The organism is Phaeobacter sp. LSS9 (genome assembly GCF_003443595.1).
Lineage (GTDB): Bacteria > Pseudomonadota > Alphaproteobacteria > Rhodobacterales > Rhodobacteraceae > Phaeobacter > Phaeobacter piscinae.
Map to the genome: position 1 here is coordinate 3,070,322 of NZ_CP031956.1, position 459,307 is coordinate 3,529,628.

Genomic DNA, 459,307 nt, shown 5'->3' on the forward strand with positions numbered 1-459,307 from the left:
GTGGAACGCCTGATAGCCAGTCGCCGGATCAACGGAGAAGGACAGGATTTTCTCGGGGGTGGCTTCGGCAACTTCCTCGATGTCCATGCCGCCCTCGGTGGAGCAGACGAAGGAGATGCGCGAGGTTTGGCGATCCACCAGCAGCGCGAGGTAGAGTTCAGTCTGAATGCCGGAGCCTGCCTCGATGTAGATGCGGTTCACCTGCTTACCGGCGGGGCCGGTCTGATGGGTCACGAGGGTGCGGCCCAGCATTTTCTTGGCTTCGTCAGCGGCTTCTTCAACCGATTTGGTCAGGCGCACGCCGCCTTTTTCGCCCGCGTCAGCCTCCTTGAAGGAGCCTTTGCCGCGACCACCAGCGTGGATTTGAGCTTTGACCACCCAGAGCGGGCCGTCCAGCTCACCTGCTGCGGTTTTGGCATCTTCTGCCTTGAGCACCACACGCCCGTCCGAAACCGGCGCGCCGTAGCTGCGGAGGAGGGCCTTGGCCTGATATTCGTGGATGTTCATCTGAAACTGTCCCGTCTGGCTGCAATTATCTTGATCTAATACGCCGTCATAGCGCCAATGTTTAAAGGGTTTTCTTACAGCTGGTAAAGAAATCCCGAAGATTTATTGATTTTGTGATCACGGCTTTCCGACGTGTGATCACAAATTTACAAGAGGTGAACGAAGTTGATTCGATAAGAGCGGTTTTGATCAACTCCGACCCTACGTTACACTGATGCGGCATCTATCTGGTTAAGGCGTAACTGATTGGGGTGCGGCGGTGCCGCGTGGTCCGGAGCCACATGATGGGCTGGAAAATAGTGGGATGCCGATTGCAAAGGAGGTCTGGAGCACCGATATGACTGCCGACATCAAGACACGGCATGTGATCCTGTCCGGGTGTTCCGGCGGGGGGAAGTCAACGCTGCTGGCAGAGCTGTCGGGGCGGGGATTTGAGACCGTGCCGGAGCCGGGTCTTCGGATCGTCGCGCAAGAGATGCGTGGTGCGGGGGGCGCTCTTCCTTGGGTGAATATGGAGGCCTTCGCCCGGCGCGCCATGGAACTGGCGCGCGCAGATCGGCAACGGATGACAACTGCAATGGGCTGGGTGTTCTTTGATCGTGGATTGATGGATGCCGTCCTGGCACTTGACCATGCCTACGGGCTCTCGGTTGCGGCCACTCTGGATCCTGCTGAGCGCTATTATGATGTGGTCTTTCTGACGCCGCCCTGGCCGGAAATCTATCGGCAGACTGCGGAGCGGCGACACAGCTACGCACAGGCGCGTGAGGAATACACCCGGCTGCGGGCGGGGTATCAGATGCTCGGCTATGATATCGTTATTTTGCCGAAAACTGACGTCGTGGCGCGGGCGGATCTCATTTTGGCACGCCTGGGCTGCACGTGAGCGGGTGCGACGCCGCGCTGAGGAGAGCCAATTGTAGAAGAGGCAAAGGAAAAGGCCCGCCAATCGGGCGGGCCTTCGCAAAGTTCGTGCTATTCTGGTTGGATCTTAGGCCAGCGAGCCGTCGATACCTTTGCAGGCCTCAACCAGGCCTTTGACCGCGTTGACGGAGTTGTCGAACATGGTCTGCTCATCCGAGGTCATTTTGATGTCGATCACACGTTCGATGCCGCCAGCACCGATCACTGTCGGCACGCCTACATACATGCCTTTGAGGCCGAGGGCGCCATCAACGTAGGCGGCGCAGGGCAGGACGCGTTTCTGATCCTTGAGGTAGGCTTCGGCCATCTCAATCGCGGAGGTCGCAGGTGCGTAGAAGGCGGAGCCGGTTTTCAGCAGGCCGACGATCTCAGCGCCACCATCGCGGGTGCGCTGGACAATCGCGTCCAGTTTCTCCTGGCTGGTCCAGCCCATCTTGACTAGATCAGGCAACGGGATACCGGCAACGGTCGAGTAGCGAGTCAGCGGCACCATGGTGTCGCCGTGGCCGCCCAGAACAAACGCGGTGACGTCTTTCATGGAAACGTTGAATTCTTCTGCCAGGAAGTGGCGGAAGCGGGCGCTGTCCAGCACACCAGCCATGCCGCAGACTTTCTCGTGGGGCAGGCCGGAGAACTCGCGCAGAGCCCAGACCATTGCATCCAGAGGGTTGGTGATGCAGATCACAAATGCGTCCGGTGCGTGGTCACGGATGCCCTCACCGACGGATTTCATGACCTTGAGGTTGATTCCCAGAAGATCGTCGCGGCTCATGCCGGGCTTGCGCGGCACACCGGCCGTCACGATGCAGACGTCTGCACCAGCGATATCCTCGTAGGATTGGGTGCCCTTCAGCTTGGCGTCAAAGCCTTCGGAAGGACCGGATTCAGCGATGTCGAGCGCCTTGCCTTCGGGGGTGCCTTCGGCAATGTCGAACAGGACGACGTCGCCGAGTTCTTTCAGTGCTGCGAGGTGGGCAAGTGTGCCACCGATCTGACCTGCGCCAATCAGGGCGATTTTGGGTCGAGCCATTGGAATTTATCTCCGGTCCGGTTGTGATTGCCGGGAGGACTAAGCCGTTCCGTGGCGTGGCGCAAGATCCCTGCGCGGCGAAGGCCGATGTGCCGCAGACTGTTCAAATCGGACAGATGCGTTTAAAAAACCGACATATGAGGCACTTAGAGGGATTTCTCAGATGCCTGAGATTACAGTGATGTTTTTTCTGGTAGCGGTATTGGCAATTACGTTTGCTGGTGTTTCCAAGGCCGGTTTTGGATCGGGCGCGGCCTTTGCGTCGTCTTCGATTCTCGCTCTGATTGTAGAACCTGGCGTGGCGCTTGCTTTCATGTTGCCTCTGTTGATGTTGATCGATGTCGCCTCGCTGCGGCCTTATTGGGGGCGCTGGCGGCTGCGGGAGTCGCTCTTGTTGATCCTCGGCGGTTTGCCTGGCGTCGCATTGGGGGCGGTGTTCTACAAATCCGTCGACGCCGATGCGATGCGGATATTGATTGGTGTCATCTCGGTCGCGTTTGTGGCCTGGCAGCTGTCCGGGCGGTTGAGGGCACGATTGGCCAAGCCGCGCGAAAAGGCGGATGTGACCGGGATTGTGGCCGGCGTGGTTGCCGGGTTTACAAGTTTCGTAAGCCACGCTGGTGGGCCGCCGGCGGCTGTCTATCTGCTTGGACGCAATATGAGCAAAACAGAATACCAAGCCTCGACCGTATTGGTGTTCGGTATCCTGAATGCGGCAAAGTTCGTCCCCTATGCGATGCTGGGGATGGTGACGCCCGCGTCATTGACGCTGGATCTGATGTTGACGCCCTTTGCCCTGCTTGGGGCTTGGATCGGGGTCCGCTTACATCACAGGGTATCTGAGCCGGTCTTTTTTGGTCTGACCTATGTGCTGTTGGTTACCACCGGGACGAAGCTGATTTGGGACGGGCTGACCTGAGCGGGGGCGGATCTTGGGCTGCTGGCAGAGGGCCGTTGTCACGCGGCCCCTCCGCCGGCTGGTCAGATCGGATGTCTCACCTCTAAGGCTCACCTTGCGAGGAAGCCCGCTCAGGCGTCACTGTCGACGACTGGTAAGGCCTCCGCCAGAAACTCATAAGACTGGCCCGAGGCCACAAGACAGGTCACGCCGCCGGGGGTGGTGATTGTGATGGTCCAGCTGCCGGTATCCGCCGAGGCGAAGGTTTCCATCACCACGCCGCGTTGGCCGATGCCGATGCTCTGCCGACTTTCGCCGTAGCGTTCGGCAAGGCGCTTCACCACCTGATCGCGGGGCGCGCAGTTGTTGCTGGTCTGTGCGACAGCGGGCAGTGCCATCAGGGCGAGTGCTGCCAAAGCGGCGCTTTTGAGGACTGCAAGTTCAAACGTCTTCTTCAACATGGGTTTTACCCTTTCCGGAAGATCCGGCGGTGGGCTTGCCCTTCGGGTCATTTGATCAGACCCGGACAGGGTGTGCGCCGTGCCGGTATCGCGTCATCGTCTGCACGGGCTGCTGCGCCCGCTCCCGGATGTATGATGCCGTTTTGGTTCGATCCTCATCCGGTGCAATCAGAGTGACGAAAAGAAGCTGACATCCTCTTAACGGCCCGTTCTTGGGGGTTGGAGACAGTAATAATAACTATTTATCAGATCTTTAGTGTGATTACAGCGCTTCTCGCTTGCTGTGCTGAGGCGACTTATTCTGCGGTGCGGCATCATTTCACTTGAAAGATTACTTTCAATTATGTAGCCGTTTGCGCAACAAAATGACTCAGGAGATTAATCATGGATCCGCGCACACGCCCCTATCGGTCGGTTCTGTATATCCCGGGGTCCAAGCCTCGCGCGCTGGACAAGGCCCGCAATCTGCCGGTGGATGCGATCATCTTTGATCTTGAGGACGCGGTCTCGGCGGATGAGAAAGAAAACGCCCGCCAGACGTTGGAAGAGGCGCTGCGCGAAGGTGGCTATGGGGCGCGGATGAAGATTGTTCGGATCAACGGATTGGATACCGAATGGGGACGCGCTGATGCTGCGGCGGCGGCTAAAATGGACTGTGATGCGATCCTGTTGCCCAAAGTCTCCTCTCCAGCAGATCTGGACACTCTGGCAACCATCACAGGGAATAAACCGCTGTGGGCGATGATGGAAACTCCGCGCGGCATGTTGAACGCCGCGGCCATCGCCGCGCATCCGCTGTTGCAAGGCATGGTGATGGGGACCAATGATCTGGCGAAGGAGCTGCAGGTGCGCTTTCGTCCGGATCGCTTGCCGCTGATGGCGGGGCTGGGGCAGTGTCTGTTGGCGGCCAAGGCGGAAGGTGTGGTCATTGTCGACGGGGTCTATAACGCCTTTAAGGATGCCGAAGGGTTGGAAGCTGAGTGTAGTCAGGGCCGCGACATGGGGTTTGATGGCAAGACATTGATCCACCCGGCGCAGGTGGATGTGGCAAATGTCGCCTTCGCCCCTTCCGAGGACGAGATTGACCTCGCGCGACGTCAAATCGCGGCGTTTGACGCCGCAGAGGCAGAGGGGCAGGGTGTGGCTGTTGTGGATGGCAAGATTGTCGAGAACCTGCACGTGGTCACTGCCCGCGAAATTCTTGCAAAAGCGGATGCAATCGCAGCAGTTTCAGCCTAGGCGTTGGGTCGGTCATAATTCTTTGGGAGACTGACATGGCATTGTTGCTTCTAGGCATCCTGATTTGGTGGGGCGCCCATTTTTTCAAACGTTTGGCGCCGGATGCGCGCGCGGCTCTTGGTGATCGTGGCAAGGGGCTGATGGCGCTTATCCTGCTGGCGAGCGTGGTCCTGATGGTGATTGGCTACCGCAGTGCGGAGTCGTTTGATCTGGCCCTGCCGCCGCCGTTTTTCACACATATCAACAACACGTTGCTGCTGCTGGCGCTTTACTTCACCAGCCCTGGTCCCAGCAAAGGCGCGCTGTTCTACAAACTCCGCCATCCCATGTTGCTGGGCTTTGCGATGTGGGCGGTCGCACATCTGCTGGTAAACTGGGATCCGGCCTCCTTCGTGCTCTTTGGGAGCATGCTGGTCTGGGCGCTGGCGGAAATGGTTGTGATCAACCGCGCTGAACCAGTCTGGACAGCAAACCCAAAGGGCAGCCTTGCCAAGGATGCCATGTTCTTTGTCGTGTCGATCGTCCTATTGGGTGTGATCGGTTATGTTCACGGGCTGATCGGCCCCTCGCCGTTTCCGGGGTAATCACTGATGAAACTCTATCGATTTCTGTCTGAGGACGACACCTCGGCGTTCTGTCACAAGGTGACCGATGCGCTGAACAAAGGGTGGGAGCTCTACGGAAGTCCGACCCAGACTTTCGACCCCGTGAAGGGGATCATGCGCTGCGGTCAATCTGTGGTGAAAGAGGTGCCCGGCACCTATACCCCCGAGACCAAACTGGGAGAGCACTAATGGCCAAGACCAATCCGGGCCGCTTCTTTGAGGACTATGCCGTCGGCGATGTGTTGCATCATGCGGTGCCGCGCACCGTCTCGGGGGGGGAGCGCGCATTGTATCACGCGCTCTACCCGGCGCGGCATGCGCTCTACTCCTCGGATGAATTTGCGCGCGGATGTGGTCTGGCGGGCGCGCCGCTAGAGGATCTGGCGGCGTTCCACATGGTCTTTGGGAAGACCGTTCCGGATGTTTCGTTGAATGCGGTGGCAAACCTTGGCTATGCCGAAGGGCGCTGGCATCTGCCGGTCTATGCCGGAGATACCCTGCGCGCCGAAAGCGAAGTGATTGGGGTCAAACAGAATTCCAACGGCAAATCCGGTGTCGTCTATGTTCGCACACGTGGCCTCAACCAGCGGGGTGACTGCGTGCTGGACTATGTGCGCTGGGTCATGGTGCGCAAAGGCAATCTGGAGGCGCCCGCGCCTGAGACCTGTATCCCCGAACTCACCCGGGTGATCCCGGCTGAGGATCTGGTCATTCCCGAAGGGCTGGATTTCTCCAGCTATGATTTCACGCTCGCGGGGGAGCCGCACCGCTGGGGCGACTATGCGGTGGGGGAACAGATTGACCACATCGACGGTGTCACGGTGGAAGAGGCCGAGCATATGCTCGCAACCCGGCTGTGGCAGAACACGGCCAAGGTTCACTTTGACACCACGGCTCGACCGGATGGATCGCGGCTGATCTACGGCGGGCATGTGATCTCCATGGCGCGGGCGCTGTCCTTCAACGGCTTGGCCAATGCCCAGATGATTGTTGGATTGAACGGAGGCGCGCATGCAAACCCCTGCACATCCGGCATGACAATCCGTGCTTGGTCGGAGGTGCTGGACAAGGTTGAAACCCGCGCGCCCGGCGTCGGGGCGATCCGCTTGCGACTGGTCGCGACCAGCGGCGGTGCTCCCTTCCGGCTGAAAGGGGACGATGGCAAATATCACCCGGAGGTTCTCCTGGATCTCGACTATTGGGCATTAATGCCTTTGTGATAACAGCTGGTTGAGGCGGTTTCTGTTTTGAAATCGGCCTTGGCTGGAACCTTCTCACAGGCGAAGCGATGTGCAAAAGCCATGAACATAGGTGATCCGGGAACAGTTCTTTACATCTCGCATCCGCAGGTGACGGTTGACGCAACAGTTGCGGTGCCGGATTGGGGTTTGTCAGACGTCGGGGCCTTGCGTGTGACGGAACTGGCGCAGCGCTTCGCTCGGCTGCAGCTGGCAGGAAAGGCGGCGGTGATCTCCAGCGCTGAGCGCAAAGCCGTCGAGACCGCCGCGCCACTGGCGGCAGCGCTTGGGGCTGCGGTCGACCAGCGCAGGGGGCTGCACGAAAACGACCGAACCAGCACGGGCTATCTGCCAGCGGCCGCATTTGAAGCGCAGGCAGATGCGTTTTTTGCGAGTCCCTTGCAATCAGTGCGCGGTTGGGAGCGGGCGGTGGATGCGCAAGACCGCATCTTGCGGGAGATATGCGCCCTCGAGGCGGACTACCCGGACAGCGCGTTGATTGTCTGTGGTCATGGTGCAGTGGGTACTTTGCTTTTCTGTGCCTTGGCGGGGGTGGAGATTGATCGGCGCTGGGATCAACCGGCAGGTGGGGGCAATTGGTTTGCCTTCGATCGATACAGCCGGAAACCATTTGACCATTGGGCGCCGATCGAGACCCTGTTTGCGGATGGCGCAACGGGGTGCGGAAAACAATAGGGATGCGGGTCGGTTTTCGCTAAGCTCAAGATATGCGGATCCTTCGACTGATGGTTTTCATGCTTTTTGCTCAGGTGCCGATACCGGCGCGCGCCTGTGATCTGGCATTGGTGCTGGCAGTGGATGTCTCCGGCAGCGTCGACGTCGAAGAATACCGCATACAGATGGAAGGCCTGGCTGCAGCATTGCAGGATGGCGTCGTGGCGGAGGCCCTGGTGCGGGCGCAGGCGCGGGTGGCATTGATGCAGTGGTCAGGCAGCGGTCGTCAGGAGATCACGCTCAGCTGGCGGCATGCTTCGGACTTTCGAGCCTTGGACCAGCTGGCGGCTGATATCGCGGCGGCGCCGCGGCCCTGGCGCAACTATGCAACGGGCATAGGAGAGGCGCTGCAGCTGGCCATTGAGCAGTTTCAAACCGTACCCGGATGCCGCCGCCGAGTGATTGATGTTTCTGGCGACGGACCGTCCAACGAGGGGGTGGAGCCAACCGCCATCCGGGGCGCGCTCAGCGCCGCTGGCGTCACGGTGAATGCTTTGGCCATTGAGGAGAGCGAGCCGGATCTGACGGCCTATTTCTTTGAGCAGGTCATTCATGGAGCGGGCGCCTTTGTGCAGACGGCAGCAGGGTTTGAGGACTATCCGGAAGCGATCCGTAAAAAGCTGTTACGTGAAGTGGCGCAGCAGAACGCGGGATTGAGCAGCTTTCTCCCGACGATCCCATAAAATCGCGAACACCATGTGATTCTGTAAGGATTCCCGTGTATCCTATTTTGTGATCACTTACCGGAAGCGTGTGATCACATATTGCTGTTTTCGCGGCATTCTTAAAAATAACTGCGCATTTTTACCGCTCGTTTGCGTGACAGGACGTAAAAAACCTCTAAAACGTCGTCAGCTAACCGGAAAGGAGCCAACATGGCCGATGTAAATCGGGGCAACCGCCCGCTTTCGCCACATTTGCAGGTCTATCGCCCGCAGATCACTTCGATCACCTCGATCCTGACGCGGATTACGGGCAATGCCCTTATCGTGAGCGCGTTGTTGATTGCATGGTGGTTTCTGGCGGCGGCAACCTCTGAAGACTACTTCCGCACTGCCAATGCTGTAATGACCAGCTGGTTCGGCGACATCGTGATGAGCCTGTCGGTGCTTGGCCTTTGGTATCACACGCTGGCCGGTGTGCGTCACCTGATCTGGGACAACGGCAAGATGCTGGATCTGGAACCTGCGCAGAAACTGGGCTGGTTCGTCATTGTCGGGTCGGTTGTGCTGACTGTCCTCACCCTTGTTATCGTTTGATCTGAAGGAGCAATCGCAATGCGTTATTTGACAGATCGCAAGCGTGCCGTTGGCATGGGTGCTGCGAAATCCGGCACGGCACATCACTGGTCGATGCAGGTCAGCTCCATCGGGCTGCTGATTTTGGTGCCGTTGTTTGTGTTTACTTTTGGCTCCGCACTGGGCGGGTCTTATGAAGAGATCACTGCTTACTACGCTCGCCCGTTTCCCGCACTTGTTGCTCTGCTGACCATCTGGGTCGGCATGATGCACTTCAAATCGGGTGCGCAGATCATGATCGAGGACTATGTGCATGGCTTTGCCGGTCGTCTGACGATCATTCTGGTCACCTGCCTGTCTTATGCCGTGGCCGCGGTCAGCGCCTATGCGCTGATCCGCCTGGCGCTGTAAATCCCGAGGTTTTCAATGGCTGCTTACGAATACGAAACACATGATTATGACGTGGTCGTGGTTGGCGCCGGTGGTGCCGGCCTGCGCGCCACCCTCGGCATGGCGGAGCAGGGGCTGCGCACGGCCTGCGTGACGAAGGTCTTCCCGACCCGCTCGCACACCGTGGCGGCCCAGGGCGGCATTGCGGCGTCCCTGTCCAACATGGGGCCTGACCACTGGCAGTGGCATATGTATGACACGGTCAAAGGGTCTGACTGGCTCGGCGATACCGATGCGATGGAGTATCTCGCACGTGAAGCGCCCAAGGCGGTTTACGAGCTGGAGCATTACGGCGTGCCGTTCTCGCGCACCGAAGAGGGCAAGATCTACCAGCGCCCCTTCGGTGGGCATACCACCGAGTTTGGTGAAGGCCCCGCAGTGCAGCGGACCTGTGCCGCTGCGGACCGGACCGGCCACGCCATCCTGCATACGCTCTATGGTCAGTCGCTGAAGAACAATGCTGAGTTCTATGTCGAGTATTTCGCCATCGACCTGATCATGTCCGACGACGGGCAATGTCAGGGCGTGGTGTGCTGGAAGCTCGATGACGGCACCATGCATGTCTTCAACGCGAAGATGGTGGTGCTGGCAACTGGCGGTTACGGCCGTGCCTATTTCTCGGCAACCTCTGCGCATACCTGTACCGGTGATGGCGGTGGCATGGTGGCGCGGGCAGGCCTTGCGCTGCAGGATATGGAATTCGTGCAATTCCACCCCACAGGGATCTATGGCTCCGGCTGTCTGATCACCGAGGGCGCGCGGGGCGAAGGCGGATATTTGACCAACTCCGAAGGCGAACGCTTCATGGAGCGCTATGCGCCCCAGTACAAGGATCTGGCGCCGCGTGACTATGTTTCGCGTTCAATGACGATGGAGATCCGCGAGGGTCGCGGTGTGGGTGAACATGGTGATCACATTCACCTGAACCTCAGCCATCTGCCAGCCGAAGCGTTGGCGGAACGCCTGCCGGGGATCTCCGAAAGCGCGAAGATCTTTGCCGGCGTGGATGTGACCAAGGAACCGATCCCGGTTCTGCCAACGGTTCACTACAACATGGGCGGTATCCCGACCAACTACTGGGGTGAGGTGCTGAACCCGACAGCCGAGGATCCGACCGCTGTGGTGCCGGGTCTGATGGCTGTGGGCGAGGCGGGCTGTGCCTCAGTTCACGGGGCCAACCGGTTGGGGTCCAACTCGCTCATCGATCTTGTGGTCTTTGGCCGCGCTGCGGCAATCCGTGCGGGCAAGGTGGTGGATGCTGATGCGCCCAACCCTGTTCTTAATCAGGCGCAGGTGGACAAAGCCTTCGACCGATTTGACGGCCTGCGCTATGCCAAGGGCGGCATTCCAACCTCGGATCTGCGTTTGGAGATGCAGCGGACCATGCAAAGCGATGCCGCGGTGTTCCGCACATCGGAGACCATGGCGGAAGGTGTGACCAAGATGACCGCCATCGCAGCAAAGATCGACGATCTGGCTGTGACGGACCGGTCGCTGGTCTGGAACTCTGACCTGATGGAAACGCTTGAGCTGACCAACTTGATGCCAAACGCCCTGGCGACAATTGTCGGGGCAGAGGCGCGTCAGGAAAGCCGTGGTGCCCATGCCCATGAGGATTTCACCAGCCGGGACGATGAGAAATGGCGTGTCCATACCGTGAGCCGTGTTGACGGCAACAAGGTGGATCTGTCCTATCGCCCGGTTATTGTGGATCCTCTCACCACTGAGGCCGAAGGCGGCATCAGCGAGGCGAAGATCGCCCCCAAGGCCCGGACGTTCTAAGACCGTGATGCGCGCAGTTCCTGCATATCACATGACACTCAGCGCCCCCTCGCGGGAGCTGAGTGCACATGGTTGGGGGCTGCTATGATGGCACTCGAGCAAGACGTTTCGACACCACCTCCGGCATCTGCTGCAGAACAACCCGGCGGTTGGCCTTCTCTTGGCTGGCAGCCTAACGTCGCACTCCGCCTGTTCGGGATGCGGCGGTCTGGCAATCATGCGGTCGCTAATTGGTTGCAGCGCAACGCGCCGGGTCAGCAGGCTCTGTTCTTCAACAACTGCAAATCGGCCCGCATGCCGCTTTCGCACCATCAGGGAATAGAGCGAAATACCGTGGGCCTGTCGCGGTCAGAGGCGCGTGATCTGCCAGAGCTTGGCGCGTCAATGGCCTCGGGTGGTCTGCTGTTGATTTCTTACGAGGACACTGTTCCGTCGGATTACAGTCTGGATCGTCCCGTCTCGGGTGATCTGGATGAACGCCTGCTGAGTGGCGATATCCTGCTGTTGCGTGGGTTTTTGAACTGGTCCGCGTCGTTGTTGAAGAAGCTTCAGGGCAACCCCGCCTTTTCTCTGGTTCAGCGTAACGCTGTGCTGCTGCGGGCAATTGACAGCTATCGGCGCATGCTGGAGCTGGCCTCACATGCGGATGAACTTGCGCTGGTGGTGGTTGACTACGACCGTTGGATGCGCAGTGCCCACTATCGGACGGATCTGCTGGGTCGCCTGGATTTGCCCTGCGCAGACAACACCCTCGGCAAGATACAAACCTATGGCGGTGGCTCGTCCTTTGACAAGGATCGGGGCAACGCCGATTTTGATCTGAAGACGGATCAACGCTGCCAACAGATGGCGGAGGACGCAGAATATCAGGCGATCCTGCACCTCGCGGCCCGTGATGCGGCACTGCTGGCGGCTTTGACGCGGCACTACCCCGATGATGCGGCCCGGCTGTCACAGCTGGCAGGGCATCCCCCTTTTGCGGCGGGACGGCTGTTCTGATGCTGTCCCGCGCCTATGAAATTGCGGCTGGCATGGCCGCGACACCCAAAGATCTGCGATCCGGCCTGCCCGGGCCGCAGACACCGATCTCCTGCCTCCGCAGCGCCTCGCGCCTGCGGATGGTGGGCAGCTAAGCAAGGAGAACGATCTATGGTCGAATTCGCACTTCCGAAAAATTCCAAGATCACCACGGGTAAAACCTGGCCCAAGCCCGAAGGCGCAACCAATGTGCGCAAGTTCAGCATTTATCGCTGGAACCCGGACGACGGCAAGAACCCGCAGGTGGATACCTATTTTGTCGATATGGACAAATGCGGTCCGATGGTTCTGGACGCGCTCATCAAGATCAAGAATGAGATTGATCCAACCCTGACATTCCGTCGGTCGTGCCGCGAAGGGATCTGCGGCTCTTGCGCGATGAACATCGACGGCATCAATACGCTGGCGTGCATCTACGGGCTGGATGAAATCAAAGGTGACGTGAAAGTCTATCCGCTGCCGCATATGCCGGTGGTGAAGGATCTGATCCCTGATTTGACGCATTTCTATGCGCAGCACGCCTCAATCATGCCGTGGCTGGAAACCAAGACCAACCGCCCTGCAAAAGAGTGGAAACAGTCTATCGAGGATCGCAAGAAACTCGACGGTCTTTATGAATGTGTGATGTGTGCCTCCTGTTCGACGTCCTGCCCCAGCTATTGGTGGAACGGTGATCGTTATCTTGGGCCGGCCGCACTGCTGCATGCGTACCGCTGGATCATCGACAGCCGGGATGAGGCGACACCGGAGCGTCTGGATGAGCTGGAAGACCCCTTTAAGCTCTACCGCTGCCACACGATTATGAATTGCGCAAAAACCTGTCCCAAGGGCCTGAACCCGGCCAAGGCGATTTCGCACATCAAACAGATGATGGTGGAGCGCGCGGTCTGATCTGACGCAGCATACGCAATATCAAACGCCGCTCAGGATCTTTGAGCGGCGTTTTTCTTTTTATCGTCAGACTCTGTTTTGTCAGAGATCGCTTGCGTATGGGGTTGCGCTGCGCGCATGGCGATCTTGTTGAAACGGAGGGTGTGTTAGCACGCTCACAGGCATAAATTCCTGAGCAGGGGAGAGGCATTCTCTTGAGCAGGAGCGATCACATGACCGATCAAGCCGCGACGCAACTTCACCAGACGGCTGCCAATTCGTCGATATCACCGAAGGTAGGGCGAGCTGCCGAAGCACTGGCACATCTGGAACAGGCCTGGGCTTACTATGTGCCGGAACCACGCGTGGCCTCCCGCGCTATCACAGAGCCTGCGACCACTGAGGGCGTTGTCGATTACTACGCTGCGGCCTGATTGGTCGGAGCAGGGCGGCGTTGGCAGCAGTTGCGGCTGAATAGAACGGTAGATAGACAGGCCACATGCCCGTGTTGATCCTCTTCCTGTTGTTTGGCGTTTTCGGATATTTCCTTTGGCGGAAAAAAACGTCCAGTCTGAGCCGACATTGTCGTTGGCGGCAGGAACGCGCTGCTGACCAATGGAGATGTGCGGCTTGCGGGGCAGTACACCCCGGCTCTGCGGCGCCGAAACTATGTCTGCGGCAGGCCGGGTAGGCAGGGGCGTTCCCTGAAATCACGATGTTCTATGGCCGATGAGATCGCTGAAACACGGCACGTGCGACTATCCCGTATAAGTTGAGGGATAGGGCTAAAAAAATGCTTGATCGACTCATTGCTTTGGTGGATATGGCGCACAGACGCCAACGCACGCGCCTCTGTCCCAAGGGTTATCCCCCATGGTTACGTAGCGACGGTAACGTCTCTGATTGAAGTGAGCGGTCATAGATGGCCGGGTCTTTTGGAGATGACCATGAACGCAAACGTAACCGGGCAACTTGCCCGTCAAGATGCTATTGTCCCCGTTTCTCGCCACCTGTCTTACATTGCACAGAACGCGTTTGACCGACCGACACTGGTGATCGACAGTCAGGCTGTTGCCCGGCAATACGCCGCCCTCGCGCAGGGTCTGGGCCGCGCCCGTATTCACTACGCTGTTAAAGCCAATCCGGAGCCGCAGATCCTGAGGCGCCTGACCAGCATGGGATCGAATTTCGATGCGGCCAGCCGGGCTGAGATCGAGATGTGTCTGGCCGCTGGCGCAAAACCGAAACAGATCACCTTTGGCAACACCATCAAGCGTCCGGCGGATATCGCTTTCGCGCATGAGATCGGTATCACGCATTTCGCCGTTGATGCCTTGGCGGAGATGGAAAAACTGGCTGAGCACGCGCCGGGTGCGCGGGTTTGTATCCGTCTGCTGGTTGAGGCGACCGGCGCTGATTGGCCGTTGAGCCGTAAGTTCGGCTGTACCCCTGCGATGGCGCTGACCCTGATGGACCGTGCCCGCGACCTTGGTCTATGCGTATCTGGCCTTTCCTTCCATGTCGGATCGCAGACCCGTGATCCGCAGATGTGGGCCGACACGCTTGATCAGGTGGCGCAGGTCTGGCGCGCGGCCAAGAGCGCCGGACATGAACTGACCCTGCTGAACATTGGCGGCGGTTTTCCCGCCAGCTATGGCACTGAGGTGATGGCGCCGAACCGCTACGCGCAGGAAGTAATGGCGCTGGTGAACGCCCGTTTTCCGGACGCCTGCGAAATCATGGCGGAACCGGGCCGCGGGCTGGTGGCAGAGGCAGGCGCAATCGCGGCAGAAGTTCTACTGGTGTCGCGCAAGGATGCGGGTGATCTGCACCGCTGGGTCTATCTGGACATCGGAAAATTCTCCGGTCTGGCCGAAACCATGGACGAGGCGATCCGCTATCGCATCACCACGGATCATGGTGATGGGCAGACCGGTCCCTGCATTCTGGCTGGCCCATCGTGTGATAGCGCCGATGTGCTCTATGAAAAGCAGCTGTATCAAATGCCGCTGGAGCTAAAAGCCGGAGACCGCGTCGTGATCCATGCCTGTGGCGCCTATACGACCACCTATGCATCGGTCGGGTTCAATGGCTTCCCGCCGCTGGATGTGGTGGTGATCTGAGGTTAGGCGGCTAGGGAACGCGGTCGCAATCACCGCTTGTCTCGGGGCGTCGCTTTGGCTTTCATGGCGCAAACAATAAAGAGGTTTGCGCCATGTCCAATACTGAGCTCCCAAACGCCGAGACAGGGTGGCCGTCTGATGCAGAGGAGCGGCGCGCGATCCCGCCAGTGATCTGCTATCCCAACGAAACGCTGCCAAAGCCGGATTTGCCACGATACCTTGAAGCGCGTGAGACAGCGCGGAAGACCGATGAGGTGATTGTCGCCCCGCGCCAGGCGGCTTGTTTTCGTGTCGCAGCCGGCAGTTTTTTCCGAATTACATCGGTCGAAGGGGCGCAGGTGGGGGACCTGAACCTCTGGAACGACGCCGATCTGAGCGAGCGGTTTTTCTCCGGCAAGACGCGGGCTTTGCACGGAACCCATGTGACAGCCGGGGAGAGGCTGTGGAGTACACTGCCGCATCTGCGCCCCATGGCGACCATTGTTGCCGATAGTCTTGGTTGGTACGGGATCGACAGCTACGGTGGATCAGTACATGACGTGATCGGCACACGCTGCGATCCCTATACCGGCAACCTTCTCGGCGGCGGCCATTATCATCATTGCTGCCACTCCAATCTGACCCGTGCACTGGCTGATGAACTGAACCTATCGCTGGCAGACGCGGAGCGGCAAGTACACGACGTTCTGAACGTTTTCATGTGCACCGGGTTTACCCGCGATACCGGGCAGTATTTCATGAAGGCCAGTCCGGTGCGCCCCGGTGACTATCTTGAGTTTTTCGCCGAAATTGACCTGTTGGGCGCATTAAGTGCGTGTCCTGGGGGCGATTGTGGATCGGAACACACCAGCGACAGTGCTGCATGCTACCCGCTGTTGGTAGAGGTCTTTACGCCCGAGGGCACTGCGTTGGACGGCTGGCAATCACCTGCGCGCAATGGCTACGATGGCAGTCATGGGCGCAGCTGATCTGCGATCCTGCCAATCGGAAAAAGGCAACGCCTGAGGCGCTGCCTTTTTCTTTGGACTACAGGGTTTGATCAGTTCAGGCGAATGCCGCCGCAAGTGCGATCTCCACCATATCTCCGAAGCTGCGTTCGCGCTGATCGGAGGGCAGCGCCTCGCCTGTGCCGAGGTGATCGGACACGGTCAACACTGCCAGGGCGCGACATCCGTAGCGCGCTGCAAGCGTGTAAAGCTCAGCGGCTTCCATCTCAACGCCCAGAATGCCGTGGCGCACCATTTGCTCGTTCAGATCTGGGCGTTCATCGTAGAACACATCCGACGAATAGATGCCGCCAACATGCGGGGTCAGCTTATGGGTTTCAGCGGCTTTTACGGCCGCCTGAAGCAGGGACCAATCGGCGCAGGGGGCGAAATTGACCTCCTTGAAAATCCCGCGTGAGGGGGAGCCGGTGGTTGTCGCTGTCATGGCGAGGATCACATCGCGGATCTTCACCTTATCTTGCATGCCACCACAGGAACCGATGCGGATCAGGGTCTTGGCATCATAGTCGCGGATCAGTTCATTCACGTAGATAGACAGGGATGGCATGCCCATCCCGCTGCCCTGAATTGTCACCGGATGACCATTCCATGTGCCGGTGAACCCCAGCATCCCGCGTACCTCATTTACGAGGCGCACATCTTTCAGAAATGTCTCGGCTGCCCATTTCGCGCGGTAGGGGTCTCCCGGCAGCAAAACGGTTTCGGCAATCTCGCCCTTGGCGGCCCCGATATGAACAGTCATTTTTTACCCTCAGTTCGGAAAATCAGATTTCCAGGTCGGAAATATCAACGCCGGATGTCAGCGCTGCATGAACCCAATGTGGTTTGCGGCCACGACCGGTCCAGGTTTCTTCCGGGTTTTGAGGGTTGCGGTATTTCGGAGCTGCCTTGGTTTTCTTGGCAGTGCTACGGCCATTTCCGGCAATCTCATCCAGGGAGAAACCGAATTTGGCGGCGGCTTCCTCCGCGGCTTTCAATGCTTCGATGCGCTCACGCTGCTCAGCGTCTTTCAACGCCTTTTCGACGTTTGACTGCAATTCCAAAAGTTCTTTTCGCGACATCGATGTGAGGTCAACGGCCATTTTTATCTCCATGAATGAATGCACGACGTTATACGTCGAGGTGCATTCATTTATGGCCCCATATTCATGGCGATTTCATCAAGAAAGTTGTTTCGATTATTTTTATTTGCGAAAATCCGCTAATGCGCAGCCGTTTCTGGTTGTTTCGCAAGTTCGACAATGTCTCCCATGATTGCGTTGAGCTCAAAATCCTTGGGTGTATAAACACGAGCCACCCCCATCTTTTTCAAACGGTCCGCGTCATCGTCTGGAATGATTCCTCCGACAATAACCGGAACATGCGCAAGACCGGCCTCTGTCATTCGGCCCATCAGCTCTTCGATCAGGGGGAGGTGACTGCCGGAAAGGATCGACATGCCAACAACATGGGCGTCATCCGCGATGGCCGATGCCACCAGTTCCTCCGGGGTCATGCGAATACCGTCATAGGTGATGTCCATGCCGCAGTCGCGGGCCCGAAAGGCGATCTGCTCGGCACCATTTGAATGGCCGTCGAGGCCAGGTTTCCCGACCAGAAATTTCAGGCGGCGGCCAAGTTGATCGCTCACCGCGTTGACCTTGTCGCGCAATTCATCCAGGCCTTCAGTCTTGTTGGATACCGATCCTGAAACACCGGTCGGACCACGATAGGTGCCATAGACTTTGCGCATTTCCTCGGCCCATTCGCCGGTGGTGACACCCGCCTTGGCTGCGGCGATGGAGGGTGGCATGATATTGTCACCGTTTTGCGCTGCGGTCCGCAGGGCCATGAGCGCTGTTTGAACTGCGTCATCGTCGCGCCCACTGCGCCAGTCATCCAGACGGCTGATCTGCTCTTGCTCGACCGCCGGGTCGACCACCATGATGCCGCCGTCCTCGGTCTGTAGCGGAGACGGCTCACCCTCGGTCCATTTGTTGACGCCAACAACAACGGTCTCGTTTTTCTCAATCCGGTTCAGGCGTTCGGCGTTGGAATCGACCAACCGGCCCTTCATGTATTCAATGGAGGCCACTGCGCCGCCCATGGATTCCAGATTCGCCAATTCAGCACGTGCGCCTGTCTTCAGGTCCTCAACCTTTGCATCCACAGCCGGGTTGCCATCAAACAGATCGCCATATTCCAGAAGATCGGTCTCATAGGCGAGGATCTGTTGCATCCGCATGGACCACTGTTGATCCCAGGGGCGGGGCAGGCCAAGCGCCTCATTCCAGGCGGGCAACTGCACCGCGCGGGCTCGCGCTTTTTTCGACAATGTCACAGCCAGCATCTCGATCAAAATACGGTAAACATTGTTCTCCGGTTGCTGTTCGGTCAGGCCAAGCGAGTTCACCTGCACACCATAGCGGAAGCGGCGGAATTTGGGATCCTCGACGCCGTAGCGGTCGCGACAGATTTCATCCCAAAGGTCGACAAAGGCGCGCATCTTGCACATCTCGGTCACGAACCGGATGCCGGCGTTCACGAAGAAGGAAATGCGACCGACCATAGCCGGGAAATCCTCAGGCGCGATGCGCGGTTTCAGCTCGTCCAGCACCGCCTGCGCGGTTGCGAGCGCAAAGGCCAGCTCCTGCTCGGGCGTCGCGCCCGCTTCCTGCAAATGATAGGAGCAGACGTTCATCGGGTTCCATTTGGGCACATTGGTGTAGCAGTACTCAGCCACATCAGCGATCATCTTGAGGCTGGGCTTGGGGGGACAAACATAGGTGCCCCGGCTCAAGTATTCCTTGATCAGGTCGTTCTGCACGGTGCCTTGCAGTTTCGACACATCTGCGCCCTGCTCCTCCGCCACCGCGATATAAAGAGACAGCAGCCAAGGGGCAGTGGCGTTGATCGTCATGGAGGTGTTCATCTGTTCCAGCGGAATCTGGTCGAACAGGGACCGCATGTCGCCCAGATGGCAGACCGGCACACCAACCTTGCCCACTTCGCCGCGAGCCAGGACGTGGTCGCTGTCATAGCCGGTCTGCGTTGGCAAATCGAAGGCCACGGAAAGGCCGGTTTGCCCCTTCGCCAAGTTGGCACGGTAGAGCGCGTTGGATGCGCTGGCAGTGGAGTGGCCCGCATACGTGCGGATCAGCCAAGGGCGGTCTTTTTGCATCTGCGGCATCATCAGCCTCCCAGCAGGATTGTGGTAATTATATTTCTCTGAGTGGATCTAAATAGCAATTATAGACCTGTGTCAATTCGCTGCGTTGCGGCATTTGTAAGTCTGACAGCGGCTCTCGCGCTTTCAGGTCGCTTGCAGGCTGTTGAGGTGGTTTTGTGTTTGATCTAAGACCTTATAAGTTGATTTTTGTATTAGAAGAGCACTGATTTGAAGAACACTATCACTGGGCGGCGCCTCGCCGAGGTCGACGGCTTGCGCGCTGTTGCTGTGCTGGCCGTCGTGCTGTACCACTATTTTCAGGCCTATCCCCAGTACTCCCCCTACGGTGCGGCATTGTTGCCCCTGGCGAAATACGGTGACATGGGTGTCGAGCTGTTCTTCGTCATCTCTGGATTTGTCATTACGCTGTCGCTTTCCGAACGGCCCTGGCCACTGCGGTTTGCGCTAAAACGCCTGGCGCGGCTTTGGCCGACACTGGTGGTTTGTTCCCTCATCACGTTTGTTTTTGTGCACAGCGTTGGCAGCAATTTCACGCAAGACATACGAGGAGATCTGAGTGGCTTTGCGGCCTCCTGGACCTTCACATCGCAGCGCTTCTGGCACAGCGTCTTTGGGTTTGATGGCTACGTCGACGTTGTATATTGGACACTGGCCATTGAGGTTCGGTTCTACCTGTTGGCGGCTGTGATTTGCTGGTTGGTGCCCAAGGGACGTTTTGGAAGTGTGGCGCCATTGGTCTTGCTGATCATGCAGGCGATATTCGCAGTGGTAGAGTTTGCGGTCGCTGGGCTGGTGCCGCAGGTGGTGATTGAGACGCTTTTTTTAGCCTATGCGCATCTGTTCGCCGCAGGCATCACCTTTGCCGCAATCTATTCCGGAGCGCACGACAAGCGGCAGGCTGCGCTGGTCTTCTGGGCCTTCTCGGTGGCATTTTACCGCGCTGAAGATAACTGGGAAGTGGCATTTCTGGTCCTGATCTTTCTCGCAGTTGCGGCCTGTGCATTGCGATTGAGGGTGGCCCAGGTTCTGGCTTGGCGGCCGTTGGCTGGGTTGGGGTTGATCAGTTATCCGGTTTATCTGCTGCACAATTACATTGGCGTGACCCTGCTTACACTGCTCCCGGCCGGGCTGCCGGCCGGGATCTACGTGCTGGCTGCAACCGTTGTCTTGGGGGGCATAATAATCCTGTCGATGACCATCTTTCGACTAGTTGAGGTGCCTTCTCAAACTGCTGTTCGCATGCTGCTGGCCCGCCGTGATGAGCAGGGCCACAATGGTCGATCGGTGGCTGGGGGGTGAGGTTGCAAAGGCTTGTAAACCGGGCAGGTTTGGGCAAGGCTTGGCGGGATGACGCAGACCGTGGAACTCCCGCTTTGGCTATTTGTGCTGATCCTGCTGTTTGCTGCGATCACTTTTGCGTCGCATTTTTTGTTCCCTTCGGTGCGGTGGTTCTTTCGTCGTCGGCTTGAGCGTGCGGTGGCGCGTCTCAATCGGCGGCTTGAGCGTCCTATTCAGCCGTTCAAACTGGCGCGGCGCTACGACATGATTCAGCGTCTGATTTACGACCCGCAGGTGGCACAAGAGATCGCGGATCATGCGCGTAATATGAGTATTCCGGAGAACGTCGCCTTTGAGGAGGCCCGCCGCTACGCGCGTGAGATTGTGCCCTCGTTCTCTGCCGTTGCTTATTTCAGCATTGCGATCCGCCTGGCTCGGTTTCTGTCCAACGCCGTCTACCGGGTGCGCCTTGGTCACGTCGACGAGGCTGCGCTCAAGGCCATTGATCCGGAGGCGACCGTGGTGTTTGTGATGAACCACCGGTCAAATATGGACTATGTGCTGATCACTTACCTCGCTGCAGATCGGTCCGCGCTCTCCTATGCGGTGGGGGAGTGGGCGCGGGTTTGGCCCTTATCACGGTTGATCCGGGCAATGGGCGCATATTTTATTCGTCGGAAATCACGAAATGACCTCTATCGCCGTGTTCTTGCAACCTACGTACGCTTGGCGACGCAAGGCGGTGTGACACAGGCGATGTTTCCCGAGGGCGGACTCAGCCTGGACGGCGCCCTGGCCGAGCCGAAGGTGGGGCTGCTCAAGTATATTGTCGATGGGCAGTTGGCCCAGGGTGAAGGGGGGCGGGATGTGGTGTTTGTGCCGGTCGCTCTGAATTACGACCGTGTTCTTGAGGACAAGATTCTGACGTCGGCGGCCCAAGCCGGAGAGCGGCGATTTCGTCCGCGCATCCATGTGGTCGCCATCCGAATGCTGCGTCAACTGATGCTCTGGCTCACAGGACGTTACCAACGATTTGGATATGCGGCGGTCAGCTTCGGGCGTCCACTCAGCCTGCGGGCGTTTATGTTGCGCGACGGGGAGGAAGATGCGCCGACGGTCTTGGCTGAGGAGTTGATGGGGCGGATTGGTGAATGTGTTCCGGTTCTGCCGGTGGCTCTGGTAGCCGCAACGCTGGTGCGCTTGCCGTCTGGTTCCGACCCGTTGAGCCGGTCTGAGATCGAACAGGCGATGGAGAGGCTACTGGCACAGATGCCCTTTGCCCATATTCACACGCCGGGCGGGGGGCAGGGTTACGCAGCGGAGGCCGGGCTGCGTCAGCTGACAGCCCGGGGGATCCTGGAAGAGCACCAGAACCGCTATCAGGTGGTCGCTGAGCGCCGGGATCTGCTTGTCTACTATGCGAATTCCATTCGACATCTCATCCCTGATCTGCCCGAAACGCAGGCTGAATAGGGGGGGGTTGCTGCGAGTGCGAAGGAATATTCCGCGTTTGCTGAGTTATAAAATTACCCAAATTGAATAAATGATGTTGCATTGTTGCTTGGTGAATCTTATTCCCTAGGTAGCAGCTGCGATTCTGCATTGCGGCGAACAGCGGAAAAAAGGAGGCCAGCATGGCTTTGGATACGCAGAACGGCGCCCTCTCCTACGAGGCCCCTGAAAAAGAGCTCTACGAGATCGGTGAACTGCCTCCGATGGGATATGTGCCGCAGAAAATGTATGCGTGGACAATCCGCAAGGAACGCCACGGCAACCCCGACACCGCTATGGTGCAGGAGGTTGTCGATGTGCCTAAGCTGGACAGCCACGATGTGCTCGTTCTCGTGATGGCGGCCGGGGTGAACTACAACGGTGTTTGGGCCGCACTTGGCACCCCCATCAGCCCCTTTGATGGGCATGGCGCTCCGTTTCATATCGCAGGTTCCGACGCTTCTGGCATTGTTTGGGCGGTTGGCGACAAGGTGAAGCGCTGGAAGGTCGGCGATGAGGTGGTGATCCACTGCAATCAGGACGACGGTGATGATGAGGAATGCAACGGCGGCGATCCAATGTACTCCCCCAGCCAGCGGATCTGGGGCTATGAGACCCCTGATGGATCTTTTGCCCAGTTCACCAATGTTCAGTCACAGCAGCTGATGCCGCGCCCCAAACATCTGACATGGGAAGAAAGCGCCTGTTATACGCTGACACTGGCCACCGCTTACCGGATGCTGTTCGGCCATGAACCACATGATCTGAAGCCTGGCCAGAACGTACTGGTCTGGGGTGCCTCGGGCGGCCTTGGCTCTTATGCGATCCAGCTGATCAACACTGCTGGCGCCAATGCCATCGGCGTGATCTCTGACGAGAGCAAACGCGACTTCGTCATGGGGTTGGGGGCCAAAGGTGTCATCAATCGCAAAGACTTCAATTGCTGGGGCCAGCTGCCGACAGTGAACACCCCTGAATATGCCAATTGGTTCAAGGAAGCGCGCAAGTTTGGCAAGGCGATCTGGGACATCACGGGCAAGGGCAATAATGTTGACATGGTGTTTGAACATCCGGGCGAAAGCACATTCCCGGTCTCGACCTTTGTTTGCAAAAAGGGTGGTATGGTTGTGATCTGCGCCGGTACCACCGGCTATAACCTGACCTTTGACGTGCGCTATATGTGGATGCATCAGAAGCGCCTGCAGGGTTCACATTTTGCGCATCTGAAACAGGCGGCCGCAGCGAACAAGCTGATGGTAGAGCGTCGTCTGGATCCCTGCATGTCTGAGGTCTTCTCTTGGTCGGACCTGCCGGAGGCCCATATGAAGATGCTGCGCAATGAACATAAACCCGGCAATATGTCCGTTCTGGTCCAGGCGCCGCGTACCGGGCTGCGGACCCTGGAAGATGTCTTGGCAGGGTAGAACCTCCAGCTGATTTCTGTCAGTTTCGCCCCGCCAGTCACCGATAGGACTGGCGGGGTTTTTCGTGTGTTTGGTACGTTTTCGCCCAGCGGATCGTGACGTTGGAAGGGCAGGCGACTTGGTGCTGATGGGGCAGACATTGTGTGGCGGCGCACTAGATAATCCCCTATGAAATAAAAATTCGATCAATATGCTGGCATGTCGTTGACGCTTCCGCGACGATCGCGGCACAAAGACTAAGAACGCGGTTTGTAGAGCATACCAGCAGCCGCAACGGTGCAGGGGACCTGTGCCAAGACTAAGTGAGATTCAGGCAATTTATGGCAACCAAAGTTAATCTTGATCTGATCCTTGAGGTATTGGACGCGACGACCTCGGTCGATGGTCTGCAGGAGATCATCCAACGGGTTTGCGATACCTTCGAGGTTGATCATGCCATGTACCATTGGGTGGATAGTGCGGGCGATCACTATCATTTTGGCACCTATTCGCAGGGCTGGGTCGAGCGCTACCAGGAAAAGGCCTATGTGCGCGTCGATCCTGTCATTATCGGATGCTATCAGCGTTTCCACCCGGTCGACTGGCGCCGCCTTGACTGGTCCTCCAAACCCGCGCGTGAATTTCTGCAAGACGCCTTGGCGCATGACGTCGGCAACCAGGGATATTCGATCCCGATCCGGGGGCCGAACGGGCAGTTTGCGCTGTTTACGGTCAGTCACAATTGCGATGATGACACGTGGACCCGGTTCACCGACAAACACAGCCGAGATTTGATCCTGATCGGGCACTACTTCAATCGCAAGGCGCTGGAGTTTGAACCCGATCGTAGCCCGGAACATGTGCAACCGCTGTCCCCGCGCGAGATTGACGCGCTGACCCTGCTAGCGATGGGCTATAGCCGTGCACAGGTGGCGAAGACGCTGACGATCTCGGAGCATACTTTACGTGTCTATATCGAGAGCGCGCGATTCAAATTGGGGGCCATCAACACCACCCATGCCATCGCGCGTGCACTGAGTCTCGGGCTGATCATCATTTAACGCGTTGAAGCTACAGGCATTCATTAACCTTATAGTTGAGAATCTCTTCTGGTCGTAATCTGGTCCCACTTTTCTATCTAAAGGGGACTAAATTATGCTTCGCTATGTATATGCACACGACCTGCACCAGCACCGTGAATTGGCCCATTCGATGTTTGTGGACCGCGCCGATCAATTCAAGACGCGGCTCGGGTGGGATGTCTCGGTAGATGCTCAAGGAGAAGAGCGCGACGAATATGATGCGCTTGATCCGCTTTATGTGATTTGGGAGCAGGCTGATGGCCGCCACGGTGGCTCGATGCGGTTCCTGCCTTCCACCGGTCCGATCATGGTAAACGATGTCTTTCCTGAACTAACTGGAGGCGACGCGATCTGTAGCCCGCTGATCTGGGAATGTACGCGGTTCTGCCTTTCGCGTGATGTCAGTGGTAACGTCGCCGGGGCGCTGACCTTGGCCGGGCTGGAGATCATGCGCAACTTCAACATCGCCCATTTTGCAGGGGTGTTTGACCGCCGTATGGTCCGGATCTACCGGTCGCTTGGTTTTAGTCCGGACGTCATTGGCACCATGGGCGAGGGGCGGGACCGGATCTGCCTCGGCCTTTGGGATTATTCGTCGGAGGCCTATCACCGCGTTGCACAGAAGGCGGGTATCCAGCCGGAGCTGTCGACTTTGTGGTTTGATCGTTCGTTTGGCGGGGCAGGGGAGCCTGGACCCGTCGCCCTGACCGGCTGACAACTGCGCTGAAGAGGACGTGAGAGGCAGACCTGACCTCTGCCAAAACCGGGACATGCCGGGCCGTCTGCTCTGGTGCAGCCGGCCCTGCCCCTGTAGGGTCGCGACATGAGCGCAGCACCCATAAAATTCTCCGATGATCAGGCGGTTGCCTTTGATCGCGTCAGCAGTCTTCTTCATGACGCGGGGGTCGATCTGGAAGATGATCTGCTACACCCGCCGCGCGGGGACGGCGGTGCAATGGCTGTGATCGGCAAGGCCGGTTCCGGCAAAACGCTGTTGCTGGCGGAGCTGTACAAGGCACTGGAGAAAGCCGGGGTTGAAGTCGTATCGGGCGACTATGAAAGCCGGAAGAAAAACGAGGACCGCCGCACGCTTGCAATCCTGGCGCCGACAAACAAAGCGGCCAGTGTTCTGCGCCTGCGGGGCGTGCCTGCAACCACGATCCACCGAATTCTCTACACGCCGGTCTATGATCCTGAATACGAGCGAATTGCCGAATGGCTGGCCGGTAGTGGTGACGAGCCGGAAATTGAAGGGTTGACCGAGGAGGCGCTGGCCCGTGCCAAAGCCTTCTATGAGCGCAATAAGTCTATCCCGGGCGCCTTGGCGGCTGCCGGGCTGCGGGGGTCCGACTTCATCACCGGGTGGAAACGCCGAGAGGAGCCGCTGGACATCGGCTTTATCGATGAGGCCTCCATGCTGGATGACCGCCAGTTTCAGGATCTGAAGGAGATTTTTCCGACATTGTTGCTGTTCGGAGATCCCGCACAGCTCGCGCCAGTGAACCAATCTGGTGCGATGGTCTTTGAAACACTGCCGGAAGAGCGCAAGCTGATCCTCAACCGCATACACCGCCAGGAGGCCGGCAACCCTATTCTGGATCTTGCCCATGCGCTTGCAGATCCCGACGTCGGCTTTGAGGATTTTGAGCGTATGGTCGAAGATCTCTCCCGCAAGGATGAGCGCGTGGTCTGGGGTCAGCGGGTGGAGGTCGATTTGATGGCGCGCTCCCCGGTCTTGGTCTGGCGCAACAACACCCGAATTCGGCTGATCAACGCCTTCAGAAATGTGCATGGTGCCCCGGAAGACAGCCTGCTGGCGGGCGAACCGCTGATCTGTGATGGCATTGAACTGCCGATGAAACACCGCAAGAAACGGTTGGATCTGGAAGCCCGCGGTCTGATCAAGGGCGCTCAGGTGATCTATCTCGGGCCGGGCCGGAAACCGGGGTTTTCGCGTCTTCATGTGATGGGGGCAGAAGATCCGCAGGTGTCCGCCGCATCAATCGTGAAGATTGAAAAACCCGAAGAAGAAGAGCCCTTCATTCCGTTTGCCGCGCGTATGGGGGCCGCGTTTCTGCATGGGGCAGCGGTCACCATTCACAAGGCCCAAGGGTCGCAGTGGCCAACGGCACAGGTTTTTGCCCCGGACATCTACGCGGCTGCGCGGATGGGACGGGTGGAGGCTGGTCAGCCCCTGTGGAAGCGGCTGACCTATGTCGCCATTACACGGGCACAGGAACGGCTTATCTGGGTGGTGCGCAACCGTCTGGCAAAGCCAACCGGCCCGCTGCAGGTGGACGACCTACGCGCAGCACCAGCCAGCGCTCTGACATTGGAAATGCAGGAGGACAGCCCGGTATGAGCGCAATGGACGAAACCTCCAAGCGTACGATCCTGATCACCGGTGCAAGTTCCGGTATCGGTCGTGCCGTGGCTGAGGTGTTTCTTGAGAAGGGCTGGCAGGTTGGCCTTTTGGCGCGTCGTGCAGAGCAGTTGGAAGAAGTCGCGCAGGGGCGTGACACAGCATATGTTCTACCCGCTGATGTGACAGACCCAGACGCAGTGGACCACGCCTTTGATTGCTTCGCAAAGCGGGTAGGGCGGTTGGATGTGCTGTTCAACAATGCCGGTATATTCACCCCTTCGGGCACCATTGACGAGATTGAGCTGGAAGATTGGTTTGCGGCTGTCAATGTGAACTTAAACGGTATGTTTTTGGCAGCGCGCGCGGCCTTTCGCCAGATGCGCCGGCAATCACCACAGGGGGGCCGGATCATCAACAATGGGTCCATCGCGGCCCATGTCCCGCGCCCCGGATCAACGCCCTATGCGGCGACAAAATCCGCGATTACCGGGCTGACCCGTAGCCTGTCGTTGGACGGGCGCCCCTTTCAGATTGCCTGCGGGCAAATTGATATTGGAAACGCGCGCACCCCCATGGTGGAAGATTTGAGCGCGCGCCAGATCGCAGCAGATCCGACAGCCGCACCAATGGAGACCTTTGCTGTGGCAGATGCCGCACAGTCAGTGCTGCATATGGCAGATCTGCCGCTTGAGGCGAATGTGCAATTCATGACGGTCATGGCGACGACCATGCCCTATATCGGACGCGGCTAGGCAAGACACGGGCGACTCCCGCCCGGTAAACGATACCAGCAAGCAGGCAACGCACCCGTTTGGGGTGGCGCCGCGCTTTGCGCGGCGGGGGCTGTCCTTAACTCCTGCGCAGAAGGCGGAAGGCGGCGGAGGCACCCCAACCTGCGGCGATCGCAATAGCCAATGACATCAAACCGTAGAGAAACGGCTGTTCGCGCGACATCGCGTAGAGAAAACGCTCCAGCCCCACCTTGCGCACGTCGATGCTGGTTTCGTACTGCGCCACCACTGATCCCCCGCGGGTCAGCAGGATGCGCGTGCTATAAGCCCCTTCGGTCAGGTCGGCAGGCATGTCAATCGCCGTGCGAAACAAGGTCTGCTGATCCACCGCGACGGTATTTTCCCGTAGCGAGTAGAGATCATTGTCTGAGCGGATGCGGATCACGGCTTCGGCGAATTGCTGGGCGCCGCGGATGTGCATCCCCGCCCCAACCGAGCGGATCGCACGACCCACCGACACCCGATACCGCAGATCTTCGGTATCGCTCAGCACCTGCGAGAGGGGCGCGCTGGTGGCGACCGCATAAAAACTGGGGGCCGAATCCACCAGAACGCTGTCAGTATTGACCCAAATGCCGAGCTTTTTCTCCTTGCGCCGAACCATCACCGGAGACGCCGGGCCGGACACTGCGACAATCACCTCAAGCGGGTCATCCTGCGGGATCGGTGCCTCGCGCTTCACGGCGCCAAAGATCAGGATCTCCGAGCCGTCAAAGTTTGCAGTGATGGCCACACGGTCCTGGCTGAGTCCCAGGACAACCTCTTCGCGCGGTCCGGCTGCGGGTTCACTGTCGGCTAGGCTGGCGGCGGTTTGCGCTGCCGTTGGGGCTGAGGCCAGTGGCGTGAACGGCATCGCCAAGAAGACTGCTGCACAAAGCCGTCGACTGGCGCGGCGCCAGCCTGAGCGCACCTCGACGTGGTGATTACGATGGATAGAGCGACGGAGCATCTTAATGCCCCCCGTCGCTGCCGAGCGAATAGAGCTCGGACGGCATGAGCAAGAGGTCCAGACCGAGCTTGACGCAGACCACGATCACCATGAGGGCGAGCAGGATACGCAACTGCTCTGCCTTCAGATAAACCCCAATCCGAGTGCCGATCTGAGCACCGATGACGCCGCCGACCAGCAACAGAACCGCAAGGACGATATCCACGGTATAGTTCGTGGTGGCGTGGAGCATGGTGGTGAAGGCCGTCACCAGAATGATCTGAAACAGCGATGTGCCCACAACAACTTTGGTTGGCATGCCCAGAATATAGATCATCGCTGGCACCATGATGAAACCACCACCAACCCCCATGATCGCTGCCAGAATACCAACAACGACACCGACCAGCAGTGGTGGAATGACCGAAATGTAGAGACCAGACGTGCGAAATCGCATCTTAAATGGCAGAGCATGGACCCAACCACGCTGTCTGCGGGGTGCTGGCGCCGCGCCTGCGGAGGCCTTGGATTTTCGGATTGCGTTCAGGCTTTCGACGAACATCAGCCCGCCAACCACGCCAAGGAAGACGACATAGCAAAGTTTGACCAGTAGATCGACCTGACCAAGCGCCTTGAGATAGTTGAAGACCACAACCCCGAGCGCAGCGCCCAGCAGACCTCCGGCTTGCAGGACCAGACCCATCTTGATGTCGACGGTTCGCCGCCTGAAATGCGCAAGCACGCCGGAAAAAGAGGAGGCGACGATCTGATTGGCTTCGGTAGCTACGGCAACTGCCGGGGGGATCCCGATGAAAAACAAGAGCGGCGTCATCAGAAAGCCGCCGCCAACCCCGAACATGCCGGACAGGATGCCGACCATACCGCCGAGCCCCAGAAGCAGGAATGCGTTGACCGACACCTCGGCGATGGGAAGATAAATCTGCATATCAGTGTTAGACCGCAGCACCTGCGTAAAATCAACTGTCGATGCCGCTGTGCAGAAAACAGGACTGATGCTGTGGGGAAAACTGGACCTATGATTTTCGGCAGGGGGACCCGGTGCTGTTGATTGCTGTCTGACGTGCGCAAGTAGAGTGAAACGCAAAACGCCCGGCCATGGCCGGGCGCTTGACGATGTTTCCGCACAGTCCCAAGGGACTATGCGGAATGGAGCTGGATATCAGCGTTCCTTGACGTAGGGCTCACCGCCGGCCTTGGGCGGTACGGCCTTGCCAACAAACCCAGCCAATATCACGACTGTCAGAATGTAGGGCAACGCGTCCATCATCTGAACCGGGATCACAAACGTCCCGATTTCGATGTTCTGGAACCGGAGGGCAACCGCTTGCAGGAGGCCGAACAGAAGGCAGGCTCCAAGCGCATGCCACGGACGCCACTTCGCAAAAATCAGCGCTGCCAAGGCAATGAAGCCCCGGCCTGCGGTCATGTCCTTCACAAACCCGGCCTGAAGCGCGGTCGCGAGATACGCACCCGCGATCCCGCAAAGGAGGCCGCAGATCATTACGGCAGCGTAACGCAGCCCGACCACGGACACACCAGCGGTATCAACGGCTGCTGGGTTCTCCCCAACGGCGCGCAGGCGCAGGCCAAAGCGAGTGCCAAACAGGATCCATGCGGTCGCGGGCACCGCGAGAAAGGCCAGATAGACCAGCACGGAGTGGCCAGACAGCAGCTCGCTATAGATCGGGCCCAGTACCGGCACATCCGCCAGTGCATCCGCAAACGGCAGATTGAGTGGTTCAAAGCGACCACCTGAGAACAGGGACGGGGTACGACCGCCCTGCTGGAACCAGTCCTGCGCAATCAGCACCGTCATACCGGCAGCGAGGAAGTTGATCGCCACACCGGAGATCAGCTGGTTGCCACGGAAGGTGATCGAGGCAAGTCCGTGCAGCCCGCTGAGGACCAGTGAAGAGGCGATACCGGCCAAAAGGCCCAACCAGACATTCCCCGTGGTCGCGGCAACCGCAGCAGAGAAGAAGGCAGCCATCAGCATCTTGCCTTCAAGGCCAATGTCAAAAATGCCCGCACGTTCAGAGAACAGGCCTGCCAGACAGGCCAGGAGCAGCGGCGTGGCAAGGCGAACGGTGCTGTCAAGCACCTGGATCAGAGTCAGAAAATCCATCACGCTTTCCCCCGGCGCAGAGCAAGGAAGATCCGCTCCAGCGGGCCTCTCACCATATTGTCCAATGCGCCCGTGAACAGGATCACCAGGGCCTGAATGACCACGATCAATTCGCGCGGGATGCTGGTCCAGAGCGCCAGTTCAGCGCCACCCTGATAGAGGAAGCCGAACAGGATCGCGGCAAGGAACACACCAAAGGGATGGCTGCGCCCCATAAGAGCCACGGCGATGCCGATGAAACCGGCGCCTTCGGTGGAGTTCAGAACCAGACGCTCTGCCTCCCCCATCACATTGTTGGTGGCCATCATACCGGCCAGACCGCCTGAGATCAGCATGGCAATCATGGTGATCTTTACCGGAGAAATCCCGGCATAGAGCGCGCCATATTCAGAGTTGCCATAGGCCCGAATTTCATAGCCAAGCTTGGTGCGCCAGATTAGCAGCCAGACGGCGATACAGGCACCAACAGCCACGAGGAAACTGACATTCGCTGGCGCCGCCTTGGAAAACTCAATGCCGATCGGCGCCAGAAGCTCATGCAGCGACGGCAGGTGAACGGCTTCAGGAAAGCGGGCTGTGGCCGGGTCCATTGATCCTTCGGGGCGCAGCAGGTTCACCAGCACATAGTTCAGCACCGCAGCAGCGATGAAGTTGAACATGATGGTGGTGATCACGATGTGGCTGCCGCGCTTTGCCTGAAGATAGGCTGGAATGGCCGCCCAGGCTGCCCCGAACAGCGCAGCACCAAGGCTGGCAAAGATCAATGCAAGCGACCAATGTGGCCACGGGATATACAGGCAGACCAGGGCGACCCCAAGGCCGCCGAGCATGGCTTGACCTTCACCGCCGATGTTGAACAGCCGTGCGTGGAAGGCCACGGAGACTGCCAGGCCCGTGAACAGGAAATTGGTGGCGTAGTAGAGCGTATAGCCCCAGCCATAGGTCGATCCCAGCGCGCCGGATACCATCAGGTTCACCGCGGCAATCGGATCTTCACCAATGCCAAGAATAACCAAGGCAGACAGAATAGCGGCCAATATGAGACTGATCAGCGGGATCAGCACGACATCGGCCCATTTAGGCATCTTATCCATTTACGCGGCCTCCCCCGCGACGCCGGCCATCAACAGGCCCAGCTCTTTCTCATCTGTCTGATCTGCAGGGCGTTCGCCCATGATCATCCCGTCAAACATCACAGCAACACGGTCGGCGAGCGACAGGATCTCTTCCAACTCGACCGAGACCAAGAGGATGGCTTTTCCCTGATCGCGCAGTTCGACGATCTGCTTGTGAATAAACTCGATTGCACCGATATCGACGCCCCGTGTGGGCTGGCCGATCAGCAACAGCTCCGGGTTGCGCTCGATTTCGCGGGCCACAACGATTTTCTGCTGATTGCCTCCGGAGAAATTCTTGGCAGCGAGCCATGGATCCGGCGGACGCACGTCAAACTTGGCCATCTTGGCTTCTGTATCGGCGCGCAGGGCGGCGTTGTTCATCAACAGACCGCGCTGGTACTCAGGGGCGTGGTGATAGCCGAATGCGACGTTTTCCCAGGCGTGGAAGTCCATGATCAGACCTTCGCGTTGGCGGTCTTCGGGAACATGGGCCACATGGGCTGCGCGACGGGCACGGGCGTCAGATCCGGCACCAGACAATGGCAAGGGCGCGCCATTGAGACGAATGCTTCCCTGACCTTCACGCATGCCACCCAAGACTTCCATCAGCTCGGACTGGCCATTGCCCGCAACACCGGCGATCCCCAGGATTTCTCCGGCTCGGACGGTCAGATCAATGTTCTTAACACGCGCGACACCGGCCTCATCAACAACGCTGAGATTCTCAATCTCGAGGATCGGTTTGCCAGGGGTCGCGGGGACCTTGTCGACGCGCAGCAGCACCTTGCGACCGACCATCAGCTCGGCCAGATGCTCGGGGCTGGTCTCGGCGGTCTTTACGGTGGCGGTCATCTCGCCACGGCGCATCACTGACACCGTGTCAGTATATTCCATGATCTCGCGCAGCTTGTGGGTGATCAGGATGATCGTTTTCCCCTCAGCGCGCAGCCGGTCCAGAATGCGGAACAGCTGATCCGCTTCTGCCGGGGTCAGCACGCCGGTCGGTTCATCCAGAATCAAGATGTCGGCCTGACGATAGAGTGCCTTCAGGATCTCGACGCGCTGTTGCATACCCACACCGATTTCGTCGATACGCGCATCAGGGTCAACGTTCAGCTCATACTCGGCTGCCAGATCTTTCAGCGATTTGCGTGCCTTGCTGAGCGAGGGCTTTAGCAGCCCGCCGTCCTCGGCACCCAGAATGATATTCTCCAGCACGGTGAAGTTTTCAACGAGCTTGAAGTGTTGGAACACCATGCCGATCCCGGCGGAGATCGCCGCCTGGCTGTCCGGAATTTCGGTCCGTTTCCCGTGAATCCAAACTTCGCCTTTATCGGCCTTGTAGAACCCGTAGAGGATGCTCATCAGCGTTGATTTGCCCGCCCCGTTTTCGCCGATGATCCCGTGGATCGTGCCGGGGGCAACACGGATTGAGATATCCTTATTGGCCTGAACCGGGCCAAAGGCTTTGGAGATGCCTTTTAGTTCAATTGCTGGTGCCGTCATTCGGGCTCCCCTTATTCATCCTCGATCAGTTGGCACAGATCCGCGTCACAGCGACGGGCGGTTAACATGTGCATTTTAGCCAACCTAGGAAAAACCAAACCCGGAGGCGGCAAAGGCGCAGCCTCCGGGCAATATGAGAAACCCCCGGTCACCACCATGATCGCAAAAGGATCACGGTGGGCCGGGGGGCAGTTCAGCACTTAGAAGGACAGAGCCGGGCAGCTGTCATCCGACATATAGTCATGCACGGTGATCTCACCGGTTGCGATCTTGGCAGCCGCGTCATCGGTGGCAGCGGTCATCTCTTCGGTGATCAGGGACGCATTGTTGTCGTCAACTGCGAAGCCAACACCGCCGTTCGACAGGCCCATGACGGAGAAACCTGTTTCCAGCTCAGTACCGTCGGAGAAGGCTTCGAACACAGCGTTGTCGACGCGCTTCATCATGGAGGTCAGGACCTTACCCGGGTGCAGGTGGTTCTGATTGCTGTCCACGCCGATCGACAGGATGCCCTCGTCAGCTGCGGTCTGCAGTACGCCAACACCGGTGCCGCCTGCTGCCGCATAAACAACGTCAGCACCCTGGCTGATCTGCGCTTTGGTTAGCTCGGAGCCTTTGACCGGGTCATTCCAGGCCGCCGGGGTGGTGCCGGTCATGTTGGCGATCACGGTTGCGTCCGGGTTGGCCGCTTTTACGCCCTCGGCGTAGCCACAGGCGAATTTGCGGATCAGCGGGATATCCATGCCGCCGATGAAACCAACGGTGCCCGATTTGGATGCCTTGGCTGCCAGCATACCCACGAGATAGGAGCCTTCGTGCTCATTGAAGACCACGGAGCGGACGTTGGGTGCATCGACAACCATGTCGATAATCACGAACTTGGTGTCCGGATAGTCTGCAGCGACCTGACCCAGTGCATCGGCGAAGGCAAAGCCTGCCATCACGATCGGGTTGGCGCCCGCTTCGGCAAAGCGGCGCAGCGCCTGCTCACGCTGAGCTTCGGACTGCAGTTCGATTTCGCGGAAGCTTTCGCCGGTCTCTTCAGCCCAACGCTGCGCGCCGGTGAAGGCTGCTTCGTTGAAGGACTTGTCGAACTTGCCGCCCAGATCGAAGATCAGCGCCGGTTCTGCCATCGCAGCACCCGCTGTCAGCGCCACGGCTGCCGCGGCGCTCATCAGGGATTTCATCAGGGTCATAGGGGTACTCCCAATTTGTTGTTCTTGATGCGGCCAGTTTGACCGCCCCAACCCATGTGTTTTTAAAAAGGTGCGACAATTTAGGCCGTAGGCTGCGGAAAGGGTCAACCGTTTTTTGACCTTTTGGTGTTATTCTGCGCTTTCGGCCTTGCGTAAACTGACGCTCATGAGCACTGCGTCCACTGCTGCTGTGCCTTGGCGGGGGTAGTATCCGACCCGTCGGCCGCTCTCTGCGAATCCATAAGCCTTGTACAGGCTGCGGGCCGGTTGGTTGTCTTCTGCGACCTCCAGAAACCCATCGGTTGCACCATGCGCCAAGGCGACCTCCCACCATCTCTCCAGAATCGCCTGCGCCAGACCTTGCCGTTGATGATTGGGGTGGGTGGCAATCGTCAGCAATTCCGCTTCTCCCGCAACAACGCGGCCAAGGGCAAAACTGCGCGCATCCCCGACGGCATAGCTGAAGGGGCTGTCCAGCAGGGCCGCAAATTCGCGTGCTGACCAGGCGCGCTCCTGCAGAAAGGCAGCCTGATGGGTGCGGGCCATGTCCTCCGGCGTCGGAGGGCTCGGTTGATTGTGCAAGGGTTTTGTCATGGTCAGCAGGCAGATGCTAGCCGTCAATCAGTGTTGGCGGTGCGTCTTTGGCGGGGGCGGCATCAGCAGCTCGCAGATACAGCGGGGCCGGGGCGGATATAGTGTCTTTGTAGCGCACTGCAGCCCTGCGCGCGATTGTTTCGGCAATGCGCGGTGGCGTCGCCTCGGCAACCAATTCCAGCCTCAGCGCGGTTGCGATGGCTTGCGCTTCGGCAAGCGGCATCAGCCGAGGGTCTTCTCCGGGGGGGTGCGCATAGACCTGATCACGTGGCGCAAGTACCGCGGCGAATGTGCCGGGGTGCTCACGCGCCTCAAATCCGCTGACGCCGACGGCGGGGATTTCCAATCCCAGTGCCAGACCTCTCGCAGCTGAGACGGCAATGCGAATGCCGGTGAAGTTGCCCGGACCCACGCCAACTCCCAGCGCATCAAGATCCGCCCAAGTTACTCCGCCCTGATCCAGCACCTCTTCCAGCAGCGGTATTAGGCGCTCGGCCTGTCCGCGCGCCATCTCTTCGCACGCTTGGGCAAGGAGGACGTCACCCTGCAACAAAGCGGCCGCGCAATGCGCGGCCGATGTATCAAATCCAAGGACGAGGGCGTCAGACAGCAACGGGGCGTACCTCGGTCACTTCCGGGATGTAGTGACGCAGCAGGTTTTCAATGCCCATTTTCAGGGTCAGCGTTGAAGACGGACAACCGGCACAGGCACCCTGCATGTGCAGATAGACAACGCCGCGATCAAAGCCATGGAACGTGATGTCGCCGCCATCCTGTGCCACCGCAGGGCGGACACGGCTGTCGAGCAGTTCCTTGATCTGGTTGACGATTTCGCCATCTTCACCGGTGTGTTCGGCATGGCCCGAGGTTTGCTCACCGCCCTCTGAGATGACGGGCTGGCCGGATTGGAAATGCTCCATCACGGCACCCAGGATCGCGGGCTTGATGTGGTCCCATTCGACGGTGTCAGCCTTGGTCACCGTGACAAAGTCATTGCCAAAGAACACGCCGGTGACCCCGGAAACGGCAAAGATTCGCTGCGCCAGAGGCGAGCTGCCTGCGGCATCTGCGGTTGGAAAATCAGCGGTGCCCATCTCCAGAACAGTCTGGCCCGGCAGGAATTTCAGCGTCGCCGGGTTGGGCGTGGATTCGGTCTGAATGAACATGTCGGGCCTCCTTAAAGCGTGGCAGAGATATGCGCCTCCGACCCGCTTAAGTCAAGATTTGGAACAATTCTAAATTCGAAAGCCCTATCGGGCCGTGCTGGCGCGTCCGGGTCCAATCTCCTCAGGAGGAGAAGGGCAACCGTGCTGGCAGGTCAGAAGCGATCAGGTGATCGCTTCCAGTTTTTCCTTGGACAGATCGCCGGGCACGATTGTGATCGGCACCGGCAGGCTGCCGGATGAGCGGCTCAGTTGAGTAACAAGCGGTCCGGGACCTTTGCGATCGTCCCCCGCGCCCAGCACCAGAACACCGATTTCGGTGTCGGACTCGATCTGGGCGATGATCTCGGGCACGGCTTCGCCTTCACGGATCACAAGCTTCGGTTCAATCCCCTGACGGTCCCGCATCCATTTCGCAAAAACTTCAAAATGCGCATGTATGCGTTCACGGGCTTCCTCCCGCATCACTTCGCCGACGCCGATCCAGTGGTTGAACTCATCCGGGGGAATCACCGAAAGGATCTCCACCCCGCCGCCGGTTTTGGCAGCGCGCATGGCAGCGAACCGCATCGCGTTCAGGCATTCCCGGCTGTCATCCAATACGACAAGAAATTTGCGCATATTGATCCTCTGGTTGTTCCGATTGGATCATGGCGCAAGCGATCCGATGGTGCAATAGACGAGCACGCGGCGTCCCGCGGCCGGGATCAACGGCCGTTGCTTGTGGCCCAGTCCCAGTAAAGGTCGCGGGTTCGTTTTGCGATGGGGCCGATCTGATACTGGCGATCATCAAAGGCGGTGACCGGGGTGACTTTGCTCATATTGCCCGACATGAAAATCTCATCGGCCTGTTCAAAATCCGTGTAGCCCAGGACGCTCTCGTGAACCGTGACACCATCGGCGCGCAGGTTTGCGATATGTCGGGCACGTGTGATCCCGGCAAGAAAGGTGCCGTTTGCGATTGGTGTGAAGACCTCTCCGTCACGCACCATGAAGATATTTGCCGTCGCGGTTTCAGCGACATTGCCCATCGCATCCAACGCCAAGGCGTTGCTGAAGCCTTTGGCGTGGGCCTCACGCAGCATACGGGCGTTGTTGGGATAGAGGCAGCCGGCCTTCGCATTCACCACGGCGCTCTCAAGGATGGGTCGCCGAAAGGAGGTGCGGGTCAGTGTGGCGGAGGCGGTCGGGGGCGCCATCGGGATCTCTTCCAGGCAGAGTGCGAATTGGGTGCTTTCGGGCCCCGGAGCGATCATCGTGGAATCGCCGCCTGTCGCCCAATACATAGGCCGGATGTAGACGGCCGCGCCGGGTGCAAAGAGAGATAGGCCTTCTTTGGCGATGGCGACCATATCAGCGACACTGACGGTCGGTGCCATCATAAGCGCCTCAGCGGAGGCATTGGCGCGGGCGCAGTGAAGATCAAGATCGGGGGTGACCCCATCAAACAGACGCGCCCCATCAAACACCGAGGACCCGAGCCAGGCGGCATGGTCTGCAGCCTTCATGATCGCGACATCGCCATCGTGCCAGCTGCCGTTGAAATAGGTGCGAATGGTCTTGCTGATCGCCATGCCGGGCCTCGTCCTGTGGGTGCTGGAGTGGGGTGACCCTAGGGCGCAATGGGTCAGTCGTCCAGACCTTTTCCTGCCATCTGCGCCTAGGCGTATTGCCAGATCTGGGCGACGACTACGTCTTGATCAGGCGGGCTCTGGCGCCTCCAGCCCCAGCTCTCGCAAAACGCCGCGCATCTCGCTTTGCCACCTGGTGCGCAGGTCCGCATTGCTGCGGTGGCGCAGGCCGAGCGCACAGAGGGTCTCGAACTTGTCAGAGGCATCAGTGCCAAAGCTGATGGCCACCCGGGGCCACCAATAGTGGATGGATTCCTGCAACATGTTGATGTCGCCTTCCTGCACCAATCGCGACAGCCCTTCGTGGGCAAGACGCGCATGATGGGCTTCGACGGGTTGAATCGCGCGGAAGGCCTCAGCCAACGGTTGGTAGGAAATCATCGACAACTCTGCCAGCTGCACAGCGACCGCGCGGCCCATCAGAAGGTTCATAACCACAGCATCGGCCCACCCTTCCAGAGGGTAGTTGAATACCGCAAGGCGCCGGTCGTGTTTGGATCGGCTCTGATCCAGCCCGGCCTCGCGATCCAGGCGCGCAGTCCAGGGGTGATGATCCACATAGCGTTCGGTGTCGGCACCGAAATCGCCCATGACCTGCAGAACACGATCAGCGTTGGCGGTTTTTTCCAGCACTATCCGTGCCGCAGCCATGCGGGATTTAATGCCCGGACCTTCGTTGATGATATCGACGAAGCCCGCCGCCCCTGCAAGCGCGCTGTCGACGAAGCTGGCCATGATTGTCATCAACTCAGCGCGATAGCGCGGCGGCACATTGGATGGATTGCTAAGGACGCCACCGGCCGCCAGATAGCTCTCGATGCTCATCTCATCATTCATGCCATGGTCTCCTCGGATCTGCTGCTGGGGGGCGTCGCTGCCTGCGCTCTAACCTAATGGGCTATTGATCGTAGTCTACCACCACTTTGTCGCTGAGCGGATAAGCCTGACAGGACAGGACATAGCCCTTCTCGACTTCGTAATCCTCCAGCGCATGGTTGGCGACCATCTCGACCTCGCCCTCCAGCACTTTGCAGCGGCAGGTGGAGCAGACGCCGGCTTTGCAGGCATAGGGGGCGTCCATCGCATTTTCCAGCGCCGCATCTAGAAGGGTCATGTCCTTACCCATCTCGATGGTCTGGGTTGCGCCATCCAATGTGATCGCAGCCTTGGTCTGATTGGCACCGGAGGCGGCATCGCCTGCGGTGGCCGTGCGTTTGGCACGGCCCGGCTGGGCAGAGGCGAACAGCTCGAATTTGATTTGGCTGTCATTCAGGCCGGCAGTGCGCAGCGCTGCAGCAATGCCCAGCATCATCGGCTCAGGCCCGCAGATAAACGCGGTGTCGACTGACTGGGTGTCTATCCAATGCTCGAACAACTGGGCGCATTTTTCTTCCGTCACCAGACCGGTAAACAGGTCGATTTCCTGGGCGTCGCTTTCCAGTACATGGATCACGTTGAGACGGCCCATGTACAGGTTCTTGAGGTCCTCCAGTTCTTCGCGGAACATGATCGTGTTCACGCCCTTGTTGGCATAGACCAGCGTAAAGGAGGCGTTGGGTTCGGCCGCCAGCGTGGTCTTAAGGATCGACAGAACCGGCGTGATGCCGGAACCGCCCGCAAAGCCCAGATAGTGCCTTTCGGCCACCCCGTCGAGCGGGGTGAAAAAGGTCCCCATTGGTGGCATCGCCTGCAGCGTGTCGCCTGCTTTCAGCTCGGTATTGGCCCAGGTGGAGAAGGCGCCTCCGTCAACACGCTTGATGCCGACCTGGAGGATGCCCTCATCCTTGCCTGCGCAGATCGAGTAGCTGCGGCGCAGCTCCTCGCCGTCAAAGTCGCGGCGGAAGGTCAGATACTGGCCTTGGGTGAAATCGAATTCTTCTGCCGCGCCGCCCACAGGCTTCAGGGTGACAACCACCGCATCGCGGATGGTTTTGCGGACGTCGGTGACTTCAAGGTCGTGAAAGCGCGCCATCAGGGTCTCCTCAGATGCACTTGAAATAATCAAAGGGTTCGAGGCAGTCCTGGCAGCGCCAGTGAGCCTTGCAGGGGGTCGAGCCGAACTGGCTGACCTTGGTGACTTCTGTACTGCCGCAGTGCGGGCATTTTTCGGGCCCGCCTGCGGCTTGGGGCGGGGCGATGCCGTAGGCCTCCAGCTTAGCGCGGCCTTTCTCGGACAGCCAATCGGTGGTCCAAGCGGGGGAGATCTGGGTCTTCAGTCTCAGATCCGTAACACCGTGGCCGCGCAGGGCCGTTTCGATATCCAGGGCAATCACTGCAGTTGCCGGGCAGCCAGAGTAGGTAGGGGTGACTGACACAACCAGAGTTTCCCCTTCCCAGGCCACACCACGGATGACGCCCAGATCCACCAGCGAGATCACCGGGATTTCCGGGTCGGGCACAGCGTCGAGCCACTCCCAGATCTGGTCAATGCTTGGCTGAGTTGTCACCTGGCTCATGCGGTCTATCCTCACTGGCTGTTTCGCCGCCCCTAGTACTTTGGCCGTGGCCTTACCACTTGGCGCCGGGATAGGCGCGCTGCAGCCATTGCATTTGGGTCAACAGGTGACCCAGATGTTCCGTGTGCATGGCACCGGTGCGCCCACCTTTGTGGGCAAAGCGGCTGTCCGGCAGGGTCAAGGTGGCCTCATTCAGCACGCGGGAGACCAGCGTGTCGTATTCCTCACGCAGGGATGCAGGATCGGGGGCAATGCCCGCCTTGACCATCTCAGCATCCACATTGTCGGACTGGAACATCTCGCCCACATAGGGCCACAGATAGTCCAGCGCCTCCTGCATCCGACGGTGGCTTTCTTCGGTGCCGTCACCCAAGCCCACCACAGTGTCGGCGGAGCGTTCCAGGTGATAGGCAACCTCTTTCGAAGCCTTCTCGGCGATGGCTGCAACCCGCTCGTCCGAGGACTTCATCAGCCGACCCAGCTGGATCGAATGCCAGGCGTCGAACAGGAACTGGCGCATCAGGGTGCGGCCGAAGTCGCCGTTCGGCACCTCCACCAGCAGCACGTTGCGAAAATCCCAGGCGTCACGCAGGAAGGCCAGGTCGTCGGCTGATTTGCCGTCACCTTGTACCTCAGCCGCGAGGCCGAGCCACATCTGGGTCTGGCCGATCATGTCCAGCGCGGTGTTGGCCAGCGCGATGTCCTCTTCCAGCACCGGCGCGTGGCCGCACCATTCGCTGACCCGGTGGCCCAGGATCAGGGTATTGTCCCCCATCCGCAGCAGGAACTGGGTGAATGCCTCGTCCTTGTTAATAGCGGCGGTCATTACATCGCCCCCACTTCTTCGGGGATGTCGAAGAAGGTCGGATGGCGGTAGACCTTGGACTCCGACGGCTCATAAAGCGGGCCCTTGTCGCTGGGCGAGGAGGCGGCGATATGGTTGGCCTCAACCACCCAGATCGACACGCCTTCGTTGCGGCGGGTGTAGACGTCGCGGGCGTTCTTGATCGCCATTTCGGCGTCCGGCGCGTGCAGGGAGCCGACGTGGCGGTGGCTCATCCCGTGCTGGCCGCGGATGAAGACTTCCCAGAGGGGCCATTCGTTTTTCATGTCTTAAATCCTCCTGGCTGAGGGGGCGCCGCCGCAGTATTCAAGAACGGGCAGAGCGCCGGAATGCTTGGGGTTATTCGGCAGCGTGCTTTTGCGCGGCCTTCTTTTTGGCATGCGCCAACAGCCCGTCGCGGACCCAGGCGCCGTCGTCCCAGGCCTTGTTGCGGGCGGCAAGGCGGTCCACGTTGCAGGGGCCGTTGCCCTTGATCACGTCAAAAAACTCGCTCCAGTCCGGGTCGGTGTAGTCATAATGGCCGCGTTCCTCGTTCCATTTCAGGTCCGGGTCGGGAACCGTCAGGCCAAGGTATTCGGCCTGCGGCACGGTCTGGTCGACGAATTTCTGGCGCAGCTCGTCGTTGGTGTTCATCTTGATCTTCCAGGCCATCGACTGGGCGGAATGGACCGAGTCCTTGTCGGACGGTCCGAACATCATCAGCGACGGATACCAGAGGCGGTTCAGAGCATCCTGGGCCATTTTCTTTTGCGCCTGCGTGCCCTCGGCCATCTGGCGGATGGCGTCATAGCCCTGGCGCTGGTGGAAGCTTTCTTCCTTGCAGACGCGGATCATCGCGCGGGAATAGGGGCCGAAGGAGGTCCGCTGCAGCGGCACCTGGTTCATGATTGCGGCCCCATCGACCAGCCAGCCCACCGCGCCGATGTCGGCCCAGTTCAGTGTCGGATAGTTGAAGATCGAGGAATACTTCATGCGGCCGTCCAGCAGCATTTCGGTCATCTCGTCGCGGGACACGCCCAGCGTTTCCGCCGCGCAGTAGAGGTACAGCCCGTGGCCCGCCTCATCCTGCACCTTGGCCAGCAGGATCGCCTTGCGCTCCAGAGTCGGGGCGCGGGTGATCCAGTTGCCCTCGGGCAGCTGGCCGACGATTTCGGAATGCGCGTGCTGGCCGATCTGGCGGATCAGCGTCTTGCGGTAGCCTTCGGGCATCCAGTCCTTGGGCTCGATCTTCTCGCCCGCGTCGATGCGCGCCTGAAAGGCCGCCAGCTGTTCCGGATCGTCCTGGGTCGCTTCGGATTTGACCATCTGAGCATACATGTCTGGGACCTCCCTTGGGTTTGTTACACGCGTTCCAGGATCAGGGCGGTGCCCTGTCCGACGCCGACGCACATGGTGCAAAGCGCATAGCGCCCGCCGGTGCGTTGCAATTGATAGGCAGCGGTTAGCACCAGCCGCGCGCCGGACATACCCAGCGGGTGGCCAAGCGCGATTGCACCGCCGTTGGGGTTAACATGGGGTGCCGTGTCCGGAAGGCCAAGCTCACGCAGTGTCGCAAGGCCCTGCGAGGCAAACGCCTCGTTCAGTTCGATCACGTCCATCTGTTCGATGGTGAGGCCGGTACGCTCCAGCACCTTGCGGGTGGCAGGCACCGGGCCGATGCCCATGATGCGCGGCTCGACCCCGGCAGCGGCCATGCCGACGATGCGGGCCATAGGCTTCAGGCCGTTCTTCGCGGCCGCGGCCTCATTCGCCATCAGGATCGCCGCAGCACCGTCGTTGACGCCGGAGGCGTTGCCGGCTGTCACGGTCTTGTCCGGGCCGTTGACGCCCTTGAGGCCCGCCAGCTTCTCCGCGGAGGTGCCGGGGCGCGGGTGTTCGTCGGTGTCCACCACCAGATCATCGCCCTTGCGCTGGGGGATGGTGACCGGAGTGATCTCGTCGTTGAAGATACCGGCCTCATGTGCTGCGGCCCAGCGGGCCTGGCTGCGGGCGGCGAATGCGTCCTGATCCTCGCGGGAGATGCCGTAATCTTCGGCCACATTATCGGCGGTCTGCGGCATGGAATCGGTGCCGTACATTTCGTGCATTTTCTTGTTCACGAAGCGCCAGCCGATGGTGGTATCATAGACTGCGTTGGCACGGGTGAAGGCGGAAGTCGCCTTGGGCATCACGAACGGCGCGCGGCTCATACTTTCGACGCCGCCGGCGATGGCCATGTCGTAGTCGCCAGCCTTGATCCCGCGTGAGGCCATGCCGACCGCATCCATGCCGGAGGCGCAGAGGCGGTTGATAGTGGTGCCGGGCACAGTGGTCGGTAAGCCCGCCAGCAAAGCTGCCATGCGGGCCACGTTGCGGTTGCTTTCGCCGGCCTGATTGGCATCACCCAAGATCACATCGTCCAAGCTGCTCCAGTCTACATCCGGGTTGCGGGCGGCAAGCGCGGCAATCGGCAGAGCAGCAAGGTCATCGGTCCGCAGCTGGCTGAGCGCGCCGCCGTAGCGGCCGATTGGGGTGCGGGTGGCATCGCAGATGAAAGCATCCATGGGTGTTCGCGTCTCCAGATCGCGGCATGTCATAAGCCGACCATATAGTCGGTAATATGCGTAGAAGTGATTCTCGGCAAGAGAGATGTAACCATAATACGCATTTTCTGAAAAATCTGTAACATGTCAATAATCTGCCACCAGCCGGTTGGCCAGTGCGGTGCAGTGTTGATGCGTCCGGCCCGGAAGCCTGTTTCGCTAAGCGATGAGATGTGGGATGGTTTACATGTTGACTAATTTTGCGCCTGCGCTCTGACTGGCAAGGGCCTTGGCCTGCACCTTTGACCAGCGTGTCAGTAGCAGGCAGAGACAGTCAAAGGTGGGGACTGCCAAAGGCGGAGGAGGGCTTGATGAATATTCTCTACATCATGTTTGACCAACTGAGGTTCGATTATCTCCGCTGTGCGGGGCACCCGCACTTGCAGACACCGCACATTGACGGCCTGGCACAGCGCGGCGTGCGGTTTACGCGCGCCTATGTGCAATCGCCGACCTGTGGATCTTCGCGTATGTCCAGTTACACAGGTCGCTACCCATCAAGCCATGGCGTGCAATTTAATGGCTACCCTCTGCGTGTCGGTGAGTGGACGATGGGTGACCATCTGCGCAAGGCCGGGATGAGCTGCCATTTGATTGGTAAAACCCATATGGTTGCAGATGCCGAAGGGATGCAGCGTCTTGGTCTTGCTCCTGACAGCATTATTGGCGTGCGTCAGACGGAATGTGGTTTTGATCCGTTCGTTCGTGACGACGGGCTTTGGGCCGAAGGACCAGATGGTTTCTACGACAGCAAGCGCAGCCCCTATAATGAATATCTCAAATCGAAGGGCTATCCGGGTGAGAACCCGTGGGGTGATTTTGCCAATGCCGGGACGGAGGGGCAGGATGTCGCCTCGGGCTGGTTCATGGTCAATGCGGACAAGCCAGCCAATATTGCTGAGGAAGACAGCGAAACCCCATGGCTTACTCGTGAGGCCATGCGGTTTGTTGAGACGGCGGAACAAGACGGTGATCAGCCTTGGTGTGCGCATCTGAGCTATATCAAACCGCATTGGCCCTACATCGTGCCAGCCCCCTATCACGATATGTATGGTGCCGAGCATGTGCTTCCGGCTGTGCGTAGTGCCGCCGAGCGGGAGGAGGCTCATCCCGTGTTCGAGGGGATGATGAACAATCAGATTGGTCAGGCCTTTTCCCGTGATGAGGTGCGCGAGAAGGTGATTCCGGCCTATATGGGATTGATCAAACAGGCCGACGATCAGATGGGCCATCTGTTTGCTTGGCTAGAGGCGACGGGACGTATGCAGGACACTATGATCGTGCTGACGTCAGACCATGGAGATTACCTCGGCGATCATTGGCTGGGAGAAAAGAACCTGTTCCACGAACCATCGATCAAGGTGCCATTGATTATCTATGACCCGCGAAGTGAAGCGGATGCCACACGCGGAACCACTTGTGATGAGTTGGTTGAGGCGATTGATCTGTTGCCGACTTTTCTGGAGGCTGCGGGAGGCACGCCTGCCCCACATATCCTTGAGGGGCGCTCTCTGATGCCATGGCTGCGTGGCGAGATGCCCGAATGGCGCGACTATGCCGTCGCAGAGTTTGACTATGCGACGCTGCCGTTGTGCGAAAAGCTTGGATTGGCCCCCAAAGATGCCCGCCTGTTTATGGTGGTCGATAAGCGGTGGAAGTTCATGCACGCGGAAGGCGGTCTGCGCCCCATGCTGTTTGATCTTCAGGACGATCCTAATGAACTGATAGATCTGGCCAAGACAGGCGCGCATCAGGAGGTGATTGATCTGATGTATGACCGTTTATTGGAGTGGGGACTGCGGATGTCGCAGCGCATCACGCTATCGGACGAACAGATTGCCACGCGGCGGGGAAAGTCAGCCCGGAAGGGGATCCTCTTGGGAGTCTACGAGGCGTTCGAGGTAGATGACACATTGACTGAGGCCTACCGTCGACCAATCCCGAAACCCACGAGCTGATCGCAATATTCGCGTCCGAAGAGACGTACCGTCATATGCAGCAGATGCTGGGCGACGCTTGGCAAGCTGCGTTGACGCGCGGCATGATGGGTCTTGTCAGCTTGTGGAGCCGGATCTAGGGTTAAATGCAAATCTGCGGAATAATATTCCGCATTGCGAAATTGATAGGGCTGACGCCTGTGTTTCGATCAAGGATAGTCACGTGGCAGATCGGCTTCCGTGCCCTGAGCCTCGTCGCAATCCTGATCGATATCGCCCGCAAGAAGAGGAAAGATCCATGACCGAAGCCATTGTTTATGAGCGGATTGGCGACATCGCAGTTCTTGCCGCGCAGAACCCGCCGGTGAATGCACTTGGTATAGATGTGCGCCGCGGTCTGTTGGCAGGAATTGAGCGGGCCGAGACGGAAGGCGTGCGTGCCGTCCTGATCTATGGCGAGGGGCGGACTTATTTCGCGGGCGCTGATATCCGTGAATTTGGCAAACCCATGGAAGAACCGGGCCTGCCGGATCTCTGCAACCGTATCGAAGCCGCCAAGCTGATCGTCGTATCGGCCCTGCACGGCACAGCGCTGGGCGGTGGGTTGGAGGTTGCACTTTCCTCGCACTACAGGATCGCCGTGCCAGGCGCCAAGATGGGGCTGCCGGAGGTCCATTTGGGGATCATTCCAGGCGCCGGTGGGACCCAGAGGCTACCTCGCGTCGCAGGGACAGAGGCCGCATTGGAGATGATCACGACCGGCCGCCACGTGGCCGCTGCCGAGGCTTCTGACAAGGGTGTTATTGATCGTATTGCTGAGGGCAGCCCGCGCGAGGTTGGACTGGCATACACCCGTGAGCTCCTCGAACAGAATGCGCCGCGTCGCCCGATCTGTGACATGCCCGCGCCGGAGCCCGTCGATTTTGATGCCACATATGAGCGTGTTCTGGCCCGTGGGCGCGGCCAGCTCTCCCCGGCGATTGCGGTGCGGGCGGTGCAGGCCGCCTGCGAGGCCCCAAGTTTTCTTGATGGTGTGCGGCAAGAACGAGAATTGTTTATGAAGCTGATGGAAAGTGATCAGCGGCAGGGATTGATCCACGCCTTCTTCTCGGAACGGGCGGTCAGCAAACTGCCCGAGCTTGCTGATGTAACTCCTCGCGATATTGCCGCAATGGGGGTCATCGGTGGCGGTACCATGGGGGCTGGCATCGCAACAGCTGCGCTGCTGGCAGGACTGTCGGTGGTGCTGATTGAACGGGACGAGGCGGCATCGGTTGCGGCACGGGAGCGGATTGAAGGCAATCTCAAGGGCGCGCTGAAGCGGGGCAAGATCAACCAGTCGCAATTCGACGCTATCCTCAATGAGGCGCTTGAACTGGCAACGGATTATGCTGCTCTGTCGCAGGCCGATCTAGTGGTCGAAGCGGTTTTTGAAGACATGGATGTGAAACGCGACGTTTTTGCAGCGTTGGATAAGCATTGCAAACCGGGCGCTATTCTCGCCAGCAATACGTCATATCTGGATATCAACGACATTGCGGCCGCCACCGGTCGGCCATCTGATGTGATCGGACTGCATTTTTTCTCGCCCGCGCATGTGATGAAGCTGTTGGAGGTGGTGGTCGCGGATCAGACAGCGCCTGATGTCGTGGCTACCGGTTTCGCCCTTGGCAAAAAGCTGAAGAAAACCGCCGTACGCTCCGGCGTTTGTGATGGCTTTATCGGCAATCGGATCATGAACAGCTATCGCAAGGCGGCTGACTATATGGTTCTGGACGGCGCATCGCCCTATCAAATCGACAAGGTGATGACCGGGTTTGGCTTCGCCATGGGGCCGTTTGCGGTCGCCGACCTCGCGGGGTTGGACATTGGCTGGGCGGCGCGCAAGCGTCGCGCGCCGACACTCGACCCACGTGAACGGGTGGTGCATTTCTCTGATATGCTATGTGAAGGCGGCGATTTCGGGCAGAAAACCGGTCGCGGTTTTTACGTCTACGAAGAGGGCAAGCGTGGCGGGACGCCGAATCCGCAGGTAGCCGAATACATCGAACGCGATCAGAGCGATCAGGGCGTGACGCCGCAGGTTTTTGCCAATGACGAGGTTCTGCGCCGCTACATGTGCGCGATGGTCAATGAGGCGGCAAAGGTTGTCGGTGAGGGCATCGCTCGCCGTCCTCTGGATGTCGATATGGTGCTGCTGTTTGGCTACGGTTTCCCCCGGTTCTGGGGCGGCCCGCTGAAATGGGCGGACCTGCAGGGGCTGGACAGCATTCTCAAGGATATTCGCCGCTATGCCAAGGAAGATGCCTTCTTCTGGCAACCGGCCCCGCTGTTGGAGCAATTGGTCGCCGAAGGGCGCAGCTTTGATGACCTCAACAAGGAGGCCCACTGATATGAAACAGGCTGTTATCGTTTCTGCCGCTCGCACGGGGCTGGCCAAATCCTTTCGTGGGTCTTTCAATCAGACGCATGGTGCCACCTTGGGGGGGCATGCTGTCGCTGCCGCTGTTGAGCGGGCGGGTCTGGAAGGGGGCGCAGTTGAGGATTGCATCATCGGTTGCGGCTTTCCCGAAGGGGCGACGGGGCACAATATCGGGCGCCAGATCGCTTTGCGCTCCGGCTTGCCGCAGTCAGCGGCTGGCATGACGGTGAACCGGTTCTGCGCGTCGGGCCTGCAGACCATTGCGCTGGCGGCGCAGCAAATCATTGCCGAAGGGGCCGGACCGATGGTTGCGGGCGGGGTGGAGAGTATCTCCATGGTGCAGCCCAATGTGACGCAGGTGCAGGATCCCTGGCTAAAAGAGCATAATCCTGACGTCTACATGGCGATGATTGACACGGCGGATGTCGTGGCTGAGCGCTACGGTATCAGCCGGGAGGCGCAGGACGCCTATGGCCTGCGCAGTCAGCAGAAGATCGCAGCAGCGCAGGATGCGGGCATCTTCAACGATGAAATCGTGCCCATGCAAACGGTAATGGCGGTAACGGACAGGGACACCGGAGGGATCAGTCATCGCGAGGTCACAGTAAATCGGGATGAATGCAACCGCCCGCAGACGACATTGGACGGGCTGGCGGCGTTGGAACCGGTGCGCGGTGCAGGCAAATTCATCACCGCAGGGAATGCCAGTCAACTCTCGGATGGTGCGGCTGCGGTTGTGATGATGGAGGCCGATGAGGCCAGTCGCCGCAGTCTTGATCCTATGGGGGCGTTTCGGGGGTTTTGCGTGGCGGGCTGCGCGCCCGATGAAATGGGCATTGGTCCCGTGCATGCCGTACCGCGCCTGCTGGAGCGGCACGGCGTGACGGTGGCAGATATTGACTTGTGGGAACTGAACGAAGCCTTCGCAAGTCAGGCGCTTTACTGCCGCGACCAACTCGGCATTCCGGATGAGATCTGCAACGTCAATGGCGGTTCAATTGCGATCGGCCACCCGTTCGGCATGACTGGCGCGCGGATGGTGGGGCACCTCCTGCGTGAAGGTCACCGACGCGGTGCCAAACTTGGGGTGGTCACCATGTGCATAGGCGGCGGCATGGGCGCTGCGGGCCTGTTCGAGATTTATTAATCACAACCGCGCGCGGCTCGCCGTGTTGAGGAGAGCGGGACGGGCAAGTCAAACATAGCAGCCAATCAGCACGGGGAGGTGCGCGGCACATGGATCTGAATTATTCGACCGAGGACCTTGCCTTTCGCGCGGAGGTCCGCGCCTTTTTGGACGCCAAGCTGCCTCAGGAGCTCTCAGATGCCGTGCGTCTTGGCCGTGGCCTGGGCAAGGAGGGGCACGATCGCTGGCACAGTATTCTGAATGAGCAGGGCTGGCTGGCGCCAACCTGGCCAGAGGAATACGGAGGCTGCGGTTGGAACGCAGTTCAGCGTCATATCTTTGAGGAGGAATGTTGCCGCGCCCATGCGCCACGCATCGTCCCCTTTGGACTGACTATGTTGGCGCCTGTTTTGCAGAAATTTGGCTCCGACGAACAGCGTGCCCATTTTCTGCCAAAGATCCTTTCGGGGGAACATTGGTGGTGTCAGGGGTATTCCGAACCGGGTGCGGGTTCTGATCTTGCCAGTCTGCGCACCCGGGCTGTTCGTAACGGCGATCATTACGTGGTCAACGGGCAGAAAACCTGGACCACGCTCGGCCAATACGCCAATTGGATTTTCTGCCTCGTGCGGACCGACCCGGACGCGAAACAGCAGGAGGGCATTTCCTTTCTGCTGATCGATATGGATACGCCCGGTATCGAGGTGCGACCGATCATCCTGCTTGATGGCACCCACGAGGTGAACGAAGTCTGGTTCACCGATGTGCGGGTGCCGGTTGAAAACCTGGTTGGCGAGGAAAACAAAGGCTGGACCTATGCAAAGTATCTGCTGACCCACGAGCGTACGAATATCGCAGGTGTGGGGTTCAGCCAGGCGGGGTTGGAAGCGGTGAAGCGGCTCGCACGTCAGCAGATCCATCGTGGCCGCCCGCTGATTGAGAGCCCGCATTTCGCGGCGCGGCTGGCCCGCGCAGAAATCGACCTGATGGCTATGGCGACCACCAATCTGCGCATCATCTCTGCTGCCGCCCAAGGTCAGGCTCCGGGCGTGGATAGTTCGATGCTCAAGGTGAAAGGCACCGAAATCCGTCAGGAGATCAACGATCTGGCGCGCCGTGCTGCTGGCGTTTACGCGCTCCCCTTCGCGTCCGAGGCTTTGGCTGGCGACAACAGCGCCCTTGCTCCGCCGGAGGGCAGCGACACCGTTGCGGCGCAGTATTTCAACAATCGTAAGCTGTCGATCTTTGGCGGCTCGAACGAAATCCAGAAAAACATCATCGCCAAGGTATCGCTGGGAGGCCGGACATGAACTTTCAGCTGACGGACGAGCGGCAGATGTTGCAGGATAGCCTGCGTCGGTTTCTTGCGGACCGCTATACGGTGGCTGCGCGAAATGAGGCGATTGCGGATCCTTCGGGGTATTCCCCTGCGATTTGGACACAACTGGCTGACTTGGGCGTGCTTGGCGCCTTGCTGCCCGAAGCGGTCGGCGGATACGGCGGCGCTGGCTTTGACATTGCGACGGTCTTTGAAGAGTTGGGTCGTGCGGGTGTGGTTGAACCGGTCCTTGATTCAGCAGTGCTCTGCGGTGCCTTGCTGTGCGGGCCACGTGAAGCGCAGCCGTCGCCCCGTGATCGGGAATATCTTGAGCGGCTGGTTGCGGGAGACCTGCAATTGGCCTTCGCCCATGGGGAGCCGACCAGCCGCTACGAGCGCAGTTGGGTCGAGACCACCGCGACTGGTGATGGACAGGATATTGTCCTGACGGGCCGCAAAACCGTGGTGGTCAATGCTGAGGCGGCGGAGCTGTTGATTGTCTCTGCGCGCGAAGGAGGAGCCTCTGGTGACCGCGACGGCCTGTCACTGTTTCTCGTTGATCCGCAAGCGGCTGGGGTGCGCATGCAGGGCAGCGCGCTGCTGGCCGGCGGCAGAGCCGCAGAGATCGAGCTGGAGGGTGTCCACCTGCCGCACTCAGCGCGTCTTGGTACAGCAGGCGGGGCCGCTACCCGGGTTGAGACAGCATTGGCTGCAGCAGAGGTTGCGCTGGCGGCAGAGACCCTTGGTGCGATGGAAACGGCCACGCGGCTGACCATGGATTACCTCACGACGCGACAGCAATTCGGGCGGCCAATCGGGACGTTCCAGGCGCTGCAACATCGTGTTGCTGAGATGCTGATTGAGGTCGAACAGGCGCGCTCTGCGGTGATCAATGCCGCGGGGCACCTTGAGGATACCCCGCAGACACGCGACCGCCACATTGCAGCTGCACGCAATCTCATCGGTCGAACCGGGCGTCACATCGCCGAAGAGGCAATCCAGCTGCACGGCGGCATTGCAATGACCGCAGAATATGAGCTGGCCCATATCGCCAAACGCATCGTGATGGCCGAACATCGCTTCGGCGACGCGGACACTCAGCTGGAGCGGTTCATTGACCTCTCGGCAGCCTGACCCGATATCGTCAGCCAACTCGCCGGAGGGCGGAGGGGCGCCGGTGCCGGTTAAACGGATCATTGAGGACCCGGGCTGCCAGCAGCTGGTCGGCTATCGCACTGAAATTGACACGCGCACTGGAGTCTGCCGTGTCTCACTGGAACTCGCACCGCAACATCTCAACCGCAACGGTCTGTTGCATGGTGGCATCGTCGCGACATTGATGGACGTGGTTTGCGGCAATACAGCCTCGCAGCATTTCGATGCGGTGACGCACCCGCCGGTGGTCACCGTATCGTTGAACCTCTCTTATGTGGCTGCTGCGCGCACGGGCCGGGTTGAGGCCACGGCCAAGGCAACCGGTGGCGGCGCATCGTTGGCCTATGTCGCAGGCGAACTGGTGGACAGCGGTGGCCACGTGCTCGCCACGGCAAGTGGCGTATTCAAAAGGATACGCGGCTGACGCGCGCCCATTCTTTCTGCGCCGCGTGATCCGATACGGCCCGTAAAATCACAGGGGATGATCCATGACGCTATGGCACGAATACCTTGAAGCGCACGCGCGCCAACGCCCCAAGGCCCCGGCTTTGGGCGACAGTGGTGGCGCGCGCTGGACCTATGGTGATCTCGCGCGGGCCTGCGACGCATTACGGACACATCTCGCCGACCTAGGTGTCGGGCCGGGTGATCGGGTGATGCTGCTCTGCGAGAATTGCTGCGCCGCAGTCGCCGCGTTGTTTGCCACATCACAGCTGGGGGCCGTGGCGGTTCCGGTCAACGCCCGGATGCGCGCGCCTGAGGTGGATCGGATCCTCGCTCATGCCAAGCCTGTGGTGGTTCTGCTGACCGCTGCGGCCTCGCCTGACGCGGCCGCCCATGCCAGCCGTCTCGGCGCGCAGGCTATTGAAGGCGACTTTGGCCGCCTGCATGTTGTTTCTCAGGATGCAGATGGCAGATCCCACGTGCAGATACCCGAGGGGTTGGCGGTACTCCTTTATACGACAGGCACCACCGGCGCTCCGAAAGGGGTGATGCTAAGCCACGACAATCTGAATTTCGGCGGCGGCGCCTCGGCACGGTTGCGCGATATGACCAGCGAGGATGTGGTCTACGGTGTGTTGCCCCTTAGCCATGTGTTTGGCCTTGCGTCGGTTTTAACTGCTTCCGTGATGATCGGAGCCGAGGTGCGGCTTGAGACACGGTTCACGGCGGAGCGTTTTTATCAGGCGCTAAGATCCGGGGTCACGCTGGTGTCTGCGGTGCCACAGATGCATGCGCTGGTGATGCAATATGCCAAGGAGCAGGGGCTGGACCACCTCGGCAGTCCGGATTTGCGCTATGTGTCGTCCGGTGCTGCGCCGCTGGATCCCGATTGGAAACGTCGGGCCGAGGCGTTTTATGGCGTTGCCTTGCAAAACGGATACGGCATGACCGAGGCAACCGCAGGCATCTGTGCCACACGCAATGGTTTGGGTGACCCTGATACGTCGGTTGGTCCACCGCTGCCCGGTGTTGATCTGCGTCTGGATCAGAGCGTTCCGGGTGGTGGCGATGGGTTGGGAGAGATCTGCCTGCGGGGCGGCAATGTCATGCTGGGATATTTCGCCAACCAAGAAGCCACGCAAACCGTCCTTGATCCTGCGGGCTGGTTGCGCAGCGGCGACATCGGGCGTTTGGACGAAAGTGGCAACCTGCATATTGACGGGCGTGCCAAGGAACTGATCATCCACGGCGGCTTCAATGTCTTTCCGCCAGAAGTCGAAGCGGCGCTGAACGCCCACCCGCAGGTGGTTCAATCCGCTGTAGTCGGTCGCCCGCAGGGCGGAGATGAGCAGGTGGTTGCCTTTGTCGAGGTGGCGGTTGGGGATGAGCCAACGGTGAGTGAATTGCGTGCCTTCGTGGCGGAGCAGCTTGCAGGCTATAAACGGCCCGGTCTCTTCATCCTGACGGAGCAGCTGCCAGCCGCACCGACAGGGAAGATACTGAAGCACGTGTTGCTGTCACATTTTGCGGATCAACTGCCCGCCGTATGATCCCACAAAGAAAAAGAGGCGCCCGACAGGACGCCTCTTACTCAAGGGGATCTGCCCGCTTGGCCTTATGCCCAGACACCGCTTGCAGCGGCGCGGATGTTGCGAATGTTCTCGCCGTAGACCTCAGGGGTATCGACAGAGCCGCCTTTGAAGACGGCGGAGCCCGCTACAAGAACGTCGGCACCGGCTTCGGCAACCAGTGGTGCGGTTTTCGGATCAACGCCACCGTCAATCTCGATATGGACCGGACGATCCCCAATCATCGAGCGCAGGCTGCGGATCTTGCTGGTCATATCAATGAACTTTTGCCCGCCAAAACCGGGGTTGACGGTCATCACGCAAATCAGGTCGGTCAGGTCAAGGAGATGCGCCACTGCCTCAGCAGGGGTGCCGGGGTTGAGTGCGACACCGGCTTTCATCCCGGCAGCACGGATCGCCTGCAGGGTACGATGGATATGGGGGCCTGCCTCAACATGGGCGGTCAGAACATCGGCGCCCGCATCTGCATAAGCGTCGATATAGGGATCAACGGGTGCGATCATCAGGTGGACGTCCATCACAGTTTTCACATGGGGGCGAAAGGCCTTCACCGCCATCGGACCAAAGGTGAGGTTGGGCACAAAATGCCCGTCCATCACGTCAATATGGACCCAATCGGCCCCCTGGGCTTCGATGGCCTGAATCTCCTGGCCAAAATTGGCAAAATCGGCGGACAGGATAGACGGTGCAATCTTGATGGAGCGGTCGAAAGACATGGCAGCGGTTCCTTGGGTTCATGGACAGCGTTTCGCCGCCATATAGCGGCTTGGAAGCTGCGCGCCTAGGGGGCAGTGGTAGGCACGAGGGATGGCGTTACAAAAGCTTCACCGCGATGACACACAAGTTTTGATCTCGGCCCTTAGCTAGTCCCAGACAGAGACGGGAGCCTCAGGTGCTGCGAATTGACAAACTGACCAAGAGATTCGGCGACAAAATCGCGGTGGATACCGCCACGCTGGATATCGATAAGCCTTGCATGATTGGCATCATCGGCCGGTCCGGGGCTGGTAAATCCACGCTGTTGCGCATGATAAACCGGCTCGGTGATGCCAGCGAGGGGCGGATCCTTTTCGAAGGGCGAGACGTGACCCAATTGCGCGGCAAGGAAAAGCGCGCCTGGCAATCGGATTGCGCGATGATCTTTCAGCAGTTCAATCTGGTGCCGCGCATGGATGTCGTATCCAACGTGCTGCACGGTACGCTCAACCGACGCTCAACCTTGGCGACGCTGTTCAATCTCTATCCGATGGATGACATCCACCGTGCGATCGACATTCTTGATCGGCTGGGCATTGCGGAACATGCCGCCAAACGGGCAGAGGCACTCTCCGGCGGTCAGCAGCAACGCGTCGCTATTGCCCGCGCCCTGATGCAGGATCCGGCGATCATTCTCGCCGATGAACCGATTGCCTCACTGGATCCGATGAACGCACAGACCGTGATGGAGGCCCTGCGCCGTATCCATGAAGAGGATGGCCGGACTGTGATCGCGAATCTGCACACGTTGGACACGGCGCGCCGCTACTGTGACCGCGTTGTTGGCATGCGCGATGGGCGTATCGTCTTTGACGGGCTGCCAGAGCAACTGACCACGGGTGTTGCCCGCGAAATCTATGGTGCCGGTGATGATTTCTCCGAAGCCGCCACCTCCACCGAGATTGAGACCCTGAACCGTACCAAGCCGCGCCGTCAGCCAGCTGTGGCTGTTTGATCGCATTTCCAAACCCGGCCGTGTCTGTGCCGGGATGACCAACCAGAGAGATTGAATATGAAAAACCTGTTTGCTGCCATTCTGGCGACCACAGCCCTGACCGCACCCGTTCTGGCAGATACCTCGGAGATACAAGAATTCCGCATCGGTATTCTCGGTGGCGAGAATGCTCAGGATCGTTTGAACAACAACGAGTGTCTGCGCCAGAAAACCGAAGATCTGCTGGGTGTTGAAACCAAGCTCTTTGCCCCGGCGGATTACAACGGTGTCATTCAGGGCCTGTTGGGCGGCACCATCGATATGGCATGGTTGGGCGCATCGGGTTACGCCAAGACCTACCTGAGCGATCCGGCGGCTGTTGAGCCTATCCTCGTGAAGGTCAATAACGATGGTGGCTACGGCTACTACTCCGTTGGTTTTGCCCGCAAGGACAGCGGCATCACATCGCTGGACGACATGCAGGGCAAGACCTTTGGTTTTGGTGACCCGAACTCCACCTCCGGGTTCCTGATCCCCTCAATCGAGATCCCCGAAGCAACCGGGGCGACGATGACGTCGGGCGACTATTTCGGTGAAGTGAAATTCACCGGCGGCCATGAACAGACCATCGTTGCGGTCGCGAATGGCGATGTGGATGCGGGCGTCAGCTGGGCCGACGGCCTGGGGGAGTGGGAAGATGGCTTCAACTCAGGCGCGCTGCGTCGGGCTGTTGATGCGGGCCTCGTTGACATGAATGATCTGGTGCAGATCTGGCAGTCGAAGCCGATCCCCGAAGGTCCGGTGGTTCTGCGTACAGAATTGCCCGAGGACGTGAAACTGAAGATGACCGGCCTGATGGCATCCCTGAAATCAATGGATGCGGAGTGTTTTTACGGTGTCGCAGCAGGCGAGGCCAAAGGTTTCATGCCGATCACCCACGATGCCTATGAGGTGATCATCGAAGCGCGGAAATTGAAGTCCAACTAATTTCAGTACCAAAGCGTGCGGGGGCGGAGCGTGAGCATCGCCTCCGCCATTTTGACGGCCAATTGCCAACGGTCTGAGCAGGCCAACAGAGATGCTCTGTCCCATAGGCTGTTGACGCAATTGCTGCCATACAGGATCCCAGTCATGACACATGCAACAGTCTCGGCCCGGCCAGTGGCTGATATACAGGCCGAGTATCAGGCACTAATCCAGCGAAAACGCTTGTATGGCGGGGTCATTCTGGCGGTGTTTGTCGCCATGATGGCAGCCGGTTTCCGGATTGCAGATGATCGCAATGCCGGCTCATTCTGGAATGGCATTACCCATGTTTTCGACTATCCCTCCGAGGTGCTGTCAGAAGCGGTCGAGAAGCTCTCCCTGCTGCCGGCACATGTTGTGCAGTTCTTCCCCGCGCTGATTGAAACATTGAATATTGCGGCTGCGGCCACGCTGATTGGTGCGATTTTCGGCACTGTTCTGTCGCTGTTGGCGACGCGGGGGCTGGCCCGCTGGCCTGCCCTGATCCCGGTCTTTCGCCGGTTGTTGGATATCTTCCGCGCGATCCCGGAAATCGTGATCGCGCTGGTTCTGATCTTTCTACTGGGTGGCGGCCCTGTGCCAGCGATGATCGCGATTGCAATCCACACGGCAGGGGCGCTGGGTAAACTGTTCTCGGAAGTGAATGAAAATGCATCCTTGAAACCGGTCGAAGGGCTGGCCTCTGTCGGTGCTGGCTGGGCGCAGCGCATGGTGTTGGGCGTTTTCCCTCAGGTTGGCCCAAACTATGTCAGCTACGCGCTCTTGCGGTTTGAAATCAATATTCGGGCTTCGGCGATCCTCGGCTTCGTCGGGGCCGGCGGCATCGGGTATGAGCTGCGCAACGCGATGTCCTGGGGGCAGGGACGCTACGACGAAGCTGCTGCAATCTTTCTTCTGCTGTTTTTCACCATCGTCCTGGTGGATCAACTGTCGGGCCTGCTGCGTGACCGGTTGACCCATGGAGCCAAACAATGACGACTTTTGACACGACCGTCCCGCCGACCCTGCGCAAATTGGATATGGAACGCCTGTTCATGCGCAAGCGCGCCTTGAGCTTGGCGTTGCCGCTGTTGGTGCTTGCCTATCTTGCCTATGTGTTTGTAGCCTTTGATGTGGCGGGGCTGGCTGAGCGGATGAACCCGAAGAATGCGCGCACATTGGTGGCGGACAGCTACAGCTACAAAACCCACGTTACGCGTGATAATCGCAGCGGCGCCGTCAGCGTGGCCGTTGAGGGAGAGCGCAAGGGCGCCTATCCGGACGGGCAGTCTCCGGAGTGGGTGACGCTCCCCGATGCCTCTTCGCAGGTGACGATCATCGACCTCGAAGATGGCTATGAGGTCCGGTTCGGTCCTGAGAGTATCACCTTTGACATACCCGGCTATGGCACAATTCGCGCAACGCCAAGCCGCAGCGCCGGTGTGCAGGCGGAATTCCCGGCGGGCGATTTGCCGGATTGGATCAATGCCTCCAAGAACCGGCTGGCCGTCACCACGGACGCCGGGCGCCTGACAGTGACCCGCAACCGGGCGGAGGTGTTTCGCTATTTTGCCGGTTGGGAGCTGTTTTTCTTTACCTTGGACAGCCCGTACCATGGCATGGGCATCGGTGAGTTGATGACGCGGGCCGCAACCGGCGAAGCGGGTGCGATTTTTCATGATGTCTGGACCAACAAGATGTGGCGTCATCAGGATGTCGCCTGGGCGATTTTTGAAACACTTCTGATGGCATTTCTGGGAACAATGGGGGCAGGTTTGATTGCGCTTCCGCTGGCCTTTGCAGCCACCCGGAATTTCATGCCGCTGCGCGCGGTTCGCTTTGCCACCCGTCGCGTGTTTGACTTTGTGCGCGGGGTGGATTCGCTGATCTGGACCGTTGTTCTGGCACGGGCCTTCGGTCCTGGCCCGCTGACTGGGACGCTGGCAATTTTGGTGACGGATACCGGAACCTTCGGCAAAATCTTCTCCGAAGCACTGGAAAACGTCGATCAGAAACAAATCGAAGGCGTCGCCTCAACCGGCGGCAAGCCGGCGCAGCGCTACCGGTTTGGCGTGATCCCGCAAATTACACCGGTCTTGCTCAGTCAGCTGCTCTATTTTCTTGAGTCGAACACCCGCAGCGCGACAATTATTGGCGCCATCACCGGTGGTGGCATCGGGTTGCTACTGACACAGGCAATCATCACCCAAAAAGACTGGGAAGAAGTCGCCTACTACATCGTATTGATCATCCTGATGGTGATGTTGATGGACTGGCTCTCTGGCTGGCTTCGTCGCCGCCTGATCAAGGGAGAGCCGGGTCGTAAGGCGCGCCGCCAAGGGGCCGCAATGTTGCTGCCCTGACTGTCGCGGCTTCGTCTCACTGATGTATCCCATTGAAAGCTATCAGATGCCTCGTCTCTCCGCCGATCACCCGTATCTGCACCCCAATTGTGCTATCACCAACAGCCAGTTCGGCGCATTTGTCGAAATCGGCGCAGACAGTCGCGTGCTGAACAGCCGGTTTGGCGACTACAGCTATTGCGACAGAAACTGTGATATCGCCAATGCGGAAATTGGGAAATTCTCTAATATCGCCAGTGCAACCCGGATCGGGGCCACCGACCATCCCCTGCAAAGGGCTTCCCTGCACCATTTCCTTTATCGGTCGTCGAGCTATTGGGACGATGTGGAGGATGACGCGGCTTGGTTTGATCATCGGGCCAGTCGTATGGCTCATATTGGACACGATACCTGGATCGGTCACGGCGCGCTGATCAAGCCCGAGGTAACAGTCGGCCATGGTGCAGTTGTGGCGTCGGGTGCGGTAGTGACCAAGGACGTAGCCCCCTATACGATTGTCGGGGGTAATACGGCCCGGCTGATCCGCCGCCGATACACTGAGACCGTCGCTGAACGAATGATGGCGTTGGCGTGGTGGGACTGGGAGGACACCCGATTGAAGGCCGCGGTTCCCGATTTTCGCCTGCTGAGCGCTGAGGCGTTTCTGGAGAAATATGCGTAGCCTCCGTCGGGGCCGATCTTAGGTCCGTGTGTGTCGTTGCCGATTAACCGCGATCCGCTTTGCCGCTATTAGGGTCGCTGACCGTCAGGGTGACGCGGTCTCCCGCAAACCAGGTACGCCCGAATTCAACCGGGTCGCCGTTTGGTCCGGCGTTGATACCGGTGGTTCGCAAGATTGGGCTGCCTTCGGAAATCTTCAGATGCAGGGCCTGTGTCGCAGTTGCAAGCTTGGCAGTGATACGGGTCTCGACCCTGGTGAAATCAGCAACGCCGCAGTGTTTCAGCGCTTCCGTTACTGACTGGGTCTCTTTCAGCGCGGCCAGCAAATCCGGAAAACCGTCTGCCGGAAACATGCTTTGAAACAGCGCGATGGGTTCACCATCCGCCAGGGACAACCCATCGTAGACGTGGACGGCGGCACCGGGATCAAGGCCCAACGCCTCTGCTTCGCGCGGGCCGGCGGCGCGGGTCTCTAGCGTCAGGATCCTCTTGGCGGGAATGCGCCCCAGACGGGCAACGTTCTGGTGAAACCGCACCCGTTTGCCAATCGGATACTCCGTCGGCTGCGCGGCGACGAAGACGCCGGCCCCCCGTCGGGCATGGACCAACCCCTGATCTGCCATCTCAGACAAAGCGCGCCGCACAGTGTGCCGGTTGACGCCGAAACGACCCGCAAGCTGGACTTCGGGCGGGAGCTTGTCACCGGTCTGATATCGTCTTTGCGCGATGTCGTCGGTGAGGCTGATGGCTATGGATTTCCAGACTGGAGTGCGGGCCATGTCATGAAACTTTCACAAGGTTGCCGTTGCGCGGTGACGGGCAATTCGGCTAATATTTGTATAGTTGTATAGATTAACTAGACAAACAAGCCAAGAGGCTTAGACAAGATGAACAGTGAAAAGAGCATGACAGCGGGTGAGAATGGCAATCACGCCAACCGCAAGGCGTGGATGAGCCTGCTGGCCACGGCAGACGCAAAAGCGCTGCAAGATCTGTGGCAGGACTACGGATGCAATCCCGATCACACATGGCTTCGTCCGCCGGAGGTTGGTGGCGTCATGGTCCAGGGACGTATGGGGGCCAGCGGCGCGCCCTTCAATCTGGGTGAGATGACTGTCACGCGCTGCGCGCTGACACTGCCGGATGGCACTGTCGGGCACGGATATGTGCAGGGGCGCAGCAAGGGTCAGGCAGAGACTGCGGCCAAGGTCGATGCGCTGATGCAGACAGGCGCAGCCGAGGATGTTCGTCGCCAGATTCTGTCACCGCTTGAGGCTGCAAGGCAGGCGCGAAAAATGAGCCGAGCTGCAAAAGCCGCTGCGACAAAAGTTGATTTTTTCACCATGGTGCGAGGGGAAGACTGATGTCGTCACAAACCCAGGCGTCGCATTTCTCCGGAGGTTTCACCGCTCCGCCGATCCAGTCAGCGAAAGCGTTTCGCGCTGCGATGACCGCCCTGGCGCGGCCCGGTGAGATCAAAGCCATCACTGGCGCCACTCCTCCCGAAGGGCTCTCGGTTGCCGCAGGATGCCTGTTGTTGACGCTCTGCGATCCAGATACGGGCCTCTATCTTGCGTCCGACGTGGACCGCCCGGCTGTGCGGGACTGGATTACCTTTCACACAGGCGCGCCTTTTGTCAGGCCGGAACAGGCTGACTTCGCCATCGGCGGATGGTCAGCACTTGCGCCGCTGGATCGTTATCGCATCGGGACGTCGGAGTATCCGGATCGCTCGGCGACCCTGATTGTGGAGTTGCCGTGCTTTGACACGCCCAACGCCGAGTTGCGTGGCCCCGGTATCAAGTCCAGCACTGAGATTTGGCTGCCAGACGCCGGTCCGTTTCAGGCCAATTCCATGCTCTTCCCACTTGGCTTTGATACCTATTTTACCGCCGGTAGCCAGGTTTCTGCGTTGCCCCGATCCAGCCGGATCATGCCGCTTTCCAATAAAGGAGGCTAAGACATGTATGTAGCCGTAAAAGGGGGCGAACGGGCGATTGACAACGCCCATGCCTGGCTCGCCGAGGAGCGCCGTGGAGACACTTCTGTGGCGGAGTTGAGCCTCGCCCAGATCCGCGAACAGCTCAGTCTTGCCGTCAATCGCGTGATGGCGGAGGGTTCGCTCTATGATCCTGATCTGGCGGCACTCGCGATCAAGCAGGCGCGCGGGGATCTGATCGAAGCGATCTTTCTGATCCGCGCCTATCGCACCACCTTGCCACGGTTTGGCACGACACGGCCGGTTGAAACCAGCCGCATGGCCTGCGACCGCCGGATCTCTGCAACATTCAAGGACGCGCCGGGTGGACAGGTGCTGGGGCCGACGTTCGACTATACCCATCGGCTTTTGGATTTCAAACTGGCCGCTGAGGCCGATGGCGCTGAGGTGCCAGAAGCGCCAAGAGCCGAGCCAAGAAGCGAAGACACCCCGCATATTTTGTCCTTCCTTGACGGTGAGAACATCATTGAGCAGGAGGCACAAACCGATGAAACACCGGGCGATTTGACGCGCGAGCCGATGTCATTTCCGGCGAGCCGGGCGGTGCGTCTGCAGTCGCTGACCCGAGGCGATGAGGGCTTTATTCTTGGCATGGCCTATTCGACTCAGCGTGGCTATGCGCGCAACCATGCCTTTGTGGGTGAGTTACGTATCGGCGCCGTGCCGGTGGAGATGGAGATCCCCGAACTTGGCTTCGCCATCGAGATTGGCGAGGTTGAGTTAACGGAATGCGAGACTGTGAACCAGTTCAAGGGATCGAAAACCGTGCCACCGCAGTTCACCCGTGGCTACGGGCTGGTTTTCGGTCAGTCAGAACGCAAATCTATCGCCATGGCGCTGGTCGATCGCGCCTTACGCTGGGACGAACTCGGCGAAGACAACCTGGGCGCCCCGGCGCAGGATGAGGAATTTGTCCTCAGTCACGCCGACAATATTCAGGCCACCGGTTTCCTGGAGCACATCAAGCTACCGCACTACGTGGATTTCCAATCCGAACTGGAATTGGTCCGCAAACTGCGCCGCGAGGCGGCGGAGTTGGGAGAAACGCTGGCAGCACGGGAGGCTGCGCAATGAGTTTATTTGTCCTTCCTCGTGGCACTAGGGTCGCCGTCCTCGCCGAGCTTTTTGAAGTCAATTCCAAAGCCGTCGAACGCTGCAAAAGCGACAAAGGCTACAGCTGCTGCAACAGCAATGCTTACTGCGATCAAAGCGTCCAAAATAACCTCCTGATGGGGTTCAAACCCGGGGCTGTGAGGGAAAAGTCATGAACGACTATAATTTTGCATATCTTGACGAACAGACCAAGCGGATGATCCGCAGGGCGATCCTGAAGGGGCTGGCGGTGCCGGGCTATCAGGTGCCCTTTGCGAGCCGAGAAATGCCCATGCCCTACGGCTGGGGCACAGGTGGCGTGCAGGTCTCGGCCGCGACGCTGACACCGGATGATACGCTGAAGGTGATCGACCAGGGCGCGGACGACACCACGAATGCAGTGTCGATCCGCAAGTTCTTTGAAAACACCGCAGGCGTGGCAACCACCGAAGAAACCGCAAAGGCGAGTGTCATCCAGACCCGCCACAGGATCCCGGAGGCGGAGCTGAGTGAGGATCAAATCCTTGTCTATCAGGTGCCGATCCCGGAGCCCTTGCGCTTCCTTGAGCCGCGCGAAACCGAAACCCGCAAGATGCACAGTTTGCAGGAATACGGATTGATGCACGTGAAACTTTATGAGGATATCAGCCAACACGGCGCCATCGCGACCTCCTATGCGTATCCGGTGAAGGTCGCGGATCGCTATGTGATGGATCCGTCTCCCATTCCAAAGTTCGATAATCCAAAGATGAACATGGCGGCGATCCAGCTGTTTGGCGCGGGGCGTGAACAGCGCATCTATGCCGTCCCGCCTTATACCGAAGTGGTCTCACTCGACTTCGAGGATTACCCGTTTGAGGCCAGCAAGGCAGACCATCCCTGCGATCTCTGCGCGGCAGAGGACAGCTATCTGGATGAGGTGATCCTGGATGATGCCGGCAACCGGATGTTTGTCTGCTCCGACACGGACTATTGCCGATCCCGGCGTGACGCGGGCCATCTCGGCCGCTTGAGCGAGGAGGCCGCGTGATGACGCCGCTGTTGCAAGTAAAAAACCTAGCCAAGATGTATGGCGCGCGGATTGGCTGCACGGATGTGAGCTTTGATCTCTATCCGGGCGAAGTCATGGGCATCGTCGGGGAAAGTGGGTCGGGAAAATCGACCCTGTTGAACAGTATGGCGGGGCATCTGACGCCGGACCGGGGTGAGGTGATTTTTGACACCCGTGCGGACGGGCCTGTGGACACGGTCACCATGTCGGAACCGGCGCGTCGCATGCTGGGGCGCACGGATTGGGCCTTTGTCCATCAGCACGCCCGCGACGGTTTGCGCATGTCTGTGTCAGCTGGTGGCAATATCGGTGAGCGGTTGATGGCGGTGGGGGGTCGCAACTATGGCAACATCCGTGCCCGCGCCGCCGATTGGCTGGGCCGTGTCGAGATTGCCGAAAGCCGGATTGATGATCGCCCTTCTGCTTTCTCGGGTGGTATGCAGCAACGGTTGCAGATTGCCCGCAATTTGGTGACCGGACCGAGGCTGGTCTTCATGGATGAACCCACGGGGGGCTTGGATGTTTCGGTACAGGCGCGACTGCTGGATTTGCTGCGCAGCCTGGTGCGCGAGATGGGGCTGAGCGCGATCATCGTGACCCACGATCTCGCGGTGGTGCGGCTTTTGGCGGATCGGCTGATGGTCATGAAAGACGGCCATGTCGTCGAGACAGGTCTGACCGATCAGGTGTTGGACGATCCGCAGCATGCCTACACCCAATTGCTGGTTTCCAGCGTTCTTCAGGTTTGAGGATCCGAGATGATTGAACTTCAAAACGTGAGCAAGAGTTTCACCCTGCACAATCAGGGCGGCGCAGTCATCCCGGTGATGGAAGGCGCGAGCCTGCAGGTTGCGGCAGGGGAGTGTATTGGTCTTACGGGCGCGTCCGGAGCCGGTAAATCGACCCTGATGCGGGTGATTTACGGCAACTACCTGGCCGCCTCCGGGACGGTCATGATCGGTGGAGTGGATGTCGCCAGGGCCGCACCCCGCGAAATTCTGGCGCTGCGACGCGAGACGCTGGGCTATGTGAGCCAGTTTCTGCGGGTGGTGCCGAGGGTGCCGACATTGGATGTCGTGGCGGAGCCTCTTCTGGCTGTTGGGGTTGACCCGGCGGCGGCGCGCGACCGCGCTGCAACACTGCTCGCGGAGCTGAACATTCCCGAACGCCTTTGGCAGCTTAGCCCGACAACATTTTCCGGTGGGGAACAGCAGCGGGTGAACATCGCGCGGGGTTTTGCCCATACCTATCCTGCGATGTTGCTGGATGAGCCGACCGCGAGCCTTGATGCGCAAAACCGCGCCACGGTTTTAAGTCTGATCGAGGAGGCGAAGGCGCGCGGCGCGGCCATCATTGGAATTTTCCATGATGAGGCTGCGCGCGAACAGGTCTGTGATCGCTTTGTCGATGTGTCCGCCTTCACACCGAAGGCGGACACATGAGTCCGGGATCAGTCAAAGCACCGGTGATTGCTGTGGTCGGCCCGTCCGGCGTCGGCAAAGACAGCCTGATGGAGGCGCTACTTGAGCGCATTCCGGGCTTGGTAACGCAGCGCAGGATCATTACCCGCGCACCGGAACTCGGCGGGGAAGACTACGACGCTGTGAGTGAGGAACAGTTTGCAGCGCTTTGTGTCGCGCCGGGTTTTACCCTGCACTGGGAAGCGCATGGACTACGCTATGCGATTCCGCGGGATATTGACGAGCTGCGCAATCGGGCCTCGGGTGTTCTGGTAAACCTCTCACGCAAGGTGCTTCTTGAGGCGGAGGCGATCTTCGGCACGTTGGTTATTCTTTCTGTCACGACAACACCCGAGGTGCTCGCCGAACGGCTCATGGCGCGCGGGCGTGAGGATCGCGCGGAGATTGAGCGCAGGCTTGCCCGCGCGGCAACACCTATGCCTGCCGGATTGTCGCAGGTGATCGAGATCGACAACAGTGGTCAGTTGGAAGGGGCGGTCCAAGCGGCGGAAACCGCCCTGATGCCCTGGCTTCAGCCGGAAAGGGCGTGACGATGCATCATGTGAAACCGTCCGTCGCTGTCCTCACCAACCAAAGCCAGATCGCCAATGACAAAGGGCGTTGGCAGCTGGGGAACCAAACGATCCTGCAGCACAGCTTCGATCGCGGGCAATTCTGCCTTCGGGCGTTTGCCGCTCAAGGTGATGTGGAACCGGAAACTGTCACCCACATAAGGGTAACCCCATGTCACCAGCGCTTGTTCCTGTGCGGGAGACAACCCACTGGCGCGTCGTTTCTCCAGCTCATCCAGTGTGGCGGGGGCGCGAAATTCATCCAGATCGTGAACGCAGTCAAATGCAAGACGGTTCAACCCCAATTGATCCCCGCGCGGGCACAGGGCGAGGAAACGGCCAAGTCGGGTCAGGGACAGCCCGTCCAGTATCACCGGTTTTGCAGCAGAGGCGAACTGCGCAAATCGCTCGGCCAGCGCGTCAAATGTCGTTCCCTCCGCAAGCCGGAACGGCGGTTTTATGGTCGCGTGCAGCCCGTATTTGCGCGGCACATCGGTGATAGCCGCCACGTCGAGGCCGGTGCCGGTGGGATGGTCCAACGAAGACCCCTCATGCATGTCCCAACCCAGCCAACTGGATGCAAACCGGCTCCATTCCGCCTGTACAGGCGGGACATAATAGATCGCGTATCGCGTGACTGTCACAATGGCCTCCTAAGTGTGGCCCGTTCTATAGCTCAAATTGTGTGAAATTCAGATGACAGAACCTTTGATCCTTGCCAATGCCACTCTTGTCCTTCCCGGTGAAACTCGCGTCGGCTCCATTATCCTGACAGAGGGGGTAATCACTGACATTGCGGATGGCGCATCCGTTCCCAAGGGCGCTGTTGATCTTGACGGTGATTATCTTTGCCCTGGTCTTGTGGAACTGCACACGGATAATCTGGAACGCCATATCCAACCCCGCCCCAAGGTAGACTGGCCCCACGCGGCAGCGATTATCGCACATGACGCTGAACTGGCAGGCACCGGTATCACCACTGTTTTCGATGCGATGCGGGTGGGCTCTATCAAGGCAGCAGAGTCCCGATATGGTGCATATGCGCGCAGCCTTGCAAGCGAGCTGCTTGAGTTGCGCGAGCAGGATGCGCTGAAAATCAGCCATTTCCTGCATCTGCGCGCCGAAGTCTGTTCTGAGACGCTTGTTGATGAACTGAACGAATTTGGTGAGGCCGACCGTGTCGGCCTGGTCTCCTTGATGGATCATACCCCAGGGCAGAGACAGTTCCGGGACATGTCGAAGCTGGAAGCCTACGTCAAAGGCAAGCACGGCTTTGACGACGATGGTTTCAAGGCGCATGTCGCCGGGTTGAAGCGCATGCGCGACATCTACGGTGATCTGCACGAGGTGGAGGCCGTGAAGGCCGCGCGCCGCTTTGGTGCGGTCCTGGCAAGTCATGATGATACAACTGCGGAGCAGGTGACGGTGTCCGCCGGTCACGGTATCCATTTGGCGGAATTCCCCACCACGGTAGAGGCCGCGCGGGCCTGTCACGACCACGGTATCAAGGTGATGATGGGGGCACCTAACCTGATCCGGGGGGGATCGCATTCCGGCAATGTCGCGGCCAAGGATCTGGCACAGCTGGAGCTTCTTGATGTGTTGTCCTCGGACTATGTGCCTGCGGCCCTGTTGCTGGCGGCAGCGCAGCTTGGCGAACTCTGGGGCGATATTGCGCGTGGTCTGGCAACGGTCACCTCGGCCCCGGCGGATGCGGTCAATCTTACGGATCGCGGGCGTATCGACATTGGCAAGCGGGCGGATCTTATCCGCTTTCGAATGCGGGCTGGCGTTCCAGCGCTGGGTGCGGTCTGGTCGGTTGGCAATCGTGTCGCCTGATCCTAGGGTGCAAGATGCAACAAAAAACGCCCCGGACTGTTCCGGGGCGTTTTTTCAAGCATCGCGGGGCTCTCATCTCACCTGGTAGAAAAGATAGCGCCCAGGAGGTATCCCTTGCGGGCCGTCCAGCTCATCAAATCCGACGAGGGGCTGACCAGAAACGATGATCCCTCCCTCAGCCATCACAGCCGCAATCGCCGGGGACAGAGCGGCGGCTTCGGCAATGTCTTTTTCTTTCACACCAAAACCAAGGTCGTAGTGGGCCAATATGATCGGGTTGCGTTCCTGTGCCAGCTTGTCCAGCATCGGGCGAGCCTCGCCTTGCAGGAAATCAGCCTCTGGCGGCACACAGGAGGGGTGGCATTGCAGCACCCGGTCAATAACGCGAACCCGCCGGTCCGGCAGTGTTTCGCGCAGATGATCATAGGTGCGCCCGTTGCCCAAACCGATGTCGAGCACATCCCCGGCAAGGTTGCGAACCTGCTCCGCGGCCCAATTCAGCCCATCCCGCTGCGCGGTCAGACGGCGCAGCATGGAATCCAAGCGGCTCATTCAGATAATCCTTTCATCAAATACCCAGGCGCGCCCCGGACCATCCAGCAGGCGCCGCATCACATCCTCGCAAAATCCCCAGGTCGCTTCATCCTGCACCAGATGATGGGTCAGGATGCCGTAGGGTTCGGCGACATCGGCGTGCCCCTTACGACGCGCGGCAAGCTGTGTCACCAGCTGTGACAGCAGCAGCGTTGGCGCTACAAGCCCGCGCGAGCCCTTCCAGTCAATCGGGTCGAGGTGGGTGTTGATCTGCCAAAGCCCCGGTGCCGCTTTTGCTCGGCGGCGCGGGGTGAAGGTCGACAGGGCGCTGTAGCCCAACCCGGCGAGCCAGGGTTCGACGTCGGGATCTATCCGGTTCCAGGGCGGGACAAACATGGGTCGCAGCCGGTCACCCAACAGGTCGCGCAACCGGTTCAGAGCATTTTCAGCGTCCTCCAACACGTCGTCGATTGAACGGTGGGTGCCAAATTCCGCTTTCTTGTCACCGGTGCCTGCGTGGTTTTCATGCGCCCAGCCATGCACGACGGGCACCAATGTATCCACGTGCGCCAACCGGGCGGCAAGGGCGGGCGTGGCATCACGCGCAACAATCGCAAGATGGGCGGGCAGGGCCAGGCGTTCTGACAGCTCAATCAGTCGGTCCAACTGGGGCGTGGGGGCAATAGCGTCGTCGTCGCGCCACCAGATTGGCAGGATCAACCCATCGTCCTGCCATCGAGAAAGCTCGCGGTCCAAACTGGTCCAATCCGGTGTCATGCACGCTCCTTTGCCAAGTTGCACGCAATCTCTACCGTTCGGGCAGCGCCGTCAAACCGGAAGCCATCTGTCGGTCGGGCAGGGGCGGAGATGACGTCATCCAATGCCGCGCAAAGCATCTCCGGCGTCAAATCGGCAGCAGCCAGAGAGGTTATGCCATCGAGTGGGGTGAGGCTGGCGGCACGCAGAGATTGCTCTACTTCGTTGCCCGCATCAAAGGGAACAATCACTGCAGGCACACCGGTCTGCAGCAAGTCTAGTGCTGTGTTGTAGCCGCACATGCTGACTGAGGCGGCAGCGCCCTGCAGCATCTGGCGAAAGTCTGGCCGGGCTGGCTCCAGAATAGCAGCCGTCTCGCCGTGCTGTTCTTTCAGACGCGCGATTTCCTCCGCTGCATTATTTCCGCCTATCAGAATGCGCCATCGCAGGGCCGGTCGCAATTTGGCGGCTTTTGCAGCAACCCGATAAAGCGCAGACCCAACGCTGCCGCCACCGGCGCTGACAAGGATCTCGCCTTTGCCAACACCCCCAGGATGCGGCACCGGCGCAGCTGGAGCAACGTATCCCGTGTAGTGAAGTTTCTCCGAGATCTCGGGTGTCACCGGCCATGAGGCCTCCAACCGGGTGGCCTGCGGGTCGGAATGCACCAGCACGCCGTCGTAATGTGCCGTCAGGATAGTAGCGGCATCCTCCGCCTTCTTGGGTTTTGAAGGTGGTGCGAGAATGTCGCGTATTGATGCCAGAATGACCGGGGGGCTGGGCAGAGTGTTGGCCGTATCCAAAAGTGCCAGAAACTCCCGCTTCAGGCTGCGCCGACCGAAGGGGAACAACTCGGTGATCAGGATATCGGGTTCGACATCTCGAAGTGTATCGCAGAGCTGCTCAACACGATTGTTGAGATAGGTATCGTCCGCCAGATCGCCGGTTGGAGCCAGCAATCTGTTAAACGCCACGCCATCAGAGCGCAGCGGCGGCAGCTGGATCAGATCAACGCCGCTGTGATCAAGGTGGTGTGCGGATCCGCCGCCTGATACCACATAGGTCCGATGCCCGGCTGCGGCGAAGGCCCGGCCCAGCGTCAGAGCACGGGACAGATGTCCTGTGCCCAACAGATGCGTTACGGCAATCAGAATTTTCATTCCGCAGCCCGTTTGCTGAGGCGCACTGGTTCGGCAATGGGCGTGAGCGTGCCGTTGCCATCAATCTCCACTACGAACAATCGATTGCGCTTGATCTGAAACGGGGCGGAGCCGTCAAAATTCCAGCCATGAGCTCGGGCGAGGATCATTCGCATGATGCCAATATGACAGACTGCAACCGTGTCTTCCGTCAGATCTGCAAGCCAAGGGGCGATCCGCTCCCAGACCTCCTGCGGGGTTTCTCCACCGGGCGGGCGGTAGTGCCACCCCCAATCTTCAATGTCGCGAAACCCGCTGGCTGGATCGGATTTAAGCTCCTTGCCGTGTTGCCCTTCCCAGTCGCCCCAGTTCATTTCAATCAGGGCTGGGCTGGTTTTTGGCGGGCGCCCGGCGACCAGCTCCGCGGTTTCAGCCGCGCGTTTAAGGGGGCTGGACCAGAGGGACGTCCGATCCCAAGGCGCGGGGAGGGACTGCGCGGAAAGTTCAGCGCGGGCAGCATCGTCCAGCGAGATGTCGCTGCGCCCCTGTATGCGGCCGGCGCGGTTCCAATCGGTGTGGCCGTGGCGCAAGAGAGCAAGCCTGATCATGATGGGATCTCCAGTAAGGGTGAAAGTGTTGACCACAAACGTTGTGCGGCCGCCGGTGCAAGGTGCCGGTCTGCGATCCGGCTGCGAACACGGCTCGCCTGTCGGTCACACAGGGCGGGATTATCAAGTACCTGTGTCAGTGCTTGTGCATACCCCTCGGATCCGCTGTTTGGTTGCGGTGTGAGTGCAGGGAACTCCCACCTGGTGACAACGTCACGCAGACCCGGGCGATCTTGTGCCAGGACCGGAACCCCGTGGGACTGGGCCTCCAGATAAACCATCCCGAATGCCTCGTTGACGCCAGGCCAGACAAAGACAGAGGCCTGCCTGTAGAGCACGCCCAAGGCGTCCCGGTCCAACTCCCCCAGAAAACGCACTTTGTTGCCAAAGCGCGACATCATCTGCTCTACCTCGGATCGGGCCGGGCCGTCTCCGACGATATCCAGCCGCCATGGTCGCGAAACCTGAGACAGCGCGTCGGCAAGAAGGCGATAAGACGTGAGTTTGTCACCCTCCCTCATCATACCGACACACAGCATGGCGCCGGACCGGTCACTGGGCTCCGGCAATCGGTGATATGGCAGAAACGGCGGCAGGTGAACCAGATGCTGATCGCGATATCTGTCCCGCAACAGTGTCTGGTGGTCCTGCTGTGTCAGATAGAAAATGACAGAGGCTGCGTCCGCTGCGTCATGGGCGGCTTGTGCAAATTCGGACCAAGGGCCCGACAGGCGCTTCTTGGCTCGTGTCGATTCCACTTGCACATAGGGGATCGCAAGTCGGCGGGCGACGGCTGGTCCGATCAGGTCGGGCGCTTTGTAATAGTTGTGGTAGGTCAGCCAGAGATCCGGTCGCTCCGCTTTTGGCGCCGGTGCTATCTCGGTACAAATGCGGTCGACTTCCTGCGCCGCCTTGGCGCGCAGAATTGCCTGACGCTCTGCATCGCCTGATTTGTCGAAGATCCGCAGTTCGCTGGCCAATGTGACCACCGCGCCAGAGACAGAAAGCAAACCCATCAGGTTTCGCGCCATTTCGCGGTCGCCGGAGGGGACCGGATGGCGCGGCGATTTCATTGGCGCGTAAAAGGCTATAGTTCGGCCCTGGCCAAGCGTCATGCGTTTTGCATCATGAGGGTCAGCCGTTCCGACAGGCGTGCTATGCCGGGATCCATCCCGAAATCGCTGCGCAACCGACCCAAGGCAGCCTCTGCCATGCGGGCCGCCTGCTCCGGGTTTCGACTGAGGGTCAGGATGGCTTCAGCCAAGGCTTCAGGTGTGTCCTCGCTGAGCAGGCCATGGGTGCCGCTTTCGATGAACTCCGGGATAGCTGATACTGCCGTGGACAGGATCGGCAGACGCTGGGAGGCGGCTTCCATCAGCACATTGGGCAAGCCGTCCCGATCACCATCACGAGCAATACGACTGGGCAAGACGAACAGATCGCAGGCGCGCATGGCGGCGATCACCTCGGGCTGATCGCATGCGCCGCGCCAAGTGATGCGGTCCGCGACCCCGACGTCCTCGGCGATACCCTGCAACAAATCCCGCATGTCACCACCACCGATATGGGTCCAATGCCAATCCAGACTTTTCGGCAGAAGCGCCAGCGCACCGATCAACCGATCAAAGCCTTTCTTTTCGACCAGCCGCCCCACTGACATCAGGTGCAGCGGATCGCCCGGTGCGCGCCATTTACGCTGCGGGGGCGAGGGGAACCGTGACAGGTCAAGCCCGTGGTAAATCAGATCAACGCGGTCACTGCGGTCTGCCATGTCCTGCAGGTGCTTCGCGCCAAATCCGGTGCAGGTCGCACCAAAGGTGGCCCCATGGCTCTTGGCCGCCAGTTTCTCCTGCAGTTCCCAATCAGGGGAGGTCCAGATGTCCTTGGCGTGGGCCGAAAAACTCCACGGCAGGCCGCGCATAATTGCCGCGTAGCGCGCGACAGAAGACGGCGTGTGCAGGAAATGGGCGTAGAGACCCAGCACCGCACCGGGCATTTCAGCAGCCAGAACACAGGCCTGACCAAAGCGGCGAATTCGGTTGCGGGTTGGATCGCGACGCAGGTCTTCGCGCCAAATCCGATAGGCCGTCTGGTAGCCAGGCATTGTTTTGGCCTGATCCCGCGCGGCCCAAACGCGATCTGGCTCCTGATAGAGGTACTCCGGCAGGTAATGGACCGCAGCAGTCAGTTTTTCGTGCAGGGGGTGGCGTTTCACGTCTGTGGGATGGCGCAGAGACCAGATCTCGAACTGATGACCTGCCGCTTCCAACGCGACCAGCTCCTGCGCAATGAAGGTTTCAGAAAGGCGTGGCCAGCCTTTTACAACAACGGCAAGGGGCGGGCGGGATGGCCCTGTTGATCCGGTAGTCATTCGGCAGCCTTTCCGTTGGTGCCATGCAGCAGCGCATCGACACGGTCGGTCACGTAGTCCAGCCCGTCCAGCAAACCGTCCGGGATCGCAGCAGAGGGGGGCGGCTGATCGGCAAGCGCGCGAATGGCCCGGATCATTGCCTCAGGCGTCCAACCGTCGCGGCGTTCGTCGAGCATCGCTGTCAGCCCCAGTTCTTCGGCGCGGCTTGCCCGGATCCATTGCTCAAGTCGCGGTGTGGTGCGCGGAACGATAACGGCGGGTTTGTCAAAGGAGAGCACTTCGCAAAACGTGTTGTAACCGCCCATGCAGACAACCCCTTGTGCGCCGGCAAAGAGGGTTTCGATCTCGGATTCGAAACCTACGGCGGTGACCCGACCGTCAAGCGCGGCAACGCGGGTCTCGAATTCGGTGCGGGTGTCGCCGGACAGAAACGGGCCGTAGACCAGCATCGCACGCGGCGCCAGGTCCGGATCCCGCTCATAGGCAGTCAGCACGAGATCAACCATCATCGCGCCGTCACCACCACCACCGGGAGTAATCAGCACATAAGGTTGCTCGGGTGGTGTGCCCAGATCACCCAGATCGCGGCGTAGATATCCGGTCCAGTGCATGCGTGCCTGCGCCTCAGAGCTGAGCGGAAGCCCGGCTGTCGGGTCGTAAACGGAGCGGATGCCGTAGACCCAGATCTCATCATAGAACTGTTCGGTGGCCGCAACTGCGTCCTTGCGCGCCCATTCAGCCGCCAAGACCTCCGGTTCATCCAGCACGTCGCGCAACCCAAGGATCAGCTGTGTATTTCCATTGGACTTCAACTCGTCGAGGGTTGGCAGCAATTCCCCGCGAAACCCGGTCGGTTCCTTGTCAACGATCAGCACATCGGGGGCGTATTGCAGCGCGGTTGAACGGATCAGCCCGGCGCGCAGAGATGTGGTCTCTTCAATCGACATGCCCATCGTGCGCGACGCATAGGAACCGTCCGAGCGTTTGATCACGCCGGGCAGTCGCACATGGTCAACCCGGGAGGGAAAGGCGAAACGCCCCGCCACAGGGGAACCGGTCAAGATCAGAGCTGAGGCCGTCGGATCAGCATGGGTGATCGCGCCTGCCAGTGCCCGCGACCGCCTCAGATGGCCCAGCCCGAAGGTATCGTGGCTGTAGAGCATGACACGCGCCCCGCGAAGGGCGCTGGAGGGGGCGTTGGCTGTCATAGCTGGGCCTGCGTCTGGAGAGAGGGAAGGGAGGTGGCGGCATCGGCATGATCTAGCAGGTTGCCGTCGCAGCGGATGATTGGACACATCTGTCCACCTCCCGCATCAGCGGCTGTGCGTGTTGGCTTGGCCAGGGTCCGCCTCAGCATAGTGTCGCCTCAGGTTGCTCAGCCTGACACGCTACGGGCCAAGGCACAGATCGTTTCTGCGTCCGGCCAAAACGTGGAAGGCGGCCTGTGGCGCCCGTCGGCCCCGTCCCGTCCTTGCGTCTCACGCGGTACGCTGAATTTTCTATAACGCGCAGAGGCATAAGTTGCAATCAAGCGCTGAAGGGCAGAAATAATCCCGGCCTCCTCATCCATGTAACCGTGCAAAGACTTGATATTTTCACCATTTTGCGGCCTTGGTGAAGAAATGGTTACAAATTCAAAGGTGGTGCGTATGCGGCGACTGGTATCGCAATTTCTTATTTGCTTGATCGTGGCGCTCGCCTTTGCGGTCAGTGGCACCTCTGAAGCACTGGCGCAGGCCACGAATTCCTCCAGCGGCGATGGTCTGGCCAAAGCGATCGAACAGGCGGCTGATAGCGGGGTTGGCGTGATCATCGTGGATGGGCGCGGGAAACTCGTCTCCCCCTCGGATACACCGACCGACGCCACCCCGGTTCCTGCGACAGATCAGATGGACGGCGCCTCGGCGCTGATGAAGGCACAATCCGAGGTCGAGCAATTCGGCGCTGCCTTGGAAAGTCGCCTTGAAGCGATGCCCTATTCGATATTCGAAGTGCAGTACATTCTGCGGCAGACCAGCCCGGACGGCCGCATTATCACCTATGTGAAGGTGCTTGGCTGGAGCCTGTTGCTCTTGTTTATCGGCCGTTGGGTCTCGGTGGAGATCTACGGCAAACGGATTGCCAAGAAACATGTGGTGGCACGGATCAAGGAGAACCCCGAGGGCTATCAGGACAAAATGCCGTTTCTGGTATTTCGTTTTCTCATGGGCGTGGTCGGGACCATTGTGGCCATGGCCTTTGCGCTGTTGACGTCCTACCTGATCTTCGGATCATCCGGAAATTCATCGGTGAAGTTCACCGTTACCGCGATCTACACCGCGTTTTTCCTGTCCAGATCGGTCTCGGATTTGTGGCGGATGGTGCTGTCCCCCTACCTGAGCCAATACCGCATCCCCGTTTTTTCGGACCGGGATGCACGTCGCCTCTACATCTGGGCCTCGGTGCTGGCGACCTACGACATCAGTTCGGTGTTGTTTGCAACCTGGGTCGGGGATTTTGGTCTGAACTACAACGTCTATGCGCTTGTCTATGGCGTTCTGGCGCTGGTGGGCACTCTGGGCAACCTCTTGATGGTGGTGATCAACGCCCGCGCGATTTCCAATGCAATCCGCGCAGGCCGCCCGCCCGAGGCCTGCTCATGGCTGGTCCGGCTGCTGTCTGTGGTCTGGGCGCCGGTTCTGGTGATCTACATCATCTTCGGCTGGCTCGAATTGGCCTTCGATCTGGTGCTTGAGCGGGATATGTCGCTGCCTCTCACGGTCGGGAGCTACTCGGTTCTGACCTCAATCCTCGTGGTCTACGGTATCATCAACTATGTGATTGAGCGTTTCTTCAACCGGTCGCAACGGCGGGTTTTGGTCGACAGCGGTCCCACCGACGACGAGGATGACGCCGACTACGAGGGCGATGAGGTTGAAATCGCGCCAAAGCCGCGGCATCCGGTCGCCACCTTCGAAGATCTCGCGCGCCGAATTGCGGGTATTCTGGCGTTCACTGTCGGGTTCTTTGCTATGGTTGCCATCTGGAATCCCGAGGCCGCGTGGATGGAGAACTCCCGACTGTCCCGGGTGAGCGATATCATCGTAATCTTGTTTATCGGCTACATCGTCTATCACATCGCCCGGATCTGGATCGACAGCAAGATCGACGAAGAGGTCGGAGATGTGCCCGTTGGTGAGTTGGGCGATGAAGGTGGTGCCGGTGGGGCCAGCCGGCTTGCCACCTTGTTACCCCTGTTTCGGGGCGCCATTCTCGCGGTTGTTGTAGTGTCCATCATCCTGATCGTCCTGTTGGAACTGGGGATCAACGTCAGCCCGCTCTTTGCCGGTGCCGGTGTTGTTGGTCTTGCCGTTGGCTTCGGTTCACAAACGCTGGTGCGGGATATCTTCTCAGGTGCGTTTTTCCTGGTCGATGACGCCTTCCGCAAAGGCGAATACATCGATATCGGCGATGTCAAAGGCACGGTTGAACGTATTTCTGTTCGCTCGTTTCAATTGCGGCATCACCTGGGGGCTCTGCACACCATCCCCTTTGGTGAAATCCGCGTGCTGACCAATTATTCTCGTGACTGGGTCATGATGAAGCTACCGCTGCGGGTGACCTATGACACCGACGTCGAAAAGGTTCGCAAGCTGATCAAGAAACTGGGACAGGAATTACTGGATGATCCGGTGATCGGTGACACATTCATCCAGCCCCTGAAGTCGCAGGGCGTGATCGAGATGCAGGATTCCGCGATGATCATCCGGGTCAAATTCATGACCAAACCCGGTGATCAATGGCTCGTGCGCAAGAAAGTGTTTCAGGAAATCCGTGACCTCTTTGCCCGTGAAGGGGTCAAATTTGCGCACCGCGAGGTCACCGTGCGTTTGGCGGAAGATCAGGCAGATCAGGCGCCGAAGGATAAGCGTGATCTCGCAGTCGGCGCGGTTCAGGCCGCTATCGATGAGGATCTGATGGATGTGAACGACGGCGGAGGGGACGACCGCTAACGTCTTATGCGGGCCAGACTGGTGCGGCGGTGCCTGCGGCTGTTGCAGGCTGGTCCCAGCGCATCTGGGTTTCACCAACCTTCAATGGCGACAGCAACCGGCGCCCCGGCCCCCAGCTCGTTAGCTCAATCTGGTTGGCGTAATCGGCATCAACCGCGCCCATGAGCGGGCCAATCGGGGAGCTGTCGTCACCGTGATGCTCTGTCAGGGTCGCAAGCGCATGAGCGGTGCGGGCCAGGGACAGGCGGGCATCCCCGACGGGATCGCCCTGGCTGGCCTTGGTCAGTGCATTCAACACAGCGGCAACCATCAGATAACCGGTGGCGTGGTCCAACGCCTGAACGGGCAGTGGTACTGGCTTGGCGGATGTATCAGGCGAGATTTTCCCACCCGCCATCCAATGCTGTCCGCGCTCCGCGATGCCAGTGCTCATCTGTACGAGGCTGTCAAAGCCTCTGCGTTTGGCCCACGGGCCGCTCCAGCCATAGGCATTGAGGCGCACATCAATCAGGTTCGGAGTAAGCTTTCGCAGTTTTGCATTGTCGTATCCCAGTCCCTCAAGCGCGCCGGGGCGAAAGCCATGCACCAGCACGTCAGCCTTTGCCAATAAGGTTTCGAACTGGTCACGCCCCTGTTCAGAGCGCAGGTTCAGGGCTGACATCTGTTTACCCAGTGAAATATCCTGAAGAACACCAGGCTCATCCCAACCCGGCGGGTCGATCCGCAGCACCGTCGCACCAAATGCGGCCAGGGTTCGCGTCGCCACTGGACCTGCCAGAACACGGGTGAGGTCCAGTACCCGAAGCCCTGCCAAAGGTCGCTCCGGTGTGGCTTCGGGCCGCTCCCGCATGTGAATAGGGCGGGCATTGCTCCATGCGATCAGTGGCTCCGATGCGACAGCCTGCCCTTGCGGATGGGTTTGCCACTCTGCGGCGCTGCGCATGGCGGCGGCAACGCCGCCTGCGGTGACAATAGCCTGTTCCAACGTATCGCCCGGCTGCTGTGCAACTGCGTCGCGAACGGCTTCCGGCTCGGGGGTGCAGCCCAGAACATTCAGCGCAGCAGCGCGATGATGGGGCAGGTTGGTGTGAAGGCGGATCCATCCATCAGCGGTGCGATAGTCACCTGCCAAAGGATCCCATAGATTGGGCATCTCCCAGCCCTCAGGACGAAAACTGTAGCGAAACCACAGCGCGGCACGGCGTTGATCTAGGGTGATTGGTAGTGCACCTGTGGTGAGATTTGTGGCCTTCATCAATTCTGCGAGGGCGACCCCGACCGCCGCCAGCGAGCGGTTGGCCAACTCCGAAACAGCATAGCAGCTTGGCCAGTGATCGCCGGGGATCACCCGAAACATGTTATGGTCGGGAAGATCGCGCATTGCCGCCTCCTAGTGGTGGTTGTAAGACTGGCGTGGCTTATTGCTGATAAGGGTCCAGACTGTCACGCAGCCCATCGCCTAGGAAGTTGAACGCCAGCACAACAACGATGATTGGGAGCATCGGAATAGCGGTCCAGGGGTAGATTTCTATCGAGGCAAGGTTCTGTGCATCGTTAAGCATAACCCCCCAGCTTACCGCGGGTGCGCGCAGACCAAGGCCGAGGAACGACAGGGCCGTCTCCCCCAGGATCATCGCCGGGATCGACAGCGCGGCTGATGCAATCAGATGCGACATGAAATTCGGCAGCAAATGCTTGCGAATGACCCGCCCTGACGACGCGCCCATCATTTCGGCTGCGCGCACATATTCTTCTTCTCGCAAAGACAAGAATTTTGCCCTGACCGAGCGCGCAAGACCTGGCCAGTCGAGAATGCCCAGAATGATAGAGATCACAAAAAACACCGCAACAGGTGACCAGTTGGAGGGCACAGCAGCCGAGAGCGCCAGCCACAATGGCAGCTCTGGCAGGGACCGCAGGATTTCGATCATACGGTTGATCGTCCAGTCCAGTTTGCCACCGAAATATCCGGCCAGAGAGCCAAAGAAGATGCCCAGAATGAAGGAGACGGTGATACCGATCAGACCTACGGTGAGGGAAAGCTGTGCGCCATAGAGAATGCGGCTGAAGACATCGCGGCCCAAACGGTCGGATCCCCAGATGAAGAGCGTGGCCCCTTCGGGCGCGCAGAAAAGATGCGTGTTGGAGGGGATCAGCCCAGCAATCTTGTAAGTCGCGCCCTCACAGAAATACCGAAGCGACTGTGGGTTCTCCAGATCGGGTTTGAAGATCCATTGGAAGGTTTCGAGATCCGCCTCCGAGGTCATCGGATAGATGAACGGCGCGCGAAGACTGCCTTCGTGAAACAGATTGATGGACTGCGGAGGCGAATAGATATGCTCACTGTCGCGATCGTTTGGCCCATATGGCGCAATGAAACCAATGACCGGAAGCAGCAGATAGCAGACCAGCAGGAAGATACCTGAGGTGAGGCCCAGTTTGTGTGTTTTGAATTTGCGCCAGATCAGCACCCAATTGGGGGCATCCAGATCCTTGCGCTCCAGCTCTTGCAGGGCTGCATCCGGATCATAGGGGGTGGTGTCGACATAGCGATTGTCGGGCTGTGTGCTCATCGCTTGCGCTCCTCATAACGGATGCGGGGATCCAGCATGACGAGCAACACATCGGAAATCATGGTGCCGATCAGCGTCAGCAGCGCAACGAACATCAGGACAAACCCGCTGAGGAACATATCCTGTGTCTTAAGAGCAGTCAGCAGGGTTGGGCCGATGGTCTGCAGGCCCAGAACGACAGAGACCAGAACCGAACCGGAGATCATTGCGGGCAGCAGATTGCCAATATCCGCAACAAAGGGATTGAACGCCACGCGCAGGGGATATTTGGTGAGCATTCGTGCCGGAGCCATCCCTTTTGCGATGGCGGTTTCCACATAGGGTTTGCCCAGTTCGTCCAGCATATTGGCACGCAATCGCTGCATCATGGCGGATGCACCAGAGGTACCGATGACGAAGGTTGGCACGATCAGGTGGATCAGGATGGACTTCACCTTGTCCCAGCTCATGGGTTCGCCTTCATAGGAGGGATCCATTAGCCCGCCTATGGGCAGGTCGAAATATTTATGCCCGTAATAAAAGAGGATCAGTGCCAATAGGAAGTTTGGTGTGGCAAGCCCAAGGTAGCCCACGAAGGCAGAGGTGTAGTCAACCCAGGTGCGTGATCGGGCCGCTGCCAGAACGCCCAAAGGAAGCGCGACAAGATAGACAAACAGCACTGCCGCAACATTGACCAGAACCGTCAGCCAGAGGCTCTCACCAACGATTTCGGCAACCGGCCGGTCAAATTCAAAAGACCAGCCAAAGTTGCCCTGTATCATACCGGAAAACCCGTGTGGGCCGGGCATGAATCCCATCCAGATCATATATTGCTGCCAAAGGGGGCGATCGAGCGCATACTCTTTTCGCAGAAATTCGGCTTTTTCGACGCCAGAAGACTGACCAGAGGCGCGCAACTCAGCGATTTGGTTGGATAGGTAGTCACCCGGAGGCAGGTTGATGATGATGAAAATCAGCACAGACACCACCAGCAGCGTCAGCAACATGGTTCCGAACCGGTAGATGGCGTAGCGCAGGATCTCCATTAATGCGGTTCCTCAGCCCTTGCCATCTTCGAAGAAGAACTCATCCGGGCGGTAGATGCCAAAATGGGCGCCGGGATCCCATGCCCAGATCCCTTTTTGCGGTACATTGCGCAGTCGGTTGCTGACCACAACCGGTTGCGGTGCCGCAGCGACGAGGCCGATAGCGTAGACCTCATCAGCGTGGATCTTCAGCATTTCCTGCCAGACGCGTGTTCGCTCTTCATCGGTCTTTGCCGCTTCCCAGTCATGCCAGAGGGCCATGAGCCTCTGCGCCGGTTCAAGGTCGGGAGCCTCGCCAACATCGCCACTGGTCTGGTGGTACTGGCCCCATTTTGGCCAGGACAGAAACACCTGATCTGTTGGTGCCAGATACGCAGGCGAGGTGTAGGTCTGTGGCAGGCCATTGTCCCAACCATACCAGACGGACGCCATGGTGGTGCCGGAAAACACCCGGTTGCGCAGGATGTCACGATCCAGCGGACGCATCACCAGTTTGACACCGACATCGCGCCAATCGTCCGAGATGATCTGCAAAGCGTTCTCGACCTCCTGCCGCTCCCCGGCCGTTTCCACAACCAGTTCCATCGGTCTGCCATCGGGGAGTTTGCGAATGCCATAGCCGTCGCGCTCAGTCAGACCAGCCTCATCCAGCAGTTGATTGGCCAGCTCAGGATCATATTGTGCCCAAGCCTCGCGGAGGGCGGGGTCAAAGAAAGGGCTGGCCTCCAGAACCGTCATGGCACCAGGTTTTGCCAGCTTGAAATACAGCGCCTTGTTGATGCCTGCGCGGTTGATCGCCACGGACAATGCGCGGCGAACACGGGTGTCGCGCAGCACCTGGCGCCACTGGGCGTCGTCTACGTTGAGATTGGGATAGATGGCGATTTGCGACGCGGTGCCATTGCCCCAGAGGTAGGTCTTGTAGTCGGCGCCATCGCTTTCGCCCTTGCGCAGGATCGGAATGTCGCGAAAGCCAAGGCCGCGGGCCTGAAGATCTGCCTCACCGGCATTGGTTTTTGCCGCGACCAGCCCACCTGCCACGATTTCCATCTCGACCGTGTCGATGTAGGGCAGCTGAATGCCATTGCTGTCGAGGCGATGGTAATAAGGATTGCGGACAAAGAGGTGTCGGATTTTCTTGCCCGAGGTGGCGTTGATCCAGGGCTGAAGAGTCGGCAATTCGTGATTGTCGAACTTGTACATATTGTCGAGCTTGTTGTGCAGCGCGGCCCAGCTTTTGACCCGGGCATAGTCGACCTCCTCGGCAAGTTTTGCGGGGTCCGCATAGTCTGCGTGAAATTGTTTTAGATAGGCGGACGGGCGATAGATAAACGGCGGGCTGGCCTGTGCGAGGCTGTGCAGGAAGCTTGGATTGGGGGCCGCCCATTCGTAAATTACGGTTGTTTCATCGGGGAAGCTAACGGTTGGTAGGGCGCCATCCACCTTCAGGTAGTCTGGTGCGCCTGTGGGATTGAGCAGCAGGTTATTTGCCACGTCTTTCCACCAATACTCAAAATCGGCTGAGGTAAACGGGTCTCCGTTCGACCAGCGATGACCGGGGCGCAGTTTCAGCGTGAACCGTCGATTGTCCTCGACCTCGAAGTCCAACAGTATATCGGGCTGTAGCTGGTAGTTTTCGTCGTAGCCCGCCAGCCGGGCGTAACCATAGACAACCATCTGCCGGATGTCCTTGGACCGAGTGACCATCGTGTTGAGGGTACCGCCCTGAATACCGGGCTGACGCCCCTTGGCTTCCAGATCGACCACCAATGGCACCTCGGGCAGGCGCTCGGCAATCGGTGGCAGGTCGCCGGATTTGACCTCCTGCTCCCAAAATCCGCTTTCGACTAACGCTGCCGGATTGGCGATAGCAGAAGAGGCTATGGCAAGGGGCAGAACATGGGCCAAAAACGCGCCAGTTGCGAGGGTCTTCAGGGATTGGCGCAGATTAAACATGACATCGTACCTTATGTCCGGGTTCCACATGCACCAATGGCGGGGCCGTGATGCCAGAGAATTTGAAGCGATCGGGCCAGCTGTCGGGTGATCCGGCACCCTGTGCGACCAATTTGAGGTTGATCGGGCGCGTAATGCTTGGCTCTGGTTGGGCGGCAATCAGTGCCTTCGTGTAGGGATGCTGCGGGTTATAAAACAGCGTTTCAGGCGGTGCCTGTTCCACCACCATACCACGACGCATCACCGCAACCTCGTCGGCAATGCGGGCCACAACAGCGAGGTCGTGACTGATAAAGAGGTAGGAGAGCTGCTGTTGGTCACGAATATCCTCCAAGAGGCGTAGGATCTGTTCCTGAACCGAGACATCCAGCGCCGAAGTCGGCTCATCGCAGACAATCAGTGACGGGTCCAGCATCAGCGCACGTGCAATGGACAGTCGCTGCCGCTGACCACCGGAGAACGCATGCGGATATCGCAGCAACATCTCAGGCTGCAGCCCCACCAATCGCAACATCTCAGCAGCGCGATCCCGGCGACTGCTGCGGTTGCCCAGACCATGGATCTCCATCGGCTCGACCATAGCATCCTGAACCCGCATGCGCGGCGATAGGGACGAATAGGGGTCCTGAAACACCATCTGAGCCGCTTTTTGAAAGGCGGTCCGGCTGCTGCGGTTCATATCGTGAACGGCAATCGGTGTCGCGTCGGATGCAGACCGGAACAATACCTCGCCGCCGGGATCAGGCATTTCGGCACCCAGTGCGATGCGCGCAGCAGTGGTTTTTCCGGAACCGCTTTCGCCAACAATCGCCAGTGTTTTGCCGCGTGGCAACGCCAGGTTCAGTTCCTTGCAGGCGTGAATAAGGGTCGGGGCAGACCAGCCTTTGCCCGCGCGCAATGCATAGGTTTTGGAGACGTTTCGCAACTCAAGGATCAGGTCGTCGCTCGGCACCGGGGTGACAGGTTCAGGCGTCTCGGGGATTTGCGGTGCTGCCTTGAACAGAGCTTGGGTATAGGGATGCGCTGGCGCGCCAAGAACGGTTTCCGCACTGCCGGCCTCCATTACGCGGCCCTTGTGCATGACAACGACCTGTTCGGCCATATTGGCGACCACACCCAGATCATGGGTTACCAGGATCATGGCCATGCCCGTGTCGCGCTGCAGATCTTTCATCAGTCCTAGGACTTGGGCCTGTGTTGTCACATCCAGCGCGGTGGTCGGCTCGTCCGCGATCAGCAAATCAGGTTTGGCCACCATAGCCATCGCAATCATCGCCCGCTGGCGCATCCCGCCGGACAGCTCAAACGGGTAGGATTTGTAGGTGCGTTCGGGATCGGGGAAGCCCACTCGTTCAAAACAGGTCAGAACCTCCCGCTTGGCCGCGCTTTCGCTTTTTCCGCCATGCAGCCAAAGGACTTCGGCAACCTGGTTACCAATCCGGTGCAGCGGCGAGAGCGAACGCATGGGTTCCTGAAAGATCATCGCGATCTCATTGCCGCGAATATCGCGCATTTGCCGCTCGCCAAGGAGCCGCAGATCCCGCTCTGCACCGCCATTGACACCGCGCCACAGCATCCGGCCATGCCGGATCTGCGCGGCCTTTGGCAGAATGCGCAGAACGGCGCGGCAGGTCACAGTTTTGCCGGACCCACTTTCGCCGACAAGGGCAACGGTTTCTCCGGCAGCGACGGAAAAATTCACGTCCTGTACAACCAGGTCGCCCTGGCCAAATCCGATACTGAGGTTTTCGACAGACAGCAGAGGCGTCATTTAGCCTAAGCCACCAAGCCGTTGAGGCGCTTGCATCGCGGTTCCATATCCCCTGTTTTTTCGCCCACTGTCGCGCGCCACTGGGGCAATAGTCAAATCCCATTTCCATCCGCTAAAGATCGATGTCGAAAATTTGAGCGTATGAGAGCGGCCAAACCTCGTGCTGTAACGCCCGGACACCTATCGATAGGATGCTACACATTCACGACAAACTCTGGCACAGCTGTCGCGGCAGGCCGCCTTCTGGCGCCAATCTTTACCCAAGGGGAGAATGCCATGAGCGAGCAGAACACCACCACCCGTCTGGATCTCTTTATCGACCGGATGGTCTCCCAACGGGCCTGCTTGGATGCGGCGATCACGCAGACAGCGGGCAGGAGCGAACCGGTTTTCGAACTGGGCCTGGGCAACGGGCGCACCTATCACCACATGCGGGAGCGTATCCGAGATCGTGATGTCTATGTGTTTGAACGGGCGGTGGCATCGCACCCGGACAGCACCCCTGCGGAACATTTGACCATTCTCGGTGATGTCCGCGAGACTCTGCCTGCGGCGCGTACCCGGTTTCCTGCGGGCGCCAGCCTGATCCATGCGGATCTGGGCGGGCACAACCGGGAAAAGAACGACGCCTTTGCTAGGATGATTTCACCTTTGATCGAACCGCTGCTGGCGATTGATGGTTTGATGGTGTCCTCTGACCGGATGTATTTCGACGCGCTGGCGGAACAGCCGTTGCCGGAGGGAGCTGTACCGGGGCGCTGTTTCATCTACCGTCGAACTGCCTGACACGTCTTCGCCTTGCCGCACTGCTCTTAACGACGTTGGGTTTCTCTGGCCTCATCAGCAAAAACCAACCTAGGCTGATCCGGGATGATGGGCACTGGCAAGAGGTGACACGATGATATTCTACGACTGCAGCACTGCACCCAACCCGCGGCGGGCGCGGATGTTCATCGCGGAAAAAGGTTTGGACATCGAAACGCGGGACATCTCCATCGCCAAGGGGGAGCAGATGTCCGAGGAATTCCGCGCCATCAACCCGCAGGCGACACTGCCGGTGCTGGTGACCGACGGTGAGCTGATCTTGACCGAGAATCTAGGGATCGCAGCCTATCTGGAAGCGCTGCACCCTGAGCCCCCCTTGATGGGGCGCACCCCCGAGGAAAAGGGGCAAGTCCTGATGTGGCATGCGATTGTCGAGGCGCAGGGTGGTCTGCCTATTGCCGAGGCATTGCGCAACAGCCACCCGGCCTTTGCCCATCGGGCCATTCCCGGCCCGGACAACCATGCTCAGATCCCTGAGTTGGCAGAACGGGGTCGTAGTCGAACGCAGAAGTTCTTTGATCTGTTGGAGGCACGATTGCAGCAAAGCACCTTTGTGGCGCTGGATCATCTGACTCTTGCCGATATCGCTGCGTTTGTGTTTGTCGATTTCGCGCGCGTTGTCAAAATGCGTATCCCTGAGGGGAATACTGCCACCCGTGGATGGTACGACCGGGTCGCCGCGCGACCCAGCGCTCAACTGTAGGCGTTCTCTCGAAGAGGCGTCTGGCGCATGGATGGACAGTGGCCGAAAACAGCGGCAGATTGAGGGCGCTTTCTGTGGCTGCTCTGCCGCGTTCTCGATCCAATAATTCAGGGGCCTGATATGGCAGATAAACCCGTTCTGCATCGTGACGATCCAGATGCCGCTCCGCTGGTTGGCAACATCAAGGTCACCCGCGCGGATTGGCTGAATGTTGCCATGGATGTTCTTATCACCGATGGGGTAGAACAGGTGAAGGTGCTGGCCCTCGCCGAGCGGATGGGCGTGTCGCGCTCCTCGTTCTACTGGTACTTCAAATCACGCCAGGATCTGCTCGACGCGCTGCTGACCAGCTGGGAACAGACCAATACGATCGGCATGATCGGTCAGGCTGAGGCGCCGGCTGAAACCATTGCGGCGGCAGTGCTGAATGTGTTTCGCTGCACCGCCAATCCTCAGCTGTTCAACACGGCATTGGATTTCGCGGTGCGTGACTGGGCGCGTAGATCCGGTCATGTACGTAATATTCTGGATATGTCTGATGCCCGGCGGATCGACGCGCTGACGGCGATGTTCCGGCGCTATGACTACGCGGAACGCGACGCGGAGACGCGGGCGAAGGTGCTCTACTATATGCAGCTGGGATACGACATGGCAGGCCTGAATGAGCCCTATGACCAGCGGCTCAGTATGACCGGTGCCTATTTGGAAGTGTTCACAGGGCAAGCAGCCAGCCCCGAAGAGCTGGCCGAATTTGCGGGTTATGCCAGAGAATTCTGGCGTCCTTGACCGGTGATATTAAAGTGACTCCAGCTGGGTGTTCACCGCGGCTTTGACCTTTTCAGCCGCTGCCATCCTTACAGGACCATAACCCCGTATATCCATGGGGGCGCTCAGCACTTTCAGCCAGACGTCATGATGCTCAGGTGAATAGCGCTCCGTGGCAGTGGTGATGATGGCCTGATACCACGTCAGCAAGTCGCGGTGCAGACGCGCCTCTTCGTGGCGCCCAAATGGGTTCCAACGGCTGCCACGCATGCGGCGTCCCTTGGCGAGAAGGCGCAGCGCGGGGCGCATCCAGGAACCGAACTGCATTTTCTGAGGACGTCCGCGTGCATCGGTCTTCCGGCTGAGAAGCGGCGGCGCGAGGTGATAATTCATTCGGAAGTCGCCATCAAACTCGGCTTCGAGCTGATGTTTGAAGCTTTCGTCGCTCAGCAGACGGGCCACCTCAAATTCGTCCTTGTAGGCCATCAGTTTGAACAGCGATCGCGCCGCGGCGGTCAGCAGGGTGTCTGACCCGCTTGCGTGAAGCGCGTTGCGCAGCGCCTCCAGCAGGGCGGTATAGGACTGTGCATAGGCGACGTCCTGATACCCGGTCAGGAAGGTGGCGCGCCGGTCAATCAGTTCTGCGAGCGTTTCCTCAGGGGCTTCTGCTTCATCATAAAGTTCGGACAGGCGCGTAGGGTCGTGGGCAAATGCACGCCCGATGGCGAAGGCCAGGCGGTTTTTCTCGATGGCAACCCCGTTGAGCACAATTGCCTGATCCAACGCGCCGAGGCTCACGGGCACCAACCCGTTCTGCCAAGCAAAGCCAAGCATCATTACATTGGCCAGAACCGCATCACCAAGGAGGGTCTCAGCCGCCTCGTTTGCGTTGAACCCTGACAGGTTGTCCGCACCGATGACATCTGAGATGGATTTCTCACGGAGATTGGCCATAAGGTCTGCATCTCGACGTAGGACCAGATCGCCTGTCGGCATTTCGGCGCGGTTCAGTACCATCTTGGTGCCCGCGCGATAGTGGGCGGAGGCTTTGGGCGCAGAGCTGACGACCACATCACAGCCGATGACGGCGTCTGCGGCACTTTGGTCGATGCGCACCTGATGCAGGGCGTCCGGTGTATTGGACAGGCGAATATAGCCCAACACTGTGCCAAACTTCTGCGCAAAGCCGGTGAAATCCAGCACGCTGGCACCTTTGCCCTCCAGATGGGCCGCCATTGTGATCAGCGCACCTACGGTGACCACTCCGGTGCCACCAACACCTGTCACCAGAAGATCGAACGGCTCTTTCAGTGACGGTAGGGCCGGGGGTGGCAGATCTGCGGTCAACGCCGAAGCATCGAGTGCAGCGACCTCCTTCTTGCGTCGCGTTGCGCCCTCGACGGTCACAAAGCTGGGGCAGAAGCCGTTCAGGCAGGAGAAATCCTTGTTACAGCTGGAGAGGTTGATTTTACGCTTGCGACCAAAGGGTGTTTCTTTTGGCTCAACGCTCAGACAGTTGGATTCCACAGAGCAATCGCCACAGCCCTCGCAGACCAGATCATTGATGAAGGCAAAACGCTTGGGGTCCTCCATCGTGCCGCGCTTGCGGCGGCGGCGCTTCTCAGTGGCGCAGGTCTGTTCGTAGATCAGGACGGTGACGCCCGGGATCTCGCGCAGTTCGCGCTGGACGCTGTCCATGTCGCGTCGATCATGAAAGCTGGTGCCTGCCGGGAACTCCGACTTAGAAAACTTCTCAATGTTGTCCGACACCAATGCGATCCGGTCAACGCCTTCGGCGCGGCAGGTCTGGGCGATGCCTGAGACACTCACCGGGCCATCCACGGGCTGACCGCCCGTCATTGCAACGGCGTCATTATAGAGAACCTTGTAGGTGATATTCGTATCGGCCGCGACCGCCTGACGAATGGCCAGTGAACCAGAGTGATACCACGTCCCCTCACCAAGGTTCTGAAACACATGTTTGCCGCCATTGAATTTGGAGGCGACTGTCCAGGGCACCCCTTCGCCGCCCATCTGGGCGTAGCCAGCGGTGTCGCGGTCCATCCAGCTCGCCATAACGTGGCAGCCGATACCAGAATTCGCCTTGCTGCCTTCGGGCAGTTTGGTCGAGGTGTTGTGAGGGCAGCCCGAGCAGAAATACGGCGTACGGGTGGCACCCGGCACATTCAGCAATCGGGGTGGTTCCGCGGTCAGGGCATTCGCCCGATCCAGCAGGTTTTCCTCCGGGAAAAACCGGTTCAGCCGTTCTGCAACAATCGGCACCAAGGTCAGAGGGGACAGCTCACCCGTCCAAGGGATCAGCGGGTTGCCCTGGCTGTCATGTTTGCCAACCATCCGCTCCGGTTTATCGCCAGGCCAGTCGTAGAAGTATTCCTTGAACTGGCTTTCGATAATACCGCGCTTTTCCTCGACAACCAGAACCTCCTGTTTGCCCTTTACAAAACGCAGCGCCTCCGTTCGCGCAAGCGGCCAGACCATGCCAACCTTGTAGATATCAATGCCCAAACGCTTGCAGGCAGCCTGATCAAGGCCAAGCAACCGCAGTGCTTCCATCAGGTCGAGGTGACCCTTGCCAGTGGTCACAAACCCGAACGTCGCTTTTGGCAGGTCATAGATCCGGGTATCAATCGGGTTGGCCTCGGCAAAGGCACGTACCGCACGCAGTTTGGCATGGATCCGGGTTTCGATCTCGGGAGAGGGGAGATCGGAGCGGCGGATATGCAGGCCACCTGGGTAGTCCGGCAGCTCCGGGTAGGTGAAATTGCGGTCCGGGCGCAGGTCCACCGAACGGGCGCTTTCCACGGTTTCCGAAACGGCCTTAAATCCGACCCACGTGCCGGAATAACGCGAAAGCGCAAAGCCATATTCGCCGAATTGCAGAAACTCAGAGACATCGGCAGGGTTCAGGACCGGCATGAACCACGACATGAAGGCCACATCGGATTGATGGGGCATTGAGGAGCTGACACAGCCATGGTCATCGCCCGCGACCACCAGCACGCCGCCCTTTTCTGATGAGCCATAGGCGTTGCCGTGTTTCAGCGCATCGCCGGATCGGTCGACACCCGGTCCTTTGCCATACCACATGGAAAACACGCCCTCGACCTCACAGTGAGGGTCGAGAATGGCTTGCTGCGCGCCCAGAACAGCGGTTGCGCCTAGATCTTCGTTGACGGCAGGCATGAAGGTAATGTTGTGCGCATCCATGCGTTTGCGGCTGCGCCAGAATTCCAGATCAACTCCACCCAGTGGTGACCCACGGTACCCGGAGACAAAACCCGCCGTGTTCAATCCCGCAGACTTATCGCGCCGGGCCTGATCCAACATGACCCGCGCGAGTGCCTGTGTGCCGGTCAGGAAAACGCGGCCTCTGGTATACTCATATCGGTCATCCAGCTGGTAGCTGCGGAAATCATGGCTGAGCTGGGTCATGGAGGCATCCCTTGCATCAAAGTGGCTATCATCTGAAAGAATAACCCGGTCATGTAGAAAATGTGTGCCAGATTGTGTGTTCGCAGAGGTAAAAGTGAATATATGTACCATCAGGCGAGGTAATCTGGAAAATATTGCCATGAGTGATGAATTGGTGCTGGATGACCGTGACCAGCGCATCCTGACACTCCTTCAGCAGGATGCGCGGATGTCGAATGCGGATCTGGCTGACGCAGTCGGCATGTCCACCTCAGCGCTGTGGCGACGGGTGCGTATGCTTGAGGAGGCTGGCATCATCGAACGTTACGGTGCCGTGGTGAATGCAAAGGCGATGGGGCTGGGGTTTCATGCCATCGTTCATGTCCAGCTGACACGCCATGATCGCGATAAGCTGGCGGATTTCATCAGGGCCGTGGAAACCAGCCGTCTGGTTCAGGAATGTTATGCGACCACTGGGCAGTCAGACTATCACCTGCGCGTGCTGGCGCCTGATCTGGACGCCTACAACCGATTTCTGGAGGAGTTTCTGTTCCGCTTGCCTGCGGTGGCCAGCGCGCAGACAAATGTGGTTCTGCGGACGATTAAACGCGACGAACCCGTGGCGCCCTAGGACGGGCCGAATTGGTGACGGGGTCGCGCCGCTCGTCTCCGGGGGGATCTATCCGAAACTCACATGAGCCCAGGCCGCTGCCATCGCCAGATAGGTAAGCTGGTGCAGCGCCTGATCGGTCCCCATTGCACGCCAATAGACAGCCATATCGGGCGCCAGCTCCTTGCGTTTGGAATAGCAGGCCTTGCAATAGTCGATATTGAAATGGGCGACCCATTCCAGTGCGCAGATAATCAGAACAAACCCGACCGGTGCCCCCATAATCACAAAGGCGATGATCGATCCCAATACATGAACCCCGGCATGTTGCGCGCGCCCCGCATGCAGATATTCCCCGCGGCCTGACAGCATTTTAGGCGTCTGCAGATAAAAATCGGCAAACATGTGCTTGATCTGAAGCAGGCAGAGCAATCCCAACAGGGATGCGAGAGGATCTGACAAAGGAACGGCCTCATTTTGTGTCGCGAGCTCTGAAAGCTTACGTATTTTTTTGATGCAGGCAAATGGCCTGTAACAGTATTCGTCACGACGCACCGTCAACTGTGCCGGAACTTAGTGTTGTCATGAGGCTTGTGAACGAACTTCGATGGGGGGATCGCCCTGTTGCCATTGCCTGCAACAGGTAATCCGGGCTAGGCATATCAGGATCCGTTTCCGCAACTGTCGCCATTTCGGAGCCGTCCCATAGAACGCACTCTCTTTCGGTTTATCTGGACTTACTCCAAGCGCGACCAGATGGTCTTGCTGGTGGTTACTGCCTGCCTGTTTCCATTACTGTATCTGACGCTGGAACTGCCAAAGCGCATCATCAATGATGCTATCGGTGCTCAAAGTTCCAGCATTGATCTGTTTGGATATGAGCTGACCCAGCTGCACTACCTCTGGCTATTGTGCGGCGGGTTCCTTCTGGCGGTGCTGGCCCATGGCCTCTTGAAGATGCGCATCAACACGATGAAGGGTATTCTGGCCGAGCGGATGTTGCGACGGTTTCGTTATCGGCTGATCTCACGTGTGCTAAGGTTTCCGCAGCCGTATTTCGAGCGGGTCAGCCAGGGTGAATTGGTCTCCATGATCACATCCGAGAGCGAGCCCATGGGCGGGCTTATGGGGGATGCGGTCAGCCAGCCGGTTCTGCAGGCGGGTCAAATGCTGACCATCCTGTATTTTCTGTTCATGCAGAATGTCTGGTTCGGGCTGGCGGCTGTTGCGCTTATTCCGTTGCAGGGCTGGTTGATTCCGATGTTGCAGCGCCAGATCAACCTGCTGAACAAGAAACGCATTCGCCAGATCCGGGCCTTGGCCTCTGAAATAGGAGAGAGCGCGGCGGGGGCGTCGACCCTGCGTCTGAATGGCGGCTGGCGCTACCGGATGGCTGTGATCACTGACCGGCTTGGCTGGCTTTATGACATCCGGTTTGAGATCTATCAGAAGAAATTCTTCATGAAGTTTCTCAACAACTTCATTACGCAGTTGACGCCGTTCCTGTTCTACGCGGTGGGCGGCTACCTGGTGCTGGAGGGCAAGGTCTCGCTTGGCGCGTTGGTTGCAGCTCTCGCAGCCTACAAGGATTTGGCGTCTCCCTGGAAGGAGTTGCTGGCCTACTACAACCAGACGCAGGATATGGCGTTGCGTTGGGATGTCATTCTGGAGCGGTTCGATCCTCCGGGAATGGTTGACGAGGCGTTGATGACTGGCGCACCGGATGAATTGCAGCGCCTGAAGGGTGATATCGTCGTTGAGGGGGTCAATGTTCGTGACGCCAATGGCAATCTCGTTCTGGAAGATCTGAACGCGCGGTTCCCGGCAGGGAAGGTGATTGGCGTCGCCGCCCCGTCGGAGGAAGACCGCCGCGCCTTGGCGGGGCTGCTGACCCGGGAATTGCTGCCCTCGGCCGGTGAGGTTTTGATTGATGGCCAGGATATGCGCGACATTCATCAGGCGGTGATCGCCGCACGTATCGGACATGCCACCTCCCGACCGGTGTTGTTTCAGGGGTCGTTCGGCGACAATGTGATGATGCCGATCCGACAGCGGCCACTGGGAGCCGCACAGGATCTGCGGCGGTATGATGTGGCGCAGCGTGCAGGCAATAGTCCCGATCCGCTCGACGCGTCGTGGCTGGATCCGGCCCTCGCCGGGTTCTCCAGCGAGGCGGAGCTGCGCGACTGGTGGCTCAGGCTGGTTTCAGGCATTGGATCCGACACCGCGCTGTTTCGCCGTGGGGTCGAGCAACGCTTTGAGGCCTCAAGCCACCCGGAACTGGCGCAGCAACTCGTCGATCTGCGGGGTACCGTGCAGCAGGCCGTCATCGACGCGGGCCTAGATGACTATGTGCATTTCTTGGCACCTGATCGCTACAACCCGGCACTGCCAGTGGCGGAAAACCTGTTATATGCGACCACACAGGGCCGCATGAGCGAAGACGTGCTGCGCCAACAGGACGATTTCCTTGATCAACTGCGTGACCTCAATCTGGACGCGGATCTTGTGGCCCTTAGCCGTGATGTCGTGGAAATGCTGCGGCAGATCTTTGGTATCGATGGCACCGATCATCCGCTGTTCCGCAAGCTGGGTCTGGAGGCCTCGGCCTATGAGGGCGCGCTCGCGCTGGTGGACAAGACCCGTAACGATGGTGTCTCCGCGCTGAGCCATGAGGAGCTGGCGCGGTTGCTGATCGTTCCTTTCAGCATTTCAGCTGAGCAGATCGGCGCGGCGTTCAGCAGTGAGATAGAAGAGCGTATTCTGGCCTTCCGGCAGAGTCATTCCAGCCAGTTGATGGCGACGCTGGATGATATTTTCGAACCGCTTGATGACCGGGCATTTGCACCTGGCTTGACGGTTCTGGAAAACGCCCTGTTCGGCAAAATTTCCGATAGCGCCGGCGGGCGGGCGGAAGAGGTGCAGAAACTTGTCTCGGATGTGCTGGTGAAGAACGGTGTCCGTGATCACGTGGTTGAGCTGATCTTTGATCTGCCGATTGCGCTGGGCGGGCAGGGGCTTGCAGCCAGTTTTGCGGAGCCGCTTGCGTTCTCACGAGCGTCCATCAAACGTCCCGATATCTTGATCTTGGATGCCGCCATGGCGAGTTATGACCTCGACACTCGGATCGCGATCCATAAGAATCTGCGCCAGCTGTTGCCGGACACCACGCTGATTTACCTTGGCAGCAGCTTCGAAAGCCCGGATGTTTTCGACGGCTACTATGAACTGCGTCAGGGGCGACTGGTCAGCGACAGCCCGGTTGCGGATGCGGTCAGTGATGGCGCGGGGAGTGCGGACCTTGCGCGCAAACTCAGAGCGCTGGAGCAGACAGAGCTGTTCTCCGAACTCAATCGCCGTCAGCTGCGTCTGCTGGCCTTTGGCGCGCGCTGGTACACGGCGAAGGCTGGTGACACCGTGTTTCTGAAAGACGATGAGGCCAGCGATGGCGCGTATATGGTGCTGGAGGGGGAGGCAGGGCTATACCTGCCGCAGGACGGGGAGGCACATCGCTTGGTTGCCAAGGTCGGCGCAGGTCGTCTGGTCGGCGAATTGGGTCTGATCCGGAAGGAACCCCGTGCCCTCAGCATGATTGCGGAAACCGACTTGACCTGTTTGAGGATTGGTGAGGAGGAGTTCCTTGCGGTTGTAGAAAACGATGCGGCGACCGCGTTTAAACTGTTGCAAGTCGTTGCAGGCTATGTGTCGAGCTGATCGCTTTTGAGGCACTGTTTACGCGTCCATGAGAGGCGCGGGCGTTTGGGATCGAGGGGAGGCGACTGCCATGAAATTACTGAGATACTATAGTGGCGCCGGTATTCGTCCGGGTCTCAGAGCCGATGATGGCACTCTGAGAGACCTTGGCGAGCATATCGCGGATCTCACGGGCGCAGAACTAGGACATGACACGCAAGCGAAGCTGGCATCGCTTCCGCTTGCAGATTTGCCGATCGTTCAGGGAGAGCCGAGGTTGGCCCCCTGCGTTGGCGACGTCGGCAAATTCCTCTGTATCGGCCTGAACTACCGGGATCATGCTGAGGAGGCGGGACTTGCGATCCCACAGCATCCGATCCTGTTTCTAAAGGCGAATTCAGCCATCAGTGGCCCAAACGATCCAGTGGTATTGCCGCGCGACGCGCAGAAAACCGACTGGGAGGTGGAGTTGGGCGTGGTGATTGGGAAAACAGCCAAATACGTCGAGGTTGAAGACGCGTTGGACCATGTGGCGGGCTATTGCGTGGTCAACGATGTCTCTGAGCGATCTTTCCAGATGGATCTGTCCGGGCAATGGACCAAAGGGAAGAGCTGCGACAGTTTCGGCCCGATTGGCCCTTGGCTGGTAACACCCGATGAGGTTCCCGACCCGCAGCAACTTGCGCTTTACTGTGATGTGAACGGCAAGCGCATGCAGCAGGGGCACAGCAGTACGATGATCTTTTCCGTCGCCGAAATCATCTCGCATCTCAGCCAGTTGATGACACTGCACCCCGGTGACCTCATTGCAACCGGGACACCGCCAGGGGTTGGGATGGGGCAGAAACCCGACCCGATCTATCTGAAGACGGGCGATACCCTGCGGCTAGGCATCGATGGGCTGGGTGAACAGCAGCAACATATCGTCGAAGATAACTGACTGTATTTCCTCGTTACATGCACTCCCGCCGGTTGCCAGATTTTGGCCAAGATCCGGCCCCGTTGAGCCACGCCGCGCGCGTCTCCTACGTGGCGCTGGTTATTCTTCGATAGGAGGGGCGCCGCCTACAAAACTGTTGCCCTCGGCATAGTTGCATGGGGCATCCTGCATGTTGAGGTGCAGATCATCCCCGATAAAGGGATGGGCGCGGGCAAGGACTTCGTCGACCTCAATGCCAAGACCTGGCGCGTCTGACGGGATCACGAAACCGTCCTCCACAGTGATCCCCTGCTTAATCAGCGCCGCATGAAACGGTGTCTCGATTGTTTCGATCATCAAGAGGTTGGGGATTGAGGCTGCAAGCTGGATATTGGCCGCCCACTCGACAGGACCGGCGTAGAGATGAGGCGCCATCTGTGCGCCGAAGACTTCGGCGATGGCCGCAATTTTCTTGGTCTCCCAGATACCGCCGGATCGCCCCAAGGCCGGTTGCAGGATTTCTGCCGCACCTGCCCGCAAGATGGCGGAGAACTCCGCTTTCGTTGTTAGCCGTTCCCCTGTCGCGACCGGAATGCGGACCCGATCTGCGACCCGAGCCATATCTGCGATTAGATCAGGAGGTGTGGGTTCCTCGAACCACAGGGGCTCATAACGTTCCAACGCTTGGCCGAGCCGAATAGCCCCTGCCGGTGTAAATTGACCATGGGTGCCGAACAATAGATCTGCTCTATTGCCGACGGCCTCCCGGATGGCGCGGCAAAAGGCGACGGATTGGGTGATGTCAGATTGGACCGGCATATGCCCCCCCCGCATCGTATAGGGACCGGCGGGGTCGAATTTGACCGCAGTGTAACCTTTTTCCACGGCTGCGATTGCGGATTCGGCCGCCAGTTCGGGCGTGTTCCAGAACGCATCAATATCGTGATGGGGCAGTGGATAAAGATAGGTATAGGCGCGCAGCCGATCGTTCATTCGCCCGCCAATCAAAGCGTGAACTGGCCGGTCACGATGCTTGCCGAGGATATCCCAACAGGCGATCTCAAGGCCAGAAAAGGCGCCCATGACGCTCAGGTCGGGGCGCTGCGTGAAACCCGATGAATAGGCCCGCCGAAACATCCATTCGATATTTTCGGGATTCATGCCCTGCATATGCCGCTCAAAGACATCGCGGATCACATGCGTCATTGCGTCAGGGCCAACGGAGGCGGCGTAACATTCACCCCAGCCAGTAATGCCGGTGTCGGTGGTCACCTTGACCAGAATCCAATAGCGCCCTCCCCAGCCAGGAGCGGGGGGAGCGGTGACAATGATGTCCAGATCTTGCAGTTTCATGTCAGGTTCTTCCGTGTCTGCTCTGAGGTCTATTGGTCAAAAAGAATGACGTTGCGGCGCGCCGATCCTGTTTTTGTATCGGCAATTGCTGCATTGATGTCTCCAAGGCTCCAACGCCCGGAAATCAACTCGTCCAACTTCAGGCGCCCCTGCTGATAGAGGTCCACCATCCACGGAATATCGCGCTGAATTACCACGTCACCCATTTTGGAGCCGATCATGCCTTGCCCGATGGCGGCCATGATGACCGGCTCATAGCTGGCTTTCGCGCCTGAGTGCGGCATGCCGATCATCACCATGCGCCCACCGATGCCCAGATATCGCGTGGCCTGCTCATAGGCCGGGATAGCGCCAACCGTGACCAGAACAACATCAGCCCCTCTGCCGCCAAGAGCCTTGTATGACGCCTTCCATGGCGCATCGAGGCGGCCGAGGACTGTGTGGGTCGCGCCAAACTCCTTGGCAATCTCCAGCTTTTCCTCGCTCAGATCGACGGCAACGATCCGGCGCGCACCTGCGATGCGGGCGCCCTGGATCGCATTGAGGCCAACGCCCCCCGCGCCGATCACAACAACATCCTCGCCCGCGCGCAGCTTTGCGGCGTTCACTGCGGCACCAACGCCCGTGATGACGCCGCAGGAGATAAGCGCGGCGACATCTTTGGCTATTTCGCTTGGGATTTTTACGATCTGGCGTTGATCCACAACCACTCGCTCTGCAAAGGCACCGCAGGCCATTGCCTGCATCAACGGCGCACCGTCAGTGGTTTTGAGCGGGCCGTTGACTGCATCATAAGGGGTTTCGCATAGGGTTGGCGCACCGCCTGCGCAGCTGGGACAGCTGCCACAGGATCGGATCAGAGTGACGACAACGCTGTCCCCTTCAGCAAAGCCCTGTACATTGTCGCCGACGGCGCTGATCACGCCAGCGGCTTCGTGGCCATAAACGGCAGGCAAAAACCCACCCCAAGCGCCCTCTGCAAAGGAGATGTCGCTATGGCAGATCGCAACGGCGTCCAGCGTCACCTCAACTTCTCCAGTGCGAGGCGCGGCGAGCTGGACATCTTCGATCACGAGAGGGCTACCAAACTCGTGGCAGACGGCGGCTTTGATGATTGGCATGCGATCTCTCTCCCTGTTTGCAGGCCACGGTGGACCGGGGGGCGGAGGGCTGCAAGTCTGAAACCGTCAGTGAAACGTCGTATCCCGAGGCACATAGGCGCAGGGAGAGCAGGATGGGCCCGCCTAGATCGCTGATGAGCAGTGTATCACGTCGATTCTTGGCGGCCTTTCAGAGCGGCCACTGTTTTTACAAATCGTTGTGCCTCGTCCGGGGCTGACCCAAGTTGCCGGGTGGCGTCAAAGAGTGTTGCGTGATCCAGCTCTGGAAACTGCACGGCAGCAACCTCTTGCAGGGGTACATCCTGCTGTGCAGCCTTGGTGCAGAGATCCTTGACCGCGGCCTGCGCCTCACCTCTCCGCATCTGTTCTGCCAAGGCAAAGCTCAGCGCTTCTGCATAGATTGTCCCATTGGCAGCGTGGAGGTTGGACAACATTTGCTTGGCGTCTGGTGCCAGCCCTTTGGTCATGGAGACAGCGGTCCGGGCGGCAGTTGCGGCGCAGAAAACGATCTGTGGAAGGCTCAGCCATTCGCCAAACCAGCTGGCGCCGTCGCGTTGGTGTTGATGCGCGGCGGCATGATGCAGAGCCGAAAGCTGTGCGGTCGCCTGCGATGCCAGCGCGATCAGCGCTGAGGTGGCAACTGGGTTCTGTTTCTGCGGCATGGTTGAGGACGCGCCTGCCGTGCTGGTTGTCAGCTCGTCAATGCCGCTTTGGCGCAGGGCCAGGCAATCGGTCCCCAATTTTCCCATTAAAGTGCAGGCGCGGGTGAGCCAGTCTGCGATCCGCAGAACCGGACTGCGATCCGTGTGCCAGCTGCGATGCGGATCCGCCAGCGACAGTCCCGCAGCCAGCTCGGCGCGCAGCTCACTGGCCTTGGATCCCAATGCGCTGGACGTTCCAGCAGCACCGGAAAGTGACACGAGCAGACAGGTTTGGCGGAGCACTGGCAGCTCTTCGAGCAGTGCCGCCAGAGGCTGCCCCCACGTGGCCACAACGGCCCCGAAGCTGGTCGGGGTGGCCAACTGACCATAGGTGCGTGCAGCCATCGGAAGGTTGGCATGAGTGCCCGCCATATCGGACAGTTGCGTAAGCAGGGTGAGCAGATCAGTCTCAACTGCTGCAAGTGCCTGCCGCAACCGAAGCATCAAGGCGCTGTCCATAATGTCCTGCGAGGTCGCGCCCCAATGCACATATTGGGCGTGCTCCGGCGCGTTCATCTCATTCCTCAAGGCATTCACCAGACCGGGAACCGGGACGCCATTCTGTCCGGCCGATTGGGCCAATGCGCCGGGGTCCAGAGCGACCTCCATCACCGCGCGGCCAATCGCTGCAGCACTCTCCCCCGGGATCAGGCCGAGCTTGCCCTGCGCCTTGGCCAGTGCCCCTTCGACCAGCAGCATGGCACGGATTTCGGCACTGTCTGAGAACAGCCGGGAAATATCTCCGGCGGAAAACAATGAGGCATAGAGCTGGCTGTCGAAGAGAGAAGCGGCCATCAGAGATCTTTCACTAGGGGTGCGATAGCCGCTGTTATCTGATTGGGGCAGTAGTGGGCGGCAATTGGGATATGTTCAGGTCTGTTATCTTATCATGGGATAAATCGGCTACCGTGTGTGCCACATATTGGGGTGAGTTCGTGCGTTTCCGAGCAAGCACCGGCCTGCGGTTTATTGGCTCATCAAATATGGCCTTGCTCCGTCAGGAAGGTGATCAGACGATCCGCAAAAACCTCGGGCTGTTCGACACAAGGTATATGGCCGGCGCGGCGGATCAACTCAAACTTGGAACCGGGGATGAGATCGACCGTTTCGCGTACAAGATCCGCCGGTGTCGCGCCGTCGTCTGAGCCCGCAATGCCTAAGGTCGGCAATCGTAAGCCGCTGGTGGGGGTGTAAAAATCCGTCCCGGAGATCGCCGCGCAGCATCCGATGTAGCCTTCGACCGATTGCTGGAGCAGATGGGCGCGCCAATGAGACAGCTCGGGCGACTTGCGAAATGCGGGGGCAAACCATCTCTCCATGATGGTGTCTGCAACGGCGTCAATCCCATCACGTTTGATCGCCTCGATGCGCTGCTGCCAGGCGGCGGCGGTTCCGATCTTGGCGGCGGTGTTGGACAGCACCAGCCCACGCATCAGATCCAGCCGCTTGATCGCCAGCCCTTGCGCAATCATGCCGCCGATTGATAGCCCGACAAAGATGCAGCCCTTCACCTGCAACTGGTCCAGTAAGCGCTCGGCGTCGCGGACCAATGTTCCCATGGAGTAGGGCGCTGGTGTTGCGGGTGTGCCGCCATGGCCACGCAGATCGTAGCGGATAATGCGCAGTTCTTTTGGAAGTCGTTCCACCACCAGATCCCAGACATGCAGATCAGTGCCAAGAGAATTGGCAAAGACCAACGGAGGTCCATCGGCGGTTCCATCCAGTTGGTAGTGTAGCTGGACATCGCCCAGGTCAGCAAATGGCATAGGGGGCTCCGGGGTGTGTTCAGTCGCGCTTATTAACGCGGGCTATCCGTCAGGTAAAGTCGGCCAGACCGTGAAGAAATACGCAAAACAGACCCTAATCGGCAGATTTGAGCCGCATGTGGGCCATGATCTGCCCGTGATCAGAGGCGAGTTTATTGTAGGGAGCTTCGGGGTGGCTGCCATCGGTCAGATGGTCATTGAAGACGCTGAAATATTCCATCTCTCCGATGCGGCCTGCCCAGTCCGGATCAAAATGACGGGACATATAGATCTGATCGATGCTTTCATGAACGCCGCCAAATGCGGTGGTGTAGACCACATCGCGGAGTGATTTTTTGAGGAATTGCTTTTCTGCCGACCGCAATCGAAACTTGTCGATTGTCTCGCGGATGTGCCGATCCTCCTCTGCACTGTAACGGTCGCCGGTGTGCCGGGCATCATGGCGCAGCATCCAGGAATAATTCCGAAACGGTGTCTCGCCGCTGATGATCTCGGAGCTGACGGCGTTTTCCCCGTCGTTGAAATCTCCCAATACCATGACCGGTCGGTTCTGTTCCAATTCGTCCAATATCATTCGCCGCAGCACCCAGGCTTCAGCCATACGGCGCAGAGCTGCGCGCAGCGCGCCCAAGGCGCGACCACCCGCATCATAGGCCGTGAGCACGGTTTCAGGCGGGTAGGGTGCACCTTGCGGGGTGATGAACTCACCCAGTTTGGATTTCAGATGACAGTTGAAGACGCTGACAATCTGACCGGCAACGGGGATCCGGGCCCTCATGATCGGGCGCGACAGCCGTCTCAGCGTGTAGTAGCCCGCGTCCTCTTCGCCACCAAGGCAGGCCATCGGAATATCCAGAGGTTGCGGCAGGTCCTGAATAATCTCGACCGGTTCAGCGAAGCCATATCGTGAAAGGATCGCGAGGCCAGGGCGCCGTTTCCCTGGTGTTTCGCTGTCGTTTATGTTGGGCGCAAAAGCCAGCTCAGCCTCAGTGTAGGGGGTATAGGCCAGTTTGCGGAAAATCGCCTTTCGATGATAGCGTTTGGAACGGTCAGGCAGGCTGGCGGCATTTGCCTCCTGCCCGCGCCGGTCGGTCTCAGCGATAATCTCACGCAGCGGCGCTTCCTCGAAAATCTCCTGGAAACCAACGATATCGGCATCCAGCGTCAACAACTGATCGGCCATCCAATCGGCCTTCCACGCGTATTCTTCAGGCGTGTAGCTTTGAAATTTATAGTATTCCTGATCCGGACCTATCAGGTTTTTCACGTTGAAGGATGCGATGGTGAATTCGGTCATGTGGTACTCCAAACTCGATAAGGGCGGTCATTCGGAGTCAGCCGAACCGATGCAACGCCTCGGCAAAAAGGGCTGCGTCGACATTGCCGCCTGTTGCGATAGCGATTGTGGCAGGGCCGCTCAATTGGTCACCATGGAACAGGGCCGCTGCGAGAGACACCGCGCCGCCGGGTTCCAACACGATCTTCAGCCGTGAAAAGGCCAGCGCCATGGCGCGCATCGCGTCCTCTTCGCTCACCACGATGCCGGAGCTGCAGAGACGCGACAGAATAGGGAAGGTGATGTCGCCCGGTGCGGGTGTCAGGATGGCATCACAAAGTGAGCCCGCAGAGGCCTCGTTCCGGCAGATTTCACCTGCAGCCAGTGATCGGGCGACATCATCAAAACGCTCAGGTTCACAAGGGCTGACTGTCATCTTTGGCGCGGTCTGTTCCAGAGCAAGCGCGACGCCGGCGGTCAAACCTCCACCACCGCAGCACACCAGAACATCCGCTTCGCTCACGTCAAGGTCCGCAGCTTGGCGGGCAATCTCAAGGCCAACAGTGCCTTGTCCGGCGATCACCTCGGCGTCGTCGTAGGGTTTGATCAGGGTAAGGCCGCGCGCCTCTGCCAGTTCTGCTCCGATGGCATCACGGTTGTCTTTGGCCCGGTCGAACAAAACCACCTCCGCGCCGAGCGCGCGCGTATTGGCAATTTTGATGGCTGGCGCATCCTGCGGCATCAGGATCACGGCGGGCGTCGCATGTGCGGCAGCCGCAGCGGCCACGCCCTGTGCATGATTGCCACTGGAATAGGCCAATACGCCGCGGTGTCGCTGGTCGTCGGTCAGTGCCGAGAGGGCAGCCCAGCCGCCGCGAAACTTGAACGAACCAGTGTGTTGCAGGCACTCGGCCTTGATCAGCACACGGCGTCCGGCAATGTCGTCCAGAAACGGCGAAGATAGCAACGGCGTCTCCCGTGCGTGACCACTCAGGCGGTCGGCAGCTGCGGCAATCGCGGCAAAGGATGTCATTGAATAATCTCCAGAATGCGATGGATAAGCGCCAGCGACTTGGGCTCATCAAGGAAGGGGACATGACCCCGGTCCGGGACCTCCACGGCGAGCAGCTCCGGCAGGTGGCACTGCATTTTTTGGTAGGTATCGGCGCTGAGAATATCCGAATTGCCCCCACGGATGACGCCCGATGGCACCCCCCTGAGGGATTGGAACAGCGGCCACAAATCCGGCGGCGGCCCGGCGGCGGCCTGTGCCAGTAAGGCGTCGCGCAACCGCGCGTCGTAGCGTAGGGCCAAACCGTCCTGTGTCTGGGTGTAGAAAACCTCCACCTCCTCGCGCCAACGCGCCATTGGCACATCGGGAAATGCTGGGGCCATATGTGCCGCCAGCACCGAGGCGGCCTGTTCATGAGTTTTGGCCGCAGGGCGATGCCCGACATAGGCCATGATCCGCGCGATGCCATCCGCAGGGATTTCTGGCCCTACGTCGTTCAGGATCACGCCAGCTAGCCTGTGTTTGTGCAAGGCGGCCAGCGCCATAGCAACCAGTCCACCGCGAGAGGTGCCCAGAAGTGTGACGCGATCAATATTCAGATGATCCAGCAGCTCAATCACATCCTGTGCTTCACGCGGGACTGAATAGCTGTGAATGTTCTCGGCGTATTGCGACCTGCCTCTACCGCGTGCATCCAGCGTGATCATGCGATGCCCACGGATATGCGGCCGAAGATATCGAAAATCCTGCCCGTCGCGGGTCAGACCGGCCAGACACAGCAAGGGGGGGCGCCCCTCCATGCTTGTTTGGTCGGGATCGTCATAGGCGAGCTGCATCCCATCCGAGGTGGTGAAGACTGAAAGCGGTCCTGATGTAAGCGACACAGGGTTATGTCCCAAGCAATGTCGGAATACTGCTCAGGTCGCTCAGGATATGATGTGGCGTCCAAGGCAGGCGATCCATGGGCTCGCCGCTCCGATTGACCCAGGCGGTGGTGAATCCATACCCCGCCGCGCCGGCGGCGTCCCAGCCGTTGGAGGAGACAAACAATACCTCGTCGCGCTGACAGTTGAACCGTTCCTCGACGAGGTCGTAGACCTGTGCATCGGGTTTGAAGACCCCGACGGCCTCGACAGACAAGACATCGTCCAGCAGCCCGCTCACCCCGGCCGAGTTGACTGCACCTTCCAGCATCTTGGGTGATCCATTGGACAGGATCGCTGTCTGCAGCCCAGCCGTCTTGAGCGCGCGCAGCATCTGCGGCACCTCCTCATAGGCCTGAAGCTGCCAATAGAGATCGAGCAACCGTTTGCGGAGTTGCGGATCCCCACTGAGGCCGGTGGCGTCCATCGCCCAGTCCAATCCATCTTGGGTGACCTGCCAGAAATCGGTGTGGGCGTCGGTGATGGCGCGCAGCCAGGTGTATTGCAGCTGCTTCAGTCGCCAGTGGTTGGCCAGCTCGGCCCAATGGTCGACCAGATGCGGGAACTCTGGTTCCTGGGCGGCTTGCCGCGCGGCCGCCGTCACGTCGAACAATGTGCCATAGGCATCGAAGATACAGGTTGTGATCGCCATGGGGTCTCCCGTCCGGTGTCCTGCGGTTGCGTCAGCCTAGGCGCAAAACGGGCGTCAATTCCAGCCACAATGCGGTGCATCCCGTGACAAACAGCTACCAGTTCTGGGCGCTGGTCGGTTGGGTTTACATCAGGGGTGGGTCCTATACTGTGCGCGCCTTTGTAACGTGAAACCAACTGGAGGTCCCATGACCGAGGTAAAAAGCGGCGATACCGTACGCATCCACTACACAGGCAAGCTGACAGACGGCAGCGTCTTTGACAGCTCCGACGGGCGCGAGCCGCTTGAGTTCACCGTTGGCTCCGGTCAGGTCATTGAAGGTATGGACGCAGGTCTGGCTGGCATGACCGCAGGCGAGAAAAAGACGCTCAACATTTCTGCTGATCAGGCCTATGGCCCCAGCCATGATGAGGCGCGTCAGACCATCCCGCGCGAAGGCATTCCCGATGACATCCCGCTTGAGGTCGGCACCCAGCTGCAGATGCAGGCGCCAACCGGGGAAGTTCTGCCGGTAACCGTGGTTGAAGTGACCGAGGCGACCGTGACCCTTGACGCCAACCACCCGCTGGCGGGCAAGGATCTGATTTTCGATATCGAATTGGTATCAATCAACTAAGACCGGATGAGGTGGCGCCTCTTGCGCCGCCTCATCAAACCGGCTCTTTTGCGCAATTAGGATTTGTGGCGAAAGAGGGTGAGATGAGCGGGATTTCCACGTCAGCAGCATTGATGGATCGCTTGGGGATATCCGTGCCGATCCTGCAATCTCCAATGGCGGGTGTCAGTACGCCCGAAATGGCGGCGGCCGTCAGCAATGCGGGCGGGCTCGGTGCTCTGGGCATCGGCGCGGCACGTGTCGAGCAGGCCGAGAAAATGCTTGTTCAGACAGCAGCGCTGACCGAGCAGCCCTTCAATGTCAATGTGTTCTGCCATCAACCTGCGACCGCAGACCCTGTGCGAGAGGCGGCTTGGCTTCAACATCTGTCACCTGTGTTTCAGGGCTTCGGCGCGACGCCACCGCAGGGTTTGCGCGAAATATACACCAGTTTTTGCGTAGATCGCGACATGCAGGACATGTTGATCGCGCAGCGCCCGGCGGTTGTTAGCTTTCACTTTGGCCTGCCTTCGCAGGATGTCATCGCGGCACTGAAAACCGCAGGTGTCGTAGTGCTCGCCACCGCAACCTCGCTGACTGAGGCCCGTAGCCTGGAGCGCGCTGGCATCGATGCCATTGTTGCGCAGGGGTGGGAGGCGGGCGGCCACCGGGGCATTTTTGATCCCACCGGTGAGGATGAGCGGCTGCAGACCTTACCGCTGGTCCGCGAATTGGCGGCGGCACAGACGCTGCCAGTGATCGCCGCAGGCGGGATGATGACCGGGGCGGATATCGCCGATGCTCTGGCCGCAGGCGCTGCAGCGGCGCAGCTCGGCACCGCCTTCATTGCCTGCCCGGAGAGCAGTGCCGACGCAGGATATCGGGCAGCCTTGTTGGCCGACAATCCCGAAACGGAAATGACCGCGGTGATCTCAGGTCGCCCGGCACGCTGCCTGAGCAACCGATTTACCGATTGGGGGCGCCAGAACCGTGATGTTGAGATCCCGGATTACCCCATCGCTTATGACGCCGGGAAGGCGCTGAACGCGGCGGCAAAAAATCGTGATGAGGTTGGGTATGGTGCGCAATGGGCAGGGCAGGGTGCCGCCCAAGCGCGGACGATGCCAACGGCCGAGCTAGTCGCCACGCTTGCACGGGAATTGTCGGTAGCGCAGCGGGGGAGCCGTGCGCCGGAATAAGAAAAGGGCACCGCTGCGGGTGCCCTTCGGTCTTTTGGTCGCGAATAGTCGCGATCAGAGATTGTCCTGCTGGGGCATTCCAAGGACGTGAAATCCCCCGTCGACGCGAATGACTTCTCCGGTGGTGCAGGCTCCGGCGTCAGAGGCGAGGTAGACAGCTGTCCCACCAACGGCTTCCAGCGTTGCATTGTCCCGCATCGGGGCGTTCTGCGCCGTATGCTTGAAGGTTTTGCGCGCCCCACCGATGGCCGCACCGGCCAGTGTTTTCATCGGGCCGGGCGAGATCGCATTGACGCGGATCCCTTCGGGGCCGAGGTCATTGGCCAGATAGCGCGTGGCGCTTTCCAGGGCTGCCTTGGCGACGCCCATGACGTTGTAGTTGGGGACGACACGGTTTGACCCCTGATAGGTCAGCGTCAGTAGAGTACCGCCCGCATCCTTCATCAGCGGATAGGCCCGGCGGGCCACCTCGACAAAGGAATAGGCCGAGATATCCATCGAGTTCTTGAAGTTCTCGCGGCTGGTATCAAGGAACCGCCCGGTCAGCTCCGCCTTGTCCGAATAGGCAATAGCGTGAACGACGAAGTCGATGCTATCCCAACGTGCAGACAGCTGTTCGAAGGCTGTGTCGAGTGAGGCATCGTCAGTCACATCGACATCGACCATGAAATCGCTGCCAACGCTCTGCGCCAGCGGCTCAAGACGCTTGCCGAATGCCTCACCCTGATAGGTAAAGGCCAGGTCCGCTCCGGCCTCAGCCATGGCCTTGGCGATACCCCAAGCGATCGAGCGATCGTTGGCGACCCCCATGATCAGGCCACGCTTGCCCGTCAATACTCCTGACATCCGCCGTTATCCTTTGTACTTGCTCAAGACCATTGAGCCATTGGTGCCACCAAAGCCGAAGCTGTTGGTCATCACACTGTCCAGACCGGCGTTTTCCACCAGCTGGGTCGCGACCTCTGCGGGTTCAATACCCTCGGCCAGGGTGTCGACATTGATCGACGGGGTGATGAAGTCGTTGTCCAGCATCAGAAGGCAGAAAATTGCCTCCAAGGCGCCAGCCGCGCCCTGTGCGTGACCGGTCATTGATTTGGTGGACGAAATCGGAGGGACATTGCCCGCACCGAAGACGCGGCGGGCCGCTTCGACTTCGCCGACGTCGCCAACCGGGGTCGAGGTGCCATGGGCATTGATGTAGTCTACTTTGCGGCCGTCCGGCAGGGACTGAAGGGCCAGACGCATCGCGCGTTCGCCGCCTTCACCAGAGGGGGCAACCATGTCGTGCCCATCGGAGGTCGCGGCAAAACCGGTGACCTCAGCATAAATCTTGGCGCCGCGCGCCAAGGCGTGATCCAGATCTTCCAGCACAACAATGCCGCCGCCGCCGGAAATCACAAACCCGTCACGATCCTGATCGAAGGCGCGCGAGGCTTTTTCGGGCGTGTCGTTATATTTCGACGACATCGCGCCCATCGCGTCGAACAGGCACGAAAGCGTCCAGTCCAGTTCCTCGCCGCCGCCGGCAAACATAACATCCTGCTTGCCCATCATGATCTGCTCGGCTGCGTTGCCGATGCAATGCAGCGAGGTCGAACAGGCGGACGTAATGGAGTAGTTGATACCCTTGATCTTGAACGCCGTCGCCAGGTTGGCAGAGATCGTGGAGGACATGCATTTGGGCACTGCAAACGGCCCGATACGCTTGGTCGCGCCGGTTTTCAGAACGGTTTGATGCGCTGTCAGCATGGCGGATGTAGATGGCCCACCTGAGCCTGCAACAAGGCCCGTGCGCTCATTCACCACCTGATCGTCGGACAGGCCGGCATCAGCAATCGCCTGGCTCATTGCGATATGAGCATAGGCCGCGCCCGCGCCCATGAAGCGCAGGGTGCGCTTATCTACATGATCCGCCACATTCAGCTTGAGCGTGCCCGCGATCTGGCTGCGAAAGCCATGTTCCGCCATTTCAGGGCTGGCTTCGATGCCAGATTTCCCTGCTTTGAGAGAGGCAAGGACCTCTTCGGCATTGTTCCCGATGGACGAGACGATGCCCAGACCGGTGACGACGACACGACGCATGCTGCGTACTCCTATGCTGTTTCAGGGGGCCAGAGGAAAGCTGCGGATCAGCTCTCGGACAGGGCCACCTTCATGTCTTTGACCTGGTAGATGACTTCGCCATCTGCCTCGACGATCCCATCGGCAACACCCATGGTCAGGCGGCGGGTCTTGATCGCTTTGGTGAAGTCGATCTTGTACGTCAGCAGCTTGCGATCCGGGCGTACCATACCGGTCAATTTGACCTCACCGACACCCAACGCGTAGCCGCGCCCCTGCCAGCCGCGCCAACCGAGGTTAAAGCCGGTCAGCTGCCAGAGACCATCAAGACCAAGACAGCCGGGCATGATCGGGTTGCCGGGGAAATGGCAGTCAAAGAACCACAGCTCAGGGGTGATGTCGAACTCGGCTGTGATGTGACCTTTGCCGTGGGCGCCGCCATCTGCGGACACATCGGTGATGCGATCCATCATCAGCATGGGGGGGGCGGGCAGCTGCGCATTGCCAGGGCCAAACAGCTCGCCTCTGGCGCATTTTAGCAAATCGTCTTTGTCAAAGCTGCTGGGGTAATCGGCCATGCTGGCGCTTCTCCTGCCTATGTTATCATCGTCTATCTGGCCCCCTGTAGCACCCGTTTCGACTCTCCTGCAAGGGTTCCGGGCGCAGCGGGACAACCGGCATCCCGCCTGTGGCCTTCGGGTTTTTCAACTGTAACAGTCTAGGAGGAGATACTGACGCCGCGCAAATTGAATTGAATACAGTGACCCTTTCGGCCTATAAATGCGTCCAGCAACGCTATGCAGGACCTGCTTTATGACGCCAACACCCGCAGATATCGCTACCAACTGGCTGGAAACAGCCGGATTGCGCCCGACTCGTCAGCGGGTGGCGCTGGCAGAATTGCTCGTGGGCGATGGCAAACACCGCCATGTCACCGCTGAAAGTCTGTTTGACGCTGCCAAGGATAAGGGGGCCGCAGTGTCCCTTGCCACCGTCTATAATACGCTTCGCGCCTTTTGCGATGCCGGTGTGTTGCAGGAAATCACCGTGGATGGCTCCAAAAGCTATTTTGACACCAACACCCATGATCATCCTCACTTCTATTGGGAGGACGAGGGGCGTCTGTCAGATGCGCCATCCGACCAGTTGGTGATCAAGAGCCTCCCGGCGGCACCGCAAGGCGTCGAGATTGCCTCTGTGGATGTTGTGATCCGGCTGCGCAAGATCTGAAGATCTTCACTGATCCGGTGAACCGGCCGGTACCACGTCTGCCAAAATGCCTTGTGCGCGCTGGATCACGCTGCCGAGCGCAGCGCGGCTGTGGCTGATCAGCACAAGAGGCTCCTTCGCAGACGCGTCACTGATTGGAATCGAGACCAATCCGGGCCCGTCGTAGGAATTTGTGCCGGGTGGTCTGCTGTAGGTGATGCCAATGCCCTCGCCGTGGGCGGCCAAGCTGCACAACAGCTCAACCGATGCGGCGCGATGGGTGATACGGGGCAGGGTGCCGATAGATTTGAACAGCCCAAGCATATGGCGCACGGAGTGCCCCTCTTCTGATAGAATCAGCGGTTGCTCAGCCAGATCTGCCAGCGCCAAGTGATCCCGCCCTGCCAGCGGATGGCAGCGCGGCAGCAGTGCAACGGGCGACCTGCGTACCAGCTCCTCGCGCATAAAACTGGCATCCACGCCAAGGTCGTAGCTGACAGCCAAGTCAATATCCCCAGCGATCATCGCGGCGATCAGTGGTTCAAAATGGTCGACCTTGTAACGGATCGCGACACCCGGGAGGGCGGTGCGAAGACGCTTAAGAGCGGGGGCGAGCAGAAAGGGCGCGAGGTCAGTAAACCAGCCAACCGTCAGCTGCTGGCCGGTCGCATCCTCGCTGCCTTGGCGTTCCAACCGCGAAGCCTGCTCCAGCAGCGCTTGCGCACGTGCTGCGAAACTGCGTCCCTGCGGTGTGAGAACCACCGCGGCGCCACGACGGCGCAGAAACAGGGTCTCCCCCAACTGCGCCTCAATCCGCGCGAGGGCGGTGGACAGCGCAGGCTGGCTGACATGCACCGCCGCCGCTGCGGCGGAGAGGCTGCCGTGCTGCGCAATAGCGCAGACGTATTCGTAGTGGCGCAGGGTTAGATATAACATCAGATTATTTTTTGCATATTGAGATATTATTTGAGCATGCTCAACCTCTGTGCGCAAGATCGGGGGCAAGCGGGCCGCAGCGCCCGCCGTCGCAGCCCAGATTTCGACCCCAAGGACAATCCCCATGCCTCATCCCCTCATCACTCAGGATCATATCGATCAGTTCCAACGCGACGGCGTGGTGCTGATCCGCGGGCTTTTCGCGGATCAGGTGGAGCTGCTCCGTGACGGCGTGGAGGCCAATATGGTCGAGCCGGGCCCCTATGCCTCTAACAACGAAAAGAAGGGCCAGACAGGGCGCTTCTTTGACGACTATTGCAACTGGACTCGTATCCCTCAGTTCGAAGGGGCGATCAAACACTCGCCCGTCGCCGAGGTGGCGGCAGATCTGATGCAGTCCAAACGCGTTCAGATGTTTCATGATCATGTCCTGGTGAAGGAGCCCGGCACCTCCATGGCGACACCCTGGCATCAGGATGGTCCCTACTATTTTGTTGAAGGCCAGCAGACCATAAGCTTCTGGTCGCCGCTTGACCCGGTCACGGATGCATCACTGCGCTGTGTCGCTGGCTCTCACCGGTGGGAGAAAGAGGTCCTGCCGACACGGTGGGTGTCTGAAGAAGGGTTCTTTGCCGATGAGGGGCAGTACATGTCGGTTCCGGATCCAGATGCTGAGGGCATGACAGTCAAAGAATGGGAGATGCAGCCGGGTGATGCGGTCGCATTCAATTATCGCACCCTGCATGGAGCGCGGGCCAATACCAGCAGCTCCCGTCGTCGTGCCTTTTCGCTGCGTCTTGTCGGAGATGATGCGCGCTACATCGAACGCCCTGGGCCCACATCGCCGCCATATCCCGGCCATGAGATGACACCGGGTCAGATCCTGCGCGAGGATTGGTTCCCGGTTCTGTTGCAGCGCTGACGGATATCAGGGTCTGAGCCGATGTGACGGTTCAGACCTTCAGAACCACTGCCCCGGTTCCATCAGCCCCAGATCAAGAAGCTGGCGCGAGTGCCAGTCAAACGGCGCAGAATTGTGCCAGCGAAAGTTATCAATCTCAAAGGAGGATCCGGGATTTCGCTTCAGCGCTTTTGCCGTCCGAAAGGAGCAGATGGCCGCCGTCAAATTATGATGCCAGGGGCAGGCATAGGTGTTGTACTCCGGCTCGCTAAAGCGGTGATCGTCGAACAGGTGCAGATCAGGTTTGGCGCGAAATAGCGAAATCCGGTCGATCTTGCGACTGGCGGCCGGAATGTGTTCCTCATACCGCCAGCGCACGCCGCCGTAGAAATCCAGCTGACGGTCCAGCGGGTGACCCGTCTGCGGATCGTTGCGCGATTGGGCGTAATAGCCGGATTTGTCCAGATGTGCAGTGTCCAGAGAAACCCCATTCGGCGCCGCCGCAAGATCCCCGGCATAGAGATCGATGACATAGCTCAGCATCGCGTCACGGCGTTCTTCAGCATGAAAGCCTAGCAGTTCCACAACGTTCCGGGTCTCGCAGAAGGGATAGAACAGGTATTCGGCGTTGTAGCAGTAGTAGAGCCAACATCCGGGTGCGGCGGCTGCGATGACTTTGTTTATGGCTTCAAACACGGTATCCCGCCTGCTGCAATCATACGGCACACGCTCGATACGTGTTTCCAGATCATAGGGGATATCAAAGGCATCGGGCATAAACACCACTACAGTCGCAAAGCCCAGATCAAGATGGTGGCGCAGGGTTGTTGCGATCTCAACCTTGTCCTCGACAAAGATCAGGGCGACAGGCCCTTTTGTCAGGGCCGTTTTGGCATGTTCGAGAAATCCCTCGAGTGATGAATGCATCATATCCGATTGCCTGCTGCTCTCTGCCGACGCCCTTATCTGGCGGTTGCTGCTAAAATCGGGTAATCGGGGCGGCATTGCAAGCAGAGCCGTTTCCGGCTATGCCACGCCGCTGTTGCGACCCCTCCGCTGAAAAGGTTGTCCCCATGAGCGCCCCGAAGAAGCTGTTTATCAAGACCTATGGCTGTCAGATGAATGTCTATGACAGTGAACGCATGGCCGAGGCGCTGGGCGGCGAAGGCTATGTTGAAACCAAATCGCCCGATGATGCGGATATGATCCTGCTGAACACCTGCCACATCCGGGAGAAGGCCGCGGAAAAAGTCTATTCCGAACTGGGCCGCTTCAAGGGGCTGAAGGCGGAGAAACCGGATCTGAAGATCGGCGTCGCAGGCTGCGTTGCGCAGGCCGAGGGACAGGAAATCATGCGCCGTCAGCCGCTGGTTGATCTGGTGGTTGGCCCGCAAAGCTATCACCGCCTGCCGGAGATGGAAGCCAAGGCGCGGACCGGCGAAAAGGTGCTGGACACCGATTTCCCTGAGGAAGACAAATTCGAGAAGCTGAAGAACCGCCCCAAGGCCAAGCGTGGCCCGACCGCGTTTCTGACGGTGCAAGAAGGCTGCGACAAATTCTGCGCCTTCTGCGTGGTGCCCTACACCCGCGGTGCCGAGGTCTCGCGTCCGGCGGACCGCATCCTGCGAGAGGCACAGGATCTGGTCGAACGCGGTGTGCGAGAGATCACCCTGTTGGGCCAGAACGTGAATGCCTACCACGGCGCCGGTCCCAATGGTGATATGACGCTGGCACAGCTGATCTGGGAGTTGGACAAGGTCGATGGGCTGGAGCGCATCCGCTTCACCACATCGCACCCCAATGATATGCAGGACGACCTGATCGAGGCGCATGGCACCTGCGCCAAACTGATGCCCTATCTGCACCTGCCGGTGCAGGCGGGATCGGACAAGATCCTGAAGCGCATGAACCGTGCGCATACCGCCGAAAGCTATCTGCGGCTGATCGAGCGTATCCGCGCCGCGCGGCCTGATATCCTGATCTCCGGCGATTTCATCGTCGGCTTCCCGGAAGAGACCGAAGAGGATTTTCAGGCAACTTTGGATCTGGTGGAGGAGGTCAAATATGGCACCGCCTATTCCTTTAAATACTCCACCCGCCCCGGCACCCCGGCAGCAGAGCGCGCGCAGGTCGACCCTGCCGCCGCTGACGATCGGCTTCAGCGACTGCAGGCCCTGCTGACGAAGCAGCAGCGTGAGGTTCAGGACAGCATGGTAGGCCGTGACGTCACCGTGTTGTTTGAGAAGGCAGGGCGCTTCCCGGGTCAGATGGTCGGGAAATCCGATTATCTGCATGCGGTCCATGTCGCGGATTGTGACCGGGCTATCGGAGATCTCGCCCGCGTGCGGATCCTGTCCTCCGGTGCCAACTCGTTGGCGGGTGCGCTGATCGAAAAGTAACTGGCGGTGTGGTAACGGCTGGTGTCGCGTCGACCGCGCCATGGTCTCAATCGTGCTACGGTGGCGTGAAACTTCTGATTTCCTTAAGCAAATGATTGCAATTTGCGTCCTATACCTGCGAATATTGCGAGACGGATCTGCAAGTGGCTCTTGCCGCATGCTTGAGGTGCGCCTGCGAACGACTGGTGAAGGGAATTTGGGTGTGTTGAAATCACTGACGAAACAGCTGGGCGGAGTTCTTTCTGCTGCTGCCGCGACCATTTGCCTGAGCGCTGGTGCGTTGATGGCGCAGGATGCAGGCGTCGGCGTTGTGATCGGCCAGAGCTATGTGCCAACCATCTGGGTGGATCCCGACGGTTGCGAACACTGGGTGATGGATGATGGCGCCGAAGGGTTCATGACACCGCATGTTACCCGCGACGGAAAACCGGTTTGCCGTCGTGGTGATATCTGCGGCGTGATGCCCAGCGATCAGTTCTTTGCCACCAACAGGCATCACATCAGCGCAGCGGGACAGCAGCGCCTGCGCGAGTTTTTCCAGTCCGCCAATGCGCGTTCATTCATCATCACCGGCCATACCGATAGTCGCGCATCGGATGAGTACAATATGCGCCTGTCCCAGCGCCGGGCAAATGCGGTTGCTAAGGTCGGCCAATCGGTTGGCGCGCGCATCCTTGAGGCGCGGGGATACGGTGAACGGGATCCGCGTGTCCCCAATGATTCTGCCGCCAACATGGCGCAGAACCGCCGCGTTGAAATCATCTGCCTGCGCTGAGGAGCACGTCTATGTCATTCATTAAAGCAGCGTTGCTGGCATCGGTGGCGATTGGTCTCGCGGCCTGTGGCGAAAAGGTCGACAAGACCGTGGATCGCGGTTTCGACAGCAAGGATCTCTCTCAGTTAAAGGCTGGGATTTGGGTGGATCCTACCGGCTGTGACCACTGGATCATCGACGACGGTGTGGAAGGCTATTTGTCGCAACGTCTGGCGCCGGATGGGCGTCCGGTGTGTTCTGGCGTTGCACCACCAAATACTGCAGTTGGTCCGTTCAAATCAGGCTCCAGCGTTGAGGATCCGATCTGATCGGATCAGCCCGGATGTTCAGAACCCAGGCTGTTGGCCGCCCTCCCGGGGCGGCCATTTTGTTTCAATCGCGTGAAATTGCGGATGCGCAGCTTGCGCCGGGACGAGTCGAGGGGCACACTGAGAGAACATCGTCAAAGACAGGAGACCGGATTGGCCATTGGCACTTTGACCCCATCGCAGGAGCAGGATGCCTCCCACGAGGCGCTGCTTGAATTTCCCGATAACCGACTGCTGATTGATCTGTGCGGCGAATACGACCGCAATCTTGCGACGCTTGAGCAAAAGCTCGGTGTGCAGATCGTCCGGCGTGGCAACCAGCTTTCGGTGCTGGGCGAAGAAGCTGCACGCGACCAGGCGGCAGCAGTTCTGGCCGCACTGTATGATCGGTTGGAAACTGGTCGAAGCGTAGAGGCCGGTGACATTGATCGCGAGTTGCGGATGGGGCAGGAGCAGGTCGCCGACCCCGGCAGCCAGCTGGAGATGTTCCGGGGCGGCAAGGTCGAGATCAAGACTCGCAAGAAGCTGGTCGAGCCACGCACCGATGCGCAAAAAGCCTATGTTCAGTCTCTGTTCGAACATGAGCTGGCATTTGGCATCGGTCCGGCCGGTACCGGTAAGACCTATCTGGCCGTCGCGGTTGGGGTCAGCATGTTCATCACTGGCCATGTCGACAAGATTATCCTTAGCCGTCCCGCCGTAGAGGCGGGCGAGAAGCTTGGGTATCTGCCTGGCGACATGAAAGACAAAGTCGATCCGTATATGCAGCCGCTCTACGATGCGCTGAACGATTTTCTGCCGGGTAAGCAATTGGCGAAGCTGTTGGAAGAAAAGCAGATCGAGATTGCCCCGCTGGCCTTCATGCGTGGTCGCACGCTGTCCAATGCCTTTGTCGTGTTGGACGAGGCGCAGAATGCCACAACGATGCAGATGAAGATGTTTCTGACGCGTCTGGGCGAAGGATCGCGTATGGTGATCACTGGCGACCGCAGCCAGGTCGATCTACCTCGTGGCGTAGCATCAGGGCTGGCAGATGCCGAGCGGTTGCTAAGCAGTATTCCCAAGGTGAGCTTCAATTACTTCACATCGCGCGACGTGGTGCGGCATCCGCTTGTGGCCGCCATCATCGAGGCCTATGAGGCGGATGAGAAACCCGCCTGATCACATTCGTCACGGATTGATCTTGTTGGATGGTATGAGGCCGGGTTCCACGGTGTTGACATATGGAACCCGCGCCGACATCGGCATGCGACTGCGGACAGCCTTGGTTGTGAGATTTGAACAATGACCCTCGACATCTCCCTAGATGACAGCCGTTGGCAGGACGCCGACCTCATCACATATGCGGAACAGGCGATCCACGCGGTGCTTGGGCATTTTGGTCTGGATGTTGACGATTGCGAGCTGTCTCTGCTGGCGTGCGATGACGCACGGATCATGGAGCTGAACACTGAGTTTCGCCAGAAGGCGAAGCCTACAAATGTGCTTAGCTGGCCCGCAGTGGATCTTTCGCCAGAGGAGGCGGGCGACGAGCCACTGCTGCCTGAGGCGGATTTTACTGGCGAAATCCCGCTGGGTGATATTGCGATTGCCTATGAGACCTGTGCACGCGAGGCAGAGGATGCAGGCAAGCCTTTGGCGGATCATCTGCGCCATTTGATCGTTCACGGAGTGTTGCATCTTTTGGGTTACGATCACATTCGTGACCCTGACGCCACTTTGATGGAACGTCTTGAGGTGCAGATACTTGGCAAAATGGGTATCGATGACCCATATACTTTGGATGACAGCCCCAATCAGGGGCGTATCGGATAGGAACGATGGACGATATAGACGGAAGTTCTAACGCAGCGCAGGGCGCGCTGGAGAACAAGGGCAGCGCTGACAACAGTGTCGCGGCTGCACAATCAACGGGGTTTCTGGGTCGTATTTTCGGCTCCTTCGCCCCGGCAGAGACTGAAGAAGACGTGACTGCCGGTCCGGACACGCGTCTGCCGAACCAGCCGCATGGGATGATCAACCTCCGCCGCCTGCGGGTCGAGGATGTGGCCATTCCCGCAGCGGAGATTGTCGCGATCCCGGTTTCCACACCCAAGGATGAACTGGTTCAGATTTTTCGCGAAAGCGGTTTTACCCGGATTCCCGTCTATGAGGGCACGCTGGATACGCCCATCGGCTTTGTCCATCTCAAAGATTTCGCCCTGATGCATGGCTTCAACGGCACCGAGGCGGATTTCGGTCTCGAAGGCATGGTGCGGCCGCTTCTGTTCGTGCCGCCGTCGATGACAATTGGTGTTCTGCTGACCAAGATGCAGGCCGAGCGGCGTCACATGGCGCTGGTGATTGATGAATATGGCGGAGTCGACGGCCTACTGACCATCGAGGACCTGATTGAGCAGGTTGTCGGCGAGATCGAGGATGAACATGATGCCGGTGAGGATCAGACCTGGTTTCGCGAGAAGCAGGGCTGCTACATCGCACAGGCCCGTACGCCACTGGATGAATTCGAGAATGAAATCGGGCGGTCACTGACCAGCCATGAGGATGTGGACGGCGAGGAAATCGATTCCCTGGGCGGGTTGGTTTTCATGCTGTCGGGACGGGTGCCGGCACGGGGCGAAGTCATTCAGCATCCCGATGGGCCTGAGTTCGAGGTCATGGACGCCGATCCGCGCCGTATCAAGCGATTGCGGGTGCGGCTGCCGGATTGTTCAGGATGACCACTAAGGTCTGGTCGGTGACCAGCCTACGGTCCGCGTTCCTACCTGCTGCTACCGTTGTCGCGGCGGGCGGGTTGCTGGCGTTTGCGCTGGCGCCGTTTCACGCGCTTTGGTTGGTGCCGCTTTGTCTTGGCATGGTCGGATATCAGCTGCTTCAGGCGTCTTCGCCTCGCCAGGGCGCGCTGTTTGGCTGGTTGCTGGGAACGGCCTATTTTTCCGTCGGCATGATCTGGATCTACGAGCCATTTCAGATTGATGCAGACCGCTATGCCTGGATGGCGCCTTTTGCAGTTCTGGGCCTCGCGGGCGGGTTGGCGCTGTTTTGGGGGCTGGCATTTGGTGTTGCCGTGCGGTTTGGGCAAGGGGCAGCTAGGCTGTTGTTGCTCATCGCAGTGCTGTCGCTGGCGGAGTTCGCGCGGGCCTATATCCTGACCGGTCTGCCTTGGGCCGCTTTCGGGCAGTTCTGGATCGATACCCCGGCTGCGCAGTTGCTGCCTTGGATCGGACCACATGGCCTGAGTCTCCTGACCTTGGTTGCCACCGTGCCACTTGGCTTGATCCGCCACCGCCCGGTGGCTGCGCTGTTGCCGGTCATTGCAGTGGGCGCCGTCGTGGTGTTTCTGCCCAGACCCCCTGCTGCCGTGCTGACCGAACATACGCTGCGCCTTGTGCAGCCAAATGCGCCTCAGGATCAGAAATGGCACCCGGACCTGCGCTGGTCGTTTGTCGAACGGCAGTTGGAGTACTCGCGTGCGCCTGCTGCTGATGGATCGAAGGTGGATCTCATCCTCTGGCCGGAAACGGCGATTCCCCTGATGTTGAACTACGCCGAAGATGTCTTGGATGAGGTTGTGTCTGCCGCTGGGGAGACGCCGGTGATGTTGGGCATCCAGCGCAGAACAGACGGGCAATATCACAACTCGGCGATTGTACTGGAGGGCAGCAACGTTCCTGCCCAGATCTATGACAAGGCGCATCTTGTCCCCTTTGGGGAGTATATACCGGCGGGCAATCTGATGGCGCGCTTTGGCGTGCATGGTTTTGCGTCGCAGGCCGGGGCGGGTTATGCGGCGGGGCCGGGGTCTCGGCTTTTGGATCTGCCTGTGGGAAAGGCGCTGCCGCTGATCTGCTATGAGGCAGTGTTTCCGCAGGATGTGAATGCCGCACCGGGGCGGGCCGATTTACTGATCCAGATAACCAATGATGCGTGGTTCGGCACCTATTCCGGCCCCTATCAGCATCTGGTTCAGGCGCGGATGCGCGCGATTGAGCAGGGCTTGCCAATGGCGCGCGTCGCAAATACCGGGATCTCGGCCATGATTGATCCATATGGCCGGATTTTGGACGCCCTTCCCCTGGGCGTTGCGGGCTATCTCGATGCGGCGCTGCCCGCACCCCTGCCGCGAACCCTTTATGCGAAGACCGGAGATTTGCCGGTGTTTCTTTTCTGCATCGTCCTTGGCGGGCTGGCGCTGCGACGCAGCACCACAGTTGCACGCGGGTCATAGCTGTTTAACCTCTGGGCATTATAGATTGACGACACACGTCTCCCCGCGTACTGCGGATCGATTACTGCCACAACGGCTTCCTGGCGTGGCAGGCTAAACCCAACGGAGCACCTTTCATGACCCGCACGAATTATACTTTCACCTCGGAATCGGTTTCCGAGGGACACCCGGATAAGGTCTGTGACCGTATTTCGGACGCCGTACTGGACGCCTTTCTGAGCGAAGAGCCCGAAGCCCGCGTCGCGGCTGAAACCTTTGCGACCACGAACCGCGTGGTCATCGGGGGGAAGTGGGTTTGTCGGATCAGGACAAACTGCACGATTACATGGGCCGCATCGATGAGATCGCCCGCGCCTGCATCAAGGACATCGGCTACGAGCAGGATAAGTTCCATCATGAGACGGTGGAGATCACCAACCTGCTGCACGAGCAATCCGCCCATATCGCCCAAGGCGTTGATGCCGCAGCCGACAAGGAAGAGGGCGCAGGCGATCAGGGCATCATGTTTGGTTTCGCGACCAATGAAACGCCTGCATTGATGCCTGCACCGATTCAGTACAGCCATGCAATCCTGCGGCGCCTCGCCGAGGTGCGCAAGAACGGCACCGAACCGACGCTGGGCCCGGATGCGAAATCGCAGCTTTCGGTGGTCTATGAGAATGGCAAACCGGTGCGGGTCAGCTCGCTGGTGCTGTCGACCCAGCACCTGGATGAGACGCTGACCTCCAACGACATCCGCGCCATCGTAGAACCCTATTTCCACGAGACCCTGCCTGAAGGCTGGTTGACCGATGAGACCATCTGGCACGTCAATCCAACCGGTAAATTCGTTATTGGCGGTCCCGACGGGGATGCGGGTCTGACCGGGCGCAAGATCATCGTCGACACCTACGGCGGTGCAGCCCCTCATGGTGGCGGAGCGTTCTCCGGCAAGGATCCGACCAAGGTTGACCGCTCAGCAGCCTATGCGGCGCGCTACCTTGCCAAGAATGTGGTGGCGGCGGGGCTTGCAGATAAATGCACGATTCAGCTGTCTTATGCGATCGGCGTTGCCAAACCGCTGTCGATCTACGCCGATACTCATGGTACGGGCGATGTGGATGCGGCCAAAATTGAGGCGGCGATTGATCGGATTATGGATCTGACGCCGCGCGGTATTCGCCATCACCTTGGGCTGAACAAGCCGATCTATGAACGCACCGCGGCCTATGGTCATTTTGGTCGCGAGCCGGATGCTGATGGCGGTTTCAGCTGGGAGCGGACTGATCTGGTTGAGGCGCTGACAAAAGCGATCTGACCCAGTTCGATATTTCCAATATGTGTTGAGAACAGGCGGGGGTGTCCCCGCCTTTTTTCGTCTGGGCGTCACATCCGGCGGTTTCAGATGCGAAAAGCACTTGGAGATCCGGGTATTTTGCGGTCAGTATAGTTCTGTAATTGCACTGTTATGGAGCTGACTTGGATGGAGTCTCGCTGCTGGTTCATCCTGCACCTGCGCGTGTGTCGGCGGCTTGCGCTGTGGGGATTGGCCTATGTGCTGGCAGTCTCGTTGATGCCGCATGCGGCGCAGGCCCGGCAGACGCTTCCACCCAAGTTCAAAATTGATGGGACAACGCTGATCTACGACACAGACAATCTGGTTGCGCAAGAGGTTGACGGCACGCAGCACGCTGAAACCGGTGAAATCAGCGATGATGATATCGAACCTTTTCGCGATATTCTGGATGCCAACCCGGCCATAACGCGGCTCCAGCTGAACAGTGGGGGAGGCAGTGTCTATGCGGGTGAGTCGATCGCGGATATTGTTCAGGATCACGCGCTGGATACTTGGGTGGTCGGAGAATGCATCAGCGCCTGTGTTGATATCTTCTTGGCCGGCAATCGACGTCAGATGACCCTCGGGTCGAAGATTGGCTTTCATCAGCGCGACTGGGCACCGAAAGCGGTGCAGAGCTATTATCGCCTGTGGCGCAAGGACGAAAACTGGGCCACACCGTTTGAATTCGGGACCTGGATTTACCGTGACACGCAGTCAGAAGTTTTTCGTCATCTAAAATATATGATGCAGCGCGGTGTGGATCCGGCCTTTGCGATTGAGACGCTGAAAACCAACCCCGAGGATGTCTGGTACCCGACCCGGCTGCGTCTGATGGCGGCGGGGGTGCTGCGCGAGACCCCCTAGAGCGGGGGCGTCGCGGTGGCTGGCTTGACCCAGACGGCTGCATCGGGCAGAGGGGCGGCCAGGTTTTGAACGCTCGATAGGAAAAATCCCCGATGTCTGATGACACCAAACCCAACCAGGCGCCCTCCGGCGATAGTCGGCCCAACGCGGTTGATAAACATCAGAGTGGTGCGCCTTGGCGTAACTTCTACGGGCGCCTGAAGGGCAAGCAGCTCAAAGACAGCCAGCAGCGCTATATTGACGAGGATCTGGCCTCGCTCAGTCCCGGCGCGGTGGGTTGGGATGTGAACCCGGATCGTACACCCTTGGATCTGCAGAACATGTTTGGCGGGCGCGACGTCTGGCTGGAAGTTGGCTTTGGCGGTGGCGAGCATCTGGTACATCAGGCCAAATCGAACCCGGATGTCGGCATCATCGGTGCGGAACCCTATATCAATGGCGTCGCAATGCTGCTGGGCAAAATCCGCCGCGCAGGGGCGGATAATATCAAAGTCCATCCCGGCGATGCCCGTGACCTGATGGATGTCTTGCCGGAGCAGTCGATTTTGCGTGCGTTTCTGCTCTACCCTGATCCTTGGCCAAAGGCGCGCCACCATCGGCGCCGTTTCGTCACGCAGGAACATCTGGCACCACTCGCAAAATGCCTGAAACCGGGCGCGATCTTTCGGGTGGCTACGGATATTCCCGACTACGTTCGCCAGACCATGGAAGAGGTGCCGCAGGCCGGGTTCGAGTGGCTGGCCGAGGGACCGGATGACTGGCGCGTGGCTTGGGATGACTGGATCTCGACCCGCTATGAGCAAAAGGCCCTGCGCGAAGGCCGTACGCCTCACTATATGACATTCCGTCGCCTCTGATCCTGCTGCGTGGTGCAATATCTTGCGGGGCGTGGCGCCAATGGGAAAACGCGCTGGACCGACACCAAGCGATTGGGTAGTCCAATTGTGAACGCTAGCATTTCGAAAGGCTCCTCATGTCCGGACACGGTACGCCCATCCCGATGACCTCGCACCGCGCGGATCCGCTGACCGGCATTGCCGAGGTTCCGGGCGATAAATCGATCTCTCACCGCTCGCTGATCTTGGGCGCCCTGGCCGTGGGAGAGACCAAGATTTCGGGTTTGCTCGAGGGGGAAGATGTACTGGACACCGCCAAGGCAATGCAGGCAATGGGCGCCGAGGTCATCAATCATGGCGGTGGCAATTGGTCTGTGCATGGTGTCGGCGTCGGTGGTCTGGCTGAGCCGGACCAGGTGATTGATTGCGGCAACTCCGGCACCGGTGTGCGGCTGATCATGGGGGTCATGGCGACTTCTCCTATCACGGTTACCTTCACGGGGGATGCCAGCCTCAACAAACGACCAATGGCGCGGGTGACCGATCCGCTGGCCCTGTTTGGGACCCAATCTGTTGGTCGGTCGGGTGGGCGTCTGCCAATGACAATCGTCGGAGCTGCGGAGCCGACACCGGTGCGTTACACAGTTCCGGTGCCCTCCGCGCAGGTGAAATCCGCGGTCCTTCTGGCGGGACTGAATGCTCCGGGGCAGACAGTTGTGATCGAGAAAGAGGCCACCCGAGACCATTCTGAGCGCATGCTCGCGGGGTTCGGCGCCGAGATCACTGTTGAAGATACGGACGAAGGCCGGGTCATCACACTGACTGGGCAGCCTGAACTGAAACCGCAGGTCATTGCGGTGCCACGTGACCCCTCAAGCGCGGCTTTCCCGGTTTGCGCAGCATTGATTACGCCAGGGTCCGATGTGCTGGTACCGGGTATCGGCCTGAACCCGACGCGGGCGGGGCTGTTCTATACCTTGCAGGATATGGGCGCGGATCTCACTTTTGAAAATATGCGGGAAGAGGGCGGTGAGCCGGTTGCGGATCTGCGCGCGCGGTACTCGCCTGATATGAAGGGGATCGACGTCCCACCGGAGCGCGCGGCTTCGATGATTGATGAATATCCGGTGCTTTCGGTTGTGGCTTCCTTTGCGACGGGCAAAACCATGATGACCGGCGTCAAGGAACTGCGGGTGAAGGAAAGTGACCGGATCGACGCGATGGCGCGCGGTTTGCGGGCAAATGGCGTGATGGTTGAAGAGGGTGACGATTGGTGGGCCGTCACCGGTCTGGGACCGGAAGGTGTGCCCGGCGGCGGCACCTGTGAGAGTTTCCTGGATCATCGGATCGCGATGTCTTTCATGGTGATGGGTATGGGGGCCCAGAAACCCGTGACTGTCGATGATGGCACGCCTATTGCCACGTCCTTCCCGATCTTCACCCCGCTGATGACCACGCTGGGGGCGCGGCTAGAGACGACGGCATGAGCTTTACTGTTGCAGTTGACGGCCCGGCTGCCGCTGGCAAGGGCACGATTTCTCGGGCGGTTGCGGCCCATTTCGGATTTGGCCATCTGGATACGGGCCTGCTTTACCGTGCGGTTGGCGCGCGGATGCTTGCCGGGGACAAACCGATAGAGGCCGCCCTTGCACTGCTGCCGGATGATCTTGAACGGCCAGAATTGCGCACCGCGCAGGTGGCGCAGGCCGCATCCAAAGTGGCGGTGATCGCTGAGGTGCGCGCGGCGCTAGTTGATTTTCAGCGGGCTTTTGCCCGCCGTGCAGGCGGGGCGGTTCTGGACGGGCGGGACATAGGTACGGTGATCTGCCCGCGCGCGCAGGCCAAGCTTTTCGTGACAGCCAGTGCCGAAGTCCGTGCGCAGCGCCGCTTGCAGGAGTTGATGGCAGCGGGCAATCCCACCAGCTATGCCGAGGTTCTGGAAGATGTGAAGGCGCGGGACGCGCGCGACACCAACCGCTCGGAATCGCCGTTGAAACCTGCCAGCGATGCAGTGCTGATTGATACCAGTGCTCTCACGATTGGTGAGGCCGTGGCGATGGCCATCGCGGCGATTGATGCGCGGCGCTAGCCTGATCCGGTCGCTGTAACGGCTCCACGGCCCGTGATCACGCGCCGTCTGAACCTGCTGCGAACTCATGATCGTTCGCCGCTCCTCGGTGCCTGATGACGGTTTCCCTTGCGCCGGAGCGGGAATCCGCATACTAAGCGCGCTGTCACTATAGAGGCGGTTAACGCACGGACGGCATTCTGAGCAGGGTCGGGGCATACCTCGGCCCTTTGTGTTTGTTTGATCAGACCGGCCTGTGCTGCGCCTCATAAGGACCAATCTTCAAGACCGGCGGAAACAACCGCCCGGCCAGATAAAACCGATTTGTAAAGGAAACCTGAGACCACATGGCTCAAGACACATCGATGGAGGAATTCGAAGCCCTCCTGAACGAAAGCTTCGAAATGGACACCCCCGAAGAGGGTTCCGTTGTTAAAGGCAAGGTCATCGCGATCGAAGCGGGCCAGGCCATCATCGACGTCGGCTACAAAATGGAAGGCCGCGTTGAGCTTAAAGAATTCGCAAACCCTGGCGAAGCTCCCGAAATCTCTGTTGGCGACGAAGTAGAAGTCTACCTGCGCGCTGCTGAGAACGCCCGTGGCGAAGCTGTTATCTCCCGTGAGATGGCGCGCCGCGAAGAAGCATGGGATCGCTTGGAAAAAGCATACGCAGACGACCAGCGCGTCGAAGGTGCTATCTTCGGTCGCGTCAAAGGCGGCTTCACTGTCGACCTGGGCGGCGCAGTTGCATTCCTGCCCGGTTCGCAGGTTGACGTTCGCCCCGTGCGCGACGCTGGCCCGCTGATGGGTCTGAAGCAGCCGTTCCAGATCCTGAAGATGGACCGTCGTCGTGGCAACATCGTTGTGTCCCGTCGTGCAATCCTCGAAGAATCCCGCGCCGAACAGCGTGCCGAAGTCATCGGCAACCTGTCCGAAGGTCAGGCAGTGGATGGTGTGGTCAAGAACATCACCGAATACGGTGCGTTTGTTGACCTGGGCGGCGTTGACGGCCTGCTGCACGTCACCGACATGGCATGGCGCCGTGTGAACCACCCCTCCGAGATCCTGTCGATCGGCGAAACCGTCAAGGTTCAGGTCATCAAGATCAACAAAGAGACTCACCGTATCTCCCTCGGCATGAAGCAGCTGCAGGAAGATCCGTGGGATCTGGTTGGCGCCAAATACCCGCTGTCCTCCGTGCACAAGGGTCGCGTCACCAACATCACCGATTACGGTGCATTTGTTGAGCTGGAGCCGGGCGTCGAAGGTCTGGTTCACGTCTCCGAGATGTCCTGGACCAAGAAAAATGTCCACCCGGGCAAAATCGTCTCCACTTCCCAGGAAGTCGACGTCATGGTTCTGGAAATCGACGGTGCCAAGCGCCGCGTGTCCCTGGGCCTCAAGCAGACCATGCGCAACCCGTGGGAAGTGTTTGCAGAAACACACCCCGAGGGCACTCAGGTCGAAGGCGAAGTCAAGAACATCACCGAATTCGGTCTGTTCATCGGCCTCGACGGCGACATCGACGGCATGGTTCACCTCTCCGACCTCTCCTGGGACGAGCGCGGCGAAGACGCGATTCAGAACTACCGCAAAGGCGACATGGTTTCGGCCGTTGTCTCCGAAGTGGACGTCGAGAAAGAGCGTATCTCCCTGTCGATCAAAGCCCTAGGCGGCGACAAGTTCGCTGAAGCCGTTGGCGGCGTGAAGCGTGGGTCCATCGTGACCGTGAACGTCACCGCCATCGAAGAAGGCGGCATCGAAGTGGAATACGAAGGCATGAAGTCCTTCATCCGCCGCTCCGATCTCTCCCGTGACCGTGCCGAACAGCGCCCTGAGCGTTTCTCGGTTGGTGACAAGGTTGACGTGCGCGTGACCAACGTGGACGGCAAGACCCGCCGTCTGGGTCTGTCGATCAAAGCACGCGAAATCGCGGAAGAAAAAGAAGCCGTCGAACAGTATGGCTCCTCCGATTCCGGCGCGTCCCTGGGCGACATTCTGGGTGCCGCGCTGAAAACAGGCGACTGATTTCAGCAGCCAGCCTAGGCTGAAGACTTTGGAACGGTCCTGCCCCTTGGGGTGGGGCCGTTTCTTTTTGTCGCAGGCTGCTCTGCCCTAGCTTGGGAGCGGGCAGGGGCGAAAAATCACTGCGAATCATAAATACAATTGCGACCGCTTGCAGCGGAATTGAGGGGATCCCATCTCGGCTTTGCGGGTCGAAGTCGCCAGAACTCGCCTAATGATAGGCAAACGCTGACTTATTTGCGGGGCAGGCCTGCATCCACTGTTCCCGGTTTGAGGTTTTGTACCTATAGTCGTGGGATAGAAACTGTGCCTAGCTTGGCTTGGGAGGGCCGAGAAATGATCCGCTCGGAATTGATCCAGAAGATTGCAGACGAAAACCCGCACCTGTATCAGCGTGATGTGGAGCGGATCGTGAATACGGTGTTCGAAGAGGTGACCGACGCAATGGCGCGCGGCGACCGTGTGGAGCTGCGGGGCTTTGGTGCCTTCTCAGTGAAACAGCGGGATGCGCGGGTTGGTCGCAATCCCCGCACGGGTGAAACGGTCCATGTTGAGGAAAAACACGTGCCGTTCTTCAAGACAGGTAAACTCTTGAGGGACCGCCTGAACGGAAAAGCCTGATGCGCTATATTCGCTACGCCTATCTTGGGGTGATTGCCATCGCCCTTATTTCTGTCTCATTGGCAAATCGGAGTCTGGTTGAGCTCAAGCTGATGCCGACAGCCTTTGCCGAGTTCTTGGGCTATAATTTCCGCATTGAACTGCCCCTGTTTGTGGTTGTTTTGGGTGGCATCGCTGTTGGCCTGATCATTGGCTTCATCATTGAATGGCTGCGTGAACACAAACATCGTCGTGAGGCAGATCTGAAGGCCCGCGAAGCCAAGAAGCTCTCGCGGGAGGTCAATCGTCTGAAAAAGCAGAAGCACGAGGGCAAAGACGAAGTCCTTGCTATACTCGACGAAGCAAGCTGACGCTCTCATGATGGACATTCGGGTTAAGATTTGCGGGCTGAAAACGCCGCAGGACATCGTCGCCGCGGCTGATGCTGGCGCGGCCTATATCGGCTTCAATTTCTTTGCAAAATCCCCTCGCTCAGTGACCGTAGAGGAAGCCACGGCACTCGCCGTCGAGGCGCCGGTCGGCTTGTGCAAGGTGGCGTTGGTGGTCAATCCGGATGACGCCATGCTGGATGAAATCATCACCGCAGTTCCATTGGATATGATCCAGCTGCACGGGCAGGAGACGCCGGAGCGCGTGGCCGAGGTGAAGGCGCGCTATGGTCTGCCTGTGATGAAAGTGCTGGGGGTCTCCACTCTCGAGGATATTCAAAGGATCGAGGCCTATGAGGCCGTTGCCGATCAGATTCTGGTGGACGCCAAGGCGCCGAAGGGCGCTGTCTTGCCGGGCGGAAATGGCGTTACCTTTGATTGGGGGCTTCTGGCGCGCAAGAAATACTGGCGCACCCCTTGGATGCTGGCCGGTGGGCTGACGCCCGAGAATGTCGCGGAGGCGATCCGCGTCACGGGTGCGCGTCAGGTCGATGTCGCCTCCGGTGCCGAAAGTGCGCCGGGTGTAAAGGATCCTGCCCGCATTCGCGCGTTCTGTGCAGCCGCTGGCGCGCCGCGCCGCTGAAGCGGGCAGATCGGCGTTACACGACTGACCTTACTTACACACCTGACCTTAGCGCCGCGACATTGCGCATCAGACCCTAGAATCCGCTGCACCTCTCTTTACCCGGAGCAGGCCGCGCTATACTCATATCGAGCGCCGCGAAGAAGGAAAGAACCATGGCCGAAGATCTATTCAACAGCTTCATGAACGGTCCCGACGAACAGGGGCGGTTTGGTATTTTTGGTGGGCGGTTCGTCAGCGAGACTTTGATGCCGCTGATCCTCAGCCTGGAAGAGGAATATGATCGCGCCAAGGACGACCCTAGTTTCTGGGCGGAGATGGATGATCTCTGGAAAAACTATGTCGGTCGCCCCAGCCCGCTCTATTTCGCCGAGCGGCTGACCGAGCATCTGGGCGGCGCGAAGATCTATTTGAAACGGGATGAGCTGAACCATACTGGCGCGCATAAGATCAACAACGTGCTTGGGCAGATCCTTCTGGCCCGCCGCATGGGCAAGGATCGGATCATTGCGGAAACCGGCGCTGGCCAGCATGGCGTGGCGACAGCTACGGTTTGCGCCAAGTTCGGCCTGAAATGCGTGGTCTATATGGGCGCGCATGATGTGCAGCGTCAGGCGCCCAATGTGTTCCGCATGCGCCTTCTGGGGGCCGAAGTCATTCCGGTGACCTCTGGCCGTGGTACGCTGAAGGATGCCATGAATGATGCTCTGCGGGATTGGGTGACCAATGTGCACGACACGTTCTATTGCATCGGCACAGTGGCCGGGCCGCATCCCTATCCGGCCATGGTGCGGGATTTCCAGTCGGTGATCGGCAAAGAGGTTCGCTGGCAGCTGGCCGAGCAGGAGGGCGAGGGGCGCCTGCCGGACACCGTAATCGCAGCTATTGGTGGCGGCTCCAATGCGATGGGTCTGTTCTATCCGTTCCTTGACGATAAATCGGTCAATATCATCGGTGTTGAGGCCGGCGGAAAAGGCGTCGATGAAAAGATGCAGCATTGTGCTTCGCTCACTGGAGGGCGTCCCGGCGTGTTGCACGGCAACCGGACCTATCTGTTGCAGGATGATGATGGCCAGATTCTGGAAGGCTTTTCCATCTCTGCCGGGCTTGATTATCCCGGCATCGGCCCGGAGCATGCCTGGTTGAACGACATCGGCCGCGCCGACTACTTGTCCATCACCGACAAGGAAGCGCTGGAGGCGTTCCAGCTGTCTTGCGCTATGGAAGGCATCATTCCGGCGCTTGAGCCGAGCCACGCGCTGGCCCATGTGATGAAGATCGCGCCCGACCTGCCCAAGGACCATATTATCGTGATGAACATGTGTGGTCGTGGCGACAAGGATATCTTTACCGTCGCGCGTCACCTTGGGTTCGATATGTCGGATACCGAAGGTCGCGACAGCGACTGATCCCGGCAGAGCGAAGAAAACAAAAGGCGCCTGGCATCGCGGGCGCCTTTTTTCGTTTCTGGTAACGGGTCACGACCTCAGATCGCATCTCCCGGCAATGCATGGTTTTGCAGCACGCTGAGCGGTACGATCTCCAGCGCGCGTTTATGTGTCGCTGCCAGATTGACCTGCGGCGCGCAGCCCTCGTCGGCGGCTTGCAGGAAGCGTCCAGCGCAGAGGCACCAGCTGTCACCCGCTTTTAGCCCTGCAAAGCCGAATTCAGGTCGTGGGGTGGACAGATCATTGCCGACGTATTTGGAATAAGCCAGGAATTCGTCAGTCATCACCGCGCAGACCGTATGGCTGCCCTGATCCTGCGCGCAGGTGTTGCAATGGCCGTCCCTAAAGAACCCGGTCAAGGGTGTGGTGGAACAGGGGGCCAGTGCCTCCCCGAGTACATTTATGCTGTCGTCCTGATCCATAGGTCTATCCTACAGTGATTTCGCCAATGCGCGCAGCATTTTGACGTTTTCATCCGCAACACCGGGTTTGCGAAATCCCCGATCAGCGCTGGTGACCACAACAACCACGTCACGGCCTTGGTTGATGTAGATATATTGCCCATAGACGCCTCTGGCCAGAAATTCACCCGGAACCGCGTTCTTCGGGATCCACCATTGAAACCCATACCCGATCCGGCCTGCCTTGGTCGGCGCGGATGGGCGGGTCGAGGCCGCGATCCAGGCCTGAGGCACAATCTGTCTGCCGTTGTAGCGGCCGTTCTGGGCGATCATCTGGCCGAAACGCCCGTAGTCGCGTGTGGTTTGATTGATGCCGCCAAGAACAAACGCAACGCCTTCGCCGTCCGTCAGGTAGTAGCCAGCGCGTTCCAACCCTAGATGCCGCAGTACTTTCTCGGACAGCAACTCGGGGACCGGGCGCCCCGTTGCACCACGAATAACCATGCCCAGAACATGGGTGTCGATGGACACATATTGCCAAGTTTCGCCCGGTCCTCCGATTGTTTCCGTCAGGCCTGCGGCGAAATCATCCAACGTCCCACCAAGCGCGAGAGTACGGCCCATCCGGTTGATATCGGAATCGTAGTCCAGATAGTCCTCGTTGAACTTCACGCCGCTGGCCATATTCAGCACGTTGCGGATGCTGGCCGTTTCATAAGCGCTCCCCTTCAGCTCTGGCGCATAGTCGATGACCAAATCATCCAGAGAGCGGATCTTGTCCTCTCGCAGCAGTACGCCGAAGAGTGCGGAGAGATAACTTTTTGCCATCGACCAAGAGATCCGCAAATCATCGGGCCCTGTGCCCTGATAGTAGCTCTCGTGGCGCATCTGGCCGCCTTTCAACACCAGCAGGGAGGTCACTGTGCGGCGGTTGATCCAGTCTTGTGCGCCAGGGGGTAAGGTCATCTCCACCCCGGATTGCAGGGCGCTTACCGCGGCGTCGCCACGATCAAGCGGTGCAGTCAAAAATGCACCGTCCATATTTGAGAAATTGGAAACAATGCGATCTTCGTCAAACAGCGAGTTAACGGCCATCAACCGGCTCAGTTGCTCGCGCTGCCAATAGGCAAGAGCCCCTGCGAAGATCAGTAAGATAATGAGAAAATAAGAAAATAACTTTAAATATCGACGCATAATAATCCTCCTCGGACACGGCTGAGCCTAGCCAGCCGCAGTCCGTACGCGCAAACAGGACGCAACGGAAACTTTGGTTACTTGAACTTGTTTAGAAGCCGCTCAATAGCCGACGGCGGGGTGTCATCGGCGCTCTCAGCAGCGGATGCCTCTGCGGCAAGGCGAGGCGTCTTCTTGGTGCCGGGCTGTGCTGCTTTTTTTGAACTGGTGACAGCTTTACGCTCTTTGCCTTCTGCGCCGGAACCAGAGCTGCGCGGGGGGGCGACGCGCAGCGCCACGGCATTCATGAATTTTCCACCGTCCCCTGCGGCCAGCTGGGCGGCACCGTCGGAGATTCCGCGCATCAGGTCATCGAGCCAGGCTTCATCTGCCTTGGCAAAGTCACGCAATACATAGCCTGCGACAGCGTCCTTGTGACCGGGGTGGCCGATGCCTAAGCGGACGCGGCCATAGTCGGCGCCAATATGCGAATGGATCGACCGCAGCCCGTTGTGACCCGCATGTCCGCCGCCTTGTTTGACCCGGGCTTTGCCCGGTGCCAGGTCCAACTCGTCGTGAAGGACGGTCACATCAGCAGGGGTCAGTTTATAAAACCGCATCGCCTCGCCAACGGATTGGCCGGACAGATTCATGAAGGTCTGCGGTTTCAGCAGCAGCACTTTGGTGCGCCCAAGAACGCCTTCGCTGATCTGTGCCTGAAACTTGGATTTCCACGGCGAGAACCCATGGTCGCTGGCGATCTGATCCAGAGCCATGAAGCCAATATTGTGCCGGTTGCCTGCATATTTTGCACCGGGATTTCCAAGACCAACAAATAGTTTCATGCACACTTCAACGATGTGTTTGGGATGGGGAACTGTCTTATGGCGCTACATCGCGCGTTTCAGGGAAAAAATCCAGACCCTGCATATCATTCTGTGGTGAGCAGGTGGTCGGCGCGACAGGCCCTCGCTCACGTACAGACAAAAAAAGCGAGGCCAAAACCGGCCTCGCTCTCACGTTCCAAACCTTTCGGTCGGAGCTTATTCTTCTGCGGCCGCTTCGGCTTCGGCTTCGTCTTCAGACTCTTCGTTGTCTGCGGACTTGAGGCCCGACGGAGCGGAGATGTTGGCCACAACGAAGTCGCGGTCGATGGTCGGCTTTGCACCTTCAGGCAGCTTGATTGCCGAGATGGTGACGGTGTCGCCAACGTTCAGCCCTGCGAGGTCAACAACCAGCTTCTCAGGGATGTCACCTGCGGTCACAACCAGCTCTACCTCAGGACGTACGGCGGTCAGAACGCCGCCACGCTTGATGCCGGGCGCTTCTTCTTCGTTGATGAACTCAACAGGAACGAAGAGGTTCACCTTCGAGGTGCGACGCAGGCGCATCAGGTCGAAGTGGGTCGGCAGGTCCTTGACAACGTCACGCTGAACGTCGCGGCAGATCACGCGCACGTCTTCCTGACCTTCCACTTTCAGGTTCCACAGAGTGGACTTGAAGCGACCGGCTTTCAGTTTTTTCAGCAGTTCGTTGAAGGGGATCTGGATGGATACGGGATCCGCATCGCCACCAAATACAACACCAGGAACCATGCCAGCACGACGTGCTGCACGAGCGGCGCCCTTGCCCGACCCCGTACGTTCTTGGCAAACAAGATCAGGAATCTGACCAGCCATGATAATTCTCCAATTTGATAATGGGGGTGCCTCCAAGGCTGTCACCCCGCGTGAAGCCGTGCGCATAGACCGGATTGGCCGATATTGCAAGTCGCAAACCGGATCAGGGCTGGCGCGGTGCCAGCTATTCCTGCCAGCGTCCGCCGAAATCTTCCGGTACCAAGAGGTTGTGGCGGCCAAGATCAGCCACGGATTTCTCGCCGCACAAGGCCATGGTGGTGTCCAGCTCCTTATGCAGGACCTCCAGCGCGCGGGTAACCCCCTCCTGGCCCATCGCACCAAGCCCATAGACAAAGGCGCGTCCGATCATGGTGCCCTTGGCCCCCAGTGCCAGCGCTTTCAGCACGTCCTGACCAGAGCGGATACCGCTGTCCAGATGAACCTCAATCTGATCACCAACCGCATCCATGATTGCAGGCAGCATCTGAATTGAGCTGAGCGCGCCGTCGAGTTGGCGGCCACCATGGTTGGACACCACGATGGCATCTGCTCCGAGCTTGGCGGCCATCTTGGCATCTTCGACGTCCAGAATACCCTTCAGGATGACCTTGCCGTCCCAGAGTTCGATGAGCTTGGCGATCTTGCCCCAGTCAAGCGAGGGATCGAACTGTTCTGCAGTCCAGGCGCCAAGTGATGAGGCGTCGGAAATACCCTCCACATGGCCGACGATATTGCCGAAATTGCGCCGTTTGGCGCCTAGCATTTGTAGTCCCCAGGTCCATTTTGTCATCAGATTGGCAATGGTCTTGGGCGTGAGCTTTGGTGGGGCTGAAAGGCCGTTCTTCAGATCCTTGTGGCGTTGGCCGAGGATCTGCAAATCCAGTGTAATCACCAGAGCTGAGCATCGGGCATCCTTGGCCCGCTGGATCAGGCGGCGCACATAATCATCATCCTTCATGGTGTATAACTGGAACCAGAAAGGCTTGGTTGTGGCGTCGGCGACTTCTTCGATCGAATTGATGGACATGGTCGACAGCGTGAAGGGCACGCCAAAGGCTTCAGCCGCGCGCGCGGCTTTGATCTCGCCATCGGCGTGCTGCATGCCCGTCAGACCAACCGGGGCGAGGGCAATGGGCATCGAAACGTCCTGCCCAATCATCTGACTGGCTGTGCTGCGCCCAGCCATATCGACGGCCACACGCTGGCGCAGACGGATTTTTTCAAAGTCGTTGGTGTTGTCGCGAAAGGTCTGCTCGGTCCAGCTGCCACTTTCCGCATAGTCATAGAACATCCGTGGCACGCGGCGTTCGTAGATGCGTTTCAGATCGTTGATATTGGTAATGACCGGCACGGCTTTGTCCCCACCCCTGATTTGGTAATAAATTCTTACCAATTGAGGAGCGAAAGCGCAATCCATGATCTCGACACAGCAAAAAGGCCGCACCAACCCGGCGCGGCCTCAGTAAAGGGTGTTACTGAATAATGACTTAGGCGGAATGCGCGCCATCAGCGAGGGATTTGACGAAGCTGAGGACCTCGCCCACCGGTTTGCCGGCACCGATCTGGCTGACGATGGCCGAGCCGACCACGGCGCCATCTGCAACGGATGCGATGGCTTGTGATTTCTCGGGTGTGTTGATGCCGAAGCCAACGATGACGGGCAGATCTGTCTGTGATTTGATCCGGGCCACTTCGGGGCCGACATTGGTTGCTTCGGCTTCGGCGGCACCGGTGATCCCGGTAATTGAGACGTAATACACAAAGCCAGAGGTGTTTTGCAGCACACGGGGCAGTCGTTTGTCATCTGTGGTCGGGGTCGCCAGGCGAATGAAATTCAGCCCCGCTTCCTGTGCAGGTAAGCAGAGTTCGCTGTCCTCCTCCGGAGGCAGATCCACAACGATCAGCCCATCGATGCCCGCCTCTTTGGCGTCCTTGAGGAAGGTGTCGACGCCGCGGCTGTAGATTGGGTTGTAGTAGCCCATCATGACGATGGGGGTGGTGTTGTCTTCGGCGCGGAAGGCACGCGCCAGCTCCAACGTGCGCTCCAATGTCATGCCAGCTTCGAGCGCGCGCTGACCGGCCAGCTGGATGGTTGGACCATCCGCCATCGGGTCGGTGAAGGGCAGGCCCAGTTCAATCACGTCCACGCCCGCCGCAGGCAGGCCCTTGACCAGTTCAAGCGAGGTGTCGAAGTCAGGATCGCCCGCCATGACATAGGCGACGAAGGCCTTTTTCTCGGCGGCTTTCAATTCGGCGAATTTGGCGTCAATGCGGGTCATGATCGGGCCTTTTAGATGTGTCCGCCCCGGTGTGCCGAATGTTTCGGCGGAAATCAATCCCGTGCGCCTCATTGTCCCCACAGTGCCGCAGAAGATGCCGCTTGTTGACCGGTTAGCCGTTGAACGGGACGTGCCAGCGCAGCAGCAGTGAATTCACCCCCGGATTGATGTCCGCTGTTGACGCGTTGGACTTATGGGTCAGAGCCAGCGACAGCGATTTGCCATTTGCAAACTCCTTGCCGACGGCGATGGCGCTGCGAATTTCAAAGGTGGATCCCAAGTCGTTCAGCCTTACGCTTTCGGCGTAGGCGCCGGGCATCACGCTGGTTTCGACAAACCAGCCACGTTGCAGGTGCCATTTGCCGACTGCGCCAGCACCAATGAACAGATCGCCGGTGGTCTGAACGTCCAGCGCCGCGCCGAAGGACGCATCAAAATTGCCGCGTTGCCAGAACGCATCGTGCTGATATTCAACTGACACCAGCGCACTGTCCTCGGCGCCCTCGCGGGAAAAGCTTGAATAGCCTGCGCCGAATATCCAGTCACCAGCCGTGGCGGGCAGGGCGTTGGCCAGCATCAGGGCGCAGGCGAAGGGGGCTGCTGTAACGAAGGTGCGTAAAGTCATATTCGTAATCTCGTGTTGGTCAGCTTGATTGAAATGATCTGCGAAATCAGGGAAATGTCCACTGCCCAATTGGTCAAATGCATCACGCCCTGTTCAAAGGAACGCGAGTGTCGCCAAATGGTTGCACCTCCTGCTGACTTTTTATGTGCTCTGCATCGGTGCCGACAATCTCAGCGGTGATCATGCAGCGCAGAGGTGCCGGTGGATTGGAGCCAAGGCGTGAGCCGGAGATGCGCGCTTGCGTCACCGCAAAATGCTGCCTAGAAGCACCTCCCAAGTGGCATCAGGAGGCCGAAATGGGCTTTAAAATGGGAATCGTGGGTCTGCCGAACGTCGGCAAGTCGACCCTGTTCAACGCATTGACGAAAACCGCATCGGCGCAGGCGGCGAACTTTCCGTTTTGCACCATCGAACCAAACGTCGGCGAAGTTGGCGTGCCGGACGCCCGGCTGGACAAGCTGGCGGCGATTGCCGGGTCCAAACAGATCATTCCGACCCGGATGACTTTTGTGGATATCGCAGGCCTCGTCAAAGGCGCCTCGCAAGGTGAAGGCCTGGGCAATCAGTTCCTGGCCAATATCCGTGAAACCGATGCTATTGCCCATGTGCTGCGGTGTTTTGAAGACGGTGACGTGACCCATGTGGATGGCCGCGTCGATCCGGTGGCCGATGCTGAGGTGATTGAGACTGAGCTGATGCTCTCTGATCTTGAGAGCATTGAGAAGCGCCGCGCCAATCTGGTGCGCAAGCTGAAGGGCAATGACAAGGAAGCGCAGCAGCAAGATCGCCTTTTGGCGGACGCGCAAGCAATGTTAGAGGAGGGGAAACCCGCCCGTCTGGTTGAGGTCGACGCCGAGGACGCCAAGGCCTGGAAAATGCTGCAGCTGCTGACCACCAAACCAGTGCTCTACGTCTGCAACGTCGGTGAAAGTGAGTCCGTCGAAGGCAATGAATATTCTGCCAAAGTGGCAGAGATGGCGGCCGCCCAGGGCAATTCCCACGTGATTATCTCCGCCCAGATTGAGGAGGAGATCAGCCAGCTTGAGCCGGAAGAAGCGGAGATGTTCCTCGCTGAAATGGGTCTGGCCGAGGCGGGTCTGGATCGCCTGATCCGTGCAGGCTACGAGCTATTGCATCTGGAAACCTACTTCACCGTCGGCCCCAAGGAGGCCCGCGCCTGGACGATCCGCACAGGTACCGCGGCACCGCAGGCGGCAGGCGTCATCCATGGCGATTTCGAGAAGGGCTTCATCCGGGCAGAAACCATCGCCTATGAGGACTTCATCGCCCACAACGGTGAGCAAGGCGCCAAAGAGGCGGGCAAAATGCGCGCCGAAGGGAAGGGCTATGTCGTGAAGGACGGCGACGTTCTGCACTTCCTGTTCAACACCTGATCACTTGCAGAATATAGACAACGTTCAATGCCCGTCTTCTAGCGAAGGCGGGTACTTTCTTGATAGAGTTGTCCCCTATTCCTGAAAGTGGCAGGCTTGAGTTATCGCTAACGAAGATGCTAAACCCCCACGATTAATCAGTCGGAAGGATAAAAATGACAAAGCTGATCATCGACACGGATCCCGGTATCGACGATGCCATGGCGATTTTCTACGCAGCGGCAGCGCCTGACATTGATCTACTGGGGCTCACCACGATCTTTGGCAATGTGACCACCAAAACTGCGACCCGCAACGCGCTGCGTCTGCTGGAAGCCGCTGGTCTGGACCTGCCCGTTGCGCATGGCGCGGAGACTCCGTTGGTCTTGCCGCCCTTCACGCCATCGGCTCATGTGCACGGTGCCGAGGGCTTTGGTGATATCCCGGCCAAGACGCCCAAAGGAGAGGCGCTGGACGAAGACGCGGCTGATTTCCTGATCCGCATGGCGCGTGAACATAAGGGTGAGCTGGTGGTTTGCCCGATTGGTCCTTTGACCAACATCGCCCACGCGATCCAGCGCGACGCTGAGTTCGCAAAGAACGTGAAACGTATCGTCATCATGGGCGGCTCGCTTGAGGAGGGTGGCAATATCACTCCGCATGCAGAGGCCAATATCTATCATGATCCCCATGCGGCTGACGTCGTCTTTGGCTCCGGTGCGACGGTTGAAATGGTGGGCCTTGATGTGACCCACCGTATCCTGTGCACCAAAGAAGATTTCTCCGCTATTGCGGCGACATCACCGGAACTGGGTGGCATGCTGCAGGAAATGTCAGTCTTCTATCTGCATTTCTACGAAACGGTTGGAAAGTTCGACGGCTGCTCGCTGCATGATCCGGCGGCGGTCATCGCCTGTACCCATCCGGAGTTGTTCACCGCACGTGCTGTGGCAATGGAAGTGTCCTGCGAGGGCGAGACATCGGGCGAAACCCGCCTTGCCTCTGACAGCGCCCGCCAGCCCATCGATGTCTACATGGGTGTTGACGCAGACGCTGTGAAATCTCTCTTCCTGAAGCGGCTCGCCATCCTGCCGTAAGCTGCGCGAGCGGCCCTCCGCAGATCATTGCAAACAGAGTAATATATCGCCCTGCCGCATCACATCGCGGCGGGGCGATCTTGGTTTTGGATCTCCGACTGAACGCGCGGAAATTTTTTCCCAAAAAGCGCATTTCGCCCTTGTTCTCAGCTTGGTTGCGCTGATAGACGGGTCAGCGGAGACGTGGCCGAGTGGTCGAAGGCGCTCCCCTGCTAAGGGAGTAGGCCCGGAAGGGTCTCGAGGGTTCGAATCCCTTCGTCTCCGCCACCCACCATTTTCATTCAATTCTGTTGGCACTCATTCAACCCTTTATGGGGCTGTTTTTGTTGACCTATCTGAATTCGTTGTTGCCATTGAACTTTCTTCGATTAATCTCGTTTCTGTTCATTGCGTGGTATGAAGTGTGGTATTTATTATGGCCCTGCATAGCGGAAAGCTGACTAAGAATCTGGTTCGAACGCTCGGCGCTGGGAGGCATGGCGACGGAAACGGCCTTTATCTTGTGGTCGATCCGTCTGGAGCGCGCAGGTGGATTGTGCGCGTCACCGTGAAAGGCCAGCGTAATCGCGAAGGTAAACCGTTGCGCACAGACTTCGGCTTGGGCGGAGCTGATGTAGTGACCCTGAACGAAGCGCGTGACCGAGCTCTAGAATATCGACGGCTTGCAAAGCAGGGCATCAACCCGCGCTACAACGGGCGACAGGAGATACCTTGCTTCGAAGAGATTGCGCGGCAAGTTCACATTGAACGCTTGCCGACGTGGAAGAATCCTAAACACGGCCAGCAGTGGATCAATACTCTAGCCGACTATGCATTCCCCAAAATAGGCCGCCTGCCTGTTTCTGAGATCGGTCAACCCGAAGTCCTGCAAGTGCTATTGCCAGTCTGGACTGAGAAACATGAAACTGCAAAGCGGCTTGCGCAGCGGATAAAGGCCGTTCTAGACGTGGCGAAGTCAAAGGGCCTTCGTGACGGTGAAAATCCCGTGACTACGATCCGCGATGCTCGTGTTCTGCCGCAAGTTAAGCAGAAGGTGCAACACCACAAAGCCATGCACTGGAAAGATGCTCCCGCTTTCTATGCGGAACTTGCGACGAAAGACGCGATGGCCGCAAAGGCGCTCATGTTTACCTGCCTCACAGCCAGCCGAACAAGCGAAGTGCTTCATGCTCGCTGGGAAGAGTTTGATTTTGACCAACAGCTTTGGGTTGTTCCGGCTGATCGGATGAAAGCGGATCAAGAACACCGCGTCCCCTTAACGCCTGAGATGTTGGAAATCATTGAACCACTAAAAGCCCTTCGGTCTGACGTCGTTTTTGAAGGTCAAAAGCGCCACAAACCAATGAGCAACATGGCCATGCTGATGCTGCTTCGCCGAATGAAGGTGGAGGGCATTACGGTTCATGGTTTTCGCTCGACGTTTCGGGATTGGGCTGCCGAGCAGCCGGATGTTTCCCGCGAGGTGGCTGAGCTGAGTTTAGCCCATAAGGTGGGGTCGGACGTCGAGCGCGCCTATGCGCGGTCAGACTTGTTGGGAAAGCGGCGAAAGTTGATGGAAAGGTGGTGTGAGTATGTTGCCTCGTGAGATCTGGGATGATGGACGCAAAACAAAACTCCCCGCCCTGCGACACGGTGCGTCCAACTACGACTACATCATGTATCGTGCTGCCTACGAGATAACGCATTGCCTGGAAAAATGGCTGAAGGCACCGATGGACTACAATCAGACGTTTTTGCCAGCGGCTTTGATGCTGAACCAGTTTGAAGGCCCGGTTTGGATGCATCGCGATCAAGGTCAAGAAATCGGTGACATCCGCAAAGTAATCAAAGAGACGCGTAGAGCCAAACAATTGGTCAAAGCGGTCATTCACCTCGAACAGGCCGGGGAAGAAAACGCATCAAAAGTTGAACTGGATCGCGCACTGTACCGGATGAAGGCTCTCCCGCCACCCATCTCGCTTTGGGTCGAAAACGCCGCCTGTGAGGCACCTTCGGAATGGATGGAACTATTGGAACACATCCATGCTCTGTTCTCTGAATACGCCAAAGAGCGCAGGGGCAATTCTGGGCATCAACGGGCGCGCACCGTGGCGATTGTCGTGCGCGCACTGTTTGAAGTTTACTCTGACAAGCCTATTTCACTTGGCATTACTGAGCAGGTTCCCGAGGGTGATTTTGGTAAATGCCTGCAAGAGGTTTTTTCACAAGCGGGCATTCCGGTCAACTTTTACCGCTACGCAAGAGAAGCCCGAGCGCTTGAACGGGATGACTACCAACTGAAAAAGTACGTAGATGTGCTCCAAACGCACCGTCCTGAGGAACCTCCAGCGCCTAAGGGGCCCATAATCTACGAAGTTTGACAGACCATTCGACAGCGGCGTTGTCGTCAATTTGAATACGGCTCGTCGTGGGTTCTTAATAAGAACGCGTGGCCGCGAATTTTGAAAAAATTGTATTGTCGGTTTTGCGAGAGGATGCGTCCTCTTTCGTTCTTGTTCGATTTCACACCAACATATTGGGAGAAGTCGGATGTCATCCACTGATGTCGAAGTATTCGATCCAAAAAAGAATCTATGATGATTCTGACCCGGAATTGAACATCATCGCAGGCAAGTCAAAACGCGCTCAATGGAGGCATCGACGCATTGGCCCTGCATTCATCAAATTCGGGAGGCGTGTAAAATATGCAGGCGCGGACCTGAACGCCTGGATCGAGCAAAATCGTGTTTTACCAACGGGTTCTGGCTCTCATGTTTGAACCCGATTTCCAATGGCGCATAAACACGATCAGGGTTGATTGAAATGAGTTGGGAAGTCGCCAAGCTCTGTTCCGAAAGGAAATTCGGCAGTCCTGTCCGAAAGCAGATCATAATGTTCTTGGCCGACAAGGCCAGCGACGATGGGTCGGGAATTTGGTGCTCTAAAGGCACAATTCACAGGCACACTGAGCTGGGTGAAAGCACGGTCAAGCGCGCAGTAAACGAGCTGGTTCAAGAAGGTATCTTGATCGAAACTGGGCAGCATCGACGATGTAAGCACGGCTATACCGTCGTCTATCATTTGAATCTATCAATCGTCCAAACGCTGGAATTGATCTCAGAGCCAGCAGAAAAGATCGAATATCCTACGGGGTCCAGAGCGGACGGGGTTCACATTGAACCAGGAACCGGGCCCAGAGCGGACGGGGAACCGGGTCCAGAGCGGACCCCAAACAATCCTAAAACCATCCCCAAACCACCTACGCGCGCGAATGCATCTGAAGGTGAGGACACGGATTTCGACGCGGCTTGGTCTGCTTACCCTGCAGATCGGCTGCGCAACAAAGCGTCATGTCACCAAGAGTTTCTGCGCGGTGTTGAGGCTGGCGTAACGGCTGAAGAATTGATCGAGGCGGTAGGATCATACGCGTCTGAAACGGCGGGCTACACGCGCTCGAAAGTCTGTTTTTCGGACAATTGGTTTCGTGAGCGACGCTGGCAGCGATATGTCGAAGAAGCGCGCAAAGCACAAATTGAGAAGAGTGAGCGCGAAGTAGCATATTTGGTTCAGCTTGCTGAGAGCGTGAAAGCCTGCGACTGGATGTGTGCACATATCTCAATCGCACAAGCGGGCAAGCTCCTGTTGCGCGGATTGGTGTCTGAAGATGATTTGCGGCTGGCTGGGGTAGCATATTGATGGCTTGTTTGTGCTACTCGATGGCAGGAGCAAGGTTACGCATGTGGCTACGCCACGTGCACCTTGGAAGGGAATGGGCAAGCCCTTTCCCCTTCACCCCAAGCCCGGCGCACGAGTGCGCTGAAGGTGGCTGTCATGGTTAGATGTGATGCCAAGAAACGCCCCAAACGTGAGTGTGTCCTGCGCGTCCGTTGCAGCGAAGAGGAGCGCGAAAGCTGGCTTCATAAGGCGCGAGCCGAGGAACGCTCGCTTTCTGACTACGCCCGTCATCTGTTGTCCAACGAACCAATGCGGCGGCGGGCGCGTCCCCCCGAGGTCGATCCTTCGCTGTTGGCGGCGGTCGGGCGTGTGGGCAGCAATCTCAACCAGATTTCGCGCGCGCTGAACACTGACCGCAAGGCCGGTCGTGCCCTTGACCTGATCGCAATTCGTACGCTGCTTGTAACGCTTGATCGCCAGCTTGCTGACATCATCGCGGAGCATTCCCGATGATGGTTCGCTTCTTTGATCACGGCGATGGATCGGGCGCTGCAGCAGTGGATTATCTGCTTGCTGAAGAGGTCGCCGCTTACACCGAAGATCGTAAGCGTCTACCCGATCAAACCGTTAGGCGGCAGGTGTTGCCAGAACTGATCTACGGTGATCCCAACCTGACCTGCCACCTGATCGACAGCAACACCCGCAAATGGAGGTACACGTCCGGCGTGGTGGCGTTCCATGCGGATGATGATCCCTCGGATAGCCAGCAGGCGGCAGTCATGTTGGATTTTGAGAAAGCCGCCTTCGCAGGATTGGAGGTGGATCAGGCGAATATCCTGTGGGTCCGCCATCAGCATATGGGCAATGTCGAGCTGCACTTCCTGATCCCGCGCGTTGAGCTTTACGGTAACCGCTCATTCAATCCCGCCCCACCCGGTTCAGAACCCTATTTCAACGCCTTCCGAGACTTTTGGAATGCACGTGAAGGCTGGGTCAGTCCGGAAGAGCCGCGACGAAAACGGATGGTCAAACCGGTTTTTGACCTCGATGACCGGAAACAAATCAAAGAAGCCATCCAGACCCTGATCGCCCAGAAAATCGAAGCGGGTGAAATCCGCAACCACGCTGATATTCGTGCTGGCCTGGGCGAATTGGACGACTTCGAATTCAAACCCCTGACCGAAAAACAAATCGAAAAACGCCTCAAGGCCGATGCCCTTGAGGCCAAGGGCGGCAAACCCAGACGACGCGACACCCGGATCACCATGCGTGTGGCCGGCATGTCAGGCAGCCAGCACACATTCCGACTGGAGGATCGCATATTCCATGAAGACTGGACCGCAGATGAATACTTTGCTGCAAACCTGCAAGCGAAGATCGAGAACCAATCCCAGGAAACCGAAGAGCAGACGAAGCAGATGTTGCACGACTTCGAGCTGCATTTGACGCAAGCGTTGAACGCCGCGCAGCGAAAAATCGCGCAAGATTTGGAAAATCTAGAAAAGCTGAGCGCCCAAATCCACAGGCGGACAGCGGCGCAAATCGAGGATCAGGCGGAGAAAATACGGGAGGCAATGAGCGACCTGGACGCGAGCCGGACCGAGTGGCGGACGGTCACCTGGAAGACGATGTTGCCGACCTATCTGGTGGGGGTCTTGCTGACCTCATGGATACTTTTGATGGCTGTGCAGCTAACGTTTCCGACACCAGAAACATCCTCCCCGCAGATCAACCTGGCGACATTCGGGCTGGAGGGGACGAGGGTATCCCGTGGCCTTGGCGGCCTCGGGCGAGTCCTGAGCCTTCCGGAGGGCGTCGAGATCGCCGATTGTCCGATTCCCAATCCCGGCGGCGGAACGATCTGTATCGAAACGCGCATGACGAGGTAAATCATGAGCCATCCCCAACTGACGCCCTTCGAGACCGCACTCTTGCGCGCTGTCGAAGAACTGAACACCACCTTCGAAGCTGGTTTGAAGAACGCCAGCGCTTCGCCGACCGACTTCGCGAATTTGAGGCGCGAATTCAGTCAGTTCGCCGACGAGTTAGAGGCGCGCTTGAACGCTTTGCAGAAGCAGCAGGACGAATTACGGCAGATGTTGGGGAGTGGATGAGCAATCGTTTTGGCCAACAAACTCAGAAACTGGAAAAGAGGCCAAAGAACACGGTCGCACCCGCCCGTGTTTCATCAGGCCCAGGATTGTGACTGAATCTATTGAGCATCGCGCTTGAAATGAAAACAGTTGACATTTGTTCCCTTTGCAGAGAGAGGCGGGAACGAGCCCACTCCGTGAATTCGATTTTCGCGCTGCATGCGCACCAGCACGAATTCTTCTGCATCGGTAAAATTTTTCGCTCTACAGCGCGGCTCCAAAACCGGTCACCGGAGATAGCCGCAGCATTCATCCGGAAACAAGTTTACACATCGCGGGACTTCGCCGCCTTTTTTTCACGCCGTCATCGCTGGCGCGGCAATTGCTCGCAGGTGCGGCGCTCGTCGCCAGACCGGGCATTGAACGGCTTGACATTGGCCCGATCCAGGACCGAACTTTCGCCGCAATCCTTTCCGACTACTTGGTCGCGAGACGATACAGTAATTCGTTGCAGATGCGCCAATGGCAGCTTACCGAAGTCGAGAACTGTCAAAAACTGTGGTTCTTGCAAGTGACAAGAACGCATGAGTTTTGAGCCGGACCTACCTTCCAACGCAACGGATTGGCTTTGCCAGATTAACCCGGTTTGAGACGGGCGGAGCAGGAAAGTAGCGTTCAACCATGCCCAAGAAGTCCCCACTTCGCTGCTTGAAGATCAACCCGAAGTCATCCGCTTGGCCGTGATGCTGTACGTCCGGTTTCCGTTCTCAACCATTTCGACCAGGATCGCAGCCACTCAAAACGCCGCCTAGATGAAAGTGCCAGGCTTCGCCCGATGTGACGGGATCGGGCGGCCCTCAGAGTTGCCGGGTGGCGAATTGTGCTACGGCGTAAACAGACATGCAGGTATTGCCGCTGACAGGCCCCGGGAATACGGATGCGTCAATGACACGAAGGCCCGAAGTTCCGATGACCGAGAAGTGCTCGTCAACAACAGCCTGTGGGTCGGTTTTCTGGCCGAGAACACATGTGCCCATGGGGTGATAAACCGTCTTGGTAAACTTCCGAAGGTGGTCGGTAAGCTGTTCGTCGGTCTGGCAGGCGGCACCTGGCAGGGCTTCCGATTTGATCATGGTTTTAAGCGGTTCCCGCTGCATGATTTCGCGCATTTTCTTTAGCCCACGGATCATCGTGTCCATATCGTAGCTGTCCGACAGGAACCCTGTGCGAATGCTGGGCAAATCTTCGGGGTTTGCTGATGCCAGACCAACGAACCCCCGGGACTTGGGCCGCAGGATACAGGCGTTCAGAGTGAGGCCATAGGATTCCTCGATATTTGTAGCGTCTTTGTCCAGATAGATGCCGGGGACGGCAAAAATCTGCATATCGGGTCGGTCAACCTTGGGGGACGACTTGAAAAAGCCGCCCGCTTCGACACCGTTTGAAGCCGCTGGGCCGGTTTTGAAGGCAAGGTATTGAACCCCCGCCAGCATACTCTTGATGCCGCGATCCATGCCGAAATAGCCAAGCTTGTCGTGGGTATATGCTGCGATAGGGGCTTCGCAGTGATCGATCAGATTTGCGCCGACATTGGCGTTGTCATGGACAACATCAATTCCATGGCTCTGCAAAGCCTTTGCCGGACCGATTCCTGACAACATCAGGATTTTAGGAGACGCGATGGCCCCGGCCGAAAGGATGACCTCTTTGCTGCATTTGATGCTTTGCGATCGACCTGCTTGCGAAACACGCACGCCCACCGCCTTTTTCCCCTCAAATTCAATACGTTCAACCAGTGAGCTGTGCATGATGGTCAGACGTTTGTCGTTTTTGAGCGGACGGATGAAGGCATCCACCGCGCTCCAGCGGCGCGATTGGGTCGTATTCGTCTGGTAAAAGCCCACACCTTCGGGATCGCCGGAATTAAAGTCCGGATTGTATGGCAAACCTGCCCCCTGGGCCGATGCGACATAGGCATGCGAAAGGGTATCCACCGTGATCTGGTTCGAAACATGCAAGGGGCCGGAAACCCCGTGCCCTTCGCCACCAAATGTGTTGTTGGCTTCCAGTTCGCTATAGATGTCCCAGAAGGTTTCGCCATTCAGGTCGTTGATACCGGTCGATGTCCCCCAGTCATCAAAGTCCTGCTTTTGCCCTCGAATATGAACCATTGCGTTCACCGAAGAGCCGCCACCCATGACTTTGGCGTTTTGCATTCTGGGGCCACGATCGCCTAGCTGGGGTTCATCCTCGGCGCGATAGTCCCAGTAGTGCTTGTTCTTGACATAGAATTTGAGAAAGCCAGCGGGTATGCGAAACAGGGGGCCTTTGTCTTCGGGTCCGGCCTCGATCAACAAAACACGTGCGTCGCGCTTCGTGACCAGATGGTTGGCGATCAAACACCCGGCAGGCCCTGCGCCCACGATAATGTAGTCATACATGTTAACTGCGCTTTCTTGTGTTAACGCTTGCGACAATGGACGCCGCAAAGATCACGAGACCTTGCACAATGAGTTTCGAAGGCTCGTCAAATTTCAGCGCTGTCATGAGGTTGAAAATGTAGGCAAGCGCATAGGCCGCGAGGATTGCGCCTAAGATGCTCTTGCGCCCACGTCCAAAAGTGATGCCCCCCAGAATGACGCCCGCGATAGAGGTCATCACAACGTCGGTGCCGATCTTGACCGATCCCATTCCAATAAACCCGGCCAGAAGAATGCCGCCCAGCCCGGCAAAGCCCGCAGCCATCACATGTGTAACAAACAGGGTTTTGGCGACCGGAATTCCGGACAGTCCAGCAGCATTGGTGTTTGAGCCGATCACGCGGACAAACCGACCATAGACACTCCTGCGCAGGAACAACTCAAGAAGCAGGGCCAGTGATATCCAGATCATCGCGGCAATCGGAAAGAAACCAACCTTGCCGACCCCCAGCCATCGTACAAAATCACCCGCAGACCCGGGTGGGCGGCCAGAGCTGAGCAATAACACGACGCCAACCAGGATGGCCCCCATAGCAAGGGTGACGACGACGGATGACGCGCGCAATACTGCGATGAAAAAGCCGTTCACGCAGCCAACAAGCATCGCCGCGATTACCGTAAGGATCAACGCAAAGAAGTCCGGTACACCTGACAATAAAGTGCTGGTGACGAGGTAATTCATCAGGATGAACACGCCGCCGACGGACAGGTCGATGGAATTGGCCCGCATAACAAGCAATTGCGCGCAGATCACCAGCCCGATGGGTGCCGCCTGACGCAGAATGACCATTTGAAACGGCAGCTTTGTCAGGATCGGAACAATCGCAATAGAAACCGCCACCAGGCAGGCGACAACGTAAATCGAGGGTGGCAATTGCAGCAGCCCCACCCCGATTTTTGCAATCGGGTTATTGCCGCGCACCTGGTTTGTAGTGTTCGTCATGGTCATCGTCTCAGATCCCGATTGTTTTGCGGCGGGTAAAGCCAACTGCCAAAAGCAGGAGCAGCCCCGACACGATGGACTGAAGGAAAGGTGACACGTTCAAAAGGTTCATGCCGTTGCTTAAAATGGCGAGCAGCAGGCAGCCCAGCAGGGTACCCTTTGCGCCCCCCAATCCGCCGGTGAATTGTGTGCCGCCCAGAGCGACCGCAGTGATGGATGCAAGCGTGAAGGGCAGGCCAATCAGCGCATCTCCGGAAGAGATCCGGGCCGCCAGAAAAAGCCCGGCGGATGCGGCAAAAAGCGAACAGGTGATGTAGGACATGATTGTCACCCGCGTGACATTGATACCTGCCAGTCGGGCGTTCTCGGCAGAGCCGCCGATGGCAAAAACATAAAGGCCAAACCGCGTGCGCCCCAGAAGGTAAAGGGCCGCCGCCATCGCAAGCACGCACCAGGCCAGTTCGGACGGTACGCCCGCAAATCCGGATCCGACACTCAAAGCCAGCCAGCCCGGGACATCTCCACCAGGCGTGGGGCGGATCAACAGGGCTATGCCGGTAATAATCGTGCTGGTCGAAAGGGTCGCAATAATCGGGTGGATGTCCAGAAAGGCGATCGCCGAGCCATTGATCGTGCCTACAACAATTGCGATCCCCAGGACCAATAGAATGCCGACAGCGGGATCAATCGGGAGAGTGATCGCTGCGGCCACCAGCCCGATCAAGGCGCCAACCGAGACGTCCAGCCCGCCGGTCAGAACGACAATCGTCTGACCCAAAGCCACCAACAGAAGCGGCGTAACCTGAACCACGAGGTTCTGGGCGTTTTCGGCGGAGAGGAATTGCTCGGTTGTCACGGTAAGACCGACTGCAACGATTAGTACAATCAGAAGAGAAAGGTTTTGCCCGCCTTTGCGGGAGGTTCGGGAAATCCCCAGATTTCCCGGCACGGATTTAAGAAGCGTATTCATGCCGCTGCCTCTGTTTCTGTCGTGTCGGTAATGGCGGCGTGCAGAATGCCTGCCTCTGTGGCGTTGTCGGCGTCCATTTCGGCGACAATTGCCCCGCCCCGGACAACGAGAATGCGGTCGCACATGCCGATCAACTCGTTCATTTCACGGGAAAGCACGACGACGGATTTGCCTTCGGACACAAGTTCACGCAGCAAGACATAGATTTCGGCCTTGGCGCCGACATCGACACCGCGTGTGGGTTCTTCAATCAGATAGACATGCGCCCCCGAGGCCAGCCATCGACCGATCATGACTTTCTGCTGGTTCCCACCCGACAAGGTGCCGACAACCTGTTTGTCGCTTGAGGCAGCAATGTTCATGCTGACCATCATTTCCGTGACAATGCGGTTGGTGTTCTGAACCAGACTCCAGAAACCGCGTTTCTGGTGGCATCCAAGCAATATGTTCTCGTTGATGGGCAGGGTGAGGTACAGCCCTTCGTTCTTTCGATCCTCCGGAACAAAAGCGACGCCTGCATCAACCTGCTCACCCACGCCGGCATTAAGCCGGTGCTTGTGGTCCACGCCATTTGCATGGCTGTGCATTTCACCCGAGTATGCGGGTTCGGCCCCGGCAAGCGCACGGATGATTTCCCGCTGTCCCTGACCTTCGAGACCGGCGATTCCCAGGATCTCACCCTGGTTCACCTGGAACGAAACGCCCTTTTCCTGATCTCCACAGACGAGATCGACGACCTTGAGGGCCATTCTGTCGGTCTTGGTCTGCTTTGGTGGAAACCAGTCGCCGAGTTCGCGTCCGACCATCAACGACACCAGAGCATCTACCGTCAGGTCCGAAATGGGGCGGGTGGCAACGTGCTGGCCGTCTTTAAGAACGGTCACGGTGTCGCAAAGGTCAAAGATTTCGTCCAGTCGGTGCGACACGTAAAAAATGCACTTACCAGCTGCCTGCAGTTCACGGATCAGTCGCTTGAGCTTGGTGACATCTTCATCGCCGAGGGCGGCAGTTGGTTCGTCGAAAATAAAGACGCTGGCGTTGGCAGAGATGCCACGCGCGATTTCAACCATCTGCTGTTCCGCGACAGTCAGGGTCGAAATCATCCGGTCCGGGTGAACCTCAAGACCGACGTGGCTGAGAACTTCACGGGTTTTCTTTTCCATCTCGGAGAGGCTCAGCCCCGCCCGGGTGCTTTGTTCGTGTCCCAGAAATATCGACTCTGTAATTGTCAGGTTCTCGATCAGGGAAAATTCCTGAAAAACGGTGGAAATGCCCCCGGCCAAAGCGTCACGAGGTGTTTTGAACTGAACGATCTCGCCGTTGAGCGTGATGCTGCCTGTGTTCGGATGCGTGACGCCGCCAATCAACTTCATCAGCGTTGATTTTCCTGCCCCGTTTTCACCGGTCAGTGCGTGGACCGATCCATCGCCACAGGTTAGCGAAATTCCCTGCAAGACCGTCACGGGTCCGTAAGATTTTGAAAGTTTTTCAACCTGAATCATGCGTGTCTCCCAATGCAATGAAGCAGGCGTTGTTTGACAACGTATGCTTCGCTTTTGCTCAAGTTTTCTACTTGCCGTAGATTTCCTGAAGCTTCTCTTCCGGGAGGGAGGAAGGGAACCAAAGGTTTTCGTTCAGATCTTCGCGGAGGTAGTCATCCATCTGATCCTGCAGGATAGGATCGGGCTGACCGACATAGCGGTGCACCATTTCCTCTCCCTCCAGCAAAGCCATTGCTGCGCGAACGGCAGCAGCACCCTGTGCCGGCGGGAACACGGCCGCCATAGATTTGGCGCCCGAGGCCTTCCAGACTTTGAAGAAGCCGTTGTTGCCTTCCCCTGAAATCGGAGGAATCGGCAGGCCCAGTTCGACAAACACGTCCATGCAGGCGTGGGTCATGGCCGCACCAGACGACCAAATACCGGCGGGGTTCGGATCGCTCAGCGCCAGGCTTTCGCAAACCTGCTTGCCCTTGTCATAGGCCCAGTCACCGTGCTGCTCTGAAGAGATAGTGATGTCGGTGCCTTCCAGCGCCATCAGCAGACCTTCATAACGGAACAGGTCTTCGGAAACCCCGGCTTGTCCGCGCAATACCCAGATGTTTCCCTTACCGTCCAGCTCGTCCACTAGGAACTGACCCATGACACGGCCAAAGTGGTGTGGATCGCCCTGGATGTCGACGGTGTAATTGTCTGTGTCGACGGCGGTTGAGTGAACCACCACCGGAATGCCAGCGGCGGTCGCCTTGTCAATTATGGGGGACACAGCGCTGAGCGACACGGGCGCAATCACGATGGCGTCAACGCCCTGCGCGATCATGTCTTCGATATCAGCAATCTGCTTGGCCGGGTTCGAATCTGCGTTTGTAAAGATAAAGTCGCCGACATTTTTATTGGTCGAAGCGGCATGGCGTGCCTCTTCTGCCATTTGAATCATCCAGGTGTTGCCGAAGCCCCAGATACTGAAGCCGATCTTCCACGGGCCGTCCTTATGGAAAGCGCCCGCTTCGATGGTGCGGTTTTCGCCGTCGCGCGGAACCATACCGTCCATAAGAAATACATCTGCAAAGCTTGCAGAGGCAAACATGGCAAGTGCTGCCGTCGACATCGTTAGAAATTTCTTCATGACTCTGACTCCTCCTATAGTCGGGATAATTACTGCCATCTGATATCTCAGATGTCAAACTGTTAACAATATTCTTTGCACATCACGGGCACAATGAAACTCTTGGTGAAATCAGCTTTTATCTTGATTACAGAGGGTTATGAGAAGTTTAGGGGATGTCCGGGACGTCACTCATTCCGAGCCGGCAGCCTGAGTGCTGCCAAAGCAGGGGCACCTTGCTCGGGCACGGAATCCCATTGAACTGTCGCTTGTGCTCAGGCGGCACATGCCGGCCAAAGCGGTCGCAAACTGGGCGCTCAGCCCCTGGCCGGTTTGATAAAAGTGTTCAGGCGATCCTGCGCGCCGTGGAATGATCCCCCCCGCTGGCACAACAAGAAATGTGGCGCCCTGTGGCGCAGAGAAGCGCTGTAACGCCAAATAGCGCTACGTGACAAACCGGAGTTGCCTTCGAGGCGGACCTGCCAATCGGGATTACTTCACAAAAGCCAGACGTGTCCGGTCAAGGGTCAGAGCAACAGCGAAGATGACAATCATACCAGTAAAGATGGTCTGGGCATAAGGATGCACCTGAGCGATGTTCAGCCCGTTTTTGACAATGGCAATGACGGCAACGCCAATGATCGTGCGGTGTATGCCACCGCTGCCTCCGGACAGGGCGGTTCCCCCAATGACCACCGCCGCGATGCCATCCAGAAGCAGGTCTTCGCCCATGCGGATTGTCCCTGCCGAGGTGCGGGCAACCATGAGAACGCCACCAACCCCGGCGGCAAGACCCGAAAGGACAAAAGCCAGGATCTTGATCCGGCCGACGTCAAAGCCAGACAGCATGGTGGTTGTGGGCGCGGCACCGGTTGCGATGATCGCCCGGCCAAGATGTGATCTAGCACCCACAAAAGCGGCAATGACGAAGAAGAGCAGGGCCCAGAGCGCGACGTTCGGAATATTGCCGATGATCTTGCCAGAGGCAACCCAACGCATGAACTCGTCCCGGAACAGCACATTGCGCCCGCCTGTCAGCCACACGGTTGCGCCCCCTAAAATCGTCATCGTGCCAAGGGTGGCGACAAATGAGGGAATGCGGCCCACCACAACAAGCAAACCGTTCAAAAGCCCGACAAGGGTCGCGGCAGAGATACCGGCGATCAAGGCTACTGCGGCATGCATATCGGTCTGTTTGAGCAACAGCGCCGCAACCACTGCTGCAAAGGTCACGATCGCGCCGATAGAAAGATCAATGGACCCGAGCAGAATGACAAATGTCAGACCCGAAGAGACGATCAGCAGTACAGCGGACTGTCGCAGCAAGTTCAGGATATTCGGGGTCGACAGGAACCTCGGGTTGATCGAATAGAACACCACGAGCAGCACTGCGATGACCACAAGAGGGAGAAAGGTGCGGATAAGCGCCCTTTGACTGTCAGAGAGCGGAATCATGTCATAAACCTTACTATGTCTTGCTCGGTTGGCTTGGTGCCGACAGGGGCGTCAATTTCGGCTGTAACAGCGCCTTCGCGCATAACCAGAATACGGTTCGACAGCCCGATCAGTTCCAGCAGATCGTCAGAGACCAGCAGAACCGAGACACCGCGCGAAGTAAGATCCCGGATGATTGCATAGATCTCGGATTTTGCGCCTACGTCGACGCCGCGTGTCGGATTATCCAGAACCATGACCGAGATGTCGCGCGCCAGCCATTTGGCCAGAACCAGTTTCTGCTGGTTGCCGCCGGACAGATAGACGGCATCCTGGCCGGGGCCGCGCGCCTTGATCGACAGTTTTGAAATAAAGTCTTCTGCCTGCTTTTTTTCGCGATTGGGGGAGATGACCCCACCTGCCAGCGACACGAGATCGAGCGAGGGCAGCGAAATGTTCTGTGCAACTGACATATAGCCGATGATGCCTTCGGTTTTGCGTTCCTTGGGAACATACCCCAGACCCAGAGATTTTACGCGCGTTGTGCGTCCGCGAAGGGGCAGGGCCTCGTTCATCACGGTGATTTGGCCATTTTCGGGGTGCGGCCGGTGCCCGACAATCGCGCGAACGACCTCTTCTTTGCCGCAGCCGATCAAACCGCCGATCCCAAGAACCTCGCCTGCTGCGATCCCGAAACTGATTTCGGCCAGGTCCGGTCCTTGCAAATGTTCGACCCTTAGGCGCGTGTCGCCGAAATCGGTGCGTTGCATATCTTCATGATAGAGGGCTTCGTCACGAATGCGGCCCACCATCAGCTCGTGAACATGCGTGTCCACTATTTGATCGCCGCTCAGTTCGCCCGCCATTTCACCGTCTTTGAGGACATAGATGCGGTCGCAGAGATCGATGTACTCGGACAGTTTATGCGTCACGATGACGAAAGACGCCTTTTCGCGCAGACGCCGGACGGCCTCGAACAGAATGGCAACCTCACGCTCGCCAATGGCGGCTGTCGGTTCGTCGAGCAGGATCAACGGATGTGCGATCCCGGAATGCTCGGACAGGATGAAAGCGCGCGCGATCTCGACCATCTGGCGATCATGGAACGGCAGATCATCGGTCAGGGCATTTGCGTCAATGTGGCCAAAGCCAAGTTCAATCAGCTTTTCCTGAGCAACGCGGCGCATTTTGCGACGGTCAAGGATCAGCTCCCAGCGTTGAAACGCGTCCTCGAACCCATAGTAGATGTTCTCAAATATTCGCAGGTTGCCGATCAGCGCCTGTTCCTGAAACACCATTGCGACGCCTTTGGTCACTGCATCGCGGTAATCGGTCGGCACATAGTCGGCCCCGTCGAGTGTCATTGTCCCGGACGAGGCTGCAATCACACCGGCCAGCAGTTTGAGTGTTGTCGATTTGCCTGCACCATTCTCTCCGGCAATGCCGACGATCTCGTTTTGGCGAATTTCCAGAGACACGCCTGACAGAACTTTTATGTCGCCGTAAAACTTGGACAGGTTGTCGATCTTCAGAAGCGCTTGGGTCATTTCACGTCCTCGGCAGTCAGATGGCGGGACGTGATGTAGACCGCAGCGAGGATCGTCATCCCCTTGATCGCCGTCTGAATATAGGGGTGCAGTGAAATGATATTCATGCCGTTGGACAGCACAACGATGATCGCGACGCCCAGAATTGTCAGCCTTACGCCGCCAGAGCCGCCTGTAATGGCAGTTCCACCGATGACAACAGCGGTGATTGTTTCGAGCATGAGGTAGTTCCCCATGCTTGCCGCACCGGTGCCAAGGCGGGACATCAAAAGTGTACCCGCGATGCCGGCAAAAAGGCCGGAAAAGCAAAAGGCGATGACTTTGACCCGATCAAGAGGAGCACCCAGAAGACGGGCGGTCGCTTCGTCGCGTCCGATTGAAAACAGGATACGTCCGGCGCGCGTTTTTTCATGCAGCAAGACACCGACCAGAAAAACGCAGAGCGCATAGACAAGAATGATCGGCAATGCTTCAAATGGGCCCGCTTGGGTAAAGGCTATGAGGCGTTCATCGAGCACGGGAATGGACTGCCCGTCGGAAATATAGAGCACAAGACCAGAGAGGGATGTCGCCATCCCGAGCGTCACCAGAATGGAAGGGATCTTGAGCCCGACAAAAAGCGCGCCATTGATCAAGCCACAGGCCAATCCAACCACAGGTCCGACCAGAAACACCCAGAATCCGAGTTCCGGTGCCAGCCAGGCCGCAACCATGCCCGAGATGCTGGCGATTGCGCCAACAGACAGATCAATCGACCCCATCAATATGATCAGAGTCGCTCCGATAGAGGCGACCAATGTCACGGATAGGGCAAAAGCGATGGAGCGCAGATTGCCTGATGAAAGAAAATTCGGTTCAAGAACGGCAAACAGCACAACCAGCAAGACCAGAAAGCCCGCTGTCAGCATAGAGCGATTTTGAAACACGGGGAGGCTCTCTGTTTTCAAGACAGTGCTCCTGATCTGGGTTTAGCCGTTTGTTGTAGAGTAGTTTATTGAAGGATTGGCGGCAGGGGTTTCTGCCGCCAATCCCCAGTAACTTAGAACGGCAGCTTCATCTGATAATGGTCGGCATACTGTGCTTTTACCTTGTCCAGATCACCTGCGGCAACCGCATCGCGATAGGCTGCAGGAAGCTCGTAGCCTGCTGGCTTGTCAAACGGAGCCCACATGTCAGCAACATCTGCTGGCCACACGACGTTCTGCGGATCCCAGTCGTCGGGGTGCAGCGTGCGGGACATCTTGCGCCAGTCAAACGGCAGCTTGCCGTTGTCGCCCGCAAGGAAGGTCTTCAGCGCCGCAACATTGTCTTTGGTTACAAGCGTACCGCCCGTGTACATCATCCGCTCGACCGGCGAAGGTTCGAAGCCCTGGATAACGTCGAACGCCCGCACCAGTGCATAGCCAGCCTGATACTGCGGCATGTAGCTGATGGTTGCCAGATAACGGCCTTCGGCAATCATATCGAGGTTGTCGGCGTTGCCGTCATGTCCAACCACGGGGATCTCGATTCCAGCTTCTTCCAGCGCCTGCACGACACCAAGACCGATCGAGTCGTTCTGGGCGTAGACACCATCGATCTGGCCATGCGCAACAATGGCGTCCTCCATCACCTGACGACCATCGATGGGGTTCCAGTTGCCGGGCTGGCGAACGACCAGTTTGATGTCGGGGAACTCAGCCAGAGCTTTGTCCAGACCGCGCGTCCGTGCGATATCGGGCGTCGCACCCGGGAAACCGGTCACGTGGACAAGGTTACCTTTCCCGCCCATGGCTTCGAACAGAACCTTGGCAAGATTATAGGCATTCACCACATCGTCAGCAGTGAAATAGCTGCCGTAACCCATGCCCTGATCAATCGGGTGCATCCAGGGCAGCGTATCCCAGACCGCGATGTTGGTTGCATCATTGGCACCTGTCAGGTTGGTGATGTTGCGCACATTTGCGGTGTCGTTGCTGTCGCCGAAGAAGCCTTTGACGCCGTTTTCCAGTTGGCTTTCGATGATTTCGATATGCTTTGCAGCGGAACCTTCGTATTCCAGAATGTTGTAATCTACACCCAGAGCTTCGGCAGCCTGCGTTGCACCGACGTTCCAGTCAGTAAAATAATCATTGGCGAGACGGGTTACTACCGAAGTGATCTTGATCGAGCCTTGCGCAAATGCAGGGCGGACAAGGCCACTTGCAACGGCCCCGGCGGCAGTTGCAGACGCCAAAAAAGTCCGACGATTAAGTTTCATACGAATTTCCTCCTATTGCGGCCAAAGATTTGCATATGGGAAAGCCGGCCTTGCTTCCTCACGTGTTTGCAGTTTGAAATTTGTTGCCCATAACCAGATCGCTGGCCTTTTCGCCAATCATGATTGAGGGGGCGTTGGTGTTTCCCGATGTAACCACGGGCATCACCGAAGCATCAGCAACGCGGAGCCCATCAATGCCACGTACGCGCAGTTGCGGATCCACAACGGCCATTTCGTCCGTGCCGATCCGGCAGGTGCCCGCCGGGTGGTAAACGGTCTTCCCATACTCGCGGATGTGCTGGCGCAAATGTTCGCGCGTATTCTGCGAGGGGCCCGGCATCTCTTCCTGACTCACAAATTCGCGCATTTGGTTGGACGCCATGACCTCGCGGGCAAGTTCCAGACCTGCAATTGTCGTCTCCACATCGTGCGGGTCAGACAAATATCGGGGGTCGACTTTCGCCGGGTCCTTGGCGTTGGCGCTTTGCAACGTCACCTGTCCTCGGCTTTTCGGGCGCAGGACACAGGTGTTGATGGTTGCGCCGGCCTGGTTGATGATGGGGCGGTCCATCAGGTCGAGATAGACAAGTGGCAGAAACTGCATCTGAACATCGGCGCGATCACCGTCCAGACCTGTGGCGGCAAAACAATGGCCTTCGACCACGTTTGAAGAGGCAGGCCCAGTCCCTGTTAGCAGAAACTGAAGGCCATTGCGAATCATCCTCCACCCCTTGTCTTGTCCGAAATAGCCATGCCGTTCGCCGGGGCGACAAAAGGCGATGACCGGGACTTCGCAGTGATCGTGGAGATTCTGACCCACTCCGGGCAAATTCAGCCGGGTTTTTATGCCATGCTTTTGCAATTCGGCTTCTGGCCCGATCCCTGACAACATCAACAGCTTTGGTGTCGCAATGGCTCCGGCGGAAAGGATGACTTCGCTCTCAGCTCTTACGCTCAAGGTTTTGCCGCCCTGTTCGTACACGACGCCGACAGCCCGGTTGTTCTCAATTTCAAGGCGTAGGGCAGTGGCTCCGGTGAACAGCTTCAGCCGGGGGTTCTTGAGTTGCTGATGCAGAAAGGCCCTGGCCGAGCTGGATCGCCGGTTGTCGCGGATCGTCGCCTGGCAGAAGCCGACACCCTTTTGGCGCGCACCGTTGAAATCGGGGTTGTATTCATGGCCAACGGATTGTGCCGCCCGGATAAATCCCTTGGTCATCGCATTGATGTGGCCAAGGTCCGAAACACCCAAAGGGCCATCGCTGCCGTGGTATTCATCCGCAAAGCGCTGGTTGGTTTCGGAGCGTTTGAAGTAGGGCAGTACATCATTGTAGGACCAGCCTTGGGCGCCCATGTCGGCCCAGTCATCAAAGTCCTGCGCCTGACCGCGGATATAGACCATCGCGTTGACCGACGATCCGCCGCCAAGTACCCGACCCTGTGGCAGAATACGCGGACGCCCATCAAGTTCGGGTTGCGGCTCTGTTTGATAATGAAAAAGGTGACGTGTCGGCATGAGCTTGGCAAAGCCCGCCGGTAAAGGCATCAGCGGATGAGAGTCGCGTGATCCGGTTTCAATCAATGCGACACGTGCGTCGGACTCTGATAGAAGTCGCCCAGCCAGCGTTGCGCCGGCGGATCCTCCTCCGACGATAACGTAATCAAATGATGCCATTCAACGAACCTCCGTTTTGGCATCTGATATATCAGACGTCAGATTGTCAATCTTCTTTTTTATACAAAGAAATTGCTGGCCGGTAGGAATTTGCGGGATGGGCAGAAAGCGGGGCGGAAATCCTGTCCAGCGGCACCGGAAGCGACAACGCAGCGGTGGTACAGGGGCGAAAGCGAGGAAACTGGCACTTTACCTGTGCGGTCGGCCGGAACTCTCCCGGAACTTTTTGAGACAGTCAGCCGCCAGATTGTGCGATGTCCTAGGGTGGCACCGGGCGAAAGCCAAGGGGCCGGTTTGCAACCATGACGATTGTGGGGCCATCATGTGGTTTGCATAAAGCCTCGAACACTACGGCCCTGTCCTGGCGATGGTGTGCTAGCATGTCATCAACAGTAAACCGCGTCATTGACGCAGTGCGGATCGCGCGATAGTCCTGCATGTAGGCAGACACCATCATCCGGGCCAGATATTCGAAGGGCGGATAGAGCCTCAGATCGGTCCAGAGCGTTGCGCCGACGATCCGGACGCCTGCAACTTCGGTCGCTGCACCATGCAGCACGCGAATATCGAGGCCTTTGGCATGCAACTCCTCAAGCTTGCGTTCCTCATCTTCCATCAGTTCAGACCAGATCGAGCCATAGGGTTCGTGATTGCCCCAGATCACGACGACAGGGCAGCCGTATTTTCGGGCGGTTCGTGCTGGAAATTCCAGATGCCGCCCCATCGTATGAGTGTCGCCCGCGATCAGAACCCCGTCCACTGGTGCGGACAGGCCGGGGAGATCAAAACCTTCCAGAACTCATCATGCAAGTCACTCCAGACCAGAAACCGCGCCATCGCTCTTACTTTCGCATGACCTTCGGGAAATGCTTTGGATTGATCCATTGCTTGCCGTCATTGGGTGCACCCCACGGATTGCTAAATTGCTTGTCGGCTGGGGCATCATCAATTTCCAGATCACACGCACTGAGAGCGCGTCTGGCCCGCTTGTGCTCGGCCTTCTTGAAGGCTTTGTCGCTTGCAGCAGAGGTCATGCCACAGATCGGCGTCTTGCGATAAGATAGGGACATCTCAGAACTCCCTCGCATTGTGCTCGACATCAACCCAGTGCTTATTCTGGGGCAGCGATTTGGCGCGTCTTGCAAGATCCTCAAACCGCACAGGCATGTAGTCCCAAACATCAACGCCTGCGTTGACGCTGTTGCTTGAGCCTTTCCAGTTCTTGTGGACATGACCAAAGATCTGCAGCGCTCCGCGCCGGGCGCGGTTCCAAGTGATCAAGGGATAGTGACAAAGGGTGTGCATCTGTTTGTCGGAGCCATCCTTGACCTCCGCCATGTGAGAGATGCTGTCCCATGGCAGGGCCAGAGTCGGTTCCAGGTCATGATTGCCGACGATCAGGTGCTTCTCCGCACCCGGCAGCTTGGCAAACAGTTTGGTCAGCCAGTCCCGATCCTTTGCCTTCTGGCCGAAAGCAAAGTCGCCAACGATCCACAGGGCATCATTGGGGCCCACCATCGCCCACAGGTTTTGCATCAGAACTGCATCCATATGGTTCGCCGAACGAAAAGGGCGGTCACAGAACTTGATGATGTTCTCGTGCCCAAAATGGGTGTCTGCCGTATACCAATTGGTCATGTTTCTAACTCCGTCATGCACGCCCGTTATGTTTGGTGGCGGCGGCGTCAGGACGTTGCAGGGATGGGGGATCATCGCGTGGCGAACAGCTCAAAGCCGCCCGCCTGGCTATCCGGGAAATCACAGATCCATGTCCGAGGCTTCAACCTCCTCACCGGTCAGCGCATCGACAATCTGACGATCCAGTTCTTCGGTGTGCATCCGGCCGAGCTCGTAGTCCTCCAGAGAGAAGTTGATGGAGGTCATACCCGGTTCACCACGATAGCTGACTTTGAAGGTGGCAACGCAGCCCGGTCTGATCAGCTTGTCACGCGGATACTCAAACCGGTACTCAACAGTGTTGCGGTAATGCTGGGCTGAGCCGCACAACTCATATTCGGTGATGAGCTTGCCGCCTGAACTTGTCGTTTCCTCACGCCTGATTTGCCCGAGCGCATCAAGGTCGGAAATGAAGCCGTCCGTACTCCAGGCATAGGTCAGCACTATGTCGCGCCCGTTGATCTCAACGCGTGAGGGTGGCCCGTAGGTCTCCTCAATCTGGGCTTTCAGTTCCAGCGGTTCGGGCAGTTCGTCACTCGGCTGGCGAATGCTGCGATAGATCGCCATGGGGCGCTGCCCCATCACATCCGAAGCAAGCCTTGCCGTTATCTGATTCTGTGCTGCCTTGGCCAGGCGTCCATTGATACCGACATCGCCGATCCGGGTGAAGAGCTGATAGGTGAACTCAAACACCGCGCCATCAGGGGATTGTATCCGCAGACCTTCGCTCTCGCTTGTTGGGGCAGCGTCGCTGCGTTCTGCGTACAAGGCGAGAACATCATCCAGCAGATCGCCGGGTTGCAGGCCAAGAATCTCATAGGGGTAAGGGCGCTCAGCGGGTGCTGGCATGGCCGTCAGGGTATCTTCCGCCAAACCAGCGGAGGCAAATGAAATGCCAAGACCAAGCGCAAATGAAAAACGGATCATGCAACAGACTTTCTGATGTAGGAAAAGGGAGAGGTATCGCCCTCAAAGGCTTCAAGGCGCAGGCCTTTCAGGGCCCACTGGAGTTCGATGGTCAGGGCAAGTACTTCGGAGTAGGCGGCATGCGCCGCGCGATAGCGTGCATACCCCGGTTGGCCGGACTTGCATGTCAGTATGGAGCTAAAATGCGCGATATCGCCATGCAGGATCTGTTCAGCCAGCGCTTCTGAGCCAGGGAGCTCCGAATGGAATACTGGAAGTGCGCCAAAGGCCTCACGTATCTCAGCAGCTTCGGCGGCACCGTGACGATGTCCAGTGATCAGGCCGAAGATATGCTCGGGACAATCAAATTGTTCATTGATGCTCTGTGATGAGAAGCGCGCCTCAATCGAACCTGTAGCGGGCACGACAATCAGATCAGCCTTTGCAAGTGCCATCGACAAGGCGTCTTCGGGATAGGCTTGTGTATCTATGAGAACGATATCAAAGCCGCGCGATGCAGCAGCAGCCAGAGAATCTTCCACGCGCTCGTCTGTGGGGCATTCTGCCAACTCCAATTGAGGTGACCGAAACCGGCAAGCCTCCATTGCCGCTATCCATGTCTGCAATGTGGTAGGTTCCTGACATTTTGGACCCCTGCAGGTCTGGCTGGTGCAATCCATCACCATCACACGCTTGCCCAAAGCCAGAAACCCCGACGCCAACGCCATTATTGCCGTCGTCCGCCCGGATCCGCCCTTAGCCGCATGAATGGTGATGGTGTGCATAACGCATGTCCTCGTTAATTCACAGAATACTTCATTATTCATAAAATACTTCATGGCTGCAAGGGGTCAATTCCTGACCCTTGCGATATGAAGAACGAAACTGAAAATGATGCACTATTGGATGCATTTAGCCGCGAATTGAGACGAGCGCGAACTGAAGCGGGGATTTCTCAAGAAGAATTGGCTCATCGCGCCGGTAAGAGCATTCGGTACATTTCCCTGCTGGAAAGCCGTAAGCATCAACCAAGCTTGGCGACGCTTAAAAGTGTTTGCGATGGATTGGATATTTCGATGTCTGTGTTCGTTGCCAAAATTGAGGCAAACTTGAGTTCTGTCTGACTTATCCGACTAGTTTTATGCTACGCGGTTTTGATCGCGTGATTGTCGCACCAGTACCGAAGGACACAATGAACCCAGCGTAAGCATGAGAGGTGTTTCATGGGCGAAGAAGGTTGAAGCATAGCACAAAAAATGGGCGGATTGTGTTGAAAAACTCGTTATTTTTGACCCATTAGTGTTGGTTACTACGTTGATTTCATTTGGCTGTTCGTAGCCAACCTGCTTTTCACGCCGTGGCCGGTTCCATCGGCTTGAGCTTAGCGAGTTTCCGGAGGTTTTGGGCGGTGGCGGCGAGGGTAAATTCATCATGGACGCCACATGGGCCACGTAGTCGGAGCCTGCCCAATCCAAGGATACGTTTGAGATGTGCGAAGAGCATTTCGACCTTCTTGCGTCGGGCCTGAGCCTTCGGATTGAACTCCGAGGCAGTGCATGCTCGGGCAAAGTCTCTGACAACTTCATATTTCTCTCGATGAACCGAACGCCTTTCAGCGTTAGGGCAGCACTTTGCCTTTAATTCACATTCTGTGCAGTCTGACTTCAGCGCCTGATAATTCCTGGCTTTCCAAACGGGTGCATTTCGGGCCGGATCCGAATAGTTTCGCCTCGTGTGCAACATCTCCTTGCCACCTGGGCAGATGTAGCGGTCGTTCTCGTCGTCCCAAGAGAAGTCGGATCGCGAGAAGGTGCCGTCCTTGCGTTCACCTTTGTCAAAGACTGGGATGAACGGCAGGATTTTCCGCTTCAGTGTCAACCAAACCAGATTGTCGGCGGCACCATACGCGGTATCAGCCGCAATCCAATCAGGCTTTATGCCAAAGCGCTCTTCGGTGCGGTCGAGCATCTTGCGCATGGCACCAACCTCGGCGGTTCTGTTCGAGCGGCTGGCATCCACATCAACGATGATACTGTGATCTGTATCGATCAAATAATTAGTGGAATATGCAAAGAAAGCGGGGCCTTTGCGTGCGGCAGTCCATTGGCTGGCCGGATCGGCATGAGCAGTAAACTTCGGCTTGGTCGTGGTGGCCGCACCAAAGGCCTCGTCGTCCAACGTATCGAGATATTCCCGCACGGCACGTGGTGCATCGTTCGCGTCAACCACTCGGGTTGCCCAGTGTTCGGGGTTGCTGGAGTTCTGTTTTTGAACATCAGCGCTTATCAAACTGGCATCGACGGCAAATCCCTGACCGCCCACGAGCCCTTCCTCCATGCAACGCTCGACGGTCGTCTCAAATACGTGGCGCAAAAGATCACTCTCGCGGAAGCGGCCGTGACGGTTCTTGGAAAACGACGAATGATCCGGGATCCGGTCCGTCAGATCCAGACGGCAGAACCAGCGGTAAGCAAGGTTCAGATGAACTTCCTCGCACAGACGGCGTTCCGACCGGATACCAGAGCAATATCCAACGAGTAGCATTCGGATCAGTAGCTCAGGATCAATTGAAGGACGGCCTGTATGGCTATAGAAATCCGAAAGATGCGCGCGGATGCTGCTCAAATCCACAAACCGATCAATCGACCGCAGCAGGTGATCTTGTGGAACGTGAGCCTCCAGAGAGAACTCATAAAACAACGCCGCTTGCGCCTCCTGCTTTGGTCCCATCATCGCCAAATCCCCCAATCAATAAAGGAATTGAATCAGCAGCCTGTGCTCCGATCAAGGAATAGTTTTTCAACACAATCGGCGGGAAGCCGAGTTTCGCTACGTTCGCGAAAAGAGTCCAATTTGCAGGTAATGCTGACATTCAGCGCACTTTGTATTCGGATAACCTAACCCTCACAGGGCATGAATCACACAATCACAGCGCACTCTGTTACCACCCCGGAAAGTAGGTTTCGAAAAAGTTTGGGATCCGAACAGTGAACAAACGCTTTAGCGCTGATTTGGCGGCAATGATTGCAGTTAGTTTTGCAGGGCTTCCGTCCTTCGCAGAATAGCCAATCACTTGCCGCGTTTCAGAAATATCCCAGCGCATACCCGGGTTATCCGACATCAAGTTTAGGGCGGCAAAAGACACATCCTTCGCATCAATTGCTGCCTTCATTCCGCCCAGAAAATCGCGATCGCTGAGCCACATTTCTTGGCCCCAACGACCCATCGCCATGTGTGGGCCGGGTTGGTTGTCGTGTGTCCATTGCGTCCAACCAATGCGCAGGCAGATAACTGACAGCCCATGGTGTTCCGCAAAATAAGCGCCCGTGCGTTCGCAGAACAGCTTTGACACGCCATAAGCGTTCACTGGTCCCGGTGGCGTCGAGCTATTGAGCACATCTTGTGTGAATCGCTTGTCGCCGTGGATCCAATTGGAACTGGCAAGTACAACGCGGCTGACACCCCTAGCCGCTGCATGGTGGTAGAGCGCGAGCGTTGCTTCCATGTTATGCGTGATCGCCGAGGGCCACGTGGCGGCAGGCTCTCTATCGCCGGCCAGATGCACGATCACATCAACGCCATCTAGAAGATTCACCCAATTGTCACCGTCGCTGGACAAATCGGCCGTGTGAATGTTGGGGTGATCGACGGCTCGAATGTCGATACCGGAAACTGTGTAGCCGGGATCGCTTTCGAGCGTGTCAAATAGTTTGCGGCCAAGATGTCCGCCGGCACCTGTGATCAGGACATGCATGACAGGAGCTCCTCATAGTCTGATTGGGTACTTGGTGTGCGTAGGATCTCGTCATTCGCCCAGACGCGAAATGCTTGATGAAAGCTCATTGTTTCACCAGATTCTAGGTGGCGTGTAGGGGAGTGCCACTCGGCTTCGCAATAGGCGTAATCACCTGAGTTGAAAATTTCGAACGGATACTGATGGGCAAATTGGTCACCTTGTTCAGGCGGTGACACCGAGCAACTCATCCACGGGCCAGCCTCACCACATCGGATCAGCGAAGTTCCGTTTGGATTTGGCACTCCTATTTTGAACTCCTGCAGGCGCGCGCAATTCGCAATAACGCTCGTTTTGCTTGAGGTGACTATGCCATTTGGTTCACCGAAAACGGTGTTGAATTCCGGTTTGCCCGTTACGACGCCAATCATTGAGGGAGCATCAAGCATTATGACAGACCAGATCCCGGTCGGGCGCGGGCGCGTACCATGATTGGTGGCGTTATGCTCAATGGTCCAACTGTTGTGGGAGGTTAGGGTGACCCGTCGGGATACTGACAGCTGAGAGATGGGGCAGATGGAACTGGCCATTACGATCTGTGAGCCACTCATAGAAGTGATGTGATAAGACCCGCTGTCCAACGCGGGAAATGGGGCGCCGTTTGCCCAGGAAGTGTCTGGCGCGATCCATGTTTTTTCCCCTCCCCAGAGCGGAAAGCCGAATTGTGGAGAACGCGTTGGCAGGTCGGAGGGCTGCGTGCCTTCTAGTGCCAGTCCATCGAGGTCAGGGTTTTGGAAGAGGAGTGAGTTTCCTTGGAAACTCACATCCCACAATCGTCCCCCGATACCAGGTAGAAGGGTTAGTCGCAGATCACTCTGCTCAAGGTGATGAACGCGCCATCTGAACGACATTTTGGCCCCTTCCGATGGTCGTCTCGGCACACGCAAACGCGCCGGGACACCTATTTAAGTATGCTTGAACTGCGCGACGTTCTCAGCCGTGATTGGCATCACGCCGGTTTCAACGCGTTCGGGCAGCGGGTTGATCCCGGCCGCTTTCCAATCAGGCAACACTTTCAGCGCATCCGTGTTCTGCCAATGCATCATATGGAAAGCGAGGAAGATCTCCAGATAGGATTTCTGCGCCACTGCGCCGTGGATCGTGCCGTCCTCGATATACGGCAGCATGTCGTCATTGCGGTCCATTGCGACAATTTTGATGTCTTTACGACCCGCCTCATTGACCGCAATCGCAGCGCCCTTGCCGCTATCACCATCAGTGCCACCAATGCCGACAATGTCGGGATTCGCCTGAATGGCCTGCAAGTAAGCAGTCGGCGCATAGGACGGGTCAGCCTTGTCGTTGACGACATCGACGACTTCGATGTCAGGGTATTTCTCGGCGAAGATCTGTTTGTAGCCTTCAACCCGTTCCAAGGTTGAGGGTGCAGGGAACGTACCGAGGATGACTTTGCCCTTGCCACCAATTGCTTGTGCCAGCATTTCGCCGCCAACACGTCCGGCCTGAACGCCGTTGATGCCAAGGAAGGTGGACCGGGGGCTTTCGGGGATGTCACCAATGCAACAGGTAACCGGAATTCCGGCTTCAACTGCGCGTTCAACGCCGGGGGCTAGTGTTGCGGGGTCTCCGGGGAAAATGAGGATGCCAGCTGGGCGGCGTGCGATAAGCTCGTCCAGTTGACGCGCTTGTGCCGCGGTGTCGAAATCAAGCGGGCCGGTAAAGGTCGCCTTGATCCCCATCAGTTCTTCAAGGTCTTCCATCGCATTGCGATAGTCCACCCAGAACGGCACCTGCGTGACGATAGACAGGAAAACATATTCTTTGCCCGCCGCTTGCGCCATGGCCTCTTTGGAAAGAATGGGTAGGCCAAATGCAGCCGCCATTCCAGCGGTGGTCCCCGCTGTCAGAAGCTTGCGCCGGTTTACTTTCAATTCAGTCATCGTGATCTCCCTGTGTTGGATCATTGGTTGTTATTGATTTGTGGATTTACGGGTTCACCCCCGCTTGCTTCGGATCAGCATGTCCAGTGCAACCGCCGTGACGAGCACGCCGCCGATAACGATCATCTGCCAGTAGATGGATACGGCCAGCATGGTCATGGTGTTGTTGATCAGGGCGACGAACACGACGCCCAAGAATGCACCGAGGATCGTGCCTTCTCCTCCACGCAAGGATGCGCCGCCAATGACGGCCGCCGCCAGAACTTGAAGTTCGATGCCGTTACCCGCCGTCGGCGTGCCGCTCATCAAGCGAGATGCCAGCAAGACACCTGCCAAAGCTGCAAGCACACCCGTTAATGCGTAAAGGATGATGCGCACACGAGTGACATGAATGCCCGATAGCATCGCAGCATTTTCATTGGCACCAATGAAATAGACCTGCCGGAAAAAGCGCGTATGACGCACAGCCAGATCAAACAGGACAACCAGAAGAACGGTGAATAGGACGATCACTGGTAATCCTCCGAATTCGGCTTTGCCGATCCAAGCGAATGAGGTTGGCAAGCTGGATACTGAAAACCCTTCGGTCAGAACAAGCGCAATGCCGCGCGCTATAGACATAGTTCCTAGGGTTGCGATCAGCGGATTGATCCCGAGACCCGTCACCAGCACACCGTTCACGACACCCACAATTCCCCCCAGCACAAGGCCGCAAACCACGGCGGCTGGAATGGGCATGCCGGTCAGAAGCAGCATTGCGACGACGGTTGAGGAAAGAGCCATCACAGAGCCGACAGAAAGGTCGAATCCACCTGACGCAAGCAGGATCGCCATCCCGATTACGATGATTGCGGTGGGTGCCATCCCCACGGCTACGGCCCGGAAATTCGAGAAGCTAAGGAAGTATGGATTGACATTCGACATCACGATGATGATGGCGGCGATCAAAACAATCAGTGTCAGCTCGCGTATGTCGACAAAGGCTTGAAGGACGCGGCGCAGCAGCGGCCGCTTCGTGGGCAAGTTGGCTTGAGCGGTCATGGTCACGTCGTTATTCCTGATTGACTAGGTTGCGGTGCAGCTGCTGGTGGATTTGTATTTCCTGCAGCCAATTGAAGGAGAGTGTCCTCGGTCGCTTCAGCCGCCGCCACATCGCCCATAAGGCGGCCTTCGTGAACGACAAGAATGCGCGTTGAGAGCGAAACGAGCTCTGGGAAATCTGATGACACGACGAGGATGCCCATGCCTTCTGCTGCACAGCGCAGAAGTTCGGTGTGGATTTGGAATTTGGCCCCGACATCGACGCCCTTGGTGGGTTCTTCGATGATCAGAAGTCCGGGAGCACGTTTGAGCCATTTGGCCAACATGATTTTTTGCTGGTTGCCCCCTGAAAGGTCGCCGACAAATTCGGAGATGCCACTGGTTTTGACACTGAAGGCGTCGATGGCTGCCCGACTGGCCGCCCTAATTGAACCTGCGCGCATGACTCCCAAGGAGGAGTGTTCGTCAAGGCTGGCAGCAATCAGATTGTCGCTGAGTGTCTGTTCAAGAAAGAGGCCTTCGGTCTTGCGCTCTTCAGGAACAAACCCGACTCCAGCGCGCATCGCCTGCCGCAAAGAGGTAAAACTAACAGGTTTGCCATGCATCTCAATCTCGCCGGTTGAGCCGTGCAACAACCCGGCGATAGAGCGAACGATCTCGCTGCGGCGAGAGCCCATCAGCCCAGCCATGCCGACGATCTCTCCGGCCTTAATTGAAAACGAGATGTCTTCAAATTCGCCGGGATGCGTAAGATTGCGGACACGCAATACTTCGTCGCCGCTAATCTGTCCCGAGCGGTTTACATCGCCGGGATGCGCGCCGCCGATCATCTCGGCAACGACCTGCTCCTGAGACGTTTCTGATACCGGCAATGTGCTGATATGGCGCCCATCGCGCAAAACCGTGATACGGTCCGAAATCCGAAAGATCTCGGTCATGTGGTGACTGACATAAACAATGCCAATCCCCTTTTGAGTCAGGGATCGAAGCACGTCAAACAGCGCATCAACTTCATCCGGTGCCAATGCTGATGTTGGCTCATCCAGTAACAGGACGCGCGAGTTAAGGGATAGCGCCTTGGCGATTTCAACAATTTGACGAGAGCTGATTGGCAGGCTGTCCACGGGCATCGAGACGTCAATGTTCAATCCAAATTCTGCCAACAGTGCTTCGGCACGGCGGCGCAGTTCGGGCCAGTCGACGACACCCATTCGTGTGGGCGCACGACCCGCATATATGTTCTCTGCTACAGACAGGGCACCTGCGAGGCTGAGCTCCTGAAAAACACAACCAATGCCAAGGGATTGGGCGTGTGAGGGGCTTTCGATCCTCTGTTCCTTGCTGTCACAAAGGATGCGCCCAGCTGATGGCTGGTGAAGTCCGTAGAGCAACCCTAGGCAGGTGGATTTCCCAGCGCCATTTTCACCACAGAGCGCGTGAACTTCGCCCGGCATAACTTCGAAGTCGACACCGCCTAAAACGATATTTGCTCCGAAATTCTTGCCTACCCTATCCAGCTGGATAAGCGGCTGCGCGTTTGTTGGGTCAGGTTTCGTCGACACCGTCATTCAAATCTCCTCTCGCCTCCTGATTGGCATCTGATATCTCAGATGTCAATTGCAAAAGCACATTTTGGACGCGGCATGAAAAAGGGCAGACCCAAATTTGGTCCGCCCTGACAGGAGAAAATCAGCGTGTTACGTCAAGGTGTGAGGGCCCCCTCAAGGACGATGGCTGCATTTTGGTAGGTCTGTCGCGTACGATCGATATGTGCTGTGAGTAGCGATTTGATTTTGTCCATGTCCGCTTCACGAACCGCTTGCGCGATCTTCGTATGCTCGTCGAAAGAAAGTTCGGTGTGTTGGGGTAGTTTGGCCAAATGGGTTCGCAATGCTGCAATCTTACCGATGTAGCGGGTGTAGCTGGCCGTAAGGTAATCGTTCCCCGCATGTTCGAAAATCAGCTGGTGGAAAGCAGTATCAAGCGAAAGATATCCCTTTTCGTCGTCGCGGCTGCGCTCTCGCTCCATGTCTTTCACCACGCGCTGCATGTCTTCAGCTAAGCCCTCAGGATCACGCGAAAGTGCCAATTCAAATGCAGCGGTCTCGATCGCTTGCCGGAAATCACAAATCTGGGCCACTTCTGGCTCGGACAGCGAAAACACACGGGCACCTTTTTGCGGTTCGATGCTGACAAGTCCTTCATCGCGCAATTGTGCAAGGGCCTCACGGACTGGCGACTTCGACACACCTAGATCCTCAGAGATTTTTCGCTCCGACAAGATCTGACCCATCTTTAACGAGCCGTCGACAATACTGTTCCTTAGATGCTCCAGCGCGAGTTCTCTGAGAGATTTAGGTCTTTCAATGGCCATGAGCGTGATCTCCAAAAAATGTGTTGCACGGTCGAAGATATCTGATACACCAGATAAGGCAAGCTGGTATATCAGATATCAGAATATGACTGTGGGAGGTCCAAAAGTGCGTGCTGAACTGGTGGTTGATTGTATAAACCAACACGGTGAGGGGATCTTTTGGAATCCCGCAGACGGGCTTGTCTGGTGGACTGATATTGAAGGCTGTACGCTTTGGTCCTTTGATCCGTCGACGTTAAAAAGTGCCTCTCGCAAAATGGCCGAACGCGTGTGCTGTTTTGCTCCGCGTGCATCCGGGGGGCTGATTGTGGCCTATGCGGATCGCGTCGTTTTGTTTGATCCTGACACGGGCGAAGAATCACTCGTGACAGAATTTGAGTCGGGCAACCCCGAAACGCGCCTGAATGATGGGCGCACAGATCGGCAGGGGCGGCTGATTGTTGGCGGAATGAACGAAGTTTCGGGCAAAGCCGATTCGTCCGTCATTTGTATCGACACGGACTTGAAGGTGCGCACGATCATCGAAGGCGTATCCTGTGCCAACTCGACATGTTTCTCGCCGGACGGCGCAACGATGTTTTTTGCCGATACACCGGACCGAGAAATCGTTGCGTTCGATTACGACACCGCAAGCGGCTCCGTTTCAAGCCGCCGGCAACACGCCTCTTTCAAGGAAGAACCTGGCCTACCTGATGGCTCCTGCGTGGATGCGGAAGGCGGCGTGTGGAATGCCGAATGGGAAGGCCACCGCGTCGTGCGTGTGGCGCCGGACGGCACGATCGACCGCGTGATCGACGTGCCTGTTTGGAAGCCGACTTGTTGTACGTTTGGCGGCACTGATCTCGATACGCTTTTCATCACGACCTCGCGGCTGATGAGTGGCGAAGAAGACCTAACAAAAGAACCGGAATCTGGCGGCCTCTTTGCCGTGAAACCCGGCATTTGCGGCGTTATCGATGCGCCATTCAACGGATAACCAACACACTTCTGGAGGAAATAACTATGTTTAAGACGCTTATGACCACTACGCTTGCTGCGGGCTTTGCCGTGGCAGCCACGGTCGCTTCGGCAGACAACTATCCGGCACCTGTTCCGCTTCAAGATGGCGCTCAGGCATCAATTGATGCAATTGCCCCCAAGAACGACACGTTCCGGATTGCCTACATGCCGCCGGCAACCGAGTTCAACTACTACATTGCCATTGGCGAAGGCATCAAAGCTGTAGCGGCCGAAGCGGGGGTCGAAGTCTTCATGCTGGCGCCCCAGTCTGGTGCAGACATCAACGGTCAGATGGGCATGATCCAAGATGTGCTGACACAGGATGTAGATGCGATCATCTTCGGAACCCACGACGAATTCGCTGCCGCACCTCTGCTGAAGCAGGCCGTTGACGGTGGAATGGCTGTCATGATGATCAATTCGGATATTCCTAACTTCCCGACACCAATCCATGGTGTGGTCGGCTATTCGCAACGCAATGGCACCCACAACATCGCAGATTGGGTCATCGAAAACTACGGCGACAAGCCCCTGAAGGTCGGGATCATCGAGGGGCAGCCCGGTTACCATTCGACCGAACGCGTGGGCGGTTTCCTTGATGGGATCGAGGGCAACGAAAACTTTGACGTTGTGGTATCGATCGACGGTAAATGGAATGTCGAGGGCGGGAACACTGCTGGCATGGATATTCTGCAATCGAACCCGGATCTCGACATGATCTTTGCGGCAAATGACTACATGATCATCGGCGCATCTTTTGCAGCCAAGGCGCTCGGCCGTTCGGATATCGTGCTGCTTGGCAATGATGGCGACACCTCTGGCCTTGAGGAAATCGCTGCTGGAAACATCACCGCAACGGTGAACACATCGCCGTTCCTGATGGGTAAGGCTGCGATGCACGCGACCCTGGATGCACTGAATGGCACTTATCCCGGCGGCTGGATCGAAACCCCGACCACCATCGAAGATCAAGCTGGCGCGATCACGGTGCTGCAAGAGCCCGAGAAGCTCTTCCCGCAGCCGTCCAAAGAGTACTAAGCACTCTCCCTGCTTCCCGGTGGTGCGTGTGCACTGCCGGGGATGCAAATCAATCACTAATCACGCTCATGTCGAGGTAACCGCGATGAAATCCGCGACGCCCCTTTGGGAATTTGTCAATATCACTAAGGCCTATCCAGGTGTCTTGGCGAACGACAAGGTCTGTATCCGGCTTATGCCCGGCTCGATCCATGGTCTGCTGGGTGAAAATGGATGTGGAAAGTCCACAATGATCAAAACGCTGTCCGGTGTGCAGCAACCCGACAGCGGTAAAATCCTGCACAAAGGCGAGCAGGTTACGATCACCGACCCGCAGGCAGCGCGTGATCTGGGGATTGCGACGGTTTTTCAGGAATTCTCAATCGTGCCGACCTTGTCGGTTGGCGAAAACATCTTCCTTGGTAACATGCCCCGCTCGCGGCTGGGTGTGATCGACTGGGCCAAGGTGCATGCCGATGCTGCCAAGGTTTTGGCAGAGATGGATGTTGATGTATCGCCAGACACCATCACCGGAACATTGTCCGTTGGCGAGCAGCAATTGGTCGAGATTGCAAAAGCCATCGCTATGGATGCGCGCATGATTATCCTTGATGAACCGACGGCTGCACTTGGTGAGGATGAGATTGAACGCCTTCACCAACTTCTGCGCAACATGCGCGAACGTGGCACCGCGATCCTCTATGTGTCGCACAGATTGGATGAGGTCGAGCGGATCGTCGATGAAGTGACAATTCTTCGCAACGGGTGCGTTGTTCGAGCAAGCGGCGAAACCAAAATCAACGTCTCCGAGATTGTCAGCGCGATGGTTGGCGAAGATATTGGCGAGCATTATCCCAAGGAACACAATTCCAGCGATGAAGTCGTGCTGGAAGCAGCCGATCTGGCAACGAAATCTGGTGTGAAATACGTTTCGTTTTCGCTGCACCGCGGGGAAGTTCTTGGGTTGGGCGGCGTCCTCGGCAGCGGTCGCACGGAAATTGCCCGCGCCCTGTTCGGCACAGATGAACTGACGGCCGGGCAGATTACGCTGAACGGAAGCCCAGTTCGCTTCCGCGGGGAAATCGATGCCATCCGTGCCGGACTGGCCTTGGTCCCCGAGAACCGAAAATTCGATGGGTTGTTCTTCAATTTCCGCGCAAGTGGAAACGTCACCGCGGCTTCCCTTGGGGGGTTGAGCCGGTTCGGCGTTCTGAATTTGAAGGCCGAAGAACAAGCCACTCACGACCTGATCCGTGACCTTGAAATCTCGACCCAAGCCGAGGAAAAGACGGTTAACTTTCTGTCTGGAGGCAACCAGCAGAAAATCGTGATCGCACGATGGCTGTTTTCGGATTCAGACATACTGATCCTTGACGAACCCACACAAGGGATCGATATCGGCGCGAAGATTGCGGTCTACAAGCTGATCAACAAGCTTACCCGCGCTGGCAAATCCATCATCTTGATCAGCTCAGACCATGACGAGCTGTTGGCGATGAGTGATCGGATTGCTGTTGTCCATCACGGCACGATCGCGCGCACGGTAAATGCATCGGACCTTACACATGATGATTTGGTCCGTGCATCCGCCGACATCCCCCATTCCAAGTCTAAGGAGGCGTTCGCATGAAGCGGATCTTTGACACTCAGCTGATCGGGCCATTCGCGGCGATGGTGATCGTTGCCTTGATTGTGGCACTCACGACAGAGCGGTTCCTAAACCCCGGCAACCTGTCGAACCTATCCTTGCAAGTGAGCATCGTGGCGTTGATTGCAATCGGGTCTACCATTGTAATCTTCGCGGCCGGCATTGATTTGAGTTCTGGGTCAATGGTGGCTTTGTTGACCATGATCCTTGCGCAGATGTTGAAATTCATCGGCATCCCGTTGGTTCTGGCATTGCCGCTAATTCTCTTGATTGGCGGATTACTGGGCCTCTTTATCGGTTTGATTACCGCTTATGGGCGCATCCCGTCTTTCATCACTACGCTGGCAGCCCTGATCGCTTTCCGGGGGCTTGCGTTGACCTTCAACAACGGTTCGCCGATCTTCTCTCTTGATCCGGCGCTGGAACCGATTTTCTACGGCAAACTGTTAGGCGTACCGTTGCCCTTCTTCTACCTCGTGTTTTTCTATGCTCTTGCTGCGTTCACGATGAATTTTACCAAACTGGGCCGTGAAATCTATGCAGTTGGCGGCAATCCCGCCGCCGCCGTCTTGACAGGTATCAATGTGCGCAAGGTACAGACAACGACGTTTGTCATCGCTGGTTTCATGACGGCAGTCGGCGCGATTCTGATGTCGGCGCGCCTGAATTCCGGTTCGCCGAACTATGGTCAGACACTTGAACTTCAAGCTATTGCCGCAGCCGTAGTTGGTGGGGCTAGCCTTGCGGGTGGGCGGGGCAACATCCTTGCCACGCTAATGGGTGCAATGACGATCGTGATTGTTCAGAACGGTCTGAACTTGAATGCAGCGCCGTCCTCGGTTCAGAACATTGTGCTGGGGCTGATCATTCTGCTGGCTGTTGGCATCGACATGTGGCGAGCCGAAATCTCGGCGCTTATGGGGCGCATCTTCGGCCGCTCATCAACAAAGCAATCATCAAACGTAAAGAAGGAGGCCTGAGATGGATCTGGGGCTAAAAAATAAACTGGTCTTGGTAACCGGTTCAGGGTCAGGGATCGGCAAAGCGACAGCCAAGGTCTATCTGGAAGAAGGTGCACGGGTCATCGTGCATGGCTTGACCGAGGCGGAAGTGGTCGCTTGCGTCGACGATCTTTCTTCGCTGGGTGAAGTGGTAGGCATTGCCGCTGATCTGACTAAGACCGCTGATGCCGAGGCGCTGGCGAACTTTGCTCAGGCACGCGGTGAGGTCGATGTATTGGTCAACAACGTGGGCATTTTCTCGGTTAAACCGTTCGAGGATCTGTCCGATGAGGACTGGTTGCATTACTTCAATATTAACGTTTTGTCCGCTGTTCGGATGAGCCGGATTTTCCTGCCCGCTATGCTGAAGCGAGGGGAGGGGGCCATTATCAACATGGCCAGCGAAGCCGCCGTTAAACCGCTTCCACAGATGGTGCATTACTCTGTCACCAAAACTGCCATGTTAGGTCTGACCCGTGGTATGGCAGAATTAACTAAAGGCACGAAGGTACGCGTCAACTCGATCCTGCCCGGCCCGACCTGGACCGAAGGGGTCGAGGCATACTTTGACGGGCTCGCCGATCAAAAAGGTGAGCCGCTCGACACAATTGTCGACAACTACTTCAAATCGGATGAGCCCACATCGCTGATCCAACGCTTCGTCCAGCCGGATGAAGTCGCCCGCATGATCGTCACCATCTCGGCAAGCACGGCCTCGAACGGCGCGGCACACCGGATCGAAGGTGGCATCGTTCGCAACATTCTCTGACACCAGCACAAAGGAGCCAGCCATGGCCGCACTTACATTTTCTCATATCGGCATCACAGTTCCGGATCTGGAAAAGGCAGTGGAGTTCTACTCCAAAGCGTTCGGTCTTTACGTGTTGATGGAGCCCACCGAGATCCTGCATGACGAAAGCGCCATCGGTCAGATGTGTGACGACGTTTTTGGCGAAGGGTGGGGCAAATTCCGTATCGCGCACCTATCAATGGGTGACGGCGTCGGGATCGAGCTGTTCGAATTCCCGAAAACTATCGAAGAAGAGCGCCCATTTGAATACTGGCGCCGCGGTTTGTTCCATTTCTGTGTTCAAGACGAAGACCTGGAAGGGCGCGTCAAGATCATTGAAAGCCTGGGCGGTAAGCAACGCATGCAACAGGTGCGCAAGTACTATCCTGGCGAGAAGCCATATCGCATGGTCTATATGGAAGACCCGTTCGGCAACATCTTCGAGCTCTACAGCCATTCTTACGAATTGACATATTCGGCGGGTGCCTATGACTGATCGCGCCAACTTCAACCCCCGAACGGACAAGCCCAAGGTCGTGATCACCGATTACGACTTTGGAGACGTCAAAGTTGAGACGGAAATTCTTGAAGCCGCCGGCGCCGAGGTGATCGCGCTTCAGGCAAAGCGTCAGGAAGATCTGTTCGACATCGCTCCTCACTGCGCTGCAATGATCAATCAATATGCCCGGATCGGGAAAGAAACGATCAAACGGATGCAGAAATGCGAGGTCATTGCACGCTACGGCGTTGGTGTGGATATCGTGGATGTCGGCACAGCGACGGACAAAGGCATCTTGGTCACCAATGTGCAAAACTATTGCACGGAAGAGGTCGCAGATCACGCAATTGCCCTTTGGCTCACACTAGCCCGCAAGCTGCCAGAATATGACAGGGCCACGCATTCCGGTGTCTGGCAGTGGCAAAGCGGGCAGCCCGTTTACCGGTTGCGCGGTCGTACAATGGGTGTTGTGTCGCTGGGCAAGATCGGACAAGCCATTGTCGCGAGGGCGCAGGCCTTCGGGGTCACGGTCATTGCGTATGATCCGTTTCTTCCAGCAAAGATCGCCACGAAGATTGGTGTCGAATTGGTGAGTAAGAAGGATCTGCTTGCGCGGTCCGACTACATCCTGATGCAGGCACCGATGACGCCAGACACGCATCACTTCCTGTCCGATGCCGAATTTGCAGCCATGAAGCCGGGTGCGATCCTCGTAAACACAGGTCGTGGGCCGACGGTCGACAACAAGGCGCTGTTCCGGGCGCTAACCGAGGGCCATCTGGCAGCAGCTGGGCTCGACGACCCTGAAGAAGAGCCCGCCAAGCGGGCCAACTGGACACCGGATGATAACCCGCTTTTCACATTGCCCAACGTCCTCGTGACACCCCATGCGGCCTACTACTCTGAGGAGTCCATTCTCGCAGCGCGGGTTACAGCAGCCACGCAGGTGGCCAAGGTCCTGACCGGGCAAAAACCAGACTACACCGTCAACGCCGAAGCGTTGGCCGTATCAACCGCATAACAGGAGATAGAAATGCCAGACGTGAGCACGGACTTGAGGGTCTTTAACGATTTTGAACGCAACCCGGACCTGCTGAAGAAATTCGACAATGTGCTGGAGGCCTATTCTGCCGCCGCGATATTCGCCGATGTTCAATACCGTACGGGTGTAATGGACAGCGCCATCAAACCAGCTTTCCGCTCGAAAGTGACGGGGCAGGCCGTAACGGTTCAGCTGTCAAAAGGCGATCTTGTTGATCCACTGAAGGCGCTTGAAATGGCGCAGCCCGGCGACGTGATTGTTGTGGATGCGGGCGGGGATCAGCAAACGTCGGTCTGTGGCGGTTTGATGGGTGGACTGGCCCAGAACCGTGGCATCCGCGGTATGATCGTTGATGGTACTGGGCGCGACACGGATGAATTGGAAGACATCAATTGGCCGATCTGGACACGGGCAATCACGCCGCGTGGCACACACACAATGTTCTCTGAACGCAAAGAAGAGCTTTCGATCAACGTGCCTATCGCCTGCGGGGGCGTCGTCGTTAACCCGGGTGATTTCATCGTGGCCGATCTGATGGGCGTCGTCGTGATCCCACAGGAAATCGCTGAAGAAACTGTGCGCCTTGCTCAAGAGCAAGCGGATCGTGAGGAGAAGACTCGCGAATGGGTAGCCCAAGGCAAAACCGTAGAGGACCTGCTAAATGAATTCGGTCGCATCTGAGCCTGCCCTGATCGGCGTTGATTGGGGCACGTCTTCGCTTCGCGCGTTTCTTATCAGCGCGGACGGTGACGTGATTGACGGCGTGTCGTCTTCTGAGGGCATTATGAAGGTTGAAAGCCAGACTTTTGAGGCGGTTCTTGACCGCCTCATCAGCCCTTGGACTGTCAACGCCGATTTGCCGATCCTTGCCTCTGGTATGATCACCAGTCGAAATGGCTGGGTGGAAACACCCTATGCCGAGATGCCGTTAGGTGCTGGTGATCTAGCGCGGGCTCTGGTCCCGCATGAAGCGATGATCAATTCGCAAATCCACTTTGTGACGGGGGCCTCAACCGAGCACGCCGGAGGGCCGGATGTCATGCGGGGCGAGGAAACTCAGATTATTGGTGCTTCTTCGCTTGGCTTAAACGAAGGCACATTCGTGATGCCGGGAACGCACAGCAAATGGGTTCAGGTTGCTGACGGACAGATCTTGGACTTCTCGACCTACATGACGGGCGAAATTTTCGCCGCTTTGAAAGGGCACACCATCCTCGGCACCTTCATGAAAGACGATGCTTTCAACGAAGAAGCGTTCGTGATGGGGGTTAAAGCGGGGCTTAAGGGCAGATCAAATCTATTGCACAGCCTTTTTCATGTCAGGACGCTTCCACTTATGGGAAAAATCCCGAAAGTTGCCACGGCCGACTACATGTCAGGCTTGCTAGTCGCCACCGAGATCGCAGCTGCAACTGACGATGCTGAAGATCTTGGTGCAATCACAATTGTCGGACGAAACGATTTGTCAGACCGATACGAAATAGCGCTCAAAACTGCCGGCTATGAAAGCAGACATGCGCCTGATGACATCGTTGCGAAGGGTCATTTCCTTATTGCCCGGGCCGCGGGGTTGGTCGGATGATCGATCTTGCGACTTCTCTTTCTCAAAACGCGCTAATTGCGATCCTAAGGGGGCTTGAAACGAAAAATGCGCTGCCCGTAGCAAGAACGCTTGTCGAGGCTGATTTTCGGATCATCGAGGTTCCCCTGAACTCTCCTGAACCGCTTTCTTCGATCGAAGTGATCGCGCAACACCACGGGCAAACGGCCATTGTCGGCGCAGGCACTGTTTTGACAGTAGACCAGGTCGACGCTGTCGCAGATGCAGGGGGGCGTATCATCGTCTCACCGAATATGAACCCTGACGTCGGGCGCGCAGCAGTTGCGCGCGGGCTGTATTGGTGTCCAGGCGTCATGACCCCGTCCGAGGCATTTGCCGCTTTGGACCTTGGTGCATCCGTGCTCAAGTTCTTTCCAGCTGAACTGGTGCCGCCAGCAGCCATCGCCGCCTTGCGGGCCGTTTTGCCTAAAGATGCTGTGGTGGCGGCGGTAGGCGGGATCACGCCGGAAACCATGGCCGCGTATCACGCTGCGGGTGTGGACGGGTATGGTCTTGGGTCAGCACTTTTCAAACCGAGCTATGCATTGGATGATATCGGTAGGCGCGCGCGCGCCTTCACCAGCGCATTGGAGGAATTAGATTGAAACAGGTCCTTGTCACGGGCGGTACACGGGGTATTGGCGAGGGGATAGCGCGGTCGCTCGCCAAAGCTGGATGGTCCGTCGTCGCCGCATCCGTGTCCCAAACCGAACTGGACAGTTTCGAGCCTCAGGGTGGGATTACCGTCCGGCTTCTCAATGTTACAGATCAGACCTCTGTTGATGCGGTATTTAGTGACCTGACGCGTCTCGACGCATTGGTGAATTGTGCAGGCATTCTTTTGCGGGGTGAGGAATACGACATTGACGTGTTTGCCAAGGTTCTTGATGTGAACTTGACCGGTACCATGCGCTGTTGCCTTGCTGCCCATTCTTTGTTGGCAGAAAGAGGCGGGGCCATCGTCAACACGGCCTCAATGCTCAGTACGTTTGGCGGGCCCTTGGTGCCGGCTTACTCCGCTTCAAAAGGCGGTGTCGCTCAGTTGACGAAGGCACTGGCTGGCAAGTGGGCAGAGGATGGTGTGCGGGTCAACGCGATCGCTCCGGGCTGGATTGAGACGGAAATGACCCAAGGCCTGCGCGACGATCCAGATCGGACAGCAGAGATCATGGCGCGAACTCCTATGAAACGATGGGGGAAACCCGATGAAGTTGGCGCGCTTGTGCAATGGCTTCTGAGCGAAAACGCCGGCTTCGTCACCGGAGCTGTCTATCCGGTCGACGGCGGCTATCTTGCAATGTGAGGAAGAACCGATGAACGACAACGATACATCCCGTATGCCTTATCAACTGCCGTTCCCGAAGGACGCGCAAGAAGAAATCGTGATCCCCGACGCGATGAGCGAAGATGAAAAACTCTGGGTGCCTCAAGCGGAAAACGTCTGGTTTCGGCCTCTCTGCTTGAACCGGTCGCAGGGCTATTGGATGAACCTTCTGAAGGTCAAAAAGGCAGGCGTACTGTCGCGCCATCGACACCCCCAGCCAGTCCATGGCTTTGTCCTGAAAGGGCGTTGGCATTACCTGGAACACGATTGGGTCGCCGAAGAGGGCGGCTATGTCTACGAACCACCGGGCGAAACCCACACGCTTGTTGTCCCGGACGACGTCGAAGAGATGGTCACCTATTTTCAAGTCAATGGCGTGATGTGCTATGTCGATCCGTGGGGCGAAGTTACCGGATACGAAGATGTCTTCACCAAGATAGATCTTTGCCGGAAACACTTCGCCGAAGTCGGGCTGGGAGAAGACTACGTTGAACAATTCATCCGGTAATGGTCTGCGCTTTGCGCTGGTTGCACATGATGCAAGAAAAGATGAGCTCGTAGCCTGGGTAGGGCGCAAACAGGCCTGTCTGTCGGATGTGCGTATCATATCCACCGGCACGACTGGCGGACGTATTAACGAGGCCTACCCGGAGCTTGATGTCACCTGCCTTAAGAGCGGCCCACTTGGGGGCGATCAGCAAATTGGCGCGTTGATCTGCGAAGAGAAGCTTGATGCGCTCATCTTTTTCGTCGACCCGCTGTCCCCCATGCCGCATGACGTTGATGTCAAAGCACTGACACGCCTTGCGACCGTTTACGATCTGCCAATGGCCTGTTCGCAATCAACTGCAGACCTGATTGTGAATGGCTTGTGCGGGTGACGCGCAGATTAACGTGTGTGAGTCACTGGGCTTCATGCGATCAGGTCACCCATCGGGTAAAAGATGTTCCGCCAGCTGGTTCAATTGCTCAACACCCAGTTGGCTCATATTGGCCGTGATGTCGGCTTTCAGAACATGTACGAGATGATCAATGCCCTTGGCTCCGAACGCAGCGACCGCATACTGAAACGCCCGACAGACCATTACGAAATCCGCGCCTTTGGCCAAAGCGCGCATAATATCTAGCCCCCAAGCGACACCGGAATCGTAGATTAGTGGGACGGCTGGCCCGACAGCTTCACGAACTTTTGGCAGCTGGTTGATGACCGCGGGGCCGGCTTCAAACTGACGCCCGGAATGGTTGGAAACCCAGATGCAATCGGCGCCCATATCAACCATGCGTTTGGCGTCCTCGGGTCGCAAGACGCCTTTGACGATCAGGTGCCCGCTCCATTCCTCGCGCAACTCTTGCAGATACTGCCAGTCCGGGATGCCCCAGATAAGCGCTCCGGCATGGGTGAAATTCTCCCGACCGCGTTGCGGTACATAGTCGTCAAAAAAGCGCATTCGCGGTATGATGCCTTCGCGTAGAATCACGCAGCGCGTTAAAGATCAATGCATCCTGACCCTAGGTAGTATCGGAACCAGCGGAAACTGGCAAAGCTTTGATGTAAAAACACTATAGAGCGCCCGCAAAGTCAGCCATTGTATTTTCTCCTGCATTGGATGGCCGCTTTTGCACTTCGCAACAGCGCAATTGCTGCCATAGGATAAAGTCGGCTTTGGGCCGAATGGTGGAGAGCTATCCTTTTTAGTCAGGCGCTGCTAGCTCTGCTTTCTCGACAGTCTCAGTCGCGACACATTTTGCAAAATCCCGCGAACAGCGGGCATGTGCACACGTTCAGAATAGATGGCTCGCAGCAAGCCGTCGCGCGACAGGGGTTCAACCAAACGGCCACCATGCACTGTACCAGGATACAGGAGAAATAGTAGCGTCGGTGCAGTCTCAGTTTCGGCATTTGGGCCCAAGTAGTCAAAACAAATTGGAACCGGGCTTTGCAACCAATCGCTTGGAAAAAGCTCGTTGGCATCGCTATGTAAGAACAGATTTGTTCACTTGCTGCCTTGAATAATCTCCGTGAGCGAGTCCCGCGATCCTGGGATTTTTTTCCTGTCGCCTTTAAGCCGAGATCCATCAACCACCCAAAGCATGTTTTTATAAAAATCCTCGCGGGCTCGACGCTCTTTGGGATCGAGATGGGAATGTTGGATCTCCAAAGTGAGGCCTGCCAGCGCGTAGACGTCGGCGATGTGCCTCTCACCAGTATCTTGATCAGTAAACACTTGTTCTTGCCAACGAAGTGGAAACTCATTTTTCCAGTTCCGATGCCAATCAGTTTCTGGTTCCCACCAAGGATCACATTCCGCTTTGCTTTTATGCGCCCAATGATGAACCCTAACTTCGCCACAACGCGGAATCATTTCAGACTTGCAGAATGGGCATTGCTCTACAGTTCCAAGGATCGGTCTACTTCGGTTGCCATCTATGATTGCTGTTAACATTCCTGCGCCTGGAGCCTGTGCTTTTGAGATCAGCTAACCGTTGCAGCGTTTCATATCCATCTCGAACCGTTTCGCGAGGCTTTGTGCCATTGGCGTCAAAGCAGCGTATTGCGAAACGATGGGCCCGAGCCTGGCTCAGTGTGGCGCCAAGTCCGCTTTGGGGAAGCTGCGATGCAGCAACGGATGGTTTTTGCAGAGTCTGGTTTGGGCCGATTGCTCCAACTAAATTTGTGGAATTAGGCGCGGGAGCGAAGCTCACTTGTTTGGGTCCTGCACAGAACTTTTGGCAAGCTTCTTGAGCGTGTGATCAGGGTACATGGCTGGATGAAGCGGGGATCAAAATTCTGCAATTTGCTTCAGGTCCTCCGACCAGTTGTGAGGTATGGAATGAGGTATGTCTGATTTAGTTTAGAAAATAACTATTGTATTACATGTGATTGGAAAATTTAATATACTCCCTTCGTCTCCGCCACCGACCCATAGATCGGGCATTGTTACTAGTTTGATATTTAAGGGTTTTGCGTGCGATCGTGGCCTGTCTGCCCGCAACTTTAGTGATTTGCTACACATTTTGCTACACATGTTGTCTGACCTTTGATGCCACGACTTTCAGCCACGGCTTGGAAACAACTGCGGGTAGAGCGAGAGCTTCCGTCGGGTCAGTTTTCAATTATGCAGTCGCCCCGGGCCTCGGTGTGATCCTCAGATAGACCCTCTGGCCCACACCTTGGCAGTACCGATCAGATCGCGGCGCTTAAGGAGGGCCTCCCTCTCGAGAAGAAGACGCTCGAAGATCGGCAAGTAGCTCTGATCAACTTCCACGAGCGTGGCGACCTTGCGCAAACCTGCCTCCACCCTTTCCAGGGTGTCTGCATCGGTTGGGATCTGGTCGCGCGAGGTCATACGCAGTGTCGGTTCCATCTGAGGCGCAATTGCCGCTTTCAGGCTGACCTATGCGCCGGATTCTCGGGCGCGCTTGGTTATCCACACTTATCGAAGACATTAGGGAAGCCGCCCCTGAGGAGGGTGTGACCTTTAGAGATGGTTGCTGCATTGCGTCTGCATTGGTTCTGTAACCTGCATTTGCTGAACGCTGGACTGCGGTGAAGCAATTATCAGTAGCCCTCACGGAGCGGTTGATCCCAAGGGCTAGAGCAACTCAGCAAGATGAAACTCGGACGAATTTCGAAACGCAAGATGGTCAGTGCGACGATTGCTGGAGCTTTGCACTTGCTCTGATCCGTTGTCAGCGGAGTGAACCGAAGCGTCTCCAGCTAGTCTCGGCAAGCTGACGAGCCGCTGCCGGCATCGCGCGCATGCGGAGCAAAGGTCCGCGATAGCTTTGGCACGTCACCCCCTATACGATGCTAGGTAGCCAAGTGTTAGGTGCGCGACAGTCTTCACCTTAGTTCACGGAAAAACTGAGATACAAAAACAAGGCCGGAGGCGAACGGGTCCAGCAGGCTGCTGGTCGGGGGCTTCCGGAACAAAGGTGACCGAGGCCCTTCGAGGGGTTTCGAAAGGGGTACATCCCTTCGGTCGGGGGTTTCGAAAGGGGCGCGCAGCGGGCCCCTTCGCCGGAGAGCCATAATCAGATTTCCACTCGGAAATTTGGTTATGGCTAGTAGGTTCAAGCGTTGTTTGAGCGTCGTCCTGCAGAGTCACGTAATCCTCATCGAAACCGGACGGGATTGACTAGGGTGCGAGCCGCCTTTGGCGCGGTGCCCAAGGCAGAAGACAATCCCGTCCGGGGAGCGTTGCGCCGCTCCACCACGCGGCAACGATGCCGGGGTTATCCACATCGAAACGCGTGTCCGGTCCGACTTGGATAGCGGGACTTTCAAGACGATCGCCGATCCTCATTCGATGACAAACTCACAGAGCGAAACGGCAAACTCGAACACTTGGGCGGCCTCCGTCCGGATCAAGGCAAAATCTCTATCCCGAGCCTACGGGCAGCGCCGACATGACTATCGCGTTGGGCGCCAGCCCAACTACGTCGACGGCGAGCGGTCCGTCTTCAATCGCGCGCTTGTCGACCCTCGACCGCTCCCAGTGATCCGCAACGAAATCGAACGCCTCCGAGAAAAGGCCGGCGCGAAGCGTGCGTTGAAATCCAATGCCGCCATCGTGACGACCGGGATCATAACGTTTGGCTTCGAAGCCGCTAAGGTCTTCGACCTCCTGCCCGCGATTGATCAGGACGGCGCGTTCCATGAGCTTGCCGATGCCATCGCGCGGAAGCTGGGCACGACGCTGGAAGGGCTCGTCGTTCACCTCGACGAGACCACGATCCACGCCCATTTCGAGATGCGGGCCTACACGGATGATGGCGTGCCCGTCAGCAAGGTGGCGACATCCAACCTGCTGTCCGATCTTCAAGACCTGACAGCTGAGATTATGAGTGCCGCCTGCCCGGAGATCGAGCGTGGTCATCGGAAGTGGGACCGGATTGCCGCGGGGGCGGACTATGCGGATACGCTCAATCGTTCGGTGAAGTAGTTGCACGAGGATCTTCCCCGGGAGATTGCGGAGAAAAAGGCCGCTATTGGGACTCTTGAACTGAAGATGGTCGATCTTGAAGCGTCCATCGAAAAGACGGAGGACCACATCCAGAAGCTGCGAGATAAGGAGGCACTGAGCGAACGGGAAACCAAGAGGCTTGCGACCTACGAGGCCCGATTAGCAAAGAAGAAATCAGCACAGACTGAACTGGCGGGGACCTTAAAGGAAGCGCGGGCGGATCTGCTGAACCGGACCAAAGCGGTGGAGACGCGTGAGTTGGTGGTAGAAGAAGCGGCGTCTGCGGCCTCGGCAAAATCGGCCGAAGCAGAGGCCAGCCTGATGGCTGTCGAAGCGGTTCTGGAAGAGATCGCGGACGGGACAGCCCGGCTTGAAGACGGGGTGATCACGATGAACAACAGTCGTTGGACCCAGCTTGCACCGCAACCGGTGGTCTCACAGCTAAAGAAGATGCTTACGCAATACTAAAGCTCGAAGCGTCACTTGTGCGGAAGCGCCGAAAGTTCGACATCATGATTGAGAAGATGAGCACTTGGTTGCGTCGTCCAGACCTGACGAAGGAGGCAAGTGAAGAAGCGAAGTCCATTGTCGCCGACGGCACCCAGATGGATCAGTCATAGACGATTGCTGAAGAAGAAGTTCGGACTCCAGGGCCTCAGATCCGCATCGTCGCCAGATGGTTAGTCAGCGGGTGCGTCTCGTGAAACTGTCTTGAGATGCAGGTCTATGATCCGCCGAACCATTTCCGGTCGGGACGGTAGGTCCGGTTCCATTTTTCGCAAGTCATCCAGCTCGGCAATGGTGTCCACATGCAGCCTTAGCGACATCTGCTCGGTTTCTTTAGATGGTCGTCCAACTTTTCCCACTAGGAAGGCCTTGAATTTATAGGTTTATAAATTAATTGTATATCACGTGAGGGACGGAGCGGCAACTCCATCCCTCACGCTGACCAACATGATCTGAAAGGAGATCACTATGGCTGATAAAGGCCTTACCACACTGCCTTCGGCGGCGAAACTCGAAGCGTCGGACCGCGTCGCGCTTCAGACGGCGAATGGCCTGTTCGAAGTTGCCTTACGGGCAGATTGGAAGCTCCATGCGAGCCGGTTGTCCCAGGATAACGCTGAAGGAGCGGAGCTGGCCCATGAAGCGGCTTGCGCCTGGGCGAGCTGTACCGAGGCCTTGCAGGAGCTTGGGCTAATGACGGATGTCGATGACCGGATCGTCATTGCGGCGCGTCATCTGCAGGCGATGTTGCCTCCCTACATGCCGGAAGTGTCCGACATCCGCACGCGGTCAGTGACGTTGTTGCAGGACGCGAAGCCGATGTGGAAGCATGACCCGGAGCTGGCGGAGACCCTACAACAAACGGGGTGCCTTCTTCACGTCCATGCCGCCAACCTGGAGCTGATGTCGGTACGCAAGGCGGCCTGACGCCGGTCACCAATGCGATGAGGTCGGCCGAGCCCTGTTAGGGCGGCTGACCTCACACCCGAACCCCTTCCCGAACAAATACCGTCGTTCCGATTTGGGATGGCGGAAGCTGGCTGCTGCCCGGAGTTCAAATGCCAACCACGAACATGACCTATCCCTTCAAAATTGGCGGTGAGCATCCGCGCCTCTTCATTGGCCCAATTCGTGACAACTGGCGCAAGAGCGCTGAAAGCAAGGGCTTCGTGGTCCTCGGCCGCGGCGGCGAGGGCCATCAAACGCTGGTACTGGGATGTCGCGCGTGCGGCGAGCCGCTCCTCCGTCGGACCAATGTCGTTCTCGGTAACCGGATCGAGTGTCGTTCTTGCATCCAAAGACCCTATGAAATTGCGGCTGAGCGTATCGGTGCCCGAATGATCGCACACGATCCGGAGGGAGATCGGCATTACCGTATCTGGCAGCTCTCCTGCGGCCACACAGTCCGGCTGCAACTCGGCCAGATGCTCAAGGTGGGTCAAGGGCTAGTAGACGTCGACTGCGTGCCGTGCAGACATAAACGATATGCCAGTGAAGCCGCAGCCCACGGCTGGAGTTTCCTGGACGCGTCATCGAGCCAGCAAAGCTATGCCCGCTATCGGCACAAGTGCGGCTTCGAGCACGAAGTTCACATCGGAAACATGCGCGTTGGCCAATGCGCCTGTCCGGAATGCGGGCCCAGGACCGGCCCTGTATCTTCCGGAATTTACATCTTCAGGATCGACCTGCCAGGGCTCCCCGTTGTCAAACTCGGCCACAGCCATAGGCACCTTGATCGGCTTCACCGCGACCTGAAGATCGCCCCCAGCGTCCATACCGAGGTTCTTCGGTATCATCCTATGCGGACCAAGTATCTTGCCCGGACGCAGGAAGAATCCGCGCATGACTTCTTGAAGTCTCAGCACCCGGAGTGGGTCGTTTCCAAACACCTCTACGGTGATGCGATCGCCGTTAAATCGGAAATTTACCGTCCCGAAGCACTGCCCACGATCCACCGTCTGCTCGACGAGATCGCGGCACGCCATCTTGCCCCTGCACCGTCCCCGGACACCCCCGCGTAGTCCTGACCTTTCCTCTTTATCGGAACCTTAGTTATGGCTTCATCATCATTGAACACGTGCGCCAGCACGTCCTCGTCGCATGCCCGGACTCGGGCCATGACTCACCGCCTCACACGGGCGATCATGAATCGCCATCGGGAGGGCCACGGCGACGAGCTCTCCAAGTCCTGGGGCGCGGACAACGCGCCCCGGCCATCCCGCCTGACGGACATCGCGCGCCTGCTGGCGATCTCTGGACAAGGCGTGCCGACGGCGACCCAGATGTCGCCGGAGGAAATCACAGAAGCGATCGAATCCGGCATCGATCCCTACGCTGTTGCAATAGACGGAACGGCAGTTCGGCAAGCCCTGCATCCGCCGCTTACTGACCTCCTCTGCGCGATCCATATGGCGAGCTGGTTCTCAGACTGCGATCCGGCGGTCGGACCCTTTCCGCCTGGCGTCACGCTGATCCGCGTCGCCGATCTCGCGCTGCTCGACCGGCTCGAGGACGCGCTGGAATTTGTACTGCCGTTTGCCTGGGAAGCGCTAACGCCCGGACCGAAGACATTCCCGGACAACGCCGTCCTCGTGACCCTCGAGAAGGCAAGCAGCTTTAGCAAGTCGGACCCGCGGGACAAGTTCCGTGAGAGCCTCGACGAGGCGCTCTCGAAAGGCCTCGGCGTTGTCGCCCTGGCAACGGATCCGTCGGATCTCTCCGAGGGCGGACGCATGCTGCTTGTCCGGGATGTCATATGGCCCGCGTTCGACGGCGAGGCGGTGATCGACCTCCTCCGCGCGACCCACAGCGCCACGGGCGAGGTTGCTGAGGCCGAACTCCGGAAGCGTTTGCCCGGGAATGACCAAATTGCCAATCTGCCTTGGCCCGTCGTAAACCATGCGTTTCACGCAAGGACGACCCTGACGGTCGCAGACCGCTTGGCCAGCGCCCGTATCGCCGCCAACCCGACGCTGCACCGCACGCTGGACGACGTCTGCGGGCTGCCTGAAGTCACCGGCGAACTCCGGCATCTGGTGGAGGATGTCCGGGAATGGCAGGCTGACCAGCTGGACTGGTCGGATGTCTCGGCCAGCATCCTGCTCCATGGGCCACCCGGCGCTGGCAAGACAATGATCGCGGAGGCACTCGCCGGGACCGCAGGCGCGACTTTCGTTGCGACGTCATACGCCGAAGCGCAACAGGCCGGACATCTGGGCGATTATCTCCGGACAATGGGGCAGCAGGTCGATCGCGCCATCAGCAACGCTCCGTCAGTCTTTTTTCTCGACGAGCTGGACAGTTACAGGGCTCGTCAGAAGTCCGGAAACCATTTCTCCGGCTACATGCACTCGGTGGTCAACGGTCTGCTAGAACAGTTGACGAAGCTCAACGAAGCACCTGGCGTGATCGTCATTGCAGCGACCAACCACCCCAGCATCATCGATCCCGCCCTGATCCGCGCGGGCAGGTTCGATCGCAAGATTGCCGTCGGGCTCCCAGACAAGGATGGCATCGCAGCCATCCTGTCCGGGCATCTCGGAACGGACGCGATCCCCCTCGGAGACTTGTCGCCCCGTCTCGTCGGCCTGTCCGGCGCAGAGGTCGCGGCCATTGCCCGCAACGCCAAGGGTCTCGCGCGGCGGGCACGCGAGACACTCGACCTACACCACGTCCGCTCCGCCGTCGATCAGCGCGTGTCCCGGCCCGACCCCGAACACATCCGGCGCAAGGCGATCCACGAGGCGGGTCACGCCGTCGTCGGCCATGTTCTCGGCCTCAAGCCCGGACACCGGATTTTCGTGGGGGCGGTCGGCGGAGGCTACGACTCGCCGGTTCCCCCGGTCATGACGCCGGACATCGCCGATCGCGAACTCGCCATGAGGTTCGGCGGACGAGCGGCGGAAGTCGCTTTCCTCGGAACAGTCTCGACCGGCTCTGGTGGGAGCGAGCATTCCGATCTCGGCGGCGCAACCGCCCTCGCCATCGACCTCGAACAGGAGTACGGATTTGGCCCGTCTGTCCTCTATAACCCGGTGGCCCCTGGGGATCGCTACCAGATGCCGGACGAACTGCGCGACCGGGTCGAGCGGCGGCTACGTCAGGCGGAAGACCGCGCGCGGTCGGTGATCGATGGCAATCGGCACCTCGTCGAGCGCGTTGCCGAAGCACTTATCGAGCACCGGGAACTGGACGGTGACGAGCTGCTCCGGCTCCTCACCCGCGACGAGGTAGATCGCCCCATCCGGGAGTTGTCTTGATGCTCGACCCGCGTCCTTTCAAAAGCCAGGATTCGCTCCTCCGAATGCATGACTGGTTCACCGATCCTATGCCCGACGATCTGTCGTCAGCGCCCGCTTTGTCGGACTACACCATTGCGATTGACCAAATGGGCCTACTACGCCTCGTCGGCCAGGTCTCCGGCCACCTGCGCCTTGGCGAGCGATGGATCACTACTAGCCCGATCTGGCAGATTGATCCGCAAGGCACACGGGCCCGCACGTCTAGCCGTTGGTATCGGCTATCAGCCGGTTTCCGTGAAAGCATGGAAGCCAAAGCAGATCCCAAGGCTGCCGCGATGGCCGAGCAGTTCCTTTCGCCTGCTGATGCGATCGTCCATTTGGGCTACATCCGATCAATCGTCGAACGGGAGCTCGGAAAGCACGCTCATTGATGAAGGGTAAGTGAGCCCACAGGCTCCCTGACGCTGTTAGATCAATCGCTGAATGTCGAGTGTCTGCCCTCCCTCCCAAAGCAGGGACGGCCCAAGACCGACCTTCACCGACAGTTCAAGATGCTGCGGCGCGGCCCGTCGAAGGAGACATTCGCTGCAAGGCAGAAGACAGGGCGTCAGAAAATTCGCAGTCGTGGGACAAAAAAGCCGTTGGCCGCGCTTGCTCCAATTACCGGTTCAATCCGTGCCTAACTGAGAAATGAGAGTACGGATGCATTGAAAAAATCCGGCGCATCACGGTTGGCGATGTGGCTGGCTGCAGGAATGACCAAAAATTCACTCTCTGGAATTACGTTAGCCATCTTTTGAGCTCGCTTATGCGTTTTTCTATTTAGAGCCCCAACCATGATCAGCGTTTTCGCAGTAATGTTGGGAAGGCGTTCGCGTCCGTCATATTGGGAAGCTGCGTGCATTACAGTGTAGTTATTCTTTGCGGTCATTTTGGCAATCGCGTCCTGAACGTATTTGCCTGCATCCTGCGATTTTGCGCCCATCGCACTTGCTGGAAGTGCCATGAATATTGAGGGTGGTATAACTTTGAAGAGCAACATCGCCCAACCTGCTAATTCTTTCCCAAAAGCGCCTTCGAACACAGTCGCAACAGATTCAACCGTCACCAAATGCGAAACTTCGTCAGGCCAGCGCCCTGCCATTTCTATAGCGACCATGCCCCCCAGAGACAGCCCGACAATTGCATACTGCGCGATACCTTTCTCTTGCAGCATGGCCCGCACGACATAGGCCATTTCTTCGACGCTTTGGACGGGAGCGCTCCGCCCATGGCCCGGGAGGTTGGGCGCAATCACGTGATACTGCTTGGAGAACAGATCTATCTGTGGCTTCCATAGCGCGGCGTCAACGCCTGCACCATGCAGCAGCACCAGTACAGGCCCGTCACCCTGCTCGATCACTTCAAGCCCGCATCGCATAACAGTTCCCTTTCCGGCAGATTACTTCATGCCTACTGACCGCTCCAGCAGTGACTTTCAAGGCTACATTCCGAAAGCAGACACTCATGCCGTGAACAGCATCAAGTAATTCGGGCTCGTTCCGGACGTCGAAGGCGGCGCAGCATTCTGTGATATGCTGGCCTAGTCAACGTCGGGTTGTCGTTTTGGGAGGGCATGGCGGATCGGAGGATCAGTCATGGAAACACCAAACTTACCTGCCATTCGCGCGCTTCGCCCTGCCTGGAACAAGGGCCGCATAGTTGGTCAGAAACGCCCGCTCAAACCGAAGCATGTCTGGGCGATCCGAGTGAGGCTTGAGCTCGCGGAGAACCATCGCGATCTGGCGCTATTCAATATGGCAATCGACAGCAAACTCCGAGGCTGCGACCTGGTCAAGATGAAGGTCGTAGACGTGATGGCTTCGGGTCAAATTAAAGAGCGCGCGTCCGTTCTGCAAAGCAAAACCCAGAAACCGGTACGCTTCGAGATTTCGGAAGGTACCCGCGCTTCGGTAGAGAAGTGGATGAAAGACGAGTTGATGGTTGGATCCGAGTATCTTTGGCCCGGCCGCTTCCACGAGCGGTTGCACATCTCAACACGCCAGTATGCGCGGATCGTCCGGGATTGGGTCACATCGATCGGACTGGAGGCAAGCGCCTATGGGACCCATTCGATGCGACGGACCAAAGTTACTCAGATATACAAGAAGACGGGCAATCTACGCGCTGTGCAGCTCCTTCTAGGCCACACCAAGATGGACAGTACGGTCAGATACCTCGGCGTCGAACTTGAGGACGCCCTGGCCATAGCCGAAGCCATTGAAATCTAACAACTGCGGGTCGCCTTCACTGGCGGCCCTTAGCGGAAGTTCGTGACACGGCTGGCCGCTACAGTGCAGCGTCACCGAACCAGTCATTCGCTGCACCCGCGAGAGTGACGCGTCGCCCGAGGACAGGAGTGCAGAACCCAGTGACCTTTGCGCTATTCAACGCCAGCGTCTGATATTCAGTCGCCAAGGTGAATTCCATCGCGCATTAACTCGAACGAGCGTAGCTGCCTATCTGACGAAAGATTTGGCTCCGAGGGATGACAAACTCGGTCTTTACACATCCTCCTAGAGGCATCTCGCATGAAATAGCACCATCCTGCCATCTCATTGCGCACCTTTGCAGCTTCCATCGGGACGTAAGAAATGCGCAGCTGGCTTGTCATTTCCGTAGAGGGTCTTCGCTCGTGCACGCATCCACTTTTTGATACGATCTTTGCGCGCACGCGTGAACATGCTCGCATAAACACTCCATTTGTTTTCTGGCCGATAAATGCTCGAGTCATAGTCGAGACGGGCATCCATGATTTTTGCCGCAAGGTTGAGGTTCAGCCAAAAGTGCTCCGGACTCTCGGCGGTCCACATTTGATCAACCCAGTGTTGCGCCCATAATGCCTTCTCATGTGCTATCTGGGCAGCTTTGGCTGCACAACCGACAAAGCCGGCGGACGGTTCGGTGCTGTTCAAAATTGGTTGAAAATGTCTGAACTGCTTGGAGAAACCGGCAATTGTGATCGCGAGCACCTTATCGATTGGGCGTTCTGAGGATAGAAGTCGGTCTGCGTACTCACGGATAAACGCATCAGCGCCAAACCTTTCAGCCGCCAAGACTTCTAACGCAAGGCGGTCGTCTGAAACGCAACCCTCGAGACGTTTTTCCCAGAATGCTTGAACAACTTTACTACGTGGACATGACCAGATGGCTTTCTGCTCAAGCGAGAGCCCATCCGGGTACATGCGACGTACAAATGCGTCACTCGCAACTGCTTTTGTGATCAAGCTCATAGCTTTCGGTTCATCAACCCTGATCATGTTGGCGGAAATCACAAGGGCGAAATCCTTGAACCAGGGCATCTGGCTTTCGGGGAGGTTAATTAGCATTTTCAGCCACTCGAGCCCAAGCTTCGGGTAACTAGCAAGAATGTCGCGGAAGCTTTCGAAATCGATCTGTTGGACGATAAGGAGAATATCTTTTCCTGACATGGCATTTTCCATGTCTGAAAACAGGCGGTGGTTGCGCCGTTGACGTTTCCGAAAGTCCTCGTCGCTCTCGACGTCTCCAAAGATTGAACCGCCGTTCTCTGAATCTGACGGCGGCTCCTTTTCTGCAATTGATCGGAAGCTGTGCAAGACGTGATCATTCGGTCCTATGTTGACCTCGATTTCTGGTGGGTTCAGCTCGGATGAAAATTCCGTGGCTCTTCTCAGCCTCGAATCTAGAAGACCAACGATTGCATCTGTTACTTCTCCACCAATCCTACTTTGCGCCAAAGCCCAACTCTCATAGGAGATGCGCGGCAACACTTCTACGAAAGTGGACTCTCCGGCTACGACAGCATCGATCAGCAAAGCAGAGCCATAAGTATTCTCGTAGGCCGAAGCTGTTGCATCCTCGTCCGCTCTCCATTCGCCTATTAGGTGAGCACCCCTCAGTTGTTCGTTTCCCGTTGCGAGCGCGATTTCAAACACCGTACTTCGAACGAGTTTGTTCTCGTTGCTCATGAAGCTGGCAACCACACGCTCAAGGCTTTCGCCAAGGTTTTCGAACGTATGCGCAACAAGAGACAAAGCGCCAAACGCAGCAAAGCTGTCATTTCTCTCAGCGCAAAGCTTCAGACATTCCGAAACTGCTGGTTGGCTTGGCTTTTTGAAGCTTGGTAACGCGTCCAGCGAGTAGTTGCCTGCAAGCGGCTCACTGGTCATCAGTTCAAGTTGTTCATCACCAGTAAGGTGCGGTAGAGCGAAGTTCGTCATGTAGCATTTGACGATCTTGAGATCGCTTTCTGGAAGCGTTTCCAGCCCTTTGCTCTGTTGAAGGCGCGCTGATAGCTCAAGCGCAGCTTGCCGACCTAACAGCGGCGTCAAAGTCGTCCCGCAGAGCGCAATCTGTCTTAGCGGCGTACGCTCACGGCTTACAATCGAACGGCAGAGTTCGGAGGCCTTGGAGACAGCGGTTTCTGGTCCGAAACGACAGACTGCACATAGCGCTTCGTTGTAGTTTAGGTCCTCCGAAGTCCTCCCCATGGCGGTCATGACAGAGGCAACGTCCAACGTGGCAAAACGCTCTATCGTTTCTTCGACGTTTTCAGGTTTGGCTGACTTTGGATCGCAAGGATCGTTAGCGCACAGCTGTTCCAGGCGCGAGACGAAATGCTCTGGAAGGTTCTGTTCTTCACGAAGGGCGCGCCCCAGAGTGAAGGCCTCCTTTGCGTCTTCTTCGCGACCAGACGCATACAACAGCTTAACGAGACACCACTTTCCTGCTTTCGACACGTCAAGGGCTCGGAATGGCTCTGCTTGCGCTAAGTAAGCTTTGCCCGCTTGAACAGGATCAACGCGATTGAATTGAGTAAGCTGAAAGAATGATTTGGATGCATGGTGGAGGCTGTGATCTAAATGTATTCCGAGACCAAAAGCCGCGAACTCCGGCGCCCAAGAGGCCAGCGGCGCTCCTGCCAATAGCTCTAGGGACTGGGTAAGAAGAGCGTCGTTGTCACCTCTCGTAATGTGGCAACTATCAAAGACTTGCTTCTCGTATGGCGAAAAAGCCGCAATCGCTTCATTAATTTCTGTCTGACGTTTCGCCGCTCTTTCTTTGTCCTTGTTCTCGAGGCGTCCATACTTCGATTGCTGATCAAGTGCATCAATATTGACATGCTTAAGCCAATCAGCAATCGCCCCCATGACAACCGGCCTTATCGGTGGATGCGCCAACATCTGTCTTACAGATGCAACCAGCCATTTTTCGTTGATTGGGCTGCGCCATTCTAGGAGCTTATCCTTCGCAGCGGCTAATGCCGCCTCAGGGTTTCGGCGTACAATCTCAAAGAACTGCGGGTACGCATTTTCATCCAGATTTTGCAGCTCACAGAATACTCCGACGAGGACCTTGAAAAGAAAGGGATCCGTTCTCTCAGGATCACAGGCACACACATGCATTGCTGCCAGCACGACGCGGCTCGTCTGGTCTAGCGCTGCGATGGGTTCAACTAGTTCCTTTGCTCTTTCATTGAGCTGAGCATCGACAGGGGAGTTCGCTAGAAGTCTATCAACAAGCGCAAACCCGAGGGCGAGTGAAAGGCCCTCGTTCCGAAGCATATATCCACCCTTTGGGCCCTTGGTTGACTGGAAGAATCTTGTTTCTTTGACGGCCAGAAGACTATCCTCAAAGACAATCTCAGAACTGATCGTAGGGTTGGCTCGCAGTGCATCTAGAACGCTCCCAGCCTGAGTGCTCAGCGCTATAATGAGTTCCGCCGGGGACAGCTCCTCAAACCCATCACTTTGCGTTTTGTTGATGTGCTCGAAAAGGAGGCTCTCGACGGTAAGGCCAACCCAGGCCAGAGGGTCGTCTTCAGGGAGCACTTCAATTGCAATCCCTAGGAGCCGCGGATTTAAGAGGCTTTGAAGCGTGGTTTGATCGAGTGTCATCGGATCAATGCCGGCTTGGCCCAAGATGGTGTTTCGCTCGTCCGGCATCCAATCTTTTACCGAGATTCGTTGCTTGCGATTGAAGCCTCTTTCCACGTGGCGCTGGTAGAACTGAGGACGACTAGTGACCAGCAGTTTCCCACCGCGATCTTCGACCAAGCTCTCAACCGCATTGAGCAACTTGTCCCAAGGAAGATCAGGTCTTTGATTGATGCCGTCAATGATTACCAAAAAACCTGCACTTGGGCGTGATGCTTCCCATGCGAGAAATCGGCGTTTCCAGCGCTCTGCGTTTCCCGGGGCGTTCTCCGTTTGTATTGTACATGCTTCGATAATGAGCGACTCGAAATCTCCAGATTTGACGCCCTCCAGCTGCTCTGCACTGAGCGCAATGGCGAGTCCTGGAAATTGAAGAGCGGCCCCTGCGGCAACCCAACTCTTGCCGACACCTTCCAATCCTAAGACTAGGCAGGTTGTGTTTTTGTCCAAGCTTTCTGAAATCCTCTCCAGGGCAGCCTTGCGGTGCAAAAAAGGTTTGTCAGGGTCGCAAGGTGCCGTTGGTTGTCCAAGCCGGTAGCGGGCCTTCGTGGCTGAAGAGAGCGTTGCTTGCAGCCAAGACTTGTTGGCTTCAATCGCCTGCCTGCCTGAAATCTCTCGAGCACGAAACTCATTCCGAAGTGACTGCCAACGTGCTTTGACGGCGTCACTTTGCCTTAGCCTAAGGAGATCCTTTTCGATCTCTTCCTCTGAGACTTTCGCCTTGGTTCTAGACGCAATCCAAACTGCAATGCCGTCTCCGCCGTTGGCGAGCAAGACTCCAAGGGATGGGATCTCCTGATCATTCCAGTCCAAAACCAGCGTTGCTATGCCGTGCTTCGCACCATCGGTTTCCAAGTCCTGCGCAAGTTGGTTGGGCACCTCGACAGTCGCTCCCAGCACCCACAGGATCTCCGCTTCAGTTTTGCGCCGACCAAGGTCCGCGATCTTTGCAAGGACCAGCTCCCGTGAAAGGTTCGACGAATATCTCTTTGCCTCAAAACAAACTGGTTCTCCGCAATCCTCACCTTGCCCATCCACACCAAACTGATGCCCGCTAGCAGCAAGGCGCATTGGACTTCCGGAGATGCGGGCAAGGGTCAGAGCAAGAAGGCCCTCAAAGCCATCTTTGCCAGTTGGCGGAAGCTCCCTTAGCGCGCGAAGTAACGAGTTCAAATTCATGATCGAGATTGCATGTAACTGTCGAGGCACAACATCTAGCATAATCTGAACTTCAAATCCCAGAATGAAGTGTCAGTTTTCTCAGAAACAGAGTAAGTTCGCGTGCACGATGCCAGCGTTGTTACAGAAACGGGCGTGCAACCCTGCTCGCGTAGGCCGTTGAAGGGGTTCAGTTGAGAGAAATGGCAAGTCAACCACGGAAGCCCTTGCCCCCAAATCCGAGGCGACAAGCTGCCCATGTGATTGGCGCGTTTCGCTTCCAGCTGTTGGAAACTGCAGTCGCCTGGCTGAACCTCTCCGAAACCGAAAGCTTGCTGATCGAAATCTTTGAAGATTTTGATATTGAGAGCGACAGCGGCGGCATCGAGCAGACCCAGGTCAAGCACAGCGCCAGCGATCGCACCCTGACGCTCGCAAGCAAAGACTCTCGTGACGCACTAGAAAACTTCTGGGCTACGAGCCGAGAAGGTGAGGTAGCCGACGTATCTTTGGTCGTTCATACCAATATGAAAATTGGGATCGAAAGCGCCGCAAATTTGCCGGGCGGGGTCACCGGGATCGCATATTGGCACTCGGTCAATGTCGGCGCAGACGCTGCTCCTCTCAAAGACCTTTTGCTGACCACACAGCAGAGCGGCAAACTCAGATCTTGGCTCGAGAGTAACCCAGATGAAGACGCATTGCGTTCAAGACTCATCGCGCGCGTCCGGTGGCGAACAAGTCAGCCTAGTGGCGCGGCGCAAAACGCATTGCTTGCAGAGCTCATCACTGGACGCCTTACTGCCCTTGAATTGCCTGTGGGGCTGGCATCGCGGGTCTCGGCCCAAATTATCGAGCGTGTCTTTGCAGTCGCCAGTGAAACCGACCCCGCGCTTCGGCGCTTAACCGTGACGGACTTACACGAGTTTTTGCATGAAGTTGCACGGCCAGGCCAACCTGGCCATGAGGTTAGTTGGACACGTGCTAGTTGGACTGCCCAAGTCGACGAGATCGATCTTCCCGACTACCTTGCTTCCCGCACAGCTCTGGTTGATGAGATGTCTGTGCTTCTCAAAGAGAACCAAGCGATTTGGCTCCATGGTGCGAGTGGCACCGGTAAGTCGACACTAGCATCACAGGTTGCACAGGCGTCGGGGAAGAATTGGCTCGAGGTTGATTTTCGCGGCCTGACGAAGCCAAGTGAAATGCTCTTGCGTTTGGATCGAGCTTATACGGATATCACTCTTGGGGACGACGTTCGCGGCGTCGTCCTTGACGATATGGATAGTGACTCTGTCGCTAAGCATGCAGGCCGCCTTGGTCGTTTCGTAAACTGGATGCGCAAGCGCGGTGGGCACGTCGTCGTCACCTCGACGCGCATGCTTAGTCCTACTGCCTTCCAAGCTGCACAATTCAACGCAAGCGCTGAAAAGGATGCGCCCTACCTTTCGATGCAGGAGGTAGTCGAGCTTGTCTCGCAAACGAGCGCGCCTTCAGATCAAGTAGACGCCTGGGGTCTTTTCATCCATATCACTACGTCTGGAGGTCACCCACAACTGACCGCCGCGAAAGTCGTTTCCCTCAACCATCGCGGTTGGCCAAAGGACTCGTTGATCGAGGATTTCTCCGGCACACCAAGCGAAGCGATCGAGCTGACCCGAGCAGAGGCTCGTCGCCGCCTGCTTGAGGACGCAACCGAACACGGCCGTGCTCTCCTGAGGCGCCTTGGTTGCATAATGTTCAAGTTTGACCGAGCAACAGCGATCACCATCGCCGACCTAGCTCCAAGTCTTAAGGAGCCATCTGCAAGCCTCGACATGCTTACGGGCCCCTGGATCGAAAAAGTACCAACGGCACCGGGCTATTTTCGTTTGTCTCCGCTGCTTACCGGCTTGCAAAAAGATCTCGCACCAGAAGCCGTTATAAATATCCAAACTGGATATTTAGTATCGACATTGAACCGCGGACCTATTCCCTATGAAGCGCTCGACTCTGTGTTCTGGACCGCTTTTCTCTCCAAACAAAGCTGGTTCATCGCAAAGTTCTTTGAGACCTCGCTGTCTTTCGATGATGATACTCAAAAGGCGGTCGCCGCAAAGCTAGGCGGTTTGGTTTACCTGCGCACCGATCAGATGCTTCTGCCAGAGGAGCCAGGCACGTCTCATCTGCTACGCTTACTGCAGATAGATGTTGCTGTTCTGAATGGCGAGAAGGAGCATTTCCAATCAATAGCCCTTGCCTCGATGCGAGAAGCTCTAGCGGTCGAGCATAGTGAGCTTAAAAACTCTCTCGCAATTATGGCGCTGCTCAAAATCCTGTTGGCTCAGGGCACGCGCTTGGATTGGGGTCTGCGCTTATCTTACATTGCTTTTTTCGAAGCTCTGGCAAAGACAGAACCCGACCTAGTTCAAAGCAGTCAAAGTTCTGCAGTTCAACTAATGCAGGAGGAGTTCGGCGAGACCGCCGACGTAAGCGGTTTCATGCTGCAGATCGGCGCTTCCGCAAATGAAAATCCGGCCGAACTAAAGGCTCTCTTTGTTGCGCTAGAGCGTTTGGAACCCGATGTGCGGACGAGGCGCCTTTCCCAGCTCAGAACCTTCTTCAAGGGATATAGCCTGCATATTCAGTCGGCCTGGGCGAACGCCTGGTCGGCCGGCAAGCTCGATGTGCCCTCCTCAATTTACGACTACGAGACAATAGCTGGCATGGCAGAGAACTGGGAGGAAACCGATCTCGTCGCTGAATGCATTGTCGCGCAATCTGTGCTCTGGGATGAATTCCAGAACGATCGATCAAAGGCCCTGGAGATCGTCGATGCGGGCCTTGAAGCTCTGCCTGATAGTCCAGAACTGCTGCGGCAAAAGGCCAAAGTTTTGGGTCATGATCATCAATATGAAGAGGCACGCGCATTACTCGAGAGCATTCGCGCGCACACCGATCAAAGCTCTGATATTGAGCGCATGTACGCTTTAAAAGAACAGGCCGTCGCCTCTGCCAATCTTGGTGACCCAGGTGCTGCGCGGACGGCCTTTCTGGAGGCTGCCTCCGCTGCCGAAACAGTTCAGTCTGAGGTAAAGTCTGCGCGCGCCCACGGAGTGGCGCTCCGCGCGGAAGCGGCGATGTGTCTCTGGCGGAGAGGCGATGTTGAACCAGCATTGCGCGAACTCGCGCCGCTTATCAATATGCTGGACGATATCGATCCGGAGAGCAATGACGCGGCGCAGACTCTTCACCTGAAGTTGCGCTGGCTAGTTGGCTGGCTGCATGAAACGACCGGTGGCCCAACCGGTCTAGAACGCGAGCTTCACTACGGCGCCCTCGCCGCTCTCGACGCCGACTATCCGGAAGAAAAAGAGCGCCTCAGCGGGCGCATCGAAGACATCAAATTGCTGTTGATGATCGTGGGCCTCCGCCAAGACTTACACGACCTGTTTCCAGACCTTAACTGGTCCAAGACCACATTGGGCTTTCATATCTTCTTGGGCGCCGCCGAGTTTGATCTTGCTGTTGAAGACGGCACGCCCGACCAAATCGCTCATGCCTTACTCCAGCTCGCTGCCGCGTTTAATGTTGCTCAAAAAGAGAGGGCGGGAACACCAGTCTCTCAAATCGAAAAAGTCAAACAATTGGACTCCCGTGATCTTGAGGATCCGGGCGTCGAAGCAGTGTTCGTTCACTCATTGGCACTTGCCGCATACTTTGGCGCACGGGATCAGGCAGACAAACCTACCTTTTGTGAATCCCTATTGTTGGAGATCCAAAAGCGCCTGAAAGCGACCACACCTGAGCTAGACCTATGGAGAGAGATTCTGGTTGGCACGTCGACAGCAAATTCCGCGGACTATGCTACGCAGATTTTCAGCTACGCGCTGGCTCCAGATGACGAGGTGCTGCACCCGACCAATATCATCAATCGGCAACTCTCTCTTCTTCAGTGCTCGGCTGCATGTGGTTGCGGTGCGCGCATGATCAAGCAACTCCATACCCTGTTCGCTGATGAATGGGCTTTTATCGTTGAGCATCAGCGCTTTCTGTTATCGCATCCAAGTTTGCATGTGCTCGCGCTCGAAGCCGCCATCAACTGCGCAAGGCAAGAAGAGGCTGGTGCGCTTGCCGACCTACTGCAATGCGGAGCAAGAGCGCTTGGCAGCCGATTGCCAATAGAGTGGATTGAGTTGGCTGAAAGACTTGGCGGAAAGACAAGGGACTAAGCCGAGAAAACCGCGCTCCTAGGTATCTCAACTGCCGATCTCGCGTAGTTTCTTCTATCCTTAAGGTCTGCTTTTCGCTCGACAGACTAAACCGTTCGCAGGTGCAGTGAACTTCCGCTTTCCGCCCATTCTGTGGAAAAACAACGTGTTGCGAGCGCAGAAAGTGATGTTCTGAAGCGAGCACGAGGGCCTTTCTGGCCAGGCTTCTCGCGGTTGCTGCGGTGCAGGAAAGATCTTTGCCAGTTTGCGGAGGTTCTGGGCGGTGGCGGCGAGTAGGAATTCGTCGTTTGCACCGCATGGACCACGTAATCGAAGTCGTGCCAGGCCGAGAATGCGTTTGAGGTGGGCGAAGAGCATCTCGACCTTCTTTCGGAGCTTCATCGAGATGTCGTATTGGCGGGTCTTGGCAATTTCGCGGGCAACCTGACGGGCATCTTCATGTTCCTCCCGGCTGATCTTGCGTGCATCGGTGTTCGGGCAGCACTTGACCTTGGATAGACAGGCCTGGCAGACCTCCTTCAATGCGCGGTAGCGAGCTGTGCCCTTGCCGGTCGGCCCCCGGTTCGGGTCTGAGTAGTTGCGACGGAACTGCTTGAGGGCGTGACCTTCCGGGCAGATATACTGATCGTTTGCGGCATCCCATTCGAAGTCAGCGCGGGTCCAGGTTCCGTCGAACCGGCCCGCTTTGTTGAACACCGGAATGCGCGGCGCAATCTTGCGGTCGACCAGCCATCCCAGCATAGGACCGGTTCTATAAGCCGTGTCCGCGATCAAGCGCTCAGGGTGCAGATCGAACTTGGCCTTCACGCGGTTCAACATCGTCTTGGTTGAGCCGACCTCGGCCTGGCGGATGGACCGGGTGGCCTCCACATCAGCAATGACACCATGGTCTGTGTCGATCAGATAATTGTCGGAATAGCTTGAGAATGCCGGCCCCTTACGCGCCGCGGTCCACTGGCTCGCCGGATCGGAATGGGATGTGAACTTGGGCTGCACCTCGCTCGCGGCACCGAACGCCGCCTCATCCAAGGTGTCGAGATACTCGCGCACGGCACGCGGTGCTTCAGTTGGATCAATGGTCGATGCGTCCCAATCTTCCTAGGGCGTCGAGTTCTGTCTGTTAGCATCCGCTTCGATCAGGCTGGCGTCGATTGCCATGCGCTGACCGCTGACGAGGCCTTCTTCAATGCAGCGAGCAACGGGCGTCTCAAACAGATGGCGCAGCAGTTCGCTCTCGCGGAACCGCCCGTGCCGGTTCTTTGAGAAGGTGGAATGATCAGGTACACGGTCGTTCAGATCGAGACAGCAGAACCAGCGGTAGGCGAGGTTCAGATGCACCTCTTCACACAGACGTCGTTCGGACCGGATGCCAAAGCAGTACCCAACCAGAAGCATCCGGATCAGCAGTTCCGGATCGACAGACGGGCGCCCAGTGTGGCTGTAGAAATCCGCGAGGTACGACCGAATGCTGGTCAAATCAACGAAGTAATCAATCGACCGTAGCAGGTGATCTTGCGGAACGTGATCTTCCAGCGAGAACTCATAGAACAACGCCGCTTGCGCTTCCTGCTTCGGTCCCATCATCGCCATCGATCTCCTGCCTGCCTACAGGAATTGAATCAGCGGCAACCCCTCCGATCAAGGAAAGTTTTTCAACAAAATACGCCCAATCAAGCGAGATGTTCTGGTACTTCAAATGCCACTCGCAGCATAAGCACCCGCTTCCTCACAAGGCTCATAGGATCACCGTAGACCTCACGGTTTCTTGCTGCGCCGACAGAATGGCCCATCATTTCGGCGCGGTCATCGGAAGGCAGGTCTTGCATCTTCCAGCGGCTCTCCCAGGTATGCCGCAGACCACCTGCGGTATAACCCTTAGGCGGCACCAGACCGTTGTCGCGAAGGAACCCGTTCACTTCCGCCGAGTAACTGCTCTTCCCTCGATACTTCGGGAAGCCGTTGGGATGCCTGCGCGCTGCAGCAAGTGCGAGGCCGACCAAGGGCATCTGCCGGAGGGAGGCGACATTTTTAACTTCTCTCCGATGCGGACCGGTCTCGAACGCAATTTCAATGTGTGGGACCGGCGCATCTAGCACAATCCCAGCCGGTGGGAGATTGTAGATCTCTGACTGACGACACCCTGTCTCGAGTGAGATCAAAAGGACGTCACGAGCCTCGGGCTCGAGCCCGTCGAATGCCCCGGGTTTCAGCCATCGGTCACGGATCCATGCGACCGGAATCTCAGCTTTCCGTTTCTTAGGGGCATGCTTGTCGACGATTGAGATACGCGAATAGGGTTGCGCCGGGTCCGGGAAGTCGAGGCTGTCATAGTATCGTGCGAGCATCGAACCCATGTTAGAAAAGTCCTTATTCGCCGTCTCATGAGATTGGTCTTCCTTCGCACGCCGCTCCTGCCACCATTGCTTGTGACGGCGTGCAGCAGCGGCATCGATTGACAGGACGGGCCGGTCTTCGCCAAGTGCCGTTGTCAGGTTGGTGACCGCGCGCAGTCGCGGATTTCGCCAGAGCCGCATCTGCTCTTCGCTTTTGAAACGGTTGTCGTGGGACGAGATGCGTTCGATTTCTGCTACGAGTTCCGAGAGCATCAGACTCGGTGCCTCGACCCCACCCAGCATCGCCTTTGCGACCTCTGGTCCGTCTTTCGATCCGATCTGGTCCAGGCGCGACAGGATTTGCTCGAGTGGCTCCTGAGCAACGTCCACGGCTGGTTTGTATTGAGCACCCCGCGTAGCGGCCATGGCAACAGCGGCAGAGAAAAGCTCAGTGTCGTGATCTTTGCGGGCTGCACCTACCGCAAGGCGCGCATCCAAATCCGCGAGGACGATTGCTTCGGCTGCCGGCATACGCACGAGAGCTTCTTTGCGGCAGCCCGTCTTTAATGACCGAGTGATCTCGCCGCGTTTCTCAATCGGCCTGTACTGACGAGGGACGCGCATTCTGAGATGCCAGCATTTATCGTTTCGCAATACAAGTCCGGCCATGGAAATCTCCTTCCACGCCGAGCTATGTCAGGTTTCTGAAAGTGCCAAATCGTGCTCCACGTTTTGCTACACAACAGCCGAAGAGCATCGCTTGCTGTAAATTCTGTAAGCTTCTGTTATTTAAAGAGTTAGCTGAGTTTGTGGGGCTGCTATCGAATCCCTTCGTCTCCGCCATTCATACATTTGAATGCTATTGCGAATAGGCGCTAGCCGCACCCCGGGGCGGGCGCGCTTGGGCTGTTGCTGACGTGTTTGTTGAGCGCTATCCGTAACTTGGCAGGTTGTGGTATGAGGTCGCTTTGAAAAAGAATATTCTGATCGTTGGAGGCTCTTCGGGGGTTGGTCTGGAATTGGCCCGACACTATGCCTGTGAGGGGCATCGCGTTACGATTACTGGTCGGGTTGATCCGGGGTGCGCTGGCGTGCAGTTTCACGCGCTGTCGATCACCGATGATGTTGCAGACTTAGCCGCTCAGCTTGATGAATTGGCAACTCAGCTTGGGGATGTGCAAACTCTGATCTATTGCGCCGGATTTTTGCAGCGGGGATCGATTTCTCTGCTGGAGGATGCGGCGCTATCGCAGATGACAAATGTCGGGCTGCTTGCGCCGATGATGGTGATCCAGCGCCTTGTTCGGCAGGCATCGGGCCCGCTCAAACTGATGTTGGTAACCTCCAGCTCGCAATATAAACCGCAGCCCGAAATGCCCGCTTATTGCGCGGCCAAGGCGGGCTTGGGAATGCTGGGCGCAGCGCTGGTCCGGGGCGAGGGGATTGGCAAGGTGCTGATTGTTGCGCCGTCCGGTATCCAAACGAAGTTCTGGGCGGGCAGCGGCGCGGATACGTCGACCATGCTGGAGCCGCGTTGGGTCGCGCAGCAGATCGTTGCCCTGTCCAGTGGTGCGTTCAAATACAAATACGCCAAGCTGCTGCGCCAGCCGCCCAGTGTGGAGGTGGTCGAGCACCTAAACAATGATTTCCAGCCGATCACTCCCTGACGGCGCTCAAGGTGGGGCGCTCAGGCCAGCTGTCTGAGGCTCTTGATTGCATGATCGATCTGCGCAGTGTTCAGATGCGGGCCGATAGGCAGGCTAAGCACTTCCCGCGCTAAGGTAGCCGCCAGCGGCAGCGCCTCATCCGTCAGGCCCATATCGCCGTAGGCCGCCTGAGCATGCGGTGGGATAGGGTAATGCACCAGCGTCTGAACGCCGGTCTGCGCCAGATCGACCGCGAGCCGGTCCCGCTCCGGGTGACGCACCACGAACAGATGCCAGACTGGATCGGCCTTTGCGGCGACATACGGCAGGGTTAGGCCCAGTCCGTCCAGCTCTGACAGATAGCGGGCTGCGATCGCCGCGCGCCTCGCATTCCAGTCGTCCAGCACCGCAAGCTTGACCGACAGAAAGGCGGCCTGAACCGGATCGAGGCGGCTGTTGAAGCCTGCGACCTCATTGCGGTATTTCTCCCGCGAGCCGTAATTCCGCAGCAGCGTCAGCCGCTCTGCCAGAGTGTGGCAATTGGTGGTGACCGCACCGCCATCCCCCAGTGCGCCGAGGTTCTTGCCCGGATAAAAGCTCCAGCAGACGATATCGCCGGCACCGCCGATGCGGTGTCCATCCCAGCATGCGCCATGCGCCTGGGCTGCATCTTCGATGACCTTCAGCCCAAGATCGCGCGCGGCTGCCATGATGGCGGTCATATCCGCAGGTTGCCCGTATAGGTGGACTGGTATGACGGCCTTGGCTCCGGGAACCATGGCGGTCCGAATACCCTCGGCGTTGATATTGTGGGTCGCGGGATCAGGCTCCACCGGAACCGGGATTGCACCACATTGGGAGACCGCGAGCCAGGTGGCGATATAGGTGTTGGAGGGGACGAGGACACGGTCGCCCGGCCCGATGTCCAGCGCCACTAGGGCGAGCCTCAGGGCATCCAGTCCATTGGCCACGCCAAGCGCGTGTGAGACCTCGCAGTAGCGGGCAAAATCCTGCTCAAACCGGGAGACGTCAGGGCCGAGAATGTACCAGCCGGACCGCAGGCTCTCCAGCATCTTCGGTTCACTCTGCTCTGCCAGCTCATCATACGCGGCCTTCAGGTCGAGGAAGGGAACCTGCATCACTTGACCCCGACTGCTTGGCGGAAGGCGCCGTAATCGCGGATATAATCCCCCTCGTCATAAGGCGCGGAGGCCATGACCATGCAGACCGCGCCCGACGAGAAATTGTCGAGATAGCGCCACATCATCGGGCAGATGTAGATGCCAAAATAAGAGCGATTGAGATGGAAGCGTTTTTCGTTGACCCCGTCATCCAGAACCACATCAAAGCTGCCCGACATCGCAATCATGAACTGATGCAGGCCCTTATGGGCGTGGGCGCCGCGATCGGACCCGCCCGGCACATCATAAAGGTAGTAGACCCGTTTGATATCAAACGGGATGTGGTTCATCCCCTCGACAAACGTCAGGTTGCCGCGGGCGTCTTCGATCTTGGGCAGGTCAATAAATTTGCAGTCGCTGAGGGGCAAATCCGTACTCCGGTATTGTGACATCGACCCGCTGTCGCAGCTGATCGGAACAGGCGTCGGATTTCCCACCACAAGAGTGCGATCCGGTCTAATCTATTGGCTCAGTTGTCTATCATATTGTCGCCCCCGATCAATCGAATTGGACAGACTGCGGATGGGCTGCGGAACTTGGCTGCGGCAAGGGCACGCCTTGCGCAGGATGCCGTTCTCTAGTTCGGGCCATGCCGCTCAGCTCCAAGGGAGAGAATGGGCGGGGCATGACACGGCAAGCGACGTCTTCCATGGAACCGCAGAGCGAACTGTTCTATTGTTGGGTCACAGCTTCAGACCCCTGGTTGGCGTCACGCGCAGACCGCAAACAGGACGCGCCTGACCATGGGTCCAGCGCGGGAGGCGGCGGCAAAATGATGGATTTTCTGCGCGAGCGTGCAGGTAGGATTAGGTTGAAATGAACAAATACCGCTATTCAGTTGTGCTTCTCACCTACAATCAGCAGGACTATGTGAAAGAGGCGGTTGAGGCGGTTCTTGCGCAGGAGAGCGATCCGATCGAGATCCTTCTGTCGGATGATTGCTCAATGGACGAAACTTTCGAGGTAATGGAGGCGCTGGTCGCCGATTACAAAGGTCCGCATTCCGTCGTGTTGAACAAAAATCCGCAGAATTTGGGCGTGAACAAACATATCGAACGGTGTTTTGAACTTAGTTCCGGTGACGTAATCATTGCGGCCTCTGGTGACGATATCTCTTTGCCGGGTCGTGTGGCGCGTACCATTGAGGTCTTTGAGCGCGACGACCCGCTTCTGTCCTTCTCACATGGTCGGGTTGAGACGTTGGACGGCAAACCAATGCCGAAATCCTACGCAAAAGCCACCTTCTATACCCGAACCGATGCGATGTCTGCCGCCTGTTCCATGCAGTTGTTCCTCGGTGCGACCTGCGCATGGCACAAAGATCTGTTCCGCAAGTATGGTCCCATTCAGTTTGCGGATTGCTACGAGGATCTTGTTCTTGGTTTTCGTGCAGCGCTTGAGGGCAGGGTGGCGTTCATCGACGAGGAGCTCATTGTGTATCGCGTCGGTATGGGCCAGACCAGCACTGCCCGGCACATTGCGGATGCGGAGGCCTTTCGAAACAAGCGTTTGATTGAGGTTGGTCGAGAGATTTTCCTTCTGCGTCAGCGCCTTGCAGATGCGCAGGTGTTTGGCCTCAGTGACCAAGATCCAATTGTAAAAGCCATGCGTCGCCGACTGGAGGAACGACAATTGCGCCGATCCTATCTGGAAGGAGGGTTGCGAAAGCTCGGGGTCTCAGCTTGGAGACATCCCTCATGGGTGCTGGGATTTGCCCTATCCGAACGCCGTCGCCTCAAAAAGGCGCTCAATACCGCCTGAGCGCCGCCTAGGGTATCGATCCGTAGGCCTCAACCAAGGTCTTTCAGAGTGTCCAGCAGGGTTCTGCAGGCGCCGGTGATGTGGTCGCGTGTGAGCGCCGCTGCAAGGTCGGCATCTCCGGCAACACAGGCTTCCCAGATTGCGAGGTGCTCGGCATTGGCGCGTTCGTTGCCGTTGGACAGTACCAATTGCGCCCGCAGATAACTGTCGACGCGATCCATCGCATTGTCGATCACATCCATATGATACTGCAGCCCGCTTTCCCGGTAGAGCGTGGAGTGGAAATCGCGGTTCAAATCACCCCAGGTCATCGGGTCTTCGGATTGCGAAAACGCCTCCAAGCAAGCTTTCGCGGTGGAGATAGCGGTGGGGGACATGCGCGGGACCGCGCGGCGGATAACTTCAGATTCCAAAACGGCCCGGAAATCGAAGATTTCCTGAGCTTCCTGGGCTGACAGGCCAGAGACCACGGCGCCTTTATAGCGTTGGGTTTTTACCAGTCCTTGCTCTTCCAGACGCGAAATTGCTTCGCGCACGGGGATTCGGCTGGTGTTGAACATCTGGGCGATTTCATCCTGCCGCAGTGGTTCGCCTTCCTTCAGGTCGCCTTCGATGATGGCCTTGCGCAGGGCGTCAAAAACGATCGCCGAGGCGGAGGCGGTCTTGGATATATCTACGGATTTCAACTTCATATCTGCGCTCCCTGCCGTCGTTATATCCCTGATCATGGTCGAGGGGGAAGTGTGCATAAATCAGATATTGAATATTGGATCCAATATGCATTATGAAGACATCATCAGCGCCGGGCGCGCCTTGCGGGCTCAGGTTCAAACCCATTGGAGAGGATCCAACCATGACAAACCCTGTGTTCTCCGGCTGCATTCCGGCCCTGATGACCCCCTGTACCGCTGATCGGCGCCCCGATTTTGATGCGCTGGTGAAAAAGGGGCAGGAGCTGATCGCCAAAGGCATGTCCGCGGTGGTCTACTGTGGCTCCATGGGTGATTGGCCACTGATCAGCGATGCAGAGCGGATGGAAGGGGTCGCCCGACTTGTTGCGGCTGGCGTTCCGACCATTGTCGGCACTGGTGCCGTCAACACGATGCAGGCCGCAGCCCATGCTGCCCATGCCGCAGAGGTGGGGGCTGCCGGTCTCATGGTGATCCCGCGCGTCCTGTCACGAGGCAGCTCGGTTGCCGCACAACGTGACCACTTCGCCGCTGTGCTCTCTGCTGCGCCAACGTTGCCGGCGGTGATCTACAACAGCCCCTATTATGGGTTTGCCACCCGGGCGGATCTGTTTTTCGATCTGCGCAAGGATCATCCGAACCTGATTGGGTTCAAGGAATTCGGGGGCGCTGACGATCTGCGCTATGCGGCTGAAAATATCACCTCTCAGGACAGCAGTGTCACCCTGATGATCGGTGTCGATACCACTGTATTCCACGGGTATGTCAACTGCGGGGCCGGGGGCGCGATCACGGGGATCGGGAATGCGCTGCCGGATGAGGTCCTGCACCTTGTCGCTCTTTGCCAACGCGCAGCGAAAGGGAACGCAACCGCCCGGCGCCAAGCTCTGGAGCTGGAAGCGGCGCTGGCGGTTCTATCTTCCTTTGATGAGGGGGCGGATCTGGTTCTTTATTACAAGCATCTGATGGTGCTGAATGGGGATAGCGAATACCGCCTGCACTTCAACGAAAGCGACCGGTTGAGCGCCAGCCAACAGGCCTATGTCGAGGCCCAGTATGCGCTGTTTCGCAGCTGGTATGCGGATTGGAGCCAGCAGCCCGACATCGCCGCCCTATGCGCGTAATCGACAGCCATACCGGCGGCGAGCCGACCCGCCTGATCCTGTCTGGCGGGCCGGATCTCGGCGGTGGATCACTGGCAGAACGGGCGCATCGGCTGTTTCGGGATCACCGCGATTTCTGCAGCGCAGTGCTGTCCGAGCCACGCGGTCACGACGCTATGGTTGGTGCCTTGTTGGTGCCGGCCACCGATCCGGCTGCTGCGGCAGCGGTGATTTACTTCAACCCGATTGGACCATTGGGCATGTGCGGTCATGCCACCATCGGCACCGCCGTGAGTTTGCATCATCTGGGCCGTCTTGATCTGGGGCGACATCAACTCGAAACGCCGGTCGGCACCGTTGGCGTGCATTTGCAGACAGCGAACAGGGCTGCCGTCGAAAACGTCGAGAGTGATCGGTATCGCGCTGATGTTGCGGTGGAGGTGCCGGGGCAGGGGTGGATTTCCGGCGATATCGCCTGGGGTGGCAATTGGTTCTTTCTGACCTCTGATGTCCCGGCACCGCTAGCGCTGGCGCATGTCGACCAGCTGACCACCAGTGCTGTGGCCCTGCGGCAGGCGCTGGCGGAGCAGGGGATCACTGGCCGCGATGGGGCAGCGATTGACCACATCGAATTTGTCGGACCACCCCTGACCCGCGTCGGTCACGCGCGCAACTTCGTTCTTTGCCCCGGAACGGCTTATGACCGGTCCCCCTGTGGTACCGGGTCTGCGGCGAAGCTGGCCTGTCTGGCCGCAGATGGTGATCTGGCGCCGGGTGTGACCTGGATCCAGGAGAGCGTGATCAGCAGCACCTACGCGCTGCACTATCGGCTAGGCCCGACCGGAGGCGTGATCGCAACAATTGCCGGTACGGCCTTTGTGACCGGCGACACTGTTCTGAACTTTGACCCTGCCGATCCCTACCGGGCGGGGATCACCAGCCAAGAGGTATATTGATGGAATATAGAAACCTAATCGCAGGCGACTGGTCAGAGACCGCCGCCGCCGCCGCCAATATCAATCCCTCCGATACGCAGGACGTCTTGGGATACGCTGCCAATAGTCCGGCGGAGGATATGGAGCGCGCGATCGCCGCTGCCCGCGCCGCGGCTTCCGGATGGGCGGCCAGCACGCCACAGCAGCGATTTGATGTGCTGGACGCCATCGGCACCGAAATTCTGGCCCGCAAGGCTGAACTGGGAAAACTGCTCTCTCGCGAGGAGGGCAAGACCCTGCCGGAAGGGATTGGCGAGGCCGCGCGGGCCGGGCAGATCTTCAAATTCTTTGCAGGCGAAACCCTGCGCCAGGCGGGGGAAATCCTTGGCTCGGTACGGCCCGGTGTCGGCGTCGAGGTGACGCGCTCTCCTGTGGGGGTTGTCGGCTTGATCACGCCTTGGAATTTTCCCATCGCCATCCCCGCCTGGAAGATCGCGCCGGCGCTGGCCTATGGCAATGCGGTTGTCCTGAAACCAGCGGAGTTGACGCCGGGGTGCGCGCATGCCCTGGCGGAGATCATCAGTCGCTCGGGTTTGCCGGAGGGGGTATTCAACATTGTGTTCGGCACAGGCAGTACGGTTGGTCAGACGCTGGTGCAAAGCCGCCATGTGGATGCCATCTCCTTCACCGGTTCGGTTGAGACCGGCAGCGCCATCGCGGCAGCCTGCGGGGCGCAGCGCAAGAAGGTGCAGCTGGAAATGGGCGGCAAGAATCCGATGGTGGTATTGGATGACGCGGATCTTGAGACGGCGGTGGACGCCAGCCTCAACGGTGCGTTTTTCTCCACGGGCCAGCGCTGTACTGCATCCTCGCGGCTGATCGTGACCGAGGGCATTCACGATCGTTTTGTTGCAGCACTTGGAGAGCGGATGACGGGCCTGCGGGTTGGCAACGCTCTGGACGACAGCACTCAGATCGGCCCGGTTGTGGATGAGCGGCAGTTGGAGAAGGATCTCTACTATCTCGACGTGGCCGCCAGTGAGGGCGGGCAGGTGCTTGGGGGGCAGACACTTCAGCGCAGCAGCAAGGGATTTTATCTGGCGCCCGCGCTTGTCACCGAAACGTCAAATGACATGCGGATCAATCAAGAGGAGGTCTTTGGCCCGCTCGCCTCTGTGATCCGCGTGGCGGATTATGATGAGGCACTGGAGGTGGCCAATGATACGCCTTTTGGCCTCAGCGCAGGAATTTGCACCGGATCTTTGAAATATGCCACGCATTTCAAGGCACATGTCGAGGCTGGCATGGCGATGGTGAACCTGCCCACTGCGGGCGTTGACTATCACGTGCCCTTCGGTGGCACCAAGGGGTCCAGCTTTGGTGCCCGTGAACAGGGCAGCCATGCGAAAGAGTTCTATACCAAGGTCAAAACCGCCTATACCCTAGCGTAAAGACGGTCAGGTGGCGGGGTGAAAGCCTCGCCACCGTTACGAAGGCAGGGCAGATGTCAAAAACGATTGTGGTTATCGGGGCGGGTGTTGTCGGTGTCAGCACGGCGTTGCGTTTGCAGAGTGAGCTGGCGCCAACGAACGGACAGGTCATCCTGCTGGATCGCAAAGGCGTCGCCGAAGAAACATCTGCGGGCAATGCCGGGGCCTTTGCATTCACCGACCTCGAACCACTGGCCACACCGGGGATCATGAAAAAGGCACCGGCCTGGCTGCTGGACCCGCTTGGCCCGCTGTCGGTGCCACCGGCCTACGCTCTGCAATTGACGCCTTGGCTGATCCGCTTCTGGCGCGCCAGCTGGCGGGACCGCTATCAGACGGTGGTCAGCGCCCAGGCGTCCTTGATGCAGCTGGCCCAGTTGGCGACCGAACGCCAGATTGCCGACACCAAGGGTGAGGCGATGATGCAGCGCGACGGTGCCCTGCAGCTCTACGAATCTGAGGCTGAGTTTGCCGCCAGCCAGCGCGGCTGGCAACTGCGCCGCGATCACGGCATCCGGTTCTCGCTGTTACATAGCCCTGCCGAAATTGCCGAGATTCAGCCGGGGCTCAGCCCCCGGTTCACGCATGCAGGCTTCACCCCTGACTGGATGAATACCTGCGATCCGAAAGCCTGGGTCGAACATCTCTTTCAGGTTTTCATGGCGCGGGGTGGCCAACTGCGCCGGGCAGAGGTGCGTGATCTGGAAACCGGCGGTGAGAAACTGCGTCTTCTGACAGACGGGGAGGACGTCCTGGCTGACGCTGTGGTCGTGGCTGCAGGGGCGTGGTCGCATCAACTGACCCGCCGTCTGGGCGACCCGCTGCCGCTGGAGACAGAGCGCGGCTACAACACCACCCTGCCCGCAGGCTGCTTCGATCTGCGCACGCATATCACCTTCTGCCGTCATGGCTTTGTGGTGAGCCGTATCCGCGGCGGTGTTCGGGTCGGAGGTGCGGTTGAACTGGGAGGGCTGAAACGGCCTGCAAACTTCAAACGCGCCGACACGCTGTTGGCGAAGGCCGCGCGGTTCATGCCAGAGCTGGACACCGCAGATGGCACCCGCTGGATGGGGTTTCGCCCATCTCTGCCTGATAGCCTGCCGGTGATCGGCAGCGCCAAGCGTGATGCGCGGGTGGCCTATGCCTTTGGTCATGGTCATGTCGGGCTAACCCAATCGGCCGCCACGGCGGAACTGGTCGCAGATCTGGTGCTGGGACGCGATCCGGCAATTGATCTGGCACCGTTTTCACCGGACCGTTTTTAGTGTCTTGTGCCGGCTTCACCTCTGATACGGCTGTAGGGCAGGGCGGGGCGTTGCCTTCGCGCGCAATGTGCGCAAACCGACCGTGAACGAAATCGAAGGAATTGCATGGCTATCTCTTGGGTCATTCGGTCGCATGGCGACAGAATCGGCACTATCAAGGAGAAGACATGCGCGTCCTGCCCAAGACCCCGAAACTCTCGCTCAAGCTGAAATTGCCTCTGATCATGGTGGCCCTGACAGCAACGTTTCTGGTGACAGTCTCATTTCTTGTCTACTCAATGGCGGAAAAGAGTATTCGCGATTTTGTCTATGCGTCGAAGGAGACCACGGCCCGTTCCGGTGAGCAGGCCCTGACGTTCATGATGGAGGCCGCGCGCCGCGATCTGTCAATCAATGCCTCCCAGCCGACCGTGTTCCGCGCCATCAACAACTTTGACCGTGTTTATAAGATGATCGAGGAGGAGCCGACCGGCTTCTTGCGGCGTCACTACATAGAAGAAAATTCCAATGCTGCGAATGAACGTCATTTGCTGAGCGATCCTGGTGACGGCTCATATTACAGCCAGTCGCATGCCACCTACCACCCGACGTTTCTGCAGTCGTTGCAGGTCAACGGCTATGAGGATCTCTATCTTCTGAATGCCGCTGGACAATTGCTCTATTCGGTCAAGAAGCGCGAGGATTTCATTCAGCAATTTGGCTCTGGGGCCAATGCGGATAGCGGTCTGGGGCAGGTCTTCAATGCCGGGCTCAATGCCGAGGCGGGTCAGGTGGTAACCGCCGATTTTGCCGCCTACGCGCCGGGTGGCGGTGCGGCTGGTGCCTTCATGGGGGTGCCGGTTTTCAACAAGAAGAAAGAAGTCATCGGCGTGATGGCGGTGCAGATTTCCAGCGCGTCAGTTGTGACGGCGCTGACCTCCAATATGAAGGTTGATGGCCATCAGAACATCTTTCTGGTGGGCCGCGACGGTATCGCGCGCAGCCCCTCCGTCATCGAAGGCCAGTTCGCCACAGGCGACCAATTGCCCGACAGCGCGGAAATCAAAGCCGCCACTGCCGGTGAGGCCGGGATGTTTGAAGGCTCCACTTCCGTGTCCGGCGAACAGGTGATCGCCCTTGTCAAGCCTTTGAATATCAAAGGGTTCGACTGGTCTTTGGTGCTGCAGACTGATGAACATGAAGCCTTTGCCGAGGTGACCGAGATCCGGCTGGTTGCAATGCTTATGATCGGTGTTTCGGTTCTGATTGCGATTGTGGTGTCTTTTGTGGCCGCGCGTCATGTCACCCGCCCTATTCTCGCCCTGCGTGAGGCGACAAATGCGCTGGCCGAAGAAGACTATGCGAGTGAGATCAGCGGACGTGATCGCGGTGATGAACTTGGCGATCTGGCCCGCAGCCTGGATACCTTCCGCGACAAATTGCTGATCGCCGATGAGGCTGCAGACCGCGAAGAAGAGGCGGCCAAGCAGACCGCCGCAGTGGTCGAGGAGATGAGTGGCGCCCTGGCCGAACTGCAACAAGGCAATTTGGCCTGTGATATCGGGCAACCTTTTGTCGAGCACTACGAAATTCTGCGGGAGAATTTCAATCGCAGCCTTGTCAACCTGCGTGACTCGCTCGCGGAGGTGGTCGATGCCGCCCACAACGTCGATAAGTTCTCGGAAGAGCAGCGCGCCTCTGCGGAGGAAATGGCGCATCGGACGGAATCTCAGGCCGGGACGTTGGAGGAGACGGCCTCAGCACTTCAGGATCTGACCAACAGTATACGCGAGACCGCTGACCGGGCCGGGCAGGTAGATGAAACCATGCGCGGCACCCGCAATGAGGCCGAGCACAGCAATCACATCGTCACCTCGGCGGTGCAGGCGATGGACCAAATTCAAGAGGCTTCGCAACAGATTTCGCAGATCATCAATATGATCGACGATATCGCGTTTCAGACCAACCTGCTGGCCCTGAACGCAGGCGTGGAGGCGGCGCGTGCGGGTGAGGCTGGCGCAGGCTTCGCGGTTGTCGCCTCTGAGGTGCGTGCCCTTGCAATGCGGGCCTCCAAAGCTGCGGGTGAGATCAAAGGGCTGACCACGGCCAGCGAGGAGCATGTCGCAAACGGCGTCGCCATGGTTGGTCGCGCAGGCGATGCACTGAGCGGGATCATCGACAAGGTCACAAATGTCTCCGACCTGATCACCGAAATCGCAGAGGGCGTGCAGAAGCAATCCAAAGGGTTGGAAAACATCAACAATGCCGTTGGGCGCCTGGACAGTACCACCCAGCAGAATGCGGCGATGTCCGAAGAAGCCTCCGCAGCCAGCCAGCTGCTCCAGAACGAGGCGCAGGCGCTTACCGGCGTGGTATCGCGGTTCCAGCTTGGAAATGGCGCCGGGCATGACAGTGTCGACGGCTGGGCAGCAGCTGATGATGCCGGAAACGGGAGCCACTCTTATGGCTGATCTGAGATCGGCTCATCAAAACGGATAGGCTAGTCAAAATGCTTGATCTGATTATCAGGGGGGAACGTCGACTGCAGTCGCGCCTCCGCCCTATCAGACCGGGTTCTACCCAGTCACACATCTGACAGGCTTACTTACTCAGGGTCATGAACCCGCCCTGCAGTGCCGTTACCGCCGTCTGGCTGGTCTCAGGCACGGCGTTTCGATGGGCCATACGCTCAAGATTGACGATCGTCGACAGCATGATGCGGTCATGGCTCCAATCGCCGGGCCGCTGCATCAGCAGCGCAGTGGCCAGCACTCCAGTCGCCAGCATGGCGGAAACCAGCATCCAGCCGAACAGATGCGTGTCCTGTGGTTGTGCTGCGGTGACCACATCAATCCGCCGCGCCAATGTTGCCCCGCGGCGCACCTCGCGACGATCAACCAAGGCCACCGATGGGCTGCGCTGGACAAAGCGGATTGGATCCTGCGCCGCCAGTGCGCAGGCCCGGACCAGGCATTCGCAATAGGCACGAATATCGCGTTGGCCTCGGGTCATCAGCGCTTGATCGCAGGCAAATTCCCGCAGCATGCGGACTTCGCGACGCCAGAGGTGATAAGCCGGGTTCCAGAACAGAAGCGGCCGCAGCGCCTCCAGCAGGAATTCGCATTCGACGTCTCGCTGGCGGAAATGCTGCAGCTCGTGGGCTACGCTCAACCGCAGGTCCGACGGGTTGGTGATCAGCGCGGATGGCAGTACGACGTAGCGAGTGAACAAGCCGCGGGTGGAGAAGGCAACTGTGCTCTTGTCACTGATGCGAATCTGAACGCCGCCCAGATGTTTCCAGACGTAGGCCTGCTGCAGCGATGCCCGCAGCCGCAGTGCCGCCAATGTCACCTGTGCCACGGAGACTACGGCGCCGACGATCAACGCAGCCACGGCAAGCTGAGCCCAAAGGCTGCTCTGCGCCATCAAGGCCCGCACCAGATCCTCGCGCAGGCCAAGGATACTCTCAAACCGTGTGGCGCTCATGTTGACATTGCCCTGCAGGTACTGCGCGACCAGCATGTCCGACAGGGTCGGCGGCTGCGACACGACATAGGTGGTCAGCGCCACCACCAGCATCGGGGACAAGGTCAACAAAAGCGTCATGCCATTCAGCAGCCGCAGCTGTGGTCGAAACGCCGGGCCCAATCGGCTCCGGGTCAGGATCGCGCGCAACGCCAGCCAAAGCGCGGTGCCCGCAAACAACAGTAAGTTCAGGTCAATATAGGCGTTCAGAAAACTCTCAGCGTTCATCGTCCCCCAACCTTTCATTCAGCAAGGCCCGTATCTCCACGAGCATCTCGTCGGTGACATCTTCATCATCCACCAGGCGGGCTACCAGGGCCGCCGGGGCGCCGTTGAAGAGCTTGCTCGAAAGGTTCTTGAGAGTGGTTTTCTGATAATCCGCCTTGGGCACCGCTGGGCGGTAGACCAAGGATCTGTCAGCCCGTTCGCTGGTCAGAAACCCTTTTTGTTCCATAATTTTCAGCACGGTTGCGACCGACGTATAGGCGCGTTCCTGACGTTTGTTCAGTTCCGCCAGAATATCGCGCACCGTGCCGCCGCCGGTTTCCCAAACAACGGTCATGAACTCGAGTTCAACCTCTGTCAAAAGCGGGTTGTCCTGTTTCTTACGCATCATGTGGTGTCCGGTTCTCTTAGGCTTTGATCATGCTAGGGGATCGCAGGCGCGTTTGAAAACTATTTTTTTAGAAGTTCAGCACCCAAGCCGCGGTGTCAGGCCAAACGGCATGTAAAAAGGGGCCCTGCAGACAGGACCCCTCGTGTTTTTGTTTCACACTTTCCAGAAGGTGAAGGCAAACCAGACAACCGACAGGCCCAGCGGCCACCACAGCGGCATTCCCACCAATCCCAGCCAGGCCAGGAAGATGTAGGAGGTGCCCAAAAGGCTGATGAACAGCCGGTCGCCGCGGGTTGTGACAAGCCCCAGCACACCTTTGCGGGCGTCACCACCGGGGCTGCGGATTTCCAGAACGATCATCAGGCCAATGGCCGAAAAGATCCCGATAAAGACCAGTGCCGTGGGCCAGGTCCAAGCCATCCAACTCAGCATTATACCCTCCCCATCGCAAAGCCTTTTGCGATGTAGTTACGGACGAAGTAGATCACGATCGCGCCCGGAATGATTGTCAGTGTGCCAGCCGCCGCCAGCAGGCCCAGCTCATAACCGGCGCTTGAGGCGGTTTTGGTCATAGTGGCCGCAATGGGTTTCGCAGCAACAGCGGTCAGGGTCTTGGCCAGTAGCAGCTCCACCCAAGAGAACATGAAGCAGAAAAACGCCGCTACGCCGACACCAGCCTTGATCGACGGGATGAAGACTGTGGCAAAGAAGCGCGGGAAGGAATAACCATCCACATAAGCGGTTTCATCCAGCTCTTTCGGGATGCCGCCCATGAACCCTTCCAGGATCCAGACCGCCAGCGGAATGTTGAACAGGCAATGCGCCAGAGCTACCGCGAGGTGGGTGTCAAACAGCCCCACCGCCGAATAAAGCTGGAAGAACGGCAGCGCAAAAACCGCAGCAGGCGCCATCCGGTTGGTCAACAGCCAGAAGAACAGCTGCTTGTCACCCAGAAAACGGTAGCGCGAGAACGCATAGGCAGCAGGCAGGGCAACAGCGACAGAGATCACCGTGTTGATCGACACATAGATGATTGAGTTGATGTAGCCCCAGTACCAGCTCGGATCGGTGAAGATCGTGGCGTAATTTTCCAGCGTGAAGGTCTGCGGAAACAGCGAGAAGCCGGACAGGATTTCATTCGTCGTTTTGAAACTCATCGCGACCAGCCAATAGATCGGCAGCATGAGGAACAGGATATAAACGATGGGGACGATGGTACGTTTTTGCATCGAAGTATCCTCCTTTAGTTTTGATCGTCTTTGGTCATGACGGTGTAGAACAGCCAGCTGACCAGAAGCGTAATTGCAAAGTAGATGAGGCTCATCGCCGCCGCCGGACCAAGGTCGAACTGTCCAAGCGCGATCTTAACCAAGTCGATGGACAACAGCGTTGTCGAGTTGCCGGGACCACCGCCGGTCAGAACAAACGGTTCGGTGTAGATGTTGAAACTGTCCATGAACCGCAGAAGGATCGCGATCGTCAGAACGGTTTTCATCTTTGGCAGCTGGATGAAGCGGAACACAGCCCAGTTGGAGGCACCATCGATCTTTGCGGCCTGATAATAGGCATCCGGGATCGACACGAGGCCGGCATAGGACAACAGCACTACAAGCGAGGTCCAGTGCCAGACGTCCATGGTCACGATGGTGATCCAGGCCGCAACAGGATCTTGGGTCATATCATAGTTGATGCCCAGTGTGTGGTTCAGGAAGTAGCCCAGCAGACCGATATCGGGCAGGGTGAAGATGTTCCACATCGCGCCAACCACGTTCCACGGGATCAGCATGGGCAGCGCCATCAGCACCAGACACACTGGCACCCAGAACCCCTTGCGTGGCATCGACAGCGCAATGGCGATGCCCAGCGGGATTTCGATGATCAGGATCAGGAAGGTGAACATGAACTGGCGGCCAAGCGCCGCATGGAACCGGTCTGACCGCAGGATCTGCTGGAACCAGTCCAGCCCCTGCCAGAAAAAAACGTTATCGCCGAATGTCTCCTGAACGGAGTAGTTGACGACGGTCATCATCGGGATCAGCGCGTTGAAGGCAACGAGCAGAAGGACAGGCAGGACAAAGAACCACGCCTTTTGGTTTTCGGTTTTCATTATGCCTGCTCCTCGGTCTCAGTCTTGGTCTCGGTGGCAGATTGGGCGGCCTCTGTCGCGATCCAGCCATCGACGTAGAGCCGGGTCTGATCCTGACGGAAGGACAGGTGGACAGCTGCCCCCTTGGCTGGGCCTGCGCCTTCGACCACAGCGTTGATCCGCTGACCTTCGGCCTCGCATTCCACAACTGTGTGGCGGCCAACATCCGAAACCTTGGTCACGGTTGCGGGCAGGCCGCTGTTGGCGAGGGACACAAACTCAGGCCGGATGCCGACCTCGGTCTTGCCTGCGGCGTCCCCTTTGATCGGGCCTTCCAAGGCAATTGGGTGGGCACCGATATAGGGCTGGCCCGCGCGCAATTCGCATGGCAGCACGTTCATACCCGGTGAGCCGATGAAATGACCCACAAACGTATGGGCGGGGCGTTCAAACAGCTCGACCGGCGTACCGATCTGAACCACTTCACCCAGCTGCATGACAACAACCTGATCAGCAAAGGTCAGCGCCTCTGTCTGGTCGTGGGTCACGTAGATCATTGTGGCTTTCACGCGCTGATGGAGTTCCTTCAGCTTGGAGCGCAGTTTCCACTTCAGATGCGGGTCAATCACAGTGAGCGGTTCGTCGAACATCACCACGTTCACGTCTTCACGGACCAGTCCACGCCCCATGGAGATCTTTTGCTTGTTGTCCGGTGACAGGCCAGCGGCCCGCATCGTCAAAAGGTCGGTCACTTCCAGCATCTCGGCGATTGCCATGACGCGTTCCTTGACCGTCGCCTCATCGCGACCACGGTTGCGCAGCGGAAAGGCCAGGTTGTCGTAAACGGTCATCGTGTCGTAGATCACCGGAAACTGGAACACCTGCGCAATGTTGCGCTGATCCGGCGGCAGTTTGGTGACGTCCTTGCCATCAAACAGGATCTGGCCTTCGGATGGCACCAAAAGGCCGGAGATGATGTTCAGTAGGGTGGATTTGCCACAGCCGGATGGACCAAGCAGCGCATAGGCCCCGCCGTCCGTCCAGTCGAGGTCGATTTCCTTCAGGGCGTAGTCTGACGCGCTTGACGGGTTCGGCATATAGCTGTGCCGCAGTTTTGAGAGTGTAATCTTAGCCATTTGCGCCTCACGCCACGCGGGAGCCATCAGGGGCAAACACATATGCCGCCGACGGATCCATATAGAAGTCATGCTGCTCACCCACTTCATAGGGGTGAACGCCTGCCGAAAGGGAAACCCAGCTGCCGTGGTCCACATCCAGCCCCATGTCGAAATGGGCGCTGCTTTCGGACCCGGACAGCTCCGTCACCTGCACCTGACCGGAGAGCTGCACCGTGGTGAGCGGTGTCGCCACGGGCAGCACATGGTAGGGCCGGATCGCAATCGTGTAGGGGCCATCCGCCAGATCGGCTGCCGCGCCGGTCAACGACCAGCTGACATCCTGGCCAAGGCGCGCCGTGCTGCCCTGTTTCACGATGGGGGCTGTATTGATCGGCGGATCCGAGAACACCCGCGCTGCGGCGACGTTTTCGGGATTGCGATAAATATCAGCGGTCGTGCCAAACTGGGTCACGCGCCCATCCTGCATCAGGGCGGTTTTGCCCCCTAGCAGCAGCGCTTCTTCCGGTTCGGAGGTCGCATAAACCACGACGGCGCCACGACCGGCGAACAGCTCAGGCAGCTGATCGCGCAGTTCCTCGCGCAGTTTGTAGTCCAGGTTCGCCAGCGGCTCATCGAGGAACACTGCGCGGCTTTCCTTGGCAATTGCACGGGCCAGCGCGGTGCGCTGCTGCTGACCACCGGACAATTCATGCGGGCGGCGATGCAGCATCGGGCGCAGCTGCAGGATATCGGCGGCTTCTTCAACCCGGCCTTCAATCTCGGACTTCGCCATGCCAGCCACCTTCAGCGGCGAGGCGATGTTCTCGTAGACGGTCATATGGGGGTAGTTGATGAAGAACTGATGCACCAGGCTGATATTGCGTTTCTGGGTGCTGAGCGCGGTCACGTCCTGGCCATCCATCACCACCTGTCCGCTGGCAATCGGGTCGAGGCCGGCCATCATCTTGATGAGAGAGGTCTTGCCAGACCCGGTGGCGCCCAGAAGGACGTTGAAGTGACCCGGTTCCAGCACAAGGGAGGTTTCCTTGATATGCAGCTGGGCGCCGACGCGTTTGGTCACATTTATGAGTTCGAGTGCCATCTTGCTTTGACTTTCCGGCGGACGGCCTGTTGCGCGCGGCATGCGCGATCATTTTTTAGGGGAAAGGGGTGCCCCGGAGCGGGCCAGCCAGGCTCCGGGGCGAAAGTAGGGAGCGCAGCGGACAGATCCGCACGCTCCCCACGGGAGGAGGGGTTACTCAGATGCCCAGCGGGCAACCAGCTCGTCGTAGTTGACGGTCTGGCCCTGAGGCTTCTCATTCTCCAGTTTCGGCTTGGCGCCACCGTTGGCATACCACCAGTCGGCGTCTTTCTCTTCGTTCAGACGCGGGCCGCAGCCACCGTAGACATTTGCCTGCTCGTCTGCACGCTGCATACGGGCCATGGTGATGTCCATTTCTTCGGCCAGACGGTCCATGGCTTCCTGCGGGGTGAAGGCGCCGGAGTTGACGTCACCAATCTGCTGCCACCAGATCTGGGCCAGCTTCGGATAGTCAGGCACGTTCACGCCGGTCGGGGACCATGCAACGCGGTCAGGCGAACGGTAGAATTCGACCAGACCACCCAGCTTGGGTGCGCGCTCGGTGAAGCTCTCGTGGTTCACAGAAGAGTCCCGAATGAAGGTCAGACCAACGTGGGATTTTTTCACGTCGACGGTCTTGGACACGACAAACTGAGCATAGAGCCAGGCCGCCTTGGCGCGATCCACCGGGGTGGATTTCAGGAAGGTCCAGGACCCAACGTCCTGATAGCCAACCTTCTGGCCTTCTTCCCAATAGGGACCGTGCGGGCTGGGGGCCATCCGCCACAGCGGGTTGCCTTCACCGTCAACGGTGTTGTTGCCTTCGGACTGCGGCTTCACCATGTCGGCGGTGAATGCAGTGTACCAGAAGATCTGCTGAGCAACGTTGCCCTGTGCGAGAGCAGGCAGCGACTGGTAGAAGTCATAGGACGCCGCACCCGGAGGGGCGAATTTGCGCAGCCATTCATCCCACTTGCGGATCGCATAGACCGCAGCCGGACCGTTGGCAGCACCACCGCGGGTTACGCTTGCACCGGCAGGGTTACAGGAATCCGCTTCCATGCGGATGCCCCATTCGTCGATCGGCACACCGTTCGGCTCACCTTTCGAACCAGCACCAGCCATCGACAGCCAGGCATCGGTCATACGCCAGCCAAGGTCAGGCGCGCGCTTACCATAGTCCATGTGACCATAGATTGCGGTACCGTCGATTTCCTTCACGTCATTTGAGAAGAATTCGGCGATGTCCTCATATGCGGACCAGTTGACCGGAACGCCCAGATCGTAGCCGTATTTTTCCTTGAACGCGGCCTGCAGGTCTTCGCGGTCGAACCAGTCCTTGCGGAACCAGTAGAGGTTTGCGAACTGCTGGTCGGGCAGCTGATACAGGTCGCCATCGGGACCGGTGGTGAACTGCGTGCCCATGAAGTCACCCAGATCGAGTTCCGGGTTGGTGACGTCAAAGAAATCACCTTCCATCATGTCGGTCAGGTTATAGGCCAGTTGCAGGCGCGAGTGGGTGCCGATCAGGTCGGAATCGTTCACGTAAGCGTCATAGAGGTTCCGCTTGGTCTGCATCTGGGTCTGCACGGCCTGAACCACTTCGCCCTCGCCGAGGATCTGATGGTTCACCTTGATGCCGGTGATTTCCTCAAATGCCTTGGTCAGAACTTCGGACTCATAGCTATGCGTCGGAATGCCTTCGGACAGGACGTTGATTTCCATACCCGAGAACGGTTCGGACGCTTTGATGAACCACTGCATTTCCGACAGCTGTTCGTCCTTGGTCAGAACCGAGGGCTGGAATTCTTCGTCGATCCATTTCTTGGCAGCTGCCTCATCGGCATGGGCTGCATGTGCCGCGACCACGGCAATAACCGCGGCTGCGGACAAAAGATACTTACGCATCTTTCTCCTCCCTAGTGATTTATTGTGGCCAGAGATGCCTCGTTGCACCCGGCTGACAAACAGGTTCCACACCGGGGTCTGCCTTGTCAAACTAATTTTTTAGTTTGACGTAACGATATGATTTTAAAGTACAATGAATTCACCCTAAGGGAGAGTTTCTTGATCTTCTCGCAGTGGCCCCCTGTGCTGCATCGCGGCAAATGCCGCAGGAATCCCGTTGTGCGGGATCTGAACCAAGTTGCAGGCGGATGCTGAAGACCGGGGAGGGCAGGGCAGCGGGTACACTTTGGCGTCGCTGACAATGGTTTTTATCGCTAAGGAGAGGTCATGGACACAAGCGATACATTCGAAATCTTCCTGACCGCCCCGCCGGGGATGGAGCAGACCCTGCAGCGCGAAGCCGTGGAGGCCGGGTTTACAGGTGCAAAAACCGTGCCCGGCGGCGTCACATTTGAGGGCGCTTGGCCGGATGTCTGGCGTGCCAACCTGCACCTGCGGGGCGCGGCGCGGGTTTTGGCGCGGATTGGGTCATTTCGGGCCTTCCACCTTGCCCAACTGGACAAACGGGCGCGCAAATTCCCCTGGGCCGACGTGCTCCGCCCCGATGTCCCGGTGCGGGTTGAGACCACCACCAACAAGAAGTCGAAGATCTACCATGCCGGTGCCGCCACGCAGCGTATCGAACGGGCGATAACCGAGGAGCTGGGCGCGCCGATCAGCGCCGATGCCCCGATCACGGTGAAGCTGCGGATTGAGGATAATCTCTGCACCTTCAGCGTCGATACCTCGGGCGAGGGGCTGCATAAACGCGGCCACAAGACAGCAGTTGGCAAGGCGCCGATGCGCGAAAACCTCGCGGCGCTGTTCCTGCGTGATTGCGGCTATGATGGCGAGGAGCCGGTGGTGGATCCGATGTGCGGCTCCGGTACCTTTGTGATTGAGGCCGCGGAGATCGCACTTGGCCTGCTGCCGGGACGCAGCCGCAGTTTTGCCTTTGAGCAGATGGCCAGCTTCGACCCCGAAGGATGGGCAGAGTTGCAGGCTAAGGAAACACCGCGCGCAACCCGCGCCCGCTGCTATGGCTCAGACCGCAACGCAGGCGCCGTGGAGATGGCCGCCGCCAATGCAGAGCGCGCAGGTGTAGCGGATCTGGTCCAGATCACTCAGCAGGCAGTCAGCGATCTGACGCCGCCGGATCTCGGCCCGAATGATACGCCGGGACTGGTGATCGTGAACCCGCCCTATGGCGCACGTATCGGCAACAAGAAGCTGCTCTACGCGCTCTATGCCGCTTTGGGGGAGACGCTGATGGCTCGTTTCAGCGGCTGGCGGGTTGGTATTGTCACCAGCGAAACCTCATTGGCCAAGGCCACTCAGTTGCCGTTCAAACCCTTTGGCCCTCCGGTGGCCCACGGCGGGTTGAAGATCCGCCTGTTTCAGACGGGTCCGCTTCCCTAGGAGTAAAGCCCGCAGTGAGGAGGGGCCGGGGTTAGGAGGTCATCGCGCGCCAGGCGCTGACAAGGCCCGCCAGGGCCATGCGGTCGGCATCCGTCTGCGTCACCGGCACCCCTTGGTGGTCAAGTGCCGCCTGATAGAGTGTATCGAGCGGTGCGGGCGCAATCAAGGCGATATTCTGCCCCAGCCAATAGGGGCGCGCTGCCGACAGCTCAGCGCCAAGAAGAACCCCCCACAAACGGGCGGCACCGGTGTTGCCGTGCGCCCCCTGCGTGGCTTGCAGCTCCGCCAAACGCGCCGCCAGCGCCTCCGGCTTTGATTGGATGGTGTCCATAGCTGCGGTCAGTTCAGCGCGTTGTGCGTCATCATATGCAGGTCTGTCGCCGAGGTTGAGGCTCGCCGCCAGCCCCTGCCAGAGCTGCGGCGTCATGAAGCTCTGAAAACTGACAACCTCCTTCGCACTGATCAGCGCCCAATGGGTTGTCGCCCCGGCGACACAGATCACGCCGTCCCAATCCGGATTAAGACTGAGAAACCCGGCAATGCGATTGCAGGCACCGCGCATCACTGCGGGTGGTGTGGCCTGCGACAGCCCGCCCAGCACGCGCAGCGGATGACCTCCCAGTGTCGCATCGCCCATGGGCCGCTCGGCGATCTTTGCCGGTACCGTGATGGTCCCGGTATCGCCGCCGCGCAGACTGTCGTCGCTGAGCAGGATCGGCGTATCAGCCGCGCAATCGTGCAGCTGGCTGATCACCGCAGTGACATCCGCCATCAACTCGCCGCTTGATCCGCCGGAGACCTGCTGTCGCGCTTCGCCCTCGTGCATCAGCCAGGCCGTGATCCGCCCGTCTGCATGGTCCGCTGCGATCCAGTTGGCAGACTTGATCGCGGAGTGTCCGGCGGGAGATGCGGAGGATGGGTCGGCAGATGCGGCGCACATGGTCTCGTCCTTTGGGTCTGATTACTAGATGGGGTGCCCGCGGTATTTCGGGAACACGGCGGCACCAGATGGCGGGACAGTCCCGCTCTCCTTGCCAATTTTTGGGCCGATGATCAACGCTGGTCCTGACGCCCTCAGATGTGCTCGTGGAATTGCCCGTTTGATGCGCCAAAATAGGTTAACAAAACCTATGGTGTGGAAGATATGATTAACATCGCCTTTGGGCTGTGTTCTTGTTTGACTTGAATTTATCGCTGAATCTCTGTTGATTCCTTATACTTTTGGGTAGGCTGCGCGGATAGTTCCTATCCTTTTGAGGAATTGTTTCTCAGCCGGCGCCCTGATTTACTTAAATTTGAGCAAATAGCGCCCTCTCTCGGTTTTTACTGAGATTTGTCTAAAATTGCTTTATTAAGAAACTGCCGCAACTGCGGCTTGGATGGCGACCTAAAAGGGCCGCCTGATTGGGACGAAGGTTCCAGCTGCATGGGGGTGTGGCTGGAGGAAAACCATCGATCTTATTGGACTTGGGACCCGGGGCGCTGCCGTGTCGGGATACTCAAATTGGTGCGAGTGCACCCGCCGTTCGCGGGGGCAAAGACGCTGTTGTTTCAGCGCAGAGGTAAGGGCCGCGGGGGCGGCTCTAGATTGGGGTTGGAGATGAAGGATTTCGCGCAAGAGGGGGCTGCACGCCCGTCCGGGGCTGTGACCGGTCGGGCCAATTGGTCCCGCTGGCCGTCACTCGGCAACGGCTGTCTGGTTGCTCTCGTGGGTGACGCTCCTCTCGTCGGGATGGGTGTTGCCAATATGAACGCAGCGGTTTCTGCGCCGCCATCTTCGTCGAAGCGGAGCGCATCCGGTTCTCTGAAAATGTCGCCCGCTGTGGCTGGCGCAATCGGCGCGGGGACGGGGGCTGGATCACTGGGTGGCTATGCCACTTTTGGAAAGCGTTGCCTGGACATTGCCTTGGTCCTTCTGACGTTGCCGATCAGCCTGCCTCTGATCCTGATGGCCGCACTTGCGCTGTGGCTTGAGGGGGGCAATCCGTTTTACACGCAGGACCGTCTTGGCCAGCGCGGTCGGGTCTTCTCAATCCTGAAATTGCGCACCATGGTTCGCGACGCAGAACAGCTGCTGGAGCGTCATCTGGCCAGCGACCCGGCGATGCGGCGCGAATGGGATGAGACGCAGAAACTGAAAGAGGATCCGCGCATCACCCCGGTTGGTCGCTTTCTGCGCACGACCTCGCTGGATGAGTTGCCGCAACTTTGGAACGTTCTGATCGGCGAGATGAGCCTTGTTGGCCCGCGCCCAATGATGCCGGATCAGCTGCCGCTCTATGGCGATGCCACCGCCTATTTCGATCTCAAGCCCGGAATTACCGGATTGTGGCAGGTCTCCGTTCGCAACGAGAGTGGTTTTGCCGTGCGTGCCCGCGCGGATGCCGACTATCACGGCGATCTTTGCCTGCGCACCGATGTTGACCTCATCTGGCGCACCGTTGGTGTCGTGCTGCGAGGTACCGGATATTAACCGTCCTGGGCTAACTGTGATGGCCGGGCTATAGGCGGGTTCTGCCGAACGTGGTAGAACGGCGAGGGGGTTTCATGAAAGATGTGATGACCGGACCGGAGGCCCCTGGCAGCTGTGCACAGAAACTGGAATGGGACGATCCCTTCGCGATGACGCAACAAGGCTTCAAGAGATTTCGCCGCCGCAAGGGGCGCGACCCCTCGGCACCAGAGCATGACTCTGCTCTGCCCGAGCGGGCCGACTCTGGATCACCGACATCGCGCAGCAGCGAAACAAGCGCCCGCGATATGGCGGCTTCATCCGCCAAAGCAACCGCGCGCCTGTCGCAGGATGGGGAGCGTAACCGCTTCGCGCGTCGCCCCAAAACCGGCAAGAGCCAGCCGATTGAAGGGCTTGCGGACACCGACCCCCAGCCCCAGCGCCTGCCGGCGCCCCTGCCTGAAGTTTGGGAGCGGCTCCACCGGGTGCCACTGGACATTCGCGGGCATCAGGTCGCGCGCTCTCCGCTGGTCAATTTCTTCCGCAACTCACCGACAGCAAATGCCTTTGATCTGCTGCGCACGCGGTTGCTGCACAGTCTCAAGGTGCAGGGTTGGAAACGCGTCGCCATTGCGGCACCAACAGCGGGTTGCGGTGCGACATTTTCTGCGGTCAATCTTGCGCTTAGCATGGCGCGGGTTCCCGGCACTCGCACGGTGCTAATGGATATGAATTTCCGCCGTCCTGGCATTGCTGCAGCGCTCAAACTGCCGCCATCGGGAGACATGCCCGGATTTTTGGCCGGAGAGCTGACGCTGCCTGAACACCTGATCCGGCCGGCCGCTTCGCTTGCGGTCGGGCTGACGGCGGCGCCAGATCGCAACGCCGCTGAAATCCTGCATGACGGGCGTTGCGCCAGCGTGATTGATGACATGGTGTTGAGCACCGGCGCCGATGTTGCATTGTTCGATCTGCCGCCGGTTCTCGAACATGATGACGCCGCCGCCTTTCTGCCGCAGGTGGACGGGGTTCTGCTGATCGCCGACGGCACCCGCACCACCGCCAAACACCTTGCGGCCTGTGAAAAACTGATCGACGGCCAGACCCAGCTGCTGGGCGTCAGCCTGAACCGGGCCCGCGGTGCCGGTCTGCTGCAGTATGGCCAGTAGATGCCGCCACGCGCCCCGTCGCCGCCCTGTAACCTGACATTCACCCAACCGTAACCAACGACGAGCCAAGACATGGGACCTATCCGCACTCTGGATGACATATTGGATATGCTGCGTCGGCGCGCGTCGGTGATTTTCTGGGTCATCCTCCTTGGCGCCATGGTCTCGCTGTGGGTGGCGGCCAAGCAGCAGCATTTCTACGAAAGCTCGGCAGTCCTGCAGATCACCCGACCAAAGATCGCTGATGATTTGGCCAAATCCACCGTCGACGGGTCGTCCGCGCGTCGCTTGCAGCTGATCGAACAGCGTCTGATGGCCCGCGGGTCGGTTCTGGATATCATTGAGAAATTTGGCCTCTATCAGGACCTTCCGGGTCTGGTCCCGTCGGAGAAGGTGGCCCTGTTGCGCGAATCTGTATCGCTCACCGGGGTGGCCGCCGCGCGGGAGGGCTTTGCCGATGATGGCACGATATCGGTGCTGACCATCTCCGCCCTGATGCCGACGCCGGAGCAGGCACAGGCGGTTGCCAGCGAATTTGCCACCCGCACGATCGAACTCAGCCAAAGCTCCCGGATTGAGCAGGCCCGCGAAACCCTGACCTTCTTCGTGGATAAGGAAACCGCCCTCATCAGCGAGGTGGCTGAGCTGGAGAATGAAATCACCGCTTATCGCAATGCCAATAACGTCGCCCTGCCCGGCGGGATTGAGATGCGGCGGGAAGAGATTTCGACCCTGAACACCGGCCTGCTGGAGATCGAGCGCGAGCAGATCGAATTGCGCAGACAGGCGGACCAGACCACCTCGAACCAGCGACAAGCAACTGCACAGCGGATGCTCGAAGTTTTTGAAGAGAAACTTGCCACGCTTGATGCACAGCGGGAGTTGCTGTTGAACCGTCGCAGCGCTCTGGAGCGTTCGCTGGAAACCACCCCGGAGGTGGAGCGCCAGCTGGGTGTGTATGAGCGCCGGATGGGGCAGTTGCAGACCGAGCTTGAATTGATCTCCCAGCGCCGGACCGAGGCAGAGGTCGGCTTCCGTCTGGAGGCATCGCGCCAGTCGGAGCGTCTGACGGTGATCGAATCTGCACCGCTGCCGGATTATCCGGCCACCGGCGGGCGTAAGAAAAAGGCGCTGATGGGCGGGGTTGCCAGCATCGGATTGGCATTGGGCATCGCGTTCCTGCTGGAACTGCGGCGCCCGGTGTTGCGCAGCGTGGCACAGATGGAGCGGGAAACCGGTCTGACACCTGTTGTCGCCATCCCCTTTCTCGACACGTCCTCTAAACGCCGCGGCGTCTTTGCGCGGCTGCGCATGGCTTTGGGCGGGCGACGACGGTCCGGGACCGAGCCAAGCGGGTGAACTCAGCCACGCACCGTCGTCAGATGGCAGGCGTCACCCGACCGCGTTGATCATCTCCGCCAGCCGTCCCCAGTGCCACCAAATCGCCGACAGCCCAACGGTCGCTGCCAGGCCGGTGAACAATAGATCGTGCATCGGGTCCCAGACATGATGCTTGGTCGCCAGCCAGATCATCACCGGATAGGCCAGCACCATCGCCAGTGCGAGTGCGGCAATCCCGCCCGTTAGGCCAAACAGGATCACCCCGGCCAGAAACAGCCCCGTCTGCGCCAGCGCCCGCGCAGCGGTAAAGACAAAGAACGACCGGCTGTCCCCAGCAGCCAGCGCGGCCTGATCATAGGTCATGGTGATAACCGCAGGCACCATCGCAAGCGCAATCAGCACCACCATCGGGCCGGCATAGCTATAGCGCGCATCGTAGAGCAGATCGACAAGCCAAGGCCCCAGCCAGGCCATAGCCAGCAGGATAGTCAGGATCATCGCGCTAAGTCCGGCCCGCAGCTGTCGTTGTTTGCGACGGTATTCAGGCGCCGCATGCGCAGGCTTGTCCCGATAGACCGGGATCATCAGCCGCTGGTTCACCGCATGGCCCAGTGCCATCGGGAAACTCGCCAGGAAAAACCCGATATTATAAATGCCCAGCACATCCAGCGGGACAAATTTGCCCAGAATGGCCCGATCTCCTTGAGAGGTCAGAAACCAGAAGGCGGTGGAGAGAAAGATCCATTTGCCAAAATGCAGCAACTCCTTCAGCGCCTTGGCCTCCCAACGGAACTGGCTGCGCCGCCCCGGCAGTCCCAGATGCACAGCCAGCAGAAACGCCGCCGCCTGCAGAACGCTGCCCAGAACCAGCGCCAGAACCGACTGCGTCCACCAGGCCAGGAGGACCATGGCGCCAATGCCAATGGCCTGGCTGAGCAGCTCCAGCGCGGTCAGCCGCCCGACCAGAAGATGTCGATGCGCAGTCTCAACCCGGATCGGATCAAAGCCGTTGATCACCAGCGCGATCCCGGCAATCGGCAAATACCACAGCAGTTCGGGCGCCTCATAGAATTGCGACACCGGCCAGGCCAACAGAAGTGTCATCCCCCAGAGCGCGAAGCCGCGCGCCACCTGAACGCTCCAGGCCGTGTCGAGGAAATCCGGATCGTCACCGCGTTTGCTCTGGGCGATGGACGGCCCAATCCCCATGTCCGAAAACAGCGCCAGCCCGGTGATCACCACGCTGACCAGCGCCATCAGGCCAAACGCCTCTGGAAACAGCAGCCGTGTCATCACCAGATTGGCCGCCAGGCGCAGGGCCTGGCTGCCGCCATAGCCCATCATCAGCCACGAGGCCGAACGCAGCACGCGCGCTGCGAGGCTTTCACCTTGAAAGAGCGACAGGACTTGCTGCATCAATATCCTCGAAGTTTTGCGGTACACTTGCGACACTGATCCTCAAAGGCGTCAATTCCACGGCGCCTTCGCGGCAATGCTGGGCAAGCGCGGCAACTGACGATACCCTGCGATAACTCTTGCATAAAATGGGCCGTCGTCCTCGTGAAAATAGCGTATATTTTGAATACCTATCCGCAGCCGTCGCATAGTTTTATCCGGCGTGAGGTGCAGGCGCTGGAGCGTCAGGGGCACGAAATTCACCGGATCGCCATGCGCCGGTCCGGCGCGCCTTTGGTTGATCCCGGTGATCAGGCTGAGCAGGGCCGCACCACTTATGTGCTTGAGGCCGGAGCGCTGAAATTGGCCGCAGCCCTGCTGCGGTCCACCATCCGGGCGCCCGGTTCGGTGATATCTGCATTGCGTATGGCCTGGCGGCTGGGCGCTGCCTCGCAGGTTGGTCGATTGCGTCACCTGATCTATCTGGCAGAGGCGGCCTATGTCGCCGAGTATGCGGCCCAGCATCAAATCGCCCACCTACATGCACATTTCGGCACCAACGCCACAGCAGTGGCCATGCTGGCAGAGGCTCTGGGTGCGCCGGGTTACAGTTTCACCACCCATGGGCCGGAGGAATTCGACGCGCCCGTGCCGCTGTCGCTGGGGGAGAAAGTCGACCGCGCCAGGTTTGCCGTCGCCATCAGCAGTTTTGGCCGCAGTCAGCTGAGCCGCTGGGCTACCTTTGGCAGCTGGGAGCGACTGAAGGTGGTCCATTGCGGGATTGAACCTGCGCGCTTTGCCGATCCCACGCCTGTGCCTGAGGGGCCGCTACGGCTTGCTGCGATTGGTCGGTTTGTGGAACAGAAGGGCCAGATGGTGCTGATTGAGGCGATGGCGCAACTGGTCGCGGATTACCCCGACCTGCATCTGGCGTTGATCGGTGATGGTGACATGCGGCCCGATCTTGAGGCGGCGATTGACCGTCACGGGCTGGGCAATCACGTGACGCTGACCGGCTGGCTTTCTGAAGCCGACGTAAGAGGCGAGCTGGCGCGCGCGCAGACGCTGGTGATGCCGTCTTTCGCCGAAGGCCTGCCGATGGTGGTGATGGAAGCTATGGCCTCCGCGCGCCCGGTGATTGCAACCTATATTGCCGGAACCCCTGAACTTGTTCTGCCGGGGGAAACCGGCTGGCTGGTGCCAGCGGGGGATCCGGGCGTTCTGGCGCAGGCCATCCGGGATCTTGCCGCCACGCCCCATGCTGAGCGGGTTGCCATGGGACAGGCCGGGCGCGCCCGTGTGCTGCAACGTCACGACAGCGATGTCGAGGCAGCGAAACTGGCGCAGCATGTCCAAGCCGCCCTGCCACGGGACTCGGGCTAGGCCCTCGACCAGATATACCTATCGCCCACGGGTCCAGCGCGCCTCATTTCGGGTGCGAAACAGCGGTGATTTCACAGCCAGCGCCACGGCAGCATAGGTCATGAACCCCGCCGGATCACGTAGCGCCAACCGCAGGATTGCAGCTGGGTCAGGGCGGTGGACATCCTCATTGGCCAGCAGAGCGGGAAATCGTTCGGCAATCTCCGCCACTCCGGCATTCTGGCGCCTCCGCACCCGCACCAGATTGCGAAACCCCTCGATCAGCGGCCATTGGTAACTGGCCTGCACCCGGACCCGATCCGCCGGAGCAAAGCTAAGCCGGGCAAAGATATCGTCAGCAATGACATCCGGCCATTGCCCCCAGCGGGCCCGCCCGGCGCGGTTCATCGCAAAGAGGCCGAACCCCGGCACCCCTTCGCGCACAAAGGGCAGCTTTGCCCAGAACCGCCCATACAGACGGCTGACCTGGCTGCGGGCAGGGAATAGCTGCGGCGTGCCGCTGGCATAGCGTGGCTGATCCCCGGTCAACGCGGCGCAGATCTGCGCCATCAACGGGGGGGATACGATCACATCTGCATCCAGATAGACCAGAACAGATCCGGCGGCGCGCAATTCACCCTCTGCAAGTGCGCCGATTTTTCCGCCCTCGGGCCGGTCGATCACCGCACAGGTCCACCCCAGCGGCACCGCCACAGCACGCGCCTCCGCGACGGTGCTGTCGGTGCAGCCATTGGCGATCACCAGCACCTCCGCCTGTGCGCCCTTGGGCAACGGATCGCTCGCAAACAGCGCCGTCAGGCAGGCCCCGATATAGCCCGCCTCATTGTGGGCCGGGATCAGCACGCTTATGAACGGTGTCATTTTGCCGCCTCCAGCGCGCGCCAACGTGGGTTATCATCGCTCACATAGCGCAGGCTGCCCCAGCTGCCCCATTTACCGGGGGATGAGACATCCGAATAGGCGGTGAACAGGCGGCCGCCTATCTCCGGCCAGCCTGCCAGAAGACTGCGGTACAACGCGCCCATCTCTTTGGTGTAATTGAAGTGACTGAAGAACCCGGTCAGCATTTCATCATCCACCATCGCGCCCAGACCCACCACATGGCTGCCGCCCTCATACATGATCAGGTCAAGCCCATGCGCCTCAGCGACCTTGGCATGATAGGGCAGGACCCGCCCCAAAAGATCGCTGACAGTATCCTCAGAGCTGCCCGAGACAAGCCCGTCGTGCAGCTCTGCGGCGGCCAAGGCGCTGGCGGCATCATATTGGTGAGCTTCCACAAATGCCGCAGCCGCAGCTCCGCGCAGCCCCTTGGCCTCAGCTGTCGCCGCAGCCTGTTCCCGGCTTTGTGCGATCCAAGCGCGCAGGGTGGCCGCGCGGTCGGGCAGGCCAAGAATACCACCAAAGTAACCAGTCACCGCATAGGCATCAAAGAGGCGCGCGGGCGGGCGCCGTGCTGGGTCTTCGGCCACCCAAAGGGGCGCCGCCAGTATCTGCTCTTCCAGCCCCAACCAGCCGGTCTGGGTGGAGACCACACGCACCAGACGGTCCTCTGCGGCGTCGCCGAAGACATCGGTCCAGATCATCGCAACTTCGGCGGCGCGGCCCCCGTAGAACTGCATCCATAGATCCTGCCCACCCCAACGCGCACGCGCCTGATCATCGGCCCAGACCGCCTGTTCAAACTGCCAGTTCCAGACCTCGTTGGAGTATTCCACATAGGCGGTCAGGCCGGGGTCCAGTTGATCGCGGACCAGTCGCGCATAGTTGCGAACATAGATATCATCGGCCATATGCGGCAGCGTGAACCACGGATCGGCTTGCAGGTGATTGGCAAGTGCCACCAGCACCTCCGCCGGGGCACCCTGCGCGGTCCAACTGTAGTCCTCCACCCGCGGGCGGTCCTCCCATCCCACCTGAGTGCTGTCGTTGGTGGCCATCCAGTCCATGAAACGCAGCGCCGCAAACCCGCGCAACCGGGCGATCCAATCCGGGTTGAACAGCGCCCCCGCCTGCCAGTCGGGCAGGTGTTTTTCCATCACCACGGTGATGTTGCGCACATAGTCGCCGACCCCTTGCCGGTCACTGCGCTGAATGCGGATTTCAACCGCGCCGGGCCCCGGCGTGTAGTCAAAGCGGATTTCGCTTTTGCCGTAGCGGATGTTCCTTGCCCGACCCGTAACCTCAACAATCCCGTCGCCTTCAAACTGCAGCACATAGCGCCCGGTGAGGCTGCTGGCCTCTTCCGGCAGATCCGTGAGGATCAGGGTGCCGACCGAACCCAGTTCCGGCGGGATCGCAGTGGGCCAGCCGTCCGGATCGAGATATCCTGCTGCCGCCAGATCAGAGTAATCCGCGCCCCCCCATTGGCCTGCGATATGTCCAATCCAGGGGCGCGCGGTCTTGAAATGGTCAAGGAAGGGCGCCTGCGGACTCCAATCAGCGATAGAGGCAAGGTTCATCGCAATCGGCTGCTTGGGTACGTCGATCAAAGCAGGTTCTGCCCGCGTCGTGACAGCGTCGGTCGCAACGCTCTGGCTGGCCTGCACCGGCTGGTTCAAGGTGGGCAACACCGGATCCGAGGGCAGGGGCGGCGGATCCAAGGGCAGGGAAGCCCGTTGCACCCGCTCCCGTGCCGCATCCCAGGCGATCTCCTGCAGCCGTCGCGCCAGTGCGGGCGCGGGCGCCTTATAGCGACCGCCCCATGCTGAGCGCAGCTGATGCGGCAGGCCGACGGGCGACTGGCCGGTCAGCGCCGCATATTGCAGGGCAGAGAGGAAATAAAACCCCAGATCATTGGGGTGAATGTCGTCGGCGAAGACCTCCTCGATCCGGCTCAGGCCCGGCACGGTTCCGGCCTGAATGGCGTCATCCAGCCGGGCCATCGCCTGGCCCGCCTTCAGCAGCTTGATCTTGCCGCCGGTTTTGCGGTTCACCGTATCGACAACGCTCTGCCAGCGCGGCAGATCCGCCGACAAACGGTCGCGCCATGGCGTCGCCGCGCCCGCGTCAAATGGCACCTCAACCCCGGTGCCGCTGCTCAGACTGTGCCAGGTCTCCTGCAGATAGACCTCGACCTCGGGATTGGCACTATGGGCGAGGGTGTAGAACTCTGTCAGCGCCCCCTCGGTATCGCTCCATTTCAGATGGTTGGCGAGCGGGATCGCTTCGGTCACGATCAGAACATCTATGCCGTCGGCCAGCCGTGTGCGGGCGTTGATCCCCTCGGCCTGATCAGCATGGGCCCAATTATAGCTGAGCGGAGCGCCGTTGATGATCTGCGCCTCGACCGTGATGGTGTCCCCTGTCTGCCCGGCGGCAAGGGCGGGTTGCTGCGTCAGCAGCTGATCCAGCATCACTGGATTGTCGGGGCCGAACAGGGAATGGCCAACCATGACCACACTGGCGACCAGATCCGCCAGCGTCATGAGGACACACCGGTGCGCGGGTGGCTGGTGACCACCTGCCAGACGATGTTTTGCACTTGCCGCGCGGCTTCAGCACTTAAGGCATCGGCCGGCGTGCCATCGGCGCGTTGCAACTGATGGGGCAGGCCAACCGGGGAGCGCTGATAAAGTGTGCTGACATGGGTAAGGGCAACAATATAGGCCCCCAGGTCATTGATATGGATCTGATCCAGCGCCCCCTCCTCGGTGCGGGCAAAAAGGTCTTCGCGGCGGGTCAGCCCGTCGATCTGTCCGGCCTCAGCAGCGCGGACAACCGCCGCCATCACCTGGCCCGCAGGGATCAGATAGGCAGGGCGCTTCGGGTTGCGACGGCTGTCCGATCCAGCCAGCCCGCCAAGCCACAGCTGATCCAGATCGCCGTCAATCCGCGCCAGCCAGCCATCAGCCGTATCCAGCGGGTGCCAGGTTTCATAGAGATAGATCCGCGTCTGCGCGGCACCGGCGCGCGCCAGATCTGCCCAACGGCGAAAATACCGCGCACCCTTGAAGTAACGCAACGCATCGCGCAGCTCGACCATTTCGGTCAGCACAACGGCGTCATAGTCGCCCGATCCAATCGCCTCGCGCGCATCGCGCCAGACCGGAGGCGTGTTCACCTGATCGAAATGCAGGATCTCCAGATCCGGCTCCCAATGATCCTGCAAGGGCGTGCCGGAGCCAAGCTGGCTGTTATACCGATGCCCCTCCGGCGCCAGTTGTTGCACCATATGCGGCATATCCGGCCCAACCAGTGAGTGGCCAAGGTGGAACACCCGCATCGGCCCCTCCGGCGCGGTCAAAGGTGGCAGCGCGAAGGGGGTCGCCTGCGCGCCGATTGGCAACAGGGACAGAAGTGCCAGAAAACCACGCCGTCCGATCATCGCACCTGCGGCAGCTGTGCGGCGGTCGCGATCAGCCCCTCCCCGATGACAAATCGCCCCTCAATCCTGTCCCCTGTCAGGAAGGGCAGTTGATCAGCCGTAAACCGCGCAGAAAACTGCCCGCTGATCTGATCGGTGTCGTTTGCCATACGCATCTCCAGTTCCATCCCGTCAAAGCCGAAAAACCGCTCGCTCAGGCGATATTGGCATTTATACGCGGCTTCTTTGGCAGAAAATATCACTTTGGCCAGTTGGCCGGGGTTGGTCTGCTGTGCCAGCCAGAGACGTTCCGCCGGGCGGCAGATCTGCGGGATCAGATCATCGGCGAGCGGCGTGTCCTCCTCGACGTCAACGCCCAGTCCGCGCATCTGCTGCGGCAGGGCGGCGACGGCAACGGCGGTGCTGCGGCAATGGCTGATCGACCCAACCAGCCCGGGCGGCCAGATCGGCGCGCGTTTGGGGCCGACGGGAATTGCGCTGGGTGTCAGGCCCAGCGTTGCCATCGCCTGATGCGCCGCGGCACGGCCTGCTGCGAACTCCCGCCGCCGCTTCTCCACCGCGTTCGGCGACAGGCAGGCGGCCTCCTCAGGGAAGGGCGCGGGTGGATCGGCCTGCGGATCGCAGATCTCCACTGCAACGCCATCGTCAAACAGCGGGTGGATCAGCGCCCGGTGCTGCGCGCTGCGCAAGGATGGCTCAACCAGGGTCATCCGCTGCGGGCCTTGCGGTTGGCGCGCATTGCGCGGCGTTTGGACATCATGTCGGATTTCGCTGCGGCGTCGACGGCGGGTTCGGCCACGTGCTCCTCAGCGGGACCAGCGCCGGTCAGCGCGTCAACGTGGCCTGCCAATCCCGACAGGGTCGGGAAGCGGAAGATATCGGTGATCGACAGCTTCGGCACATCCAGCGCGCCGCGAATGTCGCGGTGGGCCTGTACCGCGAGCAGGGAATGGCCACCCAGGGTGAAGAAATTGTCCTCAGCCCCGATGCCGCTGACGCCAAGGATACCGCTCCAGATTTCGGCAATCTTGCTCTGTGCCCCGGCGCTAAGCGGCGCGTCGGAAGTGGGCACGGAAATCTGTACGGGTTTTGGATCGGGCAGCGCCTTGCGGTCGATCTTCTTGTTTGGGGTCAGCGGGAAGGCGTCGAGATGTTCGATATGGCTCGGCACCATGACCGCAGCCAGTCGCTGCGTGAGTGCGGCCTTCAGCGCCGCCTGATCCGGTGCCACAGGTCCGGTTACATAGGCGATCAGCCGGGTGTCACCAGCGGTTTCGCGGGCGATGACAACAGCCCCAGTGATTCCGTCTAGCGCCGCCAGTGCGGCCTCGATTTCGCCCAGTTCGATCCGCTGGCCGCGGATTTTGACCTGATGATCGCTGCGGCCCAGGAATTCCAGTTGCCCATCGCTGCGCCAGCGCACCAGATCCCCGGTGCGATAGAGATGGGTTGAGGGCACATGCGTCCCCGCATCGGCAAAGGGATCAGGAACAAAACGCTCCGCCGTGAGATCTGGGCGCTGCCAGTAACCGGCGGTCACACCGGCGCCGCCGATCAGCAATTCGCCGGGCACCCCAATCGGCTGCGGAGTCAGGCTGTTATTGACGACATAAACAGTCGTATTGGCAATCGGCGCACCAATTTGGGCTGTGCCCAAGGGCACCTCCGCAAGGGTCTGCATGGTCGACCAGATGGTGGTCTCTGTCGGGCCATACATATTGTGGATGTCGGCATCGGTTGTCGCGCGCAGGCTGGCCACCAAGTCGCCCGGCAGCGCCTCCCCCCCGATGAACAGATGCGAGAGCCGCCCCAGCACCGGGCGTGCATCGGCGTCCGCGGTGATCATCCGGGCCATCGACGGGGTGCATTGCATATGGGTGACGCCGTGGCGCAGGATCTGCGCCGCAAGCGAGACATCCTCCGCCGCCAGCTGTTGCGGGGCGTTGGCAAGGCGCAGCACCTCCGCAAGGGGTTTCAGCCCCTCCAGCACAATCTCCGGTGCAATGCCGTAGTCGATCAGGCAGGCGATCTCATCAACGCCGATCTGCTTGAGCTGCTCCACCCGCTGCAGGGCATCGGCAATGGTGCCAAACAGGCCAGAATCCTCAAAATACCGTTCAAAAGCAAAATCAAGAATGGCCTCCAGCTCCTCTGCCGACAGCATGCCGAGGTCCATTTCAAACGGGTTTTTCACCCCTTCCGGTTTTTTGAACGCAGGAAAGGCCCAGGCGTATTGCTTGATCAGACCAGCCGCCGCGCGCAGGTAATCCTTCATCGGTTCTCGGGCTGTGGCGCGGGCGTCTTCGCGGGTGCCCGCGAGATAGCTGTGCAGCATCAGTGTGACCTTGTGATCGCGCGGGTCATGACAGGCGGCGCGCAGGGCATCATGATAGATGGTGATTTTGCCCGCGACCTCCTCAATGCTTTGTCCCAGCAGATGGGTCAGCACATTAGCCCCGATACTGCCCGCCTCACGCCAGGTTTCGGGGTTGCCTGCCGTGGTGACCCAGACCGGCAGCTCCTTTGACACAGGGCGCGGCTGGGTCAGAACCGCGTGTTCGCCACCGTCCTTGCGCGGGAAGGCGACCTCCTCTCCGCGCCAGAGTTTCCGCACCGTCTCAATAGCCTCGAACAGCGCAGGCTTATTGGCGGGGGGCGTATTTTCGGGGCGCAGGATGAAGTCATCCGGCTGCCAGCCAGAGGCGAAGCCTATACCTGCGCGTCCGCCGGTCAGATTGTCGATCACCGACCATTCTTCGGCAATGCGGGCCGGGTGGTGCAGCGGCGCCACGCAGGACCCCGCGCGTACGCCGATATTTTTCGTCACCGCAGCCACCGCCGCGCCGGTCACTGCCGGGTTCGGATAGGGCCCGCCAAAGGCGTGAAAATGCCGCTCTGGCGTCCAGACCGCGTTGAACCCGTGCTGATCGGCGAATTTTGCCCCCTCCAGCAGCAGTTCATATTTGCGCGGGCCGGGGCCGTCGTCATTGCCCCAGTAAAACAGGTTGAAATCCATGCCGCGATCACTGGTGGCGACCGGGCCATTGGATAGCTGCAACCGCGCCTCATCACTGGACAGCACCAGTTTGAAGCCGCGTGACAAGGTCCAGAACAGTTCCAGCACCGAAATGTCGAACGACAGGCTGGTCACCGCCAGCCAGCAGTCCCCCGGCTGATGCGGGATGCGGTCATCCATGGCGGCAAAGAAATTCGCGACATTGCCATGCCGGACCATCACGCCCTTGGGCGTGCCGGTGGAGCCGGACGTATAGATCAGATAGGCCAGATCCTGTGGTCTGGGCGCTGTGGCAGGCGTTTCGGCCACAGTTTCGGCAACGGCGGAGACCTCGGGCAGGGCGTCAAGGCACAGGATGTCGGCTGACAGTTTGCCGGGCAGCTGGTCGCGGTGTCCGGTGTCGGTCAGGATCACGCTTGCGGCGCTGTCGGTGATGAAATGCGCGATGCGATCTGCCGGATAGGCCGGATCCAGCGGCACATAAGCCCCGCCTGCCGCCATCGTGGCGAGGGCGGCAATCACCAGATCAGGCCCGCGCCCAAGGTAGATACCGACATGGCTGCCCGGCTTCACTCCACGGCCACGCAGGAGGGCGGCCAGATGATCAACGCGAGCAGAGAGCTCGGTATAGGTCAGGCTCTCGCCCTCATAGACCAGCGCCGTAGCCTCCGGGGTTCGTGCAACCTGGGCTGCAAACTCCGCCGGTATGGTGCTTTGCCCGATGTCGGAACGGGCGGTGCTGTTCCAATCCACCAACATCTGTCGCCGCTCGGCCTCCGGCAGGATCGGCAAATCGGCGATGGTGCCATCGGAGGCCGAGGTCAGCGCGTCGATCAACAGTTCGGCCCGCCCCACCAGCAGCTCGGTCGCTTGCGCATCTACTCGGCCTGTATCGATGTGGAGGGCCAAAGCGCCCTCCGACAGGGACAGGGTCGCTGCACAACCGTCGATATGCTGCGCACGCCCCAGCATGCAGCCAATATCCGGACAGAGACCGCTGCCCCCGGTCTGTCGCAACTCCGGCGCACGGGCAACAAGATCAGCAGGAAAACCGCCGCTGCTTCGGGTGCTGCCCAGCTCCGCAGTCAATTCGGACCGCAGATCGTCCAAGGGCGCATCGCGGCGGGCCTCCACCGGCACCCAGTGACAGATCAGCCCCGCGATGGCAGTCTCCTGCAGCGCATCCGTGCTGAGCGCGATGCCAGCAGCCTCCGCCCCGGAGCTGGATAGCATGAGGGCAAGGGCGACGCTCAGCACATCGACCTCTGTCAGGGGCGCGTTGTTGGACAGCGTGAGGTGGTTGATTTCGGCTGCACCATCAGCTGCCGGACCTGCCAAGGGCAGATCCACAGCGGGCAGGGCCGCCAGCGCTTTGCGCCATTTACCCTCGCTGCCCTGCGTCGCGGCCAATTGCCGGGTCAAATCGCGGCGGGCCGCTGCATCAAGGGACGGAAGACTATCCCCGGTTTTGACGTGATCAGCAGCGCTGATCGGGCGCCCGTCGCAGTGGTGCAATCCGCCAATCCGCAGCGCGCCATGGCCGCAGGCCAAGGTCATCGTCGTGCCGTCCACGCTCAGTACGGTGCCCGGCGCGCCGGATCCCTCTACGATCTCTGCGGTGCCGATCAACGCTACTGGCGCATCGCTGTTCTCAGGTAGTTGGACCTTGGCAGCACAAAGCGGGTTCCAGTACCCGTTGAAATCAAGGGCGCGCACCAGCCGCTGCAAGTCCGCTGCGGATTGCGACAGATCCAGCAGTGCACCCGCTTCGGGCCGGTCAGCGCGTGTATAGAGCGTGCGGGTGCTGAAATCCTGCGCCTGCCGCGCCAGCGTGCCGGTTTCTAGCTGCCCCAGCACATCGCCGAAGCTGTCCATCGCGGCGGCATAGCATTTGGCGTTGAGGCTATAGGCGGTTTCATCCCCGGCAATCGCAAACAGGCGCTGGGCGAGGATATCACCCTCGTCCACGCCGCCCTCGATCATGTGCCAGGTGATCCCGTAACCCTCCGCCCCTTCAATCAGGGCCCAGTTGGGGGTGTTGAGACCGGCATAACGCGGCAGCGGGCCGTCGTGAAAATTGACGCCGCCCTTGCGCGCGCGGGCCAGCACGCTGTCGGGGATGATCTCAAGGTTGGCGATGGACAGCAGCCAGTCCACAGACCCATCAAAATCGCGCGCGTCTTCAAGCACAGTCAGGCCCTTGTCAGCGGCCCATTGGCGGATTTCGGCGTCTTTTGTGACCACGGCGGCGATGCGGTGGCTGCGGGCCAGCAATGTGTCCGCGCAGGCGACAAGCAGCGATTTATTGCCAAGAACGATACAGGAGAATGGGGTCATTTCTGCTCCTCCGGTTGAGACGGGGTCTGGCGCGGTTCCATAGGTTGGTTTTTTCGACGGCGAAAGATCGCGCGGCTATGATGAACGATCAGATCTCGCAGAAAATAGGGTGGATCGGAGGCGGGTTTGTCCGACACCAGCCGCCGCAGCCCGTAGAGCAGGCTGCCGCTGATCAGTGCCAATGTGGCCCCGACCGTGTAAGCGCGCCCATGGGTGCTGAGAAAGTAATGCAACCGGCTGTCGAACCAGTATTGCGGGGTGCGCCGCCAGTCTTTCATCCCGGTTGAGGCGGATCCCACATGGGCCACCTCGCTTTCCGGCAGGTAGTGCGTGCTCCAGCCAGCGCGGGCGGCACGGTGGCACAGTTCAGTTTCCTCAAAGTAGAGAAAGAACGTCTCGTCAAACCCGCCTACCGCATCAATCACTTCGCGCCGGATCATCAGACTGGCACCAGCGGTCCAATCCAGCTGTGTCGGGGTGGTGGGGATTTCCATCGGCACCACGGCATCTTTCAGCAAGCGCGTCACGATGCCGGTTCGCACCGAGGATTCAAACTCCCCCGCGATGGTGGGAAAGCGAAAGGCGGTACAATGGGGCGTTCCATCGGTGCCGCGCACGTAAGAGCCGACCAGGCCGGCGCCGGGGGTCACTTGCAGAAAATCTCGCAACGCGCGGATCGCGCCGGGTTGCACAAAGGCGTCCGAGTTCAGCAGGTAGTAGAACTCCGGGGCGCTGCCATCGCATAGGCCAAGGCGAAAGCCGATATTCATGCCCGCGCCAAACCCGCCATTGCGGTCGCTGGCGATCAGACGCAGGCGGCCGCTGTCGAGCCAGCCGCGCGCCTGCACCGCCGTGAGCAGCTGCTCATAAGAGCCATCGGCGGAGCCATTGTCGATGATCACCACTTCACCGGGCAGCTCTTCCATCTGCTCCAGCGCAGCGGCGGCGCAGTCCAGCGTCATCTGAGGTGTTTTGTAGTTCAGGATGATGGTCAGAATGCGCGCATTTGTATCGCCGGAGACGACGTCTACAGGCGGCGCGGCGGAGGGGGCGGTGGTGTTGGTCATTCCGCCGCCTCCGCGGTGCTGCGGGCCAGCGCTGCGGCGTCGGCGGCATCCAGTCGCGCCTTCACCTCTCCAGCCAGCACACTGACATTGGGCACCAGAACCATACTGTCGTGATCGCCGGGCACCTCGACCACCTCAACGGCAGGGGCCCAACGGGTCCAGTCGTTGTCATCAAAGACATATTCCCGCTCGCGGCTGACCCAATTCCCGGCAGAGACCTGCCAGTGCCGGTCAAGTGGCGGGCGGAACAGTGTCAGTGGCCCGGACCACGGACGTAGATCATAAGCGGGCAGGGCGGCGCGGAAGGCCAGTTCGACCTTGCGGTTGTTGAACACTGGTGCGGCGCTGTCGCCGCTTGCAGCATAGCGGCGTTTCTCGATCTCCCAGGTGATGCGATTGGTGATCCATTCGCCCAGATAGCCGATCCCCTTGCTGCGCAGTTCGGCCCATTTGATCAGCGCCTTGTCGCGGCGCGTCAGCTCTGGACGCAGCGGGAGCGGCGTGTCCAAGAGGATCAGAGCGGCCGTCCCTTCACCTTCGGCCTGCAGTTGCTGGGCCATCTCATAGGCGGTCAACCCGCCGCCGGAGAACCCGCCCAGCAGATACGGCCCCTCTGGCTGGACGCTGCGGATCTCCGACAGATAATCACGTGCCGCTGCATCCAGACGATCATGCGGCGCATCCTCGCCGATCAACCCTCGGGCCTGCAGCCCGTAAACGGGACGGTCCTTGCCAACCATCAGGGCCAGATGACGCAGGTTCAGCACGTTGCCAAACATGCCCGCCACCAGGAAGAACGGTCGCCGCCCTGTGCCATCACCGGGGTGTAGCTGGACCAGATGGGTGTAGCTGGGGGTCTCAGCAGCGGTGTCACCCGCGCTCTCAACCGGGGTCTCGGTGGTGAGACCGCCACCGGTGCGCGCAATCACCAGCTCTGCCAGCTTGGCAACAGAAGGGGCCTCAAACAGGGTGGAGATCGCCAGATCCACACCAAAGCTGCGCTTGATCTGCGCAAACAGCCGGACCGCGATCAGAGAATGGCCGCCAAGGTCAAAGAAACTGTCCTCGACCCCGACCTGCGTCACGCCAAGGAGACGCGCGAACTGAGCGGCGATATCTTCTTCCACCGCATTGCGCGGGGCGAGGTACTCGGTGTCCAGCTGTGGTCGCTCAAAGCTCTGGTTGGTGTCGGCATTCTGCGGGGGCGGCTGATCGGCTTGCGCCATCAGATCCGGCAGCGCCAGTGACGAGACCACCACCTGCGACAGCCCGGTGGCGAGCGCCCGGCGCAGCGCCTCGGGACCGTCCTCGGCACGGATCCCTTGGGCGATATTGCGGTGAAGGCGCCGTTCCTCCAGCGACAAGGGCTGCGCGCTGCCGGGGGTGGTCAGGCCCAGATCCTCAGCGCTGGCGTCTGCGCCCTCTGCCAGGGTCAGATTGGTCGCACCGGGCAGCTGCTGCATTTGAAACCCACGCATTTCTGCGACCACAGTGCCATCCGTAGCGGCCAGCGTGATGTCGAACCGCGCGCTATTTGCAGAGCTGTCGACCAGCCGCATATGGCTCAGCAGCTCAATCGGCAGCGGCGCGAAGATTTGGATGCTGTCATAGGACACCGGCACCCAAAGCGCGCTGCCCCGATAGGTGGGGACCAGATCAATGGCCCAGCCGGTGGCCAGATCCATCAGCCCGGGGGGCAGAAGGGTGCCATCTTTTTCGGCAATCTGCGGTAGCTTCAGTCGGGCAAGACCTTCTGCGGTTCCATGACGGACCTCTTCCAGAACGTGCCAGCGTAGACCGAATTTCAGATGTGCTTCCTGCGGTGTTTTCAGCCGCTCCGCCGGAGTGGTCTCCGATACCTCCGGCATCCGAAGCCTCAGTTTAGGGATATCGACCAGCGCTTGCGTGTCCCTGTCAAGATTGGTGTCCAGCAGCGCCTGTACATGCAGCGCATAGCCTTCCGCCGTACGGCTGTAGACCGCAAAATCGTACCCCCGCTCCACCGGAGTCAGCCGGACGATCATATCGCAGGGCGTTCCTGCCACCACCAGAGGCCGCAAGAAATAGAGATCGCGCAGCGCAAAAGGCGCGTCATGGCCCAGCTCTGCCAGCGCCTCAGCGGCATATTCGATATATCCGGTGCCGGGGATCAGCGCGGTGCCATCCTTGGTGCGATGCTCATCCAATATCCACTGATCACTGCTCAATCGGCGGTGAAACAGCAAACTGCCGTCACGGGCAAACTGGCGGCTGTCAAACAGCGGTTGATCGCAGGGGATGGGGTCGCTGTCCGCCTCGGGCTTGTGTGCGCCGAGGGCCTCCGCCGCCATCCCGACGTCCGCCCAGACGCCCCAGTCCACGGCCACCACATGCGTTCTCTGATCTGGGGAGGCAAGGGCGCTGCGATGTTTGGCAAAGGCATTGAGGTATTCATTGGCAGCCACATAATCGACCTGACCAATCGGGCGCGTCACCGTCGAGGAAGAGGAAAACAGGACCATCAACTCCAGCTGATCTGCGCCGAAGATGGCGTCGAGCACTCTGAGCCCGCTGACTTTGGGAGCCAGAACTTGAGCGATATCCTCTTCTGTTTTGGCCAGAACCGGCGCATCGTTGATCTGGCCGGCGCCGTGGATGACGCCGGTGATCGGGCCAAAGATCTCCTCGGCCGCTGCAACAGCGGTGCGCATTTGCTCGCTGTTGCAGACATCTGCGGCCAGCGGCAAGACGCGGCCTTTCCCAAGTGCGTCCAGCGCCTTCACGGCGCGGATGCGTTGCGCGGTTGTATTGGCCGGGCTGTGACGATTGAGATAGCTGTCCCAATCGTCGCGCGGTGGCAACCCGCCGCGCGAGATCAGCACCACATTGGCGTCAAAGCTTTGCATCAGATCCGCCGCAATCGTGCGTCCGATGCCGCCATAGCCACCGGTGATCAGATAGGTACCACTTTCGCGGAAGCCAGGATGCGACGATGCAGGCGCACCGTCTGGCAGTGCCACTGGGCGCCACCGCAAGGCATAACGCTTGTCACCGCGCCAAAGTGCCGTGTCATTCGCAGGTTCCGCCAGCACCTCCTCCAGCAGGCGGTCAGTGATTGACATCGGAGCCTGATCCGACAGCCAGCGACGCAGGCCATTGGGGCGGGTTGGCAGTTCGATATCGACCGTGGCGCAGGTCAGGCCGGGGATCTCGCGCGGCAGCACGCCCACAGGGCCGGCAATCATCGCTTTTTCCGGGTAGGGCAGCGGCTCATTGCGCAGCTGTGCCGCCCCGGTGGTAAAGACCGTCATATGCAGGGGATGCGACAGGTCGATCTGGGCCAGTGCCTGCCCCAAGGCGGTCAGCGCATAAAAGCCCATCTCCAGATTGCGATCAAAAAAGGAAGCGCCGGGGCGGAAGCTCTCGCCCTCAGTGACCAGCCAGAAATGGCCGATGCGACTGGGTAGCAGATCCGCCAGCGCCAGATCGGCAAGCAGCGCATCATAGCCCGCGCGCCCCTGTTCCGGGGCCAGCATATAGCGGCTCTCGCTCAACTGGGCATAGGTGTCGCCGGGGGTGACCCGCACCACCCTGTGCCCTGCCTGTTCCAGTCGCGGGGCCAGATCTGCGCAAAGCCCGGTGTCATCCTCAAACAGCAGCCAGGTTTCAGGCTGCTGATCCAGTTCGGTGGTAACATCAAGATCGCAGCTGGCCAGCGCCGGTCGCCAGCTGGGGCGCGATCCCCATTGTGACATGTCTTCATGGCGCTGCGGCGCGCTGACTGCTGTGTCCGCAGCGGCCGGGGCGGCGGGTTCGATGAAATAGCGGCTGCGCTGAAACGCATAGGTTGGCAGCGGCAGACGCTGGCGGCGGGCATCGCCCCAGATCTGATCCCAGTCCGCCTCCAGCCCAGCAGCCCAGAGCCGTCCGATCACGCCAAAGAAATAGGCATCATCGGCCATCATCTGGTCGGGATGACGCAGTGAGCTGAGCACCTGACCGGGCTTGATCGCCGGGGCCATCTGCGCCAGCGAGGACAAGGCCTTGCCGGGGCCAACCTCAAGATAAAGCCGGTTCGGTTGCTCGGCGAGCGTGTCGAGGCAGGCGGAAAACATCACCGTATTTCGCAGCTGACCGACCCAATACTCGGGGTCGGTGGCGTCGGCGTCACTCAGGATCTGGCCGCTGCGGTTGGACAGGATCGGGCGGTCCGGTGCTGTCAGGGTCAAACCGCGCAGGAATTGGCGATACTCCTCCAGAATACCTTCGAGCATGCGGCTGTGGGCGGCAATGTCGATCTGGATGCGTTGGTGATCCACCTCATCTGCCGTCAGCTGCGCCGCCAGCGCATCTAGTGCGGCCTGTGGTCCAGAGACAGCTGTGAGGCGGGGGGCATTGACGCTGGCAATGTCCAGATCCGGCGACAATCTGGCCTCAACCTCCTCCACCGGCAGCGAGATCGACAGCATGCCGCCGGCGGGTACCTTGTCGAACAGTCGCCCACGCAGCAGCACCAGATCGATGCAATCCTCAAACGACAGCACCCCGGCCAGACAGGCTGCGGTGTTCTCCCCCATGGAATGGCCCACCAGCGCGGTAGGGCGCACGCCCCAGCTGATCCACAGTTGCGCCAGCGCAAATTCAACGATCATGATCAGCGGCAACTGCACGGATGGCTGTTGCAGGCGCGCATTTGCGGCGTCCTCCTGCCCCGGCTCCGGCAGCCAGAGCGCGCGAATGTCATAGTCCAGCTGGCTCTCAAGGTGATCCAGACCCCGGTCCATCCAATCGGCAAAAACCGGTTCGGTTTCGTAGAGGTCCCGCGCCATGCCCGCATATTGCGCGCCGCCGCCGGGGAACATGAAGACCACCTCAGGGGGGCGTTCGGCGCAATCATGGTCAAACACCCGCCTTGGATCGCCCGCGTCCAGCAGGGCGGCGGCTTCCTCAGGGGTTTCGGCGACCAATGTCCGACGCTTGGCAAAGCCGCGGCGGCCTTCCTTCAGCGTGTAGGCCACATCCGCCAGTGGCAGATCGGGATTGGCGCGCAGATGGGCGGCCAGGGCCGAAGCATTGGCATTGAGCGCTGCTTTTGAGTGGCCAGACAGACAAAGCACCTGAAACGGGAAATCGCTCTCATCCGAGGCGGGGCGGGGGGCGGCTTGTTCCAGCACCGCATGGGCGTTGGTGCCGCCGACCCCCAGCGCGTTGATCGCAGCACGGCGTGGACCTTTGGCAGAGGTCCAGTCGCGCAAGCGGTCGTTGACTACAAAGGGTGAGGTTTCAAAATCAATGGCCGGGTTGGGCGCCTCATACCCCAGGCTGGGTGGGATCTGGCCATGGTGCAGCGCCAGCGTTGTCTTGATCAGCCCGGCCACACCGGCGGCCGTATCCAGATGCCCGATATTGGTCTTCACCGAGCCGATGCGGCAATAGCCGACCGCCGGCGTGGTCTCGCGGTAGGCTTCGGTCAGGGCCGTGACCTCAATCGGGTCACCCAGATAGGTTCCGGTGCCGTGGCATTCGACATAATCGATGGTATCCGGCGGCGTCTCTGCCGCGCGCAGCGCCTGTCGCACGGCGCTGGCCTGCCCCTCGACCGAGGGGGCGAGATAGCCGGCCTTATCCGCACCGTCATTGTTGATCGCCGAGCCCTTGATGACGGCCCAGATGTGATCGCCATCCGCCAGCGCGTCCTCCAGGCGGCGCAGCGCAACCGCCCCCGCGCCGGAGCCAAAAACGGTCCCCTGTGCGCGGTGGTCAAACGCATGGCAGTGGCCGTCCGGTGACAGGATCTCGTTCTCCTTGAACAGATAGCCGCGGCCCTGCGGCAGCTCAATCGTGACGCCGCCGGCAAGAGCCATCTCACACTCGCCCTCGCGCAGGGCCTTACTGGCGTAATGCACTGCCACCAGCGAGGTCGAGCAGGCGGTCTGGATGTTGACGGACGGGCCTTTGAGGTCGAACACATGGCTGACGCGCGTGGATAGGAAATCCTTGTCGTTGCCGGTGTGGCGCAGCAGGAACATACCGACATCATCGACCAGCGGCCTGTTGGAGCAGATGTTGAAGTAGAAATAGCTGCCCATGCCGCAGCCGGCATAGACGCCGATCGGACCATCAAGGCTTTCGGGTGGATGACCGGCATCCTCCATCGCGCCCCAGGCAACCTCCAGGAATTTGCGGTGTTGCGGGTCAAGGATCGCGGCTTCTTTCGGGCTGAAGCCGAAGAAGTCGGCGTCAAACTCAGCGTAGCCCTCCAGCGCTGCGGTGGCGGCAACATAATTGGGGTCGGACAGTGTCTCAGGGTCTTCGCCTGCGGCTAAGAGGTCGTCTTCGCTGACAGGGCGGATCGATTCCACGCCGTCGCGCAGATTTTGCCAGAATGCGCCGTGGGACTGGGCGCCCGGCACGCAAAGTGACATGCCCACAATGGCAATATCCCCGCTGTAACGCGCGGCATCAAACGGAGTGCGATCCGTGGTTTTCCCAGATGTCTTCAATTGCCCCAATCGTCCTCAAATCATGTGCCCGGCCGTGAACGCAGCACCGGACATAGCCCCAACCAATTAACAACACTGACCACCCTATCTGGGCGGCCCTGCAACAGTGGCACGAATTGGTCCCCAATCTGTGAACAGGGCGTTCGCCCGCTGGCCCCCAAGCCGACGGAAAACCCTGTTCGCAATGTGAACCCTGCAAAAGATATACGGTATCGTTAGGGACGGATTGTGTCCAATCCCGCCAAAATTGCGAAGAGAATGCGGCATCATAGCACGCTGCGCCTTTTGCGCGCTGGTGGCGCGGTGGCCAGTGCCTGATTGCCATCGAACAGCTGCCGTTTGGGCGTAAAGAGACCCGGATATCGCAGCCGTTCAGCATAGCCCAGAACCGACCCGGCACAAAGCCATGTCACCGGCGTCAGCGTGGCGTTCAGCAACATGTCCACCAAGGTTGCGGCCAGCATCAGCGCCAGAGGGGCTGCAAAAGGCGACAGCGTAGACGCCGCATGACGGCGCACCTGCTGCCACAGCAGAACCAGCGGTCCCGCCAACAGGCCCATTTCGGCGATATAGCCGACCCAGCCAAAGGTGCCGAACACCAGAATCCAGCGCCCGTCAGGGATCGACTCGATCTCTCCACTTTCCAGATTGCGCACCAGATTGCGGCCCCAGCCGCCCCAGCCAAACCAGGGCTTGTCTGCGGCGCGGTCCAGCATCAGCGCTTCATTGGTAAACCGAAACCCCAAGGATTGCGCCCGTTCCGGGCTGAAGGCCTGCGCCTGCGCCAGAATCGCATCCACCGGTACCAGCCCGAGATTGCGCAGCATCGGATAGACAATCGCCACCACGCCCAGTGCCAAGGCAAGCCGCATCTGCATCCGGTAAGACGCCATGGCGACAAAGGGCGTGAAGACAAGACCATAGACCAGCGATGCAATGCTTTTGCAAAGCACCAGCACCCCAAAGAGATAGACCGCCGCAATGGTATATCGGCGTTTATCCGGATCCTTTGCGCTGCGGGCCAGTGCTGTGGCGGCCAGAACCGACATCAGCATGAACAACGCCAGCCACAGACTGTGTGGCAGGAACACGATGGGGCGGAACCCGCCCTGGCGCATCGTCTGGCTGAAATCATGCTGGAAAAAGCCATAGATCCAGGTGTTCAGCTGCGGGCTGAAGCGGATCTCAAACAACGAGGGGACGGAGTAGACCAGCCCTGCCATCATCAGCACGATCACCAATTGGCGCTGCTGGTCGGGATGCGACAGGTAGCGCCGTGCCAGAAAGAACGGCAGCAGCACAATCATCTGGTTGATCATCACGGAGCCGAGATCGCGCCAGCGCAGGCCGGGCAGGGCGTAGGTCGGAAAGACGATGGGTTCGGCGTTTTCGATCACCCGGAACACAATCGGGTCGCCATTGGTCACCACGGTGGCAATCACTGATCCCAGAAAAATCGCCACAAGCGCACGCATCACCGGATGGCGTGGCCAGATCTCAACCCGTTTGCGCAGGATATAGGCACAGATAACAAAGGCAACGACAGCCGGAATGGAATCCTTGTCCATATCCGGCACCAATGGCAGGTCGAACACGGCAAGGGGGGGCAGGAACAGATAGCCGCCGATCACGCACCACAAAATCGCCTGCTGCAACGACAGGCGCTGAAACATCTTATGAGCGATCACCGGCCAGGCGATCAGCATCAGATAGGCCAGTGCATTTGGCATTGCGTGCGGACCCTACGCTCCTATTTGCCCCCTTGATCATGACTTTAGCTCCAGATGTCTGTGCTGTCGCCCGCATTCGTATTCTGAGGTAAACTCTTGAAACGAAGACGGGGCCATGTGATCGAGGAGGAGGCTGGTTCTGGCGCATTGGGGGGAAGCGGGTGTATTTTGACATAAAGGACACGCGGATCGATGTGAATATTGCCGATCCGGCGCGGCTCGAACAGGCGGTGATGGGGCATTTCCAAACCCGCCGCGGCTTTGCATTGGCGACGGTCAACCTCGACCATCTGGTGAAAATGCGCAGCTCGCCTGCGTTTCTGAAAGCCTATGCCGCGCAGGATTTTGTGGTTGCGGATGGCCGCCCCATTGTCTGGTTGTCGCAGCTGGCCCAACGGCCCGTGGCATTGATGCCCGGCTCGGACATGGTGGTGCCCCTGTGTCGCTGGGCGGCCCGCGCCGGGGTGCCAATCGCCTTGGTGGGCAGCACCGACCTGGCACTTAAGGATGCTTCGCGCGCCTTGCAGGCTGAGGTGCCGGGGCTTGAGGTGGCGTGGTGTCACGCGCCCTCGGGTGTGTTTGATCCCAGCAGCGCGGAGGCGGAGAAAATTCTGTCCGAGTTGGCGCGCAAACAGATTGGTTTGTGTTTTTTGGCCCTTGGCGCGCCGAAGCAGGAAATCATGGCTGCCCGTGGCCGCGCCCTGGCGCCGGAGGTCGGCTTTGCCTCGATTGGGGCGGGATTGGATTTCCTCGGTGGGCACCAAAAACGCGCGCCTGCCTGGGTGCGCGCACTGGCACTGGAGTGGTTGTGGCGCGCCCTGAGCAGCCCGCGCCGTCTGGGGCCGCGGTATTTGCGCTGCATGGCGATCCTTCCGAGCCAGCTGCTGCATGCGTTGCGGCTGCGCCACCCCTGATCAGGTTGGCGTTCAGAGGTTACTTATATTCCAGCAGCCCGCGATTTCGTCCGCGCAGCCGCAGCCAGTGATATTCCAGCGCGCCCTGTGCTTCGGCAAATTTGCCAAGCACGGAATAGAGGGCACGGGTGCGGCCCATCCTGCGCGAGAGGCGCAGACCCTGCGCGGGATAGATCAGCAGAAGCAGCAGCGCCCAGCCTGAAAACGGCAGGAGTATCAGGATCAGTAGCGGGATCCCGGCCCCCCAAAGCAACGCACGCCGGGTTTCAGCAACCCAATGGCGTTCGGGACCCGCGCCATGCAGCGCGGCACCTTCGGCAAAGGCAAAACCAGCACGACGACTGCGTTGCCACCATTGCGAAAATCGGTGCATCTGCGCGTCATGCAGCGTCATCTCCGCATCCAGCCGCCAGATGCCCCAGCCGGCCCGCGCCAGACGCAGACACAGCTCCGGTTCCTCACCCGCAATCAGATCGTTGCGATAGCCGCCGACCTCCTGCAGGGCGCGCAGCCGCATCAGCGCATCCCCGCCACAGGCCTTGGCCGGGCCGATGGGCGTGTCCCATTCGTTGTCGCACAGTTGATTGTAGATTGAGGCCTCAGGCTGGCGTTCCCGCCGTCGCCCGCACACGACCGCCAGCTCCGGGTCAGCCTCCAGCCGTGCGGTTGCGGCGGCGATCCACCCGGGTACCACCTCGCAGTCGCCGTCCACCAGCTGCACGTACTCACAGTCGCCATCCAGATGGGCCATACCCGCGTTGCGGGCGCGGGCAGCTGTAAACCGTTGGCTCATGTCGAGGCTGATCACCTTGATCCCCATCGCCTCGGCTGCGGCAACCGAACCGTCAGTTGATCCGCTGTCGACATAGATCACTTGGCGGACCTGCCCTTGCAGGCTGTTCAGGCACGCGACCAGCCGTGCGCCCTCGTTGCGGCCAATCACCACCGCGTCAACGATGGGGGACGTGGGAGCCGGGGGTGCGGGAGAGGACACATCAGGCATTAGTCTGCGATCTCCGCCAGATAGCGCGCCGAAACTTGCAAGAATCCGGCCGTGCGCAGCGCTGCAGGTCCGGTTTCGGGGCCATCGTATTTCTGCGCAGTTTGCGACCACAAGGTCAGATCAGGCCTCTTGGCAAAGCCCGCAACCCGCAGCGCATCCTCGCCATGAGGGATGGCGTCCGCCGCGAGCGAGGCCTGATCCCGCGCCATCGGATCATTGGCAAATTTATAGTGTTTCAGCACTGCCATTGTGTCGGCTACGCGGACGCCGGCCGACACATGCGGATGCACCGCCGGGTCGATGTCCGCGCCGATAAACACCAGCGGGTGTTTACTCAGGCAGCAGCGCTCCCCGAAGACAGCACCGCGTATGCCGCCAAACTGCATCTTGGGCGGGGGCGCATCGGGGATCTGGTTTTGGGACAGGAAAAAACCCAAGCCAGTCGCCGGATCATGATAGGGCAGGGCGCGAGCGGCGCTGATATCGTAATGGCAAAAACTTCGCTGTACCTCAGGGTAGGATTGCTGCGCCACCGACCGCAGCGGCGCCTGCGGGAACATCTCCAGCATCTGGGCCATCATCGCGCTATACCCATGCCGGTTGAGGTAGCGCAGAAGCCCGCTCAGGCCGAGCTGGGCTTGTCCCTCGAAGTCAAGAATCTCGTCCATATCGGCAAAAAGGCACCAGCGATCCGCAGAGAATCTGCGCGCTGCATAGCCGCGAAAGATATTCTCGAACCGCCCCCAGGGGAGGCGGGATTGCAGCACGGAAACATCTGATTCCTGCGCCAGTTGCGCCAGCGTGCCATCGGTTGATCCGGTGTCGCAGAAGACAAAATGCGACACCCCAAGCGCGCGGTAGTGGGCCAGGAACACATCAAGATAATAGGCGCCATCCCGGACCAGCGCGACCACGGTCACAGCCTCACGCGGCAGGTCAATTTTCCGGGGTCCCGACAGATGCCGGAGTGAGACGCGAAAGCGCAACCGGTCAAACGGCAGGCCGATCTTGCTGTCGACCCAACCCGCAAGGCGCGACAGCACCCGGCCAGCCATTGGGCCGGACGGGACCGGGGCCGCTGTGCGGGAGGGATCTGTCGTGCCGGTCATCGGAGCTCCTGTCTGACAACTCCAAACTGTGCAAAACAACCATCTGTGGCAAGCACATTGCGGGGAGGCGCTTGCAATGTTAGCGCTAAAATTATGACTGTCGCAGAATTGCATTTCGGCTCTGAATACGGCAGTGTCTCGCAAAATTCGGACATTCAGAAAGGCAGAGCACATGGGCTCGGATATGACAGTGCTGGTTGGCGACGTGGGCGGCAGCAATACCCGGCTGGCCCTTGCCGGGCCTGAAATCGGGGTCACTGCCCTGCAAAGCTTTGCCAATGATAGCTTTTCCAGTCTGGATGATGTTCTGGCGGCCTATTGTGCCCAGCCGGATCTGCCGCCGCTGGCTGGCGCTTGTATTGCCGTGGCAGGGCCGGTTTACGGCAATGAATATCAGCTGACCAACCGCAACTGGCAGGGTACCGCCGCGGATCTTGCGCAGCAGTTGCAGCTGGGTGCGGGCGCGCGGGTGGATGTGATCAACGATCTGGCCGCGCTTGGCCATTCGCTGCCTGCACTGATCCCGGGCCAGCTGTCGTCGCTGCGGGCGGGGCATCAGCGGGGCACACAGGCGCTGGTGGCGGGCATCGGCACCGGCTTCAACGTGTCGCTTTCCGTGGATGGCCACACTGCAGAGGCCGAGATGGGCCACACCAGCCTGTCGGCCCCCGTTGCCCGTGGGCTGACGGATCTGCTCGGCGCTCGGGCAGGTGAATTTGCCACCAACGAAGACCTGTTCTCGGGGCGGGGTCTGGTGCGGTATCATCAGGCCTTGCACGGTGTTGCCGCTGAAGGTGGCGCGCAGATCGTGGCGGATTATCTCGCCGATGGTGACAGCCCGGCGGCCAAAACCGTCACCAGTTGGGCGCGACTCTTGGGGGATTTTGCCCGCGAGCTGGTGCCGACTTATATGCCGGGGCAGGGGATCTTCTTTGCGGGCAGCGTAGCGCGGGGCATTCTTGGCACCCCTGCCTGTGAGGTGTTCCTCAACAGTTTCCTGCAACCTGCCACCGGCGTGCAGAGCCGCTGTGAAACCACGCCGCTCTGGCTGATCACCGATGATGCCGCCGGGGTTAGCGGTGCAGCACGTTTCGCGATTGAAAGAGCCGGTCGCGGCAGCTGACGCACCTCAGCGGGTGAGAGCGCGCGTCAGTAATCGCGCTTGAAGAACAGACCAACGCCGGTTTCGCCCTCGCCATCAACCTTGCCCGTGACGGTCAGGCTTTTGCTGACATCCAGATTGATGCTCAGCTCGCTGTCGCCGCGGGTATTAACGTTGAAATCGGTATAGACGTTCTCCGAGACATAGCCGCCGATATCCAGAAGCCCGGCGCCGATGTTGTCGAGCCCGAGTTCCACATTGCTGGCCCCGGTTTCGTCCCGCAGCTTGCCCTCGGCGCGGTTGCTGCCACCTCGTCCGCTGAGGGTGGCGACCGATCCGGCCAGCCGGGCCAGCGCCAGCGGTGACAGATCCTGAATATTGTCCCCGAACAGCAACAGCGCCAACGCCTCCTCACTGGGACGTTCGGGGTCGGACGTCACTTTGATGGAGGGGCTGTCAATCAGGCCGGAGAGTTCCAGCGTTGCGGTGCCTTCGGAGGTCGCAGCCGAAGAGCGCAGCAGCAGATATGGCCGCAAATCGCCCTGCAGGGTGATCTGCCCCTCATCAAGCGCCAGCCGCTGTCCTAAAATGTCGAAGGTGCCCCGGATCAGGCTGATCTGGCCAGCGGGCGCGAGATTGGCGGTGCTGCCACGCAGCTGGATCTGGCCACCCAGTTCGGCGCGCACACCGCGCCCACGGGCATTGATGCGATTTGGCGCGCTGATTAGCACATCCAGCAAAGTCCGGCCGGACCCGCCGCTGCCACCATTGCCGCTGTCGATCAGACCGGCCCGGGCACGGGTGCGGCGCACCTCGGCGGGTTCGCCCTGATGCCGTATGTCGGGGATTGGGGCGGCGGTCACAGACCCGCCAGCGGTGGCCAGGTTGATATTGGTCTCGCCCACATCGATCCGCCCGGACAGGCGGTTGGTGCCGATCAGACCACCGGAGAGCGTCAGCGCACCGGATAGCTCGGTTTCATAGGAGAGTTGATCGCTCAGTCCGATATTGGCCAGGGCGATCTGCAACTGCGCATCAAAGGGCGCGATCAATCCGACCGGTCCGTTGACACGCAGCTGGCCACCATCACGGGGCGCAGCTGTCAGCTGAATATTGGCTCTGGACCGCGCGATAGAGACTGTTGCGTTGATGGCATCGATCCGCTGCGCTGCGGCTGGAATGGCCAGTGAGGTACCGCTGGTGCGGATCTGACCGCTCAGATTTGCCAGCGATGGCTCGCCCTTCAGCGACAGATCAAATTGTGCCGGGCCGCGGATCAGATTGGGGGAAATGAACGGGTTCAACCCTTCCAACCGCAACTGCCCCTTGGCATCGATATCAGCGCGACCTTGCACCTCGTCCCAGCTGCCTGCGACGGTGCTGGTGACACCTGCAGGGCCAATGGCGCGGCTATTGATCTGCCAGACCCCGTCTCGGCGGCGTGCGGTGCCCTCGGCGGTCAACCGTCCCGGCAGTCCGGGCACAAACCGCTGCACTTCGGCCACCAGCGCGTCAAAGGTGATATCGGCGTCGCCCTTGTTCTCGGAGACCGTGCCATCAAGATCCGCAGATAATCCTGCCGGTCCTTCAGCGGCGCCATCAAATGTCCAGACCCCGGCGCGACGGCTGGCGGTGCCCTTGGCGCTCAGGGTGCCTGCAAGGGTGGGCACAAAGCGTTCCAGCGCGTTGATTGCCGCATCGAACTGAAGATCGCTATCGCCGTTGGTCGTCATCTGACCGGTCAGCTCTGCACGTGAGGATTTGGGCCCCCGCAGCTCTGCAACGCCAGAAAACGTCTTGTTGTCACGGGTGATCTCGGCGCTGAACGCTAAGGGGCCGGGGGCCTGTGGCAGGATTTTCTCCAGCTGTTTCAAGGTTGCCCCCAGGGAGAGCCGGCCAGAGGTGCTGCCCAATTGCCCGTTGGCTTGTGCGGTCAGCGCCTTTGCGTCCAGATCAAATCGGTCAATCCGCAGCCCAGCCTCATCGCGCGCGGCCTTCAGTGCGATTGTGGTGGTGCCGCCGATCAGGTCGTCAACCGGTTTCAGCCCGGCGGAGAGATCCTGCCCCAGCACCGACAGATCAATGTCAAACGCCCCCGAAAGCGGGGTGGCAGAGCCGACAGCGGTGGCTGTCATCCGCCCGTTCAGCGATTGCCCGGCGAGGTCTGAGAACCGGGCGAGGTTCTGGGCGTTGGCTTCGATATCGGCCGCAATCCGCAGCCCGCTTTCCAGCCCGTCGATGGTCACCGCGCCGGTGGCACCATAGTCTGTGCCCAAAAGCAGCATATCGGTGATGCGCAGCGCCCCCGGGCCATCCGTGGTCACCCGCCCGTCAAAGGTCAGCGCGCTGCCAAGAGCCTCAGCCAGCGCGGGATCTGTTGGCACCAGTCCGGTCAGGGCAGCTGCGATCTGCCCATCCAGTGAAAGGCCCTGACTTTGATCCAGGGTGCCGGTCATTTCCAATTCAGCACGGGTAATCTGCAGGCCCGGATTGTTGAGCCGTTCCATTTGTGCGGCCACGGTCCAATCGCGCCCCGCCGGTTTTTCCGCGCGCAGGGACAGGTCCGTGACGGTGGTGGAGCCGCCCGCCACCGGCAATACGACGGCCTCCTGTCCGGGCGGCGGGGTCACATCGGCGCGCAAATCGGCGCTTTCCAACGCCCCACCGGCGGCAACCTCTACAAAGCCTGAGATGTCCAGCGCCTGCGTCGTGAGGGCCAGATCATCGATCATGACACCGCCCATGGCACGGGTCTGACCGCGCAGCCGGGCCCGCATATCGGGGCCGAAAAAGGGTTGATAAACCGGATCAACCAGTTCTGTGATATCGCCGCTCAGGTCGGCGCGAAATCCGATCGGGCGGCTGCCTTGGGTCGGGTCCGCAGGGGGATCGCCCGCCGCCGCAAGCACCACGGTGCCGCCGATGCGGCGTGTCCCATCGGTGTCCAGCGTCAGATCGGCGCTGAAATCCTCAACCGGGCCGCTGCCTTGCAGGGCAAGACGGATGTCGGGGCCGCCGGGTAGGGCCAATGCGGTGGAAACCAGCCCGCCGTCGTTCTCCTCCAGGATCATATCAACGGTGATGGTGCCGGTGTCATTGGCAAACCCCGCCTTGAGGTCGAGCCGGTCGCTGTCACGATCAAGGCGGGCAATCTGCAAGGCGCTGTCGAGCGTGCCATCGGCCAGGCTCATGGAACCATCAAGGCTCAGCACAGCTGCCACCCCGATCAGATCCTGCCCAAGGGTGAGACGCCCCACCTTGATTTCGCCGATATTGATCGACACCGGCAGCTCGGGCAGCTGGAATGGCGCTGCTTCGGGGGTTGGCAGATCGGGGTCTTCGAGCGGTGCAGCCGGGGCGCGCGCAACATGGATGCGATCTGCCTTCAGAGTATTGACGGAGAAATCGCCACGCAGCAGGGCCAGCCGGTTCCAGTCCAGCTCAGCGCCCTCAATGGTCAGCCAGATGCCCTCGCTATCGGCCACCGTCAGCTTTTCAAGCGTGGCCTGCGAGGACAGCGCCCCCTCCAGTCCTGTGACGCGGATGGCGCGGCTTTCACCGGAGAGTGTGTCTTCCAGAAAATCGACCAACAGGCCGCCGGACTCTTCGCGCTCCTGCGCCAAGGTTTGCGTCGGGACGAGGGTCAGCGTGGTCGCAAATAGCAGTGGCGACAGCAGGGCGGCAGGGCGAAGGGCTGCGAGGAGATGTTTCAAAATGCCTGTCCTATGCCGATATAGAATTGCAATCCATCGTCGCTGCCACCGTCCACCGGATAGGCAAGGTCCAGACGAATGGCGCCAATCCCGGCCACGTCGTAGCGCAAGCCAACACCGGCCCCGGCATGGCGGGCCGAGTCCGAGGAGACAAAACTATCCGCGTCTACCAAGCCGACGTCATAGAACCCCACAAGAGTGAACTTCTCACCGATACGGCCCCGTATTTCGCCTGACAGGGCCAGATACCCGCGCCCGCCTGAGGTGCCACCCCCCGCAGGCACACCCAGCGATTGGAACTCCTGCCCGCGCACGGAGCCCGCACCGCCTGAGTAAAACAGCAGGGTCGGCGACACCTCGGAGAGCGACGGGCCGATCACCGATCCCATCTGCAGCCGTCCCGCCAGCACGATACGGTCATCACTGCCAAACCCCTTGTAGGCGCGGGCGTCGAATTTCAGCTGCAGGCCGGACTTGCTGCCATCAAACCCGATGAAGGGAACAGCGCGGGCATCAAGATAATAGCCGCTGGTGGCGCTCAGGCTGCTGTCGCGCCCATCGTATTCCGCCCGCAGCTGCCCGACCAGATATTTGAACCGGCGCTTGCCAAAGACATCTTCGGCCAGGACGCTCTCAAACCCCAGGGCCGCCTCGGCAAAGAGTTCATCGGAATAGACCCGCCGGACCCCCACGGCGCCCAGTCCACGGGTCGCGGTATAATGCTCTTCGTCCAGCTTCTCTGCCTCAAGCAGGTAGAACTGGCTGTCATCGGGGCCAAAGGCGGCAGGCCGATCCAGACGCACAGCGACACGCCCGTCGAGGTCATTGGCGCTGCCAATCCCGGACAGCCGGGCCTCAAACCTCAGCCGCTCCGCGCCACCAAAGAGATTGCGGTGCATCCAAGAGCCGCTCACCTCCAGCCCGTCGGAGGAACTCAGCTCCGCCCCAAAGGTGAAGCGCCGAGGCGGTTGATCTTCGATCCGGGCGACGTAATCGAGGGTGCCGTCAGAATTGGCGCGTTCAGCAGGGCGAATGGTGACAGCGGAAAACGCGCCCGTGCGGCGCAGCCGGGTTGCGGATCTGGACAGAAGATCGGGGTGAAACACCTCACCGGTCGGGAAGCCAGCGATCCGCTGAATCGCCTCCGCCCGCACGGCGGAGGGATTGGCCAGTTGTAAGCGGCCAAAGCGCAGTTGCGGTCCCGGCGCCAGTCGCAAACGGGCATCAAGCCGTGCCGCAACATGGTTGGCGGTGATTGACTGGCCGCCGACCTCTGCCTGCGGGTGCCCGGCATAGCGCCAGTTCTCAACCCCTGCGTTGGCCGCATCGCGCAGCACCGCGGTGGTTGCGGTGCGCCCGGTGGCAAAATCTTCGGGAATATCGACAGTGCGTTTTTGCGGCAGGGGGGTGATCTCGGCGGTGCCGAAGGTAAATTTCTGCCCTGCTTTCACTGTGATCTCAATGGATTTGATCTCGCGCGGCAGGTTCAGCGGCTGGATCCTTGCCGCCTCGCGTCCGTCGACGCGGATCTGCACCACCGGCGAGAAATACCCCTGATCATAAAGCACCTGAACCAGCGTCCGGTAATCCGACAGCGCTGCGGCCATCAAGGGTTGAACGCCGGTCTCTCCCCGGGCGCTGGTGGCCAGCGTCGCGGAGGCATCCTGCAAAAGATCACGCAAATCACCGTCTGATCCGGGGGCCACCAGCCGCGTCTCCGCTGCCGACAGTGCCGCAGCGCTGCCAAGGCTCAGGCTCGCAGCGCAGATCATGCCGCGACCAAACCGGCCCAAACGGCCATGGCGGGAGATATCAAGAACGGAGCGGAGGAAGGTGCGGCAGTAGAACATAGAGGCTCCGAACAGACAAAATCGGCCCTGAGCCACCGCCGGATATCTGGTGCCGTTGGTAAGCATGGGGACCGGGATCACACCTAGCATAGGGCAAACCCGGAGTGTAACGTCAATGGAGCATGAAGAGTTCCCGGATATTTTCCATTCAACTCTCTGAAAGCGGGCAATGTGTTCCGGCCTGTGGATGTGAGCGCAGGGTCAATGGCCCGGATCAGGCGCTGCAGGGGCAGTTTACATTTGTGCTGCGCGGAACCAGGCCCGGATTGCGGCGCGGTCCTCTGGTTCCATATAGGTGATATTGGCCGGCGGCATCGCGTGGGTCACCCCGGCCTGCAGGTAGATCTCGCCCGCACGGCGCGCCACATCCGCTTCGGTTTCCAGCAGCACACCCTTGGGTGCGGTGCGGATGCCGTCCCAGAAGGGCTCGCGCGCGTGGCACATGCTGCACCGCCCCATGACGATCTCATGCACCTGTTTAAAGCCCTCGGTGTTGGCCATGGCCAGCGCTGTGCCGCTCAGCGCCGCTTCTTCCCGCGCATCGTCGCCCTCATGCTCAAGCCCGAGTGAGGAGAGGATGATCACGCCAAGGAACAGCAGCGCTGTCGCCAGCCAGGTCCAGGTGGGATCCCCGGCGCGAGCATGGCGGGTGTTGAAGTAATGCCGGATGGTCACGCCCATCAAGAACACCAGCGCCGCAATCAGCCAGTTGTATTCACTGGCAAACGCCAGCGGGTAGTGGTTCGACAGCATCAGGAAAACAACCGGCAGCGTCAGATAGTTGTTGTGGGTTGAGCGCAGCTTGGCGATCTTGCCATATTTGGCGTCAGGCGCGCGGCCTTCCTGCAGATCCTTCACCACGATGCGCTGGTTCGGCATGATGATAAAAAACACATTGGCTGTCATGATGGTGGCGGTAAAGGCACCGAGATGCAGCATCATGGCGCGACCTGTAAACACCTGATTGAGACCCCAGCCCATCGCCACCAGCATCACGAACAACAGCACCATCAGCAGGGTCGGACGCTCGGCAAGGCCTGATTTGCACAGCCGGTCATAGACCAGCCAGCCAACTGATAGCGTCGCGGCTGAAATCAGGATCCCCTGCCACAGCGCCAGATCTGCCTTGGACTGATCAATCAGATACAGCTCTCCCCCGACCCAATAGACCACCATCAACAGGGCAAACCCCGAGAGCCATGTCATATAGCTCTCCCATTTGAACCAGGTCAGGTGATCGGGCATCTCGGCCGGGGCCACCAGATACTTGCGTATATGATAGAAGCCGCCGCCATGGACCTGCCATTCCTCGCCATGGGCGCCCACCGGCAGGTCCGGTGCCTTGCGCAGCCCCAGATCCAGCGCGATGAAATAAAACGAGGAGCCGATCCAGGCGATGGCGGTGATCACATGCAGCCAACGGATGGCAAAGCCCAGCCAATCCCACATCATCAACAGCTCAAACATTCAAATCCGGTCCTTTGTCGCCTCTCATGGCCAATATCAGCCTGGGCAGGGTAAAAATCATCGCCGACGATTGGATGAATGCCAAAGACACCAGGGACAATGCGGCCCAGCCACACTAGGCAAACCGGGGTTTCTTCGGTATTCCCATATACTGCCAAACTGTATCAAAAATTCTGGAACAATCGCAGGCCTCTGTCATGTCTTATCTCGACAATATCCGCACCTTTGTCCGGGTCTATGAACTGGGGTCGATGTCGGCGGCTGGCCGTGACCTCCGGGTGTCGCCTGCTGTGACCTCAGCGCGGATATCGCAGCTGGAGGAATACCTCGGCGTGCGTCTGTTTCAGCGCACCACCCGCAATCTGACCGCAACCGAGCAGGGACGCGCCTTCTATGACGGGGCTGTTGCGGTGCTGGACGCGGTCGATGTGGCCGAGGCCAAGGTGATGCATCTGACCGATACGCCACGTGGCACCCTGTTTGTGGCGGCGCCTCTGGGGCTTGGGCGGCGGTTGCTGGCACCGCAGACGCCGGAGTTTCTGGCGACCTACCCCGAAATCAACCTGCGTCTGCGCCTGTCCGATCGGGCCGTGGATCTGACCAGCGAGGGACTGGATCTGGCGTTTTTCCTTGGCCAGCCCGAGGACAGCAACCTGCGGATCCGCAAAATTGCCGACTGCCAGCGCGTGCTGTGTGCAGCACCCGATTATGTGGCCAGACGGGGGATGCCAGAGGACGGCGCCGCATTGTTGCGGGAGGATCACGACTGTCTGAACCTGCGCTATCCGGGGGCGAGTGAGTTTCAGTGGCTACTGCAGACCAGCGAGGGTCCGCGCCGCTTTGCGGTCAGCGGTCGCTATGAATGTGACGACGGCGATGTGTTGACCGATTGGGCGCTGGCAGGTGAGGGCGTGGTGCTGAAACCGCTGTTCGAAGTGGCCGAACATCTGGCGGCTGGGCGGTTGGTGCCGGTTGCCGAGGCAACACCGCCGGTGCCGGTGCAGCTGGCCTGTCTTTATACGCACCGTCGCCATCAGGACCCCAAGACGCGCCTGTTCATGGAGTATATGACCGCGCGGCTGGCTGCGGCACTGCGCGCCGATGGGGCCCAGTCGGATCGCACCATGGATGACGGTTCCGGGGCTGATCAGGCGGAGACGCCACCCGCCTAGGGCAACAGCCCCTCCCGCCCGCTGGCGCCCTCCTGCCGGAGGGCCGCTGCCGTTGGGCGTGGCCGCGCCAAGGCGCGGCGGCGTTTAGCTGCCGCGGTAGGTGGAATATCCAAACGGCGACAGCAGCAGGGGTACGTGGTAATGCGCGCTATCATCTGTGATGCCAAAACGAATGGGAACTTCATCCAGAAACAGCACTTCACCGGAGGCCTGCCCGCTGGCCCGCAGGTACTCGCCGGCCTCAAACACCAGCTCATAGCTGCCGGTCACAAAATCTTTCTTTGGCAGGATCGGGCTGTCGGTGCGCCCGTCAGCGTTGGTCAGCATGCTGGCCAGCTCCGTCCGTCCGCGCCCGTCCAGCCGATAGAGCCGGATCGGCAGCCCGGCCGCCGGGCAGCCCCGGGCGGTGTCCAGCACATGTGTGGTGAGATAGCCGGGCTCGGTCCTTGTGGTCATTCTGTATCCTCCTGCTGTCGCGCTACCTCTGCCCGATGGGGCCGGGGGCTGCAAACCTGTGAGATCTGATAGTGTATTCGGGAATATTTGAAAAATCGCGATGATCTTCTGCCATATTAATGACTGATAGTCGTTTGCAAAGAGGCCCCCGGCAATGAACAGATATCCCCGCAATATGATCGGATATGGCGCGACGCCGCCCGATGCAGCCTGGCCAGGCAAGGCCAAGGTCGCGGTGCAGTTTGTGCTGAACTTTGAGGAGGGCGGCGAGAACAATATCCTGCACGGCGATGCGGGGTCGGAGGCGTTTCTGTCCGATATCGCCGGTGCGGCGCCCTGGCCGGGACAACGACATTGGAACATGGAGTCGATCTACGACTATGGGGCGCGGGCCGGCTTCTGGCGGCTGCACCGCATGTTCACTGCTGCGGATATTCCCGTCACCATTTACGGCGTGGCCAGCGCCCTGGCGCGGGCACCTGAACAGGTCGCCGCGATGAAGGCCGCCGATTGGGAAATCGCCTCCCACGGGTTGAAATGGGTCGAACACAAAGACATGGCCGAAGAGGAGGAGCGCGCCGCCATTGCCGAGGCGATCCGCCTGCATACGGAGGTTGTCGGCACGCGGCCGCGCGGCTGGTACACCGGGCGCTGCAGTGAAAATACCGTGCGTCTGGTGGCTGAAGAGGGCGGCTTTGACTACGTGTCCGACACCTATGACGACGATCTGCCCTATTGGCTGGAAGTGGGCGCGCGGGATCAGCTGATCATCCCCTACACGCTCGAAGCCAACGATATGCGCTTTGCCACGGCGCCGGGTTACATCACCGGAGAGCAGTTCTATCAGTATCTGAAGGACGCTTTTGACCTTCTTCACACCGAGGGCGAGGCGGGCGCGCCCAAGATGATGTCGGTCGGGCTGCATTGCCGTCTGATCGGCCGCCCGGGCAAGGCGGCGGGGCTGAAGCGGTTTATCGACTATATCCGGGGCTTTGACGGCGTGTGGTGTCCGCGTCGCATCGATATCGCCGACCATTGGGCCAAAACCCATCCGCATCAGCGTCGCGAGCGACCCAGCCAGATGACCCGCGCACGATTTGTCGAGGCGTATGGCGGTATTTTCGAACATTCGCCGTGGATTGCTGAACGGGCCCATGATCTGGAGCTGGGGCCCGCGCATGATCGTGCGATGGGGCTGCATAATGCGCTCTGTCGGATGTTCCGCTCCGCCAGCGAGGAGGAGCGGTTGGGCGTGCTGACGGCGCACCCGGATCTGGCGGGCAAACTGGCCGCTGCCAAGCGCCTCACCGCCGAAAGCACGAATGAACAGGCCTCCGCCGGGCTGGATGCGCTGACGGACGCGGAGCGCACACGGTTTACGCAGCTGAACACGGCCTATGTGGAAAAACACGGCTTTCCCTTCATTATCGCAGTGCGCGACCATGATAAGGCGTCGATTTTGGCCGCCTTTGAGCGACGTATCAGCCATGATCGGGCCTGCGAATTTGCCGAAGCCTGCCGACAGGTCGAACGTATCGCGGAATTCCGGCTGAAGGATCTGCTGCCATGACCTGCCTATCGTTCTTTGGGTGCCCAATATGCGGGGACCCGCGATGAAAACCGTTGCAATCCAACCCATCAGCGCTGAGGGGTTTGTCCCCTTCGGGGATCTTGTCGATTGCAGCGGGGCACCGGACAAGATCATCAATCAAGGGCTCTGTGGGCGATACCACGACCGCGCGCAACTGGACTTCAGCACCGGCCACGCGGGGCTGAGCCTGTTCAACGCTGAACCGCGCGCGCTGCCGATGCCTTTGTTAATGGTAGAACGTCACCCGCAGGGCAGCCAGGCCTTCATCCCGATGAGCGAGACCGGATTTCTGGTCATCGTCGCGCCGGACACGGGCGGCGCACCGGGGGAGCCGCTGGCCTTTGAAACGCGGCCCGGCCAGGTCATCAACTTCCATCGGGGCACCTGGCACGGGGTGTTGACGCCGCTGACCGCACCGGGGCTGTTTGCCGTGGTGGACCGGATCGGCGACGGGGCCAATCTGGAAGAGCATTGGTTCGACACCCCCTATCAGGTGATCCGACCGTAACCGCACAAACAAAGGCGCAGCGCCCCACCGGGCCTTGCGCCTTTTTCTTTCCCATAAGGCACTCCGCCGAACGAGAGTGCTGACACACCGCAAACCAAGACGGACCAACAGACCGCATATCAACAGAGAGGGACAAATCCATGGCCGACGGCTCAATCGGAACGCCAGCCCAGCTGCGCGATCCCAACTACACCCCACCGCTGGCAAAGGCGGTGCCTCTGGGCATCCAGCACGTGCTGGCGATGTTCGTATCAAACGTGACCCCTGCCATCATCGTCGCCGGGGCGGCGGGATTTGGATTTGGCTCGAACTCTCCGGATTTTCCCGAGTTGTTGTATCTGATCCAGATGTCGATGCTGTTTGCCGGCGCGGCGACGCTGCTGCAGACGTTGACCCTCGGGCCGGTTGGCGCGGCGCTGCCGATTGTGCAGGGCACCAGTTTTGCCTTTCTGCCGATCATGATCCCGCTGGTTGCGGGCAAGGGAGTTGACGCGCTGGCCGCCCTGTTTGGCGGCGTGCTGATCGGCGGGTTGTTTCATGCGGTATTGGGCCTTTTCATCGGGCGCATCCGCTTTGCCCTGCCGCCGCTGGTCACCGGGCTGGTGGTCACCATGATCGGTCTCGCGCTGGTCAAGGTCGGGATCCAATACGCGGCCGGCGGCGTGCCTGCGATTGGCACTCCGGAATATGGATCTCTGCTCAACTGGTCAGCGGCGCTGGTGGTGATCATCGTCACCTTGGGGCTGAAATTCTTCGCCCGTGGGATGCTGTCGATCTCGGCGGTGCTGTTGGGGCTGATCGTGGGCTACCTCTATGCAATGACGATGGGGATGGTCACGGTTGAGGCGATCGGCAACAGTTGGTCGCGCGCCAGTGCCTTTGCGCTGCCGGTGCCATTCAAATACGGGATCGAGTTTTCCGCAGCGGCGATCCTCGGCTTTTGCCTCATGGCGCTGGTCTCGGCGGTGGAAACCGTCGGGGACGTCAGCGGCATCGCCCGTGGGGGTGCAGGCCGGGAAGCCACGGATAAGGAAATCGCCGGGGCGACCTATGCTGATGGTTTCGGCTCTGCGCTGGCGGGTGTGTTTGGCGGTCTGCCTAACACCTCCTTCAGCCAGAACGTTGGCCTGATCGCCATGACCGGCGTGATGAGCCGCCATGTCGTGACAATTGGCGCGCTGTTCCTGATCCTCTGCGGGCTGGTGCCCAAGGTCGGCGCGATCATTCGCACCATTCCGATTGAGGTGCTGGGCGGCGGCGTCATTGTCATGTTCGGCATGGTGGTGGCCGCCGGGATTTCGATGCTGTCGGATGTGGACTGGAACCGCCGCAATATGGTGATTTTTGCGATCTCACTCTCCATCGGGCTGGGGCTGCAGCTGGAGCCGGGCGCGGTGCAGCATCTGCCGGACACGCTGCGGATCCTGATGACCTCTGGCCTGCTGCCAGCGGCGCTGATCGCCATTGTCCTGAACCTGGTGCTGCCACATGAGCTTGCCAGCGAATCCACGGAAGAGGTTTCCGGCGGCCTTTCCGGTCAGGGCCGGGGCAGCCTGCCGGGGGAATAACGCTACTGGCCTAAGTCAGAACAGAAAATAGGGGCCGCAGCAGATTTGCGCGGCCCTCATTCTTTGTGGAGAAGATACCAAACCGGTCTGGTAGGGCTTTGCTTGTTATGTGTCCCCAGCCATCAGCCGAGCCATATCCAGCATCCGCGCGGAGAACCCCCATTCATTGTCGTACCAGCCAAACATCCGCAGCTGATGGGGGCCCGTCACCCGGGTTTCCGGTCCGGCAATAACCAGAGATTCCGGGCGCGCCCGCAGATCAGACGAGACCAGCGGTTGATCGGTCCAGCCCAGCACCGGGGCGGCCTCAACGGCGGCGCGCAGGATCTTCTGAACCTGATCACCCTGCATCGGGCGCTCTGTCTGTACCACCAGATCCACGGCGGATACGCTGGCAGTGGGGACCCGTACAGCAGCGCCGCTGATCCGGCCCGCCAGATGCGGCAGCACCTCGTCGATCAGGTGGGTCGCCGAGGTCGTGGTCGGGACCATCGATAGCGCGCCACCTCGCGAGCGGGCAAAATCCCCCCGCGGTGCATCGACCATCGGTTGTGAATTGGTATAGCAATGGATCGTGGTCATATGGGCGCTGGTGATGCCGAGCTCTGCGTCCAGCAGTTTGACCAGCGGTGCCAGCCCATTGGTGGTGCAAGAGGCGTTGGAGATGATCCTGCCATCCCCCAGATCCGCCTCGTTTGCGCCCAGAACAACCGTACGTTCAGCCGCCGGGGAGGGGCCTGAGATCAGCACCTTGCGCGCCCCGGCAGACAGGCCGCGCCCGGCCACATCCGAGGTTCGCGCGATGCCGGTGCATTCCAGCACCACATCAACACCCGACAGGTCCAGTTTGCTGAGATCAGCGCTCTGGTGAAAGCGGATCACGCGGTCGGCAATGCGCAGACTGTCGCCGTCGATCTCCACCGGGTCAGGATAGGGGCCAAAGGTGCTGTCGTATTGAAACAGATAGGCGCACATGTCCAAGGGCGCGATATCGTTGATGCAAACCAGCTCAATCCCGGCACCGCGCGGCGTCGTCAGGATCTGGCGCAGAATAGCGCGGCCGATGCGGCCGAATCCGTTGATGGCAAGTTTCATGGCCAAGCTATGACAGGGCGTGGCATCCTGCTCAATCCGCAACAGCGGCAATCGGCCCCCCGTTTCGGTCACATTTTCCCGCGTCGTGTTTCAATGGGCCGCTGCCCGTCTGACCGGGGCCTAATGACAGACCAGATTTGCGAAATATGTCCCGTTGATCGAGCGGACCATGGTGTCGATCCGTGCGCGGCAACCGGTTGCCGCGTAAAACGCACGGACGGCCTGTTTGGCGGTCAGAACCGCAGGTGGGCGCAGCGGATCAAGCTCTGCATTCTGGCGCTGCGCCATGTAGCGCCCGGAGCTGAGACGACCGCTCTCGCTTTGCATTTCAGCCATCGGGGCGACATGCCAGCTGCGACCCAGAACCTGAACCACGCTCACCTGCGCCGTCGGGTCTGATCCGGCACCGGCTGCGGTGGGCAGGGTCAGCATGGCGGGGCCGAGGGCGGCCACGAGGGCGAGACCAACCACGCGCCGCGCTGATCGTCTGCGCGGGGGTCCGGGCCTTGGCCGGGCAGAAGCGACAAGAGATGCTGATTGTCTGTGATGGCTACCGAGACCCGCCAGCAGGGCCGATAGCCCCAGAGCCAAGACTGTGAACGCGGCAGATAAGATCGACATGGGCGCAGGCTCCATCTGGGCGGGCCGGGACCGGCCCGCGTTCAAGGGTTCAGGTTCTCCTGACACCTTAACGGTGCTGCGCATTCTGGCAATGGTTGTGCGTGCCCTTGGTTAGCGCGGTGGGCTCAGCGGCATATGCCGGTTGACGTCTTTGTAAAGCAGATAGCGGAAGCGCCCCGGCCCTCCAGCGTAGCAGGCTTGCGGGCAGAAGGCGCGCAACCACATGAAGTCACCTGCCTCCACCTCAACCCAATCCTGGTTAAGGCGATAGACGGCCTTGCCCTCCAGTACGAAGAGTCCGTGTTCCATCACATGTGTCTCCGGAAACGGAATGACGCCACCGGGTTCAAAGGTCACGATGGTGACATGCATATCATGGGACATGTCCGCCGGATCAACAAAGCGGGTGGTTGCCCAGCGGCCTTCGGTGTCCGGCATCACTGTCGGGGCAATGTCGCGCTCGTTGGTGATCAGCGGCGCGGGCCTCTCGACACCCGGCGCCGCCTCCCAGCGTTTGCGGATCCAGTGAAACCCTGCCGCGTTGCTGCTGTTGTTGTGCAGGGTCCAGCCTGCGCCTGCTGGAATATAGGCATAACCGCCCGGCGTCAGGGTGTGCTGTGCCCCGTCTAGGGTCAGACTAATCTCGCCCTCTGTCACGAAAAGCACGGATTGTGCGGCGATGTCATGTTCGGGGGCGTCGGACCCGCCACCGGGCTGCAGCTCGACGATATATTGCGAGAAAGTCTCGGCAAAGCCGCTCAAAGGGCGGGCGATGACCCACATGCGCATGCCCTGCCAACCCGGCAGATAGGATGTGGTGATATCGCGCATCGTTCCCTTGGGGATGACCGCATAGGCATCGGTGAACATGGCGCGGTCGGTCAGCAGCTGCTCCTGACCGGGGTGGCCTCCCTGAGGGGTGTAATAGCGCGGCGCGGTCATCGGCGGTCCTTTCGTGATGCACACCGCATTTATGCGGGCTTGCGCGGGGCGCTCCAAGGGGGGCGCTGCGGATAACATCCTTCGCGAAATTTTGAATATCGGACGACAGGCGCGTGACTGGCGGCAACAGAGGCGAATCGTGAAACAGGGCCGCGCGCGCATCTGCCCCCATTCGCCGCATCTCTGGTTAGAGGTCCGCCAACGCCTGGCTCTGGCGCAGTTCGGCGGCGCAAAGTTGCAGGGCCCGCAGGGACTGTTCGGTATCCTGCGCCGGGTTCACCCCACGCGGAGATGAGCTGCCAACAACAATCGGCCGTTGCTCCGGGCGCGACACTGGCACCGCATAGCCGATAATGCCGGTTTCAAACTCGCTGTCGGTGACTGCATACCCCTGCTGTCGCGCCGTTGCGACCCGCTCAAGGATCTGATCCGGCTGGGTTAGCGATTGTTCGGTATGGCGGGGTATATCCGCAGTCGCCAGCGTTTCAGCGTCTTCTTCTTCCGGCAGGCACCCCATCAGCATCCGGCCCAAACTGGTGTGAACCAGCGGGATATGTGCGCCGGCCGTAAATCCATAAGTGACAGGCGCATGTTCGACAGTGGACTGTGCGAGCAGCAGTACGCGCCCCTGATCCAGCGTTGCAAGGGTGATTTCCGCACCCAGACTGCGCGCATGACGGTTGAGCACCGGCTGCACCTTGCGGCCAAACTGATTGGCCTGAAGAAAGCCGCCCGACAGCGCAAGCACCTGTGGCGTCAGCGACAGGACACGGCCCTGCTGGCGCAGATAACCCGCCTGCACAAGCGTCAGCGCCCCGCGCCGCGCGGTGGCGCGGTCCTGACCCGTGCGCCGGGCAATATCAGCCAGCGTCAGCGTTGGCGTTGCAGCATCGAATGCAGCCAGAACAGCCAGCCCCTTGGCAAAGCTGGAGGAAATATTTCGGTCTTGTTCACTCATTGTCTCTTCCACAAATACGCGGCAGCGCGCCCCTCCGGTCACCGAAACATGCACTCAAACAGGCTCACCGCGCTGCCTCTGGGCCTATGGCGCGACCGCCAGTGGACCTGCGCCATGATCGGCGTGTTTCTGATGTTCCTGTTTTCGCCACTCTGGGTAGTATGTTTATTCCGGTCTTCAGCTACATGCGGAAATCCTTGCGAAATTTGCAGTTTTTCCGTTTGGCTCCTGATAAGAGACTGGACCTGAACTAGTTTTTTAGTTCAAGCTTAAATTATCCAGTTGCATAACAAAAGCAGTGCAACAGGTGGGCAATAGCGGACACTGGACGCAACGTCACAAATGACGGCGGTTCAGCAGTAGTGCCCGGAGGCGTGAACAGGAAGAAGGCCGGATCACAAGATGACAACATCGCTCAACAGAGGCGCGCTGGCGCGCAACGGGCTGCTTTCGGACCAGGCCTGTCATGATGCGGAGGCGGTATTGGCGCAATGCGAGGCCGCACGGGTGGAAACTGTGCGGGTGCTGTTTGCCGATCAACACGGCATTCTGCGTGGCAAGACCTTGGTTGCTGCCGGTCTGCGGTCGCTGTTCGAGCAGGGGATCGCGGTGCCCTCAACGCTGCTGCTGAAAGACACCGCGCATCGCACTGTCTTCCCGGTGTGGAGCGAAAACCCGGAGGAGGTGGTGACACCGATGCAGGGTGCCAGTGACGTTCTGCTGGTGCCGCGTCCTGAGACCTTTCGGGTGCTGCCATGGTCGCCGCATTCGGCCTGGATCTTCTGTCATGTGGCCTTTCACGACGGCGCAACCGTGCCCTTCGGTTCAGCCCATGTGTTGGAGCGTGCGGTGGCAACGCTGGCGGAGCAGGGGCTTCAGACGGTGGTCGGGCTGGAGGTTGAGTTTCAGATTTTTGAACGGGTCGACCCTGCGCTGGGCCATGCCCAGCAGGGCATGCCAGGGGCACCTGTTGAGACGCGCAACCTCATCCAGGGGTATCAGTATCTGACCGAAACCCGCTACGCTGAGGCCGAGGGCATTCTGGATGCCCTGCGGCGTCATGCGCAGGCGCTGGGCCTGCCGGTGCGCACCGTGGAAATCGAGATGGGGCCGAGCCAGTTCGAGTTCACCTTCGATCCCGCTGACCCGATGACGCAGGCCGACGCCATGGTGATGTTTCGTACCATGGCCAAGGAGGTCTGCGCTGCCAACGGGCTGCATGCCAGTTTCATGGCCAAGCCCCGGCAGGACCATGCCATGGCCAATGGCTGGCATATCCATCAATCGCTGATCGACACCCAGAGCGGGCGCAACCTCTTCATGCCAGAGGTTGCGGGCGTGCTGACCGCCGAAGCCAGCGGTTGGATTGCAGGATTGCTCACCCATGCGGAGGCCGCCTCAATTCTGGTGGCGCCAACCGTGAACAGCTACAAACGCTATCTGCCCTATCAATTGGCCCCCAATCGGGTGCAATGGGGGGAAGACAACCGTGGCGCGATGCTGCGGGGACTTATGCGGCCCGGTGATCCCACCAGCCGGATCGAAAACCGGGCGCCAGACAGCACCGCCAACCCGTATTTTGCACTGGCTGCCCAGATTATCGCGGGCAGTGAGGGGCTGATGGCGGGCAGGCAGGCGCCGGCCCCGACTGCGTCGCCCTATTCTGATGACGCGGAGAAGCTGCCGCGCTCGCTGGGTCAGGCCTTGCAGGCCTTCTCCTCATCGGAGCTGTTTCGCAGCGCGCTGGGGGAGGATGTGGTCGACTATCTCACCCATCTGAAAGAGGTTGAGTGGGCCCGCTATCTGGATACCGTCAGCGAATGGGAGCAGGCTGAATATTTCAATCTTTACTGATACTTATTCGCCCTCATCTCCCATCGCTTGATGACTGTCGGATTCGGCGATGTCACCTGTCGGAAATGCCACCAGACGGCGGCATTGCAGCTTGAAGAGAAACGATATTATTGCTAGCGTATACAGGCGTATGCGGGAGAACCAGCGCGGTGGCAATTGACCGCCGACTTTGGTGCCGAAGGAGCAACCGCCCCGGAAACTCTCAGGCCACAGGGACCGCAGGCGCAACACACTCTGGAGAGACCCTGACCACATCGGGGCGCCGAAGGGATAACGATCTCAGGCAAAGGGACAGAGGGGGCATCACATCGTGCAGGCATGGCCTGCGCGTACGATTTGATGCCGGGACCATGCCACCACAACGGATCGGACCGGCCCTGAAACGCATGGGATGGATCGGCATGGCTGCTGAGACTTCGGGACAACCAGACATCTCCCGCGCCGATGTGCGCGGGGTCCCCGGCGCTGGCCCGCCTTGCGTCGACCTGCCCTGCGTCGACCTGTTCGGTCGGGACGGGGCAGAGGCCGCCGATATCACTCCCATGATGCCGCAGATCACCACCACCAAACCGCGACCGTCCAACCGGGCGGGCCGCTGCAGACGCTGACGCCAGCGCCACCTCCAAAGGAAGAGACCGATGAAATTTACCGAAGAACACGAATGGCTGCTGCCGGAAGGCGACGATCTGATCACAGTGGGCATCACCAGCCACGCAGCCGAGCAGCTGGGTGATGTCGTGTTTGTGGAACTGCCCGAGGTCGGCACCGAAGTGTCCAAAGATGATGAGATCGTCGTGATCGAATCCGTCAAGGCCGCCTCCGATATTCTGGCGCCGCTGGACGGTGAGATCGTCGAGGTGAATGAGGCGCTGGCCGACAACCCTGGCAAGATCAACGAGGATCCGCAGGGCGATGCCTGGTTCTTCAAGATCAAACCCTCCGATCTGTCGCCGATGGACGATTACATGGATGAAGCCGGGTATAAGGACTTCATCGGTTGATCCTTCCACCCCGCCTGCGCCTCTCGCGCGGCGGGGTTTTTTGATCGCTGTTCCCGCATAGATCGCGGCAACCAGCCGCAAGATTGGGCCTGCCCGCAGCCTCCTGCTGCCTTAACCTCCTGTTGCTGAAGAGGGCGACATATGTCTTTTGAACCCACGGATTATCTGCCGTACGACTTTGCCAACCGCCGTCATATCGGACCGTCACCTGAGGAGATGGACGACATGCTCGCCGTGGTCGGCGCCAAGAGCCTGGACGCGCTGATCGACGACACCGTGCCCGCCACCATCCGTCAGGCCGCCGCGCTGGAGTTTGGCCGCCCCCTATCCGAACGCGAGCTGCTGCATCACATGCGTGAGGTCGCGGGTAAGAACGTTCTGAAGACCTCGCTTATTGGTCAGGGCTACCACGGCACCGTGACCCCGCCCGCGATTCAGCGCAACATTCTGGAAAACCCGGCCTGGTACACGGCCTACACGCCCTATCAGCCCGAAATCTCGCAGGGCCGTCTTGAGGCGCTGCTGAACTTCCAGACCATGATCTCAGACCTCACCGGACTGGAAATCGCCAATGCCTCGCTTCTGGATGAGGCGACCGCCTGCGCCGAGGCGATGACTGTGGCGCAGCGGGTCTCTAAATCGAAGGCCAAGGCGTTTTTTGTCGATCGCGACTGCCACCCGCAGAACATCGCCGTGATCCAGACCCGCGCCGCGCCGCTGGGGATTGAGGTGATTGTAGGCAACCCGGATAAGCTGGACGCCTCGGCGGTCTTTGGCGCGCTGTTCCAATATCCCGGCACCTATGGCCACGTGCGCGATTTTACCGATCACATCGCCCAGCTGCACGCGCATAAGGCCATCGGCGTTGTCGCGGCAGATCCGTTGTCGCTGACCCTGCTGAAGGAACCCGGCGCGATGGGCGCCGATATCGCTGTCGGCTCGACCCAGCGCTTTGGCGTGCCGGTTGGCGCCGGTGGTCCGCATGCGGCCTATATGGCCACCAAGGATGCCTATAAACGCGCGATCCCGGGCCGCATCGTCGGCGTGTCAGTCGATGCCCATGGCAACCGGGCCTATCGCCTGTCCCTGCAAACCCGCGAACAGCACATCCGCCGGGAGAAGGCGACCTCCAACGTCTGTACCGCGCAGGCCTTGCTGGCGGTGATGGCGTCTATGTATGCAGTCTTCCACGGCCCCAAGGGTCTGAAAGCCATCGCACAACGCATCCACCGCAAGACCGTCCGTCTGGCCAAGGGGCTGGAGGACGCGGGCTTCAAGGTGGATCCCAGATCCTTCTTCGACACGATCACCGTGGATGTTGGCCCCTTGCAGGAGGCGGTGTTGAAATCCGCCGTGGACGAAGGGCTGAACCTGCGCCGGGTTGGCGAAACCCGCGTTGGCATCACCCTGGATGAGGTGACCCGCTCTGAAACCATCGAAGCGGTCTGGCGCGCCTTCGGCATCCGCCGCGGCGACGATGATTTCACGCCTGAGTATCGCGTGCCAGAGAACATGCACCGCACATCTGATTACCTGACGCATCCGATTTTCCACATGAACCGGGCCGAGACCGAGATGATGCGCTATATGCGCCGTCTGGCCGACCGCGATCTGGCGCTGGACCGCGCGATGATCCCGCTGGGGTCCTGCACGATGAAGCTCAACGCCGCGGCAGAAATGATGCCGCTCAGCTGGCCGGAATTTGCCAATATCCACCCCTTTGCGCCTGCTGATCAAATGCAGGGCTACGCCGAGATGGTCAGCGACCTGTCAGAGAAACTGTGCCAGATCACCGGCTATGAGGCGATTTCCATGCAGCCGAACTCTGGCGCGCAGGGCGAATATGCGGGCCTTCTGTCCATCGCGGCCTACCACCGCGCCAACGGGCAGGGCCATCGCAACATCTGTCTGATCCCGATGTCCGCCCATGGCACCAACCCGGCCTCTGCCCAGATGGTGGGGTGGAAAGTTGTGGTGGTGAAATCCGCAGAAAACGGCGATATCGACCTCGACGATTTTCGCGAAAAGGCAGAGAAATACGCCGAAAACCTTGCAGGCTGCATGATCACCTACCCCTCGACCCACGGCGTGTTCGAAGAAACCGTGCATGAGGTCTGCAAGATCACCCATGATCACGGCGGTCAGGTCTATATCGACGGTGCCAATATGAACGCGATGGTGGGCCTGTCCCGTCCTGGCGATCTGGGCGGCGATGTGAGCCACCTGAACCTGCATAAAACCTTTGCCATCCCGCATGGTGGCGGCGGCCCTGGCATGGGTCCGATTGGGGTGAAGGCGCATTTGCAACCACATCTGCCCGGCCACCCGGAAACCGGCGGTCAGGAAGGTCCGGTCTCGGCCGCGCCCTTCGGCTCTGCCTCCATTCTGACCATCAGTTGGGCCTACTGCCTGATGATGGGCGGTGCGGGCCTGACGCAGGCGACGAAGGTGGCAATCCTCAATGCCAACTACATCGCCAAGCGCCTCGAAGGCGCCTATGACGTGCTCTATAAGGGCCCCACGGGCCGCGTCGCGCATGAGTGTATTCTGGACACCCGCCCGTTTGAGGCCAGCGCCAATGTCACCGTGGATGATGTAGCCAAGCGACTGATCGACAGCGGTTTTCACGCACCGACCATGTCCTGGCCCGTCGCGGGCACCCTGATGGTAGAACCCACCGAGTCCGAGACCAAGGCCGAGCTGGATCGCTTCTGCGAGGCGATGCTGTCGATCCGCGAGGAAATCCGCGCGGTTGAGGCAGGCGAGATGGATGCGGACAATAACGCGCTGAAAAACGCCCCCCACACGATGGAAGACCTCGTGAAAGACTGGGATCGCCCCTATTCCCGTGAACAGGGCTGCTTCCCTCCGGGGGCCTTCCGGGTCGACAAATACTGGCCGCCGGTGAACCGCGTCGACAATGCCTATGGCGACCGCCATCTGGTCTGCACCTGCCCGCCGATGGAGGACTACGCCGAGGCGGCAGAGTAACCGCTTACGAAACGGACCCTTCGGGGTCCGTTTTCTCTTGTCTCGCTGCGGTCATACTCCCGTGACGTCCCGTCACGCGGCTGGACAGCGCCACAACCCCCGCGCCATGCTGCACCCAAGGGAAACAACACAAAGAGGCGCCGGGATGGACATGAACTTGGGAATGCGGAGCGAAAACCGCGCGCTTCTGGACCGGGTGGCCGCGATGATCCGAGATGAAATCATGCCGCTGGAGGCCGAGTATCACGCGGAAATCGGCAAGGGCGACCGCTGGCAGTACACCGACCGGCAGGCCGAAATCCTAGAAGGTCTGAAAGCCGAGGCCAAGGCGCAGGGCCTGTGGAACTTCTGGCTCACCGACAGTGACAAGGGGTTTGGCCTCTCGACCGTCGAATATGCCTACTTTGCTGAAGAAATGGGAAAAACCCCGCTGGGGGCAGAGGTCTTCAACTGCTCAGCACCCGACACCGGCAATATGGAAGTGTTTGAGCGTTACGGCACCGAGGCGATGAAACAGCAATGGCTCGCCCCGCTCCTGCAGGGGCAGATCCGCTCGGCCTATCTGATGACGGAGCCGGACGTCGCCAGCTCGGATGCCACCAATATTGCCATGTCCTGCGTGCGCGACGGCGATGACTATGTGCTGAACGGCGAAAAATGGTGGGCCTCAGGCGCTGGGGATCCGCGCTGCAAGGTTTATATCGTCATGGTGCGTACTGGCGACGACGACCTGCCCAAGCACAAGCGCCAGTCGATGGTCGTGGTGCCTGCGGATGCGCCGGGTATCGAGGTGCTGCGCCCGATGGAGGTCTACGGTCACGATGACGCGCCCCATGGTCATATGCATATCCGCTTCTCAGATGTGCGCATTCCGGCAGACCATATGCTGCTGGGAGAGGGGCGCGGATTTGAAATCGCGCAGGGTCGCCTTGGGCCGGGGCGTATTCACCATTGCATGCGCGCCATCGGTCAGGCCGAAAGCGCGCTGGAACAGCTCTGCCGCCGCTCGCTGCGCCGAGAGGCCTTTGGCAAGCCGCTGGCCCAGCTTGGCGCCAACTACGACATCATCGCCGAATGCCGGATGGAGATCGAAATGGCCCGTCTCCTCTGTCTCAAGGCGGCATGGTATATGGATCAGGGGGACGCCCGCGCTGCGGCGCCCTGGATCAGCCAGATCAAAGTGGTTGCCCCACGCGTCGCGCTGAAGGTGATCGACGAGGCGGTGCAGATGCATGGCGGGCAGGGCATCAGCCAGGACACGCCGCTGGCGCAGGCCTGGACCCATGTGCGCACCCTGCGCCTTGCCGATGGGCCGGATGCGGTGCACCGCCGACAGGTCGCACGGGCCGAGTTGAAAGCCTACAGTCAGGAAAATCTCGGTTAACGGTCTGCCCCGGCCCCTTGCGGAGTGCTGGGAAAACGGACGTCCAAAAACCACGCTCAGGCGCTCTCCACTAGGAGGGCGCTTTTTGTGTTTGGGCTAATGTGCTGAAAAGAAATCAAAAAATTACGTCACACCAAAGTCGATCACCGCAGATCCTGACGTAGCGGAAATTTCCTGTGGATATCTTGCCGTGGTTAACGACAGTCGCTATACGCACGCCTTCCGGTCGCAGCCTACCCGGATATCAAAACAAGGACTGAAAACTTGAAAACACTTGTCATCTGCTCGGGCGGGCTCGATTCCGTGTCCCTTGCCCATATTCTTGCTGCCGAAGGGCAGCTCTCGCGCCTGGTGTCGTTCGACTACGGACAGCGTCATCGCAAGGAACTCGATTACGCCGCCGCCTGTGGGCAACGGCTTGGGGTTCCGCATGAGATCATCGACATGCGTTCGATCGGCGCCGCGCTCAGCGGTTCTGCATTGACCGATGATATCGATGTGCCGGACGGGCATTACGCCGAAGAGACCATGAAGGTCACGGTTGTGCCAAACCGCAATGCCATCATGCTGACCATTGCCTACGGGATTGCCGCCGCCAAGGGCGATACGGCCGTGGCAACGGCGGTGCATGGCGGCGATCACTTTATCTACCCGGACTGTCGCCCGGCCTTCACCGATGCCTTCGACGTGATGCAGCGCATGGCGCTGGATGGCTATGCGGATGTGGCGCTGGTGACGCCTTTCGTGCATCGCTCCAAAGGGGATATTGTCGCCGCAGGCGCGGCAGTGAACACCCCCTTTGTCGAGACATGGTCCTGCTACAAAGGCGGTGAGCATCACTGCGGGCGCTGCGGCACCTGCGTCGAACGCCGCGAGGCCTTTGATCTGGCGGGGGTAGAGGATCCCACGGTCTACGCTGACCCGGATTTCTGGCGCACCGCCATCAAAGAGGGGGGCGCATAATGTTCCGCATCACCAAGGAATTCCACTTCTCCGCATCGCATCAGCTGACGCATCTGCCAGCAGATCACCAATGTGCCCGGCTGCATGGGCACAACTACATCGTGGTGATCGAACTGGCGGGCGCTGAGCTGAACAGCGATGGTTTTGTCCGCGATTATCACGAGTTGGCGCCGCTGAAGAATTACATCGACGGAAGCTTTGATCACCGCCATCTGAATGATGTGATGGAGGGCCCCTCCACCGCAGAAAACATGGCGCGTCATTTCTATGACTGGTGTGCTGCCCGCTGGCCGGAAACCGCCGCGGTGCGGGTGTCTGAGACGCCCAAGACCTGGGCGGAATACCGACCATGACCGAGGTTCTAATACCGCGCGCCGTGCGCGCGACCGGTGACACATCCTCCCCTGCGCATAGGCAGGGGACCTGCCGTTCGGCGCCGACCACGCTGCGTATCGCGGAAATCTTTGGCCCGACGATCCAGGGCGAAGGGGCGCTGATCGGTGAACCCACCGTATTTGTCCGCGCAGGCGGCTGTGACTATCGCTGCAGCTGGTGCGACAGCCTGCATGCGGTGGACAGCCGCTTCCGCGACACCTGGGCGCCGATGGCCACGGATGAGGTCTGGCAGGAGGTGACCCGCCTCAGCGGTGGTCAGCCACTGACGGTCTCGCTCTCAGGTGGCAACCCGGCAATCCAGAACTTCGCGCCGCTGATCGCTTTGGGCAAGGAGGCCGGCTATCGCTTCGCCTGCGAGACACAAGGCTCCATCAGCCAGCCTTGGTTTGCGGCCCTCGATACGCTTGTGCTTAGCCCGAAGCCGCCCTCCAGCGGCCACCGTGTGGACTGGCAGAAATTCGACCATTGTCTGGCGGCCGCCAGGGGCTGCGATCAGATCGTGCTGAAAATCGTGATCTTCGATGACTGCGATTACGATTGGGCCAAGGCGGTGGCACATCGCTACCCTGACCTGCCGCTCTATCTGCAGCCTGGCAACCCGGAGGTTGATCCCGAAACACCGGTGGATCTGACCGCCGCCACCGAACGGCTGCATTGGCTGATTGAAAAAGTGACCGCCGACCGCTGGTTTGCCCCCCGTGTGCTGCCGCAGCTGCATGTTCTGGTCTGGGGCAACAAACGTGGCGTCTGAACGCGCGGAGTGAGGAGACGACAAAATGACTGATGATATCTACAAAGACCTGAAACAACTGGGCGGGGCCACGGTGATGCCCGCAAGCCCCGAAGACGCCGAGCTGGAGCGGGTGCCCAATCCACAAGCTGATGTGGCTTACAACATACGCTTCACCGCGCCGGAGTTCACATCGCTCTGCCCGATGACGGGCCAGCCCGATTTTGCCCATCTGGTGATCGACTACGTGCCGGGCAAATGGCTGGTGGAGAGCAAATCGCTGAAGCTGTTCCTGGGGTCATTCCGCAACCACGGCGCATTCCACGAAGATTGCACGGTGTCGATTGCGCGCCGTCTGGCCGATTTTCTTGAACCACAGTGGTTGCGCATCGGCGGCTATTGGTACCCGCGTGGTGGCATCCCGATTGATGTGTTCTGGCAGACCGGCCCGCTGCCCGAAGGGGTCTGGATCCCAGACCAAGGGGTGCCCCCCTACCGCGGTCGCGGCTGACCCGGTGCCACAGGCGTAGTATCCAGAGATCAGGCCGTCAGGCCTGATTTTCACGCGGCCCCAGCAGCGGATCCCGCATCATTGCAGCCGCGTCAATATCGGCACTATCAGCGCCCAACAGATTGCCGCGATGGCGGTTGAAATAAAGGTCAATCCGGCTGTAAAGCGTATTGCGCCGCATCTCCAGACAACGCAGGAGCGCTTTTCGCGCATAGTCCAGCAGTTCGTCCTTCTGGGTCTCCAGATGATGCAGTTCCGCCGCGCGCTCCGGCTCTGGCTCGGGACCGGTAGTTCCAGAACCGGTAGACCCATTGGCCGATATCTGATCCGCAATATCCTCAGCGTCCGCAGGGGTCAGCGGCGGCGCGGACGACAGCTCTGCTGACAGCATGAAATGGCAGCCCAGCAAGACGACCTGACCGGGTGTGACGGTGATCGGATCGATATAGGTCAAGCATTCGAAGGGGCGCCCATGGGCATCATAGTTCCACAGGGTGCGCGCGATGCTGTCGAAGCCATCGCGGGCGACTTTCAGCTCGCTGAGCGTGCTTTGCATCACCGCGGGTCCGTCAAACAACGGGCAGGGGCGGTCAATCACATCCTCAGCCTTATACCCGGTCGCCTTCTCAAAGGCTGGGTTGACGAAGGACAGTTCCAGCTCTTCCGCTTGTGGGTTGATCAACGACAGTGGCAACGTGGAATACCGCAGCAGACTGCCCAGAAGATCCATTTCCTTGTTCATGTCGCCGCCTGCCTGTTCTGGACCCAAATCTGGAAGAAAAACGCACGCATCCGCGAATGGTTCCCCGAAATCGAAGAAAAAATTCGTGCGTCTGATCCGGACCCGTCCGGTGCGCTCAAGCGTCGTTCAATTTGGAGGGTTATTCAGCAATCCCAAAGGGATCGTCAGGGTATCCGACGCGTGCCAGATAGAGCCCGTGACCGGGGCAGACCGGCCCGCAGGCGGCGCGATCCTCGGCCTCTAGCGCGGTTTTCACATCCTCGGGCGCCCAGGCTCCCGCGCCGACCCGCTCCAGCGTGCCGACAAAGCTGCGCACCTGATTGTGCAGGAAGGACCGCGCGCGCACATGAAAATGGATTTCCGGCCCGGAAAAACCCGGAACCCGCTCAACCCGTAGTTCGTCCAGCGTCTTCAGCGGGCTGGCGGCCTGACAGATCGATGACCGGAAGGTGGTGAAATCATGCTGACCAATCAGATGATTGGCCGCTTCCTGCATCGCCTCGGCGTCCAGATCGTGATTGAGCTGCCAGACCTGTCCGGCCTCATGGGTTGCCGGGGCGCGCCGGATCAGGATGCGAAACAGATACTGCCGCTCAACCGCAGAAAATCGCGCGTGCCAGTCACCGTCGACACGGGCGCAATCGACAATCGCCACGGGCGCGGGTTTCAGGTGGAAATTCAACGCCTCGGACAGGCGGAACGGATCCCAATCCTTCACCATGTCGCAATGCGCAACCTGACCCAGACCATGCACGCCGGTGTCCGTGCGCCCCGCCGCTGCAATCGTATGCGGGCCGGGTTCCAGCCGCGCAAGCGCATCCTCGATCGCCCCCTGAACCGAGGGCTGATCTTTCTGGCGCTGCCACCCAGCGAAGGGCGCGCCGTGATATTCGACTTTCAGAGCAAAACGCGGCATGGGCGGGCAAGTAACGCGGCCGGAGCTGCCGCACAAGTCCCTGCCACTACTGCGCCGGGGTGGTATCGCGCCTCGCCAACCCCTATCTTGGTCAAATTGAACAAGGATCCGGTCCAACGCAGGGGCCGCAAGGCGGGGCAGACCTTTGGGACTATCATCACTGGCAGACGGGGTTTTGCGCAGCGTCGAGGGGGCGGGCGCCTCCCTATCGGAGAGCCTGTTTGAGCCCTCAATCCGTCTTGGCGTCACCGGTCTGGCCCGCGCGGGCAAAACGGTGTTCATCACCTCGCTGGTGGCCAATCTGATGAACCGGGGCCGTATGGTGCAGCTGTCCGCCGCGCGCGAAGGGCGGATCGAGACGGCGTTTCTGCAACCCCAGCCGGACGACACCGTGCCCCGCTTTGACTACGAAAATCACCTTGGCGCCCTCACAGGTCCGCGTCCCTATTGGCCCGACAGCACCCGGGCTGTGTCTGAGCTGCGGCTCAGCCTCAGGGTTCAGCCCAACGGGCTGCTGTCGGGCTTGCAGGGGCCGCGCACGCTGCATCTGGATATCGTGGATTACCCCGGCGAATGGCTGCTGGATCTGGCGCTTCTCGACAAATCCTATGCCCAATGGTGCGATGAGGTGCTGACCCGCATTCGTGGTCGCGCGCAGGCGCAGACGTTTCTGGATCTGGCGCAAAAAGCCGACGCCACCGCCCTGCATGATGAGCCGCTGGCGCAGGATTTGGCCGGGGCCTTTGCGGCCTATCTGCAGGCTGCCCGCGCCGCGGGCTATTACGACTGCACACCGGGGCGCTTCCTGCTGCCCGGCGATCTGGCGGGCTCTCCGGTGCTGACCTTCGCGCCGATCCCGCTGTCGGATACCGCCCCGCGCCGGTCCCTGCACCGCGAGATGGAGCGCCGATTTGAGGCCTATAAATCAAAGGTCGTCAAACCCTTCTTTCGCGATCACTTCGCCCGCATTGACCGGCAGGTGGTGCTGGTTGATGCCCTGAGCGCCATCCATTCCGGCCCCCGCGCGGTGGAGGATCTGCGCCACGCGATGACCGATATCCTCGCGGCCTTCCGTCCGGGCCGCAACGGCTTTCTGCGCCAGATCCTGCGCGGCAAGCGGGTGGAGAAAATCCTGTTTGCGGCGACCAAGGCTGATCACCTGCATCACCAGCAGCACCCCCAGCTGACTGCCATCATCGAGGCGCTGACCCGCGACGCGCGGGATCGCGCCCGCTTTGCCGGGGCGGAGACGGCGGCCCTGTCGCTCGCCGCGCTGCGCGCCACAACAGAGGAGCTGCGCAGCCACAACGGCAGCGATCTGCCTTGTGTGCGTGGCACCCTTCTGGACAGCGGCAAACCGGCCGCGTTTTATCCCGGTGCCCTGCCGCAAGACCCCTCGCACCTGCTGACCCCGGCCCGTCAGGGCGCCGAAAGCTGGCTCGATGGGGACTATCAGGCCATGGCCTTTGCACCGGCCCCGCTCACCCTGCGCCCCGGCGATGGCCCGCCCCACATCCGCCTGGACCGGGCGGCGGAATTCCTGATCGGAGATCGCCTATGACAACCTCATCCCCGCCCATCCTGCGTGTTGCGCGCAGCACCGATGCCGGCAAGATCGCCGAGATCCTGCATCGCTTCGAGGTTGATACCCCCTGGATGCCCAAGCAGCACACCGGGGCCGAGGCGATCAGCTTTTGCGGCACTATGATTGATCGCGGCTGGGTCACCATCGCGCAGATCGACGGACGGGTAGAGGGGTTTCTGGCCCGCGACGGCGTGGAGATCTGCGCGCTTTATGTGCGCGACACGGCGCGCGGGCAGGGGCTTGGCCGCTTGCTGCTGGACTATGCCAAATCGGTGCAGTCGCCGCTCCAGCTCTGGACGTTTCAGGCCAACGAAGGCGCTCAGCGGTTCTATCTGCGCGAAGGCTTCGTCGAACAGACCCGCACCGATGGCGCGCGCAACGACGAAGGGTTGCCGGATATTCAATACATCTGGCCCGCACCCTCGTCGAAGCCAGAACCCAAACCCCGCGCCGCTGCAGTGACAGCGCCCTCAGCCGACAAACCGGATCGCCCGAAGAAGGACACGCCATGAGCCGCAAGGATGCCGTCCTCTTCGACCTCACAGACAGCGCCACCGCAGACGAAACCCCGGATGTGGCCAGCGCGCCGCCGGTCCCGGATCTGGAGGGCGCCAGCAGTGACCTGCCGCAGCCCGCGCTGGCGCAGGCCGCCGCGCTGGCCAGCCGTCGCCCATCGCGACTGGCCCGCTGGTTCTGGGCCTGTCTGACAGCACTGATCGGCGCTGTCATCTCGGTTGCGGCCTGGGATTTCGTCACCGGGCTGATTGACCGCGTGCCGCTCCTTGGCTGGGCGATCACCGCAGGCTTTGCCGTGGCCGTCCTTCTGGCCCTTCTGATGGGCCTGCGTGAACTCGCAGCCCTCTCCCGCCTGCGCCGGGTCGAGAGCCTGCGCAACGCGCAACCGCTGCTTTCAGCGGACCCGACCGACCCCGCCGGGGGGCAGGCCGCTGATGCCACCGCTGATCTGAAGGCCGCCCGCAGCTATGTTGCGGGATTGGAACGGTTTTACCGCGGGCGCAAGGATCTCACATGGGGGTTGGCCCGACTGGACGAGCGCAAGAGCGACATCATGGACGCCGACGCGCTGCTGCATCTGGCCGAGGCGGAGCTGCTCGCGCCGCTGGATGCCCGCGCCCAGCGCGTGGTTGAGAGCGGCGCCCGACAGGTCGCAACCGTTACCGCGCTGGTGCCCTTGGCGTTGGCCGATGTGGTGACGGCGCTGGTGACCTCGCTGCGGATGATCCGCCGCATCGCCGATATCTACGGCGGGCGCTCTGGCTTCTTCAGCTCCTGGCGGCTTACCCGCGCGGTGCTCGCCCATCTGGTGACCACTGGCGCTGTCGCTGTTGGCGATGACCTGCTGGAACCGGTGCTGGGTGGATCGATCCTGTCCAAACTCTCCCGCCGTTTCGGCGAAGGTCTGGTGAATGGTGCGCTCTCCGCCCGCGTTGGCATCGCCGCCATGGAAGTCTGCCGTCCGATGACCTTCTCCAAGGCGCAGAAACCCCGGACCCGCAAGGTTATCCAGCGCGCCCTCACTGGCCTGTTCACCAAAGACACCTAGCCACACGCCCTAGGCTCATGCCCGGCATGAGCCACGCCGAAGGCCACAAGGATGCGCTGGCCCCGCCAGGGCATCTATGGGCGCGGGAGCACCTGTGCCTGCGCGGATCAGAATAGCTTTGGTGGTGCGTCTTTTGGCTGGCGCATGGCGACGATTCCGGTGCGGAACCCTTCGCCGATCCGGTCCGCCAGAGCGCCCCATTGCAGCGCGGTTCGTTCCGGCAGCTCCGCTTGCAAGACCTCGTGAAACAACCCCAACCAGATCGCAAAGTGCTCGGGCTTTACATCGGGTCTACTGACATGCACCCGCATCGGATTGCCGCTGTAACATTTCTCCCGCAGGATGGCATTGCGCCAGAACCGGGTGATCAGCGCCTCATGCTCCGGCCAATCCTCCACATGCGCCGAAAACACCGGCCCCAGTACCGCATCGCCGCGCACCCGCGCATAAAATATATCCACCACATAGGCGATCTGCTCTGCCGTAATGTCAAACCGCGCGAGGGACGTCTGGACCATGTGAACTCCACCTTTCCACCCGTCGCTACACCAGAGCGCCCCGCCGGTACACCCGCCGCGCGGGGCAATCCCTGCGACCAATTGTGCGGCGGGTTGGTGCGTCTTTATCGCTGTTAAGAGTCGTCGGGCACTTCTTCGTAGGTTTCGCCCCATGCCTCCACTGCTGCGTCAAATGCAAAATCATCAAGTGTTTCGTCGATCCAGTGATCCGGCCTTTGGCCACTCGTCAAAGTGACAGAGCCATCCCCAAAGGTACGATAAGGGTCAAAAAAATGCAGCGTAGCGGAGGAAACCGTCGCATTCCTGTAAACAACGGCGCTCCATTTGCGCGGTACATGTTTATGGACTGGTTTCATTTCTCCACTAAACGTGTAACCCATCGTGCCTTGAAACCGCGCAGAGTATAGATTGGACTTTATAAACCAAATGGCATTGACCGCTCCCGACTTTAATTCGATATCAAAGACTGTGTCTTCAATTTGTGTTTGGTCGAAATACGTAAAGGAGAAGTCACATCTCCTCAGGGAAGCTGAGTGTAGTTGGGCGTGGCTGAAATCCGCGCAGGACAGCTTTGCGAAGTCGAGTGTTGTGTCGTTCAGAATTCCTCGAGTCACAACCGCTCCTGTCAGGTTGCAGTGAGAGAAATTGGCTCCGTTCAGATAGGCCCCTTCCATACGCGACTCGAAGAAACACATGTATGAATAATCGCCACCGGTAAAATCCGCACGTTGAAGATTGCAGCGTGATAGCGTCGGGCGGTAGTCGTGCAGTCTTTCATGTAGGATCTGTTCAGGGGTACGGCGCCCGAGAATCTTGATTGCAAAAGTGATGTCGGAGCGAGGGCTTGGTATCTCGAAAACTCTCTCGTGGATATCCGTGTACTCAGACTCGGGCAGATCATCCGGAGGTGAAATCACATGGTTGTTTTTCATGCGGATGAAACGCCCTTCGGCAACATCCTTGGCGGTGCTCAGCGGCGAGTTATTGCAGACATAGGCGCAGAGAATGTCCATGACCAACAGGTGGTCCCGGCCGCGATCATATGTGATCGAATCCCGTGATATTCGCTCCAATGCAAGCAACCCACCAATACGGACTTCGATGTTTGGCTCGGTAACTTCCTCGATGACTGGTTTTGGTGTTGCTAGCATCTGCGAAAGCGCGGATCCGACTTCACTAGCCTCATTACCTATGACGCGTTTGATGGTTTTTTCTGCACCAAGCTGTTCCACAGCTTTGGTGATGCGGTCCGTCATATGGTTCTGTTCGGCGGTTCGGGTCTGACGCTCATTTGCCCAGACGCGCAATAGTGCCAAGGGGGCGCCAACCAAGCCTCCGGTGGCAGTCACCAGCCCCACAAAGGCAAGCACATGCCAACGCAGATCGACGCCAGTATCTGGCGGGAAATTCCCCGATAAAAGCCATAGTGCGGAAACTGTCTGGAACAGGAGAAAGGCCCAGATTGGCAGCACGCAGAGTCCATAACTCAGCAGAGCACTGTTACCGGTCCAGCGGTGTTTCTTTTGTTTGTAGGTCGGCACGGATATGGCGTACCAGGCTAGCAGCAGCAGACCAACAAGGCCGACTGTCGCCAGAAGCAATGTTAGCTGATGATGCGTGAAGGGGAGCGAAATAGTAACGGCATCAGTTGAGGGCATACGTTTGATAGCTCAATGATTTTGAAAGAATGTTGATAGCATTGCGCATTGATATGTGTCTGCCAACCTCGATCTGCCGCTTTACCCTCCTGCCGTGCCGCCCTATAAGGCCTCCATGTCCCATGTTGCGGCCATCATTATTCGAATTATATCCCCGGCGCTCTGACCACGTGAGCCGCCGGGCAAAGGTGCTTGAGCCATCGCACCGAACCGAATATCCCAAAACACGACCAGATCATCCAAAGGACGCTGCACATGTGTGCCGACACGCCTCAGACGCCTGAGTACAAAGACACCCTCAATCTGCCCAAAACCGATTTCCCGATGCGCGCGGGCCTTCCCAAGCGGGAGCCGGGCTGGCTGGAGCGTTGGGCCCAGATTGGCGTCTATGACAAACTCCGCGAAAAGGCCGCCGCCGCCAAGGGTACGGACGCGGAACGCAAGCCCTTCACCCTGCACGACGGCCCTCCTTACGCCAACGGTCACCTGCACATCGGCCACGCGCTGAACAAAACGATCAAGGACATGATCGTGCGCTCGCACCAGATGATGGGCTTTGATGCGCGCTACGTGCCGGGTTGGGACTGCCACGGCCTGCCGATCGAATGGAAGATCGAAGAGCAGTACCGCAAGAAGGGTAAGAACAAGGACGAGGTGCCGGTTGTCGACTTCCGTCAGGAATGCCGCGCCTTTGCCGATGAATGGGTCGGCATCCAGCGCGAGGAGTTCAAGCGTCTGGGCATCACCGGCAATTGGAATGATCCGTACCTCACCATGAACTACCACGCCGAGGCGGTGATCGCGGGGGAATTCCAGAAATTCCTGATGAACGGCACGCTCTATCAGGGCTCCAAGCCCGTGATGTGGTCCCCGGTAGAGAAAACCGCCCTGGCCGAGGCGGAGATCGAATATCACGACCACAAGTCGCATACCATCTGGGTGCCGTTTGGCATCCATAAGGGATCGTTTGGCGCGAACAGCTTGGTCGAGAGCGAACAACAGCAGCAATCGTTTGCAGAACTTGCGAAAGCCCGCGTTGTCATCTGGACCACCACCCCCTGGACCATTCCCTCGAACAAGGCCGTCGCCTATAACCCGAAGGTGGCCTATGGCCTCTACCGCGTGGATGCCACGCAGGAGGAAAGCTGGACCACTCCGGGTGAGCTGTATCTCTTTGCCGATGCGCTGGCCGCAGACGCGCTGGAGAAATCCCGCGTGACCGAATTCACCAAGGTTCGCGATGTCGAGGCCTCCGAATTCGATGGCCTGATCCTGAACCATCCATTCAAAGGCATCGAGGGCGCGAACGGCTTCTGGGATTATGACGTGCCGATGATCGACGGCGATCATGTTACCGATGATGCGGGCACCGGTTTTGTGCACACCGCGCCCAGCCATGGTGCCGATGACTACGAGTGTTTCGTGGCGCGCAACTGGATCGACCGCATGACCCACAATGTGGGCGAAGAATCCGAGTTCTTGCCGCATGTGCCGTTCTTTGCCGGACTTCAAGTCTTTGACAAAAAGGGCAAGGAAGGCAAAGCCAACACCGCTGTGATCGCCAAGCTGGTTGAGGCCGGTGGCATCATCGCCCGAGGTCGCGTCACGCATAGCTACCCGCATTCCTGGCGCTCCAAGGCGCCAATCGTATTCCGCAACACGCCGCAGTGGTTTGCCTCCGTCGACCGCGAGCTGGACGACGGCATGGGCGAGATGGGTGACACCATCCGCACCCGCGCGCTCAATTCCATCGATCAGCTGGTGCAGTGGACCCCGCAGACCGGTCGGAACCGTCTCTACTCGATGATCGAAAGCCGCCCGGACTGGGTGCTGTCGCGCCAGCGTGCCTGGGGCGTGCCGCTCACCTGCTTCACCAAGAAGGGTGTACTGCCGACCGATCCCGATTTCCTCCTGCGCAACGAGGAACTGAACGCCCGCATCGTGGCCGCGTTCGAAGAGCACGGCGCCGATGTCTGGTACACCGATGGCTTCAAGGAGAAGATGCTCGACGGCATCGTGACCCCCGACGACTATGATCAGGTGTTTGACGTGCTGGACGTGTGGTTCGACAGTGGCTCCACCCACGCCTTTGTGCTGCGCGACCGTGAAGACGGCACCGAGGACGGCATCGCCGACGTCTACATGGAAGGCACCGACCAGCACCGCGGCTGGTTCCATTCCTCGCTGTTGCAGGCCTGTGGCACCAAGGGTCGCGCGCCCTATCGCAATGTGGTCACCCATGGCTTCACGCTGGACGAGAAGGGCAACAAGATGTCCAAATCGCTCGGCAATACCATCGTGCCTGAGAAAATCGTCCAGCAGTATGGCGCTGATATCCTGCGCCTCTGGGTGGCGCAGACCGATTACACCGCCGACCAGCGCATCGGGCCGGAGATCCTGAAAGGCGTCGCCGATGGCTACCGCCGCCTGCGCAATACCATGCGCTATATGCTCGGCAGCCTGGCGGATTTCTCCGAAGATCAGCGGGTCGAGCCTGCGGATATGCCGGAGCTGGAGCAATGGGTCCTGCACCGTCTGGCGGAGCTGGATCACAAGGTCCGCACCGGCTATCAGGCCTTTGATTTCCAGGGCGTCTTCTCGGCGGTGTTCAACTTTGCCACCGTGGATCTGTCGGCCTTCTACTTCGATGTCCGCAAGGATGCGCTCTACTGCGATGGTGACACGCTGAATGCGCGTGCGGCCCGCACCGTGCTGGACATTCTGTTCCACCGCCTGACAACCTGGCTGGCGCCGATCCTGGTCTTCACCATGGAAGAGGTCTGGCTGGAACGCTTCCCCGGTGAGGACAGCTCACTGCATTTGCAGGACATTCCCGCGACCCCGGCGGATTGGCTGAATGAGCCGCTGGCCGCGAAATGGGCCAAGGTCCGTCAGGCTCGCCGTGTGGTCACCGCCGCCCTGGAGGTGCAGCGCGTGGACAAGGTGATCGGTGCCTCGCTGGAGGCCGCGCCGGTGGTGCATGTGCGCGATCCGGAGGTGCTGGAGGCGCTGAAATCGGTGAATTTCGCCGATGTTTGCATCACCTCCGATATCGCCCTCAGCGGCGATCCGGCCCCGGCAGAAGCCTTCCGCATGCCCGAGGTGGACGGCGTGTCGGTGGTGTTTGAAAAGGCCGATGGCGACAAATGTCAGCGCTGCTGGAAGATCCTGCCCGATGTTGGCAACCACAGCCACGCAGGTGTCTGCGGGCGCTGCGATGCGGCGCTGAGCTAAAATAGCGATGGGTAGCCGGTGCTGCCCCGGACAGCGGTGATCTCAGATCCCCAACGGGATCTGCGCGCCGCCCACCCCTCGATGGGGCGGGCGGCGCGCTTCTTTTGACGTCTTTGACGGGGGTATGGTGTCAAAGAACGCCGGGGGTTTTCTGCTCAGCGCAAGGCAGGCAATCGGGACCGGATCAGCCCATCGCCCGCAGCGCCGCGCGATAGTTGTTCTGGGCAATCACTTCGCTGGTCGGAAGTGGCCCGGCGTGGCAACCCGATTGCAGATCCTGCAGGGTCTGTTGCACCACGGTGCGCAGATGCTGGGTGCCGGCAGCCATTAGGCTTCCGCCCTCACTCGGTCCGGTTATGGCGGCCTGCTGGGACACGGCCTTGGCCGTCTTCGCCAGGGAGGCGGCAGTTTCCAGCCCGCCCGGCAGCGTTCCGGTCTGCTGGGCCTGCGCCTGTTTCGTCGCCGCCTGCCCACTCATGTGGCCATTCAGCATGCGGTAAACGCTGATATTTCCTTGGGAGGTGATATGCATGGCGACTGACCTTCTTCATAACTTGAGACCCAGTTTTACTAAAATTTAGTGCAATTGCATGGGCACCTGAGGTTAGCCGACCCTGCCGAAGGCATAGCCTCCTATCCCAAAGGTTAGGTCCAGGGGCCGGATCAAGGTTCCGCCTTGACGCTGAGCAGGATCCCGCAGACGCTGCCCAGGGTGTGCAAGCATCAAGCGTAAGGACCACCGTACCCGTGCAGCCTCCTGAAACCGCGACCCATCAGATGGCAGAGGCCAGTCTTGAAACGCCTGTCGGCACGCTGTGCGTGGGGGAGCAGGATGGCGCAATCGTACGCCTGACGTGGCAGGCCGCGCCCGCCGGTGTCGCAGGCTCGGCGCTCACGGCTGAAGCTCTGGCCCAGCTGCGTGCCTATTTCGCCCATGAGCTGACCGCATTCGACCTGCCGCTGGCGGTGGCAGGCAGCGATTTTCAGCGCGCCGTCTGCGCCGCCATGTCGGCAATCCCGCTGGGCGAAACCCGCACCTATGGCGACATCGCAAAGGATCTGGGCGCAGCCGCCCAGCCCGTTGGCAATGCCTGCGGCGCCAATCCGATCCCGGTGATCATCCCCTGCCACCGGGTGCTTGGCGCCTCAGGTCTTGGGGGATTTTCCGGCGCGGGCGGGGTTGAGACCAAGGTCGCTCTTTTGCGTCACGAAGGGGCGGCGGGACTGTTGATCTGATCGGCGTCTTGCGAAGGGGGTATCTTGCCGGGGGAAGGTGGACCACGGGGTCCGCCGCATGAGATCTGTCTGATCCGACCGTGCGGGTGGCTGTCCTCACCCGGTGAAGCCGCTGATCCGTCGCCGGCTGCCACGGGCCCGCCTGAGCAAGCCCGCCATTGGAAACGGTCACTTTAGGTGGCGGCATATCGCGCCATCACGCGACAGGCCCGCAGCCCGGTTTCGGGTCTCACGGAGAGACCCGCAGTCTGGTGATATCGGCCTGAGACGGCCCGCTCAGCCCTTGCTCTCGGGGATGATCTGCTGCGCGATGCCGACAAAAATCAGATAGACGGAAGTCAGCACCAGCCCCCAATGCGCCCAGCTTGCCGGGTGGAAATCGACCCAGGCGGCCCAACCGGCAAAAAACGTCCAGGCCAGTGCCATCGGCAGCGACACCTTGCGCCAGCGTTCGGTGCGCACCGGGTGAATGAACTTCAGCGGCAGGAACATCGCAATCGCCAGCAGGGTGACCAGTGCCAGACTGGTCCAATGGCTCGGCTCCAGCGCAAAGATCACCAGAACCAGCATATTCCAGCATCCGGGAAACCCGGAGAAGGAATTATCCTTCGTCTTCATCCGCGTGTCGGCAAAATACAAGGCACTGGCAAAGGTGATCACAATCAGCGCCACCCAACCGGTCCACCCCGCCATCAACCCGGATTTGAACAGCGCAAAGGCCGGGATGAACACATAGGTGAGGTAATCAATGATCAGGTCCAGCAGCACACCGTCGAACTCCGGCGCGTAGCGCTTCACCTCATAATGCCGCGCCAGCGGCCCATCCACCCCATCCACGGCAAAGGCCACGACAAGCCAGACAAACATCAGGCTCCACTTGGCATCAGCCGCAGCCAACATGGCAAGGATTGCAAAAACCGCGCCGGTGGCGGTCAGCAGATGAACGGAGAGGGCACGATACTGAGGTGTCATACGCCCCTGATGGCGAATTTCCCGCACCCTCGCAAGTGGTCAATGGAAAAACGTCTCGGCTATGCGCGAAAATTCGGGTCTTTGGCGGTGGTCATGTCACCGGCGTGAAAGCAAACGCTTAGCCGCGGATCACCTGCCACAGCGACATCGGGCCACCGTTTTACTGGTCGGCAGGATCTTCCATCAGCGCCTTGCGAAACAGTGTCTCTGTCAGGCTGCGGCTGTCCACGACCTGCGGCGCCTCACCGGAATCAGATGGCCCCTGTGCGGCGACAAATTCACCGCGTGCAGCCTTGCCCGCGCGATAGGCCGCCCATTCCTGATCAGAAATCTCACGGTCGCCATCGCTGTCCAGATCCGCCAGAAGCTGCTCATAAAACTGGCTGAAATCCACATCGCCGATATCGGATGTGCTGGCATTGGCAGCACTGCGATTGGCGGGATTATACGGCGCGCCAAGCGGCGCGGTGTCGGTGGTCTGGCTTTGGGCAACGATACTCATCACGGGGGGCTCCTTCTGGATTTGACGCCAGCAATCTGGCGCAGGCCCCTTACTACCGGGTTAAATCCAGCCCTTTGACGGCATGTTTTGCGCAGGCCTTACGCTTTTGGATGGGCGCGGTTGTAGACATCCATCAGATGCGCCGTATCGACCGCCGTATAGGCCTGCGTTGTCGACAGCGAGGCATGACCCAACAGCTCCTGAATGGCGCGCAGGTCGCCGCCGGCCTCCAACAGATGGGTGGCAAAGCTGTGCCGCAGCGCATGTGGCGTGGCGCTGGCAGGCAGGCCCAGCTGCGCGCGCGCCTGCGCCATGGCGCTGCGAATAAGCCGCGCATTCAGCGCCCCGCCACGGACACCGCGAAACAACGGTGCGTCCCGCTCCTGCGGATGCGGGCAGAGCCGCAGATACCGGTCCACCGCCTGACGCGCGGCAGGCAGCACCGGCACGATCCGTTCTTTGCCGCCCTTACCGGTGATCCGCAGAACCGCCGGCGGCGGCGCGTCTGCGCCGGTCAGCCCCAGGGCCTCGGAGATCCGCAGCCCACAGCCATAAAGCAGCGTCACCACCGCCACATCACGCGCCGCCACCCAATCGGTGGTGGACTGAAACTCCACCGTTTCGATCACCGCCCGCGCCGCATCCTCGGCCAGCGGGCGGGGGAGTTTTTTCTGGAACTTGGGACTGCGCGCCGACAAGACGGCGGTGGGCTCAAACCCCTGCCGCTCAGCCAGCCAAGTGTAGAAGCTTTTGACCGCCGACAGTTTGCGCGCCAATGATCGCGCCCCGGTACCTGTGGCGCGGGTGGCTGCCATCCAGGCGCGCATATCACCGGTGGAAATCTCCGCCAGCGCCCCCAGCCCCTGCGGCCCGCCAAAATGTTGGGTCATGAACGCGAGAAACTCCACCACATCGCCGCGATAGGCGGTGACGGTGTTCTCAGCCGCCCCCTGAAGCGCGGCCAGCCCGGCCAGCCACTGCTCCAGCGCGTCCCGGCATGCCGGGGAGATCAACAGAGGTGACGGCGGCGTCACGACAGCCAGTGGCGCATCGACCGTTCAAAAACGCCGGCAAAAAACGCAAGCAGATCGGTGCCATGTTGCGGGGTGAACTGATGCGGATCCTCGGACCCCAGAACCAGCAGACCGGGCAGGCGGCCTTCGCCCAATTCCAGTTTCAGACAGGCCTCGGAGCGGATGAAATCAGCCTTGGCGCCATGGGTGCGGGCGTGGCCGGACTGCATCTGGCGCAGGGTGACCTGACGGTCAGGGCCATTGCGCTGTGGATTGATGTATTGCTCCACGAATCCCGGCTCGACCACCTTCAGCACCTGATCCATGCGTTGCACGGCGGCGTCCTGTTCGGGATGGGCGGTTTCCAGCACCAGCGTCACCGCGTCCACCCGCAGGATTTCCGCCAGCTCACCGCCAAGATTGCCAAGATAGCTCTCAAAATCCATCGGATCAAGAAGCCGCAGCACCGCGCGGTGGATCTGGTTGGTCCCGGCAAGGTTCTCATATGCCGCCGCAATCACGGACCGATGGGTATCCTCCAGCCGGTCCAGCCGGGCCTCCATCCGCTCCATCGCGATGCCGCGCAGGTCCACAATATTGGACCCCATTGCGCGCTCATTGGCGCTGACCAGCGCGTTCATCACGCTTTGATCTTCCAACAGGGCGTCGGGTTTGGCCAGGATCGCCTGGCGCAGAGTGTCTTCCAGTTCTGCCGTCGTGCTCATGTTCTGCTCTTTGTGACCTCTGATGGGTTTTGCCGGAGTTATAACACGGGTTTCGCGCAAGCGTGGTAAAAAATTCCCGGCCACCGGCGCACTGCCGCCGGCACCGGGGGAGGGGCATCCGCCAATGAAAAAGGGGCCGCCCACCGGGCCGCCCCTCCTGAAACCTGTCCGGTGCCCTGAGGCTTACAGGATCTTGATGTTCGCGGCCTTGATGTCGGCGAGGAAGGCATCCAGACCCTTGTCGGTCAGCGGGTGGTTGATCATGCCCTTGATCACGGCGGGCGGCGCGGTGATCACGTCGGCACCGATGCGCGCGCTTTCCAGCACGTGGTTGGCGCTGCGGATGGAGGCGGCGAGGATCTCGGTGCCGAACCCGTAGTTGTCATACACTGTGCGGATGTCTTCGATCAGGTCCATACCATCGAGGTTGATATCGTCCAGACGACCGATGAAGGGCGAGATGAAGGTCGCGCCGGCCTTGGCCGCCAACAGCGCCTGATTGGCAGAGAAGCACAGCGTCACATTCACCATATGACCATCGTCGGTCAGGGTTTTGCAGGCCTTCAGACCGTCCCAGGTCAGCGGCACTTTGACGGCGATGTTTTCGGCGATCTCGACCAGCTTGCGGCCTTCGGCAATCATCGTGTCAGCATCGGTTGCGGTCACCTCGGCAGACACCGGACCATCCACCAGATCACAGATCTCCTTGGTGACTTCTATGATGTCGCGGCCGGACTTCTTGATCAGCGACGGGTTGGTGGTCACGCCGTCCACCATGCCCAATGCGTTCAGCTCGGCAATGGCGTCGATTTCAGCGGTGTCTACGAAGAATTTCATCGGCTAGGGTCCTCTGGATGGGTTGGCCTTGATTGCGCTAGCCTTTACCTGATGGCGGAGGCTTTAAAAACCCCCCGTGCGCCCGGCGTCGATTGCCGGGCATCGCTTTGGGGTCATCATCCCCACCGGGCAAAAGAGGCAAGCAGCGTGCAGGAGCAGGCATTTTTCAACGAGGGCGAGCGGGTTGGCGTGCTGACAACACAGCCGCTGGACCGCGTTCTTGACTACCGCGCCCCCGAAGGCGGCTGCCATCTGGGCGCCTATGTCGAGGTGCCGCTGGGCCCGCGCCGCGTTCTTGGGGTGATCTGGGGGCCGGGGGCCGGGGATTTCGATTCGGCCAAGCTGCGCCCGGTGAACCGGGTGCTGGACGTGGCCCCGATGCGCGACGAGATGCGCCAGTTCCTGACCAAATCCGCAGATTACACATTGACCCCTCTGCCGGCGATGCTGCGGCTGGCCACCCGTGCGCCCGGCCTCTCCGATCCGGTGTCCATGCGCAAGGTGCTGCGCCCAACGGGCCAGATGCCCGACCGCATGACAGACCCCCGCGAACGGGTGCTTGCGGCGGCGGATGAATATCGCGGGCTGGCGTTCACGGCGAAGGAACTCGCGGATCTGGCCGGGGTCACAACCTCGGTGATCAAAGGGCTGGTAAAACAGGGCGCCCTGCGCGAGGAGGACGCGCCCCGCGATCTGCCCTATCCCCGTCTGGATCCGGCTCTGCCCGGCAAGACCCTGACCGAAGATCAGGCCGCCGCCGCCAACACTCTGGGCGAGGGCCTTGCCAGTGGCCGCTACGGCACCACCCTCCTGAAGGGCGTCACGGGCTCGGGCAAGACTGAGGTCTATCTGGAGGCGGTCGCCGCCACCCTGCGTGCGGGCCGTCAGGCGCTGGTGCTGTTGCCAGAAATCGCGCTGACGGCAGAATTTCTCAAGCGGGTCGAACAGCGTTTTGGCGCGACGCCCGCGGAATGGCACTCCGGCGCGACGATGACCGAACGCCGCCGGGTCTGGCGCATGGTGGGGCAGGGCAAGGCGCAGCTGGTGATCGGCGCACGCTCGGCCCTGTTTTTGCCCTATCAGAATCTCGGCCTCATCATCGTGGATGAGGAACATGACACCTCCTACAAACAGGACGAAGGCGTCTGTTATAATGCCCGCGACATGGCGGTGCTGCGCGCGGCCATGTGTTCGGCGCAGGTGGTGCTGGCGTCTGCAACGCCCAGCTTGGAAACCTGGGCCAATGCCGAGGCGGGCAAATACAAACGGCTCGATCTCGCGGCGCGTTTTGGCTCAGCCGTTCTGCCGGAGATGCGCGCGATCGATATGCGGGCGGAAAAACTTCCCGCGTCGACCTGGATCTCACCAACGCTGAAGCAGGCGATGACCGCGCGGATCGAACGGGGTGAGCAATCGCTGCTGTTTCTCAATCGTCGGGGCTTTGCGCCGGTCACCATCTGCCGCGCCTGCGGCGGCCATGTGACCTGCGACCACTGCGATTCCCGCATGGTCGAACACCGCTTCATGAAGCGCCTGATGTGCCACCAATGCGGCGAGACCAAACCGGTACCGGACGCCTGCCCGACCTGTCAGGTCGAGGGCAAGATGGCCCCTGTCGGCCCCGGCATCGAACGGCTGGGTGAGGAAACCGCCGCGCTGTTCCCGGAGGCGCGAATTGCGGTGCTGTCGTCTGACCTCTTTGGGTCTGCCCGCGCACTCAAGCAGCGGATCGAGGAGATCGCCGCAGGCGAGGCTGACATCATCCTCGGCACCCAGCTGGTGGCCAAGGGGCATAACTTCCCGCTGCTCACATTGGTTGGCGTGATCGATGCGGATCTGGGCCTGCAAGGCTCTGACCTGCGCGCGGCGGAGCGCACTTTCCAGCTGATGCGGCAGGTCGCAGGCCGGGCCGGGCGCGCCGACAAACCGGGTGAGGCGCTGATGCAGACCTTCCAACCCGAACACCCGGTGATCCGGGCGATCCTCTCCGGTGATGAAGAAGCCTTCTGGAAAGCCGAAGCCGCCGAACGCGAGGCCGCAGGCGTGCCGCCCTATGGCCGCATGGCCGGCATTGTCCTCTCCGGGCCGGAGCTGCCTGCCGTTATGGATCTGGGGATAGCACTGGCGCGCAATGACATGCCGCTGCGCCAGATCGGCGCGCAGGTCTTTGGCCCGGCCCCGGCACCAATTGCCCGCATTCGGGGCCGCCACCGGGTGCGCCTGCTGATCAAGGCCAGTAAGGGCACCCCCCTGCAGGACGCCATCGCCCGCTGGATCAAACCGGCGCGCCTCAAGGGGGATCTGCGGCTGTCGGTCGATATTGATCCGCAGAATTTCTTCTGAAGTCCGATCAAAAACATGGCAGATGAAAAAACCATGGCAGATGAATCAGGGCAGCGCCTCGCGCCCTGTCTAGGCGGGGGTCGCCACGCCGCGCTGATCCACTAGCAGATCTGTCAGCACGGCCCCGACCCACATCGAAAACAGCGCCACCCAGGCGGTGCCGACAAAGATCGACCCGCCGGTGACACCGGCGCCGATTGCGCAGCCTCCGGCCAGCATACCGCCAAACCCCATCAAAGCCGCGCCGATCATGGCCTTGCGCATGGTGACCGCCCCGTCAAAGGCCTGAATCCGCATCTCGCCCGCCAAAGCTGCCGCCAGCATCGCGCCACCAAACACCCCGGCGACCAGCCCGATATCAAATTCCAGCACCGAGGCGCGATCCAGAAAGAACATCAGCATCCGTGCCGATGGGCCAGTAAAGGTCACGCTTTCGATCTGCACCGGATCAAACGCCACCTGCGCCAGCGCCGATGTCAGCCCCCAGCCAAGTGCCACCGCAAAGCCGACACCAGAGGCAAAGATCAGCCGCGCCGCGCCGATGCGGTTTTGCAACGCGACCCCAAGGGCGAGAGCCGCCATGCCCAGCCCCAACGCCAACCCGGACCAATCCGGCAGGCCAAAGGCCGCCAGCAGATCCAGATTGCGCCCGCCCGTGGTGATCCAGAGACCGGCCAGATAGTCCCGCAGCGGTGCCAGATACCCGGCGAGGCTCATCTGTGCGACCACCGCAAAAATCAGCCCGGAGACCACACTGCGCAGATTGCCGGTCGCCGCCAGCACCAACAGCCGCCCGGAACAGCCCCGCGCCAGCACCATGCCAATGCCAAAGATCACCCCGCCGAGGATGGCCCCGGACCAGCTGCCGGGCACTGCCATCATCCGCGCCTCATCGGTGTCGATCCAGCCCTGCAAGCGCCCGGCCTGGACCCAGACCAGCGCGGTGGAAAAGGTCAGGAGCCAGACCGCCACCCGGTCCCCCAGACGGCCGCGGGCAAACTCCACGGTGGCCGCGCGCAGACAGAACCGCGACCGCTGCGCCGCGATGCCAAAAATTCCCCCGGTCAGCAGGCCTAGCAGCGCCGCTGTCAATGGCTCGCCTGCCCAGTCCATGATCTCAACCAGTTCTGGCATCGCATCAGCCTCTCATTGTCATTCGAAAACCTGAATATGAGGCCGAGCTGCTCCGTGCATTGATACAGATCAGATGTGCGCGGCGCTTTTTCCCTCGCCTGATGGGGCGGATGGGCGTATCTGCTGGGGCATGTTCAAACCTGTCCCCACCGAAGCTGCCGCTTCCATGCCGCTCTGGCGCCGCCCCACAACTCTGTTGTTTGTGATGGCGCTGACCATGCCGATCGCCTTCAACACCTGGAGCGCGCTGCTCAACAACTTCGTCATTGAGGCTGCGAATTTCGACGGGGCAGACATTGGCCTGCTGCACACGGTGCGGGAGATTCCGGGTTTTCTCGCCATTGGCGTCATCGCGGTGATCCTGTTTGTGCGCGAACAGGTGCTGGGGCTGGTCTCCTTGATGATGCTGGGCGTGGCGACGGCGGTCACCGCCTGGTTTCCCAGCCTTGGCGGGTTGCTCACGATCACGCTGCTCAGCTCCATCGGGTTTCATTACTATGAGACAGTGAACCAGTCGCTGCAGCTGCAATGGCTGCCAAAGACCCGCGCGCCGCAGATCCTAGGCTGGCTGGTGGCGGCGGGATCGGCGGCTACGCTGGTGGTCTACAGCCTGATCGCGCTGCTGTGGGAACCGCTGGGCCTCACCTATAATATCGTCTTTCTGCTGGCCGGAGGCACCACCACGGTTCTGGCGATCTTCTGCCTGCTGGCCTATCCGCAATTCGACGCCCCGCATCCGCAGACCAAACGCCTGATCCTGCGTCGCCGCTATTGGCTCTATTATGCGTTGCAGTTCATGGCCGGCGCGCGGCGGCAGATCTTCGTTGTCTTTGCCGGCTTCATGATGGTGGAGAAGTTCGGCTTTGCGGTGCATGAACTGACCAGCCTTTATTTGATCAATCTGGTAATCAATATGATCGCCGCACCGCTGCTGGGTCGTGCTGTGGCCCGCTTTGGTGAACGCCGGACGCTGATTTTTGAATACACCGGGCTGGCACTGGTTTTTGCCGCTTACGGCGGGCTCTATTGGTTCAGCTGGGGCGTGGTGCTGGCCGGGGTGCTTTATGTGGTGGACCATATCCTGTTTGGGCTGGCGCTGGCGCTGAAGACCTATTTCCAGAAAATCGCCGACCCGTCTGATATCGCGCCGACAGCTGCCGTGGCCTTTACCATCAACCATATCGCGGCGGTGGTTTTGCCGGTCACACTGGGCCTGCTGTGGGTGGTTTCCCCGGCTGCGGTCTTTGCGCTGGCGGCCTGTATGGCGCTGATCTCGCTCACCCTGTCGCTGCTGATCCCGCGCCATCCGGAGCCGGGCAATGAGACGATCTTTGTGAAATGGCGCAGCGCCGCCCCGGCGGAGTAAGCCTTCGCGCATCAGATCTGACCCTGCATCAACGCGGGCGCTGCCCCCGGTTGGCCCCGGCCAACCTGCGCCGCCAGCTCTTGACCTGCGCCGCCGACGGGCCTAGGCGCTGTGCAACCATTGCCCGGAGACCGCCATGCCCACCTTCACCGCCCTCACCACCCTGACCGGAAAAGCCCCCGCCGAAGCACTCGGCGAGGCGATGGAGCGCCTGACGCCGGAGCCCACCGGCCTTGGCGTGTTTGAGGTTGAGGATGGCTCCGGCCTTTGGGAGGTTGGCGGCTATTTCACCGAGACCCCGGATGAGGCCGGTCTGGCGCTGCTGGCGACCATGTTCGACGCCCAGCCTTTTGTGATCTCCGAACTGCCGGAAACCGACTGGGTGGCCCATGTGCGCCGCGAACTGGCCCCGGTTGAGGCGGGCCGGTTCTTCGTCTACGGCAGCCACGATGCCGACAAGGTGCCAGCGGATCGCATTCCGCTGCTGATTGAGGCGGCGATGGCCTTCGGCACCGGCCACCACGGCACCACATTGGGCTGTCTGAAGGCGCTGGACACGCTGATCGACGATGGCTTCGTCGGCGACAAAGTGGCTGATATCGGCTGTGGCACAGCTGTGCTGGCGATGGCGGCCGCGCGCGTCTGGGACGGGCAGATCCTGGCCAGCGATATTGATCAGGTCGCTGTGGATGTGGCTGAGGCCAACCTGAAGGCCAACGACATGGAAGGCCGTGTTCACTGTCTTGAGGCGGCGGGCTTTGACGCTCCGGCCCTGGCTGAGGCCGCGCCCTTTGACCTCATCTTCGCCAACATCCTGAAGGGCCCTCTGGTTGCATTGGCGCCGGATGTGGCGGCGCATCTGCGCAGCGATGGCTATGCGATTCTCTCCGGTCTTCTCAATGAGCAGGCGGATGAGGTGCAGGGCGTTTATGCACAAAATGGCATCAATCTGGCCCAGCGCAGTGAGATTGGTGACTGGACGACGCTGCTTTTGCAGAAAACAGGCTGAATCATTCAAGTTTGTTGAGCATTTTAACGACCCGCCCCAAAATGGTCTCATTACCTACCTAAGCATTAAGATGTGGATGGTGGGAGCCATTGCAGGGTTTTGGTTATGGGTGAACAGAGTAACAATTTCTACGCTCGGCTTGACCGACTGGAGCGCAAACACGGGGCCATGGCGCGCGGCTACACCGCTAAGTTGCGCGCGGATGGGTTGATCGTGGTGGCGCCGCGACGGGTACAGTCGCGGATTTCCGGCCGGTCGGTGATCTTGTTTGTCGCGGCGTTTCTGCTGTTCAAGGGGTTCTTGATGGCAGCGCTGGGATTTGGCAGCTACGACCACCGTGTCGATCAGCTGCGGGCAGGAACCGGGCTGGAGAAAGCCGGTGCATTTGTTATGCAGCGGGATCCCGTGTCGCAGTTCCTGGCCGAGAAGATCGGGCCTGTGCTGCGGTAGAGGGGCAGGCTGGCGGGCCAGGTGTCGGGCGCTGGGGGGCATCCGACATAAAACGGTCGCGCAGTCATGTCCGACGCAGCAGGGTGTCGCCGAGGCGCAGATCTGCAAACCAGACCTATAGAAAACGCCGCGCTCCGTCGGGAGGCGGCGTTTTTCATATTCCGAATGATCGACCGCCCGGCAGCACCGGGGCGGGATCAGACCTCAGAAGACCGGCTTGCCCTCGGCAATGCGGTCGATGTCCGCGCGGCACAGACCAATATCGGCCAGTTCGCGGTCGTTCAGCTGACCCAGAGTCTGGCGGGTGGTGCGGGCGTCGTTCCAATCGACGAACGCTGCCAGCAGGCTGGCGGTCTTGGCGCTCAAGCGGCCAAACAGGCTGCTGGTGCCATAGGTGGTGCGGGTGGTGTCAAATGCAGCCATGTCCTCGTCCTTTCGGAGGTTGAATGAATCTCTTCGCCATGGGGCGATGGACGGCACTTAGTGAGGAGGAAAGCCGCTGACAATCGCCGAAATTGCATGTGTCCCATGCGCAAAACGCATGGCTTATTACCCATAAAAACAAGGGAATTCTGCGGATTTTTCATGTGCAGCGCGGGAATGTCGGTTTCAATAATATGGGTGGTCGTTTTCAGAACAGGATTGGGGCATTCCGCCGAAAACCGGCAATCCGCACGCGGTCTCAAGCCGGATATTTGGTGCCCGATCCAGGGGGAAAGCGGTTGGATATGTTCGCGTTTTGTGCTAATCCTGCGACAATAATGACCACTCGGCCATCTGCCGGGGCAGGCAGGGATAGGGCAGACATGCGAATATTGGGCATCGATCCGGGGTTGCGGAACCTCGGTTGGGGCGTGATCGAATCACAGGGCACCCGTCTGAGCCATGTCGCAAACGGCGTCTGCACCTCCGATGGCGATGATCTGGGGGAGCGGCTGCTGTCCCTCCACAATCAGGTGATCGAGGTGATCGCGGCCTACCGTCCCGATCAGGCGGCCATTGAACAGACCTTCGTGAACAAAGACGGCGCCGGCACGCTGAAACTGGGTCAGGCCCGTGGTGTCGCGCTGATGACGCTGGCACAGGCCGGTCTGCCAGTGGGCGAATACGCCCCGAACCGGGTCAAGAAAACCGTTGTCGGCGTCGGCCACGCGGCCAAGGAACAGATCCTGCACATGGTGAAACTGCAGCTGCCCGGATGCCTGCCCAAAAACGCCGATGCGGCAGATGCTCTGGCCATTGCCATCTGTCATGCGTTTTATGGGGGCACGCAGGCCCGCCAGCTGAAGGAGAAGCGCGCGTGATCGGAAAACTGACTGGACGACTGGAATACCGCAGCACTGACCATGTGCTGATCGACGTGCGCGGTGTCGGCTACATCGTCTTTTGCTCTGACCGCACCCTCGCCACGCTTCCCGGCGCGGGAGAGGCGGTGGCGCTTTATACCGATATGGTGGTGCGCGAGGATCTGATGCAGCTCTACGGCTTCCCCTCGCTGGTTGAAAAAGAATGGCACCGCCTGCTGACCTCGGTGCAGGGGGTGGGGGCCAAGGTCTCGCTGGCGATCTTGGGCGCGCTTGGCCCCGATGGTGTCAGCCGCGCCATTGCTCTGGGCGACTGGGCAGCGGTGAAGGCGGCCAAGGGCGTTGGTCCAAAAACGGCGCAGCGCATCGTGTTGGATCTGAAGGACAAGGCGCCGGGTGTGATGGCCATGGGCGGCACCATCGCCGATGCCATGGACGGCCCCGGTCTGGATGTCGTTGAATCCGTCGCGCCGGTGGAGACCGGCAAGACGCCCCGCAAGGCACCGCCAAAGGCCCCCTCCGGTGCGGCTGCCGCCTCAGCAGGGGCGCTCTCAGCACTTGGTAATCTGGGCTATGGCCCATCGGATGCCGCCGCCGCCGTGGCCGAAGCTGCCGCCACCTACCCGGACGCCAATGAGGCCGAGCTGATCCGCGCCGCCCTACGCCTTCTGGCGCCGAAAGGGTGATGATGACACGGAAAGAGCAGCGCCTGAGCCTAGGTGGGTGCGAAGCGCCCTCCCGTGGGGAGGGTCGGGCGCTGCCCGGCCTTCAGCCGGACAAAGCATATGCCAGAAAGCGGGACCATGATTGACGCCGACCCCACCCTGCGCCCCACACCGCTGCCGGAAGACAGCGCAGGCGACACCGACCGCGCTCTGCGTCCGCAGGGGCTGGGCGAATTCATTGGTCAGGCCGAGGCCCGTGCCAATCTGCGCGTCTTTATCGAATCCGCCCGCCGCCGGGGCGAGGCGATGGACCACACGCTGTTTCATGGTCCCCCCGGTTTGGGCAAAACCACGCTGGCGCAGATCGTCGCCCGTGAACTCGGCGTGAACTTCCGCATGACTTCCGGCCCGGTGCTGGCCAAGGCCGGCGATCTGGCGGCGATCCTCACCAATCTTGAGGCGCGTGATGTGTTGTTCATCGACGAAATCCACCGGCTGAACCCGGCGGTGGAGGAGGTGCTCTATCCGGCGATGGAGGATTTTGAGCTGGATCTGGTGATCGGCGAAGGGCCGGCCGCGCGCACTGTGCGGATCGAGTTGCAGCCCTTCACGCTGGTGGGCGCCACTACCCGCATGGGTCTTTTGACAACACCGCTGCGCGACCGTTTCGGCATCCCGACGCGGCTGCAGTTCTACACCATTGATGAGCTGTTTGAGATTGTCAGCCGCAATGCCCGCAAGCTGGGGGCCCCCGCCGAAGATGACGGCGCCCGCGAGATCGCGCGGCGCGCGCGCGGCACGCCCAGGATCGCCGGACGGCTCCTGCGCCGCGTCGTGGACTTCGCGGTTGTCGAGGGTGATGGCACCATCACCCGGGAGCTGGCCGATGGCGCGCTGACGCGGCTCGGGGTGGATCAGCTGGGTCTGGACGGCGCCGACCGGCGCTATCTGCGGATGGTGGCAGAGAACTATGGCGGTGGGCCTGTGGGGATCGAAACCATGTCCGCAGCCCTCAGCGAAAGCCGCGACGCGCTGGAGGAGGTGATCGAGCCTTACCTGCTGCAACAGGGCCTGATCCAGCGCACGCCGCGCGGCCGAATGCTGGCGCATAAGGCCTGGACCCACCTTGGATTGACCCCGCCACGCGGTCAGGGCGACCTGCTTCTGTAACGCGTCACCTGTTGCCGGTTGGCGTCAGCCTTTATGCGGGTTGGCGTCAAATCCGCCGCAAAGGGTTAAGGTGGATTTGAAGAATTGGATTCAATTTTAGCGTATGTTTCGCACGCGAAACATTTGGTCACGGCTGCTGACCTACGTGGCAAACCCTGATGGACGCGCCGCGCCCTGCGCGTCACGGCCTCCGGCGGGGATATTTCAGGTCAGCAGATGCAGGGTGGCAGCCGGTCGCAACCCTTGTCGTTGATCCCGCAAGCGGGCATTAAGCGCCCACAAGACCGCAGTCCGAGTGGAGAGCCGTATAATGACCCCAGCCGAGATCGAAGCCCTGTTTACCCGCACCGATGGCGCTTATGCCTTTGCCCGCTGGGGGCGACCGATTGCACCGATTGTCTTTGGGGTGGAGGACTGCACGCTGGCCACCGTCAAGGGCGCGATCGAGGCGGTGGTGACCCTTGCAGGCCATCAGATGGCCGAGACCGACCCCGAGCTGGGATCGAACCTGATGGTGTTTTTCTTCCGGGACTGGGGCGAGTTGAGGGGCGTGCCGGATCTGGACCGGCTGATCCCGGATCTGGACCCGCTGGTGGCGCGGCTGAAACAGGCGGATGCCAGCCAGTACCGCGCGTTTCGCTTTGACGATCAGGGCGGCATTCAGGCCTGTTTCGTGTTCCTGCGCATGGCCGGTGCTATGGCAAAACTGCCGGCCGAAACCCTCGCGCTGACGCAGGCGGTGCAGATGATGCTGACCTGGGGCGACAGCGCCTTTGCCGAGACCTCGCCGTTGGCGGTGCTGCCGGAAACGGGCGCCACCATTCTGCGGCCTGAGATTGCCGGGGTGATTGCGGCTGCGTATGATCGGATGATGCCGGTTGCTGCCGCCGACAGCTCCCATGCGCTGCGCCTGTTTGCGCGGCTGCAAGCGCCGGTAGCGCCGCCCGCAGATGACGCCAACCCGACCCGGCACTGAGCCGTCGCCAGAGAGGCCCAGACAGATGATCCACCGCTTCCCGGTTCGGGTATATTACGAAGACACCGACATGGGCGGGATCGTCTATCACGCCAATTATCTGCGGTTCATCGAACGGGCGCGCAGTGACTGGGTGCGCAACCTCGGCAATGATCAGAACGCCATGCGCGACGCCGGGCTGATCTGGGTGGTGCGCCGGATTGAGGCGGATTACCTCGCCCCTGCCAAATTCGACGAGGCGCTGCGGATCGAGACCGAAGTGCAGAAGGTGACACCAGCGCGGCTCACCATGTCGCAGCAGGTGTTTCGCGGCGAGACCGAGCTGTTTCGCGCGATTGTCACGGTGGTTTGCGTCAATGCCGAGAGCGGTGCGCCGATCCGCCTGCCGGCAGAGATTCGCGCATTGCTGTAACAATTGCTGCTCTCACAGCTGTTTCATTGGCTTTTGGCCTTGAACTGCGATAGCCTTTTGCCAAATGAAAGCCGGAAAACGGCTGAAAGACGGCCAAAAACATAGAGCAGGTCCATGGAAGCAGAAACTCTGGCGTTGGCGCAGGAGATTGATTTCTCCATGTGGGGGCTATTTGAACGGGCGACCCTGACGGTCAAACTGGTGATGCTGATGCTGGTTGGCTCGTCGATCTGGTCCTGGGCCATTATCCTGCAGAAACTGATCAATTATCGCCTTGCCCGGCGCGAGGCGGCGGAGTTTGATCGCGCCTTCTGGTCCGGTGAGCCGCTGGATGGTCTGTTCGATCAGATCGGTCCGCAGCCCAAAGGGCAGTCACAACGCATCTTTGCCGCTGGCATGACCGAATGGCGGCGCAGTCACCGCAACGACGGGGCGCTGATTGCCGGCGCGCAGGCGCGGATCGAACGGTCGATGGATGTCGCCATCGCCAAGGAAAGCGAACATGTCCAGAGCGGCCTGTCGATCCTGGCCACTGTTGGCTCCACCGCGCCTTTTGTTGGGCTGTTCGGCACCGTCTGGGGTATCATGACCGCCTTTATCGAGATTGCGGAGCAGCAGAACACCAACCTCGCCGTTGTGGCGCCGGGCATTGCCGAGGCGCTGATGGCGACCGGTCTGGGGCTGCTGGCGGCGATTCCGGCGGTGATTTTCTACAACAAGCTGAGCGCGGACAGCGACCGGATCATCGGCAGCTATGAGGCCTTTGCTGATGAGTTTGCCACCATCCTCAGCCGTCAGTTGGATTCCTGATCCATGGGGGCCTCGGTTCAACCTTCCGCCGCCAACGGGCGACGCCGGGGACGGCGGCGCAGCCGTGCGCGGCCGATGGCGGAAATCAACGTTACGCCCTTTGTTGATGTGATGCTGGTTTTGCTGATCATTTTCATGGTGGCCGCCCCTTTGATGACCGTGGGGGTGCCGGTGGAGCTGCCGAAGACTGCCGCCGGGGCCTTGCCCGGGGATGAGGAAGAGCCGCTGACCGTGACCATGACCGCCAGTGGTGAAATCCAGATCCAGACCACGCCTGTGGCCCCGGATGAGTTGATCGCCAAACTGCGCGCCATCGCGGCGGAGCGGTCCTCCGATCAGGTGTTCCTGCGTGCCGACGGGGCAATCCCCTATGAGGCGGTGATGCAGGTGATGGGCGCGCTGAACGCCGGTGGGTTCTCCAGTGTTGGGCTGGTGACCGATGTGGGTGGTCCGAGCCTTGACGGGCGGGCCGTCGACGATACCGGGCAATAGGCGGGGCACGGGTGTGCAGACCGGAACCAAGATCTCTCTTGCAGGCCACGGATTGCTGGCGGGCTGGGTTGTGTTCGGCGCCTGGTTTCCGTCTGAACCACTGCCATTGGCGGTGCAGGATGTCGCGATCATCTCGACCGAGGAGTTCGCGCGTCTGAGCCAGCAGCGCGCGGCACCGGTGGTTGCGGATACCGCACGGGATCTGAGCCAGCCAGACCCGGATCCCGCGCCGGAGGTGACCCCGCCAACCCCGCCCGCGCCAGAGCCGCAGATCACCCAGCCCGAACCGGTGACTGTGCCTGATCCAGATCCTGAACTGACGGAGCGACCCGAACCGCAGCCGGTCGAGCCGACGCCACCGGTGGCCGCGCCATCGCCACCGGATGTGCCGGATAGCACCAGCGTGACGCCCCAGCTGACCGAACGCCCGCAGCTGCGCCCGGTTGATCGGGTTGCGCCAACACCTGTCGCACCGCCGGAACCGGACACCCAGATTGCTGATGTAGCACAACCCGAAGTGTCCGATGAGGTCGGGACCGAGCCTGCACAGGAGGCCCAGCAGGCCACCGCCGAGGCGGCGGCCAACGACCGGATCGTGACCGAGGAAGTCGAGGCCGAGACCGAGCAGGTGGCCAGCGCCGCCCCCGCGCAGTCCCTGCGCCCGCGGCGGCGCCCGGATCGGCCCACGCCAGCGGCCCAGCCCGAACCTGAGCCCGCATCTGAGTCTGAAACTGGGCCAGAACCGGAACCTGCTGACCCCGCAACAGATCCAACCCCGGACCGCGCGGATGCGGTGGAGGATGCTCTGGCAGCCGCCCTCGCCGGTGGCGGCGAAGTGGAAGCGCCGGAACCCTCCGGCCCGCCGCTGACCAGTGGGGAGAAGGACGCGCTGCGGGTTGCGGTGCAGCAATGCTGGAACGTTGGCTCGCTCTCGTCGGAGGCGCTGCGCACCACCGTTGTGGTCTCCGTCGCACTGACACAGGATGGCCGTCCTGAGGAGGGCAGCATTCGGATGTTGTCCAGTACCGGGGGATCAGGATCGGCGGCCAATCAGGCCTTCGGCGCGGCGCGACGGGCGATTTTGCGCTGTGGTGCGCGCGGCTTCCAACTTCCGTCTGACAAATATGCCCAATGGCGTAATATCGAAATGACCTTCAATCCCGAAAGGATGCGGATCAAATGAGGACATATCTGGCAACGCTCGTGATGGGCGCGACCCTGCTTGGAGCGGCGGTGATGACGTCTGCTCTGCCTGCGCAGGCACAGGATGGCCCCTTGCGGATCGAAATCACCGACGGGGTGATCGAACCCTTGCCCTATGCGGTGCCCGGCTTTGTGCCCGAAACCCCTGCTGCGGCTGAACTGGCGCGCGATATCTCGCGGGTGATTGCAGCGGATCTGAGCGGCACCGGCCTGTTTCGCGAGGTGCCGGCCTCGGCCCATATCTCCAAAGTCACCGATTTTGACGCCGCCGTGTCCTATGCCGACTGGAAGGCGGTGAATGCGCAGGCGCTGATCACCGGCGCGCTCAGCGTCAATGGCAACCGTCTGACAGTGCGGTTCCGGGGCTATGATGTCTTTGCGGAGAAGGAACTGGGCACCGGGCTGCAATTCTCCGGCACCACCGATGGCTGGCGGCGCATGGCGCATAAGGTGGCGGATGTGATCTACAGCCGCATCACCGGCGAGAGCGGCTATTTCGACAGCCGTGTGGTGTTCGTCTCCGAAAGCGGTCCGAAGAATGATCGGCGCAAGCGGCTGGCGATCATGGATTACGACGGCGCCAATGTGCAGTATCTGACCAACAGCGCCTCCATCGTGCTGGCGCCGCGGTTCTCCCCCACCGGTGACCGGGTGCTTTATACCAGCTATGAGAGCGGCTTTCCCCAGATCCACGTGCTGGATGTGGGCAGCGTTCAACGCCGGGTTCTGTCGGCGGACAATGGCATCATGAGTTTTGCGCCGCGCTTTGCCCCGGATGGGCGCACGGTGGTCTATTCGCAGTCACAGGGCGGCAATACCGATATCTTCACCATGAATATCGACACTGGCGCCCGCACCCGCCTGACCAGTGCGCCGTCGATTGAAACGGCCCCGTCGTTTTCGCCGGATGGCAGTCAGATTGTTTTTGAAAGCGACCGCTCCGGCGCGCCGCAGCTCTATGTGATGGCGGCCACCGGCGGTGAGGCCCGACGGATCAGCTTTGGCGCGGGGCGCTATGGTACGCCGGTGTGGTCGCCGCGCGGCGACATGATTGCCTTTACCAAACAGAACAAGGGCCGGTTCCACATTGGTGTCATGCGCACGGATGGCAGTGAGGAACGTCTGTTGACGGCGTCCTTCCTGGATGAGGGGCCAACCTGGTCGCCCAATGGTCGGGTGATCATGTTTACCCGCGAGACCCAGGGCGCCAGCGGTCGGGCGCTGCTTTATTCGGTGGACGTGTCAGGGCGCAACCTGAAACCGGTGCGGACGCCAGATGGCGCATCAGACCCGGCGTGGTCACCGTTACAGAACTGAGGTGTCGCGCGCCTGCCATGCTGGCCCGGCGCGCGCGCCAGAACCAAAGACCAAAGTGGCAGCGGCACCAGCGCTGTGATAAATCTGGTGCAAGATATGGAAACGGGACGAGGCGGACATCATGAGTGGTTTGACAAAAGCAATGCTGGTGGCAGCGGCATTGGGACTGAGTGCCTGTGCAGGCAATCCCTGGGACGACACGGCTGGGGGCAATGGCTCCGGTGCGGGAGCGGGGGCAGGCGCCGCGGGACAGCTTGACCCCAGCAGCCCGGCCTATTTCCAGCAAACCGTTGGCGATCGGGTGTTGTTTGCCGTGGACCAATCGACGCTGTCGCCCGCCGCACAAAGCGTCCTGCAGGGGCAGGCGCGCTGGCTCACTGCGAACCCGGATTATGTGGTCACCATTGAAGGCCACGCGGATGAGCAGGGCACGCGGGAATATAACCTCGCCCTCGGCGCGCGCCGCGCCAATGCCGCGCGGGAATATCTGCTGTCGCAGGGGGTGGCGGGCAACCGTCTGCAGGTTGTCAGCTTTGGCAAGGAACGCCCGCTGGAGATCTGCTCGAACGAGGCCTGCTACACCAAGAACCGTCGCGCGGTCACCGTGCTGGCGGGTGGCCTGACGGGGTAAACGATCATGCAACTGCGTCCTTTAGCGATTGCCGCCCTTGCGCTGGTGCTGGCCATGCCGCCGTTGATGGCGCGGGCACAGGATGACCAAACGCTTGCTGATATCCGTCAGGAGCTGACGGTTTTGCACGTTGAGATTCAGCGGTTGAAGCGGGAAATGTCGACCACCGGCAGCCCGCAGACCAATGTCGCAGGGGACAGCGTCCTGGACCGTGTCAGCGCCATTGAGGCGGAGCTGCAGCGGCTGACCGCGCAGACCGAACAACTGTCGTACCGGGTGGACCGGGTGGTGCAGGATGGCACCAACCGGATTGGTGATCTTGAGTTCCGGCTGGTGGAGCTGGAAGGCGGCGATATCTCGCAGCTGGGGGAGACCACCACGCTTGGCGGTGGGGACTTGCCCGAAGGTGGCGCACCGGCCTTGCCCGCGACGCCGGGCACCGCAGTTGATACCACCTCTGAACTGGCGGTCGGCGAACAGGCGGATTTCGATGCCGCCAAAGCGGCGCTGGATAGCGGCGCCTATCAGGAGGCGGCAGAGAAATTTGCAGCCTTCACGCAGGCATATCCCGGCAGCCCACTGGCGGCTGCGGTGGAATATAACCGTGGCAAGGCGCTGGACGGCCTGGGCGATACCCGCGAGGCGGCACGGGCCTATCTGGCGTCCTTCTCTGGCAATGCCACGGGGGAGACCGCGCCAAAAGCGCTGTTTGAACTGGGGGCGGCACTGGGGCGGCTGGGGCAGACCAGCCAGGCCTGCGTGACCCTCGCCGAGGTGGCCAGCCGGTTCCCCGGCGCCGCTGAGACCGCCGCAGCGGAGGCCGAGCGCGCCAAACTGGCCTGCAATTGACCCGCCCCGACCGGGATATCCTGGCCATCGTGCAGGAGCAGTTCCGATCTGCCCTGCCCGCAAGGTTGGGGGTCGCGGTTTCGGGTGGCGGTGATTCGATGGCGCTCATGTATTTGCTGCATGAGTGTTTTTCCGATGTTGGTGTTGAGATCTGTGTCGCGACGGTGGACCACGGGTTGCGCCCGACCTCCGGCGCGGAGGCGCAGATGGTTGCGGGCGCCGCTGCCAAACTGGGCATGGCCCATGACATCCTGCAATGGTGTGACCGCCCGACAGCAGGGCAGGCGGGCAATCTGCAGGAACAGGCCCGCAATGCACGCTACACGCTGCTGACCTCCTGGGCGCAGTTGAATGACATCTCCACGGTGGCGCTGGGGCATACGGCGGATGATCAGGCCGAAACGCTGCTAATGCGGCTGGGTCGGTCGTCGGGCGTCTCTGGCCTGTCGGCGATGTCGCGCAGCCGGGCCATGGAGGGGGTGACGCTGCTGCGCCCGCTGCTGGAGGTCACACGCGAAGAGCTGCGCGCGTATCTGCGCGCCCGCGAGTGCTGCTGGGCCGAGGATCCCAGCAATGAGGATGCCCGATTTGAACGGGTGCGGGTGCGTCAGGCGATGGAGGCGCTGGAACCGCTGGGTCTGACGGTGGAGCGGCTTGCGGCGGTGGCGCGCAATATGGGGGCGGCCCGTGAAGCGCTGGATTGGTATACGTTTCTGGCCGCCCGGGATATGGCCGAGGTGCGCGATGGCGCGATTGTGATCGACCAGCGCCAGTTCCGCACCCTGCCGGATGAAATCGCCCATCGGCTGCTGGTGCGGTCGGTGCAATGGGTCAGCGGGGCGGTGCATCCGCCACGCCGGGAACCGATGGTCAAGGCGCGCGATGCGGTGCGCCACGGGGGGTCCTTCACCCTTGGGGGGTGCCGGATGATCACCCGCAGGCAGCGCACCTGGATTTGCCGCGAATATAAACCGGTCGCCGAAGAGGTGGCGCTGCCGGGCAAAATCTGGGACCAGCGCTGGCGGGTTTTTGGCGGTGAGGTGCAGGATCACGAGGTGCGCGCGCTGGGGCCGGCGGGGTTGCTGCATTGCCCTGACTGGCGCCGGGCTGAGGTGCCGGGCGCCGTTTTGCAGGCCACCCCGGCGGTGTGGAAACAGGATCAGCTGATTGCCGCGCCATTGGCGGGAAATGGCAATGGATGGACCGCAGAACTGGTCCAGAACAGCGAAGAGTTCTTCACAGCCCTTTTATCGCATTGAACCTCAGTGAAGTATCCCTATTTTAGAGGCAACGAAGGCGGCCTGCCAGGTGCGCCTCGCATATTGGGAGACTTTCCTTGGGCAACGTACGCAATATCGCCTTTTGGGTTGTTCTGTTTGTGCTCGTCTTGGCGCTGTTCAACTTGTTCAGTGGTTCCGGCAGCACCATGCAGAGCCGAGAGAAGACTTTTTCTGACTTTGTCAGCGCGGTTGAAAACGGCAATGTCAGCACTGTGACGCTGGATGGCGAACAGGTTCGCTACACCACGTCGGACGGCCAGAACTTCATGACCATCAAACCCGGCGATGCCGAGGTGACCACGCTGTTGATCGACAACAACATCCCGGTGCGCGCTGAAAAGCAGCAGCAGTCCGGGTTCCAGTCATTCCTGCTGACGCTGTTGCCCTTCCTGCTGCTGATTGGTGTCTGGATCTATTTCATGAACCGGATGCAGGGCGGCGGCAAAGGGGGCGCCATGGGCTTTGGCAAATCCAAGGCCAAGATGCTGACCGAGAAGCATGGCCGCGTGACCTTTGACGATGTCGCTGGCATTGATGAGGCCAAGGAAGAGCTGGAAGAGATCGTTGAATTCCTGCGCAACCCGCAGAAATTCTCCCGTCTGGGCGGCAAAATCCCCAAAGGCGCGCTGCTGGTGGGCCCTCCGGGGACTGGTAAAACCCTGCTGGCGCGGGCCATTGCGGGTGAGGCAGGTGTGCCGTTCTTCACCATCTCCGGTTCCGACTTTGTTGAGATGTTCGTCGGTGTCGGTGCATCCCGTGTGCGCGACATGTTCGAGCAGGCGAAGAAGAACGCGCCCTGCATTGTTTTCATCGATGAAATCGATGCTGTCGGTCGGCATCGTGGCGCGGGCTACGGCGGTGGCAATGATGAGCGCGAGCAGACGCTGAACCAGCTGCTGGTTGAGATGGACGGCTTTGAAGCCAACGAAGGCGTGATCATTCTGGCCGCGACCAACCGTAAGGACGTGCTGGACCCTGCGTTGCTGCGTCCGGGCCGCTTTGACCGCAACGTCACCGTCGGCAACCCCGACATCAAGGGCCGTGAGAAAATCCTTGGGGTGCATGCGCGCAAGACGCCTCTGGGCCCGGATGTGGATCTGCGCATCATCGCGCGCGGCACCCCCGGTTTCTCCGGTGCGGATCTGGCCAACCTCGTGAATGAGGCCGCTCTGATGGCCGCCCGCGTCGGTCGCCGTTTTGTCACCATGGAAGATTTCGAATCGGCCAAGGACAAGGTGATGATGGGGGCGGAGCGCCGGTCCATGGTGCTGACGCAGGATCAGAAGGAAAAAACCGCCTACCACGAAGCGGGCCACGCGGTTGTGGGTCTGGAGCTGCCGCTGTGTGATCCGGTCTACAAGGCGACGATCATTCCGCGCGGTGGTGCGCTGGGGATGGTGGTGTCGCTGCCCGAAATGGACCGGCTGAACTATCACCGTGATGAGTGCCAGCAGAAACTGGCAATGACCATGGCCGGCAAGGCGGCTGAGGTGATCAAATACGGTGAGGATCATGTCTCTAACGGTCCGGCGGGCGATATCCAGCAGGCCAGCCAGCTGGCGCGGGCCATGGTGCTGCGATGGGGTATGTCGGACAAGGTCGGCAATATCGACTACGCCGAAGCGCATGAGGGCTATTCCGGCAACACCGCTGGCTTCTCGGTCTCTGCCAACACCAAAGAACTGATCGAGGATGAGGTGAAACGCTTTATCCAGCAGGGTTATGATCAGGCCTTGCAGATCCTCAAAGACAAGAATGAGGAATGGGAACGGCTGGCGCAGGGGCTCTTGGAGTATGAGACCCTCACCGGTGACGAGATCAAACGCGTGATGAAGGGCGATCCGCCGCAGGCGGGCGAGGATGAGGGCGACGATGCCGATACCGGCGGCGCCTCGGTCACCGCGATCCCGAAGGCCAAGCCGAAGAAATCCGCATCGGATGATGGCCTGGCGCCGGAGCCGTCTTCCTGACGGTAACGCGTTCAGAATACTGCAAAATCAAACCCGGTCCCCAACAGGTGGCCGGGTTTTTTGATACGCTGGGTGTGATGCACCGACGCTGAGCCACAGAGGCTGTTGCAGGGCTGGTCAGACACCGGGCGCGTGCCTATGGTGGCGCTGATTTGTCAGGTTATTTGCAGTGGAGAAGCCCCATGCCAGTGATGCGCGAAACCGAGTTTCAGGGAGAGGTGACCTGGATCGGCTATGTTCCGGCGGCCACCGGGGGGCTGCGATCAGAGCAGCAGGATCAGCTGACGCTGAGCTTTGACGGGATCGCGGGGGAGCGTCACGAAGGCGCCTTGCGGGCGTCCTGTGTGCGGGTGCGCAATCTGCATCCCGAGGGCACGGAAATCCGCAATCTGCGCCAGATCAGCATCCTGTCGGAGGAAGAACTGGCGCTGATCGCTGCGGATATGGGGATGGAGCGGATCGACCCGGTTCACCTTGGGGCGACACTGGTGCTGCGCGGTATTCCCGACCTCAGCCATCTGCCGCCCTCCAGCCGGTTGCAAGGGCCAGACGGGGTGACGCTGACGGTGGATATCGAAAACCGGCCCTGCATTTTCCCGGCCAAGGAGATCGAGAAAGATCACGCAGGCTTTGGTCCGAAGTTCAAACCGGCGGCCACCGGGCGACGCGGGGTGATGGCCTGGGTGGAACGGCCCGGCGTGCTGAAAGCGGGCGAACCCCTGCGCCTGTTTGTGCCGGATCAACCAGCCTGGGCGCCCTGAAACTTGACTGAGACCCGACTGAAGTCCGGCTGAGGCACACCTGAGGCCCGGCTTGAGTCGGGCCAATCTCCCCCTCGCGGTTGCGTATAGGCGTCGGCCTGACACAATTGGCAATCTTTGGCTGCCCTAGGGTGAGTGAACGCCGTTTCAATGCCTGATCATGTCGGAAATCACGCGCATCGAATGTCGCAGAAGGGCTAAGTCTTGCGGGAAACCGGCACGGCTGTGCCTGTACATTCGCGACCTCACAATTCAGGAACCCGGCCATGAGCTACAAGAGTGACATCGAAATCGCCCGCGAGGCGCAGAAGCGTCCGATCCAGGAAATCGGTGAAAAGATCGGCATCTCCAGCGACGATCTGCTGCCCTATGGCCACGACAAGGCGAAGGTGAGCCAGGACTTCATCAACTCGGTGCAGTCGAAGGAAGACGGCAAGCTGATCCTGGTGACCGCGATCAACCCGACCCCTGCGGGTGAAGGTAAGACCACCACCACCGTGGGTCTGGGTGATGGTCTGAACCGCATCGGCAAAAACGCGATGATCTGTATCCGCGAAGCGAGCCTCGGCCCGAACTTCGGCATGAAGGGCGGCGCCGCAGGTGGTGGTTACGCGCAAGTGGTGCCGATGGAGGAAATGAACCTCCACTTCACCGGTGACTTCCACGCGATCACCTCTGCCCACTCGCTGCTGTCGGCGATGATCGACAACCACATCTACTGGGGCAATGAGTGCGAAATCGACATCCGTCGCGTTGCATGGCGTCGTGTGGTCGACATGAACGACCGCGCCCTGCGCCAGATCACGGCGTCCCTGGGTGGCGTGTCCAACGGTTTCCCGCGTGAAACCGGTTTTGACATCACCGTGGCCTCGGAAGTGATGGCGATCCTCTGCCTCGCCAACGACCTGAAGGATCTGGAAAAGCGTCTGGGCGACATCATCGTGGCCTATCGCCGCGACAAGACCCCGGTTTACTGCCGCGACATCAAGGCAGAAGGCGCAATGACCGTGCTGCTGAAAGACGCGATGCAGCCGAACCTGGTGCAGACCCTGGAAAATAACCCGGCGTTTGTCCACGGCGGTCCGTTTGCGAACATCGCACACGGCTGTAACTCGGTCATCGCAACCAAGACCGCGCTGAAAGTGGCTGACTATGTTGTCACCGAAGCAGGCTTTGGTGCGGACCTCGGTGCCGAGAAGTTCATGAACATCAAATGCCGCAAGGCAGGCATCGCACCCTCCGCAGTGGTGCTGGTTGCCACCGTGCGCGCGATGAAGATGAACGGCGGCGTGGCCAAGGCGGATCTGGGCGCTGAGAACGTTGATGCGGTCAACTCCGGCTGTGCCAACCTTGGCCGTCACATCGAGAACGTCAAATCCTTCGGCGTGCCGGTTGTGGTTGCGATCAACCATTTTGTCACCGACACCGATGCCGAAGTGGACGCGGTCAAAGCCTATTGCGCCACCCACGGTGTCGAAGCGGTTCTGTCGCGCCACTGGGAGCTGGGCTCCGAGGGCTCCGCACCGCTGGCTGAGAAAGTTGTCGAAATCGTCGATGCCGGCTCCGCCAACTTCTCGCCGATCTACCCCGATGAGATGCCGCTCTTTGAGAAGATCGAAACCATCGCCAAGCGCATCTACCGCGCCGACGAGGTTCTGGCCGACAAGAAGATCCGCAACCAGCTGAAAGAATGGGAAGATGCGGGTTATGGCAACCTGCCGGTCTGCATGGCGAAAACCCAGTATTCCTTCTCTACCGATCCGAACCTGCGCGGCGCGCCCACCGGCCATTCGGTCCCGGTTCGCGAAGTGCGCCTGTCGGCGGGGGCTGGCTTCATCGTGGTTGTCTGCGGTGAGATCATGACCATGCCGGGTCTGCCGCGCAAACCCGCGTCGGAATCGATCCGCCTGAATGACGCAGGCCAGATCGAAGGCTTGTTCTAAGGCCTGAAATAGGCAATCTGCGGCCCGGGGAGCCTCCCCGGGCCGCAGGAGTTTGAAGCGATGACTGAACGACACCCGCCGCAGGACTGTGCCGATATGGCCATGCTGCGGCAGCAGATCGACCGGCTGGATCGTGACTTGATCGCGCGTCTGGCAGAGCGGGCCAGCTATATCGACCGCGCGATCGAGCTGAAGACGGAAAACGGCTGGCCAGCGCGTATTCCGGCCCGTGTCGAAGAGGTGGTCATGAATGCCCGGACCACGGCAGAGGCCACGGGGCTCGACCCGGATCTGATCGAAGCACTGTGGCGACAGCTGGTGGACTGGTCGATTGCCCGTGAGGCACGGGTGATCCGCGAGGAGTAACGCGCAGCCCCATGTGGCGCGCAGCAAGAGGACAGAAGCAATGGCAGCGAATATCATCGACGGGAAGGCCTTTGCCGCCACCGTACGGGAGAAAGTGGCAGGCCACGTGGCCCGGCTGAAGGAAGAGCATGACATCACCCCTGGTCTGGCGGTGGTTCTGGTGGGGGAAGATCCCGCAAGCCAGGTCTATGTGCGCTCCAAGGGCAAGCAGACCGTTGAGACGGGCATGAACTCCTTTGAGCACAAGCTGGATGCCGATACGTCTGAGGCAGATCTGCTGGCGGTGGTCGATCAGCTGAACAAGGACCCGGCTGTGCATGGTATTCTGGTGCAGCTGCCGCTGCCCGGCCATCTGAACGAAGATCTGATCATCAACTCCATCGCGCCGGAGAAAGACGTGGACGGGTTCCACATCTCCAATGTGGGCTTGTTGGGCACCGGTCAGAAGTCGATGGTGCCCTGCACGCCGCTGGGCTGCCTGATGATGCTGCGCGACTATCACGGCTCGCTGTCGGGCATGGACGCGGTTGTGATTGGCCGGTCGAACATTGTCGGCAAGCCGATGGCGCAGCTGCTCTTGGGCGACAGCTGCACCGTGACCATCGCGCATTCCCGCACCAAGGATCTGCCGGATGTTGTTCGCCGCGCCGATATCGTGGTTGCTGCCGTTGGCCGCCCGGAAATGGTGCCCGGTGACTGGATCAAGGAAGGCGCCACCGTGATCGACGTGGGCATCAACCGGATCGACGCCCCGGAAAAAGGCGAAGGTAAGACCCGTCTGGTGGGCGATGTGGACTACGCCAGCTGCGCCGAGCGCGCAGGCGCGATCACCCCGGTGCCGGGCGGCGTTGGTCCGATGACCATTGCCTGCCTTCTGGCCAACACCGTGACCGCCTGCTGCCGCGCCAATGGGCTGGCAGAGCCGGAAGGGCTGACAGCTTAAATCCCGCGTAAAACCACGACGATAACGTTTGATACTCCCGTCGGATGCCTCCCCTTTCAGCGGCAAAGCCGCCTGCCGGGCATTGGGCGGGAGTATTTTTTGGAAAGGTGACAGGCGGGAAACGCCCGCGGATCAGCCTGCGGCGACCGGCACCATTGTGCCCTGCAGAAGGGCGATCAGTTTTTCCTCATTGCCGGTGATCGCGTGGACCTCGGCGGTGACAATCACCAGACTGCGGCCGGGTTTGATGACCTTGCCCGTGGCGCGCAGCATGTCACCTGCGCCCGGTGCCAGAAGGTTGATCTTCATCTCGGCGGTCATCACTTCGCTGTCTTCGGGCATCAGGGTGAGGGCGGCATAACCTGCGGCGCTGTCCCCGATGGCAAAGCTGAGGGCGGCATGGGCGACACCGTGCTGCTGGCGACTGCCCGGCAGGATCGGCGCGGTGAGGGTGACGGTGCCTTCGCCGACCTCTGCGATTTCCGCGCCCAGCGTCTGCATCATGGTCTGTTTGGCAAAACTGTCGCGGATGCGCTGTTCGATCATGGCGGTCCCTTTCACATGTGCGGCCAGCATAGACCACGCGTATTGCGATGGGGATGTGACGCTGCGCGCAGATCTAGGAAAAGGGTCAGCGCGGCATCGGGCAGGGCAGGGCGCGTGGCCCGGTGAGGATCGCGAGGGCGCGTGGTGACATCAGATCCCGCAGCGCGCTATGGGTGGTGCAGAGGCCGCCGGTATAGGTGCCGAAGGCGGGCAGGATCAGGCGCTGGTGATCGGCCAGAAACGCCGGTCGGGCGCTGCCGCGCAGGCGGGCCTTCGGGTGGTAGTGGCCGGAGAGTTCGGCGGCGACCCCTGTGTCGGGCTGGCTGGTAAATGCCGGGTCGGCGATGTGGCGAAACAGCAGCGGGCCAAGGGTCAGGCTGTCCAGCGCGGCCCCTGCCAGCCCGGTCAGGGCGGGATCATGATTGCCGGTGATCCAGACCCAGCGGGTGGCGGCAATCAGCTGCTCAAGACGTGCACGATCCGTCGGCGACAGCGCGGCAGCGGCGGCATCATCGTCGAAACTGTCGCCCAGACAGACGACCATCTCCGGCTGCGTCTGCTCGATCACCGCTGCAAGACGGTCCAGCGTATCGCGGGTCTCATAGGGGGGCAGGGCGGTGCCACCGCGCCTGAGCTGGCGTTCGGATTTCCCCAGATGCAGATCGGCGACGCAAAGCAGCCCGCGCGCCTGCCACCAGAGCGCGCCGGATCCAAGTGCTGTCAGGCGCTCGCCTGCGAGGGAGAAATCATAGCCGGTCATTAGGGGTCTGATCGCTGGTTTTGCGGGCGGGTGCAAGTCCCGCATGTCGCTGTCAGAGGCCAGGTTCCTGCGGCGGCGTCAGCTCGGCCAGCCCGGCACTCCGCATCAGTTCCTCGGTCTCGCGTTGCAGCAGTTTTTCCTGTGCCGCGCCTTTTACCGGGACCTTGCCGACCTCAAGCAGCAGGGGGGCTGCGAGGGGGGAGATCCGCGACAGGCGGTTGAGGGTGATGCGGCCCTTGGTGCGCGCCAGCATCTCCTCAATGCGGCCGAAGTCCACCAAGCCGCCAAGCGCCTCCTGCCGTGTGATGTCCAGAAGCAGGTGATCGGGATCATATTTGCGCAGGGTGTCGTAGAGGATGTCGGAGGAAAACGTCGCCTGACGGCCGTTTTTGCGCTGGCCGGGGGTGTTGCGTTCGATGAGGCCTGCGATATTGGCCACCGCGCGAAAGCTGCGTTTCATCACCGCGTTGTCCGCCAGCCAGCCATCGAGACCGGCGCGCAGTTTGTCCGGGTCGAACAGCGGGGCGGGGTCGTCAACCGGGCTGAGTCCCCAGATCAGCGTGGCATAATCCGTGGCGACAAAGCCCAGTGGGTCGAGCGACAGCTCCTCCATGCGCTTGGTTAGCAACAGACCGAGGGTCTGCATCGCGTTGCGCCCGGCAAAGCCATAGACGCAGAGATATTCGCGCCCCCGGAAGGGAAAGCTCTCCAGCAGCAGCTGGCCCTGGCGCGGCATTTCAGAGACCTGACGCTGCAACGCCAGCCAGTCGGCGGTATGGGACGGCAGATCCGGCCAGCTGTCGCGTTGCAGAATGTCCAGAATGCGGGTGCTGAGCTGGGTTGAGGTGGCAAATTTGGTGCCGGAGAACACAGCGACCTTGGGTGTCTTGCTGGCGTTGCGACTGACCTCCACCGTCATTTCGCGCAACCCCTCATAGCGCACAACCTGCCCGCCAATGAGAAAAGTATCTCCGGGGGTGAGGGTCGCGGCAAAGGCTTCCTCAATCTCCCCCAGAGGTTTGCCGCCACGGCTGCGTTTGAGCCTGACTTTCAGGAGGTCCGCGTCCTGAATGGTGCCGATATTCATGCGGATACGGCGGGCGGCGCGGGGGTCGCGCAGCTGCCACAGCCCGTCGGGGCGCTGCAGCAGCCGCTGCCATTGGTCATAGACCCGAAGCGCGTAGCCACCGGTGGCGCAGAAGTCGAGGCAGGCGTCAAACTCTGCGCGGGTGAGGCTGGCATAGGCGCCAGCGCCGGTGACCTCAGCAAACAGATCATCGGCAGCAAAGGGCCCGGCGCAGGCGCGGATCAGGATGTGCTGGCAGAGGACGTCGCGGGGGCCGGGATGGCGTGGCGTGCCGTCCAGCGTGCCAGCCTCAACCGCCTCAAGGGCGGCGCGGCATTCCACCACCTCAAACCGGTTGGCAGGCACCAGTAGCGCCTTGGACGGCGCGTTGTAGCGGTGGTTGGCGCGGCCGATGCGCTGCACCAGTCGCTTGACGTTTTTTGGCGCGCCGATCTGGATCACCAGATCCACGTCGCCCCAGTCGATGCCCAGATCAAGCGAGCCGGTGCAGACCACGGCGCGCAGCTCTCCCCGGACCATCGCCGCCTCTACCCGGTCGCGCTGCACCCGATCAAGCGAGCCGTGGTGGATGCCAATCGGCAGGCCGTCCTCATTGGCGAGCCAGAGGTTGCGAAAGAAGATCTCGGCCTGGGCGCGGGTGTTGTGGAAGATGAGCGTGGTCTTATGGGCCTTGATCTGCTCCAGCACGGCGGGGATGGCATGGGCAGCACCGCCACCGGCCCAGGGTGGGGCCGCGTCTGTGTGCAGCATCCGGATGTCGGGGGCGGGGCCGGGATCGGCCAGGACGATATCACAGGGGTCGGGATGGCGCGCGAGGTACTGCGCGATGGCGGCGGGATCATCGACGGTGGCGGAAAGGCCGACTCGGCGCATGTCGGGGCATATGGCTTGCAGCCGGGTCAGGGCGAGCATCAGCTGGTCACCGCGTTTGCTGTCGGCGAGGGCGTGGATTTCATCCAGCACCACCCGTTTCAGCCCGGCAAACATGCGCGGCGCGTCCTCGTAAGAGGTGAGCAGGGCGAGGCTTTCCGGTGTGGTGAGAAGAATATGCGGTGGATCGGCGCGCTGGCTGCGCTTGCGGCTGGCGGGGGTATCACCCGTGCGGTCATCAATGCGGATGGGCAGGCCGATGTCGTCAACCGGGGTGCGCAGGTTGCGTTTGATATCTGCCGCCAGCGCCTTCAGCGGTGAGACATAGAGCGTGTGCAGCCCCTGATGGTCGCCTGTTGCCAGATCAGCCAGCGTCGGCAGGAAGCCGGCCATGGTCTTGCCGCCGCCGGTGGGGGCAATCAGCAGGGTGGCCGGATCTTCGGCACGGTCCAGCATCTCCTGCTGATGGGGATGGATGGTCCAGCCACGGGTGCTGAACCAATCTGTGATAACATCGGGAAGCCTGCTCATCCGACTTATGTAGGCGCGTCGGCAGCACTTTTCTAAAAGTTCTGACCCAAGTTTCCAAAAAACTTTGGGGTGGCTTATTTGACGATGTGTTCGTCCTTCACGAACATATTGGCCCAGGCGCGGTCGATGAGGTCGGGAGACATCTGATAGGGGATGCCTTCGAAATCGCAGATCGCCTTCATCTGGTCGATCAGGAAGACCGGTTGGTAGTTGGCGTAGATGTTGTCGATGGTCGGGTATTTGTGCTTGAGCAGGTGGACCAGCGCGGCCTCATCCAGCGGGATGCCTTTCTTCTGCGCCACCATGGCAAAGATCTTGAGGAAGTTTTCCTGATCCGGGCCGTCGATTTTGATCTTGAAGAAGATCCGGCGCAGGGCGGCCTGATCGAAGATCTCATTGGGGTGAAAGTTGGTGGAGAAGATCACCAGCGTGTCAAACGGCACCTCGAATTTTTCGCCTGATTGCAGGGAGAGGATATCGCGGCCCTCTTCCAGTGGCACGATCCAGCGGTTGACCAGCGCCTGCGGTGATTCCGCCTGTCGGCCAAGGTCATCGACGATGAAAATGCCGCCGGTGGATTTCAGCTGCAGCGGGGCCTGATAGGTGCGCGCAGTGGGGTTGTAGACCAGATCCAGCATCGACAGGGACAGCTCACCCCCGGTGACAACCGTGGGGCGTTCACACATCACATAGCGACTGTCAAAGCGGCGCGCGCGGCGCAGGCTGTTGGGGTCATCCTCCGGCAGGGGGACGGCAGTGTGTACGATCGGGTCATAAACGGTGATCACCTGACCGGCATATTCGATGGCGCGCGGCACATAGACATTGTCGCCAAGGGCATCGCGGATCCCGTTGGAGATGGAGGATTTCCCATTGCCGGGGGGGCCATACATCAGGATGGAGCGGCCGGCGCTGACGGCGGGGCCAAGGTGGTCCAGCAGGCTGTCGGGCAGCACCAGATGGCCCATCGCACCCAGAAGCTGCTGACGGGTGACCAGAATATTGCGGATCGACTGGCGTTTGACCTGCTCGCGGTAGATGTCCAGCGGCACCGGCATGGCACCGTAGTATTCCGACTGGCTGAGGGCATCCAGCGCGCGGGCCTTGCCTGCATCGGTCAGTTGATAGCCCATTTCGTTGCCGGAGTTCGCATTCAGCGTGCCGGTGGCCTCCAGCAGTTTCTGTTCGCGGGCAATATCCACCAGTTCCTGTGTCACCGGGATCGGCAGGCAGATTGCGGCGGCGATTTCGCTGACGTTTTCGCAGGTCTTGCGGAAGATCGTCTTCAGCAGGATGTCCCGCATCATCACCATGGGGAGCTGCATCTGCTCCAGACCACGCGGAGAGGGGGGCGCCATTACGGCGGAGGTTTCCATATTCATGCTGCGGCCTGCCTGTCTCGGTTGCACAAGGGCACGCCGGATGGCGCGCGGGTGTTCCAGACAAGAGTTTATTCAGCACTGTGGCACAAGCGGGGCAAAGCTGGTGCATTTCCGCGAAGCGGCGGCGCGGATGCGGCGCATTTTAGGAAAGCTGCGGGAAGACCCGGAGGGGCCTAGACGGGGGCGGTCTGGCCCAGCTGGCTGCCCAAGACCAGATAGAACACCAAGGTGCCGCCAAGGCAGAGGCCCATCGGGAATTTGCTGCCAACATCCCAGCTTTTCCACTCCGGCGCGAGACGGCGCAGGGGGGTGTATTTGGCAATCCGATGCGTCAGGAACCCGGCCAGCAACATGGCGGAGAAGATGATCACCACCACCGAGAGATCACCAAAGACCACAAAGGGGGCTGCGGCACCTGCAAATTTGGCGTCGCCCGCCCCAACCATGCCGGCGCTGTAGCACAGGAAGCCCAGGCCGATGCCGATGGGCAGATGTAATAGCTGCCAGCCGTAGTCTGTCCAACTCATCAGGAAGGGGCCGACAATGACAAAGATTGCGGCCAGAAGATCCACTGTCCAGTTGGGGATCCGCATGTGGCGCAGGTCATTGAGTGCGACCACGCAGCAGAGCGGCACGACAAAAGGCAGGAACCATAGGGCGACATGGGCCGAGATCAGCATGGGACGCAGGCTCCGGTGGTTAGCCGTTTTCCAGCGCAGCAAGCGCGCGGGCGGCGGCATCGAAATGCTGCGGGTGGGTCGAGATCGCCTGACGCAGCAGGCTTTCTCCGGTCTGGACGTCGCCCTGTTTCACAGCCGACAGCGCCAGCGTGTGCAGCAGCTGGGCGCGTTCAGTCTGGTCCATCGGGATCACCGGCAGGGTGTAGTTGCGCTGTGCGCCACGGGCCAGCACCAGATTGTTTTTGGCGGTGAACAGCGACTGATCCTGACGGATGGCATCGCCAAACAGGCGCTCGGCCTCGGCATAATCGCCACGGGTCAACTTGGAGTAGCCCCAGTTGTTCATCACGCGCGCGGGCTGCGTGGTGAGGCCAACGGCGGTCTGGTAAAAGCTGTCGGAGCGTTTCCAGTTCTGCTCGGAGTCGGCCACCATCGCCTCCAACCGGTAGCGTTTGAAGGTCTCATGGGTGGGCGGCACCTTGTCGAGCGTGGTGCGGGCCTCGTCCCAATTGCTGGTGCGGATCAGCGCGTCGGCCAGTTCGACGCGGTCCTCATCGGTGGCCTCGGGGAGGGAGACGACTTTTTTCCAAGCGGTGACGGCCTCAGTGTTGCGCTTGGCGCGGATCAGCGAGAGCGCCAGCCCCCGGTTGAGGTCGATCCGCTCGGGGGCGGATTTCACGGTGCGCTGGAAATAGGTGACGGCCTCATTCGGGTCGGCAACGGTCAACATCACATCGTTGAGGTTGCTTTCATCGACCACGTTCACCTCCTGAAAGGCGCGGTCCACGGCTTCGGTGTCGTCCTTGGCGCAGGCCGACAGGGCAAGCCCACCGACCAGACATACGGATACGAAAATCTGCTGGCGCATTTTTTGCGTCCTCTGTGCTGCTCTGCCTCTAAGCCTTGCGTCACCGGGACGTGCGAATCAGGTAACTGCCCCCGCCGCGTTGCACCAATGCGTAGCCTTTTTGTTGCGGATCACTATGCGTGCTCTGGTCAAGTTTTGCGAGAGCAAGGCGGAAATTTTCGCGGATTGCGTCACTTTCGCCATTATCAAGCGCGAAGGCGCGGCGCAGGATCTGCTCGGCCTCGGGATATTTTTGCCGTTCCATCAGCACCACGCCGAGGTTGTTCATGGCGGCGGGCCAGTCGGGATCACGCTCCACCGCGCGGCGCAGATGGGTTTCGGCCTGCCCCAGACGCCCCAATCCCAGATTGGCGGTGCCAAGGCCGGAGAGTACTTCGGCGCTCAGCCCGTCCTCCAGTGCGGCACGGGTAAAGGCGTCCAGTGCCAGCTCATATTCCGCGGCCGCCATCAGCCGGTGGCCGACAATAAGGCCGCTTTCGGATGTGCCACGGGGATCAATGCCGGGCAGGGCCGGGGCGCCAAGGGGATCGTCGGGATCCGATTTGCCGCCCGGCGACATGCAAGCCGCCACCAACGCAAGCGCGAGGGTGGCGAGGATCAGTCGACAGAGACGGGAGGGGGTGGCCCAACCCAGTGTCATCATGTGTTATTTGCTCATATTGCCCAGATTGGCGATGCCCTGCGCCGAAGGTCCGACCAGAATGATCAGCAGCGGCGGCACCGTGAGGGTCATTGTGGCAAGGGTCATTTTGGTTGGCAACTTGTTTGCGGCCTCTTCGGCGCGCATCACCCGTTTGTCCCGCATTTCCCCGGCATAGACCCGCAGTGCCTCGGCAATCGAAGTGCCGAAGGTGGCCGATTGGATCATCACGGTGACAAAGGAGGAGACATCCTGCACGCCGCAACGGGTGCCCATGTCGCGCATGACCTTGTCTTTGTCCTTACCGGCTTTCATCTCCTGGGCGACGACGTCGAACTCCTCCGCCAGAGCAGGGTAGGAGGCATGGAGTTCCTTGGCGACGCGCACGATGGCCTGATCCAGCGACTGGCCGGCCTCAACACAGACCAGCATCATGTCGAGTGCATCGGGGAAACCGGAGGTGATCTCTTGTTTGCGTTCTTCGATGCGGCGGGTGATCCAGTATTTCGGCAGCATATAGGCGGCAGCACCGGGGCCAATGATGCGGATCACCATCTGCTGGCTGTCATACTCCATATCGGCGTTCAGCACGTAGACATAGAACAGGCCCAAGGCGAGGCCGATCAGCCCCAGGGCGAATTGCGCAAAGTGGAAGAAACGCACCGAATCCTTGGACTGGTAACCGGCCTGCCGCAGCTTCAGCTCCATCTTGGAGAGTTCGGCGGCGTCCTGTGGTTCCAGAAAGGAGGCGAATTTCTGCAACTGTTCGTTGCGATCGGCCTGCCGCAGGCGTTCCTTCTTGGGTTTGGTCTGGGTGCTGGCCGACATGCTTTTCTGCAGCTTTTTCAGCGGATCCTCGGGCTGGTTCAGCAGCAGCGGGATCGCCAGCAGGATCATGAAGAGGCCGATCAGCCCAACCACCAGAAGTGGGCCGAAGGGGCCGAGGTGTGTCACCAGCAGGTCATTGATATCGCTCAGAGATGTCATGGATTTGGCCTCACACCTTGATGTTCGTCAGCATGCGCATGACGAAGAGATTGACGGTCAGCATGGCGCCAACGACGAAACAGGCGGGGATGAACCAGGGATGGTCGATCACGCTGTCGTAGTAACCGGGATCCTTGGCCAGAATGCCGCCCAGACAGAACAGCGGGAAGCCAGAGAGGAACTTTCCGGACCACTGCGCCTCGGCGGTGATGGCTTTTACACGGCGGAACAGGCGGAAGCGGGCGCGGATCACCTTGGCCAGACCGGCCAGCACCTCGGCGAGGTTACCGCCCGATTGCTGCTGGATGGTCACGGCCACGGCGAGGAAGCGCATATCCTGCATGTCCAACCGTTCGGCCATTTCCTTCAGCGCTTCGCCGACATCGCGGCCATAGGCGCTTTCGTCGGCGATGACGCCAAATTCGGTGGCCAGCGGGTCCTCGACCTCATTGGCGACGATCTGCACGGCGGAGGAAAACGGATGACCAACGCGCAGCGAGCGCACCATCAGTTCGACGGCATCGGGCAGCTGCTCTTCGATCATGGCCATGCGTTTGGCAGCTTTTTTGTTGACCCAGAAGAACACGGCGCCGACGCCGATAATGACCGAGGCCAGCAGGCGCAGCGGCAGTTCGGCACTGGTGCCGACGCTGAGGCCGACGAAGGCGATGGCCGCGACGCCGCCCATGATCAGGATCAGCTGGCGCGGTGAGAAGGCGATGGCCGCCTTCTGTGCGCGTTCGGCCAGCAGCGAATAGAGCGGGATCGACTTGGCGCTCATATGCTGGCGCATTTCCTTGCGCAGCTGTTCCAGCACCTGTTCGCGGTTGCCGCCCTTGTCCATCATCTCCAGGCGGCGGTTGACGCGGCTGTTGAGGCTGATGGATTTGCCAAATGTCACCAGATAGAGACCTTCGACCAGCACCAGAACGCCGATGAAGATCAGACCATAGATGATTGGTTCTGCACTCAGTTGCATCAGCGGGCCTCCATCACGGTGGGTTCATAGATCGCGGACGGCAGGTCGTACCCCCAGAGGCGGAACCGCTCGGAGTAGTGGCTGCGCACGCCGGTGGCGGTGAAATGGCCGATGATCTTGTTCTCAGGCGTGAGGCCCACGCGCTGGAACCGAAAGATTTCCTGCATGGAGATCACATCACCTTCCATGCCGGTGATTTCGGTGATGGAGGTCATGCGGCGGGAGCCGTCCTGTAGACGCGAGGCCTGCACGATGATGTTGACGGCTGATGCGATCTGGCTGCGCACCGCCTTGATCGGCATTTCGATGCCGGCCATGGCGATCATATTTTCCAGGCGCGAGATGCCGTCGCGGGCGGAGTTGGCGTGGATCGTGGTCATGGACCCGTCGTGGCCGGTGTTCATCGCCTGCAACATGTCGATGACTTCCTCGCCGCGGGTTTCGCCCACGATGATCCGGTCCGGGCGCATCCGCAGGGCGTTTTTCAGACAGTCGCGGGGCGAGACCTCACCGCGACCCTCGACGTTGGGCGGGCGGCTTTCCATCCGGCCCACATGGGTCTGTTGCAGCTGAAGTTCTGCCGTATCCTCGATGGTGAGGATACGTTCGGCATTGTCGATGAAGGATGACAGCGCGTTGAGTGTTGTGGTTTTACCGGAGCCGGTACCGCCGGAGACGATGACATTGAGACGGGTGGAGACAGCGGCCTGAAGATAGGCGGCCATTTCCTCGGTGAAGGCGCCGAAGTTGACCAGATCGTCAATGCCCAGCTTGTCCTTCTTGAATTTACGGATCGAGACCAGAGAGCCATCCACGGCCACCGGCGGCACCATCGCGTTGAAACGCGAGCCGTCGGCAAGACGGGCGTCCACGTAAGGGTTGCTTTCATCAACACGGCGCCCCACGGCGGAGACGATCTTGTCGATGATCCGCATCAGGTGCTTTTCATCCTTGAAGGTCACATCGCTGAGCTGGAGTTTGCCATCGCGTTCGACAAAGACCTGCTGCGGGCCGTTGACCAGAATATCGTTGACGGTGTCGTCCTGAAGCAGGGTTTCCAGTGGGCCAAGGCCGGTGACCTCGTCATAGAGTTCCTTGGTCAGGGTCTGGCGGTCCTCACGGTTGAGAACGATGCCTTTTTCCTCAAGGATCTCGGTGGCGATAGAGGAGATTTCGGCGCGCAGCTCAGCCTCGCTGGCACGTTCCAGCGCGGCGAGGTTGAGGTTGTCCAGCAGTTCGCGGTGCAGCTGGATCTTGATCTCGCCCATCCGCTCTTTGCGTTTGCGTTCCTTGTCCGCCGGGGTTGCCTCTGCCGCCTTGCGGGCCATGGGTTTGCGCATGTTGGCGGCCGGGGCGGGGGCCTTTTGCGGCGCAGGTGCGGCCGCAGGGGCCGGCTGCGCGGCAGCGCGCGGCGTGGCAGACTGTTTTTTGTACTTGGAGAACATGGAAAGAACGCCCCTGGTTAAATCTGGGTTCAGGCCGCCGCAGCGTCGCTTTGACCGAGGTCATGCAGCGATTGGGCCAGTTTCAGAATTTCCTTGCGCAGTGGGTTTTTGGCCGCTGAACTGGCCAGTGGATTGCCATGATCAGAGCTCTGCGCCACCTGCTTGCCGCCATCTGGCAGTTGCAGGTCGATGGAAATGCCCAAGGATTCCGCCATGCGTTTCACGCGGCTTTTGCCACTCAGGTCCGTGAATTTCGGAGCCCGGTTCAGCGCAAACCGCAGTTTTTCAAACGGCAGGTCCTCGGATTGCAGCGCCCGTTTCAGGCGCAGCGCGTTCTGCGCCGATCGCATGTCCAGCTCCACCATGGAGAAATAGACATGCGCCATATTGAGAATGGTCTCCGACCACTGCACCAGCGTGTGGGGCATGTCGATGACCACAAAATCGAAGTGGCTGCGCGCCAGCGTGACCACCCGTTCGATATCTTCGGGGGTGATGAACTCCAGCGGGATCATATCCACCGGCGCGGTCAGCACCTGCAGCTTGTCCTCATAGGTGACCAGCGCCTGACCAAAGACATCTTCGTCGAGGTTTTCGGTGTCGCTGAGCATCTCCATCACCACTTCGCGGCGCGGCAGGTCGAGGTAGGTTGCGACCGAGCCATATTGCAGATCGAAGTCGAGGAGGCAGACGCGCGGTGTCTCGCTGGTCGACAGCTGCGCCAGCTCCCAGGCGAGGTTGACGGCCAGAGTGGTTGAGCCGCTGCCGCCGGCCAGACCATGACAGACGATGACGGCGCCATCGCGCTGACTGCCGGTCTTCAGCACGTGCTGGGGTTCGGCTGTACGCTCGGCCTCCGCCAGGCGCAGGCGCTCAATTGCGGCCTGCAGCTCCCCTTCCGGCAGAGGATAGGGGATGAATTCATCGGCGCCCTGACGCAGCAGGTTGTGCAGCGCGGCGGGGGTCACATCCTCGGCGATCAGGATCACCTTGATATTGCGGGCCTTTGCCTCGGTGATGATGGTGCCCATCAGCGGCAGGTTGTCCTCGTCGCCGCTGTCCAGGGCGAGGGCCACAAACTCCAGCGCTTCGGCTTCGCTTTGATTGAAGAAGGCCAGCGCCTCGGTGAAGCCGAGGTCGCCCCAGGATTCGCCCATGGTTGCTTCCATGTCTTCGATCAGCAGGTCGAAGTTCTGCACGTCCCGACTGATCGTACAGGCAACAATCGCATTCGCTTCTGTCTGCGGCATACCGCTGCTCATTACCGTTATCCTTCTCTCGGGGCGTGTCGCGCCATCTTGGCCGGAGCACGCTAGCACGTGCATCCGATTGATGGACGCACATTACCTCTTGAGAACAATGTCGGGGAAGATCTGGGCGAGATTGGGGCCAAGGCCGCCCATTTGTGGGGAATTCCTAACAAAGCCTGAACAGGGTTAACCGCAGGCAACCCTGTCCTGCCGTGCTTATTCCAGGGTGGTTTTGATCGACCGCTCACTGGTGAGCGAGGTTCGTGGCACCGCGCTTTCGATGTACTCACGGTATATAATCTGCGCGTATTTTCCATCCAGAACAGTGGGATGGCGCTTCAGGAAGCCGCTGACCTCAGTGACGGTGCGGCGGTTGCGACGCTCGCGGTCTGAGGTCGGAATCAGGGGCTGTGTCTCGCCGAAGGAAACCACGGCCTGCAATCGGCTGCGGCTGATGCCGCGCCCGACAAGGTAGTTCACAGCTGCGCGCGCGCGACGCAGGCCAAGGGCCTTGTTGTAGCTGGCGGAGCCGACGGCATCGGTGTGACCAAAGACACGGAATCGCACCTCGGGGAATTGCCGGATCCAATGGGCCTGCTGATCCAGCACTGCGCGGGCATTGCCATCTAGCTGGGCACTGTCAAAGGCGAAGGTGATGGTGGTCGGCACCTCCTCGGCAAAGCGGGTGGCGAGCTGGATCGCGAAATCGCGTTCCCCAGCCATCACGGCAGCGTTGGAATTGGTGGCATTGCCAAAGACCGAACGGTCCAGCGGTTCGCCCGCCTCGTATTCACAGGCGGCCACTGTCAGGGACAGGCCAAAGAGTGCTGCATATCTGATCATCTGCCCCATATCCCTCTGCTTAATCCATCACATAGCCGTAAGAGCCATTGAAGTCCTGCTTGGCCACTTCGCTGGCGGGGCCTTTCTGGCCCTTGGCCACCCGGCCCATCAGGAACAATTCACTCTCACTTGGCGGGCGGATACGATCGGTCGGCAGGCTCAGTGCCTCGCCGCGTGTCGGGGTTACCAGATGGGCGCTGACGATGATCACCAGTTCGGTCTGCGCGCGCTGGTAGTTGGCGCTGCGGAACAGCGAGCCGAGGACGGGCACATCGCCGATCCAGGGCAGCTGCGAGGAGTTGTCGCGGAATTCATCGCGGATCAGACCGGCAATGGCAAAGCTCTCACCATCGCGCATTTCTACTGTTGTGACGCTTTCCCGGCGCGAGAAGGCTGCGATGCTGAGGCCGTTCAGCTCAATCGAATTGGTGGGATCGATGGCGGAGACAGCGGCCTTCATTTCGAGATTGATCACATCCGCATCGACCACGCGGGGAATGAAGTTCAGCTCAATCCCGAAGGGTTTGAACTCAATTGTAATGACACCGTCTTCCTGGGCGACGGGAATGGGATATTCACCGCCGGCGAGGAATTTGGCCTCCTGTCCCGAGAGGGCGGAGAGATTGGGCTCTGCCAGGGTGCGGACGACGCCTTTCTGCTCCAGCGCCTCCAGCAACAGGTTCACCTGAAAGGCCCCGGCATTGAAACCGAAGACAAAGGCACCGGTGTTGTCATTGGCCGCCGGAATATTGCCGGACAGGCTGTTGGTCAGCGCGCCTTGGGTGTTGAGGGTGCTGGTGCCGCCATTGACGCCGACGCTGTTGCCGCCCTTCACGCCGAGCGAGGCGCTGAGGGATTTGGAAACGGTGCGCTGCATTTCGGCAAAGCGCACTTTCAGCATGACCTGCTGCACGCCGCCGACGGACATCAGGTTGCTGACCCGCTCAGGCGCATATCGTTCGGCCAGATCCAGCGCCCGCTGCAACCGGGCAGAGCTGGACACGACGCCGGACAGGACGATGCCATCGTTGGCGGTGCGGACTTCGATTTTTTCGCCGGGCAGGATCTGCCGCAGACGTTCCTTGAATTCGCTGACATCGGCGGCCACGCGGACATCGACGTTGGTGATCAGGCGACCGGAGGCATCCAGCAGGGTCAGGGTGGTGAGACCCGGCGCCTTGCCCAGAACGTAGATCGTGCGATCCGACAGCGAGGAAATATCGGCGATGCTGGGGTTGGCGATGCTGAGTTCGGAGAAGGGCACGTCGCTTTCGACCACCACCGCCCGGTTCATCGGCACCTCAAGATTGGCGGCGGTGCCTTTTTTGACCACGCGCAACCCATTTGCCCAGGCTGCATCTGCAACCGGGAAACACACCAGCGATAGCCCCGTCAGGGCCGCCGCAACATACCGTCTAAAAGCCATGTGACCTGCCTTTCCGATCACGCCTCAATACAGGGTCTTTTTGCCCATTGTTTGCGCCACTCTGCGCGCATCGGCGAATTTTTGCAAGAATCAAAGGCTTCTGGGGTGCAGCTACAGTGGCTGACCTGTGGGGTGTCGGCAACAATCACATAAAAACACCGCCCGCGGAGGGACGGTGTTTGATATGTTATCCACCTGAAACCTTTGCAGGAATGTGCGATCGGGGATCAGTTGGTGCAGGGAATCGGGATCTCGACCACCTCAGCGCCGCGACGGGTGCGGATGGTGCAGACCTTTTCCTGTTCGGCCTGTTGTGGTGCCTCGATCGCGCCGAGACCCAGCAAGCTACGCTGATCGACCTCAATCACCGAGGCGACGGTGTCATCGCCCGCGCCCACAAGTGACAGCGACAGTCGACCGGTGGATTGCGCCTGCGCCAGTGCGGCGACCTGTTCGGGGCGCACAGCGGCAGTCACGGTACGCGCGATCACGGCGCCATCGAGATCGCCACCGGCGGTCTGATCAACGGCAATCAGTTCGATATTGGTCTGGATCAGACGGGTGAATTCGCCATTCCGCCCACCGTTCTGATCATTGAGCGAGCCAGTCCAGTAGACGTCCACATGGTCACCGGGGCGCAGAAAACCAGATACGCCGGAGGAGACGTCAACCCGGATCGCAAAGGCGCGCATTCCCTTGGACAGGCGCGAGGTGATGCCCGCGTCTTCACCGGGTTTGGTGACTTTGACCGCCAGAATCGCCTCATCCTTTTCCATGCGGCGCAGCACCACGCGATGATCATCGGGGTATTGCGGCGGGAACAGCGCATCCATGGTCAGGAAGGCGCCTTCGGGAATGGCGTTCTCGGGCCAGCGAACGGAGCGGATATGCTCCTTGGTCAGCCGTTCGCCGTATTTCAGTTGCGTGTTGGCGATAAAGATGTCGACCAACGGAATATTCTCTCCCCGCGAGGCGCGCTCACGGGCGAGTTCGTTTTGGTAAGCGGTGATATAGTTCTTGGCCATCATCACAGCCCCCCCGGCGAGGGCGACTCCGACAATGAGGACAAGTCCGAATACTGCACGCATGGTGGTACCTCTCATCAAGGGCTGCCGGCGTTGCGGATGCAACACCGGTGCCTGGGTCGGTCAAACCGTTGCCTGAACCGGGCGTTCTGTCCCAGTGCTGCCGCCGATGCCATTCGCCACCGGCGGACAAGACGCGTTGCCGCGCCCCGATCAGCTAAACGACCAATTGGTCATATAGGCTGCCAGCAGGTCGGCCAGTCCCAATGCGCCATCCTCCATAGAAGCGGCGATGAGCACAACCAACCCAACGATCGCAGCGGTCAGAACCACCCAGTCAACGGTGACTGCGCCGTCGTCTTTGGCAATGAATTGCTTGAACCTGTTCATACTGGACCTCGCTAACCGAAGGTTCCTTGGGCAAAGGGCCGCACCTTAGGCAAAAGGCGCGGCCCTCAAACTCGTCAGGTCAAAAGCGACTTAGGAGTCGGACGGACCTTTGGTGCCCAGGTAGGAGCCGGTCGCGGATGTCAGGTTCGACGCGCCGTTTTCGATCGAGGTGTAAACAACACCTGCCAGAGCGGCCACAGCGGCGGTCAGAACAACCCAGTCAACGGTCACGGCGCCGGAGTCGTCTTTACGGAAGTTTTTGATGAATTTGATCATGGTTCGTCCCTCCAAAGGATCTAAAAGTGTGTTTCAACCTTGCCGTACGTTTGTGAGCCTGCTCTCTCCTGCTCGGCTCTGTTCGACTTGGTGTGAGGCTATATAGCCAGCGGAGCGTGGCAGGATTTGGGCTGAAACGCGGACTCATTTGCCCTACTTTAACTTTTCGCCAATGATCTATCTAAGCGTTTGATTTTGATGAATTATTATTTTTACTTCTTGTCAACATTCGTGGCTCAGGGGCGGCAGATCTTGGTAAATATGGCAAATCTGCCAGAATCTGGGGCGCGAAACTGGATTTTTACCGGCGCTTCGGCGAGTCTCGGTGGCGAAAACAGAGGCAGAGCAGCCCCATGAGTCTTTGGCGATCCATTTCTGGCCGTGTGGCGGCCATTCCGTCGGCGAGTCGGCGCAGGCGTCCCAGTGTTGGGGGCAACGGTGGTAACGTGGACTGTTGGTCGCGCAGGGCTGCCGCAGCGCTTATGGCCTCGGCCGTGATCTGGACCACCAGCGGCGGCGCGAGCGGCGCGCAGGTGGTTGAGAAAGCCGCACCGGCGCCCTTCCCCAAATTTGAGGCAAAGCGGATACGCCCGCCCAAGCCCGGCACCAAACAGCGGATCAAGATACAGATCGAGACGCCCGCCAATATCCCCGCGCCGCCCGCCGCCACGGAGGCGGTCGAGTCTGCGGCACCGCATAAGGGGCGCTATACCGGGTTCTGGGCAGAGATCTCCGACAGTTTGGCAGACGGCGGTCCCGGTCGACTGGCCAAGGCGCTGCGGGCGCTGGATGGGGACACGCCGGTGGCGGCGCCCCGGCTGCAACTGATGCAGGAGATTGCCACTGCGCGCGGCGTGCAGATCCTGACGGCCAGTGTGGGGACTGATGTCTCTCCGGCATTGGTACTGGCGGTGATTGCCGTGGAATCGGCAGGCAAGGCCGAGGCGGTCAGCAGTGCAGGCGCGCAAGGATTGATGCAGCTGATGCCGGACACCGCGGCGCGGTTTGGGGTCAGTGACGCCCTGGACAGTGGCGAGAACATCGCGGGCGGGGTGCAATACCTCAACTGGCTGATGGGAGAGTTCAACCGTGATCCGGTTCTGGTGCTCGCGGGATACAATGCTGGCGAGGGCTCTGTGCGCAGCCATGCGGGCGTGCCGCCCTTTGCCGAGACGCGTGATTACGTGCCCAAGGTACTGGCGGCGTTTCAGGTGGCGCGCAGCCTGTGTATGACTCCGCCGGAGCTGATCACCGATGGCTGTGTGTTTCGCCGGGTGAAGTAGACCAGAAGCGTGCCAAATCCGATGGCGCTGCGATTTTTCGAAAATTGTTAAGGTTTCACCGCCGGGATCATGTTTCTGCCCGATTTGGCTGATTTATCGCGAACATATTCTACCTGAAGTGATTTTGGAGACTGGCATTGGATTTAGGGATTGATCCGTCGGCTTTGGCCGCAGGTTCGCATGCGGCGACTGACAATATTATCATGTTCGGCACCATCGCATTTGTTGGCTTTTTCGGGCGCTTGCTGTTCGTGGCCTTCGGGCCGGGGCTGGCGAATGCCAACCCGCTCGGCAATTTTTCCGGCTACGGGCATATTCTGGTGGCGGTGGCGCTGTTTGCCGGTGCGCTGCATCTGTCGGGTAAGACGGTGAAAGCGCAGGTGCTGTTCAACCGCCATCTGGTTGATCCGGTACTGGTCACTGTGTTGGGACGCGACAGCTGCGATCAGAATGGTGATGACTACTGTGTTATCGTTTTTGAGCAGGACCGGGAGATGAGCGTCAACTGGTACGACAAACGCGTTCATATGTATGAGCTGCTGAATGCGGCGGAGTTGCCGCTGTGGTCCTCCTTGCGGCCACGGGGGCGGCCAGGTGGGCGGCCGACTGCGACGCCACCGGCCCAGTTTTCAGGTGCGTGACAGAAAAACGGCCCGTCAGATGATCTGGCGGACCGCGTCGTTTTGAGGGTGCCTTGCGGCGATCAGTTGACGATGGTCGCCTGGGTTGCGGCGCGCAGCTCATCCTCGCTGACGCCCTCGGCGGTCTCAACGATCTTCAAACCGCCCTCGACCACGTCCAGCACGCCAAGGTTGGTGATGATGCGATCCACCACGCCTTTGCCGGTCAGCGGCAGGGTGCAGTCTGTCAGCACCTTGCTGTCGCCGTGTTTGTTGGTGTGGTCCATGACCACCACCACGCGGCCGACGCCTGCGACCAGATCCATCGCGCCGCCCATGCCCTTCACCAGCTTGCCGGGGATCATCCAGTTCGCCAGATCACCGTTTTCGGCGACTTCCATCGCGCCGAGGATCGCCATGGCGATCTTGCCGCCGCGGATCATCGCGAAGGACTGCGCGCTGTCGAAATAGGCGGTCTGGGGCAGTTCGGTGATGGTCTGCTTGCCGGCGTTGATCAGGTCGGCATCCTCTTCGCCCTCAATCGGGAAAGGGCCCATGCCCAGCATGCCGTTTTCGGACTGCAACGTCACGTTGACGCCGTCGGGGATGTGGTTGCTGACCAGCGTCGGAATGCCGATGCCGAGGTTCACATACCAGCCGTCCTGCAGTTCCTGTGCCGCGCGGGCGGCCATTTGATTGCGGTCCCATGCCATATCGCGGTCTCCTTACTGTGCTGCGGGGCGCGTGGTGCGCTGTTCGATGCGTTTCTCGTGATCGCCTTGGATGATGCGATGCACATAGATGCCGGGCAGGTGGATCGCATCGGGGTCAAGACTGCCGACGGGGACGATTTCCTCGACTTCCGCAACGCAGATCTTGCCGCAGGTGGCGGCAGGCACGTTGAAATTGCGGGCGGTCTTGCGGAACACCAGATTGCCGGTTTCATCGGCCTTCCAGGCCTTGACGATGGCGAGATCGGCAAAGATGCCTTCTTCCATGATGTAGTCTTCCATGGCGCCATTTTCGCCGGTGGGGAACTGTTTCTCCATCTTGCCCTCGGCAATGACGGTGCCCACGCCGGTCTTGGTGAAGAAGCCGGGAATGCCTGCGCCACCAGCGCGCATACGTTCGGCCAATGTGCCTTGCGGGTTGAACTCCAGCTCCAGCTCACCGGAGAGATACTGGCGCATGAATTCAGCATTTTCGCCGACGTAGGAGGAGATCATCTTCTTCACCTGCTTGGTCTGCAGCAGGATACCGATCCCGAAATCATCAACGCCCGCGTTGTTGGAGGCGAAGGTCAGATCCTTGGTGCCTGCGTCCTTGATCGCATCAAGCAGCAGTTCCGGAATACCGCAGAGCCCGAACCCGCCTGCGGCGATGAACATGCCATCGTGCAGCACACCGTCCAGCGCCTCGGCAGCGTTGGAATAAACCTTTTTCATATTCATCTCCCATGATCATCAGCCAGGTTGGCAAAGTTCTGACGCCCGCCGGGGACAGAGTCAACGATACGGAGATAGACACGTATTTCTACGGACGGGGGCATAGGGTATCGGATGGGGCGGCACAGCGCGCCGCGTCAGCGGCGCCATGCCCAACGGGTCAAGGCCCGTCGTAAGACGGGGCTGACCGGGCGGGAGTTCGCCGGGCGGGAGTGGTTGGGGCCGGAGCAGTTTGGGAGAGGCGGCCAGAGGCCAGCGGGGGGCGGATTACCCCTCGTCGCTGCTGGTCTCGGCCTTCTTTTTCGCTGCGGGCTTTTTCGCGGCGGGTTTCTTCGCCGCTGTCTTTTTGGCGGCGGCCTTTTTCGGGGCGGCCTTCTTTGCCGGAGCCTTCTTCTTGGCACCGGATTTGCCAGCTTTCTCGGTGATCAGCTGCACGGCCATCTCGACTGTGACATCCTTCGGCTCAACGTCCTTGGGCAGGGTGGCGTTCACCTTCTCCCATTTGACGTAAGGCCCGTAACGCCCGTCCATGATGCTGATGGCACCGCCGCTTTCGGGGTGATCGCCCAGCTCTTTCAGCGCCTTGGCCGCGGCACGGCGTCCGCGACCGGGGTTGGCGCGCTTCTCCGCCAGCATTTCCACCGCGCGGTTCATGCCGATCTCAAAGACGTCGAGCGTTTCCTTGAGATTCACGTAAACCGGCTTTTCCTCGTCGGGTTTCTGATGCGCAATATAGGGGCCAAAGCGGCCCAGATTGGCCTGGATCGCGCCGCCCTCGGGGTGCTGGCCGATCTCGCGGGGCAGGGTCAGCAGGGTGACGGCCTGTTCCAGCGTGACCTCATTCGGACCCCAGCCCGGCAGGAAATCCTTGCCTTGTTTGGGCAGCGATGAGCGTGGCGGCTTCTTGTTCTCGGGCGTGGCTTCACCGCGCTGCACATAAGGCCCGAAGCGACCGGACTTCAGGTGGATCTCATCACCATCGTCCTCGCCCAGAACACGCTCGTAGCCCTCCGCGCCTTCGCCGGAGATGGGGCGGGTGTAGTTGCATTCCGGGTAGTTGCCGCAGCCGACAAACCCGCCAGTGCGCGAGGTTTTCAGATGCAGCTGACCGGCGCCGCATTTCGGGCAGATGCGGGGATCGGCGCCATCTTCGCGCGGCGGATACAGCTGCGGGGCCAGCGCGTCATCCAGCACATCCAGCACTTCGGTGATGCGCAGGTCGGAGGTCTCAGAGATTGCGGCGGAGAAATCGCGCCAGAACCGGCTCAGCAGATCCTTGTAGTCGCGGTCCCCGGCGCTGACGTCGTCCAGCTCACCTTCCAGATTGGCGGTGAATTCATACCCCACGTAGGTGCGAAAGAAGTTCAGCAGGAAGATGGTGACGATCCGGCCCTTGTCCTCAGGGAACAGGCGGTTCTTGTCCTTACGGACATATTCGCGGTCCTGAATCGTGGTGATCACAGAGGCATAGGTGGAGGGGCGACCGATGCCCAGCTCTTCCATGCGTTTGACCAATGTCGCTTCGGTAAAGCGGGGTGGCGGCTGGGTGTGGTGCTGCAGGCCCAGAACCGCCTTGTCGTCTGACAGGATGGCGCCACCTGCGTCGGCTTTCTCCGCCTGCGCGGCCAGCGATGCCGCGAATTTCAGCGACTCGCCCTGCATGATCTGCGGCAGGCGCTTGTCGTCATCGTCAACAACATCATCGCGGCCTTCTTCGTAGACACGCAGGAAGCCGTCGAACAACATCACCTGACCGGTGGCGCGCAGCACCACCTGACGGTCGTCAGAGCCGATATCAACCGTTGTCCGCTCCAAACGGGCGCCTTCCATCTGGCAGGCGAGGGTCCGCTTCCAGATCAGATCATAAAGCTTGCGCTGGTCATCCTCGGAGACTTTCAGGCTCTTGGCGTCGCGGCTCATGTCGGTGGGGCGGATACATTCATGCGCCTCTTGCGCATTCTTGGCCTTGTTCTTGTAGATCCGGGGTGATCCCGGCACATATTCGGCGCCGTAGCGCTTGGCGATTTCGGCGCGCGCCTCCTGCACGGCCTCTGGCGCCATGTCGATGCCATCGGTCCGCATATAGGTGATGTAGCCAGCCTCATAGAGGCGCTGTGCGGCGTTCATACATTGCTTCGCGCCCATGCCGAATTTGCGGCTGGCTTCCTGCTGCAGGGTGGAGGTCATGAAGGGCGCTGATGGATTGCGGGAGGCGGGTTTTGCCTCGACCGACTGCACGGTCAGGGACCGGCTGGCAACGGCCTGCACCGCCAGCTCGGCCGCGGTGGAATTGGCCAGCGCGTATTTGTCCAGCTTGTCACCGCCGAGAACCGTCAGACGGGCCTCGAACTCCTGTCCGCGCGGTGTCGCGAGGCTTGCCTTCACGGACCAGTATTCCTGCGGATTGAACGCCTCGATCTCCATCTCGCGCTCAACAATCAGGCGCAGGCAGACCGACTGCACACGCCCGGCAGAGCGCGCACCGGGCAGTTTTCGCCACAGCACCGGCGAGAGGTTGAAACCGACGAGGTAATCCAGCGCGCGGCGGGCCAGGTAGGCCTCCACCAGCGGCAGATCAACCTGACGGGGGTTCTTCATCGCCTCGGTCACCGCTTCCTTGGTGATGGCGTTGAAGGTCACCCGGCTCACCGGTGTGTCTTTCTTGATCGAGCGGCGTTTGGTCAGCGCCTCCTGCAGGTGCCAGCTGATCGCCTCGCCTTCGCGGTCAGGGTCAGTTGCGAGGATCAGGGCGTTGTCGTCTTTCAGCGCATCGGCGATGGCCTTGACGTGTTTGCGGCTGTCGGCGCCGACCTCCCAGGTCATTGCAAAATCATCGTCGGGTTCGACCGATCCGTTTTTTGCAGGCAGGTCGCGCACATGTCCGTAAGAGGCCAGAACCGTGTAGTCGGAGCCGAGATATTTGTTGATTGTCTTGGCTTTAGCTGGGGATTCTACAACAACAACGGGCATAAATTCGTAAACCTCTATGGGACGGGCTGCGGGCGCTCTATGGCGGGGCAACATGTGGGGTGCAAGGGGAGATTGTCAATCCGGCTTCGAATGACAATGGGCTGTTGCGTCAATCAGCGCTGGGATTTGGGGGCCGGTGCGCCCTGTGGCTCCCGGTCGAAATCCCCCCGGATCAGAAGGCCACCCGCCGCGCGGGCGACGGCGCCGGAGAGCTCCAGATCGGTGAGCGCCGGGGCCAGATCGCGTGACGTGACTGCCAGGTCGCGGACCAGCTGATCCTCCGCCGTGGGGGCAGGGCCAAGCCGGTCGAGGATCCGCTGGTGCAGCGCTGCGGTTGCGCGCAGATCGCGCTGTTCCGGCGGGGGAGGGGGCAGATCCGTGAGGAGGGCGCTGGCCGCCGCCTCCGGCGGGGGCACCGGGCGGTCGGAGAGGCCAGCCACCACGCGGTGCGACAGATCCATCGGAGGCAGCGCCTCGATCACGTCCTGCGCGTTGCGCACCAGTTGGGCGCCGTCGCGGATCAGCATATTGCAGCCCGCAGCACGGGCATCAAACGGGTGGCCGGGCACCGCCAGCACATCGCGCCCCAGATCCAGCGCGTCGCGCGCAGTAATCAGTGACCCCGATTTCGCGGCACCTTCCACCACCACCACAGCCTGAGCGGCGCCGGCAATGATGCGGTTGCGGGCCGGAAAATGCCGCGCACGGGGGGACATGCCCATCGGGTGTTCGGAAATCATCACGCCCTGGTCGGCGATATCCGTGGCCAGCCGGGTGTTTTCGGTTGGGTAAATCACATCGACGCCACCCGCCATCACGGCGCAGGTGCCGGTGCGCAGGGCGGCCATATGGGCGGCAGTATCAATGCCGCGCGCCAGTCCTGAGATGATGCAGTACCCGGCCTCTCCCAGTTCCCGAGCCAAAGCGCGGGTCATGCGTACCCCCAGTGAGGAGGCATTCCGCGCGCCGACGATGGCGATTGTGGGCTGGTTCAGATGCGCCGGATCTCCCACCGCCCAGAGCAGGGGCGGGGCGTCGCGCAGCGCCGCCAGATAGGATGGATAGTCGGCCTCCCCAAAGCACAAAAGCCGCGCATTGGCGGCTTCTGCGGCCTTGATTTCGGCCAATGCCGCATCGGCAGAGCATATTTCATACCCTTTTACGCCAGCGGCGCGTGCCATTTCAGGCAACGCGGATAGCGCGTTCTGCGCTGATCCATATTTCGCGAGGAGACGGTGAAACGTCACCGCGCCAACACGTCTTGAGCGCAAAAGACGGAGCCAGGAAATCCGAATATCTTCCGTGGTGGGTGGGAGTGGGGGGTGAGTGGAAGAATGTGCTTCTTCGGTCATCCTGCGCTCCGCCTTGTTGCAAGACTATGATTAGCTCTTGAGTGGTTAACAGGTGATGAACGTGGAGAATGAAAGGAAATATTTTAACAAACTCAAATCTAACTCATTATACCATAAGCGAAAATTCGCCTTCTCTGTCCGGTGCGGTCAAAAACACCCCCCGCGCGCTGTCGCTCTGCGGGGGGCAAATATCGTCAAAACATCGAAAAATGCCGCCGAGTCGGCAGTTTAGCGACACGGCGGCGATTCTTGTGGTGAGTGCGGCTTCGGGTCTGATGGCGAAACCACGACCACCTCTCGCGAAGGCTTAGGTGGCGGAGCCGCCAACCGTAAGACCGCCCATCAGCACCGTGGGCTGGCCAACGCCCACCGGCACCCATTGGCCCTGTTTGCCGCAATTGCCCATGCCGGGGTCAAGCGCCATGTCATTGCCAAGCGCGCGGATCTTGTTCAGCGCGGTGGCGCCATCACCGATCAGGGTTGCGCCTTTGACCGGGGCGCCGACCTTGCCATCCTTCACCCGGTAGGCCTCGGTGCAGGAGAACACAAATTTGCCGTTGGTAATGTCGACCTGACCACCACCAAAACCGACGGCCCAGATGCCATCCTTGATGGAGGCGACCAGATCGTCAGGGTTGGCATCGCCGCCCAGCATATAGGTGTTGGTCATCCGTGGCATTGGCGCGTGGGCGTAGCTTTGGCGGCGGCCATTGCCGGTGCTCTCCACGCCCATCAGGCGCGCGTTCTGGCGGTCCTGCATAAAGCCCACCAGCTTGCCATCCTCGATCAGGGTGGTTTTCTGGCTGGGCGTGCCTTCGTCATCGACGGTGATGGAGCCGCGCCGGTCGGCGATAGTGCCGTCATCCAGCACCGTTACCCCCTTGGCGGCGATCTGCTGACCCATAAGGCCTGCAAAGGCGGACGACCCCTTGCGGTTAAAATCCCCCTCAAGCCCATGGCCGATGGCCTCATGCAGCAGGATGCCGGGCCAGCCGGGGCCAAGCACCACGTCCATCTCACCGGCGGGGGCGGGGACGGCCTCAAGGTTGACGCAGGCGATCCGCAGCGCCTCACGGACTTTGCTCTGCCAATCGGCGGGATCCACCAGACCGTCCAGCCCCACGCGCCCGCCGCCACCGGCAGAGCCGCTTTCGCGGCGGCCGTCCTGTTCGACAATCACCGAGACATTGAGCCGGGTCATGGGGCGCACATCACGCACACGGGTGCCATCGGCGCGCAGGATCTCAACCTCCTGCAGGGAGGCCGCCAGCATTGCTGAGACCTGCACCACCCGCGAGTCCTGTGCGCGGGCAAAGGCGTCGATCTCGCGCAGGGTCTCCACCTTCACGGCAAAGGGCATCGCGCCAATCGGATCATTCTCAGTATAAAGACGGGTGTTGGTGCGCGGCGGTGGCGGGGCCATGGTGCCGCCGCCATCGCCCACGGCAAGACGCGCGGTTTCAGCCGCACGCTTCAGCCCGGCAATGGAGACATCGGTGGAATGGGCATAGCCGGCGACCTCGCCGTTGACGGCCCGCAGGCCGAACCCTTCGGCGGCATCATAGCTGGCATTGCGCAACCGGCCATCATCAAAAACCAGCGCTTCCGACTTGCGCCGCTCGACAAAGATCTCCCCATCATCAGCCCCGGCAAGGGCCGAACGCAGGACCCCCAGGGCCTCGTCTTCGGGCAGGGTTGTTTCAAACGGGCGGAAGGCTGCGGTATCCATGGTTTGACCTCGGTTTTTTTGATCTAAATCAAGAAAGCGACGCTTTGACGCGAGCATTCCTCTTTAACTGCACGATGGAATATGATTTTTAGCAGCGTCAAAGACAACGGGTCCGGCGCGTTTTGTGGAATCAAAGTTCCGACATAGGACGTCGGCGCAGGAACAACTCGATCAACCGATCAACTGATCAGGACATGACATGAAGAACGCTTTGATGCTTTCAGGCCTTTTCTCGGGCCTCTCGAGCCTTCCAGCTATGGCGCAAGAAGGTCTGGAAACCATTGGCAAGCCGGTTGACGGCGGCCTTGGCTTTCAGCCGGCAGCGACCGAGCTTGCCGAAGGCATCCATTCTCTGGACTACATGATTTTGGTGATCATCACCGCTGTTTGTGTGTTTGTCGGGGGGCTGCTGCTGTATGCAATCGTGCGGTTTAACCGTCGCGCCAACCCGAATGCGGCCCAGTTCACCCACAATACGCCGGTTGAAATCGCATGGACTGTTGTGCCGATCATCATCCTGGTCTTTATCGGTTCCTTCTCTCTGCCGGAGCTGTTCCGTCAGCAGGAAATCCCCGAGGGCGACATCACCATCAAGGTGACCGGCTACCAGTGGTACTGGGGCTATGAATATGTCGATCACGGCTTTGGATTCGACAGCTACATGTTAGGTAGTCCTGCTTCCCTAGATGAAGATGAGCGTGCAGAGGATGCTGATGTAACGCCCTTTGTTCTGGACGACGCCATGCGCAAAAAGCTGGTTGATGCCGGCTTCAATGAGGATGAATTCCTGCTTGCTACCACCACGTCAGTTGTCGTGCCTGTCGGCAAGACCGTCGTGATGCAGGTGACCGGTGCGGACGTGATCCACTCCTGGACCATCCCGGCGTTCGGCGTGAAGCAGGATGCGGTTCCCGGCCGCCTGGCGGAGCTGTGGTTCAAGGCTGACAAGGAAGGCATCTACTTCGGTCAGTGTTCCGAACTCTGCGGCAAAGACCACGCCTACATGCCGATCACCGTAAAAGTGGTGAGCCAAGAGGCCTATGATGCCTGGCTGGAAGGCGCGATCGAAGAATACGCCGGTCTGCCCCAGTCTTATCAGGTCGCCTCCAACTGAGCGATACGATTGGCGCTTGCCTCCCGGCGGGTGTCACCTAGCTATCGCGTGAAAACGGATCGGGCCGCGCAGTCGCTGCGCGCCCGCTTTCGCTAAGACAGATCACGACAGAAGAGAGCACCATGACTGACGCAAGCATCAACGCCAGCACCGTCCAGCAAGGGGACGCGGAGTTCGGGGATTACTTTGCCCTGCTCAAACCGCGCGTGATGTCCCTTGTGGTGTTCACGGCGCTGGTTGGTCTTCTGGCCGCGCCGGTTGGCGTGCACCCTGTCATCGGTTTCAGCGCCATCCTGTTCATTGCCATCGGTGGCGGTGCCTCCGGCGCACTGAACATGTGGTGGGACGCCGATATTGATCAGGTGATGAAACGCACCAAGAGCCGCCCGATCCCCGCAGGCAAGGTTGAGCCGGGAGAGGCACTGTCGCTGGGGCTGGCGCTGTCCGGTCTGTCGGTGATCATGCTGGCGCTGGCAACCAATGTGTTTGCCGGGGCGTTTCTGGCCTTCACCATCTTTTTCTATGTGGTGATCTATACCATGTGGCTGAAGCGTGCGACGCCGCAGAACATCGTCATTGGTGGCGCTGCTGGGGCCTTCCCGCCGGTCATTGGCTGGATTGCGGCCACAGGCTCCATGGCGGTTGAGCCCTGGCTGATGTTCGCCCTGACGTTTATGTGGACGCCGCCGCATTTCTGGGCGCTGGCGCTGTTCATGCGCTCGGATTATGACGATGCGGGCGTGCCGATGCTGACCGTGACCCATGGTCGCCGCTCCACCCGCAAACATATCCTGATCTACACGGCCCTGCTGGCCCTGCTGGCGGTTGGCACGGCCTTCTCCGGCGTGGGTGGCCCGATCTATCTGGGCGTGGCGCTGGTGTTGAACGCGCTGTTCCTGCAGGGCGCCTGGAAGATCTCGCGCCGTGATGAAGACGACAGCGAGGCGGACAACTTCAAGGTCGAGCGCAGCTTCTTCAAACTGTCGCTGCTGTATCTCTTCCTGCACTTCGGCGCGATCCTCGCTGAGGCTGTGCTGAAACCCTACGGATTGGGAGGCTGGTAAGATGGGCCTGCGCAAAGAGCATGAGCTGCACCAGAGACGGAAGGGCCGCAACATTGGCGTTGGGGTTCTGCTGGGATCCTTCGTGGTGCTGGTTTTGGCCCTGACCATCGTCAAGGTCACATCGGTAGGGTTCAAATTCCCCAACACTGCCGCCGCTGTGGAACAGACCGAGGAGCAGAACTGATGGCATTGCAGGGACCACAGAAAACCGTCGTACAGCTGGTTGGTGTTGTTGTCCTGATGGGCGGGCTCGCCTGGGCATCGGTGCCGTTTTATGATTGGTTCTGCCGGGTCACCGGCTTTGGCGGCGTCACTGGCGTTGCTGATCAGGCTTCTGATACGGTGCTGGATCAGACCATCACCGTGCGTTTTGACGCCTCCAAGGAACGCGATATGCCGTGGCAATTCACCCCGGTTGAGCGCGAGATGGAGATCAAGATCGGGGAAACCGGGCTTGCCTTCTATGAGGCCTACAACCCGACCGACCGCCCCGTTGCCGGGCAGGCGTCTTACAATGTGACGCCCTATTCGGCCGGCGCCTTCTTTGAGAAAATCGCCTGTTTCTGCTTTGAAGAGCAGGTGCTGCAACCGGGGGAACGGGTGGAAATGCCTGTGACCTTCTTTGTCGATCCTGAAATTGTCGAGGATCGGGACGGAAAATACGTGCATACGATCACGCTGTCGTACACATTCTATGAAATCGATCTGCCAGAAGGGTATGCCGCCCTTGAAACCGGTGATACAGCCGGGGCAGGCACAAACACGAACTAGGCCGCTTTGGTGAGGGACACTTAAATGGCGCACGCTAAAAATCACGACTATCATATTCTTCCGCCGTCGATCTGGCCGCTGCTCAGCTCGCTCGGGACCTTCATCATGTTGTTTGGCGCGGTTCTGTGGATGCATGGCGTTACAGCCTATGCGTTCTGGGGCGGCCTCATCATGGTGGTCTACAGCGCCTATGCCTGGTGGGCAGAGGTTGTTGCCGAGGCGCGTCAGGGCGATCACACCCCGGTTGTTCGCATCGGTCTGCGCTATGGGTTCATCCTCTTTGTGATGTCCGAAGTGATGTTCTTCTTCGCCTGGTTCTGGTCGTTCTTCAAACACGCGATCTACCCGATGGAGACCTATGTCGGCACCGAATATGTGGCGCCGAGCATCTATCCGGTTGATGCCTTCCACCTGCCGCTGATCAACACGCTGGTGCTGCTGCTGTCTGGCTGTGCTGTGACCTGGGCGCACCACGCGCTGGTCCACAACAATGACCGCAAGGCGCTGATCCAGGGCCTGTCCATCGGTATCGTGCTGGGTGTCTTCTTCACCTTCCTGCAGGGCTATGAATATGTTCACCTGCTGCACGAAGGCTGGGAGTTCGGCGGCGATGAGTTCTACTCGAACTTCTTCATGGCCACTGGCTTCCACGGTTTTCACGTGATCATCGGCACCATCTTCCTGACCGTCTGCCTGATCCGCGCGATGAAAGGCGATTTCACCCCCGAGCAGCACGTCGGTTTCGAGGCCGCTGCCTGGTACTGGCACTTCGTTGATGTGGTCTGGCTGTTCCTCTTCGTGGCGGTTTACGTCTGGGGCACCGCAGGTCTGGCCCACTAAGGGCATCCCGAATTGTAACGGGTACAGGTTTGTGGTTTCGAATCCCGACCTGACCCCGTAAGACATGCAGCGCGCGGAGCCATGCTCCGCGCGCTTTCTCATTCGCAAGGACAGCGTGATGCGACGGTTGATCTTTCTATCCCTTGTTGGCGGTCTGGGCCTTGCGGCGCTGATGGCACTGGGGATCTGGCAGATCCAGCGACTGGCCTGGAAAGAAGACCTGCTGCGCACCATCGAGGCCCGGATCGCGGCGGCCCCGGTTGCCCTGCCAGAGACCCCGACGCAGGCGGAGGATCGCTACCGCGCGGTGTCGGTCACCGGCGAGGTCGAAGCGGCGGAACTGCATGTGTTCTGGGTCACCAAGACGGCTGAGACCGGCTACCGCATCATCTCACCCTTGCTGACCGAAGATGGCCGACGGGTGCTGTTGGACCGGGGTTTTGTTCCCGCCGCCGCGAAGGAGCGCGCGCGTGCCACCGGCGCCGCCGCGATCACCGGCAACCTCCTGTGGCCGGATGAGGGCGACTGGACCACTCCGGCTCCCGAGGTCGATACCAATATCCTCTATGCGCGCGATGTGGCCTATATGGCCGAACGGCTGGGCACCGAACCGGTGCTGATCGTCGCCCGCAGTGCCTCTGCCGACGCGGATGTGACACCGCAGCCGGTGACCACAGCAGGCATCCAGAACAATCACTTGCAATACGCGATCACCTGGTTTTCGCTGGCCTTGATCTGGGCCGCCATGACCACCTATTTCCTGTGGCGCTCGCGCCCAAAATCCGAAGGCTGAAGCGATGAAATATATCTCGACCCGGGGCCAGGCGCCCGAGCTGACCTTTGAAGATGCCATGCTGACCGGGCTTGCCCGTGACGGCGGGCTTTATGTTCCGGCCGAAATCCCGACCATGTCCAAGGCGGAGATCGCGGCCCTTGCCGGTCTCTCCTACGAGGAGGTCGCGTTTCGTGTGATGCGCCCGTTCCTTGGCGACTGCTTCACCGATGAGGAATTTCGCGGCATCATCGCCCGGGCCTATGACGGCTTTGGCCATGCCGCGCGCGCGCCGCTGGTGCAGTTGGCGCCGAACCATTTCCTGCTGGAGCTGTTCCACGGCCCGACGCTGGCGTTCAAGGATTTTGCCATGCAGCTGATTGGTCAGCTGTTTGAAACCGCGCTGAAGCGGCGCGGCGAAAGCGTGACCATCGTGGGGGCCACCTCCGGCGATACTGGCTCTGCGGCGATTCAGGCCTTTGGTGGTTTGGATGCGGTCAATGTCTTCATCCTCTACCCCCATGGCCGGGTGTCGGAGGTGCAGCGCCGTCAGATGACCACGCCCACCGATGCCAATGTGCATGCGCTGGCCGTGGATGGCGATTTTGACGACTGCCAGGCCGCGCTGAAGGATATGTTCAACGACTTTGACTTCCGCGATGAGGTGCGTCTGGCGGGTGTGAACTCCATCAACTTTGCCCGCGTGCTGGCGCAGGTGGTCTATTACTTCACCTCTGCCGTGTCGCTGGGCGCGCCGGAGCGCAAGGTGAGCTTTACCGTGCCGACTGGCAACTTCGGTGACATTTTCGCGGGCTTCATTGCCAAGCAGATGGGGCTGCCGATTGACCAGCTGGTGGTGGCGACCAATCAGAACGATATTCTGCACCGCTGCCTGAGCGGGCAGGGCTATCATAAGGGCGAGACCATTCCGTCAATCTCGCCGTCGATGGACATTCAGGTGTCGTCGAACTTTGAACGCGCGCTGTTCTATGCCTACGGGCAGGATGGCGCCGCCGTGGCCCAGCTGATGGACGAGCTGAAGTCGGGTGGTTTCGAGGTAAGCCAGGGCGCCATGCAGGCCTTGCAGGAGCATTATGTCTCCGGGCGCTGCTCGGAAGCGGAAACCTCCGCCACCATCACATCGGAACGCGCGGTCTCCGGCGAGCTGCTGTGCCCGCATAGCGCCATCGGCGTGAAGGTCGCCAATGAACAGCGCAACCCTGCGGTCCCGATGGTGACGCTCGCCACTGCGCATCCGGCGAAATTCCCGGCGGCTGTAGAAGAGGCCAGCGGCATTCATCCGCCTCTTCCCCCGCGCATGGCAGATCTGTATGACAGATCGGAGCGGGTGACCCGGATCGCCAATGATCTGAGCACCCTTGAGACACATATCAGAAAGCACATCGCGCATTGACAGTTCAACAACACCAACTCGCCAACGGGTTCAGAATCGTCACCGAAACCATGCCGGGGCTGCAATCCGCAGCCATCGGCGTTTGGGTGACCGCAGGCGGGCGGAACGAGCGGATCGAACAGAACGGGATTGCTCATTTTCTTGAGCATATGGCGTTCAAAGGCACCAAGCGGCGCAGCGCGCTGGAGATTGCCGAGGCGATCGAGGATGTGGGCGGCTATATCAATGCCTACACCAGCCGCGAGGTGACGGCCTATTACGCCCGCGTGTTGCAGGAAGATGTGCCGCTGGCATTGGATGTCGTTGCTGACATCGTGCTGAACCCGGTGTTTGACCCGCGCGAGATTGAGATTGAGCGCGGCGTGATCCTGCAGGAAATCGGCCAAGCGCTGGATACGCCCGATGATGTGATTTTCGACTGGTTGCAGGAAGAAAGCTATCATGACCAACCCATCGGGCGGACCATCCTTGGTCCGGCTGAGCGGGTGCGTGCCTTTGACCGTGAGGATCTGGAGCGGTTTGTCGGTGAACACTACGGACCGGGTCAGATGATCCTCGCCGCCTCTGGTGCGGTGGATCACGACACGATCGTGAAACTGGCCGAAGAGCTGTTCGGCGGTATGGCGCCCAAGACGCTGGTTATGCCTGCGGCGGCAACCTTCACCGGTGGTGAGGCGCGGCAGGAGAAGGCGCTGGAACAGGCCCATATCGCGCTGGCCTTTGAGGGGCCGGGGTATCGCGACGATGCGATCTACACCGCGCAGATCTACTCCAGCGCCTTGGGCGGCGGCATGTCGAGCCGCCTGTTCCAGGAGGTGCGCGAAAAGCGCGGGCTGTGCTACACGATTTTTGCCCAGACCGGTGCCTATGCTGACACCGGCACGCTGACGCTTTATGCGGGCACGTCCGGGGATCAGCTGGATGAATTGGCCGGCATCACCCTCGACGAGATGAAGCGTGCCGCCAGCGACATGAGCGATGCCGAGGTGGATCGTGCGCGGGCGCAGATGAAGGCGGGGATGCTGATGGGGCTGGAAAGCCCGACCAACCGCGCCGAACGGCTGGCCCGTCTGGTGCAGATCTGGGACGAGGTGCCGCCATTGGAGGACACCGTGGCGCGGATTGATGCGGTGACCACCGCCGATGTGCGCGCCATGGCCGAGGATATGGCCCACCGCGCGTCCATGGCCTTGGCGCTCTATGGTCCGGTGGGCGATGCCGCCCCGCTGACCGCCCTGCAGGAGAGGCGCGCCGCCTGATGCTGCTGACCGGACGCAAGGTGCGCATTGAGACCGAACGCCTGACTCTCAGGCCGCCGATCCATGCGGATTTTCGCGACTGGGCCGCGTTGCGCCAGCACAGCCAGGGCTATCTCACCCCGTGGGAGCCCAGCTGGGCGGCAGATCATCTGAGCCGCAAAAGCTTCACCAACCGGGTGTACTGGGCGCGCCGGGCGGTCAGCTCTGGCTCGGCACTGCCGCTGTTCCTGATCCGGCGCAGCGATCAGCTGCTGGTCGGGGCGATCACGCTGGACAACATCCGGCGCGGGCCTGCACAGGCGGGCACGCTGGGGTATTGGACCGGCCAGCCCTTTGCCCGCCACGGCTATATGCGCGAGGCAATTGGCGCGGTGGTGCATCACGCCTTTACCAAGCTGGATCTGAGCCGGATCGAGGCGGCGTGTTTGCCGGAAAACGCCGCCTCCCGCGGGCTGTTGGAGAGTGCCGGCTTCAAATATGAAGGCGTGGCGCAATCTTATCTGCAAATCAACGGGCGCTGGCGGACACATGTCCTATATGCTTCGTTGCGCCATGATCGGCGCGGGCGCACGCAGGTCGGGCAAGCCTGACGCTCTGATGGGCGCGATCGACCATAGCACGGCAATAGGAGAGACGCGCATGACCCTGAACCCTGCTGACACCGGTTTTATCGACCATCTGCGCGCTTTGCTGCCCGAGGATACCCTGCGCGCGGCGGACCCCCGGTATCTGGAAGAGCCGCGTGGCCGCTATCACGGGCAGGCGGGTGTTGTGGCCTTGCCGCGCAGGACTGAGGAGGTCGCGACACTTCTGCGGGCCGCCCATGCCGCCCGTGTGCCGGTGGTGCCCTATGGCGGCGGCACCGGGCTTGTCGGCGGACAGATCATGGGCGCGGAGGGGCCGGCACCGCTGGTGATCTCGCTGGAGCGGATGACCGCCCTGCGCGGAGTTTACCCGCAGGAGAACGTGATCGCGGTTGAGGCGGGCACGATACTGGCCGATGTGCAGGCCGCCGCGCAGGCGGCGGGTCGGTTGTTTCCGCTGTCACTGGCGGCAGAGGGTACGGCGCGGATTGGCGGCACGCTGGCGACCAATGCCGGCGGCGTCAATGTTCTGCGTTACGGCAACGCCCGCGATCTCTGTCTGGGGCTGGAGGCGGTGCTGCCCACTGGTGAGATCTGGCAGGGCCTCAGCCGCCTGCGCAAGGACAACACCGGCTATGACCTGCGCAATCTTCTGATCGGGGCTGAGGGCACCTTGGGCATCATCACCGCCGCCTCGCTGAAGCTTTCGCCGATCCCGGCGGAAAAGGGCACCGCGATCCTGACGGTGGCCTGCCCGGCGGCGGCGATTGACCTTTTGACGCTGGCGCGTGATCAACTGGGCGAGACGATCAGCGCCTTTGAACTGATCCACCGGCAGGGGCTTGAGTTCCTGCGCGAGACCCTGCCGAATCTGCGCCTGCCGTTTGACGATTTGCCTGAATGGTGTGTGCTGATTGATCTTGGTCTGCCCAGCGGGCGCAGCCCGGCGGAGGCGCTGGCGGCAGTGTTCGAGCGCGCATTTGAGGCCGGGCTTTGCGCCGATGGCGTTATCGCCCAGTCAGAGGCGCAGCGGCAGGCGCTGTGGTCGGTGCGCGAGCATATCCCCGAGGGCAATCGCCGTATCGGCTCGGTCTCCAGCCACGACATTTCGGTCCCGATTTCGAGTATTCCCGATTTCATTGCCGAGGGCGGCAAGCGTCTGGCAGCGCTGGGGGATATGCGGGTTAATTGCTTTGGTCATCTGGGCGATGGCAACCTGCACTACAACGTCTTCCCCGCACAGGGGCAGGATCGCAGCGCCTATGAGCATCTGCGCAGCGATGTGAAGCGCTGCTTGCATGATCTGACCCATGAGTACGGCGGCTCGGTCAGTGCTGAACATGGCATCGGACGGCTGAAGGTGGCGGATCTGCAGCGCTATGGTGATCCGGTGAAACTGGCGGCGATGCGGGCGATCAAACAGGCGCTGGATCCGCACGGTATCATGAACCCCGGTGCCGTGGTGCCGCTCGCCGACTAAGAATAGGTAGGACAGGTAAGGCAGCTCAGGCTGGCTGCATCCGTGGGCGGGCGGGTCGACTGCGCATCAGCAGCAGCACCATGATCGCGATATTGAGCCCGTTCCAGAAGATCCCGTTCACAAAGGCCAGCTGATAGGATCCGCTGACGTCGTAGATCCAGCCCGACATCCAGCCCCCCAGCGCCATGCCAAGGATGGTCATCATCATCACGAACCCCACGCGGGTGCCTGCCTCCTGCGGGGGCATGTATTCCCGCACCACCAACGCATAGCTCGGCACGATACCGCCCTGTGCCAGCCCGAAGATGGCGCTGACCAGATAGAGCGAGACCATACCGTCGTACGGCAGGTACAGAAACAGCGCGATACATTGCAGGATGGACCCCACCAGCAGTGTCCGCACGCCGCCAAACCGATCCGCCACCAGACCGGAAATCACCCGGCTGACCACGCCGCCCAGCAACATCAGCGACAGCATTTCAGCCCCCACCGTCGGGCCATAGCCAAGACCAACGCAATAGGCGACGATATGAACCTGCGGCATCGACATGGCGACGCAGCAGCCGATGCCTGCCAGCCCCAATATCCATTGCAGCTGACGCGGAGAGAGCCCCACCCGTGCGGCATTGCTGGCGGAGGTCGCGGCACTGTCACCCTGCGCGCTGAGTGCGATGCGGCGTCGCAAGACCACCGACAGCGGGATCACCACCAGCAGCGTGACCCCGGCAAGGGTGGCATAGACGCTGCGCCACCCGCTTTCGGCCAGCATTCCGGCCAGCGCCGTGGGCCAGATCGCACCGGAGAGGTAATTGCCGCTGGCGACCAGTGCCACCGCAATGCCGCGCCGTCGTTGAAACCAATGGGAGATATCGGCAATCAGCGGCCCAAAGCCGGCCGCCGTGCCCAGCCCCAGAAACAGATGCGCTGCCGACAGCCAGATCATATCCGGCGCCAGCATCGCCAACCCGTAGCTGACAGCACTGAGCAGCGCCGCCGCGCAAAGCGCCAGCGTAATGCCGAACCGGTCAACCAGCCGGCCAATCACCAGATTGCCCACGGCAAAGCCGATCATCGTCAATGTATAAGGAAGCGAGGCCGCAGCGCGATCGGCGCCGAATTCGACCTCGACCGCGGGCATGACCACAATCACCGCCCACATGCCGACATTCGCGACCGTGGCAATGGCCAGCGTGACCAGAAGTCTGGTCCAGGAATAGCGGCTGTCGAGGATAGCAGAGGTGGACATGTCGGCACGCTATGAGACGCGCCGACATGCTGCAATGATTATCACCCCTTCCAAGAGGGGAGAGGGACAGCAGGGGTGTCAATCACCGCAGGTTATTTCGGCGGCGGTATCTCGGGCCGTCGCCGCCGACTGTGGCCGCGCCCCTATCCCGTGGTCCGAAAGGAAAAAGGCCGCAGGAGCAGGCGCGCCACTCAGGGATGGGGCCGCGCGAACCGCTTCGCTGGCCATCCCGCCTGAATATTAGGGCATGATCACGGTGTCGATGACGTGGATCACGCCGTTTTCAGCCTCGATATCTGCTGTTGTGACCGTTGCCTCATCCACCATCACGCCGCTGTCCAGATCAATGGTGACTTCGCTGCCCTGGACGGTTGCGGCCTTCATGTCATCAACCAGATCACCGGACATCACCTTGCCGGGAACCACGTGATAGGTCAGGATCTCGACCAGCTTGTCCTTGTTTTCCGGCTTCAGCAGCTCCTCTACAGTGCCTGCGGGCAGAGCGGCAAAGGCAGCATCGGTCGGGGCAAAGACAGTGAAAGGCCCGTCGCCCTTCAGCGTGTCAACCAGACCAGCGGCCTGCACCGCAGCAACCAGTGTTGAGAAATCCCCAGCACCCGCGGCAGTGTCGACAATGTCCTTGGCATGGCCACCGGCGAAGGCGGAGGTGGCGAGCGCCATGGTTGCGGCGGCGGTCAGAAGTGTCTTGCGGATCATGAGTACATTCCTCTGTTTTGATTGCATGCCCAAGCTGGCATTGACGGTGTTACGGGGAGGATTGCGGTTTGGATCTGGCGGGTTTTCGCCGGGCGCAAGTTGACAAGAAAGGCGCGCCGCCTAAGCCACGCGCCCTTATAATTTCCACTCACATTTATGTGATTGAGAAGATAGGTTTGCCAGCAATTTTCAGGTGATCCACCCCTGTTTCCAATGTGTTCAGGGACGGATCACAGCCAGTTTGCTGCGGGCGGGCGCGGTATCAGGCGCCCTCAAATTCGCAGAGCACGGTGACATCCATGCCAAGATCTTCAAGCACCTTGCGCCCGCCGAGTTCCGGCAGATCAATGACAAAGGCACAGGAGACGATTTCGCCGCCCAGACGCTCAATCAATTTGATGCCTGCTGCCGCCGTGCCGCCGGTGGCGAGTAGGTCGTCCACGACCAGGATCTTCTCGCCGGGCTGGATGGCGTCGTCATGCACTTCCATGATCGCCTCGCCATACTCCAGTTTGTATTCCTGGCTGATGGTGGTGCCGGGCAGTTTGCCCTTCTTGCGGATCGGCACGAAGCCAACGCTCAGCTGATGCGCAATGGCGCCGCCGAGGATGAAGCCGCGCGCCTCTAGCCCCACAACCTTGTCGATCTGCTCGCCCGCATAGGGGTGCAGCATCTGGTCAATGGCCATGCGAAACCCGCGCGGGTCGGCAAAGAGCGTGGTGACATCGCGGAACATGATGCCCTCATGAGGGAAATCGACGATGGTACGGATGTAGTCTTTGACTGCGGTTTTGCGGGCCATGGGGTGTCCCCTTTTTGGTCGTCTCTATGGATCGCCTTTTGGGCGGTGTCTTTGCCACGGCGGCCCATAGGCAGCGGCGCGGCCAAAGATATGTCGCTGATGGGCGCGGTGCAGACAAGGGCAGGGTCCGCCCGTGCCCGTTGTCTTTTGCGGCTGTGACCTTTCAGAACCAATCAGGGTCATCAGGGGCAGGGCGCGGGTTTTAGCCCAGAACGCGGCCAGCGACAGCATCCAGCTTTGCAAGCAGGGCGGGGTCGCGTTTCTCCGGCGCGGTCATGATGGCGTATTCCAGCGCGGTATCGCAGCCGTGCGGGCAGGCGGCGCGGGTCTGACCCAAGAGCGCAGGCAGGCGCTGGACCAGCGCGCGGCCCTTGGCGGAGTTGCCGGTGAGGGTGGCGATAATGTCGGTGATTTCCACCGCACCATGTTCAGGGTGCCAGCTGTCGAAATCCGTCACCATGGCGATGGAGGCATAGCAGAGCTCCGCCTCGCGGGCGAGTTTTGCCTCGGGCATATTGGTCATACCGATCACGTCACAGCCCCAGCTGCGATACATCTTGCTTTCCGCCATGGAGGAGAACTGCGGCCCCTCCATACAGAGATAGGTGCCGCCGCGGTGGATCTTGATGCCAGCATCTTTGCCCGCCGCCTCCGCCGCGTCCGAGAGCCGTTCGCAGGTGGGGTGCGCGACGCTGACATGGGCGACACAGCCGGTGCCAAAGAAGCTTTTCTCGCGCGCGAAGGTCCGGTCGATGAACTGATCAACGATGACAAAATCCCCCGGCGCCATCTCCTCGCGGAAGGAGCCGCAGGCGGAGATCGAGAACACATCCGTCACCCCAAGCTGCTTCAGCGCGTCGATATTGGCGCGGTAGGGGACTTCGGTCGGGGAATGCACATGGCCGCGCCCGTGACGGGGCAGGAAGGCCATTTTCACGCCGTCCAAGCTCCCGGTCAGGATCTGATCGGAGGGCGCCCCCCAGGGAGTTTCCACCGTGACCCACTCGGCGTCATTGAGACCGTCGATGTCATAGAGGCCCGAGCCGCCGATAACCGCAATCATTGTATCCTGTGTCACGTGATCTGTCCCTTGTGCTGCTCACTTGGTTGTGCATGAGCCGGGGCTGGTTTGACAAGCGTCCGGGGGGAAATTGATTGATCCCGCCCAATGGGCGGCACCGCGATGATGTGATTGATACCGCCCCTTGGGCGGCATCAAGGCCTTCGGCGAGAGTATTTGGGGAAAGATGACAGGCGGCGGTCACTCGCGCCGGATAATCCCCGTCAAAGCCGCCGCGCCAAGGGCGGTAACGATCCAGCCCAGGGTGGTGAAGACCCAGCGCAGCCACCATAGCTGCTTGCCCCACCAGCCCCGTTCGGTCGAAGGTGCCCAGGCGTCGGTCTGGCCCAAGTCGATGATCGGAACCACAACGTCAGCGGCGTAGGCGATGGCAGAGAAGCTTTCCCAGTCGCGGCCAATGCTGGAGGTCAGGCTCCAGTCGTTGGCTGGGTTGGGATGAGGCGGGTGGTTGTTGTCTGCGTCGTATATCGCCCAGCTCTCTGATTGTAGCGCAACTGCCGAATTGGGGGCAAAGCTGCCTTCCTCCCAGGCAAGGTGGGCGGGGATGGTGGCGAGCACCCACAGGAGCACCAAGGCGATCAGGCTGCGTTCTGGGCGAAAGCCATGGCCCGTCAGGAGCAGGGAGAGGCTATGCCAGATCCAAAGGGCGGGCGTTGTTGCCATGGTACACAGGCGGTGAATGGGGTGTTTGGCGTTTGCGATGCGCTCTTTGCGGGCGTGGTGTCGCAGCTTTTTTCCGAGTGCGACCCGGATTTTGGTTGCATCCGCCTCATGCCCCATGTCGTGCAGAACCTTGGCGAGTTGTTTGTAGGGGTGGGGTGAAAAGTGATGCTGCCAAGTGTCACCCTTTGCCAGCCACGTAAGTCGGTTCTTGGCATCTTTAGGTGCTGCGCCGCCGAGGCGATTATAGGTAAACCCAGCGAGGATATATTGTGCTTGGCCGCTACAGTAATGGGCATCATCAATGAGAGAGCCGACCGAGGCCGCCGTTAAATCAATTACTCCGGAAACAGTGTTATTGGTGTCGGATTTTCGAATGATGAGAGCACCACCAACGCATATGTTCTGAAGCCGTAGAGAGCGACCGTCCCGGTCGTGACTGCCTCTTGAATTTAGCCCTTCGAAGCTGAGGTCTCCCGCGATTTTTGCGCCGCTGAGATCCAGATATTGAATATGGCAATTTTTGAAGACGAGGTCGCCATCGACTTTGAGGCGTGGAGCTTCAATGTCTGCTTGAAAAGTGCAGCTGTCAAAGATGATTGAAGCCGCTATTCTGCTATCGGCGAGAAACGGAAGTTCACCAACAATTTGGGCGCCTGCAATTTTGAACAAGCGATTTCGCTGAGACCAAGTTTCAAAGAAATCGTAGAGACAATGCAGCAGTATTTCTGTTCGGATTTGCCTGCCGGGTTCTAAGTTCGCCTCTCTTCCGCCGTCAACTGGCCCACCGAAATCGTATACAGCGCCTTTTAGCGACGGTTGGGAACAGATAATAATGAGTTTTTGTTCCGCCGGCGAAAGGTTGGCCCCAAGCATTGCTTCTAAATCCTCAATGCTCCGAAATCGCTGCATCACAAATCCCCTAATCCCAATGGAAGGACAGTTCACTGGATCGTCGGGCATTTCAAGGTGGGCGAGTGGCTAAGTGTTACCAACCGCTTAAGTTTAATGTCAGCAGCGCTGCCGCAATGTTTCGCGTGCGAAACAATTGGGCAGGAGGGGTGACCCAATCAGCGGTTGGGCCTCATGGAAAGCGGCGCCAAGGGCCGCGCCCTTGCCCCAATGGCGGAATTCCGCTAGGGGCGGCGCTAACATGACCCTTTCCCGATCACAGGTGACCCCATGACACGCGGCATTATGGCGACGCTCGCCAAGCAGATTTCACCGCCCAATCTTTCCATCATGCAGGATGAGGGCTTTACCGTCTCCCGCGTGCGCACGGAGCTGCTGTCCGGCCTGACCGTGGCGCTGGCGCTGGTGCCCGAGGCGGTGGCCTTTGCCTTTGTCGCCGGGGTGCATCCGCTGGTGGGGCTTTATGCGGCCTTTATGGTGGGGTTGATCACGGCTGTGTTCGGCGGCCGACCGGGCATGATCTCCGGTGCGACGGGCGCCTTGGCGGTGGTCATGGTGGCGCTGGTCGCACAGCACGGGGTTGAATACCTCTTTGCCACCGTGGTGCTGATGGGGATCCTGCAGATCATCGCCGGTGTCATGCATTGGGGCAAGTTCATCCGGCTGGTGCCGCATCCGGTGATGCTGGGCTTTGTGAACGGTCTGGCGATTGTGATCTTCCTGGCGCAGCTGACGCAGTTCAAGGATCCGAGCAACACTGAGGCCTGGCTGGCGGGTCCGCAGTTGATGATGATGCTGGGGCTGGTGGGGCTGACCATGCTGATCATCTGGGGCACGCCCAAGATCACCGCAATCATCCCGGCGCCGCTGGCGGGGATTGGCATTATGGCGGCGCTGGTGATTGCCTTTGGGATCAATGTGCCGACCGTGGGGGATATGGCCTCAATCAAAGGTGGTTTCCCGTCTTTCCACAACCCGTTTGGCACGGGTGAGGGGCTTTATGGCACTGCCCTTGCGCCCTTCACGCTGGAGACGCTGTGGATCATCCTGCCCTATGCGGTCATTCTGGCGGCGATTGGTCTGATTGAGAGCCTGCTGACGCTGAACCTGGTGGGCGAGATCACCGGCAAGCGCGGCGGGGCAAGTCAGGAGTGCATTGCGCAGGGCGCGTCCAATGTGGTGACTGGTTTCTTTGGCGGCATGGGCGGCTGCGCGATGATCGGCCAGTCGATGATCAACGTGAAATCCGGCGGCCGGACGCGGATTGCGGGCATTACTGCGGCGCTGTTCCTGCTGGCGTTCATTGTCGTGGCCTCGCCGCTGATCGAGCAGATCCCGCTGGCGGCGCTTGTGGGGGTGATGTTCATGGTGGTGATCGGCACCTTTGCCTGGAACAGCTTCAAGGTGATGACCAAAGTGCCGCTGATGGACGCCTTTGTCATTGTGCTGGTGACCGTGGTGACAGTGATGACCGACCTGGCGATTGCCGTTGTGGTGGGGGTGATCGTCTCAGCCCTGGCCTATGCCTGGAACAATGCGCGCCGCATTCACGCCTATACCCGCGAGTCCGCAAGCGACAAAGGCGCCAAGGTTTATGAGATCGAGGGGCCCCTGTTCTTTGGCTCTACCGATGGGTTCATCGAGCTGTTTGACGTAGCAGGCGATCCGGATCATGTGATTGTGGACTTTGCCCGCAGCCGGGTGGTGGACCAGTCGGCGTTGCAGGCGATTGAGGCACTGGCCGGCAAGTATGAGGCCGAGGGCAAGGCTGTGGTGCTGCGCCACCTGAGCCGCGACTGTCATCAGCTGTTGACCAAGGCGGGCCATCTGATGGTCGATAGCGATGACGACCCGGACTATCAGGTTGCGGTCGATTACTCGGTCAAGACCGGGATCCTGGGCGGCCACTGACGCGTGCCGGATTGGCAAAAACAAAACCCGCGGCCCCAAGGGGGTCGCGGGTTTTGTCGTTTTTGGGGGTGTTCCGGCTGGGTGGCCGATCCGCGATCAGCCCCGGTTCGATCCCGGTTCAATCCGGGGCCAGAGCCTCCAGCATGTCGAGATCCCCGGCCAGAAGGGCCGGTTCTGCGCGGCTGATCAGATCGGCTGGCCAATCCCACCACTTCAAAGCCAGAAGCCGGGCAATCTGCGGCTTGGAAAACCGGTGCCTTACGGCGGTGGCGGGATTTCCGGTGGCGATGGCATAGGGCGGGATGGAGCCGCGCACCACGGCGCCTGCGCCGATGATCGCCCCATCGCCGATTTTTGCACCGGGCAGGATCATCGCGCCATAGCCGATCCAGACATCATTGCCCACGATAGTATCGCGGGTATCGGGTTGAAACCCCGCCATCTGGGTCTGGTCAAACACCGGAAAAGGATAGCAGCTGAGCCCATCCTGCGCGTGATTGGCGGAGGCGGTGATGAAGCGCACGCTGTCGGCGATCTGGCAGAACTTGCCAATCACCACCCGTTCACGGGATCCGGCAAAAAGATAGGGAGCCAGGCGGCTGGCCCAGTCCGATGGCGGCTCAAAGGCGGAGGCATAGGTATAGGCACCGATGGTGAAATTCGGGTGGTCAATCGCCTCGGCCAGCATCACGGTGCCTGCGTGCGCGGTGCCGTCGGGCAGAGTGATGGGATTGCGGCGCCTTGGATCGGGAAGGGGCATTGCAGGGCCTCATTGGTCGGGGCGGGTGAGGGAGAAGAGATCTCGGACAACAGAGTAGTCGCGATAGCCAAGGCGTGCCAGCGGCTGGAACCGGGTGACATCAAAGGTGCCGTCGTTCAGACAGCTGTCATCCAGATGGACGCCGACCACCTCGCCGAAGACCACCTTGTTGGCAGCGCCGGGCAGGGTCACGATCTGCGTCAATTTGCATTCCAGCGCGGCGGGGGCGGCGGCGACGCGGCCACAGCTGATGGTCTCGCAATCGGCCATCTCAAGCCCTGCATGTTCGAACTCATTGATGTCCTTTGGCAGCGGTGCAGAGCTGGCGTTCATCGCATCCCGCAGCGCATAAGACACCACATTGACGCAGAACACGCCGGTCTCCTCGATATTGGCGACGCTGTCCTTGGTGCCGTCGCGATCCGCCTTGGCGGAGGTGGAGGCAAACATCACCTGCGGCGGTTCATAGGCGACCGCGTTGAAAAAGGAATAGGGCGCGAGATTGTTGCCGCCGTCCGCCCCGCGTGACGAGATCCAGCCGATGGGGCGCGGGGTCACAATGGCGTTGAACGGGTTGTGCGGCAGGCCGTGGCCATCTTCTGGGCGGTAGAACATCTGCGGGTCTCCTATGTCTTGGCGAAGGCGGTAGCGCGCTGGTTTTGCTCGCGGATCCGGTCGCCGGGGTTTGCCCAAGGCTTACGCCCGTGTTAGGCCGATGACCAGCCTGCCGGGAGAGATTGCCGCGCGCTGTGGGACAAAGCCCGCAGGTGCGACAGTCACGATCCGTGTCGGCAGGGACGGCGACGGGCGTGGAGGCAGGGCGGCGTGATTGAATTGAAGGCAGAGCAGCCCGAGGACCGGTGGGAGGTCGAGGCGCTTTATGATCTGTGCTTTGCGCCGGGGCGCGAGGCGCTGTCGTCCTATCGCCTGCGCGAAGCCGTGCCGCCGGTCAACGGGTTGAGCCAGGTGGCGCGGGACGAGGGCGGCATTCTGGCCGGGGCGATCCGGTTCTGGCCAGTGCGGATCGGCGATGCGGCATGGCCTGCGCTGCTGCTGGGGCCGGTGGCCGTTCACCCGACCCATCAGGGGGAGGGGCTGGGCGGTGCGCTGATCCGTGACAGCCTTGCCAAGGCGGCAGAGCGTGGCTGGAGCCGGGTCCTGCTGGTCGGGGACGCGCCCTATTATGTCCGCTTCGGCTTCACCCCATTGTGCGGGGTCGACATGCCGCCGCCGACAAACCCGGACCGGGTGCTGGGGCTGGATCTGGTGCCTGAAAGCTGGGCGAATGTGCACGGTCAGGTGCTGCGCTGGAGCGGGTCGCAGACGCCGGGCTGAGGGGTTTGGTGGCGGCGGCGAACGGTTGCTATCTTGAAATACGGGGCGGGAATACAAACATTTTCTGCAACAAGAGGTGCGCTATGAGTGAGATCCTGACCCCTGATACGGCCCTAAACACGGACCTGACCAAGCCGCTGGACGCTGCCGCCGTGGAGGCGGAGCTGACGGCGTTGGCGGAGCGCTATCGCGCGGCCGGTGGGCTCGGGATCCAGATCCTGAACCTTCTGGGCGGCTCTGTCGACGGGCTTTTGGACAAACTGCCCGCCTCGGTGCGGAGCCGGTTGGATGGTGCCACCGAGCAGGCGCTGCAATTGGCGATGCAGGGGGCCAGCGGGTCTCGGCGGGTGTTGCCGGACCAGCCCTCCGGTGTCAATCGCGCGGTGAGTGCTGCGATGGGCGCTGCGGGGGGGATGGGCGGTCTGCCGGGCGCGCTGGTGGAGCTGCCTGCAACAACGGCGTTCCTGTTGCGCAGCATACAGGGGGTGGCCGCCGAAGAAGGTTTTGACCCCGAGGCAGATGGCGTGCGCTTTGACTGTATCCGGGTGTTTGCCTCAGCGGGGCCGCTGGCGGCGGATGACGGCGCTGACCTGGGGTTTCTGTCGCTGAGGCTGGGGCTGACCGGTGGCGCGGTGCAAAAGCTGATTGCCCAGGTGGCGCCCCGGCTCAGTGTGGTGCTGGGCCAGAAACTGGCGGCACAGACCGTGCCGGTGTTGGGGGCTGTTGCCGGGGCCACGACCAATTTTGTCTACGCGGGCTACTATCAGGAAATGGCGCGGGTGCATTTCGGGTTGCGCCGGCTTGCTGTTGCGGCGGATCAGCCGCATGAGGTTCTGGTTGCGCGGCTGCAGGACCGGTTGCTGGCCCCGCGTTAGATCGTCCATCGCGGCCCGAACCTGCGGCACCGATGTGACGTGAACTGTGGCGCGGGCGCTTCTGCCCTTGCACTTCGGGGGATTGAAGATTTAATCATCCCCTCCTGATAAGAGTGATGGTGATGATACGATACGCTCTGAAATGCGCCGAAGGGCATCGTTTTGACAGCTGGTTCCAGTCGGCTGCCGCTTTTGATAAGTTGGCAGCGGCAGGGATGGTGTCCTGCGCGCATTGCGGCTCCAGTCAGGTTGAAAAGGCGATCATGGCACCGCGGGTGCGCCCCGGTCGCAAGGCCGTGTCCCCGGTCGGGGAGGCTGAGCCAGGCAATGCGGCTGCGCCTGCTAAGATGTCGCCACCTGCGCCAGCCACCGCTGCGCCGTCACGCCCCCCGGCGGCGGTGGCACCTGGAGCAGGCGCGCTGAGCACCCCCTCGGGAGAGTTGGAGGCGGCGGTGGCCGAGCTGCGGCGCAAGGTCGAGACAAATTCAGATTACGTCGGTAAGGATTTTGCCAGTGAGGCGCGCGCCATGCATTTGGGCGACACACCAGAGCGGGCGATTCACGGTGAGGCCAAGCCGGAAGAGGCAAAGGCCCTGATCGAGGAGGGCGTGCCGGTGCTGCCGCTGCCCTTCCTGCCCAATAGAAAAACCAATTGAAGGAAGACCGTTTATGCATGTCGTCGTGACAGGAACCAGCCGGGGCATTGGCCGTGAATTGGTGGCCAAGCTGCGGGAGGAGGGGCACGAGGTGACCGGCACCTCGCGCGATCATTCCTCTGGTGTGCGACTGGATGTGACTGATCCCGGTCAGCAGGCGCGGTTTGCCGCGCAGCTGAAGGGGCGTCCGGTGGATCTTCTGGTCTGCAATGCCGGGGTCTACCTCGATAAATCGATGGCGCTGGAGGATTACTCGGCTGAGGTCTGGGGCAAGACGCTGGCGGCCAATGTCACCGGTGTCTTCCTGACGGTGCAGGCGCTGTTGCCGAACCTGCGGTTGGCGGCGGATCCGAAGATCGCAATCATTTCCTCGCAGATGGCAAGCCACGCCCGCGCGCCCGGCGGCAGCTATGCCTATCGCGCCTCAAAGGCGGCGGCGCTGAACATCGGGCGCAATCTGGCCACTGATCTGCTGCCCGAAGGAATTGCCGTCGGGATTTATCACCCCGGTTGGGTGCGCACCGATATGGGTGGCGATGAGGGCGATATCTCGGTGCAGGAATCCGTGGCTGGGCTGATGCATGAATTTGATGTGCTGAGCACGGAAACCACCGGCTGTTTTCACACCTGGGACGGGCGTATCCACGCCTATTGAGCCACGCTTCATACTCCTTTGCGCAGGCGTGTCTAGATATATGAAAAAAGGCCGGAGTAGAAGTGCTCCGGCCTTTGTTGATTTTTTGGAGTGCCGTGGCAGCGGCTGATCACTCCCAGCAGCTGACCAATACGGTCATACCGCTGGCCTGACGGGTGAGGGCCCCAACGGGCAGGGCCGTGGCCCCGGCGCTGGCGTCTGTGACGGTCACCCCGGCGCTGCTCAGCGCGCTGCGCAGACTATCGGCGTTGGCGGCGAAGCTGACGCCGTCGGGCAGCTGCGTGGCGCCTTTGCTCTGGCTCAGCAACATGCCTTGGACGGCGCCATCCGTGGTCAGCACCGGACCGCCTGCATCGCCTGGCTGGCTGGTCAGTTGCAGACGCGAGACACCTGTGTTGCCGCTGAGGTCTTTTACATCCTGCAGGCTGCCCCAGCTGAGGCTTGGAGCGCCCAGAACGCCCTCATAAGAGAAACCGGACACGGCGATATCGGACTGGAGGCGCGCAGAGGCGCTGGCGAGAGTGGCAACGGCCATCGGAGCGAGCGGCTCAACCGGGCGCAACACGGCAATCCCCGCGGCACTGTCGTTGAAGGCAACCTCGGCCTGATATTCGTGATCCAGCGTAACCCGCGCGCAGCCCGCAACCACATCAGAGGTGGTCACAACGCTGCCCTTGGCATCGACATAGAAGCCCGAGCGCGACAGGCGCGGTTTGCGCACGTCGAGACCGGAGACCAGATCGACATTCTGCGGTGCATCGGCCCCGGCGGCGGGGTCAAGCACGCCATCAATACGTTCGAAGCTGTTTTGCATCTCGGCCAGCACACGGGCGCGGCGATCATCATCGCCCATCGGCCAGACCAGCGTGAAGCCTTTGATCTCCCCGTTGGCCAGCCGGGCCTCGGTGTAGGAGACGATACCATTGCCACGCCCTTCAAGGGTGAAGCTGTTGCCGCTGCGCTGGCGCGGGCCGTCCAGCGGCACGATCTTCAGCGTCTGCATGATGTCATAAAGACCATAGAGCGTGCGTTTGTCGCCGGGCTGGCTGATCAGGAGGACCTGCGCGCCGAGATCACCGCTGCTCTTGAACAGGGCGAAGGGCGATTCATAACGGTCAAAGGTGACCTCACCAGCGGGGATGTTCAGCGCGATCCCGGCCTTTGTATCCGTAAGCGGGGCCATACCGACGGAGATCAGCGGCGCGTTGTATTCATCCATCAGGGCCTGACGCTGGGCCGTGGTCAGCACACCGGTGGGCGCATAGCCACGCGCCGACTGCCAGTCCGACATGGACCCACGGGTGCCACGACCAAAGGCCCCGTCGATGGTGGAGGTGTAGAACCCGGCCGCCTTCAGCGCGATCTGCAGATCCTTGCGCTCTTCGCGGGTGAGGCGGGATTCGCTGCGGCGGGCCTCGGCGGGGGTTTCATCAGGCAGCAGTGTCTGGGCGGAGGCTGCCGGGTCTGCCGGCGCCTCGGTCACCACTGCGGGGTCGATGGGCTCCAGAACCGGGCTTTCGACGGAGGGCTGCGTTTCGGTGTTTGCGCTGGCCGCTGTCGGGTAGAACTGATTGCCAAGGTTGCGGCCAAAAGCGATGAAACTGTCGCGCGGGATCTGACGTTCGGCGCGGTAGACCTGCAACACCCGATCCGCATCGTTGCGCGCATAAGGGCCAAGCACGATACCGTACCAGCCACCGCCGAGTGCGAAACCGGAGACATCGGGCAGGCGGGCGGCAAACTCCTGCGCCTCGGACTGGGCTTCGCGCAGCGAGGCGCGGGCGGCGATTTGGATCCAGACGGTGTCCTGTGCGGATTGTTGGGGGCTGGTCTGGGCGGTGGCAACGCCTGAAAAGGCGGCTGCCAGCGCCATCAGGGACAGTGCCAGCGTAGCAATCAAAGTCTTCATCAAAAGGCCTCTATCGGGTGATCGATCGTTGGCGCGCACATAACCACTTTCGCGGCGCGAAGGGAACTCCTCTTCGCAGGGGGAAAACCGGGGCGCTGATGCCAAATTCGGGCTTTGACGCTGGCCTGACGGCCGTTTGCCGATGGTCTGACTGGACGCTGACTGGCCGCTGACGGGGGTAAGCGGGCCAGTGGGGGCGCTTCGGGGCGGTTGGACGGGCCTGTGCCGCGATGTGCCGTTGACCCTAGGCCGGGGCTTGCATAGGAAGAACCCCGGATTTGCTGCCCCCATAGGGAAGAAACATGACCGACACCAAAGGCGCCCCGCGCTCATTCCAAGAGATCATCCTGAGGCTTCAGACCTACTGGGCTTCCAAAGGCTGCGCCATTCTGCAGCCCTACGACATGGAGGTGGGTGCCGGTACCTTTCACCCGGCGACAACGCTGCGCGCGCTTGGCACGAAGGCCTGGGCCGCGGCCTATGTGCAGCCCTCGCGCCGCCCGACGGACGGGCGCTATGGTGAAAACCCCAACCGGTTGCAGCACTATTACCAGTATCAGGTGCTGATCAAACCGTCGCCGCCGAACCTGCAGGAGCTGTATCTCGGCTCGCTGGAAGCGATCGGTGTCGATATGGAGATGCACGACATCCGTTTTGTCGAGGACGACTGGGAAAGCCCGACGCTGGGCGCCTGGGGGCTGGGCTGGGAAGTCTGGTGCGACGGTATGGAAGTTTCGCAGTTCACGTATTTCCAGCAGGTTGGCGGCCACGACTGCCATCCTGTATCGGGTGAGCTGACCTATGGTCTGGAGCGTCTGGCGATGTATATCCTTGGCGTTGACCACGTGATGGACATGCCGTTCAACGACCCGGACGCGCTGATCCCGCTGTCTTATGGCGATGTATTCAAGCAGACCGAGGAAGAATACGCGCGGTGGAACTTTGACGTGGCCAACACCGAAGTCCTGCTGCGCCATTTTGAGGAGGCCGAAGCCGAATGCGCCGCCATTCTGGCACAGGAGCATATCGACCCGAAGACCGGCAAACGCATCGTCATGGCGCATCCCGCGTATGACCAATGCATCAAGGCCAGCCATGTCTTCAACCTGCTGGATGCGCGCGGGGTGATTTCGGTGACCGAACGTCAGGCCTATATCGGTCGGGTGCGGGCGCTGGCCAAACAATGCGCCGACGCCTTTGTGCAGACCGCAGCCGGCGGCCACGCGGCGTAAGCCGCGCCGCGCTTTCACGAGGAGTCCACGGATATGGGCAAGTTCCTTTCGCTGATCCTGATCCTCTCTGGTCTCGTGGCCGGGGCGGCGATGTATTACCTTCAGGTCTATGGGTTCTACGAGGACGTCGCGCTGCAGCCGGGCCGCGATGTGATGTTGATGCCGCTTGGCGATGGAGAGCCATTGCCGATCCGTTACAGCGGGTTTGAGGCGATTGACGCCGAAAGCTCTCCCATTCGTTACCGCGCCTGTTTTGCCACCGATCTGAAGCCCGAAGAGCTGGCGCAGCTGTTTGTGCTGTCGGATCAAAAGGAACCGCGTAATGCGCCGGGTTGGTTTGACTGCTTCGATGCCGAAGCCATTGGTGCAGCTCTGGCAGAGGGGCGCGCCGAGAGCTTCCTGTCGGTCAAGAACATCTCCTACGGCGTGGACCGGATCGTGGCGGTGACCGACGCAGGGCGCGGCTATGTCTGGCACGAGCTGAATGACTGCGGCCAGAAAGCCTATGACGGCACCGTTGTGGGCGAGGAATGCCCGCCCCGGCCCGAGGCTGGCGAGGGGAACTGATGACCACCTGCGCCCTGTCTGCCCTTTCTCTTCTTATTGCTGCGCCCGGATGCGCGGCCATCCGTAAGGACATCTGATGCCTGATCTTCTGATTGAACTGTTTTCCGAGGAAATCCCGGCCCGTATGCAGGCGCGTGCGGCGGAGGATCTGAAAAAGCGTATGACCGATGGTCTGGTTGAGGCGGGTCTGACCTATGCCGGCGCTCATGCGCTGTCGACGCCGCGTCGTCTGACGCTGGCCATGGAAGGTCTGCTGGAGCATTCCCCAACCGTGCGTGAAGAGCGCAAGGGGCCGAAAGTGGGTGCGCCGGACAAGGCCATCGAAGGTTTTCTGCGTGGGGCGGGCCTGACCCGTGACCAGCTGGAGGAGCGCGACACCCCCAAGGGCGCGGTCTATTTCGCGCTGATCGAAAAGCCGGGCCGCCCGGCGGCAGAAATCATTGCCGAGGTGCTGGAAGACACCATCCGCAATTTCCCCTGGTCCAAATCGATGCGCTGGGGCACCGGAACTTTACGCTGGGTGCGCCCGCTGCAGTCGATCCTCTGCATTCTGTCGAAAGAAGACGGCGCTGAGGTGGTGCCGCTGGATATCGACGGTATTCAGGCGGGCAATACCACCTATGGTCACCGTTTCATGGCGCCCGATCAGATCACTGTCACCGGGTTTAATGACTATGCTGCCAAGCTGAAGCGCGCCCATGTGGTGCTGGATCCGGCGGAGCGGGAAGCGGCGATCTGGCAGGAGGCCACCAATCAGGCCTTCGCCAGCGGTCTGGAGGTTGTCGAGGACAAGGGGCTGCTGGCGGAGGTTGCCGGTCTGGTGGAATGGCCGGTGGTGCTGATGGGCGCCATTGACGATGAGTTCCTGGCCCTGCCGCCGGAGGTCCTGCAGACCTCGATGAAAGAACATCAGAAGTTCTTCTCCGTGCGCAATCCCAAGACCGGGCGGATCGAGAAATTCATCACCGTTGCCAACCGCGAGACCGCCGACAATGGCGCGACCATTCTGGCGGGCAATCAAAAGGTGCTGTCGGCGCGTCTGGCCGATGCGAAGTTCTTCTGGGAGAACGATCTGCGCACGGTGACCGAACACGGGTTTGAGCCTTGGGTTGCGAAGCTGGGAAATGTCACCTTCCACAACAAACTGGGCACGCAGGCGGCGCGGATTGACCGCATCGCTGCACTGGCGCGGGAAATCGCGCCGGTGGTTGGCGCGGATGCGGATCTGGCAGAGCAGGCGGCGCGGGTGGCGAAGGCCGATCTGTCGTCTGAAATGGTTTATGAGTTCCCGGAACTGCAGGGCCTGATGGGCCGCTACTACGCCGATGCAGCTGGCCTGCCGCAGGACGTCGCCAACGCCTGCGAAGCGCATTATTCGCCGCTTGGCCCGTCTGACGATGTGCCGACAGAGCCGGTGTCAGTCGCCGTGGCGCTGGCGGACAAGCTGGACACGCTGACCGGCTTCTGGGCGATTGATGAAAAGCCCACCGGGTCAAAAGACCCCTTCGCCCTGCGCCGCGCCGCGCTGGGGGTGATCCGGCTGGTGCTGGAGAATGATGTGCGGATGAGCCTGCTGGGTGTCTTCACCATGAAAACGGAAGACTCTTCTGAGTTTGAGAAGAAATCGCAAAACCTGCTAGGTTTCTTCCACGACCGCCTCAAGGTCTTCCTGCGCGATCAGGGTATCCGCCATGATGTGATCGACGCCTGCATCGCGATGGACGGCAATGATGACCTGACGCTGCTGGTGAAACGGGCGCGTGCGCTGGAAGACTTCATGAAATCCGAGGATGGCCCCAACCTGTTGCAGGGCTTCAAGCGGGCCAACAATATTCTGGCGCAGGCCGAGGAGAAGGATGGCGTCGAATATTCCTATGGCGCGGACAAGAAATTTGCCGAGGATGACAGCGAGATTGCCCTGTTTGATGCGCTGGCGACCAGCGAGGGGGCGATCTCTTCGGCCATCGAAGCCGAAGATTTCGCGGCTGCCATGGGCAGCATGGCGGCGCTGCGCGCACCGGTGGATGCGTTTTTTGAGGCGGTGCAGGTGAATTCGGACAATGAGGTGGTGCGCCGCAATCGTCTGAACCTCCTCAGCCAGATCCGCAAAGTCTGTGGGCAGGTTGCCGACCTCAGCCGCATCGAAGGTTAAGGGCGCCGTAATAGGCCGCGCGGCTGCACCCGTCGCATGAATGACAGTCTTAAAACCCGGCGCGACCTGAGGGGCGCGCCGGGTTTTCTGCTTTTTCGGGGGGGTGCTGCGTGGCGGCCGTGCTTTTTCTTGCGGGAACCGGGGACGCGGCTATGCTGCATGGCAAAGGAAAGGCGCCGCAGTGCAGAAAGATGATCAGGACATGGCCCAGACGCCACAGAATGAAGCGCCGGATTCGCTGTTGATCACCCCGGTGGCGCCAATTGCCAATTCCACCCATGGCGGGCGGGCGAAATGTCTGCAACGGCTGGTGCGGTTGGATCTTCCGGTGCCGCGGACCGTGGCGTTGTCGTTTCAGGCGGTGCATGGCATTGCCCAGGGCGAGATGCCCGATATGGCGGCGATTGTTGAGGCGTTTCCAGCGGATGCGCTGCTTTGCGTGCGGCCCTCGTCACAGGACCCGGATTGGGGCGGACCCGGTGCGATCCTGAACATTGGCATGAATGACGCGCGCTATGTTGACCTTTGCGACAGTCTGGGGCGTGACGGCGCGGCGGCGCTCTATCTGCGGTTTGTGCAGTCCTATGCGGTGCATGTGGCGCGGCTGGACCCGGATGTGTTTGACGATGTCGAGGACGGCGGGCCGGATGCACTGAGTGAAGTTCTGCATGCCTATGAGGCGGAGACGGATGAGCCGTTTCCGCAGAATCCGGCGGAGCAGCTGGCGGCGGTGCTGCGCTCCATGGCGCGGGCCTGGGAGGGCACCTCGGCGCGGTTGTTGCGACAGGCCAAGGGCGCGCCTGCAGATGCGGGGCTGGGGCTGGTGGTGCAGGAAATGGTGCCGGGGTTTGGTCAGGGCGAATGCGGCTCGGGCGTGTTGCAACTGGTGAATACCAAGACCGGCCAGCCGCAGATCACCGGGCGCTACCTGAGCCAGAGCCAGGGGCGCGATGCGCTGGGGGCTGGGGCCGAGGCGCTGTTTCTGGAGCAGGATCCGCGCGGGCCCTCGCTGGAGGACTCTGCGCCGGAAGCCTTTGCCGATCTGAAATCCCACGCGCGGCTGATGCGGCAGCGCCTGCGTGAGGAAATGCAGGTGGAATTTGTGATCGTCAGCGGCGCGGTGCATATCCTTGACGGGGTGCGCGTCACCCGGTCGGCGCAAGCGGCGGTGCGGATCGCGGTGGCGTTGGCGGAGGATGGTATCATCCCGCGTGCGGAAGCGATCATGCGGGTGGATGCCCATATCTTGACCGAGCTGCTGCACCGGCAGGTGGCCCCGGATGCGACCCGTGACGTGATTGGCCATGGCATTGCCGCCAGCCCCGGTGCGGCCACCGGGCGGCTGGTGTTTACGGCGGCGGAGGCGCAGGCCAGTGCGGCGCGGGGCGAGCCGTGCATTCTGGTGCGGCGCGAAACCTCCCCCGAGGATGTGCGCGGCATGCACGCCGCGGTTGGGGTGCTGACGGAACGGGGCGGCATCACCAGCCATGCGGCGGTGATTGGCCGGGGGCTGGGGCTGCCCTGTATCGTGGGCGCCTCCAACCTCAAATTTCACAGCAAACGCAAACAGTTGGTTGCGACGGACGGGCGTGTATTGACGCGTGGCGATACCATTACGATTGATGGCAGCAGCGGCGAGGTTCTGGCCGGGCAGCCAGAGATGCTGGAGGCGGCGGAAGATGGGGCGTTCCAGACATTGCTGACCTGGGCAGATGAGGTGCGCGACATTGGCATCCGCGCCAATGCGGATACGCCGGAAGATGCTGAAACTGCGCGCAAGTTCAATGCGCAAGGGATCGGGCTGTGCCGTACCGAGCATATGTTCTTTGATCCCGGTCGGTTGACGGTGATGCGGGAGATGATCTTTGCCGAAACCTCGGAGGGGCGGGCGGCGGTGCTGGCGCGGCTTTTGCCGATGCAGCAGGAGGATTTCTTTGCGCTGTTCCGCATCATGGAAGGGTTGCCGGTCTGTATCCGGCTGTTTGACCCGCCGTTGCATGAATTCCTTCCGACCTCCAAATCCGGACAGCGTGAACTGTCTGAGGCGCTGGGCATCCCGGTGAGCGATGTGACCCGGCGGGTTGAAGAGATGGAAGAATACAACCCCATGCTGGGCCTGCGCGGCGTACGGCTGGGGGTGACGGTGCCGGAGATTTACGACATGCAGGCGCGCGCCATCTTTGAGGCGACGCTTGATGCGTCCAAGGAAGGTGAGCCGGTGGTGCCGGAGATCATGATCCCGCTCGTCTCTGCCAAGCGCGAGGTGGAGCTGGTGAAGGCGCGCATTGATGCGGTGGCGCTGGCGGTGAAGGCCGAACGGGGTGAGGATTTCGCCTATCGTCTTGGCGTAATGGTGGAGACGCCGCGCGCGGCGCTGCGGGCCGGTGAAATTTCACCGCATACGGCGTTCCTTAGCTTCGGAACCAACGATCTGACACAGATGACCTACGGCATGTCACGCGATGACGCCGGGCGGTTCATGTCGGCCTATGTCAATCAGGGGGTCTTTCCCGAGGATCCGTTTCACGTGCTGGACACCGATGGTGTGGGCGAGCTGCTGAAACTGGGGGTGCAGCGGGGGCGGGCGGAAAACCCGGATATCACGCTGTCGATCTGTGGGGAGCATGGCGGCAACCCCGAATCGATTGCGTTTTGCCGCGAAGCAGGGTTCGATTACGTCTCCTGTTCCCCGTTCCGGGTGCCTGTGGCGCGGCTTGCTGCAGCGCAATTGGCGATTTCCAGCCAAACCGGAAAATCTCCACGCGAATCCTTAAAGTCCTAAGGAAAACAAGGGGCTTTCTCAGTCGCAGGATATGCGGGCGGATTGACGCCTACCCAGCGGTCAGCGGGGTGCGCTGTCCCGTCGCTGGACGTTTGCAGGGATTTCCACTAGGAGGTGCGATCGCGTGACGTTGGGATGGCCGTGCGCGACCTTTCTAGTGGGGATACCCTGATGAAGATTCTGACAGTAGCTGCCGTGTTTGCTGCCGCCTTGGCAGCGGCCAAAGATGTATATGCGGATTCTGGTTTGGACGCGCTGTTCAAACGTGAGCAATCCACCCTGAACGCCGTGCCAACGGGGCGTTTGAACAATTTTTTCAACTTCAGCCGCTCGGACAAGAAGTCCAAGCCGACCGAAGTTAAATTCACCACGGCCTGGCTGGACAGTGTTCCTGCCGCCAAAGGGGGCGACAATTTCGCCTGTCTTGCTGAAGCGCTCTACTTTGAGGCGCGGGGCGAGACCGTGAAGGGGCAGTTTGCCGTCGCCGAGGTGATCATGAACCGGGTCAAATCCTCGCAGTTTCCCAATAGTCTCTGCGCGGTGATCAATCAGGGCACAGGTCGCAAATACCAGTGCCAGTTTACCTACACCTGTGATGGCCACAAGGAAGTGATCCGCGAAAAGACGGCGTTTGAGCGGGTCTCAAAAGTGGCGCGTCTGGTAATGGACGGGGCAACCACCGGGATCACCGATGGCGCCACCTATTATCACACCACGGCGGTGCGCCCGCGCTGGAGCAAAAGCTTCACCAAGACCGCGCGGATCGGCGTTCATCTGTTCTACCGTGATGACCGGTTCCGGACCGCATTGAACAACTAAGGCGTGTTTTGGGGCTTGGCTGCCGGGGCGGAAATCTCGGCAGCGCCGCTTTCGGCCACTGGTATGGCGCATGAAGGCCTGTTATGCGGGCGCCGCATGTTTATGCTGGAACCTCACCGCCAGATAGCCAGTTCAGGGGCCCGTTCGTCATGTCGTCAGAAATTCGTCTCGCATTTGCGCACCCTTCGGAACGGTCGGAGGCCACGGCCTCGCGTGGACCGTTGGACCGGATTTCGCTTCGGGATCATACGGTAGAGGTCGAGATCGGCGCCTTTCAGGCGGAGCGCGGCACGACCCAGCGGATCTGCTTCAACGTGGTTGTCGAAATTGCGCCGCTGCCGGCGGATCTGGACGACGATGTCGACCGCATCCTGTCCTATGATCGTGTGACTGAGGCGATCGCGCATGAGTTGTCGGAAGAGCGGTTGAACCTGCTGGAAACTCTGGCGGAGCGGGTTGCGGAGCGGATCCTTCTGGAACCGCAGGCGGTGCGCGCCTTTGTGCGGATCGAAAAGTTGGACCGAGGCCCCGGTGCGTTGGGCGTCGAGATTGTGCGCGCGCGCGATCAGGTTGCCAGCGAGGTGGACAGCGAAGAGCGCCCGCATCCAAGGCTGATGTATCTGTCCAACAGCGCCATCGACAGCGACGGGTTGAGTGGTTGGATTGACCAGATGCAGTGCCGCCAGCGTCCGCTGATCCTTTGTGTCGGCGCGCATGAGCTGGCAACACCGCAAACGGGTCACAAATGGACCCAGCGGCGGATTGATCTGCTGGCCATTGAACAGAACGCTTGGCGGCTGGCCGCAAAGGATGACCGCTGCGTTGTGGTTTCCACGCGGACAGAGCTGGACTGGGCCATGAAAAACGGGCAGATTTGCGTCTGGGCACCGTCAAAAATCGTTTTGGATGCGGTAGATGGCCCTTCGGCTGCGCCTTCGGAAGCGGTGGCGTTGGCTGCGTGGTTCGCCGCCACATTCGAGGCTGGCGAAATGATCGTGATTGGCGCTGCACTGCCTGACAATCCGGGGGTGCCACTGCGCGCTGTGGATGTGGAGCAGACCCAACTGTGAGTTATTACCGACCGCTGGTTCAGCACGGGGAAAACCGCCCCGAGGGAGCATTGTCGCTGATCAGTGGCGCTCTTTGGTTTACCCAAGTCGAAGTGCTGGACCGCGGCGCACCGCCACGGCTGATGCCCGCGGGGCTGCTGCCCGAGGATGTGCGGCACAGGCTGACGGCACGGCGGGCGACGATTGCCGGGCTGGATATGACCCAGCCACAGATCATGGGCATTCTGAATGTAACGCCAGACAGTTTTTCCGACGGCGGCCAGCATGATGAAGTCGGCACGGCCTGCGCAGCTGCGCTTCAGATGGTGGCGGATGGGGCCAGTATTATTGATGTTGGCGGCGAATCCACCCGTCCCGGCGCCGAGCTTGTGCCTGAGGAGGAGGAAATCCGCCGCACCGCGCCGGTGATTGCCGCGATCCGTGCCGGGTCGCAGGTTCCGATTTCCATCGACACCCGCAAGGCAGTGGTGCTGGCCGAGGCGCTGGAGGCTGGCGCGAGCCTCACCAATGATGTGTCCGGCTTTACCTTTGATCCGGCGCTGGCGCCACTGACGGCGCAGGCCGGGGTGCCCGCCTGTATCATGCATGCGCAGGGCGATCCCGCGACGATGCAGGACAGTCCTACCTATGATAACGTGTTGCTCGACGTTTATGATTTCCTCAAGGCGCAGATTGACCGGCTGGAGGATATCGGCGTGGTACGTGAGCAGATCGTGATCGATCCCGGCATCGGCTTTGGCAAAACGCTGGAGCACAATCTGACCCTGTTGCGAAACCTTAGTCTGTTTCACAGCCTTGGCTGCCCGATCCTGCTGGGCGTTTCTCGCAAGGGGTTCATTGGCAAACTGGGTCATGAGCCGGATGCCGCCGCCCGTGCGCCTGGATCCATCGCGGTAGGGCTTGCAGCCCTGGCCCAAGGCGTGCAATTCCTGCGGGTGCATGATGTTGCTGAGACGGCGCAGGCGGTTCGCCTGTGGCAGGCCGTCCGATAAGACCCCGACCGAAAGGGCTGATATGCGCAAATTCTTTGGCACTGATGGCGTGCGCGGCACTGCCAATATTCATCCTATGACTGCAGATATGGCACTGCGCATCGGCGCTGCCGTGGGCCGGTATTTCCGGCGCGATGCCTCCGGTGTGCACCGGGTCGTGATTGGCAAGGATACCCGCCTGTCCGGTTATATGTTCGAAAGCGCGCTGACGGCAGGGCTGACCTCGACCGGGATGAATGTGCTGCTGCTTGGCCCGGTGCCGACCCCGGCCGTTGGCCTAATGACACGGTCGATGCGGGCTGATCTGGGCGTGATGATTTCTGCCAGCCACAATCCGGCGGCGGACAATGGCATCAAGTTTTTCGGCCCCGATGGGTTCAAACTGTCCGACACCGTTGAGATGGAGCTGGAAGCCCTGATCGAAGCGGGTGTTGAGCCTGCGCAGGCACAGAACATCGGGCGCGCCAAACGGATTGATGATGCGCGGTTTCGGTATGGCGAGCGGGTCAAGAGCTCCCTGCCGCGTGATATCCGTCTTGATGGGCTGAAGGTCGTGATTGATTGCGCCAATGGGGCGGCGCACCGGGCCGCGCCTGAGATCCTGTGGGAGCTGGGCGCGGAGGTGATCCCGGTGGGGGTTTCACCGGATGGCACCAATATCAACCGCGATTGCGGATCGACCCATCCGGGCACGGCGGCGGAGACCGTTGTCGCTCATGGTGCCCATGTTGGCATCTGTCTGGATGGTGATGCGGACCGGGTGATCCTGATCGATGAGACCGGCAAGGTGGCTGACGGTGATCAGTTGATGGCGCTGTTGGCAACACGCTGGGCTGAGGACGGTGTGCTGGCGGGGGATGCGCTGGTGTCGACCGTCATGTCGAACCTTGGGCTGGAGCGTCATCTTGCGGCGCGGGGCATCGACCTTCAGCGCACGGCTGTCGGCGACCGCTATGTGGTGGAGCGGATGCGCGAGGGCGGGTTCAACCTTGGTGGTGAGCAATCCGGCCATATCGTGATGACGGATTATGCCACCACCGGTGACGGGTTGATGGCTGGGCTGCATTTCCTGGCCGAGATGGTGCGCGCTGATAAACCGGCCTCTCAGCTTGCGCAGCAATTTACACCGGTGCCGCAGCTGTTGAAAAACGTCCGCTTTGCCGCCGGCCAGACGCCACTGGAGAGCGATCAGGTCCAGACGGCGATCAAGGTGGCAGAGGAAACGCTGGCCGAACAGGGTCGTCTGTTGATCCGTAAATCAGGCACTGAACCGCTGGTTAGGGTGATGGCTGAGTGCGAAGACACCGAGATGCTGACGGCAACGGTGGATAGTGTGGTTGCTGCGGTTGAGGCAGCGGTCGCGACCTAGAACGGTCTCTGGATTGCGATACGAAACACAGGAATGGCCCGCCGCTGATTTGTCAGCTGGCGGGCGTTTTTTAGTCTGTGGGCTATTTTCCTGTGCGCCCGAATAGCCGTGTCAGGGCGCCAAACTGGCTGATGCACAGGCCGCTGAGGATCAGCAGCAGCGCGATCAGCATCGCGGGCGGCAACTCTTCGCCCAGAAAGACGGCGCCCAGCACCACGGCCCAGACCGGCACCTGATAATTCGTCAGTGTCATGAAGGTGGGGCCCGCCTCGCGGACCACGATCACGCGCAAGAGATTTGCGGCGGCGGTTGGGATCAGGCCGAGGACCGCTGCGATAAACAGCGTGCGGGTGTCAGGGATCACCGGCGGCCCCTCAGCCAGCCAGGCGACGGGGATAATGAGCGCGGACCCGATGAGCAGCAGGATGGCCGCCAGCCCCAATGGATCCACCGGCGGCAGCCGACGTGTCAGGATGGAGCTGACCGAGTAGCAGGCGGCCGCCGCAAGACAGGCGGCACGACCATAGCCTTCAAGTGCTGCGCCGCTGCTTTCAAACGCGGTGCTGCCCAGCAGGACCGCCACCCCGGCAAAGCCGATGGCAAACCCGATCACGCGGCGCAGGGTCATTTGCTCACCCGGGATAAAGACATGCGCCAGCGGCAGCACCATCAGCGGAATGGCGGCCATGCTGACGCCAGTGAAGCCAGAGGAGACATGCTGCTGTCCCCATGAGATGAGCATGAAGGGCAGGGCGGTGCTGAGGATGCCGATGAGGGTCAGCGAGGGCCAGTTTGCCTCGGATTTGAACAGTTTGAAGCCGCGCACACCCCAGATCGCCGTTAGCAATAGGGCGGCAAAACAGATGCGGCTGGCGGCCAGCCAGAATGGGGTCGTGCCCTCTAGCGCAAGCTTGATCAGCAGGAATGTTCCGCCCCAGACAAAGCCGAGGATGGCGATCATCAGCCAATAGCGCGGTGCGATGTTGGGCATGGGGTCCTCCGCCGGTTCACCGCGCGACAAGACCCCGCCGGGCAGGTGGGGTCAATGGCAATTGCTTTGTTATCTATCGAAGTGGTTTCACGGGCAGGCCGCGCGCACGGCGGTTGCGGCTGAGAAGGAGACCTCCGAGGATCAGCGCCAAGGCGGCAAAGAGTTGCGGCGGCAGGGTTTCACCCAAGAGGGCCGCGCCGAAGACCACCGACCAGACGGGCACCTGATAGTTCACGGTTGAGAGGAACGCCGGGCCTGCGCTGCGGGCGACCTGAACCAGCAGCACCTGAGCAAGGGCGGTGGGCAGCAGGCCGAGGTAGATCACGGCGGCGAGCGGCTGCATGGCGGGCAGCTCCGGCACACCTTCGGCCCAGAGCGCGGCGGGGGTCATCATTGCAGCACCGCAGAGGAGAGCCGCAGCGGAGAGGGACAGCATGTTCACCTGCGGACAGAGCCGGGTGATGATTGAGCCGATGGCGTAGCACAGCGACGCGCCGAGGCAGGCCAGCCGGGCAAGGGATTCAAAATCTGTGCCAGCAGAGCGAAAGGCATCAAGGCCAATCAGCACCACCACGCCGGCAAAGCCGATCAGGAAGCTGATGGTACGACGCAGGGTCATATATTCGCCGGGCACCAGAAGGTGTGCCAGCGGCAGCACAAACAATGGCACCACAGCCATGCACACCCCGGCAAAGCCGCTGGCCACGTAGGTTTGCCCCCAGCTGAGCAGGGTGAAGGGTAGGGCGTTGCTGAAGAACCCCATGCCGAAAGCGCAGGCCCAGATAATCCGGCCATCAGATGTGCGCAGCGAGGGCAGGGCGATGCCCATGGCCCTGATGACAGCGAGCAGACACAGCGCGCCGATCAGGATTCTGAGCGCGGCGATGGTCATTGGCGGAAAGCCCCGCAGTGCCAGCGACACCGCCATGAAGGAGGCGCCCCAGATCACACCAAGAAACAGAAGCTTGGCCCAGTTGGTGGTGCCGGGGGAGTCGCTCATCACAAAACCTCAATCACTGGCAGCTTGCCGGTTTGCCGGAAAACTGCGCTGCTGCTGACAAGTCGGGGAGGGCGGCGCCTGACCCTGGGAGGGTGCGAAGCGCCCTCCCGTGGGGAGGGTCGGGCGCTGCCGGGCCTATCGGCCGGGCGGCAGGATTGGAAAATGATTTTCTGAATAAAAAGGGCGCCCCAAATCGGAGCGCCCAGCAGAGGAAAAGGCTGCGGAGGGTTCCGCGGGCGCCTTAGTTCTTTTCTTTGTCGACCATCTTGCCGGCCGAGATCCACGGCATCATGCCGCGCAGCTTGGCGCCGGTTTCTTCGATCAGGTGCTCGTCATTGGCACGGCGGGAGGCTTTCAGGGTGGGCTGACCAACCTGGTTTTCCAGCATGAAGTCGCGCACGAATTTACCTTGCTGGATGTCGTCCAGAACCGCTTTCATGCGGGCTTTGGTTTCGTCATACTTCAGGATGCGCGGACCGGTGACGTACTGGCCGTACTCGGCAGTGTTGGAGATCGAGTAGTCCATGTTGGCGATGCCGCCTTCATAGATCAGGTCAACGATCAGCTTCACTTCGTGCAGACATTCGAAATAGGCCATTTCCGGGGCATAGCCGGCTTCGACCAGGGTCTCGAAACCGCAGCGGATCAGCTCAACCAGGCCGCCGCAGAGAACGGCCTGCTCACCGAAGAGGTCGGTTTCGCATTCTTCACGGAAATTGGTTTCGATGACGCCGGAGCGGCCACCGCCGATGGCGGAGCAGTAGGACAGACCGATTTCCAGCGCCTTGCCGGTGGCGTCGGTGTCAACAGCCACGAGGCAGGGCACGCCGCCGCCTTTGGTGTATTCGCCACGCACGGTGTGGCCGGGGCCTTTCGGGGCCATCATGATGACGTCGACGCCTTCTTTCGGCTCAATCAGGCCGAAGTGGACGTTCAGGCCGTGGGCAAATGCGATGGCCGCACCCGGCTTGATGTTGTCGTGGACGTATTTCTTGTAGGTCTCTGCCTGCAGTTCGTCGGGCATGGTGAACATGATCACGTCACACCAGGCCGCCGCTTCTGCGATACCCATGACCTGCAGGCCTTCGCCTTCGGCTTTCTTGGCGGAGGGGGAGCCTTCGCGCAGAGCAACGACGAGGTTTTTGGCGCCAGAGTCGCGCAGGTTCAGCGCGTGGGCGTGACCCTGGGAGCCGTAGCCCAGAATGGCCACTTTCTTGTCCTTGATCAGGTTAACGTCGCAGTCGCGGTCATAGTATACACGCATGATATCATCGTCCTTTTGTTTCGTGTTTGAGGGCATCATAAGGCGTGTTGGCAGGCAAAGTAGCCCTGATGTGAGTGAAAATCACCAAAAATGTGCAATGGTTATTCGTCAAAAAATGATATAGCATAAGATTCATGCTTGATGACCTTGACCGACGCATACTTCGCCACCTGCAGGCGGACCCGGAACAATCGCTGCCGGATTTGGGGGACCGCCTCGGCCTTACGGCCTCGCGGCTGTCCCGGCGGCTGGAGAAGCTGCGCGAGAGTGGGATCCTGCTGGGGCAGCGTGCAGTGATTGACTGGCGTGCCTTGGGCTATGAGGTCGAAGTTTCCCTGCGGATCACGCTGGACAAGACCAATTCACGGGCCTTTGATGAGTTTATCCCCGCCGCACGCGAGATTCCTGAGGTGCTGGAGATCCAGACCTTTCTGGGGCAGGTGGATGTGCGGCTTTCGGTGATTGCGCGGGACATGCCGCATTACCAGCAGATTTACCGCGCTGCGATCCTGACCCTGCCGCATATCACCGATATCGAGGCACTGATGCATGTGGCGCGGATCAAATCGGACGAGGCGCTGCCGATATGATGGCGCTGGATGAGATTGATCACGCGCTGTTGCGCGCGCTTGGGCAGGATGCGACGCAGTCTGCGGGTGCTTTGGGGCGCGAGCTGGGCCTTAGCCAGCCAGCCACGTGGCGGCGCATTCGCCGGTTGCAGGAGGCCGGCATCATCACAGGGCGCAAACTGGAGCTGGATGCAGGCAAGCTGGGGTTTGGTGTGACAGTTTTTCTGGGCATCAAGCTGGCCACCAAGGGGCGCGTGTCGCTGGAAGATTTCGAACGCGCGGTGTCCGCCATTCCTGAGGTGCAGACGGTGGAGCATATTCTGGGCATGTATGATTACCGCCTGCGGGTCACTGCCCGCGATATTGCCGATTTTGAGCGGGTGCTGCGGCGGCGGGTGATGACCCTGCCCGGCGTGGGCAGTGTGGATGCAAACGTCCTGCTGAGCGAGGAACGCAGGCCCGGTCCGCTGGGCTAGCCTAGAGGCTGCGGCGCAGGGAGATATTGCTGGATCGACCAAGCCCGTATCGAAGCGTCACGCCAATCACTGCGAGGCTGATCACCAGCCAGAGACCACCCCAAATGACGGTCGTTCCGCCGATTTCCTCCGCCATCATACGGGCGTCGGAGCGCAGGTAAGAGCGCGCGATTGTATCGTCCCAGATATCAAGCGGCGCATAAATCATGCTGCTGATGCCGATAATCCGCAGGATCAGGTCATTGACGGCAAGGCTGAGATAGCGCGCGGTGGCCAACATCAACACGCCTGTCGTCAGGGTGAAGACCAGCGCGAAGAGATCACGGATATAGATGGCCGCAACAAGCAGCGTGAGTGCCCCAAACAGAGCGAGGATTCTACGATCCCAATCGGTGCGCAGGGCGATGACAAACAACGCAGCCCCAATGAGCAGCGAACCGGTATACCCGGCTGACAGCATCAGAAAGCGGTTGCCACCCCGCGCGGTCACGCTGCCGCCCTCATAGGGGTCTATGGTGAGATTGAGAACCTCACCGCCGGTGGCAAGGGTGACAATGGCATGAGATGTTTCATGCAGGAAGACGGTCAGGATACGCAGCGGCAACACAGCTGGTGTGGACCAGAGCAGCACGATCACCAGCGTCAGGCAGATCAGCTGCCAATGTCCTGTGATCACACGCCGAAGAACTTGCATCCTATTTGACACCCAGCCCCATCTGCATGAGCGTTTTGCGCACCGGTGCCATGGAGTAGAGCGCATTGAGCCCAAAGGCGCGCAGATCACGCAGCGGACGCGGGGTCAGCATGGAGGTCCGGTTCAACAGGTCGATCCCCTTCACCCGCATCAGAATATCGCTGTGGCGGGCCTTGTGGTAGCTGTCGAGCATGGCAGCATCACCCAGCCCTTCGGGACGGGCCTGCGCCAAATCCAGCAGCACGCGCAGATCGCCCAGCGACATGTTCAGACCCTGCGCCCCGATGGGCGGCACCACATGGGCGGCCTCTGCCATCAGGGCCAGGCGTTCGCCAGTCATGCGGGCGGCTGATTGGCTGATGATGGGCCAGATGCTGCGGCGGGAGGCAAGCCGCAGCTGTCCCAGGACGCCGCAGCTGCGCCGGTTCATTTCAGCCTCAAAAGCGTCCACATCCATGCGCCGCAGCGCCTGCGCCCGTGGGCCGCGTTCCATCCAGACAATGGCGGACGAGGGCTGGCCGTTGTGATCCGGCAGCGGCACCAGTGTGAATGGTCCGCCAGAGCGATGGATTTCGGTCGAGACGTTTTGATGTGGCTGCGCGTGTGTGACGGCAAACGCCAGCGCTTTCTGCCCGTAACGGGTTGTTCGCACGGAGATGCCCGCCGCGCGTCGCATGGGGCTGTCGCGCCCATCACAGGCCAGCACCAGGCGGGCGGTGACGCAGGTGCCGTCACTCAGGGTGACCTGTGCGGCGTTTGTGCGCGTGAACAGGTTACTGGTACCAAGACCGGGGCGGAAATCCACGGTATCGAGGTCATCAAGACGCGCCAGAAGTTCGCGGCGCAGGAGCCAGTTGGGCAGGTTCCAGCCAAACGGTTGATCGGAGATGTCGGCAGATTTGAAATCCTTGGTGACGCGGGCCACGGGCTCAGCGCCGCCTGCATCAATGATCCGCATAATCTCCAGCGGGGCGGCGTGGCTGTCGAGCCGTGCCCAGATCCCCGCCTTTTGCAGCAGTGCCTTGGCCGGTTGCAGGATCGCGGTGGTGCGCAGATCGGCCCCGGCATCGTCGCGCAGCGTCACGGGCGGCGTCGGGTCGACGCAGATCACCTTGAAACCGGCAGCCCCCAGTGTCGCCGCAGCGGTCAGCCCAGCGATGCCGCCACCGGAAATCAGAATGTCGCAACTGTCAGCCATGGAACCTGCCTTTCGTCTCTGCTTCTGAGATAGGCTGGTGATGATCGGAATGACAAGCGACATACTGTCCCTTTTGGCGGCGCCGTCGACTGCGTCTGCGCAGATCTAGCCGCGGGTGATGCTTAGCAGGATCACGAACATGATCGCTGTTTTGGCGACCGCAGGCAGGAACAGCGCCGGCAGGCCCCAGATGGCGACGGCCAGCCCCCAGAGCAGCACATAGAGCAGAATGGCCAGCAGGGCCTTCGTCGCATTGGCCTGATCGCGGCTGTCAGAGGGTGTCACAGGGGATGGAGCAGCGGGGGCGGCCATCGTTGGCGCAGTTTGCTGCTGGGCGTGGTCAAAAGTCATGTCGTTCATTGGGCGGCATCCTCAGTCTGAGCAATCCGCGCGGATCGTGGCAGCGGGACGCCACGGACGCGCATCAAAGATGCCAGCCATATATACCTTATCAGCCCCGGCAAAAGAGCGGTGCGGCGGCGCGCCACAGGGGTGCGACAGGATGCGCAGCCGGGGCTGTGTGTGGTGGCACCGGTGCTCAGAGCAGGCCGAGAAACCCGGTCAGATCATCGGTATGATGGTGGATATGCGCGCCGGGTGTTGCCTCGGGCGCGACATGGACGGTCCGCATGCCCAGATCATGCGGGGCCTGCAGGTTGCGTGGATCATCCTCAAACATCGCGGCCTTTGCTGTGTCGATGCCGGCCTTGGCAAAGATGATGTCAAAAGCCTGGCGCTCCGGCTTGGGGCGATAGTTGGCGTGTTCAACGCCGTAGATGTCGTCAAAACAGCCCTCAAGCCCCCGCGCGGCCAGCACCTGCTCGGCATAAGGCGCGGTGCCATTGGTATAGATGATCCGTTTGCCGGGCAGGGTCTTGATCCGCTCAGCCAGCAGGGCGTCCGGCTCCAGCTGATCGAAGTTGATATCGTGGACCTCCAGCAGGAACGGATCTGGATCCAGATCATGATGTGCCATCAACCCCGCAAGGGTGGTGCCATGCTCGCGCCAATAGTCGTCGCGCAGCTTGTTGGCCATTTGCTGGTCAACGCCAAGGGCGGACATGACATAATCCGTCATCTTGACCTCAATCTGGTCAAACAGCCGGGCAGATGGATGATAGAGGGTGTTGTCGAGGTCGAACACCCAGTGGCGGACGTGAGAGAAAGATTGCGATACCATGGCGAGGGACCTAGGCCGCGACCTATGCGATTGCAAGCATCGCCGGTGGAATAGATGTGGTCGAAACGCGATCCTTGACTGGAATACACCACGCGATCTTAACCGCTTGGCCGGGGCGGGGTTGATTGCACAGCGGCGAGGCCTGTAGACATCGGGGAGCAACAATCCAAGGATCGACATGAGCCTTCCTCGCAGTACCAGCCAGACCGACGCTTATGCGCTGATCCTTGAAGCCATTGATGTCGGGGTCTATCGCCCCGGTGACCGTCTGGTCGAAAGCGACCTTGCGGAACGATTTGGTGTGTCACGCACCCCGATCCGGGAGGCCTTGCAGCGGCTGGAGACGCAGTCGCTGCTGGAACGTGACGGGCGGTCGCTGATTGTTGCCTCGCTGGACCATAACCAGATGGCGGAGCTGTATGTGGTGCGGCGTGAGCTGGAAGGGCTGGCCGCCAGCCTTGCGGCGCGGCATGCCACCGAAGAAGAAATCCGGGTGCTGCAGGAAATGGTCGCCTCGGATGATGCCTTTGTCGACAATCCGACGGAGCTGGCCAAGGCGAACCGTCGCTTTCATGAGCAGATCCATCTGGCCTCCCACAATCGGTATCTGGTGCAGCAGCTGAACCTCGTGCATCGCACCATGGCGCTGATGGCAACCACATCACTCGCCGCGGAGGGGCGGGGTCGGATTGCGCAGGCGGAGCATAAGAGCATTGTGAGCGCCATTGAGCGGCGCGACGAAGAGGCCGCCGGCCGGGCGCTGAAGGATCATATTTCGGTGGCCTTCATGACACGGTTGAAACAGGACGCTGGCGATCGCAGCAAGGGGTAGGGCGCCCGCTGCCCTCACCCTATGTTCGGGGGAGCGGTGTTTTGCGGGATTTCTGTGATTGCCCATGCGCCGTCTTGTCCCAGAAAAACGGTTTGAAGATCAGCTCATAAAGCGCCTTGTAAACGGCGATCACCCCCATCGGGAAATACAGGATCATGCTGGGCGCCCAGAGCGCCAGCCAGCGCCGTCCGCTGGCGAAGGCAGCGGTGATCCCGATCGTGATGCCCAGCAACTCGAAAAATACCAATACGGCAGCAGCCAGATAGGGCCCCCCGGCAGGCAGCAGTGGCGTGCTGGGATGGTCGAACCCCAGGGTGATCAGCCAGAAGGTCCAGAGGCAGGGCGCCAGCAGGAACTGACCGACCGTGCCGAGGAAGAACGCCTGCAAGCCAAGAAATTGCCGCCAGCCCAGTTGCCGCGCCAGGACGGCGGGGCGGCGCATATGGACCAGATAGGTGACCATGAAGCCCTTCAGCCAGCGTGATCGTTGCTTGACCCACGCCCAGGGACGGCAGTTTGCCTCCTCATAGGTGGTGGTGGGCAGCATCTCTGTGCGGTAGCCAAGGCGGCAGAGCCGGACGCCAAGATCGGCATCCTCGGTCACGTTATGGGCGTCCCAGCCGCCCAGTTGTTCAAGTATGTCGCGGCGAATAAAAAGTGTGGTGCCGCCCAGTGGGACCACCAGACCGAGGCGCGCGATGCCCGGCAGCACGATGCGGAACCAGCTGGCGTATTCAAGCGTGAAGCAGCGCGATATCCAGTTTTGACCGGGGTTGTAGTAATCCAGCGCGCCCTGCAGGCAGGCCAGATCATTGTCCCCTTGGGCAAAGGCGCGGGCGACCTGCTCCAGCTGCTCAGGGTCCGGTGCATCCTCGGCGTCCCAAACGCCGATGATTTCACCCCGGCAGTAGTTCAGCGCGTAGTTCATGGCCCGCGGTTTGGTGGTGAGGCCGCCGTGGGCGGGCACCTCGATCACCCGGAACCAATCCGGCAGATCGGCGCAGCGAATGGCATTGCGGGTGACCTCGTCTTCCTCTTCCAGGACCAGCAGAATCTCCAGCAGGCTGCGCGGGTAGGTCAGTTTACACAGGCGTCGCAACAGGGCGCGGCCAATCTCCGCCTCCTTGTAGAGGGGCACCAGAACGGAGATCCGCGGCAAGCGTTGCTGCGTTGCTGGCCCCCCCAGTACCTGATCGGAGCGGAGCGGTGTCTTGGGCTGTGATCGGGTCTTTTGATGCAGGCGCTGCCGGTGTCGATCCTGAAGATGGGACAAAAATCCGGCACATTTCAGCAGCACAAACAGCAGCAGTGTCAAAAGGGCGAGACCGCACAGCAGGGTGAAAACCACCCTCGGCATGATGGTGACAAGTGCAAGGGTCGCCAGCCCGATGAGGAGCGGCACACCAAGCCAGTTCGGCTGGCCAAGGGTGCGGCAACTGTAGGCCAGCGGCACGCAGGCGCTGGCATGGCGGGCGAGATCATCGCGAAAATGAGCGGTCAGCAACTCGGTGATCTGGGCCTCGCTGGCGAGGACCGGTCGGATGTCGCCAAAACTCTCCGCAAGATCGCGCTGTAGCTCAGCCAGACCGGCCGGATGCGCAACCGCCACCACAAGTGTCTGCCCCAGTTGCATATATGGCAGCGCACAGCGACGCAGCCAAAACTGGGCGGGTTTGCGCGCGAGCAGACGCGCCTGGGGGCGGTGACCACCCAGATCAACCCGTTGCAGCCCATGCTCGGACGATAGCGCATCCAGAACCTGTTCCTGACTGGCCCACCCTTCGGAAACAAGGATGTGATCAATCGGAACACGCTGATGCTGGCGCAGAACCAGCGCCCGCATCAGGTGGTCCTTGCTGACGGCGTGATGCTCAACCAGACGCCGTTCAAACGACGTTTGGCGCTCTCGCCGGATCAGGGGCCGCGCGGCCTCGATCAGTCTGAGGTTGTGTTCAACCATAACTGCACAGTTTATGCGGTTATGGATTCGGACAAGAGATTTTTTGGCAGGGGGCTGTCCAAATCCCTGTTATCCATGGCAAAACATCGCCATGGATCGGTGTTTTTTGCGAAGGCTTATCTAAAGCTGTGCCGATTTACGCGGATTTACGCGCGGCCATTGCCTCGGCGAAACGCTCAAACAGATAGAAGCTGTCCTGCGGGCCGGGGCTGGCCTCCGGGTGATGCTGGACGGAATAGACCGGACGATCCGAGATGCGAATGCCGCAGTTGGACCCGTCAAACAATGAGACATGGGTCTCCTCAACGCCGTCGGGAAGGCTCTGACCATCTACGGCGAAGCCATGGTTCATCGAGGTGATTTCGACTTTGCCGGTGGCGTTCTCTTTCACCGGGTGATTGGCACCGTGGTGGCCGTGGTTCATTTTGACGGTCTTACCGCCAAGCGCCAGTGCCAGCATCTGATGGCCGAGACAGATCCCGAACATCGGCAGATCGGTTGTATCGAGGATTTCCTTGATCATCGGCACGGCATATTCCCCGGTGGCGGCTGGATCGCCCGGACCGTTGGACAGGAAGACACCATCAGGGCTATGCGCCAACACGTCTTCAGCGGTGGCGGAGGCAGGCAGCACAGTAACGTCGCAGCCCGCAGAGGCGAGGCACCGCAGAATGTTGCGTTTCGCGCCATAGTCGATGGCGACGACTTTGTGCTTGGGCGCCTCCTGCCGGGTGTAGCCCTCAGGCCAGGCCCACCGCATCTCGTCCCAACGGTAGCTTTGGGTGCAGGTGACGTCTTTGGCCAGATCCAGACCTTCCAGACCGGACCATTCGCGGGCCTTGGCGACCAGGGCTTCGATATCAAAGTTGCCGTCAGGATCATGGGCCAGCGCCACATGCGGCGCGCCGAGCTGGCGGATTGCACGGGTCAGACGACGGGTATCAACGCCGCCGATGGCAATGCGATTGGTCCGGGTCAGCCAGTCCTTCAGCTCTTCGGTGGCGCGCCAGTTGGAGGCCAGTGTCGGGTCCCATTTCACAACCATGCCCGCGGCGACCGGGTCAGCGGTTTCGTCATCTTCCGGGGTGACGCCGGTGTTGCCGATATGGGGGAAGGTGAAGGTTACGATCTGCCCCGCATAGGAGGGGTCGGTCATGATTTCCTGATAGCCGGTCATGGCGGTGTTGAAGCACAGTTCTGCAACTGTTTCGCCATATGCTCCGAAGCCGTTTCCGTAAAAGATGGTGCCATCTGCGAGCGCCAAACATGCGGTGGGTTTGGGCGTGACGGTATCGGCCATGGCGCGACTCTCCAATCTGGGCAAAATTCATGGGCTTTTAAGGGGAGGGCCGCAAGGCGTCAAGCCTGCCTAGGCGTGTTACGGCCGTGTTTTGACCGCGTTCGGGCGGTCTTCTTGCTGGGCTAAGGCCTTTGATGGCCGCTGGGGAGTGCCCCAACGTCATTCGGAGGGCCGCAACTTGAATTGCCCTACCACTTTAGGTAAAGATCCGGTTTCCGACTCCGTGGGAATGGACAGATAAATGGATACGCGAACTCGGGTCAATATGGCCCTGAAACAGGCCATGAAGGACCGCGCAGCAGCCCGACTGGCAACCCTGCGTCTGATCAATGCCGCGATCAAGGACCGCGAAATTGCCGAACGGGTGGATGGCGAAGCCGGGGGAATTGGCGATGCTGAGATCCTCGCGATTCTGGGCAAGATGACCAAGCAGCGCAACGAAAGCGCGCGCGCCTATGAAGAGGGTGGGCGGCTGGATCTGGCAGAGCGTGAATTGGGTGAGATTGCCATCATCGAAGAATTCCTGCCCAAGCAGCTGAGCGATGATGAGGTGGCAGAGGCCGTGAAGGCCGCTGTTGTCGATACCGGTGCCCAGTCGATCCGGGATATGGGCAAGGTGATGGGCGCGCTGAAGGGCAAATACACCGGCCAGATGGATTTCGGAAAGATCGGTCCGCTGGTCAAGGATCAGCTGTGCCAAGGGGGCGATTGCTGACCTGCCACTAAATGGCGGATATCGTTGCAGAGATCAGAAGCCCGCCGCGTTTGGCGGGCTTTTTTGTGTGCACGGCGTGATTGGGTTTCGGCACAGATCGGCGGCGTGCACCAGGAAGCTGTCCCGTATGTCTGCTGCAAACGGATTGTCGCGCAGGATTGCCTCCAGCACACTGGGGGCATCTCCCGTCACCATGCGGCTGGCCTGCTGCATCAGCTCGAAACTGGTGGTGGTCATCCGAAGGGTCTCCGGCGCGACCTGATTGAGGGCCTGAGCGATCAGATGGGTGAGCCCCTGTACCGTCGCCAATTCACGGTCATGCGCTTCGGGTGTGGTCCAGATCACCTCAAGCTGGAAGATATGCCGCAATATTGCTGCCAAGCGTAATGGGCGACCGCCGCGCAGGGGGCAGAGGGCGATTTTCTGACCCGCGAGTCCCTGCCGGGTGCTTTCGGGACCAAAGAGCGGATGGGTGCCAAGCAGATTGACCTCTGGCGGCAAGATCCGTTGCATCAAATCGGCCGTCGCCATTTTCACGGATCCGACATCCAGCACCCATGTGCCGGGCCGAACCAGCGGCGCGAGCGCGCGACACAGCGGCTCCATCGCGCTGACAGGCACGGCGAGGATCACCAGGGGGCAGGCGGCGGTCTCAGCAAGTGAGCCGAACCGGAGCGATGGGTGGCGTGGCCCCTCATCGGTCTGTGCCGGATCATAGACGCAGATCGGCACCAGCGGTGACAGCTGACGGGCGATTAACTGCCCAAATGCGCCAAAGCCAATGAGGCCAACACGGGAGAATAGAGGAGGTTGGGGCATCGAAATCGGGCTCCGGTCTGTGCCGCGATGCCGATGGAAAGGATGGGAGATGATGTCTCAGACCGCCGGATCGCGGCGGGGTAAACATCAAAGAAATGAGAATGCGTCCGCCGTTATGGAAACAGCGGATAATAGACGGTCGAAAAGATCAGGCTCGCATTGGTCATAAGTCAGCCATAGCCGGGCTGGGCGTCTATGTCAAAGGGCAGCACGTCAAGGGGCCTCATGCCTTGCGAAAGGCGGTCTGTAGCTCGTCATAGAGTGCCTTGCGCTCATCCTCTGACAGGAAGGCACCAATTTCGACCTCGCGACCGCTGCCGCGCAGGGTGACATAGTTGGGCACCGGGCCATCATCGGTGTGCAGCTCGACCTTGGTCCAATAGCGATTGCAGCTCCAATTCTGGCGCGCGCATGTTGGATTGATACGCTCCAGATGCGCTTCGCTGGGGTCCAGCGTCAGAACCTCCAGCACGTGGCGGTCGCGGCGGCTGCGGTCCAGCGCCCATTTGACGGCAAAAAGCGTGGCCGTCACAAAGGGCAGAACCCCCCAGAGAGCAGCGCTGCCCAAAAGCGGGATCATCGGAATGGTGATCAGCGCGGCGAGCACCCCGAGAAAACGCACATACCCCCCCGGTGGCAGCGATTGATGCGGCCAAAGATGCAGCTCCTGATAGCTGTCGGTCCGGGCGGTGATCCATTGGTAGGGCATGGCGTGAATTTAGCGTCTCGGTGAGGGCTGTCCAGCACTCTGGCGGCTGACAAGTTCACAGATGTGCCAAGACCTGCTGATACAAAGAAGAAGGCCCCGAAGCGGGTGCTTCGGGGCCTGTCTGTGTTTCAACTCATCTGCACCTTAGTGCGAATGGGAGCGATCCCAGTCTTCCTGCTTGGGCAGGATTTCGAAGGTGTGCTCCGGCGGCGGAGAGGGCAGGGTCCACTCCAGCGTGTCGGCATATTCGTTCCAGTAGTTGTTCTGGGTGATACGAGCGCCACGCAGCAGCGAGTAGATCACAACACCAAAGAACAGCAAGAAGGAGGCAAAGGACAGGAACGCGCCATAAGACGAGATCTTGTTCCAGTAGGCGAACCCTTCCGGATAGTCGATGTAACGACGCGGCATGCCCTGACGGCCCAGGAAGTGCTGCGGGAAGAAGGTCAGGTTGGCGCCGATGAAGAACATCCAGAAGTGGATCTGGGCGCCCAGCTCGTTGTACTGGCGGCCGGTCATCTTGCCGAAGTAGAAGTAGATGCCGGAGAAGATCGCGAACACTGCGCCCAAGCTCATCACGTAGTGGAAGTGCGCAACCACGTAGTAGGTGTCGTGATATGCACGGTCCACGGAGGCCTGCGACAGAACCACACCGGTCACACCACCAACGGTGAACAGGAACAGGAAGCCGAAAGCGAACATCATCGGTGCTTTGAACTCAATGGAGCCGCCCCACATGGTGGCGATCCAGGAGAACACCTTCACGCCCGTTGGAACCGCGATGACCATTGTGGCCAGCATGAAGTAGGCCTGCTGGTTCAGCGACATGCCGACGGTGTACATGTGGTGCGCCCAAACGACAAAGCCCAGAACACCAATCGCGATGATCGCCCAGACCATCGGCAGGTAGCCAAAGACCGGCTTGCGCGCGAAGGTCGCGATCACGTGAGAGATGATGCCAAAGCCCGGCAGGATCACGATGTACACTTCCGGGTGGCCGAAGAACCACAGGATGTGCTGGTACAGGATCGGGTCGCCGCCGCCTGCAGGATCAAAGAAGGTGAAACCGAAGTTGCGGTCCATCAGCAGCATGGTGATCGCGCCCGCCAGAACCGGCAGGGACAAGAGGATCAGCCAGGAGGTGACGAAGATCGACCAGCTGAACAGCGGCACCTTGAACAGTGTCATACCCGGCGCGCGCATGTTCAGGAAGGTGGTGATCATGTTGATCGCACCCAGGATCGAGGACGCACCAGAGACGTGAACGGCGAAGATCGCCAGGTCCATGGAGAATCCGCCTTCGTTGGTGGACAGCGGCGGGTAGAGAACCCAGCCGACGCCGGAACCGGCCTGATCGTTGCCGCCCGGTGCGAGGACCGAGGCAACCGCCAGCGAGGTACCCGCGACATACATCCAGAACGACAGGTTGTTCATCCGCGGGAACGCCATGTCCGGCGCGCCGATCTGCAGCGGCATGAAGTAGTTGCCGAACCCGCCGAAAAGCGCGGGAATAACCACGAAGAACATCATCAGGATGCCGTGGCCGGTGATCAAAACGTTCCAGAGGTGCCCGTTGGGGGTACATTCCGCAGACGCATCTGCAAAAAGACGTGCGCCTTCGAGGCACATGTACTGAACGCCGGGATCCATCAGTTCAAGCCGCATGTAAACGGTGAACGCGACGGAGATGAAACCAACGATCGCCGAAACGATCAGGTAGAGAATGCCGATATCCTTATGGTTCGTGCTCATGAACCAGCGGGTAAAGAAACCGCGCTCGTCTTCGTGGCCGTGACCATGAATGGCTGCATCTGCCATTAAGGTGCCTCCTGTTGCATAACGATAGGCCCAAAAAACCGTATAGGTGGGCCTAGACTCATCTTGCGTTTTAGTTCGCCCGCAACAGGCCTTCAATGGCGGAGTTTGATATGGATCAAGAATAATTGTCGCGGGCAGTCCCGTTTCGGGCTGCGCGGACTCCCGACGGGTGTCACGGTCGAGGGCGGGACCTCGCTTTGGCGCCCGCCGAATTCAACGCCAATACCGCAAAGCGATACTGTTTTGTCAATCAAGATGCCGTGGCGTGCTTGACCCTGATCGCCGGGGGCGCGAAAGTCCGTCCGACGACCTCACGGAGTGCAGATAGTGGCGCAATACGATCCAAACAATATCTTCGCGAAAATTCTGCGCGGAGAGCTTCCCTCCTACAAAGTGTATGAGGATGAGGCGACCTTCGTCTTCATGGATATCATGCCGCGATCTGACGGTCATATGCTGGTCATCCCCAAGACGCCGTGCCGCAATCTGCTGGATGCCTCAGCTGAGCAACTGGCCGCCGTGATGGCCACGGCGCAGAAGATGAGCCACGTTGCGATGCGCGCGTTCGATGCGCAAGGGGTTACGGTACAGCAGTTCAATGAGGCTGAAGGCGGACAGGAGGTTTTCCATCTCCATTTTCACATCCTTCCGCGCCGCGGTGGTGACACCGTGCGGCCGCCCGGCATTATGGCCGATCCCAACATCCTGTCTTCACATGCTGAGAAAATGCGCGCGGCACTTGCCGCTGAGTGAGGGGGACGCAGGGCAACCCAACAGGTGGCGCCCTGTGGTTGAGACACCATTGGCTGGTCGGGGTCGCAGGTTATTCCACCTTGGCGCGAAAAAAAAGGATTGATATGTGTGGCCCGTTTATCCTAGGGTCGCCGAAATTTTCACGAAGTCCTTAAAACATTGGGGTTTGACCGCGTCGGTGAGACACGGAGCGCATGGTTTGCGCGCTCCGGTGCTGACGGGGTTTAGGTATGGGGAATACCTACAGCAGCCGCTGCTGAAGCGTCGGGCCATTGAGGGATGTACCCGCAGGCGAGGCAGGGTGACGGCCCTGATTGAGGTCAGGGCTGATTGTGTTCACACCGCGGGTGTTTGTACGCTGCGGGTTTGCAAAGTGACGGGCGTTTGCCTGTGTATGTTGCTGAGGAGGGGCCGTGGGTAGGACGGCAGAGGATAGTGGCGATTCAGATGGTTTGTCGGATGAAACGGTGGCAGCCGCTGTGTATGCCTCGGTTCTGGGCACAGCCAACGCCGAGGCCTGGCGCGACCGGTTGAACCGGGCCGGGTATGATGATGTTTCCGAACTGGCCTCCCGGTCTGCGATTGGTTCGGGCCTTGCCAGCAGGCAGACTGCGGCTAGGGCGGGCTGGAATGGCCCTGCGACGCAGGCGAGTGACATAGATCTCAACTCTGTTCTTTTGGCGGAGGGGGAGGGAATGGGCCCTGTGCTGATCGGGCGTCACTTCGACCGGGCAATCTACCTCAGAAGCCGATTGGCAGCAGCGCAGAATCATGGCTGTTGGCCAGAACTTCAGACCGTGCTTCCTTGCGGTGATCGCAACTGGGCGCTGATATCGCACGAGGCCGAGGTTTTGGCCGCAGGGGGCGACTGGCCTGGCAGCGGGCGGGTCACCGAGCCGTTTATGTCCAACAAGTTGCAGATCACGGATGCTGACCTGCCAAAATGGCATCACCTGTTCGACGCCGGTGCGCGGCGCCCTGCGCTTGTGCTGTTACGGGCTGCCGGGGGGCATCTGCTGATGTGTCAGCCACTTGGAGGACGTGCGGTTTTCTCCAACATGGCGGAGGGTGATGTCGGCGCTGATCAAATCGGCTTGAGGCACACGGATCTGTCACGGCGATCCCCCAGCACGGCAGATCTGGCCGCGCCTGCATTTTTGGTGGAGCAGGTACGGACCGCCTGGTCGGACACGGCGGCAACCCTGATCGCAAAGCGGTTTGGATTCGACCCGCAGGAGATGTCGCTGCTGCGGCGTTTGCTGACCGGTGACAACTGGGTCGAATTGCGGATAGGCACGGGGGGACAGCGTGGTCCTGAACTGGCTGTTCTGGGCAGGATGCTGACCAAGACAGCCGCACCGAGCTGCCCGGAAATGCTGCGATTTCTGGCGTATCTGATTGCCCAGACGGTCGAGGATTACGAAGTCGCGGCAGGGGTCGCATCGCCGCCGCAAAAACGGCTTTCTTTGCCTTGCGGGCTAAGCTCGCGCTATCTGCGTTTTGGCGCGGCGCGTGGGCAGGCGGTGATCTTTGTGCACGGCATCTTCGACGGTATCGCCGGGGTGCAGCGGTTGCAGCCCATGCTGCGTGCGCGCGGCTTGCAGGTGTTGGCGCCATTGCGCTGTGGATACGGCGCGTCGGACCGATTGCCGCGCCAGGCCGATCCTGTTGATCTGTTCATCACGCAGCTTGAGGCGCTGATTGATACCGAGGGGTTGGAGCGGCCTATCCTGCTTGGACATCGCAGTGGCTGCATGTTTACCGCCGCTGCAGGGCGCCGACTGCGGGACCGTCTGGGCGGGGTTATTGGCGTTGGCGCGACGCTGCCGCTGCCCAGTATGGGGCAGGCGGGCGCTTTGCGAGGACATCAACGTGCCATGGCGCTCAGCGCGGTTCATGCCAGGGCAGTATTGCCGTTGGTGGTGCGCAGCTGGTCCCGGTCGGTGCGTCAGAAAGGGTCGCAGGTCTTGGTCTCGCGCCAGATTGCAAAAGACAGCGCTGATCGGAGATTGCTGGCGGATCCCGAATTGAGCGCTGTGCTGGAGCAGAGCCACAGGATGATGATGCAACATGGGCGCGGCGGATATGAGACGGATCTGCGGCTGGCGGCGCGCCCGCGTGAGACACGCCACAGTGCCAAAGCGGCGCCGACCATCTACCTGCATGGCGGTGAGGATACCGTGACCCCTGCGGAACGGTTGCAGGCAGCGCTTGGCCCCGGCAGTGCGGATCTGCAGATCCGGATCAGCAAACGGGCCGGAACCATGCTGCTTTACGCGCAGCCGGAACTGGTGTTCGCAGCGATCGAGGATTTGCGGCAGCGCATCCCCTCGTAAGCGCGAGCTTACCGTCGGTCTTTGACGCTGGCCTAATCCGTGGGGCAGGTGTCTGTTGTGGCGAAGGCCACATCGAAGCACTGTTTCAGCGCGACATCGACGTCGGTCATGGTCACCGGCAGGCCCAGATCCACCAGGCTGGTGACGCCAAATTCTGTGATGCCACAGGGCACGATGCCGTCAAAATGGCTGAGATCGGGTTCGACATTGATCGAAATGCCGTGAAAGCTGACCCATTTGCGCAGGCGGATACCAATGGCCGCGATCTTGTCCTCGGTCTTCTCACCATTGGCACGCAGGGGCTTGTCATCACGTTCGACCCACACACCAACCCGACCATCGCGGATATGACCGGTCACGTTGAAGCGATCAAGCGCCAGGATCACCCAACGTTCCAGCTGGCGCACGAAGCACCGCACATCCCGGCCACGTTTGGCGACATCCAGCATGACATAGATCACGCGCTGCCCCGGCCCGTGATAGGTATATTGCCCGCCGCGCTTGCTCGGATAGACAGGAAAGCGATCAGGATCTGTCAGATCTTTGGGCTGCGCTGAGGTGCCTGCGGTGTAAAGCGGAGGATGTTCAACCAGCCAGATGCATTCCTCTTGGGTTCCGGCGGCAATCCCGGCGGCGCGGTCTTCCATGAAAGCGACGGCCTCGTCATAGCCGGTCAGGCCTGAGGTGGTGATCCATTCAACCATCGACGGTATCCTTTGTTACGACTTTTGTAACCAGTATAGCGCGGCGCGCCGAATTTTCTGGCCTGCCTGCCGCATGGTGCGCTACCGTGATTGCATGTTTTCATCAATAGGGGGGCGCGTAATATGTTCTCAAAATCACTTAAAACGACATTAGCCGCATCAGTTCTGGCAACCTCAGGGGCGGCACCCGCCGTTGCCGATAACCTTGGCGCAGCGCTGGTCGGCAGCATCATCGGCGGTGTGATCGTCAACGAGGCGCATAAGAACCGCGCGCGCAAACAACCGGTTACGCGCAAACGCACCTATTCACCGGCGCGTGCCCAAAACCGTGAAACGCAGACTGCACTCAATTATTTCGGCTTCCCGGCGGGCTCTCCCGACGGTGTGATGGGCCGCAAATCCCGCGCCGCCGTCGCACAATATCAAGGCCATCTGGGCTTCCCTGCGACGGGCCAATTGACCCAATATGAACGCGATTTTCTGGTGTCATCCTACAGCCGGGCGCAAATCGGCGGTCCGCAGGTGATCAAAGCGATGCAGGGGCCGAATGGTGTGCGCGGTCTTCTGCGCACCTGGCGGGATGAGGCCACGGGCACCCGCAGTGCCAGCGCTGGCGGCTATGGCAGCTACGGGGGATTGCCCTTCGAGGTCAGCGAGGCGGTCGATGAAATCGCCGCCAGCGCTGATCCCAGTGCTGAGCAATTGTTGCAGCGATCCGGATTTATGCAGCTGGCAGATCTGAATGGCGACGGCAAAAACGACTATATGATCGACACCTCGGTGTCGGGCAGTTCCTTCTGGTGCGGGGCGTCGCATTGCTCTGTCATGGTGTTTGCCTCAACCCCGCAGGGGTATCAGCGCAATGACTTCATGGCGCGCGGGGTCACTACGGCGAATTTTTCCTGCCATCAGGGCGTCTGCCGAATGAGCGATGACCCAGCGCCCGGTACGGTCCAGGCTGGCGCGCCAACGCCGGCACCAGCACCAGGTGATAGCGTGGGCGGTACGGTGCTCGCTTCCGCACCGCAGGCCGTGGCGCCTGCGCCAGCGCCTGCTCCTGCGGCTGGTGGTCTCGCGGCGCTTCAGCTGTTCCAGCAACCGGCACCAGCGGCCAATACGGCCTCGCTGACCAGCCATTGCAGCAAAGTCAGCCTGCTCACCAGCTCCAACGGCGGCTATATGACGGTGTCCAATCTGCGCGATCCCGAATTGGCGCTGGGTGAGCAGTTCTGCCTGACACGCTCTTACGCAATCAACTCCGGCGAAGCGCTCGTTGCCAAGGTGCAGGGTGTGAGCCAGGCGCAAGTCGACAGTCAATGCGACGCCTTTGGTCCGGTGGTGCAGCCCTATCTGGCCAAGCTGGGGAGCACAGGCAGCGACACGCTGGTCTCCGATCTGCAGAAATTCGTCTTGCAGTCGAATATGTCGATTGAACAGCTCTCCAATACGGCGGGCATTTGCCTGTTTTCCGGATATCGCCGGGACAATATGGAGGTGGCCCTCGGCGCGGCCTTGATCATGGTGGGTGTCGGGCAACGTCCCTACGCCGAGTTGATCGGTCACCATCTGGCGCAGGGCTTCGGTGTGGCAAAATCACCGGAACAGGCACAGGGCTGGTACCAGACAGCTATTGCAGCCCTGGAAGCGGGGGCCGACCCTGTCTTCGCTCCGGGTCAGCCGGAACGTCTGGCGCTGATCAAGGCGGCCTCTGCCGGGCTGACTGGTGGGCTGGCACAGCCGGTTCCGGCCGCCAGCACGGCAGCCGCGTTGCCAAGCTTCTCGACAGACTGAGAAATCTGACGACCAATCAGGCTTGTAGACAGGGGCGGGAGCATCTTCCCGCCCCATATTTTTGGCGACTGCCGAAAACCCTGCGAAATGATCATTTTGCATCTTCACAACTCCGCCATGCTCGTCTATACGCCGCTACACCAAGTCAAGACAGTGCGGTCGTGGCGGAATTGGTAGACGCGCAGCGTTGAGGTCGCTGTGGGGTAACACCCGTGGAAGTTCGAGTCTTCTCGACCGCACCATTTCACATTTTGATGTGAACACCCCCCCCCTTAGAGAAATACTCATTTACCCCAGATAATTGTGGATTTCGACAAAATTTTTCCAGCAATATACCAAGGGTGCTCTGATTGGCGTTTTGAGGATGGTTTTCTTTACCGCCAAAGACCCTTTGTCGTAGATATTCCACGGGTTTGACAGGAACTTCCGCAAAAGCTTCGAAAATCTGACCTATGCTGGCTTTCGGTTTCGAGTGCTGCGATGACCTTGCGATTAGACGTTTCGACCCATCTCTCCATTAGGGTGTCTTGTTGCTTATCCAGCTCAGTGACAATCAACATCGGTGTTGGTCAGGTAGTTCGCGGAATATACAAATAGGCAGGTCCGTCCCGCGCGCAGCTCCATTGCGAGGCCGGAACAGAATGCGATGTGAACTTCGGCTTCACCGGGTTGGCCGCGCCAAAGGCTGCGTCGTCAACTGTGGCCAGATCTTCCCTGACAGCGCGCGGGGCATCCGTTCGGTCAAGCATCGCCGACTCCCAATCGTCCAGCGGCGGGGAGTTCTGCCGATTGGCATCGGCCTGGCTCAGGCTGGCATCTGCGGCAAGCCGCTGGCCGCTAGCTAGCCCCTCCTCAATGCAAAGCGCGACCACCGCTTCGAAGACATGCCGCCGCAGATCGCTGTCGCGGAAAGGGCCGTGCCGGTTCTTCGCGAAGTCGTGGCTCGGATCGGATGTCCATAGCGGATCCCACCAAATGTATCCGGATGATCAGTTCCGAATGCACCGACGGCCTGCCGGTCGCATTGTGATAGGGAGCTAAATGCTGCGTATACCGGACAGGTCGACAAACCGGTCAATCCCTTGGAGTACCTGGTCACTCAGCACATGATTCTCAACGGAGAACTCATATAGCAGCGCACCTTGCACTTCCTGCCTCGGCTCCATTATCGCCATTAATCCCAGATACTACTGCGAAGATTGAATTAGCGGTCAGGCAACAAGGCGACCAGATTTTCTGAACGGAGTAGGCCTTTCTTGAGCATTGAACTCTTAAGCAAGGTCGTGCTGACAGCAGGAGGTCTTACTGGGTTGAGCCGCGAACAAGGTGAAGTTTTTGAAATTGCGCATGACTGCGGCAAGCAATCATGTTTCGCATTTCCCACCCGGAGAGCAAAGAAGGCGGGGCACAAGCTCCGCCTTCTCTTATTGGTGAGGTACTTTGCTGTCCGAACGGAGAGACCTGCAGCACCGAAGGGGCTTAGATCAAAAAACCGTTTTTTGTCGCAAAGACCTAGTTCCGCTGTTGGGCGTCAGACACCAAGCAGAAACCGCTTGCTTAGCCGCATTTGGAGTGGCCGCAGCTGCGGCAGGTCATGCAGCCTTCGACCATTTGCAGGTCATACTGGCCACAGCTTGGGCAGGGTTTGCCGCGTGGGGCGTTGAGGGAGACAACCTCCGCTTTTGGATCTGATTTCAGGCCCATCCCTTCGCCTTCGAGAAAACCGGTGGCAACCATATGTGTTTCGATCACGCCGCCGATCGCTGCGAGAATGGAGGGGATGTATTTTCCCTGCACCCAAGCCCCGCCGCGGGGATCGAAGACCGCTTTCAGCTCTTCCACGACAAAGGACACATCGCCGCCACGGCGGAACACGGCTGAGATCATCCGGGTCAGGGCCAGCGTCCAGGCGTAGTGCTCCATGTTTTTGGAGTTGATGAACACCTCAAACGGGCGGCGGTGGCCGTTGATGATAATGTCGTTGATGGTGAGGTAGATCGCGTGCTCGCTATCCGGCCACTTCAGCTTGTAGGTGTGACCTTCCAGTGATTGCGGGCGGTCCAGCGGCTCGGACATATAGACCACTTCTGCCGCGCCGGACTCGCTGATATCGGCCTCATGGGGGGCATCGGCGGTTTCACCTGGTGCCGTGTCTGCGCTTTCGCTCACGGAGAGAACGGAGCCGGTCACGTCATTCGGGCGGTAGGTGGTGCAGCCTTTGCAGCCCAGATCCCAGGCCTGCATGTAGACATCCTTGAAACTGTCAAAGGAGATATCTTCGGGGCAGTTGATGGTCTTGGAGATGGATGAGTCGATCCATTTCTGCGCCGCAGCCTGCATTTTGACGTGCTCGGACGGGGAAAGTGTCTGGGCGTTGACGAAATATTCGGGCAGCTCTTTGTCGCCGAATTTGTCGCGCCACATCTGTACGGCGTAGTCCACGACCTCTTCCTCGGTGCGGCTGCCGTCTTTTTGCAGAACCTTACGCGTGTAGGCATAGGCAAAGACCGGTTCGATACCGGAGGAGACATTGCCCGCGTAAAGCGAGATGGTGCCGGTGGGGGCGATGGAGGTCAGCAGTGCGTTGCGGATGCCATGCTCGCGGATGGCGTCGCGCACGTCCTCATCCATGTCCATCATCGTGCCTGATGCCAGGTAGGCGTCCGCATCGAACAGCGGGAAGGCGCCTTTTTCCTTGGCAAGATCCACCGAGGCCAGATAGGCCGCGCGGGCGATCGCGTGCAGCCAGTCTTCGGTCTGACGCGCGGCCTCGTCTGAGCCATAGCGCAGGCCAAGCATCAGCAGGGCGTCCGCCAGACCCGTCACGCCAAGGCCGATGCGGCGCTTGTTCTGGGCCTCCTGTGCCTGTGCGTCCAGCGGGAATTTGGAGACGTCGACGACATTGTCCATCATCCGCACGGCAGTTGCGACCAGGTTCTTCAGCCCCTCGGGATCCAGTTCGGACTCCTTCTCGAACGGGTTTTTGACCAGACGCGCCAAGTTGATGGAGCCAAGCAGGCAGGCGCCATAGGGGGGCAGGGGCTGTTCACCACAGGGATTGGTGGCCGCGATCTGTTCCACGTAGGACAGGTTGTTGGCCTTGTTGATGCGGTCGATAAAGATCACGCCCGGTTCGGCATAGTCATAGGTGGCCTGCATGATCTTGTTCCACAGATCGCGCGCTTGCACGGTCTGGTAGATCTTGCCGTCAAAGATCAATTCCCATGAGCCATCAGCCTTGACCGCTTCCATGAAAGGATCGTTGACCAGAACCGACATGTTGAACATGCGCAGGCGGGCCGGATCGGATTTGGCGGTGATGAAGGCTTCGATATCGGGGTGATCGCAACGCATGGTCGCCATCATCGCACCGCGGCGGGAGCCTGCGGACATGATGGTGCGGCACATGGCGTCCCAGACGTCCATGAAGGACAGCGGGCCGGAGGCGTCTGCGGCGACGCCTTTTACATCTGCGCCGCGCGGGCGGATGGTGGAGAAATCATAACCAATGCCACCACCCTGCTGCATGGTCAGCGCGGCCTCTTTCAGCATGTCGAAAATCCCCGACATGCTGTCCGGCACTGTGCCCATGACGAAGCAGTTGAACAGGGTTACCTGCCGCGCGGTGCCGGCACCTGCGGTGATGCGGCCAGCGGGCAGATACTGGAAATCCTCAAGCGCACCGTAGAATTTGTCTTCCCAGGTCTTGGGGTCGCTCTCCGCCCGCGCCAGATCGCGTGCGATGCGGCGCCAGCTGTCCTCAACTGTCTGGTCGATGGGGGTGCCATCGGCCTGTTTGAAACGGTACTTCATGTCCCAGATCTGTTCGGCAATCGGGGCGGCAAAACGGCTCATATGGCGAATCCCTATGGTCGGTCGTGGCTAAGGTGGCGGCCTGCCTACACCAGCCGCGCGGCGATCCTCAACGCTGAAATCACATTGAGGCGTAAATTTATCCTCATCATACCACAACACCTTGTCGATCGGCCAGTCTGACCTACAATATAGGGTTCATACTCTGGACGACTCTGTGGGCATCTTGTGGATAACTATATCAATCTTGTGAAACTTTCTGTTGGGACTGAAACCGTTGACGGGCTGGCGGCCTGGCAGGCGGAGTACCGCAAGCAACTGCCTGAGGGGTTGCCGCGCCATGTCACGCGGATGTGGCCCAAGCGTGAGGCGGAGATCCTCAATGGCGGGTCGATCTACTGGGTGATCAAGGGGCAAATCCAATGCCGCCAACGGATTTTGCGATTGGATGAGGTGATCGGTGGCGACGGTGTCCGGCGCTGTGCCATTGTTTTGGAGCGGGAAATCCACCGGACCCAGGTGGCGCTGCGTCGTCCGTTCCAAGGATGGCGCTACCTGAAGCCGGAGGATACGCCGCCAGACCTGCCAAAAGGGCGAACGGCGGAAAAGCCATTGCCGCCCGAACTGTCACAGGCGCTTGCCGAGATCGGGGTGATCTGAGCAAGCGGGTTTTGTGCCTGCGAGAACGCAGAGGCCCCGATTGGGGCCTTTGTCTGGGCGTCAGGTCTGATCTTTGAGGGTAGGCTGACCGGTTATGAGCTTTCTTTGCCGACGTTTTCTTCAAATGCGGTTTTGAAGGCGGCTTGTTTTTCTGCAGAGGCGTCGGTCTGATAGGTCGTCTTCCACTCATCCATGGTCATGCCGTAGAAGATTTCGCGGGCTTCTGCTTTGCCCATCTCGATGCCGCGCTCATTGGCCGCTTCCTGATACCAGCGCGACAGGCAGTTGCGGCAGAAACCGGCGAGATTCATCATGTCGATGTTCTGAACGTCGGTGCGATCTTCCATCAGATGTTGTCGCAACCTGCGAAAAGCGGCGGCTTCGAGTTCGATCTGGGTTTGCTTGTCCATGTCGGGCTCCATCTGTGAAAACACCCGATTGACTAACAGCTGCGCCTGGACTGGGCAACTGATGACAAGGCGGGCAGGGGGGATAGATCAATCGGCGGGTCGCTGGGGTGCTCGAAAACTACGCGCCATATGTCATCTGTCCGTCGTCATTTGGTGATGAAGCGTTAGGGGAGTTGCGGCAAAATGGGATTTAGGCGATAAGCGCCGCAGCAATGTTTGCGATAACACCGTTCCAGCCGATGAAGAGGATGACCCCATGAGAAGATCGCGCAATGTAAAGATTGTTGCCACCCTTGGGCCGGCATCCGAAACCTATGAGACCATTCGCGCGCTGCATGAAGCGGGCGCAGATGTGTTTCGTCTGAATATGTCCCATGGCAGCCACGAGGAAATCGCGGCGAAACATGCGATCATCCGCAAGGTCGAGGCCGATCTGGACAGCTCCATCGCCATTCTCGCCGACCTTCAGGGGCCGAAGCTGCGGGTAGGTGTTTTTGCCAGTGGTTCAGAAGAACTGGTTGAGGGCGCGTCCTTCCGTCTGGACCTGGACGAGGCCGAAGGTGACGTAAACCGGGTCTGCCTGCCGCATCCTGAAATCTTCGAGGCGCTGCAGGCCGGTGCTCATCTTCTGGTCAACGATGGAAAGATCCGCCTCAAGGTTGAGACCTGCGGCAATGATTTTGCCAATTGCACTGTGACCACCGGCGGAACCATCTCAAATCGTAAGGGCGTGAACGTCCCCGATGTGGTGCTGCCGCTGGCCGCGCTCTCGGAGAAGGATCGCGGCGATCTGGAATTTGTCTGCGGGCTGGGCGTTGACTGGCTGGCGCTCTCCTTTGTGCAGCGCGCGAAGGATGTTTATGAGGCCCGTGGGCTGGCTGATGGCCGCGCGGCGGTGCTGTCGAAAATCGAAAAACCAGCCGCCGTCGACAACTTCGACGAAATTCTGGATGCCTCCGACGGGATTATGGTTGCACGTGGTGATCTGGGTGTTGAGTTGCCTGTCTCTGCCGTGCCGCCGATCCAGAAACGTCTGGTGCGCCGCTGCCGTGCGGCCGCAAAACCTGTGATCGTGGCCACCCAGATGCTGGAAAGCATGATCGAAAGCCCGATGCCGACCCGTGCAGAGGTCTCCGACGTGGCCACCGCGATCTATGAAGGCGCAGACGCTATCATGCTCTCTGCTGAATCAGCGGCGGGCCAGTATCCGATCGAGGCCGTGCAAACGATGGACAACGTCGCGACAGAGGTGGAGGTCGATCCGACCTATGTACAGATCATCGCGGCATCACGTTCTGCCAAGGGCGATACCGTTGCGGATGCCATCGTGGCTGCGGCGCGCGAGATTGCGGAGAAGACCGAGATCAAGGCGATTTGTTGCTACACCCAGAGCGGCACGACTGCGCTGTTGACCGCGCGGGAACGTCCTGGTGTGCCGATCATTGCGCTTACACCATTGGCGCGCACCGCCCGCCGCCTGGCGCTGAGCTGGGGATGCAACTGTGTTGTGACCACAGATCAGGACCGGTTTAAAGGCGCTGTTGTTGGCGCCGCCCGCGCCGCGCGGTCTGGCGGGTTTGCCGGCGAAACGGATCAGATCGTTGTCACCGCCGGTGTGCCGTTCAATGTTCCGGGCACCACCAACATCCTGCGCGTGGCACCCTGTGATGAACGTTTGATCTACAGCACCGACCCGGAGTAACCTAAACGCGTCTTACCTGAATGAGGACGCGCAGCATGGATACGGATCTGGCACTGGTGCTTGGGCTCTTGCTCGCCTTTCTGGCAATCCCCGCTCTTTTGTCTGCCGCAAGCGACCGCCGCACCCCCAGGGTGTCGGCGGTTTTTCTTGTCTTGGCGGTTGGTCTGCTCCTATATGCGTTCAGCACCAAATCCGGGGGCTACCAGGTCGATGATATCCCTAAGGCAATTTTCCGGGTGATTGGCCGATTTACCTGACCGTCGCGGCGGGGTGATTGTCGCAGCGGGTCCCGTCAGGCCTGAATATGAAATCTTGGTGTTTCAGATGAAGAATCCGCTTGCCCTTACGGCCCGGCTTGCGTAAACGGCACCCCTGTTCGCGTGGCCGGCCCAGAGTGGCATGCCGAGTCGCGCATAGACCGAACCCGCATTGAAGGAGACGGAAATGCCCAAAATGAAGACAAAATCGAGCGCCAAGAAGCGCTTCAAAGTGACCGCGACCGGCAAGGTTCTCGCAGGTCAGGCCGGCAAGCGCCACGGCATGATCAAGCGGACCCGTAAGTTCATCCGCGACGCCCGCGGCACCACTACCCTGTCGGCACCCGACGCAAAGATCGTCAAGGGCTTCATGCCCTACGACCGCTAAGAGGAGATCTGAGATATGTCCCGCGTTAAAGGTGGTACCACAACTCACGCCCGTCACAAGAAAGTCATCAAGGCCGCAAAAGGCTATTATGGCCGCCGCAAGAATACCTTTAAGGTAGCGCGTCAGGCCGTTGACAAGGCAAACCAATACGCAACTCGCGACCGTAAGAACCGCAAGCGGAATTTCCGCGCGCTGTGGATCCAGCGGATCAACGCAGCTGTGCGTAGCCACGACGAGGCTCTGACATACTCCCGCTTCATCAACGGCCTGACCCTGGCCGGTATTGAAGTGGACCGCAAAGTGCTGGCCGATCTGGCTGTCCACGAACCCGAAGCTTTCGGTGCGATCGTGAAGCAAGCACAGAGCGCCCTGGCTGCCTAAGTTCAGGCACAGGATCATCTCAAGCGGGCCGTTCTGAAAAGAGCGGCCCGTTTTGCATGTCGCGCCCCCATTTGCCTGTATTCGCCCGGTCTGTGGAGCCATGGCGGGCGTCGGGTGCGCGTGGGGGCTGCCGGATTGCCGCGATTGCGTTCAGATTGGCTGCGAGCCGGTGCAAATGCTTGCTTTCAGCCTCTGCTGTGATAGCAGAGCGGCAGCATTATTCAGGGGACCGTCATGGACGATCTTAAAGCAAAATATCTCGGGCAGATCGCCGATGCTGCCGATGAGAACGCGCTGGAGGCCATCCGGGTCGCAGCTGTTGGCAAAAAAGGCGAAGTGAGCCTTAAGATGCGCGAGCTGGGCAAGATGACGCCCGAAGAGCGGCAGGTCGCAGGGCCGGCTCTCAACGCGCTGAAGGACGAGATTAACGCGGCACTGTCTGCGAAAAAAGCAGGGCTTGCGGATGCCGCACTGGACGCGCGTCTGCGGACGGAATGGCTGGATGTCACGCTGCCGACCCGCCCGACCCGCAACGGCACGCTGCATCCGATCAGCCAGGCCAGCGAAGAGCTGACGGCGATATTTGCCGAGCTGGGGTTTTCCGTTGCCGAAGGTCCGCGCATTGACACCGACTGGTACAATTTCGATGCGCTGAACATTCCCGGCCATCATCCGGCCCGCGCCGAGATGGACACCTTCTACATGCACCGCGCGGAAGGCGACAACCGCCCGCCGCATGTGCTGCGCACACACACGTCGCCGGTGCAGATCCGGTCGATGGAGAAGATGGGCGCGCCGCTGCGCATCATCTGTCCGGGTGGTGTGTACCGTGCCGACTATGACCAGACCCACACGCCGATGTTTCATCAGGTCGAAGGCCTCGCCCTCGATAAGGACATCTCGATGGCCAACCTGAAGTGGGTGCTGGAAGAGTTCGTGAAATCCTACTTCGAGGTGGACAGCGTCGACCTGCGGTTCCGGGCCTCGCATTTCCCCTTCACAGAGCCGTCGGCAGAGGTTGATATTCGCTGCTCCTGGAAAGATGGCACGCTGAAGATCGGGGAGGGCGATGACTGGCTTGAGATCCTCGGCTCCGGTATGGTGCACCCCAAGGTGATTGCGGCCGGCGGGATTGATCCCGATGTCTATCAGGGCTTTGCCTTTGGCATGGGCATCGACCGGATTGCGATGCTGAAATACGGCATCCCCGATCTGCGCGCCTTCTTCGACAGCGACCTGCGCTGGTTGCGCCACTATGGGTTCCAGTGCCTGGACGTGCCGACGCTGCACGGTGGTTTGAGCCGCTAAGATTTAAACAATTTAGATCGCGCATTGCCCACCTATCGTAGGTGGGCGTTGTGCGTTTTCGAGTACATCTCCCGGTCCTCAGGCAGGGCAGGGCCTACGGTCTTTCGGTAGAAAGAAGGGGGCCCTACAATAAAAGTGGGCGCAGCGGCGCCTGCTAAGGGAGCGAGCACGACTGCGAACGTTCCCGCTCTCTTCCCGCCCCACAAATATGTGACGTGACAAGGCGCTAACGTTGGTTAGTGTCGGGGAAATGATGCGATTTCTTCTACCCCTTGCTGCCGTCCTGACTGCCACCTCTGCTCTCGCGATGGGGCCATGGAAGGGCAATGCTGCCCCTTGCGGCGCAGATGTGGCCTGTGCGTTGGGCGAACGGTCTTATCACGTTCTGGAGCCGGAGGGCTGGGACGGCGTCTCGCCTCTACCGGTTTTGCTGCATTTTCACGGATGGTCCCGGACGGGCAAACATGCGCAACGCTCTGACAGGGTGGGGACCTCGGCAAAGCGGCGCGGGGTCCTGCTGGTGACACCCAACGGTCGCGGCAAGAGCTGGAACTTCTGGACTGCAGGCACCGAAGATGTGCCTTTTGCCGATGCGGTGCTGGCCGATGTGAACAAACGCTATCCTGTCGATCAGAAGAAGGTCTATGTGTCCGGCTACTCATACGGGTCGGCAATGGCCTGGCGCTATGTCTGCCAGAGCGGCGCGGATGTCGCGGCGCTTTTGGCGGTTGCCGGGAGCATCGATCAGACTGAGACCTGTCCGCAGGCCCCTGAGGAGGTGCGTCATGTACATGGTCTTGCCGATCAGGTTATGGATTTTCCGATGGGGCCGGGGGAGGATGTGACCTATCCGGTGGCTCTGTGGCGGCGGGCATTTGGTTGCGAGGGCGCGGGCGCGCCGCAGAAGGACTGGCAGGCGCGCAGCTTTCTGACCTTTTCTCGCACCAGCTGGAGCTGCGCGGGGCATGATGTCACGCTGGATCTGCATCCCGGCGGGCATTTCATTCCACACGGTTGGATCGGGCGGCAGCTGGATGAGCTTTTGGGTCTCACCCCCAGCTATCCTTAGGCTCTGAGCCGCGCCAAGGCTTGCACATGGGGGCAATCTTTGTCATTGCCTGCTGCAACATGCATGGCTTGCCATAGGAAACCGGACCGATGAAATTCACTCTTTCTTGGCTGAAAGACCACCTCGAGACCGACGCATCGGTCGAGGAGATCACAGAAACCCTGACCGATCTTGGTCTTGAGGTGGAGGGCGTGTCCAATCCCGCCGACCGGCTCAAGGACTTTACCCTGGGCTATGTGAAACATGCTGAGAAACACCCCGATGCGGACAAGCTGCGGGTGTGTAAGGTCGACACTGACGAAGGCGAGATGCAGATCATCTGCGGCGCGCCGAACGCACGCGAGGGCATCACCGTGGTGGTGTGTAAACCGGGCATGTATATTCCGGGCCTGGATATCACCATCGGTGTTGGCAAGATCCGCGGTGTCGAGAGCTTTGGCATGATGGCCTCCGAGCGGGAGCTGGAGCTGTCGGATGAGCATGACGGTATTATCGAACTGCCCTCGGGAGAGGTTGGGGACCGGTTTGTTGACTGGTTGGCACAGAATGCTCCGGCCAAGGTCGATCCGGTTATCGAAATTGCCATCACTCCGAACCGCCCGGATGCATTGGGTGTGCGCGGCATCGCCCGCGATCTGGCCGCGCGCGGTCTGGGCACGCTGAAACCGCTCACGATTGAACCGGTTGAGGGCGGTTATGACAGCCCGATCAAGGTGGCGATCGCCGAGGATACATTGGACGGATGCCCGCTGTTCACCGGCCGCCTGATCCGGGGCGTGAAGAACGGCCCAAGCCCGCAGTGGCTGCAGGACCGGCTGAGCGCCATCGGCCTGCGCCCGATCTCGACCTTGGTGGATATCACCAACTACTTCACCTTCGATCAGAACCGTCCACTGCATGTGTTTGATGCAGCAAAAGTGGCTGGCAATCTGCGGGTTCACCGCGCCGCAGGTGACGAGACGCTGACGGCGCTGGATGAGAAGGATTACACCCTCTCCGAGGGTCAGATGGTAATTTCTGATGACAATGGCGCAGAAAGCATTGCCGGTATCATGGGCGGGGCTGCGACGGGCTGCACCGAGGAAACCACAGATGTATTTCTGGAGAGTGCTTTCTGGGACCATGTTCAGATCGCGACCACCGGCCGTGCGCTCAAGATCAACTCTGACGCGCGCTATCGGTTTGAGCGGGGCGTTGACCCTGAATACACGCGTGATGGGCTGGATCATGCCACCCGGATGATCCTTGATCTCTGCGGTGGTGAACCGTCGAATGTGGTGACCGCCGGCGCCGTGCCAGACCATGCGCGGGCTTATAAGCTGGATCCCGAGCGGGTTCAGTCGCTGGTCGGCATGGATATCCCGGAATCCGAACAACGCCAGACATTGACGCGGCTCGGCTTCCGCCTGGAAGGCAATATGGCCCATGTTCCCAGCTGGCGCCCCGATGTGATGGGGGAGGCCGATCTGGTTGAGGAAGTGGCGCGGATCGCCTCTTTGACAAAGCTGGAAGGCAAGCCTTTGCCGCGGCTCACCGATGGTGTGCCCGCGCCGGTGATGACACCCCAACAACGTCGCCAGCAGATCGCGCGCCGGACCTGTGCCAGCCTCGGCTACAATGAGGTGGTGAGCTACACGTTCATCGACAAGGCCTCTGCGGCGCTGTTCGGCGGTGGCGATGATGCCACCATGCTGGCCAATCCGATCTCGTCCGAGATGTCGCATATGCGTCCTGCGCTGCTCCCGGGTCTTTTGCAGGCTGCGGCGCGCAATCAGGCGCGGGGCTTCATGGATCTGGCGTTGTTCGAGGCAGGTCCTGCGTTCCACGGCGGCGAGCCGGGTGAGCAGCATAACCTGATTTCTGGCCTGCTGGTTGGACGGACCGGTCCCAAGGATGTGCACGGTGCCAGCCGCGCGGTCGACACCTTTGATGCCAAGGCTGATATCGAAGCGGTTCTGGCGGCGATCGGCGCCCCTGCCAAGGTACAGATCCTGCGCGGGGCACAGTCTTGGTGGCATCCGGGACGGCATGGCAAGATCTGTCTCGGCCCGAAGAAGGTACTGGGTGTCTTTGGTGAACTGCACCCCAAGGTGCTGAGCGAAATGGGCATCAAAGGGTCCGCTGTTGCGTTTACCATCTGGCCCGATGAGGTGCCGATGCCGCGCAAATCCGGCGCCAACCGGGGTGCATTGGTCCAAAGCGATCTGCAGGCGGTGGAGCGTGACTTTGCTTTTGTCGTGGCGGATGATGTCGAGGCGCTAACCCTGGTCAACGCAGCGGCTGGCGCGGATAAGGTCCTGATTGACGATGTGCGTGTGTTCGACGAATTCATCGGTGGCAGTCTGGGGGAGGGCAGCAAATCGCTGGCCATCACCGTGCGGTTGCAACCGACCGACAAGACCCTGACCGAAAAGGACATCGAAGCGGTCAGCGCCAAGATCGTGGCCAAGGTCACAAAGGCGACCGGCGGCACATTGCGCGGATAATTGCGGACTGAGGGCAATTGGTCCGATCTGACCGTATGACTTGGAAAACCCGCCCGGTTTCGGGCGCGTTTTTATATGTGGCCGAGGAAGTCGGCGAGCAGATCAAAGACCAGCCGGATTTTCCGGCTGGTGTGCAGTTCCCGATGGGTGGTCAGCCAGATCGGAAAGGTGATTGGTGCCAGACCGGGCAGCAGTCGTTCGATCCCGGGCGTTGGATCTGCCACAGCTGTCATCATCGGACAGATGCCAAACCCCTGTTTGACCAACTCCCAGGAGGCAAGGCCGCTGGTGGAACTGATCCGAAAGTTTTGCGCTGTCAGGTGGATGCCGAGTGGGGCCATGAACTCAATCGACCGCTCGAGATCGGCGAATCCCACAAAATCATGACGCGACATCTCTTCGGGTGATTGCGGGCGGCCCCGGCGCTCCAGATAACTGGTGGCAGCGTAGAAATGGGCGTGTGACTCTCTGACCAGACGGGCAATCAGCTCGGGCTGATCCGGGCGCACGTGGCGGATGGCGATATCCGCCTCGCGCCGCATCAGATCGCGAATGTCATTTGCAGCCACCACATCTATCGTCAGCCGTGGCGCGCGTTGTCTCAGCTGGTGGAGGACCGGCGGCAGCACATAGGCCGACATAACGTCGCTTGCGGTTATTCGGACCGTGCCCTCAATAGCTTGCGCCTGCCCGGTGGCGGCGAGCGACAGTGCCTCCGCGGCGTCTCCCATTTTGCGGCTGTGGCTCAGCAGGTCATGTCCGGCCGAGGTTAGCGCGAGACCGCGCCCCAATCGTTCGAACAGCAGAACTCCGAGGTCTGCCTCAAGCGCTGCAACCTGTCGCGACAGGGTCGGTTGGGTCAGGCCCAGTTTGCGCGCCCCTGCAGACAAAGAGCCTGTCTCAGCGGTCGCCAAAAAGGCGCGAATGTGGTTCCAGTCCGGATCATCCATGCGGAAATGTATAGCACCCTTGCGAATTTCAGCAATTTATTGCTGGTTCCTGTATGGGTAAACCATCCTCATTCAAGGAGAAGACTGATGACAGCCGACGCGCGCTTCTGGAACCGGATAGCCCCAAGATACGCCAAATCAAAGATCAGGGATGAAGCCGCCTATCAATACACATTGGAGCGGACCAGATCCTATCTCACGGCGGCGGATCATGCGTTGGAAATCGGCTGTGGGACTGGGTCGACAGCAATCGCACTGTCAGATGCAGTTGGAAGGATCACCGCAACCGATCTGTCGGATGCCATGCTTGATATTGGCCGCGACAGGGCTGCCGAGGCGGGAGCAGATAATATTCGGTTTGAACAATGCGCCGATGATGGGTTGCCCGCCGGACTGTTTGACGCCGTGATGGCCTTCAACCTGTTGCATCTGGTGCCGGATTTGGACGCTGCGCTTTCGTCGGTTGCCGAGCGCCTGCCCAGTGGCAAGTTATTCATCTCCAAGACGCCCTGTCTGGGTGAGGCACGGGGCAGCTTCAAATATTGGATGTTCCTGACCGCGATCCCGCTTATGCGGCTGGTTGGACAGGCCCCGAGCAACGTGCGTTTCCTCAGCGTAGCAGATCTGGAGGGCGCGGTTGAACAGGCAGGGTTCGAGATCGTTGAGACGGGCAATTATCCGGCGTCCACCCCAGGTCGCTACCTGGTGGCAAGGCGCCGTTAATCCCGGCGCTGGACGAAGGTCCTCGGCTGGTGAATACTCCGCCTGCTTGCCGACCGGGTTTTCTGTCCGGTTCAATGGCATCCATCAATGAGCGACCCTAGCAGTGAGGCGGATTCGACGGCGTGGCCGCGCCTGCCCATTGCTGGCGCAGGAAAGGACATTTCGTGACGTTGAGCATATATCTCTCAGGTGAAATTCACACCGATTGGCGCGATCAGATCATCGCCGGGGCCAAGGATCTGGACGTGCAGTTCAGCAGCCCCGTGACCGATCACGACGCCAGCGACGATTGCGGTGTTGCCATTCTGGGGGCGGAGCCGAACAAATTCTGGCATGATCACAAGGGCGCCAAGATCAACGCGATCCGGACCCGCAAGGGGATCGAAGAGGCCGATATCGTCGTGGTGCGATTTGGTGAGAAGTATAAACAGTGGAACGCGGCTTTTGATGCCGGTTATGCGGCAGCCCTTGGTAAGTCGTTGATCGTGCTGTCACAGGATGAGCATCAACACGCCTTGAAGGAGGTTCACGCAGCCGCACTGGCCGTGGCGAAGGAGCCAGCACAAGTTGTCGAAATCCTGCGCTATGTGCTGAAGGGGAGCCTGCCTGCGTGACAGGACCAACTCTGACAACGGACCGCCTGCGTCTGCGACCGCACCAGCTGGATGATTTCGAGGCGCTGCTGGCGCTATGGATGGATCCTGTGGTGGTGCGCCACACAATCGGTCGCCCAGCCAGCCGCGAAGAAACCTGGACCCGGTTGTTGCGCTACATCGGTCACTGGCAGGCCCTTGGCTTTGGCTATTGGGCGGTGACGCTGCAAGAGGACGGGCGCTATATCGGGGCAGCAGGGTTTGCGGATTATCACCGTGACATTGATCCACCGATTGGCGCGGTACCGGAGGCCGGTTGGGCCCTGATGCCTGCTGCCCACGGGAAAGGGTTGGCAACAGAGGCGGTTGACCGGATGCATCGATGGGCTGCGGAGGCCACGCAATGGGATCGCACCTGCTGTCTTCTGGACCCTGAAAATGCAGCTTCGGTGAAAGTCGCCAAGAAGCTTGGGTATCAGCCCAGCCACGATGCGCTCTATCGTGAGGAGCCGACTCTGGTGATGACGCGCACGATCACGCGCTGACCGATGTGACGAATAAGCCGCCCCGCAGGCTTGGCGGGGCGGCTGTTGCCGGATCAGGCCTCTTTCTTGATTTCGACGCTATGAGGATAGGGGATTGAGATCCCCTTGTCGTCGAAGGCTTCCTTGACCGCTTGCGTCATTGCGAATTTCAGCTCCCAGTAGTCGGCCGCCTTGCACCACAGACGCGCTGTCAGATCGACCGAACTGTCGCCGAGATTGGTAACCCGCACCCAAGGCGCAGGATCTGCCATGACGCGCGCATCTGCGTTCGCAAGATCGAGAATGATCTCCTTCGCCGCGTCTGCGCTGTCGCCGTAATCGATGCCAAAGACCATATCAACGCGACGCGTATCATGCGCTGAGTAGTTGGTGATGATCGCGCCCCAGGCCTGGCCGTTGGGGATAATGATCTGAACATTGTCAGGTGTCACCAGCTCTGTCACGAAGAGGTTGAGATCCACCACTGTTCCCGAGGTGCCCCCAATATCGACGTATTGGCCCAGCTTATAGGGGCGGAACATGACCAGCATCACCCCGGCAGCCAGATCGCTCAGTGTGCCCTGCAGGGCCAGGCCAATGGCAAGTGTTGCAGCGCCGAGCATTGCAACCAGGCTGGTGGCTTCGATCCCGAATATGCCCAGAACGGCGACCAGCACGATGGCCAGCAACACCCAACGCACTGCACTGGCGGCAAAGTTGCCGAGTGTTTGGTCAAGGTGCGGGGTGGCGTTGATGCGACGACGTACTGCACCGCTGATCAGGCCGGCTGCAATCCAGCCGACAACCAGTACGACCAGCGCTTTGGCAGCGCTGACGAGCAGGGGCCAAAGGGCACCCAGCTGTTCAATCCATTGTTCCATAGTGTTGTTTGGTCCTTGTCACGATCTCATAGAAATACCCATCACCGGCAACAGACGGTTGCCGGTGCGTTCGCTGCGGGCATAGTCGGACCCGGCTGGGCTGTCACCCGCAGATCAGATGTCAGCAGATCAACGTTTCAGGGAGTCGCGGATTTCCAACAGCACATCCAGTTCGGTTGGGCCAGCGGGGGCTTCCTCGGCTGGAGCAACGTCGTCCTGCTTGAAGGCGGCGTCTTTGAGGCGGTTGACATAGCGCACGAGCATGAACACCACGAAAGCAATGATCAGGAAATTGATGACGGCCATCAAAAAGGCACCGTGGGCAAAAACGGCGGCTCCGGCTTCTCGTGCCGCCTCAAGGCTGGCGCCTTCAGGGACAGTGCCCGCCAGTACAAGATAAGAATTGGTGAAATCGACGCCGCCGGTAAAGACACCGATGATCGGATTGATCAGGTCGCTGACCATGCTTTTGACGATTGCCGTAAAGGCTGCGCCGATGATGATACCTACGGCCATGTCCATCACATTGCCCTTGGCAATGAAGTCTTTGAATTCCTGAAGCATGCTACTTGTCCCTGTTAACGAACCACTTTGTTATTGAGCAGCCAACGCGGGCACCCGCGCGCTGCCTGGTGGCAGTCTAGTCCGGTTTTTGCGGCTAGGGCTATTGATTTTGCGTTGTAAATTCGAGGGGTAGGCACGTCGAACCACCCTTGAGGCTGCTGCTGGTTGCGTCCTTCGCCACATTCTCAACGCAAAATGGACTTGCGTCGACCCCAGAGTGGTCCCGCGTCTGGCGTCTTTGCGGGTTAATCGTTCCGTAAGGGATGTGTTGTGACCTGTGCGCCAGGCGGCTGATTGCGTCGTGGGACGGGACAACATGTCAGACGGCTCCTTTGGAAGGGGCGGCGGTAAGGTATCCGCAGGCTTTGTCACTGCGGGGTGAGTGTTAGGCACAAGGTAGACGTGAGATATGGCCACTCTTGACAATGCGATCTGGTTGACCGGTGCCAACGGTGCTGCGCAGAACGGTTCAACAACGCTGAGCGAAGGCGGCAACTCCACCGTCGTGACCGGGACCTTCACACCGGGCAGCTGGGACAGCTCCCAGAGCGGCTACCAAGTGTCCGATTTCGGTGCCTTTGGTGTCAGCGAGCCGATTACCGCAAGCTATGGTTTCTCCAATCCGGTGAGCGATCTGCGGTTTGACCTGCAGCATGTGAATTCCAATGGCAGCTCCCACGACGACAAATTCACCCTGCGGGTTCTGGATGCCAGCGGCGTTCTGATCCCTGCGGCACAGGTCATTGCGGGACTGACCGGGGTGACCCACCATCAGGTGACGATCAATGCTGACGGGACAGTCTCCATCGAAGGTGAGGGCAGCACAGCTGCCAATATCGGCGTCGCGATTGACGGGCCGATTTCGCAGCTGGATGTGACTTTTGACAATGGCAGCGATGCGCCGATCTCCGGTGGTGCCGGGCTTTCGGACTTCACCTTCTCCATTCCGCCCGCACTCGACTATGTCGTGGAAGGCACGGATGCAGGCGAGAGGATTGATATCGATTATCTGGGCGACCCCGAAGGGGATCGTGTCGACAGCGGGGATGCAGCTGACGGCTCTCAGGATGATGTGATTATAGCCGGGGGTGGCGACGATACGGTTCTGGCCGGTGAGGGGAACGACTTCGTTGATGCTGGTGCAGGCAATGATTCTGTTGACGGTGGCGCAGGCAGTGACACGCTCTCCGGTGGTCGCGGACGTGATCTGCTGCAAGGCGGGGCTGGCAATGACCTGCTGCAAGGGGGTAGTGACGGCGACACACTTGAGGGTGGTGCGGGACGCGACACTCTGGAAGGTGGCGCGGGCAATGACTCACTGAGTAGCGGTGACGACAACGATCTCCTATTGGGCGGCGATGGCGATGATACCATTACTGCAGGCCACGGCGATGACACGCTCTACGGTGGCGACGGAAATGATCGGCTCGAAGGGCTATATGGCAATGATCTGATCTATGCCGGTGACGGCGACGACCATGTTTTTGGCCGTGATCAGGATGATCTGATCTATGGCGAAGATGGCAATGACACGCTGATCGGCAGCATGGGAACGGATACCGTATGGGGCGGCGCCGGGAATGATATTCTGGCGGGCAGCCAGGGCAATGATGAGATCCACGGCGGCGACGGTGACGATCTGGCCTTCATCGGTGTCTATGAGGATTCCGATCGCATTTTCCTCGACGATGGCAATGATTTTCTGGACGGAAGCTCCGCCGGATCATCCTTCTACGGGGAAGGCGGTCGCGGCGACGATGTGATGAACAGTGGCGTTGGCAATGACACGCTGCTGGGGGGCGAGGGATATGACCGGCTGAGCGGCGGCGCGGGTGGTGACTCACTTGATGGCGGCAGCGAAGATGACATCATCGAAGGCGGCAGCGGGGCTGATACGCTGATCGGCGGAACCGGCGATGACAGCCTTTACGGTGACGACGATCGGGACTTGTTCGTTGGTGGGGCCGGAGACGTCGTTGATGGCGGCGAAGGTGGCGATGACTATGATCGCCTAGATATCAGTGAGCTGCGCGCGCTGGGCGATACGCGTGTGGTCTACACCAGTGCCGACCGGGAAGACGGACGGGTTGAGGTCCGAAATGATCAGGGGGACTTTGTCAGCAGGCTGAGGTTCTCCAATATCGAAGAGGTCATTCCCTGTTTCACTCCGGGCAGCCTCGTTTTGACCCCCGGTGGCGCAGTGCCGGTGGAAGCGCTTGAGGTGGGCGACCGGGTGGTGACGCGCGATGGCGGACCGCAGACCTTGCGCTGGACCGCGCGCCGCACCGTGACCAACAACGATCTTGCGCGGCGGCCGCAGTTCCAACCTATCCTCATCGAGGCAGGTGCGCTGGGTTCTGATGGTGGCGAACCTGTGCCGAACCGGGATCTGATGGTGTCACCGCAGCACCGGATGTTGCTGACCGGAAGCCGCGCCGAATTGCTGTTCGGGTCCAACGAGGTGCTGGTGGCGGCGGTGCATCTGCTCAATGATCGCGATATCCGCCGCGCGCGGACGATGGATGTAACCTACATCCATCTGCTGTTTGATCAGCACGAAATTATCTGTGTGGATGGCGCCTGGAGCGAGAGTTTCCAGCCGGGCGATCTCACGCTGTCGGGCATGGATGCGGCCCAGCGGTCCGAATTGTGCCATCTGTTCCCGGAGCTGGAGAGCATGGGGCGCGCCTTCCCAACGGCGCGGCGATCCCTGCGCAGCCACGAGGCACGTGTGCTGTTGTCCTCAGGACATGGCAATATCAGGTAAGACCCCAACAGAGGAGGAGGACCCGGCCACTATTCGCAGCCGGGTCGATTTCGTTACTGGTACTTCTTGATTTCACCAGTTTTGAGGCGGGCCAGATAGCTGTTCAGCTCGCCTTTGACGATGGGCATCAGGAAGTAGAGTGCCACGATATTGACCACTGCCATGGCAAAGATAGCCGCATCGGAGAAGTCGATGACCGGACCCAGGCTGGCTGCGGCGCCGATGATGACGAACAGGCAGAAGATCACTTTGAACACCAGTTCAGTGGTCTTGCCTTCACCAAACAGGAAGGTCCAGGCCTTGAGGCCATAGTAGGACCAGCTGATCATGGTGGAGAAAGCAAACAGGATCACTGCGATGGCCAAGATGTATTTGAACCAGCCAAATGCGGAGGAGAACGCCGCAGATGTCAGTGCCACGCCGGAGTTGCCATCGACGGTCTGGATGGCGCTGCCTGCTTCGTTCAGCACATAGAGACCGGTTTCAGGATCGCTGACCAGCTGACCGGTGATGATGATCACCAGCGCTGTCATCGTGCAGATGACCACAGTGTCGATGAAGGGCTCCAGAAGCGAGACGAAACCTTCGGTGATCGGCTCTTTGGTCCGCACCGCGGAGTGGGCAATCGCCGCCGAGCCAACACCGGCTTCGTTGGAGAAGGCCGCGCGTTTGAAACCCTGAATCAACGCCCCGACCATACCGCCTGCAACGCCGAGACCGGTAAAGGCACCGTCGAAGATCTGGCCAAAGGCCCAGCCGATTTTGTCGAAGTTCAGCAAGATGATCACAAGTGCGGTCAGCACATAGAGGACACCCATGAACGGCACCACCTTCTCGGTGACACTGGCGATGGATTTCAGGCCGCCGATGATCACGGCGAAGACCACACCGGCAAAGATGACGCCGGTGATCCAACCGGGATAGTCGCCAAGCACATTGGTCAGCTGCGCATGTGCCTGATTGGCCTGGAACATGTTGCCGCCGCCAAAGGCGCCGAGGATACAGAAGATCGAGAAGAGAACCGCCATGAACTTACCACCGGGCAGGCCCCGTGCGGCAAAACCTTTGGTCATATAGTACATCGGACCACCGGAGACGGTGCCATCGGGGTATTCATTTCGGTACTTCACACCCAGCGTACATTCGGTGAATTTCGACGCCATGCCCATCAGGCCTGCGAGGATCATCCAGAATGTCGCACCGGGACCACCGATGCCAACGGCAACCGCAACACCGGCGATATTGCCAAGGCCGACAGTGCCAGAAAGAGCCGTGGCCAGCGCTTGGAAATGGCTCACTTCGCCTGCGTCATTCGGATCCGAATAGTCGCCTTTGACCAAGGAAATCGAATGCGGGAAGGCGCGGAACTGGATCAGTCCGAAGTAGATGGTGAAAATGGTTGCCGCAATCACCAGCCACGCAACGATCCAGGGAAAGCTGGTGCCGGGGAATGGGCTGAAGATGAAATTGACAAACCAGCCGGTGGAGCTGGCAAACAGCTCATTCACCTTTTCGTCGATGGTCTGTGCCATCAGCGGGCCCGAAAGCCCGAGGGCGCCGGGGGCGGCCAGAGCAGCCGCTTTTGAGAGAGTGTTCATGATGACCCCTGTCGATCAGTTATGGGACAATGGTGACCGGAACCGGCGCAGCCTGCGCCAGGCTGCCTGCAACCGAACCAAACAGCCGCGACGAGAGCGCGGAGTGGCCGGTGCGTCCGATAACGACGTGATTGGCGCCTTCGGATTTGGCGATGGTCACCAGCACTTCGGCGATATTGCCGTATTTCACCGTGGCGGTGACATCCACGCCGCTGGTTTCCAGATCCTTGAGAAGCGGCTGAATCAATGCGGTTTCGGCGCGCTCAAGCTCTTCCGTACGGCGCTTGTGGCGCTCTGCCAGCTCGGAGGCGGACAGAAACGAATACGGTGACCATTCCAGGACATGCGCGACAACAATGCTGCCGCCCTGTGCCTTTGCCACGTCCAGCGCAAAGTTGAGCGCGGTGCGCGCGCTTGTGCTGCCGTCGTAGCCAACTACGATTTTTGAGGCCATCTGCCCCTCCCTTGGTTTACGTCATCCCTGTGACGAAGTGTCTCAATTTTAAGACGTTGTTGATAGGAAAGGTTCTCGATTTCCTTGCGTATTGGGAAAATTTCGGAAAAATGTGCGGATAACGATTAACTATTGGGAAAAATTCCGATGGACTTGCTGGATTCGCGCATTCTTTCCGCCTTGCAACAGGACGGTCAGATCTCCATGGCCCGCCTGTCGGAAAAAGTTGGGCTGTCTTTGTCCGCATGTCATCGTCGTGTCAAGATGATGGAAGCCAATGGCATGATCGAAGGCTACGCCGCGCGGCTGGATCGCAAGAAGGTTGGTCTTGAGCTGCAGATTTTTATCGAGATCAAGCTGGTCAGCCAGCAGCGGGAGAATATTCAGGCGTTTGAAGATGCCATTTCGCATATGCCCGAGGTGCTGGAGTGTCATTTGATTTCAGGGGAATTCGACTATCTGATGCGCGTTGCTGCACGCAATACGGATGCTTATGAGAAACTCTATCGCAACCGATTGTCGGAGATCCCGTCGGTTGCGCAGATGAAGACGCTGCTCGGGGTGTCCACCGTGAAAGAGTTTCGCGGCTACCATCTGGACTAGCGCTTCATGGCTGGCGGGCATCTGCCACCAGACAATCCAGTCCCGAAGAGGTCAGAGTGCTGAGAAACGCCAGAAGATCAGATTTCTCCCGGTCGCTCAGGCCGAGTGGTCGCACACGCGGATCTTGACCCGGCAGCCCTGCGCCACCGCTGTCGTAATAGTCAATCACCTCAGCCAGCGTGCTGAACCCGCCGTCGTGCATATAGGGGGGCGAGACAGCGAGGTTGCGCAGCGTTGGCGTTCGGAACCGCCATCGGTCCTGCGGCTCCTCGGTCACCTCATAGCGCCCAAGATCAGCATCCCGCGGGCCGCTGACCGCGCGGACCAAGTCATAGTCCACATGATGGATCACGCCGGGTGCGACCTGAACGGGCAGGGTTTTCGGTGGGTTTTGACGTTCCAACTCCCGCATCTGACCATATCCGGTGTCGTGAAACTGTTGATCGGTGAAGAGTGCATGCTCCGGGCCAAGGCTGTGGCAGGACACACATCCCGCCTTGTCGCGAAACAGTTCGAACCCGCGTTTTGCGTTGGGTGATACAGCAGAGGGATCACCGCCATAGAACCACTGGTCAAATGGGCTGTTCCCGACGGTCAACGCCCGTTGGTAGGCGGCCAGCGCCATGCCGATCCGGTCTAGCGAGGCGGGCGCCCCAAACGCCTCATGAAACAAGGTATTATAGGCATGGTCGGTTTGAAGGTGGGAAACGACCCGTCCGGCAGATGGGTTGGCCATCTCGTTTCGGGCGGTGAGGGGCCCGATAAACTGGGTTTCCAGCATGGGATCGCGGCCATCGTGAAACAGCGGTTTCAGCAGGCCTACATTGATCAGGCTTGGCGCGTTGCGTTTCACGCTGCGCCCCTCCACGCCGACCGAAGTCGCGAGCTCCCAGTTGGCAAACCCCTGTTCCGGCACATGGCACATTGCGCAGGACATGGTGTTGTTGATCGACAGCGCGCGGTCAAAGAAGATCTGCCGCCCCAGCGCAATCCGCGCCGCTGTCGGAGGATTGTCCGCCGGGTAGGCCAAAGGTGGCAGACCCAGCTGCGGTGTCAGGCTGCGTTTGGCGGCTCTCTCCGCCCAGTCGTCATCTGCTGGCCGTGGGCAGCTGTCAGCTGAGATTTGCACCGGCAGATCGCTTGGCCCGGCCAGAGTATCACCGTCGGCAAGAACTATCGACGCGTCGAAAACCAGCGCTAGCACAGCGGCTGCATTGAACGACATGAAATGCCGCAGAAGGGCGGGGAGGCGGATCACTTTCCGACCTCTTCCAGTAGCAGTGTTTCCACATCCGTCATCAACAGACGCGGGTCAATCAGGCCCAGCCCGTAAACATTGCGGATCATGCCGTGTCGGTCGACCAGATACATGCGCAGCAGATGGTTGATCTGGTCGTCTGCGCCGCCACGGTCCACGACCTGCCCAAACCCGTCCAACAGGGGCTGCAATGCCGCGGCATCCGGCGTGGTCAGCACCTGCCAATCCAGTTTTTGGGCACTGGCAGGATCGCTGCTTACCGGATGGGCGAAGGCCGCGATGGCCTCGACCGTGTCGCGCTCTGGGTCGAAGCTGATGGTCATCAGTTGAACGTCCTGTCGCAGATCCGGAAGCTGTGCGCTGGCGTCGTGAATGTCATAAAGCGTCGAGAAGGCTAGCGGACAGCCATCAACATCGCCGCAGGTCAGATAGACAAAACTGATCAGCGTGATCTTGCCATCGATCAGTTGGTGCAGCCGATCCCTAGTGCCATCAGCAGTCAGCACCGTGCCATCCGGTGCAGGTTTCAATCGGTTCAGCCGATAAGATCCCGGTTCCGGCGGGCTGAACTGGAAGGCAGGATCGCTTGGGAATACCTCCGAAAGGCGGGCAGGCGTGGCCCTCAATGCAGCGGGCATCAACCGTGCCATCAGATCCGCAGGGCGCCAGGTTCCGGCCAGGGCCACGACACCTGTCAGCACCACCGCAGCAGCGGCTATGGAAACGGCGAGAGTTTTCTTGCGCATGGAGTTCCTCCGGCAAGGTGAGGTCCGCGAGGGGAGATCGGGGCGGCAGCATACCGCCCCAAAGCAGTCTCTTAAGCGGAATAGAGCGCGGCGCTGCCAAAGCGCATGATGTGCGCGCGACCCAGGCCTGCGGCGTAGAAGTCGATGTTGAAATCCTCGACCAGTTCTTTGCCGTCCCAGTTGTAGGCCCTCAGGTATTGCACATCGTCCTCGCCCTTCTTGTCCCAATTGGCGAGCAAGGAAGAGGAGAAATAGACCCGTTTGCCGTCCCAGCTCTGGCTGACCATATTGACCTGTCGGTCAATGGTTTTCTCATAGATCTGTGCCGGGTTATGCGGGTCGGAGATATCAAACAGCCGGGTCTTTCCATCCATGAAAGAATTGACCCAAAGCGTTTGATCATCGGCGGCGATGGAGATGTCGACGGGCAGCGGGATATCTTCGGGGTTGCCGATGTCTGCCACCGATTTGGCCTGCCATTCGCCATCTTCATCCTCATAGATCAGCCAGAGCTGCGAGGTGAGTGCGGTGGTCGAGAAAGCGTAATTGGCATTTGGCCCCCAAGGGAAGCGCACTTCGAGCGGCGCGCCGGGCACGTTGAATACCTTGCGGGGCTGACGGGTGTGCAGATCCCAGAGCACCATGCTGTTGCCAAAGCGTTTCATCGCCTCGGCGTCCTGCAGCATCTGCCCGAAATCCATCATGTAGTTTGACCAGCCCGTGAAGGACGAGGTGAGCATCACGTTCTTGCGGATCAGGGCGCGAATGTCATAGCCATAACCATCCGCAACCGCGCCATCGACCGCGACGGCCCCTTGCATGTCATCAGCAGTGGGCATCCAATAGGTGGCGATATAGTCCCCGTCATCATTATATTCGACCAGCGCCGTTCGGCCGCCGTGGTCGTCCTGATTGCTCAGCCCGGTGATCATCATGCTGCCGGGCAGGGCAAAAAACGTGTGGGGACCAACCACACCGCCGGAATCCGCAACAAATGTATCGATCACCTTATGCAGCTTGGGCGCTGCAGGATCGCTGTGAATATCGAAGATGAAGATGCGATTGGTATCAAGCCCGCCAGTCCAGAAATAACGACGATCAGCTGAGAAGCCGCCATGATGGGCCTCGTTCCGACCACCGACTGAGAGACTGTGTATGACCTCCCCGCAGGTTGGCGAGCCGGGGCGCAGGTCAACGGTTACCATTTTATCTTGCTCGTCTCCCATTCCCTCCACTCCGAGGGTCCAGACATAGACGAATTCTTCCTGACCCGTAATCTTGGGCATGTAAGGGGACTGACAGGTCTCATCCGCAAAGGCGCGAAACGGACCAGCCATGGCCAGCGCAGCGGCGGATAATCCGCCGAATTCTCTTCTGTTCATGTTCTCTCTCCCTTCAAAAAATCAGTGTGGTTGGCTGGCCCGTTCCTGTGCAGCCGCCAGTGAATTGACATTTGTGGTTTCCGCATGAGCGACCGAGCAATGTTGAATGGCCGCCGCGGCATGAATGGCTTGTTTTGTGAGAATGGGTAAAATTCTGGGCTGGATGGCAGGTGTGATACGGCTGGTTGGACCGACCACTCCCATCGAAAAAATGGCGCCAAGCCGGTCGACAATGATTGGCACCGCAACGCTGGTGACCCCGTTGTCAATCTCACCATCGCAGGTGGCATAACCGTAGAGACGCACCTGCTGTAACTCGCGGGCAATCTGCTCCGGCTCAGTGCGTGTCTTGTCGGTAAAGCGCATCGGCAACGTGTCGATCAGGTCTTGCTGAAGCTCCGGCGCGAGAAAGGCGGCAATTGCCTTGGCCGAAGAGCAGGCATGAACCGGGCGGACCCCTAACCCTGGATAGATATAGGGAACCGAGGGATCCGCCGGCACCTGCGTGTGGATCAGATCAACGCGACCGCTGCGATAGCGCGCCAGAAACGCGGTCTCTCCCAGATCCTTCACCACCCGCTGCAACACGGCAGAGACCGCGTTAATGACATGGGTGTCGGACTTTCCCGTCAGCGCGATCTTGATGAGTCGCAGTCCCAGAATATACCGGCTGCCGGTCTCGGTTTCCTCCAGAAAGCCGCATTCAAGCAGCGCGGCGATATGGCGATAAAGGCTGGCACGGGGGGTCGCTGTCATCTGGGCCAGTTCGCTTGCGCTTACCGGTGAGGCGGAGGAGGCTACCGCTTCCAGAAGAAGGATCTGTCGGTCCTGCATGCGATTCCCAAGATACGGACACTTGTATCGTAATTCGGGAAAATTGACTCTGGCAAGAGGTTTCACAACCTTATGATGTGTCAGTAGGTCTTGATACGCGCAAGAGTTCGTCCGGATCAGGGCCGGCTGCAGACAGAAGGCGGCGGTAAGTCGCCGCCTTTGAAGGGGGCCAGCGCAGAGGGTTTATTGGCCCGCGCCGCCAGCGCGACCAGTGGGGATGATCTCGTAACCGGGTTCCTCAGGCTCCTCATCCGTCATCTCAGGCGGAAACCCGGGGGCCGTGATCTTCAGGCCGGTGGCCTCTTCCAGCCGTCTGATGATGTTTGGGGACAGCTCCCGGCTGCCAAACCGGGCCTCGCCGTCTTTGAAGATCTTGATCATCAGAGGGTTGATCTCCAACGGCACCTCATGGCGATCAGCAACGGCCTGAAAGAGGCCAATATCCTTTGAGACCAGATCCATGGTGAAGGAAATATCGCGGGATCCGTTCAGGATCACCTGGCTTTCGGTTTCATGCACAAAGGAGGTGCCGGAGGAAATCTTGATCGCCTCATAGGCGGTGTTGAGATCCATTCCAGCGGCCTTTGCGGTCACCAAAGCCTCGCAGCAGGTCAGAAGATTGGCGGTTGCAAGATAGTTGGTGATCACCTTCAGGACCGAAGCTGAGCCGATTGGCCCTGTATGCAGGATACGCCGTCCCATGGTTTTCAGCAGCGGCGCGATCCGGTCAAAGGTCTCACGGTCGCAGCCGGCGAAGATCGAGATATTGCCGGTGTCCGCCCGGTGACAGCCACCGGATACGGGGCAGTCCACGGCGGTTCCCCCCGCCTGTTCGACCATGGCGCCAAGGCGTTTGACCTCTGCCTCATCCGTCGTGGACATCTCCATCCAGATTTTGCCGGGCCCAATCTCCGGTAGCATCTGTTGCATGACCTGATCGGAGGCTGTGGGCGAGGGCAGGCAGGTGATCACCGCGTCGCAATTGCGCATCAGCTCTGCCGGGTCATTTGCTGCAGTGGCGCCCGCCGCCGCTGCCTTCGCAACCAGCGCGGCATTCAGGTCATAAACGCTGAGATCAATGCCATTGCGCAGCAGGCTGCCACTCAGCTTGCCACCAACGTTTCCCAGACCGATAAATCCTACTTTCATGCCGCTCTCCCTGCTGGCTGTTTCAAGGAGCATTCCAAGAACCAGGGCAAAGAGGAACAAAAATTGCAGTTCTTCGAGTGAAAAACAGCTGTTCGGCGCGCAGCTCTGACAGGTTCCCGGTTGGAGTGAGTGGTCAAAAGGTCATATGCGGCTTGGCGCCACCGAAACCCGCCAGATGGCGATTTTATTTCTGAGGGGAGATGCGCGCAGAAACAGCATACCCCGATCAGTTTTCAGCACAATCAAAGGGCGTGACCATGGACATGCGGCTCTGAGTCGCGACGGGCGGTGCCTTCAGGATCTGGTTGGCGTGGAGCAAGCTGAGGAAGGCATTGCGCATGTCGCTGGCAATGTCGTGCTGCAAGGCAACGGTAATGTTTCCCTGCCGTAAAAGTGTTCGGTTCTCACTATCCAGATCATGGGCGACATAGGCGTGGGGGTGGTGACCATAACCTTTCAACAGTTCCGATATGGTGCGATTGGCCCCGCCCATCGAATAGACGCCCAATATCGGCCCAAGGCCTGGAGCGGACAGTTGCTCCTGCAGCACCGCTCGGGTCTCAAACGCGAGCCCGGCCCCGGCTGAAACTGTCATCAGCCGCAGATCAGGGCGGCGCTCTGAGATCAACCTGAGGAAGCCACGTCGCCTTTGAACCTCGCCGTGAAAGGCCAATTGGCTGAGTGTGGTCAGGATGGTTGCCCCGGATGGAGCGCTGTCCGGCAGACAATTGTCGATCATATAGGCCGCTGACTGGCCGGCCGCGTAGTTGTCCGGACCGCAATAGGCGCGGCGAACACTCCCTGGCAGGTCGGTAAAGGCACAGACAACCGGAACGCCCTTACTGTCCAATTCAGCGACCATCGCGGTGATCTCAGGCAGATCCCGCACCTTCAGCACCACCCCGTGACTGCCACGTTTGAGGATTTGCCGAAGCAGAGCAACGCAGTCAGGCGCGGACATGATCTGGCGAAAACTATACCGCGCGTGGATCACCGCCGGGCCAATGGTGGGCAGGACCGCCTCAGTTGCGTGCCGAATTTCCCGGCTGAACCGTTCGGGTGCTTCCACCACAACGTCGAAGTAGAGCCGCCGCCCCCGTGCCGAGAGTTGCTGTTCTTGTCCCTCCAGTTCGGCGATGGCTGCGCGAACGCGCGCCTGGCTGCGGGGGCTGACATTGGCGCGTGCGTTCAGAACGCGGTCCACAGTTGCCGTGCTCAGCCCGGATTGCCGGGCGATATCCTTGATCGGGAAAGGATGACTCATTGATGTATTTTTGATGGATTTGCGCGCTGACCACAAGAGCCAGACCCGGCAATCTCATAGCGAGAGACAGTAGAGAGGAGGCTCTGATGACAGCTGCTGCGACACCGATGGAGCAGGCCTATTTTGATCCTGATGGATGCGTGTTGAGTGACTTCACCGCGCAGGTTGAACGGGAACTGACACCCGACCAGGTTCCGCTGGCCGACAAGATTGAGAAGAATATCCCGATCTATGACATGGTAGCCCTTAAGGCGATGCTCAGCGCGCCAGAGGCGCGCCGCCATCTGATGGCAGAATGGGCGCAGGGATTGCGATACGGGGCGGGTGTTCTGGTGCTGCAAGGTGCCTATCAGGACGTGGCTCCGATTGATGCCGCAAGCGCTGTCTTCGACGAAATCATCTCACAGGAGCGGCAGGCAAATGGCGGCGGGGCGGACCATTTCGCTGCAGCGGGGTCAAATGACCGGGTTTGGAATGCGCTCCAAAAGCTCTGCGTCGCTTCGCCTGATGTCTTCGCGCGCTATTTTGGCAACTCATCAATCGCGGCCGTTTGCGAGGCCTGGCTTGGACCCAACTACCAGATGACGGCGCAAATCAATCTGGTGCGTCCGGGCGGAGCTGCCCAGCAGGCGCATCGTGACTATCATCTGGGCTTTCAATCAGCGGAAACCTCCGCGCAGTATCCGGCCCATGTGCATGACCTATCGCCGGTTTTGACGCTGCAGGGGGCGGTGGCCCATACCGATATGCCGGTGGAGAGCGGCCCGACCAAGCTGCTGCCGTTTTCGCAACAATACCGTGCGGGCTACGCAGCTTGGCGGCGCGAGGACTTCCGGGCCTATTTCGAAGAGCACTGTGTGCAGTTGCCTCTGGCAAAGGGCGATGCCGTGTTCTTCAATCCGGCGTTGTTTCATGCCGCAGGAGCCAACCGATCAAAGGGTGTTCAGCGGATGGCAAATCTGTTGCAGGTTTCGTCTGCCTTTGGCCGCGCAATGGAGACTGTGGACCGGCGCGGCATGTCGGAGCGGCTTTTCCCGGCACTAACTAAGCTGAAGCGTGAGGGTGCCATGACTGACGCTGATCAGGCCGCAGCAATCGCAGCCTGCGCAGAGGGGTATTCTTTTCCAACCAATCTGGACCGGGACCCGCCGGTGGGCGGTTTGGCCCCACAAACACAGGCCGGGCTGTTTCATCAGGCCCTTACCGAGGGTTGGACATCCGAGCGTTTCAATGATGCGCTAGCGGCACAGGACTTGCGCCGCCAGGCATAAGGATCTGATCGTTTACAATGCGACTGGTGCCCCCGTCTCAAGCGACTGGGCGGCGGCGTCGGCCAACATCTGGGCGCGTAGGCCGTCGTCGATGCTCGGGGAGGGGGTGCTGCCGGTTTGTACAGCTTCGACAAATCGCGCCATTTCGTTGCGATAGGCCGCTTCGTAGCGTTCAAGGAAGAAGTGCTGCGCAGGGGCGGTCTGGAAACCGTTGGTTCCGGCCACTTCTACCGTGTTTTCCAGCATGTTCGCCGCACGGAGCATCCCCTTGGATCCATGCACCTCCACCCGTTGGTCGTAGCCGTATGTGGCCCGCCGGGAGTTGGAGATTTGGCAGATCTTGCCGCTGGCCGTGGTCAGCGTAACGGCGGCTGTGTCCACGTCGCCTGCTTCGCCAATGGCGGGATCGACCAGCGCTGAGCCAACCGCAAAGACCTGCACCGGTTCCTCGGCCAGCAAAAACCGCGCCATATCGAAATCGTGGATCATCATGTCGCGGAACAGGCCACCAGAGGTCTTGATATAGCTGACCGGCGGCGGGGACGGGTCACGTGACAGGATCGAGACAATCTCCACATCGCCAATCTCACCGGCCCGCAGGCGTTGTTGAAGATTGGCAAAATTGGGATCAAAACGACGGTTGAACGCTGTGAGGAAGGCAACACCAGCCTCGGCCACTGCCGTTTGGCAATCGCGAATGCGGTCAGCCGACATATCGACGGGCTTCTCGCAGAATATTGCTTTTCCTGCAGCCGCAGCCTGATGGATCAAGTCGTAATGCGTATCAGTTGGGGTGCCGATAACGACCGCGTCGACGTCCGCGCTGGTGATTAGCGCGGAGGCCTCGCGCTCATCCGCGCCGATCTTGCTGGCCAGTGCATTGGCGGCATCCGGCATCGCATCTGCAACTGCAGTGACGCGCACCCCGTCCAATTGCCCGACAGACCGCGCATGGACCTGCCCGATGCGCCCGCAGCCCAAAAGGCCGATATTCAACATTGTGTCTCTCCCTTGAAGGCGCGAAGAACGCTGCGCGCCGCAGCAACGACCGGATCGTGGGTTTCGGCCAAGATGCTGACCCTGTCGAACCGATCCGGATCGCTATTCACCGCATCGCGCAATGCGGTCCCAAAGGCCATGCGCAATTCGGTGCCGATATTGAATTTGCAGATACGTGACTGGCGCGCCAGCATTTTGCGCTGCGCGACTGGCACGCCGGAACCGCCGTGGATGACCAGCGGCACTTCGGTGATCGCCTCAATGGCGCGGATGCGGTCGATATCCAGCCCGCCTTCCTTATCCTGTTGCAGATGCACATTGCCAACTGAAATCGCCATCGCATCGACGCCGGTATCCTGCGCGAACTGCCGGGCCTCTTCCGGGTCGGTACCGGCTGACCCCTCGCCGCCGGAATACCCGACAAAGCCGATTTCTCCCTCGCAGGAGACATTTGCAGCATGGGCCATCTCTACGATGGCTGCGGTTTCGGAGATATTCTGATCCAGCGGTTTGCGCGAGCCGTCGAACATTACCGAGGTAAAGCCGCTGTCGATGGCGATACGGCAGTCCTCAAAGGTGTAGCCATGATCCAGATGGGCGACCACAGGAACCGATGCACTTTCGGCCAGATGTCGAAACATCTTGCCCAGGATCGGCAGCGGAGTATGGGCGCGGCAGGACGGGCCGGCCTGCAGGATGACCGGCACGCCTTCAGCCTCAGCGGCGGCCACATAGGCGCGCATGTCTTCCCAGCCCAGTGTGACCAGCCCCGCAACGGCATAGCCATTGCGCAGGGCTGGCTGCAGGACGTCAGCCAATGTTGCAAGAGTCATTTGAACTTAGCCACCATATCCTTGATGCCGGGGATGGTTTCGACCTGATAGGCATGGGTCGGCTGGAAGTACTGGATCAGGCTGCGCTGGCTCAGACCGCCAAGGATGGTGAAGTAATACATCTCATATCCGGGCATCACCGCGCAGGGGTGATACCCCTTGTCGATCATGATCGTGGAGCCATCCATCAGTTGATAGGCGTCCCCGGGCTTGCGCTCTTCGCGTTGCAGGATCTGCACGCCAGAGCCGTGGTTGGGACGGAAGCGGAAGTTATACGTCTCATCATGGCGCGTCTCAATGATGTTGCCATCCGCATCCTTGCGGTCGGTATCATGTTTGTGCGCAGGGAAGCCGGACCAGCCGCCCTGTCCCACGGTGAACAGTTCTGACACCAGCAAGCGGCCGACCTTGTCGTGCTGTTTCTGGCCCAAGATATGTTTAATCTTACGATGGGTCTTGGTGTCGTCAGAACCGTATTGCACCAGATCGATACCGTCGGCGCGCACGTCAAATGGTTCCAGCACCTTGTCGTATTTGGCGCCCGCAATGAAGGTTTCGGTCGCATCCGTTGTGCAGGTGATGGTCACCTTGGCCCCGACGGGAATATAGACGCCTTCCGGCTCGCCGTCCCAGACGTCGGCGGTGCGGGTGCCGATGCCAGAATAGCTCAGGCCCTCGACCTCAATGTCTACGGTGCCGGTGGCCGGAACGATGCAGGTCTCATAGCCGGGCACCTGATATTCAAAGGTCTGGCCCTTGGTCAGTTTGACGATGTTGAAATAGTTCAGCGGAACAAGCTCGTTGTCAGCATCGACAATGGCTTTGTTCTGGTTGTCATGAGGGGCGATATGCATTTGCGGGTCCTTTCAAATTTCGGTGGCGCCGGGGTGCGTTGCAAGAAACGCCTCCAGCGCGGCAAGGTCGGGCATGGCGGGGGCGCAGCCGGGTTTGGCCACCACGACGGAGGCACAGGCTGAGCCGCGCAGAATGGCATCCTTCATCGGACGCCCTTCGGAGAGTGAGGCGAGGAAACCGGCCATGAAACTGTCGCCGGCGCCGGTTGGTTTTAGCGCATCTACGGGGTAGATACCGGTGCGGACCTCCTGGCCATCGGCAAAGGTGACGGCGCCCTCGGGTCCCATCTTATAGACGACGATGGAGGCTGAGGTGTGCGCCAGCGACCGTGCTTTGGCGAGGCCTTTGTCGATGCCACCGGCCATAAAGCCGAATTCCTCATCATTGCCGACAATGATATCGGAGATGGCGCCTGCGCGAGACAGGACATCCGCCGCAACCTCAGGCGAGTGCCAGCTGTAAGGGCGGTAGTCCACATCAAAGATGATCGGCAGCCCGGCCGCGCGCGCCAATTCAAAGGCACGGAAGGTGGCGCTGCGTGATGGCTCGGCCGCAAAAACTGTGCCGGCGGTGATCAACGCGCTGTACTGGCTGTAATCCACCGCCTCCACATCAGCGCCGGTCATCTGGAAATCGGCGGCATTGTTGCGGTAGATGACGCTCTGGTGATCCTCGACCCGGCTTTCATAGACCGCCAGAGAGGTCCGATATTCACCGGTGATGCGTTTCACGTGAGTCCGGTCAACACCGTAGTGATCCAGCTGGTTGAGGCAGTACCACCCCACCGCATCATCAGAAACGCTGGTGACCAGAGCGGCGCTGCATCCCATTTTGACCAGACCTGCGGCGATATTGGCGCTGCTGCCACCCATGGCGACCATCATGTCCTGTGCATCAGCCGTGGCGGTGCCAGCAGGGGTTGGACACAGATCCATACCCACCCGGCCAAGGACGAGGAAATTGCGGCCTGCCAGATCTGAGCTGGCCTTGCTTGGCTGATTCATCACACGCCCCGCCGTTGTTTGATGCGGCTGGACTCCCAGTCGATATGGGCCTCGCGCACCTTGTCATCTTTGGTGATATGCGGCGTGCCAACCTCCCACCAGGCGTGGCCTTCGGTGGTCCAGCCTTCATAGGCGTCAACCTTCATCACGATGACGGTTGTCCGATCGTTGCCTTGCGCGCGTTTGAACGCTTCGCCCAGCTCTGCCGGATTGGCGGCGGTTTCGGTAAGTGCCCCCATCGAGGCCGCGTGACTGGCAAAATCCACGCCAAAGGCTTCAGGTATAGTGGGGCAATCCTCAAGCAGATTGTTGAAGCTGGTGTTGCCCGTGTTGTTCTGCAGCTTGTTGATGACCGCAAAGCCGCCGTTGTCCAGGACCAGAATGATCAGCTTCTTCTGGCTGAGCACGCTGGAATAGATGTCAGAATTCAACATCATGTAGGAGCCGTCGCCGACAAAGACGATTGTGTCACGGTCTGGCTCCCGCTCGGACTGGGCGATGCGAGCTCCCCAGGCGCCGGCAATTTCATAACCCATGCAGGAAAAGCCGAACTCCACATCAACTGTGCCGGGCTCCAATGTGCGCCAATTGGCGGTGACTTCCGCCGGAAGCCCGCCAGCCGCCGCGACCACACGGTCCTTCGGATTGCAGAGTGCGTTCACAACACCGATGGCCTGCGCATAGGAATTGGGCCGGTTGTCCCCGTAAGAGACGTTGTCTGCGACATAGGCCACCCAGTTACGGCGGCTCTCCTGAGCACGGGCGACCCAGCTGTCAGGGGCCTTGTAGTCACCGCTTGCAGCGCCAAGTTCCAGAAGCCCGCGCTGGGCGTCGCCGACAACCGGCAATGCGCGGTGTTTGCCTGCGTCATGGCGCGCTGCGTTGATCGAGATGAACTGGGCATCCTGCGCAAAGGCGGTCCAAGATCCGGTGGTAAAATCCTGCAATCGTGTGCCAACCGCAAGGATCACATCTGCCTCGGCGGCAATCGCATTGGCGCTGTCCGATCCGGTGACTCCGATGGGACCGATATTCAGTGGGTGGGTGTCACGCAGGTTGGCGCGACCGGCGATGGTTTCAACAACCGGGATCTGATGTGTTTCGGCAAAGCTGGTCAGCTCGGCCACGGCGCGGCTGTATTGCACACCGCCACCCGCAATGATCATTGGGCGTTTGGCGCCGCGTAGGGCTTCGGCAGCATCTGTGATTTCGGTCGAATCCGGCGCGATGCGGCGAATGCGGTGGATTTTCTTTTCAAAGAAAACCTCGGGGTAGTCATAAGTCCATCCCTGCACGTCCTGCGGCAAACCGAGGAAGGCGGGGCCGCAGTCGCCGGGATCCAGCATGGTGGCAATTGCGGCAGGCAGAGATTGAATAATCTGCGCCGGATGCGTGATGCGATCCCAATAGCGCGACACGGGCTTGAAGGCATCGTTCACGCCAAAGGTCGGATCGTTGAAATTCTCCATCTGCTGCAAGACCGGATCCGGCAGACGGGTAAGAAAGGTATCGCCACAAAGCATCAGCATCGGCAAGCGGTTGGCATGCGCCAGAGCCGCAGAGGTGAGGAGGTTTGATGTGCCCGGGCCGGCACTGGCGGTGCAGAACATGAACCGCTGGCGCAGCCATTGCTTGGCATATCCAGCTGCCGCAAAGCCCATGCTTTGTTCATTCTGGCCGCGATAGAGCGGCAGCGCGTCACGCGCCTCGTAGAGCGCTTCGCCCAGGCAGGTCACATTGCCATGACCGAAGATGCCAAAGCCGCCGCCACAAAGGCGCAACTCCTCGCCATCGACCTCTATGAACTGATTGGACAGCCATCGGATGATGGCCTGGGCGGTGGTCAGTTTAACTGTTTTCGGCGGCGTCGTCATAAGCAGGGATCCCTGGGATGGTCTGTGGTCGGGTCGATTTGATCTTGCGAGATGTCGAATCCCAAGATACAAGTTTTGCAACCGGTTGCAAATTGAATTTGATGGTTTGGGAGGCCAGAATGACCGAAATCGGTATCGGAATTCTCGGCGGGGGCTACATGGGCAAAGCGCATGCCGTCGCGATGGCTGCGGTGGGGGCGGTGTTTGACACTGCTTTGCGCCCGCGTCTGGAAATGGTCTGCGCCACGACCCCAGCCAGTGCGGAGCGGTACCGGCGGGCTTATGGGTTTCAACGCGCAACGGACGACTGGCAGCTGCTGGTCAACGACCCCAAGGTCGAGGCGATTGTCATCGCATCTCCACAGCAGACCCATCGTATGGTCGCAGAGGCAGCCTTTGCGCTGGGCAAACCCGTTTTTTGCGAAAAGCCGCTGGGTGCATCGCTGTCTGATAGTCGTGCCATGGTGGCAGCGGCGGGGACATCGGGCTGTCCCAATATGGTCGGGTTCAACTACATTCGAACCCCTGCCAGCCAATATGCGCGGCGTTTGATTGCCGATGGTGTGATCGGAGAGGTGACCTGGTTTCGCGGTGAACATACCGAAGATTTCTACGCCGATCCCGATGCCCCCGCGACATGGCGCACGGAGGGCGAAGCCAATGGGACCATGGGCGATTTGGCGCCGCATATGATCAATGGTGCGATGGCGCTGATCGGGCCGATCACGGAGCTCATCGCAGAGGTTGAGACCGTTCACAAGGATCGCCCCGGTGGACGTGTCACCAATGACGACCAGGGGCAGATGATGTGCCGTTTTGCCAATGGGGCGATGGGACAGATGTTCTTTAGCCGTATCGCGACCGGTCGTAAGATGGGCTATGCCTATGAAATTACGGGAACAAAGGGTGCGATCCGTTTTGACCAAGAGGATCAGAACGCGCTGTGGCTCTATCTGAGCGAGGGCGACGAGGCTACTCGCGGCTTTCGCAAGATCCTGACTGGCCCTGCACATCCCGATTATCTGCCGTTTTGCCAGGGGCCGGGGCATGGCACCGGTTATCAGGATCAGATCTTGATTGAGGCGCGGGATTTCCTGCGCGCGATCGAAACACAGACACCGGTTTGGCCGACATTTGAGGATGGGATGGCGGTAAATCAGGTGATTGCTGCAGCCATGGCCGCCTCAAAGAAGCGGTCCTGGCAAACCGTATCAACGTTCTAAATATCTAAGAAAGCACTGCAAAATGACGATCAGAATTGGCAATGCCCCATGTTCCTGGGGGGTAGAGTTTGCACAGGATCCCCGTAACCCGGACTGGCGCAGCGTTCTGAAGGACTGCGCCGAGGCCGGCTATAAGGGGATTGAGTTGGGGCCTGTGGGGTACATGCCCGAAGATCCCGCAATTCTGCGGGATGCGCTGGCGGAGCATGATCTGGAACTGATCGGCGGCGTGGTGTTCCGGGCGTTCCATGATCCTGATCAATGGGACGACGTCCTGGACGGGGCACACCGCACCTGCAAGGCGCTGAAGGCGCATGGCGCGGAACATTTGGTTCTGATCGATTCCATCTCGCCCCGCCGCGCGCCGACTGCCGGGCGCGCGTCGGAGGCTGAACAGATGAGCCAAGCAGAATGGTCGACATTCCGCGACCGGCTGGCCACAGTGGCCCAGATCGGGACAGAGGAATACGGTCTGACCGTCGGCATCCACGCCCATGCCGCGGGCTTCATGGATTTTGAGCCGGAGCTGGAGCGTTTGCTGGATGAAGTTGACGACAAGATCCTGAAGATCTGTTTCGATACTGGCCATCATTCCTATGCCGGATTTGACCCGGTTGCCTTTATGAAACGACATATGGATCGTATCAGCTATATGCACTTCAAGGACATCGATCCCAAGGTGAAGGCAGATGTGATCGCCAAGCGGACAAATTTCTACGATGCCTGTGGGCAGGGGATTTTCTGCAATCTTGGCGAAGGCGATGTTGATTTCCCAGCCGTTCGGCAACTGCTTGTTGATGCTGGGTTTTCTGGCTGGTGCACGGTGGAGCAGGATTGCGATCCGACGCTGGACCCTGACCCCGTTGGTGATGCGCGGGCGAACCGCGAATACCTCGAATCTATCGGTTTCAACTAGGGAGCGGCACCATGGCAAAACTGAAATGGGGCATGATTGGTGGCGGCGAAGGCAGCCAGATCGGACCGGCTCATCGTCTGGGGGCAGGACTGGATGGTGCCTTTGATTTCGCGGCGGCGGCCTTGGATCATCGCCCAGAGGAGGGGCGTGCCTATGGTCAGCGGCTGGGGCTAGCGGCGGACCGCGCCTACGGCGACTGGACGGAGATGTTGGAGGGGGAGCGCAATCGCGCGGATCGGGTTGATCTGGTCACTGTCGCAACCCCGAATGCCACGCACTTTGAGATCACCAAGAGGTTTCTGGAAGCTGGCTTTCACGTGCTCTGCGAGAAGCCGATGACGATGACTGTGGAAGAAGGCGAGGAAATCGTAAATATCGCCAAGGCGAAGGGCAAGATTTGCGCCGTGAACTATGGCTATTCCGGCTATTCCCTGGTCCGTCATATGAAGGCAATGGTGGCGCGCGGCGACCTTGGCAAAATCCGGCTTGTGAAGGCTGAATTCGCCCACGGCCACCATGCGGACGCGGCTGATGCAGACAATCCGCGGGTGCGTTGGCGCTACGATCCCGCGCAGGCCGGGGTCTCTGCCCAGTTCGCGGATTGTGGTATTCACGCGCTGCATATGGCGAGTTTTGTCATCGGTCAGGAGGTGGAACGCCTGTCAGCTGATACGGTCAGCTGTATTGAGAGCCGGGTTCTGGAGGATGACGCCATGGTCAATATGCGCTTTGACGGCGGGACTGTCGGGCGGCTCTGGACCTCTTCGGTGGCGATCGGACGCCAGCACGGGCTGACTCTGCAGGTGTTTGGAGAGACTGGTGGCCTGCGTTGGTCGCAGGAGCAGCCAAACCAGCTTTATTGGATGCCCCTTGGTGAACGGCTGCAGGTGATTGAGCGTGGCGAGGATAATCTCAGCCCCGAGGCAGATCGCACCAGTCGTGTGACCATCGGTCATGCCGAGGGGATGCCGTTGGCCTTTGCCAATATTTACAGTGATTTGGCAGAAGCGATCAGGGCTGAAAAGGCCGGGCGCCCAATCGATCCTGCCGCAGATCTATATCCGCGGGCCGAGGACGGATTACGCTCCATGGCGGCAGTTTTTGCGGTCGCGGAGAGCGGCGCAACAGACGGGGCCTGGGTGGATGCGCGTCCGCCTATGTTTCGCTGATTGAGCCTGATCTGAAGCAGGGCAGGGGCGTCGGTATTCTGGCGCCCTTCTTCGATGCCGGGTGATTCAGGTTTCTTGCGGTCGCAGGGTTCCGCGCTCTACCACATGACAGGGGAAAATACGGGCCTCTGGATAGCGATCAGGTTCGTCCAGCATCGCCGCGACCAGCTCAATCGAGGAATTGACGATCTGTTCAATCGGTTGGTGGATGGTGGTGAGGTCAATATTCTCCCACCGTGCCATCTCCATGTCGTTGAGGCCGATAACCCCGATGTCCTGCGGCACCTGCAGACCCTTTTCGCGGATCGCACTAAGTGCCCCAATCGACAAGACGTCATCGCCGCAGAAATAGGCCTCAGCCGGGTCATCGCGAAGCAGGCGCAGCATTTCACGGCGGCCCGCCTCGAACGAGTAATCCTCGGCAAAACTATGTGTTGCTGTGATATCTGGGTGGGTCTCCATCTCCGACGTGAAGCCTTTGCAACGGTCCTGAGTTGAGGTTGCGGTCTGCGGGCCACCCATGAAAGCGACTGTTTTGTATCCGCGGGCTACAAGCGTGCGTGCAGCCATCCGGCCACATTCGACGTTGTCGATCCCCACGACATGTACCTGCGGGGTGGAGGACGAGCGGCCAAAGCTGTGCACCACCGGCACACCCGCATCGCGAAATGCCTTGGCAAAGCCTGGCGGGAGAGTCGAAGAGGCTACGACTACACCATCCACGGAATACTGTCGCAACATCCGGACCGAGTTCTCGGGATCGGTTTCGTCAGAGAGATTGACCAGCAGTGGCCGCAGGCCCCGATCTTGCAGGCGGCGTGTAAACCGGTCGAAGACCTCAAGGAAAATCGGGTTGTGAAAGTTGTTGGAGACAAGGCCAATCAGTTTGGTGCGTCCGGTTGTCAGAGAGGAGGCCAATGCGTTTGGACTGTAGCCAAGTTCCTGCGCTGCCTTCTCGACCTTGCGCCGCATCTTTTCGGAGACGGATGCGCCATCGGTGAATGTGCGCGACACCGCTGATCGTGAGACCTGCGCCCGTTCTGCCACCTCTTTTAACGTTACAGCCATTCCTGGTCTTCCTCTTGTCCGGGCCATCTGGGGCCCATCCACCTGTGCAACCGGCTGCGCACCGGATCAGAGTATCTATCGCGGATCCAAATCGAGTTCAGCAGAAAAAATGCTGCCACAAATTGCAACCGGTTGCAAAAAAAATTGATTCGTGGTTATTCTGATCCCCGACGCGAATGGGACCGCCCGGACGCGATCGTGACGGTAAAACTTTGGGAGGAAAGAATGACGTCAATCTTCAAGACATTCATGCTCGCAACAACGGTTGCAGCGGCGCCGATGATGCTGGCAACAACAGCCTCTGCCGAGGGTGAAAAATATATCCTCGTCAGCCACGCCCCCGACAGCGACAGCTGGTGGAACACCATCAAGAACGGGATCGCCTTGGCGGGCGAGCAGATGAACGTGGAGGTGGAGTACCGCAACCCGCCGACCGGTGACCTCGCCGATATGGCGCGGATCATTGAGCAGGCCGCGGCCTCAGGGCCCAACGGCATCATCACAACCCTGTCCGACTATGATGTGCTGTCCGGCCCGATCAAAGCGGCCGTGGACAGCGGCGTGGATGTGATCATCATGAACTCCGGCACCCCGGATCAGGCCCGCGAAGTCGGCGCCCTGATGTATGTTGGTCAGCCAGAATACGACGCAGGCCATGCTGCGGGTATGCGCGCCAAAGCGGACGGCGTCGGCAGCTTTCTTTGCGTGAACCACTACATCAGTTCGCCATCTTCAACAGAACGCTGTCAGGGCTTTGCCGACGGGCTGGGTGTGGATCTCGGCGATCAGATGATCGACAGCGGACAGGATCCGGCGGAAATCAAGAACCGCGTTCTGGCCTATCTCAACACCAACCCGGAAACTGACGCGATTCTGACACTCGGTCCGACCTCGGCGGATCCGACCCTGCTGGCGCTGGAAGAAAACGGCATGGCTGGCGACATCTATTTCGGCACCTTCGATCTGGGTGAGGAAATCGTCAAAGGTCTGAAAGCCGGTGTCATCAACTGGGGGATTGATCAGCAGCCGTTCCTGCAGGCCTATCTGCCGGTCGTGGTTCTGACCAACTACCACCGCTACGGCGTGCTGCCCGGCAACAACATCAACTCTGGCCCTGGTTTTGTAACCAAGGACGGCCTGGAAAAGGTCGAAGAGTTCGCGGGCGAGTACCGGTAATCATCTCCCCAAGTGCGGGCGGCTGAGACACATCAGCCGCCCCTTATTTCAGAGAGAGCACTATGTCTGACGCACCTACCCAATTTGCGGAAGACGAGCGGATCAAAACCCGTTCGAAATTCCGCGAAGCCATGATCCGACCCGAATTGGGCGGCATTATCGGCACCATCACCGTATTCGCGATGTTCCTCATTTTTGCTGGTGACAGCGGCATGTTCAACAGCCAGGGCGTGATGAACTGGAGCCAGATCTCCGCCCAGTTCATGATCATCGCAGTTGGGGCCTGCCTGCTGATGATCGCGGGCGAGTTTGACCTGTCGGTCGGGTCCATGATCGGGTTCGCGGGAATGTTGATCGCCATTTTCAGCGTAACGCTGGGCTGGCCGGTCTGGTTGGCTATTCTGGTGACCTTCGCAATCGCCACAGCCATCGGTGCGCTGAATGGATTTATCGTGGTGCGCACGGGGCTGCCCAGCTTCATTGTCACGCTGGCCTTCCTGTTCATCCTGCGCGGCTTTGCAATCTATTTGCCGCAGACCATTGAACGTAAGACCATCATTGGCGGGGTGGCTGACGCGGCCGAGGGCGATTGGATGGCGGCGCTGTTTGGAGGCAAAATTCTGACCGGCCTGTTCCAGTGGTTGGGCGACAACGGTTGGATCGCCGTTTTTGAACGCGGCACCCGCAAGGGGCAGCCGGTGGTCGAGGGGCTGCCCATGCTCATCGTTTGGGCTATTCTGCTGGTGATCGTTGGTCATGTCATCCTGACCAAAACACGGTTTGGCAACTGGATCTTTGCGGCGGGCGGTGACGCTGAGGCTGCGCGGAACTCCGGGGTGCCTGTCAACCGCGTGAAAATCCTGATGTTCATGTTCACGGCTTTCTGCGCGACCGTCTTTGCAACCTGTCAGGTGATGGAGTTTGGCGGCGCCGGGTCGGATCGTGGCTTGCTGAAAGAATTTGAAGCCATCATCGCGGTGGTGATTGGTGGCGCGCTCCTAACCGGTGGCTATGGCTCGGTTCTGGGGGCGGCGCTCGGTGCGCTGATCTTTGGCGTGGTGCAGCAGGGGCTGTTCTTTGCCGGGGTCGAGAGCTCGCTGTTCCGGGTTTTCCTCGGTCTGATCCTGCTGTTTGCGGTCATCCTCAACACCTATATCCGCCGCGTCATCACAGGGGAGCGCTGATATGACTACGTCTCAACCCTTGATCCGCATGCAGGGTATCGAAAAGCACTTTGGCAGCGTCATCGCGCTGGCCGGTGTCTCGGTTGACGTATTCCCTGGGGAATGCCACTGCCTGCTTGGCGACAACGGCGCCGGGAAATCGACCTTCATCAAAACCATGTCCGGGGTGCATAAACCCACCAAGGGCGACATCCTGTTCGAAGGTGAGCCGCTGCATTTTGCGGATCCTCGCGATGCGATTGCCGCAGGGATTGCCACGGTGCATCAGCATCTCGCGATGATCCCGCTGATGTCGGTCAGCCGCAACTTCTTCATGGGGAATGAGCCGATCCGCAAGATCGGTCCGTTAAAGCTATTCGACCATGATTACGCCAATCGCATCACCATGGAAGAGATGCGCAAGATGGGCATCAACCTGCGTGGGCCGGATCAGGCTGTTGGCACCTTGTCGGGGGGGGAGCGTCAGACTGTGGCCATCGCCCGTGCGGTGCATTTCGGCGCGAAGGTGCTGATCCTGGATGAGCCGACATCGGCACTGGGTGTGCGCCAGACCGCCAATGTGCTTGCCACCATCGACAAGGTGCGCAAGCAGGGTGTGGCCGTGGTGTTCATCACCCACAACGTGCGTCATGCCCTGGCCGTTGGCGACCGGTTCACGGTGCTGAACCGGGGCCAGACCCTCGGGACGGCAGAGCGCGGCGAAATCTCCGCTGAGGAGCTGCAGGATTTGATGGCAGGCGGGCAGGAGCTGGCAACGCTTGAGGGAAGCCTTGGCGGCACAGTCTGAGGCGATACCAGATTCCTTTAAAAAAAGCCGCCGGGGTAGTCTCCGGCGGCTTTTGTTTTAGACCTCTTGGCGTGCCCTGCGCAGAACACCTGCGGGCGGGAGCGTGCCGACCTCGGTCTCTACCGGCTCGGTGAGATGGTTGAACCAGAATTCCTCCGTCGCGGTCTGTCGCATACGCACACCCTCGGGCATTTTGCGGATGGTCACGCCCGCGCGGGCGCAGAGCGTTGCGACCAAGCGATCCAGGCCCGCCGGATCCAGCCACCCGGCACAATAGACCTGATTTTCCGAAGCGACAGCGACCGGGTGACCGGTTGAGGTTTCGATCAGAACATCCGCCTCACCCTCCAGCGTTTCCAGATAGCCGACAACCGCGCCATCGCCGTTTGCGAGTGACAGCGGCATATTCGGTCGGAGGCTTTCGACCGCTGCGATGACCACATCCAATCCCTGAAGAGCCGGCGGCAACGGGGCGGTTGGAATCTTGAAATCCGCATCCCGCGCAGCCGTGCGCGGACCATAAAGACGCAGACCAGTCGTCTCGGCCAGTGCCTTTCGCAGGTCATCCGGGAGGTGCATCAGGCCGGGGGCAAGGATCAGCTCATATCCGGTGAAGTCACTTCGAGTCGGTGGGACGATGTCAACAGACAGACCCGCGCGACGCAGGGCACGGTAGTGATCCAGTACAAGGTCGAAGTAGCTCAGACCTTGACCATGCGGCTGCACCTGCCAGGCCCATTCGGCGTCATAGTCGAAGATCAGCGCGACAGGAGCCTGCGATGGTGCAACCTCACCCGCGTTTGCTAATTCCTCCGCCACCTGACGTGCCTCGGAGATGGCGGGGGTCTCTGCACTATCGGGGCGCAGTAGACCGGCATGGAGTTGCTCCTGCGCAAAAGGCGCCTGCCGCCAGCGGAAATAGCAAACCGCCTCTGCCCCATGGGCAAAGGCCTCCCAGGTCCAGAACCGCACCATGCCGGGCAGGGGCGCGGGATTGTAGGGCGCCCAGTTCACCGGGCCGGGTTGCTGTTCCATCACCCACCAGCGCCCACGCCCCACAGCACGGTAGAGGTCATGGTGAAAAGCCTGAAAATCCGGGTCACCCTGCCGCGCATATTGGCGCTGATCTGCTGCGCTGGCCCCAACCCGGTCCTCAAGAAAGCCCAAAGGGTAGCTGTCCCAACTGGCGATCTCCAGATCCTCTCCGACCTTGTAATGGTCAAAGTCGGTCACCCGTCCCATGTAATTATGCGCAATCGGCGCGTCGGAATGGGCGCGCAGGATCTCCACCTGATCGCGGTTGAAGCTGACAACTTGGTCTGATGAAAACCGTCGGAACGCCTGCATATGGGCCGGGTTCGGTTCGGTCACTGTGAGGTTCGGGAGCCCGATCTGGTCAAAGCGATCATACTCCATCGACCAGAACACATTTCCCCAAGCGCTGTTCAGCGCGCAAATGTTACCGTCGTACCGCTCTTCCAGCCACCGCACGAATGCCACACGGGCTGCGTCAGAGTAGCTAATCGTGGTGTTGTGGCAGCCGTATTCATTGTCCGTCTGCCAGGCGGCGATGCGCTCGCCGGGTCCATAGCGTTCCGCCATCAGTGTGACGATCCGCCGGGCCTCTGCGCGGTATCCCTGGTGGCTGAAGCAATAGTGGCGACGCGAACCGAAGCCGCGCGGCTTGCCATCTGCATCCAGCGCAAACATGTCAGGGTGGCGGTCCACCATCCAGCGCGGCGGCGTTGCGGTCGGGGTGCCCAGTACCACCTTCAACCCGGCCGCGACCAAGATATTGATGGCGCGATCCAGCCAGTCCCATTGCAGATCACCGGGGGTAGGTTCTATCTGTGACCAGGAGAATTCGCCAATGCGGACCCAGGTGAGCCCCGCCGCGACCATGCGTGCGGCGTCCTCTTGCCAGATATCTTCAGGCCAGTGTTCGGGATAGTAGCAGGTGCCAAGCGTGCGCTGCATGATTGTCCTCAAAGAATGACGCGGTGTTCGCGCTGGCCCTTGGCCGTCGTGTGAATGCGGTAGGTCTTGCCCGCTGCCGGATCATCCAGCCCATCTGCGGCGGTGGTGATGAACAGGTCTGACAGGTCTTCCCCGCCCAGGGCTGGGCAGGAGGCCTGCGCGGTCGGGACCGGATAGACTGCTGTCAGCTCTCCCGTTGGGGTGTAGACCGCGACACGGCCTGCGCCCCACTGCGCGTTCCAGAACCGGCCTTCCGTGTCAACAATGGCGCCATCAGGGCCGAAATCTTCGCCGCTAAGATCGATAAACACCGATGGCGCACCAATCGGCCATCCATCTTCCGCAGCAAGTGGCTGCCGCATGATCTTGCCCGTCTTGGTATCGGTGAAGTAAGCGCAGGATTTGTCCGGGGCAAAACAGATCGCATTGGTGATGGTCTGGTTTGTTATCAGTTGGCGCAGTTCGCCCCGGTAGTAGCGATAGATCGCGCCCAGGCCGAACTCCGCCTTATAGCCCATAGTCCCGATCCAGTACCCGCCCCAGGGATCTGCCCGACCATCGTTCGAGCGGGTCAGCGGCTGATCTGCCTCCAGATCTACTAGATGGATCCGCGCGCCGCTTTCGATATCAAACCGCCAGAGCGCGTTGGCGCTGGCCATGATCAGTGTTGTTTCATCGACCCAGCCAGCGGCGGACACGCAGTCGTCGAACTGCCAGTGGATCTCCGTTTCCCCAACAACGCTGAGCAGCCGCTTTTCGAGGATATCGAACCAGAACAGCTGCTTGCGGGTCGGGTGCCACAGCGGCCCTTCGCCAAGGGTGCAGCGGGTTTCGCTGAGGACCTGAGCCGCCGCTGCATGGATTTTTGGGTCATCTGCCATCAAAGGCCTCATCGTAAGCCGCAACGGTTTCTGTCGCAAGACGGGCGACGTCTTCGACTGAGCGGCCGGGTTTATAGAGAGAGGACCCCATGCCGAAACCGGTTATGCCAGCCCTCTGCCACGCTGAGAAGTCGTCAGGACCGACACCGCCCACAGCGTAGGTTTCAGCGTCCGTTGGCAATACCGCCTTCAACGCCGAAAACCCGTCCAGCCCCAGTTTGAAGGCGGGGAAGAATTTCAGACCATCCGCCCCGGCACGGAGAGCAGAAAAACACTCTGACGCGGTAAAAACCCCTGGATAAGACAACAGACCTGCCGCTTTCGTCGCGCGGATCACATCCGGGTTGCAGTCGGGCGACACCACCATCTGCGCCCCCATGGCTGAGAGCTGAGCAACCGCATCGGTATCGAGAACGGTACCTGCACCGACTGTGGCGCGCCCCTTCGCCTGATCCAGCATGGCGGCGATGCTGTCGTAGGGCTGGGGAGAATTCAGCGGGACTTCAATCTTGGTGATACCTGCGGCAATCAGGGCCTCGGTCATGGGGCGTGCCTCGTCAGGACGCAGGCCGCGCAGGATGGCGATAATATTTCGGCTCATGGAGTTTGGCTCTTTTGCAATTGGTCATAGGCGGCTGAGAGGCCGGCAAGGGTCAGGGTTTCGGCGTCAACGCGCTGGGGCACGCATCCCAGCGCGGACAGGGCTGTTTCATAGCAGCGGGCCAGCATATCGGTGCCCAGTATGGTGACGGGTTGGCGGGACCAGTCGTGTTGGGTCGCCGCAAGCTCGGCCCCGATCAACAGGCCCGACAGGCGGGCTCTACCGGTTTCTGGTGGCTGGCCGGTCAGCAACGCATCTGCGCGTAGGCGAAACAGCCGCGCCGAGATCGAGGCCGGAGCTGCGAGGCTCTCACTGATGGCCTGGGTAAAAGCGGCGTCATCCCAACCCTCCTCAGATACGCAGTGTCGCAGCACGGACTGTCCCCGGAGCAGGGCAAACATCTCACCGGTCATGAAGGTGGAGAAGCTGGTGACCTGCCCCTGATCAAGCCTGACCCATTTGCTGTGGGTGCCGGGCAGGCAGATGACCTGGGTTTCCTGTTGATTGCTGCCTTGGGAAAGAAACCCTGCGATTTGGGTCTCCTCTCCGCGCATGACATCAGCCGGATCCGTGGTTTTGATGCCAGGCAGCAAATAGACCGCGAGGCGTGGATCCGTGATGGCCGGCTGGGTGGCCTCGGCAATGCCTGGCGGCGGGCAGGGGGCGCTGGCATAGGGGGCCTCGGCCCAGCCTTGGCGCGAGCCTGCCATTCCGCAGCAGATAACGGGGAGCGGGCTACTTTCGCCCGTTGGGAGATGATCGCCCAAGAGGTCCAGAAGTGTGGGTTCATAGTCCTGTGGGCTCAGCCGTGACATGCCACGGTCAGAGGTGAGGCGGGCGATCACTTGATTTCGGGCATCCATCACCCAAAGCCGCAACTGGCTTGTCCCCCAGTCTGCCGCGATCCATGCAGGTGCAGATGTGTCTGACGTTCTATTTGGGGAGAGGTCGGGCGGAGCTGTCATCCCGTCACCACAACCCCGCCGTCCACCACCAGAGTCTGGCCGGTGATCATGCGGCTTGTTGCAGAGGCCAAAAACAAGGTGGAGCCGACAATGTCCTGAGGGGCCAGATGGTCCTTCAGGCACTGGCGTTCCAGATGGGCCGCAAGTGCCTCTGGTGTTGCCCATTGATCCAGCTGCTTATCCGTGAGCACCCAACCCGGTGCCAAGGCATTGACCCGTACACGGTCAGGCCCGAACTCGCGGGCGAGGCTCCGGGTCATTCCATTTATGCCTGCATTTGCAGTTGTGTATGCAGGATATCCGCTGTTTCCCATCATGTAGCTGATGGAAGTGAAGTTGACGATCGAGCCGCCTCCTGCGGCCTGCATCCCCGGCAATACTGCCTGACAGGCAAAGAAATAGGCCTTGAGATTGATCGCCTGCGCCCAGTCCCAAAACTCTTCGTCCACATCCGATGTGGCGTGGCGCTGATCATTCGCCGCGTTGTTCACCAGTGTGGTGATCGGGCCATGTGCTTCGGCTGCCTGCTTAATAGCCGCTTTCAGCGCTGGAATATCAGTAATGTCACATTGGATGAACAGGGGACGGTTGCCAGTCTCGGCCTCCATGCGCTCGACAAAGTCGGTGGCGTCAGAGCGCCCGACAAAGGCGACCTTGGCGCCTTGCCGCAGAAACCCTTCGCTCAGCGCGGCACCGATGCCAGAGCCACCGCCGGTGATGAAAACCGATGCGCCCTTCAGGTCCGGAAAGATTGCGGTATCGCTCATCAGTGGCTCTCCCGAGTGACGGGGCGGGTATCTTTGCCCACCAGGAAATCAAGGTCAGCGCCTTTTTCGGCCTGAAGCACGCTGTCGACATAGAGTTTTGCATAGCCGCGTGTGTAATGCGGCGGATCCGGCTTCCAGGCCTCTCGCCGCGCTGTCAGCTCTTCTGCTGAGACCAGAAGGTCTAGCGTACCATTCTTTGCGCTGACCCGGATCCGGTCGCCGGTCTGCACCAAGCCAAGGGGGCCGCCAGCCTGTGATTCTGGCGAGACATGCAGAATAACTGTCCCAAAGGCCGTCCCGGACATGCGACCATCGGAAATGCGGATCATATCACGCACCCCTTCGCGGACCAGTTTACGCGGGATCGGCATATTGCCGACCTCGGGCATGCCGGGATAACCCTTGGGGCCAACACCTTTCAGAACCAGAATGCTGTCTTTGGTGACCGGTAGATCGTCGCGGTCAATGTTGGCTTTCATGTCCTCAATGGTTTCAAACACATGGGCGATGCCTTCGTGTTCCAGCAGATGATCGGTCGCGGCTGAGGGTTTGACGATGGCACCGTTGGGCGCGAGATTACCGCGCAGAACACGCAGGCCGGCTGCAGGTTTTACCGGGTTATCAAAGCTCTTGATGACGTCGTTGTTGAAACACTCTGCTCCATCAGCGTAGGCCATGATATCGCCGCCCAGAACGGTGGTGTTACTGCGCAAATGCCCCTTGTCGGCCAGTTGTTTCAGCACGACCGGCATACCGCCCGCATAGCAGAAATCTTCCATCAGGTATTTGCCAGAGGGCATGCAGTTGACCAGGAGCGGGATATCACTGCCAAGGCCGAAGTCATCCAGCGATAGCTCAACGCCAACGCGGCCAGCCAGCGCAAGGAGGTGAACAACCGCATTGGTGGAGCCGCCAACCGCCGCGTTTGCCATGATCGCGTTGATGAAGGCATCACGGGTCAGCACGTCGGAGGGTTTGATATCCTCCTCGACCATCTCGACGATTCGCTTGCCGGTCAGATGCGCCAGCGCCATGCGACGGGCATCCACTGCGGGCAGGGCGGCATTTGTTGGCAGGCTCATCCCCATCGCTTCAACGAGGGACGCCATGGTGGAGGCCGTGCCCATTGTCATGCAGACGCCCTTGGACCGGCTCATGCCTGATTCTGCCGCCATGAAGTCCTGTAGCGTCATTTCCCCCGCACGCACCGCTTCGGAGAATTTCCATACATCCGTGCCAGAGCCGATATCCTTGCCCTGCCATTTGCCGTTCAGCATCGGCCCGGAACTGACCACGATGGCGGGCAGATCGACAGAGGCGGCGCCCATCAGCTGGCCGGGGGTCGTCTTGTCACAACCGCCGAGCAGGACAACACCATCGATGCCGTAGGCCCTGATCGATTCCTCCACATCCATCGCGAGGAGATTACGAAACAGCATCGCGGTTGGCTTCATCTGGGTTTCGCCCAGCGACATGACCGGGAATTCCACAGGGAACCCGCCCGCCTCCCAAACGCCGCGCTTCACCCCTTCGGCAAGATCGCGCAGGCCGGAGTTGCAGGGCGTTAGCTCGGACCATGTGTTGCAAATCCCGATAATCGGACGGCCGTCAAAGGCGTGATCGGGAAACCCCTGATTTTTCATCCAGCTGCGGTGGATAAATCCGTCTTTGTCCAGTTTGCCGTACCAGGCGCGATTTCGTCTGTCTTTGGTCATAGGCGTGTTCCTTCAATCACCCAGATCGACTGTGGGAAGGTCCAGGGCAGGGTGATCCCTTGGTGCATCAGATATTGGCCGCTGAGGGGCGCGGTTTCGGTTTTCAGGAGTGGAGAGCCACGCGACAGGCCGGGGGCGTCGTCGCGGTTCAGTAGGCGGATGTCGTAGGTCGCATCCGCATCCAGTCCAGTGAAGCGCAGCGGACGGGGCAGGATCTGCGCACTGGCTTTTGAGAGGCCGACAAAGGCGACAAACCGACTGCCATCCTCGGCGCGTTGCAGCTCTGCGATCACTGCCGGATCGTCACTGTCGAGGCGCAGAATATCCGCCCGCTCGGTCCAATGCCGGTTATCTTTCCACCAGTTGGTTACATCGCGCACGACCTTGGCCTCATCCACGCTCAGCTCTCGCGGGTCCATTTCAAAGCCCATATGCCGCTGTGCCGCGACCCAGGCGCGGAGGCGGATGTCGGTTATGCGACCGGAGGTGTGGCACTTACGTGGCCCGATGTGACTGCCCGTCACGACCATGGGCAGGAACAGCGCGGCTTCGTGCTGGATCCGCAGCCGCTCCAACGGGTCGTTGCTGTCAGAGAGCCAGACGCGATGGGTGCGTGACAGAATGCCAAAGTCGATACGCCCGCCGCCGGATGAACAGCTCTCAAATTCCACCGTGGGGAAGTCTGTGCGCAGCCGATCAAAAAGGGCATAAACTGCCTCAGCTTGCGCGCTGTCTGGTTCCGGCAGCACACGATTGTGATCCCATTTCACATAGTCGATAGGATGAGCGGCCAGCACAGCTGCGATACGTTCGTAGAGATAGTCCTGAACCTCTGGTCGGGCGATATTCAGCACCATCTGTTGTCGGCCCAGGACCTGATCAGGATCGCCCAGAACCCAGTCGGGGTGGGCGCGAAACAGATCGCTGTCCGGGTTGATCATTTCCGGCTCAAACCAGATGCCGAATGTCATGCCTTCTGCATGAACATGGTTGATCAGAGGCATCAGCCCATCGGGATATTTGCGCGCATCGATTGTCCAGTCGCCGAGGGAACTGGTATCGTCATCGCGTTTGCCGAACCAACCATCGTCCAGCACGAACCGTTCGGCTCCCAAAGCTGCGGCCCGGCTTGCAATATCGCAGAGCGCGGCGTGGTCGTGGTCGAAATAGACCGCTTCCCAGCAGTTGTAATGCACCGGTCGCGGGCGCGTAGGGGCAGGGGGCTGCAGGATCTCGTCACGCAGATGACGCTGAAAGGCAACGGCGCAACCGTTTATCCCCTGATCCGAGAACACTGCATATAGCGGCGCGGTTTCAAATTTGATGCCGGGGGCGCGTCGGCTGCCGGTTGCGTGCCCCCATTGGATCTGGCGCCGCCCGTCGGGCAGTTCCTCAGCCAGCATTTTGTGGCCTCCGGACCAGCCGTAGTGGAAGGCGTAGGCGGATCCTTGGCTGTTCGTGGTGCCTGTGCAGGGCACGATCAGGCCGGGGAAATACTCATGCCCGGTGCGACCGGTGGGATTGTCCCTGAGCCTCGCGCCGGCGCTCCAGGGTGTCCTGCTGGTCTGAAACTCCCCGATCCAGCGACCATGAAAATCGATCATCTCGTGACTGTTCTGAGGCCCCGGAAAGACTGGTGCAGAGAGCCAGTTCACGCTGATCGGCTGTTCGGAGGCGAGCGAGGCCTGCGCACGGATCATGCCGGTTGTGGGCGTCAGTTCAAACATCGCCTGATAGCGAAGACCGTTGCCGGTGTCGTGGTAATGTAGGATGAGGCTCAGGTCGTCTTCTTCCGCTCGATCAAACGCGAAGCGCGGCAGCAGCGCCTTGCCTGTGCTGTCTGTCAGCGACAGACCCGGCTGTCCGGAAAAGGACCGCCGGGCCTCGGGGCAGATCGACAGCGGCGGCACGGCATCCAGCATGCCCCCCGTCACATCCATGCGCGCGGCGGCAACAAGCATCTCCAGATCAGTCCCATCCGGCAGGCGCGGCCCCCAGTAGATGATCTCGGCCAAATCTGTGCCATGGGCGGCGAGGATCAGGCTTTGCCTCTGATCCTGAAGCGCCCAACAGCGGATACTGGTGATCGTGCTCACTTCACGGCCCCCAGAGTCAGACCAGCGATAAAGTGGCGCTGCATCAGGAAGAACATTGCAACCGGCGGCAGGGCCGCGACGATGCTGCCTGCGCTCATCAGATGATAAGCCGCTCGGTATTGCGCGTTGAAAGAGGTGATGCCTGCTGTCACCGGCTGGCTCTCGGCGCCCTGAGTCAGGACAACCGCCCAGAAATAATCGTTCCAGATGAAGGTAAAGATCAGTACGCTCAGCGCCGCAATTGCGGGTTTCATCAGCGGCAGGACCACGAACCAGAAAATCCGCCACTCCGCGACACCTTCGACGCGGGCCGCCTCTATCAGCTCATAGGGCAGGGCGCGGATGAAGTTACGCATGAACAGCGTGCAGAAGCCGGTCTGAAAGGCAATGTGAAACAGCACCAGACCCGTCTTCGTGTTGTAAAGCCCCATGTCCAGCGTCAGATCGCGCACCGGCACCATCAGGATCTGAAACGGGACGAAGTTGCCCGCCACAAACATGAAGAACAGCAACAGATTGCCGCGGAATTTATACACGCCAAGCGCAAAGCCCGTCATGCAGGACAGGGCAACTGCACCGATCACGGTTGGTACGGTGATCAGGACAGAGTTGAGCAGGTAGCGCGGCATGTCGGAGCCAAAGAAGACCCGGCCGTAATTGCTGAGCCCTTCGAAGGAGGAGGGCACCCCCCAGTAGTTCCCGGTGGTGAAATCGGCCTCTGGTTTGATCGAGAAGATGGCCACAGCGATCAGCGGCAGCAGCCACATGACAAGGGCCGCAGGGACCAGCGCCTGATAGGTTGTCTGCCACGCGCGCGAGCTGTTCTGGATGGGTTTCGGAAACATCAGCGGCCCCCTTTGTCGTCTTGGTACATGGACCACAGGAAATAGGCGATGAAGCAGAGCATGATCAGGAACAGAAGCACAGCAATTGCCGCGCCATAGCCCATGCGGAAGCCATATTCGGACAGCGCCTTCTCAAACATATAGAACGACAGCACCCGGCTTGAGCCAAATGGGCCGCCGTTGGTCATGATGGAGATGAGGTCAAAACTGCGCAGCGCGCCGATGATGGTTACGACAAACGCCACGAAGGTCGCCGGACGCAGCTGCGGGATGATCACATACCACAGCATTTTGGCGCCTTTTGCGCCATCCAGACGCGCCGCCTCGACCTGTTCGGGGTCAACCGCATTGAGGCCAGTGAGGTAGAGGATCATGCAATAGGCTGTCTGGGGCCAGAGGCCGGCAATGATAATGCCATAGGTCACCAGCGTCGGATCGCCCAGCACATTGATCGGACCAAGGCCGACCCAGGCCAACACCTGATTAAGGAGGCCGAATGTGGGGTCATAGAACCAGCTGAACACCAACCCGACAACAACTTGGCTGATCACAAACGGAAAGAAGAACAATGATTTGTAGAGGCGGATACCTGTCATGGTCTGATTGAGGAACAAGGCGATGAACAGGCCTGCCGGGATCGCAAGGAGGTAAAGCAGCAGCCATTTGAGATTGTTCCAGAGAGACACCTCGAATGCGCGGTCATCCATCAATTCCCGGTAATTTTCCATCCCGATGAACTGCGGGTCACCCAGACCGTCCCAGCGATAAAACGACAGGTTGAAGCTCTGCAGAATTGGGAAAATTACATAAAACAGAAAGAAGATCACGCCGGGTGCGAGAAACAGCCAAGGCGCAAGTGCTTGTCGGTTGCGCCTGAGCCAGCTGTCACTGACACCGGGTGAGGTGGCAGACGATCCGGTTTCTGGAGCGAGGTTCATCTCAGCCACGGGAAATCTCCCTTGTTATCATAAATAGCGTGGTTTGATCACCGGTCCTGACAGGCGGATGGCGATCTGGCGTCAGGGCGCCGGGAACTCATGAGGTGGGCAAGGCCGGCGACTGTCGGCCTTGCTGTTTGGGAAAATGGCGCTGATCAGTAGACCCGCTCGCGTGCCTTCTCCAGCCGGTTCAGGATGTCATCCAGATTGTCCGGGAACACCATGAACTCCTGGAACCCTTCCATCGCGACCGAGGCCATTTCGGCAGGCGCATCGCGATCAAAGAATTGCGCAATACCACCCGGGGAATTGGACGACAGCATCTCAAACCCCTGGTTCAGCATCTCGTCATCATCGACCGAAGAGCCAGAGTTGACCGGCAACTGACCAAGGGCTGCGCCACCGTTGATTTTGGTCTGATTGTCAGCTGACACGACAAAGCGCAGGAAGGCGCGTGCGGCCTCCTTGTTCTGTGCGCCGGACGGAATGTGGAAGGTGTCCGTTGGTGCGTCCTCTGCCAGCTCGACATCGGGGTTGATGCTGGGGAACTGGTAGAAGTCCAGCTGATCCGTGCCAAGGCCCGCTTCGCGCAGCGGCGCCACAGCAAAATTGCCCATCAGATAGGCCGCGGCCTCGCCCTTGACCATAAATGGCAGGGCTTCCTGCCAGCTGTAGGACTGGTGGTTGTCGATGAAGGCCCCCATATCGATCAGTTCGCGCCAGTTGGCGAAGGTCTGCTTCACGCGGTCATCGGTCCAGGCGACTTCGCCGTTGGTCAGCGCCATGTGGAAGTCATACCCATTCGTGCGCATGTTCAGGTAGTCAAACCAGCCGCCCGCGGTCCACAGGAACTTGGTGCCGATCGTGAAGCATTTGCGTCCCGAATCGAGGATCTTCTGGCAGTTCGACTTGAAGGTTGCCCAGTCCTTGGGCTCTTCGAGACCGAGCTCATTGTAGATGTCTTCGCGGTAGTAGACACCCCACTGGTAGTAGGTATAGGGCACGCCCCATTGCTTGCCATCCAGCGTCATCGCGCCTTTGGTGGAGGCCAGCGCATCGGCGATGTCAGGTTCTGCCCATAGATCACTGATATCCTCGAAGAGGCCGGCAGAGACGTAGGGCCGCATACGGTTCGCGGCATACCAGTTGGCCACATCGGGCGGATTCGCCGACAGGAAGTTGCGGATCTGTGTCTTATAGGCTTCGCGGTCGATCACGGTCAGTTCAACTGACAGATCGGGATGCATGGCGTCGAATTCCTCCGCCATCTGCTCCATCACTGCGCGGGGCGCAGGATTGGACATGTCCGAAAAAATCTTGAGCGTGCCACTCAATTCAGCCTGTGCCGCAGTAGCCAGGCCAAGGCTGAGAGCGAGACCCGCAACCGTTCCTTTCAAAGTCTTCATGACGTCCTCCCTGTTGACGTAGGTTCTTTGGTTTCATATAGTGGAACCAAATTCCAACTATTGAAACTATGAACGCGCTCGGCTAAGGATGTCAACAGTTACATCGGCTGGGTTCGGTCAGAGAAAGGACAGTGATGGCGAAAGCTGCGCCCCAATCACGAGAGGCGGATGGTACCGTCGGCAAGGCGCTGGCGGTGCTGGATCAGATCGCCGAGGCTGGCCGCCCGATGCGGTTTGGCGAGGTGCTTGCCGCATCCGACCACCCGAAAGCAACGCTGTACCGGCTGGTCCAGACCCTGACCAATCAGGGGATGTTGGCCTACGACGAAACCAATCAGACCTACGCACCGGGCCTGCGGTTGGTACGCTTGGCCCATGCTGCGTGGCGGCAAAGCGCATTGGCACCCGTGGCACGTCCCTATCTGGATCAACTGTCTGCGGATGTCGGGGAAACCATTCATCTGGCGCAGCTTGATCGTGGGCAGGTGCTCTATGTTGACAAGCGCAATGCCGAAACGCCGATTGAAATGTTCAGCCAGGCTGGAAAGATCGGGCCGGGCTATTGCACCGGTGTTGGCAAGGCCATGATTGCGCATCTGTCAGCTGATGCACAGGCCGACGCCATTCGCAGGCAGGCGTTTTTTGCCCACACCGCGCACACCCTTGCAACACCTGAGGCGCTGCTGAACGAGCTTGCCGAGATCCGCCGTGATGGTGTGGCCTTTGATCGGGAAGAGCATGAACCGGGTATCATCTGCATTGCCGCCCCGATCCTGTCGGAGGCGGGCAAAGTGATGGGCGGGCTGTCGATCACATCATCGCTGCAACGTCAGTCGCTGGAGGGGCTGACGGCTCTGCGCCCGGCATTGCTGCAAACGGCCAAGGACATCGCAACCGCTGCCGAGACCTGGCAATTTCCAAGTTAACCCAAGGGGAGAAGACGCATGACAGGGGTCACTTTGGCCAAGGCCGTCAAGAAATATGGAGATGTGCAGGTGATCCATGATGTGGATCTCAGCATTGACGACGGCGAATTTTGTGTCTTCGTTGGTCCTTCAGGGTGCGGGAAATCGACATTGTTGCGGATGATTGCCGGGCTTGAGGAAACCAGCAGCGGTAATATTCATATCGGCGATCGGGACGTGACCCGCCTAGATGCAGCAGATCGCGGCGTTGCGATGGTCTTCCAGTCCTATGCGCTTTACCCGCATATGACGGTGGAGGACAATATGGGCTTTGGCCTCAAGATGAACGGTCACCCCAAGGAGAAGATCCGGGAGAAAGTGGCCGAAGCCAGCCGGATCCTGAAGCTGGACGACTATCTCAAACGCAAGCCCAAGGCCCTATCGGGTGGTCAGCGTCAGCGGGTTGCGATTGGCCGTGCGATCGTGCGGGGGCCTGAGGTGTTTCTGTTCGACGAACCGCTGTCCAACCTTGACGCCGAACTACGGGTCGACATGCGTGTTGAAATCGCGCGCCTGCATAAGGAAATCGGCGCGACGATGATCTATGTGACCCATGATCAGGTCGAAGCGATGACACTGGCGGATAAGATCGTGGTGCTGCGCGCTGGACGTGTGGAGCAGGTCGGCAGCCCGATGGAGCTTTATGCAGACCCTGATAATCGCTTTGTGGCGGGCTTTATCGGCTCGCCCAGCATGAACTTCCTTCAAGGAACCGTGCAGGGCGATGGTGTCGTTGTGCCCGCGCTTGAAAACCGTCGTGTTGCGACCTCAGTGGCCTTGCCAGCAGATGGCAGCAAGGTGCTGTTGGGTTTGCGTCCGCAGCATCTGAGCGTGACAGCCGCGGACAGCAGCTTGGTTCTTGACCTCAGGGAGCGACTTGGCGGTGTGTCCTACGACTATCTGAGCACACCAACCGGTGAAAAGCTCATAGTTGAGACCCGCGGTGACGAAGCCTTGCCTGAGGGGACAGCCGTTGCCCTGGGCTTTGATGATGCGGATGCATATGTCTTCGACGGGACGACAGAGCAACGTCTGCGCTGAAATTGAAAAACCCCGGTGCTGATGCGCGCCGGGGCTTCTTTCGTGTTTTGTGGCCCCGCTAAAGGGCTTACAGGGATTGCATCCGCGCGGCCTTGCCTGTCCACGCCGGATTGCTGGCCGCATCTGCGAGTGTTGCAGCAACATCGCCACGCGCGGCGATGCCTTCGGGATCGACCTCCTCACCAAAAAGCATGTCGCCGCTGCCATCGCCATCGGTCAGACGCACCGGGCGCAGGATTGCGTAGTCCAGTCCCGACTGCATCAGGTGTGTGTCGGCGTCATGTTTGGCCTGCAAATAATGGGCAAGGTCTCCGTCCGGGTCAGGATCATCCGCGCCGATGGAACTGAGCATGACAAATTTGGAAACGCCCGCGTGTTTGGCCAGATCAATCAGGGCTTTTGCGCCATCGCGGTCAACTTTCTCTGTCATCTCCGCTGATGTGTCGCCGCCGGACCCAGCTGCAAAAACGACGCTATCGCATCCCGCACAGGCCTCTGCAGGCAGATCTGTGAGGTCTCCGTGCCGCGTGGTCGTGCCGCGCGGCAATGTGCTTGTGTCGGACCCTTCGCGGATCAGGGCGATTGGGTGGTGGCCGAGACGCTGGAGTTTTTCAACGACCCGGCGACCGGTATTGCCTGTGGCGCCGGCTACGAGAACTTGCATGGTGATCTCCTTAGTTCCTGTGAATGATTTTGGTGATCGATAGCTGACGGCTCAGAACGAGGGCGCCATCGGACCCACCTTGGCCACTGCGGCTTGATAGCCAGGCTGGTCCTGCAGATCAGCCCAATAGCGCGCCACCCGCGGCGCGTCCTCTAGCGCGCCGATAGCTGCCAGATTGGCGAGGATGTAGGAAAACTGGATATCTGCCAGTGTGGCGGTGTCGCCAAACAGCAGCCCCTGTTCGGGCAGCTTCTGGGTAAGATAATCAAGGTGTTGAGCCATGGCACGTCTGGCCGCCTCGGTGGCCTCTTCACCCTTCAGGGCAGGCAGTAGCACGCCCATGGCGACTTCGGCGAAGGAGCTTTCGACATAGTCGAGCAGTTCCTCGTGATGAACCGCCTCGGCGCTGCCGGGGGAGGGATGATGATGCGAATCTCCGTACCGGTCGGTAATGTAGCGCAAGCAGGTTGCGGATTCTGCGATCATTGTGTCGCCATCCTCGATCACGGGGGATTTGCCCAGCGGATGTACCTTGGCGAGACTTTCGGGCGCCCTGAAAGACGCGGTGCGGTCATAGGTGACGACAGTGTAGGGTTGCCCCAGGTCTTCCATCAGCCAAATCAGGCGGATTGCGCGCGAGTAGGCAAGGCAATGTATCGTCAGCATGGGCGGCGTCTCCTTACAGAGGGTGTCGGTCGCAAAAGGAACGGCGGCCTTTTCGCCGCCGTTGTGTATCCAACGGTTGGGGTCGCGATTTTGTTCCTGAGGCCTGCCGCAGCTGCGCATCGAAGGACTCAGAGAGTGGAACCAGCATGCCCAGTCAGGTGTTCTATCCACAGCGATCGCGTCACATCAGGGGCAGTTGCAGCATATGCCTGCCGGATGTGGTACGATGTAGCCTTACGAGAGGAGATGGACCATGGCTGGAGGATGGGCGCGCGATGGCGCAGTGAGCGAGCAGATCGAGGCGTCAATCAGTGACGAGCTAGCGCGTCTTAAGTCGCGGCCTGCGCCGGTGGGCGAAAGCCTCACCCATTGCGCCGATTGCGAGGAACCGATCCCGGAGCCGCGCCGCAAGGCCATTCCGGGAGTGAAGCTCTGTATCGAGTGCCAGCAGGATCGCGACAGTGCCTACAGCGCGCGGGGTGGTATCAACCGGCGTGGCAGCAAGGACAGTCAGCTCAAATAACCGCCGACAAAAAGCAAAGGGCGCAGCCGATTGACCACGCCCTTTCTCTGTTCGGTGATGTGCGTGAGGATCAGTCCTCCATCGCCTCCAGCTCGTCGATCATATCGGAGATCATGCTCAACCCCTTGTCCCAGAACGTGGGATCAGATGCATCAAGGCCAAAGGGCGCCAGCAGCTCCTTGTGGTGCTTGGATCCACCGGCCTTCAGCATCTCGAAATACTTGTCTTCAAACCCTTCAGCCCCCTCGGCATAGACCGAGTAAAGCGCGTTCACCAACCCGTCGCCAAAGGCATAGGCGTAGACGTAGAACGGGGAATGGACGAAATGCGGCACATAGGTCCAGAAGGTTTCGTAACCTTCCATGAAGTCAAAGGCCTCGCCAAGGCTTTCGGCCTGCACTGACATCCACAGCGCGTTGATATCGTCTGG

At 59.9% G+C, this 459,307-nt stretch carries 416 protein-coding genes, 2 tRNA genes, 3 pseudogenes and 3 riboswitches (2 of these 424 cut by a window edge); of the genes and pseudogenes, 212 read left to right on the forward strand and 209 right to left on the reverse strand.

Features of this window, described 5'->3' with window-relative positions; genetic code table 11:
- Positions 1-507: the 5' portion of an ADP-forming succinate--CoA ligase subunit beta gene (gene sucC / locus D1820_RS14670; protein ID WP_061049648.1), read on the reverse strand. The gene continues 687 nt to the left of window position 1, outside the view; 507 of the gene's 1,194 nt are visible here — the first part of the coding sequence; its start codon is at positions 505-507; its stop codon lies off the left edge, out of view.
- A gap of 304 nt (positions 508-811) precedes the next feature.
- On the opposite strand from sucC, the gene D1820_RS14675 reads away from it, so the two are divergent.
- Entirely contained in the window at positions 812-1,393 is a 582-nt protein-coding gene (locus D1820_RS14675; RefSeq protein ID WP_371311707.1) for an AAA family ATPase, read from the forward strand.
- 105 nt (positions 1,394-1,498) lie between these two features.
- On the opposite strand, the gene mdh is transcribed toward D1820_RS14675, so the two are convergent.
- Complete coding sequence (gene mdh, locus D1820_RS14680; protein WP_014873467.1) at positions 1,499-2,461, reverse strand: malate dehydrogenase; 963 nt, start codon at positions 2,459-2,461, stop codon at positions 1,499-1,501.
- Between the two features lie 163 nt (positions 2,462-2,624).
- Here mdh and D1820_RS14685 point away from each other — a divergent pair, with 163 nt between their 5' ends.
- Positions 2,625-3,380, forward strand: coding sequence for a sulfite exporter TauE/SafE family protein (locus tag D1820_RS14685; RefSeq protein ID WP_118069558.1), 756 nt, complete (start codon positions 2,625-2,627; stop codon positions 3,378-3,380).
- Between the two features lie 110 nt (positions 3,381-3,490).
- On the opposite strand, the gene D1820_RS14690 is transcribed toward D1820_RS14685, so the two are convergent.
- On the reverse strand, positions 3,491-3,820 hold the full coding sequence (locus D1820_RS14690; protein ID WP_096707435.1) for a hypothetical protein: 330 nt from the start codon (positions 3,818-3,820) through the stop codon (positions 3,491-3,493).
- A gap of 384 nt (positions 3,821-4,204) precedes the next feature.
- On the opposite strand from D1820_RS14690, the gene D1820_RS14695 reads away from it, so the two are divergent.
- From D1820_RS14695 to D1820_RS14765, 15 genes are all read left to right on the forward strand, one after another.
- Positions 4,205-5,059, forward strand: coding sequence for a CoA ester lyase (locus tag D1820_RS14695; protein ID WP_118069559.1), 855 nt, complete (start codon positions 4,205-4,207; stop codon positions 5,057-5,059).
- Positions 5,060-5,094: 35 nt separating this feature from the next.
- Positions 5,095-5,643 carry an NnrU family protein gene (locus D1820_RS14700; RefSeq protein WP_118069560.1) on the forward strand — a complete coding sequence of 183 codons (549 nt, stop codon included), beginning with the start codon at positions 5,095-5,097 and terminating at the stop codon, positions 5,641-5,643.
- Positions 5,644-5,649: 6 nt separating this feature from the next.
- The gene (locus tag D1820_RS14705; RefSeq protein ID WP_040104187.1) at positions 5,650-5,853 is read left to right on the forward strand and encodes a DUF1737 domain-containing protein; all 204 of its coding nucleotides are present in this window, start codon (positions 5,650-5,652) and stop codon (positions 5,851-5,853) included.
- The gene (locus tag D1820_RS14710; protein WP_118069561.1) at positions 5,853-6,884 is read left to right on the forward strand and encodes a MaoC family dehydratase; all 1,032 of its coding nucleotides are present in this window, start codon (positions 5,853-5,855) and stop codon (positions 6,882-6,884) included. Before D1820_RS14705 ends, D1820_RS14710 begins: the two co-directional genes overlap by 1 nt.
- 81 nt (positions 6,885-6,965) lie before the next feature.
- Positions 6,966-7,598, forward strand: coding sequence for a histidine phosphatase family protein (locus tag D1820_RS14715; RefSeq protein ID WP_118069562.1), 633 nt, complete (start codon positions 6,966-6,968; stop codon positions 7,596-7,598).
- 32 nt (positions 7,599-7,630) lie between these two features.
- Positions 7,631-8,320: a DUF1194 domain-containing protein gene (locus D1820_RS14720; RefSeq protein ID WP_118069563.1), complete on the forward strand. Its 690-nt coding sequence runs from the start codon at positions 7,631-7,633 to the stop codon at positions 8,318-8,320.
- Positions 8,321-8,512: 192 nt separating this feature from the next.
- Positions 8,513-8,896, forward strand: coding sequence for a succinate dehydrogenase, cytochrome b556 subunit (gene sdhC, locus D1820_RS14725; RefSeq protein WP_040171217.1), 384 nt, complete (start codon positions 8,513-8,515; stop codon positions 8,894-8,896).
- An 18-nt stretch (positions 8,897-8,914) separates the two neighbouring features.
- On the forward strand, positions 8,915-9,286 hold the full coding sequence (gene sdhD / locus D1820_RS14730) for a succinate dehydrogenase, hydrophobic membrane anchor protein (protein WP_014873477.1): 372 nt from the start codon (positions 8,915-8,917) through the stop codon (positions 9,284-9,286).
- A 15-nt stretch (positions 9,287-9,301) separates the two neighbouring features.
- Positions 9,302-11,107: a succinate dehydrogenase flavoprotein subunit gene (gene sdhA, locus D1820_RS14735; protein ID WP_096870512.1), complete on the forward strand. Its 1,806-nt coding sequence runs from the start codon at positions 9,302-9,304 to the stop codon at positions 11,105-11,107.
- A gap of 87 nt (positions 11,108-11,194) precedes the next feature.
- Positions 11,195-12,106, forward strand: coding sequence for a hypothetical protein (locus tag D1820_RS14740; protein WP_254683322.1), 912 nt, complete (start codon positions 11,195-11,197; stop codon positions 12,104-12,106).
- The gene (locus D1820_RS19265; RefSeq protein ID WP_255887164.1) at positions 12,106-12,240 is read left to right on the forward strand and encodes a hypothetical protein; all 135 of its coding nucleotides are present in this window, start codon (positions 12,106-12,108) and stop codon (positions 12,238-12,240) included. The genes D1820_RS14740 and D1820_RS19265 overlap by 1 nt, the downstream gene beginning before the upstream one ends.
- Positions 12,241-12,256: 16 nt before the next feature.
- Entirely contained in the window at positions 12,257-13,036 is a 780-nt protein-coding gene (locus D1820_RS14745) for a succinate dehydrogenase iron-sulfur subunit (RefSeq protein WP_014873480.1), read from the forward strand.
- Between the two features lie 212 nt (positions 13,037-13,248).
- Positions 13,249-13,449 (forward strand): hypothetical protein, encoded by a 201-nt coding sequence (locus D1820_RS14750; RefSeq protein ID WP_118069565.1) that lies wholly within the window; start codon positions 13,249-13,251, stop codon positions 13,447-13,449.
- 507 nt (positions 13,450-13,956) lie between these two features.
- Positions 13,957-15,138, forward strand: coding sequence for a type III PLP-dependent enzyme (locus tag D1820_RS14760; RefSeq protein WP_118069567.1), 1,182 nt, complete (start codon positions 13,957-13,959; stop codon positions 15,136-15,138).
- A gap of 92 nt (positions 15,139-15,230) precedes the next feature.
- On the forward strand, positions 15,231-16,106 hold the full coding sequence (locus tag D1820_RS14765) for a DUF1989 domain-containing protein (protein ID WP_118069568.1): 876 nt from the start codon (positions 15,231-15,233) through the stop codon (positions 16,104-16,106).
- A 76-nt stretch (positions 16,107-16,182) separates the two neighbouring features.
- Here D1820_RS14765 and deoD read toward each other — a convergent pair whose 3' ends face one another.
- From deoD to D1820_RS14780, 3 genes are all read right to left on the reverse strand, one after another.
- Positions 16,183-16,887, reverse strand: a complete 705-nt coding sequence (gene deoD / locus D1820_RS14770; protein ID WP_096870518.1) for a purine-nucleoside phosphorylase — start codon at positions 16,885-16,887, stop codon at positions 16,183-16,185.
- Between the two features lie 22 nt (positions 16,888-16,909).
- Positions 16,910-17,227 carry an H-NS family nucleoid-associated regulatory protein gene (locus D1820_RS14775; RefSeq protein WP_096870519.1) on the reverse strand — a complete coding sequence of 106 codons (318 nt, stop codon included), beginning with the start codon at positions 17,225-17,227 and terminating at the stop codon, positions 16,910-16,912.
- A gap of 119 nt (positions 17,228-17,346) precedes the next feature.
- The gene (locus D1820_RS14780; RefSeq protein ID WP_254683323.1) at positions 17,347-19,314 is read right to left on the reverse strand and encodes a protein meaA; all 1,968 of its coding nucleotides are present in this window, start codon (positions 19,312-19,314) and stop codon (positions 17,347-17,349) included.
- 252 nt (positions 19,315-19,566) lie between these two features.
- On the opposite strand from D1820_RS14780, the gene D1820_RS14785 reads away from it, so the two are divergent.
- From D1820_RS14785 to D1820_RS14815, 7 genes are all read left to right on the forward strand, one after another.
- Positions 19,567-20,613 (forward strand): acyltransferase, encoded by a 1,047-nt coding sequence (locus D1820_RS14785; protein ID WP_118070236.1) that lies wholly within the window; start codon positions 19,567-19,569, stop codon positions 20,611-20,613.
- Positions 20,614-20,661: 48 nt separating this feature from the next.
- Complete coding sequence (locus D1820_RS14790) at positions 20,662-22,065, forward strand: 1-acyl-sn-glycerol-3-phosphate acyltransferase (protein WP_118069570.1); 1,404 nt, start codon at positions 20,662-20,664, stop codon at positions 22,063-22,065.
- Positions 22,066-22,226: 161 nt separating this feature from the next.
- Entirely contained in the window at positions 22,227-23,507 is a 1,281-nt protein-coding gene (gene ccrA / locus D1820_RS14795; RefSeq protein WP_014873488.1) for a crotonyl-CoA carboxylase/reductase, read from the forward strand.
- A gap of 320 nt (positions 23,508-23,827) precedes the next feature.
- Positions 23,828-24,547 carry a LuxR family transcriptional regulator gene (locus D1820_RS14800; protein ID WP_024098459.1) on the forward strand — a complete coding sequence of 240 codons (720 nt, stop codon included), beginning with the start codon at positions 23,828-23,830 and terminating at the stop codon, positions 24,545-24,547.
- A 94-nt stretch (positions 24,548-24,641) separates the two neighbouring features.
- Positions 24,642-25,283 (forward strand): acyl-homoserine-lactone synthase, encoded by a 642-nt coding sequence (locus tag D1820_RS14805; protein WP_118069571.1) that lies wholly within the window; start codon positions 24,642-24,644, stop codon positions 25,281-25,283.
- 108 nt (positions 25,284-25,391) lie between these two features.
- Positions 25,392-26,930, forward strand: coding sequence for an AAA family ATPase (locus D1820_RS14810; RefSeq protein ID WP_096870523.1), 1,539 nt, complete (start codon positions 25,392-25,394; stop codon positions 26,928-26,930).
- Positions 26,927-27,685: an SDR family oxidoreductase gene (locus D1820_RS14815; protein ID WP_118069572.1), complete on the forward strand. Its 759-nt coding sequence runs from the start codon at positions 26,927-26,929 to the stop codon at positions 27,683-27,685. The genes D1820_RS14810 and D1820_RS14815 overlap by 4 nt, the downstream gene beginning before the upstream one ends.
- Before the next feature lie 97 nt (positions 27,686-27,782).
- Here D1820_RS14815 and D1820_RS14820 read toward each other — a convergent pair whose 3' ends face one another.
- The 18 genes from D1820_RS14820 to pcaF all read right to left on the reverse strand — a co-directional run bounded on the left by D1820_RS14820 (position 27,783) and on the right by pcaF (position 43,849).
- Positions 27,783-28,673 (reverse strand): TIGR02186 family protein, encoded by an 891-nt coding sequence (locus D1820_RS14820; protein WP_118069573.1) that lies wholly within the window; start codon positions 28,671-28,673, stop codon positions 27,783-27,785.
- 1 nt (position 28,674) lies between these two features.
- Entirely contained in the window at positions 28,675-29,598 is a 924-nt protein-coding gene (locus tag D1820_RS14825) for a sulfite exporter TauE/SafE family protein (RefSeq protein WP_014879074.1), read from the reverse strand.
- A 234-nt stretch (positions 29,599-29,832) separates the two neighbouring features.
- Positions 29,833-30,798, reverse strand: a complete 966-nt coding sequence (locus tag D1820_RS14830) for an ABC transporter permease (RefSeq protein ID WP_040171186.1) — start codon at positions 30,796-30,798, stop codon at positions 29,833-29,835.
- Positions 30,798-31,892: an ABC transporter permease gene (locus D1820_RS14835; protein WP_040171184.1), complete on the reverse strand. Its 1,095-nt coding sequence runs from the start codon at positions 31,890-31,892 to the stop codon at positions 30,798-30,800. The genes D1820_RS14830 and D1820_RS14835 overlap by 1 nt, the downstream gene beginning before the upstream one ends.
- The gene (locus tag D1820_RS14840; protein WP_014873497.1) at positions 31,893-33,422 is read right to left on the reverse strand and encodes an ABC transporter ATP-binding protein; all 1,530 of its coding nucleotides are present in this window, start codon (positions 33,420-33,422) and stop codon (positions 31,893-31,895) included.
- Between the two features lie 200 nt (positions 33,423-33,622).
- On the reverse strand, positions 33,623-34,618 hold the full coding sequence (locus D1820_RS14845; protein WP_061049628.1) for a BMP family protein: 996 nt from the start codon (positions 34,616-34,618) through the stop codon (positions 33,623-33,625).
- A 129-nt stretch (positions 34,619-34,747) separates the two neighbouring features.
- Positions 34,748-35,164 (reverse strand): GNAT family N-acetyltransferase, encoded by a 417-nt coding sequence (locus D1820_RS14850; RefSeq protein WP_118069574.1) that lies wholly within the window; start codon positions 35,162-35,164, stop codon positions 34,748-34,750.
- A 64-nt stretch (positions 35,165-35,228) separates the two neighbouring features.
- Positions 35,229-35,825 carry a tRNA (adenosine(37)-N6)-threonylcarbamoyltransferase complex dimerization subunit type 1 TsaB gene (gene tsaB, locus D1820_RS14855; protein ID WP_118069575.1) on the reverse strand — a complete coding sequence of 199 codons (597 nt, stop codon included), beginning with the start codon at positions 35,823-35,825 and terminating at the stop codon, positions 35,229-35,231.
- On the reverse strand, positions 35,815-36,378 hold the full coding sequence (locus D1820_RS14860) for a NifU family protein (protein WP_014873501.1): 564 nt from the start codon (positions 36,376-36,378) through the stop codon (positions 35,815-35,817). Before D1820_RS14860 ends, tsaB begins: the two co-directional genes overlap by 11 nt.
- 162 nt (positions 36,379-36,540) lie before the next feature.
- Positions 36,541-36,996, reverse strand: coding sequence for a universal stress protein (locus D1820_RS14865; RefSeq protein ID WP_014873502.1), 456 nt, complete (start codon positions 36,994-36,996; stop codon positions 36,541-36,543).
- Positions 36,997-37,082: 86 nt separating this feature from the next.
- Positions 37,083-37,949 carry a branched-chain amino acid aminotransferase gene (locus D1820_RS14870; protein WP_118069576.1) on the reverse strand — a complete coding sequence of 289 codons (867 nt, stop codon included), beginning with the start codon at positions 37,947-37,949 and terminating at the stop codon, positions 37,083-37,085.
- 126 nt (positions 37,950-38,075) lie between these two features.
- Positions 38,076-38,843 (reverse strand): Phenylacetic acid catabolic protein, encoded by a 768-nt coding sequence (locus tag D1820_RS14875; RefSeq protein WP_118069577.1) that lies wholly within the window; start codon positions 38,841-38,843, stop codon positions 38,076-38,078.
- Between the two features lie 61 nt (positions 38,844-38,904).
- Positions 38,905-39,978: a 2Fe-2S iron-sulfur cluster-binding protein gene (locus D1820_RS14880; protein WP_118069578.1), complete on the reverse strand. Its 1,074-nt coding sequence runs from the start codon at positions 39,976-39,978 to the stop codon at positions 38,905-38,907.
- A 10-nt stretch (positions 39,979-39,988) separates the two neighbouring features.
- Positions 39,989-40,462 (reverse strand): 1,2-phenylacetyl-CoA epoxidase subunit PaaD, encoded by a 474-nt coding sequence (gene paaD / locus D1820_RS14885; RefSeq protein WP_118069579.1) that lies wholly within the window; start codon positions 40,460-40,462, stop codon positions 39,989-39,991.
- 52 nt (positions 40,463-40,514) lie between these two features.
- Positions 40,515-41,288, reverse strand: coding sequence for a 1,2-phenylacetyl-CoA epoxidase subunit PaaC (gene paaC, locus D1820_RS14890; RefSeq protein ID WP_205521384.1), 774 nt, complete (start codon positions 41,286-41,288; stop codon positions 40,515-40,517).
- Positions 41,288-41,572: a 1,2-phenylacetyl-CoA epoxidase subunit PaaB gene (paaB, locus tag D1820_RS14895; protein WP_014879084.1), complete on the reverse strand. Its 285-nt coding sequence runs from the start codon at positions 41,570-41,572 to the stop codon at positions 41,288-41,290. Before paaB ends, paaC begins: the two co-directional genes overlap by 1 nt.
- 73 nt (positions 41,573-41,645) lie before the next feature.
- Entirely contained in the window at positions 41,646-42,623 is a 978-nt protein-coding gene (gene paaA / locus D1820_RS14900) for a 1,2-phenylacetyl-CoA epoxidase subunit PaaA (protein ID WP_118069580.1), read from the reverse strand.
- A 23-nt stretch (positions 42,624-42,646) separates the two neighbouring features.
- The gene (pcaF, locus tag D1820_RS14905) at positions 42,647-43,849 is read right to left on the reverse strand and encodes a 3-oxoadipyl-CoA thiolase (protein WP_118069581.1); all 1,203 of its coding nucleotides are present in this window, start codon (positions 43,847-43,849) and stop codon (positions 42,647-42,649) included.
- A 350-nt stretch (positions 43,850-44,199) separates the two neighbouring features.
- On the opposite strand from pcaF, the gene D1820_RS14910 reads away from it, so the two are divergent.
- From D1820_RS14910 to D1820_RS14940, 7 genes are all read left to right on the forward strand, one after another.
- The gene (locus D1820_RS14910) at positions 44,200-45,846 is read left to right on the forward strand and encodes a sulfatase-like hydrolase/transferase (RefSeq protein ID WP_118069582.1); all 1,647 of its coding nucleotides are present in this window, start codon (positions 44,200-44,202) and stop codon (positions 45,844-45,846) included.
- Between the two features lie 277 nt (positions 45,847-46,123).
- Positions 46,124-48,217, forward strand: a complete 2,094-nt coding sequence (locus D1820_RS14915; protein WP_118069583.1) for a 3-hydroxyacyl-CoA dehydrogenase NAD-binding domain-containing protein — start codon at positions 46,124-46,126, stop codon at positions 48,215-48,217.
- A gap of 1 nt (position 48,218) precedes the next feature.
- Positions 48,219-49,394: an acetyl-CoA C-acyltransferase gene (locus D1820_RS14920; RefSeq protein ID WP_118069584.1), complete on the forward strand. Its 1,176-nt coding sequence runs from the start codon at positions 48,219-48,221 to the stop codon at positions 49,392-49,394.
- Positions 49,395-49,483: 89 nt separating this feature from the next.
- Positions 49,484-50,683, forward strand: a complete 1,200-nt coding sequence (locus D1820_RS14925) for an acyl-CoA dehydrogenase family protein (RefSeq protein ID WP_118069585.1) — start codon at positions 49,484-49,486, stop codon at positions 50,681-50,683.
- Positions 50,680-51,825: an acyl-CoA dehydrogenase family protein gene (locus tag D1820_RS14930; RefSeq protein WP_118069586.1), complete on the forward strand. Its 1,146-nt coding sequence runs from the start codon at positions 50,680-50,682 to the stop codon at positions 51,823-51,825. Before D1820_RS14925 ends, D1820_RS14930 begins: the two co-directional genes overlap by 4 nt.
- Positions 51,806-52,270: a PaaI family thioesterase gene (locus D1820_RS14935; protein WP_118069587.1), complete on the forward strand. Its 465-nt coding sequence runs from the start codon at positions 51,806-51,808 to the stop codon at positions 52,268-52,270. Before D1820_RS14930 ends, D1820_RS14935 begins: the two co-directional genes overlap by 20 nt.
- A gap of 64 nt (positions 52,271-52,334) precedes the next feature.
- A complete protein-coding gene (locus tag D1820_RS14940; RefSeq protein ID WP_118069588.1) occupies positions 52,335-53,840 on the forward strand; it encodes a class I adenylate-forming enzyme family protein in 1,506 nt (501 codons plus the stop codon).
- Between the two features lie 65 nt (positions 53,841-53,905).
- Here the strand turns inward: D1820_RS14940 and rpe are convergent, their stop codons facing one another.
- Positions 53,906-54,595 carry a ribulose-phosphate 3-epimerase gene (gene rpe, locus D1820_RS14945; protein WP_040171133.1) on the reverse strand — a complete coding sequence of 230 codons (690 nt, stop codon included), beginning with the start codon at positions 54,593-54,595 and terminating at the stop codon, positions 53,906-53,908.
- 176 nt (positions 54,596-54,771) lie between these two features.
- Between rpe and phnC the strand changes: the two genes are divergently transcribed.
- The 5 genes from phnC (at position 54,772) to D1820_RS14970 (ending at position 59,598) form a co-directional block, all read left to right on the forward strand.
- Entirely contained in the window at positions 54,772-55,590 is an 819-nt protein-coding gene (phnC, locus tag D1820_RS14950) for a phosphonate ABC transporter ATP-binding protein (protein WP_040171131.1), read from the forward strand.
- Positions 55,591-55,647: 57 nt separating this feature from the next.
- The gene (gene phnD, locus D1820_RS14955; protein ID WP_040180517.1) at positions 55,648-56,556 is read left to right on the forward strand and encodes a phosphonate ABC transporter substrate-binding protein; all 909 of its coding nucleotides are present in this window, start codon (positions 55,648-55,650) and stop codon (positions 56,554-56,556) included.
- A gap of 144 nt (positions 56,557-56,700) precedes the next feature.
- Positions 56,701-57,570, forward strand: a complete 870-nt coding sequence (gene phnE, locus D1820_RS14960; protein WP_040171128.1) for a phosphonate ABC transporter, permease protein PhnE — start codon at positions 56,701-56,703, stop codon at positions 57,568-57,570.
- Positions 57,567-58,937 (forward strand): phosphonate ABC transporter, permease protein PhnE, encoded by a 1,371-nt coding sequence (gene phnE / locus D1820_RS14965; RefSeq protein ID WP_118069589.1) that lies wholly within the window; start codon positions 57,567-57,569, stop codon positions 58,935-58,937. Before phnE (D1820_RS14960) ends, phnE (D1820_RS14965) begins: the two co-directional genes overlap by 4 nt.
- Positions 58,938-58,983: 46 nt before the next feature.
- On the forward strand, positions 58,984-59,598 hold the full coding sequence (locus tag D1820_RS14970) for a chloramphenicol acetyltransferase (protein WP_118069590.1): 615 nt from the start codon (positions 58,984-58,986) through the stop codon (positions 59,596-59,598).
- A gap of 43 nt (positions 59,599-59,641) precedes the next feature.
- Here the strand turns inward: D1820_RS14970 and phnF are convergent, their stop codons facing one another.
- Positions 59,642-60,376, reverse strand: a complete 735-nt coding sequence (gene phnF / locus D1820_RS14975; RefSeq protein WP_118069591.1) for a phosphonate metabolism transcriptional regulator PhnF — start codon at positions 60,374-60,376, stop codon at positions 59,642-59,644.
- Between the two features lie 108 nt (positions 60,377-60,484).
- On the opposite strand from phnF, the gene phnG reads away from it, so the two are divergent.
- Genes phnG through D1820_RS14990 form a run of 3 tightly spaced genes read left to right on the forward strand, consistent with a single transcriptional unit; the run spans position 60,485 to position 62,670 of the window.
- Complete coding sequence (gene phnG, locus D1820_RS14980) at positions 60,485-60,961, forward strand: phosphonate C-P lyase system protein PhnG (RefSeq protein WP_052463870.1); 477 nt, start codon at positions 60,485-60,487, stop codon at positions 60,959-60,961.
- A complete protein-coding gene (gene phnH, locus D1820_RS14985) occupies positions 60,961-61,557 on the forward strand; it encodes a phosphonate C-P lyase system protein PhnH (protein ID WP_118069592.1) in 597 nt (198 codons plus the stop codon). Before phnG ends, phnH begins: the two co-directional genes overlap by 1 nt.
- A 3-nt stretch (positions 61,558-61,560) precedes the next feature.
- Positions 61,561-62,670 (forward strand): carbon-phosphorus lyase complex subunit PhnI, encoded by a 1,110-nt coding sequence (locus tag D1820_RS14990; RefSeq protein WP_118069593.1) that lies wholly within the window; start codon positions 61,561-61,563, stop codon positions 62,668-62,670.
- Between the two features lie 2 nt (positions 62,671-62,672).
- Here D1820_RS14990 and D1820_RS19135 read toward each other — a convergent pair whose 3' ends face one another.
- Positions 62,673-62,813, reverse strand: a complete 141-nt coding sequence (locus tag D1820_RS19135) for a hypothetical protein (RefSeq protein ID WP_162894102.1) — start codon at positions 62,811-62,813, stop codon at positions 62,673-62,675.
- A gap of 47 nt (positions 62,814-62,860) precedes the next feature.
- Here D1820_RS19135 and D1820_RS14995 point away from each other — a divergent pair, with 47 nt between their 5' ends.
- The 4 genes from D1820_RS14995 to phnN are packed head-to-tail and all read left to right on the forward strand — an operon-like array spanning position 62,861 to position 65,750.
- Positions 62,861-63,718: an alpha-D-ribose 1-methylphosphonate 5-phosphate C-P-lyase PhnJ gene (locus D1820_RS14995; protein ID WP_096707392.1), complete on the forward strand. Its 858-nt coding sequence runs from the start codon at positions 62,861-62,863 to the stop codon at positions 63,716-63,718.
- Positions 63,718-64,488, forward strand: coding sequence for a phosphonate C-P lyase system protein PhnK (gene phnK / locus D1820_RS15000; RefSeq protein WP_118069594.1), 771 nt, complete (start codon positions 63,718-63,720; stop codon positions 64,486-64,488). Before D1820_RS14995 ends, phnK begins: the two co-directional genes overlap by 1 nt.
- A gap of 9 nt (positions 64,489-64,497) precedes the next feature.
- Positions 64,498-65,181, forward strand: coding sequence for a phosphonate C-P lyase system protein PhnL (gene phnL, locus D1820_RS15005; RefSeq protein WP_118069595.1), 684 nt, complete (start codon positions 64,498-64,500; stop codon positions 65,179-65,181).
- Positions 65,178-65,750: a phosphonate metabolism protein/1,5-bisphosphokinase (PRPP-forming) PhnN gene (gene phnN, locus D1820_RS15010; RefSeq protein WP_118069596.1), complete on the forward strand. Its 573-nt coding sequence runs from the start codon at positions 65,178-65,180 to the stop codon at positions 65,748-65,750. Before phnL ends, phnN begins: the two co-directional genes overlap by 4 nt.
- On the opposite strand, the gene D1820_RS15015 is transcribed toward phnN, so the two are convergent.
- The gene (locus tag D1820_RS15015; RefSeq protein WP_118069597.1) at positions 65,732-66,415 is read right to left on the reverse strand and encodes a DUF1045 domain-containing protein; all 684 of its coding nucleotides are present in this window, start codon (positions 66,413-66,415) and stop codon (positions 65,732-65,734) included. The two genes, phnN and D1820_RS15015, sit on opposite strands and share 19 nt — an antisense overlap.
- Before the next feature lie 52 nt (positions 66,416-66,467).
- On the opposite strand from D1820_RS15015, the gene D1820_RS15020 reads away from it, so the two are divergent.
- A complete protein-coding gene (locus D1820_RS15020) occupies positions 66,468-67,610 on the forward strand; it encodes an alpha-D-ribose 1-methylphosphonate 5-triphosphate diphosphatase (protein ID WP_118069598.1) in 1,143 nt (380 codons plus the stop codon).
- Between the two features lie 72 nt (positions 67,611-67,682).
- Here the strand turns inward: D1820_RS15020 and D1820_RS15025 are convergent, their stop codons facing one another.
- Genes D1820_RS15025 through D1820_RS15055 form a run of 7 tightly spaced genes read right to left on the reverse strand, consistent with a single transcriptional unit; the run spans position 67,683 to position 74,226 of the window.
- A complete protein-coding gene (locus tag D1820_RS15025; RefSeq protein WP_118069599.1) occupies positions 67,683-68,162 on the reverse strand; it encodes a class I SAM-dependent methyltransferase in 480 nt (159 codons plus the stop codon).
- Positions 68,163-68,921 (reverse strand): polysaccharide deacetylase family protein, encoded by a 759-nt coding sequence (locus D1820_RS15030; RefSeq protein WP_118069600.1) that lies wholly within the window; start codon positions 68,919-68,921, stop codon positions 68,163-68,165. It abuts the gene before it with no gap.
- Positions 68,918-70,060, reverse strand: coding sequence for a glycosyltransferase family protein (locus D1820_RS15035; RefSeq protein WP_118069601.1), 1,143 nt, complete (start codon positions 70,058-70,060; stop codon positions 68,918-68,920). The genes D1820_RS15030 and D1820_RS15035 overlap by 4 nt, the downstream gene beginning before the upstream one ends.
- On the reverse strand, positions 70,057-70,647 hold the full coding sequence (locus D1820_RS15040) for a histidine phosphatase family protein (RefSeq protein WP_118069602.1): 591 nt from the start codon (positions 70,645-70,647) through the stop codon (positions 70,057-70,059). The genes D1820_RS15035 and D1820_RS15040 overlap by 4 nt, the downstream gene beginning before the upstream one ends.
- On the reverse strand, positions 70,644-71,762 hold the full coding sequence (locus D1820_RS15045; RefSeq protein ID WP_371311708.1) for a glycosyltransferase family 4 protein: 1,119 nt from the start codon (positions 71,760-71,762) through the stop codon (positions 70,644-70,646). Before D1820_RS15045 ends, D1820_RS15040 begins: the two co-directional genes overlap by 4 nt.
- Positions 71,759-73,018, reverse strand: a complete 1,260-nt coding sequence (locus D1820_RS15050) for a glycosyltransferase family 4 protein (RefSeq protein WP_102897663.1) — start codon at positions 73,016-73,018, stop codon at positions 71,759-71,761. The genes D1820_RS15045 and D1820_RS15050 overlap by 4 nt, the downstream gene beginning before the upstream one ends.
- Positions 73,015-74,226, reverse strand: a complete 1,212-nt coding sequence (locus D1820_RS15055; protein ID WP_192870579.1) for a glycosyltransferase family protein — start codon at positions 74,224-74,226, stop codon at positions 73,015-73,017. The genes D1820_RS15050 and D1820_RS15055 overlap by 4 nt, the downstream gene beginning before the upstream one ends.
- A gap of 441 nt (positions 74,227-74,667) precedes the next feature.
- Here D1820_RS15055 and D1820_RS15060 point away from each other — a divergent pair, with 441 nt between their 5' ends.
- On the forward strand, positions 74,668-77,010 hold the full coding sequence (locus D1820_RS15060) for a mechanosensitive ion channel family protein (RefSeq protein WP_118069603.1): 2,343 nt from the start codon (positions 74,668-74,670) through the stop codon (positions 77,008-77,010).
- Positions 77,011-77,014: 4 nt separating this feature from the next.
- Here the strand turns inward: D1820_RS15060 and D1820_RS15065 are convergent, their stop codons facing one another.
- The 5 genes from D1820_RS15065 to D1820_RS15085 are packed head-to-tail and all read right to left on the reverse strand — an operon-like array spanning position 77,015 to position 84,335.
- The gene (locus tag D1820_RS15065; RefSeq protein ID WP_118069604.1) at positions 77,015-78,391 is read right to left on the reverse strand and encodes a CoA transferase; all 1,377 of its coding nucleotides are present in this window, start codon (positions 78,389-78,391) and stop codon (positions 77,015-77,017) included.
- Between the two features lie 37 nt (positions 78,392-78,428).
- A complete protein-coding gene (locus tag D1820_RS15070; protein WP_040180487.1) occupies positions 78,429-79,583 on the reverse strand; it encodes an ABC transporter permease in 1,155 nt (384 codons plus the stop codon).
- Complete coding sequence (locus D1820_RS15075; protein ID WP_118069605.1) at positions 79,580-80,608, reverse strand: ABC transporter permease; 1,029 nt, start codon at positions 80,606-80,608, stop codon at positions 79,580-79,582. The genes D1820_RS15070 and D1820_RS15075 overlap by 4 nt, the downstream gene beginning before the upstream one ends.
- 12 nt (positions 80,609-80,620) lie before the next feature.
- Complete coding sequence (locus D1820_RS15080; RefSeq protein ID WP_118069606.1) at positions 80,621-82,564, reverse strand: ABC transporter substrate-binding protein; 1,944 nt, start codon at positions 82,562-82,564, stop codon at positions 80,621-80,623.
- The gene (locus D1820_RS15085) at positions 82,557-84,335 is read right to left on the reverse strand and encodes an ABC transporter ATP-binding protein (RefSeq protein WP_118069607.1); all 1,779 of its coding nucleotides are present in this window, start codon (positions 84,333-84,335) and stop codon (positions 82,557-82,559) included. Before D1820_RS15085 ends, D1820_RS15080 begins: the two co-directional genes overlap by 8 nt.
- A gap of 276 nt (positions 84,336-84,611) precedes the next feature.
- Here D1820_RS15085 and D1820_RS15090 point away from each other — a divergent pair, with 276 nt between their 5' ends.
- From D1820_RS15090 to D1820_RS15100, 3 genes are all read left to right on the forward strand, one after another.
- Positions 84,612-85,121, forward strand: a complete 510-nt coding sequence (locus D1820_RS15090) for a class I SAM-dependent methyltransferase (RefSeq protein WP_118069608.1) — start codon at positions 84,612-84,614, stop codon at positions 85,119-85,121.
- Positions 85,122-85,233: 112 nt separating this feature from the next.
- On the forward strand, positions 85,234-85,863 hold the full coding sequence (locus D1820_RS15095; RefSeq protein WP_118069609.1) for a glutathione S-transferase family protein: 630 nt from the start codon (positions 85,234-85,236) through the stop codon (positions 85,861-85,863).
- Between the two features lie 120 nt (positions 85,864-85,983).
- Positions 85,984-86,649 carry a TetR/AcrR family transcriptional regulator gene (locus D1820_RS15100; RefSeq protein WP_096870565.1) on the forward strand — a complete coding sequence of 222 codons (666 nt, stop codon included), beginning with the start codon at positions 85,984-85,986 and terminating at the stop codon, positions 86,647-86,649.
- 9 nt (positions 86,650-86,658) lie between these two features.
- On the opposite strand, the gene D1820_RS15105 is transcribed toward D1820_RS15100, so the two are convergent.
- Positions 86,659-90,081 carry an indolepyruvate ferredoxin oxidoreductase family protein gene (locus D1820_RS15105; protein WP_118069610.1) on the reverse strand — a complete coding sequence of 1,141 codons (3,423 nt, stop codon included), beginning with the start codon at positions 90,079-90,081 and terminating at the stop codon, positions 86,659-86,661.
- A gap of 139 nt (positions 90,082-90,220) precedes the next feature.
- Between D1820_RS15105 and D1820_RS15110 the strand changes: the two genes are divergently transcribed.
- Positions 90,221-90,691, forward strand: a complete 471-nt coding sequence (locus D1820_RS15110; RefSeq protein WP_096870567.1) for an Lrp/AsnC family transcriptional regulator — start codon at positions 90,221-90,223, stop codon at positions 90,689-90,691.
- A 48-nt stretch (positions 90,692-90,739) separates the two neighbouring features.
- On the opposite strand, the gene D1820_RS15115 is transcribed toward D1820_RS15110, so the two are convergent.
- Positions 90,740-91,075 carry a DUF3307 domain-containing protein gene (locus D1820_RS15115; RefSeq protein ID WP_241770559.1) on the reverse strand — a complete coding sequence of 112 codons (336 nt, stop codon included), beginning with the start codon at positions 91,073-91,075 and terminating at the stop codon, positions 90,740-90,742.
- Positions 91,076-91,426: 351 nt separating this feature from the next.
- Here D1820_RS15115 and D1820_RS15120 point away from each other — a divergent pair, with 351 nt between their 5' ends.
- Positions 91,427-94,384 carry an ABC transporter transmembrane domain-containing protein gene (locus D1820_RS15120; protein WP_118069611.1) on the forward strand — a complete coding sequence of 986 codons (2,958 nt, stop codon included), beginning with the start codon at positions 91,427-91,429 and terminating at the stop codon, positions 94,382-94,384.
- A 70-nt stretch (positions 94,385-94,454) separates the two neighbouring features.
- The gene (locus D1820_RS15125) at positions 94,455-95,303 is read left to right on the forward strand and encodes a fumarylacetoacetate hydrolase family protein (RefSeq protein ID WP_118069612.1); all 849 of its coding nucleotides are present in this window, start codon (positions 94,455-94,457) and stop codon (positions 95,301-95,303) included.
- A 99-nt stretch (positions 95,304-95,402) separates the two neighbouring features.
- Here the strand turns inward: D1820_RS15125 and D1820_RS15130 are convergent, their stop codons facing one another.
- The 8 genes from D1820_RS15130 to D1820_RS15165 all read right to left on the reverse strand — a co-directional run bounded on the left by D1820_RS15130 (position 95,403) and on the right by D1820_RS15165 (position 104,086).
- Positions 95,403-96,635: a mandelate racemase/muconate lactonizing enzyme family protein gene (locus D1820_RS15130; RefSeq protein WP_118069613.1), complete on the reverse strand. Its 1,233-nt coding sequence runs from the start codon at positions 96,633-96,635 to the stop codon at positions 95,403-95,405.
- A 29-nt stretch (positions 96,636-96,664) separates the two neighbouring features.
- Positions 96,665-97,756 (reverse strand): Zn-dependent alcohol dehydrogenase, encoded by a 1,092-nt coding sequence (locus D1820_RS15135; protein WP_118069614.1) that lies wholly within the window; start codon positions 97,754-97,756, stop codon positions 96,665-96,667.
- A gap of 146 nt (positions 97,757-97,902) precedes the next feature.
- On the reverse strand, positions 97,903-99,252 hold the full coding sequence (locus D1820_RS15140) for a lyase family protein (protein ID WP_118069615.1): 1,350 nt from the start codon (positions 99,250-99,252) through the stop codon (positions 97,903-97,905).
- A gap of 182 nt (positions 99,253-99,434) precedes the next feature.
- Positions 99,435-100,223, reverse strand: coding sequence for a 3-oxoadipate enol-lactonase (gene pcaD / locus D1820_RS15145; RefSeq protein WP_118069616.1), 789 nt, complete (start codon positions 100,221-100,223; stop codon positions 99,435-99,437).
- A 94-nt stretch (positions 100,224-100,317) separates the two neighbouring features.
- Positions 100,318-101,520 (reverse strand): endonuclease/exonuclease/phosphatase family protein, encoded by a 1,203-nt coding sequence (locus tag D1820_RS15150; RefSeq protein ID WP_118069617.1) that lies wholly within the window; start codon positions 101,518-101,520, stop codon positions 100,318-100,320.
- A gap of 37 nt (positions 101,521-101,557) precedes the next feature.
- The gene (locus D1820_RS15155) at positions 101,558-102,532 is read right to left on the reverse strand and encodes a threonine/serine dehydratase (RefSeq protein WP_118069618.1); all 975 of its coding nucleotides are present in this window, start codon (positions 102,530-102,532) and stop codon (positions 101,558-101,560) included.
- On the reverse strand, positions 102,529-103,347 hold the full coding sequence (locus D1820_RS15160) for an alpha/beta fold hydrolase (RefSeq protein ID WP_118069619.1): 819 nt from the start codon (positions 103,345-103,347) through the stop codon (positions 102,529-102,531). Before D1820_RS15160 ends, D1820_RS15155 begins: the two co-directional genes overlap by 4 nt.
- 52 nt (positions 103,348-103,399) lie before the next feature.
- On the reverse strand, positions 103,400-104,086 hold the full coding sequence (locus D1820_RS15165) for a haloacid dehalogenase type II (protein WP_118069620.1): 687 nt from the start codon (positions 104,084-104,086) through the stop codon (positions 103,400-103,402).
- Positions 104,087-104,273: 187 nt separating this feature from the next.
- Between D1820_RS15165 and D1820_RS15170 the strand changes: the two genes are divergently transcribed.
- Together D1820_RS15170 and D1820_RS15175 are read left to right on the forward strand one after the other, a co-directional pair.
- Positions 104,274-104,702, forward strand: coding sequence for a peptidylprolyl isomerase (locus tag D1820_RS15170; protein WP_118069621.1), 429 nt, complete (start codon positions 104,274-104,276; stop codon positions 104,700-104,702).
- Between the two features lie 83 nt (positions 104,703-104,785).
- Complete coding sequence (locus tag D1820_RS15175) at positions 104,786-105,880, forward strand: nitronate monooxygenase family protein (RefSeq protein WP_118069622.1); 1,095 nt, start codon at positions 104,786-104,788, stop codon at positions 105,878-105,880.
- A gap of 54 nt (positions 105,881-105,934) precedes the next feature.
- Here the strand turns inward: D1820_RS15175 and D1820_RS15180 are convergent, their stop codons facing one another.
- The 3 genes from D1820_RS15180 to fabA are packed head-to-tail and all read right to left on the reverse strand — an operon-like array spanning position 105,935 to position 108,519.
- On the reverse strand, positions 105,935-106,726 hold the full coding sequence (locus D1820_RS15180; RefSeq protein WP_014873565.1) for an enoyl-ACP reductase: 792 nt from the start codon (positions 106,724-106,726) through the stop codon (positions 105,935-105,937).
- 6 nt (positions 106,727-106,732) lie between these two features.
- A complete protein-coding gene (gene fabB, locus D1820_RS15185; RefSeq protein WP_040171054.1) occupies positions 106,733-107,962 on the reverse strand; it encodes a beta-ketoacyl-ACP synthase I in 1,230 nt (409 codons plus the stop codon).
- Between the two features lie 47 nt (positions 107,963-108,009).
- Positions 108,010-108,519 (reverse strand): bifunctional 3-hydroxydecanoyl-ACP dehydratase/trans-2-decenoyl-ACP isomerase, encoded by a 510-nt coding sequence (fabA, locus tag D1820_RS15190; RefSeq protein WP_118069623.1) that lies wholly within the window; start codon positions 108,517-108,519, stop codon positions 108,010-108,012.
- A 235-nt stretch (positions 108,520-108,754) separates the two neighbouring features.
- On the opposite strand from fabA, the gene irrA reads away from it, so the two are divergent.
- Positions 108,755-109,171, forward strand: coding sequence for an iron response transcriptional regulator IrrA (gene irrA / locus D1820_RS15195; RefSeq protein WP_014873568.1), 417 nt, complete (start codon positions 108,755-108,757; stop codon positions 109,169-109,171).
- 6 nt (positions 109,172-109,177) lie between these two features.
- Here the strand turns inward: irrA and D1820_RS15200 are convergent, their stop codons facing one another.
- Entirely contained in the window at positions 109,178-110,086 is a 909-nt protein-coding gene (locus D1820_RS15200; protein ID WP_118070242.1) for a LysR family transcriptional regulator, read from the reverse strand.
- Positions 110,087-110,210: 124 nt separating this feature from the next.
- Here D1820_RS15200 and D1820_RS15205 point away from each other — a divergent pair, with 124 nt between their 5' ends.
- Positions 110,211-111,008 carry a phytanoyl-CoA dioxygenase family protein gene (locus D1820_RS15205; RefSeq protein WP_118069624.1) on the forward strand — a complete coding sequence of 266 codons (798 nt, stop codon included), beginning with the start codon at positions 110,211-110,213 and terminating at the stop codon, positions 111,006-111,008.
- Between the two features lie 39 nt (positions 111,009-111,047).
- Here the strand turns inward: D1820_RS15205 and D1820_RS15210 are convergent, their stop codons facing one another.
- Entirely contained in the window at positions 111,048-111,917 is an 870-nt protein-coding gene (locus D1820_RS15210; protein WP_205521385.1) for a glycosyltransferase family 2 protein, read from the reverse strand.
- A gap of 143 nt (positions 111,918-112,060) precedes the next feature.
- Between D1820_RS15210 and miaB the strand changes: the two genes are divergently transcribed.
- From miaB to trpB, 17 genes and pseudogenes are all read left to right on the forward strand, one after another.
- Positions 112,061-113,386 carry a tRNA (N6-isopentenyl adenosine(37)-C2)-methylthiotransferase MiaB gene (gene miaB, locus D1820_RS15215; protein WP_040180449.1) on the forward strand — a complete coding sequence of 442 codons (1,326 nt, stop codon included), beginning with the start codon at positions 112,061-112,063 and terminating at the stop codon, positions 113,384-113,386.
- Between the two features lie 214 nt (positions 113,387-113,600).
- Positions 113,601-114,161 carry an OmpA family protein gene (locus D1820_RS15220; RefSeq protein WP_118070244.1) on the forward strand — a complete coding sequence of 187 codons (561 nt, stop codon included), beginning with the start codon at positions 113,601-113,603 and terminating at the stop codon, positions 114,159-114,161.
- A gap of 11 nt (positions 114,162-114,172) precedes the next feature.
- Positions 114,173-114,469, forward strand: coding sequence for a hypothetical protein (locus D1820_RS15225; protein ID WP_118069626.1), 297 nt, complete (start codon positions 114,173-114,175; stop codon positions 114,467-114,469).
- A 153-nt stretch (positions 114,470-114,622) separates the two neighbouring features.
- On the forward strand, positions 114,623-115,630 hold the full coding sequence (locus D1820_RS15230) for a PhoH family protein (RefSeq protein WP_027248017.1): 1,008 nt from the start codon (positions 114,623-114,625) through the stop codon (positions 115,628-115,630).
- Between the two features lie 123 nt (positions 115,631-115,753).
- Positions 115,754-116,284 (forward strand): rRNA maturation RNase YbeY, encoded by a 531-nt coding sequence (gene ybeY / locus D1820_RS15235; RefSeq protein WP_118069627.1) that lies wholly within the window; start codon positions 115,754-115,756, stop codon positions 116,282-116,284.
- A 5-nt stretch (positions 116,285-116,289) separates the two neighbouring features.
- Complete coding sequence (locus tag D1820_RS15240; protein WP_096870582.1) at positions 116,290-117,189, forward strand: hemolysin family protein; 900 nt, start codon at positions 116,290-116,292, stop codon at positions 117,187-117,189.
- The gene (lnt, locus tag D1820_RS15245) at positions 117,186-118,697 is read left to right on the forward strand and encodes an apolipoprotein N-acyltransferase (protein WP_118069628.1); all 1,512 of its coding nucleotides are present in this window, start codon (positions 117,186-117,188) and stop codon (positions 118,695-118,697) included. The genes D1820_RS15240 and lnt overlap by 4 nt, the downstream gene beginning before the upstream one ends.
- A gap of 61 nt (positions 118,698-118,758) precedes the next feature.
- A riboswitch (SAM-SAH riboswitch) is annotated at positions 118,759-118,807 on the forward strand.
- A 6-nt stretch (positions 118,808-118,813) separates the two neighbouring features.
- Positions 118,814-119,994: pseudogene (gene metK, locus D1820_RS15250) on the forward strand (methionine adenosyltransferase).
- 165 nt (positions 119,995-120,159) lie between these two features.
- Entirely contained in the window at positions 120,160-120,879 is a 720-nt protein-coding gene (locus D1820_RS15255) for an ATP-dependent Clp protease proteolytic subunit (protein WP_118069629.1), read from the forward strand.
- A 92-nt stretch (positions 120,880-120,971) separates the two neighbouring features.
- Positions 120,972-121,736 (forward strand): tRNA (guanosine(46)-N(7))-methyltransferase TrmB, encoded by a 765-nt coding sequence (locus D1820_RS15260; protein WP_118069630.1) that lies wholly within the window; start codon positions 120,972-120,974, stop codon positions 121,734-121,736.
- A 116-nt stretch (positions 121,737-121,852) separates the two neighbouring features.
- Complete coding sequence (gene aroA / locus D1820_RS15265; protein WP_102848613.1) at positions 121,853-123,202, forward strand: 3-phosphoshikimate 1-carboxyvinyltransferase; 1,350 nt, start codon at positions 121,853-121,855, stop codon at positions 123,200-123,202.
- On the forward strand, positions 123,199-123,804 hold the full coding sequence (locus D1820_RS15270; RefSeq protein ID WP_118069631.1) for a d(CMP) kinase: 606 nt from the start codon (positions 123,199-123,201) through the stop codon (positions 123,802-123,804). The genes aroA and D1820_RS15270 overlap by 4 nt, the downstream gene beginning before the upstream one ends.
- Positions 123,805-124,130: 326 nt before the next feature.
- Positions 124,131-125,810: a 30S ribosomal protein S1 gene (gene rpsA, locus D1820_RS15275; protein ID WP_014873584.1), complete on the forward strand. Its 1,680-nt coding sequence runs from the start codon at positions 124,131-124,133 to the stop codon at positions 125,808-125,810.
- Between the two features lie 333 nt (positions 125,811-126,143).
- Positions 126,144-126,428 carry an integration host factor subunit beta gene (gene ihfB / locus D1820_RS15280; protein WP_008560927.1) on the forward strand — a complete coding sequence of 95 codons (285 nt, stop codon included), beginning with the start codon at positions 126,144-126,146 and terminating at the stop codon, positions 126,426-126,428.
- Positions 126,428-126,778, forward strand: coding sequence for a lipopolysaccharide assembly protein LapA domain-containing protein (locus tag D1820_RS15285; RefSeq protein ID WP_118069632.1), 351 nt, complete (start codon positions 126,428-126,430; stop codon positions 126,776-126,778). The genes ihfB and D1820_RS15285 overlap by 1 nt, the downstream gene beginning before the upstream one ends.
- A 7-nt stretch (positions 126,779-126,785) precedes the next feature.
- Positions 126,786-127,439: a phosphoribosylanthranilate isomerase gene (locus tag D1820_RS15290; RefSeq protein ID WP_118069633.1), complete on the forward strand. Its 654-nt coding sequence runs from the start codon at positions 126,786-126,788 to the stop codon at positions 127,437-127,439.
- Between the two features lie 155 nt (positions 127,440-127,594).
- Positions 127,595-128,848, forward strand: a complete 1,254-nt coding sequence (gene trpB, locus D1820_RS15295) for a tryptophan synthase subunit beta (RefSeq protein ID WP_118069634.1) — start codon at positions 127,595-127,597, stop codon at positions 128,846-128,848.
- A 77-nt stretch (positions 128,849-128,925) separates the two neighbouring features.
- Here trpB and D1820_RS15300 read toward each other — a convergent pair whose 3' ends face one another.
- From D1820_RS15300 to D1820_RS15330, 7 genes are all read right to left on the reverse strand, one after another.
- Complete coding sequence (locus tag D1820_RS15300) at positions 128,926-129,309, reverse strand: DUF2237 family protein (protein WP_118069635.1); 384 nt, start codon at positions 129,307-129,309, stop codon at positions 128,926-128,928.
- 9 nt (positions 129,310-129,318) lie between these two features.
- A complete protein-coding gene (locus D1820_RS15305) occupies positions 129,319-130,482 on the reverse strand; it encodes a serine hydrolase (RefSeq protein WP_118069636.1) in 1,164 nt (387 codons plus the stop codon).
- A 77-nt stretch (positions 130,483-130,559) separates the two neighbouring features.
- Positions 130,560-131,306 (reverse strand): aminoacyl-tRNA hydrolase, encoded by a 747-nt coding sequence (pth, locus tag D1820_RS15310; protein WP_118069637.1) that lies wholly within the window; start codon positions 131,304-131,306, stop codon positions 130,560-130,562.
- A gap of 198 nt (positions 131,307-131,504) precedes the next feature.
- Complete coding sequence (locus D1820_RS15315; RefSeq protein WP_118069638.1) at positions 131,505-132,140, reverse strand: 50S ribosomal protein L25/general stress protein Ctc; 636 nt, start codon at positions 132,138-132,140, stop codon at positions 131,505-131,507.
- Between the two features lie 124 nt (positions 132,141-132,264).
- Positions 132,265-133,431 (reverse strand): alpha-hydroxy acid oxidase, encoded by a 1,167-nt coding sequence (locus D1820_RS15320; protein WP_102897628.1) that lies wholly within the window; start codon positions 133,429-133,431, stop codon positions 132,265-132,267.
- 136 nt (positions 133,432-133,567) lie between these two features.
- Positions 133,568-134,359 carry a tryptophan synthase subunit alpha gene (trpA, locus tag D1820_RS15325; protein WP_118070246.1) on the reverse strand — a complete coding sequence of 264 codons (792 nt, stop codon included), beginning with the start codon at positions 134,357-134,359 and terminating at the stop codon, positions 133,568-133,570.
- A gap of 112 nt (positions 134,360-134,471) precedes the next feature.
- The gene (locus D1820_RS15330) at positions 134,472-134,984 is read right to left on the reverse strand and encodes an acyloxyacyl hydrolase (RefSeq protein WP_102898272.1); all 513 of its coding nucleotides are present in this window, start codon (positions 134,982-134,984) and stop codon (positions 134,472-134,474) included.
- Between the two features lie 296 nt (positions 134,985-135,280).
- On the opposite strand from D1820_RS15330, the gene ychF reads away from it, so the two are divergent.
- The 9 genes from ychF (at position 135,281) to D1820_RS15380 (ending at position 143,222) form a co-directional block, all read left to right on the forward strand.
- Positions 135,281-136,378, forward strand: a complete 1,098-nt coding sequence (gene ychF, locus D1820_RS15335; protein ID WP_096870592.1) for a redox-regulated ATPase YchF — start codon at positions 135,281-135,283, stop codon at positions 136,376-136,378.
- Positions 136,379-136,533: 155 nt separating this feature from the next.
- Positions 136,534-137,454: a nucleoside hydrolase gene (locus D1820_RS15340; protein ID WP_118069639.1), complete on the forward strand. Its 921-nt coding sequence runs from the start codon at positions 136,534-136,536 to the stop codon at positions 137,452-137,454.
- Between the two features lie 177 nt (positions 137,455-137,631).
- Positions 137,632-137,721, forward strand: a tRNA-Ser gene (locus tag D1820_RS15345).
- Positions 137,722-137,869: 148 nt separating this feature from the next.
- Positions 137,870-139,039 carry a site-specific integrase gene (locus D1820_RS15350; RefSeq protein ID WP_118069640.1) on the forward strand — a complete coding sequence of 390 codons (1,170 nt, stop codon included), beginning with the start codon at positions 137,870-137,872 and terminating at the stop codon, positions 139,037-139,039.
- The gene (locus D1820_RS15355; RefSeq protein ID WP_118069641.1) at positions 139,026-139,814 is read left to right on the forward strand and encodes a hypothetical protein; all 789 of its coding nucleotides are present in this window, start codon (positions 139,026-139,028) and stop codon (positions 139,812-139,814) included. Before D1820_RS15350 ends, D1820_RS15355 begins: the two co-directional genes overlap by 14 nt.
- Before the next feature lie 442 nt (positions 139,815-140,256).
- Complete coding sequence (locus tag D1820_RS15365) at positions 140,257-141,129, forward strand: helix-turn-helix domain-containing protein (RefSeq protein ID WP_118069643.1); 873 nt, start codon at positions 140,257-140,259, stop codon at positions 141,127-141,129.
- A gap of 135 nt (positions 141,130-141,264) precedes the next feature.
- Positions 141,265-141,621 carry a plasmid mobilization relaxosome protein MobC gene (locus D1820_RS15370; RefSeq protein ID WP_118069644.1) on the forward strand — a complete coding sequence of 119 codons (357 nt, stop codon included), beginning with the start codon at positions 141,265-141,267 and terminating at the stop codon, positions 141,619-141,621.
- A complete protein-coding gene (locus tag D1820_RS15375) occupies positions 141,618-142,997 on the forward strand; it encodes a relaxase/mobilization nuclease domain-containing protein (protein WP_118069645.1) in 1,380 nt (459 codons plus the stop codon). The genes D1820_RS15370 and D1820_RS15375 overlap by 4 nt, the downstream gene beginning before the upstream one ends.
- Before the next feature lie 3 nt (positions 142,998-143,000).
- Positions 143,001-143,222 carry a hypothetical protein gene (locus D1820_RS15380; RefSeq protein ID WP_118069646.1) on the forward strand — a complete coding sequence of 74 codons (222 nt, stop codon included), beginning with the start codon at positions 143,001-143,003 and terminating at the stop codon, positions 143,220-143,222.
- An 836-nt stretch (positions 143,223-144,058) separates the two neighbouring features.
- Here D1820_RS15380 and D1820_RS15385 read toward each other — a convergent pair.
- The 15 genes from D1820_RS15385 to D1820_RS15455 form a co-directional block, all read right to left on the reverse strand.
- Positions 144,059-145,642: a GMC family oxidoreductase gene (locus D1820_RS15385; RefSeq protein WP_118069647.1), complete on the reverse strand. Its 1,584-nt coding sequence runs from the start codon at positions 145,640-145,642 to the stop codon at positions 144,059-144,061.
- Position 145,643: 1 nt separating this feature from the next.
- Positions 145,644-146,624, reverse strand: coding sequence for an ABC transporter permease (locus D1820_RS15390; RefSeq protein WP_205521386.1), 981 nt, complete (start codon positions 146,622-146,624; stop codon positions 145,644-145,646).
- A gap of 10 nt (positions 146,625-146,634) precedes the next feature.
- Positions 146,635-147,594, reverse strand: a complete 960-nt coding sequence (locus D1820_RS15395) for an ABC transporter permease (RefSeq protein WP_118069649.1) — start codon at positions 147,592-147,594, stop codon at positions 146,635-146,637.
- Complete coding sequence (locus D1820_RS15400) at positions 147,591-149,096, reverse strand: sugar ABC transporter ATP-binding protein (RefSeq protein WP_118069650.1); 1,506 nt, start codon at positions 149,094-149,096, stop codon at positions 147,591-147,593. Before D1820_RS15400 ends, D1820_RS15395 begins: the two co-directional genes overlap by 4 nt.
- A 67-nt stretch (positions 149,097-149,163) precedes the next feature.
- The gene (locus D1820_RS15405) at positions 149,164-150,219 is read right to left on the reverse strand and encodes an ABC transporter substrate-binding protein (RefSeq protein WP_205521387.1); all 1,056 of its coding nucleotides are present in this window, start codon (positions 150,217-150,219) and stop codon (positions 149,164-149,166) included.
- Between the two features lie 471 nt (positions 150,220-150,690).
- The gene (locus D1820_RS15410) at positions 150,691-151,653 is read right to left on the reverse strand and encodes an ABC transporter permease (RefSeq protein ID WP_118069652.1); all 963 of its coding nucleotides are present in this window, start codon (positions 151,651-151,653) and stop codon (positions 150,691-150,693) included.
- The gene (locus tag D1820_RS15415; protein WP_118069653.1) at positions 151,650-153,179 is read right to left on the reverse strand and encodes a sugar ABC transporter ATP-binding protein; all 1,530 of its coding nucleotides are present in this window, start codon (positions 153,177-153,179) and stop codon (positions 151,650-151,652) included. Before D1820_RS15415 ends, D1820_RS15410 begins: the two co-directional genes overlap by 4 nt.
- Positions 153,176-154,126, reverse strand: coding sequence for an ABC transporter permease (locus D1820_RS15420; RefSeq protein ID WP_162894103.1), 951 nt, complete (start codon positions 154,124-154,126; stop codon positions 153,176-153,178). The genes D1820_RS15415 and D1820_RS15420 overlap by 4 nt, the downstream gene beginning before the upstream one ends.
- Before the next feature lie 92 nt (positions 154,127-154,218).
- The gene (locus D1820_RS15425; protein WP_118069655.1) at positions 154,219-155,418 is read right to left on the reverse strand and encodes a sugar ABC transporter substrate-binding protein; all 1,200 of its coding nucleotides are present in this window, start codon (positions 155,416-155,418) and stop codon (positions 154,219-154,221) included.
- A gap of 58 nt (positions 155,419-155,476) precedes the next feature.
- A complete protein-coding gene (locus D1820_RS15430; RefSeq protein WP_118069656.1) occupies positions 155,477-157,090 on the reverse strand; it encodes a GMC family oxidoreductase in 1,614 nt (537 codons plus the stop codon).
- 259 nt (positions 157,091-157,349) lie between these two features.
- Entirely contained in the window at positions 157,350-157,850 is a 501-nt protein-coding gene (locus D1820_RS15435) for a hypothetical protein (RefSeq protein ID WP_205521388.1), read from the reverse strand.
- 82 nt (positions 157,851-157,932) lie between these two features.
- A complete protein-coding gene (locus D1820_RS15440; protein WP_118069657.1) occupies positions 157,933-158,160 on the reverse strand; it encodes a hypothetical protein in 228 nt (75 codons plus the stop codon).
- A gap of 1 nt (position 158,161) precedes the next feature.
- Positions 158,162-158,728, reverse strand: coding sequence for a metallophosphoesterase (locus D1820_RS15445; RefSeq protein ID WP_118069658.1), 567 nt, complete (start codon positions 158,726-158,728; stop codon positions 158,162-158,164).
- A 120-nt stretch (positions 158,729-158,848) separates the two neighbouring features.
- Positions 158,849-159,694, reverse strand: coding sequence for a hypothetical protein (locus D1820_RS15450; RefSeq protein WP_118069659.1), 846 nt, complete (start codon positions 159,692-159,694; stop codon positions 158,849-158,851).
- Positions 159,691-160,458, reverse strand: a complete 768-nt coding sequence (locus tag D1820_RS15455; RefSeq protein WP_162894104.1) for an AAA family ATPase — start codon at positions 160,456-160,458, stop codon at positions 159,691-159,693. Before D1820_RS15455 ends, D1820_RS15450 begins: the two co-directional genes overlap by 4 nt.
- An 87-nt stretch (positions 160,459-160,545) precedes the next feature.
- Here D1820_RS15455 and D1820_RS15460 point away from each other — a divergent pair, with 87 nt between their 5' ends.
- Positions 160,546-160,797, forward strand: a complete 252-nt coding sequence (locus D1820_RS15460; RefSeq protein WP_118069661.1) for a helix-turn-helix domain-containing protein — start codon at positions 160,546-160,548, stop codon at positions 160,795-160,797.
- Positions 160,798-161,023: 226 nt separating this feature from the next.
- Here D1820_RS15460 and D1820_RS15465 read toward each other — a convergent pair whose 3' ends face one another.
- The 7 genes from D1820_RS15465 to D1820_RS15495 all read right to left on the reverse strand — a co-directional run bounded on the left by D1820_RS15465 (position 161,024) and on the right by D1820_RS15495 (position 168,782).
- Positions 161,024-162,406 (reverse strand): IS1182 family transposase, encoded by a 1,383-nt coding sequence (locus tag D1820_RS15465; RefSeq protein ID WP_118070248.1) that lies wholly within the window; start codon positions 162,404-162,406, stop codon positions 161,024-161,026.
- A 208-nt stretch (positions 162,407-162,614) separates the two neighbouring features.
- Positions 162,615-163,427, reverse strand: coding sequence for an NAD(P)-dependent oxidoreductase (locus D1820_RS15470; RefSeq protein WP_118069662.1), 813 nt, complete (start codon positions 163,425-163,427; stop codon positions 162,615-162,617).
- A complete protein-coding gene (locus D1820_RS19215; RefSeq protein ID WP_254683325.1) occupies positions 163,415-163,855 on the reverse strand; it encodes a hypothetical protein in 441 nt (146 codons plus the stop codon). Before D1820_RS19215 ends, D1820_RS15470 begins: the two co-directional genes overlap by 13 nt.
- A 516-nt stretch (positions 163,856-164,371) precedes the next feature.
- Positions 164,372-165,367 carry a substrate-binding domain-containing protein gene (locus D1820_RS15480; protein WP_118069664.1) on the reverse strand — a complete coding sequence of 332 codons (996 nt, stop codon included), beginning with the start codon at positions 165,365-165,367 and terminating at the stop codon, positions 164,372-164,374.
- 54 nt (positions 165,368-165,421) lie between these two features.
- Entirely contained in the window at positions 165,422-166,408 is a 987-nt protein-coding gene (locus D1820_RS15485) for an ABC transporter permease (protein WP_254683398.1), read from the reverse strand.
- 2 nt (positions 166,409-166,410) lie between these two features.
- Complete coding sequence (locus tag D1820_RS15490; protein ID WP_118069666.1) at positions 166,411-167,976, reverse strand: sugar ABC transporter ATP-binding protein; 1,566 nt, start codon at positions 167,974-167,976, stop codon at positions 166,411-166,413.
- Between the two features lie 134 nt (positions 167,977-168,110).
- On the reverse strand, positions 168,111-168,782 hold the full coding sequence (locus tag D1820_RS15495) for a GntR family transcriptional regulator (protein WP_118069667.1): 672 nt from the start codon (positions 168,780-168,782) through the stop codon (positions 168,111-168,113).
- 106 nt (positions 168,783-168,888) lie between these two features.
- Here D1820_RS15495 and D1820_RS15500 point away from each other — a divergent pair, with 106 nt between their 5' ends.
- The 13 genes from D1820_RS15500 to D1820_RS15560 all read left to right on the forward strand — a co-directional run bounded on the left by D1820_RS15500 (position 168,889) and on the right by D1820_RS15560 (position 179,583).
- Positions 168,889-169,758, forward strand: coding sequence for an SMP-30/gluconolactonase/LRE family protein (locus D1820_RS15500; RefSeq protein WP_118070250.1), 870 nt, complete (start codon positions 168,889-168,891; stop codon positions 169,756-169,758).
- A 26-nt stretch (positions 169,759-169,784) separates the two neighbouring features.
- Positions 169,785-170,819, forward strand: a complete 1,035-nt coding sequence (locus D1820_RS15505) for a sugar ABC transporter substrate-binding protein (RefSeq protein WP_118069668.1) — start codon at positions 169,785-169,787, stop codon at positions 170,817-170,819.
- A gap of 85 nt (positions 170,820-170,904) precedes the next feature.
- Positions 170,905-172,428: a sugar ABC transporter ATP-binding protein gene (locus tag D1820_RS15510; protein ID WP_118069669.1), complete on the forward strand. Its 1,524-nt coding sequence runs from the start codon at positions 170,905-170,907 to the stop codon at positions 172,426-172,428.
- On the forward strand, positions 172,425-173,426 hold the full coding sequence (locus tag D1820_RS15515) for an ABC transporter permease (protein WP_118069670.1): 1,002 nt from the start codon (positions 172,425-172,427) through the stop codon (positions 173,424-173,426). Before D1820_RS15510 ends, D1820_RS15515 begins: the two co-directional genes overlap by 4 nt.
- A gap of 1 nt (position 173,427) precedes the next feature.
- Complete coding sequence (locus D1820_RS15520) at positions 173,428-174,216, forward strand: SDR family NAD(P)-dependent oxidoreductase (RefSeq protein WP_118069671.1); 789 nt, start codon at positions 173,428-173,430, stop codon at positions 174,214-174,216.
- A 22-nt stretch (positions 174,217-174,238) separates the two neighbouring features.
- Positions 174,239-174,733 (forward strand): lactoylglutathione lyase family protein, encoded by a 495-nt coding sequence (locus D1820_RS15525; protein WP_118069672.1) that lies wholly within the window; start codon positions 174,239-174,241, stop codon positions 174,731-174,733.
- Positions 174,726-175,757 (forward strand): C-terminal binding protein, encoded by a 1,032-nt coding sequence (locus tag D1820_RS15530; RefSeq protein ID WP_118069673.1) that lies wholly within the window; start codon positions 174,726-174,728, stop codon positions 175,755-175,757. The genes D1820_RS15525 and D1820_RS15530 overlap by 8 nt, the downstream gene beginning before the upstream one ends.
- Before the next feature lie 12 nt (positions 175,758-175,769).
- Positions 175,770-176,459 (forward strand): RraA family protein, encoded by a 690-nt coding sequence (locus tag D1820_RS15535; RefSeq protein WP_118069674.1) that lies wholly within the window; start codon positions 175,770-175,772, stop codon positions 176,457-176,459.
- Entirely contained in the window at positions 176,440-177,360 is a 921-nt protein-coding gene (locus D1820_RS15540) for a 2-dehydro-3-deoxygalactonokinase (RefSeq protein ID WP_118069675.1), read from the forward strand. Before D1820_RS15535 ends, D1820_RS15540 begins: the two co-directional genes overlap by 20 nt.
- Complete coding sequence (locus D1820_RS15545) at positions 177,357-177,983, forward strand: 2-dehydro-3-deoxy-6-phosphogalactonate aldolase (RefSeq protein ID WP_118069676.1); 627 nt, start codon at positions 177,357-177,359, stop codon at positions 177,981-177,983. Before D1820_RS15540 ends, D1820_RS15545 begins: the two co-directional genes overlap by 4 nt.
- The gene (locus D1820_RS15550; RefSeq protein WP_118069677.1) at positions 177,980-178,681 is read left to right on the forward strand and encodes an SDR family NAD(P)-dependent oxidoreductase; all 702 of its coding nucleotides are present in this window, start codon (positions 177,980-177,982) and stop codon (positions 178,679-178,681) included. The genes D1820_RS15545 and D1820_RS15550 overlap by 4 nt, the downstream gene beginning before the upstream one ends.
- Positions 178,682-178,691: 10 nt before the next feature.
- The gene (locus D1820_RS15555; protein ID WP_118069678.1) at positions 178,692-179,210 is read left to right on the forward strand and encodes a 2,4'-dihydroxyacetophenone dioxygenase family protein; all 519 of its coding nucleotides are present in this window, start codon (positions 178,692-178,694) and stop codon (positions 179,208-179,210) included.
- The gene (locus D1820_RS15560; protein ID WP_118069679.1) at positions 179,191-179,583 is read left to right on the forward strand and encodes a methylglyoxal synthase; all 393 of its coding nucleotides are present in this window, start codon (positions 179,191-179,193) and stop codon (positions 179,581-179,583) included. Before D1820_RS15555 ends, D1820_RS15560 begins: the two co-directional genes overlap by 20 nt.
- Positions 179,584-179,628: 45 nt before the next feature.
- On the opposite strand, the gene D1820_RS15565 is transcribed toward D1820_RS15560, so the two are convergent.
- From D1820_RS15565 to D1820_RS15575, 3 genes are all read right to left on the reverse strand, one after another.
- Complete coding sequence (locus D1820_RS15565) at positions 179,629-180,150, reverse strand: alpha-hydroxy acid oxidase (protein WP_254683326.1); 522 nt, start codon at positions 180,148-180,150, stop codon at positions 179,629-179,631.
- Positions 180,151-180,696: 546 nt separating this feature from the next.
- Positions 180,697-181,146: a competence protein CoiA gene (locus D1820_RS15570; protein WP_118069680.1), complete on the reverse strand. Its 450-nt coding sequence runs from the start codon at positions 181,144-181,146 to the stop codon at positions 180,697-180,699.
- 702 nt (positions 181,147-181,848) lie between these two features.
- A complete protein-coding gene (locus tag D1820_RS15575) occupies positions 181,849-182,067 on the reverse strand; it encodes a hypothetical protein (protein ID WP_118069681.1) in 219 nt (72 codons plus the stop codon).
- A 945-nt stretch (positions 182,068-183,012) separates the two neighbouring features.
- On the opposite strand from D1820_RS15575, the gene D1820_RS15580 reads away from it, so the two are divergent.
- The 6 genes from D1820_RS15580 (at position 183,013) to D1820_RS15605 (ending at position 188,848) form a co-directional block, all read left to right on the forward strand.
- Positions 183,013-183,648, forward strand: coding sequence for a plasmid recombination protein (locus D1820_RS15580; RefSeq protein ID WP_118069682.1), 636 nt, complete (start codon positions 183,013-183,015; stop codon positions 183,646-183,648).
- Complete coding sequence (locus D1820_RS15585) at positions 183,649-184,137, forward strand: hypothetical protein (protein WP_118069683.1); 489 nt, start codon at positions 183,649-183,651, stop codon at positions 184,135-184,137.
- Positions 184,138-184,644: 507 nt separating this feature from the next.
- The gene (locus D1820_RS15590) at positions 184,645-185,103 is read left to right on the forward strand and encodes a hypothetical protein (protein WP_118069684.1); all 459 of its coding nucleotides are present in this window, start codon (positions 184,645-184,647) and stop codon (positions 185,101-185,103) included.
- 131 nt (positions 185,104-185,234) lie between these two features.
- On the forward strand, positions 185,235-186,197 hold the full coding sequence (locus D1820_RS19140; protein ID WP_162894105.1) for a hypothetical protein: 963 nt from the start codon (positions 185,235-185,237) through the stop codon (positions 186,195-186,197).
- Between the two features lie 96 nt (positions 186,198-186,293).
- Complete coding sequence (locus tag D1820_RS15600; RefSeq protein WP_162894106.1) at positions 186,294-188,435, forward strand: AAA family ATPase; 2,142 nt, start codon at positions 186,294-186,296, stop codon at positions 188,433-188,435.
- Positions 188,435-188,848 carry a DUF6634 family protein gene (locus D1820_RS15605; protein WP_162894107.1) on the forward strand — a complete coding sequence of 138 codons (414 nt, stop codon included), beginning with the start codon at positions 188,435-188,437 and terminating at the stop codon, positions 188,846-188,848. Before D1820_RS15600 ends, D1820_RS15605 begins: the two co-directional genes overlap by 1 nt.
- Positions 188,849-189,096: 248 nt before the next feature.
- On the opposite strand, the gene D1820_RS15610 is transcribed toward D1820_RS15605, so the two are convergent.
- Entirely contained in the window at positions 189,097-189,837 is a 741-nt protein-coding gene (locus tag D1820_RS15610; RefSeq protein WP_118069688.1) for an alpha/beta fold hydrolase, read from the reverse strand.
- A gap of 217 nt (positions 189,838-190,054) precedes the next feature.
- Here D1820_RS15610 and D1820_RS15615 point away from each other — a divergent pair, with 217 nt between their 5' ends.
- Positions 190,055-190,687 (forward strand): tyrosine-type recombinase/integrase, encoded by a 633-nt coding sequence (locus D1820_RS15615; protein WP_102855953.1) that lies wholly within the window; start codon positions 190,055-190,057, stop codon positions 190,685-190,687.
- Positions 190,688-191,011: 324 nt separating this feature from the next.
- Here D1820_RS15615 and D1820_RS15620 read toward each other — a convergent pair whose 3' ends face one another.
- On the reverse strand, positions 191,012-195,553 hold the full coding sequence (locus tag D1820_RS15620; RefSeq protein ID WP_162894108.1) for a hypothetical protein: 4,542 nt from the start codon (positions 195,551-195,553) through the stop codon (positions 191,012-191,014).
- Between the two features lie 239 nt (positions 195,554-195,792).
- Between D1820_RS15620 and D1820_RS15625 the strand changes: the two genes are divergently transcribed.
- Positions 195,793-199,743, forward strand: coding sequence for a hypothetical protein (locus D1820_RS15625; protein WP_162894109.1), 3,951 nt, complete (start codon positions 195,793-195,795; stop codon positions 199,741-199,743).
- A gap of 216 nt (positions 199,744-199,959) precedes the next feature.
- Here D1820_RS15625 and D1820_RS15630 read toward each other — a convergent pair.
- Positions 199,960-201,327, reverse strand: a pseudogene (locus tag D1820_RS15630) (IS1182 family transposase); the annotation flags it as partial.
- A gap of 86 nt (positions 201,328-201,413) precedes the next feature.
- On the reverse strand, positions 201,414-202,745 hold the full coding sequence (locus tag D1820_RS15635; RefSeq protein WP_118069691.1) for a DUF6538 domain-containing protein: 1,332 nt from the start codon (positions 202,743-202,745) through the stop codon (positions 201,414-201,416).
- A 299-nt stretch (positions 202,746-203,044) separates the two neighbouring features.
- On the opposite strand from D1820_RS15635, the gene D1820_RS15640 reads away from it, so the two are divergent.
- Entirely contained in the window at positions 203,045-203,743 is a 699-nt protein-coding gene (locus D1820_RS15640; protein ID WP_118069692.1) for an SDR family oxidoreductase, read from the forward strand.
- Between the two features lie 20 nt (positions 203,744-203,763).
- Here the strand turns inward: D1820_RS15640 and D1820_RS15645 are convergent, their stop codons facing one another.
- Both D1820_RS15645 and D1820_RS15650 read right to left on the reverse strand, forming a co-directional pair.
- Positions 203,764-204,861, reverse strand: a complete 1,098-nt coding sequence (locus D1820_RS15645; protein ID WP_118069693.1) for a DegT/DnrJ/EryC1/StrS aminotransferase family protein — start codon at positions 204,859-204,861, stop codon at positions 203,764-203,766.
- Entirely contained in the window at positions 204,861-205,295 is a 435-nt protein-coding gene (locus D1820_RS15650) for an FdtA/QdtA family cupin domain-containing protein (protein ID WP_040170965.1), read from the reverse strand. Before D1820_RS15650 ends, D1820_RS15645 begins: the two co-directional genes overlap by 1 nt.
- A 424-nt stretch (positions 205,296-205,719) precedes the next feature.
- Between D1820_RS15650 and D1820_RS15655 the strand changes: the two genes are divergently transcribed.
- A complete protein-coding gene (locus D1820_RS15655; protein WP_118069694.1) occupies positions 205,720-206,664 on the forward strand; it encodes a glycosyltransferase in 945 nt (314 codons plus the stop codon).
- Between the two features lie 29 nt (positions 206,665-206,693).
- On the opposite strand, the gene D1820_RS15660 is transcribed toward D1820_RS15655, so the two are convergent.
- Positions 206,694-207,356, reverse strand: coding sequence for a GntR family transcriptional regulator (locus tag D1820_RS15660; protein ID WP_118069695.1), 663 nt, complete (start codon positions 207,354-207,356; stop codon positions 206,694-206,696).
- A gap of 161 nt (positions 207,357-207,517) precedes the next feature.
- Here D1820_RS15660 and D1820_RS15665 point away from each other — a divergent pair, with 161 nt between their 5' ends.
- From D1820_RS15665 to D1820_RS15685, 5 genes are all read left to right on the forward strand, one after another.
- A complete protein-coding gene (locus tag D1820_RS15665; RefSeq protein WP_040180428.1) occupies positions 207,518-208,477 on the forward strand; it encodes a dihydrodipicolinate synthase family protein in 960 nt (319 codons plus the stop codon).
- The gene (locus tag D1820_RS15670; RefSeq protein WP_118069696.1) at positions 208,468-209,412 is read left to right on the forward strand and encodes a proline racemase family protein; all 945 of its coding nucleotides are present in this window, start codon (positions 208,468-208,470) and stop codon (positions 209,410-209,412) included. Before D1820_RS15665 ends, D1820_RS15670 begins: the two co-directional genes overlap by 10 nt.
- Complete coding sequence (locus tag D1820_RS15675; protein WP_118069697.1) at positions 209,412-210,842, forward strand: aldehyde dehydrogenase family protein; 1,431 nt, start codon at positions 209,412-209,414, stop codon at positions 210,840-210,842. Before D1820_RS15670 ends, D1820_RS15675 begins: the two co-directional genes overlap by 1 nt.
- A gap of 53 nt (positions 210,843-210,895) precedes the next feature.
- Positions 210,896-212,146, forward strand: coding sequence for an FAD-binding oxidoreductase (locus D1820_RS15680; protein ID WP_118069698.1), 1,251 nt, complete (start codon positions 210,896-210,898; stop codon positions 212,144-212,146).
- Positions 212,147-212,313: 167 nt separating this feature from the next.
- On the forward strand, positions 212,314-214,596 hold the full coding sequence (locus D1820_RS15685; protein ID WP_118069699.1) for a methyl-accepting chemotaxis protein: 2,283 nt from the start codon (positions 212,314-212,316) through the stop codon (positions 214,594-214,596).
- Positions 214,597-214,726: 130 nt separating this feature from the next.
- Here the strand turns inward: D1820_RS15685 and D1820_RS15690 are convergent, their stop codons facing one another.
- The 8 genes from D1820_RS15690 to D1820_RS15725 form a co-directional block, all read right to left on the reverse strand.
- On the reverse strand, positions 214,727-215,878 hold the full coding sequence (locus D1820_RS15690; RefSeq protein ID WP_118069700.1) for a M56 family metallopeptidase: 1,152 nt from the start codon (positions 215,876-215,878) through the stop codon (positions 214,727-214,729).
- The gene (locus D1820_RS15695; protein WP_014873615.1) at positions 215,868-216,263 is read right to left on the reverse strand and encodes a BlaI/MecI/CopY family transcriptional regulator; all 396 of its coding nucleotides are present in this window, start codon (positions 216,261-216,263) and stop codon (positions 215,868-215,870) included. The genes D1820_RS15690 and D1820_RS15695 overlap by 11 nt, the downstream gene beginning before the upstream one ends.
- Before the next feature lie 156 nt (positions 216,264-216,419).
- Positions 216,420-216,698, reverse strand: a complete 279-nt coding sequence (locus D1820_RS15700) for a DUF2160 domain-containing protein (protein WP_040172601.1) — start codon at positions 216,696-216,698, stop codon at positions 216,420-216,422.
- Positions 216,698-217,495: a carbohydrate ABC transporter permease gene (locus D1820_RS15705; RefSeq protein ID WP_118069701.1), complete on the reverse strand. Its 798-nt coding sequence runs from the start codon at positions 217,493-217,495 to the stop codon at positions 216,698-216,700. Before D1820_RS15705 ends, D1820_RS15700 begins: the two co-directional genes overlap by 1 nt.
- A gap of 14 nt (positions 217,496-217,509) precedes the next feature.
- Positions 217,510-218,373 (reverse strand): carbohydrate ABC transporter permease, encoded by an 864-nt coding sequence (locus D1820_RS15710; RefSeq protein ID WP_008561161.1) that lies wholly within the window; start codon positions 218,371-218,373, stop codon positions 217,510-217,512.
- Positions 218,373-219,488 carry an ABC transporter ATP-binding protein gene (locus D1820_RS15715; protein WP_040172605.1) on the reverse strand — a complete coding sequence of 372 codons (1,116 nt, stop codon included), beginning with the start codon at positions 219,486-219,488 and terminating at the stop codon, positions 218,373-218,375. The genes D1820_RS15710 and D1820_RS15715 overlap by 1 nt, the downstream gene beginning before the upstream one ends.
- Positions 219,489-219,495: 7 nt before the next feature.
- On the reverse strand, positions 219,496-220,572 hold the full coding sequence (locus tag D1820_RS15720; protein WP_040172608.1) for an ABC transporter ATP-binding protein: 1,077 nt from the start codon (positions 220,570-220,572) through the stop codon (positions 219,496-219,498).
- Between the two features lie 153 nt (positions 220,573-220,725).
- Complete coding sequence (locus tag D1820_RS15725) at positions 220,726-222,459, reverse strand: ABC transporter substrate-binding protein (protein WP_118069702.1); 1,734 nt, start codon at positions 222,457-222,459, stop codon at positions 220,726-220,728.
- Between the two features lie 327 nt (positions 222,460-222,786).
- On the opposite strand from D1820_RS15725, the gene D1820_RS15730 reads away from it, so the two are divergent.
- Positions 222,787-223,917 carry a class I SAM-dependent RNA methyltransferase gene (locus D1820_RS15730; RefSeq protein ID WP_118069703.1) on the forward strand — a complete coding sequence of 377 codons (1,131 nt, stop codon included), beginning with the start codon at positions 222,787-222,789 and terminating at the stop codon, positions 223,915-223,917.
- 31 nt (positions 223,918-223,948) lie between these two features.
- On the opposite strand, the gene D1820_RS15735 is transcribed toward D1820_RS15730, so the two are convergent.
- Entirely contained in the window at positions 223,949-224,857 is a 909-nt protein-coding gene (locus D1820_RS15735; RefSeq protein ID WP_118069704.1) for a 2-dehydro-3-deoxygalactonokinase, read from the reverse strand.
- Positions 224,858-225,664: 807 nt separating this feature from the next.
- Here D1820_RS15735 and D1820_RS15740 point away from each other — a divergent pair.
- The 3 genes from D1820_RS15740 to D1820_RS15750 all read left to right on the forward strand — a co-directional run bounded on the left by D1820_RS15740 (position 225,665) and on the right by D1820_RS15750 (position 228,897).
- On the forward strand, positions 225,665-226,390 hold the full coding sequence (locus D1820_RS15740; protein WP_118070252.1) for a sugar transferase: 726 nt from the start codon (positions 225,665-225,667) through the stop codon (positions 226,388-226,390).
- Positions 226,391-226,464: 74 nt separating this feature from the next.
- Positions 226,465-227,538: a CpsD/CapB family tyrosine-protein kinase gene (locus D1820_RS15745; RefSeq protein ID WP_118069705.1), complete on the forward strand. Its 1,074-nt coding sequence runs from the start codon at positions 226,465-226,467 to the stop codon at positions 227,536-227,538.
- A gap of 72 nt (positions 227,539-227,610) precedes the next feature.
- Positions 227,611-228,897 (forward strand): DUF874 domain-containing protein, encoded by a 1,287-nt coding sequence (locus D1820_RS15750; RefSeq protein WP_096870615.1) that lies wholly within the window; start codon positions 227,611-227,613, stop codon positions 228,895-228,897.
- 33 nt (positions 228,898-228,930) lie between these two features.
- Here the strand turns inward: D1820_RS15750 and D1820_RS15755 are convergent, their stop codons facing one another.
- Positions 228,931-230,295: an oligosaccharide flippase family protein gene (locus tag D1820_RS15755; RefSeq protein WP_118069706.1), complete on the reverse strand. Its 1,365-nt coding sequence runs from the start codon at positions 230,293-230,295 to the stop codon at positions 228,931-228,933.
- A 144-nt stretch (positions 230,296-230,439) separates the two neighbouring features.
- Here D1820_RS15755 and D1820_RS15760 point away from each other — a divergent pair, with 144 nt between their 5' ends.
- Positions 230,440-231,657 carry a glycosyltransferase family 4 protein gene (locus D1820_RS15760; protein WP_118069707.1) on the forward strand — a complete coding sequence of 406 codons (1,218 nt, stop codon included), beginning with the start codon at positions 230,440-230,442 and terminating at the stop codon, positions 231,655-231,657.
- An 18-nt stretch (positions 231,658-231,675) separates the two neighbouring features.
- Here D1820_RS15760 and D1820_RS15765 read toward each other — a convergent pair whose 3' ends face one another.
- The 8 genes from D1820_RS15765 to D1820_RS15800 form a co-directional block, all read right to left on the reverse strand.
- Positions 231,676-232,518 carry a glycosyltransferase family 2 protein gene (locus D1820_RS15765; RefSeq protein WP_118069708.1) on the reverse strand — a complete coding sequence of 281 codons (843 nt, stop codon included), beginning with the start codon at positions 232,516-232,518 and terminating at the stop codon, positions 231,676-231,678.
- Positions 232,515-235,085, reverse strand: a complete 2,571-nt coding sequence (locus D1820_RS15770) for a hypothetical protein (protein ID WP_118069709.1) — start codon at positions 235,083-235,085, stop codon at positions 232,515-232,517. Before D1820_RS15770 ends, D1820_RS15765 begins: the two co-directional genes overlap by 4 nt.
- On the reverse strand, positions 235,082-235,984 hold the full coding sequence (locus tag D1820_RS15775) for a hypothetical protein (RefSeq protein WP_118069710.1): 903 nt from the start codon (positions 235,982-235,984) through the stop codon (positions 235,082-235,084). Before D1820_RS15775 ends, D1820_RS15770 begins: the two co-directional genes overlap by 4 nt.
- Positions 235,981-236,694, reverse strand: a complete 714-nt coding sequence (locus D1820_RS15780; RefSeq protein WP_118069711.1) for a 4'-phosphopantetheinyl transferase — start codon at positions 236,692-236,694, stop codon at positions 235,981-235,983. Before D1820_RS15780 ends, D1820_RS15775 begins: the two co-directional genes overlap by 4 nt.
- Complete coding sequence (locus tag D1820_RS15785; RefSeq protein ID WP_118069712.1) at positions 236,691-241,337, reverse strand: MupA/Atu3671 family FMN-dependent luciferase-like monooxygenase; 4,647 nt, start codon at positions 241,335-241,337, stop codon at positions 236,691-236,693. Before D1820_RS15785 ends, D1820_RS15780 begins: the two co-directional genes overlap by 4 nt.
- Positions 241,334-242,404: a glycosyltransferase family 2 protein gene (locus D1820_RS15790; protein ID WP_118069713.1), complete on the reverse strand. Its 1,071-nt coding sequence runs from the start codon at positions 242,402-242,404 to the stop codon at positions 241,334-241,336. The genes D1820_RS15785 and D1820_RS15790 overlap by 4 nt, the downstream gene beginning before the upstream one ends.
- Positions 242,401-248,886 carry a type I polyketide synthase gene (locus D1820_RS15795; RefSeq protein WP_118069714.1) on the reverse strand — a complete coding sequence of 2,162 codons (6,486 nt, stop codon included), beginning with the start codon at positions 248,884-248,886 and terminating at the stop codon, positions 242,401-242,403. Before D1820_RS15795 ends, D1820_RS15790 begins: the two co-directional genes overlap by 4 nt.
- 266 nt (positions 248,887-249,152) lie before the next feature.
- The gene (locus D1820_RS15800; protein ID WP_102897607.1) at positions 249,153-250,616 is read right to left on the reverse strand and encodes a hypothetical protein; all 1,464 of its coding nucleotides are present in this window, start codon (positions 250,614-250,616) and stop codon (positions 249,153-249,155) included.
- Between the two features lie 161 nt (positions 250,617-250,777).
- Between D1820_RS15800 and D1820_RS15805 the strand changes: the two genes are divergently transcribed.
- The gene (locus D1820_RS15805) at positions 250,778-251,530 is read left to right on the forward strand and encodes a WecB/TagA/CpsF family glycosyltransferase (protein ID WP_118069715.1); all 753 of its coding nucleotides are present in this window, start codon (positions 250,778-250,780) and stop codon (positions 251,528-251,530) included.
- Between the two features lie 19 nt (positions 251,531-251,549).
- On the opposite strand, the gene D1820_RS15810 is transcribed toward D1820_RS15805, so the two are convergent.
- Both D1820_RS15810 and D1820_RS15815 read right to left on the reverse strand, forming a co-directional pair.
- On the reverse strand, positions 251,550-252,533 hold the full coding sequence (locus D1820_RS15810; RefSeq protein WP_118069716.1) for a glycosyltransferase family 2 protein: 984 nt from the start codon (positions 252,531-252,533) through the stop codon (positions 251,550-251,552).
- Positions 252,533-253,642, reverse strand: a complete 1,110-nt coding sequence (locus D1820_RS15815) for a glycosyltransferase family 2 protein (RefSeq protein ID WP_118069717.1) — start codon at positions 253,640-253,642, stop codon at positions 252,533-252,535. Before D1820_RS15815 ends, D1820_RS15810 begins: the two co-directional genes overlap by 1 nt.
- Positions 253,643-253,814: 172 nt before the next feature.
- On the opposite strand from D1820_RS15815, the gene D1820_RS15820 reads away from it, so the two are divergent.
- Entirely contained in the window at positions 253,815-254,765 is a 951-nt protein-coding gene (locus D1820_RS15820; protein WP_096870628.1) for an ROK family protein, read from the forward strand.
- Between the two features lie 26 nt (positions 254,766-254,791).
- Here the strand turns inward: D1820_RS15820 and D1820_RS15825 are convergent, their stop codons facing one another.
- The 3 genes from D1820_RS15825 to D1820_RS15835 all read right to left on the reverse strand — a co-directional run bounded on the left by D1820_RS15825 (position 254,792) and on the right by D1820_RS15835 (position 261,774).
- Positions 254,792-258,457, reverse strand: a complete 3,666-nt coding sequence (locus tag D1820_RS15825) for a translocation/assembly module TamB domain-containing protein (RefSeq protein WP_118069718.1) — start codon at positions 258,455-258,457, stop codon at positions 254,792-254,794.
- Positions 258,454-260,397, reverse strand: a complete 1,944-nt coding sequence (locus D1820_RS15830; RefSeq protein WP_118069719.1) for an autotransporter assembly complex family protein — start codon at positions 260,395-260,397, stop codon at positions 258,454-258,456. The genes D1820_RS15825 and D1820_RS15830 overlap by 4 nt, the downstream gene beginning before the upstream one ends.
- Positions 260,398-260,541: 144 nt before the next feature.
- Entirely contained in the window at positions 260,542-261,774 is a 1,233-nt protein-coding gene (locus D1820_RS15835) for a urate hydroxylase PuuD (RefSeq protein ID WP_118069720.1), read from the reverse strand.
- A gap of 197 nt (positions 261,775-261,971) precedes the next feature.
- Between D1820_RS15835 and D1820_RS15840 the strand changes: the two genes are divergently transcribed.
- The gene (locus D1820_RS15840) at positions 261,972-262,946 is read left to right on the forward strand and encodes a LysR family transcriptional regulator (RefSeq protein ID WP_118069721.1); all 975 of its coding nucleotides are present in this window, start codon (positions 261,972-261,974) and stop codon (positions 262,944-262,946) included.
- Between the two features lie 84 nt (positions 262,947-263,030).
- On the opposite strand, the gene uraH is transcribed toward D1820_RS15840, so the two are convergent.
- Positions 263,031-263,402 (reverse strand): hydroxyisourate hydrolase, encoded by a 372-nt coding sequence (gene uraH / locus D1820_RS15845; RefSeq protein ID WP_102897600.1) that lies wholly within the window; start codon positions 263,400-263,402, stop codon positions 263,031-263,033.
- A 154-nt stretch (positions 263,403-263,556) separates the two neighbouring features.
- Between uraH and puuE the strand changes: the two genes are divergently transcribed.
- The 3 genes from puuE (at position 263,557) to D1820_RS15860 (ending at position 267,069) form a co-directional block, all read left to right on the forward strand.
- On the forward strand, positions 263,557-264,972 hold the full coding sequence (gene puuE / locus D1820_RS15850; protein WP_118069722.1) for an allantoinase PuuE: 1,416 nt from the start codon (positions 263,557-263,559) through the stop codon (positions 264,970-264,972).
- A 43-nt stretch (positions 264,973-265,015) separates the two neighbouring features.
- Positions 265,016-265,501 carry an ureidoglycolate lyase gene (locus D1820_RS15855; RefSeq protein ID WP_118069723.1) on the forward strand — a complete coding sequence of 162 codons (486 nt, stop codon included), beginning with the start codon at positions 265,016-265,018 and terminating at the stop codon, positions 265,499-265,501.
- A gap of 140 nt (positions 265,502-265,641) precedes the next feature.
- A complete protein-coding gene (locus D1820_RS15860; RefSeq protein WP_118069724.1) occupies positions 265,642-267,069 on the forward strand; it encodes a uracil-xanthine permease family protein in 1,428 nt (475 codons plus the stop codon).
- Between the two features lie 105 nt (positions 267,070-267,174).
- On the opposite strand, the gene D1820_RS15865 is transcribed toward D1820_RS15860, so the two are convergent.
- The 4 genes from D1820_RS15865 to D1820_RS15880 form a co-directional block, all read right to left on the reverse strand.
- Positions 267,175-268,164, reverse strand: coding sequence for a type I glyceraldehyde-3-phosphate dehydrogenase (locus D1820_RS15865; RefSeq protein WP_205521389.1), 990 nt, complete (start codon positions 268,162-268,164; stop codon positions 267,175-267,177).
- Positions 268,165-268,284: 120 nt separating this feature from the next.
- Complete coding sequence (locus D1820_RS15870; RefSeq protein ID WP_254683328.1) at positions 268,285-268,635, reverse strand: hypothetical protein; 351 nt, start codon at positions 268,633-268,635, stop codon at positions 268,285-268,287.
- Positions 268,636-268,896: 261 nt separating this feature from the next.
- Complete coding sequence (locus tag D1820_RS15875) at positions 268,897-269,727, reverse strand: bifunctional allantoicase/(S)-ureidoglycine aminohydrolase (protein WP_199538270.1); 831 nt, start codon at positions 269,725-269,727, stop codon at positions 268,897-268,899.
- Positions 269,728-269,914: 187 nt separating this feature from the next.
- Positions 269,915-270,685 (reverse strand): IclR family transcriptional regulator C-terminal domain-containing protein, encoded by a 771-nt coding sequence (locus D1820_RS15880; protein ID WP_118069727.1) that lies wholly within the window; start codon positions 270,683-270,685, stop codon positions 269,915-269,917.
- Positions 270,686-271,087: 402 nt separating this feature from the next.
- Between D1820_RS15880 and D1820_RS15885 the strand changes: the two genes are divergently transcribed.
- The 9 genes from D1820_RS15885 to queF all read left to right on the forward strand — a co-directional run bounded on the left by D1820_RS15885 (position 271,088) and on the right by queF (position 280,515).
- On the forward strand, positions 271,088-272,539 hold the full coding sequence (locus D1820_RS15885; protein WP_118069728.1) for a glutamine synthetase family protein: 1,452 nt from the start codon (positions 271,088-271,090) through the stop codon (positions 272,537-272,539).
- Positions 272,540-272,662: 123 nt separating this feature from the next.
- A riboswitch (glycine riboswitch) is annotated at positions 272,663-272,768 on the forward strand.
- A 1-nt stretch (position 272,769) separates the two neighbouring features.
- A riboswitch (glycine riboswitch) is annotated at positions 272,770-272,838 on the forward strand.
- A 102-nt stretch (positions 272,839-272,940) separates the two neighbouring features.
- A complete protein-coding gene (locus tag D1820_RS15890; protein ID WP_162894110.1) occupies positions 272,941-273,147 on the forward strand; it encodes a hypothetical protein in 207 nt (68 codons plus the stop codon).
- 30 nt (positions 273,148-273,177) lie between these two features.
- A complete protein-coding gene (gene gcvH, locus D1820_RS15895) occupies positions 273,178-273,540 on the forward strand; it encodes a glycine cleavage system protein GcvH (RefSeq protein WP_024098303.1) in 363 nt (120 codons plus the stop codon).
- A 141-nt stretch (positions 273,541-273,681) separates the two neighbouring features.
- Positions 273,682-276,531, forward strand: a complete 2,850-nt coding sequence (gcvP, locus tag D1820_RS15900) for an aminomethyl-transferring glycine dehydrogenase (protein ID WP_118069730.1) — start codon at positions 273,682-273,684, stop codon at positions 276,529-276,531.
- A gap of 145 nt (positions 276,532-276,676) precedes the next feature.
- A complete protein-coding gene (locus D1820_RS15905) occupies positions 276,677-277,915 on the forward strand; it encodes an acyl-CoA dehydrogenase family protein (protein WP_118069731.1) in 1,239 nt (412 codons plus the stop codon).
- 264 nt (positions 277,916-278,179) lie between these two features.
- The gene (queC, locus tag D1820_RS15910) at positions 278,180-278,878 is read left to right on the forward strand and encodes a 7-cyano-7-deazaguanine synthase QueC (protein WP_118069732.1); all 699 of its coding nucleotides are present in this window, start codon (positions 278,180-278,182) and stop codon (positions 278,876-278,878) included.
- Complete coding sequence (gene queD, locus D1820_RS15915) at positions 278,878-279,231, forward strand: 6-carboxytetrahydropterin synthase QueD (protein WP_102897590.1); 354 nt, start codon at positions 278,878-278,880, stop codon at positions 279,229-279,231. The genes queC and queD overlap by 1 nt, the downstream gene beginning before the upstream one ends.
- Positions 279,228-280,025 carry a 7-carboxy-7-deazaguanine synthase QueE gene (gene queE / locus D1820_RS15920; RefSeq protein ID WP_254683329.1) on the forward strand — a complete coding sequence of 266 codons (798 nt, stop codon included), beginning with the start codon at positions 279,228-279,230 and terminating at the stop codon, positions 280,023-280,025. The genes queD and queE overlap by 4 nt, the downstream gene beginning before the upstream one ends.
- Before the next feature lie 25 nt (positions 280,026-280,050).
- Entirely contained in the window at positions 280,051-280,515 is a 465-nt protein-coding gene (queF, locus tag D1820_RS15925; RefSeq protein WP_040180360.1) for a preQ(1) synthase, read from the forward strand.
- 37 nt (positions 280,516-280,552) lie between these two features.
- On the opposite strand, the gene D1820_RS15930 is transcribed toward queF, so the two are convergent.
- Together D1820_RS15930 and truA are read right to left on the reverse strand one after the other, a co-directional pair.
- A complete protein-coding gene (locus D1820_RS15930; RefSeq protein WP_254683330.1) occupies positions 280,553-281,257 on the reverse strand; it encodes a PAS domain-containing protein in 705 nt (234 codons plus the stop codon).
- A 139-nt stretch (positions 281,258-281,396) separates the two neighbouring features.
- Positions 281,397-282,173: a tRNA pseudouridine(38-40) synthase TruA gene (gene truA / locus D1820_RS15935; protein WP_118069733.1), complete on the reverse strand. Its 777-nt coding sequence runs from the start codon at positions 282,171-282,173 to the stop codon at positions 281,397-281,399.
- Positions 282,174-282,318: 145 nt separating this feature from the next.
- Here truA and D1820_RS15940 point away from each other — a divergent pair, with 145 nt between their 5' ends.
- The 3 genes from D1820_RS15940 to D1820_RS15950 are packed head-to-tail and all read left to right on the forward strand — an operon-like array spanning position 282,319 to position 285,322.
- Positions 282,319-283,734 carry a YcjX family protein gene (locus D1820_RS15940; RefSeq protein ID WP_118069734.1) on the forward strand — a complete coding sequence of 472 codons (1,416 nt, stop codon included), beginning with the start codon at positions 282,319-282,321 and terminating at the stop codon, positions 283,732-283,734.
- Complete coding sequence (locus D1820_RS15945; RefSeq protein WP_118069735.1) at positions 283,731-284,270, forward strand: GNAT family N-acetyltransferase; 540 nt, start codon at positions 283,731-283,733, stop codon at positions 284,268-284,270. The genes D1820_RS15940 and D1820_RS15945 overlap by 4 nt, the downstream gene beginning before the upstream one ends.
- A complete protein-coding gene (locus D1820_RS15950) occupies positions 284,267-285,322 on the forward strand; it encodes a YcjF family protein (RefSeq protein ID WP_118069736.1) in 1,056 nt (351 codons plus the stop codon). The genes D1820_RS15945 and D1820_RS15950 overlap by 4 nt, the downstream gene beginning before the upstream one ends.
- Before the next feature lie 107 nt (positions 285,323-285,429).
- On the opposite strand, the gene D1820_RS15955 is transcribed toward D1820_RS15950, so the two are convergent.
- Together D1820_RS15955 and D1820_RS15960 are read right to left on the reverse strand one after the other, a co-directional pair.
- A complete protein-coding gene (locus D1820_RS15955) occupies positions 285,430-285,840 on the reverse strand; it encodes a group III truncated hemoglobin (protein WP_096788664.1) in 411 nt (136 codons plus the stop codon).
- Positions 285,841-285,953: 113 nt separating this feature from the next.
- Positions 285,954-287,498, reverse strand: coding sequence for a pentapeptide repeat-containing protein (locus tag D1820_RS15960; RefSeq protein ID WP_118069737.1), 1,545 nt, complete (start codon positions 287,496-287,498; stop codon positions 285,954-285,956).
- Between the two features lie 255 nt (positions 287,499-287,753).
- On the opposite strand from D1820_RS15960, the gene ileS reads away from it, so the two are divergent.
- A complete protein-coding gene (ileS, locus tag D1820_RS15965) occupies positions 287,754-290,732 on the forward strand; it encodes an isoleucine--tRNA ligase (protein ID WP_118069738.1) in 2,979 nt (992 codons plus the stop codon).
- A 184-nt stretch (positions 290,733-290,916) separates the two neighbouring features.
- Here the strand turns inward: ileS and D1820_RS15970 are convergent, their stop codons facing one another.
- A complete protein-coding gene (locus tag D1820_RS15970) occupies positions 290,917-291,264 on the reverse strand; it encodes a hypothetical protein (RefSeq protein ID WP_118069739.1) in 348 nt (115 codons plus the stop codon).
- A gap of 245 nt (positions 291,265-291,509) precedes the next feature.
- On the opposite strand from D1820_RS15970, the gene D1820_RS15975 reads away from it, so the two are divergent.
- The gene (locus tag D1820_RS15975; protein WP_118069740.1) at positions 291,510-291,968 is read left to right on the forward strand and encodes a methylated-DNA--[protein]-cysteine S-methyltransferase; all 459 of its coding nucleotides are present in this window, start codon (positions 291,510-291,512) and stop codon (positions 291,966-291,968) included.
- A 276-nt stretch (positions 291,969-292,244) separates the two neighbouring features.
- On the opposite strand, the gene D1820_RS15980 is transcribed toward D1820_RS15975, so the two are convergent.
- From D1820_RS15980 to fsa, 5 genes are all read right to left on the reverse strand, one after another.
- On the reverse strand, positions 292,245-292,940 hold the full coding sequence (locus tag D1820_RS15980; protein ID WP_096870656.1) for a phosphatidylcholine/phosphatidylserine synthase: 696 nt from the start codon (positions 292,938-292,940) through the stop codon (positions 292,245-292,247).
- Positions 292,941-293,100: 160 nt separating this feature from the next.
- Complete coding sequence (locus D1820_RS15985) at positions 293,101-293,442, reverse strand: hypothetical protein (protein WP_118069741.1); 342 nt, start codon at positions 293,440-293,442, stop codon at positions 293,101-293,103.
- Between the two features lie 98 nt (positions 293,443-293,540).
- A complete protein-coding gene (locus D1820_RS15990; RefSeq protein WP_371311717.1) occupies positions 293,541-294,458 on the reverse strand; it encodes a tyrosine recombinase XerC in 918 nt (305 codons plus the stop codon).
- A gap of 14 nt (positions 294,459-294,472) precedes the next feature.
- Positions 294,473-295,180 carry a DUF484 family protein gene (locus D1820_RS15995; RefSeq protein WP_040172710.1) on the reverse strand — a complete coding sequence of 236 codons (708 nt, stop codon included), beginning with the start codon at positions 295,178-295,180 and terminating at the stop codon, positions 294,473-294,475.
- Positions 295,181-295,363: 183 nt separating this feature from the next.
- Positions 295,364-296,017: a fructose-6-phosphate aldolase gene (gene fsa, locus D1820_RS16000; protein WP_024098282.1), complete on the reverse strand. Its 654-nt coding sequence runs from the start codon at positions 296,015-296,017 to the stop codon at positions 295,364-295,366.
- A gap of 147 nt (positions 296,018-296,164) precedes the next feature.
- On the opposite strand from fsa, the gene D1820_RS16005 reads away from it, so the two are divergent.
- Entirely contained in the window at positions 296,165-298,360 is a 2,196-nt protein-coding gene (locus D1820_RS16005; RefSeq protein ID WP_118069743.1) for a primosomal protein N', read from the forward strand.
- Between the two features lie 69 nt (positions 298,361-298,429).
- Here the strand turns inward: D1820_RS16005 and D1820_RS16010 are convergent, their stop codons facing one another.
- A complete protein-coding gene (locus D1820_RS16010; protein WP_118069744.1) occupies positions 298,430-299,494 on the reverse strand; it encodes a YeeE/YedE family protein in 1,065 nt (354 codons plus the stop codon).
- Between the two features lie 130 nt (positions 299,495-299,624).
- On the opposite strand from D1820_RS16010, the gene D1820_RS16015 reads away from it, so the two are divergent.
- From D1820_RS16015 to D1820_RS16025, 3 genes are all read left to right on the forward strand, one after another.
- Positions 299,625-300,860 (forward strand): MFS transporter, encoded by a 1,236-nt coding sequence (locus tag D1820_RS16015; protein WP_118070258.1) that lies wholly within the window; start codon positions 299,625-299,627, stop codon positions 300,858-300,860.
- A gap of 136 nt (positions 300,861-300,996) precedes the next feature.
- Entirely contained in the window at positions 300,997-301,869 is an 873-nt protein-coding gene (locus tag D1820_RS16020) for a 50S ribosomal protein L11 methyltransferase (protein WP_118069745.1), read from the forward strand.
- A gap of 105 nt (positions 301,870-301,974) precedes the next feature.
- On the forward strand, positions 301,975-302,319 hold the full coding sequence (locus D1820_RS16025; RefSeq protein ID WP_118069746.1) for a hypothetical protein: 345 nt from the start codon (positions 301,975-301,977) through the stop codon (positions 302,317-302,319).
- A gap of 204 nt (positions 302,320-302,523) precedes the next feature.
- Here the strand turns inward: D1820_RS16025 and D1820_RS16030 are convergent, their stop codons facing one another.
- Positions 302,524-302,742, reverse strand: a complete 219-nt coding sequence (locus D1820_RS16030) for a DUF1127 domain-containing protein (protein ID WP_024098276.1) — start codon at positions 302,740-302,742, stop codon at positions 302,524-302,526.
- Between the two features lie 383 nt (positions 302,743-303,125).
- Here D1820_RS16030 and ruvC point away from each other — a divergent pair, with 383 nt between their 5' ends.
- The 17 genes from ruvC to folD all read left to right on the forward strand — a co-directional run bounded on the left by ruvC (position 303,126) and on the right by folD (position 319,411).
- Positions 303,126-303,623 (forward strand): crossover junction endodeoxyribonuclease RuvC, encoded by a 498-nt coding sequence (gene ruvC, locus D1820_RS16035; protein ID WP_040172722.1) that lies wholly within the window; start codon positions 303,126-303,128, stop codon positions 303,621-303,623.
- On the forward strand, positions 303,620-304,309 hold the full coding sequence (gene ruvA, locus D1820_RS16040; RefSeq protein WP_040172726.1) for a Holliday junction branch migration protein RuvA: 690 nt from the start codon (positions 303,620-303,622) through the stop codon (positions 304,307-304,309). The genes ruvC and ruvA overlap by 4 nt, the downstream gene beginning before the upstream one ends.
- 117 nt (positions 304,310-304,426) lie before the next feature.
- Positions 304,427-305,458: a Holliday junction branch migration DNA helicase RuvB gene (gene ruvB / locus D1820_RS16045; RefSeq protein ID WP_118070260.1), complete on the forward strand. Its 1,032-nt coding sequence runs from the start codon at positions 304,427-304,429 to the stop codon at positions 305,456-305,458.
- A gap of 310 nt (positions 305,459-305,768) precedes the next feature.
- On the forward strand, positions 305,769-306,434 hold the full coding sequence (locus D1820_RS16050; protein WP_205521390.1) for a hypothetical protein: 666 nt from the start codon (positions 305,769-305,771) through the stop codon (positions 306,432-306,434).
- A gap of 25 nt (positions 306,435-306,459) precedes the next feature.
- Positions 306,460-306,846: a tol-pal system-associated acyl-CoA thioesterase gene (gene ybgC, locus D1820_RS16055; protein ID WP_040171983.1), complete on the forward strand. Its 387-nt coding sequence runs from the start codon at positions 306,460-306,462 to the stop codon at positions 306,844-306,846.
- 114 nt (positions 306,847-306,960) lie between these two features.
- Complete coding sequence (tolQ, locus tag D1820_RS16060) at positions 306,961-307,656, forward strand: protein TolQ (protein ID WP_118069747.1); 696 nt, start codon at positions 306,961-306,963, stop codon at positions 307,654-307,656.
- Between the two features lie 3 nt (positions 307,657-307,659).
- Positions 307,660-308,148, forward strand: coding sequence for a protein TolR (tolR, locus tag D1820_RS16065; protein WP_040181887.1), 489 nt, complete (start codon positions 307,660-307,662; stop codon positions 308,146-308,148).
- 13 nt (positions 308,149-308,161) lie between these two features.
- A complete protein-coding gene (locus D1820_RS16070; protein ID WP_118069748.1) occupies positions 308,162-309,331 on the forward strand; it encodes an energy transducer TonB in 1,170 nt (389 codons plus the stop codon).
- Positions 309,328-310,668: a Tol-Pal system beta propeller repeat protein TolB gene (gene tolB / locus D1820_RS16075; protein WP_040171993.1), complete on the forward strand. Its 1,341-nt coding sequence runs from the start codon at positions 309,328-309,330 to the stop codon at positions 310,666-310,668. The genes D1820_RS16070 and tolB overlap by 4 nt, the downstream gene beginning before the upstream one ends.
- A 121-nt stretch (positions 310,669-310,789) precedes the next feature.
- Positions 310,790-311,299 carry a peptidoglycan-associated lipoprotein Pal gene (pal, locus tag D1820_RS16080; RefSeq protein WP_014879240.1) on the forward strand — a complete coding sequence of 170 codons (510 nt, stop codon included), beginning with the start codon at positions 310,790-310,792 and terminating at the stop codon, positions 311,297-311,299.
- Between the two features lie 6 nt (positions 311,300-311,305).
- Positions 311,306-312,148, forward strand: coding sequence for a tol-pal system protein YbgF (gene ybgF / locus D1820_RS16085; RefSeq protein WP_118069749.1), 843 nt, complete (start codon positions 311,306-311,308; stop codon positions 312,146-312,148).
- Between the two features lie 98 nt (positions 312,149-312,246).
- Positions 312,247-313,407 carry a tRNA lysidine(34) synthetase TilS gene (gene tilS / locus D1820_RS16090; protein WP_254683400.1) on the forward strand — a complete coding sequence of 387 codons (1,161 nt, stop codon included), beginning with the start codon at positions 312,247-312,249 and terminating at the stop codon, positions 313,405-313,407.
- Between the two features lie 77 nt (positions 313,408-313,484).
- A complete protein-coding gene (gene ftsH / locus D1820_RS16095) occupies positions 313,485-315,398 on the forward strand; it encodes an ATP-dependent zinc metalloprotease FtsH (RefSeq protein WP_096788679.1) in 1,914 nt (637 codons plus the stop codon).
- A gap of 182 nt (positions 315,399-315,580) precedes the next feature.
- Positions 315,581-316,159, forward strand: a complete 579-nt coding sequence (locus D1820_RS16100; protein ID WP_096788680.1) for an MOSC domain-containing protein — start codon at positions 315,581-315,583, stop codon at positions 316,157-316,159.
- Between the two features lie 266 nt (positions 316,160-316,425).
- Positions 316,426-318,102 (forward strand): formate--tetrahydrofolate ligase, encoded by a 1,677-nt coding sequence (locus D1820_RS16105; protein WP_040181896.1) that lies wholly within the window; start codon positions 316,426-316,428, stop codon positions 318,100-318,102.
- 60 nt (positions 318,103-318,162) lie between these two features.
- Entirely contained in the window at positions 318,163-318,468 is a 306-nt protein-coding gene (locus D1820_RS16110) for a chorismate mutase (protein ID WP_040172007.1), read from the forward strand.
- A gap of 40 nt (positions 318,469-318,508) precedes the next feature.
- A complete protein-coding gene (folD, locus tag D1820_RS16115; RefSeq protein WP_040172009.1) occupies positions 318,509-319,411 on the forward strand; it encodes a bifunctional methylenetetrahydrofolate dehydrogenase/methenyltetrahydrofolate cyclohydrolase FolD in 903 nt (300 codons plus the stop codon).
- 132 nt (positions 319,412-319,543) lie between these two features.
- Here folD and D1820_RS16120 read toward each other — a convergent pair whose 3' ends face one another.
- The 16 genes from D1820_RS16120 to D1820_RS16190 all read right to left on the reverse strand — a co-directional run bounded on the left by D1820_RS16120 (position 319,544) and on the right by D1820_RS16190 (position 335,396).
- The gene (locus tag D1820_RS16120) at positions 319,544-319,957 is read right to left on the reverse strand and encodes a PaaI family thioesterase (protein WP_118070264.1); all 414 of its coding nucleotides are present in this window, start codon (positions 319,955-319,957) and stop codon (positions 319,544-319,546) included.
- An 85-nt stretch (positions 319,958-320,042) separates the two neighbouring features.
- On the reverse strand, positions 320,043-320,717 hold the full coding sequence (gene pdeM, locus D1820_RS16125) for a ligase-associated DNA damage response endonuclease PdeM (protein ID WP_118069751.1): 675 nt from the start codon (positions 320,715-320,717) through the stop codon (positions 320,043-320,045).
- A 52-nt stretch (positions 320,718-320,769) separates the two neighbouring features.
- On the reverse strand, positions 320,770-323,205 hold the full coding sequence (locus D1820_RS16130) for a ligase-associated DNA damage response DEXH box helicase (protein WP_118069752.1): 2,436 nt from the start codon (positions 323,203-323,205) through the stop codon (positions 320,770-320,772).
- A 74-nt stretch (positions 323,206-323,279) separates the two neighbouring features.
- Positions 323,280-324,587, reverse strand: coding sequence for an ATPase (locus D1820_RS16135; RefSeq protein WP_096870668.1), 1,308 nt, complete (start codon positions 324,585-324,587; stop codon positions 323,280-323,282).
- A 173-nt stretch (positions 324,588-324,760) separates the two neighbouring features.
- Positions 324,761-325,267: a prepilin peptidase gene (locus tag D1820_RS16140; protein WP_040172019.1), complete on the reverse strand. Its 507-nt coding sequence runs from the start codon at positions 325,265-325,267 to the stop codon at positions 324,761-324,763.
- Positions 325,268-325,286: 19 nt separating this feature from the next.
- Positions 325,287-326,135, reverse strand: a complete 849-nt coding sequence (locus D1820_RS16145) for a lipopolysaccharide assembly protein LapB (protein ID WP_040172022.1) — start codon at positions 326,133-326,135, stop codon at positions 325,287-325,289.
- A gap of 40 nt (positions 326,136-326,175) precedes the next feature.
- The gene (locus D1820_RS16150; protein WP_118069753.1) at positions 326,176-326,778 is read right to left on the reverse strand and encodes a tetratricopeptide repeat protein; all 603 of its coding nucleotides are present in this window, start codon (positions 326,776-326,778) and stop codon (positions 326,176-326,178) included.
- Positions 326,779-326,781: 3 nt separating this feature from the next.
- The gene (locus tag D1820_RS16155; RefSeq protein WP_072505509.1) at positions 326,782-327,762 is read right to left on the reverse strand and encodes a type II secretion system F family protein; all 981 of its coding nucleotides are present in this window, start codon (positions 327,760-327,762) and stop codon (positions 326,782-326,784) included.
- Between the two features lie 10 nt (positions 327,763-327,772).
- Entirely contained in the window at positions 327,773-328,741 is a 969-nt protein-coding gene (locus D1820_RS16160) for a type II secretion system F family protein (RefSeq protein WP_014873707.1), read from the reverse strand.
- The gene (locus tag D1820_RS16165) at positions 328,741-330,186 is read right to left on the reverse strand and encodes a CpaF family protein (protein WP_040181909.1); all 1,446 of its coding nucleotides are present in this window, start codon (positions 330,184-330,186) and stop codon (positions 328,741-328,743) included. The genes D1820_RS16160 and D1820_RS16165 overlap by 1 nt, the downstream gene beginning before the upstream one ends.
- Positions 330,187-330,215: 29 nt before the next feature.
- Positions 330,216-331,448, reverse strand: a complete 1,233-nt coding sequence (locus D1820_RS16170; protein WP_040172033.1) for an AAA family ATPase — start codon at positions 331,446-331,448, stop codon at positions 330,216-330,218.
- A 204-nt stretch (positions 331,449-331,652) separates the two neighbouring features.
- Complete coding sequence (locus D1820_RS16175) at positions 331,653-332,279, reverse strand: OmpA family protein (protein WP_024098248.1); 627 nt, start codon at positions 332,277-332,279, stop codon at positions 331,653-331,655.
- A gap of 19 nt (positions 332,280-332,298) precedes the next feature.
- A complete protein-coding gene (locus D1820_RS16180) occupies positions 332,299-333,705 on the reverse strand; it encodes a type II and III secretion system protein family protein (protein WP_096870671.1) in 1,407 nt (468 codons plus the stop codon).
- A gap of 227 nt (positions 333,706-333,932) precedes the next feature.
- Positions 333,933-334,793, reverse strand: a complete 861-nt coding sequence (gene cpaB, locus D1820_RS16185) for a Flp pilus assembly protein CpaB (protein WP_027247926.1) — start codon at positions 334,791-334,793, stop codon at positions 333,933-333,935.
- A 150-nt stretch (positions 334,794-334,943) separates the two neighbouring features.
- Positions 334,944-335,120, reverse strand: coding sequence for a hypothetical protein (locus D1820_RS19145; protein ID WP_014873713.1), 177 nt, complete (start codon positions 335,118-335,120; stop codon positions 334,944-334,946).
- Between the two features lie 90 nt (positions 335,121-335,210).
- Complete coding sequence (locus tag D1820_RS16190) at positions 335,211-335,396, reverse strand: hypothetical protein (protein ID WP_014873714.1); 186 nt, start codon at positions 335,394-335,396, stop codon at positions 335,211-335,213.
- Positions 335,397-335,878: 482 nt separating this feature from the next.
- Between D1820_RS16190 and D1820_RS16195 the strand changes: the two genes are divergently transcribed.
- Both D1820_RS16195 and D1820_RS16200 read left to right on the forward strand, forming a co-directional pair.
- On the forward strand, positions 335,879-336,679 hold the full coding sequence (locus tag D1820_RS16195; protein ID WP_371311718.1) for a lytic transglycosylase domain-containing protein: 801 nt from the start codon (positions 335,879-335,881) through the stop codon (positions 336,677-336,679).
- Positions 336,680-336,816: 137 nt separating this feature from the next.
- Positions 336,817-337,320: a hypothetical protein gene (locus D1820_RS16200; RefSeq protein WP_118069755.1), complete on the forward strand. Its 504-nt coding sequence runs from the start codon at positions 336,817-336,819 to the stop codon at positions 337,318-337,320.
- Positions 337,321-337,382: 62 nt separating this feature from the next.
- Here D1820_RS16200 and D1820_RS16205 read toward each other — a convergent pair whose 3' ends face one another.
- The 5 genes from D1820_RS16205 to tldD form a co-directional block, all read right to left on the reverse strand.
- Entirely contained in the window at positions 337,383-338,012 is a 630-nt protein-coding gene (locus D1820_RS16205; protein ID WP_040172039.1) for a 3-oxoacid CoA-transferase subunit B, read from the reverse strand.
- A gap of 12 nt (positions 338,013-338,024) precedes the next feature.
- Complete coding sequence (locus tag D1820_RS16210) at positions 338,025-338,744, reverse strand: CoA transferase subunit A (RefSeq protein WP_040172528.1); 720 nt, start codon at positions 338,742-338,744, stop codon at positions 338,025-338,027.
- Positions 338,745-339,011: 267 nt separating this feature from the next.
- Entirely contained in the window at positions 339,012-341,714 is a 2,703-nt protein-coding gene (gene topA, locus D1820_RS16215) for a type I DNA topoisomerase (RefSeq protein WP_118069756.1), read from the reverse strand.
- Positions 341,715-341,827: 113 nt separating this feature from the next.
- A complete protein-coding gene (gene dprA / locus D1820_RS16220) occupies positions 341,828-343,066 on the reverse strand; it encodes a DNA-processing protein DprA (RefSeq protein WP_118069757.1) in 1,239 nt (412 codons plus the stop codon).
- A 307-nt stretch (positions 343,067-343,373) separates the two neighbouring features.
- Positions 343,374-344,795 (reverse strand): metalloprotease TldD, encoded by a 1,422-nt coding sequence (gene tldD / locus D1820_RS16225; RefSeq protein WP_040172045.1) that lies wholly within the window; start codon positions 344,793-344,795, stop codon positions 343,374-343,376.
- 199 nt (positions 344,796-344,994) lie between these two features.
- Between tldD and coxB the strand changes: the two genes are divergently transcribed.
- The 10 genes from coxB (at position 344,995) to D1820_RS16275 (ending at position 354,093) form a co-directional block, all read left to right on the forward strand.
- Complete coding sequence (gene coxB / locus D1820_RS16230; protein WP_118069758.1) at positions 344,995-345,909, forward strand: cytochrome c oxidase subunit II; 915 nt, start codon at positions 344,995-344,997, stop codon at positions 345,907-345,909.
- Between the two features lie 122 nt (positions 345,910-346,031).
- On the forward strand, positions 346,032-346,973 hold the full coding sequence (gene cyoE, locus D1820_RS16235) for a heme o synthase (RefSeq protein ID WP_040172052.1): 942 nt from the start codon (positions 346,032-346,034) through the stop codon (positions 346,971-346,973).
- Between the two features lies 1 nt (position 346,974).
- A complete protein-coding gene (locus tag D1820_RS16240; protein WP_118069759.1) occupies positions 346,975-347,157 on the forward strand; it encodes a cytochrome C oxidase assembly protein in 183 nt (60 codons plus the stop codon).
- Positions 347,157-347,744: a cytochrome c oxidase assembly protein gene (locus D1820_RS16245; protein WP_040172055.1), complete on the forward strand. Its 588-nt coding sequence runs from the start codon at positions 347,157-347,159 to the stop codon at positions 347,742-347,744. The genes D1820_RS16240 and D1820_RS16245 overlap by 1 nt, the downstream gene beginning before the upstream one ends.
- A 24-nt stretch (positions 347,745-347,768) precedes the next feature.
- On the forward strand, positions 347,769-348,584 hold the full coding sequence (locus D1820_RS16250; RefSeq protein ID WP_096870677.1) for a cytochrome c oxidase subunit 3: 816 nt from the start codon (positions 347,769-347,771) through the stop codon (positions 348,582-348,584).
- Between the two features lie 118 nt (positions 348,585-348,702).
- On the forward strand, positions 348,703-349,377 hold the full coding sequence (locus D1820_RS16255; protein WP_118070266.1) for an SURF1 family protein: 675 nt from the start codon (positions 348,703-348,705) through the stop codon (positions 349,375-349,377).
- Positions 349,378-349,381: 4 nt separating this feature from the next.
- Positions 349,382-350,770: a threonine synthase gene (thrC, locus tag D1820_RS16260; RefSeq protein ID WP_118069760.1), complete on the forward strand. Its 1,389-nt coding sequence runs from the start codon at positions 349,382-349,384 to the stop codon at positions 350,768-350,770.
- Positions 350,767-352,029, forward strand: a complete 1,263-nt coding sequence (locus D1820_RS16265; protein WP_118069761.1) for a pitrilysin family protein — start codon at positions 350,767-350,769, stop codon at positions 352,027-352,029. The genes thrC and D1820_RS16265 overlap by 4 nt, the downstream gene beginning before the upstream one ends.
- Positions 352,029-352,619 (forward strand): GNAT family N-acetyltransferase, encoded by a 591-nt coding sequence (locus tag D1820_RS16270; RefSeq protein ID WP_024098231.1) that lies wholly within the window; start codon positions 352,029-352,031, stop codon positions 352,617-352,619. The genes D1820_RS16265 and D1820_RS16270 overlap by 1 nt, the downstream gene beginning before the upstream one ends.
- 49 nt (positions 352,620-352,668) lie before the next feature.
- Positions 352,669-354,093, forward strand: coding sequence for an FAD-binding oxidoreductase (locus tag D1820_RS16275; protein ID WP_118069762.1), 1,425 nt, complete (start codon positions 352,669-352,671; stop codon positions 354,091-354,093).
- Positions 354,094-354,118: 25 nt separating this feature from the next.
- Here the strand turns inward: D1820_RS16275 and D1820_RS16280 are convergent, their stop codons facing one another.
- The 5 genes from D1820_RS16280 to D1820_RS16300 all read right to left on the reverse strand — a co-directional run bounded on the left by D1820_RS16280 (position 354,119) and on the right by D1820_RS16300 (position 359,511).
- Positions 354,119-355,339: a CynX/NimT family MFS transporter gene (locus D1820_RS16280; RefSeq protein WP_118069763.1), complete on the reverse strand. Its 1,221-nt coding sequence runs from the start codon at positions 355,337-355,339 to the stop codon at positions 354,119-354,121.
- A gap of 240 nt (positions 355,340-355,579) precedes the next feature.
- On the reverse strand, positions 355,580-356,056 hold the full coding sequence (locus D1820_RS16285; RefSeq protein WP_096788694.1) for a fasciclin domain-containing protein: 477 nt from the start codon (positions 356,054-356,056) through the stop codon (positions 355,580-355,582).
- Positions 356,057-356,318: 262 nt separating this feature from the next.
- Positions 356,319-356,858, reverse strand: a complete 540-nt coding sequence (locus D1820_RS16290) for an adenine phosphoribosyltransferase (protein WP_040172078.1) — start codon at positions 356,856-356,858, stop codon at positions 356,319-356,321.
- A gap of 202 nt (positions 356,859-357,060) precedes the next feature.
- Positions 357,061-357,921, reverse strand: a complete 861-nt coding sequence (locus D1820_RS16295) for an S-methyl-5'-thioadenosine phosphorylase (protein WP_371311719.1) — start codon at positions 357,919-357,921, stop codon at positions 357,061-357,063.
- A 198-nt stretch (positions 357,922-358,119) separates the two neighbouring features.
- Entirely contained in the window at positions 358,120-359,511 is a 1,392-nt protein-coding gene (locus tag D1820_RS16300; protein WP_162894111.1) for a pentapeptide repeat-containing protein, read from the reverse strand.
- 270 nt (positions 359,512-359,781) lie between these two features.
- Here D1820_RS16300 and D1820_RS16305 point away from each other — a divergent pair, with 270 nt between their 5' ends.
- Complete coding sequence (locus D1820_RS16305; protein ID WP_118069766.1) at positions 359,782-361,422, forward strand: SulP family inorganic anion transporter; 1,641 nt, start codon at positions 359,782-359,784, stop codon at positions 361,420-361,422.
- A gap of 118 nt (positions 361,423-361,540) precedes the next feature.
- Here the strand turns inward: D1820_RS16305 and D1820_RS16310 are convergent, their stop codons facing one another.
- On the reverse strand, positions 361,541-362,182 hold the full coding sequence (locus D1820_RS16310) for a CatB-related O-acetyltransferase (protein ID WP_118069767.1): 642 nt from the start codon (positions 362,180-362,182) through the stop codon (positions 361,541-361,543).
- Between the two features lie 9 nt (positions 362,183-362,191).
- Positions 362,192-362,797 (reverse strand): flavin reductase family protein, encoded by a 606-nt coding sequence (locus D1820_RS16315; protein ID WP_040172160.1) that lies wholly within the window; start codon positions 362,795-362,797, stop codon positions 362,192-362,194.
- Positions 362,798-363,007: 210 nt separating this feature from the next.
- On the opposite strand from D1820_RS16315, the gene D1820_RS16320 reads away from it, so the two are divergent.
- The 4 genes from D1820_RS16320 (at position 363,008) to D1820_RS16335 (ending at position 365,703) form a co-directional block, all read left to right on the forward strand.
- On the forward strand, positions 363,008-363,517 hold the full coding sequence (locus D1820_RS16320; RefSeq protein ID WP_118069768.1) for a GNAT family N-acetyltransferase: 510 nt from the start codon (positions 363,008-363,010) through the stop codon (positions 363,515-363,517).
- Positions 363,518-363,600: 83 nt separating this feature from the next.
- Positions 363,601-364,392 (forward strand): EcsC family protein, encoded by a 792-nt coding sequence (locus tag D1820_RS16325; RefSeq protein WP_118069769.1) that lies wholly within the window; start codon positions 363,601-363,603, stop codon positions 364,390-364,392.
- A gap of 122 nt (positions 364,393-364,514) precedes the next feature.
- The gene (locus D1820_RS16330) at positions 364,515-365,048 is read left to right on the forward strand and encodes a DUF1178 family protein (RefSeq protein WP_118070268.1); all 534 of its coding nucleotides are present in this window, start codon (positions 364,515-364,517) and stop codon (positions 365,046-365,048) included.
- A gap of 13 nt (positions 365,049-365,061) precedes the next feature.
- Positions 365,062-365,703, forward strand: a complete 642-nt coding sequence (locus tag D1820_RS16335; RefSeq protein WP_024098218.1) for an SDR family oxidoreductase — start codon at positions 365,062-365,064, stop codon at positions 365,701-365,703.
- A gap of 109 nt (positions 365,704-365,812) precedes the next feature.
- Here D1820_RS16335 and D1820_RS16340 read toward each other — a convergent pair whose 3' ends face one another.
- The gene (locus D1820_RS16340) at positions 365,813-367,612 is read right to left on the reverse strand and encodes a trypsin-like peptidase domain-containing protein (protein ID WP_118069770.1); all 1,800 of its coding nucleotides are present in this window, start codon (positions 367,610-367,612) and stop codon (positions 365,813-365,815) included.
- A 302-nt stretch (positions 367,613-367,914) separates the two neighbouring features.
- On the opposite strand from D1820_RS16340, the gene D1820_RS16345 reads away from it, so the two are divergent.
- The 8 genes from D1820_RS16345 to glmM all read left to right on the forward strand — a co-directional run bounded on the left by D1820_RS16345 (position 367,915) and on the right by glmM (position 378,595).
- Positions 367,915-368,844, forward strand: coding sequence for a glycine--tRNA ligase subunit alpha (locus tag D1820_RS16345; protein WP_118069771.1), 930 nt, complete (start codon positions 367,915-367,917; stop codon positions 368,842-368,844).
- Between the two features lie 33 nt (positions 368,845-368,877).
- On the forward strand, positions 368,878-369,411 hold the full coding sequence (locus tag D1820_RS16350; protein ID WP_040172174.1) for a DUF6446 family protein: 534 nt from the start codon (positions 368,878-368,880) through the stop codon (positions 369,409-369,411).
- Between the two features lie 76 nt (positions 369,412-369,487).
- Complete coding sequence (glyS, locus tag D1820_RS16355; protein WP_118069772.1) at positions 369,488-371,563, forward strand: glycine--tRNA ligase subunit beta; 2,076 nt, start codon at positions 369,488-369,490, stop codon at positions 371,561-371,563.
- Positions 371,564-371,765: 202 nt separating this feature from the next.
- The gene (locus D1820_RS16360) at positions 371,766-374,345 is read left to right on the forward strand and encodes a putative PEP-binding protein (RefSeq protein ID WP_118070270.1); all 2,580 of its coding nucleotides are present in this window, start codon (positions 371,766-371,768) and stop codon (positions 374,343-374,345) included.
- A 135-nt stretch (positions 374,346-374,480) separates the two neighbouring features.
- Positions 374,481-375,164 (forward strand): cell wall hydrolase, encoded by a 684-nt coding sequence (locus tag D1820_RS16365; RefSeq protein WP_118069773.1) that lies wholly within the window; start codon positions 374,481-374,483, stop codon positions 375,162-375,164.
- Between the two features lie 149 nt (positions 375,165-375,313).
- Positions 375,314-376,234: a dihydroneopterin aldolase gene (locus D1820_RS16370; protein WP_040181954.1), complete on the forward strand. Its 921-nt coding sequence runs from the start codon at positions 375,314-375,316 to the stop codon at positions 376,232-376,234.
- Entirely contained in the window at positions 376,231-377,226 is a 996-nt protein-coding gene (gene folP / locus D1820_RS16375; protein WP_118069774.1) for a dihydropteroate synthase, read from the forward strand. The genes D1820_RS16370 and folP overlap by 4 nt, the downstream gene beginning before the upstream one ends.
- Before the next feature lie 22 nt (positions 377,227-377,248).
- A complete protein-coding gene (gene glmM / locus D1820_RS16380) occupies positions 377,249-378,595 on the forward strand; it encodes a phosphoglucosamine mutase (RefSeq protein ID WP_118069775.1) in 1,347 nt (448 codons plus the stop codon).
- Positions 378,596-378,677: 82 nt separating this feature from the next.
- On the opposite strand, the gene D1820_RS16385 is transcribed toward glmM, so the two are convergent.
- The 3 genes from D1820_RS16385 to ilvC form a co-directional block, all read right to left on the reverse strand.
- A complete protein-coding gene (locus tag D1820_RS16385; protein ID WP_118069776.1) occupies positions 378,678-379,586 on the reverse strand; it encodes a DMT family transporter in 909 nt (302 codons plus the stop codon).
- Positions 379,587-379,659: 73 nt separating this feature from the next.
- Entirely contained in the window at positions 379,660-380,586 is a 927-nt protein-coding gene (locus D1820_RS16390; RefSeq protein ID WP_040181599.1) for a DMT family transporter, read from the reverse strand.
- Positions 380,587-380,827: 241 nt separating this feature from the next.
- Positions 380,828-381,850: a ketol-acid reductoisomerase gene (gene ilvC / locus D1820_RS16395; RefSeq protein ID WP_096790211.1), complete on the reverse strand. Its 1,023-nt coding sequence runs from the start codon at positions 381,848-381,850 to the stop codon at positions 380,828-380,830.
- Positions 381,851-381,984: 134 nt separating this feature from the next.
- On the opposite strand from ilvC, the gene D1820_RS16400 reads away from it, so the two are divergent.
- Complete coding sequence (locus D1820_RS16400) at positions 381,985-382,440, forward strand: Lrp/AsnC family transcriptional regulator (protein ID WP_118069777.1); 456 nt, start codon at positions 381,985-381,987, stop codon at positions 382,438-382,440.
- The gene (locus D1820_RS16405; protein ID WP_040181596.1) at positions 382,437-382,895 is read left to right on the forward strand and encodes an Lrp/AsnC family transcriptional regulator; all 459 of its coding nucleotides are present in this window, start codon (positions 382,437-382,439) and stop codon (positions 382,893-382,895) included. Before D1820_RS16400 ends, D1820_RS16405 begins: the two co-directional genes overlap by 4 nt.
- A gap of 1 nt (position 382,896) precedes the next feature.
- On the opposite strand, the gene D1820_RS16410 is transcribed toward D1820_RS16405, so the two are convergent.
- From D1820_RS16410 to D1820_RS16425, 4 genes are all read right to left on the reverse strand, one after another.
- Positions 382,897-383,589 (reverse strand): M50 family metallopeptidase, encoded by a 693-nt coding sequence (locus tag D1820_RS16410; RefSeq protein WP_118069778.1) that lies wholly within the window; start codon positions 383,587-383,589, stop codon positions 382,897-382,899.
- A 1-nt stretch (position 383,590) separates the two neighbouring features.
- Positions 383,591-384,787, reverse strand: a complete 1,197-nt coding sequence (locus tag D1820_RS16415) for a UbiH/UbiF family hydroxylase (RefSeq protein WP_118069779.1) — start codon at positions 384,785-384,787, stop codon at positions 383,591-383,593.
- 105 nt (positions 384,788-384,892) lie between these two features.
- Positions 384,893-385,147, reverse strand: coding sequence for a hypothetical protein (locus tag D1820_RS16420; protein WP_118069780.1), 255 nt, complete (start codon positions 385,145-385,147; stop codon positions 384,893-384,895).
- 178 nt (positions 385,148-385,325) lie between these two features.
- Positions 385,326-385,967 (reverse strand): pyrimidine 5'-nucleotidase, encoded by a 642-nt coding sequence (locus tag D1820_RS16425; protein ID WP_118069781.1) that lies wholly within the window; start codon positions 385,965-385,967, stop codon positions 385,326-385,328.
- 178 nt (positions 385,968-386,145) lie between these two features.
- Here D1820_RS16425 and D1820_RS16430 point away from each other — a divergent pair, with 178 nt between their 5' ends.
- Complete coding sequence (locus D1820_RS16430; protein WP_118069782.1) at positions 386,146-386,799, forward strand: GntR family transcriptional regulator; 654 nt, start codon at positions 386,146-386,148, stop codon at positions 386,797-386,799.
- Between the two features lie 19 nt (positions 386,800-386,818).
- Here the strand turns inward: D1820_RS16430 and D1820_RS16435 are convergent, their stop codons facing one another.
- Both D1820_RS16435 and carA read right to left on the reverse strand, forming a co-directional pair.
- Positions 386,819-388,759 carry a glycosyltransferase gene (locus D1820_RS16435; RefSeq protein WP_254683331.1) on the reverse strand — a complete coding sequence of 647 codons (1,941 nt, stop codon included), beginning with the start codon at positions 388,757-388,759 and terminating at the stop codon, positions 386,819-386,821.
- Between the two features lie 136 nt (positions 388,760-388,895).
- Positions 388,896-390,059: a glutamine-hydrolyzing carbamoyl-phosphate synthase small subunit gene (carA, locus tag D1820_RS16440; RefSeq protein ID WP_118069783.1), complete on the reverse strand. Its 1,164-nt coding sequence runs from the start codon at positions 390,057-390,059 to the stop codon at positions 388,896-388,898.
- A gap of 241 nt (positions 390,060-390,300) precedes the next feature.
- Between carA and D1820_RS16445 the strand changes: the two genes are divergently transcribed.
- Positions 390,301-390,774 (forward strand): GatB/YqeY domain-containing protein, encoded by a 474-nt coding sequence (locus tag D1820_RS16445; protein WP_118069784.1) that lies wholly within the window; start codon positions 390,301-390,303, stop codon positions 390,772-390,774.
- 33 nt (positions 390,775-390,807) lie between these two features.
- On the opposite strand, the gene D1820_RS16450 is transcribed toward D1820_RS16445, so the two are convergent.
- The 3 genes from D1820_RS16450 to ctaD form a co-directional block, all read right to left on the reverse strand.
- Positions 390,808-391,593 (reverse strand): prephenate dehydrogenase, encoded by a 786-nt coding sequence (locus D1820_RS16450; RefSeq protein ID WP_118069785.1) that lies wholly within the window; start codon positions 391,591-391,593, stop codon positions 390,808-390,810.
- Between the two features lie 223 nt (positions 391,594-391,816).
- Entirely contained in the window at positions 391,817-392,302 is a 486-nt protein-coding gene (locus D1820_RS16455; protein WP_118069786.1) for a DUF2244 domain-containing protein, read from the reverse strand.
- A 144-nt stretch (positions 392,303-392,446) separates the two neighbouring features.
- Complete coding sequence (ctaD, locus tag D1820_RS16460) at positions 392,447-394,120, reverse strand: cytochrome c oxidase subunit I (protein ID WP_014873767.1); 1,674 nt, start codon at positions 394,118-394,120, stop codon at positions 392,447-392,449.
- Positions 394,121-394,447: 327 nt separating this feature from the next.
- Here ctaD and D1820_RS16465 point away from each other — a divergent pair, with 327 nt between their 5' ends.
- Positions 394,448-394,873, forward strand: coding sequence for an HIT family protein (locus D1820_RS16465; protein WP_118069787.1), 426 nt, complete (start codon positions 394,448-394,450; stop codon positions 394,871-394,873).
- Positions 394,874-395,340: 467 nt separating this feature from the next.
- Positions 395,341-397,209, forward strand: a complete 1,869-nt coding sequence (locus D1820_RS16470) for an alpha/beta fold hydrolase (protein WP_254683332.1) — start codon at positions 395,341-395,343, stop codon at positions 397,207-397,209.
- A gap of 32 nt (positions 397,210-397,241) precedes the next feature.
- Here the strand turns inward: D1820_RS16470 and lipB are convergent, their stop codons facing one another.
- Positions 397,242-397,913: a lipoyl(octanoyl) transferase LipB gene (gene lipB, locus D1820_RS16475; protein ID WP_118069789.1), complete on the reverse strand. Its 672-nt coding sequence runs from the start codon at positions 397,911-397,913 to the stop codon at positions 397,242-397,244.
- A gap of 123 nt (positions 397,914-398,036) precedes the next feature.
- On the opposite strand from lipB, the gene D1820_RS16480 reads away from it, so the two are divergent.
- On the forward strand, positions 398,037-399,704 hold the full coding sequence (locus D1820_RS16480; protein ID WP_118069790.1) for a peptidoglycan-binding domain-containing protein: 1,668 nt from the start codon (positions 398,037-398,039) through the stop codon (positions 399,702-399,704).
- A 155-nt stretch (positions 399,705-399,859) separates the two neighbouring features.
- Positions 399,860-399,946: transfer RNA gene (locus D1820_RS16485), tRNA-Leu, on the forward strand.
- A 316-nt stretch (positions 399,947-400,262) separates the two neighbouring features.
- On the opposite strand, the pseudogene D1820_RS19220 reads toward D1820_RS16485, so the two are convergent.
- Together D1820_RS19220 and D1820_RS16500 are read right to left on the reverse strand one after the other, a co-directional pair.
- Positions 400,263-400,873, reverse strand: a pseudogene (locus D1820_RS19220) (transposase); the annotation flags it as partial.
- Positions 400,874-401,261: 388 nt separating this feature from the next.
- Positions 401,262-403,559 (reverse strand): adenosylcobalamin-dependent ribonucleoside-diphosphate reductase, encoded by a 2,298-nt coding sequence (locus D1820_RS16500; protein WP_118069793.1) that lies wholly within the window; start codon positions 403,557-403,559, stop codon positions 401,262-401,264.
- A 186-nt stretch (positions 403,560-403,745) separates the two neighbouring features.
- Here D1820_RS16500 and D1820_RS16505 point away from each other — a divergent pair, with 186 nt between their 5' ends.
- Complete coding sequence (locus tag D1820_RS16505; RefSeq protein ID WP_118069794.1) at positions 403,746-404,177, forward strand: DUF1489 family protein; 432 nt, start codon at positions 403,746-403,748, stop codon at positions 404,175-404,177.
- 92 nt (positions 404,178-404,269) lie between these two features.
- On the opposite strand, the gene D1820_RS16510 is transcribed toward D1820_RS16505, so the two are convergent.
- Complete coding sequence (locus D1820_RS16510) at positions 404,270-404,587, reverse strand: DUF1244 domain-containing protein (protein ID WP_118069795.1); 318 nt, start codon at positions 404,585-404,587, stop codon at positions 404,270-404,272.
- A 256-nt stretch (positions 404,588-404,843) separates the two neighbouring features.
- Between D1820_RS16510 and pyk the strand changes: the two genes are divergently transcribed.
- The 7 genes from pyk to pheT all read left to right on the forward strand — a co-directional run bounded on the left by pyk (position 404,844) and on the right by pheT (position 412,178).
- Complete coding sequence (gene pyk, locus D1820_RS16515) at positions 404,844-406,289, forward strand: pyruvate kinase (protein ID WP_040172345.1); 1,446 nt, start codon at positions 404,844-404,846, stop codon at positions 406,287-406,289.
- A gap of 35 nt (positions 406,290-406,324) precedes the next feature.
- Positions 406,325-406,546, forward strand: coding sequence for a hypothetical protein (locus D1820_RS16520; RefSeq protein ID WP_014879316.1), 222 nt, complete (start codon positions 406,325-406,327; stop codon positions 406,544-406,546).
- 187 nt (positions 406,547-406,733) lie between these two features.
- On the forward strand, positions 406,734-406,934 hold the full coding sequence (gene rpmI / locus D1820_RS16525; protein ID WP_014873788.1) for a 50S ribosomal protein L35: 201 nt from the start codon (positions 406,734-406,736) through the stop codon (positions 406,932-406,934).
- A 15-nt stretch (positions 406,935-406,949) separates the two neighbouring features.
- Positions 406,950-407,315, forward strand: a complete 366-nt coding sequence (gene rplT, locus D1820_RS16530) for a 50S ribosomal protein L20 (RefSeq protein WP_014873789.1) — start codon at positions 406,950-406,952, stop codon at positions 407,313-407,315.
- A gap of 234 nt (positions 407,316-407,549) precedes the next feature.
- The gene (pheS, locus tag D1820_RS16535; RefSeq protein WP_040181555.1) at positions 407,550-408,623 is read left to right on the forward strand and encodes a phenylalanine--tRNA ligase subunit alpha; all 1,074 of its coding nucleotides are present in this window, start codon (positions 407,550-407,552) and stop codon (positions 408,621-408,623) included.
- Positions 408,624-408,873: 250 nt separating this feature from the next.
- Positions 408,874-409,692: a PHB depolymerase family esterase gene (locus tag D1820_RS16540; protein WP_118069796.1), complete on the forward strand. Its 819-nt coding sequence runs from the start codon at positions 408,874-408,876 to the stop codon at positions 409,690-409,692.
- 89 nt (positions 409,693-409,781) lie between these two features.
- On the forward strand, positions 409,782-412,178 hold the full coding sequence (pheT, locus tag D1820_RS16545; protein ID WP_118069797.1) for a phenylalanine--tRNA ligase subunit beta: 2,397 nt from the start codon (positions 409,782-409,784) through the stop codon (positions 412,176-412,178).
- 71 nt (positions 412,179-412,249) lie between these two features.
- Here pheT and D1820_RS16550 read toward each other — a convergent pair whose 3' ends face one another.
- Positions 412,250-413,128: a LysR family transcriptional regulator gene (locus D1820_RS16550; protein WP_118069798.1), complete on the reverse strand. Its 879-nt coding sequence runs from the start codon at positions 413,126-413,128 to the stop codon at positions 412,250-412,252.
- 87 nt (positions 413,129-413,215) lie between these two features.
- Between D1820_RS16550 and D1820_RS16555 the strand changes: the two genes are divergently transcribed.
- From D1820_RS16555 to D1820_RS16565, 3 genes are all read left to right on the forward strand, one after another.
- Positions 413,216-413,851, forward strand: a complete 636-nt coding sequence (locus tag D1820_RS16555) for a class I SAM-dependent methyltransferase (RefSeq protein WP_118069799.1) — start codon at positions 413,216-413,218, stop codon at positions 413,849-413,851.
- A 164-nt stretch (positions 413,852-414,015) separates the two neighbouring features.
- Positions 414,016-414,465 carry a YtoQ family protein gene (locus tag D1820_RS16560; protein WP_040181546.1) on the forward strand — a complete coding sequence of 150 codons (450 nt, stop codon included), beginning with the start codon at positions 414,016-414,018 and terminating at the stop codon, positions 414,463-414,465.
- Complete coding sequence (locus D1820_RS16565; RefSeq protein WP_118069800.1) at positions 414,462-414,989, forward strand: GNAT family N-acetyltransferase; 528 nt, start codon at positions 414,462-414,464, stop codon at positions 414,987-414,989. Before D1820_RS16560 ends, D1820_RS16565 begins: the two co-directional genes overlap by 4 nt.
- Before the next feature lie 53 nt (positions 414,990-415,042).
- Here D1820_RS16565 and D1820_RS16570 read toward each other — a convergent pair whose 3' ends face one another.
- Both D1820_RS16570 and mscL read right to left on the reverse strand, forming a co-directional pair.
- Positions 415,043-415,849 carry a mechanosensitive ion channel family protein gene (locus D1820_RS16570; protein ID WP_024098148.1) on the reverse strand — a complete coding sequence of 269 codons (807 nt, stop codon included), beginning with the start codon at positions 415,847-415,849 and terminating at the stop codon, positions 415,043-415,045.
- 129 nt (positions 415,850-415,978) lie between these two features.
- Positions 415,979-416,413, reverse strand: a complete 435-nt coding sequence (gene mscL, locus D1820_RS16575) for a large conductance mechanosensitive channel protein MscL (protein WP_027247836.1) — start codon at positions 416,411-416,413, stop codon at positions 415,979-415,981.
- Positions 416,414-416,822: 409 nt separating this feature from the next.
- Between mscL and D1820_RS16580 the strand changes: the two genes are divergently transcribed.
- Positions 416,823-419,180: a Hint domain-containing protein gene (locus D1820_RS16580; RefSeq protein ID WP_118069801.1), complete on the forward strand. Its 2,358-nt coding sequence runs from the start codon at positions 416,823-416,825 to the stop codon at positions 419,178-419,180.
- A 53-nt stretch (positions 419,181-419,233) separates the two neighbouring features.
- Here the strand turns inward: D1820_RS16580 and D1820_RS16585 are convergent, their stop codons facing one another.
- Entirely contained in the window at positions 419,234-420,778 is a 1,545-nt protein-coding gene (locus D1820_RS16585) for a sodium:alanine symporter family protein (RefSeq protein WP_118069802.1), read from the reverse strand.
- Between the two features lie 19 nt (positions 420,779-420,797).
- Complete coding sequence (locus D1820_RS16590; protein ID WP_096870718.1) at positions 420,798-421,232, reverse strand: universal stress protein; 435 nt, start codon at positions 421,230-421,232, stop codon at positions 420,798-420,800.
- Positions 421,233-421,379: 147 nt separating this feature from the next.
- On the opposite strand from D1820_RS16590, the gene D1820_RS16595 reads away from it, so the two are divergent.
- Positions 421,380-421,835: an Lrp/AsnC family transcriptional regulator gene (locus tag D1820_RS16595; protein ID WP_024098143.1), complete on the forward strand. Its 456-nt coding sequence runs from the start codon at positions 421,380-421,382 to the stop codon at positions 421,833-421,835.
- Positions 421,836-421,839: 4 nt separating this feature from the next.
- On the opposite strand, the gene D1820_RS16600 is transcribed toward D1820_RS16595, so the two are convergent.
- The 6 genes from D1820_RS16600 to D1820_RS16625 all read right to left on the reverse strand — a co-directional run bounded on the left by D1820_RS16600 (position 421,840) and on the right by D1820_RS16625 (position 428,468).
- Positions 421,840-423,093: a cytochrome-c peroxidase gene (locus D1820_RS16600; RefSeq protein WP_118069803.1), complete on the reverse strand. Its 1,254-nt coding sequence runs from the start codon at positions 423,091-423,093 to the stop codon at positions 421,840-421,842.
- The gene (locus D1820_RS16605; protein ID WP_118069804.1) at positions 423,090-423,839 is read right to left on the reverse strand and encodes an SCO family protein; all 750 of its coding nucleotides are present in this window, start codon (positions 423,837-423,839) and stop codon (positions 423,090-423,092) included. Before D1820_RS16605 ends, D1820_RS16600 begins: the two co-directional genes overlap by 4 nt.
- A gap of 71 nt (positions 423,840-423,910) precedes the next feature.
- Entirely contained in the window at positions 423,911-425,221 is a 1,311-nt protein-coding gene (locus D1820_RS16610; RefSeq protein WP_118069805.1) for a selenium-binding protein SBP56-related protein, read from the reverse strand.
- 21 nt (positions 425,222-425,242) lie between these two features.
- Positions 425,243-426,055, reverse strand: coding sequence for an IclR family transcriptional regulator (locus D1820_RS16615; protein ID WP_118069806.1), 813 nt, complete (start codon positions 426,053-426,055; stop codon positions 425,243-425,245).
- 183 nt (positions 426,056-426,238) lie between these two features.
- The gene (locus D1820_RS16620; RefSeq protein ID WP_118069807.1) at positions 426,239-427,204 is read right to left on the reverse strand and encodes an NAD(P)-dependent oxidoreductase; all 966 of its coding nucleotides are present in this window, start codon (positions 427,202-427,204) and stop codon (positions 426,239-426,241) included.
- A 226-nt stretch (positions 427,205-427,430) separates the two neighbouring features.
- A complete protein-coding gene (locus D1820_RS16625; RefSeq protein ID WP_254683333.1) occupies positions 427,431-428,468 on the reverse strand; it encodes a LacI family DNA-binding transcriptional regulator in 1,038 nt (345 codons plus the stop codon).
- A gap of 86 nt (positions 428,469-428,554) precedes the next feature.
- Between D1820_RS16625 and D1820_RS16630 the strand changes: the two genes are divergently transcribed.
- Entirely contained in the window at positions 428,555-429,739 is a 1,185-nt protein-coding gene (locus tag D1820_RS16630; protein WP_118069809.1) for a phytanoyl-CoA dioxygenase family protein, read from the forward strand.
- Positions 429,740-429,751: 12 nt separating this feature from the next.
- Here the strand turns inward: D1820_RS16630 and iolG are convergent, their stop codons facing one another.
- From iolG to iolD, 5 genes are read right to left on the reverse strand one after another with little or no spacing between them, the layout of a single operon-like run.
- Positions 429,752-430,738, reverse strand: coding sequence for an inositol 2-dehydrogenase (gene iolG / locus D1820_RS16635; protein WP_118069810.1), 987 nt, complete (start codon positions 430,736-430,738; stop codon positions 429,752-429,754).
- Positions 430,732-431,571: a class II fructose-bisphosphate aldolase gene (locus D1820_RS16640; protein WP_118069811.1), complete on the reverse strand. Its 840-nt coding sequence runs from the start codon at positions 431,569-431,571 to the stop codon at positions 430,732-430,734. The genes iolG and D1820_RS16640 overlap by 7 nt, the downstream gene beginning before the upstream one ends.
- Entirely contained in the window at positions 431,568-432,425 is an 858-nt protein-coding gene (locus D1820_RS16645; RefSeq protein ID WP_118069812.1) for a 5-deoxy-glucuronate isomerase, read from the reverse strand. Before D1820_RS16645 ends, D1820_RS16640 begins: the two co-directional genes overlap by 4 nt.
- A 12-nt stretch (positions 432,426-432,437) precedes the next feature.
- Entirely contained in the window at positions 432,438-433,430 is a 993-nt protein-coding gene (iolC, locus tag D1820_RS16650; RefSeq protein ID WP_118069813.1) for a 5-dehydro-2-deoxygluconokinase, read from the reverse strand.
- Complete coding sequence (gene iolD / locus D1820_RS16655; RefSeq protein WP_118069814.1) at positions 433,430-435,304, reverse strand: 3D-(3,5/4)-trihydroxycyclohexane-1,2-dione acylhydrolase (decyclizing); 1,875 nt, start codon at positions 435,302-435,304, stop codon at positions 433,430-433,432. The genes iolC and iolD overlap by 1 nt, the downstream gene beginning before the upstream one ends.
- A gap of 119 nt (positions 435,305-435,423) precedes the next feature.
- Here iolD and D1820_RS16660 point away from each other — a divergent pair, with 119 nt between their 5' ends.
- Genes D1820_RS16660 through D1820_RS16670 form a run of 3 tightly spaced genes read left to right on the forward strand, consistent with a single transcriptional unit; the run spans position 435,424 to position 438,612 of the window.
- A complete protein-coding gene (locus D1820_RS16660; RefSeq protein WP_205521391.1) occupies positions 435,424-436,527 on the forward strand; it encodes a Gfo/Idh/MocA family protein in 1,104 nt (367 codons plus the stop codon).
- 22 nt (positions 436,528-436,549) lie between these two features.
- Complete coding sequence (locus D1820_RS16665; protein WP_118069816.1) at positions 436,550-437,443, forward strand: sugar phosphate isomerase/epimerase; 894 nt, start codon at positions 436,550-436,552, stop codon at positions 437,441-437,443.
- An 11-nt stretch (positions 437,444-437,454) separates the two neighbouring features.
- The gene (locus D1820_RS16670; RefSeq protein ID WP_118069817.1) at positions 437,455-438,612 is read left to right on the forward strand and encodes a Gfo/Idh/MocA family protein; all 1,158 of its coding nucleotides are present in this window, start codon (positions 437,455-437,457) and stop codon (positions 438,610-438,612) included.
- Between the two features lie 66 nt (positions 438,613-438,678).
- Here the strand turns inward: D1820_RS16670 and D1820_RS16675 are convergent, their stop codons facing one another.
- Positions 438,679-439,680 (reverse strand): LacI family DNA-binding transcriptional regulator, encoded by a 1,002-nt coding sequence (locus D1820_RS16675; RefSeq protein WP_118069818.1) that lies wholly within the window; start codon positions 439,678-439,680, stop codon positions 438,679-438,681.
- Positions 439,681-439,905: 225 nt separating this feature from the next.
- On the opposite strand from D1820_RS16675, the gene D1820_RS16680 reads away from it, so the two are divergent.
- The 3 genes from D1820_RS16680 to D1820_RS16690 all read left to right on the forward strand — a co-directional run bounded on the left by D1820_RS16680 (position 439,906) and on the right by D1820_RS16690 (position 442,827).
- A complete protein-coding gene (locus tag D1820_RS16680; protein WP_040172405.1) occupies positions 439,906-440,856 on the forward strand; it encodes a sugar ABC transporter substrate-binding protein in 951 nt (316 codons plus the stop codon).
- Between the two features lie 62 nt (positions 440,857-440,918).
- Positions 440,919-442,040, forward strand: a complete 1,122-nt coding sequence (locus D1820_RS16685) for an ABC transporter permease (RefSeq protein WP_040172408.1) — start codon at positions 440,919-440,921, stop codon at positions 442,038-442,040.
- Between the two features lies 1 nt (position 442,041).
- Positions 442,042-442,827: an ATP-binding cassette domain-containing protein gene (locus D1820_RS16690; RefSeq protein ID WP_118069819.1), complete on the forward strand. Its 786-nt coding sequence runs from the start codon at positions 442,042-442,044 to the stop codon at positions 442,825-442,827.
- A gap of 57 nt (positions 442,828-442,884) precedes the next feature.
- Here the strand turns inward: D1820_RS16690 and D1820_RS16695 are convergent, their stop codons facing one another.
- The 10 genes from D1820_RS16695 to D1820_RS16740 all read right to left on the reverse strand — a co-directional run bounded on the left by D1820_RS16695 (position 442,885) and on the right by D1820_RS16740 (position 455,018).
- The gene (locus D1820_RS16695; RefSeq protein ID WP_118069820.1) at positions 442,885-444,804 is read right to left on the reverse strand and encodes a beta-galactosidase; all 1,920 of its coding nucleotides are present in this window, start codon (positions 444,802-444,804) and stop codon (positions 442,885-442,887) included.
- Positions 444,805-444,812: 8 nt separating this feature from the next.
- Positions 444,813-445,685, reverse strand: a complete 873-nt coding sequence (locus D1820_RS16700) for an SMP-30/gluconolactonase/LRE family protein (protein ID WP_118069821.1) — start codon at positions 445,683-445,685, stop codon at positions 444,813-444,815.
- Complete coding sequence (locus tag D1820_RS16705) at positions 445,675-446,286, reverse strand: 2-dehydro-3-deoxy-6-phosphogalactonate aldolase (protein ID WP_118069822.1); 612 nt, start codon at positions 446,284-446,286, stop codon at positions 445,675-445,677. The genes D1820_RS16700 and D1820_RS16705 overlap by 11 nt, the downstream gene beginning before the upstream one ends.
- Entirely contained in the window at positions 446,283-447,251 is a 969-nt protein-coding gene (locus D1820_RS16710) for a 2-dehydro-3-deoxygalactonokinase (RefSeq protein WP_118069823.1), read from the reverse strand. The genes D1820_RS16705 and D1820_RS16710 overlap by 4 nt, the downstream gene beginning before the upstream one ends.
- Positions 447,248-448,018: an SDR family NAD(P)-dependent oxidoreductase gene (locus tag D1820_RS16715; protein WP_118069824.1), complete on the reverse strand. Its 771-nt coding sequence runs from the start codon at positions 448,016-448,018 to the stop codon at positions 447,248-447,250. Before D1820_RS16715 ends, D1820_RS16710 begins: the two co-directional genes overlap by 4 nt.
- Entirely contained in the window at positions 448,018-449,733 is a 1,716-nt protein-coding gene (locus D1820_RS16720; RefSeq protein WP_118069825.1) for an IlvD/Edd family dehydratase, read from the reverse strand. The genes D1820_RS16715 and D1820_RS16720 overlap by 1 nt, the downstream gene beginning before the upstream one ends.
- On the reverse strand, positions 449,730-451,829 hold the full coding sequence (locus tag D1820_RS16725) for an alpha-galactosidase (RefSeq protein WP_118069826.1): 2,100 nt from the start codon (positions 451,827-451,829) through the stop codon (positions 449,730-449,732). Before D1820_RS16725 ends, D1820_RS16720 begins: the two co-directional genes overlap by 4 nt.
- Entirely contained in the window at positions 451,826-452,674 is an 849-nt protein-coding gene (locus D1820_RS16730) for a carbohydrate ABC transporter permease (protein ID WP_118069827.1), read from the reverse strand. Before D1820_RS16730 ends, D1820_RS16725 begins: the two co-directional genes overlap by 4 nt.
- Positions 452,674-453,612 carry a carbohydrate ABC transporter permease gene (locus tag D1820_RS16735; protein ID WP_205521417.1) on the reverse strand — a complete coding sequence of 313 codons (939 nt, stop codon included), beginning with the start codon at positions 453,610-453,612 and terminating at the stop codon, positions 452,674-452,676. Before D1820_RS16735 ends, D1820_RS16730 begins: the two co-directional genes overlap by 1 nt.
- A gap of 155 nt (positions 453,613-453,767) precedes the next feature.
- Positions 453,768-455,018, reverse strand: a complete 1,251-nt coding sequence (locus D1820_RS16740) for an ABC transporter substrate-binding protein (protein ID WP_118069829.1) — start codon at positions 455,016-455,018, stop codon at positions 453,768-453,770.
- A 134-nt stretch (positions 455,019-455,152) separates the two neighbouring features.
- Between D1820_RS16740 and D1820_RS16745 the strand changes: the two genes are divergently transcribed.
- Together D1820_RS16745 and D1820_RS16750 are read left to right on the forward strand one after the other, a co-directional pair.
- Entirely contained in the window at positions 455,153-455,944 is a 792-nt protein-coding gene (locus tag D1820_RS16745; RefSeq protein WP_102897491.1) for an IclR family transcriptional regulator, read from the forward strand.
- Positions 455,945-455,962: 18 nt separating this feature from the next.
- Positions 455,963-457,024: an ABC transporter ATP-binding protein gene (locus D1820_RS16750; protein WP_102897490.1), complete on the forward strand. Its 1,062-nt coding sequence runs from the start codon at positions 455,963-455,965 to the stop codon at positions 457,022-457,024.
- A gap of 67 nt (positions 457,025-457,091) precedes the next feature.
- On the opposite strand, the gene D1820_RS16755 is transcribed toward D1820_RS16750, so the two are convergent.
- Positions 457,092-457,688 carry an SDR family oxidoreductase gene (locus D1820_RS16755; protein WP_118069830.1) on the reverse strand — a complete coding sequence of 199 codons (597 nt, stop codon included), beginning with the start codon at positions 457,686-457,688 and terminating at the stop codon, positions 457,092-457,094.
- A gap of 51 nt (positions 457,689-457,739) precedes the next feature.
- A complete protein-coding gene (locus tag D1820_RS16760; RefSeq protein WP_118069831.1) occupies positions 457,740-458,354 on the reverse strand; it encodes a glutathione S-transferase family protein in 615 nt (204 codons plus the stop codon).
- Between the two features lie 253 nt (positions 458,355-458,607).
- Here D1820_RS16760 and D1820_RS16765 point away from each other — a divergent pair, with 253 nt between their 5' ends.
- Entirely contained in the window at positions 458,608-458,877 is a 270-nt protein-coding gene (locus D1820_RS16765; RefSeq protein WP_014873836.1) for a DksA/TraR family C4-type zinc finger protein, read from the forward strand.
- Positions 458,878-458,947: 70 nt separating this feature from the next.
- On the opposite strand, the gene D1820_RS16770 is transcribed toward D1820_RS16765, so the two are convergent.
- Positions 458,948-459,307, reverse strand: partial view of a M3 family oligoendopeptidase gene (locus D1820_RS16770; protein WP_118069832.1) — the 3' portion only. It continues 1,485 nt past the right edge of the window; the window shows 360 of its 1,845 coding nt (coding positions 1,486-1,845); its start codon lies off the right edge, out of view; it ends in the stop codon at positions 458,948-458,950.

Bases quoted from the DNA above. Each gene is read 5' to 3' on its own strand.
- D1820_RS14675 (WP_371311707.1), top strand. From the start codon at position 812: ATGCCGATTGCAAAGGAGGTCTGGAGCACCGATATGACTGCCGACATC.
- mdh (WP_014873467.1), bottom strand. From the start codon at position 2,461: ATGGCTCGACCCAAAATCGCCCTGATTGGCGCAGGTCAGATCGGTGGC.
- D1820_RS14685 (WP_118069558.1), top strand. From the start codon at position 2,625: ATGCCTGAGATTACAGTGATGTTTTTTCTGGTAGCGGTATTGGCAATT.
- D1820_RS14690 (WP_096707435.1), bottom strand. From the start codon at position 3,820: ATGTTGAAGAAGACGTTTGAACTTGCAGTCCTCAAAAGCGCCGCTTTG.
- D1820_RS14695 (WP_118069559.1), top strand. From the start codon at position 4,205: ATGGATCCGCGCACACGCCCCTATCGGTCGGTTCTGTATATCCCGGGG.
- D1820_RS14700 (WP_118069560.1), top strand. From the start codon at position 5,095: ATGGCATTGTTGCTTCTAGGCATCCTGATTTGGTGGGGCGCCCATTTT.
- D1820_RS14705 (WP_040104187.1), top strand. From the start codon at position 5,650: ATGAAACTCTATCGATTTCTGTCTGAGGACGACACCTCGGCGTTCTGT.
- D1820_RS14710 (WP_118069561.1), top strand. From the start codon at position 5,853: ATGGCCAAGACCAATCCGGGCCGCTTCTTTGAGGACTATGCCGTCGGC.
- D1820_RS14715 (WP_118069562.1), top strand. From the start codon at position 6,966: ATGAACATAGGTGATCCGGGAACAGTTCTTTACATCTCGCATCCGCAG.
- D1820_RS14720 (WP_118069563.1), top strand. From the start codon at position 7,631: ATGCGGATCCTTCGACTGATGGTTTTCATGCTTTTTGCTCAGGTGCCG.
- sdhC (WP_040171217.1), top strand. From the start codon at position 8,513: ATGGCCGATGTAAATCGGGGCAACCGCCCGCTTTCGCCACATTTGCAG.
- sdhD (WP_014873477.1), top strand. From the start codon at position 8,915: ATGCGTTATTTGACAGATCGCAAGCGTGCCGTTGGCATGGGTGCTGCG.
- sdhA (WP_096870512.1), top strand. From the start codon at position 9,302: ATGGCTGCTTACGAATACGAAACACATGATTATGACGTGGTCGTGGTT.
- D1820_RS14740 (WP_254683322.1), top strand. From the start codon at position 11,195: ATGGCACTCGAGCAAGACGTTTCGACACCACCTCCGGCATCTGCTGCA.
- D1820_RS19265 (WP_255887164.1), top strand. From the start codon at position 12,106: ATGCTGTCCCGCGCCTATGAAATTGCGGCTGGCATGGCCGCGACACCC.
- D1820_RS14745 (WP_014873480.1), top strand. From the start codon at position 12,257: ATGGTCGAATTCGCACTTCCGAAAAATTCCAAGATCACCACGGGTAAA.
- D1820_RS14750 (WP_118069565.1), top strand. From the start codon at position 13,249: ATGACCGATCAAGCCGCGACGCAACTTCACCAGACGGCTGCCAATTCG.
- D1820_RS14760 (WP_118069567.1), top strand. From the start codon at position 13,957: ATGACCATGAACGCAAACGTAACCGGGCAACTTGCCCGTCAAGATGCT.
- D1820_RS14765 (WP_118069568.1), top strand. From the start codon at position 15,231: ATGTCCAATACTGAGCTCCCAAACGCCGAGACAGGGTGGCCGTCTGAT.
- deoD (WP_096870518.1), bottom strand. From the start codon at position 16,887: ATGACTGTTCATATCGGGGCCGCCAAGGGCGAGATTGCCGAAACCGTT.
- D1820_RS14775 (WP_096870519.1), bottom strand. From the start codon at position 17,227: ATGGCCGTTGACCTCACATCGATGTCGCGAAAAGAACTTTTGGAATTG.
- D1820_RS14780 (WP_254683323.1), bottom strand. From the start codon at position 19,314: ATGCCGCAGATGCAAAAAGACCGCCCTTGGCTGATCCGCACGTATGCG.
- D1820_RS14790 (WP_118069570.1), top strand. From the start codon at position 20,662: ATGACGCAGACCGTGGAACTCCCGCTTTGGCTATTTGTGCTGATCCTG.
- ccrA (WP_014873488.1), top strand. From the start codon at position 22,227: ATGGCTTTGGATACGCAGAACGGCGCCCTCTCCTACGAGGCCCCTGAA.
- D1820_RS14800 (WP_024098459.1), top strand. From the start codon at position 23,828: ATGGCAACCAAAGTTAATCTTGATCTGATCCTTGAGGTATTGGACGCG.
- D1820_RS14805 (WP_118069571.1), top strand. From the start codon at position 24,642: ATGCTTCGCTATGTATATGCACACGACCTGCACCAGCACCGTGAATTG.
- D1820_RS14810 (WP_096870523.1), top strand. From the start codon at position 25,392: ATGAGCGCAGCACCCATAAAATTCTCCGATGATCAGGCGGTTGCCTTT.
- D1820_RS14815 (WP_118069572.1), top strand. From the start codon at position 26,927: ATGAGCGCAATGGACGAAACCTCCAAGCGTACGATCCTGATCACCGGT.
- D1820_RS14820 (WP_118069573.1), bottom strand. From the start codon at position 28,673: ATGCTCCGTCGCTCTATCCATCGTAATCACCACGTCGAGGTGCGCTCA.
- D1820_RS14825 (WP_014879074.1), bottom strand. From the start codon at position 29,598: ATGCAGATTTATCTTCCCATCGCCGAGGTGTCGGTCAACGCATTCCTG.
- D1820_RS14830 (WP_040171186.1), bottom strand. From the start codon at position 30,798: ATGGATTTTCTGACTCTGATCCAGGTGCTTGACAGCACCGTTCGCCTT.
- D1820_RS14835 (WP_040171184.1), bottom strand. From the start codon at position 31,892: ATGGATAAGATGCCTAAATGGGCCGATGTCGTGCTGATCCCGCTGATC.
- D1820_RS14840 (WP_014873497.1), bottom strand. From the start codon at position 33,422: ATGACGGCACCAGCAATTGAACTAAAAGGCATCTCCAAAGCCTTTGGC.
- D1820_RS14845 (WP_061049628.1), bottom strand. From the start codon at position 34,618: ATGACCCTGATGAAATCCCTGATGAGCGCCGCGGCAGCCGTGGCGCTG.
- D1820_RS14850 (WP_118069574.1), bottom strand. From the start codon at position 35,164: ATGGCCCGCACCCATCAGGCTGCCTTTCTGCAGGAGCGCGCCTGGTCA.
- D1820_RS14860 (WP_014873501.1), bottom strand. From the start codon at position 36,378: ATGTTCATTCAGACCGAATCCACGCCCAACCCGGCGACGCTGAAATTC.
- D1820_RS14865 (WP_014873502.1), bottom strand. From the start codon at position 36,996: ATGCGCAAATTTCTTGTCGTATTGGATGACAGCCGGGAATGCCTGAAC.
- D1820_RS14870 (WP_118069576.1), bottom strand. From the start codon at position 37,949: ATGGCGATCAGCAAGACCATTCGCACCTATTTCAACGGCAGCTGGCAC.
- D1820_RS14875 (WP_118069577.1), bottom strand. From the start codon at position 38,843: ATGAATGATGAGATGAGCATCGAGAGCTATCTGGCGGCCGGTGGCGTC.
- D1820_RS14880 (WP_118069578.1), bottom strand. From the start codon at position 39,978: ATGGCGCGCTTTCACGACCTTGAAGTCACCGACGTCCGCAAAACCATC.
- paaD (WP_118069579.1), bottom strand. From the start codon at position 40,462: ATGAGCCAGGTGACAACTCAGCCAAGCATTGACCAGATCTGGGAGTGG.
- paaC (WP_205521384.1), bottom strand. From the start codon at position 41,288: ATGACCGCCGCTATTAACAAGGACGAGGCATTCACCCAGTTCCTGCTG.
- paaB (WP_014879084.1), bottom strand. From the start codon at position 41,572: ATGAAAAACGAATGGCCCCTCTGGGAAGTCTTCATCCGCGGCCAGCAC.
- paaA (WP_118069580.1), bottom strand. From the start codon at position 42,623: ATGTATGCTCAGATGGTCAAATCCGAAGCGACCCAGGACGATCCGGAA.
- pcaF (WP_118069581.1), bottom strand. From the start codon at position 43,849: ATGGATGCTTTCATCTGCGATGCCACCCGCACCCCAATCGGCCGCTAC.
- D1820_RS14910 (WP_118069582.1), top strand. From the start codon at position 44,200: ATGAATATTCTCTACATCATGTTTGACCAACTGAGGTTCGATTATCTC.
- D1820_RS14915 (WP_118069583.1), top strand. From the start codon at position 46,124: ATGACCGAAGCCATTGTTTATGAGCGGATTGGCGACATCGCAGTTCTT.
- D1820_RS14920 (WP_118069584.1), top strand. From the start codon at position 48,219: ATGAAACAGGCTGTTATCGTTTCTGCCGCTCGCACGGGGCTGGCCAAA.
- D1820_RS14925 (WP_118069585.1), top strand. From the start codon at position 49,484: ATGGATCTGAATTATTCGACCGAGGACCTTGCCTTTCGCGCGGAGGTC.
- D1820_RS14930 (WP_118069586.1), top strand. From the start codon at position 50,680: ATGAACTTTCAGCTGACGGACGAGCGGCAGATGTTGCAGGATAGCCTG.
- D1820_RS14940 (WP_118069588.1), top strand. From the start codon at position 52,335: ATGACGCTATGGCACGAATACCTTGAAGCGCACGCGCGCCAACGCCCC.
- rpe (WP_040171133.1), bottom strand. From the start codon at position 54,595: ATGTCTTTCGACCGCTCCATCAAGATTGCACCGTCTATCCTGTCCGCC.
- phnD (WP_040180517.1), top strand. From the start codon at position 55,648: ATGAAAAACCTGTTTGCTGCCATTCTGGCGACCACAGCCCTGACCGCA.
- phnE (WP_040171128.1), top strand. From the start codon at position 56,701: ATGACACATGCAACAGTCTCGGCCCGGCCAGTGGCTGATATACAGGCC.
- phnE (WP_118069589.1), top strand. From the start codon at position 57,567: ATGACGACTTTTGACACGACCGTCCCGCCGACCCTGCGCAAATTGGAT.
- D1820_RS14970 (WP_118069590.1), top strand. From the start codon at position 58,984: ATGCCTCGTCTCTCCGCCGATCACCCGTATCTGCACCCCAATTGTGCT.
- phnF (WP_118069591.1), bottom strand. From the start codon at position 60,376: ATGGCCCGCACTCCAGTCTGGAAATCCATAGCCATCAGCCTCACCGAC.
- phnG (WP_052463870.1), top strand. From the start codon at position 60,485: ATGAACAGTGAAAAGAGCATGACAGCGGGTGAGAATGGCAATCACGCC.
- phnH (WP_118069592.1), top strand. From the start codon at position 60,961: ATGTCGTCACAAACCCAGGCGTCGCATTTCTCCGGAGGTTTCACCGCT.
- D1820_RS14990 (WP_118069593.1), top strand. From the start codon at position 61,561: ATGTATGTAGCCGTAAAAGGGGGCGAACGGGCGATTGACAACGCCCAT.
- D1820_RS14995 (WP_096707392.1), top strand. From the start codon at position 62,861: ATGAACGACTATAATTTTGCATATCTTGACGAACAGACCAAGCGGATG.
- phnK (WP_118069594.1), top strand. From the start codon at position 63,718: ATGACGCCGCTGTTGCAAGTAAAAAACCTAGCCAAGATGTATGGCGCG.
- phnL (WP_118069595.1), top strand. From the start codon at position 64,498: ATGATTGAACTTCAAAACGTGAGCAAGAGTTTCACCCTGCACAATCAG.
- phnN (WP_118069596.1), top strand. From the start codon at position 65,178: ATGAGTCCGGGATCAGTCAAAGCACCGGTGATTGCTGTGGTCGGCCCG.
- D1820_RS15020 (WP_118069598.1), top strand. From the start codon at position 66,468: ATGACAGAACCTTTGATCCTTGCCAATGCCACTCTTGTCCTTCCCGGT.
- D1820_RS15025 (WP_118069599.1), bottom strand. From the start codon at position 68,162: ATGAGCCGCTTGGATTCCATGCTGCGCCGTCTGACCGCGCAGCGGGAT.
- D1820_RS15030 (WP_118069600.1), bottom strand. From the start codon at position 68,921: ATGACACCGGATTGGACCAGTTTGGACCGCGAGCTTTCTCGATGGCAG.
- D1820_RS15035 (WP_118069601.1), bottom strand. From the start codon at position 70,060: ATGAAAATTCTGATTGCCGTAACGCATCTGTTGGGCACAGGACATCTG.
- D1820_RS15040 (WP_118069602.1), bottom strand. From the start codon at position 70,647: ATGATCAGGCTTGCTCTCTTGCGCCACGGCCACACCGATTGGAACCGC.
- D1820_RS15045 (WP_371311708.1), bottom strand. From the start codon at position 71,762: ATGACGCTTGGCCAGGGCCGAACTATAGCCTTTTACGCGCCAATGAAA.
- D1820_RS15050 (WP_102897663.1), bottom strand. From the start codon at position 73,018: ATGACTACCGGATCAACAGGGCCATCCCGCCCGCCCCTTGCCGTTGTT.
- D1820_RS15055 (WP_192870579.1), bottom strand. From the start codon at position 74,226: ATGACAGCCAACGCCCCCTCCAGCGCCCTTCGCGGGGCGCGTGTCATG.
- D1820_RS15060 (WP_118069603.1), top strand. From the start codon at position 74,668: ATGCGGCGACTGGTATCGCAATTTCTTATTTGCTTGATCGTGGCGCTC.
- D1820_RS15065 (WP_118069604.1), bottom strand. From the start codon at position 78,391: ATGCGCGATCTTCCCGACCATAACATGTTTCGGGTGATCCCCGGCGAT.
- D1820_RS15070 (WP_040180487.1), bottom strand. From the start codon at position 79,583: ATGAGCACACAGCCCGACAATCGCTATGTCGACACCACCCCCTATGAT.
- D1820_RS15075 (WP_118069605.1), bottom strand. From the start codon at position 80,608: ATGGAGATCCTGCGCTACGCCATCTACCGGTTCGGAACCATGTTGCTG.
- D1820_RS15080 (WP_118069606.1), bottom strand. From the start codon at position 82,564: ATGTTTAATCTGCGCCAATCCCTGAAGACCCTCGCAACTGGCGCGTTT.
- D1820_RS15085 (WP_118069607.1), bottom strand. From the start codon at position 84,335: ATGACGCCTCTGCTGTCTGTCGAAAACCTCAGTATCGGATTTGGCCAG.
- D1820_RS15090 (WP_118069608.1), top strand. From the start codon at position 84,612: ATGAGCGAGCAGAACACCACCACCCGTCTGGATCTCTTTATCGACCGG.
- D1820_RS15095 (WP_118069609.1), top strand. From the start codon at position 85,234: ATGATATTCTACGACTGCAGCACTGCACCCAACCCGCGGCGGGCGCGG.
- D1820_RS15100 (WP_096870565.1), top strand. From the start codon at position 85,984: ATGGCAGATAAACCCGTTCTGCATCGTGACGATCCAGATGCCGCTCCG.
- D1820_RS15105 (WP_118069610.1), bottom strand. From the start codon at position 90,081: ATGACCCAGCTCAGCCATGATTTCCGCAGCTACCAGCTGGATGACCGA.
- D1820_RS15110 (WP_096870567.1), top strand. From the start codon at position 90,221: ATGAGTGATGAATTGGTGCTGGATGACCGTGACCAGCGCATCCTGACA.
- D1820_RS15115 (WP_241770559.1), bottom strand. From the start codon at position 91,075: ATGTTTGCCGATTTTTATCTGCAGACGCCTAAAATGCTGTCAGGCCGC.
- D1820_RS15120 (WP_118069611.1), top strand. From the start codon at position 91,427: ATGGTCTTGCTGGTGGTTACTGCCTGCCTGTTTCCATTACTGTATCTG.
- D1820_RS15125 (WP_118069612.1), top strand. From the start codon at position 94,455: ATGAAATTACTGAGATACTATAGTGGCGCCGGTATTCGTCCGGGTCTC.
- D1820_RS15130 (WP_118069613.1), bottom strand. From the start codon at position 96,635: ATGAAACTGCAAGATCTGGACATCATTGTCACCGCTCCCCCCGCTCCT.
- D1820_RS15135 (WP_118069614.1), bottom strand. From the start codon at position 97,756: ATGCCAATCATCAAAGCCGCCGTCTGCCACGAGTTTGGTAGCCCTCTC.
- D1820_RS15140 (WP_118069615.1), bottom strand. From the start codon at position 99,252: ATGGCCGCTTCTCTCTTCGACAGCCAGCTCTATGCCTCATTGTTTTCC.
- pcaD (WP_118069616.1), bottom strand. From the start codon at position 100,223: ATGCCATTTGCTGACCTGGGCGATGTCCAGCTACACTACCAACTGGAT.
- D1820_RS15150 (WP_118069617.1), bottom strand. From the start codon at position 101,520: ATGACCGAATTCACCATCGCATCCTTCAACGTGAAAAACCTGATAGGT.
- D1820_RS15155 (WP_118069618.1), bottom strand. From the start codon at position 102,532: ATGACATCCTTTGCCGCGATTGCCGCAGCTGCCGACCGCCTGAGTGGT.
- D1820_RS15160 (WP_118069619.1), bottom strand. From the start codon at position 103,347: ATGCAGCTCGCCTATGACGATCCCGACCAAACAAGCATGGAGGGGCGC.
- D1820_RS15165 (WP_118069620.1), bottom strand. From the start codon at position 104,086: ATGGCGATCACAACCTGTATCTTCGATGCCTATGGCACATTGTTCGAC.
- D1820_RS15170 (WP_118069621.1), top strand. From the start codon at position 104,274: ATGACCGAGGTAAAAAGCGGCGATACCGTACGCATCCACTACACAGGC.
- D1820_RS15175 (WP_118069622.1), top strand. From the start codon at position 104,786: ATGAGCGGGATTTCCACGTCAGCAGCATTGATGGATCGCTTGGGGATA.
- D1820_RS15180 (WP_014873565.1), bottom strand. From the start codon at position 106,726: ATGTCAGGAGTATTGACGGGCAAGCGTGGCCTGATCATGGGGGTCGCC.
- fabB (WP_040171054.1), bottom strand. From the start codon at position 107,962: ATGCGTCGTGTCGTCGTCACCGGTCTGGGCATCGTCTCGTCCATCGGG.
- fabA (WP_118069623.1), bottom strand. From the start codon at position 108,519: ATGGCCGATTACCCCAGCAGCTTTGACAAAGACGATTTGCTAAAATGC.
- irrA (WP_014873568.1), top strand. From the start codon at position 108,755: ATGACGCCAACACCCGCAGATATCGCTACCAACTGGCTGGAAACAGCC.
- D1820_RS15200 (WP_118070242.1), bottom strand. From the start codon at position 110,086: ATGTTATATCTAACCCTGCGCCACTACGAATACGTCTGCGCTATTGCG.
- D1820_RS15205 (WP_118069624.1), top strand. From the start codon at position 110,211: ATGCCTCATCCCCTCATCACTCAGGATCATATCGATCAGTTCCAACGC.
- D1820_RS15210 (WP_205521385.1), bottom strand. From the start codon at position 111,917: ATGATGCATTCATCACTCGAGGGATTTCTCGAACATGCCAAAACGGCC.
- miaB (WP_040180449.1), top strand. From the start codon at position 112,061: ATGAGCGCCCCGAAGAAGCTGTTTATCAAGACCTATGGCTGTCAGATG.
- D1820_RS15225 (WP_118069626.1), top strand. From the start codon at position 114,173: ATGTCATTCATTAAAGCAGCGTTGCTGGCATCGGTGGCGATTGGTCTC.
- ybeY (WP_118069627.1), top strand. From the start codon at position 115,754: ATGACCCTCGACATCTCCCTAGATGACAGCCGTTGGCAGGACGCCGAC.
- D1820_RS15240 (WP_096870582.1), top strand. From the start codon at position 116,290: ATGGACGATATAGACGGAAGTTCTAACGCAGCGCAGGGCGCGCTGGAG.
- lnt (WP_118069628.1), top strand. From the start codon at position 117,186: ATGACCACTAAGGTCTGGTCGGTGACCAGCCTACGGTCCGCGTTCCTA.
- D1820_RS15255 (WP_118069629.1), top strand. From the start codon at position 120,160: ATGGAGTCTCGCTGCTGGTTCATCCTGCACCTGCGCGTGTGTCGGCGG.
- D1820_RS15260 (WP_118069630.1), top strand. From the start codon at position 120,972: ATGTCTGATGACACCAAACCCAACCAGGCGCCCTCCGGCGATAGTCGG.
- aroA (WP_102848613.1), top strand. From the start codon at position 121,853: ATGTCCGGACACGGTACGCCCATCCCGATGACCTCGCACCGCGCGGAT.
- D1820_RS15270 (WP_118069631.1), top strand. From the start codon at position 123,199: ATGAGCTTTACTGTTGCAGTTGACGGCCCGGCTGCCGCTGGCAAGGGC.
- rpsA (WP_014873584.1), top strand. From the start codon at position 124,131: ATGGCTCAAGACACATCGATGGAGGAATTCGAAGCCCTCCTGAACGAA.
- ihfB (WP_008560927.1), top strand. From the start codon at position 126,144: ATGATCCGCTCGGAATTGATCCAGAAGATTGCAGACGAAAACCCGCAC.
- D1820_RS15285 (WP_118069632.1), top strand. From the start codon at position 126,428: ATGCGCTATATTCGCTACGCCTATCTTGGGGTGATTGCCATCGCCCTT.
- D1820_RS15290 (WP_118069633.1), top strand. From the start codon at position 126,786: ATGATGGACATTCGGGTTAAGATTTGCGGGCTGAAAACGCCGCAGGAC.
- trpB (WP_118069634.1), top strand. From the start codon at position 127,595: ATGGCCGAAGATCTATTCAACAGCTTCATGAACGGTCCCGACGAACAG.
- D1820_RS15300 (WP_118069635.1), bottom strand. From the start codon at position 129,309: ATGGATCAGGACGACAGCATAAATGTACTCGGGGAGGCACTGGCCCCC.
- D1820_RS15305 (WP_118069636.1), bottom strand. From the start codon at position 130,482: ATGCGTCGATATTTAAAGTTATTTTCTTATTTTCTCATTATCTTACTG.
- pth (WP_118069637.1), bottom strand. From the start codon at position 131,306: ATGAAACTATTTGTTGGTCTTGGAAATCCCGGTGCAAAATATGCAGGC.
- D1820_RS15315 (WP_118069638.1), bottom strand. From the start codon at position 132,140: ATGGCTGGTCAGATTCCTGATCTTGTTTGCCAAGAACGTACGGGGTCG.
- trpA (WP_118070246.1), bottom strand. From the start codon at position 134,359: ATGACCCGCATTGACGCCAAATTCGCCGAATTGAAAGCCGCCGAGAAA.
- D1820_RS15330 (WP_102898272.1), bottom strand. From the start codon at position 134,984: ATGACTTTACGCACCTTCGTTACAGCAGCCCCCTTCGCCTGCGCCCTG.
- ychF (WP_096870592.1), top strand. From the start codon at position 135,281: ATGGGCTTTAAAATGGGAATCGTGGGTCTGCCGAACGTCGGCAAGTCG.
- D1820_RS15340 (WP_118069639.1), top strand. From the start codon at position 136,534: ATGACAAAGCTGATCATCGACACGGATCCCGGTATCGACGATGCCATG.
- D1820_RS15350 (WP_118069640.1), top strand. From the start codon at position 137,870: ATGGCCCTGCATAGCGGAAAGCTGACTAAGAATCTGGTTCGAACGCTC.
- D1820_RS15355 (WP_118069641.1), top strand. From the start codon at position 139,026: ATGTTGCCTCGTGAGATCTGGGATGATGGACGCAAAACAAAACTCCCC.
- D1820_RS15365 (WP_118069643.1), top strand. From the start codon at position 140,257: ATGAGTTGGGAAGTCGCCAAGCTCTGTTCCGAAAGGAAATTCGGCAGT.
- D1820_RS15370 (WP_118069644.1), top strand. From the start codon at position 141,265: ATGGTTAGATGTGATGCCAAGAAACGCCCCAAACGTGAGTGTGTCCTG.
- D1820_RS15375 (WP_118069645.1), top strand. From the start codon at position 141,618: ATGATGGTTCGCTTCTTTGATCACGGCGATGGATCGGGCGCTGCAGCA.
- D1820_RS15380 (WP_118069646.1), top strand. From the start codon at position 143,001: ATGAGCCATCCCCAACTGACGCCCTTCGAGACCGCACTCTTGCGCGCT.
- D1820_RS15385 (WP_118069647.1), bottom strand. From the start codon at position 145,642: ATGTATGACTACATTATCGTGGGCGCAGGGCCTGCCGGGTGTTTGATC.
- D1820_RS15390 (WP_205521386.1), bottom strand. From the start codon at position 146,624: ATGACGAACACTACAAACCAGGTGCGCGGCAATAACCCGATTGCAAAA.
- D1820_RS15395 (WP_118069649.1), bottom strand. From the start codon at position 147,594: ATGAATACGCTTCTTAAATCCGTGCCGGGAAATCTGGGGATTTCCCGA.
- D1820_RS15400 (WP_118069650.1), bottom strand. From the start codon at position 149,096: ATGATTCAGGTTGAAAAACTTTCAAAATCTTACGGACCCGTGACGGTC.
- D1820_RS15405 (WP_205521387.1), bottom strand. From the start codon at position 150,219: ATGAAGAAATTTCTAACGATGTCGACGGCAGCACTTGCCATGTTTGCC.
- D1820_RS15410 (WP_118069652.1), bottom strand. From the start codon at position 151,653: ATGATTCCGCTCTCTGACAGTCAAAGGGCGCTTATCCGCACCTTTCTC.
- D1820_RS15415 (WP_118069653.1), bottom strand. From the start codon at position 153,179: ATGACCCAAGCGCTTCTGAAGATCGACAACCTGTCCAAGTTTTACGGC.
- D1820_RS15425 (WP_118069655.1), bottom strand. From the start codon at position 155,418: ATGAAACTTAATCGTCGGACTTTTTTGGCGTCTGCAACTGCCGCCGGG.
- D1820_RS15430 (WP_118069656.1), bottom strand. From the start codon at position 157,090: ATGGCATCATTTGATTACGTTATCGTCGGAGGAGGATCCGCCGGCGCA.
- D1820_RS15440 (WP_118069657.1), bottom strand. From the start codon at position 158,160: ATGTCCCTATCTTATCGCAAGACGCCGATCTGTGGCATGACCTCTGCT.
- D1820_RS15445 (WP_118069658.1), bottom strand. From the start codon at position 158,728: ATGACCAATTGGTATACGGCAGACACCCATTTTGGGCACGAGAACATC.
- D1820_RS15450 (WP_118069659.1), bottom strand. From the start codon at position 159,694: ATGATCCGTTTTTCATTTGCGCTTGGTCTTGGCATTTCATTTGCCTCC.
- D1820_RS15455 (WP_162894104.1), bottom strand. From the start codon at position 160,458: ATGCACACCATCACCATTCATGCGGCTAAGGGCGGATCCGGGCGGACG.
- D1820_RS15460 (WP_118069661.1), top strand. From the start codon at position 160,546: ATGAAGAACGAAACTGAAAATGATGCACTATTGGATGCATTTAGCCGC.
- D1820_RS15465 (WP_118070248.1), bottom strand. From the start codon at position 162,406: ATGATGGGACCAAAGCAGGAGGCGCAAGCGGCGTTGTTTTATGAGTTC.
- D1820_RS15470 (WP_118069662.1), bottom strand. From the start codon at position 163,427: ATGCATGTCCTGATCACAGGTGCCGGCGGACATCTTGGCCGCAAACTA.
- D1820_RS19215 (WP_254683325.1), bottom strand. From the start codon at position 163,855: ATGCTTGATGCTCCCTCAATGATTGGCGTCGTAACGGGCAAACCGGAA.
- D1820_RS15480 (WP_118069664.1), bottom strand. From the start codon at position 165,367: ATGACTGAATTGAAAGTAAACCGGCGCAAGCTTCTGACAGCGGGGACC.
- D1820_RS15485 (WP_254683398.1), bottom strand. From the start codon at position 166,408: ATGACCGCTCAAGCCAACTTGCCCACGAAGCGGCCGCTGCTGCGCCGC.
- D1820_RS15490 (WP_118069666.1), bottom strand. From the start codon at position 167,976: ATGACGGTGTCGACGAAACCTGACCCAACAAACGCGCAGCCGCTTATC.
- D1820_RS15495 (WP_118069667.1), bottom strand. From the start codon at position 168,782: ATGGCCATTGAAAGACCTAAATCTCTCAGAGAACTCGCGCTGGAGCAT.
- D1820_RS15505 (WP_118069668.1), top strand. From the start codon at position 169,785: ATGTTTAAGACGCTTATGACCACTACGCTTGCTGCGGGCTTTGCCGTG.
- D1820_RS15510 (WP_118069669.1), top strand. From the start codon at position 170,905: ATGAAATCCGCGACGCCCCTTTGGGAATTTGTCAATATCACTAAGGCC.
- D1820_RS15515 (WP_118069670.1), top strand. From the start codon at position 172,425: ATGAAGCGGATCTTTGACACTCAGCTGATCGGGCCATTCGCGGCGATG.
- D1820_RS15520 (WP_118069671.1), top strand. From the start codon at position 173,428: ATGGATCTGGGGCTAAAAAATAAACTGGTCTTGGTAACCGGTTCAGGG.
- D1820_RS15525 (WP_118069672.1), top strand. From the start codon at position 174,239: ATGGCCGCACTTACATTTTCTCATATCGGCATCACAGTTCCGGATCTG.
- D1820_RS15530 (WP_118069673.1), top strand. From the start codon at position 174,726: ATGACTGATCGCGCCAACTTCAACCCCCGAACGGACAAGCCCAAGGTC.
- D1820_RS15535 (WP_118069674.1), top strand. From the start codon at position 175,770: ATGCCAGACGTGAGCACGGACTTGAGGGTCTTTAACGATTTTGAACGC.
- D1820_RS15540 (WP_118069675.1), top strand. From the start codon at position 176,440: ATGAATTCGGTCGCATCTGAGCCTGCCCTGATCGGCGTTGATTGGGGC.
- D1820_RS15545 (WP_118069676.1), top strand. From the start codon at position 177,357: ATGATCGATCTTGCGACTTCTCTTTCTCAAAACGCGCTAATTGCGATC.
- D1820_RS15555 (WP_118069678.1), top strand. From the start codon at position 178,692: ATGAACGACAACGATACATCCCGTATGCCTTATCAACTGCCGTTCCCG.
- D1820_RS15565 (WP_254683326.1), bottom strand. From the start codon at position 180,150: ATGCGCTTTTTTGACGACTATGTACCGCAACGCGGTCGGGAGAATTTC.
- D1820_RS15570 (WP_118069680.1), bottom strand. From the start codon at position 181,146: ATGTTAACAGCAATCATAGATGGCAACCGAAGTAGACCGATCCTTGGA.
- D1820_RS15575 (WP_118069681.1), bottom strand. From the start codon at position 182,067: ATGGAACCGACACTGCGTATGACCTCGCGCGACCAGATCCCAACCGAT.
- D1820_RS15580 (WP_118069682.1), top strand. From the start codon at position 183,013: ATGACAAACTCACAGAGCGAAACGGCAAACTCGAACACTTGGGCGGCC.
- D1820_RS15590 (WP_118069684.1), top strand. From the start codon at position 184,645: ATGGCTGATAAAGGCCTTACCACACTGCCTTCGGCGGCGAAACTCGAA.
- D1820_RS19140 (WP_162894105.1), top strand. From the start codon at position 185,235: ATGCCAACCACGAACATGACCTATCCCTTCAAAATTGGCGGTGAGCAT.
- D1820_RS15600 (WP_162894106.1), top strand. From the start codon at position 186,294: ATGACTCACCGCCTCACACGGGCGATCATGAATCGCCATCGGGAGGGC.
- D1820_RS15605 (WP_162894107.1), top strand. From the start codon at position 188,435: ATGCTCGACCCGCGTCCTTTCAAAAGCCAGGATTCGCTCCTCCGAATG.
- D1820_RS15610 (WP_118069688.1), bottom strand. From the start codon at position 189,837: ATGCGATGCGGGCTTGAAGTGATCGAGCAGGGTGACGGGCCTGTACTG.
- D1820_RS15615 (WP_102855953.1), top strand. From the start codon at position 190,055: ATGGAAACACCAAACTTACCTGCCATTCGCGCGCTTCGCCCTGCCTGG.
- D1820_RS15620 (WP_162894108.1), bottom strand. From the start codon at position 195,553: ATGAATTTGAACTCGTTACTTCGCGCGCTAAGGGAGCTTCCGCCAACT.
- D1820_RS15635 (WP_118069691.1), bottom strand. From the start codon at position 202,745: ATGGCCGGACTTGTATTGCGAAACGATAAATGCTGGCATCTCAGAATG.
- D1820_RS15645 (WP_118069693.1), bottom strand. From the start codon at position 204,861: ATGCAGGTTCCCTTCCTCGACCTGAAGGCCGCGTATGATGAGCTGGCA.
- D1820_RS15650 (WP_040170965.1), bottom strand. From the start codon at position 205,295: ATGTCACAATACCGGAGTACGGATTTGCCCCTCAGCGACTGCAAATTT.
- D1820_RS15655 (WP_118069694.1), top strand. From the start codon at position 205,720: ATGAACAAATACCGCTATTCAGTTGTGCTTCTCACCTACAATCAGCAG.
- D1820_RS15660 (WP_118069695.1), bottom strand. From the start codon at position 207,356: ATGAAGTTGAAATCCGTAGATATATCCAAGACCGCCTCCGCCTCGGCG.
- D1820_RS15665 (WP_040180428.1), top strand. From the start codon at position 207,518: ATGACAAACCCTGTGTTCTCCGGCTGCATTCCGGCCCTGATGACCCCC.
- D1820_RS15670 (WP_118069696.1), top strand. From the start codon at position 208,468: ATGCGCGTAATCGACAGCCATACCGGCGGCGAGCCGACCCGCCTGATC.
- D1820_RS15675 (WP_118069697.1), top strand. From the start codon at position 209,412: ATGGAATATAGAAACCTAATCGCAGGCGACTGGTCAGAGACCGCCGCC.
- D1820_RS15680 (WP_118069698.1), top strand. From the start codon at position 210,896: ATGTCAAAAACGATTGTGGTTATCGGGGCGGGTGTTGTCGGTGTCAGC.
- D1820_RS15685 (WP_118069699.1), top strand. From the start codon at position 212,314: ATGCGCGTCCTGCCCAAGACCCCGAAACTCTCGCTCAAGCTGAAATTG.
- D1820_RS15690 (WP_118069700.1), bottom strand. From the start codon at position 215,878: ATGAACGCTGAGAGTTTTCTGAACGCCTATATTGACCTGAACTTACTG.
- D1820_RS15695 (WP_014873615.1), bottom strand. From the start codon at position 216,263: ATGCGTAAGAAACAGGACAACCCGCTTTTGACAGAGGTTGAACTCGAG.
- D1820_RS15700 (WP_040172601.1), bottom strand. From the start codon at position 216,698: ATGCTGAGTTGGATGGCTTGGACCTGGCCCACGGCACTGGTCTTTATC.
- D1820_RS15705 (WP_118069701.1), bottom strand. From the start codon at position 217,495: ATGCAAAAACGTACCATCGTCCCCATCGTTTATATCCTGTTCCTCATG.
- D1820_RS15710 (WP_008561161.1), bottom strand. From the start codon at position 218,373: ATGAAAACCGAAAACCAAAAGGCGTGGTTCTTTGTCCTGCCTGTCCTT.
- D1820_RS15715 (WP_040172605.1), bottom strand. From the start codon at position 219,488: ATGGCTAAGATTACACTCTCAAAACTGCGGCACAGCTATATGCCGAAC.
- D1820_RS15720 (WP_040172608.1), bottom strand. From the start codon at position 220,572: ATGGCACTCGAACTCATAAATGTGACCAAACGCGTCGGCGCCCAGCTG.
- D1820_RS15725 (WP_118069702.1), bottom strand. From the start codon at position 222,459: ATGCGTAAGTATCTTTTGTCCGCAGCCGCGGTTATTGCCGTGGTCGCG.
- D1820_RS15730 (WP_118069703.1), top strand. From the start codon at position 222,787: ATGGACACAAGCGATACATTCGAAATCTTCCTGACCGCCCCGCCGGGG.
- D1820_RS15735 (WP_118069704.1), bottom strand. From the start codon at position 224,857: ATGTGCGCCGCATCTGCCGACCCATCCTCCGCATCTCCCGCCGGACAC.
- D1820_RS15740 (WP_118070252.1), top strand. From the start codon at position 225,665: ATGAACGCAGCGGTTTCTGCGCCGCCATCTTCGTCGAAGCGGAGCGCA.
- D1820_RS15745 (WP_118069705.1), top strand. From the start codon at position 226,465: ATGAAAGATGTGATGACCGGACCGGAGGCCCCTGGCAGCTGTGCACAG.
- D1820_RS15750 (WP_096870615.1), top strand. From the start codon at position 227,611: ATGGGACCTATCCGCACTCTGGATGACATATTGGATATGCTGCGTCGG.
- D1820_RS15755 (WP_118069706.1), bottom strand. From the start codon at position 230,295: ATGCAGCAAGTCCTGTCGCTCTTTCAAGGTGAAAGCCTCGCAGCGCGC.
- D1820_RS15765 (WP_118069708.1), bottom strand. From the start codon at position 232,518: ATGACACCGTTCATAAGCGTGCTGATCCCGGCCCACAATGAGGCGGGC.
- D1820_RS15770 (WP_118069709.1), bottom strand. From the start codon at position 235,085: ATGACGCTGGCGGATCTGGTCGCCAGTGTGGTCATGGTTGGCCATTCC.
- D1820_RS15775 (WP_118069710.1), bottom strand. From the start codon at position 235,984: ATGATCGGACGGCGTGGTTTTCTGGCACTTCTGTCCCTGTTGCCAATC.
- D1820_RS15780 (WP_118069711.1), bottom strand. From the start codon at position 236,694: ATGACCCTGGTTGAGCCATCCTTGCGCAGCGCGCAGCACCGGGCGCTG.
- D1820_RS15785 (WP_118069712.1), bottom strand. From the start codon at position 241,337: ATGACCCCATTCTCCTGTATCGTTCTTGGCAATAAATCGCTGCTTGTC.
- D1820_RS15790 (WP_118069713.1), bottom strand. From the start codon at position 242,404: ATGACCAACACCACCGCCCCCTCCGCCGCGCCGCCTGTAGACGTCGTC.
- D1820_RS15800 (WP_102897607.1), bottom strand. From the start codon at position 250,616: ATGCCAAATGCACTGGCCTATCTGATGCTGATCGCCTGGCCGGTGATC.
- D1820_RS15810 (WP_118069716.1), bottom strand. From the start codon at position 252,533: ATGCCTGATGTGTCCTCTCCCGCACCCCCGGCTCCCACGTCCCCCATC.
- D1820_RS15815 (WP_118069717.1), bottom strand. From the start codon at position 253,642: ATGACCGGCACGACAGATCCCTCCCGCACAGCGGCCCCGGTCCCGTCC.
- D1820_RS15820 (WP_096870628.1), top strand. From the start codon at position 253,815: ATGGGCTCGGATATGACAGTGCTGGTTGGCGACGTGGGCGGCAGCAAT.
- D1820_RS15830 (WP_118069719.1), bottom strand. From the start codon at position 260,397: ATGCTAGGTGTGATCCCGGTCCCCATGCTTACCAACGGCACCAGATAT.
- D1820_RS15835 (WP_118069720.1), bottom strand. From the start codon at position 261,774: ATGTTTGAGCTGTTGATGATGTGGGATTGGCTGGGCTTTGCCATCCGT.
- D1820_RS15840 (WP_118069721.1), top strand. From the start codon at position 261,972: ATGTCTTATCTCGACAATATCCGCACCTTTGTCCGGGTCTATGAACTG.
- uraH (WP_102897600.1), bottom strand. From the start codon at position 263,402: ATGACCACAAGGACCGAGCCCGGCTATCTCACCACACATGTGCTGGAC.
- puuE (WP_118069722.1), top strand. From the start codon at position 263,557: ATGAACAGATATCCCCGCAATATGATCGGATATGGCGCGACGCCGCCC.
- D1820_RS15855 (WP_118069723.1), top strand. From the start codon at position 265,016: ATGAAAACCGTTGCAATCCAACCCATCAGCGCTGAGGGGTTTGTCCCC.
- D1820_RS15860 (WP_118069724.1), top strand. From the start codon at position 265,642: ATGGCCGACGGCTCAATCGGAACGCCAGCCCAGCTGCGCGATCCCAAC.
- D1820_RS15865 (WP_205521389.1), bottom strand. From the start codon at position 268,164: ATGAAACTTGCCATCAACGGATTCGGCCGCATCGGCCGCGCTATTCTG.
- D1820_RS15875 (WP_199538270.1), bottom strand. From the start codon at position 269,727: ATGACCGCGCCGCGCTATTACACCCCTCAGGGAGGCCACCCCGGTCAG.
- D1820_RS15880 (WP_118069727.1), bottom strand. From the start codon at position 270,685: ATGAGTGAACAAGACCGAAATATTTCCTCCAGCTTTGCCAAGGGGCTG.
- D1820_RS15885 (WP_118069728.1), top strand. From the start codon at position 271,088: ATGACAACATCGCTCAACAGAGGCGCGCTGGCGCGCAACGGGCTGCTT.
- D1820_RS15890 (WP_162894110.1), top strand. From the start codon at position 272,941: ATGGCTGCTGAGACTTCGGGACAACCAGACATCTCCCGCGCCGATGTG.
- gcvH (WP_024098303.1), top strand. From the start codon at position 273,178: ATGAAATTTACCGAAGAACACGAATGGCTGCTGCCGGAAGGCGACGAT.
- gcvP (WP_118069730.1), top strand. From the start codon at position 273,682: ATGTCTTTTGAACCCACGGATTATCTGCCGTACGACTTTGCCAACCGC.
- D1820_RS15905 (WP_118069731.1), top strand. From the start codon at position 276,677: ATGGACATGAACTTGGGAATGCGGAGCGAAAACCGCGCGCTTCTGGAC.
- queD (WP_102897590.1), top strand. From the start codon at position 278,878: ATGTTCCGCATCACCAAGGAATTCCACTTCTCCGCATCGCATCAGCTG.
- queE (WP_254683329.1), top strand. From the start codon at position 279,228: ATGACCGAGGTTCTAATACCGCGCGCCGTGCGCGCGACCGGTGACACA.
- queF (WP_040180360.1), top strand. From the start codon at position 280,051: ATGACTGATGATATCTACAAAGACCTGAAACAACTGGGCGGGGCCACG.
- D1820_RS15930 (WP_254683330.1), bottom strand. From the start codon at position 281,257: ATGAACAAGGAAATGGATCTTCTGGGCAGTCTGCTGCGGTATTCCACG.
- truA (WP_118069733.1), bottom strand. From the start codon at position 282,173: ATGCCGCGTTTTGCTCTGAAAGTCGAATATCACGGCGCGCCCTTCGCT.
- D1820_RS15945 (WP_118069735.1), top strand. From the start codon at position 283,731: ATGACAACCTCATCCCCGCCCATCCTGCGTGTTGCGCGCAGCACCGAT.
- D1820_RS15950 (WP_118069736.1), top strand. From the start codon at position 284,267: ATGAGCCGCAAGGATGCCGTCCTCTTCGACCTCACAGACAGCGCCACC.
- D1820_RS15955 (WP_096788664.1), bottom strand. From the start codon at position 285,840: ATGGTCCAGACGTCCCTCGCGCGGTTTGACATTACGGCAGAGCAGATC.
- D1820_RS15960 (WP_118069737.1), bottom strand. From the start codon at position 287,498: ATGCCCTCAACTGATGCCGTTACTATTTCGCTCCCCTTCACGCATCAT.
- ileS (WP_118069738.1), top strand. From the start codon at position 287,754: ATGTGTGCCGACACGCCTCAGACGCCTGAGTACAAAGACACCCTCAAT.
- D1820_RS15970 (WP_118069739.1), bottom strand. From the start codon at position 291,264: ATGCATATCACCTCCCAAGGAAATATCAGCGTTTACCGCATGCTGAAT.
- D1820_RS15975 (WP_118069740.1), top strand. From the start codon at position 291,510: ATGGCAGAGGCCAGTCTTGAAACGCCTGTCGGCACGCTGTGCGTGGGG.
- D1820_RS15980 (WP_096870656.1), bottom strand. From the start codon at position 292,940: ATGACACCTCAGTATCGTGCCCTCTCCGTTCATCTGCTGACCGCCACC.
- D1820_RS15985 (WP_118069741.1), bottom strand. From the start codon at position 293,442: ATGAGTATCGTTGCCCAAAGCCAGACCACCGACACCGCGCCGCTTGGC.
- D1820_RS15995 (WP_040172710.1), bottom strand. From the start codon at position 295,180: ATGAGCACGACGGCAGAACTGGAAGACACTCTGCGCCAGGCGATCCTG.
- fsa (WP_024098282.1), bottom strand. From the start codon at position 296,017: ATGAAATTCTTCGTAGACACCGCTGAAATCGACGCCATTGCCGAGCTG.
- D1820_RS16010 (WP_118069744.1), bottom strand. From the start codon at position 299,494: ATGCCAGAACTGGTTGAGATCATGGACTGGGCAGGCGAGCCATTGACA.
- D1820_RS16015 (WP_118070258.1), top strand. From the start codon at position 299,625: ATGTTCAAACCTGTCCCCACCGAAGCTGCCGCTTCCATGCCGCTCTGG.
- D1820_RS16020 (WP_118069745.1), top strand. From the start codon at position 300,997: ATGCCCACCTTCACCGCCCTCACCACCCTGACCGGAAAAGCCCCCGCC.
- D1820_RS16025 (WP_118069746.1), top strand. From the start codon at position 301,975: ATGGGTGAACAGAGTAACAATTTCTACGCTCGGCTTGACCGACTGGAG.
- D1820_RS16030 (WP_024098276.1), bottom strand. From the start codon at position 302,742: ATGGCTGCATTTGACACCACCCGCACCACCTATGGCACCAGCAGCCTG.
- ruvC (WP_040172722.1), top strand. From the start codon at position 303,126: ATGCGAATATTGGGCATCGATCCGGGGTTGCGGAACCTCGGTTGGGGC.
- ruvB (WP_118070260.1), top strand. From the start codon at position 304,427: ATGATTGACGCCGACCCCACCCTGCGCCCCACACCGCTGCCGGAAGAC.
- D1820_RS16050 (WP_205521390.1), top strand. From the start codon at position 305,769: ATGACCCCAGCCGAGATCGAAGCCCTGTTTACCCGCACCGATGGCGCT.
- ybgC (WP_040171983.1), top strand. From the start codon at position 306,460: ATGATCCACCGCTTCCCGGTTCGGGTATATTACGAAGACACCGACATG.
- tolQ (WP_118069747.1), top strand. From the start codon at position 306,961: ATGGAAGCAGAAACTCTGGCGTTGGCGCAGGAGATTGATTTCTCCATG.
- tolR (WP_040181887.1), top strand. From the start codon at position 307,660: ATGGGGGCCTCGGTTCAACCTTCCGCCGCCAACGGGCGACGCCGGGGA.
- tolB (WP_040171993.1), top strand. From the start codon at position 309,328: ATGAGGACATATCTGGCAACGCTCGTGATGGGCGCGACCCTGCTTGGA.
- pal (WP_014879240.1), top strand. From the start codon at position 310,790: ATGAGTGGTTTGACAAAAGCAATGCTGGTGGCAGCGGCATTGGGACTG.
- ybgF (WP_118069749.1), top strand. From the start codon at position 311,306: ATGCAACTGCGTCCTTTAGCGATTGCCGCCCTTGCGCTGGTGCTGGCC.
- tilS (WP_254683400.1), top strand. From the start codon at position 312,247: ATGGCGCTCATGTATTTGCTGCATGAGTGTTTTTCCGATGTTGGTGTT.
- D1820_RS16100 (WP_096788680.1), top strand. From the start codon at position 315,581: ATGCCAGTGATGCGCGAAACCGAGTTTCAGGGAGAGGTGACCTGGATC.
- D1820_RS16105 (WP_040181896.1), top strand. From the start codon at position 316,426: ATGAGCTACAAGAGTGACATCGAAATCGCCCGCGAGGCGCAGAAGCGT.
- D1820_RS16110 (WP_040172007.1), top strand. From the start codon at position 318,163: ATGACTGAACGACACCCGCCGCAGGACTGTGCCGATATGGCCATGCTG.
- folD (WP_040172009.1), top strand. From the start codon at position 318,509: ATGGCAGCGAATATCATCGACGGGAAGGCCTTTGCCGCCACCGTACGG.
- D1820_RS16120 (WP_118070264.1), bottom strand. From the start codon at position 319,957: ATGATCGAACAGCGCATCCGCGACAGTTTTGCCAAACAGACCATGATG.
- pdeM (WP_118069751.1), bottom strand. From the start codon at position 320,717: ATGACCGGCTATGATTTCTCCCTCGCAGGCGAGCGCCTGACAGCACTT.
- D1820_RS16130 (WP_118069752.1), bottom strand. From the start codon at position 323,205: ATGAGCAGGCTTCCCGATGTTATCACAGATTGGTTCAGCACCCGTGGC.
- D1820_RS16135 (WP_096870668.1), bottom strand. From the start codon at position 324,587: ATGAATATGGAAACCTCCGCCGTAATGGCGCCCCCCTCTCCGCGTGGT.
- D1820_RS16140 (WP_040172019.1), bottom strand. From the start codon at position 325,267: ATGCTGATCTCGGCCCATGTCGCCCTATGGTTCCTGCCTTTTGTCGTG.
- D1820_RS16145 (WP_040172022.1), bottom strand. From the start codon at position 326,135: ATGCGCCAGCAGATTTTCGTATCCGTATGTCTGGTCGGTGGGCTTGCC.
- D1820_RS16150 (WP_118069753.1), bottom strand. From the start codon at position 326,778: ATGATGACACTGGGTTGGGCCACCCCCTCCCGTCTCTGTCGACTGATC.
- D1820_RS16155 (WP_072505509.1), bottom strand. From the start codon at position 327,762: ATGACATCTCTGAGCGATATCAATGACCTGCTGGTGACACACCTCGGC.
- D1820_RS16160 (WP_014873707.1), bottom strand. From the start codon at position 328,741: ATGCAACTGAGTGCAGAACCAATCATCTATGGTCTGATCTTCATCGGC.
- D1820_RS16165 (WP_040181909.1), bottom strand. From the start codon at position 330,186: ATGTTCTCCAAGTACAAAAAACAGTCTGCCACGCCGCGCGCTGCCGCG.
- D1820_RS16170 (WP_040172033.1), bottom strand. From the start codon at position 331,448: ATGAGCAGCGGTATGCCGCAGACAGAAGCGAATGCGATTGTTGCCTGT.
- D1820_RS16175 (WP_024098248.1), bottom strand. From the start codon at position 332,279: ATGATCAGATATGCAGCACTCTTTGGCCTGTCCCTGACAGTGGCCGCC.
- D1820_RS16180 (WP_096870671.1), bottom strand. From the start codon at position 333,705: ATGGCTTTTAGACGGTATGTTGCGGCGGCCCTGACGGGGCTATCGCTG.
- cpaB (WP_027247926.1), bottom strand. From the start codon at position 334,793: ATGCGTGCAGTATTCGGACTTGTCCTCATTGTCGGAGTCGCCCTCGCC.
- D1820_RS19145 (WP_014873713.1), bottom strand. From the start codon at position 335,120: ATGAACAGGTTCAAGCAATTCATTGCCAAAGACGACGGCGCAGTCACC.
- D1820_RS16190 (WP_014873714.1), bottom strand. From the start codon at position 335,396: ATGATCAAATTCATCAAAAACTTCCGTAAAGACGACTCCGGCGCCGTG.
- D1820_RS16195 (WP_371311718.1), top strand. From the start codon at position 335,879: ATGGCCTCGGCCGTGATCTGGACCACCAGCGGCGGCGCGAGCGGCGCG.
- D1820_RS16205 (WP_040172039.1), bottom strand. From the start codon at position 338,012: ATGGCATGGGACCGCAATCAAATGGCCGCCCGCGCGGCACAGGAACTG.
- D1820_RS16210 (WP_040172528.1), bottom strand. From the start codon at position 338,744: ATGAAAAAGGTTTATTCCAACGCTGCCGAGGCGCTGGACGGTGTGCTG.
- topA (WP_118069756.1), bottom strand. From the start codon at position 341,714: ATGCCCGTTGTTGTTGTAGAATCCCCAGCTAAAGCCAAGACAATCAAC.
- dprA (WP_118069757.1), bottom strand. From the start codon at position 343,066: ATGACCGAAGAAGCACATTCTTCCACTCACCCCCCACTCCCACCCACC.
- tldD (WP_040172045.1), bottom strand. From the start codon at position 344,795: ATGGATACCGCAGCCTTCCGCCCGTTTGAAACAACCCTGCCCGAAGAC.
- coxB (WP_118069758.1), top strand. From the start codon at position 344,995: ATGAAGAACGCTTTGATGCTTTCAGGCCTTTTCTCGGGCCTCTCGAGC.
- cyoE (WP_040172052.1), top strand. From the start codon at position 346,032: ATGACTGACGCAAGCATCAACGCCAGCACCGTCCAGCAAGGGGACGCG.
- D1820_RS16240 (WP_118069759.1), top strand. From the start codon at position 346,975: ATGGGCCTGCGCAAAGAGCATGAGCTGCACCAGAGACGGAAGGGCCGC.
- D1820_RS16245 (WP_040172055.1), top strand. From the start codon at position 347,157: ATGGCATTGCAGGGACCACAGAAAACCGTCGTACAGCTGGTTGGTGTT.
- D1820_RS16250 (WP_096870677.1), top strand. From the start codon at position 347,769: ATGGCGCACGCTAAAAATCACGACTATCATATTCTTCCGCCGTCGATC.
- D1820_RS16255 (WP_118070266.1), top strand. From the start codon at position 348,703: ATGCGACGGTTGATCTTTCTATCCCTTGTTGGCGGTCTGGGCCTTGCG.
- thrC (WP_118069760.1), top strand. From the start codon at position 349,382: ATGAAATATATCTCGACCCGGGGCCAGGCGCCCGAGCTGACCTTTGAA.
- D1820_RS16270 (WP_024098231.1), top strand. From the start codon at position 352,029: ATGCTGCTGACCGGACGCAAGGTGCGCATTGAGACCGAACGCCTGACT.
- D1820_RS16275 (WP_118069762.1), top strand. From the start codon at position 352,669: ATGACCCTGAACCCTGCTGACACCGGTTTTATCGACCATCTGCGCGCT.
- D1820_RS16280 (WP_118069763.1), bottom strand. From the start codon at position 355,339: ATGTCCACCTCTGCTATCCTCGACAGCCGCTATTCCTGGACCAGACTT.
- D1820_RS16285 (WP_096788694.1), bottom strand. From the start codon at position 356,056: ATGATCCGCAAGACACTTCTGACCGCCGCCGCAACCATGGCGCTCGCC.
- D1820_RS16290 (WP_040172078.1), bottom strand. From the start codon at position 356,858: ATGGCCCGCAAAACCGCAGTCAAAGACTACATCCGTACCATCGTCGAT.
- D1820_RS16295 (WP_371311719.1), bottom strand. From the start codon at position 357,921: ATGATTGCGGTTATCGGCGGCTCGGGCCTCTATGACATCGACGGTCTC.
- D1820_RS16300 (WP_162894111.1), bottom strand. From the start codon at position 359,511: ATGCAGCGATTTCGGAGCATTGAGGATTTAGAAGCAATGCTTGGGGCC.
- D1820_RS16305 (WP_118069766.1), top strand. From the start codon at position 359,782: ATGACACGCGGCATTATGGCGACGCTCGCCAAGCAGATTTCACCGCCC.
- D1820_RS16310 (WP_118069767.1), bottom strand. From the start codon at position 362,182: ATGCCCCTTCCCGATCCAAGGCGCCGCAATCCCATCACTCTGCCCGAC.
- D1820_RS16315 (WP_040172160.1), bottom strand. From the start codon at position 362,797: ATGTTCTACCGCCCAGAAGATGGCCACGGCCTGCCGCACAACCCGTTC.
- D1820_RS16325 (WP_118069769.1), top strand. From the start codon at position 363,601: ATGAGTGAGATCCTGACCCCTGATACGGCCCTAAACACGGACCTGACC.
- D1820_RS16330 (WP_118070268.1), top strand. From the start codon at position 364,515: ATGATACGATACGCTCTGAAATGCGCCGAAGGGCATCGTTTTGACAGC.
- D1820_RS16335 (WP_024098218.1), top strand. From the start codon at position 365,062: ATGCATGTCGTCGTGACAGGAACCAGCCGGGGCATTGGCCGTGAATTG.
- D1820_RS16340 (WP_118069770.1), bottom strand. From the start codon at position 367,612: ATGAAGACTTTGATTGCTACGCTGGCACTGTCCCTGATGGCGCTGGCA.
- D1820_RS16345 (WP_118069771.1), top strand. From the start codon at position 367,915: ATGACCGACACCAAAGGCGCCCCGCGCTCATTCCAAGAGATCATCCTG.
- D1820_RS16350 (WP_040172174.1), top strand. From the start codon at position 368,878: ATGGGCAAGTTCCTTTCGCTGATCCTGATCCTCTCTGGTCTCGTGGCC.
- glyS (WP_118069772.1), top strand. From the start codon at position 369,488: ATGCCTGATCTTCTGATTGAACTGTTTTCCGAGGAAATCCCGGCCCGT.
- D1820_RS16360 (WP_118070270.1), top strand. From the start codon at position 371,766: ATGGCCCAGACGCCACAGAATGAAGCGCCGGATTCGCTGTTGATCACC.
- D1820_RS16365 (WP_118069773.1), top strand. From the start codon at position 374,481: ATGGCCGTGCGCGACCTTTCTAGTGGGGATACCCTGATGAAGATTCTG.
- D1820_RS16370 (WP_040181954.1), top strand. From the start codon at position 375,314: ATGTCGTCAGAAATTCGTCTCGCATTTGCGCACCCTTCGGAACGGTCG.
- glmM (WP_118069775.1), top strand. From the start codon at position 377,249: ATGCGCAAATTCTTTGGCACTGATGGCGTGCGCGGCACTGCCAATATT.
- D1820_RS16385 (WP_118069776.1), bottom strand. From the start codon at position 379,586: ATGCCCAACATCGCACCGCGCTATTGGCTGATGATCGCCATCCTCGGC.
- D1820_RS16390 (WP_040181599.1), bottom strand. From the start codon at position 380,586: ATGAGCGACTCCCCCGGCACCACCAACTGGGCCAAGCTTCTGTTTCTT.
- ilvC (WP_096790211.1), bottom strand. From the start codon at position 381,850: ATGCGTGTATACTATGACCGCGACTGCGACGTTAACCTGATCAAGGAC.
- D1820_RS16400 (WP_118069777.1), top strand. From the start codon at position 381,985: ATGCTTGATGACCTTGACCGACGCATACTTCGCCACCTGCAGGCGGAC.
- D1820_RS16405 (WP_040181596.1), top strand. From the start codon at position 382,437: ATGATGGCGCTGGATGAGATTGATCACGCGCTGTTGCGCGCGCTTGGG.
- D1820_RS16410 (WP_118069778.1), bottom strand. From the start codon at position 383,589: ATGCAAGTTCTTCGGCGTGTGATCACAGGACATTGGCAGCTGATCTGC.
- D1820_RS16415 (WP_118069779.1), bottom strand. From the start codon at position 384,787: ATGGCTGACAGTTGCGACATTCTGATTTCCGGTGGCGGCATCGCTGGG.
- D1820_RS16420 (WP_118069780.1), bottom strand. From the start codon at position 385,147: ATGAACGACATGACTTTTGACCACGCCCAGCAGCAAACTGCGCCAACG.
- D1820_RS16425 (WP_118069781.1), bottom strand. From the start codon at position 385,967: ATGGTATCGCAATCTTTCTCTCACGTCCGCCACTGGGTGTTCGACCTC.
- D1820_RS16430 (WP_118069782.1), top strand. From the start codon at position 386,146: ATGAGCCTTCCTCGCAGTACCAGCCAGACCGACGCTTATGCGCTGATC.
- D1820_RS16435 (WP_254683331.1), bottom strand. From the start codon at position 388,759: ATGGTTGAACACAACCTCAGACTGATCGAGGCCGCGCGGCCCCTGATC.
- carA (WP_118069783.1), bottom strand. From the start codon at position 390,059: ATGGCCGATACCGTCACGCCCAAACCCACCGCATGTTTGGCGCTCGCA.
- D1820_RS16445 (WP_118069784.1), top strand. From the start codon at position 390,301: ATGGATACGCGAACTCGGGTCAATATGGCCCTGAAACAGGCCATGAAG.
- D1820_RS16450 (WP_118069785.1), bottom strand. From the start codon at position 391,593: ATGCCCCAACCTCCTCTATTCTCCCGTGTTGGCCTCATTGGCTTTGGC.
- D1820_RS16455 (WP_118069786.1), bottom strand. From the start codon at position 392,302: ATGCCCTACCAATGGATCACCGCCCGGACCGACAGCTATCAGGAGCTG.
- ctaD (WP_014873767.1), bottom strand. From the start codon at position 394,120: ATGGCAGATGCAGCCATTCATGGTCACGGCCACGAAGACGAGCGCGGT.
- lipB (WP_118069789.1), bottom strand. From the start codon at position 397,913: ATGGTTGAATGGATCACCACCTCAGGCCTGACCGGCTATGACGAGGCC.
- D1820_RS16480 (WP_118069790.1), top strand. From the start codon at position 398,037: ATGTTCTCAAAATCACTTAAAACGACATTAGCCGCATCAGTTCTGGCA.
- D1820_RS16500 (WP_118069793.1), bottom strand. From the start codon at position 403,559: ATGAGCCGTTTTGCCGCCCCGATTGCCGAACAGATCTGGGACATGAAG.
- D1820_RS16510 (WP_118069795.1), bottom strand. From the start codon at position 404,587: ATGGACAAGCAAACCCAGATCGAACTCGAAGCCGCCGCTTTTCGCAGG.
- pyk (WP_040172345.1), top strand. From the start codon at position 404,844: ATGAGAAGATCGCGCAATGTAAAGATTGTTGCCACCCTTGGGCCGGCA.
- D1820_RS16520 (WP_014879316.1), top strand. From the start codon at position 406,325: ATGGATACGGATCTGGCACTGGTGCTTGGGCTCTTGCTCGCCTTTCTG.
- rpmI (WP_014873788.1), top strand. From the start codon at position 406,734: ATGCCCAAAATGAAGACAAAATCGAGCGCCAAGAAGCGCTTCAAAGTG.
- rplT (WP_014873789.1), top strand. From the start codon at position 406,950: ATGTCCCGCGTTAAAGGTGGTACCACAACTCACGCCCGTCACAAGAAA.
- pheS (WP_040181555.1), top strand. From the start codon at position 407,550: ATGGACGATCTTAAAGCAAAATATCTCGGGCAGATCGCCGATGCTGCC.
- D1820_RS16540 (WP_118069796.1), top strand. From the start codon at position 408,874: ATGATGCGATTTCTTCTACCCCTTGCTGCCGTCCTGACTGCCACCTCT.
- pheT (WP_118069797.1), top strand. From the start codon at position 409,782: ATGAAATTCACTCTTTCTTGGCTGAAAGACCACCTCGAGACCGACGCA.
- D1820_RS16550 (WP_118069798.1), bottom strand. From the start codon at position 413,128: ATGGATGATCCGGACTGGAACCACATTCGCGCCTTTTTGGCGACCGCT.
- D1820_RS16555 (WP_118069799.1), top strand. From the start codon at position 413,216: ATGACAGCCGACGCGCGCTTCTGGAACCGGATAGCCCCAAGATACGCC.
- D1820_RS16570 (WP_024098148.1), bottom strand. From the start codon at position 415,849: ATGGAACAATGGATTGAACAGCTGGGTGCCCTTTGGCCCCTGCTCGTC.
- mscL (WP_027247836.1), bottom strand. From the start codon at position 416,413: ATGCTTCAGGAATTCAAAGACTTCATTGCCAAGGGCAATGTGATGGAC.
- D1820_RS16580 (WP_118069801.1), top strand. From the start codon at position 416,823: ATGGCCACTCTTGACAATGCGATCTGGTTGACCGGTGCCAACGGTGCT.
- D1820_RS16585 (WP_118069802.1), bottom strand. From the start codon at position 420,778: ATGAACACTCTCTCAAAAGCGGCTGCTCTGGCCGCCCCCGGCGCCCTC.
- D1820_RS16590 (WP_096870718.1), bottom strand. From the start codon at position 421,232: ATGGCCTCAAAAATCGTAGTTGGCTACGACGGCAGCACAAGCGCGCGC.
- D1820_RS16595 (WP_024098143.1), top strand. From the start codon at position 421,380: ATGGACTTGCTGGATTCGCGCATTCTTTCCGCCTTGCAACAGGACGGT.
- D1820_RS16605 (WP_118069804.1), bottom strand. From the start codon at position 423,839: ATGCGCAAGAAAACTCTCGCCGTTTCCATAGCCGCTGCTGCGGTGGTG.
- D1820_RS16610 (WP_118069805.1), bottom strand. From the start codon at position 425,221: ATGAACAGAAGAGAATTCGGCGGATTATCCGCCGCTGCGCTGGCCATG.
- D1820_RS16615 (WP_118069806.1), bottom strand. From the start codon at position 426,055: ATGCAGGACCGACAGATCCTTCTTCTGGAAGCGGTAGCCTCCTCCGCC.
- D1820_RS16620 (WP_118069807.1), bottom strand. From the start codon at position 427,204: ATGAAAGTAGGATTTATCGGTCTGGGAAACGTTGGTGGCAAGCTGAGT.
- D1820_RS16625 (WP_254683333.1), bottom strand. From the start codon at position 428,468: ATGAGTCATCCTTTCCCGATCAAGGATATCGCCCGGCAATCCGGGCTG.
- D1820_RS16630 (WP_118069809.1), top strand. From the start codon at position 428,555: ATGACAGCTGCTGCGACACCGATGGAGCAGGCCTATTTTGATCCTGAT.
- iolG (WP_118069810.1), bottom strand. From the start codon at position 430,738: ATGTTGAATATCGGCCTTTTGGGCTGCGGGCGCATCGGGCAGGTCCAT.
- D1820_RS16640 (WP_118069811.1), bottom strand. From the start codon at position 431,571: ATGACTCTTGCAACATTGGCTGACGTCCTGCAGCCAGCCCTGCGCAAT.
- D1820_RS16645 (WP_118069812.1), bottom strand. From the start codon at position 432,425: ATGCATATCGCCCCTCATGACAACCAGAACAAAGCCATTGTCGATGCT.
- iolC (WP_118069813.1), bottom strand. From the start codon at position 433,430: ATGAATCAGCCAAGCAAGGCCAGCTCAGATCTGGCAGGCCGCAATTTC.
- iolD (WP_118069814.1), bottom strand. From the start codon at position 435,304: ATGACGACGCCGCCGAAAACAGTTAAACTGACCACCGCCCAGGCCATC.
- D1820_RS16660 (WP_205521391.1), top strand. From the start codon at position 435,424: ATGACCGAAATCGGTATCGGAATTCTCGGCGGGGGCTACATGGGCAAA.
- D1820_RS16665 (WP_118069816.1), top strand. From the start codon at position 436,550: ATGACGATCAGAATTGGCAATGCCCCATGTTCCTGGGGGGTAGAGTTT.
- D1820_RS16670 (WP_118069817.1), top strand. From the start codon at position 437,455: ATGGCAAAACTGAAATGGGGCATGATTGGTGGCGGCGAAGGCAGCCAG.
- D1820_RS16675 (WP_118069818.1), bottom strand. From the start codon at position 439,680: ATGGCTGTAACGTTAAAAGAGGTGGCAGAACGGGCGCAGGTCTCACGA.
- D1820_RS16680 (WP_040172405.1), top strand. From the start codon at position 439,906: ATGACGTCAATCTTCAAGACATTCATGCTCGCAACAACGGTTGCAGCG.
- D1820_RS16685 (WP_040172408.1), top strand. From the start codon at position 440,919: ATGTCTGACGCACCTACCCAATTTGCGGAAGACGAGCGGATCAAAACC.
- D1820_RS16690 (WP_118069819.1), top strand. From the start codon at position 442,042: ATGACTACGTCTCAACCCTTGATCCGCATGCAGGGTATCGAAAAGCAC.
- D1820_RS16695 (WP_118069820.1), bottom strand. From the start codon at position 444,804: ATGCAGCGCACGCTTGGCACCTGCTACTATCCCGAACACTGGCCTGAA.
- D1820_RS16700 (WP_118069821.1), bottom strand. From the start codon at position 445,685: ATGGCAGATGACCCAAAAATCCATGCAGCGGCGGCTCAGGTCCTCAGC.
- D1820_RS16705 (WP_118069822.1), bottom strand. From the start codon at position 446,286: ATGAGCCGAAATATTATCGCCATCCTGCGCGGCCTGCGTCCTGACGAG.
- D1820_RS16710 (WP_118069823.1), bottom strand. From the start codon at position 447,251: ATGACAGCTCCGCCCGACCTCTCCCCAAATAGAACGTCAGACACATCT.
- D1820_RS16715 (WP_118069824.1), bottom strand. From the start codon at position 448,018: ATGAGCGATACCGCAATCTTTCCGGACCTGAAGGGCGCATCGGTTTTC.
- D1820_RS16720 (WP_118069825.1), bottom strand. From the start codon at position 449,733: ATGACCAAAGACAGACGAAATCGCGCCTGGTACGGCAAACTGGACAAA.
- D1820_RS16730 (WP_118069827.1), bottom strand. From the start codon at position 452,674: ATGTTTCCGAAACCCATCCAGAACAGCTCGCGCGCGTGGCAGACAACC.
- D1820_RS16735 (WP_205521417.1), bottom strand. From the start codon at position 453,612: ATGAACCTCGCTCCAGAAACCGGATCGTCTGCCACCTCACCCGGTGTC.
- D1820_RS16740 (WP_118069829.1), bottom strand. From the start codon at position 455,018: ATGAAGACTTTGAAAGGAACGGTTGCGGGTCTCGCTCTCAGCCTTGGC.
- D1820_RS16745 (WP_102897491.1), top strand. From the start codon at position 455,153: ATGGCGAAAGCTGCGCCCCAATCACGAGAGGCGGATGGTACCGTCGGC.
- D1820_RS16750 (WP_102897490.1), top strand. From the start codon at position 455,963: ATGACAGGGGTCACTTTGGCCAAGGCCGTCAAGAAATATGGAGATGTG.
- D1820_RS16755 (WP_118069830.1), bottom strand. From the start codon at position 457,688: ATGCAAGTTCTCGTAGCCGGCGCCACAGGCAATACCGGTCGCCGGGTC.
- D1820_RS16760 (WP_118069831.1), bottom strand. From the start codon at position 458,354: ATGCTGACGATACATTGCCTTGCCTACTCGCGCGCAATCCGCCTGATT.
- D1820_RS16765 (WP_014873836.1), top strand. From the start codon at position 458,608: ATGGCTGGAGGATGGGCGCGCGATGGCGCAGTGAGCGAGCAGATCGAG.